The 461,373-nt window shown below is 50.5% G+C and carries 352 protein-coding genes, 4 tRNA genes and 2 pseudogenes (2 of these 358 running past the window's edge); 179 read left to right on the plus strand and 179 right to left on the minus strand.

What is annotated here, in order from left to right:
* Both EHT25_RS04370 and EHT25_RS04375 read right to left on the minus strand, forming a co-directional pair.
* On the minus strand, nt 1-482 hold the beginning of the coding sequence (locus tag EHT25_RS04370; RefSeq protein WP_124871187.1) for an efflux RND transporter permease subunit. It extends 2,812 nt beyond the left edge of the window; only the first 482 of its 3,294 coding nucleotides appear in the window; it begins with the start codon at nt 480-482; its stop codon lies off the left edge, out of view.
* Between the two features lie 44 nt (nt 483-526).
* Nucleotides 527-1,201: a FadR/GntR family transcriptional regulator gene (locus tag EHT25_RS04375; protein WP_221622239.1), complete on the minus strand. Its 675-nt coding sequence runs from the start codon at nt 1,199-1,201 to the stop codon at nt 527-529.
* A gap of 520 nt (nt 1,202-1,721) precedes the next feature.
* Between EHT25_RS04375 and EHT25_RS04380 the strand changes: the two genes are divergently transcribed.
* Nucleotides 1,722-3,818 (plus strand): HRDC domain-containing protein, encoded by a 2,097-nt coding sequence (locus EHT25_RS04380; RefSeq protein ID WP_124871190.1) that lies wholly within the window; start codon nt 1,722-1,724, stop codon nt 3,816-3,818.
* 77 nt (nt 3,819-3,895) lie between these two features.
* Here EHT25_RS04380 and EHT25_RS04385 read toward each other — a convergent pair whose 3' ends face one another.
* The 7 genes from EHT25_RS04385 to EHT25_RS04415 form a co-directional block, all read right to left on the minus strand.
* The gene (locus EHT25_RS04385; protein WP_124871193.1) at nt 3,896-6,085 is read right to left on the minus strand and encodes a penicillin acylase family protein; all 2,190 of its coding nucleotides are present in this window, start codon (nt 6,083-6,085) and stop codon (nt 3,896-3,898) included.
* Nucleotides 6,086-6,240: 155 nt separating this feature from the next.
* Nucleotides 6,241-6,561, minus strand: coding sequence for a thioredoxin (gene trxA, locus EHT25_RS04390; protein ID WP_124871196.1), 321 nt, complete (start codon nt 6,559-6,561; stop codon nt 6,241-6,243).
* Nucleotides 6,562-6,634: 73 nt separating this feature from the next.
* Nucleotides 6,635-10,207, minus strand: coding sequence for a DNA polymerase III subunit alpha (dnaE, locus tag EHT25_RS04395; protein ID WP_124871198.1), 3,573 nt, complete (start codon nt 10,205-10,207; stop codon nt 6,635-6,637).
* Between the two features lie 661 nt (nt 10,208-10,868).
* Nucleotides 10,869-11,672 (minus strand): hypothetical protein, encoded by an 804-nt coding sequence (locus EHT25_RS04400; protein ID WP_124871200.1) that lies wholly within the window; start codon nt 11,670-11,672, stop codon nt 10,869-10,871.
* Between the two features lie 90 nt (nt 11,673-11,762).
* On the minus strand, nt 11,763-12,956 hold the full coding sequence (locus EHT25_RS04405) for an NRAMP family divalent metal transporter (protein ID WP_229311432.1): 1,194 nt from the start codon (nt 12,954-12,956) through the stop codon (nt 11,763-11,765).
* Nucleotides 12,957-13,058: 102 nt separating this feature from the next.
* Entirely contained in the window at nt 13,059-16,805 is a 3,747-nt protein-coding gene (locus tag EHT25_RS04410; RefSeq protein ID WP_124871203.1) for a hydantoinase B/oxoprolinase family protein, read from the minus strand.
* A gap of 101 nt (nt 16,806-16,906) precedes the next feature.
* Nucleotides 16,907-19,429 carry a PIG-L family deacetylase gene (locus tag EHT25_RS04415; RefSeq protein WP_124871207.1) on the minus strand — a complete coding sequence of 841 codons (2,523 nt, stop codon included), beginning with the start codon at nt 19,427-19,429 and terminating at the stop codon, nt 16,907-16,909.
* Nucleotides 19,430-19,653: 224 nt separating this feature from the next.
* Here EHT25_RS04415 and EHT25_RS04420 point away from each other — a divergent pair, with 224 nt between their 5' ends.
* Nucleotides 19,654-22,338 (plus strand): sodium-translocating pyrophosphatase, encoded by a 2,685-nt coding sequence (locus tag EHT25_RS04420; RefSeq protein ID WP_124871210.1) that lies wholly within the window; start codon nt 19,654-19,656, stop codon nt 22,336-22,338.
* Nucleotides 22,339-22,490: 152 nt separating this feature from the next.
* Here the strand turns inward: EHT25_RS04420 and EHT25_RS04425 are convergent, their stop codons facing one another.
* The 4 genes from EHT25_RS04425 to trpS all read right to left on the minus strand — a co-directional run bounded on the left by EHT25_RS04425 (nt 22,491) and on the right by trpS (nt 25,885).
* Nucleotides 22,491-23,054 carry a 50S ribosomal protein L25/general stress protein Ctc gene (locus EHT25_RS04425; RefSeq protein WP_124871213.1) on the minus strand — a complete coding sequence of 188 codons (564 nt, stop codon included), beginning with the start codon at nt 23,052-23,054 and terminating at the stop codon, nt 22,491-22,493.
* A gap of 111 nt (nt 23,055-23,165) precedes the next feature.
* On the minus strand, nt 23,166-24,107 hold the full coding sequence (locus EHT25_RS04430; RefSeq protein WP_124871215.1) for a ribose-phosphate pyrophosphokinase: 942 nt from the start codon (nt 24,105-24,107) through the stop codon (nt 23,166-23,168).
* Between the two features lie 121 nt (nt 24,108-24,228).
* On the minus strand, nt 24,229-24,807 hold the full coding sequence (locus EHT25_RS04435) for a phosphatase PAP2 family protein (protein ID WP_229311433.1): 579 nt from the start codon (nt 24,805-24,807) through the stop codon (nt 24,229-24,231).
* A 103-nt stretch (nt 24,808-24,910) separates the two neighbouring features.
* On the minus strand, nt 24,911-25,885 hold the full coding sequence (gene trpS / locus EHT25_RS04440) for a tryptophan--tRNA ligase (protein WP_124871217.1): 975 nt from the start codon (nt 25,883-25,885) through the stop codon (nt 24,911-24,913).
* Nucleotides 25,886-26,037: 152 nt separating this feature from the next.
* On the opposite strand from trpS, the gene EHT25_RS04445 reads away from it, so the two are divergent.
* A complete protein-coding gene (locus EHT25_RS04445) occupies nt 26,038-26,748 on the plus strand; it encodes a DUF2461 domain-containing protein (protein ID WP_124871219.1) in 711 nt (236 codons plus the stop codon).
* Nucleotides 26,749-26,822: 74 nt separating this feature from the next.
* Here the strand turns inward: EHT25_RS04445 and EHT25_RS04450 are convergent, their stop codons facing one another.
* On the minus strand, nt 26,823-27,230 hold the full coding sequence (locus EHT25_RS04450; protein ID WP_124871222.1) for a DUF4332 domain-containing protein: 408 nt from the start codon (nt 27,228-27,230) through the stop codon (nt 26,823-26,825).
* A gap of 90 nt (nt 27,231-27,320) precedes the next feature.
* The gene (locus EHT25_RS04455) at nt 27,321-29,399 is read right to left on the minus strand and encodes a TonB-dependent receptor (protein ID WP_124871225.1); all 2,079 of its coding nucleotides are present in this window, start codon (nt 29,397-29,399) and stop codon (nt 27,321-27,323) included.
* A gap of 189 nt (nt 29,400-29,588) precedes the next feature.
* Here EHT25_RS04455 and EHT25_RS04460 point away from each other — a divergent pair, with 189 nt between their 5' ends.
* The 4 genes from EHT25_RS04460 to EHT25_RS04475 all read left to right on the plus strand — a co-directional run bounded on the left by EHT25_RS04460 (nt 29,589) and on the right by EHT25_RS04475 (nt 33,742).
* A complete protein-coding gene (locus EHT25_RS04460; protein WP_124871228.1) occupies nt 29,589-30,650 on the plus strand; it encodes a sensor histidine kinase in 1,062 nt (353 codons plus the stop codon).
* Nucleotides 30,651-30,671: 21 nt separating this feature from the next.
* Nucleotides 30,672-31,706: a sensor histidine kinase gene (locus EHT25_RS04465; protein ID WP_229311434.1), complete on the plus strand. Its 1,035-nt coding sequence runs from the start codon at nt 30,672-30,674 to the stop codon at nt 31,704-31,706.
* Nucleotides 31,707-31,972: 266 nt separating this feature from the next.
* A complete protein-coding gene (locus EHT25_RS04470) occupies nt 31,973-32,803 on the plus strand; it encodes a sensor histidine kinase (protein ID WP_229311435.1) in 831 nt (276 codons plus the stop codon).
* A 162-nt stretch (nt 32,804-32,965) separates the two neighbouring features.
* Nucleotides 32,966-33,742, plus strand: a complete 777-nt coding sequence (locus tag EHT25_RS04475; RefSeq protein WP_124871234.1) for a LytR/AlgR family response regulator transcription factor — start codon at nt 32,966-32,968, stop codon at nt 33,740-33,742.
* Nucleotides 33,743-33,752: 10 nt separating this feature from the next.
* On the opposite strand, the gene EHT25_RS04480 is transcribed toward EHT25_RS04475, so the two are convergent.
* The 9 genes from EHT25_RS04480 to EHT25_RS04520 form a co-directional block, all read right to left on the minus strand.
* Complete coding sequence (locus EHT25_RS04480; protein ID WP_124871237.1) at nt 33,753-34,223, minus strand: SRPBCC family protein; 471 nt, start codon at nt 34,221-34,223, stop codon at nt 33,753-33,755.
* A gap of 80 nt (nt 34,224-34,303) precedes the next feature.
* Nucleotides 34,304-34,741, minus strand: coding sequence for a hypothetical protein (locus EHT25_RS04485; RefSeq protein WP_124871239.1), 438 nt, complete (start codon nt 34,739-34,741; stop codon nt 34,304-34,306).
* A gap of 63 nt (nt 34,742-34,804) precedes the next feature.
* Nucleotides 34,805-35,374: a Crp/Fnr family transcriptional regulator gene (locus tag EHT25_RS04490; protein WP_124871241.1), complete on the minus strand. Its 570-nt coding sequence runs from the start codon at nt 35,372-35,374 to the stop codon at nt 34,805-34,807.
* Nucleotides 35,375-35,403: 29 nt separating this feature from the next.
* On the minus strand, nt 35,404-36,558 hold the full coding sequence (locus EHT25_RS04495) for an FAD-dependent monooxygenase (RefSeq protein ID WP_124871245.1): 1,155 nt from the start codon (nt 36,556-36,558) through the stop codon (nt 35,404-35,406).
* A gap of 26 nt (nt 36,559-36,584) precedes the next feature.
* Entirely contained in the window at nt 36,585-37,184 is a 600-nt protein-coding gene (locus EHT25_RS04500) for a hypothetical protein (protein ID WP_124871248.1), read from the minus strand.
* 103 nt (nt 37,185-37,287) lie between these two features.
* Complete coding sequence (locus EHT25_RS04505) at nt 37,288-38,619, minus strand: sensor histidine kinase (RefSeq protein WP_124871251.1); 1,332 nt, start codon at nt 38,617-38,619, stop codon at nt 37,288-37,290.
* 252 nt (nt 38,620-38,871) lie between these two features.
* A complete protein-coding gene (locus EHT25_RS04510; protein ID WP_124871255.1) occupies nt 38,872-41,139 on the minus strand; it encodes an aconitate hydratase in 2,268 nt (755 codons plus the stop codon).
* Between the two features lie 207 nt (nt 41,140-41,346).
* Complete coding sequence (locus EHT25_RS04515; protein ID WP_124871258.1) at nt 41,347-42,111, minus strand: glycosyltransferase family 2 protein; 765 nt, start codon at nt 42,109-42,111, stop codon at nt 41,347-41,349.
* Between the two features lie 67 nt (nt 42,112-42,178).
* A complete protein-coding gene (locus EHT25_RS04520; protein ID WP_124871261.1) occupies nt 42,179-43,891 on the minus strand; it encodes an LIC_10190 family membrane protein in 1,713 nt (570 codons plus the stop codon).
* A 434-nt stretch (nt 43,892-44,325) separates the two neighbouring features.
* On the opposite strand from EHT25_RS04520, the gene topA reads away from it, so the two are divergent.
* Entirely contained in the window at nt 44,326-46,914 is a 2,589-nt protein-coding gene (gene topA / locus EHT25_RS04525) for a type I DNA topoisomerase (protein ID WP_124871264.1), read from the plus strand.
* A gap of 124 nt (nt 46,915-47,038) precedes the next feature.
* Nucleotides 47,039-47,740: an SIR2 family NAD-dependent protein deacylase gene (locus tag EHT25_RS04530; protein WP_124871266.1), complete on the plus strand. Its 702-nt coding sequence runs from the start codon at nt 47,039-47,041 to the stop codon at nt 47,738-47,740.
* On the opposite strand, the gene EHT25_RS04535 is transcribed toward EHT25_RS04530, so the two are convergent.
* The gene (locus EHT25_RS04535) at nt 47,718-48,608 is read right to left on the minus strand and encodes a YitT family protein (protein ID WP_124871269.1); all 891 of its coding nucleotides are present in this window, start codon (nt 48,606-48,608) and stop codon (nt 47,718-47,720) included. The genes EHT25_RS04530 and EHT25_RS04535 overlap by 23 nt on opposite strands.
* Nucleotides 48,609-48,741: 133 nt before the next feature.
* Complete coding sequence (locus tag EHT25_RS04540; protein WP_124871272.1) at nt 48,742-49,113, minus strand: hypothetical protein; 372 nt, start codon at nt 49,111-49,113, stop codon at nt 48,742-48,744.
* A 160-nt stretch (nt 49,114-49,273) separates the two neighbouring features.
* Between EHT25_RS04540 and EHT25_RS04545 the strand changes: the two genes are divergently transcribed.
* The gene (locus tag EHT25_RS04545) at nt 49,274-50,155 is read left to right on the plus strand and encodes a bifunctional 5,10-methylenetetrahydrofolate dehydrogenase/5,10-methenyltetrahydrofolate cyclohydrolase (RefSeq protein WP_124871275.1); all 882 of its coding nucleotides are present in this window, start codon (nt 49,274-49,276) and stop codon (nt 50,153-50,155) included.
* 71 nt (nt 50,156-50,226) lie between these two features.
* Here EHT25_RS04545 and EHT25_RS04550 read toward each other — a convergent pair whose 3' ends face one another.
* The gene (locus EHT25_RS04550) at nt 50,227-53,115 is read right to left on the minus strand and encodes a TolB-like translocation protein (protein ID WP_124871278.1); all 2,889 of its coding nucleotides are present in this window, start codon (nt 53,113-53,115) and stop codon (nt 50,227-50,229) included.
* Between the two features lie 162 nt (nt 53,116-53,277).
* Here EHT25_RS04550 and EHT25_RS04555 point away from each other — a divergent pair, with 162 nt between their 5' ends.
* Nucleotides 53,278-53,718, plus strand: a complete 441-nt coding sequence (locus EHT25_RS04555) for a response regulator (RefSeq protein ID WP_124871282.1) — start codon at nt 53,278-53,280, stop codon at nt 53,716-53,718.
* A 14-nt stretch (nt 53,719-53,732) separates the two neighbouring features.
* On the opposite strand, the gene EHT25_RS04560 is transcribed toward EHT25_RS04555, so the two are convergent.
* The gene (locus EHT25_RS04560; protein WP_124871285.1) at nt 53,733-54,728 is read right to left on the minus strand and encodes a hypothetical protein; all 996 of its coding nucleotides are present in this window, start codon (nt 54,726-54,728) and stop codon (nt 53,733-53,735) included.
* Between the two features lie 70 nt (nt 54,729-54,798).
* A complete protein-coding gene (locus EHT25_RS04565) occupies nt 54,799-56,229 on the minus strand; it encodes an aldehyde dehydrogenase family protein (protein ID WP_124871288.1) in 1,431 nt (476 codons plus the stop codon).
* Nucleotides 56,230-56,301: 72 nt separating this feature from the next.
* On the opposite strand from EHT25_RS04565, the gene EHT25_RS04570 reads away from it, so the two are divergent.
* Both EHT25_RS04570 and EHT25_RS04575 read left to right on the plus strand, forming a co-directional pair.
* Entirely contained in the window at nt 56,302-57,399 is a 1,098-nt protein-coding gene (locus tag EHT25_RS04570; RefSeq protein ID WP_124871291.1) for a helix-turn-helix transcriptional regulator, read from the plus strand.
* An 85-nt stretch (nt 57,400-57,484) separates the two neighbouring features.
* The gene (locus tag EHT25_RS04575) at nt 57,485-59,158 is read left to right on the plus strand and encodes a hypothetical protein (protein WP_124871294.1); all 1,674 of its coding nucleotides are present in this window, start codon (nt 57,485-57,487) and stop codon (nt 59,156-59,158) included.
* A 3-nt stretch (nt 59,159-59,161) separates the two neighbouring features.
* Here EHT25_RS04575 and EHT25_RS04580 read toward each other — a convergent pair whose 3' ends face one another.
* Both EHT25_RS04580 and EHT25_RS04585 read right to left on the minus strand, forming a co-directional pair.
* A complete protein-coding gene (locus tag EHT25_RS04580) occupies nt 59,162-59,938 on the minus strand; it encodes a hypothetical protein (RefSeq protein ID WP_124871298.1) in 777 nt (258 codons plus the stop codon).
* A 91-nt stretch (nt 59,939-60,029) separates the two neighbouring features.
* A complete protein-coding gene (locus EHT25_RS04585) occupies nt 60,030-61,085 on the minus strand; it encodes an AMP-binding protein (RefSeq protein WP_124871301.1) in 1,056 nt (351 codons plus the stop codon).
* Nucleotides 61,086-61,246: 161 nt separating this feature from the next.
* Between EHT25_RS04585 and EHT25_RS04590 the strand changes: the two genes are divergently transcribed.
* The 3 genes from EHT25_RS04590 to EHT25_RS04600 all read left to right on the plus strand — a co-directional run bounded on the left by EHT25_RS04590 (nt 61,247) and on the right by EHT25_RS04600 (nt 63,639).
* Complete coding sequence (locus tag EHT25_RS04590; RefSeq protein WP_124871304.1) at nt 61,247-61,705, plus strand: DUF2452 domain-containing protein; 459 nt, start codon at nt 61,247-61,249, stop codon at nt 61,703-61,705.
* An 83-nt stretch (nt 61,706-61,788) separates the two neighbouring features.
* Nucleotides 61,789-62,613, plus strand: a complete 825-nt coding sequence (gene menB / locus EHT25_RS04595; RefSeq protein ID WP_124871307.1) for a 1,4-dihydroxy-2-naphthoyl-CoA synthase — start codon at nt 61,789-61,791, stop codon at nt 62,611-62,613.
* A gap of 9 nt (nt 62,614-62,622) precedes the next feature.
* Entirely contained in the window at nt 62,623-63,639 is a 1,017-nt protein-coding gene (locus EHT25_RS04600) for a GntR family transcriptional regulator (protein ID WP_124871310.1), read from the plus strand.
* On the opposite strand, the gene EHT25_RS04605 is transcribed toward EHT25_RS04600, so the two are convergent.
* Nucleotides 63,612-64,508, minus strand: a complete 897-nt coding sequence (locus EHT25_RS04605) for an N-acetylmuramoyl-L-alanine amidase-like domain-containing protein (RefSeq protein ID WP_124871314.1) — start codon at nt 64,506-64,508, stop codon at nt 63,612-63,614. The two genes, EHT25_RS04600 and EHT25_RS04605, sit on opposite strands and share 28 nt — an antisense overlap.
* Before the next feature lie 96 nt (nt 64,509-64,604).
* Nucleotides 64,605-66,350: an alpha-amylase family protein gene (locus tag EHT25_RS04610; protein WP_374756154.1), complete on the minus strand. Its 1,746-nt coding sequence runs from the start codon at nt 66,348-66,350 to the stop codon at nt 64,605-64,607.
* A gap of 265 nt (nt 66,351-66,615) precedes the next feature.
* On the opposite strand from EHT25_RS04610, the gene EHT25_RS04615 reads away from it, so the two are divergent.
* The 4 genes from EHT25_RS04615 to EHT25_RS04630 all read left to right on the plus strand — a co-directional run bounded on the left by EHT25_RS04615 (nt 66,616) and on the right by EHT25_RS04630 (nt 72,227).
* Nucleotides 66,616-68,493 (plus strand): glycoside hydrolase family 13 protein, encoded by a 1,878-nt coding sequence (locus EHT25_RS04615; protein WP_124871320.1) that lies wholly within the window; start codon nt 66,616-66,618, stop codon nt 68,491-68,493.
* Between the two features lie 89 nt (nt 68,494-68,582).
* Nucleotides 68,583-69,248, plus strand: a complete 666-nt coding sequence (pgmB, locus tag EHT25_RS04620) for a beta-phosphoglucomutase (RefSeq protein ID WP_124871323.1) — start codon at nt 68,583-68,585, stop codon at nt 69,246-69,248.
* Between the two features lies 1 nt (nt 69,249).
* The gene (locus EHT25_RS04625; protein WP_124871326.1) at nt 69,250-69,822 is read left to right on the plus strand and encodes a DinB family protein; all 573 of its coding nucleotides are present in this window, start codon (nt 69,250-69,252) and stop codon (nt 69,820-69,822) included.
* 77 nt (nt 69,823-69,899) lie between these two features.
* The gene (locus EHT25_RS04630) at nt 69,900-72,227 is read left to right on the plus strand and encodes a glycoside hydrolase family 65 protein (RefSeq protein WP_124871329.1); all 2,328 of its coding nucleotides are present in this window, start codon (nt 69,900-69,902) and stop codon (nt 72,225-72,227) included.
* A gap of 326 nt (nt 72,228-72,553) precedes the next feature.
* Here the strand turns inward: EHT25_RS04630 and EHT25_RS04635 are convergent, their stop codons facing one another.
* The 18 genes and pseudogenes from EHT25_RS04635 to EHT25_RS32915 all read right to left on the minus strand — a co-directional run bounded on the left by EHT25_RS04635 (nt 72,554) and on the right by EHT25_RS32915 (nt 96,873).
* The gene (locus EHT25_RS04635; protein ID WP_124871332.1) at nt 72,554-72,787 is read right to left on the minus strand and encodes a hypothetical protein; all 234 of its coding nucleotides are present in this window, start codon (nt 72,785-72,787) and stop codon (nt 72,554-72,556) included.
* A gap of 102 nt (nt 72,788-72,889) precedes the next feature.
* Entirely contained in the window at nt 72,890-74,149 is a 1,260-nt protein-coding gene (locus EHT25_RS04640) for an arsenic transporter (RefSeq protein WP_124871335.1), read from the minus strand.
* Nucleotides 74,150-74,669: 520 nt separating this feature from the next.
* A complete protein-coding gene (locus EHT25_RS04645) occupies nt 74,670-75,731 on the minus strand; it encodes an endo-1,4-beta-xylanase (protein WP_124871338.1) in 1,062 nt (353 codons plus the stop codon).
* Between the two features lie 24 nt (nt 75,732-75,755).
* Nucleotides 75,756-76,808 (minus strand): glycoside hydrolase family 43 protein, encoded by a 1,053-nt coding sequence (locus tag EHT25_RS04650; RefSeq protein WP_124871342.1) that lies wholly within the window; start codon nt 76,806-76,808, stop codon nt 75,756-75,758.
* Between the two features lie 58 nt (nt 76,809-76,866).
* On the minus strand, nt 76,867-78,714 hold the full coding sequence (locus tag EHT25_RS04655) for an alpha/beta hydrolase-fold protein (RefSeq protein WP_229311477.1): 1,848 nt from the start codon (nt 78,712-78,714) through the stop codon (nt 76,867-76,869).
* 126 nt (nt 78,715-78,840) lie between these two features.
* Nucleotides 78,841-79,956, minus strand: a pseudogene (locus EHT25_RS04660) (alpha/beta hydrolase-fold protein).
* Nucleotides 79,957-80,108: 152 nt separating this feature from the next.
* Nucleotides 80,109-81,185, minus strand: a complete 1,077-nt coding sequence (locus tag EHT25_RS04665; RefSeq protein WP_124871348.1) for an esterase — start codon at nt 81,183-81,185, stop codon at nt 80,109-80,111.
* Nucleotides 81,186-81,190: 5 nt separating this feature from the next.
* Nucleotides 81,191-82,351 carry an esterase gene (locus tag EHT25_RS04670; RefSeq protein ID WP_124871350.1) on the minus strand — a complete coding sequence of 387 codons (1,161 nt, stop codon included), beginning with the start codon at nt 82,349-82,351 and terminating at the stop codon, nt 81,191-81,193.
* 52 nt (nt 82,352-82,403) lie between these two features.
* Entirely contained in the window at nt 82,404-83,258 is an 855-nt protein-coding gene (locus EHT25_RS04675) for a sialate O-acetylesterase (RefSeq protein ID WP_185731279.1), read from the minus strand.
* Nucleotides 83,259-83,353: 95 nt separating this feature from the next.
* The gene (locus EHT25_RS04680) at nt 83,354-84,889 is read right to left on the minus strand and encodes a glycoside hydrolase family 43 protein (protein WP_374756155.1); all 1,536 of its coding nucleotides are present in this window, start codon (nt 84,887-84,889) and stop codon (nt 83,354-83,356) included.
* Nucleotides 84,890-84,947: 58 nt separating this feature from the next.
* Nucleotides 84,948-86,630, minus strand: coding sequence for a glycoside hydrolase family 43 protein (locus tag EHT25_RS04685; RefSeq protein ID WP_374756148.1), 1,683 nt, complete (start codon nt 86,628-86,630; stop codon nt 84,948-84,950).
* 224 nt (nt 86,631-86,854) lie between these two features.
* Nucleotides 86,855-88,669, minus strand: a complete 1,815-nt coding sequence (locus EHT25_RS04690; protein WP_124871364.1) for a RagB/SusD family nutrient uptake outer membrane protein — start codon at nt 88,667-88,669, stop codon at nt 86,855-86,857.
* A 14-nt stretch (nt 88,670-88,683) separates the two neighbouring features.
* Entirely contained in the window at nt 88,684-92,148 is a 3,465-nt protein-coding gene (locus EHT25_RS04695; RefSeq protein ID WP_124873507.1) for a TonB-dependent receptor, read from the minus strand.
* 227 nt (nt 92,149-92,375) lie between these two features.
* On the minus strand, nt 92,376-93,446 hold the full coding sequence (locus tag EHT25_RS04700) for a FecR family protein (protein ID WP_124871367.1): 1,071 nt from the start codon (nt 93,444-93,446) through the stop codon (nt 92,376-92,378).
* Between the two features lie 73 nt (nt 93,447-93,519).
* Nucleotides 93,520-94,101, minus strand: a complete 582-nt coding sequence (locus EHT25_RS04705; RefSeq protein WP_124871370.1) for an RNA polymerase sigma factor — start codon at nt 94,099-94,101, stop codon at nt 93,520-93,522.
* A gap of 111 nt (nt 94,102-94,212) precedes the next feature.
* Nucleotides 94,213-95,544 carry a xylose isomerase gene (gene xylA, locus EHT25_RS04710; RefSeq protein WP_124871373.1) on the minus strand — a complete coding sequence of 444 codons (1,332 nt, stop codon included), beginning with the start codon at nt 95,542-95,544 and terminating at the stop codon, nt 94,213-94,215.
* A 285-nt stretch (nt 95,545-95,829) separates the two neighbouring features.
* Nucleotides 95,830-96,516: an NUDIX hydrolase gene (locus tag EHT25_RS04715; RefSeq protein ID WP_124871376.1), complete on the minus strand. Its 687-nt coding sequence runs from the start codon at nt 96,514-96,516 to the stop codon at nt 95,830-95,832.
* Between the two features lie 219 nt (nt 96,517-96,735).
* A complete protein-coding gene (locus EHT25_RS32915) occupies nt 96,736-96,873 on the minus strand; it encodes a hypothetical protein (protein WP_221622240.1) in 138 nt (45 codons plus the stop codon).
* A 237-nt stretch (nt 96,874-97,110) separates the two neighbouring features.
* Between EHT25_RS32915 and EHT25_RS04720 the strand changes: the two genes are divergently transcribed.
* Both EHT25_RS04720 and EHT25_RS04725 read left to right on the plus strand, forming a co-directional pair.
* Complete coding sequence (locus EHT25_RS04720; RefSeq protein WP_124871379.1) at nt 97,111-98,004, plus strand: hypothetical protein; 894 nt, start codon at nt 97,111-97,113, stop codon at nt 98,002-98,004.
* Between the two features lie 70 nt (nt 98,005-98,074).
* The gene (locus EHT25_RS04725) at nt 98,075-100,420 is read left to right on the plus strand and encodes a hypothetical protein (protein WP_124871382.1); all 2,346 of its coding nucleotides are present in this window, start codon (nt 98,075-98,077) and stop codon (nt 100,418-100,420) included.
* A gap of 1 nt (nt 100,421) precedes the next feature.
* Here the strand turns inward: EHT25_RS04725 and EHT25_RS04730 are convergent, their stop codons facing one another.
* Complete coding sequence (locus EHT25_RS04730) at nt 100,422-101,201, minus strand: hypothetical protein (RefSeq protein WP_124871385.1); 780 nt, start codon at nt 101,199-101,201, stop codon at nt 100,422-100,424.
* An 849-nt stretch (nt 101,202-102,050) separates the two neighbouring features.
* Here EHT25_RS04730 and EHT25_RS04735 point away from each other — a divergent pair.
* Nucleotides 102,051-103,025: a hypothetical protein gene (locus EHT25_RS04735; protein ID WP_221622241.1), complete on the plus strand. Its 975-nt coding sequence runs from the start codon at nt 102,051-102,053 to the stop codon at nt 103,023-103,025.
* Nucleotides 103,026-103,057: 32 nt separating this feature from the next.
* Entirely contained in the window at nt 103,058-103,702 is a 645-nt protein-coding gene (locus EHT25_RS04740) for a class I SAM-dependent methyltransferase (RefSeq protein WP_124871391.1), read from the plus strand.
* Nucleotides 103,703-103,831: 129 nt separating this feature from the next.
* Here the strand turns inward: EHT25_RS04740 and dnaK are convergent, their stop codons facing one another.
* Nucleotides 103,832-105,766, minus strand: a complete 1,935-nt coding sequence (gene dnaK / locus EHT25_RS04745; RefSeq protein ID WP_124871394.1) for a molecular chaperone DnaK — start codon at nt 105,764-105,766, stop codon at nt 103,832-103,834.
* Between the two features lie 263 nt (nt 105,767-106,029).
* Nucleotides 106,030-106,605 carry a hypothetical protein gene (locus EHT25_RS04750; RefSeq protein WP_124871397.1) on the minus strand — a complete coding sequence of 192 codons (576 nt, stop codon included), beginning with the start codon at nt 106,603-106,605 and terminating at the stop codon, nt 106,030-106,032.
* Between the two features lie 136 nt (nt 106,606-106,741).
* Between EHT25_RS04750 and EHT25_RS04755 the strand changes: the two genes are divergently transcribed.
* The gene (locus EHT25_RS04755) at nt 106,742-107,155 is read left to right on the plus strand and encodes a nuclease A inhibitor family protein (RefSeq protein WP_124871399.1); all 414 of its coding nucleotides are present in this window, start codon (nt 106,742-106,744) and stop codon (nt 107,153-107,155) included.
* Nucleotides 107,156-107,193: 38 nt separating this feature from the next.
* Here EHT25_RS04755 and rplT read toward each other — a convergent pair whose 3' ends face one another.
* From rplT to EHT25_RS04795, 8 genes are all read right to left on the minus strand, one after another.
* The gene (gene rplT, locus EHT25_RS04760) at nt 107,194-107,538 is read right to left on the minus strand and encodes a 50S ribosomal protein L20 (RefSeq protein WP_124871401.1); all 345 of its coding nucleotides are present in this window, start codon (nt 107,536-107,538) and stop codon (nt 107,194-107,196) included.
* Nucleotides 107,539-107,708: 170 nt separating this feature from the next.
* The gene (gene rpmI / locus EHT25_RS04765; protein ID WP_124871403.1) at nt 107,709-107,906 is read right to left on the minus strand and encodes a 50S ribosomal protein L35; all 198 of its coding nucleotides are present in this window, start codon (nt 107,904-107,906) and stop codon (nt 107,709-107,711) included.
* Between the two features lie 147 nt (nt 107,907-108,053).
* Nucleotides 108,054-108,614, minus strand: coding sequence for a translation initiation factor IF-3 (infC, locus tag EHT25_RS04770; RefSeq protein ID WP_124871406.1), 561 nt, complete (start codon nt 108,612-108,614; stop codon nt 108,054-108,056).
* A gap of 202 nt (nt 108,615-108,816) precedes the next feature.
* Entirely contained in the window at nt 108,817-110,772 is a 1,956-nt protein-coding gene (gene thrS / locus EHT25_RS04775; protein WP_124871409.1) for a threonine--tRNA ligase, read from the minus strand.
* 73 nt (nt 110,773-110,845) lie between these two features.
* Complete coding sequence (locus EHT25_RS04780; protein WP_124871412.1) at nt 110,846-112,087, minus strand: tetratricopeptide repeat protein; 1,242 nt, start codon at nt 112,085-112,087, stop codon at nt 110,846-110,848.
* 25 nt (nt 112,088-112,112) lie between these two features.
* Entirely contained in the window at nt 112,113-113,009 is an 897-nt protein-coding gene (locus EHT25_RS04785) for a class I SAM-dependent methyltransferase (RefSeq protein WP_124871414.1), read from the minus strand.
* On the minus strand, nt 112,999-113,412 hold the full coding sequence (locus EHT25_RS04790; protein WP_124871417.1) for an EVE domain-containing protein: 414 nt from the start codon (nt 113,410-113,412) through the stop codon (nt 112,999-113,001). The genes EHT25_RS04785 and EHT25_RS04790 overlap by 11 nt, the downstream gene beginning before the upstream one ends.
* 51 nt (nt 113,413-113,463) lie before the next feature.
* Nucleotides 113,464-114,018 (minus strand): DinB family protein, encoded by a 555-nt coding sequence (locus tag EHT25_RS04795; protein ID WP_124871420.1) that lies wholly within the window; start codon nt 114,016-114,018, stop codon nt 113,464-113,466.
* 410 nt (nt 114,019-114,428) lie between these two features.
* Between EHT25_RS04795 and EHT25_RS04800 the strand changes: the two genes are divergently transcribed.
* Complete coding sequence (locus tag EHT25_RS04800) at nt 114,429-114,986, plus strand: RNA polymerase sigma factor (protein WP_124871423.1); 558 nt, start codon at nt 114,429-114,431, stop codon at nt 114,984-114,986.
* A gap of 40 nt (nt 114,987-115,026) precedes the next feature.
* Here the strand turns inward: EHT25_RS04800 and EHT25_RS04805 are convergent, their stop codons facing one another.
* Nucleotides 115,027-115,539: a DUF421 domain-containing protein gene (locus tag EHT25_RS04805; RefSeq protein WP_124871426.1), complete on the minus strand. Its 513-nt coding sequence runs from the start codon at nt 115,537-115,539 to the stop codon at nt 115,027-115,029.
* Between the two features lie 137 nt (nt 115,540-115,676).
* Between EHT25_RS04805 and EHT25_RS04810 the strand changes: the two genes are divergently transcribed.
* From EHT25_RS04810 to EHT25_RS04820, 3 genes are all read left to right on the plus strand, one after another.
* Nucleotides 115,677-116,216, plus strand: coding sequence for a DUF6580 family putative transport protein (locus EHT25_RS04810; RefSeq protein WP_124871429.1), 540 nt, complete (start codon nt 115,677-115,679; stop codon nt 116,214-116,216).
* Between the two features lie 104 nt (nt 116,217-116,320).
* The gene (locus tag EHT25_RS04815) at nt 116,321-117,334 is read left to right on the plus strand and encodes a bestrophin family protein (protein WP_124871432.1); all 1,014 of its coding nucleotides are present in this window, start codon (nt 116,321-116,323) and stop codon (nt 117,332-117,334) included.
* An 81-nt stretch (nt 117,335-117,415) separates the two neighbouring features.
* Nucleotides 117,416-118,390, plus strand: coding sequence for a transglutaminase domain-containing protein (locus EHT25_RS04820; RefSeq protein ID WP_124871435.1), 975 nt, complete (start codon nt 117,416-117,418; stop codon nt 118,388-118,390).
* Nucleotides 118,391-118,480: 90 nt separating this feature from the next.
* Here the strand turns inward: EHT25_RS04820 and EHT25_RS04825 are convergent, their stop codons facing one another.
* From EHT25_RS04825 to EHT25_RS04835, 3 genes are read right to left on the minus strand one after another with little or no spacing between them, the layout of a single operon-like run.
* Nucleotides 118,481-119,785, minus strand: coding sequence for a hydantoinase/oxoprolinase family protein (locus EHT25_RS04825; protein ID WP_124871438.1), 1,305 nt, complete (start codon nt 119,783-119,785; stop codon nt 118,481-118,483).
* A gap of 27 nt (nt 119,786-119,812) precedes the next feature.
* Complete coding sequence (locus EHT25_RS04830; RefSeq protein WP_124871441.1) at nt 119,813-120,313, minus strand: hypothetical protein; 501 nt, start codon at nt 120,311-120,313, stop codon at nt 119,813-119,815.
* 47 nt (nt 120,314-120,360) lie between these two features.
* Nucleotides 120,361-121,263, minus strand: coding sequence for a histone deacetylase family protein (locus tag EHT25_RS04835; protein ID WP_124871444.1), 903 nt, complete (start codon nt 121,261-121,263; stop codon nt 120,361-120,363).
* A 43-nt stretch (nt 121,264-121,306) separates the two neighbouring features.
* On the opposite strand from EHT25_RS04835, the gene EHT25_RS04840 reads away from it, so the two are divergent.
* Both EHT25_RS04840 and EHT25_RS04845 read left to right on the plus strand, forming a co-directional pair.
* Nucleotides 121,307-122,056, plus strand: coding sequence for an SDR family oxidoreductase (locus EHT25_RS04840; protein WP_124871448.1), 750 nt, complete (start codon nt 121,307-121,309; stop codon nt 122,054-122,056).
* Between the two features lie 145 nt (nt 122,057-122,201).
* Complete coding sequence (locus tag EHT25_RS04845; protein WP_124871451.1) at nt 122,202-122,546, plus strand: hypothetical protein; 345 nt, start codon at nt 122,202-122,204, stop codon at nt 122,544-122,546.
* Between the two features lie 261 nt (nt 122,547-122,807).
* On the opposite strand, the gene EHT25_RS04850 is transcribed toward EHT25_RS04845, so the two are convergent.
* From EHT25_RS04850 to EHT25_RS04860, 3 genes are all read right to left on the minus strand, one after another.
* Nucleotides 122,808-123,008, minus strand: a complete 201-nt coding sequence (locus tag EHT25_RS04850) for a hypothetical protein (RefSeq protein WP_124871454.1) — start codon at nt 123,006-123,008, stop codon at nt 122,808-122,810.
* A 687-nt stretch (nt 123,009-123,695) separates the two neighbouring features.
* A complete protein-coding gene (locus tag EHT25_RS04855; RefSeq protein WP_124871457.1) occupies nt 123,696-123,965 on the minus strand; it encodes a hypothetical protein in 270 nt (89 codons plus the stop codon).
* A gap of 336 nt (nt 123,966-124,301) precedes the next feature.
* Nucleotides 124,302-124,373, minus strand: a tRNA-Glu gene (locus EHT25_RS04860).
* A 189-nt stretch (nt 124,374-124,562) separates the two neighbouring features.
* On the opposite strand from EHT25_RS04860, the gene EHT25_RS04865 reads away from it, so the two are divergent.
* A complete protein-coding gene (locus tag EHT25_RS04865; RefSeq protein WP_124871460.1) occupies nt 124,563-127,139 on the plus strand; it encodes a M14 metallopeptidase family protein in 2,577 nt (858 codons plus the stop codon).
* A gap of 131 nt (nt 127,140-127,270) precedes the next feature.
* Here the strand turns inward: EHT25_RS04865 and EHT25_RS04870 are convergent, their stop codons facing one another.
* From EHT25_RS04870 to EHT25_RS04880, 3 genes are all read right to left on the minus strand, one after another.
* Nucleotides 127,271-130,117 carry a putative Ig domain-containing protein gene (locus EHT25_RS04870; protein ID WP_124871463.1) on the minus strand — a complete coding sequence of 949 codons (2,847 nt, stop codon included), beginning with the start codon at nt 130,115-130,117 and terminating at the stop codon, nt 127,271-127,273.
* Between the two features lie 393 nt (nt 130,118-130,510).
* Nucleotides 130,511-133,228: a putative Ig domain-containing protein gene (locus EHT25_RS04875; RefSeq protein ID WP_124871465.1), complete on the minus strand. Its 2,718-nt coding sequence runs from the start codon at nt 133,226-133,228 to the stop codon at nt 130,511-130,513.
* A 256-nt stretch (nt 133,229-133,484) separates the two neighbouring features.
* Nucleotides 133,485-137,411: a hybrid sensor histidine kinase/response regulator transcription factor gene (locus EHT25_RS04880; protein ID WP_185731281.1), complete on the minus strand. Its 3,927-nt coding sequence runs from the start codon at nt 137,409-137,411 to the stop codon at nt 133,485-133,487.
* Between the two features lie 182 nt (nt 137,412-137,593).
* On the opposite strand from EHT25_RS04880, the gene EHT25_RS04885 reads away from it, so the two are divergent.
* Together EHT25_RS04885 and EHT25_RS04890 are read left to right on the plus strand one after the other, a co-directional pair.
* Nucleotides 137,594-139,804 (plus strand): DUF5916 domain-containing protein, encoded by a 2,211-nt coding sequence (locus tag EHT25_RS04885; protein WP_124871471.1) that lies wholly within the window; start codon nt 137,594-137,596, stop codon nt 139,802-139,804.
* A gap of 66 nt (nt 139,805-139,870) precedes the next feature.
* Complete coding sequence (locus EHT25_RS04890; protein WP_124871474.1) at nt 139,871-140,059, plus strand: hypothetical protein; 189 nt, start codon at nt 139,871-139,873, stop codon at nt 140,057-140,059.
* 106 nt (nt 140,060-140,165) lie between these two features.
* Here EHT25_RS04890 and dapA read toward each other — a convergent pair whose 3' ends face one another.
* Together dapA and ligA are read right to left on the minus strand one after the other, a co-directional pair.
* On the minus strand, nt 140,166-141,062 hold the full coding sequence (gene dapA / locus EHT25_RS04895) for a 4-hydroxy-tetrahydrodipicolinate synthase (RefSeq protein WP_124871478.1): 897 nt from the start codon (nt 141,060-141,062) through the stop codon (nt 140,166-140,168).
* Nucleotides 141,063-141,149: 87 nt separating this feature from the next.
* Entirely contained in the window at nt 141,150-143,195 is a 2,046-nt protein-coding gene (gene ligA / locus EHT25_RS04900) for an NAD-dependent DNA ligase LigA (RefSeq protein WP_124871481.1), read from the minus strand.
* Nucleotides 143,196-143,378: 183 nt separating this feature from the next.
* Between ligA and rpe the strand changes: the two genes are divergently transcribed.
* The 13 genes from rpe (at nt 143,379) to EHT25_RS04965 (ending at nt 162,934) form a co-directional block, all read left to right on the plus strand.
* The gene (rpe, locus tag EHT25_RS04905) at nt 143,379-144,071 is read left to right on the plus strand and encodes a ribulose-phosphate 3-epimerase (protein WP_124871485.1); all 693 of its coding nucleotides are present in this window, start codon (nt 143,379-143,381) and stop codon (nt 144,069-144,071) included.
* A gap of 49 nt (nt 144,072-144,120) precedes the next feature.
* Complete coding sequence (locus tag EHT25_RS04910) at nt 144,121-145,536, plus strand: alpha-amylase family glycosyl hydrolase (RefSeq protein ID WP_124871488.1); 1,416 nt, start codon at nt 144,121-144,123, stop codon at nt 145,534-145,536.
* Nucleotides 145,537-145,671: 135 nt separating this feature from the next.
* Nucleotides 145,672-147,663 carry an OmpA family protein gene (locus tag EHT25_RS04915; protein WP_310588727.1) on the plus strand — a complete coding sequence of 664 codons (1,992 nt, stop codon included), beginning with the start codon at nt 145,672-145,674 and terminating at the stop codon, nt 147,661-147,663.
* 50 nt (nt 147,664-147,713) lie between these two features.
* The gene (locus EHT25_RS04920; RefSeq protein ID WP_124871492.1) at nt 147,714-149,510 is read left to right on the plus strand and encodes a glycosyltransferase family 39 protein; all 1,797 of its coding nucleotides are present in this window, start codon (nt 147,714-147,716) and stop codon (nt 149,508-149,510) included.
* A gap of 1 nt (nt 149,511) precedes the next feature.
* The gene (locus EHT25_RS04925) at nt 149,512-150,327 is read left to right on the plus strand and encodes a transketolase (protein ID WP_124871495.1); all 816 of its coding nucleotides are present in this window, start codon (nt 149,512-149,514) and stop codon (nt 150,325-150,327) included.
* A 41-nt stretch (nt 150,328-150,368) separates the two neighbouring features.
* On the plus strand, nt 150,369-152,366 hold the full coding sequence (locus tag EHT25_RS04930; RefSeq protein WP_124871498.1) for an NAD-dependent epimerase/dehydratase family protein: 1,998 nt from the start codon (nt 150,369-150,371) through the stop codon (nt 152,364-152,366).
* A gap of 122 nt (nt 152,367-152,488) precedes the next feature.
* On the plus strand, nt 152,489-153,403 hold the full coding sequence (locus tag EHT25_RS04935; RefSeq protein ID WP_124871501.1) for a transketolase family protein: 915 nt from the start codon (nt 152,489-152,491) through the stop codon (nt 153,401-153,403).
* 46 nt (nt 153,404-153,449) lie between these two features.
* A complete protein-coding gene (locus EHT25_RS04940) occupies nt 153,450-155,150 on the plus strand; it encodes a hypothetical protein (protein ID WP_124871504.1) in 1,701 nt (566 codons plus the stop codon).
* A gap of 1 nt (nt 155,151) precedes the next feature.
* Nucleotides 155,152-156,828: a hypothetical protein gene (locus EHT25_RS04945; protein WP_124871507.1), complete on the plus strand. Its 1,677-nt coding sequence runs from the start codon at nt 155,152-155,154 to the stop codon at nt 156,826-156,828.
* Between the two features lie 3 nt (nt 156,829-156,831).
* Nucleotides 156,832-157,974, plus strand: coding sequence for an acyltransferase family protein (locus EHT25_RS04950; protein ID WP_124871510.1), 1,143 nt, complete (start codon nt 156,832-156,834; stop codon nt 157,972-157,974).
* Nucleotides 157,975-158,136: 162 nt separating this feature from the next.
* On the plus strand, nt 158,137-158,910 hold the full coding sequence (locus EHT25_RS04955; RefSeq protein ID WP_124871514.1) for a glycosyltransferase family 2 protein: 774 nt from the start codon (nt 158,137-158,139) through the stop codon (nt 158,908-158,910).
* Nucleotides 158,911-159,162: 252 nt separating this feature from the next.
* Nucleotides 159,163-161,889 carry a hypothetical protein gene (locus EHT25_RS04960; RefSeq protein WP_124871517.1) on the plus strand — a complete coding sequence of 909 codons (2,727 nt, stop codon included), beginning with the start codon at nt 159,163-159,165 and terminating at the stop codon, nt 161,887-161,889.
* 10 nt (nt 161,890-161,899) lie between these two features.
* Nucleotides 161,900-162,934, plus strand: a complete 1,035-nt coding sequence (locus tag EHT25_RS04965; RefSeq protein WP_124871520.1) for an alginate O-acetyltransferase AlgX-related protein — start codon at nt 161,900-161,902, stop codon at nt 162,932-162,934.
* Between the two features lie 55 nt (nt 162,935-162,989).
* Here the strand turns inward: EHT25_RS04965 and EHT25_RS04970 are convergent, their stop codons facing one another.
* From EHT25_RS04970 to EHT25_RS04995, 6 genes are all read right to left on the minus strand, one after another.
* On the minus strand, nt 162,990-164,123 hold the full coding sequence (locus tag EHT25_RS04970; protein WP_124871523.1) for an FAD-dependent oxidoreductase: 1,134 nt from the start codon (nt 164,121-164,123) through the stop codon (nt 162,990-162,992).
* Nucleotides 164,124-164,169: 46 nt separating this feature from the next.
* Nucleotides 164,170-164,988 carry a helix-turn-helix domain-containing protein gene (locus EHT25_RS04975; RefSeq protein ID WP_124871526.1) on the minus strand — a complete coding sequence of 273 codons (819 nt, stop codon included), beginning with the start codon at nt 164,986-164,988 and terminating at the stop codon, nt 164,170-164,172.
* 81 nt (nt 164,989-165,069) lie between these two features.
* Nucleotides 165,070-165,144, minus strand: a tRNA-Val gene (locus EHT25_RS04980).
* A gap of 23 nt (nt 165,145-165,167) precedes the next feature.
* Nucleotides 165,168-166,487 carry an MFS transporter gene (locus tag EHT25_RS04985; RefSeq protein WP_124871529.1) on the minus strand — a complete coding sequence of 440 codons (1,320 nt, stop codon included), beginning with the start codon at nt 166,485-166,487 and terminating at the stop codon, nt 165,168-165,170.
* Between the two features lie 63 nt (nt 166,488-166,550).
* Nucleotides 166,551-167,351, minus strand: coding sequence for a glycoside hydrolase family 16 protein (locus tag EHT25_RS04990; protein ID WP_124871532.1), 801 nt, complete (start codon nt 167,349-167,351; stop codon nt 166,551-166,553).
* Nucleotides 167,351-168,136, minus strand: a complete 786-nt coding sequence (locus tag EHT25_RS04995; protein ID WP_124871535.1) for a glycerophosphodiester phosphodiesterase — start codon at nt 168,134-168,136, stop codon at nt 167,351-167,353. The genes EHT25_RS04990 and EHT25_RS04995 overlap by 1 nt, the downstream gene beginning before the upstream one ends.
* Nucleotides 168,137-168,290: 154 nt before the next feature.
* Here EHT25_RS04995 and EHT25_RS05000 point away from each other — a divergent pair, with 154 nt between their 5' ends.
* The gene (locus EHT25_RS05000) at nt 168,291-170,354 is read left to right on the plus strand and encodes a thioredoxin domain-containing protein (RefSeq protein ID WP_229311436.1); all 2,064 of its coding nucleotides are present in this window, start codon (nt 168,291-168,293) and stop codon (nt 170,352-170,354) included.
* 85 nt (nt 170,355-170,439) lie between these two features.
* Here EHT25_RS05000 and EHT25_RS05005 read toward each other — a convergent pair whose 3' ends face one another.
* Nucleotides 170,440-170,640, minus strand: a complete 201-nt coding sequence (locus EHT25_RS05005; protein WP_124871541.1) for a hypothetical protein — start codon at nt 170,638-170,640, stop codon at nt 170,440-170,442.
* A gap of 537 nt (nt 170,641-171,177) precedes the next feature.
* Nucleotides 171,178-171,777, minus strand: coding sequence for a crossover junction endodeoxyribonuclease RuvC (ruvC, locus tag EHT25_RS05010; protein WP_124871544.1), 600 nt, complete (start codon nt 171,775-171,777; stop codon nt 171,178-171,180).
* A 32-nt stretch (nt 171,778-171,809) separates the two neighbouring features.
* Between ruvC and EHT25_RS05015 the strand changes: the two genes are divergently transcribed.
* From EHT25_RS05015 to EHT25_RS05050, 8 genes are all read left to right on the plus strand, one after another.
* Nucleotides 171,810-172,793, plus strand: a complete 984-nt coding sequence (locus EHT25_RS05015; RefSeq protein WP_124871547.1) for a lysylphosphatidylglycerol synthase transmembrane domain-containing protein — start codon at nt 171,810-171,812, stop codon at nt 172,791-172,793.
* A 6-nt stretch (nt 172,794-172,799) separates the two neighbouring features.
* Nucleotides 172,800-173,933, plus strand: coding sequence for a glycosyltransferase (locus EHT25_RS05020; RefSeq protein ID WP_124871549.1), 1,134 nt, complete (start codon nt 172,800-172,802; stop codon nt 173,931-173,933).
* 32 nt (nt 173,934-173,965) lie between these two features.
* Nucleotides 173,966-174,613: a polysaccharide deacetylase family protein gene (locus EHT25_RS05025; protein WP_124871552.1), complete on the plus strand. Its 648-nt coding sequence runs from the start codon at nt 173,966-173,968 to the stop codon at nt 174,611-174,613.
* The gene (locus EHT25_RS05030; protein WP_124871555.1) at nt 174,610-175,602 is read left to right on the plus strand and encodes a glycosyltransferase; all 993 of its coding nucleotides are present in this window, start codon (nt 174,610-174,612) and stop codon (nt 175,600-175,602) included. Before EHT25_RS05025 ends, EHT25_RS05030 begins: the two co-directional genes overlap by 4 nt.
* The gene (locus EHT25_RS05035; protein ID WP_124871558.1) at nt 175,599-176,378 is read left to right on the plus strand and encodes a TatD family hydrolase; all 780 of its coding nucleotides are present in this window, start codon (nt 175,599-175,601) and stop codon (nt 176,376-176,378) included. The genes EHT25_RS05030 and EHT25_RS05035 overlap by 4 nt, the downstream gene beginning before the upstream one ends.
* Nucleotides 176,353-177,447 carry an asparaginase gene (locus EHT25_RS05040; RefSeq protein ID WP_229311437.1) on the plus strand — a complete coding sequence of 365 codons (1,095 nt, stop codon included), beginning with the start codon at nt 176,353-176,355 and terminating at the stop codon, nt 177,445-177,447. The genes EHT25_RS05035 and EHT25_RS05040 overlap by 26 nt, the downstream gene beginning before the upstream one ends.
* A gap of 60 nt (nt 177,448-177,507) precedes the next feature.
* A tRNA-Ser gene (locus EHT25_RS05045) sits at nt 177,508-177,595 on the plus strand.
* Nucleotides 177,596-177,943: 348 nt separating this feature from the next.
* A complete protein-coding gene (locus EHT25_RS05050; protein ID WP_124871561.1) occupies nt 177,944-178,222 on the plus strand; it encodes a hypothetical protein in 279 nt (92 codons plus the stop codon).
* Between the two features lie 142 nt (nt 178,223-178,364).
* Here the strand turns inward: EHT25_RS05050 and EHT25_RS33105 are convergent, their stop codons facing one another.
* Together EHT25_RS33105 and EHT25_RS05060 are read right to left on the minus strand one after the other, a co-directional pair.
* Nucleotides 178,365-180,644, minus strand: coding sequence for a caspase family protein (locus EHT25_RS33105; RefSeq protein WP_124871565.1), 2,280 nt, complete (start codon nt 180,642-180,644; stop codon nt 178,365-178,367).
* 265 nt (nt 180,645-180,909) lie between these two features.
* Nucleotides 180,910-181,518, minus strand: coding sequence for a hypothetical protein (locus EHT25_RS05060; RefSeq protein WP_124871568.1), 609 nt, complete (start codon nt 181,516-181,518; stop codon nt 180,910-180,912).
* Nucleotides 181,519-182,286: 768 nt separating this feature from the next.
* On the opposite strand from EHT25_RS05060, the gene EHT25_RS05065 reads away from it, so the two are divergent.
* Nucleotides 182,287-183,069, plus strand: a complete 783-nt coding sequence (locus EHT25_RS05065) for a M15 family metallopeptidase (protein WP_124871571.1) — start codon at nt 182,287-182,289, stop codon at nt 183,067-183,069.
* A 72-nt stretch (nt 183,070-183,141) separates the two neighbouring features.
* On the opposite strand, the gene EHT25_RS05070 is transcribed toward EHT25_RS05065, so the two are convergent.
* A complete protein-coding gene (locus tag EHT25_RS05070) occupies nt 183,142-183,855 on the minus strand; it encodes an MBL fold metallo-hydrolase (RefSeq protein WP_124871573.1) in 714 nt (237 codons plus the stop codon).
* A 224-nt stretch (nt 183,856-184,079) separates the two neighbouring features.
* Here EHT25_RS05070 and EHT25_RS05075 point away from each other — a divergent pair, with 224 nt between their 5' ends.
* The 3 genes from EHT25_RS05075 (at nt 184,080) to EHT25_RS05085 (ending at nt 186,751) form a co-directional block, all read left to right on the plus strand.
* The gene (locus EHT25_RS05075) at nt 184,080-184,502 is read left to right on the plus strand and encodes an OsmC family peroxiredoxin (RefSeq protein WP_124871576.1); all 423 of its coding nucleotides are present in this window, start codon (nt 184,080-184,082) and stop codon (nt 184,500-184,502) included.
* Between the two features lie 189 nt (nt 184,503-184,691).
* Nucleotides 184,692-185,150: a hypothetical protein gene (locus EHT25_RS05080; protein WP_124871580.1), complete on the plus strand. Its 459-nt coding sequence runs from the start codon at nt 184,692-184,694 to the stop codon at nt 185,148-185,150.
* 116 nt (nt 185,151-185,266) lie between these two features.
* Nucleotides 185,267-186,751, plus strand: a complete 1,485-nt coding sequence (locus tag EHT25_RS05085; RefSeq protein WP_124871583.1) for a helix-turn-helix domain-containing protein — start codon at nt 185,267-185,269, stop codon at nt 186,749-186,751.
* A gap of 90 nt (nt 186,752-186,841) precedes the next feature.
* Here the strand turns inward: EHT25_RS05085 and EHT25_RS05090 are convergent, their stop codons facing one another.
* Together EHT25_RS05090 and EHT25_RS05095 are read right to left on the minus strand one after the other, a co-directional pair.
* Nucleotides 186,842-188,029, minus strand: a complete 1,188-nt coding sequence (locus EHT25_RS05090; RefSeq protein WP_124871586.1) for an acyl-CoA dehydrogenase family protein — start codon at nt 188,027-188,029, stop codon at nt 186,842-186,844.
* A gap of 11 nt (nt 188,030-188,040) precedes the next feature.
* Nucleotides 188,041-190,119 (minus strand): alpha-L-fucosidase, encoded by a 2,079-nt coding sequence (locus EHT25_RS05095; RefSeq protein WP_124871588.1) that lies wholly within the window; start codon nt 190,117-190,119, stop codon nt 188,041-188,043.
* A 316-nt stretch (nt 190,120-190,435) separates the two neighbouring features.
* Here EHT25_RS05095 and EHT25_RS05100 point away from each other — a divergent pair, with 316 nt between their 5' ends.
* The 7 genes from EHT25_RS05100 to EHT25_RS05130 all read left to right on the plus strand — a co-directional run bounded on the left by EHT25_RS05100 (nt 190,436) and on the right by EHT25_RS05130 (nt 199,762).
* Nucleotides 190,436-192,025, plus strand: coding sequence for an NAD(P)/FAD-dependent oxidoreductase (locus EHT25_RS05100; protein ID WP_124871591.1), 1,590 nt, complete (start codon nt 190,436-190,438; stop codon nt 192,023-192,025).
* Nucleotides 192,018-192,665: an NUDIX hydrolase gene (locus EHT25_RS05105; RefSeq protein WP_124871594.1), complete on the plus strand. Its 648-nt coding sequence runs from the start codon at nt 192,018-192,020 to the stop codon at nt 192,663-192,665. Before EHT25_RS05100 ends, EHT25_RS05105 begins: the two co-directional genes overlap by 8 nt.
* A 331-nt stretch (nt 192,666-192,996) precedes the next feature.
* Nucleotides 192,997-195,660 carry a DNA gyrase/topoisomerase IV subunit A gene (locus tag EHT25_RS05110; RefSeq protein ID WP_124871597.1) on the plus strand — a complete coding sequence of 888 codons (2,664 nt, stop codon included), beginning with the start codon at nt 192,997-192,999 and terminating at the stop codon, nt 195,658-195,660.
* 1 nt (nt 195,661) lies between these two features.
* Nucleotides 195,662-196,369 (plus strand): SanA/YdcF family protein, encoded by a 708-nt coding sequence (locus tag EHT25_RS05115; protein ID WP_124871600.1) that lies wholly within the window; start codon nt 195,662-195,664, stop codon nt 196,367-196,369.
* A gap of 155 nt (nt 196,370-196,524) precedes the next feature.
* Nucleotides 196,525-197,637, plus strand: coding sequence for a DKNYY domain-containing protein (locus EHT25_RS05120; RefSeq protein ID WP_221622242.1), 1,113 nt, complete (start codon nt 196,525-196,527; stop codon nt 197,635-197,637).
* A gap of 361 nt (nt 197,638-197,998) precedes the next feature.
* Entirely contained in the window at nt 197,999-198,241 is a 243-nt protein-coding gene (locus tag EHT25_RS05125; protein ID WP_124871607.1) for a hypothetical protein, read from the plus strand.
* Between the two features lie 192 nt (nt 198,242-198,433).
* Nucleotides 198,434-199,762: an adenylate/guanylate cyclase domain-containing protein gene (locus EHT25_RS05130; RefSeq protein ID WP_124871611.1), complete on the plus strand. Its 1,329-nt coding sequence runs from the start codon at nt 198,434-198,436 to the stop codon at nt 199,760-199,762.
* Here EHT25_RS05130 and EHT25_RS05135 read toward each other — a convergent pair whose 3' ends face one another.
* From EHT25_RS05135 to EHT25_RS05145, 3 genes are read right to left on the minus strand one after another with little or no spacing between them, the layout of a single operon-like run.
* A complete protein-coding gene (locus tag EHT25_RS05135; protein WP_124871614.1) occupies nt 199,763-203,401 on the minus strand; it encodes a BamA/TamA family outer membrane protein in 3,639 nt (1,212 codons plus the stop codon).
* A 20-nt stretch (nt 203,402-203,421) separates the two neighbouring features.
* Entirely contained in the window at nt 203,422-204,243 is an 822-nt protein-coding gene (locus EHT25_RS05140; protein ID WP_124871617.1) for an SdiA-regulated domain-containing protein, read from the minus strand.
* Nucleotides 204,244-204,259: 16 nt separating this feature from the next.
* On the minus strand, nt 204,260-205,462 hold the full coding sequence (locus tag EHT25_RS05145) for a Pycsar system effector family protein (RefSeq protein WP_229311438.1): 1,203 nt from the start codon (nt 205,460-205,462) through the stop codon (nt 204,260-204,262).
* A gap of 236 nt (nt 205,463-205,698) precedes the next feature.
* On the opposite strand from EHT25_RS05145, the gene EHT25_RS05150 reads away from it, so the two are divergent.
* Together EHT25_RS05150 and EHT25_RS05155 are read left to right on the plus strand one after the other, a co-directional pair.
* The gene (locus tag EHT25_RS05150) at nt 205,699-208,227 is read left to right on the plus strand and encodes a DUF5686 and carboxypeptidase-like regulatory domain-containing protein (protein ID WP_124871623.1); all 2,529 of its coding nucleotides are present in this window, start codon (nt 205,699-205,701) and stop codon (nt 208,225-208,227) included.
* Nucleotides 208,228-208,340: 113 nt separating this feature from the next.
* Nucleotides 208,341-208,727, plus strand: coding sequence for an FKBP-type peptidyl-prolyl cis-trans isomerase (locus tag EHT25_RS05155; RefSeq protein ID WP_124871626.1), 387 nt, complete (start codon nt 208,341-208,343; stop codon nt 208,725-208,727).
* Nucleotides 208,728-208,909: 182 nt separating this feature from the next.
* Here the strand turns inward: EHT25_RS05155 and EHT25_RS05160 are convergent, their stop codons facing one another.
* Together EHT25_RS05160 and proS are read right to left on the minus strand one after the other, a co-directional pair.
* A complete protein-coding gene (locus tag EHT25_RS05160; protein WP_124871629.1) occupies nt 208,910-209,359 on the minus strand; it encodes an FKBP-type peptidyl-prolyl cis-trans isomerase in 450 nt (149 codons plus the stop codon).
* Between the two features lie 172 nt (nt 209,360-209,531).
* Nucleotides 209,532-211,004: a proline--tRNA ligase gene (proS, locus tag EHT25_RS05165; protein ID WP_124871631.1), complete on the minus strand. Its 1,473-nt coding sequence runs from the start codon at nt 211,002-211,004 to the stop codon at nt 209,532-209,534.
* A gap of 191 nt (nt 211,005-211,195) precedes the next feature.
* Here proS and EHT25_RS05170 point away from each other — a divergent pair, with 191 nt between their 5' ends.
* The 3 genes from EHT25_RS05170 to EHT25_RS05180 all read left to right on the plus strand — a co-directional run bounded on the left by EHT25_RS05170 (nt 211,196) and on the right by EHT25_RS05180 (nt 215,069).
* Nucleotides 211,196-212,488 (plus strand): pilus assembly protein, encoded by a 1,293-nt coding sequence (locus tag EHT25_RS05170; RefSeq protein ID WP_124871634.1) that lies wholly within the window; start codon nt 211,196-211,198, stop codon nt 212,486-212,488.
* Nucleotides 212,489-212,718: 230 nt separating this feature from the next.
* Complete coding sequence (locus EHT25_RS05175; protein WP_124871637.1) at nt 212,719-214,263, plus strand: hypothetical protein; 1,545 nt, start codon at nt 212,719-212,721, stop codon at nt 214,261-214,263.
* A 293-nt stretch (nt 214,264-214,556) separates the two neighbouring features.
* Nucleotides 214,557-215,069, plus strand: a complete 513-nt coding sequence (locus EHT25_RS05180; RefSeq protein ID WP_229311439.1) for an RNA polymerase sigma factor — start codon at nt 214,557-214,559, stop codon at nt 215,067-215,069.
* A 3-nt stretch (nt 215,070-215,072) separates the two neighbouring features.
* On the opposite strand, the gene EHT25_RS05185 is transcribed toward EHT25_RS05180, so the two are convergent.
* The 6 genes from EHT25_RS05185 to EHT25_RS05210 form a co-directional block, all read right to left on the minus strand.
* Complete coding sequence (locus EHT25_RS05185) at nt 215,073-218,267, minus strand: efflux RND transporter permease subunit (RefSeq protein ID WP_124871643.1); 3,195 nt, start codon at nt 218,265-218,267, stop codon at nt 215,073-215,075.
* Nucleotides 218,268-218,279: 12 nt separating this feature from the next.
* A complete protein-coding gene (locus EHT25_RS05190) occupies nt 218,280-219,446 on the minus strand; it encodes an efflux RND transporter periplasmic adaptor subunit (protein ID WP_124871646.1) in 1,167 nt (388 codons plus the stop codon).
* 40 nt (nt 219,447-219,486) lie between these two features.
* Nucleotides 219,487-220,839: a TolC family protein gene (locus EHT25_RS05195; protein ID WP_124871649.1), complete on the minus strand. Its 1,353-nt coding sequence runs from the start codon at nt 220,837-220,839 to the stop codon at nt 219,487-219,489.
* A 121-nt stretch (nt 220,840-220,960) separates the two neighbouring features.
* Nucleotides 220,961-221,470 carry a shikimate kinase gene (locus EHT25_RS05200; RefSeq protein ID WP_124871652.1) on the minus strand — a complete coding sequence of 170 codons (510 nt, stop codon included), beginning with the start codon at nt 221,468-221,470 and terminating at the stop codon, nt 220,961-220,963.
* A 25-nt stretch (nt 221,471-221,495) separates the two neighbouring features.
* Nucleotides 221,496-222,644, minus strand: coding sequence for a BT_3928 family protein (locus EHT25_RS05205; protein ID WP_124871656.1), 1,149 nt, complete (start codon nt 222,642-222,644; stop codon nt 221,496-221,498).
* Entirely contained in the window at nt 222,641-223,198 is a 558-nt protein-coding gene (locus tag EHT25_RS05210) for a DUF1599 domain-containing protein (RefSeq protein WP_124871659.1), read from the minus strand. Before EHT25_RS05210 ends, EHT25_RS05205 begins: the two co-directional genes overlap by 4 nt.
* A gap of 101 nt (nt 223,199-223,299) precedes the next feature.
* On the opposite strand from EHT25_RS05210, the gene folP reads away from it, so the two are divergent.
* The 3 genes from folP (at nt 223,300) to EHT25_RS05225 (ending at nt 225,495) form a co-directional block, all read left to right on the plus strand.
* Entirely contained in the window at nt 223,300-224,148 is an 849-nt protein-coding gene (gene folP, locus EHT25_RS05215; RefSeq protein WP_124871662.1) for a dihydropteroate synthase, read from the plus strand.
* Nucleotides 224,149-224,182: 34 nt separating this feature from the next.
* Nucleotides 224,183-225,013, plus strand: a complete 831-nt coding sequence (gene cdaA, locus EHT25_RS05220; protein WP_374756149.1) for a diadenylate cyclase CdaA — start codon at nt 224,183-224,185, stop codon at nt 225,011-225,013.
* A 188-nt stretch (nt 225,014-225,201) separates the two neighbouring features.
* Nucleotides 225,202-225,495 (plus strand): hypothetical protein, encoded by a 294-nt coding sequence (locus EHT25_RS05225; protein ID WP_124871668.1) that lies wholly within the window; start codon nt 225,202-225,204, stop codon nt 225,493-225,495.
* A gap of 24 nt (nt 225,496-225,519) precedes the next feature.
* Here EHT25_RS05225 and EHT25_RS05230 read toward each other — a convergent pair whose 3' ends face one another.
* The 3 genes from EHT25_RS05230 to EHT25_RS32585 all read right to left on the minus strand — a co-directional run bounded on the left by EHT25_RS05230 (nt 225,520) and on the right by EHT25_RS32585 (nt 228,633).
* Nucleotides 225,520-226,815, minus strand: coding sequence for a capsule assembly Wzi family protein (locus tag EHT25_RS05230; protein WP_221622243.1), 1,296 nt, complete (start codon nt 226,813-226,815; stop codon nt 225,520-225,522).
* 415 nt (nt 226,816-227,230) lie between these two features.
* A complete protein-coding gene (glf, locus tag EHT25_RS05235; protein WP_124871674.1) occupies nt 227,231-228,373 on the minus strand; it encodes a UDP-galactopyranose mutase in 1,143 nt (380 codons plus the stop codon).
* An 83-nt stretch (nt 228,374-228,456) separates the two neighbouring features.
* Nucleotides 228,457-228,633 (minus strand): hypothetical protein, encoded by a 177-nt coding sequence (locus EHT25_RS32585; protein WP_185731285.1) that lies wholly within the window; start codon nt 228,631-228,633, stop codon nt 228,457-228,459.
* A gap of 150 nt (nt 228,634-228,783) precedes the next feature.
* Here EHT25_RS32585 and EHT25_RS05240 point away from each other — a divergent pair, with 150 nt between their 5' ends.
* Nucleotides 228,784-229,806 (plus strand): S1C family serine protease, encoded by a 1,023-nt coding sequence (locus EHT25_RS05240; RefSeq protein WP_124871677.1) that lies wholly within the window; start codon nt 228,784-228,786, stop codon nt 229,804-229,806.
* Nucleotides 229,807-229,910: 104 nt separating this feature from the next.
* Here EHT25_RS05240 and EHT25_RS05245 read toward each other — a convergent pair whose 3' ends face one another.
* Together EHT25_RS05245 and EHT25_RS05250 are read right to left on the minus strand one after the other, a co-directional pair.
* Complete coding sequence (locus EHT25_RS05245) at nt 229,911-231,437, minus strand: RtcB family protein (protein ID WP_124871680.1); 1,527 nt, start codon at nt 231,435-231,437, stop codon at nt 229,911-229,913.
* A 62-nt stretch (nt 231,438-231,499) separates the two neighbouring features.
* The gene (locus EHT25_RS05250; protein WP_124871683.1) at nt 231,500-232,615 is read right to left on the minus strand and encodes a slipin family protein; all 1,116 of its coding nucleotides are present in this window, start codon (nt 232,613-232,615) and stop codon (nt 231,500-231,502) included.
* Between the two features lie 565 nt (nt 232,616-233,180).
* Between EHT25_RS05250 and EHT25_RS05255 the strand changes: the two genes are divergently transcribed.
* Nucleotides 233,181-234,233, plus strand: a complete 1,053-nt coding sequence (locus tag EHT25_RS05255; protein WP_124871686.1) for a helix-turn-helix transcriptional regulator — start codon at nt 233,181-233,183, stop codon at nt 234,231-234,233.
* A gap of 19 nt (nt 234,234-234,252) precedes the next feature.
* On the opposite strand, the gene EHT25_RS05260 is transcribed toward EHT25_RS05255, so the two are convergent.
* Nucleotides 234,253-235,887, minus strand: coding sequence for a Na+/H+ antiporter (locus tag EHT25_RS05260; protein WP_124871689.1), 1,635 nt, complete (start codon nt 235,885-235,887; stop codon nt 234,253-234,255).
* A gap of 140 nt (nt 235,888-236,027) precedes the next feature.
* On the opposite strand from EHT25_RS05260, the gene EHT25_RS05265 reads away from it, so the two are divergent.
* Together EHT25_RS05265 and EHT25_RS05270 are read left to right on the plus strand one after the other, a co-directional pair.
* Nucleotides 236,028-236,939: a serine hydrolase gene (locus EHT25_RS05265; RefSeq protein WP_124871691.1), complete on the plus strand. Its 912-nt coding sequence runs from the start codon at nt 236,028-236,030 to the stop codon at nt 236,937-236,939.
* A gap of 70 nt (nt 236,940-237,009) precedes the next feature.
* Nucleotides 237,010-238,245, plus strand: coding sequence for a TlpA family protein disulfide reductase (locus tag EHT25_RS05270; protein ID WP_124871694.1), 1,236 nt, complete (start codon nt 237,010-237,012; stop codon nt 238,243-238,245).
* Nucleotides 238,246-238,250: 5 nt separating this feature from the next.
* On the opposite strand, the gene EHT25_RS05275 is transcribed toward EHT25_RS05270, so the two are convergent.
* The 4 genes from EHT25_RS05275 to EHT25_RS05290 form a co-directional block, all read right to left on the minus strand.
* Nucleotides 238,251-239,099 (minus strand): ThuA domain-containing protein, encoded by an 849-nt coding sequence (locus EHT25_RS05275; RefSeq protein WP_124871697.1) that lies wholly within the window; start codon nt 239,097-239,099, stop codon nt 238,251-238,253.
* Between the two features lie 125 nt (nt 239,100-239,224).
* Nucleotides 239,225-240,397 (minus strand): Gfo/Idh/MocA family protein, encoded by a 1,173-nt coding sequence (locus EHT25_RS05280; RefSeq protein ID WP_124871700.1) that lies wholly within the window; start codon nt 240,395-240,397, stop codon nt 239,225-239,227.
* 74 nt (nt 240,398-240,471) lie between these two features.
* The gene (locus EHT25_RS05285; protein ID WP_124871704.1) at nt 240,472-241,878 is read right to left on the minus strand and encodes a putative oxidoreductase C-terminal domain-containing protein; all 1,407 of its coding nucleotides are present in this window, start codon (nt 241,876-241,878) and stop codon (nt 240,472-240,474) included.
* Between the two features lie 16 nt (nt 241,879-241,894).
* Nucleotides 241,895-243,325 carry a Gfo/Idh/MocA family protein gene (locus EHT25_RS05290; protein ID WP_124871707.1) on the minus strand — a complete coding sequence of 477 codons (1,431 nt, stop codon included), beginning with the start codon at nt 243,323-243,325 and terminating at the stop codon, nt 241,895-241,897.
* A 242-nt stretch (nt 243,326-243,567) separates the two neighbouring features.
* On the opposite strand from EHT25_RS05290, the gene EHT25_RS05295 reads away from it, so the two are divergent.
* From EHT25_RS05295 to EHT25_RS05310, 4 genes are all read left to right on the plus strand, one after another.
* Nucleotides 243,568-243,837, plus strand: coding sequence for a hypothetical protein (locus tag EHT25_RS05295; protein WP_124871710.1), 270 nt, complete (start codon nt 243,568-243,570; stop codon nt 243,835-243,837).
* Between the two features lie 222 nt (nt 243,838-244,059).
* Nucleotides 244,060-245,199 carry an acyltransferase family protein gene (locus EHT25_RS05300; protein WP_229311440.1) on the plus strand — a complete coding sequence of 380 codons (1,140 nt, stop codon included), beginning with the start codon at nt 244,060-244,062 and terminating at the stop codon, nt 245,197-245,199.
* Nucleotides 245,200-245,374: 175 nt separating this feature from the next.
* On the plus strand, nt 245,375-248,629 hold the full coding sequence (locus EHT25_RS05305; protein ID WP_124871713.1) for an amidohydrolase family protein: 3,255 nt from the start codon (nt 245,375-245,377) through the stop codon (nt 248,627-248,629).
* Nucleotides 248,630-248,869: 240 nt separating this feature from the next.
* The gene (locus EHT25_RS05310; protein WP_124871715.1) at nt 248,870-249,394 is read left to right on the plus strand and encodes a hypothetical protein; all 525 of its coding nucleotides are present in this window, start codon (nt 248,870-248,872) and stop codon (nt 249,392-249,394) included.
* A 77-nt stretch (nt 249,395-249,471) separates the two neighbouring features.
* Here the strand turns inward: EHT25_RS05310 and EHT25_RS05315 are convergent, their stop codons facing one another.
* Together EHT25_RS05315 and EHT25_RS05320 are read right to left on the minus strand one after the other, a co-directional pair.
* Nucleotides 249,472-251,838, minus strand: a complete 2,367-nt coding sequence (locus EHT25_RS05315) for a T9SS type B sorting domain-containing protein (RefSeq protein ID WP_124871718.1) — start codon at nt 251,836-251,838, stop codon at nt 249,472-249,474.
* Nucleotides 251,839-252,253: 415 nt separating this feature from the next.
* Nucleotides 252,254-253,117, minus strand: coding sequence for a polysaccharide deacetylase family protein (locus tag EHT25_RS05320; protein WP_124871721.1), 864 nt, complete (start codon nt 253,115-253,117; stop codon nt 252,254-252,256).
* A 343-nt stretch (nt 253,118-253,460) separates the two neighbouring features.
* Between EHT25_RS05320 and EHT25_RS05325 the strand changes: the two are divergent.
* The 3 genes and pseudogenes from EHT25_RS05325 to EHT25_RS05335 form a co-directional block, all read left to right on the plus strand.
* A pseudogene (locus EHT25_RS05325) lies at nt 253,461-254,360 on the plus strand (dipeptidase); the annotation flags it as partial.
* A 140-nt stretch (nt 254,361-254,500) separates the two neighbouring features.
* Complete coding sequence (locus EHT25_RS05330; protein ID WP_185731286.1) at nt 254,501-255,202, plus strand: DUF4412 domain-containing protein; 702 nt, start codon at nt 254,501-254,503, stop codon at nt 255,200-255,202.
* Nucleotides 255,199-256,107, plus strand: a complete 909-nt coding sequence (locus EHT25_RS05335; protein ID WP_124871725.1) for a Nif3-like dinuclear metal center hexameric protein — start codon at nt 255,199-255,201, stop codon at nt 256,105-256,107. Before EHT25_RS05330 ends, EHT25_RS05335 begins: the two co-directional genes overlap by 4 nt.
* Before the next feature lie 12 nt (nt 256,108-256,119).
* Here EHT25_RS05335 and EHT25_RS32590 read toward each other — a convergent pair whose 3' ends face one another.
* On the minus strand, nt 256,120-256,302 hold the full coding sequence (locus EHT25_RS32590) for a hypothetical protein (protein ID WP_124871728.1): 183 nt from the start codon (nt 256,300-256,302) through the stop codon (nt 256,120-256,122).
* 560 nt (nt 256,303-256,862) lie between these two features.
* Here EHT25_RS32590 and EHT25_RS05345 point away from each other — a divergent pair.
* Nucleotides 256,863-259,859, plus strand: a complete 2,997-nt coding sequence (locus EHT25_RS05345) for a SusC/RagA family TonB-linked outer membrane protein (RefSeq protein WP_124871732.1) — start codon at nt 256,863-256,865, stop codon at nt 259,857-259,859.
* A gap of 124 nt (nt 259,860-259,983) precedes the next feature.
* A complete protein-coding gene (locus tag EHT25_RS05350; RefSeq protein WP_124871735.1) occupies nt 259,984-261,606 on the plus strand; it encodes a RagB/SusD family nutrient uptake outer membrane protein in 1,623 nt (540 codons plus the stop codon).
* A gap of 90 nt (nt 261,607-261,696) precedes the next feature.
* Here EHT25_RS05350 and EHT25_RS05355 read toward each other — a convergent pair whose 3' ends face one another.
* The 4 genes from EHT25_RS05355 to EHT25_RS05370 all read right to left on the minus strand — a co-directional run bounded on the left by EHT25_RS05355 (nt 261,697) and on the right by EHT25_RS05370 (nt 266,123).
* Nucleotides 261,697-261,990, minus strand: a complete 294-nt coding sequence (locus tag EHT25_RS05355) for a protealysin inhibitor emfourin (protein ID WP_124871739.1) — start codon at nt 261,988-261,990, stop codon at nt 261,697-261,699.
* A gap of 26 nt (nt 261,991-262,016) precedes the next feature.
* A complete protein-coding gene (locus EHT25_RS05360; RefSeq protein WP_124871742.1) occupies nt 262,017-263,048 on the minus strand; it encodes a M4 family metallopeptidase in 1,032 nt (343 codons plus the stop codon).
* A gap of 227 nt (nt 263,049-263,275) precedes the next feature.
* Nucleotides 263,276-264,676 (minus strand): sialate O-acetylesterase, encoded by a 1,401-nt coding sequence (locus EHT25_RS05365; protein WP_124871745.1) that lies wholly within the window; start codon nt 264,674-264,676, stop codon nt 263,276-263,278.
* A gap of 40 nt (nt 264,677-264,716) precedes the next feature.
* Complete coding sequence (locus EHT25_RS05370; RefSeq protein WP_124871748.1) at nt 264,717-266,123, minus strand: sulfatase family protein; 1,407 nt, start codon at nt 266,121-266,123, stop codon at nt 264,717-264,719.
* Between the two features lie 131 nt (nt 266,124-266,254).
* On the opposite strand from EHT25_RS05370, the gene EHT25_RS05375 reads away from it, so the two are divergent.
* Nucleotides 266,255-267,424, plus strand: coding sequence for an alpha/beta hydrolase family protein (locus EHT25_RS05375; protein ID WP_124871752.1), 1,170 nt, complete (start codon nt 266,255-266,257; stop codon nt 267,422-267,424).
* Nucleotides 267,425-267,438: 14 nt separating this feature from the next.
* On the opposite strand, the gene EHT25_RS05380 is transcribed toward EHT25_RS05375, so the two are convergent.
* A complete protein-coding gene (locus tag EHT25_RS05380) occupies nt 267,439-268,974 on the minus strand; it encodes a caspase family protein (protein ID WP_124871755.1) in 1,536 nt (511 codons plus the stop codon).
* Nucleotides 268,975-268,986: 12 nt separating this feature from the next.
* Nucleotides 268,987-269,823, minus strand: a complete 837-nt coding sequence (locus tag EHT25_RS05385; protein ID WP_124871757.1) for a hypothetical protein — start codon at nt 269,821-269,823, stop codon at nt 268,987-268,989.
* 585 nt (nt 269,824-270,408) lie between these two features.
* Between EHT25_RS05385 and EHT25_RS05390 the strand changes: the two genes are divergently transcribed.
* The 4 genes from EHT25_RS05390 (at nt 270,409) to EHT25_RS05405 (ending at nt 274,944) form a co-directional block, all read left to right on the plus strand.
* Complete coding sequence (locus EHT25_RS05390) at nt 270,409-271,542, plus strand: FAD-dependent oxidoreductase (RefSeq protein WP_124871760.1); 1,134 nt, start codon at nt 270,409-270,411, stop codon at nt 271,540-271,542.
* Between the two features lie 81 nt (nt 271,543-271,623).
* Nucleotides 271,624-272,121, plus strand: a complete 498-nt coding sequence (locus EHT25_RS05395) for a RidA family protein (protein WP_124873515.1) — start codon at nt 271,624-271,626, stop codon at nt 272,119-272,121.
* Between the two features lie 186 nt (nt 272,122-272,307).
* The gene (locus EHT25_RS05400; RefSeq protein WP_124871763.1) at nt 272,308-272,664 is read left to right on the plus strand and encodes a DUF4406 domain-containing protein; all 357 of its coding nucleotides are present in this window, start codon (nt 272,308-272,310) and stop codon (nt 272,662-272,664) included.
* 90 nt (nt 272,665-272,754) lie between these two features.
* Nucleotides 272,755-274,944 (plus strand): alpha-galactosidase, encoded by a 2,190-nt coding sequence (locus EHT25_RS05405; RefSeq protein ID WP_124871766.1) that lies wholly within the window; start codon nt 272,755-272,757, stop codon nt 274,942-274,944.
* A gap of 67 nt (nt 274,945-275,011) precedes the next feature.
* On the opposite strand, the gene EHT25_RS05410 is transcribed toward EHT25_RS05405, so the two are convergent.
* Nucleotides 275,012-275,365, minus strand: a complete 354-nt coding sequence (locus tag EHT25_RS05410) for a YciI family protein (protein ID WP_124871769.1) — start codon at nt 275,363-275,365, stop codon at nt 275,012-275,014.
* A 378-nt stretch (nt 275,366-275,743) separates the two neighbouring features.
* Here EHT25_RS05410 and EHT25_RS05415 point away from each other — a divergent pair, with 378 nt between their 5' ends.
* Nucleotides 275,744-276,703 carry an L-threonylcarbamoyladenylate synthase gene (locus EHT25_RS05415; RefSeq protein ID WP_124873517.1) on the plus strand — a complete coding sequence of 320 codons (960 nt, stop codon included), beginning with the start codon at nt 275,744-275,746 and terminating at the stop codon, nt 276,701-276,703.
* A gap of 53 nt (nt 276,704-276,756) precedes the next feature.
* Here EHT25_RS05415 and EHT25_RS05420 read toward each other — a convergent pair whose 3' ends face one another.
* Nucleotides 276,757-278,883, minus strand: a complete 2,127-nt coding sequence (locus EHT25_RS05420) for a M56 family metallopeptidase (RefSeq protein WP_124871772.1) — start codon at nt 278,881-278,883, stop codon at nt 276,757-276,759.
* 4 nt (nt 278,884-278,887) lie between these two features.
* Nucleotides 278,888-279,259, minus strand: coding sequence for a BlaI/MecI/CopY family transcriptional regulator (locus tag EHT25_RS05425; RefSeq protein ID WP_124871775.1), 372 nt, complete (start codon nt 279,257-279,259; stop codon nt 278,888-278,890).
* Between the two features lie 216 nt (nt 279,260-279,475).
* On the opposite strand from EHT25_RS05425, the gene EHT25_RS05430 reads away from it, so the two are divergent.
* Nucleotides 279,476-280,939, plus strand: a complete 1,464-nt coding sequence (locus EHT25_RS05430; protein WP_124871778.1) for a leucine-rich repeat domain-containing protein — start codon at nt 279,476-279,478, stop codon at nt 280,937-280,939.
* A gap of 70 nt (nt 280,940-281,009) precedes the next feature.
* Here EHT25_RS05430 and EHT25_RS05435 read toward each other — a convergent pair whose 3' ends face one another.
* Nucleotides 281,010-281,543, minus strand: coding sequence for an acyl-CoA thioesterase (locus EHT25_RS05435; RefSeq protein ID WP_124871781.1), 534 nt, complete (start codon nt 281,541-281,543; stop codon nt 281,010-281,012).
* Between the two features lie 202 nt (nt 281,544-281,745).
* Here EHT25_RS05435 and EHT25_RS05440 point away from each other — a divergent pair, with 202 nt between their 5' ends.
* The 5 genes from EHT25_RS05440 to EHT25_RS05460 all read left to right on the plus strand — a co-directional run bounded on the left by EHT25_RS05440 (nt 281,746) and on the right by EHT25_RS05460 (nt 284,687).
* Nucleotides 281,746-282,195: a DUF2147 domain-containing protein gene (locus EHT25_RS05440; protein WP_124871784.1), complete on the plus strand. Its 450-nt coding sequence runs from the start codon at nt 281,746-281,748 to the stop codon at nt 282,193-282,195.
* Between the two features lie 123 nt (nt 282,196-282,318).
* On the plus strand, nt 282,319-282,504 hold the full coding sequence (locus EHT25_RS05445) for a CsbD family protein (protein ID WP_124871787.1): 186 nt from the start codon (nt 282,319-282,321) through the stop codon (nt 282,502-282,504).
* Nucleotides 282,505-283,025: 521 nt separating this feature from the next.
* Nucleotides 283,026-283,421: a hypothetical protein gene (locus tag EHT25_RS05450; RefSeq protein ID WP_124871790.1), complete on the plus strand. Its 396-nt coding sequence runs from the start codon at nt 283,026-283,028 to the stop codon at nt 283,419-283,421.
* Nucleotides 283,422-283,442: 21 nt separating this feature from the next.
* A complete protein-coding gene (locus tag EHT25_RS05455) occupies nt 283,443-283,628 on the plus strand; it encodes a hypothetical protein (protein WP_124871793.1) in 186 nt (61 codons plus the stop codon).
* A 144-nt stretch (nt 283,629-283,772) separates the two neighbouring features.
* Nucleotides 283,773-284,687, plus strand: coding sequence for an EamA family transporter (locus EHT25_RS05460; protein ID WP_124871796.1), 915 nt, complete (start codon nt 283,773-283,775; stop codon nt 284,685-284,687).
* A 12-nt stretch (nt 284,688-284,699) separates the two neighbouring features.
* Here EHT25_RS05460 and EHT25_RS05465 read toward each other — a convergent pair whose 3' ends face one another.
* Nucleotides 284,700-285,458 carry an SDR family NAD(P)-dependent oxidoreductase gene (locus tag EHT25_RS05465; RefSeq protein WP_124871799.1) on the minus strand — a complete coding sequence of 253 codons (759 nt, stop codon included), beginning with the start codon at nt 285,456-285,458 and terminating at the stop codon, nt 284,700-284,702.
* 211 nt (nt 285,459-285,669) lie between these two features.
* Between EHT25_RS05465 and EHT25_RS05470 the strand changes: the two genes are divergently transcribed.
* The 9 genes from EHT25_RS05470 (at nt 285,670) to EHT25_RS05510 (ending at nt 309,887) form a co-directional block, all read left to right on the plus strand.
* Complete coding sequence (locus EHT25_RS05470; protein ID WP_229311442.1) at nt 285,670-286,743, plus strand: sensor histidine kinase; 1,074 nt, start codon at nt 285,670-285,672, stop codon at nt 286,741-286,743.
* Between the two features lie 109 nt (nt 286,744-286,852).
* Entirely contained in the window at nt 286,853-287,947 is a 1,095-nt protein-coding gene (locus tag EHT25_RS05475; protein WP_229311443.1) for a sensor histidine kinase, read from the plus strand.
* Nucleotides 287,948-288,020: 73 nt separating this feature from the next.
* Nucleotides 288,021-290,891, plus strand: coding sequence for a hypothetical protein (locus EHT25_RS05480; RefSeq protein WP_124871802.1), 2,871 nt, complete (start codon nt 288,021-288,023; stop codon nt 290,889-290,891).
* Between the two features lie 3 nt (nt 290,892-290,894).
* On the plus strand, nt 290,895-293,837 hold the full coding sequence (locus tag EHT25_RS05485; protein WP_124871804.1) for a hypothetical protein: 2,943 nt from the start codon (nt 290,895-290,897) through the stop codon (nt 293,835-293,837).
* 79 nt (nt 293,838-293,916) lie between these two features.
* A complete protein-coding gene (locus EHT25_RS05490; RefSeq protein WP_124871807.1) occupies nt 293,917-296,763 on the plus strand; it encodes a hypothetical protein in 2,847 nt (948 codons plus the stop codon).
* A gap of 191 nt (nt 296,764-296,954) precedes the next feature.
* Nucleotides 296,955-300,368 (plus strand): DUF6603 domain-containing protein, encoded by a 3,414-nt coding sequence (locus EHT25_RS05495; RefSeq protein ID WP_124871809.1) that lies wholly within the window; start codon nt 296,955-296,957, stop codon nt 300,366-300,368.
* 58 nt (nt 300,369-300,426) lie between these two features.
* On the plus strand, nt 300,427-303,333 hold the full coding sequence (locus EHT25_RS05500; RefSeq protein ID WP_124871812.1) for a hypothetical protein: 2,907 nt from the start codon (nt 300,427-300,429) through the stop codon (nt 303,331-303,333).
* A gap of 6 nt (nt 303,334-303,339) precedes the next feature.
* Nucleotides 303,340-308,133: a hypothetical protein gene (locus tag EHT25_RS05505; protein ID WP_124871815.1), complete on the plus strand. Its 4,794-nt coding sequence runs from the start codon at nt 303,340-303,342 to the stop codon at nt 308,131-308,133.
* A 14-nt stretch (nt 308,134-308,147) separates the two neighbouring features.
* On the plus strand, nt 308,148-309,887 hold the full coding sequence (locus EHT25_RS05510; RefSeq protein ID WP_124871818.1) for a hypothetical protein: 1,740 nt from the start codon (nt 308,148-308,150) through the stop codon (nt 309,885-309,887).
* A gap of 82 nt (nt 309,888-309,969) precedes the next feature.
* Here EHT25_RS05510 and EHT25_RS05515 read toward each other — a convergent pair whose 3' ends face one another.
* The 3 genes from EHT25_RS05515 to EHT25_RS05525 form a co-directional block, all read right to left on the minus strand.
* Nucleotides 309,970-311,424: a RagB/SusD family nutrient uptake outer membrane protein gene (locus EHT25_RS05515; protein ID WP_124871821.1), complete on the minus strand. Its 1,455-nt coding sequence runs from the start codon at nt 311,422-311,424 to the stop codon at nt 309,970-309,972.
* Between the two features lie 18 nt (nt 311,425-311,442).
* Entirely contained in the window at nt 311,443-314,808 is a 3,366-nt protein-coding gene (locus EHT25_RS05520; RefSeq protein ID WP_229311444.1) for a TonB-dependent receptor, read from the minus strand.
* Between the two features lie 319 nt (nt 314,809-315,127).
* Nucleotides 315,128-316,237 (minus strand): FecR family protein, encoded by a 1,110-nt coding sequence (locus EHT25_RS05525; RefSeq protein ID WP_124871824.1) that lies wholly within the window; start codon nt 316,235-316,237, stop codon nt 315,128-315,130.
* Between the two features lie 193 nt (nt 316,238-316,430).
* On the opposite strand from EHT25_RS05525, the gene EHT25_RS05530 reads away from it, so the two are divergent.
* Nucleotides 316,431-316,973, plus strand: a complete 543-nt coding sequence (locus tag EHT25_RS05530) for a gluconate 2-dehydrogenase subunit 3 family protein (protein ID WP_124871827.1) — start codon at nt 316,431-316,433, stop codon at nt 316,971-316,973.
* Between the two features lie 143 nt (nt 316,974-317,116).
* Nucleotides 317,117-318,820, plus strand: a complete 1,704-nt coding sequence (locus EHT25_RS05535; RefSeq protein ID WP_124871829.1) for a GMC oxidoreductase — start codon at nt 317,117-317,119, stop codon at nt 318,818-318,820.
* 110 nt (nt 318,821-318,930) lie between these two features.
* On the opposite strand, the gene EHT25_RS05540 is transcribed toward EHT25_RS05535, so the two are convergent.
* The 8 genes from EHT25_RS05540 to EHT25_RS05575 form a co-directional block, all read right to left on the minus strand.
* Entirely contained in the window at nt 318,931-319,788 is an 858-nt protein-coding gene (locus EHT25_RS05540) for a dienelactone hydrolase family protein (RefSeq protein ID WP_124871831.1), read from the minus strand.
* 153 nt (nt 319,789-319,941) lie between these two features.
* Nucleotides 319,942-320,634, minus strand: coding sequence for an NUDIX hydrolase (locus tag EHT25_RS05545; RefSeq protein WP_124871835.1), 693 nt, complete (start codon nt 320,632-320,634; stop codon nt 319,942-319,944).
* An 89-nt stretch (nt 320,635-320,723) separates the two neighbouring features.
* Nucleotides 320,724-322,379: a sodium/sugar symporter gene (locus tag EHT25_RS05550; RefSeq protein ID WP_124871838.1), complete on the minus strand. Its 1,656-nt coding sequence runs from the start codon at nt 322,377-322,379 to the stop codon at nt 320,724-320,726.
* A gap of 75 nt (nt 322,380-322,454) precedes the next feature.
* Nucleotides 322,455-323,159 (minus strand): L-ribulose-5-phosphate 4-epimerase, encoded by a 705-nt coding sequence (locus EHT25_RS05555; protein WP_124871841.1) that lies wholly within the window; start codon nt 323,157-323,159, stop codon nt 322,455-322,457.
* A gap of 13 nt (nt 323,160-323,172) precedes the next feature.
* Entirely contained in the window at nt 323,173-324,813 is a 1,641-nt protein-coding gene (locus EHT25_RS05560; RefSeq protein WP_124871844.1) for a ribulokinase, read from the minus strand.
* Between the two features lie 86 nt (nt 324,814-324,899).
* Nucleotides 324,900-326,396 (minus strand): L-arabinose isomerase, encoded by a 1,497-nt coding sequence (gene araA, locus EHT25_RS05565; protein WP_124871847.1) that lies wholly within the window; start codon nt 326,394-326,396, stop codon nt 324,900-324,902.
* Nucleotides 326,397-326,618: 222 nt separating this feature from the next.
* Nucleotides 326,619-327,860 carry a DEAD/DEAH box helicase gene (locus tag EHT25_RS05570; protein WP_124871850.1) on the minus strand — a complete coding sequence of 414 codons (1,242 nt, stop codon included), beginning with the start codon at nt 327,858-327,860 and terminating at the stop codon, nt 326,619-326,621.
* A gap of 192 nt (nt 327,861-328,052) precedes the next feature.
* Complete coding sequence (locus EHT25_RS05575; RefSeq protein ID WP_221622244.1) at nt 328,053-330,773, minus strand: ABC transporter permease; 2,721 nt, start codon at nt 330,771-330,773, stop codon at nt 328,053-328,055.
* 283 nt (nt 330,774-331,056) lie between these two features.
* Between EHT25_RS05575 and EHT25_RS05580 the strand changes: the two genes are divergently transcribed.
* The 10 genes from EHT25_RS05580 (at nt 331,057) to EHT25_RS05625 (ending at nt 345,253) form a co-directional block, all read left to right on the plus strand.
* Nucleotides 331,057-331,644, plus strand: coding sequence for an RNA polymerase sigma factor (locus EHT25_RS05580; protein WP_185731287.1), 588 nt, complete (start codon nt 331,057-331,059; stop codon nt 331,642-331,644).
* 60 nt (nt 331,645-331,704) lie between these two features.
* Nucleotides 331,705-332,862 carry a serine hydrolase domain-containing protein gene (locus tag EHT25_RS05585; RefSeq protein ID WP_124871856.1) on the plus strand — a complete coding sequence of 386 codons (1,158 nt, stop codon included), beginning with the start codon at nt 331,705-331,707 and terminating at the stop codon, nt 332,860-332,862.
* Nucleotides 332,863-332,907: 45 nt separating this feature from the next.
* Nucleotides 332,908-333,429, plus strand: coding sequence for a DinB family protein (locus EHT25_RS05590; protein WP_124871860.1), 522 nt, complete (start codon nt 332,908-332,910; stop codon nt 333,427-333,429).
* Between the two features lie 135 nt (nt 333,430-333,564).
* Nucleotides 333,565-334,593: a FecR family protein gene (locus EHT25_RS05595; RefSeq protein WP_124871863.1), complete on the plus strand. Its 1,029-nt coding sequence runs from the start codon at nt 333,565-333,567 to the stop codon at nt 334,591-334,593.
* Between the two features lie 42 nt (nt 334,594-334,635).
* A complete protein-coding gene (locus EHT25_RS05600; RefSeq protein WP_124871866.1) occupies nt 334,636-338,085 on the plus strand; it encodes a SusC/RagA family TonB-linked outer membrane protein in 3,450 nt (1,149 codons plus the stop codon).
* Between the two features lie 14 nt (nt 338,086-338,099).
* Nucleotides 338,100-339,767 (plus strand): RagB/SusD family nutrient uptake outer membrane protein, encoded by a 1,668-nt coding sequence (locus EHT25_RS05605; protein WP_124871869.1) that lies wholly within the window; start codon nt 338,100-338,102, stop codon nt 339,765-339,767.
* Between the two features lie 122 nt (nt 339,768-339,889).
* A complete protein-coding gene (locus EHT25_RS05610) occupies nt 339,890-341,398 on the plus strand; it encodes a sulfatase family protein (protein ID WP_124871872.1) in 1,509 nt (502 codons plus the stop codon).
* Nucleotides 341,399-341,408: 10 nt separating this feature from the next.
* Nucleotides 341,409-342,794: a sulfatase family protein gene (locus EHT25_RS05615; protein WP_124871875.1), complete on the plus strand. Its 1,386-nt coding sequence runs from the start codon at nt 341,409-341,411 to the stop codon at nt 342,792-342,794.
* An 18-nt stretch (nt 342,795-342,812) separates the two neighbouring features.
* Entirely contained in the window at nt 342,813-344,228 is a 1,416-nt protein-coding gene (locus EHT25_RS05620) for an arylsulfatase (RefSeq protein WP_229311445.1), read from the plus strand.
* Nucleotides 344,229-344,602: 374 nt separating this feature from the next.
* Entirely contained in the window at nt 344,603-345,253 is a 651-nt protein-coding gene (locus tag EHT25_RS05625; protein WP_124871879.1) for an RNA polymerase sigma factor, read from the plus strand.
* Here EHT25_RS05625 and EHT25_RS05630 read toward each other — a convergent pair.
* Nucleotides 345,243-349,169 carry a PVC-type heme-binding CxxCH protein gene (locus tag EHT25_RS05630; protein ID WP_124871882.1) on the minus strand — a complete coding sequence of 1,309 codons (3,927 nt, stop codon included), beginning with the start codon at nt 349,167-349,169 and terminating at the stop codon, nt 345,243-345,245. The two genes, EHT25_RS05625 and EHT25_RS05630, sit on opposite strands and share 11 nt — an antisense overlap.
* Nucleotides 349,170-349,550: 381 nt before the next feature.
* On the opposite strand from EHT25_RS05630, the gene EHT25_RS05635 reads away from it, so the two are divergent.
* From EHT25_RS05635 to EHT25_RS05695, 13 genes are all read left to right on the plus strand, one after another.
* On the plus strand, nt 349,551-350,399 hold the full coding sequence (locus EHT25_RS05635) for a hypothetical protein (RefSeq protein ID WP_124871885.1): 849 nt from the start codon (nt 349,551-349,553) through the stop codon (nt 350,397-350,399).
* 17 nt (nt 350,400-350,416) lie between these two features.
* The gene (locus EHT25_RS05640) at nt 350,417-351,232 is read left to right on the plus strand and encodes a DKNYY domain-containing protein (protein ID WP_185731288.1); all 816 of its coding nucleotides are present in this window, start codon (nt 350,417-350,419) and stop codon (nt 351,230-351,232) included.
* Complete coding sequence (locus EHT25_RS05645) at nt 351,229-352,737, plus strand: TPM domain-containing protein (protein ID WP_124871891.1); 1,509 nt, start codon at nt 351,229-351,231, stop codon at nt 352,735-352,737. The genes EHT25_RS05640 and EHT25_RS05645 overlap by 4 nt, the downstream gene beginning before the upstream one ends.
* Nucleotides 352,738-352,767: 30 nt before the next feature.
* On the plus strand, nt 352,768-353,028 hold the full coding sequence (locus EHT25_RS05650) for a hypothetical protein (protein ID WP_124871893.1): 261 nt from the start codon (nt 352,768-352,770) through the stop codon (nt 353,026-353,028).
* Nucleotides 353,029-353,059: 31 nt separating this feature from the next.
* Complete coding sequence (locus EHT25_RS05655) at nt 353,060-354,193, plus strand: hypothetical protein (protein WP_124871896.1); 1,134 nt, start codon at nt 353,060-353,062, stop codon at nt 354,191-354,193.
* 143 nt (nt 354,194-354,336) lie between these two features.
* Nucleotides 354,337-354,834: a YbjN domain-containing protein gene (locus tag EHT25_RS05660; protein WP_124871899.1), complete on the plus strand. Its 498-nt coding sequence runs from the start codon at nt 354,337-354,339 to the stop codon at nt 354,832-354,834.
* Nucleotides 354,835-354,865: 31 nt separating this feature from the next.
* The gene (locus EHT25_RS05665) at nt 354,866-355,210 is read left to right on the plus strand and encodes a hypothetical protein (protein WP_124871902.1); all 345 of its coding nucleotides are present in this window, start codon (nt 354,866-354,868) and stop codon (nt 355,208-355,210) included.
* Nucleotides 355,211-355,265: 55 nt separating this feature from the next.
* Complete coding sequence (locus EHT25_RS05670; protein WP_124871906.1) at nt 355,266-356,024, plus strand: leucine-rich repeat domain-containing protein; 759 nt, start codon at nt 355,266-355,268, stop codon at nt 356,022-356,024.
* A 72-nt stretch (nt 356,025-356,096) separates the two neighbouring features.
* Nucleotides 356,097-356,720 (plus strand): hypothetical protein, encoded by a 624-nt coding sequence (locus tag EHT25_RS05675; RefSeq protein WP_124871909.1) that lies wholly within the window; start codon nt 356,097-356,099, stop codon nt 356,718-356,720.
* A gap of 75 nt (nt 356,721-356,795) precedes the next feature.
* On the plus strand, nt 356,796-358,547 hold the full coding sequence (locus EHT25_RS05680; RefSeq protein WP_124871912.1) for an FAD-binding protein: 1,752 nt from the start codon (nt 356,796-356,798) through the stop codon (nt 358,545-358,547).
* Nucleotides 358,544-359,404 carry a class I SAM-dependent methyltransferase gene (locus tag EHT25_RS32945; protein ID WP_124871915.1) on the plus strand — a complete coding sequence of 287 codons (861 nt, stop codon included), beginning with the start codon at nt 358,544-358,546 and terminating at the stop codon, nt 359,402-359,404. Before EHT25_RS05680 ends, EHT25_RS32945 begins: the two co-directional genes overlap by 4 nt.
* Before the next feature lie 8 nt (nt 359,405-359,412).
* The gene (locus EHT25_RS05690; protein WP_124871918.1) at nt 359,413-360,516 is read left to right on the plus strand and encodes a hypothetical protein; all 1,104 of its coding nucleotides are present in this window, start codon (nt 359,413-359,415) and stop codon (nt 360,514-360,516) included.
* Nucleotides 360,517-360,620: 104 nt separating this feature from the next.
* On the plus strand, nt 360,621-361,106 hold the full coding sequence (locus tag EHT25_RS05695; RefSeq protein WP_124873529.1) for a VOC family protein: 486 nt from the start codon (nt 360,621-360,623) through the stop codon (nt 361,104-361,106).
* Between the two features lie 2 nt (nt 361,107-361,108).
* Here the strand turns inward: EHT25_RS05695 and namA are convergent, their stop codons facing one another.
* Entirely contained in the window at nt 361,109-362,173 is a 1,065-nt protein-coding gene (gene namA / locus EHT25_RS05700) for an NADPH dehydrogenase NamA (protein WP_124871920.1), read from the minus strand.
* 61 nt (nt 362,174-362,234) lie between these two features.
* Nucleotides 362,235-362,570 carry a hypothetical protein gene (locus EHT25_RS05705; protein ID WP_185731289.1) on the minus strand — a complete coding sequence of 112 codons (336 nt, stop codon included), beginning with the start codon at nt 362,568-362,570 and terminating at the stop codon, nt 362,235-362,237.
* 581 nt (nt 362,571-363,151) lie between these two features.
* On the opposite strand from EHT25_RS05705, the gene EHT25_RS05710 reads away from it, so the two are divergent.
* Nucleotides 363,152-364,297 (plus strand): TlpA disulfide reductase family protein, encoded by a 1,146-nt coding sequence (locus EHT25_RS05710; protein WP_124871923.1) that lies wholly within the window; start codon nt 363,152-363,154, stop codon nt 364,295-364,297.
* A gap of 63 nt (nt 364,298-364,360) precedes the next feature.
* On the opposite strand, the gene EHT25_RS05715 is transcribed toward EHT25_RS05710, so the two are convergent.
* Together EHT25_RS05715 and EHT25_RS05720 are read right to left on the minus strand one after the other, a co-directional pair.
* Nucleotides 364,361-366,445 carry a PAS domain-containing sensor histidine kinase gene (locus EHT25_RS05715; RefSeq protein WP_124871926.1) on the minus strand — a complete coding sequence of 695 codons (2,085 nt, stop codon included), beginning with the start codon at nt 366,443-366,445 and terminating at the stop codon, nt 364,361-364,363.
* An 11-nt stretch (nt 366,446-366,456) separates the two neighbouring features.
* On the minus strand, nt 366,457-366,858 hold the full coding sequence (locus EHT25_RS05720; protein WP_124871929.1) for a response regulator: 402 nt from the start codon (nt 366,856-366,858) through the stop codon (nt 366,457-366,459).
* A 173-nt stretch (nt 366,859-367,031) separates the two neighbouring features.
* On the opposite strand from EHT25_RS05720, the gene EHT25_RS05725 reads away from it, so the two are divergent.
* A complete protein-coding gene (locus tag EHT25_RS05725; RefSeq protein ID WP_124871932.1) occupies nt 367,032-368,738 on the plus strand; it encodes an IlvD/Edd family dehydratase in 1,707 nt (568 codons plus the stop codon).
* 120 nt (nt 368,739-368,858) lie between these two features.
* Here EHT25_RS05725 and EHT25_RS05730 read toward each other — a convergent pair whose 3' ends face one another.
* Nucleotides 368,859-369,794, minus strand: a complete 936-nt coding sequence (locus tag EHT25_RS05730) for a sugar phosphate isomerase/epimerase family protein (protein ID WP_124871934.1) — start codon at nt 369,792-369,794, stop codon at nt 368,859-368,861.
* A gap of 155 nt (nt 369,795-369,949) precedes the next feature.
* Nucleotides 369,950-370,846, minus strand: coding sequence for a DMT family transporter (locus EHT25_RS05735; protein WP_124871937.1), 897 nt, complete (start codon nt 370,844-370,846; stop codon nt 369,950-369,952).
* Between the two features lie 233 nt (nt 370,847-371,079).
* Here EHT25_RS05735 and EHT25_RS05740 point away from each other — a divergent pair, with 233 nt between their 5' ends.
* Both EHT25_RS05740 and EHT25_RS05745 read left to right on the plus strand, forming a co-directional pair.
* The gene (locus EHT25_RS05740) at nt 371,080-372,180 is read left to right on the plus strand and encodes a helix-turn-helix domain-containing protein (protein ID WP_124871940.1); all 1,101 of its coding nucleotides are present in this window, start codon (nt 371,080-371,082) and stop codon (nt 372,178-372,180) included.
* 114 nt (nt 372,181-372,294) lie between these two features.
* The gene (locus EHT25_RS05745) at nt 372,295-373,464 is read left to right on the plus strand and encodes a DUF4932 domain-containing protein (RefSeq protein ID WP_124871942.1); all 1,170 of its coding nucleotides are present in this window, start codon (nt 372,295-372,297) and stop codon (nt 373,462-373,464) included.
* A 68-nt stretch (nt 373,465-373,532) separates the two neighbouring features.
* Here EHT25_RS05745 and EHT25_RS05750 read toward each other — a convergent pair whose 3' ends face one another.
* Nucleotides 373,533-374,213 carry a fasciclin domain-containing protein gene (locus EHT25_RS05750; RefSeq protein ID WP_124871945.1) on the minus strand — a complete coding sequence of 227 codons (681 nt, stop codon included), beginning with the start codon at nt 374,211-374,213 and terminating at the stop codon, nt 373,533-373,535.
* A gap of 223 nt (nt 374,214-374,436) precedes the next feature.
* On the opposite strand from EHT25_RS05750, the gene EHT25_RS05755 reads away from it, so the two are divergent.
* Entirely contained in the window at nt 374,437-374,907 is a 471-nt protein-coding gene (locus tag EHT25_RS05755; RefSeq protein WP_124871948.1) for an FKBP-type peptidyl-prolyl cis-trans isomerase, read from the plus strand.
* Between the two features lie 102 nt (nt 374,908-375,009).
* Nucleotides 375,010-375,597, plus strand: coding sequence for a hypothetical protein (locus tag EHT25_RS05760; protein WP_124871951.1), 588 nt, complete (start codon nt 375,010-375,012; stop codon nt 375,595-375,597).
* A 119-nt stretch (nt 375,598-375,716) separates the two neighbouring features.
* Here EHT25_RS05760 and EHT25_RS05765 read toward each other — a convergent pair whose 3' ends face one another.
* Together EHT25_RS05765 and EHT25_RS05770 are read right to left on the minus strand one after the other, a co-directional pair.
* Nucleotides 375,717-376,454 carry an EcsC family protein gene (locus tag EHT25_RS05765; protein WP_124871955.1) on the minus strand — a complete coding sequence of 246 codons (738 nt, stop codon included), beginning with the start codon at nt 376,452-376,454 and terminating at the stop codon, nt 375,717-375,719.
* 21 nt (nt 376,455-376,475) lie between these two features.
* The gene (locus EHT25_RS05770) at nt 376,476-377,699 is read right to left on the minus strand and encodes a hypothetical protein (RefSeq protein WP_124871958.1); all 1,224 of its coding nucleotides are present in this window, start codon (nt 377,697-377,699) and stop codon (nt 376,476-376,478) included.
* 315 nt (nt 377,700-378,014) lie between these two features.
* On the opposite strand from EHT25_RS05770, the gene EHT25_RS05775 reads away from it, so the two are divergent.
* Nucleotides 378,015-378,695 (plus strand): murein L,D-transpeptidase catalytic domain family protein, encoded by a 681-nt coding sequence (locus EHT25_RS05775; protein ID WP_124871960.1) that lies wholly within the window; start codon nt 378,015-378,017, stop codon nt 378,693-378,695.
* 1 nt (nt 378,696) lies between these two features.
* Here the strand turns inward: EHT25_RS05775 and EHT25_RS05780 are convergent, their stop codons facing one another.
* Nucleotides 378,697-379,902, minus strand: coding sequence for a L,D-transpeptidase family protein (locus EHT25_RS05780; protein WP_124871963.1), 1,206 nt, complete (start codon nt 379,900-379,902; stop codon nt 378,697-378,699).
* 148 nt (nt 379,903-380,050) lie between these two features.
* Nucleotides 380,051-381,013, minus strand: a complete 963-nt coding sequence (locus tag EHT25_RS05785) for an MBL fold metallo-hydrolase (RefSeq protein ID WP_124871966.1) — start codon at nt 381,011-381,013, stop codon at nt 380,051-380,053.
* A 215-nt stretch (nt 381,014-381,228) separates the two neighbouring features.
* On the opposite strand from EHT25_RS05785, the gene EHT25_RS05790 reads away from it, so the two are divergent.
* Nucleotides 381,229-381,528: a hypothetical protein gene (locus tag EHT25_RS05790; RefSeq protein ID WP_124871969.1), complete on the plus strand. Its 300-nt coding sequence runs from the start codon at nt 381,229-381,231 to the stop codon at nt 381,526-381,528.
* Here EHT25_RS05790 and EHT25_RS05795 read toward each other — a convergent pair.
* The gene (locus EHT25_RS05795; protein ID WP_124871972.1) at nt 381,525-382,277 is read right to left on the minus strand and encodes a DeoR/GlpR family DNA-binding transcription regulator; all 753 of its coding nucleotides are present in this window, start codon (nt 382,275-382,277) and stop codon (nt 381,525-381,527) included. The genes EHT25_RS05790 and EHT25_RS05795 overlap by 4 nt on opposite strands.
* 67 nt (nt 382,278-382,344) lie before the next feature.
* Between EHT25_RS05795 and nudK the strand changes: the two genes are divergently transcribed.
* Nucleotides 382,345-382,926: a GDP-mannose pyrophosphatase NudK gene (gene nudK / locus EHT25_RS05800; RefSeq protein WP_124871975.1), complete on the plus strand. Its 582-nt coding sequence runs from the start codon at nt 382,345-382,347 to the stop codon at nt 382,924-382,926.
* 109 nt (nt 382,927-383,035) lie between these two features.
* On the opposite strand, the gene EHT25_RS05805 is transcribed toward nudK, so the two are convergent.
* Entirely contained in the window at nt 383,036-383,236 is a 201-nt protein-coding gene (locus EHT25_RS05805; RefSeq protein ID WP_124871977.1) for a hypothetical protein, read from the minus strand.
* 254 nt (nt 383,237-383,490) lie between these two features.
* On the opposite strand from EHT25_RS05805, the gene EHT25_RS05810 reads away from it, so the two are divergent.
* The 4 genes from EHT25_RS05810 to EHT25_RS05825 all read left to right on the plus strand — a co-directional run bounded on the left by EHT25_RS05810 (nt 383,491) and on the right by EHT25_RS05825 (nt 387,138).
* Nucleotides 383,491-383,754 (plus strand): hypothetical protein, encoded by a 264-nt coding sequence (locus EHT25_RS05810; protein ID WP_124871980.1) that lies wholly within the window; start codon nt 383,491-383,493, stop codon nt 383,752-383,754.
* Between the two features lie 188 nt (nt 383,755-383,942).
* The gene (locus tag EHT25_RS05815; protein ID WP_114404734.1) at nt 383,943-384,134 is read left to right on the plus strand and encodes a cold-shock protein; all 192 of its coding nucleotides are present in this window, start codon (nt 383,943-383,945) and stop codon (nt 384,132-384,134) included.
* Nucleotides 384,135-384,300: 166 nt separating this feature from the next.
* Nucleotides 384,301-386,433 (plus strand): Tex family protein, encoded by a 2,133-nt coding sequence (locus EHT25_RS05820; RefSeq protein ID WP_124871984.1) that lies wholly within the window; start codon nt 384,301-384,303, stop codon nt 386,431-386,433.
* A 120-nt stretch (nt 386,434-386,553) separates the two neighbouring features.
* A complete protein-coding gene (locus EHT25_RS05825) occupies nt 386,554-387,138 on the plus strand; it encodes a C40 family peptidase (protein WP_124871987.1) in 585 nt (194 codons plus the stop codon).
* Here the strand turns inward: EHT25_RS05825 and EHT25_RS05830 are convergent.
* The 6 genes from EHT25_RS05830 to EHT25_RS05855 all read right to left on the minus strand — a co-directional run bounded on the left by EHT25_RS05830 (nt 387,135) and on the right by EHT25_RS05855 (nt 390,179).
* Entirely contained in the window at nt 387,135-387,692 is a 558-nt protein-coding gene (locus tag EHT25_RS05830; protein WP_124871990.1) for an NUDIX hydrolase, read from the minus strand. The genes EHT25_RS05825 and EHT25_RS05830 overlap by 4 nt on opposite strands.
* Nucleotides 387,693-387,862: 170 nt before the next feature.
* Nucleotides 387,863-388,540 carry a ClpP family protease gene (locus EHT25_RS05835; protein ID WP_124871993.1) on the minus strand — a complete coding sequence of 226 codons (678 nt, stop codon included), beginning with the start codon at nt 388,538-388,540 and terminating at the stop codon, nt 387,863-387,865.
* Nucleotides 388,541-388,650: 110 nt separating this feature from the next.
* Nucleotides 388,651-388,869 carry a hypothetical protein gene (locus EHT25_RS05840; RefSeq protein WP_124871996.1) on the minus strand — a complete coding sequence of 73 codons (219 nt, stop codon included), beginning with the start codon at nt 388,867-388,869 and terminating at the stop codon, nt 388,651-388,653.
* 5 nt (nt 388,870-388,874) lie between these two features.
* On the minus strand, nt 388,875-389,429 hold the full coding sequence (locus EHT25_RS05845) for an RNA polymerase sigma factor (RefSeq protein WP_124871999.1): 555 nt from the start codon (nt 389,427-389,429) through the stop codon (nt 388,875-388,877).
* Nucleotides 389,430-389,550: 121 nt separating this feature from the next.
* Nucleotides 389,551-389,624: transfer RNA gene (locus EHT25_RS05850), tRNA-Ala, on the minus strand.
* Between the two features lie 69 nt (nt 389,625-389,693).
* Nucleotides 389,694-390,179 (minus strand): DUF3299 domain-containing protein, encoded by a 486-nt coding sequence (locus EHT25_RS05855; RefSeq protein ID WP_124872002.1) that lies wholly within the window; start codon nt 390,177-390,179, stop codon nt 389,694-389,696.
* A gap of 177 nt (nt 390,180-390,356) precedes the next feature.
* Between EHT25_RS05855 and EHT25_RS05860 the strand changes: the two genes are divergently transcribed.
* From EHT25_RS05860 to EHT25_RS05940, 17 genes are all read left to right on the plus strand, one after another.
* Nucleotides 390,357-391,877 carry a sensor histidine kinase gene (locus EHT25_RS05860; protein ID WP_124872005.1) on the plus strand — a complete coding sequence of 507 codons (1,521 nt, stop codon included), beginning with the start codon at nt 390,357-390,359 and terminating at the stop codon, nt 391,875-391,877.
* A complete protein-coding gene (locus tag EHT25_RS05865; protein ID WP_510186265.1) occupies nt 391,849-392,502 on the plus strand; it encodes a response regulator transcription factor in 654 nt (217 codons plus the stop codon). The genes EHT25_RS05860 and EHT25_RS05865 overlap by 29 nt, the downstream gene beginning before the upstream one ends.
* A 127-nt stretch (nt 392,503-392,629) precedes the next feature.
* Nucleotides 392,630-393,265 (plus strand): peroxiredoxin, encoded by a 636-nt coding sequence (locus EHT25_RS05870; protein WP_124872007.1) that lies wholly within the window; start codon nt 392,630-392,632, stop codon nt 393,263-393,265.
* Nucleotides 393,266-393,507: 242 nt separating this feature from the next.
* Nucleotides 393,508-394,233: a glycoside hydrolase family 25 protein gene (locus EHT25_RS05875; RefSeq protein WP_229311446.1), complete on the plus strand. Its 726-nt coding sequence runs from the start codon at nt 393,508-393,510 to the stop codon at nt 394,231-394,233.
* A 12-nt stretch (nt 394,234-394,245) separates the two neighbouring features.
* Nucleotides 394,246-395,916 carry a glucose-6-phosphate isomerase gene (gene pgi, locus EHT25_RS05880; RefSeq protein WP_124872013.1) on the plus strand — a complete coding sequence of 557 codons (1,671 nt, stop codon included), beginning with the start codon at nt 394,246-394,248 and terminating at the stop codon, nt 395,914-395,916.
* 86 nt (nt 395,917-396,002) lie between these two features.
* The gene (locus EHT25_RS05885; RefSeq protein WP_124872016.1) at nt 396,003-396,854 is read left to right on the plus strand and encodes a PorT family protein; all 852 of its coding nucleotides are present in this window, start codon (nt 396,003-396,005) and stop codon (nt 396,852-396,854) included.
* A 370-nt stretch (nt 396,855-397,224) separates the two neighbouring features.
* Nucleotides 397,225-400,584, plus strand: coding sequence for a SusC/RagA family TonB-linked outer membrane protein (locus tag EHT25_RS05890; RefSeq protein WP_124872019.1), 3,360 nt, complete (start codon nt 397,225-397,227; stop codon nt 400,582-400,584).
* Nucleotides 400,585-400,602: 18 nt separating this feature from the next.
* Nucleotides 400,603-402,390, plus strand: a complete 1,788-nt coding sequence (locus EHT25_RS05895; protein WP_124872022.1) for a RagB/SusD family nutrient uptake outer membrane protein — start codon at nt 400,603-400,605, stop codon at nt 402,388-402,390.
* A 228-nt stretch (nt 402,391-402,618) separates the two neighbouring features.
* Nucleotides 402,619-406,758 (plus strand): hybrid sensor histidine kinase/response regulator transcription factor, encoded by a 4,140-nt coding sequence (locus EHT25_RS05900; protein ID WP_124872024.1) that lies wholly within the window; start codon nt 402,619-402,621, stop codon nt 406,756-406,758.
* Nucleotides 406,759-407,191: 433 nt separating this feature from the next.
* Nucleotides 407,192-408,058: a c-type cytochrome gene (locus tag EHT25_RS05905; protein WP_124872028.1), complete on the plus strand. Its 867-nt coding sequence runs from the start codon at nt 407,192-407,194 to the stop codon at nt 408,056-408,058.
* An 80-nt stretch (nt 408,059-408,138) separates the two neighbouring features.
* A complete protein-coding gene (locus EHT25_RS05910; RefSeq protein WP_124872031.1) occupies nt 408,139-408,714 on the plus strand; it encodes a cupin domain-containing protein in 576 nt (191 codons plus the stop codon).
* Between the two features lie 207 nt (nt 408,715-408,921).
* Nucleotides 408,922-410,241, plus strand: coding sequence for a hypothetical protein (locus EHT25_RS05915; protein WP_124872034.1), 1,320 nt, complete (start codon nt 408,922-408,924; stop codon nt 410,239-410,241).
* A gap of 78 nt (nt 410,242-410,319) precedes the next feature.
* Nucleotides 410,320-411,249: a thioredoxin family protein gene (locus EHT25_RS05920; protein WP_124872038.1), complete on the plus strand. Its 930-nt coding sequence runs from the start codon at nt 410,320-410,322 to the stop codon at nt 411,247-411,249.
* 5 nt (nt 411,250-411,254) lie between these two features.
* On the plus strand, nt 411,255-411,503 hold the full coding sequence (locus EHT25_RS05925) for a hypothetical protein (protein ID WP_124872041.1): 249 nt from the start codon (nt 411,255-411,257) through the stop codon (nt 411,501-411,503).
* Nucleotides 411,504-411,555: 52 nt separating this feature from the next.
* Nucleotides 411,556-412,356 (plus strand): hypothetical protein, encoded by an 801-nt coding sequence (locus EHT25_RS05930; RefSeq protein ID WP_124872045.1) that lies wholly within the window; start codon nt 411,556-411,558, stop codon nt 412,354-412,356.
* Between the two features lie 8 nt (nt 412,357-412,364).
* A complete protein-coding gene (locus EHT25_RS05935; RefSeq protein WP_124872049.1) occupies nt 412,365-413,576 on the plus strand; it encodes an acetyltransferase domain-containing protein in 1,212 nt (403 codons plus the stop codon).
* 56 nt (nt 413,577-413,632) lie between these two features.
* The gene (locus EHT25_RS05940) at nt 413,633-414,535 is read left to right on the plus strand and encodes a dioxygenase family protein (protein WP_124872052.1); all 903 of its coding nucleotides are present in this window, start codon (nt 413,633-413,635) and stop codon (nt 414,533-414,535) included.
* A gap of 176 nt (nt 414,536-414,711) precedes the next feature.
* Here EHT25_RS05940 and hisS read toward each other — a convergent pair whose 3' ends face one another.
* The gene (gene hisS, locus EHT25_RS05945) at nt 414,712-416,079 is read right to left on the minus strand and encodes a histidine--tRNA ligase (protein ID WP_124872055.1); all 1,368 of its coding nucleotides are present in this window, start codon (nt 416,077-416,079) and stop codon (nt 414,712-414,714) included.
* 163 nt (nt 416,080-416,242) lie between these two features.
* On the opposite strand from hisS, the gene EHT25_RS32595 reads away from it, so the two are divergent.
* Nucleotides 416,243-416,407 carry a hypothetical protein gene (locus EHT25_RS32595; RefSeq protein WP_170299248.1) on the plus strand — a complete coding sequence of 55 codons (165 nt, stop codon included), beginning with the start codon at nt 416,243-416,245 and terminating at the stop codon, nt 416,405-416,407.
* A gap of 66 nt (nt 416,408-416,473) precedes the next feature.
* On the opposite strand, the gene EHT25_RS05950 is transcribed toward EHT25_RS32595, so the two are convergent.
* Nucleotides 416,474-416,764 (minus strand): hypothetical protein, encoded by a 291-nt coding sequence (locus EHT25_RS05950; RefSeq protein WP_229311447.1) that lies wholly within the window; start codon nt 416,762-416,764, stop codon nt 416,474-416,476.
* Nucleotides 416,765-416,959: 195 nt separating this feature from the next.
* Here EHT25_RS05950 and EHT25_RS05955 point away from each other — a divergent pair, with 195 nt between their 5' ends.
* Nucleotides 416,960-417,724 (plus strand): methyltransferase domain-containing protein, encoded by a 765-nt coding sequence (locus EHT25_RS05955; protein ID WP_124872066.1) that lies wholly within the window; start codon nt 416,960-416,962, stop codon nt 417,722-417,724.
* Between the two features lie 8 nt (nt 417,725-417,732).
* On the opposite strand, the gene EHT25_RS05960 is transcribed toward EHT25_RS05955, so the two are convergent.
* From EHT25_RS05960 to EHT25_RS05990, 7 genes are all read right to left on the minus strand, one after another.
* The gene (locus EHT25_RS05960) at nt 417,733-418,719 is read right to left on the minus strand and encodes an NAD-dependent epimerase/dehydratase family protein (protein WP_124872072.1); all 987 of its coding nucleotides are present in this window, start codon (nt 418,717-418,719) and stop codon (nt 417,733-417,735) included.
* Nucleotides 418,720-418,848: 129 nt separating this feature from the next.
* The gene (locus EHT25_RS05965) at nt 418,849-419,856 is read right to left on the minus strand and encodes a glycosyltransferase family 2 protein (RefSeq protein ID WP_124872076.1); all 1,008 of its coding nucleotides are present in this window, start codon (nt 419,854-419,856) and stop codon (nt 418,849-418,851) included.
* A 9-nt stretch (nt 419,857-419,865) separates the two neighbouring features.
* Nucleotides 419,866-421,149: a glutamate-1-semialdehyde 2,1-aminomutase gene (hemL, locus tag EHT25_RS05970; protein ID WP_124872081.1), complete on the minus strand. Its 1,284-nt coding sequence runs from the start codon at nt 421,147-421,149 to the stop codon at nt 419,866-419,868.
* 67 nt (nt 421,150-421,216) lie between these two features.
* Nucleotides 421,217-422,941: an ABC transporter substrate-binding protein gene (locus tag EHT25_RS05975; RefSeq protein ID WP_124872085.1), complete on the minus strand. Its 1,725-nt coding sequence runs from the start codon at nt 422,939-422,941 to the stop codon at nt 421,217-421,219.
* Nucleotides 422,942-423,083: 142 nt separating this feature from the next.
* Complete coding sequence (gene yidC / locus EHT25_RS05980) at nt 423,084-424,931, minus strand: membrane protein insertase YidC (RefSeq protein WP_124872090.1); 1,848 nt, start codon at nt 424,929-424,931, stop codon at nt 423,084-423,086.
* A 103-nt stretch (nt 424,932-425,034) separates the two neighbouring features.
* On the minus strand, nt 425,035-426,699 hold the full coding sequence (gene pyrG, locus EHT25_RS05985) for a CTP synthase (RefSeq protein WP_124872096.1): 1,665 nt from the start codon (nt 426,697-426,699) through the stop codon (nt 425,035-425,037).
* 126 nt (nt 426,700-426,825) lie between these two features.
* Nucleotides 426,826-427,806 carry a GlxA family transcriptional regulator gene (locus tag EHT25_RS05990; RefSeq protein WP_124872100.1) on the minus strand — a complete coding sequence of 327 codons (981 nt, stop codon included), beginning with the start codon at nt 427,804-427,806 and terminating at the stop codon, nt 426,826-426,828.
* A 135-nt stretch (nt 427,807-427,941) separates the two neighbouring features.
* Here EHT25_RS05990 and EHT25_RS05995 point away from each other — a divergent pair, with 135 nt between their 5' ends.
* The 5 genes from EHT25_RS05995 to EHT25_RS06015 all read left to right on the plus strand — a co-directional run bounded on the left by EHT25_RS05995 (nt 427,942) and on the right by EHT25_RS06015 (nt 432,275).
* On the plus strand, nt 427,942-428,553 hold the full coding sequence (locus tag EHT25_RS05995; RefSeq protein WP_124872103.1) for an RBBP9/YdeN family alpha/beta hydrolase: 612 nt from the start codon (nt 427,942-427,944) through the stop codon (nt 428,551-428,553).
* Between the two features lie 86 nt (nt 428,554-428,639).
* Nucleotides 428,640-429,074 carry a VOC family protein gene (locus tag EHT25_RS06000; RefSeq protein WP_124872105.1) on the plus strand — a complete coding sequence of 145 codons (435 nt, stop codon included), beginning with the start codon at nt 428,640-428,642 and terminating at the stop codon, nt 429,072-429,074.
* Nucleotides 429,075-429,190: 116 nt separating this feature from the next.
* A complete protein-coding gene (locus EHT25_RS06005; protein ID WP_124872107.1) occupies nt 429,191-429,766 on the plus strand; it encodes a dihydrofolate reductase family protein in 576 nt (191 codons plus the stop codon).
* A 46-nt stretch (nt 429,767-429,812) separates the two neighbouring features.
* The gene (locus EHT25_RS06010) at nt 429,813-430,049 is read left to right on the plus strand and encodes a hypothetical protein (RefSeq protein ID WP_124872109.1); all 237 of its coding nucleotides are present in this window, start codon (nt 429,813-429,815) and stop codon (nt 430,047-430,049) included.
* Between the two features lie 57 nt (nt 430,050-430,106).
* Nucleotides 430,107-432,275 carry an outer membrane protein assembly factor BamB family protein gene (locus EHT25_RS06015; protein ID WP_124872112.1) on the plus strand — a complete coding sequence of 723 codons (2,169 nt, stop codon included), beginning with the start codon at nt 430,107-430,109 and terminating at the stop codon, nt 432,273-432,275.
* A 40-nt stretch (nt 432,276-432,315) separates the two neighbouring features.
* Here the strand turns inward: EHT25_RS06015 and EHT25_RS06020 are convergent, their stop codons facing one another.
* From EHT25_RS06020 to EHT25_RS06030, 3 genes are all read right to left on the minus strand, one after another.
* Complete coding sequence (locus EHT25_RS06020; protein ID WP_124872115.1) at nt 432,316-433,527, minus strand: ABC transporter substrate-binding protein; 1,212 nt, start codon at nt 433,525-433,527, stop codon at nt 432,316-432,318.
* A gap of 233 nt (nt 433,528-433,760) precedes the next feature.
* Nucleotides 433,761-434,894 carry a carboxynorspermidine decarboxylase gene (gene nspC / locus EHT25_RS06025; RefSeq protein ID WP_124872117.1) on the minus strand — a complete coding sequence of 378 codons (1,134 nt, stop codon included), beginning with the start codon at nt 434,892-434,894 and terminating at the stop codon, nt 433,761-433,763.
* Between the two features lie 124 nt (nt 434,895-435,018).
* A complete protein-coding gene (locus tag EHT25_RS06030) occupies nt 435,019-435,840 on the minus strand; it encodes an energy transducer TonB (RefSeq protein ID WP_124872120.1) in 822 nt (273 codons plus the stop codon).
* A gap of 123 nt (nt 435,841-435,963) precedes the next feature.
* Here EHT25_RS06030 and EHT25_RS06035 point away from each other — a divergent pair, with 123 nt between their 5' ends.
* Nucleotides 435,964-437,364 (plus strand): glucoamylase family protein, encoded by a 1,401-nt coding sequence (locus tag EHT25_RS06035; RefSeq protein WP_124872123.1) that lies wholly within the window; start codon nt 435,964-435,966, stop codon nt 437,362-437,364.
* A gap of 74 nt (nt 437,365-437,438) precedes the next feature.
* On the opposite strand, the gene EHT25_RS06040 is transcribed toward EHT25_RS06035, so the two are convergent.
* Complete coding sequence (locus EHT25_RS06040; protein ID WP_124872126.1) at nt 437,439-438,647, minus strand: saccharopine dehydrogenase family protein; 1,209 nt, start codon at nt 438,645-438,647, stop codon at nt 437,439-437,441.
* A 280-nt stretch (nt 438,648-438,927) separates the two neighbouring features.
* Here EHT25_RS06040 and EHT25_RS06045 point away from each other — a divergent pair, with 280 nt between their 5' ends.
* The gene (locus tag EHT25_RS06045) at nt 438,928-439,359 is read left to right on the plus strand and encodes a WapI family immunity protein (protein WP_124872129.1); all 432 of its coding nucleotides are present in this window, start codon (nt 438,928-438,930) and stop codon (nt 439,357-439,359) included.
* A 222-nt stretch (nt 439,360-439,581) separates the two neighbouring features.
* Complete coding sequence (locus EHT25_RS06050) at nt 439,582-440,145, plus strand: TetR/AcrR family transcriptional regulator (protein WP_185731290.1); 564 nt, start codon at nt 439,582-439,584, stop codon at nt 440,143-440,145.
* Nucleotides 440,146-440,197: 52 nt separating this feature from the next.
* Here the strand turns inward: EHT25_RS06050 and EHT25_RS06055 are convergent, their stop codons facing one another.
* Nucleotides 440,198-441,493 (minus strand): aminopeptidase P N-terminal domain-containing protein, encoded by a 1,296-nt coding sequence (locus EHT25_RS06055; RefSeq protein WP_124872137.1) that lies wholly within the window; start codon nt 441,491-441,493, stop codon nt 440,198-440,200.
* Nucleotides 441,494-441,576: 83 nt separating this feature from the next.
* Here EHT25_RS06055 and EHT25_RS06060 point away from each other — a divergent pair, with 83 nt between their 5' ends.
* The gene (locus EHT25_RS06060; protein WP_124872141.1) at nt 441,577-443,115 is read left to right on the plus strand and encodes a S8 family serine peptidase; all 1,539 of its coding nucleotides are present in this window, start codon (nt 441,577-441,579) and stop codon (nt 443,113-443,115) included.
* Between the two features lie 77 nt (nt 443,116-443,192).
* Here EHT25_RS06060 and rfaD read toward each other — a convergent pair whose 3' ends face one another.
* The gene (rfaD, locus tag EHT25_RS06065; protein ID WP_124872145.1) at nt 443,193-444,158 is read right to left on the minus strand and encodes an ADP-glyceromanno-heptose 6-epimerase; all 966 of its coding nucleotides are present in this window, start codon (nt 444,156-444,158) and stop codon (nt 443,193-443,195) included.
* A gap of 311 nt (nt 444,159-444,469) precedes the next feature.
* Here rfaD and EHT25_RS06070 point away from each other — a divergent pair, with 311 nt between their 5' ends.
* Both EHT25_RS06070 and lpxB read left to right on the plus strand, forming a co-directional pair.
* A complete protein-coding gene (locus EHT25_RS06070; RefSeq protein WP_124872151.1) occupies nt 444,470-444,886 on the plus strand; it encodes a 6-pyruvoyl trahydropterin synthase family protein in 417 nt (138 codons plus the stop codon).
* Between the two features lie 3 nt (nt 444,887-444,889).
* A complete protein-coding gene (gene lpxB, locus EHT25_RS06075; protein ID WP_124872156.1) occupies nt 444,890-446,002 on the plus strand; it encodes a lipid-A-disaccharide synthase in 1,113 nt (370 codons plus the stop codon).
* On the opposite strand, the gene EHT25_RS06080 is transcribed toward lpxB, so the two are convergent.
* The 5 genes from EHT25_RS06080 to EHT25_RS06100 form a co-directional block, all read right to left on the minus strand.
* Nucleotides 445,991-446,557, minus strand: coding sequence for a 1-acyl-sn-glycerol-3-phosphate acyltransferase (locus EHT25_RS06080; protein WP_124872160.1), 567 nt, complete (start codon nt 446,555-446,557; stop codon nt 445,991-445,993). The two genes, lpxB and EHT25_RS06080, sit on opposite strands and share 12 nt — an antisense overlap.
* A gap of 34 nt (nt 446,558-446,591) precedes the next feature.
* Nucleotides 446,592-447,737 (minus strand): site-2 protease family protein, encoded by a 1,146-nt coding sequence (locus EHT25_RS06085; protein WP_124872166.1) that lies wholly within the window; start codon nt 447,735-447,737, stop codon nt 446,592-446,594.
* Nucleotides 447,700-448,380 carry an HAD family hydrolase gene (locus EHT25_RS06090; protein ID WP_124872170.1) on the minus strand — a complete coding sequence of 227 codons (681 nt, stop codon included), beginning with the start codon at nt 448,378-448,380 and terminating at the stop codon, nt 447,700-447,702. The genes EHT25_RS06085 and EHT25_RS06090 overlap by 38 nt, the downstream gene beginning before the upstream one ends.
* Before the next feature lie 11 nt (nt 448,381-448,391).
* Nucleotides 448,392-449,345 (minus strand): acetyl-CoA carboxylase carboxyltransferase subunit alpha, encoded by a 954-nt coding sequence (locus EHT25_RS06095; RefSeq protein WP_124872174.1) that lies wholly within the window; start codon nt 449,343-449,345, stop codon nt 448,392-448,394.
* Between the two features lie 140 nt (nt 449,346-449,485).
* Nucleotides 449,486-450,922 (minus strand): MBL fold metallo-hydrolase RNA specificity domain-containing protein, encoded by a 1,437-nt coding sequence (locus tag EHT25_RS06100; RefSeq protein WP_124872177.1) that lies wholly within the window; start codon nt 450,920-450,922, stop codon nt 449,486-449,488.
* A 244-nt stretch (nt 450,923-451,166) separates the two neighbouring features.
* Between EHT25_RS06100 and dacB the strand changes: the two genes are divergently transcribed.
* A complete protein-coding gene (gene dacB, locus EHT25_RS06105) occupies nt 451,167-452,699 on the plus strand; it encodes a D-alanyl-D-alanine carboxypeptidase/D-alanyl-D-alanine endopeptidase (RefSeq protein WP_124872180.1) in 1,533 nt (510 codons plus the stop codon).
* A 4-nt stretch (nt 452,700-452,703) separates the two neighbouring features.
* On the opposite strand, the gene EHT25_RS06110 is transcribed toward dacB, so the two are convergent.
* The 4 genes from EHT25_RS06110 to EHT25_RS06125 all read right to left on the minus strand — a co-directional run bounded on the left by EHT25_RS06110 (nt 452,704) and on the right by EHT25_RS06125 (nt 457,039).
* Nucleotides 452,704-453,120, minus strand: coding sequence for a response regulator (locus tag EHT25_RS06110; protein ID WP_374756150.1), 417 nt, complete (start codon nt 453,118-453,120; stop codon nt 452,704-452,706).
* Nucleotides 453,113-454,603 carry a sensor histidine kinase gene (locus EHT25_RS06115; protein ID WP_124872187.1) on the minus strand — a complete coding sequence of 497 codons (1,491 nt, stop codon included), beginning with the start codon at nt 454,601-454,603 and terminating at the stop codon, nt 453,113-453,115. Before EHT25_RS06115 ends, EHT25_RS06110 begins: the two co-directional genes overlap by 8 nt.
* Nucleotides 454,604-454,720: 117 nt before the next feature.
* The gene (gene hslV / locus EHT25_RS06120) at nt 454,721-455,260 is read right to left on the minus strand and encodes an ATP-dependent protease subunit HslV (RefSeq protein WP_124872189.1); all 540 of its coding nucleotides are present in this window, start codon (nt 455,258-455,260) and stop codon (nt 454,721-454,723) included.
* A gap of 102 nt (nt 455,261-455,362) precedes the next feature.
* Nucleotides 455,363-457,039 carry a pyruvate dehydrogenase complex dihydrolipoamide acetyltransferase gene (locus EHT25_RS06125; RefSeq protein ID WP_124872192.1) on the minus strand — a complete coding sequence of 559 codons (1,677 nt, stop codon included), beginning with the start codon at nt 457,037-457,039 and terminating at the stop codon, nt 455,363-455,365.
* A 164-nt stretch (nt 457,040-457,203) separates the two neighbouring features.
* Between EHT25_RS06125 and EHT25_RS06130 the strand changes: the two genes are divergently transcribed.
* Nucleotides 457,204-458,934 carry an FAD-dependent oxidoreductase gene (locus EHT25_RS06130; RefSeq protein ID WP_124872195.1) on the plus strand — a complete coding sequence of 577 codons (1,731 nt, stop codon included), beginning with the start codon at nt 457,204-457,206 and terminating at the stop codon, nt 458,932-458,934.
* A gap of 148 nt (nt 458,935-459,082) precedes the next feature.
* On the opposite strand, the gene EHT25_RS06135 is transcribed toward EHT25_RS06130, so the two are convergent.
* Together EHT25_RS06135 and EHT25_RS06140 are read right to left on the minus strand one after the other, a co-directional pair.
* Nucleotides 459,083-459,856: an oxygenase MpaB family protein gene (locus tag EHT25_RS06135; protein WP_124872198.1), complete on the minus strand. Its 774-nt coding sequence runs from the start codon at nt 459,854-459,856 to the stop codon at nt 459,083-459,085.
* A gap of 131 nt (nt 459,857-459,987) precedes the next feature.
* Nucleotides 459,988-461,373: the 3' portion of a putative Ig domain-containing protein gene (locus EHT25_RS06140; protein ID WP_124872201.1), read on the minus strand. Its footprint extends 1,761 nt past the window's final position; only the last 1,386 of its 3,147 coding nucleotides appear in the window; the start codon falls outside the window, past its right edge; it ends in the stop codon at nt 459,988-459,990.

The following is a 461,373-nucleotide window of genomic DNA, read 5'->3' on the forward strand; positions in this document are numbered from 1 at the left end:
ACGTACACGTTGGCCATATCCTGCAATTCGTTGTTCGTTCGGGACGGACTGCTTAAAACGAGTTGACCAATTGGTAAGGTCGACGCATCGAACCGCAGAATGAACGGCGGCTGAGACCCGGGCGGAAAAATAGCCTGGGCCCGGTTGGTATACGAAGAAACTTCGGCCGCAGCCTGGGCCATGTTCGTACCTTCGTAAAATGACAATTTAATCAGCGTAAGCCCCTGAATATTACGCGTTTCAATACTTCTTACACCCGAAACGTATAAAAGTAAGTTGACGTACTGTTTGCCAAAGAACGATTCCATCTGGTTCGGGGTAAAACCGCCGTAAGGGTGCGAAATATAAATGACCGGCAAATCCAGATTGGGAAAAATGTCAATTTTGATCGTGCGAACGGCACCGACACCAAAATAAAATAATCCCGCGACCAACACCAGAACGGTGATGGGTTTGCGTAAGGCTGATCGGATTAAATCCATACTATGATGTCCTGTTTAATAAAATGGAATAGGAATTTCTGCACCTACCGGATTTGACCCGTAATCTTAGCTGCCCAATACCATGCTTTTTTGGGGTCACGGTCAGCGACGCTTTGCAGCAGGGCCGTGTGCATACTTTGTTTGCTGAGCAAGGTCTCCGTTGTAATAAATACTTCCATGAAGGATTTCTTCATTTTATCGGCAATGATTTTGTATAAATCGACCAGGACCTCGTTTTTAGAGGCCATAGCCAGCCGAATATGGAATTGAATATCGGCTTCGATGCAGGCTTCCGGGCGGTTTTGCAGGGCAGCCTGGTGTCGGTTTTGCAGATAAACCGTCATGAATTCGATGTCTTCCTGCGTCCGATTCAGGGCGGCTTTTTCGGCAATTTTCAGTTCAAGTAACTGCCTCACTTCGTTGACATCGTCGCCCTCGGCGCGTTGTAAGCTCTGGTGAAACGGTTCAACACTGTTTTGCTGGAGTTCGACGAAGGTGCCTAAACCTTGCTGCACCCGAATCAGACCTTTATTGGCCAAAATCCGGATGGCTTCCCGAACGGTCGACCGTCCGACGCCAAAATGCTGCATCAGTTCCGGCTCGGACGGCAGCTTTTCGCCAATCGCGTAATGGCCCGATGCGATTTGCTGCTGTAGTTTTTTCCCCACGGCATCGGCCAGGCTCTCGCGCTTGATTCGTAACGTATCTGTGGTCATCATATCATCTGATGAGTAAAAATAGGACGAAGTTTTTAAAAGCACAAGCCGGAAAACCGGTATGATTATTTTGCGAAACGAACGAATTTGAAAAGCAATTAAAAGTAAAAGAATAGTCCTACAATGGATCTACTCAACGAATTGAAAAGCCGGTCATCGGGCAGAATTTCACTAAAATCACACCCGTTTCACCCCAATTTTAATTATAAATTAACAGACGTTCGCACTTCCCACTGTTGCTTTTCTTAACGAAAAATATTCTTTTATTAAGTTAGCCTGTTGTGATTCCCGCGTTCGGCGGTGGGTGGTTTTATACCCAGTCTACCTGAGCGGATTCATTCTCACCGGAATATGTCGTTGAAGCGATGACGGTATTCTGGCGATGTTTTGATCCGGTCTTAAAATGAAAAATGTAGCTTACGACTGTTCCTTTTCGTATATTCAGCTTCTTTTGCGAAAAACCGGGGAATGCTTTTTCCTGGTGTAACCTCCGATCGGCTAAGTATCTATTTGTTGTCACTCTATGCCCACCATTGTTAACGAAAAGCTCCAGTTAGCCCACGATTTTATTCTGCATACCAACCGAAACGTCTTTCTGACGGGAAAAGCCGGAACGGGGAAAACCACTTTTCTGCACCAAATCAAGCAGTTGACTTCCAAGCGACTCGTAGTTGTCGCACCAACGGGCGTGGCCGCCATCAATGCCGGGGGAGTTACAATTCATTCGCTGTTTCAACTCCCGTTTGGCCCGTTGATTCCGGGCGCCACCAGCCGGGAATCGAAGAAATTCAACCGGGAGAAAATTAAGATACTCCGGACGCTGGACTTATTGATTATTGACGAAATCAGTATGGTTCGAGCCGACGTACTCGACGGCATCGATGAGGTACTGCGACGGTTTCGCCACCGTTCCGAACCGTTTGGTGGCGTACAATTGCTGTTGATTGGTGATATGCAGCAACTGCCACCAGTGATTCGCGACGACGACTGGACGTTTTTAAAGCCGTATTACGACACCGGTTATTTTTTCGGGAGTCTTGCGTTGCGGAAAACGCCTTATATTTCCATCGAGTTGCTCCACATTTACCGGCAATCTGACCTGCGGTTTGTTGAAATACTGAACAGCATTCGGGAAAAACGCGTAACTCGTCCTCAATTGGAGGAACTGAACCAGCGGTATATTTCCCAGTTTTCGCCGGACGAAAACGAAGGGTATATAACGCTCTCAACCCACAATAATTCAGCTCAACAGCTTAATAATCAAAAACTGCTGGCTCTGGATACCGAATCGCACACCTTTGAAGCCACCATCGAAGGCGAATTTCCGGTCCAGGCTTACCCCACCGAAGCACAACTGGAATTGAAAGTAGGGGCTCAGGTGATGTTCATCAAAAACGATATTTCGCGCGAAAAGCTCTTTTATAATGGCAAAATCGGTCAGATAACGGACATCGACGAGGACTGTATTTACGTCAAATGCCCACACGAAACCGATACGCTGGAGGTTACCCGGATGGAATGGCTCAACATTCGTTATTCACTGAATTCGGTCACAAATGAAATCAGGGAAGAACCCATCGGCAAGTTTAATCAATATCCCCTAAAACTAGCCTGGGCCATTACGATTCACAAAAGCCAGGGGTTGACTTTTGAACGGGCCATTATTGATGCGGCATCGGCATTTGCGCACGGTCAGGTTTACGTGGCCTTAAGTCGCTGCAAAACGCTGGAAGGTCTGGTGCTGCGGGCACCCATTCCGTCGCAAAGCATTAAAACCGAGCTGATTCTGGAAGAATTTCACGAGCAGGTTCAGTTGCAGGTACCGGACGAAGCGGAACTGAGGAATTCGAAGCAGCTTAATCAGGAAAATCTATTGGTGGAACTATTCTCGTTCGATCGCACGGATTATCTGGTGAACAAGTGCCTCCGGCTTTTTAATGAACACGCGGGTAGCCTGGACGTTGAAGTGCATACGGTTTTATCCCAGTTCAAAACGTTGTTCAGTGAGAAAGTCCGCAACATCACAATCCGGTTTCAGCGGCTGCTTCCATCCTATTTCCTTGAGAATCAGTTGCCCGAAGAAAATGAAGCTTTGCAGGAACGGGTTCAAAAAGCGGGAGCTTACTTTAATACCCTCATCACCAACGAATTACTCCCACTATTTTACACCTGCCCAACGGATTCGGATAATAAGCTCGTTCGGGAAGCCCTGCTCGAATCAATGGACGAACTGGAGAAAGAGTTGATGGTTAAACAGTATTGTTTTGAAAGCTGCCTGACCGGTTTTGAAGCCCTGGCATACCTGAAAGCGAGGAACGGCGCCGAACTGGTTTTTCAACCGAACCGGAAAAGCCGCGAAAACCGAAAAACCGCCCAATCCGAAGAAACCGGGGGAAAATCCGGCTCGTCGCTTTACAAAGCGCTAACCAAATGGCGGGATGACCTGGCCGGAGAAAACGACACCGCTGGTTACATGGTTTTGCCCCGAAAAACCATTCTCGAACTCGCCAAAACCCAGCCCTCCACGCTCGATGAATTATTGACCGTAAAAGGATTTGGAAAAACGAAGGTGAAGATGATTGGCGAGGACGTGCTCGCAATTATCCGAGCTTATAAATAGACGATGGACCGCTGACGTTAGACAATAGATGAAGTTTATGACTATAGTCGATGGTCAATCGTCAATTATCAAAGTCTTTACTCTCCCGGATGATACGTTTTTCCGACATGCTGGCGAATATCTTCGGGATAAAACCAAATATCTTTAAACTTTCCGGCGCTAAATAAGGCTCCCTGATCGTTGAAATGCGGTGATGCCGGGTTGCTGCTGTGCCCGCCATTCACCACGGTTTTTGCCTTCACGCGCTCGCCAAATTCCACGACGGCTACAAAACTATTACCGACACTTCCGTAGCGTTTTTTGGTTCCCGGATACGTTCGTGCGCCAAAAGCCGCCAGTGAACCCCAGGTAGAAGGCATAAAACCGACGGCAAAACTCGGCTTCGAGTCGTCAAATGTCTCACTTATTTTTCCGGTCAGTCGCTGAAACCGGTTGATTTCACCCCAGGCGGTTTTCCAGGTTCCAAAGTCACGCGTTAATTCGTCAACCACTTCGGTGAGCAACTTCACTTTCTCCTCCGGCGTCGTATTTTTAATCATAAAATCCGTAAAAGTCAGAAAATCAAACCGCTGGCCATTTGGCACCCGCTGCCGAGCCATTCGCAGGATTTTTTCTCCCCAAAAAACCGCCAGGGAAGTTGCCACCGAAGTCGCACCGTAACACGTGTTCCAGTTCCGAAGCGTGTCGATCGCTTCGGCTAATGTTTTCAATTGCCCTTCCGGCTTTTCAGCCTGGGTTTGGTAGGCCTGCACCAAAGATGGAATCAAGCCTTCAAAACCGGGCAGGTGTGGATCATTCGCGGCTGCAATCAAGGTGTCCAGCGTAAAATCAGTCTTTCGGCCCAACACACGAACCGCATTCACGCCCCGGAAATTTTCCTCATCGGGTGCCATATAGGTGGGATACTGGCTTTTTGCCGGACTATTGGACCCCGCAACGGTAAATGGCGTCGAATTACAATTCTGAAGCCAGCCATTGACCGGATTTTTTACCTGAACAATTTCATCAATAGCGTGCAGACCTTTCCAATCGGCCTCCGGATCGCTCCCGTCGACGGGCTGGCTCCAGTCAAATTTTGAATTTCGTTTCGGAACAAAATTGCCGTGCCAATACGCAATGGTACCATTCCGGTCAGCATAAACGGTGTTGTTAGTCGCGTTGCCGTTTAGTTTCATCACCTGTTTGTAACTCTCATAATCCTTCGCTTTCGTTCGGAGATACGATTGCGCCAACGCGTTCAACGGGTCATTCATCATGCTGATGGTAATCCACTGATCACCCAACTGGCCCGCTACCGGGCCGTGGTGTGTGCGGTAAATTGTAAATTCCTTCCGCTGCAACCCTTTGTCCGTTTTATACGGCAGTGACACTTTTTCGGTCTTTACCAGACGCCACTCATTTCCGTGTTTGTAGTAATACGCACCGTTTCGCTTCTCAACCGTTTCCACGTATTCGTCCATCGAATCGGCGTTACCGGAGGTGTGCATCCAGCCACAATTTTGATTAAAACCCTGATAAACAAAGAATTGCCCCCAGGTCACGGCACCGTAGGCATTCAAGCCCTTCTCACTCGTTACGTGAACCTCCGAGCGAAAATAAAACGACGTATGCGGATTGATCAGCAGCAGCGCATTTTTCGAAGCACTTTTGGACGGGGCAATGGCAAAACCGTTTGAACCCGTGGGTTCGCGATCGTATTTATCGAAATCATTAACAACCGAGGTCCATTGGGTGTTCGTATAAAACGCCTTCAACCGCTCGGTCGAAATCACGCTGATGTTTCCTCCAATGCTCCCTTCACTAAACATCAGGGGCATCCAGGGCTGAAACCGGGTCAACAGCCGGGGTTTAATGTGTGGATGGGAATAGAGGTAATAATTCGTCCCGTCGGCGAACGCATCCAGCAGGCTTTTCAGCCATTTCGGGCTTTTCCGATAAATCGCAATGGCCTGCGTTGTATCCATGAAGAGTCGGGCTCTCAGATCGTGGTACAAAGCCGTTTCGCCATTAACTTCCGCCATTCGGCCAATCGCATCAATGTAATTTTCCTCCACTCGCGCAAAATCGTCTTCGCATTGGGTATACAACAACCCGAAAACCACATCGGCATCGGTTTTCCCGCTTATATGCGGAATATCCCAGGTGTCGCGCGCGATCGTAACGGTTTTGGCCCGTTTTTGCCAGCGCGCGATTTCATCCGGTCGAAAAGTTTGCGGTTTTGCAGAAAGAGCAGAAAAAAGGAAAGTCAGCAGAAAAAGTGATCTCATCGAAATGGCTGTATGCGTTCTTCGGTAAGATAACGCAAAAGCCAAAACCGGGCAACTACCCGGCACCAGTTTCTTGCTTTTCCTCCGTATCGGGCAATAAAAAAAGCCAGACACTATTGTCCGGCTTTACCTGATATATCAAACCACTCCTGTGATTACAGATGGGCGGCCAGTTTCTGTTCCAGAACGGATTTGGCTACGGCGCCAATTACCTTATCGACCATTTTACCGTTTTTGAAAACCATCAAGGTCGGAATGCTGCGGATACCGAATTGAGCCGGAACCTGCGCGTTCATATCAACGTCCATTTTAGCGACAATCGCCTTGCCTTCGTATTCTCCTGCCAACTGTTCCACAGCCGGTCCGATCATTTTACAGGGTCCGCACCATTCGGCCCAAAAATCCACTAAAACCGGTTTATCGGAATTAATTACTTCCGCGAAGTTGGCGTCGGTTATTTCAATCGCTTTTGCCATGATTGTATCTCGATTTTTGTCTATTTTAACTCTTATGTACGTACAATGTTTTGACGGAGAAAAAAGTTCATCACTAATTCAATCGGTAGTCAACACCGTCCATGGCATCCAGCGCTTTCAGCAACTCGTTTACCGGCGAGATTTTGAACGGTCTGGATAGCATACTGACATTGACCCGATCTTCCTCATCCGTCACCTGCAGCACGAGGTTACACGAACCGGGATACGCTTTCACGAGGTCGGTCAACTTAAGGACAAACTCATTGTTAATCAGCTTTAATTCCATTTTCACATTGAGTTCCTTGCTGTATTTTGTCCGGACTTCCGTGAGCAATTGAATGAAATTCGGACGGAATTCAAAGGTATCTGAGTTCCAGCGGTTTTGCAGTTTTCCCTTGACATGCAGAAAGAGGCCCTCTTCGATGTAATTACCTAAACGCACAAAATCCTCCCCGAATAAACTCATTTCCACCGTACCGTTGTAATCCTCCAGTTTAAAAATCACAAACGGATTGCCGTTTTTCGACTGCCGGAGTTGCTTGCTTGTCACAATGCCGCCCACGGTTATTTCCCGGCCCTGATTCTCTTCATCAAATAACCGGTCCAGCGTACAGGTGCAGAAACTTTCCAGTTCAACCCGGAACTCGTCCAGCGGGTGACCGGAAATGTAGAAACCGACTACTTCTTTTTCGAATTTCAGCCGTTCAATTTCTCCCCAGTTCGGAACCTGCGGGGCTTTGGGCCGCGGAATACTCGGCTCTCCTCCCACTCCACCAAACAGGGATTGCTGCGCGGCCGACTTTTCGGCGTGGTAATTATTGGCGTATTTCGTCAGTTTTTCAATAAATGCACCCGTTTCGCCCGGCGGCACATCAAAATACTGCGCCCGGTGGAAGTCGTCGATGTTATCAAACGCGCCGGCATACGCCAAAGATTCAAGCGTTTTTTTGTTGACTGTTCGCAGGTTAATCCGGATTACAAAATCGAATACATCCTTAAACGGACCGCCTTTTTTGCGTTCCTCGATAATGGATTCCACGGCGGCATCGCCGGTGCCTTTGATAGCGCCCAATCCAAAGCGAATTTCCCCTTTCTGGTTGACCCCAAAAAACCGCTCCGATTCGTTGACATCGGGACCTAAAACCGGAATTCCGATGGCTTTACACTCTTCCATGAAGAACGTAATCTTTTCGATGTTACCCAAACAGCTCGTCAAAACCGCAGCCATGTATTCGGCTTTGTAGTGCGTTTTCAGATAGGCCGTCTGGTAGGCCACAAAAGCGTAACAGGTCGAGTGGGATTTATTGAATGCGTAGGAAGCAAAGGCTTCCCAGTCGGTCCAGACTTTCTCGCAAGTCTTAAGATTCAATTTGTTAGCCGCGCAGCCGTCCATGAATTTGCCCTTCATTTTATCAAGCGTCGCACGGTCTTTTTTCCCCATTGCCTTCCGCAGGACGTCAGCATCTCCTTTTGTAAAATTGCCGAGTTTCTGGGAAAGCAGCATCAACTGTTCCTGGTAAACCGTAATACCGTAGGTATCGGCCAGGTACTCTTCCATTTCCGGCAAATCATACTTTACTTCCTCGCGTCCATGTTTCCGGTTAATGAAATTCGGGATATAGGCAATTGGACCCGGACGGTACAGGGCATTCATGGCAATCAGGTCCTCAAACCGGTCGGGCTTAAGGTCCTTCATGTACTTTTTCATCCCGTCGGATTCGAACTGGAAGATGGCGTTGGTTTCGCCCCGCTGGAAAGTCCGGTAGGTATCTTCGTCATCGAGCGGAATATCGTCAATGTCGGTTTCGACCCCATTGACTAACAAACCACCGTGGTTTTGCTTGATCAGCCGCAGGCTTTCCTTGATGATGGTCAGGTTTCGCAACCCCAGAAAGTCCATCTTGATAACCCCCGCATCCTCAATGACTTTCCCTTCGTACTGCGTAATGATCAAATCCGATTCTTTCGAAGTCGAAACCGGAACGATGTTTGAAAGGTCTTCGGGTGCAATGATGATCCCGGCTGCGTGAATCCCGGTGTTCCGAATGTTGCCTTCCAGTTTACGGGCTTGCTTCAATACCTTGGCTTGCAGATCGTTACCACCTTCAATTGCCCGCATTCGCTTAACATTCTCAACCTCCTCCGGCTGGATCATCTGGCCGAGCGATTCGATGGAGTCCTCAAAAATTTTCCGGAGGGTCATGTTATACGTCGGCTTGTCGGGTACGAGTTTCGCCAGCGCATTGGATTCGGGCAGTGGCAACTCCATGACCCGGGCAACATCCTTAATGGCCGATTTGGCCGCCATCGTGCCGTACGTCACGATCTGGGCCACCTGCTGTTTGCCGTATTTTTTCACCACGTAATCGATCACTTTCTGCCGACCTTCGTCGTCAAAATCCGTATCAATATCGGGCATGGACTTCCGGTCAGGATTCAAAAACCGCTCGAACAGGAGGTTGTATTTGATCGGATCGATGTTCGTAATGCCAATGCAATAGGCCACCGCCGAACCAGCCGCCGAGCCCCGGCCGGGCCCCACCATCACGCCCAGATCACGCCCGGCTTTGATGAAATCCGATACGATGAGAAAGTACCCCGCAAACCCCATTTGCCGAATCACCCCGAGCTCAAAGCGTAAACGTTCGTCGGCTTCGGGCGTTAAAACGCGGTACCGTTGCCGCGCCCCTTCGAAGGTCAGAAATTCGAGGTAATCGTCCTGGGAGGCAAACCCGTCGGGAATGACGAAGTTCGGCAGCAAAATGTCACGCTTCAGTTTCAGTGTTTCAACCTTATCGACGATCTCGTTGGTATTGTCAATCGCTTCCGGTAAATCGCGGAACAGCGTTGACATTTCCTGGGTATTCTTAAAGTAAAACTGGTCACTAAAAAACGCAAACCGGGTGCCTTTCTTGAAGCCTTCCTCGTCATTAAATTCCTTTTCGGAGGGCGTACTCAGTTTTTCGTTCGTGTTGACACACAGCAGAATATCATGCGCCACCCAATCTTCCCGGTCTACATAATGCGAATCGTTGGAGGCAATGATTTTGACGTTGTATTTGCGGGCAAACTTCACCAACACTTCGTTGACCTTGATCTGATCGGGAATCTCATGGCGTTGCAGTTCGACGTAATAATCCTCGCCAAACCGATCGAGCCACCACTGAAACTCCTTTTCGCCCGCTTCTTCGCCTTTTTTCAGGATGGTTTTCGGAACCGAAGCGCCAATGCAACACGTCGACGCAATCAGGCCTTCTTTATATTGATCGATCAGGGCTTTGGTGATCCGGGGATACTTCCCGTACAGACCTTCCATGTACCCCAGCGAGCAAAGCTTGATCAGGTTTTTATAGCCCGTCGGATTTTTCGCCAACAGCAATTGGTGGTATCGAATGTCCTTTTGTTCCTTGGTAAATTGCTTTTTGGTGTGGTCCTCTACGACGTAAAATTCGCAACCGACCACCGGTTTTATGCCCTGTTTGGCCGCTTCGGCTACAAACTCAAACACACCGAACATGTTACCATGGTCCGTAATGGCGACGGCGGGCATATTGTCCGATTTGGCTTTCTTGATCAGCTTCTTGATCTCGGCCTGTCCGTCAAGCAGCGAGTATTGGGTGTGGCAATGGAGGTGGGAAAATTGCATCCTGCTGGTTTTTCAGAAAATTACTAAGCTAAAAATAAGACTTTCAGACGAGCTTATTCGGATTTAGCGGTAGAATATTTACGTCAATCTGATTGTCAGCGGCTTAGAAAATAGAGCTTAAATTCATTCAATTCCTGTTCTTTCAATTCAATATATTTTCCGAACAACTTCTCACCAACTTGCTTTTTCAGGGCCGATATCCCGACGTCGATCAGCTGTTACCCGTTATCCGTCAGCAGAATATTATCCTGTTTTTCTCCGCTTCCGAACCAAATATCCGACCGGGTATCGCCCGGAAGAAACTTGGCGCGCTCGGTTTCTGATAAAGTCACAACGAAGTTGATCGCGCCCTGCGGGGCGTTGGTTGGGCTACCGTTTCTGCACCCTATTCCTTGATACGGTGGACACATACATGGCTCTGATTGCATTAATTCAACATGCGCGAAACCGGGATGTGCAGGATTCAGAGGACGATGGCGGACGGCGCTTTTAAAACAGCCAATTGGGCTGTCTGTAGCCAATGATCGCCAATTTGCTGGCAGATTATGTGTTGGTGATAATCAAATCAATTGACAGGCAACGCCTTGATGGGTATTGTTTCCATCTTTAAACGATCATACCAAAGAAATTTGTCAACGAGTTCTTCGAAATACCTCCCGATTCAATTCCTTCCCTTCTTCGCGTTCACCCAATCCTGCTGAAAAGTAATCATAATAGACTCATAATCAGACACTGGATAGTTGACCAGCATGTTTTTAGCTTCCCGACTCATGGGCAGGTAAACCAGTCCCCGAACCGACTGGCCGGGTTGGAGAGTGGTCGGTTTCAGGGATAGTTCTTTCCAGCGATAGGCCTCATAATCATACCGCTGCATCCGATCGGCGAACAAACCATGGTCGATCATGCGTTTGGCCTGAATGGCGGAATAAATGTTATTGTGCGTAATGCGGTTTTGAACCCAACGCTCGGGCCGTTGATTGCTCCGTGACGAAGAGGAGGCCACATCGCTGGCGACGGCGGCCACCAGCAAAACCGTGTTAATAACTTTGGCCCGCTTAATTCGCTTTACTTCCCGTTCCTGATTGTAACCCGTTTGATCGGCCTCCCGGATTGGATCTGCCGCCGAAAACATCAGCGGTTTCTGGGGAGAACTGTTGGTGATAAAAACCGTATGCTGGTCTTTATCCAGCGCCGTGTATTGAAAATCCGCCGGATTGACATCAAACGGGTGATCGGTTTTGTTTTTTACCTCAATATCCAGTGCCACATATTGCAAATCCAGGCGCTCGAACGAAGCCACCACCACAATTCCGTCCTGCTCCGCTTTCGTTATCGACCGGCCATCGATCTGAGCTACCTCGCCGGAAACCGGTTTGAGTTGATAAACTTTGGTCGCACAACCACCTAAACCGGTCAGTGCCGCAACGCAAACCCACAAAGTCAGTATATTTTTTCCCGATTTCATACCATCATTTGTTTGATTATTCGAAGATACTTTTCTCTTTAACCAAAATCAACTATTTAGTGAGGAACGAGCTGGATGCAGTATAAGCGACTAATTGAACAAGCTTTGCACGGCCAGCCATACATTCCAGCCCCCAAAAATCAGCGAAACCACGACCACCAGCAACATCGCCAGATTTTGCGACAGTGAATTTCGAAAACCGTCCGGAATTAGTTTGCGATCATTAACTGCCAGAAACAGAAAAATGGTGACGACGGGCAGTAAAATACCGTTGATGGCCTGAACAATTACAATGATTTTCACCGGGTTATAATCAGATAAACCGAACGCCAGTCCAACGGCCAACACGCCAATCCAAACCAGGCGATAGGTCCACGAACGCTCGGACCATCCCAGCAAACTTTTTCCGGTGATGGCAGCCGCCAGCGGAGCCGTCAGCGAAGACGCAAACCCGGCTGCAAACAAGCCAAACGCAAACAGCAAACCGCCCCAGGCACCCACCCGCTCGCTGAGCACAGCCGCCATGTTGGGATACGTAAAACCACCCGTAATGAGCAAACCCGCGATCAGCAGCACCACCGAGATGAAGCCCCCCAGCAAAACCGCAATCCAGACGCCTAATCGCATTTCGGAAAGGGTTTGTCCCTGCGTAATGCCTGATCCAAAAAACAGGTTATACGGTACAATCGTGGTGCCAATCAGGCTGTTAATGAGCAGCAAGGACCCCGCCGGGTAGGAAGGAACAACCAGCGCTTTCGCCACCTCGATGGCCGGAGGAGATGCACCAAAGGCCACGTAAACAAATGCGCCACCCATGGCGAACACAATGATTCCCAAAAAGTTAGCAATCCACTGGGTCGATCCAATGGCCAGCAAAATGATGCAAACGGCTCCCACGCCAATGGTCAGCCAGCGCGCTGACCAGCCCGTCAGCAGGGACAAACCCGAAACCGCTCCCAGAATGTTACCAGCCTGGTATGCAGCGCAACCAAATGTTACTGCGAAAAACAGCAGATACGGAACGGTTTTGCCTCGTTTCTGATTTGCCAGGGCAATGGTTTGCCCTAAATCCCGGCCAGTGGCGATGGTGATGCGGGAGGCAGCTTCCTGGAGCCAGACCGTCCCGAAGGTCGCGAAAGTGAGCACCCAGAGCAATTGCAGACCAAACTGCGCGCCCGCCATGGCACAGGCCGTAACGGAACCAGGGCCGATGAAAGCCGCCGAAATAACGGACCAGAACAAAATACTGCCAAGTCCGGAACGAATGGAAAGTGATTTGGGCACGGAGTAAGAGTTAAGAGATTTATAAGATAGGAACACGGATTGAACGGATGCAACGGATTTTAACTGATTTTATCCGTTGCATCCGTTCAATCCGTGTTCCCATCAGCACGATTCATTCGCAACAGGTTTTCCAAAACCACCCCCGCCCGGCGTTTCGATTCGGATTCGTTCCCCGGCCTGCATGACCCGGGTAAAAATTCCGGGCAAGGTAGTTTCGGAACCATCGACGGCCAGCAGCGTTTGTTGACCAATTTGTCCAGGTTCACCGCCTTCCAAGCCATACGGAGCTTCGATCCGGTGTTGACTGAGTAATGTAGCCTGAACGGGTTCCAGAAATTCGATTTCCCGCACAATGCCGTCGCCACCCGGCCACTTTCCGGTCCCGCCCGAACCAGTCCGAATCGCAAACTGGTGGAGACGAACCGGATAACGACACTCCAGTTCCTCAGGATCAGTGAGTTTTGTATTGGTCATGTGCTGGTGCACCGCCGACCGACCGGCAAAACCGGGTCCGGCACCCACGCCACCACCAATGGTTTCGTAATAGCCAAACGCCCGATCGGCTTCTCCCGACCTTCCGAACAAAAAATTATTCATCGTTCCCTGACTGCCAGCCGCTAACCCCAGTGCCTTCAACAACGTATCGACCAGCCGCTGACTTACTTCCGTATTACCGCCCACCACCGCCGGGCATTCGGCCGGATCGTCCGAAAAAACCGGGTTCAGAAAACATTCCGGCAACACAATGGAAACCGGAGCCATCAGTCCTTCATTCAGTGGAATATCCTGATCACACCAAAGCCGCAAAACGTACAAAACCGCACTATATAGAATCGACAGATTGGCGTTCAAATTGTAGGGATGAACGGGCGACGTACCTGTAAAATCGAACGTAATTTCCTGATTTTCAATGGAAATTGTAACACAAATCCGGTGCCCATCATCCAGCGACTCCTGAGCCGAAAACGTTTTTCCATTCGATTGATGTAAAACCGGTTTTAAGGAGTTGGTAGCAGCTTGTTTCAACCGCTGCATGTAGTGCCGAACTGTTGGCAAGCCATACTGCCGAACCAGTTCCTGCAAGGCGGTTTCGCCCGACCGAAGCGATGCCAGTGCAGCCTCAATATCGGCCCGGTTTTCGGCCAGCGCGCGGGTTGGGTAAGCCGTTTCTACAAAGCGTTTTTGTACTTCCTCCCACAAAAAAATGCCATTTTTGACCAGATACTGCGGTTCCAGCACCACGCCTTCTTCAACGAGCCGCGTAGCATCGGGCGGCATCGAACCCGGAACTTTGCCACCAATTTCGGCGTGATGGGCGCGGTTCACCACGTACCCAATGCGTTCGCCCGAGTTGGTAAAAACGCCGGAAATCAGCGTTACATCGGGCAAATGCGAACCGCCGTATTTAGGATGGTTCGTGATCACAACGTCGCCCGGCCCAATCGCTATTTTTGCCAGTACCAGGCGGGTACAAATTCCCAGACTTCCTAAATGCACCGGAATATGCGGGGCATTGACCAGCAGTTCGGCATTTTCGTCGAGCAAGGCACAGGAAAAGTCCAGTCGTTCCTTGACGTTCACGGAAAAAGCCGTTCGCTGCAATTGCGCACCCATTTCTTCCGCAATGGCCACAAACCGCCGGGCAAACAGCTCCGTTTGAGCGGCTTCCAACCGGGGCTCGTCGGCGGTTTGTGGTTCACCGATAAACCGGGCAACGGCATTGCGACCCTTGTCAATCATCATTTGCCAACCCGTTTCCAGAAAACCGGAGGACGTTTTATTCAGTACCAAAGCCGGCCCTTCCAGCGAATCACCTTCAGACAACTTTTCCCATTCATAAACCGGAATTTGTCCCGCAAAAAAAGAAGGTTTGGCTTTATCCACCGTTTCGATTGCGGCAATGCCGGCTTGGTTTACGGTATGGTTGTTGACCAGTACGCGAATACTCTCCACCTCAATCGTTCGGTTGGCCGGATAATGACCGTAAAGTTGTAGATACCGGTCCCGGAAGCGAACCTCCACCTCCTGCGCGACGTAAGGAATTTCAATCGTGCTTTCCTGTCCCTGCAACCGCGTGAATAACAGCACATTTTGCACATTTACAGGCGCAATCTCACCAATATCCAGCCGCAATTCGGCTGTTGCTTTAGCGATCAGTTCATCGATCCACGTGCTCAGATCAGTTTCAATATCGGCTAATGGTTTCAGAACCTGTAGCGAAGCAATCCGTTCTACGCGGGCCTGTCCGATGCCATAGGCACTCAGCAAACCGCCATCGAATGGGAAAATAAGGGTTTGTATACCCAACAACTTCGCCACTGCACAGCCGTGAAGTCCACCGGCACCGCCAAAAACCAGCAAGGCATACTCTTTCGGATCAAAACCACGCGCAACCGAGATTTTGCGGATCGCTCCGGACATTGTTTCGTTGGCAATTCGCTCAAATCCCAACAGTAAATCGTCCTCTTCAAGCTTTTGTCCCGTCTGGCGTTCGACCTGTTGATGAACTAATTGCAATGCTGCCGTTGCCTTTTCCAGGCTGACCGGAATCCCGAATAGGGCCGGATGCAATCGGCCCAGTAACAGATTGACGTCGGTGATGGTCAGCGGTCCTCCAGCGCCGTAACAGGCTGGGCCGGGCGAAGCACCGGCACTTTGGGGCCCCACCCGGAGCTGCTGACCGTCGAACCAGCACACCGAACCGCCACCGGCCGCCACGGTTTCCACCGCCAGCGATGGCGATTGCAATTCGAACGACCCTACTCTCGTTTTGAATTGATAATCAACCCGTTGATCGAACCGGGCGACGTCCGTGCTGGTCCCGCCCATATCGAGGGTAAGTGTGCGGTTAACGCCCAGAACACGAGCCACCTGCCCCGCTCCAATGACCCCGCCCGCCGGACCGCTCAACAAACTGTCTTTGGGCCGAAACAATTCAGCTTTCACCAAACCGCCCCCGCTGGTCATTACCCGAACAGGATTGCCGCCCAGTTGATGGGTCAGATTGTCCAGATAGGTTCGCAAAACCGGTGTCAGGTACGCATCCACCAGGGCGGTTTGCGTACGGGGCAAATAGTGAATAGCTGACGAAATTTCACTGGAAACCGTCACCGGAAAACCGGCCCTTCGAACCGCTTCAGCCACTTGTTGTTCGTGCGCCGGATTTTGGTACGAATTCAACAGCGAGATGGCGATAACAGCCGGTTTCGTCGCCTGAATCTGTCCCAGAAGATCGCCAATAGTCGGGGCCGAAATGGACTTAACCGCCTGGCCGTCGGCTCCCATTCGCTCGTCGAGTTCCCAAACTGTATCGTAAACAATTTCGGCGGGAGGAATATTTAACTGGAATAAATGAGGGCGCTGCTGGGTTCCAATTTTGAGTAAATCTTTAAAACCGCGGGTAACAATTAGCGCTACCCGGCCACCTTTTTGTTCCAGAAGGGCATTTGTTCCTTTTGTTGTTCCCAGACGTAATTCCAGCAGTGGAAACGGCTTATCTAACGGTGTTAATGTCAGTAATCGCGTGGCTAAAACCGGGGCTTCTTCGTTCGTAAATAACTCAACGGTTACTTTACTTTCAACCTTTATCTCCCTATCCAACAACAACTTGCCCGATTTTTCTAAGCTTAAAATCGTTGCTATTTCGCCCGTTTCAAGAATTCGTACCTGATAACCGTTAAAAATCGGATCGGCAAGCCATTGTGCGTCGAGCTTAAGCCCATTATCAGACCATACTAAACCCCGAATACTGCTATTACTGAGCACTTTGGCCCGGTGAATATTTCCTTCTGGATCGGTTGCCATTCCATCCGTAAATGTTCCGCCAGTATCAATCCAGATTTGCCACATCCTGTATCCCTGGACCAGCGGTTGGCCCCATTGAGTCCGTGTTTTGTTATGTATTTTTTGCTTTGAACCAACACGGATAAAATCCATGTGTTATCAGTGCCTTATTTGCCGACGGAAATCATGTTGGCAAAGAGTCGGTATGCCCCCGGTACGCCCGCCGGTAACTCCCGAAAGAATACCAAGCCAGTATACATGTAGTGACCTTTTCCGTATTTGCAGTAAATCAAACTGCCATCTTTTGAAGCTTCATTAACATCATGGGCTGAGAAAATAGGTTCATACGCTTTGTCCCATTCCTGCGCAAAATAGATTCCGCGTTCCTGCACCCATCCGTTAAAATCCTGCTCGGTAATCTTGTTGGGGACATTTACCAACGGATGTTGTGGATTGATGAAGCTCATGGTGGCATCTTCTTCCGTCACGCGCTCCCGGCCCACCACAAACGGATAAGGCCCCAATTGACTGGTTTTCAACCCATTTTGAATAAATGAACCACCGGGCGTGACGTATTGAACAATCATTGTCCCCCCTTTTTCAACGTAATCCATCAATTTTGGCTGGGCATTTCGCAGCCAGTCTTCGGTGTTGTATGCCCGAACACCCACTACAATAGCGTCGTAAACCGACAGGTTTGAGTTCATGTCGCGGGCGGTTATAGGAGTTACCACACATCCGATCTGCTGGAGTGCCGCCGGGACTTCGTCTCCTGCTCCGGCAATGTAACCGATGTTCTTACTTTTCACTTTAATATCCAGTTTCACCAGTTTGGCTTCGGCAGCCGGAAACAAGGTCTGAGTCGGAATGTGCTTGTAAGCAACAACCCGTAAGCTACTGGCAAAACCGGTTTTCTCCGGAGAAGTCGTACTGACAATCGCGCGCAACTTGCCTTCGCCATACGCCGTCGATGGATAGACCCGGAATGAAACCCGGATTTCCTGCGATTTATCCTTCAGATTAAACGGAATCTGCTCCGGCTCGACCCGCCATCCCGAAGGTACTTCCAGCTTCAGATTCCCGGAAACCGCCGTCCGGCCCGCTGTCAAAACCACATCGACGCTTTTTGGCGTGTCGTCCGCAAAAACGTACACTTTTTCAGCCAGGTTGGCCATTACGACTGGTTGAATGATAAACGGGCGGTAGATTTCTCCATCGACGGGATCGGTTGATTTATAGGTCCATGGCTGGGAGAAGGTAAATCGCTGGCCATCAATTTCAAAAATGTACGCAGTGGTAAAGGCGGGCGGGTTTTCGGGCGAGCCGATCAAAGCCTGATTATTCACCTGAAATAACCCTTTGTTGACCGGTTTTTCCAGCCAGTAGGGCTGCGAAATGGGTTGATTGGCCGGAATCGTTACCGCCGTATTGAAGGCCACCACATCGTTCGGCTTAAGCGCCAGGTTCATGGCAGAATCTTTCCCCACCGCCGGCATTTGAATACCAACCAGTTTAACCGGATAGTCAGTACGGTTAACAACGCTGCTTGTTACCCGAATTCGCTCACCGGGCGAGGCAGCGAAATCTGCCGGGTTGGTTTCATACCACAACCCGATGCATTGCTGGATTAGTTTTTCGACATCCTGCCGTTTGGCTTTTACATACAGATTGGACGTATCGAGTTGCGCGAGCGCTTTATAGGTCTGCACCAAAACCGGTATGGAAGCCGAGGGTTTGTCGGATTTAAAATTGGTAATGGCCTGATTGATCAGTTGTTGAACCCTGGCGCTTCCCGGCACCCGTTTCCAGCTCAGGTCAACGCCATCGCACGGATCTTTTGCGGCCGGTTCTCCGCCTTTCAACAGCAAATAATCGATTTTCACCCCGCGACTGGCCGGAACGCCAAACCCCTGGCTCTTGTGCTGGCTCCGGCTTTCGGCGGCAATTTCACCGTATGATTTTCCAAGCAACGGATTGTATAAGCCGGTTTCCACCGAAATCACGCCCGGTTCGTCCGGTTTTTTATTGCTCATGAAAGCCCCCGGAATAAATACGTTCCAGAAAATCCGCTTCGGCTGCCACGGTTTTACCCATTTCAGTTGTTCGGGGTATTTGGTGGGGTCATTGGCAATTTTGAAGGCTTCCTCCGCCAGGTATCCCGAGGCACTGTGGTGACCGTGCCCGGCACGGCTGTCGGGCGGAAACCGGGTGATGATCACGTCCGGGCGATATTTCCGAATCATCCAGACAACATCGCCCAGAATCTGCTCCTGGCCCCACATCCGCACGGCTTCGTCGGTCGATTTAGAAAAACCAAAGTCGTTGGCGCGGCTGAAAAACTGATCTGGGCCATCGATTCGGCGAGCCGCCAGCAATTCCTGCGTCCGAATGACGCCAATGTATTCGCCCTGCTCCGAGCCAATGAGGTTCTGACCGCCATCGCCCCGCGTCAGCGCCAGATAGCCCGTACGCAGCAGCCGCTCGTTGGCGAGGTAGGCCAGCAACTGCGTATTCTCATCATCGGGGTGGGCGGCCACGTACAAAACCGTACCGACCACATTCAGTTTCTTGAGGCCCTGCAAAATCGCACCGCTGGCGGCTGGTTTGTTTTGCCCAAACAAAACCGGAACGAGTGCGACGAGTAAAAAAACGGTATAGAACAGATTTCGTGGAATAAAGCGGTTGGTCATCGATCGGGAGCGTTCGCGTGAATAACAAAAATAGTCAGCCTGACCCAACGAATTGCTACTTAGGGAAGTGCATTTTGAATTATAGCGGTATTTTTTTTGCTCCATTAAAATAGCCACAGTTTTTCCCTAAAAAATCTATCAAAAGCCCTTTCGCGATTTTCAATTGCTATCATTCCAATTATCTTTGCCACTTTGCAAAAATTAAACCTTATTAATCCTTCAGCATGAATTCAAGTATTTACCTAGTGCCCCTTCTGGGCCTTATCGGCCTGGTGGTGATGTACACCAAGTTTATGTGGGTATCGCGCCAGGATCCTGGCAACGACCGGATGCAGGAGATCGCATCCTACATCGCTGACGGAGCGATTGCCTTTTTGAAAGCCGAATGGAAAGTCCTGATTGTATTTGGTGTTGTCGTTGCGGCCCTGCTGAGTTTTGCGGGTACACTGGTTGAAAATTCCGACTGGCTGATCGGAATTGCCTTCGCCATCGGCGCGTTCACCTCCGCACTGGCGGGGTACATTGGGATGAAAATTGCCACCAAAGCCAACGTTCGCACCGCACAGGCGGGTCGGACCAGCCTGACCCGCGCCCTCAACGTTTCCTTTACGGGAGGTTCCGTCATGGGAATCGGGGTTGCCAGTCTGGCCGTCATCGGTTTAAGCTTGCTTTTTATTCTTTTCCACTCGATTTACGTCGGAACTACCGGTGATGTCAATGGACTTCCGATGGAAAAAACGCTGGAAGTATTGGCCGGTTTTTCATTAGGTGCCGAATCAATCGCCTTATTCGCACGGGTTGGGGGCGGTATTTATACCAAAGCGGCCGATGTGGGCGCTGACCTTGTAGGAAAAGTGGAAGCCGGAATTCCGGAAGATGATCCGCGGAACCCGGCTACTATCGCTGATAACGTGGGGGATAACGTGGGGGACGTAGCCGGTATGGGCGCCGATTTGTTCGGTTCATACGTGGCCACAATTCTGGCGACAATGGTATTGGGGCGCGAAATCCGCATTCCGGAAGCCAGCAATATTTTCGGTCATGCTCCGATCGTGTTGCCGATGCTGATTGCCGGCTTAGGCCTGATTTTTTCGATTATTTCAACCTATTTTGTTCGGGTAAAGGACGACAATGGGAATGTGCAGGGGGCGCTAAACATGGGAAACTGGGCATCCATTATCCTGACCGTTATCGCTTCCTATTTCCTCGTGAATGCGATTCTACCGGACGGTATTCTGGAAATCCGGGGCGTTGAGTTTACGCGCATGGATGTTTTTTACGCCATTTTTACCGGTTTGATTGTGGGGGCCCTGATGTCCATTATTACGGAATATTATACGGCGATGGGCCGTCGTCCGGTTATGACGATCGTTCGTCAGTCGTCAACCGGTCACGCAACGAACATCATTGGCGGTCTTTCAGTGGGAATGGAATCGACGGTTTTGCCAATCCTGACGCTGGCCGCCGGTATTTTCATTTCCTACAAATTTGCCGGTCTGTACGGGGTAGCGATTTCAGCCGCCGGTATGATGGCGACAACCGCCATGCAATTGGCCATCGATGCATTTGGCCCCATTGCCGATAACGCCGGTGGGATTGCCGAAATGAGCGAGTTGCCCGAAGAAGTTCGGGGACGTACGGATATTCTGGATGCCGTTGGAAACACCACCGCTGCCACCGGAAAAGGTTTCGCCATTGCTTCCGCTGCGTTGACTTCACTGGCGCTTCTAGCGGCTTTCGTGGGTGTTTCGGGCATTACCGGAATCGATATTTACAAGGCGGATGTCCTCTCCGGTCTGTTCGTCGGGGGGATGATTCCGTTCATTTTCTCGTCACTGGCGATTGCGGCAGTGGGTCGGGCGGCCATGAAAATGGTGGAAGAAGTTCGTCGCCAGTTCCGCGAAATTCCGGGCATTCTGGAAGGAACCGGAAAACCGGAATACGAAAAATGCGTGGCCATTTCAACGCAGGCTTCGATTCGTGAAATGATCCTGCCAGGAGCCATTGCCCTGGTTTCGCCGGTTATTGTCGGTTTTTTGTTTGGTCCTGAAGTGCTGGGCGGTTTTCTGGCCGGGGTTACGGTTTCCGGGGTATTGATGGGGATTTTCCAAAGCAATGCGGGTGGTGCCTGGGACAATGCGAAAAAATCGTTTGAGAAAGGCGTTGAAATCAACGGTCAGATCTACTATAAAAAATCAGAACCGCACAAGGCTTCGGTAACGGGTGACACAGTTGGTGATCCGTTTAAAGATACTTCCGGACCTTCGATGAACATTCTGATCAAGCTGATGTCCATCGTTTCACTGGTCATTGCGCCGTACATCGCCGTACATTCATCCGAAACCACTGGTTATGATCAGGAAGGCGTCACTGCCGAAGGTGGCATTGAAGTGGTTGAACTGGAAAAATCAACCGCGGCTGATAATGACGTGGTTAGCACGCCAAACCTGGGCGATTTCAAATCGGTTAAACTGACCAACGGCGTCGATTTGAATGTACCGGAGCTGGGCGTTGAAAACAAACTGCTGGCATTCATTCAGGATGTTTCTAAACCGGTCGATAAAGAAACCTGGTTTGACTTCGACCGGCTGACGTTTGAAACCGGTAGCGCTACGCTCAAGCCGGAGTCGCAGGAACAGTTGAAAAACATCGCCGAAATTCTGAAAGCCTATCCGGATGTAAACATCAAATTAGGCGGTTATACCGATAATACGGGCAATGCAGCTGCCAACCAGAAATTGTCGGAAGAACGGGCTTCCTCCGTCAAAAATGAGCTGGCAACATTAGGAACTGACAAAAGCCGCCTGGAATCGGAAGGTTACGGACAGGAACACCCGGTTGCCTCGAACGACACTGAAGAGGGCCGCGCCCAAAACCGCCGGATCTCGATTCGGGTGACGAAAAAGTGAATGTAGACAGGAGATTTGAGATTAGAGATTACGGAACGAACGGCTTAGTCTCTTGTCTCACATCTCATCTCTTTCTTCTCATTAAAAAACAGAAAACCCGCTCAAATTGAGCGGGTTTTCTGTTTTTTAATCTATTAGCATTAAAACCGGTCTTAAGCGGTTTTTCCACGCATCGAGCGCGGGATTTCGATACTGGCGATCGGCAGCAGCGGACCATCCAGAATCTCGACGCCTTCCAGTTGTACGGCACCTACTTTGATGGTTTTGCCCAAATCCAGGTCTTTCACGTTCACATCCACGTAGTCAGGAATCCGGTCGGCGGCTCCCTGTAGTTTCAGTTTGCGCAGTTTCTGGATCAATTTACCCCCTTTTTGTACACCGGGAGCTGTTCCTACGAAACGAATGGGTACTTCAACTTTAATATCTTTTCCTTCGATAATTTCCAGGAAATCCGCGTGGATCAGCTGGTCATTTACCGGGTGGAATTGCGTATCCTGCAAAATGGCAACGTACTCATCGCCCTCGATGTTCAGCGTTACTTCATACGCTTCAGGTGACGACAGCAGTTGACGGAACAGAATCGCCGGTGCGTAAAAATGAATTTGGCTTTTACCACCGTACAGCACTCCGGGCACATAACCTTCGGCACGAAGAGCTTTTGACTCTGTCTTACCGAGATTCGCTCTGTTATACCCTACAATCTCGTGTTTTTTCATTTTGATTTTTGATTAGATGTTAGAGAAGAGATTAGAGACGATAGACACTCAAAAATGACAGCATAGTAAGTTACCCTGTCTTTATTCTCTTGTCTATCCTCTTTACTCTCTTTACGAATTTATAAACAATGAACTAATAGATTCATGATCTCGAATGCGACCGATGGCCTTAGCGAACAAATCCGCCACGGTCAGCACTTTCACTTTCGGGCTTATCTGACGCATCGGCAGGGTATCGGCAACCACCAATTCTTCCAGCACCGAGTTGGCAATGTTATCGTGCGCTTTGCCCGACATCACCGCGTGTGTACAAATGGCCCGCACCGATTTTGCCCCTTTTTCCAGGATGATTTCAGCGGCTTTGCAAAGCGTGCCGCCGGTATCGATCAGGTCATCGACCAGCACGACGTTGGCGCCTTCCACATCCCCAATCACCTGCATTGACGCAATTTCGTTGGCGCGTTTGCGGTGTTTATCACACAACACGATGTCTGCGTTAAAATGCTTCGCAAACGTCCGGGCACGGGCAGCTCCTCCCACATCCGGCGACGCGATCAGCAGATTGTCCAGATTCAGGCTCCGGATATACGGTACAAAAACCGATGTCCCCTCCAAATGGTCGACCGGGAAATCAAAGAAGCCCTGAATCTGACCGGCGTGAAGGTCGATGGTCATCAGGCGATCGGCGCCCGCGGCTGCCAGCATGTTCGCAACCAGTTTGGCGGCAATGGCCACGCGCGGTTTGTCTTTCCGATCCTGCCGGGCATATCCAAAATACGGAATCACGACCGTCACGTAGTGAGCCGATGCCCGTCGGGCTGCGTCCACCATCAGCAATAATTCCATCAGGTTATCAGCCGGTGGATTCGTGGAATGGATCAAAAAAACGTCACACCCCCGTACCGACTCTTCATAACTCGGGGAGAGTTCTCCGTCGCTAAACTTCCGCAGGGTATAACCGCCCAAATCCTTGCCGTATTGGTGGGCAATTTTCTCTGCCAGGTACGTCGATTGACTACCTGAAAAAATCTTTACTGTATTGAGGGATGCCATTCAGTGCCGAAAATTTCCGCAAAAATACGAATATTGTTTAATGAATGAGAAGACTATGGCAAAGTTTTATTGTATCAAATTGACAATAAGATTATTACCATATAAAATTGACTTATCTGAACTATACCTGATTCTTTTTAACGATAAAAAACCGCTCCACCACTTTTTGCTGCAAAACCGCACTGATCGTTGCCATAACGACTCCAATGCCAGCCCCCGCCAGAACGTCCAGCGGGTAATGAGCCCCCACATAAATACGGCTGTATGAGACCAGAATTGCCCAGAGAAATGTCCATTTAATCCAGCTAAACCGCTTTCCAACCAGTAACCACAGGGCCATTGCCAGCGCAAAGGCATTGGCTGCGTGCGACGACGCAAACCCGTAGGTTCCTCCGCACTCCAAAACCGGGTGAATGAGTTTTTGCAGAGCCGGTTCGTGGCAGGGCCGCAGCCGGAGCGTTAGCGGTTTCATCACCGAAGATGCCATCTGGTCACTCAAGGTCACGGCAACAACCAGCGTCAGAATCAAGCCCGGCGCCTGTTTCCGATACTGAAAAATGAGCCAGCCAATCAGCACGACGTAGAACGGAATCCACGAATTCCGCATCGTCACCCAAACCATCACCGGATCGAGCCAGGCAGTATACAAGCCGTTCAGCCAGAGAAACAGGTCCGTGTCGAGTTGATTGAGTCTTTCCACTTTTCATGGAGTGAAGGAGCGATTGAGAGATTGAATGAGTAGCCACGCAAGAACTTTGCCACCAGCGGAGCTATTCGCTCATCGAACAATCACTCAATCGCAATTAATTATAGCCTAATTTTTCCCGGACGCGTTTGATGGTTTGGGAGGCAATGGCGCGGGCTTTTTCTTCGCCGAGCCGGAGTTCGTTTTCCAGCGCTTCCTCGTTTTCCATGTAATAAGTAAACAGCTCGCGGGGTTTGGCAAACTGACTGATGATCAGCTCGTACAGTTCTTTTTTGGCATGACCGTACCCGTAGCCGCCATTCAGGTAATTCTGGCGCATGGCTGCGACCTGCACCTCATCGGCCAGCAACGCGTAGAGTTTAAAGGTGATATCGTTATCCGGATTTTTGGGTTCCTCCAGGGGAGTCGAATCCGAGATGATCTTTTTGATCATTTTATATAACTCATTGGCAGGCAGAAAGATATCGATGTAATTGTTGTACGATTTGCTCATTTTTTGCCCATCAATGCCCGGAATGGTCATGATTCGTTCGTCGATACGGGATTCGGGCAGTACGAAAATCTCCTCACCCACCCGGTGATTGAGGGCGCTGGCCATGTCGCGCGTCATTTCGACGTGTTGCTTCTGGTCTTTTCCCACCGGAACAATATCCGCATCGTACAGCAAAATATCGGCCGCCATCAAACACGGATACATAAACACCCCGGCATTTACGTCCGCCAGCCGATCGGCTTTATCCTTGAACGAATGCGCATTTGCCAGCATCGGGTACGGCGTAAAGCAGTTCAGGTACCAGGCCAGCTCGGTGTGCTCGGCGACGTGCGATTGCCGCCAGAACGTATTTTTAGCCGTGTCGAGCCCGAAAGCCAGCCAGGCCGAAGCTACGGCGCGAATGTATTCCCGACGCAAACCGCCGTCTTTGATGGAGGTTAGGGAATGCAGGTCGGCAATGAAAAAAAAGGATTCGTTGCCGGGTTGCTCCGAAAGTGCAATAGCGGGTTTGATAGCCCCCAGAATATTACCCAAATGCGGCCGCCCGCTGCTTTGAATACCGGTGAGTATGCGAGACATATTTTTCTGAATGAGAGACTGAGTGAATGAGAGAATGAGTGAATAGCTTCGCCGGAATCCTGCTATCAGCGAAGCAATTCACTCAATTACTCATTTACTCAATCGCAATTGATTTCGCAAACTTCGGTATTTCTGGTTAGCTTTGGAACTGTATGAAGACGAAAAACGCACCGAATTCGCAGCTAACCGTTCAAACACTTGACTTTCTGCGCGATCTGGTTCAAAACAACAACCGCGAGTGGTTCCAGGCCAACCGAAACCGTTACGATTCGGCTAAATCCGAGTTTGAGGGGTTTGTCGCCCGCTTGCTGAAGGGAATCGAAACGTTTCAACCCCTGCCCAATACCGCCGTAAAGGATTGCATTTTCCGGATCAACCGAGACATCCGGTTTTCAAAAGACAAAGCCCCTTACAAAAAAAACCTGGCAGCTGCCGTGGGGCCGGGCGGGCGGCATTCGGGCCGGATCGACTTTTATTTCCATCTCCAGCCTGACGGTGAAAGCTTTCTGGGAGCGGGCATGTGGCAGCCGACCCCGGCGCAACTGGCTAAATTCCGACAGGAGGTCGACTACAATGTGGACGAACTGAAAGACATTATCGAAGCGCCGGATTTCAAGGCTTATTTTCCGGAAATTTCCGGAGAAACAATGAAAACATCGCCCAAAGGTTATTCCGCTGATCATCCGGAAATCGATTTACTGCGCAGAAAAGAGCTATTTTTCATTCACCGGTATTCGGACAAAGACGTTCTGAAACCGGATTTTGCCGACGAAGTGGTAAAGGGATGCCAGCTAATCAAACCGTATTCCGATTACCTGAACTACCTGTTTTACGACGAAAAAGACGAGACGATCAGTCTGTAAATAAATGAAAAATGTAGAATGGTAAAAGGAATCGGGTCAATCCCACTTTGACCATTCTACATTTTTCATTCAAATTAATACTCCAATCCGGCCGGTAAATTTTTCGCCTGATTGATAAAATCGGTGATTTGCTCTACGGTGGGTGGTCGCTGCGTCAACTGCCGCACCTGATTAATTTCAAGGATTTTGGCCGCCAGATTTTCGGGATTACGATGAGCCAGTTCTTTCACCGTATCGACCCCGGCTTCTTCCAGCAAATCGCTGTAAACACCGCCAATGCCGGAAATCCGGTTCAGATCCGCTCGATTGGCCAAATCTAAAATTACACTTGTTTCAACGCCAACGGCAGTCGCCAGTTGTTTGCGCCCCGAAGCGGTTTTAGCGGCTTCCAGCAATGCGTTGCTGTTGGTCAATCCCTGGGCTTTTAGTGCATCCGCCACCGAGTTGGTGATGCCTCTCAATTCTTGAACGGGTAAACTCATTTTTCGTTTAGTTTTAGGAATACGAGTACCTATTTGAGACGTTTTTTTGTCAAAAAGTAACACGATCCCGAAAAGAAAACGTATCCGGTTTTACCACCGCACCGCCAGCTTCACTCCTCCCGTGATGTTCCGGCGCGGAGCGGCATTGTAATAGCGTCCGCCGAGGGCATTGAGGTCGTAGCCCAGGCTGTAGGTCTGGTCCAGCAGGTTGTCGCCACTGACGTACGCATCCAGTGCCCAATGTTTGCCGAGAGATTTCCGGAATCCGAGGGTTGCGTTCAGCATCCGGGCGATGTCGGACTTCACGGTATTGGCATCATCCAGCGGAAACTGATCGATGAATTGATGTGTCGCGTGTGCGTACAAACCGACGCGCGTTTCGGCATCCAGTCCGGTTGAGACCACCAGCGGAGGCACGCCCGTTACCCGGTTTCCCGACGCATCCACGGCGCCCTGCTGGTAATTCTTAAACCGGTAATTCGTAGCCGTCGTGCTGTTCCAGACCCGAACGGATTGCCAGAAACCGCCCGGTTTGGGAACCACGAGGTTATACGCCAACTGAACTTCCAGCCCTTTTTGATTGGTGGCTCCGGCATTGATGAAATATTCGGCTCCGCTTACCACCGATCGACGCACAATGGTCTGGCGCAGCCGAAACTGATAAGCCGCCACGTCGAACTGAAACCGGCTCAATTGCCCCCGCAAACCCACTTCCAGGTTGGTTCCTTTTTCTGGTTCCAGCGTCGAATTGAACGTCCCCTCCGACGGCCGGACTTCCTGAATCGTTGGCGCCGAATAACCGGTGCTGATGCTCGCAAAAACTGAAACATATTCGCCGAGTTTCTTTAACAAAGCCACCCGTGGCAACCAAACTGGCTGAAAAGCACGCGGTTGAGCCACGATGGGCAGCACCGAAAACCGGGTAAAACCGTACGCAACCTCGTTTCGGCTTAGACCGGCGGTGGCAATGATTCCCAGCGGCAGCGTAGCTTCCAGTTGGGCAAAAATGACCGACTGCGACGCCCGAAGTTCGTCGTCAGCCTGGAGGGTATCGGGATTGCCCCGGCGATTGCCGTAGTTGCGGTCGACGGTGAAATTCTGCTGGTATTCGCCCCCGAAAACCAGTTGCGTCGGAACACCTTCTTCAATCATCTGCCAGCGCGTAACCGTCCGTGCCCCTATTCCCTGATCGGCCCGTTTTTCGTAATTGGTAATGAACGGGTTATAGAAATCGGTGGTAGAACCAAAAATTACGGTGGTGTTCTGAATCCGGCTGTTCCAGCGGTATTGGTGTGAAAAACCCAGGTAACCGGTTTTTTGGTAAATACCCGCGTGCTGATCAACGCTGCCCGCGATGGCCGGGGTCGACGGACGTGCATTTCGTGGATTCGCTAAAAATTGAGTCCGGTTCAAACCGCCGGGCGTTTGGTACATCAGATCGGTATACAGCCCCATCACCGAGACGGTTTGTTTCTCGTTCACGGCAAACGTTCCGCTTACCGACAGATTATCGCGGTACATCCGGCTGTTCTGACGATACCCGTCGGATTGTAAATGACCGTAATTCAACGAAATAGCCGAGTTGTTTTTTCCCGTTTGAAACGAATAATTCTGGCCCGACAAACCGTATGCACCAGCCAGCGCTCCCACTTCAGCACGATTGGCCACTTCACCGCCTGAATTGGTCGGACCGGATAGCAAAACCGCTCCGCCCGTTCCGGCCCCGTATAAACTGCCCGAAGGACCTTTGATGACTTCCACCCGGCCAATCGACCGCACATCCAGCGCGTTCAGGTATGTAGTTCCACCCGCATCGGTGAGCGGTAATTCGTGCCAGTAAATCTTCACATTCCGCACCCCAAACGGTGAACGAATCAGGCTACCCCGAATCGAAAGCCGGTAACTTCCGGGCGACCGTTCGTCCATCCGTACTCCCGGCAGGGTGTTAAATGCGGGGACAAGCGACGGTGTACCAAACCGCTGGGTCAGATCTTTCGCAGACAGCACATTCACCGAAGATGCGGTTTCGAGCAACGGCCGATTGGTTTCAAACCCCCGAACGGTTACTTCCGCCAGTTGAACGGAATCGGCCACCGAACGGCTGACAACTGGCTGCTGGGCATAGAGCGAAATTGGAACCAGAAGAAAGAGGAAACTGTATTTAGTCATGTTTTAACTTGGTTCAGGGAATTTTCAGTAAAACTAAGCGCCCAAAACGATTTTATACTCTTTAGCATCAACTAACCTCAATTCAACCCCAAAAGTGCGCGTTTCAATCAAGTCTGTATTGAGCGAACGGTTTTATACCACTTATTTTACCAAAAAATTATTATCCCCATTGTAAAGTACGTGACAACGTTGGAAAGACCGAACGATCGATGGCTCCGCTGGATTGGAATCCCGCTGATTGTGCTGTTGGCGAATGTAATATACCTTAAAGAATACCATGACAATCCGGTTTTGTACACCGGTTGGGTGTTTATTGGCATGGCCTACGTCACGCTGGCGTGGGAAGGTTCCGTGAGTTGGGTTGGGTTTGTCCGCAAACAGTTCCCCGACGCCCGTAACGCTTTCCGTCGTATTGTTATAACGTTTACCGGTTACATCCTGTTAGCCATCGTCTGCCAATCGTTATTTATTTTCCTGACCGACCTCAGCGGCCTGGCCATTATTCCCATCACTGCCCGGGTCTATCAGGCTTACATCGGAATCGGTATTTTTTGTTCCCTGATGCTGGGGACGACCTACGAAATTATTTACTACCTGCACCAATACCGGCTGGCGGTCGCTGAGGCTGAGGCCGTTCAGAAGTCGCGGATTCAGGGCCAGTTCGATAGTTTAAAGAATCAGGTAAATCCGCATTTTCTGTTCAACAGCCTTAATTCACTGTCGGCACTCATTTCTGAGGATAAGCAGCAGGCCAACAAATTTCTGGAGGAGATGTCGAGTGTTTACCGGTATCTGCTCCAATCCAACGATCGTAAAGTGGTAACGCTGCAAACGGAAATCAACTTCGTTCACTCCTTTTTTTACCTGTTAAAGGTGCGCTACGGGCGGGCCATCGAGCTTCAGATCAGCATCGAACCGTGTTTAATGGATTGTTATTTGCCGCCGTTCAGCCTCCAGACCTTGATTGAAAATGCCATTCGGTACAACGTCATCATGGTCGACCGGCCACTCCACATTACACTTTATGCTGAGTCGGCCGGAAAACCGGATTCGATTTCATTGCGAATTTCCAATAACATTCAGCGGAAAACCCTACAGGTCAATAAGGAAGCGGGCAGTTTGACTCAATTAAGTGAGCGGTTTACGCTTTTACGTTTACCCCGTCCAGTGATCACTGACGATGGCCGTCAGTTTAGCGTTCAGGTCCCGCTGATCGCAAAAGGTGCCGATTTTTTGGTAAATTTACCCTGACTTTTTCGTACCGATGTGGGCTTGAAATTAAACCGTTACACCAATAAAGATACCTGGATCGCGCTGGGCATTTTGCCCGGCTATTATTTTTTCCTGAATTATATGCTATTCGGGAAACTCTACATCCAGCGGCTGGATATTTTTATTGGTGCATCGATTATCACCACGCTTATCTGGACTCCGGCTTTCTTTCTCCACGCGCTTCCGGCGGTTTATCTACGCAAGCGGTTTCCTCAGGTTCGTCAAACCTGGACCCGGATGGTCTTGGCACTTTCCATTCACATTCTGATGTCATCCACGGTCATTGCGTTCCTGTTTTATTTTTACAAATGGATTAATTTTCCGCACTACATTTTCGATACAAACCGTCTTATCTGGGCAATTTCATTTGGCACAATCGGAAATCTAATTGCGAACATTGTACACGAAAGTGTGTATACTTTTGAGAAATGGTCGCAAACCATCAGCGAAACTGAAAAGCTAAAAAAAGCGAACCTACAGAGTCAGCTGGACAGTTTAAAACAGCAGGTAAACCCGCATTTTCTTTTTAATTCGCTCAATACGTTATCGTCATTAATTGACGAGGATACCGATAAAGCCGAACTATTTATCGAAGAATTATCGAGTGTCTACCGATACCTGCTTCAGACGAATGAAAACGCATTAACGAGCCTGCGCGACGAATTAACGTTCATCGAATCGTATTTTCACCTCCTTAAAACCCGCTACGGCAGCGGTATCAATCTGGACGTTCGGATCGCCGATGGTTTTCAGGATGCACAATTGCCGCCGTTAACGTTGCAAATGCTGGTCGAAAATGCGGTGAAGCACAATATTATTCTGGCCGACCAGCCGCTACAGATCCGGATCGAAACAATCGATGGCGGTCGCCTGACGGTTTCGAACAACGTTCAGCTGAAGAATCTGCGCGTTGCGTCCAATGGAGTCGGATTGGCCAATATTGCCACTAAATACCAGTTACTCGGTCATGGCGGGCTGGAAATTCTGAATACGGATACGCAGTTTTGCGTGACATTGCCACTCATGACAAATTAATGGTCGTTACCCATACGGCGGAGTATTTCTGAAAGAAAATGAAAACGGTTAACGATACCCGACTTCGAATTTTAGGCCCGCTAATCCTGTTCTTTTTCGGGGCCTTATTCTTTCGGGTTAAAATGATACTGAGTTATACTTCGGATGAGTTAATTCGGTATTTTATTGTTGGCGTAGTTTCGGGTTATACTTGCTGGAATTTAACGCGCTGGATTGTCCGAATGATTCAACGGCGGTACCCAAGTTTGTCGAACACCCGTCAACGAGTGTATTGGTTACTGCTGGCATTTCCGATTCTGGTCAATGTGGGCTTTTTTCTCCGACAATTCGGGCATTTATTAATCTATCCGAACAACGAATATGTCGTCCTTAGCTTCAACATTGATTTTTTTATTATGTACCTGGAAACCATCGGTATTCAGATTTTTTACCACTTATTATACATCGGCATATACGAAGGATCTTACGTGTTTATTCAGTGGCAAAAAACCAATCTGGAGAAAGAAGCCCTGCTGCGTACGCAGTGGCAGGGCCGGTTTGAGGTATTAAAAAGCCAGGTGAATCCACATTTTCTGTTCAATTCGCTCAATACCTTATCATCGCTTATTTCTGAAAATCCGGCGCTGGCTGAAGAGTTCGTCGACGACATGGCCAGCGTTTACCGGTATTTGTTACAAACCAACGAACGGGAACTTACTACGCTGCGGAAAGAACTCGAATTCATCGATTCGTATTATCATTTACTCAAAACCCGGTACGGTGCCGGACTTTCGCTGCACATTCGCGTCGGAGAAGAAGACAAAGAAGCATTGTTACCTCCACTGACCTTGCAAATGCTGGTTGAAAACGCGGTGAAGCACAACATGATGCTACCGGAAAAACCGCTTCGGATTGAGATTGACGCAGCTGACGGCTTTTTAGCAATCCGCAATACGCTGCAACGCAAAAACGTGCGGGTGGAATCGAACCACGTTGGCCTTTCCAATATTGCGTCCAAATACAAACTGCTGAACCAGGCCCGACCAACAATCGAGGAGAAAGAAAGCCTGTTTATCGTCACGCTGCCGCTGCTTCGCGAAAAAACCGGAGTGAGTTAAATCTCCGCGCATTTCAAGGTGAAACTCTACCGGTTTACCGGAGCAATTTGCGGTTTCAATCGACTGGAATTTGGAAAAAAGTGGCCGAATCTGCTATTTGGGATACAATTTCGAAAGGCAATCAACCAACCCACCTCGCCCGGCATATAACGACCTAATTGTATGGATGTACTGGTAATTGAAGACGAAGAACTGGCAGTCCGTAAGCTGACCAAACTTTTACAGGACGTGGATAATTCCATCCGCATTGTTGGAACGGCCGCCAGCGTTCGCTCTTCCGTCCAATGGTTACAAAATAATACGGCCCCGGACCTGATTTTGATGGACATCGAACTGGCTGACGGTCAGAGTTTTGAAATATTCGAACAAACCCCCGTCGAATCTCCGGTCATTTTCACGACTTCCTACGACGAATATGCGTTGCGGGCATTCAAAGTCAACAGCATCGATTACCTGCTAAAACCCATCAAACGGCACGAACTGGAGGCCAGTCTGGAAAAACACCGGAAACTGCGGAATCCGGCCGAAGCCGAAACTGGGGGAAAAATGGCCATCGATGCATTAGTCCAGCAGCTCCGTCAGCAAATCCAGCCCGCCGAATACCGGAAGCGTTTTTTGGTGAAACACCTTTCACAATGGATGCCCGTTGAGGTGGCCGACATTGCGTATTTCTATTCCGAAGAGGGCGTCAGTTTGTTCCGAACCCGCAGCAACCAGAAATTTTCGGTGGATTATACGCTTGACGAACTCGAAGCGATGCTCGATCCATTGCAGTTTTTCCGGGCCAACCGGCAATTCATCGTCGATATCAACTGCGTCCAGCAGATACATCCTTACTTCAACAACAAACTCAAACTCACGCTAAAACCGGCTCCGGAAGAGGAAGTACTGGTGAGCCGCGAACGGGCGACCGAATTCAAGAAATGGATGGGAAAATAGCCCGCGGTTTCTAAGCCAGCCGTTTGGGCAATTCGATCAGCGGATTGGGAGTTTCTTCCAGCAATTGTTTCACCCGAATCAGGTCATTCCGAAACTGGCGCTGCAACTGATGAATCAACAAAGGCGCCATAAGTCGTTGCCAGCCTTTTAACTCCAGGCTCATTTCGTAGGTGACGCGGGTTTCCTTGTCAAACCGCTCAAACAATCGCTGCTCCCACAATTCAACCGGGCTGTTCACGCTCTCGTGCGCCGTCCGACGGTTGTGCGCAGCCGCCGTCACCTCCGCTGAAATGGTCATTTCCTGATCAAAAAGCCGGACAATCTGGTGCAGTTTCATGCCGGAACGGGCCAAACCGGGCGAATCCTGTTTCAGGGAAAACAAGTTACTTCGCCACAGCATATCATATTCATAACATCCTAACAATCCGTAGACCTCCGTTAGCGGCAATCGAATCATTTCGGAATGTCGTACGGTAATCATGTACTGGGGTTACGAGTTAAGATCGGAAAAAGGCACGAAGAAGGCACTAGAAGAAAAACCGGTCTTCCAGCGGGCTTCTTTTAGTCTGAAACCTGACGATGTTCATCAATAAAACGTTCCGCTTCCGACAGCGTTTCACACAATTTTGTGGGCAGTACAGGCTCACTTTTTTCAAACAAAGCCTCTGATGACAGCTTGGAAAACAAATCCGGCGACAGAATGCTGATGTTATAGCGCACACCGGCCCTGTGAAGTTGTGGAAAATATTCATTGACAATCCAGTCAACCGCCCCGGCCCAGGCTACATCAAACTCTTTCGTGTCGTGTACGTGAAACTGGCATACGTGCCTCCAGCCCTCCGATTGTTGCCACTCCAGCATCTTCAGCGTGGCCGTTATCAATTCATCATCGGTACAAAAGCCGATCCATTTCATTAAAAGATAATTCCGGGAAGGCTCGTAGCTCATGATCGCGTAAACCTCCCCTTCTTCGTTTTTTATGCTGGTTAATTCATTCACGGCAATACACCAGGACTGTTAAATTTTATACTTGCTGTAACCAGTGTCAACTACAAATATACTTCAAACCCCAATACCGGACCGATACCGAACCAGCGTTTCGGGCGTTATTCCCAAATAACTGGCGACATACTCCGCCGGAATCCGGTTCAACACTTTTGGGTGTTCCTCCAGTAACCGCCGATACCGATCTTCGGGGGCGTCTTTCAACAGGGAAGCTTCTCTTCGTTCCACCCGCATCAGCTGGTCCTGCAACAACAAGGTCGCAAACCGTTGCCAAACCGGGTAGGTCCGGCAGAGCGCCATCACGTCGTCATAGTTCATTTCAAGTAACCGGGTCTCCTCCACCGTTATCACATTGACATTGGACGGTTTTTGGGTAAAAAACCCGACAAACGAACCCAGCAGCGAATTTTCAAACAGGAATTCTTTTGAAACTTCCCACCCGTCAATTTCGTAAAACAGACGGCCACACCCTTTTTCAATAAAACCGATGGTTTTACAAACCGCACCCTCGCGCACGTACAACTCGTTTTTGGCGAGAACACGGTGGTGAATGATCTGCTCAAAAGCGGTCTTTTCTTCGTCCGAAGGCCGAACAATGCGTTCAATATTGAACAGTACCCGATGCATAACAGAATGAGTATTGAGCAGAAATATACTTAAAAATCCACTTTATACAAGGTTTCTAATTGTCGATCATTCATACTCGCCGGTAACATCCGAAACAGTCTGTTGCGCAAAACCGCCAGTATCGGATTTTGAATTTGAGCAACCTGCCCGATCCGCCGGGATGTTTCGGTGATGTAGTGTGTTCGTTTCAGGCGCCGGTTTTCAAACCGTTTAAAAGCCTCAGCGGGTTGATCGCTCGCCGAAAGTTCATTTGCCAGGACCACCGCATCTTCAATGGCCTGGCAAGCACCCTGACCCATGTTGGGCGTGGTGGCATGAGCGGCATCACCCACAAACAGCACATTGCCAAAGGCATAGCACGACAGCGGTTTCAGGTCGATAATATCATTCCACAGCAGATTTTCATCCTTCGTTTGCGCAATGATTTCCGGAATCGGGCGGTGGTAATTTTTGAACCGGGTCGTCAACTCGCTGACTTTCGTACTCCGCATCCGGGCATCCTGAAACGGTGCATTAACGCAGGCAAACCAGTAAATTTTGTTACCGGCCAGCGGGACAATGCCAACCCGTCCGTTCCGACCCCAGGTTTCGGTTGCTTCGTGCAGATCCAGATTCAGCCTTCCGACGTCGACAACCGCCCGCCAGCAGGTATAGCCAGCGTAACGCGGTTTGGAATCGGGGAGCAACTGCTGGCGAATGGCCGAGTGAATTCCGTCGGCCACAATCAGGTAATCCGTCTGGTGAACGGTCCCGTCGTCAAACCGCATAATGATGCCTTCGCCACTCTGGTCAATGGAAATGGCACGTTTTCCCAGCACAATCGGATTCCCGACCAACTGATCCAATAGCGCCTGGTGCAGGATCGCCCGGTGAATCGTAAAATTATCAATCCCGTATTTCTGACCGACGGCCCGGCTGTCGGTCCGCGTGATCTCACGGCCTTTTTCGTCCAGAATCACAAACGCATCCATCAAACGGCCGCCGGGCAGAATGGCGTCGGCTATCCCTAACTTTTGGAAACCCTTAACGGCGTTTGCGGCCAGTGCCAGGCCCGCTCCGAGCGGCCTGATGGTCGGTGACGCTTCGAACATAGTCGCTTTGATGCCGATTTTGCGAAGCGCAATCGCTGTGGTCATACCCGCGATACCGCCCCCGATAATGGTAAACCGGTTTACATTTTTCATGGTTGTTTCTTTAAAAACCGGTTGGTTTATGACTCCCGATACTGAACTTTCACGCAATTATCGCAACTGATGGGCGAATGCTGGCCAAAGAAATCCAGGTTTACCGAGGTTCCATACGGATTGTCGTGATCGGAGCCATCCAGCACCTGCAGATTCCGGCCCGAAGGTTTATGTTTGGCCATATAGAGCTGACCTTCACCACCGTAAAAGGCATTACAAACCGATGTTTTTTCGCCGGACAACTCCCAGAAAAAATTCCTGACTACGCGATCATCGTTGCCGATCGCGTCTGTCTTCCTGGGGTGCAACTCGATTTTAAAATACGCTACATTGTATTCTTTTTCGATTTTGGCATATGCTTTAAAAACCGATCCAGCCGGAATGTTCAACGGGCAATTGCCCGACGCATCGCTGCTATCAGAGACCCTGGAATTGTAATAAATTGTGTTATCAACGAAAGCCCTCGCTCCTTTCATCGGTTTTCCTTCGGTGTCGGTCACTTTTCCGGCAACATATCCGGTTTGGGGATTGGCCTTCAAACCCCGTTCAACCTCAGAATTAGTTTGCTGGCAATTTGTCAGTACCAGTGCCCAAACCAGCATCCTGAGTGTAGAAATCGTTCTCATTGGTGTAGTAGATGTTGTTAGTGCCCCAAAAGTGGTGGACAGCCTTAACGGAAACCAGTTCTATTTCAATGAAACGGAAAAAGGCGAATATGAAGCGGATGGCTTATCGGATCAGGGGAAGCGTAACAACAAATTCATCGCCGGTTTCCAGCACCGTTGGCGTGGGCTGACCGAGCATCTTGTACTTTGTCAGGATGTTGAGCAATCCTTTTTGGGTCGATTTCACCCGATCGACCGATTTACGCTGCAAGGTATTTCGAACGGTGAGCCAGGCCTCTTCCGTAGTTGAAATATGAATTTTCAAGGGTTGATCACCGGACACAATATTGTGTTTGACGGCATTTTCAACCAATAGCTGGAGGGTGAGCGGGGGAAGCTGGCTGTTCATCAAGTGAGTTGCCACCTCGATTTTCAGGTCGATCCCGCGTGCATAGCGGGTTTGCAGCAAATGGAAATACGAGTGGATAAACTGGAGTTCGCGGTGGAGGGTCGTTAACTCAACATCGTTGGTTTGGAGAATATAGCGGTAAACACTCGCCATTTCGTCGACAAATTGTTCGGCTTTAACGGGCTCATCCGCGATCAGGGATGACAGGGAATTGAGGGAATTGAACAAAAAGTGCGGATTCAATTGCGACTGCAACGCCTTCATCTGCACTTCCGACATTTCCTGCCGCAGTTGCTGCACCGAAAGTTCGTTTTCCAGTTGTTTGCGTTCGTGTTTTTCCTGCTGGCGCTCCATTTTTTGCTCCAAAACCGCCGTCCGGATGGCCGCGTGCCGTTGGCGGTAGCCTAATCCCAGCGAAAAACAGATTAATTCTAGAATAATCCCAATCTGAATGGCGGTTAAAGGGGCTTTCCAGAATTCCGAACCAGGGCCGGGAAAAGTATCCAGGTAAGTCAATATCATGGAGGTAACCGCACCTACCATCAAAAAGGTCGATCCGGTGATGAAGTACTGCGTTACGGTATCCTTCAATTGCAGGATTTTATAGATACCAAAAACCGCTAACCCAATCATTCCGAGCCGGATAGTAGTGTGTGCGGTATCGTAAACCCGGGGATACCAGTCCTCCGTCAGGTAACAAATCGTGAATTGGAGAATGACGTAGATCGCAATACAAAGCTGCGTATACTGAAACACCCGAAACAAACCGGGCAGTCGTTTTCGTAAACCGATAAAGGCGTCGGTAAACCCAAAATAGATGAAATACGCGATCATTGGGCCACAGGCCCGGATGAAATAATAATCGTTATTGGAAAATCCGATCCTGATTTCGGGCACGCGAACGATAAAATAGGCCAGCCAGACCAACATGTAGAGTGTATATAATCCATAAATCCGCTCCCGATACGTAATCCACTGGACGACATTAATGAGCAGAATTGAAATCACCATGCCAATGAACATGGGTTGCCAGACTTCATAGGTCATACACTACGCAATGCTTGTGCGGGTAAGGTACCGGCAAACTTACAACAATTCAATCCTTTTCCCGATGAAACGGTATAAATGGTCAGTGAAGCGTTAATGAGTTATTTCGCGGAGTTGAGCAGAGGAAAAGGAGTTAAGCGGAGTTAAATATTTTCTCTGCTTAGCTCCTATTTCCTCTGCTCATCTCCGCGAAACGACAAAACCCTCAAAACACGGCGGTTTTGAGGGCTAAAGAAACTTTAAAGCAGGTGTTTACGCGTTTTGCTTCTGCTTGATCAGGTTCAGGGCCGAACCGGCTTTGAACCACTCGATCTGCGTTTCGTTGTAGGTATGATTCACCTGGAACTCTTCGCTCGATCCGTCGGCATGATTCAAGCGGATCGTCAACTGACCGTTCGGGCTGAATTCCGTCAGACCCAGAATGTCGATGGTGTCATCTTCCCGGATGTCATCGTAATCGTCCGGATCAGCAAAGGTCAGCGCCAGCATTCCCTGTTTTTTCAGGTTCGTTTCGTGAATCCGGGCGAATGATTTCACCAGAATGGCCCGAACACCCAGGAAGCGCGGTTCCATCGCGGCATGCTCGCGGGAAGAACCTTCGCCGTAGTTTTCGTCACCAACAACGATGGAACCAATGCCGGCGGCTTTGTAAGCCCGCTGGGTAGCCGGAACTTCACCAAACTCGCCCGACAACTGATTTTTAACGGTGTTGGTCTTTTCATTGAAGAAATTGACCGCACCGATCAACATGTTGTTGGAAATATTATCGAGGTGACCCCGGTATTTCAGCCACGGTCCGGCCATCGAAATGTGGTCGGTCGTACATTTGCCTTTCGCTTTGATCAGCAGTTTCAGACCCAGCAAATCCGTGCCTTCCCACGCCTTGAACGATTCCAGCAACTGCAGACGATCCGAGGTGGGACTCACCACAATCTGAACACCGCTGCCATCTTCGGCGGGTGCCTGATAACCCGCATCATCCACCGCAAAGCCATTGACCGGCAATTCGATACCTTCCGGTTCGTCCAGCATCACTTCTTCACCGCTTTCGCTGGTCAGTTTGTCCGTCATCGGGTTGAACGTCAGGCTACCGGCAATCGACATTGCTGTTACCAGTTCCGGCGAAGCTACAAACGCGTGGGTGGTTGCGAGACCGTCGTTGCGTTTGGCAAAGTTCCGGTTGAAGGAGGTAATGATCGAGTTTTGACGGGTTGGATCGTCGATGTGACGTGCCCACTGCCCAATGCAGGGTCCGCAGGCGTTGGCCAGAACGACACCCCCGATTTTTTCAAAGGTATCCAGTAAACCGTCGCGTTCAGTCGTAAAACGAACCAATTCCGAACCCGGTGTTACCGTATATTCTGAATGAGTTTTCAGATTTTTGGAAATGGCCTGGCGAGCAATGGATGCCGCGCGGGTCATATCTTCGTACGATGAGTTGGTGCAGGAACCGATCAGACCCACATCCAGTTTTTCGGGCCAGCCGTTTTCTTTCACCGCCTGCGCAAACTTCGACAGCGGCCACGCGAGATCCGGCGTATATGGACCATTGATGTGTGGTTCGAGTTCCGACAGGTTGATTTCAATAACCTGATCGTAATAAGAAGCCGGATCGGCATAGACTTCATCGTCCGAGCGCAGGTGCTGACGAACGGCGTTGGCAGCTTCGGCCACATCCGCACGGTTGGTTGCCCGCAGGTAATCGCCCATTTTTTCGTCATACGCAAAAATGGACGTCGTTGCGCCAATTTCCGCTCCCATGTTACAGATCGTGCCTTTTCCGGTGGCCGACAGGCTATCGGCACCTTCGCCGAAATACTCAACGATGCAGCCCGTTCCTCCTTTTACCGTCAGAATACCGGCTACGCGCAGGATAATATCTTTCGCCGAAGCCCAACCCGACAATTTACCTACCAGCTTGATACCGATCAGTTTAGGCATTTTCAGTTCCCAGGGCAAACCGGCCATCACGTCGCAGGCATCCGCCCCCCCGACCCCGATGGCGATCATCCCTAATCCACCGGCGTTCGGTGTGTGCGAATCCGTTCCGATCATCAGACCGCCCGGAAATGCGTAGTTTTCAATGACCACCTGGTGAATGATACCAGCACCTGGTTTCCAGAAACCAATACCATATTTGTCGGAAACCGACGAGAGGAAGGCATACACCTCCCGGTTTTTATTATTGGCATTTTCCAGATCCTGCGTTGCTCCAACTTCCGCCTGAATCAGGTGGTCGCAGTGAACGGTGGAGGGCACGGCCACCTTGGAACGGCCAGCCTGCATGAATTGCAACAGCGCCATCTGAGCCGTTGCATCCTGCATCGCCACGCGATCAGGAGCAAAATCAACATAATCTTTACCCCGATTCAGCGCCTTCACGGCATTTCCGATGGTAAGGTGGGCGTACAGTATTTTTTCCGACAACGTGAGTGGATGACCCACGACTTGCCGGGCTGCTTCGACACGTTCGCCGAAACCGTCGTATACGCGCTGAATCATGTCAAAATCAAAAGCCATAGACAGGAGGAATTTAAGCAGTGAACAAAATAATGTATCTAAATAGACAACACCAGCGATCGGAAAATGAGTTTCCGAATGAGCACCTCAAAATTAGATGATTTTCATTCTAAAATAAAACAGGCGGGCATTTTCCCAACAATTTGTAAACGTTATCGATATGCAGGACCGTTTTATCGGTAAAATAGTCGAATGAAAGCAGTGTTTTTACGACTTGCTGATCGGCGTCTGGAGGTTCAGAACCGTTTTCTCACGCGGTGTCATCACAAACAGATTGTATTTCAGAATGCAGAATATGGCCCGAAAACCGTCTCGCCAGCCTATTTTCTTGCCTTCCTGATAGGTGCGGCCGTAATAAGATATACCAACTTCGTAAATCCGAATGCCCGGAATTCGGGAGATTTTGGCCGTCACTTCGGGTTCAAATCCAAACCGCTTCTCCTTTAATTCAACGCCTTTAATGATTTCGCTACGGAAAACTTTAAAACAGGTTTCCATGTCGGTCAGGTTCAAATCGGTCAGCATATTGGACAACAGCGTCAAAAACCGGTTACCAACGGTGTGCCAGAAATACAGGACCCGGTGCGGCCGCCCACCCATAAACCGCGAACCGTACACCACGTCGGCCCGACCGGACAGCAAGGGTTGCAACAAATGGCCGTATTCTTCCGGATCATATTCCAGGTCTGCATCCTGAATAATAATGAACTGCCCTCCCGCATTCCGAATGCCCGTGTGCAGCGCTTCCCCTTTTCCCCGGTTGACCGACTGACGAATATACTGCACTAAAACCTGCGGATTTTCGCTCATAAACCGCTGAACTATTTGTCCCGTCTGGTCGACCGACCCATCATCGACCACCACGATTTCTCGGTTCAGGTGAATTGGAAGACTTACTTCGGCAACCCGTTTTAATACGTAACCAATTGTTTTTTCTTCATTGTACGCGGGGATAATAATCGATAACATCATGTGCAAAACCGTTTTTAGCCCCTATTTAATAGCTTTTGTTTACATATTTTTAATTTGGGTTACAAATTTATTTCTGTCTATAAATCGAACTGCGAAATCCGTCGGCCACCTGGGTTCCTCTCAATTCCAGGTCCGGATAAAAATACGGCGAACACGGAATTTCCTGCTCAAAGCAACTCTGATCCAACGGACTGCCGATTGGCGTCAAAACCAGTAATCCACTCCGGGTGCGGTGCTGGTTGAAATACGCCCGATATGGCGGTCCATCGATTTGATACGTTAATGGTTTAGGCAAAAAAGCGTATTTCTGCAACGGGAAGTGGTCTTTCCACAGGATATTAATTCCGAAATAACCAATGAGTACGACAATCATCCCCACCAGAATTGCGTTGCTCCAGGGCATCAGATTCCAGAATGTCGTTTTGGGAGGAATAAACGGTAGTAAGGGCAAAAAAGCAGTCATCCAGACAAAAGCGTATCCAAACCGAAATTCCGGAGCCGTTAGGAACCAGAATAAAAAACCGCTCAGCGCGACCAGATACGGAAACAACAACGAGCGAAACCGGATGCGCCGGCTGGATTGCAAGGAATGGCTGAATGCAATAACCGGTGAAACAACGGCCAAAAGCCAGATGGGTTTATTTAGAACATAGTATTCGCGGTGTTTCCACCAGTCAGGAATCCATTTTGAAGCGGGAGTTTTCAACAGACGGGCATCATAATACGGTTCGATGATTCGGAATTTGGCCCAGAATTCAACGAAATCTTTTTCAAAACGCACCCGCTCGAGGGGAATTTTCCAATCGAACGAAAACAAATCAAGGGCGGGAAACGGATATAGAAGATAACCGGAAAGAATGGTTGTCCGCACCAGCCAGGGCCCGACCATCAGCAATCCGAATCCAGCTAACCACAGAAAATGACGCAGCGAAAGCTGCCGCCTGACGCTCCAGCCAATCGGCAGCAAACTGAGGGCCACCGGAATAGTCGCCAATTTGACGGTAATACTGAGACACACCAGCATATAAAGCAGCAGGTGCCGAATGGACCATTCCGGTTTTATTTCCAACCAGAGCGTAAAAATAGTGATGGGCAACAGGGTTGCCCAAACATCCGGTGTCGGCGAAAAAACCTGACGAATGTGGTAAAACAAGAGTAACATCATTACCACCAATGCCAGAAACCGGACGGTATTTTTGGAACGAACCAAACCCAACAATCGCCAGCAGATCACCAGAAACACAAAACCATTCAGCGGAAATAGCGTCTGGCCAGCCAGATCGGTGAAACCAAAAGCTGCGGAGGTAACCAGAAAGCTCGAATTGAACGCCAGGCGCCCGTGTAAATTCCCGAGTCCCGGAATAACCCGAAACCGCTCGTACCACCGCATTGAAGGCAGGTGATACATCCCGCTGTCGACATTGGACGGTTCGAGCGTAGAGTATAGTAATACAATGGCAACCATCAGCCAGAAAAGCGGTATTTGCTTTTGTTGACGCGTAAATCGCCGGATATAGGATTTCGTCGTAGCCGGAGCCGCAAGTGCCATCGAAACGGCTCCCCCCAGCCAGAAAAATGCGATGTAATAATTAGCCGGGAAAAATAGAGAGGCCAGTTGCACCAGCAACACGAGCAAACACAAGCCAACCAACACCAGGTCGCTCCCACGAACCGGTTCGGCGTCGGAGATCAATCGGGAACGAAGAAGGAGTTTGTAAAAAAACAAACCGTAAGCAAAACAACCGGACGCCAAAACCGCCCACAGAATCAAAAGAATCATTACCAGTAACGGAAGCGATGAAACGAACGAAGTCAACACGAATGTAATCCAAACGGATTACTGCATTGCGGCAACATAGGCATTTTACGATGGAATTACATGCATTAATTTATTTCTTTTGTCTTTATGCCCGAATTAATCCCGGATTTGGTTCCTTTCCTGTCTGGTAACCCGCCGGATGCATCCGGTTTAAAACCGTCAACGACTGGCAATTGCCATGTTTTCAGACGCTCGTTGCCGGTTCGCCCACTCATCATTTATACCTATGCATTCGGAACGATTCAGGCCCAAAAATCGTTATCAAATAACAAAAAGTACCCGCCCAACCATCATTCCCTCGAATGGATTTGTAAGTATTACGTCTTTTGCATCTATATTTGGCACGAGACGTGGGACAGACTGTCGGTACTAATTAACAATCAACCTGAATCTATATGTCAAAAAACCTGGTTATCGTGGAATCACCCGCGAAGGCGAGGACCATTGAAGGGTATCTGGGTAAAGATTTCGTGGTGAAATCGAGTTATGGTCACGTTCGGGATCTGCCCAAGGACGATATGGCGATTGACATCCAGAATGGCTTTCGTCCTGTCTATGAAATAAGCCCGGATAAACGTCAGGTTATCAGCGAATTAAAAAAGCTAGCCAAAGAAGCGGAAGTGATTTGGCTCGCAACGGACGACGACCGCGAAGGAGAAGCCATTTCCTGGCACTTAAAAGAAGCGCTGGGTTTGAAAGACGACACGAAACGAATTGTCTTTCACGAAATCACCAAAAAAGCCATTCAGAACGCCATCGAATCGCCCCGGCTAATCGATATTGATCTGGTGAATGCCCAACAGGCCCGGCGCGTACTCGACCGGCTGGTTGGGTTTGAGCTATCCCCGGTTTTGTGGAAAAAAATCAAATCCGGCAGCTCGATGGCTTTGTCGGCTGGCCGGGTTCAGTCGGTAGCCGTTCGGATTATCGTGGAGCGCGAACGGGAGATTGATGGACACAATTCCAAATCCAGTTACAAAGTCACGGCCCAGTTTATCGTTGAAAATGGCAAATTACTGAATGCTGAACTGCCGAAGAACTTCAATACGGTCGAGGAATCGCGGGCTTTTCTGGAAAAATGCCGGGAAGCGATTTTCACGATTAAAAATCTGGAAACCAAACCCGCGAAAAAGTCGCCCGCTCCTCCGTTTACGACCTCTACCCTCCAGCAGGAGGCTTCGCGTAAATTGTCGTTTTCCGTTTTGCAGACAATGACACTGGCGCAGAAGCTGTACGAAAGCGGTAAGATCTCCTACATGCGGACGGATTCCACTAATCTATCGCAGGAAGCGATCGACAAGGCCAGACAAGCCATTACCACTGATTTTGGTGCGAATTACGTCCATACGCGGCAATACAAAACCAAATCCGAATCGGCGCAGGAGGCTCACGAAGCCATCCGGCCCACCGATTTTTCGGTAAAAACCGCTGGTGCTGACCGCAACGAACAGCGGCTGTATGACCTGATCTGGAAACGGTCTATTGCGTCGCAAATGGCGGATGCCCAACTGGAACGCACCACGGCCACCATCGGCATTTCGACAACGCCGGAGGAATTGATTGCCCAGGGTGAAGTCATCAAATTTGACGGTTTTCTGAAAGTTTACCTGGAATCGACCGACGACGAAGACGAAGAAAGTAAAGGCATGCTGCCCCCGCTTTCCATTGGTCAGGTCCTGAATCTGGACCAGATGAAAGCCACTCAGCGGTTTACGCGACCGGCTGCGCGCTACACGGAAGCCAGTCTGGTTAAAAAACTGGAAGAGATGGGCATTGGCCGACCCTCAACGTATGCGCCAACCATTTCGACCATTGTCAAACGGCAGTACGTCGTCAAGGAAGACCGGCCCGGCAAGGAACGTGAGTTTAAGGAACTGATTCTAAAGCAGGGAGCCATTCAGGAAAAAACCGGTAAAGAGAACTACGGTTCGGAGAAAGCGAAGCTCTTCCCGACCAATATGGGGCTCGTCGTAAACGATTTTCTGGTCGAATATTTTGAGGAAATTGTCGACTATAAATTCACAGCTACGGTCGAAAAAGACTTTGATGAAATTGCCAACGGTAAAATCGGCTGGCAGGAAATGATTCAGAATTTTTACGGTGATTTTCACCGGAATGTTGAAACCGTGCAGGGAGCTGCACTGACGGGCTCCAAACCGGGCAGCCGGGAATTGGGGATTGATCCGGCTACGGGTAAAAAAGTATCCGCGCGACTGGGAAAATACGGTGCCTACGTTCAGATCGGTGAAGCCACGGACGAAGACAAACCGCAGTTTGCCAACCTGAAAAAAGACCAGTTGATCGAAACCATTTCGCTCGAAGACGCGCTGGATTTGTTCTCCTTACCCCGCGAGGTTGGCTTTTTTGAAGACAGTCCGATGGTGATTGGCATTGGCAAATTTGGCCCTTATGTTAAACACGACAATAAATACGTTTCTCTCACGAAAGATGATGATCCGTATACGGTTTCGGCCGAACGTGCCGTTGAACTGATTCAGCAGAAACGCGCCGAAAATATCAGCGAGTCCATTGGTGAGTTTGAAGGCAAGTTGATTACTACCGGAAAAGGTCGCTTTGGGCCGTATGTCAAACACGACGATAAATACATTTCGTTGCCCAAAGGAGAAACTCCTGCCGGTTTGACGCTGGGCCGGGCGATCGAATTGATTCAGCAAAAGCGACTGGCGGAAAGCAATAAATACATCCGGGAATTCCCCGAAAATCCAACGGTTAAAGTGGTCAACGGCATGTATGGGCCTTACATTTCAATCGGCAAACGGAATGTAAAAATCCCGAAGGATGTCGAACCTGCATCGCTAACCCTGGAAGATTGCCTGAAACTGGCGGGTGGAGATGCGGGCGCTGAAGCCAAACCGAAAGCAAAAGGAAAAACAGCCACTGAAGAAAAACCGAAAGCAAAAAAATCGGCCAAAGCTCCGGCAGCCAAGTCCACAGCCGCCAAGAAAGTGACGGCGAAGAAGTAATTCGTACCCAAGGACTTCAGTCTGTAGGTATTGAAAAACCACTCAAATGAGTGGTTTTTTTATGGTCATTCAGACGGGTTAACGCTCAAATAAATTCGTAACTTGCTGAACGAGCAACTACAAAATGAAGAAAATTGTCGTTCTGTCCGGCGCAGGAATCAGCGCGGAAAGTGGATTGAAAACGTTCCGCGATTCCAATGGTTTATGGGAAAACCACCGCGTCGAGGATGTGGCTACCCCGCAAGGCTGGGCCAACGATCCGGATCTGGTGCTGGAGTTTTACAACCAGCGCCGGAAACAGGCTATCGATGCCAAACCCAACGCCGGTCATCTGGCACTCAAGCAGTTGGAGAAGTTTTATGACGTGACAATTATCACCCAGAACGTGGACAATCTGCACGAAAAAGCCGGATCCAAAAAAGTGGTTCACCTGCACGGCGAGTTGTTCAAATCGCGCAGCACCCGGGACGAAACTCTGGTGTATGACGTCAAAGGCTGGGAACTGAAGAGGGGTGATCGCTGCGAAAAAGGGTCCCAACTCCGCCCGCACATCGTCTGGTTTGGCGAAGCGGTTCCGATGATGGAAGACGCGGTTGAATTAACGCACGCGGCTGATATTCTGATCATTGTCGGAACGTCGATGGCGGTTTATCCCGCAGCCGGGTTGATCGATTACGTCCGGCCCCGCACGCCCATCTACGTCGTCGATCCGAACGTACCGGACATACGTCCCCGCACCAACCTGACGTTTATTCCCGAACCAGCCACGACCGGTTTGTCGCGGCTGGCCGAGCAATTGATCGTTAATGCAACGGGCGGGGTTTGATCATCCCTCCTTTCACATCCGCAATACTGTGTTCAATGAGAAAAGCTTTTTCATCGACCTCGCTGATTTTATCTTTTAATCGGGTGATTTCCAGACGAGTAACAACGGCATAAAGGATATTGATATCATTTTCGCGGTGTCCACGTTTGCCAAAACCCTTCTCCCCTTTCAAAACCGTGACACCCCGTTCGAGCTCTTCCGTAATTAACTGCCGGACTTCCTCGTGCCGATCCGAGACGATCATCACCGCGATATATTCTTCAATACCGTGAATGATGAAATCGACGGTTTTTGAGGCAGCCAGATAGGTGAGCATCGCGTAAAGAGCGGTTTCGACGTTGATAAAGACGGCGGCTGACCCAAAAATCAGCAGGTTAATGACCATGATGACGTCGCCGACCGACAGGAACGAACGGCGGCTGATGTAAATGGCGAGCACCTCCGTTCCGTCGAGCACACCGCCCCCCCGCATGGCGAGCCCAATCCCCGCACCGAGGAAAAAACCGCCAAATACGGCAATCAACAGCTTGTCGGTTGTGACAATGGGGTACGGAATAAACGCCAGGCACAACGCCAGCAGCCCGATTCCCAGCGCGGTTTTCAGGGCGAAAACCCAGGAGACCTGGCGCAGGCCCATCCAGATAAATGGTATATTGACAATAACGACCAATATGGCCAGATCGATACCGGTTTTTATCTGAAGCAAGAGCGAAATACCGATAACGCCCCCATCAAGAAAGTCGTTGGGCAAAAGAAACCCTTTCAGCCCCATACCGGCGCTGAGTACGCCCAGCACAATAAATACCGCTTCTTTAATTTCGCGAAACAGGGCCGAATTTTTAGCCCGATTAATACGTGTCTTTACCATACAACGTGGTTGATTTGTGGATAGAATTCTGAATACGAATGAGATAAGCAATGCACTATTCGTGCACCCTCGGCTTGGTAACGTCGGGTTCAGGCGCAAATAAGGTTGAAGAAACGACGAGATTGTGAAACGGTCAGGGAGCGTTAATGGCAATCAAATGCCCGAAAAGCCGACGAAAATAGGCAAAATAGTAGTACGCGTTTTTTTGCTGAAGCCGCAGCTTTGCACAGTTGATCAGCACCCAAACCGTAGGAATAATACAGAAAAACAACAGTGGAATCGGGTGCGAAACCGTTGGGGCAACGATTGCTTCGTGAACCAGAACGTGGGCCAAACCGTCCGTCAGATGATCCGTCATTTCACGAATCGACGAGGCTTCGATCGTTGCCATTTTCAGTGCGTTTCCTTTTACCGGCGCGTCGGTCAACCGGCTCAGAAAACCGGTAGCCCACCCGATCAGCAGGAGGTAAATCAACGGCAAAATGGAACGATAAAACTTCTTCAAAGTGACGTTTCAGCGGAAAAAAGAGAGTTATTCACAATTCGGTTTTTACAAGTATACTATTTTTCCTGCCAAAAAACCAGCTTCTTTTCAAATAAACCGTCAAAAAACCGGGCTTTCGTCTGAACAAAACCCTTACCTTTGCCTTTTTATTGAACGAACGATGCAACTCCTCGACGGAAAAGTCCTCTCTCTCCAGATTAAGCAGGAACTCGCGGCTGAAGTCGCCGAAATCAAGTCTCAAAACGGGAAGATTCCTCATCTCGTAGCCATTCTGGTCGGCACGGCGGGTCGAAGCGAAACGTACGTGGCGAGTAAAATGAAAAGCTGCGAAGAAGTGGGAATGCACTCGACGCTCATCCGGTTCGACGATTCGGTTTCGGAGGAAGAGCTGATTCAGGCGGTGCGGGACGTCAACGAAAATCCGGACATGGACGGTTTGATTGTTCAGTTGCCGCTCCCGGCCCATATTTCAGCCGATCGAGTGATGGAAACCATCGATCCGAAAAAAGACGTCGACGGTTTTCATCCGATTAACATCGGGCGCATGGCTAAAGGCTTGCCCGCATACATCTCGGCAACTCCGCAGGGAATTCTGGAAATGCTGAAACGATACGCGATTGAAACCGCCGGCAAACATTGCGTCGTGGTGGGTCGCAGCCAGATTGTTGGGTTGCCGATGAGTATCCTGATGCAGCGCAATACCTATCCGGGCAACTGTACTGTCACGTTGACCCACAGCCGGACCCTGAATTTAGCCGAAATCTGTCGTTCAGCCGATATTCTGATTGCTGCGCTCGGCCGGCCAGAATTCATTACGGCGGACATGGTAAAAGATGGTGCCGTCGTGATCGACGTTGGTCTGGAACGGGTACCCGACCTAACCAAGAAAAGCGGTTTTGCCCTGAAAGGTGATGTAAACTTCGACGAAGTAGCTCCCAAAACCAGTTACATCACCCCCGTACCCGGTGGCGTTGGTCTAATGACGATCTGCTCATTGATGCAAAACACGCTGAAAGCCGCGCGGGGAGAAGTATATCATTGAGCGATTGGGGATTGAGTGATTGAGCAATGTTGCAGATTGCCGTTCACTCAAAGACAAACCACTCAATGAAATTAGAATCCGAGCCCAATCACGAGTGGCTGGATCAAATATTCTCCGGATTTGAGGTTATAGATGGTTCGTACGCCCGCTTCGAATGGGGTACGGAGCCGCATGACATTGAAGACGAAGGATAAGTCCAGGCCGGTGGTGGAAAACCGCTCGGTCATGTTGACGGGTTGCCCCTGCACCCGTACGTCACTTTTTCCCTGAGCCGCATCGTAAAATCCGGTCCCCTTCACCCGCTGAATGTACAGCCAGCGACCGATGGACCAATGCGGATTCAAAAGTGGTAACCGGTATTCTACACTTCCCGCTGTTAGCTGGTTGTAACTTACATACGATTGGCCGCGAGGGAAAAAAATGACGGGAGCAAACCGGTAGTTGCCCGACATCTGTTGCTGATAGCCAGCCCGAAAACGCAGCGCATGGTGTTTTGCCAAACCCGGCAGATACAGACTTCCCTGAGCCCCCCACACTTCGCCATTCAACTGGCCACGAAATGGCGTCGTTCGCCAAACCGCCGAAACCGCCTGCCCCCAGCGCGGAGCCACATCCTGTTTGCTTTGCTTCAGTGTGCGGGAATACGATGCTGAATACGCCAGTGACTGCAAGGTTCCGCCAAAGCCAACCTCGGTGATCGGGCGAACGGGCAATTCATACCCACTCACCTGCATTAATCCATAATAAGCTGATAAATAGGCACTTTGAAAGTATTTCGAAGTCGTTAGCTGAAGCGGAATTCGAAAACCGGCCGATAATTGATTGTAATTCCAGGAATCACTGCGAAGTGAATCGAGCGGTGCCCGGCGATCCACATAAACCGAAGTGGATCGGCGACCGCGTTGAAAACCGACATCGAGGATCGGAAACAAGCCCTGATAGCTCACATTTCCGTAATAATTCACGGTCCGCTCGGTCTGATCATACCCCACTCCGACATCGACCTGCGTCGTGCTGAGCAAATCCTGGGATCGCAAGCCGATCGTTCCACTTTGTCCATCGGATGCCACCACCGGCCCCCAACTGTATAAATTGAAGGCATGCAACAAGCGGCTAAACCGGCTTTGCGGAAATTTTTCAGCGGTTGGCACCGAATCGGCCAGAGCGGCCCTCACTAACGGACCACCCGGTTCCTGAGCGACAAACGGACCAAAATACCGAACCAATCGATCCTGAACCTGCCCAACCGGAATCCACTTCGACGAATCGAGGGGCATTTCGGCAATCCGGTAACCGGATGCGTTAAAATCGTGAAAGCTAAGTCGTTTACCGTCGGGTGAAATGGTGGGGTGGTAAGCGCCCAGCGGACGGGAAGTCACCTGAAACCGGGCACCGGTTTGGGTATTTAGTACATAAACATTATCGATACCGGATTGGGGCGAATTATAAAAAATGTATTGTTTCCACGGCTGCACATGGCTAATATTCTGATTCGAAACCGCCGTCAACTCCTGCTTTTCATTCGTTTCTGAATCAATGATCTGAATAGTCTTCCCTTCCTTTTTCCGGTTGACAACCACCAGCGTCCGGTTATCATCCCGCCAACGCGGCTGAACGTATAAATCATTTGCCGGATTGTCCAGAACGCGTAATTCCTGACCGGTTTTTGCATCCAGAATGACCAGCCGGGTTTGATAGGATTCGTCATTCCGAACTGCCACCACCTTCGTACCATCGGGCGAAAGCGAAGCCACGGCGTAGCGGCTGTGACTGGTCAAGCGTTGTAGTCGACCGGTTTTCAAATCGTAGAGTTTGATTTCGGAATAAATCCGTTGCCCGAATCGGACATCGTAGCGAAATTCCGTCCAGCAAATTTTCCGGTCTGCTACGGAAAGCATTTCGGGATTGTTGAACAGACCCGGCACAAACACTTTCTTTTCCTGACCATTCCGGTCGAGCAACACAAACTGGGCAATGTCGCCCAACCCGGACTTCAGCGCAATAACTTCGTTGCCGGAGATGTATTGTGGGTATTGATAATTAGTATACACTTTTTCAGAAGCCATTACCGGAAATGGTACCGCATCCGTTAACCGGAGCTCTTTCCGTTGGTTCCGCCAGGTGTCTTCAATATCCAGCATGGACCGGCGGTATAATTCCTCAATGCGGTATTTAGTCGTCTTTTTTACACCATTGGAAAACGAAAAAGGATAAACGGGAAACCGGTAATACCGATTCAGGACATTGCTCCAGGCATCGGCACCGTATTCCCGTTTCAGGTACGTCGACATGAAGTATCCCAGAACGTAATGATTAGGAACATTGTCGCGATACGAACCGCCAACGGCTTTCTGGTACGTAAACCGCCGACCCGCCAGCAAATTTGCGCGCATGGCCAAATCAAAGTTCGGAATTCGCCCCCGTCCGGCATTCGTCAGTGCGGTTTCGGTTCCCACGGCATCGCCCTCCCAGAACCAGTCCGGCACACCCAACGTCAGCGCGGTAAAAGCCGTGTTGCCAAACAAGGTATAGGCCGCGCGCGTCAATCCCTGCAAAGCCTTTTCGTATTGAACAACGTGGCGAAATTCGTGCACGGCCAGCAAATCGAGCCAGCCGAGCGTCCCGGCCAGAAACGGGTCCTGAGCCGGGACGGCGTTGAATTCCGATCGACGGGGCAACATGGTTACGAACCCGTTGCTGATCATGGTTTGATTCTGCAAAATAACCGATAGCCTGCGCGGTGTCTTTTTTAAGGTTGCACTTACGGGGTCATAAACCTGTTCCAATCGCCGGGCGGTTTGCTGAGCGGTTTGGTCGAGGCCCTTTGGAAAAATCACCCGAAAATGCGGTGTATTCACTTGATTCCATTGTAGCCGGGTGGGATTCTGATCGAGAACTGGAAGCGTCTGGGCCTTAACCTCCCGGATAAAAAGCAATAAAAGCGGAAATAAATAGCGCATAAGATGATTGAAGCGGTCCGAAAATAGTGCGGTCTTAAGGTACATAAAAGCGGGAAACAATTGGCTTTACCCAAAATATGATTTGACAAGTTGGCAATAAACCGGAAAACCACTACCTTCATTCACTTGTTTTGGGGCCACGACCCTGCAAGTTATCTGTCTATGTTGCCCAATCGACCTTTTACTATACTAGTTGCCGAAGATGATGAAGAAGATCGGCTGCTGCTTGATGAAGCCTTTATGCAAAACGGATTGTTCGATTGCGGACGATTTGTTGAAGATGGAGACCAGGTTATTGACTATTTGAAGAATTGCATCGGTCCGGAAGCTGTCCACCCGCTTCCCTCGTTGATTATTATGGATATCAACATGCCGCTTCGCAACGGATTGGAAACCCTTCTCGCCATTCGGGCCGACCACCAGTTGAAAAACATTCCGGTATTGATTATGACGTCTTCCCGGCAGGAAGTTGAAAAAGCGTATCGCATGGGCGCCAACTCCTACCTGGTCAAACCCATTCAGTTTACGGAACTGATCCAGATGATCGGCGATGTGGCAACTTATTGGCGGGATACGGTCAATCTGCCTTATAATGAGTATTAACTGAGATCCAGTCGTTACCTCACCATATGGTATAATACTGACGCCTGAAACCGTAGTTCCCGGAAAGTTCGGCTTCTTATCATTCCTCCACCCGTATAATACCGGTGGATGATGTTTTTGCTATTCCCCTGAAAATGCAGGGTATGCAGCCGGATATCCTTCTTCAGAAATCTATTTCTAGCAACTGGATATCCATTTTTAATCACAATTTTTTTACGGCCTAATCCAAACTCGTATTCATCGAGATTATAATTGGTCGCCATGGAAATATTGTGGTCAAAAGCCGAACCGTCCGTGCATTCCGACAGGTTGCGAATCTGGGCATTTTTTTCTTCGTAAAAGACGTACAAAGCGGTCATGTCCGAAATCCCGGCGCGGTCGTTTTTAATGATCTTTTCCGCCCGAATCTGATCCATGAATGAGATGAATCGGGGTTCGGTATAAAGATCAATTTCCAACTCGCAAAACTGGCAGATACCGTCCCACGTCCAATAGGAAGAATGGCCCGAAGCAGACCGAACCCACTGATAATCAACCCCTAGATTAAATGCTGCCAGGTGGTTATTCAGGCTGGTTTGGTTAATATATTCCGTAATGTCCGTGTAGATCATTACATCGGAATCGGCCACGAAAACCTGCGTATAGCCTTCCCGCAACATCAATTCTTTAACGAGATACCAGCGAATAAAACAGAAATATTCGTAATCATAATGATTGGGCGAATGATGTTGGTACACGGATTTAAAACGATCCGTTTCCTCATTTAAAAAATCGCTGATGTTGTGGTGAATAACGAACGGAAACTGGTCGTTTTCCGGATCACCAATCAAATGAATGGGACTATCTGGGTTGGAGTGAACTGCCTGTCTTAACGTATAATCCAGATAATAACTATAATGCTGATGAACAAAAATAATCGGGATACCTGTACGATCACCATTTTTTTCGATCAATCCATGGTTGGTTTCAGCGATAGTGGCGGTGGTTTCCTTCGTAGTCCTATTGATCATAAACCTGTTGAGTAAAAACTGCACTAATATATACAATCGAATTAATTGACCCAACTAATCAGTAAATCGTTCAAATATATTTCATTAATATTTTCAATAGTTTTTTAACCCTGTCTGAATAAGGTGGATAAATGAATTGTAAAGAAGCAAATTGACGCTTTACGATACCGCGCGCGTTGGAAAATTCCATGAAACCGTAAAACCCGTTCGATTTCCCGATTCCGCTCTGATTGACTCCCCCAACGGGCAATTCGGTATGGGCAAAATGAATGAGGGTGTCGTTGACCACGGTATTTCCCGCCGTGGTTCGGTTCAGCCAGAATTGGGTCGCCGAATTGCGCTGACTAAAAATATACAACGCCAGCGGTTTTGTCCGACCGGTCAGAAAACGGATCACTTCCTCGCGTGTGTCGTAAGGAATAACCGGCAGTAACGGGCCAAATATTTCGTCCTGCATGAGCGCCATTTTGGTGGTTACATTTTCGAGCAGGGTTGGTTCGATAAACCGGTCGGCCGAATCTGTCTGCCCGCCCATCACCACCGTTGCTCCTTTTCCGACTGCATCGTCCAGCAGGTTTTTAACTCGGTCAAAATGCCGGTTATTAACAATTCGCGCGTAACTGTCCGACGCCTGGACTCCCCGCCCCTCCGCATCGTACATTGCCCGGACCGCTTCCCTGACGGCACGAACAAACCGGTCTTTGACCGATCGCTGAATCAGAATAAAATCCGGAGCCACGCAGGTCTGTCCGTTGTTAATCCATTTTCCCCAGGCCACCCGCCGGGCGGCTGACTCGATGTCGGCAGTTTCATCAATGATACAGGGTGATTTCCCGCCCAACTCCAGCGTCACCGAGGATAAATTCCGGGCTGCCGCCGACATCACGGCTTTGCCTACTTCCGTACTCCCGGTAAAAAAAATATGGTCAAAGGGCAATTCCAGTAAGCTTTGGGCCAGCGTTTTATCACCTTCTAAAACCGCTACTTCATCTGCTGAAAACAATTCCTGAATCATCTTCCGAATAATGGCCGAGGCCGCGGGCGCCAGTTCCGACGGTTTCACGATGGCCGTGTTCCCGGCAGCAATCGCGGAAATAAGCGGTTTCAGGCACAAATATAAGGGATAATTCCAGGGCGAAATGATCAGGGTTACGCCTTTCGGTTCGTATTTCACGTGACTGCTCGTCCCCAACATGCCCAGGGGCGTCGGAACGGGATGCGGTTTAACCCACTGTTTCAAATGCCGGATTGCCACATTCAATTCGTTGTTGATTGCCAAAAGTTCCGTCAATTCGGTTTCGGGAGCCGGTTTTCGGAAATCTTCAAACAAGGCATTTGCTAATGCCGTTCGGTTCGATAGCAGATACGTTTGAATCCGTTTCAGTTTTGCAATCCGCTCAGATGCCGTGGTAGCGGCCAAAAAACCGGCCTGCTGGCGCTGGGCATCGAATAATTCCTGAATGGATAGACGCGTACGGGTATTGAAAGCGGGTAACTCCATCGCGGATCACGTTTTTGTAAAAAAACAGGTAATAATACCGAAATACTAATATTTTTGTCAAAACACCGCCCTATGAGTATTGTCAGCAATAACATCAAATACCTCCGCCGACTCAACGGGTTGACCCAGGAACAGTTTGCCCGGCGGATTGGCATCAAACGCTCGCTGCTGGGTGCGTACGAGGAAGCCCGGGCGAATCCGAATCTGGACAATCTGATGTCGATTGCCCGCGCGTTCAGCACAACGGTCGACAATTTGCTGAAAAGTGATTTACGAAAAATTCGTGAAACCCCCGATCTGGCCCTGCCCATGGACCGTTCGTTGTCTGGCAACCCGCCTTATCCCAAGACTGGTTTTCCAGCCTCTCCGTTGCCTAAAGATGTTTCGGAACCGGAAAATACGGCAACGGCCCCCAAAGCACTTTCCGCCGTTTTGGAGAAATATTACCAGCAACCGGTTTCCAAACCCGCCGATATCTTCCAAAAACCGGTCGAAAACAAACCACAAATAAAACTCGTATCGCAGCGCATTGTTCCCCGGCCCGTTTCCCAGCGGGAAGGATTTTCGCCTTTTCAACTACCCACTCACCAATCCGCAACGCAATCGCTGTCGTTTAATAACGTCTACGAAAACGCCCGCTCAACGATAAATACGGTCGCTGATCATCGCCCGACGAATGATTCACAAACCACCAATACCATTCCGTGGGTTCGGAAACGGCATTTTACGGACTACCTGCAACGGTTTCAGCAACCCGATTTTTTGAATCGATTAGCGGTTTTACAATTACCTTTGTTACCACCTGATACCTATCGGGCGTTTGATGCGGGCGATGAATTCATTTTTCCGGAAGCCCTGCTGATTGGGAAATACGTCAGAAACTGGTATGATATTGCCGACAACAAGCTGCATGTTTTGCTCGTGCAAAATCAGGGAATTCAGTGCCGACGGGTATTTAATCAGGTAAAGCTCAAGGGAACCCTGCTGTTGACATCTGACCAACCCGCCATCAACACCCGGGAAGTGCCCATTCGCGAAGTGCTCGAAGTCTGGGAAATTACGGCATTTATCAGTCAGCAAATGCCCCAGGCCACTCCTTCGCTCGATGGCATCCGGAGTTTGGTGGAAGATTTACAATATGAATTAGACCGCATTCAGAAAACCAGGTAAATGATCTCTTTCTGGATCCGCATTTCAGTATGTTTTCCACCCGAATAAAACCATTTTGATCACATTACTCTTCCAAAATCCATCAATGACCAAATCGAGTTTTGGGAATTATTTAAGTTGGTTTACCGGTATTGCAAGCGGTTTTACGGTTCTTTTTTATGTCTATTATGTAGCGGTCTATTCCGTCGATTTTCCATTTCAGGATGACAATAGTTTGTTGCAGGTGATTTTCGAACTCAAAAAAGGATTAGGCTGGAAACATAATTTACATACATTTTTTCGAACCGAAAATGATCACCGTATTTTCGTCCCCCGTTTGATTGGTTACCTTGATTATATTCTGACCGGCCACCTGAATTTTAAAAGTTATATTCTCCTGGCCGCTATTAATCTGATCGCCGTTTGCGGATTTGTATTTGGTTTATTTCGTCGGTTAAAACTTCCGTTCTATTATTTTCTTCCGATTCCGTTCCTGATTTTCCAGCCTCAGTACCACGAAGTCAGCATTTGGGCCTTAACCGGACTTCAGCATATTACGCTGCTCATTCTGCTTTGCGGGTGCCTGATCTTACTCAAAAAACCGTCCTGGGGCCGGGTGAGTATCGCGGTTGTACTGGCTTTGCTGGCTACCTTTACCCACGGAAACGGCATTGTGGTGTTTGCAACGGGCGGTTTTTTATTGCTGGTCGAAAAACACTACAAAGTGTTAATTCCCTGGATCGTTTCTGCCATCGTGGCATTTGGATTATACATAGCCGATTACACGCCCGGCAGTGGCGTCGAAAGCAGCATCAACTGGCCGAATTTACCCGCTTCTTTCGTAGCCCGGATTGGAGCCAACATATCGGTCTGGCAATCCGATTCTGCGGCTGCATCGATCATCTGGGGAGCGTTGATCTGTGTTTTAATTATTCCTTCTCTTTTTATATTTATCTATCAATCATTCAACGTCCGCAAAAATAATTCGACTTTTAAAAATGAATTATTCTCGTTTTTCTGCTTTATCCTGTTAACGACTTTCCTGATCACTATTTTTAGGGCCAGCTCCACCATTGTGCTCGAAAACCGCTTTAAAATTTATGCCGCTTTCAGCTCAGTATTTTTTTATATGTTTCTGATTAATGGGTTTTCTGCTTTACGAAAATCCCTTTTAATTTTCTTTTCCGGCTTTGCCCTTCTTTTCTATATTAGTTCTTATTTTGGTTACACCCCGGAAGTTGCCAATAAAAATAGCCGACTGGTTGCCGACACGTATAACTGGCGGAAACACCAGACCGAATTGTGCAATACCAGTTCAATAGAAAGTAGCTTGTATTTTCTGCAACCGGCCTGGCAGCAGGGCTATTGGCAGGTTCCCGATCAATTTGCCGGTTTTGATGAGCTGGTGCAAGCGACCGTTCAGCAGCGGAATTTCAAACCATATACCTTCCGGACGCAGTACTTTCTGAATGCCGGCACAAATTCGCCCCAGCTTTCGATTGAAATTGCGGACTTTCCGCTTCGGCGGCAATCGTTGCGTGACAATCTGTTTGTGGTGTTGCACGATGAAACAAACCAGAAAACTTACCTGGCCGGAACCTTGCCTAAAATTGCCGGACGGCGTCAGCTGCTGACCCAGGGTACCTATTTCGGACCCGGTTTTTCAACCGTCATCCCCTTACAGGCCGTTCGGAAAGGCGAATACCGACTGGGCTGTCTGCTCAAAAAAGGATCGGATCATCTGGAGCTGATCCTATCCCGGCAAGTCATCAACTTGTAAAAGCTATTGAGTGAGCCGATTCAGCAGTTTGCGGAGTTTGTTGACTGCGCCCTCGTCTCCGATTAGGGATGTGCCGGTTTCGTACCATTCCGGCGTCCCTAAATTCAGGTAGCGACCGGTTTTTCGGGGCAAATCGGGCAAGGCAGCTTCGCTGTCGTAATCAACAGCGTAGAAAACTTCCATCATCGACGTCAGTTCTTTCCAGGGCAAGGCCCGCGATTGGCTCTGGTTGTTTTTGCGGGTTTCCAGCCGAACTTCCCGCCGGCTGAACGACGCCGTCAACCGGGCTTCCGTACGATTCCCCGACTCGATTTCAACATACGTTACCTCAAATGGCTTTTCCTTCCCGGAGACTTCATAAACCGCCTGGATAAGTTCCTGACTCAAAAACTGCCATTCCGTGCGGTGAGACGGAGTACCGGACGATTTAGACTGATTTTCACGCTCCACCGAAACCAGAAAATAATCCTGATTGTCGTTTAACTTTTCTTCATCAAATGGTTTCAGCTGGGTTTTCCGTACCAATTCACCAACCGTTTGCGTCCAAACTGGCAGTAACCGCCCCGACCAGGTGTAGTCATCGTTCGCGGTAAATCCTTCGCCGGTAATTTCCTCCTCTTCCAGTTCGTCCCGATCCGTATAGGTCATGGTAAAGTCGATTTGCAGCCCTTTGTCATCCATGGAGCGGATGGCGATTGTAAAGAAATGGGCGTATGGCGGAGGAACAACCTGCGCGGTCTGGTAGCGAATTTCGACGTTTCTGAAACTGGGCTCAATCATTTTATGAACGAAAAGAAGAAAAATAAGGGAAGTAATAACCTCCGGCAAAGATAGGGCGAATCGGTTAAAGTGAATTCGATTGTTTTACGAATCAAAACCGCAGCTGGGAAGCGATTGCCTTTTTATCAATTTTTCCGGTAGGAGTTTCGGCAAAAACCGGTAAGAAGATGACTTTTCTGGGAACCGCATACGGCCCCATTTCGGCCCGAACAGCAATTTTCAACTGCTCGATGCGGTTTTCATCCCAGGTCGTCTGTTCAACAAATAAAGCCACTTGTTGCCCCAGCCGTTCATCGGGAAGTCCATATACAAAAAACCGGCTAGGTATTGCTTCTTTCATCAGAACCTTAGAAATGATTTTTTCGACAAGTTCCGGCTGAACTTTCACGCCCCCGCTGTTAATGATCGAATCGGCGCGCCCCACCAGCCGAAAGTGAAACGAATCGATCACCTCGACCACGTCGTTCGTCTGAACCACCGCAAAATCCGTGGCAGCTGCTTTAATAAACAGGCAATTCCGTTCGTCCAGGCCCCACTCCACACCCGGTAACATCCGAAATACGTCCGTCCGATTTGGCCCGTTGAGCCGACGAACCGCAATGTGCGAAACCGTTTCGGTCATTCCGTAGGTACTGAAAACCGGGGCCTCAATCGCCTGCAAACGTTCAGCCAGGGCGTGATCCACAGCCGCCCCGCCCACCAGGATCGCCTTCATTTGGTTCAGAACCGGGAGCGATTCGCTGGCGGCATCCAGCATGGTATGAAGTTGTAAGGGAACGAATGCAGCAAAATCAATAGATTCATTTTCAGCCAGTACGGCATCGATCGGATTCGAGGCTGGTTCAATAATCGTCAGGATCAACCCCAATTCCAATCCCCGCACCAACATCATGATTCCCGCAATGTAGTCCACGTGTAAGCAAACCAGCGCCCGGTCGCCCGGTTTTAATCCAAATGTATGACCCGTCAGGCGGGCGCTCGCAACCATCTGCCGACGCGTTAACCGGATGGGTTTGGGAGTTCCGGTCGAACCCGAAGTGGAGAGTGTAAATTCCGTTTGTCCGGAAATCCACGCCCGGCAAAAGGCAATGGATTTGGCTTCGTAATCGGTTTGGGGATCTGGCAAATTACCGGGAGCTATTCGCATGAGGTATACGGTATGATCGTAAAAATAAGCTACTTTTGCCCCAACTTGTTGCAAAGCCGTTTAGGATTGATTGGCATCGATAGGACTTTCAGTTAACATCAATTAATAGCCATTTATTCCTTTAAACGGTCACCCATTAACTAAAAACTGAAACCGGCCTCATGGCGAACGAAGCGTTTGAAAATCCCATTTCAGTCGATAAAGTTACGGATAAACCCGGATTACTCGAATACGCGCACTCAGTCGGCAGTGCGCTGATTAAACCGGAGGACAAAGGTAAAATGAAAGGCCGGGCAGTTTCGGCCATGCGGGAGCAAACCGATCTGCAACTGTCCCAGTTGTACCGGCAGATGCAGTTACTGGCCGAACAAGCCACGGCAATCCGTAATCGGGTTGAAGTGTCGGAACGAATTTACGGCGCCCATATGGGTTTTGAGCCGATTGTCGGACACACGTATTTTTTCTACGAGAAAAAAGACGGCACCGATGTGCTGTCGATGATTGCTCCCGGCGAGTGGGGACGGGTTTTCCCGTTTCGGCGGTGTGTGGCCACCGTTCGCATGATGGCCGATCATACCTGGGATGTAACCTACCACGACAGTGAATTTTCAGAAGAATAGAATTCCAGTCCGCACGCAACCTTTCACTAATCTTGCGTGTCTGATTGGCTGTAAGCAGCGTTCATCCATTTATTTGTTCAGCAATGCAAAGCAATTATCCCTGGGAAACCATCAAAGAATACAGCGAGATATTATTTCAGTATTACGAAGGTGTCGCCAAAATCAGCATTAACCGGCCCGAAAAGCACAACGCTTTTACGCCCCAGACCATCAAGGAGATCAGTGAAGCGATGGAAATCGCCCGCCAGAACGAGCGTGTTGGCGTCGTTATTCTCACGGGTGAGGGCGGCAAGGCATTCTGCAGCGGAGGTGATCAGTCGGTTCGGGGACACGGCGGTTATGTGGGTGAAGACAATGTTCCCCGCCTGAACGTACTCGACCTGCAGATGCAGATCCGGCGCATTCCCAAACCGGTCATTGCCATGGTGGCGGGCTGGGCCATCGGAGGTGGTCACGTCCTGCACGTGGTTTCCGATCTGACCATTGCGGCCGATAACGCCCGATTTGGGCAAACCGGTCCGAAAGTGGGAAGTTTCGACGGCGGTTTTGGTGCTTCGTATCTGGCCCGGATTGTCGGACAGAAGAAAGCCCGTGAAATCTGGTATTTGTGCGATCAGTACGATGCCCAGGAAGCCCTGGACATGGGTCTGGTGAACAAAGTCGTTCCGCTGGAAAAACTGGAAGAAACGACCCTGGACTGGTGCCGCAAAATTCTGGAGAAAAGTCCGATTGCGTTACGGATGCTGAAGGCGTCGTTCAACGCGGAGCTGGACGGTCAGGCCGGAATTCAGCAACTGGCGGGCGATGCTACTTTACTGTATTATCTGTCGGATGAAGCGAAAGAAGGCAAAGATTCGTTTTTAGAGAAACGCAAGCCCGATTTCAGTAAATTCCCAAAATTTCCCTAAGCCTTTTCCATGATTGATCTTCATATCGAATCTCAGTCGAGCGTTCCGAAATACCGTCAGATTGTCAACGCGGTGATCAATGGCATTGAGATTGGTACCTTAAAACGGGATCAGCAACTGCCGTCGATCAACGAACTGAGCGAAGAATATTACCTGGCCCGCGACACGGTCGAAAAAGCCTACAATTACCTGAAAAAGGAAGGGATCATTCAGGCCGTTCAGGGAAAAGGGTTTTTCATCCGGCGCGACGGTCCGGGTCAGTTGCGGGTATTGCTGCTGATCAACAAGTTCAGCGCTTATAAAAAAATAATTTACTATTCAATGGTGAACGCGCTGGGTCACAATGCCATTGTCGACTTGCGGATTCACCACCACAGCGCCCAGCGGTTTAAAAAATTACTGAACGAAAATCTGGGGCAATACCATTATTACGTGGTCATGCCGCATTTTTACGAGGAAACCGAACAGGTCAATGTGGTAAAACTATTGGAACAGATTCCGGCCAACGAGCTGATTATTCTGGACCGGGATATCCCCGAACTAAACGGCTCGTATTCAACGGTTTACCAACAGTTTGACCGGGATATTTACGAAGCGCTGGAATCCGGCCTGGATGTGCTCGAAAAGTACAGAAAGCTGACGCTGGTTTTTCCGAAAGAAGTGTACTACCCGCGCGAAATCGTCCGCGGTTTTCGGAATTTTTGCGTCCATTACAAAAAGGATTTTGAACTGCTCGATACCCTGACCGGGCAGGAGCTTCAACCGGGAACGGCTTACATTGTGCTGGAAGACAGCGACCTGGTGGAACTGGTTCGCCAGGTTAAACAGCGCGGTTTGCAATTGGGGCAGGACATTGGCGTACTGGCCTTTAACGAAACACCCCTGAAAGAAGTACTGGCCGACGGAATTGCGGTCATTTCGACCGATCACGAAAAAATGGGCGAAACAGCCGCCCGGATCATTCTGGAAAAACGAAACGAAAAAGTAAAAAACCCCTTTCAGTTAATCCGACGGGCCTCTTTGTAGGAAATGCTCTGGGCTGCGGTTTCTCGCAAACGGGCCACCCGAATCCCCGAAAACTGGCGGTTCCACCCCACGTAGTCGGCCAGTGGCACCTCCGAGATCATCACCTCGCCCCCTTGCGACGACGCGTGTAGCAAGTGGGCTCTCCGCTCACCGGTTGGAGCGGTTTGCCAGACGACGAAACCGACGTGTTTCATGTCCAGACCCGGTCGTGAAGCCGTCAGCATGATAATATCGCCCTCTTTCAAACTGCCTTCAATGTCTTTGATTTGTTTTTTGGGAATGAACCAGAAGCTCTGCTGACTGATCGCCGATTCGATCAGCGCGATTTGCTGGCGGTTTTTCGGGTCCGAAAGCTGCGGGTATTTCCAGGTACTTCTGGTCATGTACGACACCGGTTTTGAAACCTGCATCCCACCTATTTTCTGCGTCACATCCTGCAAAATCCCCTTCTGCTCATTGTCAACCAGCCATTCCGAAAAATAATGCAGTCGGCTCGCGTAGCCGTTGATCACGCCGTTCCGGTAGCGGATTCGGGTTAGGTTTTTCCGAAAAACCCGCTCCAACAGAACCGAATCCTGTTCGTTCACCACGAGATGACGCGCCAGCGACAACGCCAGCGAGGTTTCCAGGAATGTCGTACAATCGAACGCCCGAAAATTAACCACCAACTGTTCGGATTCGTTACTATCCAATGTATGAGCGACATAAGGCCGCCCCTGCAAGGATTTACCAATGGCGACGGCGGTTTCGGCCGGTGTCGTTCCGAGCACAGACGCCACTTGCTTCAGCGAAGAAAGACTGGATATTTCCTGAGCAACAACAAACGATAAAGGGGCCAGGGCGGCCAGCGCAGTAAACAGTTTCTTCATGCACGTACGGTGGTTAAGAAAACGCAGCCTCTCTAATACAGAACCGGTTTGCCGTGAAAATAGCAAAAATCTGACCACGAAGCCATTCCGATCGGTTTATTTGATTTCGAAAACCAACACGCTCAAGGGCAGCATTTCAACCGGAACACCCGCATTTGCGGCCGCTTTCACCTTCGTTTTGGTTTGAAAGATATCGGTAAACGAATACGTTTTCGCGCCATCCATTTTCAGGGTCTTCCAGGCTTCGACCGGAATTCGAACGACGGTTTTTGCGGTTTTTGTTTTATCGAAATGACAGATTATCAATAGCTTCTGCTTGCCCGAATGGCGCAGGTAACTGTACAACCGATGCGAATCATAACCCGGACTCTGGCCGTTGTTATTGACGTACTGTAAATCGTAAAAGGCCCCCGTTCGAATGGCGTCACTGGTGTTGACCAGTTGGTTGAGTTGTTGATAAAACGCACGCAATTTTTTTTGCTCGTCGGTCAGTTTCCCACCGTCGAACTTGGCCGGTTTGCCAATTTCACCGTTCGTCCAGGCCTGGTATTCGGGAACGCCCCAGTAATCGAAGATGGTCGTTCGCCCGTCTTCGCCCTGAAAACCTTCGGCCTGCGTTGGATTCACGCCGAGTTCCTGCCCAAAATAAATCATGACCGGGCCGGTGTGCAGGGTGGCGGATAACGTCATGGCCGGAACCGCCGTCCACGGATCATGGGCAAAAAAACGGGAAGCCACCCGCTGCTCGTCGTGGTTTTCCAAAAACCGCAGCATGTGATTGGCGTAATCACCGGACTCCTGCTGCCAAACCCGGGTGATGTCTTCCGCCGAACCATTGCCTTCCATCAACCGCCGAACGGCATCGTACAAACCGACTTTATCGTAGAGATAATCGAATTTACCGGTAAAAATATAGTTGCGGTATTGCTGCGGATTGTAGATTTCCGCAATAAAAATCAGGTTGGGATGAGCCGCTTTCACCTGCGGAATCGCCCAGCCCCAGAATTCGACCGGCACCATTTCGGCCATATCGCACCGAAAACCGTCGACGCCTTTAGCCGCCCAGAATAGCAGAATATCACGCATTTTCACCCAGGTCGACGGAACCGGATCGAAATGGGGTTGGCGGTTATTCAGGTAATCGACGCCGTAATTCAGTTTAATCGTTTCAAACCAGTCATTGAGGTCAGGCTGAGCCTTAAATACATCATTCCCCGTCGCTTTGGCCGGATTTTCCGTGTAATTCGCATCCGGCTTTTCCGGCGTCGTAACGCCCTGCGGCACCTGAAACGACTGGCCGGGCAAATAATAAAAGTTGTTGTTGGGATCAAACGGCCTGCTGTTGTCGTCACCTTCGCCCAAATCCTGCACCCCCGCCGGTCGGGCATCGGAGTGATACTGACGGGCAACATGGTTAGGAATAAAATCAATGATCACCTTCAGATCGTTGACATGCGACCGTTTGAGCAAATCTTCAAATTCCCGCATCCGGTTTTTTACATCGATGGCCAGATCCGGATTGACGTCGTAATAATCCTTGATGGCATACGGCGAACCCGCCCGCCCTTTCACCACCTGCGGATTGTCTTTTTTGATTCCGAACGCCGAATAATCGGTCATCAGCGCGTGTTCGATAATCCCGGTATACCACACGTGCGAAACCCCAAACTTCTTTAGTTCCTGTAACGCTTTGGACGTGATGTCGTTGAACTTCCCGACGCCATTTTCATCCCGGCTTCCCCAGGGTTTATTGGTGGCATTCTGATTCCCAAAAAGGCGTGTAAAGATTTGATAGATAACGAGTTTGTCTGATTTCTCTTCGAGAGGAACGGATGTATTCATGCGCAAATGTAGGGGTTCGCTGGCGTAGGCGGTTACGGTTTTTAATAGACTAGCGGCAAGCAGGGTGCTGGCAAACGTCCGGCGATTCATTTTCACGGATTCCGGAGCGAATTCGTCGGTCTTCATGTCCAAGTTACACATTTAAAAGGGTCTGCCTGAGCGGATGAACCGGTTTTGGTTACAAATTTCGAAACTACTGGAAAAATGAAAACAAATCCTTTAATTTACCCTATTTTTGGCAGCTTTCTTATCCAGGCTAACCGTTATGAAACGTTCCATTTACTTCCTGATCCTGCTGTTCTCCGTTGTTTTTTTCAGGACCCTGGCGCAAACCGCATCCATCCGGCGCGTCGATCCGACAAATTGGTGGGTGGGCCTGAAAAACCCCCGTTTGCAGTTACTGGTTTACGGGCCAAAAGCCGGTTCGATGACGTACACAATCCAGTATCCCGGCGTCAAACTGCTGAAAACAACAAAGGCTGAAAACCCGGATTTTGCCTTTCTGGATTTACAGATTTTCCCAACGGCAAAACCGGGTACATTTCTGATTAGCGGCAAACTGGGCAGTCAAACCGTTTCGCATTCGTACGAACTAAAAGCCCGCACAACCGGCCCAAAAGCACAGGGCGTTTCAGCCGCCGATTTTATTTACCTGATCATGCCTGACCGTTTCGCCAACGGCGACCCGGCCAACGATGCTTTTCCCGATATGCTCGATACAAAAGTCGACCGGTCGATTCCCCACCTACGGCACGGTGGTGATTTACAAGGCATTACCAACCACCTGGATTACTTGCAGGAATTGGGGGTAACGGCGGTCTGGATGACGCCGGTTTTGGTCAATGACGAAACGTTAAAGCAGGAAGCGCCCGACCGAATGCAGGCGGGGTATCACGGCTACCACTTTACGGACCATTACCAGATCGACAAGCGGTTTGGTGGCAACGATGCCTACCGAAAATTCGCCCAAACACTGCACCAACGCGGCATGAAGCTGGTGCAGGATGCGGTTTATAACCATGTCAGCGATGACCACTGGCTGTATAAAAACCAGCCTTTCAAAGACTGGTTTAATCAATGGCCGACCTACACCGGGAGTTCGCATAAAGAGCAGGCGTTGTACGATCCGTATTCGGCGGCTGTCGACCGAAACGTATTGCTCAATGGCTGGTTTACGCCTTTTTTACCCGATCTGAATTTACGAAACCCGTTTCTGGCGACCTACCTGATCCAGCACGCGATCTGGTCGACGGAGGCTTTTTCGCTCGATGCGTGGCGGGTGGATACCTATAAATACAACGATCTGGCCTTCCTCAACCGCATCAATCAGGCCCTGCTGACGGAGTATCCGCGCATTCACATTTTTGGGGAATCGTGGGTCGGCAATCCGGTGGCGCAGGCGTTTTTCGTTAAAAATAAAATTGACCTGCCGTTCAAGTCCAATCAGCCCGGCGGTTTGGACTTTATCCTGTACGACGCGACCAATGCGGCCCTGAAGGAAGACTTCGGCTGGGATTCGGGCGTCAACCGGTTTTACCAGGCGTTGACAACCGATGGGCTTTACGCCGATCCGCAAAAGCTCGTGACTTTTCTGGAAAACCACGACACCGACCGGTATTTGTCGGTCATCGGGGATGATCTGGCCAAATACAAAATGGGGGTTACCTGGCTGCTGACCACGCGCGGCATCCCGTCGTGGTATTACGGAACGGAAGTGCTGATGAAGAATACCAAAAACCCTTCCGATGCCGAAGTGCGCCGGGATTTTCCGGGCGGTTTTCCCGGCGACCAGGCGAATAAATTCACGGATGCCGGACGGAATCAGCGGGAGAATGAAGCCTTCAATCACGTCAAGAAGCTGGCGCATTACCGAAAAAATACGCCCGCTTTGCAATCCGGAAAACTCATGCAGTATGTCCCCCAAAACGGCACGTACGTTTACTTTCGCTACGATGGAGCCAAAACCGTCATGGTCGCCACCAATTCGACCGCCCAGGAAATGACGCTGGAAACCGCCCGGTTTTCGGAGCGAATGAGCGGTTTTACGACCGCCCGAAATGTGTTGACAGAGGAGACAATCCGTACCCTGTCGGCACTGAAACTGCCCGCCAAAACCGCCGTGGTGCTGGAATTGGGTCATTAATAATCCGGCTGTCATGCACCCGACCGGTTGTGTGAAAATCCTTTTTTATCGCTTTATTGCAGGACACAACCTGCAAAACCAAGTCCGAGATGCCGATTAAAGCCTTACTTTTTGACCTCGACGGGGTGATTGTCGATACGGCCATCTACCACTATCAAGCCTGGCGACGGATGGCCAACACGCTGGGTTTTGACATCAGCGAAGCGTTTAACGAACAGTTAAAAGGCATCAGCCGGACCGAATCACTGGAAATTATTCTGGCGCACGGCGGCAAAACCGTATCGGACGAACAGAAGCAGGAACTGGCTGCGCAAAAAAACGAATGGTACCTCGAACTGGTTTCGCAAATGACTCCGGCCAATATCTTACCGGGTGTCGAAGCTTTTTTTATGACTGTAAAAACCGCCCGGCTGAAAACCGCCCTCGGTTCGGTCAGTAAAAATGCGCGTCTGATTCTGGAACGCATCGGCATGCTGAACGATTTCGATGTGATTATCGACGGCACCAGGATTACAAAGGGTAAACCTGACCCGGAGGTTTTTCTGAAAGGGGCCGCCGAACTGAACGTTCAGCCCGCCGAATGTGTGGTTTTTGAAGATGCCGTTGCGGGCATCGAAGCCGCCAAACGGGGCGCTATGCTGGCCGTAGGCATCGGCGACCCGGCGGTTTTGACACGGGCCGATCTGGTGGTTGCGTCCCTGGCTGATCTTTCGCTCGACGAAGTACTGCGTCTGGAAGGCTCATTTACAAACTAATATGCAAAAACTCGAAACCGCTCACCAGCTTCAGCAGCGCATCCGGGCCATTCTGGAAACCGTCGAGCGCGAATTTCGGCCGTTATCCCCGGAGCAACTGAACTGGAAACCGGACACCCGACGCTGGAGCATTACGCAGTGTTTGCAACACCTGAATCTGGCCGAACGGTTTTATATTCGAAATATCCAGAAAAAAGTCGACGACCTGGGGATTGTCCAGATCAGCCCGGTAGATCAGCAATTGAAAAGCGGTTGGGCCGGCAAAGTAGTGCTTCTGGCCGTTGATCCAACCTCCAGGATAAAGTACCCGACATCCTCCCTGATGAAGCCCCGCCAGGATCTGAATGCGCAGGACGTCATGCAGCAATTCATTGAATTACAGCAACTTTTAGACAACCTACTGGATAAAGCCATCTACCTCGACTGGAACCAGGAAAAAGTGATGACGCTGTTTGGCAACTGGCTCAAAATCAGTCTGGGCAATGCTTTCCTGATGCTGGTCGCGCACAGTGAACGGCACCTCAATCAGGCGCTTCGGGTGAAACAGGAAGCCGCCGGTTTTCTTTCGAAATAAGTTTTTTTCTGCATATTAACGTTTTGAAAAAACCGGTCGCCGAAATGAGCCGGTCCGATTCTTAACCCGAATCCCGCATGAAACAATACCTGAAACACGACCCCTGGCTGATTGTAGAAGAAGATTTCAACCGTTCTTACAACGAAATAACCGAAAGCGTCATGAGCCTGGGCAACGGGCGCATGGGGCAGCGAGGCAATTTTGAGGAGAATTTTTCGGGCAAATCGTTGCAGGGAAATTACGTTGCGGGTGTCTATTATCCCGACAAAACCCGCGTGGGCTGGTGGAAAAACGGCTACCCTGACTACTTCGCCAAAGTGTTGAACGCGGCCAACTGGATTGGAATCAACATCACGATTGACTACGAAACCCTTGACCTCCAGACCTGCGAAGTCCGCGATTTTCGGCGGGTGCTGAACATGCAGGAAGGCTACCTCGAACGTTCGTTTGTGGCACAGCTCAAAAGCGGGAAAGAGTTGCAGGTAAACGCCAAACGGTTTTGCTCAATTGTGGATGACGAATCCGGAGCGATCCGTTACAGCCTGAAACCCTTGAATTTTGACGCCAAGATAACGATTGAACCGTACGTCGACGGAACGATTCGCAACCGCGATTCCAATTACGACGAAACCTTCTGGGATGAAGTTCGGAAAGAAACCGGTTACGGCGAAGCGTTTATCGAGCTCAGAACCCGCAAAACCGGATTTCACGTCTGCACCGGAATGGGCATCGAAATTGAGCAGGACGGCGTCCGGATCGATTTTCAGTCACAACCCATCCGGCAGGAAAAATACGTGGCCAATCGCATGACGCTCGAGTGCCGGGAAGGCCAGGAAACCGTGGTTTATAAATACGCGGTCAATTTGTCCTCCCTTAACTACCACAGCGATACGGTGGTTTCGGAAGCCAGGAAATACCTGCAACGGATTACTAGTAAAGGGTTTGAACGAATGCTAATCGAACAAAAGCAAGCTTGGGCCGATAAATGGAAGATGAATGACATCACGATTGAGGGTGATGTGGCGGCTCAGCAAGGCATCCGGTTTTCGATTTTTCAGCTCAACCAGACCTATACCGGCGAAGACGAGCGTTTGAACATTGGCCCCAAAGGATTCACCGGCGAAAAATACGGTGGCTCGACTTATTGGGATACCGAAGCCTATTGCCTGCCCTTTTACCTGGCCACCGCCGATCAGAAAGTAAGCCGGAATTTGCTGCGGTATCGCTACAAACACCTCGAAAAAGCCATCGAAAACGCGAAAAAGCTGGGCTTTAAGGCCGGGGCTGCGCTTTATCCGATGGTAACCATGAACGGTGAAGAGTGCCACAATGAGTGGGAAATTACATTCGAGGAAATTCACCGAAACGGCGCCATTGCCTACGCCATTTACGATTACATTCGCTACACGGGGGATGTTCGGTACCTGACGGAATACGGTCTGGAAGTGCTAATTGCGATCAGCCGGTTCTGGAGCCAGCGCGTCAACTGGTCGGAGGCCAAACAGCAGTACGTCATGCTGGGCGTTACCGGACCCAACGAGTACGAAAACAACGTCAACAACAACTGGTATACCAGTTACATTGCCGCCTGGACGCTCCGGTACACGATCGAAGCCGTCGGACTGGTAAAAGAACTGGATGCCGAAAAATACACCGAGTTGTGCGACCGGATTCATTTTCGGGAGGAGAAGGAAATTGCAACAGCCCGGCACATTGCCGATCATATTCACCTGCCCTACGACGAAAACCGGCAAGTTTTTCTACAACAGGAATCATTTCTGGACAAGGAACTGATGCCGGTGAGCGAGATTCCGAAAGGGCAGCGACCACTGAATCAGCACTGGTCGTGGGACCGGATTCTGCGGTCGTGTTTTATCAAACAGGCCGATGTGTTGCAGGGCATCTACTTTTTTGAGGACGATTTCGATCTGGACACCCTCCGCCGGAATTTTGATTTCTACGAACCGATGACGGTGCACGAATCGTCACTTTCACCCTGCGTCCACTCGGTGCTGGCGTCGAAACTGGGAATGAAGGAGAAAGCGTACGAAATGTATTTGCGGACGGCCCGGCTGGATCTCGATGATTACAATAATGACACGGAAGACGGCTGTCACATTACGTCGATGGCCGGAACCTGGCTGGCGGTGGTCAAAGGTTTTGGCGGTTTTCGGATCAAAGACGATCAGGTGGTGCTCGACCCGCATTGCCCCGACAACTGGGAATCGCTGGCATTTAAGGTGCGGTTTCGGGGTATTTTGCTGGAAATAAAAGTGACGCAAACCGAAGTTAGCATTCAGAATTTTTCGGATAAATCCGCTGAAATCAAGCTCTATGGCAACCTGCTGACGGTTTCAGCCCGAAGTCAGAAAACCGTAAAACCAGCAACCGATTCAGGCACCTAATCTGTCTTTCATGCCGTTTTTTGTAACCAAACGAAAAATCAATGACATGGGCGTTTCCAATTGCCGCAAACCTGAATTGTTTGTCTTATGCCCCAGCCTGACCCAGAACTTACGTTAATACCAGATTAATGGTGGAAAAACGGGCAGTTTAAATACCCACTCACCGGTAACCTTAAGGTTGCCTAATGAAAACCAGCTGCTAAGGCCGTTAAGGCACCGGTTGTGATGGCGCTACTGGTCATTCTCTTTTCCCGGCTGTTCTCCTGACGGGTCAGGAAGGTAGCGGTCAACGTGGCCCGTTGACTTTAGTCAGGCTGTCTGACCAATCATTTTTGGCTTGTTTCCGGGACAAAAACCCACAAAACGCCCAGCGCAACGACGGCAAGGGCGGCCCGTGTCGAAAAAGCGATGTTGTATGTGACGATGTCAGCGGTTTGTGGGGGACGAAGTCCGGCAAATGCGACGGGTCCGGGACCGACCGGCGGTTGGGCCTGATAGGTAACGGAAGCGGCCAATCCAATGATTATCAGCAGAAATAGGATTTGATGGTTGCGTTTCATAACTGTAGTTGATTAATTACGAAGGCAAACCTGCGGCCCTTTCCTGATGATGGTCTGAGGAAAGCATTCATTTATCTTAAGCACCCGCTCACGGCCTTTTCGTCAAAAATAGCGGTAATAGAGCCAGATGGCCCCCAGCGTACACAGCAACGGAATTGTCATCACCACTGCGCCTAATTTAAGAAACTCCCATGCACTGACGGATTGTCCTTCCCGGCGTAATGCGACCAGCCAAAGTATGGTAGCCAGGGACCCCGTTACCGACAAATTTGGGCCCAGATCAATGCCGATCAGGATGGCGCTTTTTATCATTTCGGGAACCTGCCCGGCCTGCACCACCGTACCCGCAATCAGTCCGGCCGGCAGGTTATTGACCAGGTTGCAGGCAATGGCCACGCCGACGCCACTCAGCCAGGTTGTTTCCGATACTGATCGGGCGGTGCTGGTACGTAATAGCGTGGTCAGTTCCTGAATAACGCCCGTCTTGGCCAGTCCTTCCACCAATACGAATAGCCCGGCCACCAGCGGTAGCACCGCCCACGACACGTCTTTAATTACGACCCACGGTTTTTTTCTGGCCCGGATCAGCACCAGTGCCGAAGTGACAATACCGGTTATCGCAGTTGGCAGGCCCAGGGGTTCATCAAGCGCTGAAGCTCCCAGCAAAATGAGTCCGGTTGCCACAATTCCGATAATAGCGACCCGCCCCCCCGGCGATAGTGCCGGAATCGCAATATCCTGCGCAACGGATTCGCGCAATGCGTCGCGTTGGGTAAAGCGTAAAATCACGAAGGTAGTGACAATGGAAACAACGGAGGGGAGTGTGTACTGCGCCAGCCAGACCCACAAGGGGGGCATGTACCTGCCGTAAATTACCAGATTCGCCGGGTTGGAAATGGGCAAAACAAAGGAAGCGGCATTCGCGATGAAAGCACAGATAAACAGATAGGGCAGTGAATTTTTAACCTTCGCCGTTTTGACGGCGGCCGCAACTGCGGGGGTAAGCACAACCGCCGTTGCGTCGTTGGACAAAAACGTGGTGACGACCACGCCCACCAGATAAATGAGCCCGAAAAGTCGGCTGGCCGATCCGTGGGCCCGCTGACTGGCATGGGCTGCCAGCCAATCAAAGAGACCTTCTTCCCGGGCGGTTTCGGCCAGCAACATCATGCCGGTCAGAAACAGGTATACATCCGTTCCTTTGACAATTCCCGACAGGCTTTCAGCCGGGGTGATCAATCCCAGCGCTAGCATTACGATAGCTCCTCCAGCGGCCCAGGTAAACTCGGGTCGATTAAACGGCCGAATAATGACCCCGGCAATCGATAAAATGGTGATAAACCAGATAAAAACAGAAGACATGTACACTAATTTAAACGTAATCAAGCTATTGGTTTACCAGTTCGGCAAGGCTCCCGTTGATAACCAAAAATTCCGTCTCCACGCTCAGATCCGTTGAAACTTTAGCAAAAAAGTCGAATAAATACAAAACCGACATCCTGGGTATGCTAAAACGGAACCGGTTAGGTTGCTCCGACACCCAAAAGGACCAGAATTAACCCCTCTGAGCATATTAACAGCGTATCGGCCTCTTTGGGTAGGATTCTCGATTAACCAGGACAGTTTTTGATCGCGGAAATGCGCCTTTGAGGTGTTTGCTAGAACTCCGATGCGATGGGAAAGCGAAATTTAGCCAATTCGTAAGGATTCGGGCATTAAGGAAATGCCACGTGAATGGGCTTACACATAATGCGAATGATGGACAGGTTTTGTATGGGGACCAACCTGTCCATAACTCTTACTCAGTCTACAACTTATAACCGCTCATTGAAAAGAAAAAGACTTAAAATCCGTTCACTACAATTCAGGGTTTAGGCTTTCTCTAGAACTTTGTTACACGCTCGTAGGCTTTTTTCGGCTGGCCATTCTGGTCGAATAACAAGGGATAATCTTTGCGGCCCGGAACCGGGAAATTGTCCAGCCAGGAATAACGATCGGTCAGGTTCCAGAACGTGACGCCGGTAATCTGGTTGCGATGCTTGCGAAACACCTCAAACAACATGCTGTAATGCGCGGCCTGTTTGGCATCCATCTCCGCCGTAAACTCGCTTTTGTCAGTATCCCGGTGAGCCCGGCGCTCATGCTCTTTGGGATACACCGACACGTCGACCTCCGTGAATTGGATTTTCAAACCCAGGCTGGCAAATTTGGTAATGGACTCCTCCAGCTCGTGTCTGGTCGGCTCGTAAATGGACCAGTGTGCCTGCAACCCCACCCCATGAATGGGAATATTTTTCTCTTTTAACTTCCTGATCAACTGATAGATGCGTTCCCGCTTCGAGGCATTTTCGGTGTTATAATCATTGTAAAACAACTGGGCAGACGGGTCGGCTTCGTGGGCATACTGAAATGCCTTTTCAATGTAGTCCTCTCCGATTATCTCATAGAACTTTGATTGGCGGTAAAGGCTTTTTCCCGTATCAGGAACGGCTTCATTTACCACATCCCAGGCATAAATTCGTCCTTTATACCGTCCCACCACGTCCGAAATATGCCGTTTCAGCCGGCCCAGCAATACCTCCCGGCTTACGGTTTTTCCGGTTGAATCGGTAAACAACCAGCGGGGCGTCTGGTTATGCCAGCAGAGTGTATGCCCCCGCAGTTTGATGTGGTTCTGCCGGGCAAAATCGGCAATGGCGTCGGCATCTTTCCAATTGTAGCGGTTTTCTTCGGGATGAATCGGGCCCATCTTCATCGCATTTTCGGGCGTCATGCTGTTGAAGTGGGTTTTGATCAACTCCGCATCCGGGCCGGGCTGGACCATGCGAGGATTGACTGCCACGCCAATCGGGAAGTAGTTTTGGTAATAATCTTTCAGTCCTTTTTCGGGCGCTACGAAGGAAACGGCCAAGACAATCACTAGATAGACGCTTAATTTCCGCATGAGTTCATGGATTTTAAAAGCTGATTACTTGTAAGCATCAATCGTTTTAATCGTTCCATCCGGATTATAGGTCAGCTCGGTTACTTTGAGGTTCCGAAGATGCGTTTTCCCGGAAAGCTGAACATCGTGATAGAACAAATACCATTTGCTGCCAACCTGCACAATGGAGTGATGATTCGTCCAGCCGAGAACCGGTTTTAATACGACTCCTTTGTACGTAAATGGCCCGTACGGATTGTCGCCGATGGCGTAGCAGAGGTTGTGTGTATCACCGGTGGAGTACGAGAAGTAATACTTGCCGTTGTATCGATGGAGCCAGGCTGCTTCAAAAAACCGTTTGTCGTTGTCCTTTTCCCGGAACGGTTTTCCATTTTCATCCAGAATCTGTACTTCCCGCACCGGCTCGGCAAAGCTTTTCATATCGGCGCTCAACCGGGCCACCCGGGGCAAATAAGCCAACTCATCTTTCTTTTTCAGGCCTCCTTTCGGGTTGTACTGATTGTTGTCCCAGCGTTGCAACTGCCCCCCCCAGATTCCGCCGAAATACAGATACGCTTTGCCATCAGCGTCCTGAAAAACCGTCGGGTCGATGCTGTAGCTTCCCTGAATCGGTTCCGGTTCGGGTTTGAACGGGCCGGTCGGACTTTTGCTGGTTGCCACCCCGATCCGAAAAATATCCTGTTTATCCTTGGCCGGAAAATAGAGGTAATACGTGCCATTCTTATAAGTAGCGTCGGGCGCCCACAGTTGACGCCCCGCCCAGGGAATGTCTTTGATGTCCAGCGCTACACCGTTGTCCTTCACAGGTCCACCGATCTTGTCCATCGACAAAACGTGGTAGTCGCGCATGGCAAAATGCCCCCCTTCATCGTCCTCTTTGACATCCTTCGCATCAATGTCGTGCGAGGGGTAAATGTAAATTTTTCCGTTAAAAACATGCGCGGAAGGGTCCGCCGTGTAAATGTGCGAGACCAGAGGTTGCGAAATCGGCGTTTTGTTTCCGTTGGACTGCGCCAACGCTGTCAGCGAACATCCCATTAGGGCCGCTAACACTGAAGATGTGAAAATTTGTTTCATCCGAGCTTAAGTTCGATGCGGTTAAAAATTGATTGGACTTCCGGTTCTGAAGCGGTTTTTACTTGAACAGCACCTGTGAAAATCCAAACAGATCGTGCCGCCAGACCGGCCAGGTGTGTCCGCCCGCGTATTCGCTATATTGGTATTTGATCCCCATGTCGTCAAACTTTTTCATCATCACCTGACAATTCTGATGGGCAATGTCCTCCTTCCCTCCCATCGAAATCCAAAGGTTTTTGAGATTGCGGTTGATGGTGCTGGCATTGGCTTTCATGAATTCATATTGAGGATCAGACAATGTTGGATTATTGGCAAACCAGCCCGAACTGAACACACCCAATGACGAAAACAGATCGGTGTTTTTAATACCGGCATACAACGTCTGCAAACCGCCCATCGACAGACCGGCCAGTGCCCGGTTTTTAGCGTCCGTTGCTACCTTAAAATTGCTTTCAACAAACGGAATGGCTCCCAGTTTCAATTCATTTTCAAATGCCCGCAAGACGTTTTCGTTAAAACCGGCCAGTCCACCCGGACTGTTTCCATTGCCATCCAGCATGACAATCACCATCGGTTTTGCCTTTTTCTGGGCAATCAGGTTGTCCAGAATCAGGTTCGTTCGACCCTGTGTCGCCCAGCCGCGCTGGTCTTCGCCCCCGCCGTGCAGCAAATACAAAACCGGGTATTTCTCGCTCGACTGGTCGTAGCCCGGAGGGGTGTACACATACATTTCCCGCCAGGTATTCGATGCTTTCGACAGGTAGCGGTTAATCCGAATGTCGCCGTGCGGCACCTCTTTCTGGGCGTAATAACCACCGTCGCGATCTGGAATTTCGATGCCGCTCGCCATCCGTCCCATGCCGTAAAACGTCTCACTGGCCGGATCGACCACCGCAACGCCGTCGATCAGCAATGAGTAATAGTGAAACCCCCGGCTGATGGAATCCGTCGTGACGGTCCAGAAACCGCTGGTATCTTTCACCATTGCATACTTTTTACCCAGATCAATCTGTACCTTCTGAGCCTCTGGCGCTTTTACTCGAAAGATCACCCGATTATTAGGCAAAATCTGCGGGTATTTGGCGGACCGGATGTTGGTCGAAGCTGGCGTACCGAGAATGGTGTATTTGGGCAGGGAAGCCACGTCGACGGGTTTAAACAGAAATTGCGAAAACATGTAAAGTCCGTTTTTCCAGACTTTAAAGTCGTGCACGCCCGGTTCGATGTAATACACGTGCGGGACATTGTGCTCATACAGGTAATCGTGGGTGCGTTTGCTGAACGTGATCAGCCCGTCGGCGTCACCGCATGAAATCCAGAGCAGTTTCAGCTGCTTTTTGGCTTCGTCCGGATTCGGTACCAGTTCTTCCGGCTTTTTGGTGTTGGGGGCCGACGAAAAACCGCCCACCCAGGCAAACTTGTCCAGATTGCCCAGCCCGAAATTGAGCGATTGCCCTCCGCCCATCGATAACCCGGCAATCGCCCGGTGCTCGCGGTCGGTCAGGGTGGCATACTTCTTCTCCACAAACGGAATCAAATCGTTTAGCAGATCCTTTTCGAACGTCGCGAACGCTTCGACCTTGTCCTTGTCGAACACATTACCCACGGCGCGGTCGTCTTTCATCGCCCGGCCATTGGGCATCACCACAATCATCGGTTCCAGTTTCTTTTCCGCATAAAGATTGTCCAGTATAACCTGCGGTTTGCCGCCCCGGAGCCACTCTTTTTCATCCCCACCAATGCCGTGCAGCAGGTACAAAACCGGGTACTTTTTCTTCTTCGAATAACCGGGCGGGGTGTAAATCAAGGCTCTCCGAGTCGTTCCGACGGTTTTCGATGCATACGTAACCGAATCCAGTTTTCCGGTGGCAATCCCCGTCCGGACCTGATCGAACCCCTGGGGCATTTCCTTTTCGCCGGGCTGCGATTGAGCCGCTGTTCCCACCAGCACCGCAGCGGTTAGGGCTAAATAAACTTTTTTCAGGAATACTCTTTTTTTCATGGTGAAGGTGAGTTTTCAGGACATTTCCGACTACTTGAACAGCAAGGGTGCCAGCTCGTGCAAACTGCGACGCCAGGTCAGGAATTCGTGGGCGGTTTTCTCGGAAACAAACGAAACTGCGTTGTAACCAGCGGCTTTCAAATCAGCGGTCGCCTTATTGACGCGATCGGGATTTTCCTTGCTGCCGCAACTCAGGAAGATCAGTTTGGCCTTTGGTTTATCCTTGAGTTCATCCGGATTGTAGATGCCCCCACTCAGCAGCGCGTAAGCCCCGAAAACATCCGGTTTGTTGAGCGTAATCGTGTGCGTTTCCATGCCGCCCATCGACAGGCCAGCCATCGCCCGGTTTTCCCGGTTGGTAAGGGTGCGGAAGCTGGCATCCACGTACGGAACCAATTCGTCGACCAGAACCGTCTGGAAGTGTTCGATTTTAAAATCCTTCATCCGGCCCCATTTCACCTCATTGGTCATGCCGTAGGTCATCACAATGATAAAAGGCTTGATTTTACCTTCCGCAATCAGGTTGTCCATGATCAGATTCGCACGCCCCTGATTACTCCAGGCGGTTTCGTCTTCGCCCCAGCCGTGTTGGAGGTACAACACCGGGTATTTTTTCGATTTCTCTTTCTCGTAACCCGGTGGGGTGTACACATACGCCCGACGCGAGGTGTTGGTGCTTTTGGACGGAAACAAAATCTGCTGCACGTTGCCGTGGGGTACGTCTTTCAGGGCGTAAAACTCCTGATCATGCGCCGGAATTTCGATGCCGCTTTCCCACCGGACCGATCCGTAGTAGTTCAACGCACCAGGGTCGTTGAACGTGCCGCCGTCGACGGTTAGGTGGTAATAATGAAAGCCTTCGTCCAGCGGTCCTTCGGTGGTGCCGGTCCAGAAACCATCCTCGCCTTTGGCCAGTCTGGTTCCTCCCCGTCCGCCCAGCCCCAGGCTCACCCGAACACTATCAGCCTTGGGAGCCTTGATCCGAAACCGGGCGTACCCCTGGGAGTTCACCTACGGGAATTCCTGCCCCGGCTGGTTGAGGGTGGAGGGTTTAAAATCCTCTAAAACCGTTTGGTTGCCTTGCGCAAAACAGCTTGCGCTCGTGAAGGCGGCTGCGACGAAAACCGCGAGAGTGTGACGAGTCATTGGGAGATTGGTTAACGTTTAGAAATCAGGTTTATTAAGGAGACGATTAGACAAGAGACGTTAGACAAGAGACAAAAGATATTAAGTCCTAACGTAACTTGCTACTCATCATTAGATAGTCTCATGTCTTACTTCTCTTGTCTGATGAGTAATCACTTAAAAAGCAGCGGCAGCGTGGTGGCGAGGTAGAGCTTGCAGTTCATCCAGGTATGGCCGCCCGGCACAATCTGGGTATCCAGTTTCAGACCCTTCTCGTTGAACATCGCGATGTTCTGCTTCACGGGCTCCAACAGAAAATCCTCCGTGCCGACGCTGATCGTAAATAGTTTCAGTTGTTTATTTAGCTGATCCGCGTTCGGCGACCAGTCGCTGAAGTTCTTTTTAAATTCTTCCGTGGCCGTATACGGAGCATACGAGCAGACGTACGCGAACTTGTCCGGATTGGTCAGCCCGATGTTCAGGGTCTGGCCACCTCCCACCGAAAAACCGGCTACCGCCCGGTTTTTACTGTCTTTGCCAACCGGGTAGTTGGCTTCCACGAACGGAATGATGTCATTAATCATGTCTTTCGTAAAATCCGGCATCGGACTCGGGCGCACATTGCCGTAGGGCATGACAATGAGCATCGGTTTGGCTTTCCCCTGCGCCATCAGGTTGTCGGCAATCAGGTTGGCCCGGCCCACTTTCGTCCAGGTTTCCTCCGTATCGGAGCCGCCGTGAATCAGGTACAAAACCGGGTATTTGGTTTTGGCGGTGGGGTTAAAACCCGGTGGAGTGTAGATAAGGAGTTGCCGGGTTGTTCCCAACGTCGTGGATTGGTAATACCGGTAACTGATTTTTCCGTGCGGTACGTTCTGCAACGAATGAACCAGCGGCTGGTCGCCGGGGATGTCGACGATGCTGCGCTTAAAACGCTCATTGGCAAAGATGTAGGTGTTATTGGGGTCCGCAATCTGGACGCTATCGACCCAGAAACTATACGGATAAATGTCCGGTTTGACGGGTGGAACCGTCACGCTCCAGATGCCGGACGTATCGTTGGTCATCGACACGGGCGCTTTCAGGAACTCGCCGTTCAGCGTTACTTTTTGCGCTTTTTTTGAGAAGTACCGGAATGTAATGCTATGATCGGGATGCACGTCGGGCGAACTAATGGCGGGCGGGCGTTGGGCCAGAACTGTCACCGAAAAAAACAGCAGGGCTGGAATCAGGTAAATGGGGCGTTTCATGTGGGTTAGCGGAAGAGTAAGGGTGTGGTTTCGGCAACGTACTTTTTGACATTCATCCAGGTATGACCACCATCGGTAATCAGGCTTTTGAAGTTTACCTTTTTCGCCTTCAGGTAATCCATGAATTCGACGGTGCCCTTGTAGAGAAAGTCGTCGCTGCCCACACTCACCCAGAACAGTTTTAATCGCGTGTTCGTACGCGCGGCATCCCCACCGATTTGCGGAAAGTTCCTGTCCATTTCGGCGGGAGACAGGTACGAACTGTAGCTGCACACCCAGGCGAATTTGTCCAGGTTACTAAACGCTGTGCGGAGCGTTTGCCCGCCCCCGCGCGAAAAACCGCCGATGGCCCGGTTTTCCCGATTGGCGAGGGTCCGGTAGTTTTTCTCGACATACGGAATGACCCTGCTCACCAGATCCGTCGCGAAATCGTTGGCCCGTTTGACCGCATCATCCCCGTCGCGCACCGTCGGGTCGGCGGGTTTGGGGCCACTTTTCTGCTCGGCTACCCGGGCCGCAATGTTGCCATAAGGCATGACAATGATCATCGGTTTAGCCTTGCCTTCCGCAATCAGGTTGTCCAGAATCAGGTTGGTTTTACCGACCTTGAAAAAGGTTTCTTCCGTATCCGTGGTGCCGCTGATGAGGTAAAAAACCGGGTATTTTGTTGCGGGGTTCTGATCGTAGCCCGGGGGAGTATACACCACCAGTGAGCCGGTGGTGCCTTCCAGCGACGGATAGTATTCATAGTTGATGGAACCGTGCGGGACATTCTTCATCGCGTGGACCAGGGGGGAATCGCCGGGCACATCTACCAGACTGGCCTTAAACCGTTCATTTGGAAAAAAGGCTACGTTGGCGGGGTCCATGACAGTAATGCCATCCACCTGAAAGCTGTACGGGTAAATATCCGGTTTGATGGGTTCCGTTACTACACTCCAGATGCCTTGCGCATCCTTACTCATTTCGACGGGTGCTTTCAAAAACTGCCCGCTTAACCTGACCTCCTTTGCCTGCGGGGCCAGGTAGCGAAAGGTGACGGTTTTGTCGGCGTTCACCTGGGGCGATACCACCAGCGGACCGCGCGGGGGTTGGGCAAGCACCGGGGCGGCACAGCAAAGAAAGGCCCACAGGGGCCAGATCCGGTTTTTTAAGCGTTTTCGCATGGTTAAAAGGTTTAAGAGATTGGTGACACTGGAAAGAGAGCAAACGGTTTAGTTAGTCGGATTTTTGATCCGAATAGCCCAGTAAGGCCAGCATCTGGGCCGCGTATCGTTTTCCCAACTCCCGGTATCCGGCGGCATTAAAGTGCAGGTTATCAGCCGCATCAGTGCAGCCCGCCGACGGAATGACGTGGGCGTTTTTGATGGTTTGCGGGAGCGTCGCAATGATCCGGTTCATACTCGCGCAAATACCGCCCTGGTCGGCATGTACGGTTTCGCCGGCCAGTAGCGGCACTTTTTTCGGATTCAGATTCAGGTCGTGCATCAGGTTGTCGTAAACCACCTTGACCTTTTTCGTCCACAAGGTATCACCCGTATTCGACTCACCCTGGTGCAGCAGAATGCCCTTGATGACGCCGTCTTTCTGCGCCAGTTTGGCCATCTCGACCAGTCGGGCGTAGGGGTTTCCGTCGTACTCTTTCAGGAAATTTTTCATCCAGCCCGGAACATTAGCCGTATAAGTCTCGTACTGATCTTTGTCGAACAACTCAATTTTACAGCCCCCCACGGCCACATTGATGACGCCCACCCGGATCTTTTCGGGTAAATGAGCGACCAGTTCCCGGCCAAAATAATCGGTGGGAGTCAGCCCGGTCCGGCACCGGCACAGGGGTGGCACTGCCGTATACCAGTGCCCCATCGTCCGGCCCAGGTCCGGGCAGTTAACGGCTTCCATCACCTGAAACCGGCGGTTCACATTCACCGTATCCTGTGGCTCAATTTTAGCGTTCCCCTCCATGTTGGATTGCCCCAAGCAGAGGTAAATATGAAAGTTGCGATCCTGGGCAAAGGCATTTTTACCCGACAACAGCAGGTAGGCAAGCAAAAAAAGCGGAACCAGTACTTTCATCGTCATTAAGGTTTAGTAGCTATTTCATCAGGATTCAAGGTATTGTTTTCTCTTCAATTTATCCTCGGCTGGAAGTCGCAAAGGGGAATGAAGCTTTATTTTTTTGTAATTGAATCCGTCACGCGGAAATAATCAAAATCGGCATACCCGCCCGGATTCGCAGTGGCATAGGTAAACAGCCCAAACCGATAGCCCATAAAATGCGGAATGGTGTACGGCATCTTCATTGGTTCGCCAATGTCGTGCCACGATTTTCCGTCCAGGCTGTAATAGAAATGTGCGATATCGGCCCGGTTGTTGAAGTTGCATTCGGTTTTCAGGAAGACGTTTTTTTGCGCCAGCGAAATTCGTTGAATTTCAAGCGGTTTTCCGGCAGCCGCACTCACCATGACAATGAAATGTTGCCCGTTTTCCTGTTTTACACCCACCAGTCCGTAGTTCTTTTGCAACAGGCTCAACCCGGCGAAATCCCCATCCTTCAGGCTGGAGACGTCGAGGGCGAGAGATCCGGTACATTCGGGGCCGATGGTCCGCTGTGTCAGGGTGTTGCGGGCTTGCACAAAAGACGTATCAATGTGACCGGTTTTTAGTCGCAGGTAGCCTTTTCGTTCCGCAACAGACCAAAGTCGGTTGTCGGGATTGTGGTTCCACTGCCATACCATCGGCAAAGCCCGTTCTCCTTTCTTACGGCTAAATTCATCGGAGGCCACGATTCCGGGAATGAGCCCCTTGCTGGCAGGCAGGTCGAGTGCTTCGGGCACTTTGCCATTTACGCCCAATACCGGCCAGCCCTCTTCCCAAGTCACGGGAACCAGGTACGGAATGCGCCCGACCCCGCCAAAATCCCGGAACAGGTAAGCGTACCATTTCCCGTCCGGCGTATCGATCAAACCGCCCTGTGCGACGCCCAAATCCTGTAGCGCGACCCGACCTTCCCACGGCCCCGTGATCCGGTCGGCCCGATGAATCACCACCGTCCGCATACCGCCACGCGGCCAGGTGATGTTAAACAGGTAATATTTCCCGTTGACCTTGAAGAGTTGCGAGCCTTCAGCGGGCAGTCCGCCATCCGTGCCCGAGGGCGTGCTGGCATTTTCGATGAGAACCTGCTCGGCTGTCCCCGGTTTTACGCCGGACGCATCCGCTGTCAGTTCCACCAGCCGGAGTTTGCCCCCGCCGTATATCAGGTAAACCCGGCCGTCATCGTCAAAAAACAGGCTGTGATCGTGATAGGCGGGTTTGAACGACGACACCTTCCACCGCCCTTTTTCCGGGTCTTTAGTCGTAAAGACGTAGGTTTTTCCGGTGGTCTGGGCGAAGGTGGTCACGTAATAGGTGCCCTGATGATACCGCAGGCTGCTGGCCCACGAGCCCCGGCCATAGCTGCTTTTGCCATTCGTCAGGTTCAGCGCATCCATACTGGCCAGCGTGTCATACGCATAACCGACCATGTGCCAGTTGACCAGATCGTTCGATTTCAGAATCGGCAAGCCCGGACTCAGGTGCATAGTGGTGCTGCTCATGTAATACGTCTTCCCCACCCGAATCAGGGCGATATCCGGCACATCAGCAAAGAGAACCGGATTCCGGGCGGTCTGGGCGTTCACTCCCGAAACCGTCACCAGAAGCATAATCCCGACTAAAACCGCCTGAACAATCCGCCTTCTCATTTTATCCAAATTCACTCAATTATTTAAACACCGGGTCATTTCCCGCGTATTTCAGGTATTGGAATGAAGCCGTGTTGGCGGATGGTTCCCCGGACGAGGTGGCATAGAGCCCATACAGGCACCCGATAAAGCTTCCCGCTACTTTGGTACTCAGAAATTTAGCATCCATCTTGTCTTTCAGCAGCACCCAGGTTTTGGCATCGGTCGAAAAATGAAAGCTATACGCATCGCCCTCCGAACTAATGCGCAGCCCCAGCTTCCCGGTTTTGGCTGCCAGCGGCACTTCAGTCAGCAATTCCATCTCTTTTGACCGGGGCTTGCTTTGGTAGAGTTGCAGCACGTCTTTGCCCAGCGACCGGGATTGGCACAACCAGTAAAAATGATCCTCGTCCTGAAGAATGATCAAACCCGCTTTTTCTTTTTCTGATTTGGGCGAAAATACCAGCTCGGTTTCGGCGATGCTGAACAGGTGCTGCTGCCGTTTTCCGATGAAAGCCGGATTGCCCAACTCCATAACGGTTTCGGGTTTCAGTTTCAGCGTCAGTCCCTGTTTCTTCGAGAGCGAATACCAGCTTTTATCCAGTGTCCGCATAAACAGCAACGTCGGGTCCAATTCTTTGTCGAAGGTCAGTGTGTAGGCAAAATTGCCCGACTGCGGCAGGGCGCCTTTGAGTTTCACTTCCTTGTATGAAACAGGGTAGCGGTACGAAATTGCCTTCTCGCCGTGCTCGATCATGGGCCAGTCGTTTTTCCAGGTGACGGGCGCGATGAATGTTTCACGGCCGGTGTTGTAGTAATCCCCTTCGTAGGGCCGGACGGCCAGAAAGATGCAATACATCTTGCCATCGGGCCCATCCACAAACTGCGCATGGCCCGCCGAGGTAATGGCGTCTTTCCGGTCGGTCGGCAACTCGCGCTGCGTTAAAATCGGGTTGCCTTCAAACGGCACATACGGTCCCCAGACCTCCTTGCTCCGTAGCACCACCTCCGAATGGTTGACCGACGTACCGCCCTCGGCCGCGTAGAGATAGTACCAGCCGTTTCGTTTCATGATGTGGGGAGCTTCAATCCACACCGGTTTTTTGCTGAGGTCCACCCCGCCGTTCACCAACTGTTTTTCTTCCCCAACCACTTTCAGGTTCTGGTAGTCAAACTCATACATCCGGATGGTCCGGTGACCCGAATACAACGGTTTTCGGTCAGGGGCATCGCTGTTGTAGAGGATGTAGGCTTTGGCGGTTTCTTCGTCAAAATAAATCGACGGATCGATGCCCCGGACCGATGGAATCTTCACCGGATCGCTCCAAGGTCCGGCCGGATTTTGGGCCGTCACCACGAAATTTCCGTCGTGGTCGATGTCGGTGCAGGTGAGGTAGTAGGTGCCTTTGTAAAAGCTGATGGCGGGTGCAAAAAGGCCCCGAGTCAGCCGTTCACCCATGAAATCCATCTGGGTAGGCCGGTCGATGACATTGCCGATCTGTTTCCAGTTTTTCAAATCCTGGCTGTGAAAAACCGGGATGCCGGGAAAATACGAAAACGTCGAAGTAACGAGGTAATAATCCGGCCCTACTTTCACGATACTTGGATCAGGATAAAAACCGGTCAGAATCGGGTTGGCCAGTGTGGTCGTCTGGGCGCAAACCGTATGACTCAGAATAAAGCCAAAAATCGTTAAAACGACCTTGCAAATCTTTTTTATCATGTTCATCATAAGCTTAAAATCAATCGTTATGCTACTGACGTACCAGCGTACACCCTGTACCTGCGTAGAACTTAGTTTGGGCACTTTTGACCATTGACAACCCCTGATCCTAAGCTATTATTCAGATTGGGTAGTCGTTAAACTCAAAAAATGTAAGGGGACAACTGTCGATTCCCCTTACATTCTGCACTACGATTTCACCTATATGCTACCAATAAGCTGATTTAATACCCCGGATTCTGCGGAAACTTTGGTCCCTCCACCACCCGGTCAATTTGCGTTTGCGGAATGGGTCTCAGCATGTGAAAATCCTGAATATAGGGTGCCGCTTCCGGATTCCAGGCTTTTACGCGTCTCACCAGCGAACGGGTCCGGACCAAATCGTGCCACCGTTGCCATTCGCCAAAAAATTCGCGGGTTCGCTCATCCAGGATAAAGTCGACGGTTACATCGGCCGGTGTAATGGTCATAGCCGTTACAGCAGCCGCGTTTTGAGCTGCCGTATTGGTCTTCCGGAAAGCCGCCCGTTGCCGAACCGTATTTAGCAAGGCAGCCGCCTTGGTCGCGTCGCCCAATTTCAGATACGCTTCGGCACCCGTTAAATAGACATCCGAAAAGCGGTACAGTACGCAGGGCCGGGTCGACGGGTCGTTGAAGTTAGCCCCCCGGCTGGGGTCCATGAATTTCTTCAGAGCTGGAAAGATTCCGTTATCCCACAGGCTGGGCGGTACCACCAGCCCTTTGAAAGGCCGCGTGCCAACGAACTGGGGAGCGCCTTCAACTTCATAGTCGGGCAACCAAACGGCAGTATCCGCCCCCACCACGGTGGTATACCCAATTCCCCGTTTGTTATTGGCAGCCGTGGGCGTATTGGTAACCGCCGTATTGGAAATATAAACCGTATAGAACGAATTGATAAACCGGGAGTCGACCGTCCGATTGGTAAACGCCTGATCCAGAAAGTAATTCTTGCCGGCATTTGCGCCGGATGGCCATTTGTAGCTATTCGGGCGCATCCGGGTATACGGACGTCCGTACTGCGAATCCCGGATCATCAGGGAGGTTCCGCTGTTGACGTAAGCTCCCGCAGCACTTTTAAAGGAATTGATGCCGCTGTTATTCGGATAATTCCAATTGGTAAACCAGGGAGTCAGATTGAGAGCGGCACCGCCACTTGCTCCTGCACCAACCTGATAATAGCCATATTTCGGGTCGAGCACGTGATCGCTGACAAACATGGTTTCTTTGCCATAATCGTTGGCCGGTACAAATGCGTCCCCAAAATCCTGCCACAGATCCAGACCATATGCGGCTTTATTGGCAATAATATCCGCACAAATCGCAGCCGATTGCGTAAAATCAGCCGCCGTGTTGTTGAGCCAGCCCCGGGTCAGATACGCCTTGGCCAGCAGCAGTTGCGCCACCGGTTTGGTAGCGGCTTTCCCCAAAAAAGGAGCCGTTGGCTGGTTTGGCAAATCAGCGGCAGCCTCCGTCAAATCCTTGATGATCAACTCATATACCTGGGCTGCTGGTTGGCGGGAGGCTGCCTGGGAGGGCACCGTAATAAATTCGGTGCTCAGCGGCACATCACCATAGGTCTGCACCAGGTAAAAGTACCAGAACGCCCGCAGAAACTTCGCCTGGGCCAGGTACTGCTTGCGGGTTGCTTCCGGCAAATCGGTCGTCTGGCCGTATTTGAGTACACCATTGATCGTGTTGATATCCTGAAAGGCAACGCCCCAGGCCGAACCAAAATTACTGCTATTCAGGCCATTGTACGTGTAGGGTGGCACACCACCGCTGCTGGCTCCCTGCAGAAATTCATCAGTTCCGGCCTGCATCTCAACGGTAAACCCTTCGGTACCCCACTGGCCCCGGATGTCGTTGTAAACCCCGGCAATACCGCCTAATACTCCGGACGGACTATTGAAATAGGAAGGGACAATCTGGGATTGCGGTTTTTCTTCTAATATTTTTTCGCAGCCCGTGTTGAGCAACGCGGTAAGGCCAATGATGGACCAGATTTTTATTGTTTTCATTGTTCTCTCCATGATTAGAATTTGAAATTGACCCCAAGCGTGAATTGCCGTACGGGCGGGTTGTTGAGGTTCACAGCGATTTGACGTTCCGGTGTCCCCCGTTCGCTGGCGCCCTGCGGGTTCAGGGTCGCCGAACCACTCGCGTAGCTGTTTCCTTCCGGGTCAACGGCCAGCTTATCCTTAACCAAAGGTGAATACAGGATCAGCGGATTGGTGGCGTTGAAGTACACGCGGGCTGAGTTCATGCCGACTTTCCGGATCAACTGACTGGAAAACGTATACCCCAGGTTGATACTTCTGACTTTGATGAATGACCCATCGTAGTAGCCCAGCGTGGAGCCAAAATAGGCAACTGCACTACCGGCATCCGGCGCCGGGAACGCATTGGTCGGGTTCGTTTCGGTCCAGTAATCGGTTTTCACCTGATTGACCCGACCCTGATTGTAGAAGGCAAAACCGCCCGAACCCGTGGAATTACCCGTTAGATACGGCACGATCACTTTCATTCCCATCCGGGCAAAGGTTACGATGGACAAATCAAAGTCTTTGAAGCTGAACCGGTTGGTGATGCCTCCCTCCCACTTTGGCTGGAAATTGCCCAGAATCTGCCGGTCGGCCGCATCAATTTTCCCATCGCCATTCAGGTCTTCCACCCGGATCTGGCCCGGGAACTGCGCCGGGGAGGTCTGTTTGGCCAGCGTCCCGTTTTCCTTATCCGATGTTTGCCAGATGCCAATTTTTTTATAGTCAAAAATAACCGACAGCGGTTGCCCCACAAACCAGCCAGCCCCTAAATTGGAGAGTTCGGTCGGTGTGGTGAGCTGCGTAATTTTCTCCCGGTTGAAGAAGTAGGTGACGTCGGCACTCCAGTTGAAACCTTTTGAGCTTCTGAAAATATCAAACGTCAAGGCGGTTTCCAGCCCCTTGCCTTCCGTGCGTCCCAGATTTTTCAGGGTCGAACCGGCACCGTTGCTCGGTGGCAGCGGGACAGACAGCAGAATGTTTTTCGTTTGCTGGTGGTACCAATCGACCGAACCCGTAATGCGGTTATTCAGGAAGCCGAAGTCAATACCAATGTCCACCTGGGAGGTCGATTGCCAACCCAGACCAGTGGCCGGCAGACTGGTAACCGTATACGCCAACTGCTGCCCGGCTGTACTCGTACCGAAATTGTAATATCCGGCCGACAATGCCCCCAGGGTCGCATAGGCTCCTACGTTTCGATTCCCGGACAGCCCCCAGCTACCCCGTAATTTCAGGTTCGAAATGAACGAGGCTCCTTTCATAAAGCCTTCTTCGATCACGTTCCACCCGGCACCAATTGCCGGATAATTAAAATACTGATTACCGGGCGATAGGGTCGACGAACCATCCCGTCTCATGGTCAGGGTCAACAGATACCGATCGTTATAACTATAATTCACCCGACCCATGTAGGATAACAGCCCGGTTTCGGAAAATGAATTTCCGAAATCCGAATTGGCCACTGGTGTTCCGGACGCCAGCGAGAAATTAGACGTCTTGATGTAATCGGCCGGAACACCGGTTATGGTAAACCGGCTGCCTAACGAGTGGTTTTTTGTAATTTCATACAGCCCGGTTATGCCGATTTTATGTTTTCCAAACGTCTTGTCAAAATACAGCAAGTGCTGGAGGTTGATGTCCCAATACTCGGTATTGCTGATTTCGGCGTTGGAGGACGATTGAACCGTGGCGCTGTTAAAATAGGTCAGCGGGCCATTATAACCGTTGTAGTTCGACTGGCTGAAATTCAACCCGGCATTCATCCGGTACCGCAGTCCGGGCAATATATTTACCTCGGCATACAAACTGTTAAAGGTCCGTATCGCCCGGGTGCGCCCCAGGTATGAATCCTTTTTGGTAATGATCGTCAACGGGCTGACGCCGGCCGCATCAATGGAGCCTTCCGCCGGGAACAGGTTGACCGAACCGTCGGCATTGTAAGGAGCAGCCAGTGGCGTTTGCCGTACCAAACCACCGGGAATACCACCTCCACCCGGTGTATTGGTGTAGGTCAGGGTATTGAGGGTATTCAAACCAATTTTGACATGCTTGCCGATGCGTTGATCGACCGTGGCCCGGATGGTGTAGCGTTCGAATTTTTGACTGGGAATGATACCGGTTTCATTGAAATAACCCAAACCCAGTGAATACTGCGTATTCTCTACCCCGCCGACCATGCTCAACTGGTGATTGGTGTTGAAACCGGGTTTGTACAGTAAATCCTGCCAGTCGGTCGAAATTCCGGCGGCCAGGGCGTCTTTTTCTTTCTGGGTCAGCGGATAAGCGGTGGTGCCGGGGCTGGTGCGGTTGTATTTGGTCGCATCGTCTTTAAACCGGGCGTACTCCGTTCCGTCCATGACGTTAAATTTGCCCATGATGTTGGTCACTCCGTGGTAGCCGTCGTAACTGAAAACCGGTTTTCCGATTTTACCCCGTTTGGTCGTCACCAGAATCACTCCCCCCGATCCCCGCGACCCATAAATGGCCGTAGCGGATGCATCTTTCAGAATTTCGAGGTTCGCAATATCGTCGGGGTTAATGTCATTCAGTCCGCCGAAGGGTATTCCATCGACCACGACCAGCGGGCCGTCCAGCCCGTCGCTCGACCCGGAACTCGTTGTCAGCGTGCGGTTTCCCCGGATCCGGATTTGCCCCTGAGATCCCGGCGTAGAGCCGTTGCTAATGACGGAAACCCCCGCGGCCCGGCCTTTCAGCTGATTCACCAGGTTAGGTGCCGGGACCTCTTTCAGGGTGGTTTCATTAACCGAAACCACCGAGCCCGTCACATCGCGTTTCCGTTGTACTCCATACCCGACCACCACGACCTCCTCCAGCGTTTTATTATCCACCGCCAGCGCAACATTGACAACCGTCTGATTGCCAACGGTTACTTCTTTGGTGGTATACCCAATAAAGGAAAAAACGAGAACCGTTCCATTACCCGATGGCACCGAAAGCCGATAATCCCCGTTGCCGTCGGTGGTTGTGCCCCGGGTCGCCGACTTAATCTGAATCGTCACCCCCGGTAGTCCTTCCCCGTTATCACCCGTTACACGCCCCGTAATCTGCACATCCTGAGCCTGATCGGTCATCACTTCGCTGGATGTTTTACTGGGAAAAAGGGTGGCTGGAGCTGCAACCCGTTTGAGCACAATTTGCTGATCTACGACTTCATAGCTGAGGTTAAGCGGAGTCAAAATCTGCTCCAGCACTTTATGAAGCTGCTCATTCTTAACTTGATAAGTAACTTTACGCCTGGACTGGATGATTTCCCGGCTAAACAGAAACTGAACATTTGCCTGTTCTTCAATCTGTTTGATGGCGGTCTCTACGTCCTGATTTTGAATCGAAAGACTGATGCGCCGGTTGAGAAGCTCCTGAGCTTTCCCATCAAACGCAAAACTGATGTTCATCAGGGTAAGCGCAAGCAAGATCTGTAAGCTCGAAATTTTCATCATCCGGATCCAAATGCTGCGATTGGTTATAAAATAGTGCATTGGTGTCTGCGTTTTTGTCTTTAAAAATTTGCAAAATGATTCCTGGCCCCTCGCTGTGAGGGGAAAGTATGCCTACCGTAAATGGGGCCGTCAAACGGAATGGGATCGGATAAATATCCGTTTACAGGAGGAAAGAGAACGTTTTTTCGATCATAGGAATAGGGTGGTTAAGAATGGAAATACGATTAATCACAGCTCCGGCTGTGTATGATAACCCGATTGTCGACCAGTTCGTAGGTTGACTCGATTGTCAGACAGATCAACCGGACTTTTTCAAGAAATGGGACGTCATTCAGTTGGCCCGTGAACGTGCAATTCTTTAACACGTCCCGTTCATACTGAATCGGCATGTGATAGCCCGCTTCCAGTTGATCAAAAATTTCAGTAACCGGTTTATACCTGAACACATAGTGTTGCGTGACGGGAGCGAATGCGGGTTCTTCTGCCGGCGGGCTTTTCCGCTTCACAACCGGCCCGGATTGGGCGTTTACTTTAACTTCTTCGTTAACCGTCAGTAACACCGGTTTTTCGGGTGACTTAACAGCCGAGACCATTACGTTTCCCGTTTTCACTTTGACAAAAGCGGTTTTCTCCCGATCGAAAGAACGTACCAGGAAACTGGTTCCCAATACCTTGGTTGTTAGATTGTGGGTATAGACAACGAATGGCCGGGCCGGATTTTTAGTAACTTCAAAAAAGCCTTCACCTTCCAGAAAAACCTCCCGTAATCCCGCAGTCATCTGTTTTCGAAACCGCAATTGGCTCCCTGACGACAGCAAAACCGATGATTGATCCGGCAGAAGAACGACACGGCTCTTATCGGAGGTATTCTTCACCAGTTGCCAGATTTCTGCCGGGATCGTTTTTCCATCGCCAGTTTGGTTCACCGCTGTTGGCTGAAAAACGGTTTTACCGAGCTGCCACCAAACCAGCAGACCCACAACGGCGGCTGCCGACAGCCATTGCCCCCACGGCTTGGGAAACAAAAGCCTGCGCGCTGAAGAAGCAGGCAGCTGATCCAGAATATCGGCGGTTTTGTCCCGTATTTCTTCCTGCGTAATAGCTACGGTTTTTCCCCGGATCACCCAAAAGGTCGCAACGGCTTCCTCATAGATTTCTTTTCGTTCGGGATGCAGCGTTAACCAGGTTTGCCAAAGGGCCTGATCTTCCGGTCGGCGTTCGGTAACCCAGGTCCGGAAAGCCTCATTTCCCAAGAAATCATCAACGCTCGAAAGATCTTCATCCAGAAGGCCCATTGGTACTTTTCGCTTATTCGTATTGATAGTATGAAGTTAGTACCCGCGGATACCCTCCTGAAAGGAAATTTTTTTAAAAAATAATACAACTCAGGTAAGCCAGGGGGACCAGCCACCGGGTGCGCAGCTTGTTGAGTGCCTTTTGCAGAAAATTAGAAACGGATTGCCGGTTGACGTGCATCGTCTCGGCAATCTCGGGAATGGATAAATTCTCGTAGTAGCGCAGGTACAAGGCTTCCCGTTCGCGGGCCGGTAACGCGGCAAGCTGGACCTGTATGGTTTTGGTCAGGCTGGCGAATGATTCCTGGTGAATCAATAACGTTTCGGAATCGATGTCTTCCAGAATGGTTGTATCCCAATCCAATTCCTCAAAAGCCAGCCGTTTCTGCACCCGTACATGTTGCAGGATGTGGTGCCGAAGGGCTTTTAATAAATAATGTTTAACCGATTCGGTTTCATTGATCTGCAGGCGGTTTTGCCAGAGTTGTAGAAAGAGTTCCTGAATAGCGTCCTCCACCACGGCTTCATCCACCCTAAATTTTAAACCATAGTGCTTCAGCGGGCGATAATAGCGCTCAACCAATTGACCCAATGCCTTTTTTTCTCCTTCACGAAAGGAGCGCCATAACGCGTGGTCGTGAACCTGGAAAGTCATAGAACTTGCTGGATTGTAGACGGATAAAAGCGCTATACGATATACGAATTGCGGCCCTGGTTTACCTTCCGGCTGAACGCGGCAGAAGGTAAACCAGACCCCCTCGACCGATCAGATGTACTGATTGATCAGACTCTCCAACCATTCCTGCTTACCGCTCCGGGATTGCGGCTCGCCCTTTTCCACGGTGTAACTGCGTAAGTCTTCCAGCGTCAGTTTTCCTTCCCGAAAAGCCTTGCCTTGTCCCTCATCAAAGGAAGCATACCGTTCTGCCCGGAATTTGAGGTAGTCGGAATCCCGCAGCAGGTTATCGGCCACGATAAAAGCCCGCGCAAAAGCGTCCATGCCGCTGATGTGGGCAATGAACAGATCGTCCAGATCCGTGGAAGGCCGGCGAACTTTGGCGTCGAAATTGATCCCCCCCGGTTTAATGCCACCGGCTTGCTGAATGACCAGGGCCGCTTCCACCAATTCGTAAAGATTGATGGGAAACTGGTCGGTATCCCAGCCATTCTGGTTATCGCCCCGGTTGGCGTCGATGCTACCCAGCATACCGGCATCGGCCGCGACCTGCAGTTCGTGGTCGAACGTGTGACCCGCCAGCGTAGCGTGATTAACCTCAATGTTCAACTGAAAATCCTTGTCCAGCCCATACTGCCGCAAAAAACCGATCACCGTTGCCGCATCGAAATCATACTGGTGTTTTGTGGGTTCCATCGGCTTGGGTTCGATGAAGAAGGTTCCCTTGAAACCCTGTTTGCGGGCATAATCCCGGGCGATTGTCAGAAACTGCGCCAGGTTTTCGATTTCCCGCTTCATGTTGGTATTGAGCAGGGACATATACCCTTCCCGGCCACCCCAGAACACATAATTTTCTCCATCCAGTGCAATCGTCGCATCGATGGCGTTTTTGACCTGGGTTCCGGCGTAAGCCAGTACCGCGAAATCCGGATTCGTGGCTGCCCCGTTCATGTAACGGGGGTTCGAAAAGACGTTCGCCGTGCCCCACAGGAGCTTTACACCGGTTTCGTTTTGCTTTTGCCGGGCGTATTCGACAATGGTCTGCAAGCGTTTTTCGTATTCCTGCACATTCGAACCTTCATCGACCAGGTCAATGTCGTGAAAGCAATAGTAGGGAACGCCCAGTTTGGTGATAAACTCAAAAGCCGCGTCCATCCGCATTTTTGCCCTCACGTTGGCATCGGCGTGCTGATCCCAGGCAAAAACGCGGGTTCCCGGTCCGAACGGATCTCCCCCGGCTCCGGTGAAGGTGTGCCAATAGCTGACCGCAAAGCGAAGCTGTTCCTGCAAGGATCTTCCACCGACGACTTGATCGGGGTTATACCATTTGAATGCCAGCGGATTTTTTGATTTGGGGCCTTCGTAAGCGATCGACTCAATTCCTTTGAAGTACGTTTTTTCGCCCAATGCAATGGTTGACATAGGTTGTAAGTTGGTTGTGCGATGGTGAATTCAGTGGCTTGTCAGGAAATTTTCAGCCCATCGGCTGACCGATTTTCCAGTGTATGGAATCGCCGGTAAGCTCAACGCATCTGAACCATCAAAACAGGCCCTAAAAACTTGTGTCATTCTGACACTTTTTAATAATTGTAAATTTGACGCTTATTTTTTAATTGTCAATAAGACAACTAAAAAAAATTTCAAAAATTTTTCTTATGCTAAAAAATAATAGCATTATACCGGGAAATCAGTCTGAAAAAACCGCAATTAATTGGGGATAAAATTCAAAAAGGAGTCAGCCACCAGGTGGTATTTTTCGGTATCGATCTTGTAGTAGAAGGCACCCCGTTTCGAGAACCCCTTTTGTTTTTCCGCCAGTTTGATCAACAGGTTGGTGGATAGAATCTTCCGACTGAAGTTACGTTTGTCGAATTCGGTGTTATAAATGGCGTCGTAGAGCTTCTTCAGTTGCGGAATGGTAAATTTATCATTCAGAAGTTCAAAGCCGATCGGATGCTGGGCGGCTTTGTAGCGCAGCCGCTTGATGGCCAGATCCACCATATCGCCGTGATCAAAAAGTAACGGAGGCAAATCATAGATCGAAAACCACTTTGCCTGGAAGGCCCCCGAGATTTTCGACTCGTAATCGGCAATCTTAACGAGCGAGAAGTACGCAATAGAAACCGTCCTGATGATCGGGTCCCGATCAGGATTACCAAATGCGTGCAACTGCTCCAGATATACGTTGGTCAATCCCGTCAGATCATATAATATGCGACTGGCTGCCTGCTCGAGACTTTCTTCGGATTGTAACCAGCCGCCCATCAGCGACCAGGTTTTTTCTTCAACGCCCCGTTTTACCAACAACACTTTCAGGCTTTCCCCATCAAAACCGAAAATAATGGAATCCAGCGCCACCAGGTAAGGATGCTGCTGTTTGTATTGATCTAACATAAACTAACTTGAAGATACCCGTGTCGATTTGGTTCCGCGAATGTACTAATAAAGCCGAATGATTGGCCTTTAACGGCGGGACACAATTCATGCCAGGCGATCTTTTCACTGCACGGCCTTCCGTTTACGCTTCTGGACATTCGTAAACCGGTATCCTGACCTAAAACTGACTCATATTTACGTTGCAATCAGATCGGGTTAATAGGTATGAAAAGTTTATCAAATTTTTGAGATCGGTAGTCCAAACCAGAAGCGGCCCGAATAAACGTACGGCTTGTCCCGGGAATACCGGCGGTTGGCAAGACTGACGCCCCGGCTGCATTCCGGTTTTATCCAGCTTTTCAGGAACGAAGACATCTTTGAAAAAACGCCTTGGTACCTTTAAGAAAAATACCTTGTTTCAGCGTAACATTACTTCCAAATTTTCTTGCCAACATGAAATCAAACGGTTGGAAACGAATCACAAGCCAATGGTTACGAATCGCTTCAAGTTTATTTTTAGCCTGTTTTGCGACGTGTCAGAATCCCGCTCGTAAACAAATTACGCCGGCATTTTATTACTGGCAAACTACCTTTAACCCCGCTCCTGCTGAAATGCTGCTTCTGAACCAGCTGAAAACCCGAAAATTGTACATCCGGTTTTTCGATCTGGACTGGGACCCGCAAGCCCAATCGCCCGCGCCCAGAGCGGTTATCCGGTTTATCCGGAAGCCCGTAGGTTTTTCGGTGATACCTGTTGTTTTTATTACGAATCAAACCATGCTTCGTTGTAAAATTCCGGACATTCCGGAGTTGGCGGCTAGATTGTTTCGGAAAATTTCTCAAATCAGTCACCAAAACGGCATCGATCCGCAGGAAATCCAACTCGATTGCGACTGGACTGCCACCACCCGCGACCGGTATTTCCAACTGCTTCGGGAAATCAAAAACCGGTATACCGGGACGGTTTCGGCCACGATTCGGCTCCATCAAATCAAGTATTCGGAACAAACGGGTATTCCGCCCGTCGAGCGCGGTATGCTCATGTTTTACAATATGGCGGATTGGAAACGTCCGGAAACCAGAAACTCCATTTACGATCTGGAGGTGGCCAATCGATACATTGATTTTATGGAAAAATATCCGCTGCCACTGGACGTGGTGTTCCCGTTGTTCCGCTGGACGGTCGTCTACCGCAACAACCGGTTTTTGACTTTACTGAATTCGATGGATCAGCAAACCCTTTCAAGGCATTCGTTTTTAAAACCGCAACCCGAAAACCGGTTTGTGGCGCAGCGCGACACGAATGCCCTCGGCTTCTCCATCCGTCAGGGCGATGTTTTCCGAGCGGAACGCTCCAAACCCGACGATCTGGCGCTCGGGAAGCAGCTTGTGCTAGCGAAAATTCAAAATCAAAAACTTACATTTGCCCTCTATCATCTCGATTCTACCGTCATTTCTGCCTATTCCGATGCGTTTCTCCAATCTCTCTTCCGGTCGTCTCCGTAGATTTTTTTTATCGCTGGCTATATTGATCGGTTTTGCGTGTGGGCCAGGCACTTACGACCTCAATGAGTTCATGAGTTTTTTCATGCCCGAAAGCAGCCGGTCGGCCGGGCGCGATCAGGTTTACCACTTTACCCCGCAACTGTATCGGTATGATGACAACGATGTTACCGACGAAGATTCGGTAGAAACGGACGAAAATACGCTGGCCTGGAAAACGTACAGCCGCGAAAAAGTGCCCGAAAGTGAGATCGCGGCAGCACTTTATAACCACGCGGATAAGACAACCAACGGACTTGTTCGCTGGGCGTCCGCGTCCAGTCCGGCGGCACTGGATTATCTGAATTTTGCCTGGCGGGTGGAAGACGCCACTCCCCAACCGGTCAATTCCTGGGAAGTTGACTCGGCTAAACTGGATACTTCTACGGCGGTGTTGAGAACGCTGTTGGCCGGGGCCAAAACCGGTTTTGCCGCAACATCGGATGTATTTCTAAAAGAACGATATGCCTTTCAGGCCGTTAAACTGGCGGCAATGGCGAAGAAATACCACGATTGCCAGTCGCTTTATGAAAAGCTGGTTGGTTCGCTAACCCGAAAAACGTTTCTGAGCGACTGGGCGTATTGCCGCCATGCAGGGGCTACTTTGGCACTGGGCGATACGGCCAAAGCCATCTACGAATTTGCGCAGGTCTTCGATCGCTGTCCTTCGCGCCGACGCGAAGCCGAAGCCAGTTTACGGATTCACGGCATTCGGTTTCGCGAAAAAGCGTTGGACTATTGCTCCACTGATCATGAGAAAGCAGCGGTTTATGCCCTTTGTGCGGTTCAGCCCAGGCAGGATGCGCTGCCGTTTTTAAAGGAAATGGTGCGACTCAATCCCGAAAATCCGCTGATCGAACTGGTCATGGCGCGGGAAATCAACCGAAACGAATATTTTTTCTTCCAAAGCACCTCACCCATTTACGGCTACGACGACGAAACCCGCCAGGATTCGACTCAGTTTGTTGCCCGGAAACAGGAAGCGCCGGATTATTTTCAGCAGTTGAGATCGTTCGCGCTGGAGTCCGCCGGAAATAAATCGTTGGGAGATCCGGCGTTCTGGCTGACGGCCACCGCCTATCTGGACTATCTGGTTGAGTCGTACGCAGATGCCAAAACGCATCTGGACCGGGCTGCTCAGGAAACCTCAGCCAATCCCGTATTGAAAAAACAGATTGCACTGCAGCAAATGTTATTGATAACTGCCCAGACCGAAACCATTACCCCGGAATTTGAAAATCAGCTTATTGGATACCTGGAACAGTTCGGCAATTCAATGAATTTTTACATGACCAATGCGTTTGTGGTATCCTGCAAACAGTTGGCGATTAAATACGGTTACGGAAAAACCGCCGAAAAAAAATCCGGCGGCTGGCTCACCAGTTGTTCGGGTTCGAAGCAAAACGCAGCCGATGACCTGGCAACGGCGAAAGGTTTTTTGCTCACCGCCCTGACGTCTTCGCAGCTCAACAAGAATGAGATTTATTTCGACAGCCATTCGGATTTATACGACATTGAGGATACCACATCAGCCGCAACGATTCAGAAAGTCGTCCGCTACGCTGAAAATGCCAACCCAACTGATTTTGACAGGCGCTTGTTGAAACTAAGCGGTTTTACCAATGACGCCCTGCATATTTTGCTCGGCAGACGGCTTTTATCCGAAAACCACTACGGCGAAGCTGCCAAAGCCTATGCCCGGGTCAGTCCGAAAGTCTGGGAGACCGAACCGTTCACGACCTATTTCGACGAAGATCCCTTTGCCCTCAACTTGCTGGGCGAACAGCACGGAACCAGCCGATCCAATTCATATACGCCCGTCTCGTTTCTTGAAAAGATGGCGGCAATGGAAAATCAGGCCAGCACCGCAACGGGGGATGAGGCAGCTGGTCTCTATTATCAATTGGGTTGCGGAGCTTATAACTTGAGTTGGTTTGGTAATTCGTGGCTTTTGGTTCGGGCGCGCTGGAGTGGTGCCGAGCCGATTTTAAGTCAGTTCACCTATCGTCAGGTTCAGAATCCGCAAAAAAATCTGGCGATGGACCAGGTAAACGAGCTGGATTATTACACCAATCGATCGGCGAAAGCTTTTTTCGAGAAAGCCATTGCTGCCGCCAAAAATCCGGAAATTGCGGCCAAAGCCTGTTTCATGGCCGCCCGATGTGAACAAAATGCATTCCGGACCCGTCAGGAAATTGAATATGCGAAACGCAATTATTCCGTCGATCAGGAACCGTTCGATGCCGAAATGAAAAACCTACGGCGCGAAAAATACAGTATGTACCTGGCGAAACTAGGTAAACAGTATAATCAGACGCAATTCCACCAGGAAATGATCCGGGAGTGCGCGACGTATGCGGATTTTCTGGCCGGGAAATAATTCAGTTCGTTTTGAACCGCTCGCCAAAATAAAGATTCAGCCCGACGCAAAGGTACCCCCATTTGTCCTTGGTGTTGCTATCGTAATGATTTCCTTCGGTAAAAACCGGTCCGCCAGGCACGGACACGTTGTTGTTATTATCCAGCGTTGCGTCTAATTTATCGGTTCGAACGATATTCAACCGCACGTCGCAGAAGATGCTCATCCGCCGTGACAGCGCCGTTGACCCGCGAAGGCCCATCACATATACCAGCTCATGGGTTCGCTTCACCCCCGCTTTGCCCCGGGCTTCGATACCGTCTCGCGATCGGTGACTGCCCGCGTTATTCGTCAATCGTTGTAGCTTGCCGGTTTTAAAATCGAAGGCTTCGGCCCTGAAAAAGATCAGTCCGGCACCGGCGTAAGGTCTCAATTCGTACACTTTATTCAGTTCTCTAAACCCTTCAAGTACATTGACCGACCCAACGGCTGCGACCTGAATAAAGCGGGTTTTCGCAATGGAATGGTAAAAATCCTCCTGTTGAGCCTGTAGCTCTCCCCCATCGACGGGCAATTCCACGGCAATGGTTTTGGTGATTGGAATACTCAACGATGCACCACCATAAAACTGGGATACCGGATCTTTCAAATCACCGTATAACTGAGTCAATCCCACTCGAATGGCCAGACTGGCGGGGTGATTCCCCGTCGGTTGCGGGAGCGGTTTTGTTTGGGCCAGCCCCTGAATAGTCGCTGAAATGGTCAGAAGGAAGTAAAAACCAGCGTGTAGAAATACATTCATCAGTCATCCGATCTATGTTTTTCCTTAGACGTGAGATATGAAAAAAAGTCATCTTTTTACTATTTCCATCCAATTATCTTCTGCAATGCGCCAGTCAATAGATCATTTTGGCAATAAATGAAATATCAAGTATTTTGCATTTCAGATGTTACCATTTTGCCATTTATGGAACTTTATTTACCTGTCTTTGTAAATCCTCTTTTCATAAGTTACCCCGGATCTCTACAAAATGCCCTCATTCATTTGTTTAAAACCGCGCACATTCACCAAAAAATATTTTTAGTCCTTAAAATTATTTTAGTAGTCTGTCTGGTGATCCTTCTTTTAAAAAAGAAAATCCGTTTTCGGAATCCGTTTTTAATTCTCTTTTTTGTCTCAATCCTCATTCTTTTTTTTCGACTTCCGAATACATTGCTTCCGGAGCAAAACATTGATGAAAGTGTTTACATTGTCGGAGCGGGTGTCATGCTCGACAATCCAACTATCTGGAAATCATTTGATTGTTTAACAGTTGGTCCGCTTCATTCGTATTTATTATCCTTATCCTACTGGTTATTTGGTGGAATAAATTACGTATCCATCCGGTTGATTGGTATACTTTTCTGCACCATTCCCAGCCTTGTCTGTCTCTACTTTGCGGTTAAATTCCTGTATAACCAGTCGCTGGCGCTTTGTATATCGTTGGGTTACGGATTATTTAATGCCATTCTAACGACGTTTGATTTTGTTGGTTATAGTTCAGAACTTTTGCCCCATCTTTTGCTATCGCTCGAATTTCTGTGCTTTTCGGCAATTTTATCCGGTCGACGGCTCAGCTATGCGTATTGGCTCTGTTTCATCGCGGGTTTGATGCCATACGCAAAGTTGCAGGGCGTTTTGCTGGCCGGATTACTGGTAGTTTTTCTTTTTGTAGAAATCCGGAAACAGCTTACTATCCGAAAAGTAATCGGGCTCATTTCCTGCGGATTAATTCCATCAATCATTTTATTTACCTATTTATTCAGTAATTCACTGATCGACGAATTCTATCATTCCTATTTATTATTTAACCTGGAATATAGCGGATCACTGACCGATTTAAAGTGGAGTTTAGTACCGGATCTAATTATTGATTCCCCCGAAACAACACCTTTTTTTGTATTTATTACTGCCATTATTGGAAGCCTATCGGTTTATTTATTTACACGAAAATCTTTTGCGCACAAAAACCGGTTAATTTATTGTACGCTGCTTCTGATCGTTTGTTGGTTTTCGATCATTAAGCCAAATCAGTTTTTCAATCATTATCTCATCTTTTTATTTTATCCCATCTTCTGGATATTGGGCGTCGTTTCGGGCGAATTTCAACACCTCTATCCCAGCCGTTTCCGGTATTATTCAGGGGCTTTATATACAGTTTTTTTCCTACTTACTGTAAGTTCATTCACCAAAAAAAATCTGGGAATCGACTATTTATACGGTTTTACGTATCAACCGGAGCCATTGGTTGCAACGATTCAATCGCTGGCAAGTCCATTGGACCGAATGAGTATTTGGGGGCACGGAAATCTGGCCCGTTTGCATTGTTATACCTCCTTGTTACCCGGTACCCGCGATGTTTTTGCATCGCGGCAAATCAACCCATCCGAACTGCAACCGTATTTTATTGCGCGGTATAAAAAGGATTTAGAGCAGAACCGTCCCCGGTTTATTGTGGAAGATAATCAGTACGCCGACTACCAAACTCATCTGCAAACGATTTTTCCAGCTTTGCCCCAATTTTACTCGTTGCATTCCCGGCATGGATCGATTAATTTGTATGTTCGAAAGGATTTTCAGCAGTGAAAGCGATTCCATAACTAGAGGCAACTTGTTTCATGGCTAAGCCGTCGGCCAGCAGCGGTTTTGATTTGATCGCGCCAATTTATGATCCGCTCTCCCGGCTGGTATTTGGTAATGCATTGCGGAAAGCGCAGTCGCACTGGCTCGATCAAATTCCCCAGAATGCGGTTATTCTGATCTTTGGTGGTGGTTCGGGGTGGTTGTTGACGCGCGTTCTGGCTATTTGCTCCCCGCACAAAGTGATTTACATTGATGCCTCGCCAGTCATGGTATCGCTGGCTCGGGAAAAAGTGGCTAACGACAAGCGGGTCGATTTCCGGGTCGGCACCGAAACTGCTATTGCATCCGATGATCGGGTCGATGCGGTTTTGACACCTTTCATTCTGGATTTATTTACGGAGGATCATTTACAAAACCATCTGATCCCTGTACTCATTAAAACACTGAATCACAATGGATTATGGCTTTGTACTGATTTTTCAAAGCCAGTAACCGACTGGCAGCGCGCGCTCATGTGGTGTCAATACCGGTTTTTTCGAATTTTCAGCCAGATCAGCGCCAATCGGTTACCCAACTGGCTTGCATTGATGAATAACTTACTACGATCTGACCCTCAACAACTTGCTTCTTTTTTCGGCGGTTTCATTGCCAGTGCCTACTGGCGGAAAGCCGCCGACTAAAATCGAATGTCGAAAAGCTGATCGAAATTAATCAGCGGTTTTGGGAAGTCAGAAGGTTATACCCGTTTCTTACATAAAAAAAGCCAGCATGTTCGCAAACATGCTGGCTCAATCATATACGCATTTCGGTTATTTCACTTCTTCAAAAGGCACATCCGAAACGTTGTCCTGCTGTCCGGCCGACTGACCGTTCTGGCCATTGGCTGAACTGCCATCACCGGCAAAACCGTCGGCTGGATTAGGCCCCTGCGCTCCACCGGTCGCATTGTAAAGCTCCTGCGAAGCAGTGGCCCAGGCGGCATTCAGTTTTTCCACACCCGCTTCAATGGCAACGGCATCCCGGCTGCTGTGGGCCGAACGCAACTCGCCCAGCGCACCTTCGATGGCGGTTTTGTTGCCTTCCGACAATTTATCACCGTATTCTTTCAACTGTTTCTCGGTTTGGAAAATCAGCGAGTCGGCCTGGTTGATTTTCTCAATCGTTTCCCGTTCGGCTTTATCGGCGGCTTCGTTCGCCTTGGCTTCCTCGCGCATCCGGGTGATTTCTTCATCGCTCAACCCGCTCGACGCTTCAATCCGGATTTTTTGTTCTTTACCCGTTCCTTTGTCGCGGGCCGTTACGTGCAAAATACCGTTGGCGTCGATATCGAACGTTACTTCAATCTGCGGGATACCACGTGGAGCGGGCGGAATACCGTCGAGGTGGAACCGTCCGAGGGAGCGGTTTTGGTTCGCCAGTGGCCGTTCACCCTGCAAAATGTGAATTTCCACACTCGGCTGGCTGTCGGATGCCGTCGAGAACGTTTCCGATTTTTTGGTCGGAATCGTCGTGTTGGCGTCGATCAGGCGAGTCAAAACACCGCCCATCGTTTCGATACCCAGCGACAGCGGAATAACGTCCAGCAGAAGCACATCTTTCACCTCTCCCGTCAACACACCACCCTGAATGGCAGCACCTACGGCAACCGCTTCATCCGGGTTCACGCTTTTCGACGGTTTACGTCCGAACAGTTTTTCAACCTCATCCTGTACTTTCGGAATCCGGGTCGATCCACCTACCAAAATCACTTCGTCGATCTGGCTCGCCGAATAACCGGAGTTTTTCAACGCCCGGCGGCAAGGTTCCAGGCTGCGTTGAATCAGACTATCAGCTAATTGCTCAAATTTCGCGCGGCTCAAGGTCCGAACCAGGTGCTTCGGAATACCGTTCACCGGCATGATGTATGGCAGGTTGATTTCCGTCGAGCTGGAGCTGGAAAGTTCTACTTTCGCTTTTTCAGCGGCTTCTTTCAACCGTTGCAACGCCATCGGGTCCTGACGCAGGTCGATATTTTCGTCATTTTTGAATTCCTGAGCCAACCAGTCGATGATAACCTGATCAAAATCGTCACCACCCAGGTGCGTATCACCATCGGTTGATTTTACTTCGAAAACACCGTCGCCCAATTCCAGAATGGAAATATCGAACGTACCGCCCCCCAGGTCGAACACGGCGATTTTCATATCGTGGTGCTTCTTATCCAACCCGTAGGCCAGGGCAGCCGCGGTCGGTTCGTTGATGATCCGCTTCACGTCCAGACCGGCAATCTGGCCTGCTTCTTTCGTGGCCTGACGTTCGGCATCATTAAAATAAGCCGGAACCGTAATGACGGCTTCCGTAACGGATTGCCCCAGATAATCTTCGGCAGTCTGCTTCATTTTTTGCAGAATCAGGGCCGAAATTTCCTGAGGAGTATATTGCCGGTCACCAATCCGAACACGTGGCGTGTCATTGGGGCCACGTTCAACGGAGTAAGCAATCGTTTTAATTTCATTCTGAACTTCGTTGAACCGTTTTCCCATGAACCGCTTGATCGATGAAATCGTGTTCTTGGGGTTAGTGATGGCCTGACGCTTGGCCGGATCACCGACCTTCCGTTCGCCATTGCCATTATCCATAAAGGCCACAACCGATGGTGTGGTCCGCCGGCCTTCACTATTGGCGATGACCACCGGCTCGTTACCTTCCATAACTGCCACACACGAGTTGGTTGTTCCTAAGTCAATTCCTATAATCTTTCCCATGATACTTTATGAATGTCTTGCTTTTAGTCGTTTGACAAACTACAATTGCCTATTGAACAAGACCTATGCCAGCCGGGTAAAATGCCCGGGAATGTGACAGATTGACAGCTAAAGCTGACTGAATGGCTTTTTTCAATCGGGCGGTTTTGCATTTATATGACAATTTGCTAACCACGTTTCCGCTGCTGTTGTTTCGTGTCATAGTTGCACCGGCCCCAACCGAATTGAAAAGAAAAAGGCGGATTTTTCAACCCGCCTTCCAGTTAGTTTCCAAACAGCCCACCGAGTAATCCGCCTAACCCGCCGGTATTCGATTGCTTCTGCTGGGTGTTGTTGCCGCCACCCATAAAACCGCCCGCAGCCCGCATCAGGTCGTTCATATCCAGTTTGCCGTCCGCCATTGCGGAGCTCGCCATTCCCATCCAGTCGACACCCTGATTGCCGGTTGCCGCGCCCAGAATCTGGTTTCCATCGACGCTGGAATCATTGGGATCCTGTGATTTATTCATCAGTTTACTTAACACCATCGGAACAACCATCGTCGCAATCGACATCGCCACCTGGGGCGAAATGCCAAGTCGTTCCATCAAATTTTGCTGGACATTCTGTTGAACACCCTGTGTCACCGGACTTTGATGGACATTGGTGTTGCCCTGACCGGTAACCATACTCAACAGATCGGTCAGGTTGCCGCCCTGGGCCTGTTGCTGTAAACCACCGAGAATGCCGCTCGAAATGGCTTGTAGTGCATCTTCATTTTGATGATTTGGGATAGCCGGGTTGTTGATAACTGCCTCGCCGGATTGCTGGCGAATCAGGTTCATAAGGGTTTCCATCATGACAGTACGTGGTTTTGATTGGTTAAAAAATCGCTGCAATTACGGGATTGTATTCGTTTCTTACGGTTTATTTGTAAATAACTACTCCGTATCGAATCAGTTCTATTAAGACGCAACTATTTACGGTTTGTAACACATGTCGCCCAAAGAATCTGCCCCGGAACAACCCATAGCTGATTTATTGACGGATTTATTTTATCCCAGCGAATCCGACGAACCCGTTACCTATGTGGAATTTACGATCGATTTCCAACCGCCGTTGACGATTGGACAGATCAGAGATTTGTTACTGATAACTCCGGAAACATACGTCGAAGAAATACCGGAAGCGGTTTTTTGGGAACCGGTTATGACGAATGAGGATTGGTATGAAGAGGAAGAAAAAAACCGTACCGCCCGCTTTACGGAATTAAAAAACCGGGTAGAACAAGTGATCAGCGATCGTCAGCTTTTCCGAATCGGCGCAGACGAAGCCGATCTTTATTTGCTGGGTAGGAAATCCGATGGCAATTGGGCGGGGCTGAAAACGCTCGTTGTAAGTACGACATAAAAAAAACAGGCAGTCGGTGAGGACTGCCTGCCAGTTACTTATTTCACAGTTTCAACAACGGCTTTAAAAGCCTCCGGATGATTCATGGCCAGGTCAGCCAGAACCTTTCTGTTTAATTCAATACCCGAAGTATGAATTTTGCCCATCAGGGCTGAATACGAAACACCGTGCAGACGCGCACCGGCGTTGATCCGCTGAATCCAGAGCGCGCGGAAATCGCGTTTTTTCTGGCGACGGTCGCGGAACGCATAAACGAGGCCTTTTTCAACCGCGTTTTTCGCTACCGTCCAAACATTCTTACGACGACCAAAGTACCCTTTGGCCAACTTCATTACTTTCTTGCGACGTGCCCTCGAGGCAACGTGGTTCACTGAACGTGGCATTGTTAATGTTGTTTGTTTTTGACAACAGGCGGCAGGAAGGGAATGACTAATGAATAATTAACAATGAAGGCCACTGTTGATTTTTCATTGTTCATTGTTCATTGCACTTAAAGAGCCTGGCATCGGGTTGAACATGAAACCGCGCGGATCATCCGCGAAATCCCGGGTGGTTAGACCAGGGCGAGCATTACCTTGATCCGACGCTCATCTCCTTTGAACACCAGCGTGTCGTGAACGAGGTTCCGCTTCCGCTTGGTCGACTTTTTAGTCAGGATATGGCTGTGGAAGGCATGCTTCCGTTTGATTTTGCCGGTACCGGTCAGCGAAAAACGCTTTTTGGCTCCCGAATTGGTTTTTACTTTTGGCATTGCGTTAAACAGAAATGTTGCTGATTGTGAAACAGGCCGCAAAGATAGAAGAAAATCAGGAGAAAAGGAAAAGGGAGTAAGGGAAGAATGGGAAAAGAGTACAGACTCCCATCCTTCATTTTTCCCTTACTCCCTTTTTCCTTTTTTTTATTTCTTCACCTGAACCACCTTGGGGGCCAGGAACATACTCATCCGCTTGCCTTCCAGTTTGGGCTCGGCCTCTACCCGGCCGATTTCTTCCAGCCCTTTGGCAAACCGCTGAAGCAGTTCGACACCCCGTTCTTTGAAGACGATGGAACGACCTACGAACTGAACGTAAGCCTTAACCTTCGAACCTTCTTTCAGGAAGTTGATGGCGTGTTTGAGTTTGAATTCAAAATCGTGGTCGTCGGTGTTGGGGCCGAACCGGATTTCCTTGATAACGACTTTCTGAGCCTTCGCCTTAATTTCCTTCTGTTTCTTCTTCTGTTCGTATTTGAACTTCGAGTAATCAACAATCCGGCAAACGGGTGGTACGGCATTGGGAGAAATTTCGACGAGATCCAGATTCTGGGCCTGGGCCAGTGCCTGGGCCTGCTGAATATCGTAAACGCCTTGCTCGACGTTTTCACCAACTACCCGAACCGTGCGGGCTAAAATACGGCCGTTGATCCGATAAGGTTCTTCGACCACACGCGGGGGGCGCATGGGTCTGCGCTGTAATGCCATAGAAACTATTTAGAGTTGAAAAATGGGCCCGCTGTTGCGGTTAGTTACGTGCCTATAACGTAACAAAATGTATAAAGTTTCCGGTAAAATAAGCATTTTACGTATCCGGCGCAATATTTTTGTAAATGAACAATGAAAAATCAAATGAACAAAGAACAATGAATAATGAAAAACGGGCTCCAAAATCATTATTCATTGTTCTTTACAAAACCGCAGGTTGAGCTGCCGGTTTAATTTCGTTCTGGAAAAACCCGATGAATTCTGCAATGGTCATCGATCCCAGGTCGCCAACGCCTTTTTTACGCACCGAAACACGCCCCTCAGCCTGCTCTTTTTCGCCTAAAATCAGCATGAAAGGTACTTTGTTTATTTCAGAGTCGCGAATCTTGCGGCCAATTTTCTCGTCGCGCAAATCGTTGTACCCCCGAATGTCGTTTTCCTGTAACGTCAGAAAAACTTCGTTGGCATAGTCTTCATACTTCTCCGATATGGGCAAAACCGCAATTTGATCGGGCGACAGCCAGAGCGGAAAATTACCGCCCGAGTTCTCGATCAGGATTGCAATAAACCGCTCCATCGAGCCAAACGGCGCCCGGTGAATCATGACCGGGCGGTATTTCTGATTGTCGGAACCGGTGTATTCCAGCTCAAACCGGTTGGGCAAATTGTAATCCACCTGAATGGTTCCTAATTGCCATTTCCGTCCCAGGGCGTCCCGCACCATGAAATCGAGTTTCGGGCCGTAGAAAGCCGCTTCACCCAGTTCCGTTACGGTTCTCAATCCGCGTTCGGCAGAAGCCTCGATGATGGCCGATTCCGCTTTTTCCCACAGCTCATCCGAACCAATGTACTTCTGTTTGTTTGCCGGGTCGCGCAGGGAAATCTGGGCGCTATAATCCTCAAAACCAAGCGATTTAAATACATAAAGCACCAAATCGATCACTTTGATGAACTCTTCCTTGACCTGATCCGGGCGGCAGAAAATGTGCGCATCGTCCTGCGTAAAACCGCGCACACGGGTTAACCCGTGCAACTCACCGCTTTGCTCGTAGCGATAAACCGTACCAAATTCCGCCAGACGCAGCGGCAGATCCCGGTACGAACGCGGCTTGGTTTTGTAAATCTCGCAGTGGTGCGGGCAGTTCATCGGTTTCAGCAGAAACTCTTCACCCGGTTCCGGTGTCAGAATGGGTTTGAACGAATCTTCGCCGTATTTTTCCCAGTGACCCGAGGTTACGTACAATTGTTTCGAACCGATGTGGGGCGTCACCACCTGCTGATAGCCCGCCCGAACCTGGGCTTTCCGCAAAAAATTCTCCAGGCGTTCGCGCAGCATGGTTCCTTTCGGTAACCACAAGGGCAAACCGGCACCTACTTTTTCGGAGAAAGCAAACAGCTCCAGTTCTTTGCCCAACTTACGGTGGTCGCGTTTTTTGGCTTCTTCCAGCAGAAACAGATAATCGTCCAGCTCCTTCTGTTTCGGAAACGTTACGGCATAGACGCGGGTCAGCATCTTGTTTTTCTCGTCACCCCGCCAATAAGCTCCGGCCACATTCATGATTTTGGCAGCCTTGATAAAACCGGTATGCGGAATGTGCGGGCCACGACACAAATCGGTAAAGTTACCCTGCGAATAAAACGTAATGGTCCCGTCGTCGAGTCGGTCGAGCAGGTCGAGTTTATACGGATCGCCTTTTTTCTCAAAATAGGCAATGGCTTCGGCTTTGCTAATGGGCTGACGAACGAATTCCTGTTTCTGCCGTGCCAGTTCCAGCATTTTATCTTCCACTTTCTTGAAATCTTCCTGCGAAAAATGCTGGCCGTTCAAGTCGACATCGTAATAAAACCCTTTTTCAATCGGCGGACCGATCCCGAATTGAATGCCCGGATACAGTTCTTCCAGTGCTTCGGCCAGCAAGTGGGCAGATGAATGCCAAAAAGTCGCCTTTCCTTCCGTATCGTTCCATGTCAACAAAGTAACCGCCGAATCCGTTGTGATGGGGCGCGTTGCATCCTGTACCGTGCCATTTACCTTGGCTGCCAGTACGTTACGTGCCAGCCCTTCGCTGATGCTCATGGCTATTTCCAGACTGGTTACTCCGTTGGGATACTCCCGGACACTGCCATCGGGCAGCGTAATGCGAATTTGGTCACTCATTGTTATAAGGTTTAATCATTGGTATTCAAACGGCAATTTTCCAAAAAAGAAGGCTGAAAGCAAAAACCGGGGGTTAATTTCTCGTCGAATCCCGACCAAAACGGGATCGGGGCTGGATCATCATCACGCGCACCCGCGTTGTGTCCAGGATCTGGCCGGGGCGGCTGGGTTGAAACGGACGTTCTTCGTAAGGCAAATCGGCACCCTCACCATACACTTTTCGTTTTTGAACCCGCCAGTACCCATAATAGGCTTGCTGATCAGCGGCATTCTCCTGCATGGCTAACGTGTAAAACCGCCCTGCTTGTTCCCACTCACGGAATTGTTCATAACACATGGCCATGTAGTAGTGCACACGGGGGAACGCGGGTGCCAGTTTCACAACCTGATCGAAATGATGGAGTGCCTGGGCCATATTCCGCACTTTCATCATGACCAGACCGGATTGAAACTGCGCCTGCACCATCGCAGGATCCATTTGCAGCGCTTTCTGGTAATAGAAATAGGCACTGTCGGAAACCGAAGTCTGCTGGTAAATATGACCCAGTGCGTACAATAAACCCGGATCATTCGGGAAATAACCGGCTCCCCGCTTGTTGTAAGCAATAGCCGACGCGTAATCTCCCCGAGCCGAATGAATAATGGACAATTGCACGTAAGGTTCCAGAAAACGCGGTTTTAAAACCAGCGCCCGTTTGTAGTAGGTAATGGCCCGGGTGGTATCGCCCGATTTGGCCGCTACCAGACCGTTCAGGTAGAATGCCTCGCCTTCATAAGGGGCCATTTGCAGGGCTTTCACCAGGTAAAACCGGGCCCGATCCAACTGTTTTTCACGTTGCAGCAGATCACCCGCTACGATGTAGAGTTCCGGCGTATTCACGCCCAGGCCTTCGGCCCGGAGTGCACTTTCCAGTCCTTCGTCATATTGCTGGTGTTTGCGCAGAATCTGGGCTTTAATGAGGTGATAACGCCCTTCGTTGTTTTCTTTTTCAAGCGCGTCGTTGATGTCGGACAGCGCTTCGTTGGTTTTGCCCAAATCCATGTAAACCGCAGCCCGTTTGGCATAGGCCGATGCGGGGCGATTTTGGTTGATGGCACGCGTCAGAGCTTCCAAAGCGGCCTGATTGCGGGTATTCGCCGAATTTTCCGGCACAGCCGGAATCCGGGTCTGCCGCTGGTCATCCTCGGAACAGGCCATTAAAAAACAGATACTTACCAGATACCAGAGGCTACTCAGCTTGCCCATTCTCTTTTTCGAAAACCGTCCTTCTTCCCACTTCCGAACGAAAGCGGGATGCGCACAACCGTTTGGCATGTTTTCGGCTGCAAATATAGGCCTTTTAGATGGAAGAAAACCGATAAAAAACGCCCAATGGCAACCGCTTATCGAAACGATCGTTCAGGTAAAGTTCACCAAACTCGGCCTTCGGACGTTCGCCAAAATGTGCGCGCATGAGGTTTTCGAGAATCAGCGCGGAGAAGCCCAGCGAATACAGGTTGATGATCAGGAAATAATGTTCCTTGTCCAGTAATTCCGAACAAACCGCCAGCAAATCGTTAAGATTTTCTTCTAAAAGCCATTTTTCGCCTTCGGGGCCACGGCCATAGGCGGGCGGATCCAGAATCAAACCGTGGTAGGTGTTCCCGCGACGTACTTCGCGCCGGGCAAATTTGAGGGCATCTTCCACCACCCACCGAATGTTGTCGAGCCGGCTGGCTTCCATATTTTCCCGCGACCAGGTGATCACCTGCCGAACCGCATCGACGTGCGTTACTTCCGCTCCGGCCTGCCGGGCCGCCAGCGAGGCCGCTCCCGTATAGGCAAACAGATTCAGAACGCGCGGATTGGAAACCGGTAAGCCCGCAACTTTCTGATGAATATAGGGCCAGTTGACGGCCTGTTCCGGAAATATACCGACGTGTTTAAACGACGAGAGCGACAGTTTGAAGGTTAAATTCAATCCCTGCTGCTGAAAGGGAATGAACCATTTTTCATCCATCTGGGGGCGAAGCACCCACTCGCCTTTTTCCTGAGAGCCTTTATCGCGCTTAAAAACCGCATTCGGCAACCGCTGCCATTCTTCCTCCGACAACGATCGCGGCCAGATGGCCTGTGGCTCCGGGCGGCTGAGAATGAACAAACCAAATCGTTCGAGTTTCTCAAAACCGCCGGTGTCAATTAATTCGTACGAAGCCCAGTTTTCGGGAGTTAATAAATCCAGTCTGTTATTGGGCATGTCCTAACGCTAAAATACACTCAAATTCGTTGCCGCTCACTGGAACCACCGACAAGCGGGAAAGCCGGATCAATTGAATGTTCTGCAACAGGGGTTCGGCTTTAATTTGCTGCAACGTAACCGGTTTTGGCAATGGCGCAACGGGTTCAAGTTCCACCACCACCCAGCGCGGGTCTTCCGGAATGGTCGGATCAGGATATGATTCGTGGCTTACTTTCGCAATCCCGACCACCTCCTTGCCCACCACACTGTGATAAAACAAAACCTGATCCCCCAGTTGCATAGCGGCCAGGTTGTTTCGTGCCGCGTAGTTCCGCACGCCGTCCCAGATGGCTTTTCCCTGTTTAACGAAATCGTCCCATGAATAGGACTCCGGTTCGGATTTGACAAGCCAATAGTTCAATGGATTGAATGGTTTAGAGGGCTAAAAAAGGGTTCGGTGGGTCATAACCAATCAATAATCATCGAAGTCATCACCGTATTTCGGGCCAAAATCGTCGTGGGAATGATCTTCGTCCAGTCCTTTAAATTTAAGACCTTTCTTGATGATCGAAATTTGTCCCGAGTGGTAGGTATCGTGGTTGATCACCCCGTGGAGCATGTCGTAATAGGTATAATCCCGACCGGGCACAATGTCTTCCAGAAACTCATCATCATCACGTTTGTCGAGTTCATTGACGAGTTCTTCCTGGCTCAGACTGAGTTCCATCTGCAGCGCTTCCCACTCAAAATCGTCGATAACCTGAAACGAACCGAAGTTTTTTTCTGGCGTTTTGATGTCAAAATCCTTATCACCCTGCATTTTTTTGACGCAGAAAATCCGCCAGCTCGTCATGTGAAACACCAGTTCCGCAATGGAGTGGGTATTGGGCGTCAGGCGGTGTCCGGCCATCTCCGGCGAAACGCCACTCAGTACTTCAACCAACGACGGCCCGTGCCAGGCTTCTTCTCCTTCATAGGTTGTGTTAAGCAAATCGATGATTCGTATCAGTTCGTCGTTCTGTACCATTTTAATTGTTTTGTAATTTAGGCGAAGGAATATAACTCCTTTCTATTGTTTCGGCAAAGGTAAACCGGTTTGTTGTTTTTTCATTGTGTTACTGATTGATTGGCGCAACGAAAAATAGATATAAATTATTGAAGAATATTTCATTCCCCTCTTCTCCTCTTCTACTGACTAAAGTACAAGCCAATGGTCTCTAAATCACGCAAACCCGCGATTCTATCCAATACCACCTCTCTCTGATTGCCAAGCGAACTTATATGGATAATCAAATAAAAGTTAGGTCACCACTTGACATTTGTATAGCCAATCAATAGATTTGAACCATTGAGCGATCGCTCAGCAGTTAGTACTCAAAGGGTCAGCCTCCTCTTTGTGTTCAAAACGTAGTTAACAATCTCTGTAGCTATCAACTTATGAACACCATTCGTCACACCGACGAGGAGCTGGTACGTTATTACCTTGCTACCCAGAAAAGCGACTATTTTGGTCAGCTTTACAAGCGTTATTCAAACAAGGTGTATCGCCGGTGTTTGACCATTACCAAAGATCCCACCGACGCCGAAGATTTTATGCAGGACATTTTTGTGCGTGTGTTGTCGGGGCTCCATAACTTTAAAGAAAAATCCACTTTTTCGACCTGGCTCTACACGGTTTCAACCAACTACTGCATGGACCGGATGAAACTGGGCCGGCGACGAAGCGACTGGGTGGAGCTGGATAGCGAGGTCGTCAAGACGCTGGCCGAAACCAACGAATACGCCAATCTCGAAGAACGTTACCAACTCGTTGATCTGATTCTGGAAAAAATCGCACCGAGTGAGTCGATGTACCTGCGAATGAAATACGAAGACAATATGAACATCCGGGAAATGGCGATACTGCTACAGGTAAAAGACAGTGCTGTAAAAATGCGGTTAAAACGAGTCCGCGACAAGGTAAAAGACATTCTCGTTTTTTATCAGCTCTATTAAATAGCGGGTAAATCGGTTCGGAATCGTGGAAAACGCCATGTTATCCACGATTCTGCCGGTTATTTTTCTCGATGATGCTGATATTGCCACTGCCCTCCAGGTAGCACGTTTTAACGTTCTGGTAGCCATCAACGCCATTTTCCCGCAGAATACTGATTAATTCATCTTCCGTGATCATTTCTTTTTTCATATTCTGACGCATCAATTCGCCATTTCTGACGAGTAAAACCGGGGCGGGTTCAACAATTCTTTTCAGAAATACGGAACGGTATCCCATCCAGTCGATGGCATAATCCCAAAAAACCAGTGAACCCACCAGCACGAGTCCTTCCGTAACCGATTCGTATGGTCCCGCCATGGAGTTTTGAGCGGCATCGGAGATCATGGTAATGAGCAACAGGTCGCTGAGCGACAGTTGACCCGGCCCCCGTCGAAATATCCGCAGATAAGCATAAACAAACCAATACGTCAGGGTTCCCCGGACGAGCATTTCCAGAACCGAAGTCGTCGGTATAAAAACCGATTGCCAGTTCACATCAACTAATTTTTCCATACTGACCAAACGAGTAATGTGCTCAAAACCGGATTTTTATTGAAAGGTAGCGGAAATATAGCAGCAAATGTGGGCGTTTCAGCGTTCAAATCGCATCAGATTTTGACACTTTTTAATTTTCGGTGTAACTTCACGGCATGAAGCGTATTCACATTCGGACGGCTACTTTAGCCACCCTCATCGTTCTGACTGCCCTCAGTCGGTTGTTACCGCACCCGTATAATTTCACGCCCATTGCGGCCCTGGCCCTTTTTGGCGCAGCCACGTTCGAGCGCAAAGCATTGGGCTTAGTCATTCCGCTGGCAGCCATGTTGCTCAGCGATCTGTTCATTGGTTTCCACGGCGGCATGATGAGCGTTTATACCGCCTTCGCGCTAATCTGGATCCTGGGATTGGTCCTGTTTCGGAAAATTTCTGTCAGCCGGGTAGTGAGCGCATCGTTGTTGTCATCGACCTTATTCTTTCTGGTAACCAACTTCGCGGTTTGGTACGGCAGTAAATTTTACCCGCAAACACCGCAGGGCTTACTTTCCTGTTACGCGGCTGGCCTGGCGTTTTTCAACGGACAATCATTTTTCCTGAATGCGGTTTTAGGCGATTTAACATTCTGTACGGTTTTATTCGGTAGCTATTCCATCTTACAAAAACAATTCCCGGTTTTGAGATTTGCCCGATAAATTCGGAAACCGTATCTTATTCCATTCTGACCTGTGAGTTGTATCAAACTGGCAGGTCTTTTTTTTTGCTCAATAAACCAACTCAACCAATCATCCTATCCATCATGTTTACGTCCAAACGCGTTCCCCTGCACATTATCTTCCCGTTCGCCTGGCGTTCGGTTCTGTTTTTCCTGGGCTATTCAACCCTCATTTGTGTACTGTTTGTCAAGGCCGAATGGCATTGTCTGGCGATTCCTTTTTTACCCATCGGTCTGATCGGAACGGCGGTAGCGTTTTACGTCGGTTTTAAAAACAATTCTTCTTACGAACGGCTTTGGGAAGGACGCCGAATCTGGGGCAGCCTGGTGAATGTCAGTCGGTCATGGGCTATTATGGCGCTCGATTATGTAACCAATTTGAATGCACCGGAACCGCTAAGTCAATCCGAATTAAAAGCGATTCAGCAAAGTCTGATTTACCGTCAACTGGCTTTTCTAAACGCCCTTCGGCTTCAGCTTCGACGGGCTACGGTCTGGCAGGCCTGCGTTGGCGCGGAGCATACGCTCGTTGAACGCATTCAGGAATTTCGGCAGCACAAACTCGATGAAGACATACAGCCATTTTTATCGACCGACGAAGTTGATTTTATCAGTAAACGAAAAAATGCGGCAACGCATCTGATTCGTAATCAATCCAATGCGTTGCGTGAGTTAAGAGCGCAAGGCCTGATTTCCGAGTATTATCATGCCGAAATGGAACGCTTACTCGTCGAATGTTACGGCCAGCAGGGGGCCGCCGAACGGATCAAGACATTTCCGTTTCCACGGCAATATGCTTTTTTTAGTTACGTCTTCATCTGGCTTTTTATCTTCATCTTACCATTCGGTCTGCTCGGTGAAATGGCCAAACTGGGCGATTGGTACATCTGGTTGACCATTCCATTTTACACCCTCATTTCGTGGGTGTTCAACACGATGGAAATCATCGGCGACACGAGCGAAAATCCGTTTGAAAACAGCATCAACGATGTTCCAATGACCGCCATTTGCCGAAATGTTGAAATTGATCTCCGGGAAATGCTGGGTGAAACCGATCTGCCCGACCGCTTGCAAGCTGTGGATAATATTCTGCTATAAACGGAATGTCCATGAATATTTAAAGGCCAAACAATAATCGGTTGCTCAATTCAGTTTTATCGACGAAAGTGCTGAAAGAATATGTGTCGTCGATTCCTACCCATCGTACTTGTACTGGTTTTTTGTGTTGGATTGAAGCCGGATACGGTTTTGTCTCCGGCTGAAAATTACAGCCAGATTGATTACTACGCCCGAAATGCGCCGGATTCGTATACCCGCAGCATTACCAGTTTGTCGGACTACCTGACTGCGCCTGCCCGGACGGATATGGACAAAGTACGGGTGATTTATGCCTGGATGGTTTCGCACATCCGGTATGATCTGGAGGCCGTTGCCAACCGAAGTTCCCAGCGGTATTATTCCGAGTTTGAATATGCCAACCGGGTTTTACGCCAACGGAAAGGTCTTTGTACGGGTTACGCTTTGTTGTTCAAATACTTGTTAAAACGGGCGGGGGTTCAGGCGGTTAACATCCGCGGTTATGCCCGCACGGAGGACAAGGAGGCCGGGCGCCCGGTGCAGATGGTCGATCACGAATGGAACGCGGTCAACATCGAGGACGAGTGGTTTTTGCTGGATTTAGCCTGGGCAGTCACCACCGGTTCGGAGCGGGAAGGGAGTAATGATTTTTATTTTTTAACTCCTCCCGAACAATTCATTGCCCAACATTTTCCGACTGAATCGCAATGGCAGTTTCTGGATCAGCCCCTAACCAAAAGCGATTTCGACCGGTTTCCCAAATTATACGATCCGTACTTCCGCTTGGGATTTGGGCCGGACTTTCCGCGCAACGGTCAGCTAAAAGTTCAGGGGAGAGCGGAATTGACGCTCCAAAATGACCAATCGCTGGAGTATCTCTGCACGGTGAGTCGATTCGGCCAGTCGAAGGGCTCGGAAGTTCCGCTAACGGTTTCCCGGGAAGGCAATCAACAGCATTTGCAGTTTAACGTACCTGTCCGGGGCTGGTCTACGCTTCACATATTTGCCCGCCCCCGAGCCAACACACGCATCAAAAAATACGATTGCATAGCTTCGTTCTCGGTGTATAATTCGTGAGAGGGAGTTAATGACGATCGACGATTGCCCATCGACCGCTGACGATCGCAATGGTCAATCGTCGATCGTCAATTATCGGTCGTCTCAATTCTACCTCAGATAAATCCACAAATTTCGAAACGTATCCATTCGGGCGTAGCTTTTCTCGCGCATGACCACAGTTGACTCCGGGCCTTCGATAATGGCTGGCCCCGACAGCGTGTCTTCAGAACGAATTCCGGCCCGGTCGTAAATGGGGCAGCCGCAAGGCGTTAAATCTTTTTCGTAGTAAACCGACCGGTATCCTTTCAGAGCGTGGAAATCGCCGGTGCGGTGCGTGGGGTTGTAATAGCCAGCCCGTTGCATGGCCGTCGGTATTTGCCATTCCGGATCGTTTTCGGCCAACACCAGCAGGTAACCCAGTGCCGACGAAACACCGGCTCCTACCGGAACCACGACCTGTTTTATGCCCAACAGCCGGGCAATTTCGCAGGCATGAACGGGGCCCGCTCCTCCAAACGCCAGCAAACTGTACGACTCCGGTGGAGCCGAATGGGCGCTGGTCAACTCTCGAATCTGATTGGCAATGGACTCCTCCACGCCGTTGGAAACGCGCATGGCAGCTTCTTCAACGGTACTATTCAAAGGAGTTGCCACATACTTCAGAATCGCTTTTTTGGCCAGTTCGACCTTTAACGGAATCGCTCCATACAGAAAATAATCCTTATTCAAATACCCTAATACCAGGTCGGCATCGGTCAGCGTTGGGTATTCGCCCCCCCGATCAAAACAGGCCGGGCCGGGACCAGGCGTTGCGTGTTCGGACAGTAAAACCGGTTCTTTGTTTTCGTCAATTCCAATGTAGCTGTTCCCTCCTAAAGCAAAACTTTTTACCTGATTTTCCAGCGACTGATCAAGTGCGTCCATTGAGGTGTCAGACAGCTCGGTTTGCAGGGAAACAAAAGCCGAAGCACCACCAATTCGCAAGACAACCAGGTTCTTCTGACCGATCTGATTCCCAAAATACCTTCCAGTCAACAGTCCCCCAATGCGAGGGAACATAATCGATTCGGCCTCCGTGGAGGCCTCTTCGATCAGCAGTAACCGTCCGTGGTTGGTCACCAGGCGAATCGGCGTTGTCCAGCCAGCGGCCACTAATTGCCGTTCCAGATCGCGGGCACAGCCTATGGCCATGTTGGCGGGCATCTGAACGCTCATTCCTACTACCAGAGCTTCGATAACCGCTGGTTCAATCTGGCATTCCTGCAGAAAAAAACCGATAGCTTCCGCCAGGCTCTGGGTGGAATCATGAATCGTGGTCGGAATTTTCTTGATCGACAGCCGTCCGGCGTCATCCATCAATACGAAATCCGTAAAGGTTTCTCCCAAATCAATACTAAAACGGTAACGACTCATTGTAGTCCTTAATAGTGAGCAACAGATTTACTTCGAACTAATCCGCATTTCCGTAATTCGCCACCGACCATCCGGATCTTTTCGCAATTTGCTGGTCGCCGACTGGAGTTTAAGTGTACCGCCGGTCTCAGTAGGCTTGATCGCATACACTTCCACCGATTCCGCCACATTTTCGTTGATTTCCAGTTTTCGGACTCGGTAATTCTGGTAGCTGATTTTTCCGCTGGTCGACTGATAGTCAGCCGGCGTTTGGGAACTGCCCTTCGAATCCACAATTCTGGCTTCGGGAGTAAACCAGGCCGTCAAACTTCCCGCGGTTCCTGTGCCCGGATTCAAAACCGCCATCCGGTTTTTGAGAATGACCAGAATCGAATCCCGCTCCGGGTACAATTTGGTCGTGGTGGTACGGGTTTCGTTTCGGCGCAGCCGTCGCAGCGTATCCTCTTTGGGCGAAGCGGTTTGCTGCGCCACAACGGAGGTCGTTAAACCCAATCCAACTACGAGTGTTAACACCTGGACTTTCATCATTACATCTTGCATTAAGGTTAATAAACTAACTCAAAGTAGCCCCCGATTCAAAAGTAAAGTTTTTCTGCCAATCGAAACGTATTGCAATGCGCTTCGACAATGTCGGCAATTCGGGGCGAATAACCACCACCCATCGAGACAACAATCGGCAAATTGTAACTTTTCGCCTGTTCAAATACGTATTCGTCCCTCCGTTTACAACCTTCCCGGCTGACGTTTAACTTCCCCAACCGATCGGACTGAAGAATATCGACGCCGGAAATATAAAACAGAAAATCGGGCTTTTGTTCTTTTAGAAGTCGGGGTAAGGTATCAAACAGCCGACTCAGGTAGCCTTCATCGGTCATTCCGGTCTCCAGTTCGACATCCAGATCCGACCGTTCCTTGCGCAACGGGTAGTTATCCCGGCCGTGCATACTGAACGTGAAGACCCGCGGCTCCTGTTGAAAAATAACCGCCGTTCCGTTGCCCTGATGTACGTCCAGATCGATGATCAGAATTCTGGTGGCCCGCTGCGTATCCAGTAAAAACCGGGCGGCAACGGCCACATCGTTGAGCAGACAAAATCCCTCGCCCCGATCCGGAAAGGCGTGATGTGTCCCCCCGGCAATGTTCATCGAAATGCCGTCTTCAAGCGCTTTCAGACTGCAATCGATCGTCCCCTGCGTGATGATCCACTCCCGACGGACCAAACCCTCAGACAACGGAAAACCGATGCGACGCTCCATGGCGGCCGGAATCGTTCGGGACTTTAGTTGCCTGACATAGTCGTCCGTGTGAACCGCCAGCACCCGGCGATCATCGACCAGATCGGGCGAAAAAAAACTCTCCGGTTTACAGGTTCCCTCATACAACAGCTGGTCGTGAATCAGTTCATATTTCGCCATCGGAAAGCGATGGCCTTCGGGAAGCGGGTGTCGGTAAATAGGATTATAAGCAATTTTCAACATCCATCGGTAAGTTAGCGGACAGTAACTATCTACTTATCCACTTATGCAAACTGTAATTGTGACTGGAGGAGCGCAGGGAATCGGGCGCGTAACAACTCAATATTTACTGACCCACGGATACCGGGTCGCCATTTGGGAAAACGACGCCGAAGCATTGGAAGAGTTTAGTGAAACCATGAAATCGTCGAACTCCAAGGCATTGGTCCTCAACTGTGACATCACGTCCGAAACCGCCGTTAAAAATGCCGTCAAGTCAACCATTGAGCGCTTCGGACAGATCAACCACCTGATCAACAATGCCGCCATTCAGATCGAAAAACCCCTCGAACGGTTTTCGCTCGACGACTGGAACAAAGTCATTAGTGTCAATCTGACCGGCACGTTCCTCTGCTCCAAATATAGCGCTCCGCACCTCATCGAACAACAGGGAAGCATTGTCAATCTGTGTTCTACGCGCGCTTTTCAATCAGAACCGGAAACGTTTGCGTATTCGGCTTCCAAAGGCGGCATCTTCGCCCTGACGCATTCACTGGCCGTAAGCTTGGGCCCGGATGTTCGGGTTAACAGCATTAGTCCGGGGTGGATCGATGTCGGTGCCCTGAAGAAAAAAGGCAAAGCCCGCAATGAAACACTGCGCCCCGAAGATCATACGCAGCATCCGGCTGGCCGGGTCGGACAAGCGGATGACATTGCCCGCATGATTCTATTTTTAATCAATGATTCCAACTCATTTATTACGGGACAGAATTTCACGGTCGATGGCGGAATGTCGCGTAAAATGATCTACGTCTGACCTCAACAATTCGTTCACAGTCAGCCACTTAAAAAACAATTTAAAAAAAATTAGTAACAAGTATTTTTTTAGTATAATTACTTATGTATTTTTACGCAACGATCTGATCATTTACGACCAGCTCGCCATTATCGTGGTTGCACGCATGGCCGACAATAAGGATATCAACTTACCAAATCACACGGTGATTGAAGCCCGCTGGCTGTCGATGGTCAATGAAATCCAGCAACAACATAATGTTTTGATCGACCTGATTGAAAAGCTGGAGCAAAATCCGGCTACGGATCAGCGAACCATTTACCAGCTAACCGTGCTGCAGCAACACGTTCTGGATACGCTCAACCACCTGCTCGCCGAGTCGCTGGCCGACAGCGAACCGGTTGCGCCGTCGCAGCTTTCCGAACGATTTAAGAAGAAGCATACCCATAGTCAGGTCCTGGTTCAGCTAAAAAAGGAGATCGACCGCGAGCTAGCCAGCCTTACTACATAGAATTTTCTGTGAACAAGGCCTTATCAATCAGCCAATTTCTCTGTCAACCTATATTATTTTCTCCGTTCTACCGTAACAACTCTCTGTTCTACCAAAATTGACCCCGACTCTTCAAAGTCGGGGTTTTATTTTTAGTTTTCCGGGAAAACCGCAGACCTACCTACCGTAACATCTTATACGTCCGAAGCGCAGCCCAACCTTCCCGATTAACGAAAAGTTTAAGCTGCGCTTTTACATTTCAGTCCCTCGAATTAGCGGTTTTTATACGGGCTCAATCTTGATTTTATTCGGGTCATAATCATCCCCAACATTTACTTCAATCCATTCTTCCAACTGCATAAGGGCCCCTTCTTCGCCATAAGCAGTGTAAATTCGGCTTGCCAACCAGGTGCCGTCTTTTCCGTAAACAGTGCATTTGAATTTTTTCCTGTTTAATGTTCCTCGCATTGTTTTCAGTTCCATAAATGTGATCATTAATAGTCCAGAGAAATGGGTTAACGCAATTTTTGCCGCCAGGCCTAAAGGTAACGATGTCGCAGATGTGGCCCCTTGCCAGTTGGGTCGAGCTGGCTTCAATCAAGACCAAATCGCTGTCATTTCCTTCCTTTTTTCTACAACCTGATAGCTTCAGTGTATCGAATAAATAAGCAGGTTTATCAGGCACTTGGATTAGCCGAAATCAAACCGGTTTTGCTCCATCGACTAAAAAATCGTCAGAATCCTGATGTTTTCTTAAGCCAATGTGATTTAGGTGTAATTTTAAAAAAGCAATAATCGAACCAACCCGACTCTTATTCTTTATATATTTTCTTCATATATCCCCATTTAGATCGGAATTTATCATTCGGTGTCATTCTATTTTGTTACTGATTATATTTATACGTATACAAATCCTATTCAAAATTCATACCGGAAATCGGAGTTTGCCTGACAATTTTCCAGACTGCATCAGCTAACCTGAAGGTTATACGATTGCCCGTTGGCAAAGTATTATAAACGATAAATTCCATCGAAATGGTAGTCCAATATTAGGAAGCAATTTCAGCAACGAGCTTATTTTAAACTGAAAGCACAATCATCCAATACGAAATAATCGGGAAAAGGACCGCGAGCAATCGGGTTGGTTCGATCAGATAAAAACCGCTGACCTCATCGGCTAACGTTGTTATTGGGTAAATCTCTTTTTTGCAAAAGTTTGCCCTGATTGATCAACTCCTGATACGTAAAATCCTCATTTCGGACATCATTGATTTCATTTTCCACAATCGCCCGCTGAAACGCCGATTGGCTAACTGAATCGGCGTTTTGTTTCAACACTTCCGTATAATTCTCTTTGCTGTATTTCTTGTCCAAGGGGTCACAACCGAGGAAGGAAAAGGAGATAAAAATCATTGCGAAGAACTGAATCGACTTTTTCATGGTGATCAAAAATCGGGAGTTGATGAATAACGCACTCGAATACTACCCGAATTGAATTCCAATTGTTTGTCATTCAAGTTTAAAAACCGTCTTTTTCCGATCAACCCTTCAATAACGGTTTCCGGCGTCCCTTTTTTCCTGGTCGGCGGAGTGAGGCAAGTAGAGGGGCAGAGCAGCCGAGCCATTCCAGCCCTCCCGTTCGGCATCGGGTACGTTTCGGATTATTATTAAAAAAACTTTTTCAGGAAGTCCATAATTTTCCACTCCCCGCCCCAAAAACCGGCCATTTTTTCCAAAAAAATAACCCCGACAAAAAAATGTCGGGGTTATCGGAGGTGACCAATACGGGAATCGAACCCGTGTTTCAGCCGTGAAAGGGCCGCGTCCTAACCGCTAGACGAATCGGCCATATCCAACTTTCAGTTGGTTAGTCGCTCATTTGCTAACCCTGATTCTGAAATTGTGGTGCAAAGATACGGCTAATTTTGATTGCTGCAAATCTGAGATTAAAAAAAATCATTTTTCTTTCGATCAGTGGTCATTTCGGGTTTCGGCTTATTTTTGGGGATTGCCCGATAAATTCATTATTTGCACTTCATGAAACGACTCTCCTTGCTCGGTCTGTGCGTCCTGGCGGCATTGACCACATTCGCCCAAACGACCTTACAACACCCCGATCAATTCTTAGGATATCCCATCGGCAAGCGGTTTTCACCCCACCACCGCGTGCTGGCCTACGCCGAATACGTAGCCCGGCAACTGCCCAGCCGGGTTAAATTGATTCCCTACGGGACCACGTTCGAAGGTCGTCAATTGCTGGCGGTTGTGGTGGCTTCGGAAAAAAACATGGCACGACTGGAAGACATCCAAACCAGCCACCTCAAACGAATTGGGCTGGGAACTACCGCTACCGCACCTTCCTCTCCCGCCAATGCCTTGCAACCGCCCATTGCCTGGTTGAGTTACAATGTGCACGGCAATGAAGCCATTAGCTCGGAAGCCTTCATGCTGGTGCTGCACGACTTACTCAATTCATCGAATGCAGTTTCGCAGAAAATACTGGCTAATGCCGTCGTCATTCTTGACCCTTGCCTGAACCCAGATGGCCACGACCGCTACGTCAACTGGTATAACCAGATGAGCGGAGTCAACCCCGATCCGACACCGATGGCCCGCGAACACAGCGAGCCCTGGCCGGGCGGGCGTTATACGCATTACCTGTTCGATCCCAACCGCGACTGGGCCTGGCAAACGCAGGAAATCACCCGGCAACGCATGGCGCTTTATCAGCAATGGATGCCGCACCTGCACGGCGATTTTCACGAAATGGGGCCGGAAAGCCCGTATTATTTTGCGCCTTCTGCCCGCCCCTACCACGAGGACATCACGCCCTGGCAACGGGAATTTCAGCAAATTATCGGACAGTACAATACCCGGTATTTTGATAAAAACGGCTGGTTGTATTTCACCCGGGAAAATTACGATCTGTTTTACCCGAGTTACGGCGACACCTGGCCGACCTATAACGGCGCCATCGGCATGACTTTCGAACAGGGCGGTGGCGGCCGGGCCGGGCTGGCTTACCGCAAAAACGACGGCGACACCCTTACGCTTCGTGAACGCATCGATCACCATTATACGGCCAGTTTTGCCACGCTCGAATCGGTAGCGGACCGTCCGGACGACATTGTAAAAAATTTCAACAGTTTTTTTGACAAGGCCCAATCCAATCCGGTGGGTGATTTCAAAAGCTACATCATCAAAACCGCTAACGACGATGGACGGGTTGCGGCCCTGCGGAAGCTGCTCGACAACAACCAGATCCGGTACGGTCTAGCCGGAAAATCGCAGAAGCTAATCGGTTTTAACTACCAAACCCAAAAGAACGACGCCGTAACGACCGACAGTGGAGATCTGGTGATCAGTGCCTATCAACCGAAGTCAACGCTGCTGAAAATTCTTTTTGAGCCGAAATCGACACTGGAAGATTCGGTGACGTACGACATTACGTCCTGGTGCATTCCGTATGCTTATGGGTTGAAAGCCTACGGTTTAAAAGAAAAACTGAACCCGGTTCCATACGCCAGTCCGGCAGTAGCCGCTCCTTCAATCACCGAAACCGGTGGTCCCCGCCCCTATGCTTATCTGGTGCGCTGGCAGTCGGCACAGGATGTCCAGTTTCTGGCCGGATTGATGAAGAACAAGGTCCGGATTCGGGTGGCCGAGCGGGCGTTTAAACAGAGCAATCAGGTGTATGACGCCGGCACACTCATTATTACCCGGTCCGGTAACGAACGACTGGGCGAGCGGTTTTACCAGCTTGTTCAGCAGGAAGCCAGCAAACGCAGCATCCGGCTTATTCCGGCCACGACCGGTTTTGTGGCCGAAGGTTCAGATTTTGGTTCGGGTAGCGTTTTCTCGCTCAAAAATCCTCGGGTAGCGGTTATTTCCGGGGATGTCACCTCGCCCACCTCCATGGGTGAAGTATGGCATTATTTTGACCAGGAACTCGATTATCCGCTGACACTGATTGACGCCAATACGCTCCCGAATGTCTCCCTTGCCGAAATCGATGTGCTGATTATGCCGCAGGGGTACGGATATGGCAAAATTATGAACGATCGGCTGATGACCAAGTTAAAAGACTGGGTTCAGGCAGGCGGAAAATTGATCGCGATGGAGCGCGTCACTTCTTATTTTGCCGACAAAACCGATTTCGGATTGAAGAAAAAACTCAGCAAACCGGAACCCAAAAAAGAGAAACCGGATCGAAAATCGGATGCCGATGCGGATGAAACACTAAAACAATACGGAGAGCGCGAACGGGAAGCGGTTTCGGAAGAAACGCCGGGAAGTGTGTACCGCGTGGACCTCGACCGCTCACATCCGCTGGCATTTGGGTACCCCAACGGTTATTTTGCGCTCGTTCAAACGGTTTACGATTACGATTTCCTTAAAGAAGGCTGGAATGTCGGCTATTTAAAAAAGGATAATTACGTAGCCGGTTTTGTGGGAAAAAACGCGAAATCCAAACTAAACGATACGCTCTTGTACGGCGTTCAGGAACTGGGCCGGGGCAGCATTGTCTACATGATGGACAATCCACTTTTCCGGGGGTTCTGGTACAACGGAAAGCTGCTGTTTGGCAATGCGGTTTTCATGGTGGGAAATTAAAAGTTGATTGACGATTGACCACTGACGATTGACCGGAGATTTCAACATGCCTTGGCATTGCTCTCTTATCTATCGTCAATGGTCAATATAGTCAATCGTCAATCGTCAATCGTCAGTGGTCATCGTCAATTTTACGGTTTCACCACTTTCAGCGTGCGGCTGAGGCCGTTGGCAGTTACTTTCAGGAAGAACAAACCGGATGGGTGAGCCGAAAGACCAAAGCTTTGACGCTCTACTTCGGCGGCTTTTTCGATCTGGCGTTCACCAATGATCCGGCCCTGAAGGTCGCTTAAGGCAAACCCGAGCGGCTGTCCGCCAACTCCGCGAACCTCCACAGTTACCTGATCTTTCACCGGATTCCCCAGAAGCACCACGTTCAGATTTTCTACCGATTCGGCCGACAGACGAACGGGTGCCGACGAACACTGCAGCATCTTTCCGGAGTCTTTCAGGTCGTACGTACTGCCCTGAACCCGCGCGCGGATGGCCCGGTTAACGTTGTCTTTCAAAGCAGACGGTACTTCGAAACTATAGGCATGGTAGCCATTTCCTTTCCCGGCATTTTTCAAATCAACCCGGTAGATATTCGCAACCGTACTACCCCAGACGGTGCCGTCCGTATAAAATTCAACGGTTAACGGCGTGTTCGGTTTCTTGCGATCCCAAACCCAGCCCCGAATGGTTCCGCATTCTACTTTATCCAGGAAGCCTTCAAACTCACCCGTTACCCCACCGGAAGAAGCCGGAGAAACCGTCAGATTAAAGCTTACACTGTTACTTGCACCACCGGCATCCGTAGCTTTGTACGTCAACACGAATGTTCCATCCTGAGTAGGAATTCCGGAAATTACCCGCGTCACTTCATCGATTGTCAACCCATTTGGCAAACCGGTCAAACCGTACGAAAGCGTGGTTCCTTCCGGATCCGTGAAAGCCACCAGGGTCGCTGAGAAAGGTACGCCGACCTGAGCGTCGAGCGGAGCAATTATCACCGTCGGCGAAGGCGGTTTTGGCAACTGGTTTCCAGGGCTTGTGCCACTCGGCTGGCAAATGATGGCCTTCGGAGAATCTTTCAGAAAGAAGGTGCCATTGGCGATCCGGGCCGAAAGGTAGTGCGACTGGTTATCTTTTACCGATTCAGGAATTGAGAAGAGGAACGCGTGTTTACCATTTCCTTTCCCTGCTGTGACCAGATCCTGACGCAACACATCGGCAGGAATCGTAGCAATCACATTGGGACCATCCAGAATATCGACCAGAATAGGCGTGTTGATTTTGTTTTTATCCCAGGCCCAACCCCGGAACGTTGAACAATCGGCACCGTAGATATAACCGTCGAAATTACCAACTGCCGTACCGGGCGTTACGATAACCGTGGCACTTCCAGCCGGGCTAACGCAGCTTCCAACTGTGCAGGTAGCCGAATACGTCAGGGTTGCCGTAGCATTCGTGGGCACTGTAATGCTCCGCTTACCATCGCCGGCACCATTCGGTCCCGACCAGGCAATGGTTCCCGATTCGCAGCCAGTAATGGTCAACGATACAAACGGCGTGTTCTGAATAACGGAAATTGAACTTTGGCCACCCATCGAAATAACCGGAGCCGACGGATTTTCATTCACAGAAAGCACAAATGCATCGGACCAAGCTTCTCCGCCCAAACCGTTGACTTTACAGTAATACGAATCCGAATCGGATGGTTGAACGTTCGTCAGTGACAAGGTCGCTGAGGTTTGCCCGTCTACCAGCGTTCCCGATGTACTGGCTTCACCTTTATACCATTGGTACGTCAATTCGTCACCCAGCGCCGTAATGGTGGAGGACACATTACTTCCCTGACAAACCGTCGATGAAGCCGGAGTGGGTTGTTGATCGATGGCGGTTGCCGAGTAAATATCAACCCGCGACGTAGAACCGCCATCTAACAATCCTTCGAATCCAGCGGCAAAAAGTGCTTTATTTCCCACACTGGCAGAAGCCAGATCTTTCCGTTTCTTGGAGAGATTATCCGTTGACCAGCTTTGAGTTGTCAGGTCAAATACATCCACGGTTGTCACCGATTCCGTAAAAATCGTATTAACTACGGCTTCACCACCGGCAAAAAATACTTTATCACCAACGGTCGTAGCGGTCAAATACCCTCTTTTTTTGGATAGAGTAGTCTGCGACCATTCCCCTGAATTAAGGTCATAAATATCAACTCGATCCGAATAGTCCAGAACGCCCTTGATACCACCCGCAAAATACACTTTGCCCCCGGCAGCCACAGCAGCCAAGCCGGCCCGGGCCTGAGAGAGATCAGCGGTTGACCAATTACCCGTTGCCACATCGTAGATATCTACTCGTTTCGAATAACTTAGTAATCCCTTGACACCACCCGCAAAAAAGATTTTTCCCCCGGCGGCAACTCCCGCCAATTCGGAACGGGCCTCCGAAAGTTGGGCCGTCGACCAGTTTTTATCCACGAGATCATAAATGTCGATGGTTTTGGTCGGTTGCAAGGTTTTAATAAACTGCCCCTGCAGACTAAGCCCACCTGCAAAAATTACCTTACGACCTCCATAGCCAGAAGCCAGCCGGGAACGGCTTTCGGACAGATTGGCCGATGTTGAGCTAACTCCTGTGGAAACCGAATAAATGTCGACTCGCTTGGAAAGCCCTTTCTCGTCATAGCTGCCTCCACCCGCAAAAAAAACCGAGTCAGGAGAAGCCGTCGCCGTTAGTGCTCCACGTTTTTCGGAAAGAGCTGTGGTAGACCACGCGCCGGTAGAAACCGTGTAAATGTCGACCTTATTGGATGCTTCCGCCCCTTCGAAACCGCCCCCAAAAAAGGCTTTGCCACCGGCACTGGTTCCGGCCAGCTTATTTCGGCTTTGACTGACAGCGGACGTGGTCCATTGAGCGGTTGCGTCTGAAATACTCAGCAACCAGAGTGAAAACAGCCCAATAAATTGGGCAAAAAGGAGAACTTTTTTCATGTGTAAAAAAAGGGTTATAGTGAAACAGGTAAAAAAAGAAAGGCCAGCCTGAATCAGAATGACCAGGTTGGGTAATCAGACAAAAAAGAAACTTAGGTTGGGTAAATTTTTCGGTCAATGACCAACGATTCTTCGACCATAAGGTGGTCGACTGCGGAAAGTGGAAGGATTAATGTAAGCATTGGGCTTCTTAATTAACGGACAGGAATAGGATTTACCACTGCAAAATATGATCAAAATTTATAATAATGCTAATAATAAGTTAAATCATATGAAAAAAATGGTTACTTAAAGTTTTTTACTCATAAAAAAACCGGCAAACTGTCCAATTTGCCGGTTTTAATCAATGTTATCAGTTATTACTCAGGCATTTAAATTTTTACCGCCATATAATCAATTAGTCTTTACTATTTTCACCATCCTGATTTGGAATGGTGTGGAAACCCGAAGCAAGAGTATGCCCGGAATCAGACGTCTGACATCGAATTGACGTTGGTCAATCGAATTGGCTGTTTCAACTCTTTCCTCTAAAAGTTCCCGCCCCTGGCTATCCAATAACGTCAACTGTACCGGCAGCCCTCCAACTCCCCGAACCTCCACCTGAATTACCTCAGAAACCGGATTTCCCAAAACCGTAACCTGAAGTTCGTCCGACACCTCGGCTGAAAACCGGCTGCCTGACGGACACAGCAGCGGTTTTCCGGAATCTTTCAACACATACGTGCTGCCCTGAATTCGGGCACTAATCGCGCGGGTTGTACCATCTTTTAATGCCTGAGGTACCTCAAAGCTGTAGGCATGAACCCCGTTCCCTTTCCCGGCGTTCTTCAGATCGACACGGTAGATGTTCGCCACCGTGCTGCCCCAAACGGTACTACCCGAATAAAACTCCACGGTGACCGGTGCGTTGGGCTGATTACGATCCCAAACCCAGCCCCGGATTGTACCGCATTCCACTTTGTCTAAATAGCCCTCAAAATTCCCGCTGACGGTCGTCGTCGAAGCCGGATTAACCGTCAGCGGGAAGCTTACAGAGTTGGTCAATCCGCCCCCATCGGTCGCCGAATACGCCAGCACAAAGGTGCCCGACTGGGTCGGTGTACCACTGATGATTCGGGTGCTGGCGTTGATTGACAAACCGTCGGGCAAACCGCTCAGGGCGTAGGTCAATGCAGTACCCTCAGGATCAGTGAAGGCCACTAATGTTCCGGAGAATGGTACGTTGACCTGAGCCATCAGGGGAGCGACCAAAATAGAAGGTGTAGGTGGCACCGGTGCCTTATTGGCGGGTGAGCTGCTGCCCTGACATACGAGGGCTTTGGGCGAATCTTTCAGGAAAAAACTGCTTCCGGCGACGCGGGCCGAGAGTTGGTGAGGCAAACCGTCTTTCAACGATTCGGGAATGGGAAAACTGAAGGCGTGTTTGCCGTTGCCCTTTCCGGCGATTTGCAGGTCCTGCCGAAACACATCGGCCATTAGCATGGTGACGACAACCGGACCATCCAGAATATCGATCGAAATGGGCGTATTGACTTTATTCCGATCCCAGGCCCAGCCCCGGAACGTGGAACAATCGGCCCCGTAGACAAAGCCATCGAAGCTGCCGCTGATCAAACCCGGCACAATCGAAACGGTAGTTGAACCGGGGTCGGAAACGCAACTGCCAATGCTACAGGTGGCTGAGTAAACCAGTGTCGCCGTCGCTGAAGTGGGAATCGTAATACGGGTTCCGGTACCGCTGGTGTTGTTCGGCCCTTTCCAACTCAGGTTCCCGGTTTCACACCCCGTGATCGTCAACGAGACAGAGGGGGTATTTTGAATAATCGGTAAGGTAATCGACGGAGGCAGACTCAGCACCGGTACAGGTAAGGGACTTCCCTGAAATTCCAGAGCACCGATGTCTATGCGGCCATTGTTGTAAAACCGGGGATTGCTCTCCAGATCGGTGGCACCGCTGGTTGCTGTCGTGCTCGTCGGATCGCCCGCGTTAATCGCTGGCGAACAGGTTCGGAGTTGCCGGTCAGTATCGCTGACAAAGGGCGAGGTAGTGGGCGTCAGGTTGGTATTCCCTTCGAGGCCCGTTACTGTTTCTTCGAACAAATTATACTGAGCCGTGACGGTTGGGGCATTATCATTGAAAATAGTATTTGCCCCACCGTTGTTCCAGAACAGGCTGTTAACGACCGTCAGGTCTAATGTCCCAAAAGCTCTGAAATTATAGATCGCTTCCCCGCGTATATCTGCTGAATTGTTGACAAACGTGCAATTGATCAGCTGGGGGTGCAGTATCCCCTCGTTATTTCCGCTTAAATTCATCATTCCTCCTCCCATGCCCTCCATTACACTATTTCCTAAAAATTCACAGTTAATGAATCGGGGGCTGCCACTTGAATTATCTTCACTCAGGTTATATACACCACCACCAGATCCACTGTAACCCGTCAGCTCGGCCCGATTGGCAATAAAACTACAATTGATAAATTCCGGATCAGAATCCTTCGCCTTGCTTATATTGTAAAGACCGCCCCCATAACGAGCCTTGTTGTTCAGAAAACAACAATACCGGATGATTGGACTGCCATCCGAGTTGTAAATACCTCCGCCACCACCCCCATCCGAATTACCCCCGGTAATCAAAAAGCCATCCAGTACCGCAGTGGAAGTCAACGAGGCATTAAAAAGCACATGAAAGGAATTGTCGGCGATCCCGGGCTCACCAATATTACCACTCAATGTCGTGCTTGAAGGCGCACTGAGCGTAATCGGCGGTCGCGCACTCAGGGCGCTTTCATCGCCCACAAAGCCTCCGTAAATTGCCACATGATCCTTCATGGCAAAGGAGAGGAATCGGTCTGTTCCCGTAGTGGGTTTATAAATCCCCTGGGCTACCCAGACCTCCACCACCTTATCCTGATTGGCCTGCCAATACGTACTGGCAGCATTGATGGCGGTTTGCAAATTCGTGCCAGGGTAGGCATTCAGCCAGTCGGAGCCGTTCTGGGAGCCCGCTCCGTTTTGGGTAACGTAAAAAACAATGGGTTGGCTAAAGGCAACCTGTGTTCCAAAAAGCAGCACCAGCAGCCAAAGGTAAATTCGAAGAAGTGATTTCATAAGATACAGGAAATTGATGGGGTTAAATAGACCTCAAAGGTCTGTTTCCGTACCCAAACCGATTGTTAATCCTGTGCCAAACTCCTGTTAATCCTGTGCCAAGTAGCCTTTCGAGGGGTTTCTTAGATAAAAAAGGGGTTGTTTCGCGGAGTTAAGCGGAGCAAAGAGAGTTAAGCAGAGTTTATTACTAATTTCTTCGCTTAACTCTTTTCTTCTCCGTTTAACTCCGCGAAACAACCTTTCACACTCATTCATATCAGGATTCAGCAAATTCGGTGGGCGTCATGCGGTAAAGTTCACGGAAGCAGCGGGTAAAGTAGGAATGACTTTCAAAGCCCACCATCGTTGCAGTTTCCGAAGGTGAATACCCCTGACGAAGCAGCTGGGATCCGCGCTTCAAGCGATAATTGCGGATGAACTGATTGGCCGGTAATCCGGTGAGTGCTTTCAATTTCCGGTATAAATTAGTCCGGCTTAATCCGGAAAGCTCGGCCAGTTCGTCAACCCCAAAACCTGAATCATCGAGGGCGGTTTCGAGCAATTGATAAACTTTGCCCAGAAAAGGATCGACGGTTTCGGTAACAGGAAGCGTTACGAGGGTAACCGGACTGAGCAGGGACGCCTTCACCTTTTCCCGCACCAGCCGACGTTGTTCGAGCAGATTTCGAACCCGCAATTGCAATTCGGAAACCAGAAACGGTTTGGTGATGTAGTCGTCCGCCCCCAGCGAAAGTCCTTCCAGGCGGTTTTCCGTCGAGGATTTCGCCGTGAGCAGAATCACCGGAATATGACTCGTAGCCTCATCAGCCTTGATTTTTCGGCACAATTCCAACCCGTCCATCACCGGCATCAGGACGTCGGAAATGATCAGTTCAGGCATCCGTTCCGTGGCCACCTGAAGCCCTTCGGCCCCATTAGCCGCCCGAAGAATGCGATAGGAAGATGGCAAACTCCCGATGATGAAATCGGCCAGTTCGTCGTTGTCTTCCACCAGCAACAGCTCCGTGTGCTCCTCAGCGTTCGGGTTGGCAGGCTCCTTGCGGTCAAACGCCCGTTCCACGTGGCTGAAATCGGTATGAACCGGTTCCATCAGGGACGAAACCGCTGATTGCGACTCCGGAACGTCTGTTTTTTCGTCGGCTTTCACCCGGCGATAGGGCAGAAAAACCGTCACGGACGTACCCGAACCGACCTCACTCTCCATCGCAATCCGCCCTTGTTGCAGTTGAACCAGTTCGTTGACCAGCGCCAATCCAATTCCCGTACCTTCGTAACCCCGCGTCGAGGAAGGATCGACCTGGTAAAACCGTTCAAATATCGCCGATAACTGTTCTTTCGGAATCCCGATTCCAGTATCCGAAACCCGGATGACAAACTCCGATGCTTTCGGCGTTATCGATCTGTATTCCAGGACAATACCAATCTGCCCGCCTTCCGGTGTAAATTTCAATGCATTGGCAAGCAGGTTGTAAACAATACGTTCCAGCAACGAGGGGTCAAACACAAACATACCGGTTTTCTGATCCTGGAACGTCAACCGGATGGATTTCCGATCGGCAGCTTCCTGAAACCTCCTGACCACCTGCTCAACCACCTCGCCCGGACTCCCAACCCGTTCTTCAACTTTCATGGCCTGGGCGTCCAGTTTCGACAACTCCATCAACTGGTTAATCAGTTGATGGAGTTGTTGGGCATTTTTATGGACGGATGTCAACCGGCGGATGTATTGGGTGCCTTCCAATTCACTGATCAATCCTTCCATCGGCGACAGAATCAGCGTCAGGGGCGTTCGAAACTCGTGGGTAATATTGGTAAAAAACCGGGTTTTCATCTCCACTTCCCGCTGCTTTAGCTCGACCGATTGCCGGAGTTGGAGCCGGTTGCGGTAGATCCGCAGCAACACGTAGAACAGACTGATCAGCAGCAAGCTATACAGGACATAAGCCCACCAGGTAGCCCACCAGGGCGGCCGAATCGTAATGTCGAGTCGGCGAACCACCCGGCTCCAGATTCCGGATGTGTTGGAGGCATTCACCAAAAACCGGTAATGACCGGGTTGCAAGTCCGTGTATACCGCAACGGGTCGTTCCGACAGTATCCAGCCCTCATCCAATCCTTCCAGCTGGTACCGATACCGGTTTTTTTCGGCTTTGTTAAACTGCAAAGCGGCAAACTCCAGATTCAGGAAGTTCTGGTTGTAAGGCAGGTTCAGCGATAGAAGTGCCTGTTCGGGGAAATCCCCCATCGGAGAGTCAGTACCGGGCTTAATTGTCCGGTTATTAATCTGAATGCCGGTCAGTTCCACGGCAGGCTGATAGGGATCATTCGTAATCCGGTCGGGATAAAAAGCGGTAATTCCTTCCAATCCACCCATCAGTATCCGCCCGCCGGGAAGCTGCAAAAAATGAAACCGGTTGAATTCATCGGCGAGAATACCGTCCTGTGTCGTATAATTCTGTACCTGCAACGTCCGACGATTCAGCCGGCCAATTCCTTTGTTGGTACCGATCCAGATGCTTCCACGCCGATCCGGAATGGCGGAATAGACGACATTGTTGGGCAAACCGTCCGCAATGGTAAACCGCCGACATTGCCCCGTCCGTTTGTCGAACCGGCCCAGTCCACTGCCGAATGTCCCCAACCAAAGTAGATTCGGATCGAGGGGATCGGCAAACAGACAGAACAGCGCATCGCTGTTCAACGAAGCCGGATTTCGGGCATCGAACCCAAAGCGCCGGGTCTGTCCCGTTGCCCGATCGACGCGGTAAAGGCCATGGAACTCCGTAGCCAGCCACAAAGCCCGGTCATCGACAACCGCCTGCTGAATGTCTGATGCCACCGTAAACCGGAACGGAAACACCTGCCAGCGTTGTTGGCTTTCATCGAACCAAACCGCCTGTTTTTTGTAAACAGCCCAGATTCGGCCACTAGGATCAGCCGCTAACGGCACATACATACGTTCATCGGATTCGCCGGGTAAATGGGGTGGCGGGATGGTTTGAATCTGTTTTGTTTTCAGATCCAGGCGATAAAATGGCTGGCCCCGATTGAACCAGAGCCGTCCTTTCCCATCGACGGCATACCGAAAATGATACGAATCGGTGGAAGCTGAAAACCGGGGAACTTGCGATGCCGGTACACCTAACTGACCCATCAGCAAATCCGTACAAAAATCGACCCGGTACAGCGATCGTTCAAAACCCGTGGTCGACAGATCGTATTTCCGAACGCCCGCGCCGTTGGTACCGATCCACAACACATCCGAGCGATCGACAAAAACGCTCTTGGCGGTGATATCCTTCGTCAACGCCGGTAGTGGCTGCAATCCCGACTGCTCATTGACCCGAAAAATCTGATTATACCACAACAAATAATCATTGCCCCGGCTATCGGACGTAAACCGAGCCTCCCACCAGACGTCGTTTCCCAGGGGCGGAAGCGGAAAAACCCGGATTTGACCCGTTTTCGTGTGAAGGAGCGTGAGATGCCGCCGGGAATGAATCAGCAGATCGCCGTTTTTCCGGGCGTGCATCCGGCCCAGAATCGAGTCCGGCCACGAAACCGGCTTCCCGGATGCGAGCGGATAATGAATAAAGCGGTGCTCGTTTTCGTCAAATCGGTCGAGGCCACCATTTGACGCTACCCAGATAGTACCCCGACGGTCTTCCCTGACATCCCGAACCACATTGTTCCTAAGTGAATAAGGCTGTTTCGTGTGCCGGAACCAGCGGTAGCGGTTGGTCCGTAAATTCCAGCAAACCAGCCCATTATTGCGAAAAAGCAGCCAGACGCGGTTGCGACTATCGGGGTACAGATCCCACAGCGTATCTCGCCCGAAATGACGGCGGTAAAACGGTTCGCGGGTGATATTCCGGAACGTTTCCGTAGCCGGATCGAGCCGATCCATCTTGTTTTGTTCGCTCTTGATCCAGATGTATCCTTCGCGGTCAGGGGTTACATTGTAAACATCCGGAAACGAAAGAGCGGTTTTCGCCTGAGAGGCCACTTGAAAAACCCGAAACCGCTGGCCATCGTAGCGACACAGGCCATCGCGGGTGGCCATCCAGATAAATCCCTGCCGATCCTGCATGATGGATGACACAAACGCCTGGGGCAAGCCCTGCCGTTCGGTCAGGACTTCGGCAGGCGGCAATAAATTCGATTGGGCAACCACAGTTTGCATGGACAGCACCCCACACAAAAGCAACCCGATTAGCCGGAGCGGCCTCCCTAAATTAGGCCTGAAGAGTAGAAATGGCATGAAATCAATCCACAAAAAATACAGATACGATTTTAATCATCCCGCCGGGACTTGCCGTATCTTTGATTGTTTACTTTTGAAACCCACTAAAATAGCGAGCATTTGTGAGATTTTTCCGGTTGTTCCTGCCCTGCCTGATTTTTTGTACCTCCCTTCACGCCCAGAAGAAAAACGAATCTTATCAGTATCACATCCGCCAAACCGTCCCGACCGAACGGGCTCCTCACCTGAAAATCGATGGGGTAATGGATGAACAAGCCTGGCTGGAAGCCGAAACCGCTTCCAATTTTTACATGGTGTTGCCGATGGACACCAGTTATGCCAAACTGCGGACGGATGTGAAAATGACGTACGACCAGCAAAATCTGTACATCATTGCAGTCTGTTATTATGGCCGAAACCCGGATAGTTCGTTCATCAACCGCCCGTTTGTTCAATCGCTCCGGCGGGATTGGGAATTTGGCAAAAATGACAATTTCATTTTTTTCATGGACCCGTTCGACGACCAGACCAACGGTTTTACGTTCGGGGCCAACGCCGTCGGAGCGCAATGGGACGGTTTGCTGTACGAAGGCGGGAAAGCCAATTTGAGCTGGGACAACAAGTGGTATTCGGTCGTCAAAAATTACGAAGACCGGTACGTTTTTGAAGCCGCCATTCCTTTCAAAACCATTCGCTACAAAAAAGGAATCACCCGCTGGGGGATCAATTTCAGCCGCCAGGATCTGAAAACCACCGAAAAGTCGAGCTGGGCGCCCGTACCCCGGCAATTTCCGACGGCGTCGCTGGCTTACACCGGAACGATTGTCTGGGATCAGCCGCCACCGCAGGCCGGTTCCAACATCTCCCTGATTCCATACGCCCTCGGCGGATTGACCCGCGACTACGCCAATGATAAACCGAATGCGTACCGGGGCGACGTCGGTCTGGATGCCAAGGTGGCCGTCACCTCGTCGCTCAACCTGGATCTGACGGTAAACCCGGACTTTTCGCAGGTTGACGTTGATCAGCAGGTAACCAATCTCGACCGTTTTGAATTGTTTTTCCCGGAACGTCGGCAGTTTTTTCTCGAAAACGGTGACCAGATGTCCAACTTTGGTTACGCCAACATCCGGCCGTTTTTCTCCCGACGGATCGGCCTGGGCGTTCCCATCCGCTTTGGGGCCCGGCTCAGCGGCAAACTGAACAAAGACTGGCGGATTGGCGTCATGGACATGCAAACCGGGAAAGTCGATGCCACCGGTTTACCCGCCCAGAACTTTGCCGTTGTAGCCCTCCAGCGCCGAATTTTCTCGCGCTCCAACATCGGGGCCATATTCATCAACAAGGAATCGCTGAATTACGAACCGGGTGCGACCGAAGCCGGAAAATCGACGTATTCCAAATTCAACCGGAATTTCGGATTTGAATACAACCTGGCGTCGTCCAACAATACCTGGACAGGCAAAGCCATCGTTCTCAAATCGTTTGATCCCCAGAATTCGAACCGCAGCCTGGTTCATGCGGCCAATTTGCTCTACAGCACCCGCAAATGGATCGTGGGCTGGCAGCACGAATACGTCGGTAAAAATTATTCGGCAGAAGTCGGATACGTGCCGCGCCGGGGTTACATCAAGATCAATCCGACGGCCAGTTACATGCTGTTTCCGAAAGGTGGTTCCGTTCTCAGTCATGGTCCGCAAATCACCTCCTATTTTATATACGACGAAACCTTCCGAAAAACCGACAACGAAACGGTGGCCATGTACCAGACCACGTTCCGAACCAAGAGCGTTTTTGCGGTTTGGGCCGGTCATGATTACATCCGGCTTTTGCAGCCCTTTGATCCCACTAATTCCGGCCGGGATACATTGGCTCGCGGCACCGAACACCGCTGGAACGCCGTGGGGATGGATTACATTTCAAAACCACAAAGTGTCTTTACGTATTCATTCTCAGGTCGATACGGAGGTTATTACGCCAACGGCACCCGCCTGAATCTGATTACGGCCCTGGGCTATCGGTTTCAGCCGTTTGTGAGTTTGGCCGTGAGTGCCAATTACAACGACATCCGAATTCCCGAAACCCATTCCAGCGTAAAATTCTGGCTGGTTGGCCCGCGCATCGACCTGACGATGACCAATAAACTATTTTTCACCACCTTCGTGCAGTACAATGAACAAGCCAAAAATGTCAATCTGAATACCCGGTTTCAATGGCGCTATGCACCGGCTTCCGATCTGTTTATTGTCTACACGGATAATTACCTACCCGGTTCGTTAACGGTTAAAAACCGGGCGCTGGTGCTGAAGCTGACCTATTGGTGGAACGTATAGTTAACATTCTAAAAACAAATGCCTGAAATCACGAGTTTGATTGGAAAACATTAACTCCCACAAACCATGCGTAATTTCACTCATTTTCTCAATATGCTGGCGGTCAGCCTTTTTATGCTGGTCGGTATGTCCAGTTGCGAAGTCATCGGCGGTATATTCAAAGCGGGAGCCTGGACCGGAGCGATCCTGGTGATTGCCGTCATCGGCCTTATCATTTGGGGGGTGTCCCGGCTTTTCGGTGGAGGCAAAAGCTAATAACTGGTATACGGTTTTGGGTTGACGGTATTCGGTTGACTGACGCAGGAAAACTTAACTTGCGCTAACCAACGAAATACCGTCAACTCAAAACCGTATACCGCGGTTAAGCGACCAGTTCGACTAATTTATCCTGCTGCAAAACCGCACGCATGCGCTCGCCCAGATCATCCGATGCAGCATACAGTGGCAGACGAACCTTGGAAGAAACCAGCCCCAGGATTTCCAGAATCTTCTTGATTCCCACCGGATTTCCTTCTTCATATAACAATGGATCGATGCGCAGGAAATGACCCAGTTCCGTACGGGCAAAGGCAAAATCTCCCTGGAGGGCCGCATGAATCATCGTTGAGAATTTTGCCGGGAACGCATTGGCAACCACCGACATCACGCCCACACCGCCAATGCTGATGATGGGAACTCCCTGCACATCGTCGCCCGAAATCAATAGAAAATCGTCTGGTTTGTCGCGGGCAATTTCCATGCATTGCTCGATGATGCACGAGGCTTCTTTAACCCCAATAATATTCGGATGATCGGCCAATGTACACACCGTTTCGGCCGTCATGTTGATGCCGGTTCGGGGCGGAATATTGTATAGAATTACCGGCACCGGGCTGGCATCGGCAATGCGCGTAAAGTGCTCAATCACACCCCGTTTCCCCGGTTTGTTGTAATAGGGGCAAACCGATAGAATGGCATCGACGCCCTCGAAATCCGTATCCTTAATCGTCTCGACAACTTCGGGTGTTGCATTGCCGCCAATGCCGTAGACGATCGGTAATTTTTTCGGGTTATTTTCCTTTAAGTACTGAAGCAACTGTTTCTTTTCCGATTTTTTCACCGTTGGTGATTCACCCGTGGTACCTTGCAGCACAACATAATCGACACCGCCGTCAGAAATGTGCTGAACAATCCGGCCAAAACCATCAAAATCAATGGTTAAGTCATCGTTGAACGGGGTAACAATGGCGACCCCAACGCCGTGAAAACGAGAATTCATGAATGAAATCTGGATTAGAAGGAATATGCAAATCGGAAATTGGGACAAAGGTACGGTTTTTCGGGTTGAAACCGTATTCCTCCTGCTCTAACTGCTTAACATTGCCATAAACTCGTCCTCACCGATCATGGGCACCCCCATTTTGGTCGCTTTTTCCACTTTCGACGGGCCGGGATTTTCTCCCACGATCAGGTAATTCAGCTTTTTGGACACTCCACCCAGTATCCGCCCGCCGTGGGCTTCGATCTCATTTTCAAGTTCTTCGCGGGAGAAATTGGCAAAGGTGCCGGTGTACAAGAACGTTTTTCCGACCAGCGTCTCCCCTTTTCGTTCCACCGCCACCCGGTCGGTTGCCATTTGCAAACCGGCCAGCCGCAACCGTTCAACAAACACCTGATTGTCGGCATCGGCAAACCAGGCCACTACACTCTGCGCAATCCGGTCGCCAACTTCCGGAACGCCCAGCAAGGCTTCGTGCGAAGCGGTTCGCAGCGCGTCAATGTTTCCAAAATAGTCCGCGAGTTTTTCCGCCGTTGTGTTTCCAACATACCGAATCCCGATCGCAAACAGCACGCTCTCAAACGGCTGCATTTTGGAACGTTCCAGTGCGGTCAGAATATTTTCGACCGACTTTTCCCGTAAACTGACAATTCGGGTTTTACCGGTTTCAATGTCTGTGAAGGTTTTTTCCAGCCCCAGCAATTTTTCAAAGGTCAGTTCGTATAAATCGGCCGGGCTACGGATCAGTCCACGATCGATCAGCATTTCGATTTTTCCTTCGCCCAGACTTTCGATGTTCATCGCACGACGCTGAATGAAGTGTTCAAACCGGGCCTGAAGCTGCGGAGGGCAGCCTTTTTCGTTCGGACAGTAGAAATGCGCTTCGCCTTCTTTCCGCACCAAAGGCGTCTGACAGGCCGGACATTCGGTTGGATACACAATCGGTTCGCTGGCTTCGCTGCGTTTGGTCAGGTCGACGCCGGTTATTTTGGGAATGATTTCACCGCCTTTTTCAACGAAAACCGTATCGTTCAGCATGACGCCCAATCGCTCAATCTCGTTGGAGTTGTGAAGCGACGCCCGCCGAACCACCGTTCCAGCCAGCAAAACCGGTTTCAGATTAGCGACGGGCGTGACCGCTCCGGTTCGACCCACCTGATACGAAACACTGTTCAGAACAGTGCTGGCGGCCAGGGCTTTGTATTTAAATGCAATCGCCCAACGCGGGCTTTTCGCGGTAAAACCGAGTTCGCGTTGCTGGTCAAATCGATTGATTTTAATGACGATCCCGTCGGTGGCCAGCGGCAATTCATACCGTTTGGTTTCCCATTCGTCAATAAATGCCATGACTTCCTGAATGGAACCGCATTTGCGCCAGGTCGGCGATACGTTGAACCCCCACGCCTTCATCGCCACCAAACTTTCTTCGTGCGTTTGAAAAATTTCCGGTTCCGATAAAAACGAATAGACATAACAATCCAGTCGCCGTTTGGCTACCGCGCCCGAGTCCTGTTGCTTGAATGTTCCGGATGCCGCATTGCGCGGATTGGCCAGCAACGGTTCGCCGATGTCTTCGCGTTCGCGATTAATTCGTTCAAACTCCGCCAGGGGCAAAAATCCCTCACCCCGCACTTCGAACAAAGGCGGAACCGCTGAAGCATTAACCTTTAATGGCAGGGTGCGAATGGTGCGAACGTTGGCCGTAATGTCGTCGCCCCGGGTGCCATCGCCCCGCGTAACTCCGCGCGCCAGAATACCGTTTTCGTAAGCCAGGCTCAAGGCTACACCATCAAATTTCAATTCGCAAATGTAGTCGTACGCAGCGCCGTTAAGTCCTTTTTGTACCCTGGTATCAAACTCCGTCAGTTCCGCTTCGGAATAGGTATTACCGAGCGACAACATGGGAAACCGGTGGTAAACCGTGGCAAATTCTTTGCTGACCGTTCCACCGACCCGGTGCGTCGGCGAGTCGGGCCGGCTGAATTCGGGGTATTGTTTTTCCAGCGCCGAAAGTTCTTCCAGTAATTTGTCAAATGTAAAATCATCGACCTCGGAAATACTGTTTTGGTAGTATTGGAAGTTATAGAGGGTAAGCCGGTCGGTAAGTTCGGCAATGCGTTCCTGCGGATTCATCCTATTTTTGAACTAAAATTTCAGGGGGTTAAACCAAATGACGTAAAAGTAGACATTCGACCGCAATTCGAATAAATTCCTTTGCGGACTCCGGTAAGAGTTCTGAAATGTTTCAACAAAAGAATTAATTTTGGTGTCAACTTTGGCAAATCGGACACATAAATTCAATTTACGGCTTATTTTATGACCCACCCAATGATTGCGCCATCCATTTTGGCGGCTGATTTTGGAAATCTTCAACGGGATGTTGAATTACTCAATCAAAGTCAGGCTGATTGGATTCACGTAGACATCATGGACGGTGTTTTTGTCCCGAATATTTCGTTTGGTATCCCCGTCTGCGAAGCCGTTAACCGGCATGCAACCAAACCGTTGGATGTGCACTTAATGATTGTTCAACCGGAACGTTACATTGATGCCTTTGCCAAAGCCGGTGCCGCCCAGCCCGATCGTCCGGGAACGATTACGGTTCATCTGGAAGCCTGCACGCACCTGCACCGCACCCTGACTCAAATCCGGGAAACCGGTTGCCGGGCGGGTGTTGCCCTGAATCCGCATTCATCCGTCGATTTGCTGACCGATATTCTCGACGAAATTGACCTGGTTTTGATCATGTCGGTCAATCCGGGTTTTGGTGGGCAAACGTTTATACCGCATACTTTGCAAAAAATTCGGAGATTGCGTCGGCTTATGGCCGATTCGGGCCGATCGGCTTTGATTGAGGTAGATGGTGGAGTCAGTACCGATAATGTGGCGGATTTGGTGGAAGCCGGAGCTGATGTGCTGGTGGCTGGCAGTTCGGTTTTTCGGGCCAGCGATCCGGCCGAGGCCATTCAGGCGCTGAAATACTTCGACCGGGCCATGTACCAGGCCTAAGGCATTTATCTGAAGTTTAGACCAATTATTTCGAGCTTAACATTCTGGCATGTATTCAACGATTTTTTGTACGCTAGTGGCGGGTGGGTTATTTTGTCTGTCTGTTCTGTCCTGCAAGCAAACGCCTGCCACCAGTAATGAACCGACAACGGCCAGTGATTCCACCGCGGCTCAGCGGGCAATTCCGTCGGTCGACTGGGCCAAGAACGCCACTATTTACGAGGTCAATGTTCGGCAATTTTCGCCGGAAGGCACTTTCAAAGCCGTTGAACAGCAATTGACCCGTTTAAAGGAACTCGGCGTTGACATTCTCTGGGTCATGCCAATTCATCCGATCAGCAAGGAAAATCAGCAGACGCTGCCCGGCAACCCATACGCGGTGGAAGATTATAAAGCTGTCAACCCGGAATACGGGACCATGGCCGATTTTAAAGCACTGGTCAAGCAAGCCCACGACCTGGGTATGCATGTGATCATCGATTGGGTGCCCAACCATACCGGCCGCGCCCACACCTGGGTAAAACAGCATCCCGACTGGTACACGCAAATCAATAAAAAAATGTCTCCGCCCATCGACGAACGGGGAAAAGTGACCGACCGGCCTGATGTCTTTGACCTGAATTACAAGAATCCGGAACTGCGCTCGGCCATGATCGACGCCATGCAATTCTGGGTGCGGGAGTGCGACATCGACGGTTATCGGTGCGAAGTGGCTGGGTATGTGCCGGATGATTTCTGGGCTGAGGTACGCCCAAAGCTCGACAGCCTCAAACCCGTTTTCATGCTGGCCGAATGGGAGGAAAACCCCGAGCACTTCCGCGAATGCTTTAACATGAACTACGGCTGGAGTACCTACCAGCTACTGAAACTAATCGCGAAAGGCAAACGCCCGGCCACCGCCATCGACTCGCTACTGGCCCACAACCAGAAGCGGTTTCCGCACGGGTACTACCAGATGCAGTTTACCCAAAACCACGACGAAAATGCGTGGGCCGGGACCGGACCGGAACTTTTTGGCAACGGCACCGACGCTTTCACGGTTTTGGCCTACACCTTCGACGGGATGCCGATGATGTACAACGGAATGGAATCCAATTTGAGCAAAAGACTCAAATTTTATGAGAAAGATCCCATCTATTGGGGGAATTACGGCAAAACTGATTTTTACAAAACCTTGTTAACCCTGAAGCACCGTAACCGGGCGTTGTGGAACGGCTTAGCCGGTGGTCGTTTGATTAAAATTCCGACGGAAAAAGACGATAAGGTTTACGCTTTTTTCCGTCAGCAGGAAAATGATCGGGTCGTTGTCATTGTCAACCTCAGTCCAACACCCCAGACCATCCGGTTAAATGGCGATGGTTTTGAGGGGGTCTATACCGAAGTATTCAGCCGCCAACCCACCGAACTGCGCAATTCCCTGACATTTGCCCTCAAGCCGTGGGAGTATAAAGTGTATACGAATTAAGGAAATGAACAATGATTAATGACCAATGAATAAAATGTACCCGGCCATTCAGCGTTCATTTTTCATTATTAATTATTCAGTGTTCACTAACTTGTTTGCATGATACGCGGTTTCCTTCTGCTGCTTGGATGTGTTGTGCTTGGTTCACTAAGCGTTTCGGCTCAAACCGTACAATGGGCCAGTTCGGTAGTCGGTTTTTCGTCTGAAGGAAAGGGAGAAGCCTATACCCAGCAATACCGGGCCAATCAGATTTTAGGTAAACCCAACCGACTGCCACAGGTCGGTGATAACCCCTGCGCCTGGTCTCCGCTTTATCCCGACAGCCCGAACGACGAATGGATCACCGTGCGGTTTACGGAAGCCATTCCCATCCGGCAGATTGCGGTTTTTCAAAGCGGAAACCCCGGAGCAGTGACGCAGGTTTTGATCATCGATGGAATGGGCCGGGAAATAGCGGTTTATAAAGCCGGATCGACAACCGAAGCCGGATCGTCACCCGTTCTGCGCATTTCGCCCCCAGAACCCGCCCAAACGGCTAATATCCTCAAACTGGTGATCAGCCCCAACCGTGTGAAAGGTCCAAATCAGATCGACGCCATTGGCATTTCGTCGGACACCCAACCCATCACTGTTTCCATCAACGTTTCCAAGGATGCTCCGAAAGACCTGGTCAAGGAAAATCTCGGCCCCCAGATCAATTCAAAGGGTCAGGAAGTAGCTCCGGTGATTTCTCCCGACGGTAAAACCTTGTATTTTACCCGGGGACTGCACGACCGAAATACGGGTGATCCGAGGAGTCAGGATGTGTGGTATTCGACCCTGCAGGCCAACGGAGATTGGGGCAGTGCGATCAACATTGGTCCACCGATCAATACCACCGCCGATAATGCCGTCAGCGGCATGTCGCCCGACGGACGAACGCTATACCTGATCAATGTATATAAACCGGACGGATCGGTAACTTACGGTTTATCGAAATCGACGCTTGGTAAAAATGGATGGTCGTTTCCGGTCGAGTGCGTGATCAGTAATAATCATAACCTGCACAAAAATGCGTACACCGAATACGCCATTGTGCCGGATGGCAAAACACTTGTCCTCTCGGTTCAACGCCGAAATTCGCAGGGAAATAAGGATTTGTATGTTTCGTTTCTCCAACCGAATCAAACCTGGAGCGAACCGGTCAGCATGGGATTGACCCTGAACACCGCCGATTACGAGGGCGCGCCCTTTGTCGCTTCGGATTCCCGAACGCTTTATTTTACGTCTGCCGGTCGGCCCGAATACGGCAATGGTGACATTTTCGTCAGTCGCCGGCTCGACGACAGTTGGACGAAATGGTCGGAACCGGAAAATCTGGGGCCGGACATCAATACACCCGAGTGGGATGGTTATTTTACCATTCCGGCAACCGGCGATTATGCTTACCTTAGTTCCATTCAGAATTCACTCGGCGGAGAAGACATTTTCCGGCTAAAATTATATCCCGCCATCAAACCTGATCCGGTTGCCATTGTATCGGGAAAAGTCATTGATGGAGTTACGAAAAAACCGGTTTCTGCCGATGTATTTTCGACCCTTTCGCCCGATAACAAGGAACACAGTCAGGTGCGATATGATCCTGAAACCGGGGATTACAAAATAATTTTGCCCACCTCAAATAATTATAATCTGACGGCAAAACGCCCGGGTTATTTCCCCACAACAGAACTGATTGATCTCACGAAAGACAAGCGGTTTAAGGAAATTCACAAAAATCTGGTGGTAAATCCGATCAAAGCCGGCCAACGGGTGGTGTTGCGTGATGTGCTGTTCGAGCAGAGTAAAGCCATTCTGCTCAGCGGTTCCAATGCCGAACTCGACCGGCTTGTCCAGATGCTGAAAGATTACCCGGAAATGGAAATTCAGGTCGACGGGCATACTGATAATCAGGGCATTTGGGATCTAAACATGAAACTATCGCAGGACCGGGTCCGGGTGGTAAAAGAATATTTAATGGAGCGGGGAATTGCGGATATCCGGATCCAGACCAAAGCCTGGGGGCCCAGCAAACCCATTGCCAGCAATGAGACCGAAGAGAAGCGACGACTGAACCGAAGAGTAGAATTTACGATCCTGAAAATGTAAAGTCTCACAAATCAGCTTATTTTTGCCCCCGAAAGTTTTATCTCTGATTAATGTCCTTCGCGCCACACCGTCGTACGCACCTCTTCATCCTGGTCGGAATTATGCTTCTGGCATTTGTTCTCCGAATGTACCGCTTAGATGCTTACGGTTTATGGTTTGACGAAAAATCGACCCTGCTCGTCAGCCAGGGCATTGTGCTGGAAGGTTCGAATCAGAAAGATGTATTCGATAAAGCGACCACCGGTTATTTTACTCCCCGGGAATTCTGGAAACCCAAAACGATCGACGACTTCATTGAGGCCAATATCCGGGGTGACATTGGCAACAGTCCGGCCTATTACGGTCTGATCTGGCTCTGGATGAAGTTGTTCGGCCTGAGTGATTTCTCGCTCCGTTTTTTCTCCGTCATTTTCAGCCTGCTAACGATTCCGTTACTCTATCAGTTCGTAACCCGGCATTTCCGAATGGAGCCCGAACCGGCTTCCCGCCTGGCGTTGATTACCTGCTTTCTGGCCGCTATCGAACCTTTTTTTGTCGTGCAAAGCCACATCGCCCGCAATTACACCATGACGTTCTACCTGACGTTGCTGGCCACCCACGTCTTTCTGCTGCTGCTTGAAAAAGAAAGCCCCGGACAACGCCGGACACCCACCCGCTTGTACGTAATCTACAGCTTTCTGGTGGCGGTGTCGCTGCTTTCGCATTACCTGACTTTGACGGTTTTTCTGGGTCATGGTTTATACGCCTTACTGTATGTTCGTAAAGGCTGGACGTGGGCTCGCCTGGCGCTTTCTGCCGTCATCGCTGTGGGTTTTGTCTCACTCTGGTTTATATACGGCGGGGGGAAATACACGTTTTTCAGCCTGAACAATCAGGCGAAACAGTACCTCAGTCTCGCCCTGACCAATCCGGTCAATAACGGTTTTGGCTTGATTTTACCGGCTACGGTTCCCAATGTCTTCTGGCGCTCGTTACCGGTTTTTAGTGATCTTCTCCTATTTACGAATGGTTTGGCCACGGCGGTGGTTGGGTATCGCAATTTTGCGATTGCCCTGGTGCTTGGACTGGTCGCAACCGGTTGGCTCATCCGGTTCCGCAACCAGCGGCAACCGCCGATCTGGGTTAAATTCGGCTTTCCGTTGGTTCTGGCAGTTGGTCTACCGTTTTACAGCATTAATCCGGGTCAGCACCTGGTTTTATCGGCGGCTGTGCCTTTTTTTTATTTGATGGGGTCCGCCATGCGGGAAGATGTCGATCGACGCAACCGGCCGCTGCTGGTTTTTTTGGTGATCATGTCGTTGGTTCCGACTTTCTTTCTCCTGTTCATGGCCTTCCGATCGGGCCATACCTACGGCATTACGCAACGGTATTCGGGTTTTTCGTTTCCCTACGTTTTTATTCTTATTGCGCTGATGGTGATGAAAATCGCGTCCCTGCGACCCTGGTTTCGCAATCCACTGGCGGTGGTGCTGGGCGTTCAGGCGGTTTTTCTGACCATGCTCTTTCAACGAATTTTCAATGATACGGAATCGAAGTATTCGGCGGCCCCGTTGAACCGCCAACCCAACCCGTTCTGGACCTCGGCAAGGAAGATTCAGGAATTGTATGCGCCGGGCGATACGGTTTTGTACCCGTCGCTACGCCGGCACGAATATTCCGAGATTGACAGGATTGGCCGGAGTTTTTCGGTTATTGATGCCCAACTCGTCAATGTTTATTTACCCAACGAAGCTACCTATTATCAACGCATTGACCCCAACGAACCGGATAAAATTGTACTCATCAAAGGCAAGACGGGCCAGAAAATCACTATCTTTGACCTTGAAGGAATGAAATACCGGTATTAAAATGACTTCACCAGCAATAACAACCGATCTTACAACCCTTAGCGGCCAACTGCGGCTGAAGGTTCTGGAATTGTATAATATGGCGCATGCCGGTCACATCGGCTGCTCGCTGAGTTGCCTCGATATGATGATTGCTACGTTGATTCTTCGCAAACAGGAAGAAGATACGTTCATTCTGTCGAAAGGTCACGCGGCTGCCGCTTTGTACGTGTGCCTCAATCATTTGGGCGAGATTTCGGATGAACAACTTCATTCGTTCTACAAAAACGGCACCACGCTGCCCGCTCACCCCGCTCCTAACAAACACAAAGGCATTCCGTTTGCCACCGGTTCCCTCGGACACGGTTTTCCGATTGCGGCCGGAATCGCTCATGCCAATAAATTGCAGGGCAACCAACATGCCGTATACGTGCTGATGTCGGACGGCGAAACCAACGAAGGCACCACCTGGGAAGCTGCTCACTACGCTCTTCAGCAGGGGCTGGACAACCTGACGGTTTTAATCGACAAGAACGGTTTGCAGGGTTTCGGCCCTACTGCCGATGTCTTTGGCGACACGGCGGACGTAGTCAAGTGGCAGGCGATCGGGTTTGAGGTTGTCGAAGCGGATGGGCACGATGTGGAAGGCTTGATGGCTAAACTCGACACTTTGCGGCTGCAAACCAATGGCAAACCTAAAGTAATTATCGCCCATACGGTGAAAGGAAAAGGCGTTTCGTACATGGAAAACCGGCTCGAATGGCATTACCTGCCCATGACGGCCGACCAGTACGCCCAGGCCTGCACTGACATCAACGACCGGTATTTTACCGCCTAAACCTGTCTCAACACAGGCTCGATCCATACTATTCATCCCGAATGTCTCAACAGATCCTACCGTACCAGGACCGCATCCTCCAACTCAAAGGCCCTATTTTTGTCTTCGGAGCCAGCGGTTTTATCGGTGCAAACTTATTCGATCAGATTTTTCAACTCCGCAAGGATTGCTACGCATTGACCCACGACGCTACCAAAGCCTGGCGGCTGAAACTGCTGAACGTGCCGGTCGAAAATGTCATCCACTGCGATATCCTTTCCAACAATTCCGTTCAGGGAATTTTTGAACGCTATAAACCCCGCACCATCTTCAACCTGGCCGCTTATGGGGCGTATAGCAAACAGAAAAACGTTAACCTGACCTACGAAACCAACGTCAACGGAACCGTCAATATCCTGGAAAACTGCACGCCCGAAACGGTTTACATTCACGCCGGAAGCAGCTCGGAATACGGTTTTAATTGCACCGCTCCGAAAGAGACCGACCGCGTCGAACCCAACAGCCACTACGCCGTTTCGAAGGTTTCGGCGGCTTACATGCTGGAATTTTACGCCCGCGTTCATGGACTGAAAACACTGAATTTACGGTTGTACTCGATCTACGGCGGCTGGGAAGAACCGGACCGGCTCATTCCCCGGCTGGTGGAAGAAGCTCAGAAAAACACCCTGCCCCCGCTGGTCTCGCCCGATATCAGCCGCGATTTTGTCTACATCGACGACTGCGTCGAAGCCTTCGTTCAGGCGGCTTTGAAAGTGGATAAAACCATCAGCGGACGTTCCTATAATATTGCAACGGGTCAGAAAACGACCATGCGCGAGCTGGTCGACGAAACCCGTTCTACCTTTGCCCTGACGATTGAACCGGTTTGGGGAAGCATGGGAAACCGCCAGTGGGACCTCAGCGACTGGTACGGTGATCCGGCAGCTGCCCATGCCGACCTCGACTGGAAAGCCCGGACGCCCCTGACAGTCGGACTACGGAAAACCGCTGACTGGCAACTGCAAAACGAGTATTCCGCGCGCGTTCTCCCGGCGTTTGCCAATCCAACGCTCAACCCGGTTATCACCGCCATCATTGCCTGTTACAAAGACGCTCAGGCCATTCCGTTCATGTATGATCGGTTGGTCAAAACGTTCAACGAGATGAAAGTCCGCTACGAAATCATTTTCGTAAACGACAATTCGCCCGACAACCAGGAAGAAGTCATCGACGGGATTTGCGCAAAAGATCCCAACGTGATCGGCATTACGCACTCGCGCAATTTCGGTTCCCAATCGGCATTCCTGAGTGGTATGGAAATTTCGACCGGCGACGCTGTGGTGCTGATGGACGGCGATTTGCAGGATCCGCCCGAAATCATTCCCCAATTTTACGAAAAATGGCAAAAGGGCTTCGACGTTACGTATGGGGTTCGGGTGCAGCGCGAAATGCCGCCCCACGTTCATTTTTTCTATAAAACGTTCTACCGCTTATTTAAGAAAATGTCGTACATCAACATCCCGGTCGATGCCGGTGATTTTTCGATGATCGACCAGAAGGTGGTGCGCGAACTCGTTGCCTTACCCGAAACCGAACAGTTTCTACGCGGGCTACGGGCGTGGGTCGGGTTTAAACAAACGGGTGTCGATTACGTTCGGCCGGAACGGATGTTCGGCGTTTCGACCAACAACTGGACAAAGAACATCTGGTGGGCGAAGAAAGCGATCTTCTCATTCAGTTTCGCTCCGCTGGAGTTAATGTCGTATGCCGGTTTTATCCTGACCGGTTTATCACTTCTGGGCATTATGTGGCAGATTCTGGCTAAATTTGTATTTTTCCCGAATACGCCTGCCGGTTTGTCGACGGTGATTATTCTGGTGATGTTGTTCGGTGGCATCAACCTGCTAGGGGTGTCATTCCTGGGGGAATACATCAGCAAGATTTTCGAAGAAACCAAAAAACGGCCCAAGTTCATCCGAACGAAAGTTCGAAAAGGTGGGCAACTCTATAAAACAGCCTCCGAAATCCGGGCGCTGGTGGATGCGAGAAAAACAAAGTAGAGAATTAGAGTTGTTTCGCGGAGGTAAGCGAAGAAAGGCAGAGTTGCGCAGAGTTTATTAACCAAATCTCCGCTTAACTTCGCTTTTCTCCGCTTACCTCCGCGAAACTAAAACCACTCCACATGCGGAAAGAATTTTCAGCCGCCATCGAGCGCATTGCCGCCACCGATGAGCGAATTATTTTCATCACGGGCGATCTGGGCTATGCTGCGCTCGAGAATGTTGCGGCTGCTCTGGGGCCCCGGTTCATCAATGCAGGTGTGGCCGAACAAAACATGGTCGGTGTAGCCGCCGGAATGGCGTATAAAGGCTATAAAGTATTCTGCTACAGCATTGCTCCTTTTGCGGTTTACCGCTGTCTGGAACAATTCCGGAACGACGTCTGCCTGCACAATCTGCCGGTTTTTATGGTCGGCAACGGGGGCGGTTATGGCTACGGCATTATGGGTTCTACCCACCACGCCATCGAAGATCTGGCGTGTTTAAGTGGCTTGCAAAACGTTAAAACCTGGATTCCGGCCTTCGCCGACGAGATCGATTCGGTGGTCGATGCCATTGTTGAGGAAGGGGGTCCGGCTTATTTACGGCTGGGCGCGGGTCCAAAAACGCCGGAAGGCAGTGAGCGAACCGGTTCATTCAGGAAAGTGGTGAGCAGCGAACATCCGAAAGGTACGGTGGTGGCGCTGGGCCCCGTAGCCGCCAATGTACTGAAAGCACTCCAGACTTCCGATGTGCTGGGCAACCAGTTCGATGTGTACACGGCGTTGAATCTGCCGCTCGATTTACCGACCGGTTTGGGCAAACAATGGGCCGAATCGCAGAACCTCCTGATTGTGGAAGAACACGTCAGCATCGGCGGACTGGCGCAGCAACTCTCCGTGAAATTGCTCGAAAATGGTCTGTCGTTCCGGCAGTTTGTCAGTCTGTCGGCGCAGGGGTATCCCGACGGGTTATACGGCGACCAGAGTTATCATCAGCAGCAATCCGGTTTGGATGCCGCGTCGATTCAGGAAAAACTGACGACATTTTTAAAATAATCGGACCTCGCAGCGTGCATTTAAGCGGAGTGGGGCAATTGAGCATATGGAATCCAAAACACGGCCGTTTCCGGTGAAGGACATTCAACCAAAATCGGTTTCTATCTCGTCCCTGGTGCTGGGTGGGCTGGTTTTGCTGGGTCCGTTGCTGGTCTATGGCTGGGTGTTCAGTCGATACGCGATCAACATTCCAAAGTTCGACGACCATGCGTTGAAATCGTTTCTTCTCAATCTGGAAAAAGCCGAATCGTTCCGTGATAAAGCCTACGAATTTTTCCGCCAGCACAACGAACACCGCATTGTCTACGACCGGTTGATTACCTGGCTCGATTATAACCTGACCGGAAAACTCAATTACATCCACCTGATGATCGTGGGTAACCTGAGTCTGGTTTTACTGTTGGCCGTCTTCGTCAGGGCCTTGCGCCGGGCGGGCGGAACGGTTTGGATGGCCTTGCCGGTTTCGCTCCTGCTGTTCAATCTGTCGCAGTGGGAAAATATGTTATGGGGCATGGCGGCCCTGCAAAATTTTACGGTCATTGCGCTGGCGGTGGCCACTTTCTACGAACTGGCTTTTCGAAACCGGGTGAGCTGGCTGGCTGTTCTGCTGGCCGTTGCCGCAACGCTGACGAGCGGGAATGGCCTGATGGTCTGGCCCGTAGGTCTCGTATTGATTTTTTTGCGTCAGGATTATGTGGGTGTACTCCGCTGGCTGGCGGCTTTGGCGATTACGTTCCGACTTTATTTTCTCGGTTATAAAAGTCCACCCGGCAACCCGGCGGATCAGGGCTCTTTAGCGGATCAACTTCACGGCTGGTTTCTTTTCAACGGGGCTTCAGCCGAGGCATTTCCGGTTCAGGATTTCATTCTGACTTGTGGAGTTTTGGGCGCCCTGCTGGTGGGGTTAACCGTGTGTATCGGTTTTCCGGTTTTGTGGAAGCGTTTCAAAGGCATCCCGCTGACGGAGTGGCAATTGTTTTTGCTGGGCGGCACGGCATTCATCGTTGGCACCGGTTTGATCGTCGCTTTCAACCGGGTTGGTTTTGGGCTGGGAACGCTCACCACCAGTCGCTACAAGATTTATTCCCTCACGCTATTATCCTTCCTGTTCACGTACGGAATTGCCCGAACCAGTCCGGCCCGTCGCCTGATCGTTACCGGTTTAGCAACAGGATTTAGTTTTTTGATCGCATTTTTCTCGTACACCACCTACCTGGACGAAGCCATCAACCTGCGTCAGTATCTGGCAACCCGGCAATTCAACTGGACCTACACCCAAAATCGCCCCGTTTCAACGATCGATCCGGATACGCGCAAGCTCATTGACAACGCCCCGGCCTTCTACGATTCGAAACGGAGCGATTTGTACCAAATCCCGACTCGTTCCATGGCCGTTCGTCTGGACACGCTGTACAAAGAAAATGGTGAATACGTCCTGCGGCTCAATTCGTTTCCGGCGTTGGGGATTCGTGACGAAGGAGCGTACCTGATTGCCCGCTCCAACCGCCGGGTTTATCTTTTTTCAACCCGACAAAATCTTTCCGGCAGCCGTCGAAGATGGTTTCATCCTGCCGCCACCTTTGGACCCGGTTTTACTGCCCAGATTCCCGAAACCGAGTTGGATGCCGGAACGTACGACCTGACGATTTTGTCGGTAAACTCCGCCGGCGAGTGGCAGTTTTATCCGACCGGGCGTCACCTAATTGGGACGGGTGAAACCGCTCCTGCAATCAAAAAAAATTGGTAGCATGCTGGCATTCCGAAAAACCATCACCGTTTTTTTACTGCTTACCCCGCTCGTTATCGTTTGCACAACGGTTTTTAACTATGCCATCGACCTGCCGTACTGGGACGATTACATTGTTCACTCCCACCTGATTTCGTTAAAAAGTGATACGGGTATTTTTCGAAAACTGGGTCGTTTGTTCGATCAACACTGGGAGCACCGGATTGTCTGGACCCGCAGCCTTTTTTTTCTGTATTACAAACTCACCGGGCAGCTAAATTACTACAACCTGACGCTGGTAGGCTTCAGCGGGCTGGTTTTGCTGGTCGCAATTCTCTACGGGGCGTTCCGGAAAACCCGCCTGCCGCTTTTTTATTTTTTGCCGGTTCCCTTTCTGTTACTCAATCTCCAGTCGCACGAAAATCTTATCTGGGCGATGGCTTCGATCCAGAATTTTTACATTCTGGTTTTTGCGCTGGGCGCTTTTTATATGCTGGCCTACCCGACTCGCCGGGCATTCGGCGTAGCATTACTTCTGGCCGTCCTGGGCAGTTTTACGAGTGGGAACGGTTTTCTGATTTTTATGATTGGCGCGTTCCTCCTCTTCTGGCAGCACCAGTATCGGCGGGGAATCTGCTGGCTATTGGTCGGTCTTGGTTGCGTAATTGCGTACTTTTTCAACTATAATCGGGTTACATTTTTCCCTTCACCTTATTTATTCGGTTACCTGGAGTGGGTCAAAGCCTTTTTTGTTTTCGCCGGGGCGTTTGTCGATACCTATCCCTACACCAAACCGGTCGCCATTGGTTACGAAAACCCGGTCTGGCTAACCGTTACCCTGGGACTGCTGGTAATTGGATTTGCCAGTTGGTTCCTGCTTCATCTACTCCGAATCACATTTCCGTCCAGACGTCGCTCCACGCAAAAAGATCCCTGGTTCTGGCCCGTTTTTTTCTTGGGCAGCCTGCTTTTTCTGCTCGCCACCGACGCCATGACGGTCTACTCCCGCGTTGGTTTTGGCGGGGCAAGCTACATGCTTCAAAGTCGCTATAAAATCTATTCGGGACTTTTGCTCAGCATCAGTTACCTGGGCGCACTTTGGCGGTTTAAAAACGAGAACCAGCTGCCATACATCTGGGGCATTTGCCTGCTCAGTATTATTCCGATCAGCTTATACGCGGATTATCAATGCCTGGAAGGTGTCATCAATCAGCGACGGAAAACGGTTGCGGCTTACCTGACCTGGCGATTGCAGACCCCCATGAACGAGCAACAATCTTTTGAATCCGTTTATCATCCCCACCCCTACCTTGATCCGTATCTTAGCGCCGTGCAGGCCACTCCCACCGATTCAACGGCGAAATTTGATCAGGTAAACGAGGAACATTTTTTTCTGAAAATCGCCAAAACGAAGGCGATCAACCCAACGCTGGATCGACCGGAAGAAGGCTCTTACATTGTTCTCCTGGGCGATTCGACCAGTTACATTTACCCGGCCCGACCGTTGCGACCGTATTCTGTTCAGGAAATGGCGGCAAAATCCGGCAAAAGTGGTTATTTTAGTTCGGCATTTCAGGCGCTGGTACCGAAAGAAACAACCGTTACGGGTTTGTACCGACTGGCGTTATTAACCAACCGCAACGATTCGCTTCGGTTGGAGCTGAGTCCGGCTGTTTTTCGTCACACCACTACATTTTAACTGATGTCCCTTTTGACAACCGCTGCGAAACCCGTTCATAAAGAAAGTCTATACCTGATTCAGCTCGATGGCCTGCGGTTTCTGGCCGTCACGCTGGTGATGCTCGATCATTGGCTGGGCGAACAAAACCGCCTGCCGCTGGGCTATTTTGGGGTCAATCTGTTTTTTGTCTTAAGCGGTTTTCTGATTACCCGAATTCTGATTCACAGCAAACAGGACGACGACCGTCTGCAGCGTTCGCACGGTCATTCGCTGCGGCAATTTTACATTCGCCGGAGCCTGCGCATTTTCCCGATCTATTACCTGACCCTGTTTATTCTGGCGGCAATCGGTTTTCAGGCCGCCCGCGAAAACCTCGGCTGGTTCCTGACCTACACCCAAAACATCTGGATTATTATTCATCAGACCTGGTTTGGAGCGCTTGACCACCTCTGGTCGCTGGCGGTCGAAGAACAATTCTATATTTTCTTTCCGTTTCTGGTGCTTTTCATTCCGCTTCGGCGCCTGCCCGTTGCGCTGGCAACGTTAATGACGCTGTCGCTGGTGATGCGGATTTACCTTTTCGCAACGGATGCCCCCTGGATGGTTCAGTTTGTGTTTATGCCGACCTGTCTGGATGCATTCGGCTTTGGCGGAGTGCTGGCTTATTTACTGGTTTTTCACCGGGATACCTTTACAAAAATTGTCGGAAATACCGGTTTTTTGCTGATCAGTCTGGCCCTGTATATCATCAATGTGTACCTGATCGGATCTACGTCTACCCTTCGAAATGTCTATACGGATGTGCTGGAGCGGTTTTTAACCTCCTTACTCTGTTTTTTCATTATTGGAAAAAGCGTTATAGGATACCGCGGTATCGTGAAATACGTGCTGGAGCATCCGGTCGCCAATTACCTCGGCCGCGTCAGTTACGGATTGTATTTATTTCATAATCTCGTTTTCAATTATTACCACACTCCGCCAGACTTCATCACCGTGCGCGCCTGGAACCGGATCCTGCGGATCTGGCCGGAATTAATCGGTTCTGGAGCTGAAATAACCCTGAAATTCCTGTTTTTTTACGCCATAACGGTGGCCCTTGCCACAATTTCCTGGTATGTTGTCGAAAAACCGTTCAATGCCTTGAAGAGTCGTTTTTCCTATTAAAAGCAGATAAGTGAGCCGTTGAATAAATGTAATTGAGCTAATATTTCAAATCGTGCTGTCTATTTCATTATCTTTGTTTTTGTATCATCGTCAAACCGGCAATTAAGAACTTATCCACTATATTTTGATCAACGTTGCCTTAAATCAGTTTCCTACCAACGAATGAGTTTGCACCTTTCAATAGTCATGCCGGCCTACAACGAGGAAGAATGTATCCACGAGGTTGTAGATACCTGGGTCGATTTACTCAACCGCCAATTTCCCAGCGAGAACACGCGCCTGATCGTCATCAATGACGGTTCGAAAGACCGTACCGGTGCCATTCTGGATACGCTCAAACCCAAATACCCTACCAAGCTGGAGGTTGTTCACACACCCAACGGCGGCCACGGGAATGCGGTTGTGCGGGGCTATCGGCACGCCGTCGCACTGGGTTCGGAATATGTGTTCCAGACCGATAGTGACGACCAGTTTGTCACCGACGACTTTGCGAAGTTGTGGGCCAAACGGCACGAATCGAACTTCATTCTGGGGTACCGCCAGATCCGCTTCGATGCTTTCGCCCGCCTGGTGATTACTCGGATTCTGAAATTCAGCCTTTTCCTGATTTACGGTACGTACATTAAAGACAGCAATATCCCGTTCCGGTTGATTAACGGAGCTTACCTGAAAAAACTGCTGGAACAATTACCCGATCCGACGCCGTTTGCTCCCAATATTTTCCTGGCCGTCATGGCGCGGAAAGCCGGTCAAAAAACATTCGATATTCCGATCACGCACAAAGAGCGTCTGACGGGAACGGTTTCGATTCTCCGTTGGAAACTCATTAAAGTCTGTATTCAAAGTTTCCGCGAGCTGGCCGAATTCCGGCTTCAACTGGGTTCCAAGGTGAAAGCCCTGAAAGCTGTTGATGTGAAGCAGCCCGTTAAAATGTAATTTGACAACGGCCGGAAAGCGGCCGGGTTGCCATTGATGACGCAGATTGAACGGATCTCCACAGATTTTATCTGCGTAAATCCGCCCGATCTGCGTTTTGTCTTTTGTTGACGAATAAAAGCAGACCATTGACCGCTGACGATTGACTATTGCCCACTGACTAAAGTTAGCAATGGTTGGGTAAAATCCATGATCGATGGTCGATCGTCAGCGGTCAATGGTCAAAACCCCGCCAAACTTAAACTCATCTTCATGACCAAAAAACAGCTCTGGATTGGAATTGGGGTTCTGGTGCTTATTCTCGGCGGTTATTTTGCCTACCGCTGGTGGAAAGCACCCGCCCGTTCTGCCTGGATGCTGATTCCGTCCGATGCGCTGCTGGTGCTGGAAAGCACGTCTTTGCAGGATACCCTTTCCCAACAGGCGAAGCTGAACGAAATGGCGCTCCGGACCACACCGGTTTTTCAGGAAGCCCTCCAAAGCCTCGAAAAGTTCGCCTGGGCGCCCCTCGACACGGCCAGTGCCGTTCAGTTCCTGCGTGAAAAACCCATCTGGTATTCGTTACACCCCACCTCGAAAGACCGACTGGGTTTTGTCTTTTACATTCCCATCAGCTCGATTCAGGACCAGTCCTTCGTCAACCGCATTCTGAACCCGAACGCCGACCGGTTTCGGGTGCTGAGCCATCCGTATGAAGGCACCCGGATCCATGAACTGCTCACTGTCCGGAATGAATCCCTTGGATCTTTTATCGTCCTTGACGATTACCTCGTCGGCAGTTCTTCGACTATATTAATGGAAAGCGTTGTCCGGCGAATGAACCAGCCTTTCACGGAAACGCCCCTGCAACGGGCCGATGTTTCGTTGATCCGGCAGGGCAATCTGGCGGGCATTTACGTGCGGAGTTCCGTATTGTCGGCCATTCTTTCGCCCAATGAAGCAAGTACGGACTACCAGTCAAAATACATCAAGGCCCTCCTACCCACTGAATTACTGACCCGATTTCGCCAATCGCCGTCCCGCTCCCACCTGATTGGTCTGTCGACGGACGACATCGGGGCGAAGGGCGCTCTTGCGAATCTGTTTGATCGGCAAACGCCTTTCCGGATCAGTTGCGGAAATTTGATTCCCGATCAGACGACAACTCTTTTTCATTTCAGTGTAAGCGACGGTCCCCGGTTTGGGAAAGCCCTGACGGCCTTTATCAATTCGGAAGATGATGAAGATACGCGGGAAGGCCGCCGAAAGCTGCGTCCGTTGCTTCAGAATGAGGAAAATGGAATTTATAAATACATTGGTAATGAAATCGCCCTCCTTCGACTGGATGCTCCGACGGCCGACCGGCGACTGGTGATGCTGATTCATTCTACCAACATCGAACGCTTATGGGATCGCTACCAGCTGGCGGCTTTGCTGGCGTCGGGAACCGATCATCTTTCAAATTCTAAACCGTTTTTACGCTACCGGATTTCGTCCATCGAAGCCCCCAATTTACCGGCTTTTCTTTTCGGCGGACTCTTTCGCGGTTTCGATCAAAACTGGCTGACGCAGGTTGGTGATTACCTCATCGTTGCGAACAGCCAGAGTGTCTTACAGGAATATTTACAATCCATCGATCAACGAACGGTCTGGTCGGAATCGTACCGGCAACGGGATTTACTGACGCAAACACTTCGTCCCGCCAATTTCACGGCCTACACCCGGTTTTCACGCGCCGGAGAATCGGTGGCTGCGAACTGGCCGCAATCGTGGCAGATTCTGCTCAACCACGACGAAACCGCGCTGGATAATGTTGAAAATCTGATTTACCAAAGCACCTACGGACGGGAACGGATTTATTCATCGCTGATTCTGGGACACACGACCCGGCGGGCCAGTGAAGCGGTTTTAAACCGTGTTTTCCTGCACCGCAAGATCGCACTGAATACCCCTTTGGCCAGTCAGCCGATGGTTATTGGCGATTTTGTCGCCAGTTCCGGCGCTATCTGGGCCGTCGACCAGGCGCAGCAGTTTACGCTCATCACCCCGGAAGGAGAAAAACACACACTGGGATCGGTCAACGGCCCGGTAGTCAGTTCGTTAGCCGCGGTCGATTTCCTGAATAACGGCCGTTTGCAGTACGCTTTTGCGACCTCCCGCTCGCTTTACCTGGCCGATCCGGTGAATGGTTTGGCCAGACTACAGTCGTTTCCGCTGCCCGAAGGACTTTTACCGACTACGCTCATGGCGCCCCGGCGCGACCAAAACCGCAGCCTGATTCTGCTGATGCTTCACCGCAACGGGAGCGTTTACGGTTTTGACCGGCACCAAAAGCGGTTCGTAGCGCAGTTTCCGGTCAACAACAATGCCGGAGAAGGCGTGTCCAACTTTCACGCAACAGTTCGAAACCAGTCGCTTTCGGTGGTTTCGGTGCAAAAAGAGGGAAAGGTCTTTTTCTGGAATGAAAATGGCGGTTTTCAGGCCGGTTTTCCACTCGATCTGAAATCGGAACTCATCAGCCCGGCCTGGCTGGAGGCAGGTAATCCGGCCACCATTACGCTGATCACCCGGCAGGGCGAATTGATCAATCTTTCGTCGGAAGGGCAAGTTCTGGAGCGGAATCAACTTTTCCGGCCGATTCGCCGGGGTTCGTTTCAGATCTTACCCGAGGTTAATCAAAACGGCTATTTGCTCCTTCGAACATCGGATACCGAGGCTGCCATTCTGGATCGGAAAGGAAAATCACTGTTTGAAGTCCGCGGACTCAGACCAGGGCAAACAACGATCCGCTACCACGTGCTGGGTTCGGGGGTTAACCTGATCAGTGTAAAATCCGGTAATTTTACGAGCCTTTACAACCTGGCCGGTCGCCCAGTCGGCGATCGACCCATTCCGGGAAATTTCCCCGCTGAATTACAATTTTCGCCTACGCGAAATAAATTATTCGTGTACAGTACCGACACCAAAGCCGTCCAGATCTGGTCGGTGAAGTTGCGTTAACCGATAAAGTATGAAAATTGGCATCCTTGCCCGGTATTTGATCTTGCTGGTTTCCATTCTGATTTACATCGGAAGTTGCTCTTCGGATGTCATGAATGCGGGCCAAAAAGAAGGACTTATCCCGGATGACTACCGCTTTGGGGACCTGTACCGCATGGCGAGTCTGCCGCAGTTTAAAGCCCGGCAACTTCCGTGTCCGCCCGCCATTTCGGCCAATACTCCCCGAAAACCGATTCATTTATACATTATCGGCGATAGTTTTTCCGAGCCGCCCCGCATGACGCTCAAGGATTTTCCGGTTGAGCGTTTTCACCGAACCAAGTGGGATACGCATCACCGGGTACAACTGGATACTGCAAAAACCAACATTTTGGTACTCGAAACCGTGGAGCGGCATTTTCGGGACCAGTTTGGAAAACACATCACCGAATTGAACGTCGTTTCGGATAGCACCCAACCGAAAGCGGAACCCGAAAACCGCCTTAGCTGGCTCCAAATCACGAAACAACTGGAAACTCTTTTTTCCCGGGACGCGGTGGAAGGTCGTCTGGAAACTATTTTATTTTTCTCAGACTGGGCAGTGTGGTTCAAAGATTTGAAAGCGTGGCTGACGCTGGACTGGTTTGGCCGGGTCAACCCCAAAACGACCCTTACACCGGATGGAAAACATCTTTTGTATTACCTCGACACCGATACGTCCCTGACCAATTCGTCGTTCAAACCCATTTCGGATCAACTGCTGCATCGCTACATCGACACGCTGAATGCAGTAGCCGACCGATACCAAAAAGCCGGTTTCGATCGGGTTTATTTGTCGATTATTCCAAACAAAACCAGTATTTACGCTCCGGGCATGGGGCCACTCCCCTACAATCACCTGATCGAACGCGTTCAGCAGAGTCCCCGGTTAAAACTCCCGATTATCGATGTGTACACTCCGTATACGGCCAGTCAAGTACCGTTGTATGAAATCAGCGACGCCCACTGGAATTGCGACGGTCGGCAAATCTGGATGCGGGAAATAAACAAAAAACTAAGCGAATGATTGCGAAAGTTTCACAAAACGAATCATTCTATTACGTTGAAATTGTGTATTAACTTCAACCAGCAAATCGTTTGATGAACGAATAGCCCGGTTGATGAAGCTCTATTTCGTTCCTGCTTGTTTCAAGCTGGGCTTCCGTTGCATAAGCTCTCATTCTTGATTCATAATCGCCAATCGCCGTTTCCATGGTGTCAAATTTCCCGTTTGTCAGGTTATCGGCTAGCAGCAAGGCATCCATCAGCCCGGTATTCACCCCTTGACCGGCAAAGGGCGGCATCAGATGGGCCGCGTCACCAATGAGCGTTATCGGCAACGACCGGTTCGTTTTCCAGGGTTTCTCCAGGGAAATTTTTCGGGTTGGCAGACCGGCAAAAAAGGAGGTTGACCGGAAGAGTTGCTGATACCATTCGTGCCAGTCCGAAAACCGCTTGGAAAGAAACGCACGAACCTTGCCGGTGTTCCGGAAATCTACGTCATGACCCTGACTCCATTCCTCCGGAGTTTTGAAAATGACGTTATAGGTCAATGCACCGTTGTTCAAGGGGTTTGCGACTACCAAATTACCATTGCCCGCAACCATCAGGATGTCAGCGTCACAGAGCATGAAGAAACCGGGGCATCTTGTTTCCGGATCAACGACTTCGCCCTGAATGATAAAGGAGCCGGTTTCTTCCACCTTCGCATCCGTAACAAATTTTCGGATTCCGGACATTCCCCCGCTCGCTCCGATCACCAAATCGGCGGTTGCATCCGGCTGATTTTCAAAATGCAAAAGCCATTTCCCATTGTTTGCTTCGAGTCCGGTGCATTTTCGGTCCCAGCAAACTGTATGGGTCGTTAAGCTGTCCAGCAGGAGCGTTCTTAACGCATTTCTGTTGATTTCCGGATTGTTGAACTGTTCTTCGGGCGTCGTCTTTTTAGCGAACAAAACCCGACCCTGGTCGTCTGCGATGGTTCTTCCCATCGGTTTTGCCGTTGCAAAATAGCGTTCCAGCAATCCCGCTTTTTGCAGGGCTTCCTGGCCCGAACCTTTATGCAGGTCAAGCGTTCCACCCCAGATTCTTGCCTGTGCGTTGCGATCTCTTTCGTAAACGGTTACATCGACGCCTTTTTGCTGAAGTAAGGTTGCCATTGTCAAACCAACCGGCCCGGCCCCGATGATGGCTACATTTTTGTGTTTCAGTACCATGATTAGTTCGCATGATTGAACCACAAAATTCCGGAATACCCCGGCCCTAAGCTTGTACAAACGCGACAAAATCGCTGCTCACCACCGGCTTTTCTCTCCTGGCTTTCCGTGCGAATGCCGCCGGTGAAGTGCCGCTGTATCGCTTAAATTCGCGGCTCAGGTGGGCCTGGTCCGTATAGCCCAGTTCATGTGCCAAACCGGCCAGGCTGGCATTCGGATGAAGCCACAGGTGATTTCGGACCTGCTCAAACCGCATCAGACCCGACACATCCCTGACCGCATAACCAGACGATTGCTTGAACTTCCTTTCCAGTGTACGAACCGTTGCGTGAGCAGCCGCTGCGACCTGACTTACCGGCAACGTCCCGTTTGCGGTTCGCATGGCAGTTCCGGCTTTGACCAGCAGGCGGTCGGAGGAAACGTGTTTCCTGGCATTTAGGAAATAGTGCTGAACGTGAGCCAGCGCTTCCATGAGTTTACCCTCCTGCATGCACATCTCCAACGGCGTTTGAAGCTGGGCGATGGGATGCTCCAAAACACGTACACCGTCTTTACCGGAGGGCAGACCAAGCACGTCGAACACGGTCCAGGGATAAAAGCGGATACCAATAATCTCCAGCCGGTTTTTTGTCTGAAAAAAGACGGGATGATGGAGCAAACCAATCAGAAACGGTGATGGTAACGGCTGCAATGTGTTGTGAAGTGTGAGGCTACAGCCGCTTCCGAAATAAAAAATGAGTTCCGCATACCCATCCGGTACAACCTCAAAACGCGATTGGCGTTCGCCGAAATCGGCTGAGTTGTGCCAAAAGCATTTGATGGTGTCCCGGAGTTCTTCAGGGGGTTCAAATTCCTGGTGCTGCATCTGGAAAGTTAACAAACTTGCAACAGAAGCCAATAAAAAAGAGGCATTCCAGCGTTAAAACCGGTAATGCCTCTGTTGCTGTAGGACGTAGCGGGCTCGAACCGCTGACCTCCGCCCTGTCAAGACGGCGCTCTGAACCAACTGAGCTAACATCCTGTTATCGTTTCAGGGTCACAAAATTAGGAGATTTCTTCGGTTTCCAAATGCACCCGGTAAACTTTTTGTGAAGGAATTCGCCACAATAGCAGCAAACCGGCCACAAATAGTACCAGCAACGCCAGCACACTGTTGCGCATACTGCCGGTCAGTTGCTCGATCAGGCCGTACATGAGCGTACCGATCACGATCGACACCTTTTCGGTAACGTCGTAAAAACTGAAAAAAGAAGCCGTATCCTGCGTTCCGCTCGGGATCAATTTGGAGTAGGTTGCCCGGGAAAGGGCCTGAATGCCGCCCATGACCAAGCCGACAACCACCGCCAGGGCGTAGAACTGGTATTCGGTCATCACAAAATACGCGCCCACGCAGATGCCGACCCAAACCGTCACGGCGATCATCAAAGCGTAAATGTTGCCCAATTTGCCCGATAATCGGGCAAACAGAATGGCGCCCGGAATGGCAATCAGTTGAATCAATAAAATGGTAACTATTAAACTTTGGGCGGGTAATTTCAATTCGTCACTTCCGAAAATGGTGGCAATGTACATAACGGTTTGTACCGCCATGTTGTAAATAAAATAGGCCAGCAGAAATTTTTTAAGCAGTTTCTGTCGCTGCACCTGATCAAACACTTTCTTCAATTCCCGAAAACCGTTAAAAATCCAGCTCTCCGAGGTTTTGGGACGTTCCTTTCGTTTGGCATCGGGCAAATTCCGGAACGAGAGTTGCGCAAAACCGAACCACCAAACCCCGACCGTCAGAAATGAAATCCGGGAAGCCATCGATCCCGACAGACCGCCGTACCACTGCGGAAACAGAATCATGGTCAGGTTAAAAATCATCAGCAACACGCTCCCAATATAGCCCATCGTAAAACCGCGCGCACTCACGCGGTCGATCTGGTCTTCGGTGACAATTTCGGGCAGGTAAGAGTTATAGAACACGATGCTCCCCCCCCAGCCGACCAGACTCAGGATAAAGCAAAAAACCGCAAACGTGGTGGTTTCCTGCGTGAAGAAAAACAGCAGCGAACAACTGATCGAGCCCAGAATGCAAAAGAATCTCATGAACGCTTTCTTCTGGCCACTGTAATCGGCCAGCGCCGAGGAAATCGGGCAGAGCAGGGCAATCAGCAGGAACGAAGCTGAAACCGAATAGGAAAAAAGAACTGAATTTTTGACCGAAAAACCCAGGAAATCGATCACGTTTCCGCCCGCTTCGTTCAAAGCCGTGGCACTGAAGTAAACCGGGAAAATACTGGAAACAATCACCAGTGAATGGACCGAGTTTGCCCAATCGTATAAACACCAGGCATTGATAATACGGGGGTTATTTTTCATGAAAGGAAGGATTCCGGAAATTTAGGGGTGAATATAAGGATGTTCCGGCAAGCCTTCAATGCTTCACTCTTTTTTATAATACCGCACGTAATCGATGGTGTATACGAACGGAAATTTCGAATCATCGATCTCTCCTCCGCTCACACCGCCCATCGCCAGGTTCAACAGCAAGTAATGCGGTTTGGTAAACTGCTGCCACTCAGCGGGAGTCATATCCGCAGCCTTGTAAATGGCGTAATTGAGATCATCCACCGACATCAGAATCTGGGTTTCGTCCCATTCAAGGGTGTAGGTGTGAAAGTTATCCGACAGGTCCTGAATCGCGGGCGAAATGGAAATTTGGGGGGCATCCTGTCCACTCGCATTCGCTTTGTGCAAACTTCCAAACACGTAGATGGGCGCAAAACCCAGCCATTCCATGATGTCGATTTCCCCACAGGCGGGCCAGTTCACCTGATCAAAATTGACACCTTTGGTCCAGATGGCCGTCCAGGCTCCTTTTCCTACCGGCATTTTAGCCCGAACTTCAATTTTTCCGTACAAAAAATCGGCCTTCCCTTTGGTATGGATACTCGCCGAACTGATCGGTTTCGACTGGAAATTGTCATTGAGCGCCGTAAGAATCAGGTTTCCGTTTTCAACCCGACTATTTGCCAGGCGTTTGGCGACGTAATTCTGGGCTTCCTTATTCCGGGGTGATCCGGTTTCGTATGACCAGCGAGTCGAATCGGGCAATCCGGTAGTGTTGAACTCGTCCGACCAGACCAGTTTATACGTCGGCTCGGGATCGGGCTTTTGTTTACAGGTACTGAACAAGAGGCAGAAAAAACCGGCGAGCGGCCACAAAGGGGTTCTAAATTTCATCACTTCAAAAGATTCAGTAACAATTCGGGTTCATCGGTCGTGATGAAATCAACGTGTTGGTCTAAAAACCATTTCATGCTCATTTGGTCATTAACCGTCCAGACACCAACCGTGAGCTTTTTTTGCCGGGCTTCTTCGATCCACGACGGTTTTAGGACCAGATTGCCAAAATAATAATCCATGCCCGACAGTTTATCCAGCGCCAACTGCTCCGGCGGCTGATCGCCGTTCAGGTAGGCAACTTTGGCGGCCGGGTCCAGGACCAGCATGTATTTGCAGACGTCATAATCAAAACTGCAATAATCGACCAGATGTCGGGCATTGAGCGATTTCACCAGTTCAATCGTTTTTCGGGCGGTTGCCAGCGACCGGTTTTTACTGATCCGGGAGCCTTTGATTTCCAGTATAACCCGGGTTCGGGATTGTTTGAGCGCTTCAGCCAGATAAGCCTGCAAAGTTGGAAGTGCCTCCCCGTTGCTCAATTTTAGGGCCGATAGCTGGGAACCAGGAGCCGATTCGAGTGTAATACCCTGAACCGCCGTATCGTGAAAAAGGTACAAAACCGAATCCGAAGCCATTTGCACATCCGTCTCGCTGGCGTAACACCCAAGTCGAATGGCTTGTTGCAGGGATGCGATTGAATTTTCGGGAACGCCCGCCGATTTCCAGGCCCCACGATGCGCCACTACCTGCGTTTGATAGGTTGGGGAAGAGCCGGGATCTTTTTGACAACTCGAAGCAACAATGAATAAAATAACGGAGAAAACGCCGATCCGATTCTTCATTTATGAACACATCTTCATGAGAAAGGTTTTAAAAGTACGAATAATCCCGTTTCCAACCTTGAAAACTACGATCAAAAAATAACCGTAAGTCCAAACTTCTGTCAATAATTCCCGGTTAGACAGTAAGATTACCCCGTTTTGACGCCATTCAATTATGAACCGACTTGCCCAGGAAACCAGCCCGTATTTATTGCAACACGCCCACAATCCGGTAGACTGGTTTCCGTGGGGTTCCGAAGCGCTGCAAAAAGCGCAACAGGAGAATAAACCCGTTCTGGTTAGCATTGGTTATTCAGCCTGCCACTGGTGCCACGTTATGGAACGTGAATCGTTTGAAAACGAGCAGGTTGCCAACATAATGAATGCCCATTTCGTGTGTATTAAAGTAGATCGGGAGGAGCGGCCCGACGTTGATGCCATTTATATGGACGCCGTTCAGTCGATGGGTGTACAGGGCGGCTGGCCGTTGAACGTTTTTCTGATGCCCGACGCCAAACCGTTCTACGGACTGACGTATTTACAGCCCCGTCAATGGATAAACCTGCTGACCAGCGTTCAATCGGCCTTTGCCGAGCATCCTGATCAACTCGCCGATTCGGCGGAGGGATTTGCCGACCAGCTGAATCTAAGCATTCGGGAGCAATACAACCTGAGCGATACCACCCCGGTTTTTTCATCCGAATTACTCGAAACGATGTTCCGGAAACTGGCGGCATCGTTTGATACCGTAAAAGGTGGGCCACGACGGGCGCCTAAATTTCCGATGCCAAGCATTTACGGTTTTTTACTACGGTATTATCAGGTTACCCAAAGTGAAGACGCCCTGAAACACATCAGCCGAACGTTGAATTTTATGGCATTGGGCGGTATATATGATCAGATTGGGGGCGGCTTTTCCCGGTATTCGGTTGATGACCAATGGTTTGCACCCCATTTTGAGAAAATGTTGTACGACAATGCGCAGTTGGTTTCGCTTTATTCAGAAGCCTACAGCCTTACCAAAAATCCGCTGTACCGTCACATTGTATTTCAAACCGTTGCCTTTCTGAAGCGTGAACTGACCAGCCCCGAAGGCGGTTTTTATTCCGCATTGGATGCCGACAGCGAGGGAGTGGAAGGCAAGTTTTATACCTGGCCAACGGACGAGTTGCAGGCGGTTTTAGGGGCCGATTTCGGTTGGTTTAGTGAGCTGTACCACATTGCGCCCGATGGCAATTGGGAAGAACACGAAGGCGTGGGTCGTAATATTTTGCACCGGGTGGTTTCGAATGAAGACTTTGCCCGCAAGCAGGATATACCGGTCGCCGAGCTAGAGACGCAACTCACCAGCGTTCACCAAAAATTACTGACAGTCCGCGACCGGCGCATCCGCCCGGGTTTGGATGACAAAATCCTCTGCTCGTGGAATGGCCTGATGCTGAAAGGCCTGGTAACGGCCTACCGGGTTTTCGGTGACGATTCATTCCTGAAACTGGCCGAGCAAAATGCCGGTTTTATTCAGTTGAAAATGACCCATCCGGAAACCGGTCAGCTCTGGCACAGCTACAAATCCGGCGGAAAAAATACCGAGGGTGCTCCGACGATTACGGGTTACCTGGAAGATTACGCAGCCGTTATCGACGGTTATCTGGCTTTGTATCAGGCCACTTTCCGGGAAAACTACCTGCTCGAAGCGGATCGGTTAGCCCGGTATACACTCGATCATTTTTGGGACGAAGCTGACCATCTGTTCTTTTTTACCGACCAGTCCGCTGAACCGCTGATTGCCCGAAAAAAAGAAGTCTTCGACAATGTTATTCCGGCATCCAATTCCCTGATGGCTCATAACCTTTATACGCTCAGTCTGTTGCTGGAAAAACCGGTCGATGGAGCTCCGGCCTATGGTTTGCTGGTGGAAGCAATGCTGGGGCGTGTGCAACCTTTGCTGGAACAAAATGCCGATTATTTGACCCACTGGGCCGCGCTTTATGCGTTGCGGGTGAAGCCAACCGTCGAAATTGCCATCGTCGGGCCCGAAGCCGAAGCATTTCGCCGGGACATTGACCAGCGTTTTTTTCCCAACAAAGTTCTGGCGGGTACGGAAACAACGAGCAATTTGCCGCTGTTGGAAAACCGGACGACGATCAACGGCGAAACCGCCATTTACGTTTGCTACAACCGGACCTGCCAGTTACCCGTTACCACGGTCGAGGAAGCACTGAAAAGTTTAGGAGCGTAAGGATTGATTGATCAAAGGCCGCAATTTTGCATCAATCAACGGAAAGAAGCGTGTTATCAGGGATAAAAACCGCACCGGAAGCGAATCAGATCACTTTAATGATTTTTAAAACCGTGTAAACGACGCTTGGAGCGGTCGTGCGGTTTTTCTGGCTGAATATGGTTTTGCCACTGATGATTTCCAGGTTTTTCGTCCGCATCTGCGCCCGCCCCAACGAGGTAAGTATCAAACCTACCAACAGGTAAAATCCGGCTAACATCAGGCGGTTTTTAATGATCTTTTTCATAATGACTTTCTCCTTTAAATACCCGACTCGGACCGACGTCAACAGTTGATCCAGTTGAATGATCAAAAGTAGTCGCTTCGAATGAAACAATACTGCGTAGTTTCCCCTGTTTTATGAGTGACAACTACCTTTTTTCAACGAAACTGGGGCTTTTATGGAAAAGTACCGGAGCGCAGCTGACCGGTTGGGGTCAATATCAAAAAATCATGTACGTTAAACCCAAAATTCTGTAAGAAAAAGTTGAAAATCAGCTTCTATGTTTGCATCCGGTGAATTACATCACACCGCCATCTGTCCTAACCCAACCATTTACCCTCTACTTGCGCATCAAATGCTACAATACACGGAGTATTTTTCCGAAATGTGCTGTGTTGAAAATATGTTTGTCCGAATGACGGATCGAACGAGTCCGAAAGCAATCCTTATTTTTAGTGCTGGCGGCAAAGAAGTCGTTTTTGTCTTTCACCACAATTAAATCAACTCCCAGCGTGTAACCGATTGATTCCGCCCTCCACAAGATTGGGTTAAAGCGCGGTTTTAAGAGATTCGACCGGGGTTTTCGTTGGCAAACGCCGACCAGGCTCCTTTTTTCGATTTTTTTCCGGTCGACTTACTGCCCGGCAAGGCATTCTTGTGAAAATGGTGGCATATGGCAATCGCCAGCGCGTCTGTTGCATCAAAAAATTCGGGATTTAGCTCAGCGTGCAGCAAATGGCTCACCATGTGCGACACCTGTTCTTTTGACGCGTTGCCATTTCCTGTCACCGACTGCTTTACCTTCCGGGGGGAATATTCCACAATTGGAATGCCCCGCGACAGGGCTGCGGCCATCGCCACGCCCTGCGCCCGGCCCAATTTCAGCATGGCCTGGACGTTTTTACCAAAAAACGGATCCTCGATGGCCATTTCATCGGGGAGGTGTTCTTCGATGAGTTGAATCATCCGTTCAAAGAGTTTCTTCAATTTCAGTTCGTGGTTGCTATATTTGCTGAGGTGAATAACACCGTATTGCAACATACTCATCTGATCTTTCTGGATACGGATTACGCCATAACCGGCAATCTGGGTGCCAGGGTCGACTCCCAGAATAATTTTGTCGTACGATTCTAATTCGGAAGCTGCAAGTGGAATGGGCATGAAGTGTCGTACGCTGTTAGTAGAAAAAGGTTATGCAAAGTAATGGGTTCGCCCCTCAAAGAACATATTCAGGCACCAAAAAAATCGTTTTTTGGTCGAAGATCGCCATTCTTACCCTCATTGTAAGTTACATTTTTATTTCACTAAACCGGCAGCAACACGATTTTCAATCGGTTTGGTCGTATTGGCAAGCCGCCGACTGGCTCAGTTTTCCGGCTTTTATTCTGCTACTGCTTACCCCCGTGAATTGGTTCCTGGAAGCCTGGAAATGGCAAATTCTGGTTCGCCGGGTCGAGCCCATTTCGTTGAAAGAAGCGACTAAGGGCGTGCTGGCCGGTCTGGCCATGGGATTTGCCCTGCCCGCCCAACTGGGCGACACCGCCGGTCGACTGCTCTCCCTCCGCTCAGACCAACGCTGGCAGGGAATCGGAGCTGCGCTCGTTTCGGGCGGAATGCAGTTTCTGGCCGCCGTGTTTTTTGGGACAGTCGCCCTTTATATTCAACTCCAGTCGGGTGAAAGTCCGCCGTTTGCACAGGTATTTTTATTTTATGCGCTCGTCTTTCTGCTGGTTTTAGCCCTTTTGATGGCGTGGCAACGGCATAATCTGGCTCGTATTCAACACCGCTGGCTGCAACGCTGGGCGAAATACTGGACGGTCGTGTTGCATTATACCACCGCCGAGCTGTTGCTGGCCCTGGGGGCGGCATCGCTCCGGTATCTGACGTTCTCGTTTCAGTTTTATCTGGCGATGGTCGTATTCGGAATTCGTTTACCGATTCAGGAAACCGCAACCGGAATTGGCCTGGTTTACCTCGGTAAAACGATCATTCCGGCCTTTAACCTGCTCAGTGATCTGGGGGTTCGGGAAGCAACGTCCCTGTATATTTTCGGTCAGTGGCAGGTTCCGGCTCCGCAAATTCTTTCGGCGACGCTCACCCTTTGGCTTTTCAATATCCTGACACCGGTTTTTGGCGGTTTGTTCTGGGTATGGAAATTAAAGCTTACAAACAATTGATTTACAATGGTTTATATACTATTAAGTATATCAGTTCTTTATGCACTATTTACCCTGATTCTAGCCGTTACCTGGTGGAGAATCCCGGTTTTTCGTGTCGACTCAACGGTTCAATTGACAAACCGTCCCCGGATCAGTGTCATTATTCCGGTTCGAAACGAAGAGCATACACTGCCGCTGCTGCTGGGTGATTTACAGGCGCAAACCTATCATTCCAGCGATTTTGAAGTGATTGTTGCCGACGATTCCTCGACCGATAACACCCTGAAAATCACAAAGTCGCTGGTTGTAAAAATGGCTTATCCCCTGCGCCCGCTACCTCTCGCCAATGAACCGACCACCTCACCCAAAAAACGGGCTATCGGTCAAAGCATTATCGTTGCAACCGGCGATTTGATTGTTACTACCGACGGCGATTGCCGAGTGGGACCGAAATGGCTGGAAACCATCGCGGCATTTTACGAGAAAACCGGTGCCCGGCTTATCAGCGGACCGATCAGTTTTAACCCGGATCAGAGCCTGTTTGGTGACCTGCAAACCGTCGAAAGCAGCAGCCTGATTGGAGCGGGTGCCTGTACAATGGCTATGGGGTTTCCAACGATGTGCAATGGTGCCAATCTTACCTACGAAAAGCGGGTTTTTAACGAAGTAGGCGGTTTTGAAGGCATCGACCACGTGGCTTCCGGCGACGATGAATTGCTCATGCATAAGGTTGCCCGGCGGTTTCCTAACGGTGTTAAGTTCCTTAAAAGTGCTGACGCCATCGTTCATACCAGCCCCCAGCCAACCCTTAAATCCTTTTATCATCAGCGAAAACGCTGGGCCAGTAAATGGCGGGCTTACCAGAGCGTGCTGCCGTCGGTATTAGCGGTTTTTATTTTTGCCAGCAACATCACGCTCCCCATTGCCGCACTGGATTATTTTTTATCCGGTCTGACCGGCTATCAACTTATCGGAGTAATCGTCTTGAAAGCTGCGCCGGAGTGGTTATTTTTGGGCTCTGTTTTGCGTTTTTTGAAAAAAGAACGGGTGATTTCCCGAATTCCGATTACCCAGTTGATCTATCCTTTTTACGTGGTATTTTTTGGATTAGCGGCCCAGCAAAAAGGCTTTCTGTGGAAAGGCCGGTCCTTGCGTTAGTCACCAAAAAACCGCACTCGCGAACTGATTCTATGTTTTTACATAAAACAAACTTCCTCCTTCGGACCTTGTTTCCCCGTTATCAGTGGCGCGTTCGGACACCGGAAAAAGTGATATACCTTACGTTCGACGATGGACCAATTCCGGAAGTAACTGAATTTGTGCTGGAAACGCTGCACCAATTCGACGCCAAAGCGACTTTTTTCTGCATTGGTGATAACGTCAGGAAAAATCCCGGCATTTTCGGGATGGTTCAAAAAAACGGTCATTCCATTGGAAATCATACCTTTAATCACCTCAATGGCTGGAAAACTGACGATGAACCCTATCTGGCCAATTTCCACCGGTGTCAGGATCAATTGGGCGTTCCGACGCGGCTTTTTCGCCCTCCGTATGGCCGATTGAAAAGCAGTCAGGGTACCGAAGTGTTGAAAACGCACGATGTCGTAATGTGGGATGTATTAACCGGCGACTTCTCGTTGTCACTCCAGCCGGAAGTCATTTTGCAAAAAACGCTGAAATACACAGAATCTGGTTCCATTGTTTTGTTCCACGACAGCATTAAAGCCTGGCCCCGCATGAGTTACGCCCTCCCACGGGTATTGTCGCACTTTTCCGAACTGGGTTACCGTTTCGATGGGTTGCCCCAAACGTCCGGACTTCGGACACCGGTTTTGTGACCATTGACGCCAGCATTCTGATTGCCGCCCGCAACGAGGAAGATACCATTCTGCGGTGCCTTCAGGCCCTTGAACGACTCAATTACCCATCGGACCGCTACGAAGTGTTGATTGGAAATGATCAGTCGGAAGACAAAACCGGTTCGCTGACGGCTGATTTTATCCGGAATAAACCGCAATACCGACTTTTTACAATCACCGAAAAAGCGGGAAAACAAGCCGGAAAAGCAAATGTGCTCGCCCAGTTAGCCCAACACGCCCGGGGGCAGTTTTTGTTGTTTACCGATGCCGACTGCGAAGTACCTCCGAGTTGGGTTTGCGGTATGCTTAAACCGTTCAGGCAGGAAAATATCGGCATTCTGACCGGCTGCACGCAGATTTTTGGTAAATCCACGTTTCAGAAACTCCAGGCCGTTGATTGGTTTTACGGACAGTACCTGATCAAGCAATTCGCAAATCTGAACATCCCCATAACGGCGATGGGCAATAATATGGCCGTTCGTCGAACGGCTTACGATGCGGTCGGTGGCTACGAAAATCTTCCGTTTTCGGTAGTCGAAGATTATCAATTATTTACGGAGATTCTTCAGCAGCGGTTTTCGTTTTCGCATCTTTTCAAGGTAGATGTCCTGGCGACAACTCGTCCGATACCAAACTGGAAGGATTGGTTACAACAACGAAAACGCTGGATGGTCGGGGCGATGCAGTTGCCGATCTATTTCGTCGGATTATTTCTCGTTCAATTGTTTTTTTACCCCCTCCTGATTGCACTGGCATTCGGGTATCCAACATTAGCCCTAACGGTCTGGATGCTCAAATTCGGCATACAGACCGTTCAGCTGCTCTGGATTCTGAACCGGTTTCGTCGTTGGGATTTGTTGCCGTATGTACCGGGATATGAGTTTTTTCTCCACATCGGTTATTTCATTTCATTGATTTACTATTTGTTACCTAATAAAGTGGTCTGGAAAGGCCGGACGTATTCATGATTGACACCCACGCCCACATTTACGACCTGCAATTCAACGATATGGAAGTCATGCTGAAAACCGCTGAAGAGCAAGGCGTTACGGAGATATGGATGCCGAATTGCGCGAAAGAAACCATTGACGGCATGATGGCGCTGGCCGAAAAATACCCCGACCGCTGTCGGCCGATGATGGGGTTGCACCCCTGTTACGTTTGTGAAACCGTTGAAGACGAACTGGCAACCATTGAAGACTGGTTAAACCGGTATCCGTTTATCGCCATTGGTGAAATTGGCCTCGATTTTTACTGGGATTTAACGCACGTCGGCCGCCAGTTCGAAGCCTTTTCCACCCAACTGCGGTGGGCTTCCGAACGAAATCTTCCCATTTCCATTCATAGCCGCTCGGCGGCCAATGGCGGGCGAAATGCATTCAGTGAAGCCGCCGATCTCATCGAAAAGCTGGCCTTGCCAAATCTGAACGGTATTTTTCACTGCTTTGTGGGAACACTGGACGAAGCCCGACGGGCCATTGAACTGGGTTTTAAACTCGGGATCGGCGGGGTTTCCACCTTTAAAAATGGCGGTTTAGACAAAGTGCTGCCTTCTGTCGATCTGGAACACCTTGTGCTCGAAACCGATGCGCCTTACCTGGCTCCCGTTCCCTATCGCGGCAAGCGCAATGAGCCGGCTTATCTGAAATTGATTGCGCAACGCGTTGCCGATTTAAAGCAATTACCGCTCGCCGTCGTCGACGAGCAGACTACCCGAAATGCCCAACACCTGGTTATCCGATAGCATGTACCGCACCATCCACATCAACCCGGTTTTGCCGGGGCAGTCACGCTCATCGGTTCTGGTGATTTACACCGGCGGTACGCTGGGCATGGTTTATGACCGGCTGAACGATCAGCTGGTTCCGTTCGATTTTGAACAGATTCTGGATCGCGTCCCTGAAATCCGGCGGCTTGATTTTGAGTTGACGGTAATTGTGCTGAATGAATTGATTGATTCGTCGAACATGAAACCGTCGAACTGGGTCAATCTGGCGCGCATTGTCCGGGATAATTACGATTTGTACGATAGTTTCGTGATTCTCCACGGAACGGACACGATGGCTTACACGGCGTCCGCGTTGAGTTATTTGCTCGAAGGACTGAACAAACCGGTCATTTTGACGGGAGCTCAACTGCCGATTGGCGTTGCTCGGTCAGACGCAAGGGAAAATTTTATAACGGCCATGGAAATTGCGGCTGCGCGGGAAAACGACCAGCCCATCGTGCCGGAAGTCTGCATTTATTTCAACTCCCTGTTACTCCGGGGAAATCGGGCGAAAAAGAAAGAAAGTGTACATTTTAACGCCTTTCATTCCGAGAATTACCCGCATCTGGCCATGGCGGGAGTCAACATCGAATACAATTCCCCTTTCATTCGTCCATTTTCACCTGATTTGCAGTTGAAGGTTTACGAAGAAATGGATACGCACGTTGTCGTGTTACCCATTTTCCCGGGCATCAATCATCAGATTATCAGTTCCATCCTTGGTATTCCGGGCTTAAAAGGACTGGTGCTGGAAAGCTACGGTTCGGGCAATGCGCCAACGGAAACCTGGTTCCTGAATGCGTTGAAAAGCGCCATCGACCGTGGATTGATCATCTTCAACGTCTCCCAATGTGACGGTGGTCGAGTGACGCAGGGACGGTATCAGACCAGCAAACAACTCGACGAGATCGGGGTGCTAAGCGGCAGCGACATCACCATCGAAGCTGCTGTCACGAAACTGATGTTTCTGCTTGCCAATGAACCCAATCACGAGAAGTTGAAAAACCGGCTGATCACGCCAATAAGTGGAGAAATGAGTCTTTGAGCCCGGAAAACCGGTTGTTATTGTCCAAAATAACAACCATCTTTGCAACCCGATTTACCCAGAGAGGTGTCCGAGTGGTTGAAGGAGCACGCCTGGAAAGTGTGTATACGTCTAAAGCGTATCGAGGGTTCGAATCCCTTCCTCTCTGCATACCTTCAAATAAGTCGCTCATTAAGAGCGACTTATTTTATTTTACAGGATTTGGAGCGAAATAAGGGTGAATATCCTCGCCTTGGTTTTATGCTCTTTTTGAATCCGCAAAGCCTACGCAGCCCGATGATCGGCGCAGGCAGTAGCCCCTTTTTACCGGTTTACTGCCCAACAGCCGCTCACGAATTAAATCAGCTTCTTGCTTGCTCAGTATTATTGTTTTTCGTTCATTTATCCGATTACTCCGCTATTCATTTATTCAGTTGCTGAGGGATGACTGACGCAGCCTTGAACGATCGAATGCACTGATAAAAAGTAAACTCAATTACCTAACCCATCAATTCCAATGGCCACTGAATACCAAATCGTAACCTTAGTCCAGAATGCACAACCGAACCCGGAAGGAAAATACGATCCCATTCACTGGGAACAGGACAATGATATTGCTGACATGTTAAGCAACGGATATAAACCTGAGCAAATCACCACAACAAGCGGAGAAAAAGGTTTGATTACCCTGACAATATTATTTTCACGGCCAGTACAAACGGCTTCTCCGCAAATGAGTGGTCGCGACCAGGTCACGCTTGATCGGTTTGCTCAGAAAGCAGAACGAGGTTATTGAAAAAAAGCGTGTTTGCCGGTTCCCTTCCCGGCAGTTTGCAGATCCGTCCGGAACACGTCCGGCCCAGGTTTATCCACGGAAAGTACTGCAACCGGCGCCAATGATATTCCCACGGAAGCTGTCACTAACCGGCTTCCGTGGCCTACCAGGTTTCTCCCAGACGCTTAAGGGCTTTTTGGGCATATTCGTTGCCCTGACGGGCGGCCAGTTTGTAGTAGGATATCGCCGTAGCTTTGTTTTTCGCGACTCCTTTTCCCTCTTCATACATGTCCCCCAAATAAGCTTGCCCTCTGGCATCATTCTGCAGAGCAGCCTGATGATACCAATAAACGGCATCTAACTCATTTTTGGCAATGCCAATCCCTTTTTCATACCTGGCTCCTAAATTAACCTGCGAATCTGCATACCCTTGCTCAGCGGCTTTCCGATACCACCGAACGGCTTCCGCTTCATCTTTGGCAACCCCCGTTCCATTGGTATACATGACCCCCAAATTGTGCTGTCCGAGCGAATAACCCTGATCAGCGGCTTTCCGATACCAGCGAACTGCTTCTGCATCATCTTTTTCTACCCCCTGGCCATTCTGGTACCTCAGTCCTAAATTAAGCTGGCCCTGGCTATGGTTTTGGTCTGCGGCTTTCCGATACCAGCGAACCGCTTCCTGGTCATTCTGGGCCACCCCTTTTCCCATCGAATACATAAAGCCCAGGTTATTCTGCCCTTGCGCGTCACCTTGTTCAGCGGCTTTCCGATACCAGCGGGCGGCTTCCACCTCATTCTTGTCAATGCCTTTTCCATACTCATACATAAACCCCAGATTTACCTGTGCATCGGCACTGTTTTGTTCTGCGGCTTTCCAATACCACTGCACAGCTACCACTTCGTCCTTGCCCACTCCTGTCCCATTGGCATACATCAACCCCAAATTAAGTTGTCCACGCGCATTACCTTGTTCGGCGGCTTTCCGAAACCAGCGAACGGCTTCCCGCTGATCTTTCGCTACCCCCTGGCCCGAATCATATACCAACCCCAAATTAATCTGTCCATTAGCATTACCTTGCTCAGCGGCTTTTCGAAACCATTGAGCGGCTTCAATCTCATTTTTAGCGATCCCTTTACCATTTGAATACATTAATCCCAGGTTATTCTGTCCGTGGCCGAAACCCTGCTCGGCAGACTTGCGGAACCAGCGGATAGCTTCGCTGTAATTTTTTTCGACCCCTTCACCCTCCAGGTAAGCATAGCCTAAATTGTTTTGCCCCCTGGCATTACCTTGCTCTGCCGACTTTCGATTCAAACGAAGTGATTCGGCAAAATTCTGATCAACCCCTCTACCAAGTGCATACATGTAGGCCAGTCCGGCCTGTCCATCGGCGTTGTTCTGCTCAGCCGACTTCCGATACCAGCGAACCGCTTCCGTATCATTTCGAACCGTTCCCAGACCCTTCTCGTGCATATTAGCCAAACTCGCCTGCGCCAGCGCATCCAGCTGAGCGGTGTTCGATGATAACAATTCAAAAGCTTTCGAATACTCCTCGTTGCGGTAAGCCTGAACCCCTTCCTTTACCAATTCCAGCGAGCGTTTTTTGCTCATGCTTTCCCCGGTGGACAAAGGAGCGGTTTCGACAAACACAAAGTCGCCCAACAGTTTATCGTAACGGGCTGGTGATTGCCGACGATTGCTTTTTTCTTCCACTGCCAACGAGGTCAGATCCAGAATGGTCCTGATTCCCAGATTGGGGCGGTCGAGGTAGTTGAGCAGGGCTTCGGTAAATAAGCCGTTCCGGCCATTCACATTGTCGTCGGCTGAACGGCCCTCGTCGGTGGCGAATACAACCATGCTGCCCCGTGGGTTGTTGGTGGGTTTAACCAACCCCGGCTGAACCGTCAGATTCCGTTTCCCATTTTCGCACATCTTCAAGTCGGGCAAGTCACGGCAGGCATCCAGAAAGACGAAACTGTTGCGGACGTTCCGGCTGGCCAGATCACTCAGGATGCGGTTTAGGGTAATTCCATATTCATCGACCTGTTCCAGACAGCGAATGTCGGCATCAGTCGGCAAGAGGTAGTTTTTGCCTTCGTAGCTGATTCCGTGGCCGGAATAATAAATCAGGGCGACGTCCGAGGTGGTCAGTTTTTCCTTGAATTTATTAAGACCCGCCGAAAACTGCTGATACGTCGCACTATTCAGCAGAATGACTTCAAATCCAAGTTTTTTCAACGCGTTACCCACATCTTCCGCATCGTTCAGGGGGTTTTTCAGGGAAGGAGCGTGCAGATAGTTTTTGTTACCAATCACCAGCGCCAGTCGCCGTTCCGTTCCGGTCGGAGCGGTTCCGTTGAGTATTCTGAAGCCTTTTTGACCATGCGCCAGGACCACCAGGCCGAGCAACGAGATACAGAGTAAAAGTCTTGATTTCATCCTTCAGTAAATTTGCAATTATATCCCTAAAGTTCCGTGCGAACCAAGCCATTGCCGAACTTTTTGTGGCTTATTTCCCTCCATTTCTGTCATTGATTGCCATTTTGAGCCGATGGTTATCAACGGGAAACTGATTTTATTTCCAACTAATTAGCGGTTTTCTCTGCGCTTAGTCAAAAAACCGCATCCCCTCAAAATCGCCTTTGCAAAAAAATAAGCCACTCATGCTGAGCAGCTTATTTTCCAAAGCAGAACTAACAACGACTTACGAACCGGCCTTTACCGATCGTTCCGGAATGGTACTCAATGCGGCTTTGTGCAGGACCAGTTTTTCCGCGACCGTATCCACACTGATTTCGATCCAGCCAACAAATCGCTTTTCGTTTTTATACACCTGCACGGGCAAAAAATGGTGATTACTCGCTTTCCAATTGCCTTCCCAATAAGACGGTTTTGTTTCGGAAATAACCTTTTGAACCAACACATTTGATGAAATCTTATACCAGAAAAATCCGTTAAAATCGTTCAATGGTATTTCATCGCCCTTGTTAAATCGGGCCATCGATTCCTGATCATTAATCGGCAGGTAACTATCGACACCGGATGCAATCAAATACTGTACCTTGTCGAGTCGGTAAACCGCATCGCCAACGAGTTGAGTCTCGAAAATAAAATCCTGAATTCCGTCCTTATTCAAGTCAAGTGTGACTACCCCTCCCGGTTTGACTTCTTTGCCGGTCAGGTCTGTGTATAACAAGTTATCAGCGGGCGGAGCTGGTGCAACAATCGAATCTTTCGATTGTTGACAGGAAACATTCAATAGCAGTAAAACCGCTAAGTATAAAAATCCATTTGCATTAAGTGCAGTACGCATACATCATTTAATTGGTGGAAAATTCATTACATTCCATTGACTCCAATTCCCTCAATAACGTTGAAAAACGATTGATCAACCGGTAAAATCGAAGGTTGATTCGGTACAAATGTCCGGTAAAAAGACATTCTGAAAGGATGGCTAGCCGACTTTCCTGTTGCTTTAAATCACAATCTTTTTATGATTTTCCTGCTTTTACCGTTCCCTAAAAACATATCAGCCTGCTATGGTTTTTTCCGTAGTTTTAAAATAGTACACCGGTTTTAACCGACTGGTTTCTGGAACCGGTTTTTAACGATTATTCTGTTTAATCTCAGACGGACTCTGCTGTTTCGATTAGCAATTAAGAGGAAAAATCGTCCAATATCTCTAAAGGTAGTCAGCTCAGGCGGTAATTATTTTTTATGAGCTCAATCAAAAAGAGTCAACTTAATCAATGCCTATATTTTCATATTCCAAGTTTATCAATTTGAATATTCGTACGTCTTTTTCGGTTACTCTCCAAATAAGAATCAAGAGTACGCACGAATTCGTTGGGTCGTGCCAAAACAAATAAATTCCGACAATGCAGTTATTTTGATTTTATTCTAAGAGCTAACTCATTCTTTGCTCCAGTTTAAACGGAAGCAGCTCAGTGGAAATACACCTGATTTTTGAAAGTGGATCGGGTTTAAAGTAGAATAGCTTTTTGTGTCAAAACTTTTTGCTAACTGAAAAATGCAATGATTTACCCCTTCACGATACCTTCTCCTCTTAACGAATAATGACATGCAAGTACTAAAACTAGGCAGTAAGGGAGCTGACGTAAAAAAATGGCAGCTATTCCTGATCGGACAGGGATTTGAACCGGGCGTCGCCAATGGCGTTTTTACTCCCCGCACGCACGAAGCGACTGTCGCTTTTCAGAAAAAGCATGATTTGCTACCTGATGGCGTCGTCGGTAATAAATCGGTTGGGGTCGCGATGCAGCTCGGTTTTCCGGTGCTCACCAACACCGATCCGGACAAAGAAGGTCCAAACTGGCCTCCTAAGCCGAATTTCCCCCCGCTTGCCGGTCTGGCGGCTCGTCAGGCGCTGTTCGGGAAGTATGCTTTCAAGTCGGCACCGGTTCCGGGCAATCCCGAAAATATCAAGATTCTGGGCGACTGGGAAGCGAAGAATATCGTTACCGTAAAGATTCCCCAACTGGTGGGCGTGAGCGGAGCTTCGGCCAGCGGCAATGTTCGTTTTCACCATTTGGCCGTTCCGCAACTCGTGGAAATGTGGGCCGAGTGGGAACGGGAAGGTTTGCTGAAGTTAGTACTCAGTTATGGAGGTTCCTTCGTGCCCCGCTTCATTCGGGGGAGTCAAACGCAGTTGAGTAATCACGCATTCGGAACGGCTTTCGACGTGAATGTACCGCAGAATCTGTTGAGTACCATGCCCGCCTTGGTCGGTAAAAAAGGGAGCGTTCGCGAACTGGTTCCGATTGCCAACAAGCACGGTTTTTATTGGGGCGGCCACTTTACGCGACTCGACGGTATGCACTTCGAAATCGCTCAGTTGAAATAAGTCGCACGTGATCCATACCGGCCGCCAAAAAACCGGTTGCGGGTGTGGATCACGTTCGTCTGATTATCGCGATTATCGCCATTGCATCAAAGCCGAATTAAGAGCATCTTCGACCCGACGGCGTGGTTGGTGGAAATAGACCATTCCGTGGCCGGGCAACATCAAATCGGTGTCGACTCTGGCAAATCGGCGCAGTGATTCAGTGTAGATTTTTTTGTCAAAGTCGATCGACCCACTCCAGCCGAAATCACCACTCAGTAGCGTTCCGATCACATCACCACTGATTACAATTCGCTTTCCTTCCCAATTGAACAAAAATGCCGTGCATCCCATGCTGTGTCCGGGAAGGTGCATTACCTCGATTTCGAGGCCCAGCACCGTGATTTGCTGTCCATCGGTTACCACCTGATCGACGGTAAAAGGCTGAAACGTTTTGTGGTAAAGAAAACCGCAACACCGCTCATCGCCCGAAGCAACGGCATCGGCGGTTTCACCGATGGCAATAAACTGAACTCCGCGTTGCTTGAGCAGGTGACCAGCTCCGGCATGGTCCAGATGAGCATGAGTCAGGATGCAATAACGGATCGCATCAGGTGACAACCCCCAGTATCGCATGTTATCAAACAGTTGTTCCAGCGTATCCCCACAGCCGCAGTCGAATAAAATCAGCCCTTCCGGCGTCTTCAGAACGTAGGAATTAGCGTCGTTCCACAAGGCTCCCGGCTGATCGTACGTAATGCCGTTCAAATCGCCACCCACCTGATAAAGATTTTTAAGTAGTTGCATTGTGAAGAAGTAAAATTCCGGTTCCAAAACTACATTACCGTTCCGCAGTCAGATTCAGGCCATTGCTCTTCCTATAAATTACCAAAAACCGCTTACCGAGGTCAAATCAGGTGTCGGTAAATGTACAATTCCGTATTTTATTTGTTCCAAACCCTAAAATTGTTGTCGGGCTCTCCACAACATTTCTTACTTTTCCGGCTCAATCAAAAATTCACCCATTCGCTATGGAAATCAAACGCAATGCCACCGCCCGCTGGGAAGGTTCAGGCAAAGATGGTAAAGGGGCGCTCAGCACAGCAAGCACGGTTTTGAACGACACCCAATATTCCTTCAATACCCGGTTTGCCGATGGAATCGGTACCAATCCCGAAGAATTGGTGGCAGCCGCACACTCGGGCTGTTTTGCCATGCAATTGGCCTTTAACATTCAGGGGGCCGGTTTCACGGCCACTTTCATCGACGCTAAAGCCGTTATTACCCTCGACACGGGCAACAGCAGCATTACCAGTTCCAAACTAACCGTCACTGCCAGTGTTCCCGGTATTTCGAAAGAAAAGTTTGACGAATTGGTGGAACACGCCGAAAAAAACTGCCCGATTTCAAAATTATTAAATACCGCCATCAGCGTCGACGCAACGCTGGAATAACTGAAAAAGTACCAATGACCGGCGGACGGTGAGACCACAACTACTCATTTTACGACCGGTCATTTTTCATGAAATACGCCCCATTTTTGGCCTGTCATTTGCTGCAATATATCAAATGCGAAATCGTTTTCGTTCTATAACGAAACAATCCCTTTTTCAATTTCAACTTTGAAAAACCCTAAAGGCCCAATGAGACTAATCGTCACCCTTTTTATCCTCGCAATTAGCATTTCCGCCTGTAAAAAAGGAGGTTCCGATTCGGACAATGTTGATCCACGGGAGCAGTATTATGGCATTTACGACGTCGATTATTCGTCCAAAACGATAGTCGGGGCAATTGATCTCAACGAAGATTCCGGCAAAGGAATTCTGACGTTCGCTAAAGGAGATGCTGCCAATGAGCTCAAAATGACGATCGAATTTACGGGATTCAGCTCAACGACGGATGTTGTCAAGTTAGACGGCACCAAATTCACGGTTAACCGCACTCGGGATCAGATGAGGTTAGGCAATAAAGATTACGACGCCGAATTTTTAAGCACCGGTTTATTTGAGGGCAAACTGGTCACGCTCACTTCGGTCAATACCGTCAATCAAAATGGAACGGTAGTGAAATGGACCCGGTCCTACAAGGGCAACCGCCGGTAATACCGAAATAGTGCAAAAAGTCCACCCGGTTAACTGGTTACCGGGTGGACTTTTTTGTTTAACGTCGTTTTTAGCGGTATTTTTACTTCCGTCAGCATTCTAATCATACCAACCTAGTGGCAGTATATCCCGACCATATTCGATTGCTTTTTGGACTAAAACTGAAACAAATCCGGTTGGATAAGGGATTATCGACCAGTGAGCTGGCCCAAATTTCGGGACTCTCGGTTTCGTACCTGACCGAGATCGAAAAAGGGCGAAAATACCCTAAAACGGATAAGATTGCCGCCCTCGCCAGTGCAATGGATGTGGATTATGACACGTTGGTTTCGCTCAAGCTCAGTAAAAAACTGGAGCCGATTTCTGAACTGCTTCGTTCCCGTTTTCTGACCGAAATTCCCCTCGAATTATTGGGTATCGACCCTTCCGACCTGCTTGAACTGCTGGCGGAAGCCCCCGCCAAGGTTAGTGCCATGATCTCAACCGTAATGAACATCGGGCGCAGCTATCACGTCAGCGTCGAACGCTTGTACATGGCGGTTTTGCGGTCGTATCAGGAAATGCACGACAATTATTTTGAAGACATCGAGCAGGATGGCGACCGGTTTTTAACGGAATTTGCATCAACGAATTCAACGGTCGATGAGGGTCTCTTAGTCAGTTTATTACGTACCCGGTATAATTACACCATCGTTAATTTCAGCCGGGAGTCCAATCCGGAACTAGCCGGTTTACGTTCGGTTTTCCGTCCGGAATCCGGGACTTTATACCTCAACAGCCATCTTTCCATTGAACAACGCACGTTCCTGCTGGCACGCGAAGTTGGATTTCAATACCTGAATCTAAAAACCCGGCCCTACACCTATTCGTACGTGGAAGTGGAGTCGTTTGAGCAGATTCTCAACAATTATAAAGCTTCGTATTTCGCCGGTACGATCTTGATTCGCCGGGAAGAATTGATCAGTGGTTTGCAGGTGATTTTTGAGCAGCCAGGCTGGAGCAATGAAGCTTTTCTGGCCCTCATTCAATCCTTCCGGGCAACGCCGGAGCGGTTTTTCTACCGGCTCAGTAACATCCTGCCGAAATATTTCGGAATTGATCAACTGTTTTTTTACCGCTTCAACAATACCGCCGGACAAACCAATTTTCACCTGACGAAGGAAATGCACCTGACCCGTCAGCAGGGGCCCAAAAGTATGGTCGATGAGCATTATTGCCGCCGGTGGGTCGCCCTGACGATTTTGCAGGAACTGGCTTTTTTACAAAAAACCAAAGCGTACGAAGGAGCGTTGTGCCAGTCGCAGTTATCGACCTACGCCGATACCGGAAATACATTTTTTATCGTTTCGGTTGCGCAGCCCTACCAGCCTCATCAGCAGCAAAATATGAGTGTGTCGATGTGTTTTAAATTGACCGATACACTCCGCAGCAAAATGCGGTTTTTGAATCCGTTATCACCCAATGTTTCCCAGCGAATCGTCAACGAAGCCTGCGAACGCTGCGGTATTTTCGACTGCCGCGAACGGGTAGCCGCCCCGATTGGCCTCCAAAAAAAGCGCCAGATCGATGCGATGAAGAAGGCGTTGGAGGAGTTGAAATGACGATTGACCATTGACGATTGACCATTGACCATCGACGATTGACCATCTACAGCGGACTATGGTCAATGGTCGGTGGTCAATCGTCATTTTTCATTTAAAAGCCGGGATGCCGGTTATCTCGTTTCCCAGAATCAGCAGGTGAATGTCGTGGGTGCCTTCGTAGGTGACAACGGATTCCAGATTCATCAGGTGGCGCATAATTGGGTAGTCGCCGGAAATGCCCATGGCTCCGTGAATCTGCCGGGACTCCCGCGCTACATTGAGCGCCATTTCAACGTTGTTTCGCTTGGCCAGCGAAATCTGGGCGGTTGTGGCTTTCCCTTCGTTTTTCAACACACCCAGTCGCCAGCAAAGCAATTGAGCTTTGGTAATTTCGGTCAGCATTTCGGCCAGTTTTTTCTGAACCAATTGAAACGACGCAATCGGTTTCCCAAATTGCTGACGTTCCAGGGAATATCGCAGTGCGGACTGGTAACAGTCCATAGCCGCTCCAACTACACCCCAGGCAATTCCGTAACGCGCCTGATCGAGGCAACGAAGGGGACTTTTCAGGCCATCGGCATCCGGCAACCGATTTTCCTTCGGAACTTTTACATCCTGAAACACCAGCTCGCCCGTCGCACTGGCGCGCAGCGACCATTTATTGTGAATTTCGGGGGTCGAAAAACCGGCCATCCCGCGTTCAACAATTAACCCCTGCACCCGCCCCTGTTCGTTTTTAGCCCACACCACCGCCAGATCCGCAACCGGCGAGTTAGTGATCCACATTTTGGCACCATTCAGCACATAGCAATCGTCGGTTTCGACAAACGACGTTTGCATCCCGGCCGGATTGGAACCGTGATCGGGTTCGGTCAGGCCGAAGCAGCCCAGCCACTCACCGGTTGCCAGCCGGGGCAGGTATTTCCGCTTCTGCGCTTCCGATCCAAACGCATAAATTGGCCACATGACAAGCGAGCTTTGCACGGAAACACAGGACCGCATGCCCGAATCACCCCGCTCAATTTCCTGCATCATCAGGCCGTAGGAAATGGCATCGAGTCCACCACCGCCGTATTCAGCCGGAATGGTTGACCCAAAAGCGCCGATTTCACCCAGTTTTTTGGGCATAAAAGCCGGGAATTCGGCGTGTTGGGCACATTCCTCAATCACCGGGCTGATTTCACGGGTTACGAAATCCCGAATGGTCGACCGGACCAGTTTCTGATCGTCCGACAACAGCTCGTCGATGCCGTAAAAATCAGGGGATTCAAATCCGTAGGCTGAGTGAACAGGCATGCTTTTCTTGATTAATTGACCAGCACGCCCACTTCGGCAGCCGATGCCCAATTTTCGTTTTCGTTCACCGATGAAAGCGCCACCAGCTTGATAAACCGGGCTTTTTGGGTATTGCTAAACGGCACCTGCTGCTTTACCGGATTATTCCTGATGTTCGCAAATGCGCTGTTCTCCACCACCGGTTTCCAGTCGGTTCCATTTTCGCTGACGAAAAAACTGTACTGGTTGATGATCCCACCACTCTGGCCATCCTGCCGGGGTGTGTAGGTAAACCCTTTCAAAGTCAACGTTTCTCCCAGATCGATCACCAGTTCGTGCGGGTATTTTTTACTTCCCTCCTGCCGGCCGGTTTGCCAGATCGTTTTAGGATTCGAATCAATTGCCCGGCTGGCCGAATTCCGCCCGCTTTCATCACCAACGACCGACCATTTCTCGGGAGCCAGGTCGAACGATGCCGGGATGGTTTCCGACGACTCTGCGCCATTTTTGATAAACGAGCGGGCTTTTATCGTTCCGCCTTTCGCAAAACTGAAGGGTGCCATATACCGGGTCGATGCCAGCGTCGGTTCGCTTCCATCGGTGGTGTATCGAATAACCGGATCGGCCACCTCCGACGATATGGTCACCATTCCCTGCTTGTTTCGAGCGACTTCGGGATTTGACAGCAACTCCGGTGCTTTGTAGATACCAATTTCCGACAAAACCGGACAGGCATTTGATTCCAGAATCGTCACCCGAATTTTGGCTGTCTTCAGCGTTGGAAAAACCAAAATCCGCTTGTAACCAATCGTGGTTTGCTGATCAACGGGAATGAACTCATTCCCGCTCCAGGCTTCCACTTTAAAGGATTTTACCCGCTGCCCCAACGGAATGTATTCCTGCAAAACCACCCGGTTTATGTCAATCGGTTTTCCGAGATCGACCACAAAAGATGCCTGACGCACCGCATCGTCCGTCGTCCAGTACGTGTCGTATTTTCCATCGACTAAGTTGCTGGCAGAAAATTGCTTGTCTTTTCCCCGGAATGCCGTAGCCGTTACGGTTTTCCCACTTGCCAGATTGGTTTTGAACGATTCGACGACGGTTTTCCGGAATTCCATCAAACGGGTCGAGTCGTTGGGATGAATCAACCCTTCGCGGGAAACCGGCACGTTGAGTAACAGGTTACCATTCCGGCCAACCGATGAATAATAGATTTTCATCAGGTGGGTCAATGTTTTAACGCGATCGTCGGTATCGGGGCTGTAAAACCACCCCGGCCGAATCGACACGTCAACTTCCGCCGGAATCCAGTATTTTCCGTTCTCATTCCCCGTATTCAGCACCTGCGTTGACGGGGCCGCGCTGCCCATGCCAAAACCGTCGGTGTTCAGCGTCGACCAGTTCGTTTCACCGGCAATCCCGGACTCGTTCCCCATCCAGCGGCAACCCGGACCAATGTCACTGAAAATGATGGCTTTCGGCTGGTGCTTGAAAACCACACCCCGGAACAGGTTCCAGTCGTACTCCTGCCGTTTGCCGTTGGGTCCTTCGCCATTGGCTCCGTCGAACCACTGCTCAAAGACGTTACCATAACTACTCAGCACTTCGTTGAGTGTATTTGCAAAAATCTGGTTGTATTCCGGTGTTCCATAAGCCGGGTGATTGCGGTCCCAGGGAGACAGATAAACGCCGAATTTCAAACCGTATTCCTTGCAGGCATTCGATAGTTCGCGCAGGACATCGCCCTGGCCGTTTTTCCAGGCACTCTCCCGAACCGTATGTTTGCTAAATTTGCTGGGCCAAAGGCAAAACCCGTCGTGGTGTTTGGCCGTAATGATAATTGCTTTCATCCCGGCGGCTTTGGCCGTCCGCGCCCATTGGCGGGCGTCCAGGCGGGATGGATTAAAAACCCGGGGATCTTCGTCACCGTGCCCCCATTCCTGATTGGTAAAGGTATTCGGGCCAAAGTGGATGAACATATAATATTCCATTTGCTGCCATTGCACCTGTTGCGGACTAGGCACTGCGCCGTAAGGAGCCGGAGGAGCGGTTTTCTGGGCAACCAATCGAATCGAACTTACTAAAACGAACAGAAGTATTTTTTTCATTGAATAATGGGTTAATCCGGTCTGTGCCGGGCCGTCGATACGGTCAAAGGCCCTGACAGCGGTGGACTTTTGACGCTGACAAATGATTAAATTCACTGACTGCACTGGTAAAAGTAGTTCAGATTTTCCCAAATGATAAAGCCGAACGACGGTTTTTTGCAGAGGCTTAATTTGGATTTCAGATGCCACCGCCGTCAGGGTCTCGGACTGCTAAAGGGGTAAAAACTAATTTTACCATAAAATACCCGAATAATATAAGAAATAACTGCGAACCGGGAACGGTTTCCCGTTGTTGATTTAGAACGATATTGCATGTATGATTCATTCGTTGACATTAACCCTCGATCCGGCGATCGCCCTCGACAACGCGGCTTTCGAACAGGAAATTTACAACCGGTTATTCCTTCCGTCGGATTTGCTCACGGGCGACGATTCGGAACGACCGGTGGTTCGAAAACTTCGTCAGTCCATCGATGCCCGATCGCGGCAGGTGAAAGTCCATATTGATGCCGAGGTTTATGTCGGCGAACAACCGAGCCCCCGGATTGCGTACCAGCGTCTGTATCCGGACGTCAGCCAGGCCCGTCAGGCCATCGTCGTCGGAGCAGGTCCGGCGGGTTTGTTTGCAGCTTTACGGCTGGTTGAACTGGGAATAAAACCGATCGTGCTGGAACGGGGCAGCGATGTTCGGGCGCGTCGGCGCGACCTGGCCGCCATCAATAAAGACCACGTTGTCAATCCGGAATCCAATTACTGTTTCGGCGAAGGCGGGGCCGGTACTTATTCTGACGGCAAGCTCTACACCCGTTCCAAAAAGCGGGGCGACGTTCGACGGATTCTGGAAATACTGGTTGCCCACGGCGCAACGGAACAGATTCTGGTCGACGCTCATCCACACATCGGCACCAACAAATTGCCTGAAGTGGTGATAGCCCTGCGGCAAAGCATTATCGAAGCGGGTGGCGAAATCCGGTTTAATACCCGCATGGTCGATTTGCTGATTGAACAAAACGAAATTAAGGGCGTTGTAACCGATCGGGGTGATGAATTGACTGGTTTGGGCGTCATTCTGGCAACGGGTCATTCGGCCCGCGATGTATTTGATTTGTTGCACCAGAAAGGGATCACCATTGAAAATAAACCGTTTGCGATGGGAGTTCGGATCGAACACCAGCAATCGTTCATCGATCAGGTGCAGTACCACCGCCCCGAACGCGGAGATTACCTGCCGGCGGCTTCCTATAGTCTGGTCACTCAGACTCGGCATAAAGGCATCGAACGGGGGGTGTTTTCGTTTTGCATGTGCCCGGGCGGTTTTATCGTTCCAGCCGCTACGGCTCCCGGTGAGTTGGTCGTGAATGGCATGTCGCCCTCACGCCGGGATTCGCAATATGCCAATTCGGGACTGGTGGTAGCCATTCACGAGAATGACCTGAAAAATTACCGGGAATTTGGGCCGCTGGCCGGTATGCAATTTCAGAAAGAAGTGGAACAACGCGCCTGCCAGCTGGCGGGTGGCAACCAGACCGCACCGGCCCAGCGGGTTTCCGATTTTGTCAACGGTCGTCCGTCGAACCGTCTGTTGCCGACTTCTTACCAACCGGGATTAAAACCGGTCGATATGACGACGGTTTTGCCCGAAACCATTGCCGCACCACTGAAAGCCGGTTTGCAGCAGTTTGGCAAATCGATGCGGGGATACGTTACAAATGAAGCCCAGATGATCGGGGTGGAAAGCCGGACCTCCTCGCCAGTGCGGATTCCGCGGTTGCCCGACACGCTCGAACACGTGCAGATCCGGCGGTTATTTCCGTGCAGTGAAGGTGCCGGATACGCGGGAGGCATTGTTTCCGCGGCTATGGATGGCGAAAAATGTGCTGAACAACTGATTAAACGATATGCTTGATTCTTCGTTTCATAGCTTCGCCAGTTCCCTGCGCGAACGGCTGGCCGAACCGCTGCCCGGTGCCGATGCCCATTTAAAAATGGCTTCCCGGTCGCGGCTACGGATGGCGATGCAACCGAACGAACGAACCCGGCGCAGTGCCGTCCTGATTGTTTTTTATCCCTACCAGAATTCGATCTATGTCCCCCTGATTCTGCGTCCGCAGTACGACGGTGTTCACGCCGGTCAAATGGCTTTTCCGGGTGGACGCATGGAGCGAAGCGATGAAAACCTGATTCGCACGGCCCTGCGCGAAGCCCAGGAGGAGGTTGGCATTCGGGTGTCCGATGTGAAAGTGTTGGGCAAATTGACCGAGATCTACATTCCTCCCAGCAATTTTTTCGTGCAACCGGTGGTGGGCATTCTTCCTTACCGACCGGATTTCTACCCCGATCCGCGCGAGGTCGAACACGTTGTTGAGGTATCGTTAGACGAATTGATGGATGAGAGCATCATCGGCGAAAATGCCATCGAAATCCGGGGGGTGGTGATCGATGCTCCTTTTTACCAATTGCAGGGGTTTAAAGTCTGGGGGGCGACCGCTATGATGATCAGTGAATTACTGACGGTTATTCACTCCGTTCCCAAGCAAAATCCTTAAAAATAGCGGCTATTCTGTTTAAAAATGATTATATTTGTGATACAAGTATCATATAGTTTTTTTTGTCAGTATATGAATGCAACCAAAACTTCCGGAAAAAGGGATGCCGAACCTTTTCAGGTATTTTTCATAAAACCGGCACTTCTTGTATAAATTCCAATTTGGCATCATAAAGAGCTTGATTATTCGGTTTGAATCCCGTTTTTAAGCAGATCAGGCCGGTTTTTTCGAAAACAATTGTATCTTTATGAAGCTATCGACGGATTATTTCTTCCCGCCGACCCAATCAAACCGATAGCATTTACCAAAGCATTTATCCGTACCCATTCGAATGAGCGAAATTCTGGACCCCACTGAATTACCGGAAGATCAAAATGAAAATACCCTGCACCAGCAAACCGTGGTATCGGGCCTGTATGAAAACTGGTTTTTAGAGTATGCGTCATACGTTATTCTGGAAAGAGCGGTTCCCGCCGTTGAAGACGGTCTCAAACCCGTGCAGCGCCGGATTCTTCATGCCCTGAACGAAATGGACGACGGACGTTTTAACAAAGTAGCGAACGTCATTGGTCAAACCATGCAATACCACCCGCATGGCGATGCTTCCATTGGCGATGCCATAACGACGATCGGTCAGAAAAACCTCGTTTTTGATATTCAGGGTAACTGGGGCGACATCCGTACCGGCGATGGCGCTGCGGCTCCCCGCTACATCGAAGTCCGGTTGTCGAAGTTCGGGAACGACGTCATTTTCAATCCGCAAACTACCGAATGGCAGTTATCCTACGACGGTCGTAAAAAAGAACCGGTTACCTTACCGGTCAAATTTCCGCTGCTCCTGGCGATGGGAGTTGAGGGAATTGCGGTCGGTTTGTCGACCAAAATTCTGCCCCACAACTTCATTGAGTTGGTCGAAGCATCGATTAACATTCTGAAGGAAAAACCGGTAACCCTATTTCCCGACTTTCTAACCGGCGGTTACATTGACGTAAGCAATTACAACGATGGCGGACGCGGAGGCAAGGCTCGCATTCGGGCAAAAATCGAGGAATTTGATAAAAAAACGCTGATAATCCGCGAAATCCCATTCGGGACCACAACGACCTCGATCAAAGATTCGATCATCAAAGCCAACGACGACGGTAAAATCAAAATCAAGAAAGTGGAAGATCTGACGTCGAAAGATGTTGAAATCCACGTTCACCTGGCGCCCGGCGTTTCACCCGATATCACAATCGATGCCTTATATGCCTTCACCGAATGTGAAGTCTCGGCGTCTCCGAATGCCTGCGTCATCATTGGCGAAAAACCGCATTTTGTTACCGTCACCGAAATATTAAAAATCAATACAAACCAGACGGTTCAACTGCTGGAGCGGGAATTGCAAATTCGCCGGGCCGAGTTGATGGAAAAACTGCTTTACAGTTCGCTCGAAAAAATCTTCATTGAAAACCGCATTTACCGAAAAATTGAAGAATGCGAAACCTTTGAGGCTGTTCTGGAAACGATCGACAAAGGGCTTAAACCGTACAAAAAGCAGTTTTACCGTGAAATTACGCAGGACGATCTGTTGCGGCTGACCGAAATCCGGATTAAGCGGATTTCAAAATACGACGGTTTTAAAGCCGACGAACTGATGCGCCGGTTGGAACAGGAACTGGCCGAAGTCGATGACAACCTGGCCAATTTGACCCGCTACGCGATCAGCTATTTTAAAGATTTGCTGAAAAAATACGGCAAAGGCCGGGAGCGCAAAACCGAGGTGCGGGCCTTCAATACCATTGCAGCCAACGTGGTGGCGGCCGCCAATGCCAAACTCTACGTCGATCGCGAAGGCGGTTTTGTCGGTTCGGGTTTGAAAAAAGACGAGTTTGTTTCCGACTGCTCCGACATTGACGATATCATTATTTTCCGGCGCGATGGCAAATGCCTGGTTACTAAAATTCAGGATAAAACGTTCGTCGGCAAGGATATTATCTATTGCGCCGTCTTTAAGAAAAATGACGAACGCAAGGTGTATAACATATTGTATCTCGACGGTAAATCGGGCATTACGATGGCAAAGCGGTTTAGTGTGACCGCCGTTACCCGCGACCGGGAATATGACCTGACGATGGGTAATCCGAAATCGAAAGTGCTGTGGTTCAGTGCCAACGACAATGGGGAAGCCGAAATCGTTACGATTAATCTAACCGCCCAGAGTTCGGCTAAAAACAAACAGTTTGATTACAACTTTGCGGAAGTCGGCATTAAAAACCGCTCTGCCCAGGGTAACATTCTTACCAAATATCCCGTGCGGAAAGTAAGTCTGAAATCCGGTGGAGTTTCAACCCTCGGTGGAGTCGATATCTGGTATGATGAACACCTTGGCCGTTTGAATCGCGACGAGCGTGGAAAATATTTAGGCAACTTTGACAACGGTGCGGGCATTTTGGTCGTCTACAAAGATGGGCAATATGAATTGACCAATTATAATTTGACCAATCGGTATGAGCCGTCCGAAATTGCCGTGCTGGAGAAATTTAGTGGCGAGCAGATTTTATCGGCGGTTTATTACGAACACAACCAGAAATCACATTATGTGAAGCGGTTTAAGGTGGAAACCACGACGCAGGACAAGAAATTCAGCTTCATTGGCGACGCGAAGGGCTCGAAATTGCTGGCAGTCTCTGCCGATCAGTTTCCCCGTTTTGAAATCAGCCACCAGATGAAAGACAAGGGGCCGCTCGAGAAAATGGTGCTGGAACCGGAAGGTTTTATCGACGTTCGCGGCTGGAAAGCCCTGGGAGCAAAATTGCCTTTTGCCAAGGTGAAAGAGGTCAAACTGTTACCACCCAAACGGAATAATGAACGTGATGTAGTAGGAAATACAATGATAAGTTCTAACTTAATCGTTGTTGAGTCGGAAACCGACGAACCGATGGCCGCCGAAACCCCCGATATGGAAAACAATGAAACCGAGCAACCGGCGAAACAACTAGGACTGTTTTCATGACATGAACCCAATGTCGTATACGACTGGCCAGCAATCCGGCGATTCTAAAGGAACACGTGCTCCCGTTCGGGTGTCGCGGATGAAGCGTCTCATCAAGGGCAGCATTGCCTTTGGGTTCGTGGGCGTCACCGTCGTGCTCCTTTGTAATTTCTGGGTTGTTTACAGCACGCGTAGCCAGGTATACTTCAACATTGATTTGCTGCCTTCCAATGAAGTTGGGCTGGTTTTGGGCACCAGCAAGTCGGTGAAAAGCGGCAACGAAAACCTTTTTTTCCGGTATCGCATGGAAGCCACAGCCCGGCTTTGGAAGGTTGGCAAAATCAAACATATCATTTTGAGTGGGAACAACGATTCGGAATATTACAACGAACCTTCCGACATGAAAAAAGCCCTGCTCCGGCTGGGCATTCCCGAAGCCGACATGACACTGGATTACGCCGGTTACCGTACCTTCGATTCGGTGGTTCGCTGCAAACAGGTCTTCAATCAGGACAAGATCACGATTATTTCCCAGAATTTCCACAACGCCCGTGCCCTCTACATTGGCAATCACCAGGGGATGTCGGCCATTGCCTTTGCCGCCCAGGACATTCCGGGGGGATATTCGTTTCGCACTTTAATCCGCGAGTACCTTGCCCGCCCGCTGGCTGTGCTGGATGTGTATATCGTACACCCGCAACCCGAAATGGAAAATAAGGAGATAAAGTAAGTTCCAATCATTATTCGTTCCCTTCCAGATCCGGTAATCACGTAAGTTATCCGGCCAAAACCGCCGGTTATTCATTTCCGTTGTAAAAACCAGTAGCGCTTTTCTATTTTTAGATGGGCAACCATTATTTGACTGGTTTTACCAAACAACAGACCATGAAATTCATCTCTTTCCTACTCTCTATTCTCGGATTTGGCGCCTTGTTTTCCTGTAAGAAATCGGGGTATGAAATCAAGGATGGGGTGGTTTATTTCAAGAACGTTCCGGTACGCGCTGCTGATGCCAATTCATTTGAATCATTGAACAGTGTGTTTGGGAAAGATGTCAAAAATGCTTATTACCGAGGCTATCCCATTGATGCCGACTGCCACAGTTTTGTAGCGCTGAACGAGAATTATGCGAAAGATAAATCTTCGGTTTTTTATTGCACAAATGCGCTGGACGGGAAGACTTATTTTACGACCCGGAATAACAAAATAAGCAAAATTAATGGAGCAGACGCTGCCACTTTTGAATTGCTGGCGTATAATTATGCGAAAGACAAATCGCACTGTTATGCAGATGGCATTTCATTTCCGGTACAGGATCTGGCTACTTTTACACCACTCGATGGAACGTATGCGACAGATAAAGAAGTTGGCTATTTTCGGTTAACACCTATATTAAAAAGTGATGGAAGTTCGTTTAAACCGCTATCCGGTGGTTTTTCAAAAGATCGGATTCAGGTATATTATTCGTGGATGAAGTCAGATGATTCTTCGGGCAGAAGTGTTCCTACATCGAAGGTTATTGCAGGTGCTGATCCGGTTTCATTTACGGTTTTAGATGGAGATTATTCAACGGACAAAACCCATGTTTATTACAAAACCGGCATGTTAACATCGGCTAATCCGCTCACCATCCATTTTCTGAAACCGTATGAATACAATTACGTTTCGGATTCAACGCATCTCTATTATCAGGATCAACGCATTCAAAATGCTGATTTAAATTCGTTTGAAACACTTGCTGAAGGCTACGCACGGGATACCCGATCCGTTTTTTTCAAAGCTAATTCCCTGAAGAATAGTGATCCGGGTTCATTCACGGTATTGAATGGCGGTTATGCAAAAGATAAAGCACATGTGTATTTTATGGGAAACGAAATCAGGAATGCGGATCCGGCCTCTTTTAAAATGGTTGATAATGTTTACGAACAGGATGCAGGTGATGCCGGTTCGACCTATTACAACGGCAAGAAAACAGGAAAAAACCGCACGAATTTATAAGTTGGAAATTGTGGTTTTCTTTTTTTTAAACCTAAATTTTACTTTGTAATTGATCCCACTAACAACGTTACTTCCTTCTTCCAAATCGGTTTGTAGCACGTCTTTAAAAACCAGAAAATCCTGGCTTTGGCTTTTTATTAAATCTACATTGACACCTGCTTTGTACGACATCTGATCAAACCCGCGCCCACCAGATAAAATAAATCAGCGGAAACAAAAGGCGTAATTCGGGAAGACGTCTCATACGACAATTCCAGTTTATTCCGCATATAACTCCCGGCCGCAACCAGCCCTTCGGCATCATCGTTAGACTGGTTCCAATACCGAAGTCGAAAATCCAGTTTTAGCCTATCCCCAATGTATGATTTTTCATATCCGCCCGAATCGCCGTCCAGTTGGTCGCCGTCATCGTTATTTCCAGGGTATTGCCCTGATTCTGAGAAAAAACAACCGCCTAACTGGGATCGACATCATTGCCATGCGACTCCCCGAATTGGTGGGTTCCGGATCAGCATCAATCGCTTATTGTTTGCAGGAAATACCAATTCCGATTAAAGAAACCAGCAACAGCAGGCGAAAAGGCTTTATAAAAATGAACAGTTAGGATGGATATTTGACCGTAGGATCGCAAGTACAAAAACGTTGCAGCCAACTTTTGCCGGTTACGTTTTCGTTAAATCACTTTGGCGGTTCACTCCTCCGATTCGGCGTTTCACACCTTCCGGCTTGTGCTTCGGGGCAATTGGAATTAACTTGCAGTCAGCATTGTCATAGGAAGCTTTTTTATCGTGACGTTATGACCTTTATCTACCACAAGCGAGAGAAGACGGAAATGACGCCGTATTATAATTTGACTTTCAGCCAGGAAAATCTCCGGCGTGAAAAGCAACGCGCCGGATTGCTGGCGATCGTGTTTATAGTCGGGCTCACACTGGCCTTCTTTTTTTCGGCTTACCTGCCCATCATGGTTTTTCCGCAACAGGCCAAGCAGGAAATCATGCGCATTGTGTTCATCTTTCTGGCCTTCATGGCGGTCTACGAACTGAACATCTGGAATATGCTGCGGATCTGGGCGCAGCGTGGAATGAAAATGCCGCAAATCACCAAATACCTCAATGCGACTTTCGAGATTACCGCCCTGGCGCTGCTGATGTACCTGTTATCGGACAAATTCGACCATCCGATTCTGGTGATGCTGTCGCCGTTTGCCACCATGTTTTATTTTTTCATCATTCTCTCCACCCTCCGGCTCAATTTCTGGATCTCGTTTTATACCGGATTGATCGCCGGTATCGAATTTTTCCTGCTTAGTTTATATTTGCTCGAAGAACCCTCGTCGCTGGTTAATTCCATCAATCTTTACCTGACAACATCGTTTGCCTACGCCATCAAAGCCGTCATTTTTGTGCTCTGTGGTATCTGTGCCGGGTATGTTTCCCGGCAAATCCAGAAAAGCATTCAAAGCTCAATTGAACGAAATGAAACTCAGAATCAGCTGATTACCTTTTTCGGGCAACAGGTTTCGCCCGAAATTGCGGATTTGATCATCAAAGAAAAAGGCATGCTGAAAAGTCAGCACATGAAAGTGAGCGTGCTGTTTCTGGACATTCGAAACTTCACAAAATACGCCGACAAACACACCGCCGACGACGTGGTGGCCTACCAGAATTCCTTTTTCAGAATCATTGTCGATGTGGTCAACCGCCACGGCGGCATTGTCAATCAGTTCCTCGGCGATGGTTGCATGGTGACATTTGGCGCACCGGTTCCGTTGGAAAACCCAGCCGAAAACGCCGTTAAAGCCGGTCTTGAAATCATCGCTGAAATTCAGCAGGCAGTTTACGAAAACCGCATCATTCCGACCAGCGTGGGCATCGGAGTCCACGTGGGCGACGCGGTAATCGGTAATATCGGTACCGAAACCCGGCAACAGTTTTCCATTACCGGAAACGTGGTCATTCTGGCTGCCCGCATCGAACAGTTCAACAAGGCATACGGCACCAACATGCTGGTATCGCAGGACGTGATCAACGAACTGACTGAGTCTCCAGCCTTAACGGAACTGCTGGGCGTTGTTGATGTGAAGGGAATGGAAGAAGGTGTTGAACTGTATAAACTCTCCTGATCAGAACAGAAAGCCGACCCGCAGCATTGGCAATTTTTCTTCCTCCGAAATCGCATACAGAAACGAAATAACGGCCTGTTTATACGGCGATAACCAGATGCCACCGCCGTAGCCGTGGTGCCAGTGCCTCGACTTCTCGCCTTTTTCCCAAACCCGTCCGACGTCGTTAAACGCCAGCAAACCCAGGTAGGCCGGAAAAAGGTAGGTTTTAACGGTCGCTACTTTCAGCCGCAATTCCGTATTATTGTAGAGTGTACTTCCACCGGCAAACCGGGTTCGCCGGAAACCGCGCAGGTTCGACAAACCGCCGAGCGTGTTGGCCTGAAAAAATTCATAATCAGAAAAGTTAACGCCCCCGCCTACGCGCGATGCAATGGTTAGCGTCGTCGGCAGCCGCAAACTGGCGTAAAAGGCAAGATCGGACTGAAGCCGGGACAGGCCTTTTGCGTACGTCGAAATTCCGTCGTAGAGTCGCAGTTCCGTTCGCCAATACGTTCCACGCGTCGGCATAATTTTGTCGTCCCGGCTATCGATCAGAAAACCGGCTTTCACGCCAGCGTACCACCGTCGGTTGAACAGATTTTGCCCATCCGGCAAACGGTTGGCAAATTCATTGATAAACCGCTTGTCGTTTTCCTCGATTTCGACGCTTTCCATTGCCGGGCCGTAATACAGGTTCAGCGCACCAATTTTATGTTGAAAAAGTGCACTGACCGAGATATTTTCGAAGCGGGTTCGGTAATACGTAATGCCTTTTTTCTTGTCAAAAACCGTTGTATTTCCCAACCCGAAGAAATTGGAAACGAAGTTGGGAGCCTGCACGTCGGCGTCAACCCGCAGATCGACGTTCCCAATCACATCCGTAAAAATACCGTCATAATTGAAGTTATAGGCTTTCGTAGCAAACGCGTGGTTGACAATAAATCGGTGCTGCTGGGCAAAGGGGTCTTTCCGAAAACCGTGTTTGGTATACAGCAGCCCCCCACCCAAAAACAAACCGTCGTCGGGGTTATATTGTACCGAAACCTGCGGAAAGAGAACATCATATTTGAACGCTTTTCGATCGTATTCATTGATTTTCGATTTCCCTGATAATCGCAAACGGGTTTCGGAACCTGCTTCGACCTCGGTTTTCTTCGAATCATAAACGACCGTTTCCCGGCGCATCCCGGACACCGTGGAGCTGTCAATCACCTGGTCTTTCCCTTTTCCGCCAATGATTCGCAGGAGAATACCTTTGCGCGTTTTACCTCTCACGATAAACGCATCGTCGCCCCCCATTCCGTACAGCCGCACTTCATGGGTTTCGTCCGGACTGAAAACCCGACGGTATACCTGTTCACCGATTTCGTCCTTTTTTTTCAGTTTGAAAACCGTTACCACCATGTGACCGTTCGGCTGACGCTCCACCTCAAAACGTTCTTTTTTATCACTGCCGGTCACATCCACATCCCGCGCCAGGAACCGGTAGAGATCCGCAGCATAGCGGCTCAGCTCGGCGCGCCGACTTTGAAGTTTTGCTTTAATGCCCGCTGCGGTTTCTTCGTAGGCTGCCCGGGGCAACCGCTTCAAGGCTCCGTCAATAACCGAATCAGTCAATTGAAACGCCAGTGAGTCGGCGGTTTTCAGCCAGTCGTCGAGCGAGGGTTCCGTCAAAAAACTGCGGTCAAAATACCGGGCGTTGAACACTAAACCGGGAACATCGCGAATCGAGCGGTTAAATCCCTGAAACTTAGGCATCGCCCATTTACGGCTGACGATTTGGGGAATAATACCCCGGTTTACAAAAAAAGCCTGATCGCGGTCGCGCGGAATGGGCTCAAAAATCAGCCCTTTATCGGTTTTAAAACTTGCCCATCGCCATTGGTCATCGTGCCGGTCCCAGTCGCCCAGCCAGATATCGAAAAGTCGCGCCCGCAAAACCGCCTTTTGATCGACCCGATTGTCATTGTCATCCGCCAGTTTATCGAGCAATTTGAGCGTGCTGTATATCTTTTTAGTCCCCCCAAACTGCTCACTCTTTTCGTAATTGCCATCGACCCGCTCCTCAAAAAGTGCCAGTGAATGGGCAAACGTCCGGCGATAAGGACCCAACAATGAGTCGTCCGGCACAATCACTAGCCTGGGATTGGTATGGTAAACTCCGGCGGCATTAGCCAGTGGTGGAACGACCAAAGCTGCGAACGGATGCGAAGCGGAAATCTGATCCTGCACCAGGTCGTTGACAAAACCGCTCCGCAAGGGCTTCGGAATGGCATTTTCGGCGTATTTTTCCACCGACCGCAATACGTATTCCCGGCCGTCCTTCCCCGCCAGTCGCAACGAAAAGGTCTGCATCCCACCCCCGCGTTGCACGGGCTTCAAACCTCCCGCTTCCTGCCGTAAATTCAAAACCGGAACCGAAACCGGACTTTGCCAGACAGTCCGGTAATTGTCCCCCAGCAGTAGCTTGTGAATCGGGGATGCGGCATATTGCGCACTCGGAATGACATTCAAAACGGCAGGAGTTGTCGCAGTTTCGAATGAATGGACCGGTTTTACCGGCAACGAAAAATGGGTTTCGAAGAGCAGTTTACCCGATTCAGCACCTGCTTCCGGCGCAAAAAACCGGATGGTCGTCTGGCCATTTTCGCCAAAATCCAGTCGGGCAAATCCCTTATCGGGTGAAGCAAACAGGCTATTCCGCCCTTTTTTTACTGGCACAGACTTGGAACCACTCCCGCTGGTTACGAAATACGTTGAATCGCGCAGGATGAGTTGTTCGTTATGATCGTGCCCGTTGACATACACCACGTTCCGGTATTTTTTCAGCAACGCAACCATGCCATTTCGCATCAGTTTATACTTCGGATGCTGAATATCCTGAATGTTACCGATAACGGACCGATAAATCGGGTAAATGGAGCCAATAACCGGTAAGGGAATATACAGGGACGGGTTTAGTTCCGTCAACGGAAACAGGTGGTTTTTGAAGGTAAAATAACCGCCGTGTTCGCCGTGGCTATACATGGGATGATGCCCGGCCAGCACCACTTTTTTATGCTGATTTCGGGCTAAAACGTCATCCAGCAGGAGCAAAAAAGAAGGCAAATCCTTCGCTTCACAATCGGATTCTTCGCCCGGTTTATCCCAGGGATGCAACCACCATTGCGTATCGATCAGAACCAGCGTAATTTCTTCATTCAAGGCAATTTCGACCGGCCCCGGACAGCCATCTTTGGGGAAGAACACATCTTCACGTCCTACTTCAGCCGTCACAAAAGCCGCCTGATTCCGGATACGCTGCCAGCCTTCGCGTTTGCCCTGTTGCCAGTCGTGGTTGCCCGGAATTACAAACGCTTTTCCCGGAAAACCGCTCAGGATTGACAATTGATCCCGCATGCGCCGTTCGGCATCCGCACGGTCGGCGTGGGAAGAATCGGGCAACCCACGGGGATAAATATTGTCGCCGAGGTAAATCAAACTGCTGTTGGCACCGGTTTTTAGCATCTGGCTGTGCAGTGTTTGCAAAACCGCATCGCCTTTGGGTTGGGGTTCACCCGCATCACCCAGCAGAAAAACCGTATACGGTTTTGACTGTCCGGAAACCAGCCTGGGAAGTAAAAAAAACAGAAAAAAGGCCAGGTAGAGTATCTTCATAAGCCTTATACAATTCGGCGCTAAGGCTGGTTCGCAAACTCCAGAATATATCCCGGTTTTCCGGCGCCTTCGCTGGCAATGTACAGCGTTCCGGCGGGTGAAAAACAAATGCCTTCGGGTTGGCGGAATAGTTTGGGGTCGAGCGGTTCTGCGGCCACAATTTGGCCTTTGCGGGTGATGACGACGAGCATTTTCCCAACGGACGTCAGGAAATACAGATCACCGGTTTTTGGGTGGACCGCCAGTCCGGAAGGCTTAAATTTGTGGGCTTCAACGCCTGCACTGGTCAGTACTTTATCCTTGATCACCATTCCTTTAAAGAGGACTTTGGTCTTGATATCGTACATGTAAACGACTTTCTCGTCCTTCTTTCCTCCTTCTTTTACGGCCAGCATCAACCGATTGGTTTGGGAATCATACGCCAGTCCTTCCAGTTCGATCTTACCGGGAAAATCCATCGGAATCCGGGCTATTTCTTTCGAAAATGGTTTGAAATGGTAGAGATCTCCGTTGCTTTTCAGGGTGTAAATTTCGTCGTTCGCCCATTCAATCCCCTCATAATCACCGTATCCACCAAAAACGGAGGAATCGGCGATCTGTTCTTTTTTCAGGTCATAGACGTAGGCCACGGCTTTTTCGTCCTGAACGCAAAGAAGCTGGTTCTCTTTGAAATACGACAATCCCGAAACTTCTTCCAGATCCGGTGAAAGCGTATACCGATGGGCGGGCGTTTTTAAATCGTACGGAAATGATTGGGTTTCCGACGCCCGATTTCCTTTTTTGGAATTGCAGGCTCCTAAACTACAGACGATGGCGAGGATAGTAATTTGTATTATTTTCATTCAATCGAAACTCGGTTTACTTTACTGGAAAATAGTAGGCAGCAATGCCAAACGCGACCACGGAAGCTGCAAAACCAAACATAAAAATAGTGTAGGAAAAGCGAAGGAGCCGGTATTTTTTCCCCAATACTTTTCCCAAATAATAAATATCGCGGGTCATGCTGCTGTACAAAAAATCGCTGTCGTTCATCATCTCTTTCATGCCCCATTCATAATCAACGAGATCCATTTTATGGAAATTTCCAAAAAACAGGAGATTCGCCTGTTTCTGGTGAATGTCTTCTTTGGAAAATCGCCCACCGCTTACGTTGGGACGAGTGGCTAAAATAGCAAAGATGGTGGCCGCTAAGCAACTGGCCGTTAACATGACTGTCGGGATAACCAGTTGCGGCCATTCTTCGAGCTTGCGGATTAAAATACTGATGATCAGCGAAACAATAATTGTATTGACCGAGATCATGATATTCGCCTTATTATCAGCCATTGCACTGAGCTGAAAATGGTTTTGCGAAGTCATCCGAAACATGGTTTCGATACCCCGTTCCGGTTTTTTCGTTTTTTTGGTTTCTTCTTCCAACGTTGGTTTATCACCCGATTTGTCCGCTTTCCCGTTCTCTTCTTCTTCCAGTTCGGCTAGTTTGCGACGGGCCTTTTTCAGGTTTTTTTCTTTCAAGGGCGTCAGCACTTCTTTTCCGTACTCAGTAAAATAGTGGTGCTTTTCCATCAGAGCGATCGACCCCTGCATCCATTTTCTTTTACTGATTTTGCCAACGGTGTTTTTCATTTCCTGCCGGAGCCGTTCGCTGCTTTCGAAAAAACGATCACTGCTCAGGTGAAACAAATCGGCGTCGCAGAGCACTTCGGCGGTTCTGGAGTGTGGATTCTGGGGCATCTTCGTGGCCATGATGCAGTCGATCACGGCCTGCACCCGTTCCTGACCAATCGCAATTTCGTCCAAAAATGGCTTGGCCATCTCTGCCCCGATGGCTTCATGGTTCTGACAACTTTTTACATACCCAATGTCGTGCAACCAGGCTGCAATCATCACGTTTTCCCGTTCTACCGGATTGAGGTTGCATTGTTTTCCAAGCAATTCGGCAGCTTCTACGACTTCCCGCGTATGCGTTATGTTGTGATATTCCATATGATCCGGCAGCGACTGAAGCAACGGTTCAGCAAATTCCTGCGTACGGACAACTGAAGAGATATCGGTGGTCATGATAAAAATTCAATTTTAACGGCAAAACGATGCAACCTTGCGTGACAAATAGTGGTATATATAGTCTAAGAGGTAGTGCTATCGCTTTCCTGAGCGACAATTTATAGGATTATTTTGGTGATTCGTCTATACATTTCGGCGATTCGTCGGCTAATGGCAGTAAAACCACTCATTTGGTAAACTCTGTTGACTACATTTGTGTTAACCCGGTACTATTCATACCATTGCAATTACGAATGAAGCACGTCTTACAAGAGCGGTTCAGTTTACTTTTTATTGTTCTGAATTTACTCTTTTTTCCGGTTTTTGCGCAAACATCCTATAAGATCAGTGGCCGCATCACCGACGCCGGAACGGGAGAAGGTATTCCATTCGCCAATGTTGCTCTCAAAGGCAAAACCGTCGGAACCACTTCGGACGAAAACGGGAAATACACCCTAACCTCCACCCAAACCGGCGACTCACTTCTTTTTTCCAGTTTGGGTTATCAGACGCGCGCTTACCCGATTAATCCGGTTGCCTCCCAAACCATTGACGCCGTTCTGGCCTCAACAGCCACCAAATTACAGGAAGTCAAAATATATGCCAAAGGGGGTGATCCGGCCTATCGCATCATCCGGGAAGCCATTCGCCGACGCGAGCAGTTCGACCCCGATCAGCTGACGGCTTTTCAGTACGAAAGCTACTCAAAAGTAGAAGCTTACGTTAACAATTTTGCCAATCAACGCAAGAAAGGTAGGGGGCCGGGTCCGGTTGGCCGATTGCTTTCCCGGTTACCGGCCATTTACGACAGTCAGGGAAAACCGGCTGTTCCGGTGTTTGTTTCAGAAACGTTTTCGGAATATTACCAGCGGGCAAATCCGCACAAAACCAAGGAGAAAATTCTGAAAAGCCGGGCGTCGGGTGTTGGCATCAGCGACGGCGGTGTTTCGGCGCAGTTGACCGGTTCTTCCTTTCAACAATACAACTTTTACCGCAATTACATCAATCTGTTGCGTAAAGACCTGCCCTCTCCGCTGGGGCAAGCCTGGCAAACGATTTATAAATTCCGGTTAATCGACACGGTTACCGTTTCCGGTGTCGTATGTTTCCAGATTGACTTTGAACCCAAACGCCCGACGGATCTGGCTTTTTCCGGAACCACCTGGATCGATACGACCCGTTTTGGTTTGTCTCAAATCGACGCTAAAATTGATCAGCGTGCCAATATCAATTTTGTCGACGAGATCCGAATCGAACAGGAATGGGAAGATGTGGGCGATAGTTTGCACACTGCGGGTGTCCGGCTACCGGTTTTAACCCAGCTGTTGATCGACACCGACGAGCCGACGCCGAATGCCCCGGGCGCCCTGGTCCGGTTGTATGTAGCGGCCCGAAATGTGAAAGTAAACCAACCTCAGGAAGCCAAATTTTACGAACCTCCCCTCGAACTAGCCGAAAACTACAGCGAAAAATCCCCGACTTTCTGGCAAAATATTCGTCCCGAAGGATTGAGCCAGGACGAATTACGCGCCTTTACCATTGTCGATTCGGTGCGAAATGTACCGTTTATGAAGTTTCTGGGCGAAGTGGTCAATTTGACGATGGTGGGCTATTACCCCCTCGGAAACATTCATCTCGACGCGGGCCCGCTGCTAAACAGTTACGCATTTAACAATGTGGAAGGCCATCGGTTGCGGCTGGGGTTGCGGACGAACGCCGGATTCAGCCGACGCTGGATTCTGGGCGGTTATGTAGCTTACGGAACGCTGGACAAGCAATTCAAGTACGGCATGAATGTCGATTACGTGATCCGGAAAAAACCGTATACGATTGCCGGAATTCAAAAAACGTATGATCTGGAACGCCTGGGAACTTCAGCTGAAAACCTGGGAGGAAGTACGCTTTTTGCGGCCTATACCCGTTTCGGAACGCTCCGTCGGCCCTACATGCAGGAATTTCATAACACCTACATCAAAAGCGAGTTAGGGAAAGGGTTTACGCAGACAATCGGGTTACGAAACCGCACATTCGAGCCCTTATTCGAGTTTGCGTACAATGCCAATGGCGCCGAGAAAAAAACATCCAATTATTACCGAACCACGGAATTACTGTTCGAAACCCGGTTTGCTCCCGGCGCATTAATGGTTCAAAGTGACAACGACCGGTTTTCTGTCGAAGGCAGTAATAATCCGGTGGTTACATTCCGGTATCAACTGGGCATGAAAAACATTTTGTCCGGCGATTTTGCTTATCACCGGTTTAGCATGAACGTCCGGCACTCATTCCGAATGGGCGTTCTGGGCCGCACCCGCTATCAGATCAACGCCGGTTACATTCCATCGACCATCCCGTATCCTCTGCTGTATATCCCGCTGGGAAACGAGACGGTTTTCCGGTATGAAACCTCTTACAACCTGATGAATTTCTTTGAGTTTGTGGCTGATCGCTACGTGGGTGTGATGGCCGAACACAATTTCGAAGGGCTGTTTTTCAACCGGATTCCCGCCATCCGTCGCTTAAAATGGCGGTTTCTGGCGACCGGCTCGGTGTTGATGGGGGGCGTAAGCAAGGAGAATATTGCACTGATTCCGGCGACCAACGAAGCGGGGCAGGCAGTCCTGGGGTTCCAGTCGCTGAGCCGGGTACCGTATGTGGAAGTTGGCTACGGCATCGATAACATCTTCAAAGTCCTTCGGGTAGATGCCATACACCGGCTTAGCTACCGAAACAATCCCAACATTTCGACATTCGGGATTAAGATTTCTGCCTGGGTAAATTTATAAAAGAGGGTTTGTTGTCTTCATTCCTTTCTGCCCTTCCAGCAGAACTTCGGGTAGTATCGTGGATTTGTCATACCTTGCGACCGAAATTAACTCCCAATTAATCTGAAATTTTTATGGCAAAAGCACCAGAAGCTGAAGTAGCGACCTTAAAAGAATTTATTGAATCCAGTGGTATCTCCGCAACGGCAGATGAGCGCGGTTTTTATTATTCCATTCAATCGCCGGGCTCGGGAGAAAAACCAACGGTCCGCTCCAACGTCACCGTTAATTACGAGGGTTCGCTGACCAACGGCAAAATCTTTGACAGCAATAAAAACATAAGTTTTGGCTTGTACCAGCTCATTTTGGGTTGGCAGGAAGGCATTCCGCTGATTGCGCCGGGCGGAAGTATTACGCTTTATTTGCCGCCGAGCCTGGCTTATGGTTCGCGGGCGCAGGGCGGTATTCCGGCCAATTCCATTCTGATTTTTAAAATTGACCTGATCCGGATTAACGGATAACGGAAACCAGTCGGTCAATCAGCAGTTGAACGGCCGACGTGGGTAGTTCTTAACTAAAAAAAAACGGCCTTTCCATTGCACGAAGAAAGATTTTATCTACAATCTACTTCAAGCAGTCGAAAGGCCGGATTTAAAAAGCGGGATTTCGTGCGTTCTCTTCACCAGTTTGGTCGGTGACGACCTTACACAATCAACTTTGAGGGGTTGATTCCGACTAATTCTATATCAAATATCAATTCCTCCCCCGCCAGCGGATGGTTGGCATCCAGCGTCACCGACGATGGCGTTACGTTCCGAACCACGACCGGAACGGCCTGCGGATTACCGTCCTGGTGCATGTTTAAAGTCAGGCCAACCTCCAGTTCTATATCATCGGGAATTAACGAACGGTCAAACTCGAAAATCATATCTTCACTCGACGGACCGTAAGCATCTTCGACCGGAATCCGAACGGTCTTGGCTTCTCCCACTTCCATTCCCTTCACACCATCGTCGAACCCTTTGATTACCATGCCGCTGCCTACCTGAAACTGCAATGGCGACCGGCCACTGGAAGAGTCAAACACGGTTCCATCGTTTTTTCTACCGGTATAGTGCACCTGCACCGTATCACCAGCCTTTGCTTGTGCCATATTAATTAGTTGAAATGTGTGCCGACAAAACTAGCCAAACCCTTCGAAAGTCAGTCACGATTTGCCGATTATTTGAGCCAACGAACCTTTTAAATGATGAATGATGGACGATGAATGATGAGTTGTCAGCGGATTTTGTTCATTATTCATTGTCCATCTTTCAACCTTTCAACTAGTAGGCGCGGGCAAATACGACTCGCTGCTTTGAGGGCTTCCCACTATAAACACAGGTCCCTTCTTCCGGTTCTGCGTTCAGAGGAATACATCGAATCGTCGCTTTGGTTTCTTCTTTAATCGCTTCTTCGGTTTCGGCAGTACCGTCCCAGTGGGCCATCAAAAAACCGCCTTTTTCAATTTGCTCCCTGAACGCGTCAAAGCTGTCTACCTTGAACGTATTTTCCTCGCGGAATTTAGCGGCCCTGGCGTAGATATTTGTCTGAATCTCGTCCAGCAAATTTTGAATATGGCCGACCAGACCGTCCACCGAAATGGTTTCCTTCGTTTTCAGATCCCGCCGGGCAATCTCAACGGTTTGGTTTTCCAGATCCCGCATGCCCATCGCCAGCCGAACCGGGACTCCCCGAAGTTCGTATTCGGCAAATTTCCAGCCGGGTTTGTTAGCGTCACTGGTATCGTATTTAACCGAAATACCGGCTTTACGCAGTTCCTTGATCAACGGGTTGATGCGTTCCGACAATTTATCGAGTTGCTCGTCGTTCCGGAAAATAGGAATTATCACGACCTGGATCGGTGCCAGTTTTGGCGGCAAAACCAGTCCGTCGTCATCGGAGTGTGCCATGATTAATGCCCCCATCAACCGGGTGCTAACGCCCCACGACGTTCCCCAGACATAATCCTGCTGGTTATCTTTCGTCAGAAATTTCACATCGAAAGCTTTCGCAAAATTCTGGCCGAGAAAGTGTGAGGTTCCGGCCTGCAACGCCTTCCCATCCTGCATCATGGCTTCAATGCAAAGCGTATCATCAGCACCGGCAAAGCGCTCATTAGCGGTTTTAGTCCCCCGGATAACCGGCAGTGCCATCCATTCTTCCGCAAACGTGGCATATACATTCAGCATTTGCGCCGTTTCTTCCTGAGCTTCCTTCGCAGTGGAATGGGCAGTGTGCCCTTCCTGCCAAAGAAACTCCGAAGTACGCAGAAAAATCCGGGTTCGCATTTCCCACCGAACCACGTTGGCCCATTGGTTGATTAACAAGGGCAGATCCCGATACGATTGAATCCAGTTTTTATAGGTGCTCCAGATGACGGTTTCCGAGGTAGGCCGCACAATCAGTTCTTCTTCCAGTTTTGCTTCCGGATCAACTATAACGCCGGAACCGTCTTCCGCGTTTTTTAACCGGTAATGCGTCACCACCGCACACTCCTTTGCAAAACCCTCCACGTGGGAAGCTTCCTTACTCAAATACGATTTGGGAATGAACAACGGAAAATAGGCGTTGGAATGACCGGTTTCCTTGAACATATCGTCCAGCGCCCGCTGCATTTTTTCCCAAATTGAAAAACCGTATGGCTTGATCACCATACATCCCCGGACGGCCGAATTCTCGGCCAGATCCGCTCTTTTTATTAATTCGTTATACCACTCGGAATAATTCTCGGAACGCGATGGAATTGCTTTTGCCATGCTAGACTAAAATATATTTTTGTTGCCATTAAACCTTCACCTATAAATGTGGGTCTAATACTATGAGAAGCTTGCAAAGATAGGTTTTTCTCCTATATTTGTAATCAAACAGTGTATTTGTAATCATTTGGCCGACTTTTGCGTTTTATTGAAATAACGGGTCCCTTAGAACCTTTTATCACCACAACATCATGAAAGTGCTTCATACCTGGAAATACCTGACTTTACTGGCCGCCGTGGGCTTTTGGGGCTGTAGCTCCAGCCGTCAAACGGCCCAGAACGCGGGTGAATTTGATGACCTTTACGGCTCATCATCCGACGGCTCCGTTATCACGGCTCCTGCCAAGGAGAAACGGCTAACCGACCGGTCGTCCACCCAACGGTTTGACAAGTTTTCAAACCCGGATTATAATGACCAAACCACGGGTCAGTACAACGACGACGAATACTACAGTGAAGTTTCGGCCCGGAAAGTAACGCGTGGCATCTCCCCCGATCCGGGCTGGAATTCCGATAACGCTTACACGAACGGTTTTGCGAACGGCTATAGTTCGGCTATGTTCAATTCAAGCTGGAATCGCTGGGGTTGGAACAGTCCATTCTACGGCGGTTTGAGCATGGGAATCGGCTTAGGCATGTCTTCCTGGGGTTACAACAGTTTTTACAGCCCATTTTATAGTCCGTTCTACAGTCCGTTTGGATTCGGAGGGGGTTATGCCTACAGCCCATTTGGTTACGGCGGTGGATTTTACGATTCGTTTTATTCGCCTTATGGCTATGGTTACAACAGCTTCTACAACCCGTACTATTATGGTGGCGGTTTTGGTCGCTCAGTGGTGGTCGTAAATAATTACAACAGCCTGGGTGCTAACCGCAATGCTACATATGGTGCCCGTGGAGGTTATAGCCGGGATCGTTATAACGGTGATTTCGTCAATACGCCACGGACCTACAGTAACAGCAATAATGGCGGACGTCGCTCGGGCGAGCTGAATTCGTCAAATAACAATTCGTACTACAGCCGTCCGAACAATGCCGGTAGTAGCGGTAACGCAACGAACAACAGTTCATACGGTGCAGCCCGTCAGAACAGCCGGGGTGCCGACTATTACTACGGTGGTTCAAGCAACGGAGGTCGGGCCAGCGCAACGAACTCGTATTCTCCACCGAGCCACAGTGCACCCAGCAACTCGGATTACTACACGGCTCCGCGTCAAAACAGCCGGGGTAGCTACTCAGCACCTTCAGAAATTAGCGGATCGCGCTACAGTGCTCCACAATATTCGGCACCGCAGCAATCGCACACGTATCAGGCTCCGACCCGTTCCTACCAGGCTCCGACCCGTTCGTATGAAGCCCCGGTTCAACGTAGCTACAGTCCGCCTTCACAACCGAGTTACAGTGCTCCTTCCCACAGTGGTGGCGGAGGGGGTGGCTATTCCGGTGGTGGCGGTGGCGGTGGCGGTTCACGGGGACCACGTTAATCCTGAAGCAAATTTCCGCGCTGAGCGGTCCTTATAGAAAATAAAAAGCCCGTCGGTGTTACAATCGACGGGCTTTTTCGTTGTATAATCGTACCGAGATTGTCGGTTCGCTAAAACAAAAGAGGTATTGCAAACCGGTTTTAAACCAAACCGCCTGTAAATGCATCTATAGTTGGCAAGATGAATTTTAGACATCCGGTAATTCGTTACATTTATAGCAAACAACATCTATGAAAAATAGTATCTGCATCGTGGGGCTGCTTCTGTACGCAGGCACCGCGTTCGGCCAGGCCGATATTTATGCCGGGGACGCTTTTCGGTATTCGGAAGTAACGCAAACGGGTACGGCCCGGATGAAAGGTTTGGGTGGGAACCATGCCGGATTGGGTGGAGACATCAGTTCAACTTTTGGGAACCCGGCCGGTTTAGGCTTCTACAACCGATCTGAAATTAGCCTCAGCCCATCGTTTAATCTTTTGAATTCGCAGGCTACTTATATTGGAACACAGCGAACCACTAACAAGACGACCCCCAACATCAGTCAGTTTGGATTGGTGCTGGCCGGAAGTAAGCAAAACGACAACCGTCGCTGGCGCAGAACTGCTCTTGGAATTACGTATAATCGACAGGTGAGTCTGGCCAACAGCTTTGTTTTTGAAGGCCGAAATAACCGGAGTTCAATTGTCGATTCGTACATCGTCGATGCCAACAGCCGAAATCTGACCGGTGAACAGATTAATCAAGCCTATAATCAGAATACGAACGAAGCCGATTTTCTGTCTGCGGCTGCCTACCAAATGTATTTGATCAACGGCTCTCCCACCAGCAACACCGCCGTTACCGGCCCCCCTTATTTCCGGTACGATGCAACAAGACCAACTCAACAACTCAACACGTATGAGTCATCCGGAACTCATTCGCAGTGGACAATTGGCTATGCCGGTAATCTGGATGATAAACTATACATTGGTGCTTCCCTGGGCATCAGCCGGTTGCGGTTCAATTATGAGAATGTATACCGGGAAACCGTTGTCGGTGGTTTGGTTTTTAACAATTACAGCCAAACGGATAATTTCACGGTTACAGGCAACGGCATCAATTTCTCACTGGGAGTAATTTACAAGCTCGATCGAAGTTTGCAGTTGGGGGCGTACCTGACAACACCGACATTTAGCAGTGTGAAAGAAACGTTTGAACAGTCCATAAAAGTTGATGCCAAGGATCCGACTTTACCCCTGCAACAAAACGAGGTTTTTGTCGTACCCAACAATTTTGACTATTCGATGACAACGCCCCTGCGCGCATCCGGTGGTTTGACTTATTTTCTGGGGTCGGGAAAGATCGGTTTCATTACCGCAACGGCTGACTACGTTGGTTATGCCGGAATGCGGGTCACGACCAACGTCTATGATGCGCAGGGCAATACCGACTTTAAAAATGACGTTAAACGAGCGGTGCAGGGCACTTACCTGAACGTGGTTAACCTGCGCGCCGGTGCCGAAATCCGGGCCGGTTTGTTGAGGTTCCGGGGTGGTGTTGCCTATTTGCCTGATCCTTATAAACAAAAACTGAATGACATCGACCGTAGTAAAGTCCTTATCTCCGGCGGACTTGGCGTTCGCACCGATCGATTCTTTCTCGACGGCAGTGTGACTTACAATACGCTTAAATCAGCTTACACACCTTATTCATTGCCAAATGCTTCTGATTTTGCCTCAGCTCAGATCAACTCCAAGCTGACTAATATCACTGTTACGGCTGGCGTATTTTTCTAGTTGTATTTTAAATGGTTTGAAAAGGCTTCCCGTCAAACAGGAAGCCTTTTTTATTATCCATCGATTTAGAAGTAAGTATTTTTCGGGCCTGAATATGGTTATTTCATTACCAAATAATTACTTCCCGAACAATTTCGGATAAAGCGAGTTAAGTAGTAAAATTAAGTAGCTCATGCGTTGACATGCGGGATGGAAACCGGGCTATGAGAATCAGGTCTAGTCATCATGTCAATTCTGTTACATTATTGAAAAAGCCATTTACAACCGCTTGTGAAACCGCTCTGATTGAAGGTTTGAAATCCCATAGCCGGGTTGCTTTCAGTCATCTGTATGATCGCTACGCAGCTACGCTCCTGGGTGTTATTTCAAAAATTGTAAAGGACGAAACGGAAGCCGAGGATTTGCTTCAGGATACATTCGTTAAAGTCTGGAAGAATATTCATCGGCATGATCCGACAAAAGGGCGGTTATTCACCTGGCTGTTAAACGTGGCCCGAAATACCGCCTTCGATCATTTACGTTCTCACAAAAAAGCGTCCCACGTCGAATTACCGATGGACAGCTATTTGCCCGGCATGTATTTAACGCTTAACAACGTTGGTTATATCGGATTCAGTGATGCCGTGAATACAACGCTTGACCCCCGACATTGGCAAATCATTGAACTTATTTATTTTCAGGGGTATACACAGGTGGAAGCGGCTCACAAACTTGATCTGCCGCTCGGAACGGTGAAAACCTGGACGCGTCTGGCATTAATCCAGCTGCGCCAGACGTTTCAGGCCGATCAGTTTGCTTTCCAATAACTTCTACAGCGCTACACCGTCATTTTCCTGAAGCTGCATTTCCGGTTTTTTCGCCTGTTCTTTCAGTTCAGCCAGTTTTTTCTTTCCGTACGCAAAGCGGGTGATCACAACAAACAGCACCGGCACTACGAAAATAGCCAATGAGGTAGCGGCCAGCATCCCGCCAAAAACCGTCCAGCCAATCGTTTTCCGCGCAACGGCACCCGCCCCACTCGCAAATACCAGCGGTAATACGCCCAGTATAAACGCCAGTGACGTCATGATGATGGGCCGAAGCCGGAGCTTGACGGCATCGAGTGTCGACTCCAGCAAATCCATCCCTTTGTCAACACGTTCTTTGGCAAATTCCACGATCAAAATGGCATTTTTAGCCGCCAGACCAATCAACGTAATCAACCCAATTTGGGCGTACACGTTGTTGCTCAGGTACGGAATCAGCGTCAGCGTAAGAATGGCCCCGAACGCTCCGATGGGTACGGACAACAAAACCGCAAACGGAACCGACCAGCTTTCGTAGAGAGCCGCCAGAAACAGAAACACGAACAGAATCGACAGACCGAATATGTAAACCGTGCTAGAGCCGGAACTGATCTCTTCCCGACTTAAACCGGAAAAGTCATAGCCGTATCCAGCCGGTAATACTTTATCGGCCACTTCCCGCAAGGCCTGAATCGCCTGCCCGCTACTATAACCGGGTTTCGGACTTCCGTTAATTTCGACGGAACGAAACAGGTTATAATGGGAAATCAGGGGCGCATTTTCAATGACTTCCGTTTTGATAACCGTACTGAGTGGTACCATGCCCCCGGCCTGGTTACGGACAAAATACCGATTCAATTGCTTGATTTCCGAGCGGTAGGCCGTATCGGCCTGAGCCACCACGCGGAATTTCCGGCCATAAACGATGAAGTCGTTGACGTAGATACTCCCTAGATAGGTTTGCATCGTTGTGTATACTTCGCTGACGTTTATGCCCAGTTTCTTACATTTTTCCCGATCGACATCGACCCGGAATGCCGGGGTTTTGGAGGTGAAATACGTAAAGGCGCGGGCGATTTCGGGCCGTTTGTTCGTTTCTGCCAGAAAATTCTGTACCACTTTATCAAATGCCTTGACATCATCCGTGCTTTCACGCTGTTCGATCTCAAATGTAAAACCGGCGGTTTGCCCTAAACCCGGAATCGCCGGGGGTGGAATAACGACGACACTCGCTTCCTTGATCGACGAAAGTGCGCGCTGGAGCTTCACCACCACCGAGTCGATTTGAACTGATTTATCCTTTCGTTCATCCCAGGGTTTCAATTGGGTAAAAACCGTACCACTGTTCGATTTACTGGAAAATGTAACAGCGTTCAAACCACCCAATGCCGAAAAGTGGGCAACGTAAGGCTGCTTTTTCAGGATATCCATCACCCGGTTTAAAACCGCCAAACTACGGTTGGTCGAAGCGGCTTCTGGAATTTCGTACGTAATGATCACCCGGCCTTCATCTTCCGTCGGAATAAAACCGGTCGGTTTGCTTTTAAACAGAAAACCGGTGCCTACGAATAAGCAGGCCAGCATAATCAACACCAATGGTGATGCCTTAATTAGGCGATTCACTCCGCCACCGTAAGCGTTGGCAGTACGTTCGAACCATTTATTAAATTTGAAAAAAAACCAGTTCAAGCCCCTGGATTTCTCGTTCATTTCGGTTGGTTTCAGCATCAGCGCGCACAAGGCTGGCGTCAGTGAAAGAGCGATAAAGGCCGAAATCAATACCGAAACCGCAATCGTGATGGCGAATTGCTGATAAAGTCGCCCGACAATTCCAGGAATAAATCCTACTGGAACAAATACGGCGGCCAGAATCAGGGCAATGGCAACAACCGGTCCCGAAATGTCCCGCATCGCTTTTCGGGTAGCTTCTTTGGCCGATATTCGCTCGGTATCGATGTAGTGCTGAACGGCTTCAACCACCACAATGGCGTCATCGACCACAATTCCGATGGCCAAAACGAAACCAAACATGGTCAGCGTATTGATCGTAAAACCCAGCGGGATGAAAAAGGCGAACGTTCCGAGAATGGAAACCGGAATAGCCAATACCGGAATCAGGGTTGCCCGCCAGCTTTGCAGGAACAAAAACACCACAATAATAACCAGGCCTAGCGCTTCCAGCAAGGTTTTAACGACCTCATCGACCGAAACCTGCACCACCGAAACCGACTCAAAAGGAACCACATAGTCGATGTCGTTCGGGAACGATTCTTTGAGTTTGTCCATAGCGGCATAAACCCCTTTAGCCGTGGAAAGGGCATTGCTACCCGGCAACTGATAAAGCAGCAGATAGGCCGCCCGGTTGCCATCGACAAACGAATTGCTGACGTAACTGAACTTTCCGAGTTGAACCCGCGCCACATCTTTCAGGTAAACGATGGAACCAATTGATGGTTTACTCCGCACAACGATGTTCCGAAAATCTTCTTCCTTGCTCAATCGGCTGTTGGTAAAAACCGTATACTCAAAGGATTGCGAAGATTGCTGCGGAGGAGCCCCCACGGAACCGGCGGCAACCTGGAGGTTTTGCTCCTGCAAAGCTGCTACAACGTCGCCAGGGGTCATTCCGAGCTGGGCAATTTTGTCGGGTTGCAACCAGATCCGCATACTAAAGTCATCGGCGCGGGAGAAAATATCACCAACTCCTTCGACCCGCAGTAAGGCATCCCGAATAAAAATATTGGCGTAATTGTCCAGAAAGGAAACGCCGTGGGTTTTGTTGGGCGAATAAATGGCGACCAGCATAAACAAGCTCGGATTCCGTTTGCGCACGGTCAAACCAAGCCGAGTCACTTCGGAAGGCAACTGGGGCTGAGCAATCCCGACCCGGTTTTGCACATCGAGGGCCGCAATGTTCACGTCCGTACCCACGTCGAAGGTCACGTTCATCGTCATCCGGCCGTCGCTGGTGCTGTTACTTTGCAGATACAGCATGTTTGGCGTACCGTTTACCTGCGTTTCGATGGGGGTTGCCACGGTTTGTTCCACGGTTTGCGCATCGGCACCGGTATAAGTTCCCGTCACCTGCACAACCGGGGGCGTGATGTCAGGATATTGGCCCACCGGGAGTTCCAGAATGGCCAGAATCCCAAGCAATACAATGACTATGGAAATAACAATGGCCGTTACGGGCCGGTTGATGAACGTATTGGCAAACATTTTTAAAGCTGATTAGCGGGTTTGACCGGTTGTTGACTGAGCCGCAGTGGGTGCCTGCGCCACCGCAGCCGAATCACTTACGACTTTCACAACCGCCCCATCCCGCAGTTTCTGGATACCTTCTGTCACAATTTTATCTCCCTCACGAATACCGTCTTTCACCACGATGTTGGGTCCAATGCGGTTTCCAAGCGAAATTTTCCGCTGAAATACTTTGCTGCTGTCACCAAGCACATAGACAAAATATTCACTCATCTGCTCCGTAACCGCTTTGTAGGGAATCAGCAGCCGCTGGCCCGAATCACTGTTCAGGACCCGAACGTTTCCGTTCATGCCGGATTTTAACATTTTTTGATTGTTGGCAAAAAATAAACGCACTTTAAGCGTCCCGGTTTGGGGATCGACGGCACGGTCTATAATCCCAACTTTGCCCGAAGCTTTGTAGGGCTGTCCGCCAGCCAGAATAAAGACGAACGTTGAGTCCGTAATTTTCTGATTTTGAAACCGGACGAATCGCGGAATATCCGTTTCGTCCACCGAAATATCGACCGCAATGGGATTGTCTGACGAGATCGTGTTCAGCAGGGTTTGTCCCGGCGACACCGCAGCACCAAGTTTTACCTGAGAAATGCCAATCGTTCCGGTTAAGGGGGCTTTGATCGTGGCGTATTCCAGATTAGTGGATACGCGCGACACATTCGCCCGCGCTGCGGCCACCTGCATTTTGGCGGATTCAAGCGCAGCTTCGGCGTTATCGACAACCTGTCGGGCAATGGCGTCCTGTTTCGCCAGCGTTTCGTACCGATCGGCGTCCTTCTGAGCCCGGTTCAGGTTAGCGAGTGCCACGTTGACATTCGCAACGGCTTCGTCATAATTGGCCTGATATTGCTGTTTATCAATCTCGTACAGCTTTTGTCCTTTGGATACGATCTGGCCTTCTGTAAAGAAAATGCCGGTGATGTAACCGGTGATCTGTGGGTAAATTTCTACCTGATTCAAGGGCGTTACGGTAGCCGGATATTCATCGTAATAAACGGCGGACCCCTGGTTGGCAACGGCAACCACAACCGAAGTCGGTGGTGGCGGCCCCTGCTGGGCCTGTTTTTTATCTCCTCCGCAAGCCATCAAACCCGATAGCACGATCAGCGGTACGAAAAAAGTATGCAGAAAACTCTTCATCCGAAATGATCTATGTATAAATAAACTTTGCTAGTTGATTTTAGTAGTTTTGAACCGTTCCCAGCGCGCGCTGCACATCCAGCTTGCTGGCCAGCACCTGATAAAGGGCGTTGAAAAACGTCAGCTGGGTAGTCCGCAGGTCATTCTGCGCAATAATCACATCCAAATAAGCCCGAACGCCCGAACGATATTGCAGTTGAATCACCCGGTAAACATCGTTAGCCAGATCCAGATTTTCCTGCAAGGCCCGGTAATTCGCCAGATTGCCTTTGTAATTGGCCATCGCCTGGCGGTATTCCGTCGTTACGGTATTCGACAGATTGGTTAAATCCCACTGTGAACGCTGGAGTCTTAATTCGGCAATCCGGGATTCCTGAACGCGCTTGCCGCCCTGATAAATCGGCATGGCAATCGTTAGGCCGATGAGCGAGTTCGGGAAATTCCGACTGTATAATTTGGCAAATTCACTATTCTGAAAAACGAAATTATAACTTGCCGAAGCCGAAACCGTCGGTAAGTACGCCCACTTATTGTATAACACATTGGCTTTCAGCAATTCCTGCTGCGTCCGCAACAACTGAAATTCGATCCGACTTTCCGGTTTTACCAGTTGCAGCGTATCAATAAATACTTCATTGGCCAGTTGCAGCGTATCGTAGGCTACTTTCAGTTCAGCGTTGGCCGGATAACCCATTAACTGTTTGAGCAACTGCGCTTTCCCGCCAATCTGTTCCTGAGCCTGTTTGCGTTGCGCCCGCGAATTGTTCAGGGCGATCGACGCCCGTTTGTAATCCGTCCGATCGACCAAACCGCTTTTGTATTGATTGGTGGCATCCTGCAAACTGCGCTCCAGCCGGACGATGTCGCCGTCCAGGATGTCGACTTGTTTTTGCGTAAGAATCAGATCATAAAAGGCTTTGCTCACATTGACCGTTACGTCGATCTGGTTGTTGACGAGCGACTGACGGGCCTGTTCCCGGTAGGTATCCGCCGTTCGGCTGGCCAGTAATACGTCCCGGTTGAAGATGTTCTGGCTGAGTGAAAACTGAAAGTTCGACAGGTTGGCGACCCCCGTCGTTACCGCGACCCGCTCCGGCGAAGTAGGATTACTAAAATTGGGGAAAAGCGAAACGGGAAGTTTCAAATACCGCTGCAGGTTGTAAGCCCCGGAAATTTGCGGCAACCAACTCGATAACGTACTGCGAATGGTACGTTCAGCAATCTGTTGGTCGATCTCGGCCTGTTTAATAACCGGCTGGTGCTGAAGGGCATACTGAACACAACTTTGTAAAGTAGCCTGTTGTAATGTGGAATCAGTAGACTGTTGCGAAAATGAAATATATGGCCCAAAACTAATCAGGCAGGCAATCAGGTACTTTTTCGCTACTATCATATAAGTATACGGCGCAATTTGCCTTTTTAATACGGCACTTGGGGGAAGCAAACTGTATTGAATACATATTGAAAGTTTTAAATGGTTCCGGGAAAGCGAAAAGATTATTGAATAGCCACAGCTACAAATACTTTTCAATTTGCTTACTGAGCTCGTCCACAACGGTTTCGCCCGGAATAATTAAATCCGCCTGGGTATAATAAAACCGGCGGTCAGCATATTTCTGACGCAGATTTTCCAGTAAAGTCGGGTCCTGCCGGTTGAAAAGCGGCCGATCGTCCAGCCGATGGCGAAGCATCCGTTCCAGCAATTGCTCCGGGGCCACATCCAGAAAAATACTGAATCCAGACGCCTTGATGTACTCCATGTTACCGTGAAAACAGGGCATTCCCCCTCCCGTTGCCACCACCAGCTGACTTCCGGGTTGAATGGTGTGCAGAACCCGGCTTTCCACTTCCCGAAAATAGGCTTCACCGTCGGTCTGGAAAATCGAATTAATACTACGCCCGTTTTCTTCCTGAATAATCAGTTTATCCGTATCAACGAATCGATAGGCCAAGTGGCGGGCCAGCCGTTTGCCCAGGGTGGTTTTCCCCGACGAAGGCATCCCGACCAAAAAAATATTCTTCATTTGAAACACCCTGACAGGCAAATACTTAATTACTTTTCACTAGCGCTGCAACCTCATCCGGACCGGGTGTGTCGGCATGGTGCCATTTGCCTTTTACCACGCCATTGTTGATCAACCACAGGCCGGGATTGGAGCGAACGATGGTTTTCAAAACCGTTGCATCAGCTTTATAAACCGGTATCGCAAGCTGGTATTCATGCCGGAAATCGTTGATTTGCTTGTCACTCACCGAGGTTAGAATCATCGGCTTTACATTTTTATCCTCAACGCCTTTCATCAACTTTCGAATGGCAGACATATTGCCGATGTTCAGGTCTTCCAGATCCCGGATAATAAGCATCAGTTTAGCGCCTTCGAACGTGGCCTGTGTAAAATCGCCTTCGTCGTTCCAAACCCGGTAATCCGTAATCTTGGGTTTAGCCGATTCGTTCAGCAAAATCATTTCCTTGAACTTATAGGTGGTGTCGGTCGGGTATTTTTCAAGTTCGACTTCCTTGCCGTCCTTCTCCATTTTGTAGGAAAACCTTAATGGTTCAGATGGTTGCATCTCGGCCGGAATGTTTTTCCCAACGGCATACGGTAACAAATCGAGCGGTGGAAGGTGCTGAATGGCATACACTCCGATGCCCAGCGAAAGTACCGTAGCCAGCCCCACCAGAAAACCGGTGCGTGTATTCCGGAAAACGTGCCGTTGCCAAATGATGACCAGAATCAGAATGAGCAGAAAAATATCTTTGCTAAAAGAAGTCCACGGTTTTAGCTTGATCGCGTCACCAAAACATCCACAGTCCGTTACCTTGTTGAAATAAGCTGAATAGAAAGTCAGAAAGGTGAAGAATACAATCAGGGCCAGCAATATCCAGGACGTCGATCGCATTCGGTACGACAACAACAAAGCCACACCCAGGACCACCTCAGCCGTACAGAAAAAAACCGATAAGACCAGGGTAAAAGGAATCAGGCCGTGGAAAAAACCGGCCATTGCCGGCACATCCAGCGCAAAAACCTCGAAATATTCGGTGAGCTTGATTTGAGTGCCCACCGGATCATTGATTTTAATCAGGCCGGAAAAAATAAAAATAACGGCAACCACAAAACGGGCCGATTGCGCCACAACGCGCTGCCAGGTAGCCGGTTTGCGGCTGGCAACGGCACGGGTTTTACTAGCGTTCATTCAGGTACAGAGGTTTCTACTACGTCTAATTTGATTAAACAGAACACGGCATAATTAATCATGTCCATGTAGTTTGCATCGACGCCTTCCGAAATCAGGGTTTTGCCCAGATTGTCTTCAATTTGTTTCGTACGAAGCAATTTCATCAGTATAATGTCCGTCATGGAACTCACCCGCATCTCGCGCCAGGCTTCGCCGTAATCGTGGTTTTTGGCAAATAACAATGCCATCACCCGTTCTATCTGGCGATCGTATAATAAAGTAATGGCCTCCACCGATAGTTCCATTTCGTCGCTATCGGCCAGTTCCAGCTGGATCAGCGCCATCACGCAATAATTGATAATTCCCATGAACTCAGGCACAACACCTTCATCAACACGCTGTGTTCCGAGTTCCTGTAAAGTCCGAATACGTTGAGCTTTGATGTAAATCTGATCCGTGATGGAGGGTAAGCGCAGAATGCGCCAGGCCGTACCGTAGTCTTTATTCTTTTTCTGAAAAACCTCTTTGCAGAGTTGAATGACTTGCCGATATTGAGCTTCGGTTTGCAACATACGTTGGAATCTTCAGTTGTCAGTCTTCCGTAGCCATTCGATTTTCTGCCGCATTCTGATTCATACTGAAGAATCGCATCCGAAGACTACCCACTAATTTCATGCCGAAAGTTAACAAAAAAACGCTCAATCTGCGGGGAAATGTTCTGGATCTGGCGACGCCGGTGGTCATGGGAATACTGAACGTTACGGCAGATTCGTTCTATGCTGAAAGCCGGGTTCAGTCTGTCGATCAGGCAGTTGACCAGGCGGGAATCATGATTTTGGAAGGAGCGTCAGTGCTGGATATTGGCGGTTATTCGACCCGACCGGGCGCGATAGATATTGATTCCGAAGCGGAAGCGAACCGGGTTTTGCCTATTTTTGAAGCGCTGGTGCGGGCTTTTCCCGATTTTGCGCTTTCGGTCGATACGTTTCGGGCGTCGGTAGCCCGTCAGGCGGTTGAGGCAGGTGCGGTGATGGTGAACGATGTTTCGGGCGGAACCCTCGATCCGCTTATGTTCGAAACCGTGGCGCAACTGGGCGTTCCGTATGTCTTAATGCACATGCGCGGCACTCCGCAAACCATGACCGAACATACGGTTTATCAGAATCTGGTACCGGACATTCTGTTCGAAATGCAGGAACAATTCTTAAAACTTCGGGCGTTGGGGCAAAATGATATTTTGATCGACCCCGGTTTTGGGTTTGCCAAAACACCGCAGCAGAATTTTCAGTTGCTGAATCAGCTGGAGTCTTTTCAGTCGTTTCATGCTCCGTTGCTGGTGGGACTCTCGCGTAAATCGACCATCTGGCGGACCCTGAACATCCGGCCCGAAGAAGCCCTGAATGGCACGACGGTTTTGAATACGATTGCCCTGACGAAAGGGGCGGCTATTTTACGGGTGCACGATGTGCGTGAAGCGGTCGAAGCGATTCAATTATTGAACAGTTGCCGGTCGGCAGGGTAAAACCGAAAACCGCCAGCCAAACACTATCTCTAGTATGAAAATTGGATTTCTCGATATCGAATGGTTTGACGTTCTGGACGTTCTGCTGCTGGCTTTCCTGCTTTACCAGATTTATTTTCTGGTCAAAGGCACCATCGCCAGCCGGATTTTCCTGGGTTATCTGCTGATTTATTTACTCTATCTGGTCGCCAAAGCCATCGGTCTGGAGTTATTAACCACCATTCTGGGCTACTTTATCAGTGTAGGAGCCTTGGCCCTGATCATCATTTTCCAGCAGGAAATCCGCCGGTTTTTGCTTATCATCGGAAAATCGACCAACATCGCCAACAGCCGATTTGTCATGCGCTGGTTTCGCCAACCGTCGGTTGCCGAGCCCTCCACGCCCTTAAAACCCATCGTCGATGCCTGCAAATCCATGTCTTCGGAATTTACCGGCGGTTTGATCGTGGTGGCCAAAAACGACGATCTGGAGAAATTCATCCTGACGGGTGACCGACTGGATGCGTTTATTTCCAAACGTCTGCTGTTGTCCATCGCCGGACAATACAGCCCCTTACGCGACGGCGCTGTCATCATTTCTGAAGACCGAATTCGGGCGGCCCGCTGTATTTTACCCATTTCGGAGAACGATGAAATACTGACGTCAACTGGTTTTCGGCACCGGGCGGCCATCGGAATCAGCGAAGTAACCGATGCGGCCGCCATCGCCATTTCTGAAGAAACCGGTCGTATTTCGCTGGCCATCGACGGTGAATTATACCCCAACATTTCCTCCTCCGAACTGGAAGAAAAGCTCCAGCAATACCTGCTTGAATCAAACCGGGTACGAAAACGGGAAGGCGGGAAAGACACGCCCGTTGAATGAAAATGAAGTTACTAATTTTGCGGGTTAATTAACTCTTAATCAAATAAATCGTTAGAAAGTCTACTAAAAAAACCGCTAGCTAACTTTGAGCATTTAATCGGGCGATTCTGAATACATTTATCCGTTCGGTGATGTAAACTGTATCGGATTTGATTATTAACCTGCCCATCATAAACACTCAAACGGCTATGCTATCGCAATGTGAATACAATTTACTGCCCTTGCCGACCCGGGCCGAACTGCTTTGGCAACACGGTCAACACCTCATGGATCGGCAGTCGCCCCCTTTCACGGTTAGCCTGTATTTGATTGGCGATTTCTTTGTCGAAGCCTATTTCAGCGAAAGCAATTATTACAAAGGCAATCACGAATTGCTGCACCTGTTTGCCTTGCGAATGAAAGCCAGCCGAAAGTCGGGCCATTCGCATCCTTTCGAACCCTACCTCGACCAGATCGACCTGAATCTGCCGATTCAAGTCTGATTTCTAAAAACCGTACTGCTGTTGTCATCGCCAGTTTTTCCGAAGACCAAAGTAAATACCCGTGCTGTTCCTGTAAAGTCGGCCCACATCGGTCGCCAGTGAAACGGTTCCCTGCATTCCTTCTAACCACGACAGCGGAAAATAGCCCGTTGCAAGGGCGGAGAACTGACGAATGCGTTCCGGAAATGGCTGGGAATACGTCCCATAATTATCACTGAGCGAACACTTTAGCTGAAATGCGTACACATGCCGATAGAAACCGGAAACGCCCAGATGAAATACGCGCACCCGGTTGTTGTTCGAAAACCCGGATAAATTCCGGGTATAATACCGTGGCAAAGCCGGATCGGTGTCCACTGCGGGCGGGATGAACGGCGTCCCGATGGTTCGGCCCCTATACGACCAGCCGTCGATGTATTGTCCGTGATTAAAGTAGTTGTCGGCACCCCGGTCTTTATCCCGATCTCCAAATGTAGATCCTCCCTGACTTTTGGTGTATAAAAACTCCAGAACGGCAGTTTGAATAGACCATTTTCCCGAAACCGCCTTGTTGTTCCGAAACCGGATACCGTTCAATCCATCGGCGATGTTGGTCAGGTAGTAAAGTGACCCGTCATCGTAAATACTTTGGCGATAAAAAAACAGCGAATAGGTACGGGCAAGAATTTCGAAGGCAATATCGATGGTGCCCAGGTGATTGCCCACGCGGTTTCCTCGGTCGTTTTTGCTGTATTCCGTCGTGTCGATATTGTCACCTTTGGCGGCCAGCGATAAGCCAGTGACGGCATTCAGGTAATTCTTAAAACCGCCCGGAAACCGTCCATTCTTGATCACATCGTCGCCCGTAATTACCTCACTCCGACCAGCCCACTGCACCTGGTGATTAAAACCGCCGTAAAACCGGACGGGCCAGGAAGACTTTCCCAGCCGACCATATAACGCAAGCTGGTGCAGGTAGGAATGTGTGACAACGCCCTGATTGCCAAACCACCCGTGGGCAAACGATCCCCGAAACGACAAGGCACCTTTGGTAAAACCGATGGGCGTATACTCGGCCAGTGAAAGTTGAATTTTCGGCATCGGAAGCGCGTTCCCCGACCAGATGTACGCGCCCGTTCCCATGGTAGAGTCTGCCAGTCCAACCGTTTCCCGGCGTCGGCCGACCAAAAGTTCCAATCCCCGAATTTTTCCTTTTACGTAGGCTTCCGGTAGTAGAAAGGCGGATCGTCTCGTCACATTTCCGACGAGTTCCAGCCCATAACCCCAGGAGGCATTCCGGTTTTTTGTTGAAGGTACGTTTTCGCGCGTTGAATTATCCAAACCGTAATCTGCCCTGATTCCAGCTCTTGCACGTAAAAACGGGGATGTGTTGGGAACAATCCCGTATTGATTCGACCGAAGCCAGAAAGGTGTCCGACCGGTGCTACGGGAAAAACCAAGTTCCGTGAAGATATGAACCGGCGTTTTTTTGATAACTGATCGGGTCGAGTCTTGTCCGTTCACCCGATTTGTGCACCCTAACAAGCTTAAGCCAGCCAGAAAAAATAGCCTCATATAACATTGTCTAAAATAAATTACCCGATTTACTTTAGACGGTATTTCCGGCAATAAGTAATTCTTTGCTTGGCTGGAATCGTAAATAAAGCAGGAATAGCCATTCCCGATTTGCCCGTTCCCGGTTCAGGGGTTCAAGTCAGATCGGAAACGGCTATTCTTATAGTGATCGAGACCGCGCTTATTTAGTCTCTATTTTACCTGCAGCAACGTCCGCCAGCGAATCTGCTCCAACAATTTTCTTGTACAGTGTCAGAGCCTGAGCAACGACCTGATCCATGTTGTAATAGCGATAAGTCCCGAGTCGCCCGACAAAATGGACATTTTCCTGTTGGTCAGCCAGTTGTTTGTATTTCCGGTAGAGTTCTGCGTTTTCAGGCATCGGCACCGGGTAGTACGGATCCCCTTCCGACTGCGGATATTCAAACGTAATGCTGGTTTTGGTCGGATGTTCCTGGCCGGTCAAATGCTTGTATTCGGTGATCCGGGTGTAGGCATTGTCGTTCGGGTAATTCACCACGGCCACGGGCTGATGCCATTCTTCATTGAGGGTTTTATGCTCGAAATGCAGCGATCGGTATGGCAGTTTACCAAAACAATGATCAAAATATTCGTCAACCGGGCCGGTATAGATGAGCTGGTCGTATGACAAATTGTCCTTCACTTCTTTAAAATCCGTGCCCAGCATCAGCGTAATGTTCGGATGATCGACCATTTTCTCGAACATCTTCGTAAAACCGTGCAAGGGCATCGACTGAAACTGATCCCCAAAATACCGGTCGTCCTGATTGGTGCGGGTCGGAATCCGGGAGGTGACCGATTTATCCAGTTCGGACGGATACACGCCCCATTGTTTCTTGGTATAATTTTTGAAAAACTTCTCGTAAAGATCGCGCCCAACCTGACTAACTACCACATCCTCAGACGTTTTAATGTCGTCAACCGGCTCGCCAACGGTTTTGAAATATTCCGCGAGTTCTTCCGACGTAAAGTTTTTACCATACAGTTTATTAACTGTATCCAGGTTAATCGGTATGGGTAACAATTGCCCTTCCACCGACGCCAGCACCCGGTGTTCGTAGGGCCGCCATTCCGTAAAATTAGACAGGTAGCCAAACACTTCCGGCGAATTGGTGTGGAAGATGTGCGGTCCGTAAAGGTGGATTAAAATACCGTCTTCGTTGTAATAATCGTATGCGTTTCCGCCGATGTGGGGGCGTTTGTCGATCACCAGGACTTTTTTCCCGGACTGGCTGGCCAGACGTTCGGCCAACACACTACCGGCGTATCCGGCTCCAACAATTGCAAAGTCGTACTGCTGCATAAACAGGCAAAAATGAGGTTTTTTTAGAGACTTAAAACTAATGATTTTTCTTCAATCGACCGTTGCCGTTCGGGTTTCCTTATTTAACGTACCCGGAATTTACGGCGAACCTCATTGATCAGGAATTTTTTCCGGGTGGTAAAACTCTCCGGATGCTGCAATTCAAACTCGGCTTTCCATTCGGTAAACCGAACAGGTTCGTGCTGTTTAAACTGGTTTTCGTCAATCTTTTTACTGAGTAGGTATTCCTCAAAAGTCATTTTTTCGAAAGGTAAACGGGAGAATAGCGAATAACTCGGCAGCCGCTGCCAATGCGGTTTTTCGTTCCTGACAATTTGACGGTATTAGTTGCAGTGTCCGCCCTGGTACGCAATTTGAAAGTTGCATCTACAACTAACAGTTTTCAGGATATGGAATTACAATTTGTAACCGATACCGGAGTCGATCCGATTCCCGGCGGAATAGCCGGTCAGGATGCGCCCCTGCTCGATGCGTACTCCAATACGGTAGTAAATGTAGCGAAAAAAGTAAGCCAGTCGATTGTTCAGATTAAAGTAAGCGGCCGGGCTAAAGAAGGAACGCAGCCCACCCGTGGTCGCGGACAACAGGATGGCGGCACCGGTTCAGGCTTCCTTATTTCGTCGGATGGGTACGTCATTACCAACAACCACGTGGTGGCCGGAGCGACGAAAATCGAAGTAGCCCTGCCCGATGGCCGGGATTTTATGGCCACCCTCATTGGCCGTGACCCGGCGACCGATATTGCCGTGATTAAAATTTACGGAGAAGGTCTGAAAGCCATCCGGTTTGCCGATTCCAAACAGGTGCAGGTCGGCCAAATTGCGATTGCGGTCGGGAATCCCTACGGTTTTCAATATTCGGTCACGGCGGGGGTGGTCAGTGCGCTGGGCCGCACGCTCCGCTCCGAATCCGGCCGGTTGATCGACGATGTGATTCAGACCGACGCGTCACTGAATCCGGGCAATTCGGGGGGGCCACTGGTCAACTCACAGGGTGACGTAATTGGGGTCAATACCGCCGTTATTCTGCCTGCTCAGGGGATTTGTTTTGCGGTTTCGTCAAATTTAACCGCATTGGTTGCCGGGAAGCTGATCATGCACGGCCGCGTACGTCGCGGTTATCTGGGCATTTCCGGGCAACTCATCAACCTGACCGAACGCATCAAGCAGTATAACCACCTGAACGCTAAAACCGGTGTCATTGTGGTCAGCACCGAAGCCGATGGCGTTTCGTACAATAGTGAGCTGCAACCGGGTGATATCATCGTTGAATTCAATCAGCAGGCCGTGGCTTCGGTCGATGATCTCCATCGATTATTGACGGAAGAAACGATTGGCCAACGCATTTCGATGACCGTTTTGCGCGATAATTTGCGCCAGAGCATTGTCGTAATTCCGGGTGAAGTCCGATGAGGTTACGTAAAAAACCGTGAACAAGAAACCCGCATTAACGGATTTCCGGTTCACGGTTTTTCTTATTTTCAACTGCCAAAAACCGCTCGGCAACAATCCCACGTTTAATCTTCCCGGCCCTCTTTTCGGTTGGCATCGGCCATGCGAACAATCTTGGGTGTAAACCTGGCCAGCACCGAAACCAGTTCGTTCTGAGCGCCAATCACAGTTTCAATGTCTTTGTACACCATCGGCGCTTCGTCCAAATCGCCACCAATCAGTTCAATCCCGGCTTCCTTCAATGCCTTGTTCAATTGGGAACGCGTCAGGGATGCAAAGGCCTTCGTTCGCGACATCAGCCGTCCGGCTCCGTGTGATGCCGACTGCAACGAATCCGCATCCCCGCGTCCGCGCACCACAAAACCGGGTTGGGTCATCGATCCCGGAATAATTCCCAGCACATTGGAACCGGCGGGTGTTGCACCTTTGCGATGCACGACCACTTCACGGCCATCCGCCAGGGTTTCTTTCCAGGCAAAGTTGTGGTGGTTTTCGACCATCGCCAGCGGTTTTTGCCCCAGCGCCTTCGCCAGCTTATGGTGAATTTCGTGGTGGTTCGCCGACGCGTATTCACCCGCCAGGTTCATCGCAATCCAGTATTCCAGCCCTTCTTCCGTATTCAGATCAAGCCAGGCCAAATGGGCCGCCGGTTTGGGCAAACGGGTTTTCTGCATGGCGAGTTTGGAATAATAATTGGCCACCGCACCACCAAACCCCCGCGAACCGGAATGCGACAGCAGCGCCAGGTATTCGCCCGGTGGCAGATTCAGCTGATCATCCGGTTCATACACATCCACCAGTCCCCACTCCACAAAATGATTACCGGTTCCGGAGCTTCCCAGTTGCCGATAGGCTTTGTCTTTCAGATCCCGAATCACTTTGGTGGCCTGCCATTCCGGCAAATCCATGACGGTTTCATCAAATTTGTCACGGACTTCGCCCCCCATTCCAAACCGGGTTTGCTCCACCAGCGATTTTTTCAGTAAATGCGGTTCACGCTTCAAAAAAGCCGCCGGTAAATCAAACACCGACAGGCACATCCGGCACGCAATATCGACACCCACCGCATACGGAATCACGGTATTTGCTTCCGTTGCCAGCACCCCACCAATGGGTAAACCGTAACCTTGATGGGCGTCGGGCATGAGCGCTCCGGCCACCGAAATAGGCAGACTGGTCGCTATTTTCATTTGCTCCAGCGCACCTGCTTCGATGTAATCGCGCCCAAAAACCGTGTAAGGAACGGCTTCAGGCCGTAACTCAAAACCCTGCATCATTTGTTGACCCCTGGCATCCAATTCATACGGCGCTGGCTCGGCGGGCAAATAGGCTTTTCCGGTTTCGCTGAGCGGAACGGCAATGCCCCGTTTGTTCAGGTCGTAAATCGACTGCGCCAGATTGGTGACTTTATTTTTGGAAAAGGCAAATTTCTTCGGGTTTTGCAGCATTTGGGCCAGCAATCCCAGAACCTTTTCTTTGGTATAATTCCGATGTTGAATCAGCCCGTTTGCGACACGCAAAAAACCGGTATGCAACGACTCCGGGATTGGTCCCAATGCCAGAATGTCTTCCAGTAATACCAATGATTCCATGATTGAAAATAAGTATGGAACGGTCAGAAAATAGTACTTCCAGACCGTTCCTGGATTTTTCCCTACGAATTACGCGTTCGTCCACGCACAAATAGCTGTTTCAGCTGATCGACCATCGAGCCATCGCTGGAAACGGAAATCGTTTGGATTTTGTCCGCAATTTTCTCGACGTATTCCATTTCTTTCAATTTCCAGAGCATCTCGTTGTCTTCCATCAGTTTGGCCGTGTTCAGCAGACTGCGGGTCGATGCCGTTTCTTCCCGTCGCATGATGCTGTTGGCCTGAGCTTTCTTCTCCGCCATCAACACCTGGTTCAGGATGTCGCGCATATCGCCCGGCAGAATGATATCCCGCACCCCGCCCGTCCGCAATTCAGCCCCGAGCCGGTCGGCTTTTTCGGCAATCAACTGCAGAATAGAAGGAGCCACTTCGCTTTTTTTGTCCAGCAGTTCATCAAGCGTTAATCCGCCGACGTATTCCCGAAGCGCCAACTGAACCAGAACGTATAACTGCTTTTCATATTCCCTGTTTTCGACGAGCGCCTTCACGACGTCAACGATTAGGTACTGTGCAAAGAAACTCAGCCGCAGCGACGCCTTGTCTTTGGTCAGCATTTCCTGTCCCGACACTTCCATCTGCTGCTGCCGCGTATCCACTTTCGCGACGTGAACCGGTGTATTGTTTTTCCACCAGTAATAGGTTCCGGCTGACAATAAACGGCTGAAATTCCAGTCGATGAACAGGACTCCCTTCTCGTGGGCTTCAACGGTATGCGTCCGCACAAATGCCGAAAGGTGCTGAGGCATCAGGGTGACCAGATCAATATTCACCGGAATATCAAGTTGGCTGATATCCGCTTTCATGTACTCAAACTGCTTTACTCCTTTCCAGTATGCCCACCGACCTTTTGTCAGAACAGTCTGAAAAAGCCCCCTTTCGTATTGCAGGGCAATTTCATTGTCTTTCACCTCCACGACGTCGATCAGGGCAGCGATTTCCGGCTGTTCCAGCAAAACGGACAGGTCGTACGGAACCGAAGGAACCGGCGTTCCCTGAACAAAAACCGAGACGGTTTCGCCCGGCCAGATCCAGTGCTTTCCTTCAAGAAGCACTCGTTTAAATGCGTCATGTTTAAAAACCAGCCCCACTTGACGGGCCAGCACGCGAACCATTTTCATTGTTACAGTTGGATAAACTAACTTTTCTTTTTCAGATTACCGTTCGGAATTACCCATTCAGCAAGGGCGGAGGCCCGTTGGCATGGATTTCGGCCTGGTATTGTTGAGAAAGGATTCGATCCGGAACAGGGTTGATACACCCCAGGGGCCTTTTCACCCATGGTTCCGAAGCAAGTGCTTTTTCAAAATCAACCGGCACTCTACCCACGCAAAAACCGGCCCGCTGGCCCTTTCCAAATCGTTGCGAATCGATTTGGATTCGCAACCAGGTAATTCCTTACGGTTTTATCGAGCTGGAGACCCTTTTGAAAAAGGGTCGGCTTCCATCCACCAGGTCAACACGACGGTTGAGCGGGATTCGAACCCGCACCAGGAAAGTCGAACGCAGCTCTCACCAACAGCATATCGGGATCAGCCAGGGGCTGCGACACTTCGGGGCCTTTCAGAAACCCGCGACCGGTTTGGCTAATTGCCTTTCGACGGCAACAAAGGTTGGAGCGAACTGCGCATTCTTTTTGCGCAGATGCACTTTTTTAGTTATTTTTTCAAAAATTTCTTTTTGAAAATGCCCGCCAACCGAAATGCCCTCCTTCGGTACAAAACCCTCGATGCCTGCCTGCGTAACCGACAGCGGCTGTGGACGCTCGACCAATTGATCGAAACCGTGTCCGAAGCACTTTATGAGTACGAGGGAATGGACAAAGGCATCAGCCGACGCACCATTCAGGCCGATCTGCAAATGATGCGGAGCGATAAGCTTGGGTATTTTGCGCCCATCGTTGTCGTCGAAAAAAAATACTACACCTACGAAGACCCGACCTACAGCATCACCAATATTCCGCTGACCGACAGCGATTTGCAGCGAATGAACGAAGCGGTTGAGGTGTTGAAGCAGTTCCGGGGGTTTTCGCATTTTACGTCGCTCAACGAGGTGGTTCAGAAACTCGAAGATCACGTGTATTCGACGGTTCAGAAATCGGCGCCGGTGATCGATTTTGAAAAAAATGAAGCCTTGAAAGGACTGCATTTTCTGGAAGAAATTTACCAGGCGGTTATCCAGAAAAAGGCGCTGTCTATTGAATACCAGTCCTTTTCGGCCCGGGCCCCTCAACTCATTATCTTTCATGTCTGGTGGTTAAAAGAGTTCAAAAACCGCTGGTTTGCGGCCGGGATTCGGGACGGGGAAGAAAAATACGGCCTGATGCACCTCGCGCTCGACCGAATGATCGCCATCGAAACCGCTCCCGCGATCGACTATTTCGTCAATCAATCGATCAACCCGAGCCTGTTTTACCGGGATGTAATCGGTGTTTCGGTGAGTGAAAACCTCCGCCCGATTCGGGTTAAATTGTTTGTGCCGCGCCCGCAGGCGCCCTACGTCGAAACAAAACCGCTCCATCATTCCCAGCAAGTGGTAGAGCGAACGGCCGAAGGGATCATTATTCAGCTACTGGTGCAGCATAATTACGAGTTGGAGAAAGAAATTCTGGGATTTGGCGAAGGCATGATTGTGCTGGAACCCGAACGGCTGCGAACGGCGATTCGACAGCGCCTGCAAGCCGGACTGGATGCCTATGGAATCAGGGATAAACCGTCTGCCACAACTTCTGGTCTCTAAGCCTCAGCTTCTTAAATGGTTACTCTTCAGCAGTGTTCGTTCGAACCATCCGGCGCAACTGGGTTTGCAGACTCAGACTTCGGATGTCGAGTTCCTGCTCAATCCGGCGAATGGCGTCTTCGCTATAGGTACCGCTTTTGTGCCATTGAATGATCAGATCACGTTGGTGATTGACAATCGATACCTCACTCTCCACATATTCCCGGAAGAAATCGGGCCCTGAAAGAGATTCGCCTTTAGGGGGTTTTTCGTCCATCCGCAAAATGCCATTCAGGTAATTCGTCTGCTGTTCAAACCGGTTTTTGAGTTCACCCAACACCTCGTTCGGTAGGGTCAACGACAGTTCCCCTTCGATAAACGTAATGGAACTGGTGGTGATAGCCAACCGGATTTTCTTTTCTTCCTCCAGAACTTTATCGGCGGCTTCGGTGACATTTAACCGTCGGATAAAATACGGCAAGGTTAACCCCTGGAATACGAGTGTAACCAGGATTACCATGAAGGAAAGAAACAAAATCTCGTTGCGCATCGGAAACGCGTGCCCATTTCGCAGCGTAAGCGGCAATGCCAGAGCCGTTGCCAGCGAAACCACACCCCGCATACCGGCCCAGGATGTAATAAATAATTCGCTGGAACTAAACCGAAATACGCGACGGCCCCGATTTCCGCGTAATCGGTAAATATACGCCAACGGAAAAATCCAGATGATCCGGGTAACAATCGCAACCAGACTGATCACTAACCCGTAACCGATTAAGGCGGGAATGGAATCGTTGCCAATGGATTTCAGTATAATTGGTAATTGGGAGCCGATCAGTATAAAGACAAAACCGGTCAGCAGAAAAATCAGAATATTCCAGAAACCGTTGATCTGCATTCGGGTCTGATACGAATAGATTTCATATGAATTCCAGGCGAGGTATAAACCCGTTGCTACCACCGCCAGCACGCCCGACGCGTGTAAATGTTCAGCCAGCAGGTAAGTAACAAAAGGCAGCAGCAGCGTAAGGGTTGTTGCTACCGTCGGATTTTCGAGTTTGTTGTGAATATGGCTGAAAATGTAACCCATCACAATGCCAATGGCGATTCCGCCGAATGCCACCCCAATAAACTGCAAACCGGCCTGCCAGAGCACGAAACTGCCGGTGGAAACCGCAGCCACGGCGTAGCGGTAGGCAATCAGCGCCGAGGCATCGTTGACCAGACTTTCGCCTTCGAGAATCGTAATCAACCGCTTGGGAAGACCCAGGCCACGAATAGCACTGGAAGCTGCGACGACATCCGGCGGTGAGATGATGGCTCCCAAGACAAATGCCAGCGGCCACGTAAAACCGGGAATAACGAAATGCGCGGCAACCGCTACCGCCACCGTTGTCAGAAAAACCAGCCAAACCGCCAGCAATCCGATCGGACGTCGGTAGGTTTTGAATTCATGCCATGAGATGTTACCGGCAGCTTCGTAGAGCAAGGGAGGCAGAAAAATCAAAAACACCACCTCCGAGTCCAGGCGAATGTCCGGAATGCTCGGTATGAAGCCCAGCACCAGCCCACCCGTCACCAGCAGAATTGGATACGGTATTTTCAGTTTTTGGGTAACAGAAGCCAATGCGGCCAGAATGGCCATTAATATTAAAACAATTTCAAGATTGGTCATCAGGACAAACGTGTGTGTTTAGCGAAAATGCTTACCTTGTAAAAATCAAAAAGTGGGAATCTAATCCTTTGACAAGCTTTTTACGGGCGCTGGCTTGCAAGCGTAAGCGGTATTTCGTCCGATTTCAACGGAATCAAGTTATGGTTTTTCAAAACTACAAAGCCATTCGGCACGGTATTTCTTTCTTCGTTATTTCCCTGTTTGGCCTTGCCTCGTTCGGCCAGTCGAAACCAACGCTGGAGCAACTCAAACAGCAGATTGAACTCGAATTTAAAAAACAGCCGGGGCGGTTTGCGGTCGCTTTCAAAGATTTAACTACCGGAAACGAACTTTTGATTCGGGAACAGGAGGTTTTTCATGCCGCCAGCACGATGAAAACGCCGGTGATGGTCGAAGTGTATAAACAAGTGGCCCAGAAGCGGTTTTCCCTTACGGATTCGATTCTCATTAAAAATCAGTTCAAAAGCATCGTCGACGGCAGCCTCTACAGCTTGCGGCCCGAAGACGACAGCGAAACGAAATTGTACACCGAAGTCGGCAAAAAAAGAACGCTCTACTCGATCATGTACGACATGATTATTGTCAGCAGTAACCTGGCCACCAACCTTATCATCGATCTCGTGGATGCCCGAAAAGTGACGCAAACCATGCGTGAACTGGGAATTAAAAACAGCAACGTTCTGCGGGGCGTGGAAGATACCAAAGCCTTTCAGAAAGGGCTGAACAATACCGTCACGGCCTATGATCTGATGATTTTGTTTGAAAAAATTGCCACCGGAAAAGCCGTCAGCCCACAGGCTTCGGAAGCAATGATCAAGGTATTGCTCGATCAGCACTTTAGCTCCGTGATTCCGGCCAAACTGCCCAAGGATGTGAAAGTCGCCCACAAAAGCGGTTCTTTTGCGACGGTTCGTCACGATTCCGGCATTGTTTACCTGCCCGATGGGCGCCAGTATGTGATTGTGTTGCTTTCAAAAGAAATGCCGGATGATGCAGCTGCCACTGAAACCCTGGCGACCGTCTCCGGATTGATTTATCAGTACATTCAATAATATCCACCCAACCCTTCCGTTTCCCATTCAAATCTGGACTGGTATTTGCTTGTATACCCAATAAAGAATTATGAAAAAAACCGCCTTACTCCTCCTTTTGTTAACCCGTCTGGTCAGCGATGCCTTTTCGCAAGATGTTTATCAGGGGTCAACGCCCGAAACGATGTTTAGCTCAGCGGTTGAAAAGCGGTTTTTACAGGAATTTAACGAGAAATTTCAGCGCGATTTCGATGCTCCGGCTCAATATGCGAAAGCGCAAACCCTGGGCGTTGACGGATGGGAAATGAACCTGTTTACGGCCCGAAAAGCACAAATGGCCTTTTACAAGGACAATCCGCAGGTGGGTCAGTTTTCCGAAAATTTCAAAAACTACCTTGAAAACTGCATTCGCTGGAATTACTGGCATTTGCTACTGGCCTGGCCCATTGTGCGGACGAACGCTCAGGCGACGCAGCAAACCGTTCCTTCGCTGCCCGCCGTGATGCTGGAAGGATTCGATGAGTCGAAAGCCAACGATGAATCCGCCATGCCGGCCGAACCATACCGGAATTTCCTGTTCTTTTACGTGACCTATTTCAATTCCAAAGCCCGGAATTTTGCCAAATACACGCAAAACGATCTGGATAAGATTCTGCCCGAAAAAGCCGGTTTTGCCCGCCAGCACCTGAGTGGTCTGCCCTACCAATACGCGTTGACCCGGCTTTTGCTCGACAATTGTGAAAAAGCCGCCCCCTCCTCCGTCCGAACCGTTTTTGCCACGCTCACCGCCACACCCAATTCGGCAACGTATGCCGATCTGGTGAAAGCCCGCTGTGGAGCGGTGATGGCCCGAAAAGACGAACCCAAACCGGAGGTTGCCGCAAAGAAGAAAGCCGTCGATCCTAACGTTTTCTCATTTGTGAATCAGAACGGCGAATCGGTAACGCTGGATGATTTCAAAGGAAAAGTAGTTTATCTCGATGTTTGGGCGAGTTGGTGCGGCCCCTGCATCGGCGAAGTACCGCATTCCAAAAAACTCTACGAGCGCCTGACCAAAAAGCAGTTGGAGAAAATTGCGTTCCTGTATATTTCCATCGACGATTCGGAAACCAACTGGAAAAATGCGATCAAGGCCCATCAACTTCCGGGTGACCAGGGCTGGTCGGCAGGGGGCTGGCGGTCACGGATCGTGCAGTACTTTGGCATTCAGAGTATTCCGCGGTATATTTTGATCGACAAAAAAGGGCAGATGGCGGATCTAAACGCCAAACGGCCCAGCAGTGCCGAGGCCGTTTGGCAGGATATCATGAAGTTACTGGAGGAGTAAGCGGTTTAATTGTCCCGAATCGGGGTATCGCGTGAATCGGCGTAGGCTTTGCTGAAGTCGATCTTTTTGACCTGACTGGCCACGTAGCGGATCCCCTGAAAAATGTGTTTGATGAACATCGGATCTTCCGAGTAATCCCTTTTGTCGTGCCCGAGGGTCGTACACCAGGTGTAACCGCCATCGAAATTGTAGTACCAGGCGGCCGGATAGAGATTCGTGAATGTACCACCGAACATCTTTACTTTTTCGGGTTCATCACTCGTGAGCGATGTCAGGTCATGCGCCATCACGACCGTGGGTCCCGGCGACATTTCCTTCGTAAAATAGAACTCGTCGGCCTTTTCCCAGACTTTCGGAATACCCTCCATCGACGGATGTTTGGTGTCGATAACGGTTGTTTTGAACTTCTGAAATTTGGGGTGCCAGGCAAACGTGCCGCCAACCATGCGTTTGAACCAGGTCCAGTTCCGTTCGGTCCCGGTTACGGAATGAACGCCCACAAAACCGCCCCCGGCTTCGATGTACCGGCGGAAAGAAAGCCGTTGTTCGTCCGTATCAAACACATCATTGTTCGTACTGGGAAAAACCAGCAGGGTGTATTGCTTTAGATTGTCTTCGGTAAAGACCGTCGGCTGATCCGAGACATCCACCTTAAAGCCGTTCTCTTCTCCCATTTTCTGGATGCTCTTAACCGCGAAAGGAATGTTGTCGTGAACATACCCTTTTCCATTTCTGGTATACACCAACACCTTGATTTTCTTCCAGTTGACCTTCTCTTCTTTCTGACTCCAGCCAGCCGAAGCGGTCAACACCAGCAACAAGCCAGTCAGAAAAGTCGTAGCAATTCGATTCATGAGAAATTAGTTAGGATTATGGAAGGAGGAGATTGACGATTGACCATCGACGATTGACCATTGACGATGGCCAATGGTCGGTCGTCAATGGTCGATGGTCATTGGTCAATCGTCGATGGTCAATATTACACCTTCAATTTTACATCCTGAGCCTGTTTCTGGGCTTTCAGGGCCAGTTCAGTGGTCAGAAAACAATGGGCCTGGGTCATAGCGGTTTCGGTCCGGTTCAAAATATCGTCAATCAACAGCGTTCCGTAAGGCGTCACTACCTGACTGCAATCGATGGTTTTTGTTTCCTTATTATCGACCAGAAACAGGTGATTGCCACCATCGCGCCCGCTGATGTCCACATTCTTTCGGATTTCGATAAACCCGTCCGTCCCCAGAATCGTCAGGCGTCCGTCACCCCACGATTTCAGGCCATCGGGCGTAAACCAATCGACCCGAATGTAACCGGTTCCGCCATTTCCTCGCACCATTGCGTCACCAAAGTCTTCAAATTTCGGGTGATCCGGATGGTTGGTATTGCCCACCTGCGAAGCCACCACCTCCGCCTGCGTCGAACCCGTGAAAAACAGAAACTGATCGAACTGGTGCGAGGCAATGTCGCAGATGATTCCGCCAAACCGCTGTTTGTCCCAGAACCACTCCGGCCGGGATTTCGGCGTTATGCGGTGCGGACCGAGACCGATGGTTTGTATCACTTTTCCAATCGCACCGGCTTTTACCAGTTCGCCCGCTTTAATGGTTGCCTTGTTTTCAAACCGCTCGCTGTACATGATCGAGTATATCCGCTTGGTTTCTTTCTGAACCTTGCGCACCTCGGCCAATTGCTCGAGCGTCGTAATACCCGGTTTGTCGGCCATGTAATCCTTGCCGGCTTTCATGACGCGAATACCGAGCGGAGCGCGTTCGTCAGGGATGGCAGCACTGACTACCAATTGAATCGAGCTATCGTCCAGAATTTCTTTTTCACTTTTGGCCAGTTTGGCTTCGGGATACCGTTTGGTGAACGCAGCCGCCAGATCCGGTTCTTTGGCATAGAACGAAACCAGTTGACCACCGCCCCGAATGACGGCTTCTACTTGCCCATAAATATGCCCGTGGTTAAGCCCAATGGCCGAAAACCGGATGCGAGCCGCTCGTTGCAGCCGCGTGGTGCTCCCAATAACGGGAACGGAAAATGGGCGTTCAGCCGCTGCCAGCAACTCGTTCGGTAATGCAGCCAGGCCAGCCAGGCCGGCTGCGGTGGCGACGGATTCCTTGATAAACCGGCGCCGGTTAGCTTGTGGTTTCATAGACGTACCCTCAGACTTTCGTCCGTATTTTTTGGTAGTTTTTAGTTAATTTCATCCGATTCAACATCCACAGGCTAGCGCGTAGCGACGCTCGATGCGGACGTCCGTTTGGCCAATTCCAGTGCCTGGGTAGTCGTATGGTATTTGGCCAGCATATTCGGAACTTCCCAGGCGGGTAAGGATCCGGCCTTCAGGTATTCGAGGTATTTTCCAGCTACCCGACCAAAATGTGCTTCATGGCTTTCCTTGAATTTTTCCGGGATAATAACTTCCCAGCCTTTGGCAATTTTCTTGACTTCCACACCCGGATACGTTTTCTGAATAGCTGGCAAGGCGGTTTTCAAAGCGGTTTCCGTATCGGCATCTTTCCCAATCGCTTCAATGTACAGCGTCGGCTTGAATTGCTGCTCCGCCCCTTGCCGAATGATCAGATTGGCTTTCGTGCCGCGCATAATCGAGTAGTGTGTGTCGCCGGTTCCTTCGGGAGCCTTGTATTTCCAGATCACCGACACCTTGGCGTGAACTCCCCGCAGTTGGTAGTTGATTTCGCCGTTGCTGTAAACCCGCAAAACGCTGTCTTTCACCACGTCTTTTTTCAGATAATCCGGAAAAGCGGGCTGTTTCGTAATGGCCGTGAACTGACTCAGGGTCATATCCGTGGTCCAGTGACGGGCGGAAGTCAGCGCAATATCTTTCTGGTAATCAATCGTCTGCTCCGGAAAACATTCCCACTGCACCAGATCGACCAGGTGCGTCGTTACGTCGACAATGCCTTCGCCCTGTTGTGCCACGTCCATAAACCACGACGGCCGGGTGAGGATGCTCCCCGACACATTCTTGTAGAAGTGATGAACGCTTTCTTTGGTCACGGCCGGGTTTTCGGGCGTCCCTTTTTCCAGTGTCCCGAAAACTTCCGGCTGCATCGAAAACTCCCGTTGCAATAGCGTGCTGATTTCGTAGCGCTCCGTCATGATGTCGTAGAGCAACACCTTGTTTTTTTCCGCCGTCGCAAACGCATCTTTTAGCTTATCGAAGTTTCCGGCGCTGATCACCATCGGTTTATCGGCCAGCACATTAAACCCGGCGGCAATCGTTTTCTGAATATAATCGGTTTTCAGCCGGTTATTTCCAGACATCACCACCACGCTTCGTGCCTTATTTGCCTTGCCCTCATCGGCCAGCATCTTATCCAGAAAATCAGTTCCCAGGTAGACATCTTCGTGCCAGTGCGTCGGGTCTTCTGAACGGGTATTGTAACCGGTGATCTTTTCGAGGTGTAATTGCACTTCCGGACCATCCGGCGCATAAACCTGCACCGTCGAATCAACTCCTTCAAACATGGTTTTCTGAACCAGCGCGGCATGAAAATGACCGGGGTCGAGGGTAATCAGATGAATCATGTCATCCTCGTTTTTTTTAGACTGACAGGCAGCAATCAACGCAGCCAGCAACAGGCTGCCAACTATGGGCGATATTTTCATTCGAATAGGTTCTCCGTTAACGGGATTTGGCGGTTTTAGAGGATGCTACAGTTTTGATGGCATACGCCGATCGTTGTGTACGAGCTAACAGTTTATTGGCTTCCGGGTCATTCTTGAACTGCTCTTTTTTCGGATCCCAATACAGTTTCCGGGGCAGTTTCATGGCCGCGTGGTGCAGCAGACAGGCCGAGCACGAACGGTGACCAACTTCAGCCGGAGCAATCGGCTCCTTGCGACTCACGATGCTTTCCAGCCAGTTGCCGTGGTGTTCCTTGCTGACCGGCAGGTGAATTTCGTTCGGTCCAATCACGGAGGTAATAATCTTGGGATCGCTGGCATCCAGGGCTTTGGCCGCATTTTGTTTGGCAATCGGATCACTGGCAGTTACCGATGCATCACCGCGCGACACAAAAATCCAGCCGTCGGTTCCTTCAAATTTGATTCCGTTGGGCAATTCATTACTGACGATCATGTGCACACCGTTTTCGTACAGAGCCTCAGTGCGGAAAATCCCGTGAACATCCCACAAACCGCTTTTTGGGAAGTCGGCTTTTCCCCAGATTTCGATGGGGCCGGTATATTCGGTATCCATCGCCCAGTGCGAACAGTCGATGTGGTGTGAACCCCAACCCGTAATCATCCCGGCTCCAAACTGTTCGCAGCGCAACCAGCCCGGACGGTCGTAGCCCACCTGCGGATGCACCCGTTTTTCGGTGTAATACACTTCTGGCGTAGTGCCGAGCCACATATCGTAATTCAGGTTTTTCGGAATGGGCATTTCGGGTTCAACCTCACCGGAAGGGTCGCCCGGTAAACCGACGTAGACGGTTTTCAGTTTTCCGATCCGGCCGTTACGGACCAATTCAGCGGCATACCGAAACTGCGTCGTCGAGCGTTGCTGGCTACCCACCTGCATGATCCGGCCCGTGCGTTTCACGGCATCAGCCATCAACCGCCCTTCCGAAATGGTCAGTGACGCCGGTTTTTGCATGTAAACGTCCTTCCCGGCTTCAACGGCATGTACGACCATCGGCGCGTGCCAGTGGTCGGGTGTACTGATCAACACCGCATCGATATCTTTGTTCGCCAACAGCTCCCGGTAATCACCATAGCCCTTCACGCCGTCATAAGACTTTCCGGTTTTCTTGGCATAAACCCCATTGACCAATTGTTTCCCTTCTTCGACCCGCTTGCTGTCCACGTCGCATACGGCCATGATCAGGGCATTGTCGTATTGCCAGACACCCGGCATGTCGTGCGTCCGCGAAATCCGCCCCACTCCGATGGCGCCGATATTGATGCGGTTACTGGGGGCATTTTTGCCAAAAACCGATGCCGGTACAATGCTCGGAAAACCGCCCAGGAGGGCCGTAGTAGCCACGGCTCCTTTGGCCGACAGGTCGAGAAATTTCCTTCTGGTGACAACTATTTTTTTATCCGGTTCCATAAGATGGCTAGATTTATAGCGATTATTCCTGAAAAACGCCCTGATTATCTAGCTATAAGAAACGACGCGTTGATTTTTACTATTCATTTTTGAAGAACGTCCGAATATCAACCGGTTTGGTCACCGGTTCGGAAAAACAATTCTCCATTTAAACCCCCGTTTTTTCCACTTAACCTAATTTTATTCCGCTCCATCCGGGCTGGGTTTTACCTTCGCAACATCAAACAACAAATTCACACCTGATGAACACGAAAGTTAAATTAATTCAATCCGCACTCGGCCTGGCGATAGGAATGTGGATGCTGGCCTGTGGCGGACCCGGTGACGGCGTTAACAAGTTGGCGCAACCAAAGGCAAAGGCACCCACCAAAGGAAAGCAGGCGATCCTGAATCAGTCTTCGAAGAATTTGAAGGCAAACGGCCTGATTGTGACAACCAGCGAAGAAGTCGCATTTGAGCGGATCTCAAAAAAAGGAGTGGCTGATCAGTGGTACATCGAAAGTTACAAATAGCGCGATCAGCGGTCCGGAAATCATCTTTAAAACCGCCTTTGCTCCCGGCATCGACCATTTAGCTGCAACGCACGAATCCGGTCGTTGCTTTTTGATACCAGTTCCCTTTTTCTGAGTGAGTAAGAGGCCGGTGGCATTCCCTTTCAGGTTCAGGACGAACCCAATCGTTGCAGACCGTACTTAAACCGTCCAGTGAAGTTCGGTAGAAATGGCAACGTTAGAATGCATATATTGCCGGATTTGCGGATAATGGACAACAACAATCTTGGCACCAGGCCGCATTATCTACTCTTAGACGGACTCCGGGGCATAGCAGCGATCATCGTGGTCTTCTTTCACCTTACCGAACCGTTAGCCACCAGTCACCTCGACAATCTGGTAAATCACGGGTATCTGGCCGTTGATTTTTTCTTTCTCCTTTCCGGTTTTGTCATCGGGTATGCGTACGACGACCGGTGGAATCAACTAACCATTGGCGGCTTTCTTCGGCGCCGGTTCGAAAGGTTGCAACCACTTGTCGTGTTGGGCATGACACTCGGCGCCATCGGTTTTTATTTTACCGACTCAACGATATGGCCGCTTATTCATTCCGTTCCGCTTTGGAAGCTCATCGTCGTTATGCTGATCGGATGGACAATTCTGCCCATCCCCCTTTCGATGGATATTCGCGGTTGGCAGGAAATGCATCCGCTCAATAGTGTCGGCTGGTCGTTATTTTTCGAATACATAGCCAATATTCTTTACGCGCTGGGAATCAGAAAATTATCAAACAAAGCACTGGCTTGTTTTGTCACATTGGCCGGTGCGGTGCTGCTGCATTTTGCGGTTACGAACCCCAACGGAGACGTTACCGGCGGCTGGACCCTGACTACCGAACACATGCGCATTGGGATAACGCGTACGCTGTTTCCTTTTTTTGCCGGTTTGCTTTTATCGCGCGTAACCCGGCCCGCTCATATCAAAAATGCCTTCTTGTGGTGTAGCCTGCTGGTGACAGCTGTTCTGTTCACGCCCAGAATTGGCGGTGCCGACTATCTCTGGATGAATGGGTTGTTCGAAGCTTTTTGCATCATCATGGTGTTTCCGCTCATTGTTTATATCGGTGCCAGTGGCGTAGTAAGAAGCCGGACGGAAGAGAAAATTTGTCGGTTTCTTGGCAATCTTTCGTATCCCTTATACATGACGCATTATGTGCTCGTTTATTTTTACGTGGCCTGGGTAAGCAATCACAAAGGCAACACCTTAGCACAGGCCTGGCCGTATGCCCTGCTCACTTTTTCAGGAGCTATCGGGCTGGCTTACGCCAGTTTGAAAGGGTACGATGAACCAATAAGAGCCTGGTTACGAAAAAAACTGAAGTAGCGACCGCAGTTTTGTTAACTCAACCGGAGTATTCGTTTTTGCTTTCACCTCGCCAACCCGGTTTTGCCGTGCCGGGTTGGCGAGGTTTCCCCACCTTCCGGCCCGGCAAGATTTATCGGTTCAGTGGTCTTCTTTTCGGTGCATTGAGTATCTTTCGAAGTCTTTCACTCCCACTATGAAAAACGTGTACACTGTAGCCGCTGTTTTGCTGGCTTCTACCCTATCATTTGCCCAAAAATCCAAAGAAACCTGGGATGTGGCCGCTGCGCACGGCCCGTCCAGAGAAGTCAGTTTTACGACCAGTGAAGGCACCTGGATGAACCTCGACGTGAGTCCCGATGGGCGTGAAATTGTCTTCGACCTGCTCGGCGATCTGTATACGCTCCCCATCACCGGCGGAACGGCTAAGCTCCTGTCGGGCGGTTTGCCGCTGGATATTCAGCCGCGCTACAGCCCCGACGGCAAGCGGATTTCGTTCACCAGCGACCGCGCCGGGGGCGACAACATCTGGACGATGAACCGCGACGGTTCCAATCCGCGCCAGATTACCAACGAAGATTTTCGTTTACTGAACAATGCCGTCTGGACGCCCGATGGTCAGTATCTCATTGCCCGCAAGCACTTTACGAGCCGCCGGTCGCTCGGAGCTGGTGAGCTTTGGCTGTATCACGCCAGCGGAATTACGTCGGGTTTGCAACTCACCAAACGGAAAAATGACCAGCAGGACGCCGGGGAACCCTGCGTTTCGCCGGATGGACGCTACGTTTATTTCAGCGAAGATGTCAGTCCGGGGCCGATTTTTCAGTACAACAAAGATCCGAACGGCCAGATTTACGCCATCCGACGGCTGGATCGGCAAACCGGTGAGCTAAAGAATATTGTTACCGGACCGGGTGGAGCCACGCGTCCGCAGATTTCGCCCAATGGGCGGCAACTGGCTTTTGTCCGGCGCGTTCGCACCAAAACCGTCTTGTACATCCACGACCTGAAAACCGGTGAAGAGTTTCCGGTTTTCGATCAACTGAACAAAGACCAGCAGGAAGCCTGGGCCATCATGGGCCTGTATCCGAATTACGACTGGTTACCCGACGGTAAAGAGCTGGTGATCTGGGCAAAAGGCAAATTATTCCGGGTCAATGTGTCCACGGCCAAAGCCGCTGAGATTCCGTTTACGGTCAATGCCAGGCTGACAGTGACAGACGCCGTGCGGTTTCCGCAGCCGATTTTTGCGCCGACGTTTGAATCCAAAATGATTCGCCACGCCCGCACCTCGCCCGACGAAAAAACGCTGGTTTTTCACGCAGCCGGTTTTCTCTACACGAAAATGCTCCCAAACGGCCAGCCCGAACGACTGACCAAAGAAACCGCCAGTTTTGAATACGAACCCAGTTTCAGTCCCGACGGAAAATTTCTCCTGTACACCACCTGGAACGATTCGTTGACGGGCAGCATTCGGAAACTGGATTTGAAAACCCGCAAAATTGAAACCCTGACGCGGGAAAAAGGCTTTTACAACACCCCGGTTTTCTCGCCCGACGGCAGCCAGATCGTGTTTCGCAAATCGACCGGGAACGGTTTTATGGGTTTTGCATACGGCAAAGAACCCGGTTTGTACATCATGACGGCCAACGGCGGCACGCCAAAATTCATCCGCGAAGACGGCGAAGAACCGCTTTTCAACAGCACCGGCGACCGGATTTATTTTGTGGAAGATGGCGCGACCAAAGCCTTCAAGAGCGTGACGCTGAACAATGCCGACGAGCAAACGCATTTCACCTCGCAGTATGCCACCCGGTTTGTTCCCAGCCCCGATTTCCGGTGGATTGCATTTCAGGAGCTTTTTCAGGTTTACATTGCTCCGTTTACCCAGACCGGAAAAGCCGCCGACCTGTCGGGCGGAACGAAAGCCTTCCCGGTTTACAAAGTCACGCGCGACGCGGGTGATTACCTGCATTGGTCGGGCGACAGCAAAAAATTGCACTGGACCATTGGCCCGGAATATTTCACGCGGTCCATACAGAACAGCTTTGCATTTGTCGAAGGCGCACCGGAAAAATTGCCTGCGATCGACAGCACCGGCGTTCCGATTGGTTTAAAACTAACCTCCGACGTTCCCAAAGGAATTGTGGCATTTAAAGGTGGTACGGTTTTGACGATGAAGGATGACGCTGTGATCGAAAACGGAACCGTGGTGGTGCAGGACAATAAAATTCTGGCGGTGGGTCCGGCAGGTTCGGTCCCGATTCCGGCCGGGGCGAAAATCATCGATGCCACGGGGAAAACCATCATGCCGGGACTAATCGATTCGCACGCGCACATCGGCACGGGCGACGGCAAATCGCCCCAACAGCAGTGGTCGTATTTTACCAACCTGGCCTACGGCGTCACGACCGTCCACGATCCATCGTCGAACACCGAAATGGTTTTCAGTCAGTCGGAAATGGTCAAAACCGGTCGGATGATCGGGCCACGGGTGTATTCGACAGGAACGATCCTGTACGGTGCCGACGGCGATTTCAAAACCATCATCAACAGCCTCGACGACGCCCGCTCGCACCTGCGCCGGATGAAAGCCGTAGGCGCTTTTTCGGTCAAGAGTTACAACCAGCCGCGCCGAAACCAGCGTCAACAGATCATTCAGGCTGCCCGCGAACTGGGTATGATGGTGGTGCCGGAAGGCGGTTCGTTTTTCAACCACAATATGACCATGATCATGGACGGCCACACGACGATCGAACACAACATTCCGGTCGATCCGGTGTACAAAGATGTAGTGTCGTTATGGAGCAACAGCAAAACCGGGTATACCCCGACGCTGATCGTGGCGTTCGGCAGCGTTTCGGGCGAATATTACTGGTACCAGAAAATGAACGTCTGGGAGCAGGAACGCCTGCTCCGGTTTACGCCCCGCGCCGTGGTCGACAGCCGGTCGCGTCGCCGGACGATGCTGCCGGATGAGGAATTTGGACACATCGGCAATTCGCAAACCGCCAAACAACTTGCCGACGCGGGCGTCAGTGTTCATCTCGGTGCCCACGGTCAGTTGCAGGGGCTGGGGGCGCACTGGGAACTCTGGATGCTCGGACAGGGCGGTATTTCCAACTTGCAGGCATTGAAGCAGGCCACCATTATTCCGGCCCGAAACCTGGGGCTTGACCGGGAAATCGGATCGCTGGAGGTTGGCAAACTGGCGGACTTACTGGTGCTGGACAAAAATCCGATGCAGGACTTACGCAACAGCGAAGCGATTCAGTACGTGATGGTTAACGGCCGCCTTTTCGATGCCGCATCGATGAACGAAACCGGCCATTACCACCGCCCGCGCAGCAAGTTTTTCTGGGAAAATAACCGCTACAACGACGCCTTCGAATGGCACGCCGAAACCCAAAGCTTCGGTCACATTCACTGCATTTGCCAGGGGTTGCATTAGCGGAGAATCGGTTTTCGGTTTAGGGTTTTCAGTTTACGATTATTAGTCCCGGGACACGATCAGCAACTTTTGAAATGCTTTAAACCGAAAACCGTAAACTGGAATCAGAATCCCGTAAACCAACCGCCGTATAATATATTAGGTAATCAAACCGTTCAATAAAGGCGGTTTATGCCCGTTGATCCAAAAATAATTCAATAAATTGCGGACTGTAAATTATAGCTTGAAAAACTTGATATCATGAAAAAAGCCCTTCTGTTCCTATTACTTGGCACAGCTGTATTTGTAAGTTGCAGCAAAGACGATGACTCAACGCCCGCGGTGAAAACCAAAGCCGAAATGATCGTCAACACCTGGGAAGTTCAAACCGGTTCTGTAGGTTTAGGGTCTGCTACTCCCATTAATGGTTATACCAAAGGCGGATCGGCTAACCTACTGGATATGAGCAAATTCCGGATGCAGTTCAAAACCGGTGGTGATTTTGTTCAAACCAGCCTGGAAGGTGTTAGCACTACAGGAAAATGGGCCTTATCGGACAACGACACGAAACTTACATTGACTACTGCCGCACTTCCGGCACCTGACGTCTGGAATATTACCACGCTGACGGAAACCAATTTTGATTTTGGCCGTACAATTGCCGGAAATTCAACCGCAGCGGGTGATTTGTATTGGAAAAACCTGATTGATACCTATGGCAAACCTGTTGGTATTACCTCTGCGAATGGTGTTACCATTGCCGTAAAAACCGTTCCGGTCAAGTAAATATTTTTTGCTTATTCCTTCCAAAACCGCAGCGGGCTGAAGAGTCCGATGCGGTTTTTTAGCTTCCTTAACTGCTGCTACCGTAAAATCATCAGCGTGCCCCGTAACAATTTCGAACTGGGCTTATACCGAATCGCGTAGGCGTACGCGCCAGCCGGTGCGGGTGTGCCTTTGATCGTTCCGTCGAACGGATGCGCATAGCCATCGTTCGACCAGTAAACCACCTCGCCCCAGCGGTTATAAACGGTTACTTCAACGTTCGGAAACGCTTCGACATTCTTCAGTTCCCAGAAATCGTTCTGTCCGTCGCCGTTGGGCGTAAAGGCCCCCGGCACCCAAATTCGCTCGTAAACCGTAATAACCACCGTTCCCTCGGCTTGGCACCCGGTCGAATTTTCAACTTTCAGGGTGTAAACAATATCATCGCCAATGTTCTCCACCCGGGCATTGGCTTCTGTCGCATCCGCGAGGTAAGTGGGTGGTGACCACTCAAAATGAATTGGGTCGCCCGTCAGCTGCGGACTGATTGTCAGGGATGTACCCGGAGACGTGATGATTTCTTCTGGGAACAAAATTGTGGGAATTGGGGCAACAACGGCGGTTTGCTGCGCAACGGCTGCGGGGCATTCAGGCGCAAAATTGATGGTATACGTCAACGCATGATTCCCAATCCCGGCCGCCTTTGAATCATATTGATTACCAGACACGCCCGGTCCCGCAAAGGTCCCTCCCGCCGGTGTTCCCGTTAGTGAATAAACCGGTCCATCCGTACCGCAAACCGACGGAACGGCATCCATCGTTACCGTTATCGGCGGAATCTGTTCAACGGCAAACGGTTTTGAAATCCCCTTGCAGCCATTTTCAGCGGTAACTTCAACCACGTAAGTACCCGCCGTTTGCACCGAAAAAATGGGTTCATTGACGGTAGCAACGGGTTGTCCATCGCGCTGCCAGGCGAAAGTCACCCCACCAACGCCCTCGAGCGGAAGTGAGGAACCGGGACAAATCCGCGTTTGCGCCGACCGAATAGCGGCTTGCACGACGGGTGCCCGCGTGAGTGAAACGGTTTCGGTACTGTAGGCACACCCAAACTGGGTTTGTGTGAGTGTTACGCGATATTGACCCGGCTGGGTTATCGTTAAAGTATTGTTATTTGCAGGAACGGTAACTTGTTTTTCATCCTTGAACCAGTCGTATTTCATATTGACACCTCCGGGAACGCTTAGTGTTACGGAGCCGTCGGTCGCGCACAATTGTCCGGCCGGATTGATCGATGAGGTTAGGTCGATGACGTTGACGGTCACATTCTGGGAACCACTGGCTTTACCACACTGGGTTTTCATCGAAACAAAAACCGAATAGGTGCCGGGTTCATTGACGGTCAGTTTGGTCCCGGTTGCGTCGGCCAGGTTGATCCCATCGCGTCGCCATTGGTAATTCCAGTCCGGATTCAGGGATGTCTGGAGTTCCAGCGATTTTCCCTTGCAAATCGTAAATTCGGTGGCGGGTGGCTGATTTGTTGCCCAGACCGGCGGATTGGGGGCAGTGACGGGCGGGCAATCGATCACCAGAAACTGAAAATCCCGGCGCACCTCGCCAATTTTGACCCCATTACGGTATTCTTCCACTTTCACCGCAAACACAAATAAACCTAACTGGCTGGGTGTCACACTCAATTGGCCGCTTCGGGAATCAACCTGCAGCGTCGGATTTCCGGGAATCGAACTATTGGGTGAAAAACCGGGTAGCCACTGAATGTCCGGATAGGGTCCCGCCGAAACTTCCGTAGTGCGACTGTTTCCACCGTTTTTGTTCAAGGGCGTAATCATCGAATACCGAAGCTCGTCGCCGTCGGGATCGACTCCCCCAAATGGAAACGTAAATGACTCATTAATACAGAGATACTCGCCATTAATGGCGTTAAAGCGGGGGGATGAATTATTGAAATACTGGCCGTCTTTCAGTAGAGCCGGAAACTCGAGGTAAAAGGTAAAACCGGTTTGCAGGGGATTGTTGATGTTGTTGATACCCGCGTTCCGGTTCTGGGTCTGAAACGACATGTAGTAGCCGCCAGCGTCGTTGTAATCGGATGGATTGAGCTGTATATCAGCCCCAAAAGTTGCCACAATCATCCGCTGGTTCTGGGAAGTAGCGCAGGCTTCATTCGTAAAAACCACCTTTTGGCGCAGGTCGGTTTCCCGCACCGAGAAAACCATCATCCGAAGATTGTCCCGCCGACGAAAAATTCCGATGTCTCCACCCGACGTTTGGGCCGCCCGGTTGTTGTCTTCGAGGTAATTGGTAACGATGATTCGAAAATGGCCCGGCGTATCGCCAATCGCCCTCATCTCGATCTGTCCGCCCACCTGATGTGTAGCCAGCACAGGTAAGGCCATGCCCAGCAAAAAAAGCCAGAGCAAAGCTCGGTGAACAAACGGAAGCATGGGTCAGACAGTAGAGTTTGGCAATACGTAAGTGATTATAAACACAAACAAGTCAAGGTATTAAAGTTACTCTTTTTTCAAATATTACAACTTAAAATATACCCTATACCATTAACGAATGAGCGTTACCGCTCCCCGACGCTCATCCACTTGGCGGGTACTGGTAGCTATTCTTACCATAAAGATGTATGTACCAATTGTGTAAATCACGACCAGATAGCCGCCATTCCGACAGATGGAGTTGGAATGAGGAGGTTGGCATCGGGCAAGTTTCGGTTCTTGCCTGTAAATACGCGGAAAAGATTTCGTGCGTTGCAATCAGGTTACCAAATTGGCTTTTTTAGTCAAACTATCCATTCAAAGCCTGATTGATCCATAGCGATCCGAATCGCTCATGAGGCTGTTTCGGAAACTCCTACTTCCGCAAATCCCGATACCCAATCAACCGGATACCTTTGGATTTAATCAATTCTTTCACCTTTGGGCTGGTCCATGCATCGGTGACGCCCTGCCGGTCGATCGCAACATGCTCGTAGCCAATGTGATGAATGGCCCGGAGCTCCGGCGTATCCAAGCCCGGGTGGTCGACAAACAGATAGGTTTTACCGGGTTCCAGGCTTTCGAGCATTTTGGAAAAACTTTCGATTTTCTCCGCTGAAGTCACATGCGGACCGATGTAACCCGCGCCTGTTACACCCAGATCCTGCATGTTCCGGTCCAGAATCAGGAGATTATACTCTTTTGCGAGCTTCTGAATCAAGGCTTTCACTTCATCCCCCATGCTGGTACAGCCCATGTGCCCCGAGACATGGCTGATGCGGGGAATCTTTTTCATTCCCATTTCAATCTGCGCCCGAAACTCCCGCTCAACATCTTCAATTTTCCAGTCATTTTCGACCAGTGCCCGCTTGGGGTAATTTTTATTCGGATAAATCATGGGGTAAAAAAAGCCGTCGGCATCGCGCAGACTTGGGCTGGCCGTAAGGGGCCGCCATTTCATATTGTCCCACTCACTGGTCAACGCCAGGTGGATACCGACGTCAATATCCGGAATTTGTTTGAGCATTTCGACCGCTTCGGGAAACCAGGGCGAGGGCACGATTACTTCGATCGACGACTCGATTCCTTCTTTATAACACTTCACCAGCGCTTCATTGCCCGAATGTGAATAGCCCATGTCATCTCCCCGGACGATCAATCGTGGCGGTTTGGGCTGGGCAAAAACCGTATAGTAACCAACCAGCGTAAAACCAACTACCTGTAGAAATAGCTTTTTCATAATGGCTAACGGGAATTCTATGGAACACGGACTTTTTTTCAACTCCTACTTCGCAGAACATGCTGCGGTCGAATTCTGTAAAGCTTGATGTACCGCCCTTTTACTTGTTTTCACACTTGCTCTCGTACTACAGGCTCCATCCTTACCCGGCTATTACTTATACCTCAGGAGTGAAATTTACAGGTTGAATAATTTACTTTTCAGCTATTCTTATCTCAAAACTTAATCTTAAAATATTTATATAAACTCTTTAAGTCAAAACAAAAAAAATTACCAAAAGGAATATTATATTGATTTATTAACACATATCAAAATTCATACAACCTTGGAAAATACCCGTTCAGAAGCCGAATTGGTCACCACACCATCCGATGCATTGCGGATCGGAAAAACCGGGAAACGAGGTATTTTTATTGGTGTCGAAAACGGTTATCCCATGGGCCACGACCTGACGATGCTGAAAAAATTCTACGATCTCGGTGCCCGTTACATGACCCTTTGCCATTCCAGCAACAACGATATTTGCGATTCTTCGACCGATCCCAAAGGAGCTGAATACCAGGGTTTGAGCCCGTTGGGCGAACAGGTGGTGGCCGAAATGAACCGGCTGGGCATGATGATCGATGTTTCGCACGTTTCCGATTCGACGTTTTACGACGTTATCCGGTTGTCGAAAGTGCCCATCATCGCGTCTCATTCGGGTGCCAAAGCCATCTGTGATCACCCGCGGAATCTGACCGACGACATGCTGAAAGCGCTGGCAAAAAACGGTGGTGTCGTTCAACTGAATCTGCTGAGCGATTACGTCAAAACCATTCCGCCCAGCCCCGAACGCGAAGCCGCCCAGAAAACCATGCTCGAAAAATGGGGAGTTAAAGACCGCCGGTCGATGATGGGTGCCCTGAGCAAATTGTCGGAAGACGATCAGAAGAAACTTCGGACAGATTTCATGGAGCTGAACAAAAAATACCCGGTTCAACTGGCGACGGTGAAAGACGCCGTTGACCACATCGACCACATTGTCAAGCTGATCGGCATCGATCACGTGGGCATGGGTGCGGACTTCGACGGCGGTGGGGCGCTGGCCGATTGTTTCGACGTCAGTCAGTACGAAAATTTTACCGTTGAATTCGTCCGTCGCGGTTATTCTAAAAAAGACATCGAGAAAATCTGGAGTGGCAATTTTTTCCGGGTCATGAAAGCCGTTGAGAAAAGTACGTCCACCGAAATGATCGGGAAATAAGGGCACCGGTTTTTCCAACAACAGCAGCGCGCATTAACCTGAAAATGCTCCACCGTTTTGTGGGGCTTTTTTTTAGGAGTAAAGTCGTACAAAAGTCCACAAAATTGGTTAAGCTTGTTCCCGTTGAACCATGCGCTTCCATGAAAAAAATTCTGATTATAGCCCACCTGATTCTGTTGAACGTCTATGCCAACGCACAGCAGGGAACCGTTGAATACAAGATGACAATGGCCCGGGGTGGCCAATCCCAATCCACCACCAGCACCATGTATTTTTCCAACGGAAATGTTCGAACCGACGTCAGCATTCCGATGCCGGGAACGACAACCCCCATGAAACAGAGCATCCTGTTTTTGGCGGCCAGCCCCAACACGATCTATACGCTGAATGACGCCAGCAAAACGTATTCGGAGACCAAAACCGACAAAACTCCTCCACAGTCCGGAGCAACGATTGTCAAAGTGCTGGGTAAAGAAAAGATTCAGAACCTGAACTGCACACACGCAATGATTACGCTCGATAAAGGCTCGATGGAAGTCTGGACCTCAAAGGACATTCCCGGCTACGACAAATTACTTTCCTACTGGAACTCCAACAATAGTCTGGGGGGCGCAAAAATGCTGGATGAACTCAAAAAGAACGGAGCGGACGGCTTTTTTGTCCGCATGAAAAACAGTGGAATAACCACCGAACTCGTTCGCTATGACCTCAAGGCCGTGGATGCGTCCCTGTTCGAAATTCCGAAAGAATACAAAAAGCGGGATCATTCGGGTTTCGGGAATATGAGCCCGGCCGACCGCAAAAAAATGATTGACGCCTACAAAAAACAACAAAAACCATGATATCATCCGAAAAACCGGGACGACGGGAATTTGTCGAAACGCTCACCAAAGCGTCACTGTTACTAAGCGTGCCCGGAATGAACGCAAGCGGGCGGTTTCGGCAACCGGCCCAACCAGTGACGGTGGGCCAGGTCATGGAGTTGATTCTGAAAACCATTCCCAACGCGCCGTTTCCCAAAACCGTTGATACACTTAAATCCGGTTCTCCTGATCAGAAAGTAACTGGCATTGTGTCAACCATGTTTGCAACGATGGATGTCATAGAAAAAGCCATTCAGCTAAAGGCCAATTTCATCATTGTTCACGAGCCCACCTTCTATAACCACCTCGACGAAACTGACTGGCTGGCAAAGGACGCGGTGTTCCAACGGAAACATGATCTGCTCGAGAAAAACGGCATTGCCATCTGGCGGTTTCACGATTACTGGCACTCCCACCGCCCCGACGGCATCCGGATGGGCGTGGTAACGGCCCTGGGGTGGGAAAAATACATGGATGCAAACAATCCGCGGTTAATTACGCTTCCGGCTCCCCAGTCGCTCAGCCAGATCATTACCCACGCCAAGACCAAATTGGGCATTGCAACGATGCGGGTGGTGGGCGATCTGAATCAATCCTGCCGGCGGATTTCGCTGATGCCCGGTGCGTCGGGCGGTCGTAGCCACATTCTGGCAATGAGCCAGGACAAACCGGATTTACTCCTGTGCGGGGAAATCAGCGAGTGGGAAACCGCCGAATACGTCCGCGACGCCCGGCAGCAGGGTCAGAAACTAGCGCTCGGCGTTTTGGGACACATCATGAGCGAAGCGCCGGGCATGCAGTGGCTGGTGCCCTGGTTACAACCAAAACTGCCCGACGTTACAATCACGTACATTGATTCGAAAACCCCCTTTACGTTTATGTAAAGCGGTTTTAATTCAAATAAAACTGTCGTCGAAGTCGGCAACAACGGTAAGGTCATTAACGTCGAACCATTCTTCCGAATCGTCCTCAAGCCGACAGAGCGCGAGGTTGTCCTCTTCATCCATACTCGAAACCGTCATAGGATGACCGTTATTGACCATTGGGTCGGTGTGTTTTACTGAATCGCCGTAGTGCATAAGCTCAGTAATTTATGTACGATTTAGCTTACAATGAATCCTTACTGCTTCCATTGCCTTTTCGCCCTTTGATTCAGGACCAGCTGAATTGACAGCAATTTGCATGCAGTAATAGGGTAGGGAAATATACTGTAAAAACGCAGGAAATGGACAACTCATTTAATGCTTTTCCATAAAATGCGACGGTTGATCCTTCAATAACGCTACGCTAAAACGGCTCATCAAATTCTCCCCTTCGTCAACTTGCTTGTTATCAAACGTTTTTTCTATTTTACATCCAAATAGTACAAGAATTTGAGTATTCTTGCTCGTTTCGCGCCATCTCTCTGTTTCATGAACATACCCCAGAGCGGTTTTACGTTCGGCAGATTACTGATTCAAGTCTCAACGTCTTCGTAATCGTAACTAAACCGTAACATTCTGTAAACGCCAGTCAACATCCTGTTCCCGTACTTTGCGCGTCCCGAATCAAGCCTGACCTCCGAAACAGTTACTTTTTGGTCGTTCTGCGTCTAAATTTCTATTACAGTACCTAATCAATCAAACCAAATCCCAATTGCATGATGAATCCAATTTTACGAAAACCGCTACAACCGGCTGGCTGGGCTTTTCTGGCGATGCTCTGCACGGGCCTGCCCGCCCAGGCCGGAATGCTGCCGGCAAAAAACGGAACTGCCACCAATTCCACGGTGGCTCAGGTAACCGTCACCGGCCGGATTACGGATGAAAAAAACCAGCCGCTTCCGGGCGCAACTGTGATTGCCAAAGGCACAACCGGCGGAACAGCCACCAACTCCTCCGGCGACTATTCGATCACGGTGGCAGGACCGCAAACGGTGTTGATCTTTTCTTACGTTGGTTACGTATCGCAGGAAGTAACCGTGGGCAGCAAACCGGTGATCAACATTCAACTCGCCCCGGATTTGAAGCAACTAACCGAAGTTGTCGTAACGGGCTACGGTACACTTTCCAAGCGGGAAGTGACCAGCTCAATTGCTTCTATCAAACCCGAGGAATTTAACCGCGGGGTGGTTGTTTCACCCGCTCAATTGCTACAAGGCAAAGTGGCCGGTTTGAACATCACCCGTTCCGGCGACCCCAACGGAACCCCTTCGGTAACCTTACGCGGACCTTCGACCTTGCGCGAAGGTTCGGCCCAGCAACCGTTTTACGTCATTGATGGCGTGCCCGATGCATCTATCGACCTGATTCCGCCGGATGACATTGTGTCCATCGACGTGTTGCGCGATGCTTCGGCAACCGCCATTTACGGTGCCCGGGCGGCCAATGGGGTCATTATCGTAACAACCAAACGGGCCAAATCCGGACAGTCCCAACTCACCTACAGCGGTTATACCGCCCTCGAACAGGTTTCCAACCGCATCGACGTTTTGACGGGCGACGAAATCCGGGCGTATCTGAAAGCCAACGGCAAAACGCTCGCTCCGGCGGATGAAGACAACGTCAACACCGACTGGCAGAAGGAAGTCATGCGGAGCCCGGTTTCGCACAGCCACACGATTTCGTTTCAGGGTGGCAGCAACAACACGCTGTACGGCGCCAGCGTCAACTACCTCGACAATCCCGGGGTGCTGAGAGGTTCGTCGCGCGAGCGGACCATCATTCGGGCAAACGTGCAGCACTCGGCTTTCAACAACCGACTGCGGCTTGATCTTTCAGTCGGCAATACGTTCAATACCGCCAAAACCATTCCGTCTGGCGTGTATGAAAACATGGTTCGGTACCTGCCGACGGTGAACGTTCGAAATGCCGATGGCACCTTCAAGGAAAACTTTGGTCGGGGGAACTCCAACCCGGTTTCGCTGATTGAAAGCATTACCGAAAACCGCAAGACTAAAACATTCATGGCGAACGGAAAAATTCAGGCCGAAATTCTGCCGAATTTGTTTTACAACGCCAACCTCGCCATCCAGGACGAGCAGATTAATTACAATTACTACGCCAATCGCTACGCCCAGGGTGCCCTCACCACCGGTGGTATTGCGATTCGGTCGTCGTATGCGAACACTAAGAAAATCATCGAATCGTATTTCAATTACGACAAGCAGTTTGGCAATCATGACCTAAAGTTGCTGGCCGGCTATTCGTGGCAGCAGGATCGCCAGGGCGACGGTTTTCAGACTTCAACCCGCGGTTTTGTATCGGATGCCCTGTTATACAACAACTTAGGGCTGAGCAGTCCGCCAGTCGGTTTTGTACCTGATTTTGGTACAACGGTTATTAAAACCCTGCGGCTGATTTCGTATTACGGACGGATCAATTACCAGTACAACGACAAATACCAGATTCAGGCGTCGGTTCGGCGCGATGGTTCGTCGGCATTCGGGAAAAACAACCAGTGGGGTTTGTTTCCAACGGTTTCAGCGGGCTGGCAGATCAGCAAAGAACCGTTCATGGCCAACGTGACGGCCTTTAGCGATTTGAAACTGCGCGTCGGCTATGGCGTTACCGGTAATTCTTTGGGCTTCGATCCGTTCGTCTCTATCCTGCGATACGGTTCAACCGGGCGGTTTTATTACAACGGCAGCTACATCAACGGCGTGGGGCCCACCCAGAACGAAAACCCGGATCTGAAATGGGAAAAAACCGCCATGTTGAACGTCGGGCTCGACTTCGGTATCCTGAAAGGCCGCGTAACCGGTTCGCTCGAATACTACGACAAACTGACTTCCGACCTGATCTGGACGTATCCGGTTTCAACCACCCAGTACTTCGTTAGCACGCTGACCGCCAATGCCGGTAAAATGAGCAATAAAGGCGTTGAGTTGACCCTATCGACCACCCCGATCAAAACCGGTCGGTTTACCTGGCGCAGTAACCTCAACCTGGCGCACAACGTAAACAAAATCACCACCCTATCGAATGATAAATTTACGCTCAATTTCATCCGGACGGCATTCGTCGGTGGTCGCGGGCAATCGGGTAACTCATCGCAGATCGTGAAAGAAGGGCTGCCGATCGGAACGTTTAATTTGTGGCAGTATGCGGGGAAAAACGAAAAAGGCATTTCGCAGTATAAAAAAGCCGACGGGACCCTGACCACCTCACCCACCTCCGACGATTTTGTGATTGGCGGTAATGCGCAGCCGAAGCTGATTTACGGTTGGAACAACAGTTTCACCGTCGGGAATTTCGATCTGAATGTGTTTGTGCGGGGCGTCACGGGGAATAAAATCCTGAACGCATCATTGGCTCAACTGAATGGACCGAGCGACGCCAACTCCTACAACCAGGCCCGAATTGTGCTGGATGAACCCTTTGCCGACATCAATTCGTACCTGGTGTCGAGCCGCTACCTGGAAAGTGGATCGTATCTCCGGCTGGATAACGCCACACTGGGGTACACCATTAAAACCGGGGCTCCGGCCATTCGCAACCTGCGCGTTTACGTGACGGCCAGTAACCTGTTCGTCATCACGAAGTACCGCGGCATCGATCCTGAAATGAACCTGGGCGGTATTACACCGGGCATCGACAATAACAATTTTTATCCCAAAACCCGCTCGTTTGTGCTGGGAGCTAATATCACATTCTAAATCGGTATTCGGTTGACGGTTTACCGTTTTCGGTTCATGTCGCGGAAATTTCAATCCAGCCACAACTCACCGTAACGACGGCCCGGCGAAAACAGGAAACCGTATACCATAATGATATAAAAACATGAAAAATAGAAATTCAAAACTTGCTTTACTGGCCCTGACGCTCGGTTTTGTCGGGAGTGGGTGCAGCGATCTCAATGTCAAAATCGAGTCGGAGCTAACCGCGTCGAACTTCCCGAAAACCGCTGAGGAATTTGTGGCAGCCAGCGGCCCGATCTACACCCAACTGGCTTACAATCAAGCCGGGGTCAGCTACGCCGTTGAATACTGGCGGATGCAGACGCTCTCGACCGACGAAGCCATCATCCCAGCCCGTGACGGTAACTTCGACGACGGCGGCCAATACCGCCAACTGCACCAGCACAACTGGACCATCGACCACACGAACGGCATCAGCGTCTGGCAATGGGGCTACAGCGGCATCAATACGGCCAATCGGATCATCAAACTGTTCGAAGCCTCGGCTGATTCGCCCGCGCGAACCACGGCACTGGCCGAGTTGCGGACCATGCGCGCGCTGTTCCATTTCTACATGATGGATTTGTACGGCAACGTTCCGATTGTTACGGTTTTCGGTGATTCCAAACTGCCCGGCACCTCGAAACGGGCTGATGTGTACGCGTTTATCGAGAAAGAGTTGAAGGAATCGATTCCGAATCTGAACGCAACGGTCGGTGCTTTAACTTACGGCCGGGTAAATAAATGGATGGCAAATGCACTGCTGGCCAAGTTGTACCTGAATGCGGAAGTCTATGCCGGCACCCCGAAATATGCCGAAACCGTAGCCACCTGTGACGCCCTCCTGACCGGTGCGGGTTCCTTGTATGCGCTGGATGACAATTACCAAAGCATCTTCGCGGGCGATAACGGCCCCCAAATCAAAGACATCATTTTCGCCGTTCCGTACGACGGCAACGTGGTGCCCGGTAACCATTTTACCCGGTTCGGTACACATCCGGAGCTGGTTGCCAAATACAGCATACCGTTCCGTCCAAGTATTGCGATGAGCACGATCAAAGAATTTTACGCCAAATTCAATCTGAAAGGCGACGTCCGGAACGATACCTGGCTGGTAGGGAAACAATTCAATTTCGATGGCACGCCCATTTTGGTCAACACCACCAAGAAAGGGCTCGATGCAACCTACGCCGGAACGGATGGAACCGCAGCGATCAAATGGCAACTCGAGTTTTCACCAGATCTAACGCTGGTTATTCCCGCCAAACTGGATGTGGGGAACGATGATTTAGCCAAAGCGAAAGGCATTCGGTCGGTCAAGTTTTATCCCGATAAGAACTCCAACGCCAGCACCCGGTATCAGGGTAACGACTTCCCGGTTTTCCGGCTCGCCGACATTTACCTGATGAAAGCCGAAGCCATTCTGCGGGGAGCTACGGCCACCACCGTGGCCGGAGAATTGCAAACGCCGGTGGTTTTGGTTAACAAACTGCGGAAACGGGCCAAAACGGATCTGGCGGTTACACTTACACTGGATGAACTGCTGGACGAGCGCGCCCGCGAACTTTCGTGGGAAGGCTGGCGCCGAAACGACCTCATCCGCTTCGGCAAGTTTGAAGACGCCTGGGGTTTCAAAGACAACAAGGAAACGTTCCGTCGGCTGTTTCCCATTCCCGCCAGCGAACGGGCGTTAAATCCAGGGCTGACGCAGAATCCGGGGTACTAGATTTTGACGATTGACCATTGACCATTGACCATTGACCATTGACGATTGACCACCGACCATCGACTATTGCCAATGGTCGGTGGTCAATCGTCAATGGTCATTAATCGCTTTCTCCTGCAAATACTGGATCAGGGGCTGAAAACCGTCGGGAAGCGTGGTGTCGCCAAATGTTAGATTGACTTTTTTACGACCTTCCCGAATTTCAAGGCGATACTGATATCCGTCGCGCAGGTTAACATTCTTTTCCCGGGGCCGATAATCATCGGAATTTTCGTAAACCTTCCGCACCAGCGTTTGCAAGTCCGCGGGCAGGTCTCCTACTTCCATTTCAGTTTCTGACACCTGAAAAAACAAACCGCCTTCGCGGACATAACTCAACTTCATCGATTCTGACGCCGAAGCGTTTTTTTCTACAAACCTACTGATTCAAACGATTGTTTGGCAACGGTCTCTGTAGTTGCCGGAACACTACCCGCGTTCGCCATCTTTTTAGCGATCTTCAGCAAAGCGGTTTTAAAACTTTTAAAGTTCGTCGTCGGCTTTAATGTTTTCAGCGTTTCGAACCAGAGCAAAGCCGCTTTATCGGTTTCGATGGCCGTAGCAACCAGAAAGAACACCTTGTTCGGAATGCCGCTGTTAATATGAACTCCGCCATTATCGGCCGATCCCTTGTAAAGGTTGTCCATGTGATCGGGTTGCGGATCTTTCCCCATCAAGGCGTTGTTGTAGGCCGTTCCGGGTGCTTTCATTGAGCGCAGTGCCTGTCCCGTCAGCGCTGGCCCCATAATTTCATCCCCAATCAGCCAGTCAGCCGTAGCGGCTTTTTGCTTTTTGGCGTGCTGTTTAATAACCGAGCCAAAGACATCAGCATAATGTTCATTCAAGGCACCGGATTGTCCTTTGTACGTCAGATTGGCCGTGTATTGAACCACGCCGTGCGTCAGTTCGTGGGCCGTAACATCCAGCGCGTTGGCTAAATTGGTAAATACCTGATTGTCACCATCGCCAAATGTCATTTCGTCACCATCCCAAAAGGCGTTGGCGTAGTTTTTTCCGAAATGCACATTTAGAATCAGATCGGCACCGTGGTTGTCGACCGACAAATAGTTCAGAAACGTCTTAAAGTATTCCCGAACCGAACCGGCATTTTCGTAGACGGTATTCACCACGGCGTCGGGTGAAGCCGGACCGCTTTCTTTCCGAACCAGGAGCAGGCGTTGGTGCTCGGTGGTTTTGCTGTCGTATACAAAACGATCTGCCTTTTTCACGGGCGGAGCCACCAGAAACGCTTCACTGCGCATAAGCGCGTTTTTCGCGTCACGACGCTCCCGGAATTCGCGGTTGTTGGTTTTTTGGGAAGGAATCTCGACACCTGCTTCCTTGAGTTTGTCGACCACGAAGGGTGGAATGATGTGGCAACTGCACGGGCAATGATTTCTCATGATACTGTAGCTAGTTAGAGGGTGAAGATATAGTGCCGCCGACATCCGGCTTTAACAAATCTCACCATAAACAACTGAAAATCAATGCGTATTTACCCCCAATTGCAGTCCGTATTTACCCGGTTTTTAATGGGTTGTAACGCGGAGTTGAGCGGAGGAAAGCAGAGTTAAGCGAAGAAGAAAAAAACTCTGTTTTTCTCCGCTCAACTCCGCGTTACAACTCATTTTCACGGGTTAGCCACTGGTTTCAACCCCAAATCCCAGTTGTCCGTCCGGAAGGGAATAACTGGCAAGCCCTCTTTACTGAACAGATTCGGAACCGGAGCATCTCGGAACCCAAACCGCACCGCCACCGGATTTTTAATGGCATCCGACCAGACTTCCAGCGTATTGCCTTTAATCCGAGCCTGCGCCTTGGCGAAAACCCGGTCAGATTCGGCAATTTCCAGTTCGGCAATATCACTGCCTTTACTGATCAATCCATTGGGAGCATGATCGAACGTCAGCCGGATTTTATTCCCCTCCACCTGCATCGAACGGTATTGCGGACTTTTATAAATGCCGACATGCTGCCCGTAGGTTTCGGCCAATGCCCAGCCCGCCAGCCGATTTCCAACCTCTTTCTTGTAAGCCGGGTGGATGTCTTTCAGATTGTCCACCAGGTCCGTTGTTACAATCATCCCGGACTTTGGAATGTCCATGGCTTTCGTCTGGCTTTCGCGGGTGGCCGCCGTCTGGTATTTATCGCCATACGCATAGGGTGCAATCTGCACGTAATAAAACGGAAAATCTTTCTGCCAGACCCCGCGCCAGGAATCCACCAGCGCGTGAGTCAGTTTGTAATACGCCGGGGCATCGTGCCGGTTGGCTTCGCCCTGGTACCAGATTACCCCGGCAATCGGAAACGACGTAATCGGTGCGACCATTCCATTGTATAACACCCCCGGTTTATTGGGGGCCCAGGGCGCTTTCGGCATCGTTTGGGCCGACCGACGGGTTTCGGGATACAGCATCGCAATGGTTTCCGGCACCCACGAATCCATGAATGAACCGCCCCAAGACATGTCGATCAACCCAATCGGAATGTTCAGCGTATTCTGCAACCGCTTGCCAAAAAAGTAACCCACCGCACTAAAGTTTTTCAGCGAAAGCGAATCACAAACCGCCCAGTTTCCGCGCACATCGACCTGAGCCGCTTCCGTCGCTAGTTTCGGGATTTTAAAAAACCGGATGTTCGGATTGTATGCCGTCGGCAATTCGGCGCGGGCATCTTTGGCACTGTATCCGCTCATTTCCATATTCGACTGGCCCGAACAAAGCCAGACTTCGCCAATCAGAATGTTCGTCAATTCTACTTTATTGCGACCGACAATCGTGATTGCATACGGGCCACCGGCGTTCGGCGTTCGCAAACTAACCTTCCAGATGGCGTTGTCGCTGCAGGTTACACTGACGGGTTCGCTCGGCCACCCTGCCGTTACCGTGACTTTTTCAGTCGGATCGGCCCAGCCCCAGATCGTGATTTCGGTCTGTTGCTGCAGCACCATATTCGAATTCAAAATGGATGGCAGGGAGACATTGGCCCAGGCCGACGCAGATACCAGCAGAAAGAAAAGCAGCTTTTTCATGAGAAGCGGTTTAGGAAAAACAAATGTGGGCAAAAACCGCCTATTTCTCAATAACCGCGTCCAGCAACGGCGGCACCGGAACCAAGCCTGCCCGGTGTTTTTCAAACTCTTTTTTCAAATCTTCCAGAATGTCGGGGTGTTTGCTGCCCACCTCGTACCGCTCGCCCGGATCGACTTCAAGGTTGTACAGCAAGGCCGGATCGTGCGGTGTTGGCGCTTCGGGCGAATACGATGGATGCGTGGTAAAATGGGCTTTCCACGGCCCTTTCCGAATCGCATACAACCGGTCCGAATCGTAATAAAAGACCAGTTCCGTTCCTTTGTCCGTTTTGCCCGCCAGCAAATCCCCGATGTTCTGCCCGTCCAGCGTCCGATCTTTTGGGAGCGCCACTTTCGCCAGATTCAGAATCGTCGGAAAAATATCCATCGAGGTAGCCACGGCCGTCGATACGGTTTTGGATTTCACTAAACCGGGTCCCCAGAAAATGGCCGGAACGCGCATTCCGCCTTCGTAGGTAGAACCTTTCGCTTCAAACAACGGCCCAGCCGAACCGCCGTTTTCTTCGAGCCGGTTTTTGATCAACCAGGGGCCATTATCGCTGAGAAAAACGACAACCGTATTTTTATCCAGTTTCAGATCTTTCAGCTTTTTCAGAATCTGGCCCACACTCCAGTCCAGTTCCTCAACCACATCGCCGTATAAACCGCGTTTGCTTTTGCCCGAAAAAGCCTCCGACGCATACAACGGCACGTGTGGAAACGGACTTGCGTAATACATAAAGAACGGTTTCGCCTTGTTGGTCGTAATAAATTTCAGGACTTCATCCGTGTAGCGTTTGGTCAAGAACCGCTGATCCGGCTCGGTTTCGATGACTTTATTGTCGCGGTACAGCGGCAACGGCGGATTCGAATTCGGCGGAGCAGGCGCCGACGCAGTATTGCCAAACGAACCCACTTTGCCCATGTCATTTGAATAGGGTAACCCGAAATACAAATCAAAACCGTAGTTCAGCGGTAAATACTGCGGTTGCGAACCCAAATGCCATTTCCCGACCAATCCCGTGCGGTATCCTTTGGTTTTCAGGGCTTTCGCAATCGTTATCTCACTGTGAGGCAATCCATTGGCGGAATTGGTGAAGAATACCACCCGTTTGCCGAAAATTCCGTTTCGAACCGGCAAACGCCCCGTTAGCAAGGCCGCCCGGCTGGGCGTACAGACGTTGGCTGCGACGTAAAATTGGGTAAACCGGGTTCCTTCCGTGGCCATCTGATCCAAGTGTGGCGTCCGAATCGTAGGATGTCCGTAACAACCCAAATCACCGTAGCCCAGATCATCCGCCAGAATGACAATAAAATTGGTTTGTTTGGCAGGTTGAGCTTTTACAAAATAGAAAGTCGATAGTACCAGTAGGCAAAATGAAAACGCGGTTTTACGAAATAAGAGCATAACGGTTGCGGTTTTGAATTCAAAGCGCAAATAAACGCTTTAATCGGGGATTTGACCACGCGAAAGGGAATCAAATTTTGTCTGCTTTCCAAAAAACATTTACTTTAGCACAACCCAAAAATCGACCTGAAATGCGATCTTTTTTAGCCTCAACCTGTTTGATTTCTCTCCTTTCGCTACCTGCGTTTGCCCAGCCGAATCCCAACCGCCCCGAACTGCGGCAAGGCGCTTATTTCAGCGAGCCCGACGGCGCAAAAGCTCTCCAGAATTGTGCATTGGCCTATAACGACAAAGCATCGTGGGAAAAACGGGCGGCCATGATCCGGCAAGGTATCCGCGAAGGGTTGAAACTCCCGGACAAACCGAACTTCGCTCCCCTGAAACCCATCAGTCACAGTTTAAGGCAAATGGACGGTTATACGGTTGAAAACGTAGCCTTTGAGAGTCTACCCGGTTTTTACATCACCGGAAATCTGTATAAACCGACCGGCGTTTCCGGAAAAACCGCTGCGGTTCTGTGTCCGCACGGACACGTTGCCAACTCCGATGCGCGGTTTGTGGAGCAGACGCAGCAACGCTGTATCACGATGGCAAAAATGGGGGCAGTTGTGTTTGTCTACGACATGCTGGGTTACGGCGATTCAAAACAGTGTAATCATAAATTACCGGAAGCCGCTAAATTACAGACTTTGAACAGCATTCGGGCGCTGGATTACTTAACCGCACTGCCAGAAGTCGATACAAATCGGGTGGCGGTTTCGGGCGAATCGGGCGGAGGGACCCAAACGTTTTTGCTGACGGCGCTCGACTCCCGCGTGAAAGTTTCCGTGCCGGTCGTCATGGTTTCGGCGCATTTCTTCGGTGGTTGCGTTTGCGAGAGCGGCATGCCCATCCACAAACGCCCAACGTTTGAAACCAACAATGTCGAAATCGCAGCTTTGGCAGCCCCCCGACCGATGATCATGATTTCGGACGGTGGCGACTGGACCAAAAATACCCCCACTGTGGAATTCCCGCATGTGCAGCGGATTTACAGTTTCTACGGTGCCAAAAACAAGGTTGAAAACGTGCACCTGCCAAACGAAAAACACGATTTTGGTCCGTCCAAACGGGTTGCGGCCTACCGGTTTCTAGCGCTGCACCTGAAGCTCGATCTCAACAAAGTGACGAAAAACGGGCATATCGACGAAAGCACCAACGTATTACTCAAACCCACTGATTTACAAGTTTTTACTGAGACCCATCCCCGGCCAGCCAATGCGGTCATGGGCGATAATGCGGTGATGGCTTTGTTGAAATAAACGTATTCCACGTTTTAATGACGAAAGTAAAACTCATCCGTTAAGGAGGTCGATTCCCACGGTTTTTGCATTCCTTTTGTCTTTTCCTGAACTTCTTTTCGGACGTTCTGAAATACAGCCGAGATCGACAGATTGGGAACCTGAATTTGGTGGAGAAGAGCTGCGGTATACGTACCGTTGGCCCCTGTGCCATCGGCAGCGGTTTTTCCCGGTGAGGTTGCAAACGCAATCAGCGTACCGGTTGGTGCCTCCATGAAGGCCTGCCCTCCCCCGCCGTTGAGATTTCGTCCCTTTTCTTTTTTCAGAGGATCATCCCGGCAGGCATCCAGGATGATGATATTGGTTCGGGTGTTTGCCTCTTCCATTTGGTCCAGCACGCGCTGGACTTCAACACAATCCGTACCCACATTATCGTCCAGATGTATATCGATCGGGACTATATAGTTTAAGCCATCCCGCTGAATTCCGTGTCCGGCATAGTAAAATAAACCCACCGTGTAATCTTCGCGCCGTAACTTATCACTGAATTCATTCATTGCCTGCTTGATGGCTTTCTGGTCGCCATTTTTCAGAATAATGACGTCAAATTTTACACTTTCCAATGCCGCCTTCATAGCCTCCGCATCGTTAATCGGGTTAGTCAGGGCGGGTACATACGTATAAGCTCCATTGCCAATCACCAGGGCAAGTCGCTTGTCAGGTTTGGTTTTTTTTGACAGTTCCTCCTGCTGTTTGTCCCTCTTTAGCGTTTCCGGCGTGATGATAAATCTCATTTTTCCGGAGTTCCCAGCCGCATCCCGAGCCTCCAGCAGAATGGGATAACTTTCGCTGGTTACGGTTACGCTTGATTCAAACCGGCCGTCTGGGTCAAATTCAACAGAACTTCCGTTTAGCGTTAACTGGGACACTTTGCCGTCCATGTCGCTTACTTTCCCGATGACTTCGACCGTAATGCCTGACTGAACTTTCGCCAGGCGGGCCATACCGCGCTCAGCCGTCAGGCGGGGAGAATAGATTTCAATTGTTGGTCGACTGGTATCTGAAGCTGGTCGACTTGAGGCCAAACCGCCTTTGGCGTAGAAATAGCGATCGATATCGTCAAAAAATTTCTTCTGTTCTTTATCCGTAATTGATTTCGCCAACTCTGGTGGGTTTAAGTACCGGTCAACAGTAGCCATTGCCAACTCGCTTAACGGTACTTTTGGACTACTGGTAAATGTCGTCTGGCAAATGGGTTTGGGATTTGAATTATCAAAGGCCGTTAGGCGAAGGGTAAAGCCTGATTGGTCAGGTGCCCCGAAGACCTTCGCGATGGAGCCTCGAATTTCAATTCTCCAACTCGCTCCTTCCGATTCATCGACCGTTAGCCCCCGCTGCTGAAAATAAGTAATAAACTGTGGCAGTGCATTTTCCAGGTGTGTTCCGTCCGTTGCCGTTGAAGTCGATTTAAAAATTCGAATCGTTACGGGCGGTTTTGGAATCGGGCCAGCGGTGGCACTATTGTTTAATCCAGCCAGGAAGAACCAAAAGAAAAGAATCTTAAACTTCATTGAATCAACTAATTAGTTGGTTGTAACAAGGACCAGCGTTGCTTTTTTATTCCAGAGATCACGTAGTTTTTCGCCCCCTTTCGTAACCGAGCAAATGGCGGTTTTACTTTCGGTCTCGTCACTGCCTTCCAACTTGGTGATTTTAGCTTCGGCCGCATCTTCTTCAATCCAGCGCGTCGTACCATCCGGACGAGTCACTTCATACCGGTGTTTGATGCTGATCCGGGTTTTGTTTTTGATTGACATGATAATTACATCCGTACTGCTGCTAACTACGCTAAGGCCTTCACCCTCAGCCCGGAAGGAAACAATGCCCTTCCGATCACTTTCTTCCAGAATCTGTAAAATTGACAGCGTTGCCGGAAACCGCTCCCGGGCATATGAATTCGCCCGTGAAGACAAGCCCTGCATTGCCCCTAAAAAAGCATCATTGTGATTGGAAGTACTGCTTCTCGAACTGGAAAGCATCCGGGTCTGGGTTTCGTTCGTTACTACGTTGGTCAGCTTGAGCTCAATTACGACCTCACAATCGTGGTAGTAAGTGCTTTTGCCATTCGTCGTTGTGCTTGAATGATTGCCAAAATTTACCGCATTGACCCGGCCCGTAATCAGATAAGCCGGTGTTTTAACAATGGTCGTTTCCAATCCTTTCCGACCGATTTCAGCAATTGTCTCCGGATCCGTCATTTTTACCCGCTTGGAATTTGTAAATCCGCTAAATACAGCGGTTGCCACCTGATCTCCCCGCTCACCTTCGAATCGGCTGACACTCAACAGGGGCTGCGATGACTGAGCAAATGTAAACGTCACGAACAGCAATTTGTAAGACAGTAAAAGGTATGTTTTCATAAAAGATAAAAAGGGAGATTATGGAGGATAAAAGACAATTTTCAGGTAGTTGAATGAGTTTACTGATAATGACTGACCGACTCTTCCCTTTGTCGCAGGAAATGTCAGGAAGATAAGCCGGCTATCCACACCCAACGCGTATTCCGTTCAGGGCTGAATGCGAATCATGCAGGACGATTTCATCCAGGACTCAACCTATCTATTCTAGATACCATTCAGCGGTTATCAGTAACTCCAATTTTTTTTTGAACTACGTCAAAAGCGCATTTTCAAAAAATACCCACTTCCTGCGATTTTGGCTCACGCCAGCCATGAGTTTAGGCATTTTACTGGCCCTGAATTGCCGACAGGATCAATCGCGGCTATTCTACAACATAGAATTCTCTTCTTTAAATAGACCTTATTAACAAATAATTAGGATATATTTTATACCTACCCAAAATCTTATTTTGATTTTCCAAAATTCAAAGTAGATTTATTCCGGCCGCTTACATTTAGTCCAGGCATCCTCGATGGGTTGCCTTTCCAATCATTCACCACCTTATCAATTCTCAAATCAGGCATCCCTGCCCGGACTATTTTGCTATGAATCGTCGAAACTTTTTACACACGGCCGGTATGAGTTCGCTGGCCGTTGCCGCCGGAGTCAGTTCCTGTGCTCCCCGAATGGGTTCAACAGCCACCCTGGCCATGCATCACGTTCCCAAATTGAAGCTCTCGCTGGACCGGATCGTCAAAGAAACCGTTGGTTTACGCCCGTTCCGGGCTTCCGGCCCGCGAATCGCCAAAGAAGCACTCGGGAGCAAAACCATTGTCCACAATTACGGCCACGGTGGCAGCGGCTGGTCACTTTCGTGGGGAACCGGTAATCTGGCCCGCGAGTTGGTTTTGACAACCGGAGAAAAAAAGGTGGCCGTACTGGGTTCTGGAACCGTTGGCCTGGCAACGGCACGCTTGCTGCAGGAAAAAGGCTGTGAAGTGACCATTTACACCAAAGATTTGCCACCGAATGTAACCAGTAATCTGGCAACGGGAACCTGGTCACCAGCCTCGCGGGTTTGCGATCCGAAAGTGGCTACGCAGGTCTTTCATGACCAATGGGAGGCCGCCACCCGGTTTTCATTCCGGCGGTTTCAATTTATGCTCGGAATGGACGATATTGTGTCGTGGGTTGATGAATACGGGGTTAGTAATGAACCGTTCCGCCCGCAGACGGATCCGTCGATGGGCGGAGAAGTGTACCATCTGCCGGGATTGATTCCGGAGCGGAAAGAGTTGACGCCGAAAGAGCATTCGTTTGGGGCCAAATACGTTTCCTGGCGATCGAGTATGATGTTCAACATTCCAAGTTATCTTCATCACCAGCTCAGTACATTCATTATGCTGGGCGGAAAGCTAAAAGTTCATGAGATCAAAAAACTGGAAGATATCGACGCCCTGCCTGAATTATGCATCGTCAATTGTATGGGACTGGGTGCGAAGGAAATTTTCAACGATCAGGAGCTGACACCCATTTCGGGACAACTCGCTTGCCTGATTCCCCAACGGGAAGTGACCTATAAGCTCAATGCCAGAGGTGCCAATATTATTTCGCGAAAAGACGGTATTTACCTGGGCGGGAACGGTATTGTCGGCAATTGGGACACGACGCCCAAACGCGAGGTAACGGAGAAATTTGTCGATACGATCCAGCAGGTGATGAACGAAATGAAAGGCTGATAAGGAACATTCCAACAGACAGTTGATACTACTTTACTCCATATAAACTTTACTTCTGTGAGAAAAATTTTTACGTTTCTGATGATCAGCTTCGCAGTAATTTCCAACGCGGTTTTTGCGCAATCGGTGGAAGGCAAACTTAAGGAGCAGGGCATTGAATTGGCCAAACCCACGCCCTCCCTGGCCAATTATGTCAAAGCCGTGCGAACCGGAAACTTGATTTTTCTGTCCGGGCACGTTTCCAATCGCGCCGACGGAACTGGCATTAAGGGCAAAGTAGGAAAAGACCTGACGGTTGAGCAGGGCTACGAAGCCGCCAAACTGTCGGCTATTGGTTTGTTATCCTCCCTGAAAGCCGAAATTGGCGATCTCAACAAAGTCAAACGGGTCGTAAAGGTCCTGGGAATGGTCAATTCAACACCCGATTTTACGGATCATCCCAAAGTGGTGAACGGCTGCTCGGATCTCCTGGTCACGGTTTTCGGTGACAAAGGCAAACACGCTCGCTCGGCGGTGGGTGTGGCGGCATTACCCTCTGATTACGCCGTGGAGGTAGAAATGATTGTTGAAGTGGAATAAACTTCAATGAAATGGTAAACCCCTTGCCGGTTGCGGATTTGCAATCAGGAAGGGTTTGCATTGGTTTTTGGCTAAATATAACCTAATGAAATAAAAACAATTTGATCAAAATTTATCAATTTCTATCATTAACGATCGTTTTGATTTACATTTATCTTTCTCAAATGATTTCAATCGATCATACTTATGAAAAAGATGATTCTGGTAGCCGGTCCATACAGGTCCGCTACGAACGACGACCCGCGTAAAATTGCCGACAATGTCTCGCTGATGACCAACGTAGCTCTTGAATTACTGGAAAAAGGGTATTTGCCAATACTTGGTGAATGGGTGGCGTTGCCGTTGATCGAAGCGGCTGGTTCCCAGCAAATTGGCGATGCGATTTTCACTAAAATCTTCCATCCGGTTGCCATCGACTTGCTGTCTCACTGCGATGCGGTTTTGCGGGTTGGCGGCCCTTCCCAGGGAGCCGACGAAATGCTGGTCCAGGCCCGCCAGTTGGGGAAAGCGGTTTTTAGGTCAATATCGGAGATCCATTTTTAAAAAGAGGTTGATTCTGCGCAGCATTTGGTGGGAATGAATGGCAATAAAGCTACTTTTCTTAGCTTTGTGACCTTTAACTGTACGCTGTTCATGAAATTTATCCTTCTATTGCTGGTCTCTATTACGCTGATTGCAAGCGCCGTTGGGTCGGCCCCCGGCGACACGCAAATCACGATTGAAACCCAACATACCGCACTGGTCATCCGGGTTAGTAAAGACGGCGACCCAACCATCATTCACCTGGGAAAACGGCTGCAAAATGGGGCGGATTACGCCTTATTGCCAGACAACGAAAAGCGCGGGGAGGATTATACGAAGATTTACAATTCCGCTTATACCCCGGCGGGTGGTCGCAATTTACTGGAACCGGCCCTTCAGGTCTCACACGCCGACGGCAACCCGTCGTCCGACCTCAAATATGTCCGGCACGAAACACAGCATGTCGCCGACGACGTGGTTTTGACGACGGTTTTCCTAAAAGATCCGCAATATCCATTCGAGGTAAAGCTGTTCTACAAAGCCTACCAGAACGAAGATGTAATCGAACAATGGTCGAGTATTCGCCATACGGAGAAAAAAACCGTTCGTTTGCAGAAATACGCTTCCGCCAATTTATACATTCCGGCGCAGAATTATTATTTGACGCATTTTCACGGCGACTGGGCTCGGGAGATGAATCCGGAAGAAATCCCGTTGACGTCGGGCTTGAAAGTGCTCGATACGAAGCTCGGAACCCGGACTGATCTTTTCCAGCCGCCTTCCTTTCTGTTGTCGTTGAATAAACCGGCTGAAGAAGAAACCGGTGAAGTCATCGCCGGAACCCTGGCCTGGTCGGGGAATTATCAGATTCAGTTCGAGGTCGATCCGCTCCGTAATCTAAGGCTGATCGCGGGCATTAATCCCTACGCTTCGGAGTATATGCTGGCTCCGGAAAAAGAGTTTGTAACCCCGGCATTTCTGTTTACCTATTCGACTGCGGGCAAAGGACAAGCGAGCCGAAATTTACACCGCTGGGCCCGGAAACACCGCATTCCGCAGGGCGAAGGAAACCGTCTAACACTGTTAAACAACTGGGAAGCGACGTATTTCGACTTTAACGAAGAAAAACTGACCACTTTGTTCAAAGATGGGAAGAAACTGGGCGTCGATTTATTCCTGTTGGATGACGGCTGGTTTGCCAACAAATATCCCCGAAATGATGACCATACCGGTCTTGGCGACTGGCAGGAAAACAAGCAGAAACTCCCCCACGGTTTGGGGTATCTGGTCAAAGAAGCTGAGCGCGCGGGCATCAAATTCGGGATCTGGCTGGAACCCGAAATGGTCAGCCCAAAGAGTGAATTGTACGAAAAACACCCCGACTGGGTGATTAAACTGCCCAACCGCTCCGAGTATTATTTCCGGAATCAACTGGTTCTGGATTTGTCGAATCCGAAAGTTCAGGAATTCGTCTACGGGGTTGTGGACGGCATTTTGACAAAAAATCCAACACTCGGTTACATCAAATGGGATTGCAATGCGGTGATTTATAATGCGTTCTCGGCTACAAACCCAAACCCTTCCCACCTGTTCGTCGAATACGTTCAGGGGCTTTACAAGGTAATGGAAAAACTTCGGGCCAAATACCCGACTCTGCCATTGATGCTGTGTTCGGGCGGTGGTGGACGGGTCGACTACGGAGCATTGAAATACTTCACGGAGTTTTGGCCAAGTGACAACACCGACGGTTTGGAGCGGATTTTCATTCAGTGGAACTACTCGTATTTCTTCCCCGCCATTGCCACCTGTAATCACATCACCGACTGGGGGAAACAATCTATCAAATTCCGGACGGACGTCGCCATGATGGGCAAAATGGGCTACGATATAGTCGTCAGTAAACTGGATGAGAAAGAGTTAGCATTCAGTCAGCAGGCGCTTCAGACCTACAGCCGGGTCAAGGATATCATCTGGAAGGGCGATCTTTTCCGGCTCACTTCCCCCTACGGCAACGACCTGGCTTCGCTCATGTACGTCAGCGAAAAACAGGATAAAGCCCTATGGTTCAGTTATCTGGTTGGAAACCGCTATCGGGACGGCAGTCGGGCACCCATCAAACTGAAGGGCCTGAATCCGGAAAAGAAATATAAAATTCAGGAGGTAAACGTCTATCCCGGCACCAATTCGCCGATCAACCGCACTCAAACGATATATTCAGGTGATTACCTGATGACGGTAGGTTTCAATCCGTCCGTTGACTCAAGACGGGAAAGCGTCGTGCTGGAAATCACTGAAAATTAGTTGTTTGAATGATGAACGATGAAATGGCTGGCGCAAATATTCATCGTTCATCATTCGTCATTTAAATCTACCCGAAGTTCTGTATTTGCCGCACTTCTACTTTCCCACCAGTTTCAAAAATAGGGCAACCTTTTGAAAGTGCGATCGCTTCGTCGAAGGTGTCGGCCGTGAAAATCATGTAGCCCCCCACAATTTCTTTGCCTTCGGTATACGGCCCGTCGGTAACCACAGTTCCGCCGTTGCTCAACACCTTGCCTTCGGGCAGCAAACCTTCCGTACCGATTAATTTTCCCTGAGCGGCAATACCGCCAATCCAGGTATTCCATTTCTCGATTTCGGCCTGAAAGTCTTCGGGCGACAATTCCTGAAACATTTGTTCGCCAGCTTGTTGTCCGTGGAAGATGAGCATGAATTTTTCCATTTTCGTAAGTAAAGTTTGAAGTGATTGATTGATTTTTGACCCTAAGACGAACGAAGGAGTGGAAACCGGACAGCAAATTCAAAACTTTTTTTTATTGGATCAAAAAACCATTTTCCCACCCCAATCAACTCTAATTAAATACCTAACAGTAAGACAATTACATCAAACAATAGTTAATTGTAATTTTCTAAATCAACTGGTGAGAAATAGCAACCTAACCAGCCGGGCCGTATTCTTCGCATTGAGTTTGAGCAGCAGGCTCTCGTAGCAGTTGTCGACGGTGCCTATGCTGTTCAACAGGGGGCTGTATCATCGGGAACGCAAAATTGGGGCAACAGCCACGCTAACTCCCAAAAAATAATGCAGTATCTTTGCGGCATGGTACAGATTGGAACGGACGTTCAAAAGGCGAAGGAGTTTCTGATGCAGGGTGATCTGATTGGTCTTCCAACCGAAACGGTATACGGGCTGGCAGCAAATGCCCTGAATCCGGATGCGGTTTTGAAAATATTTAGGGTAAAAAACCGCCCCTCCTTTGATCCGCTCATTGTTCATACCGACTCCGTTGACAAAGTTCAGACATTTGTAACGGCCATTCCGGAACTGGCTCGTCGGCTTGCCGAACGGTTCTGGCCCGGGCCGCTAACGATTCTGCTACCCAAAAAACCGATCATTCCGGACCTGGTTACCTCGGGTCTTGAAACGGTGGCGATTCGGATCCCTAATCATCCAATGGCGCTCAGATTGCTCTCCATGCTCGATTTTCCGCTGGCCGCCCCAAGTGCCAACCCCTTTGGTTACATCAGCCCCACCACGGCCCGGCACGTTAGCGAGCAGTTGGGCAACCGGATTCCGTACGTGCTCGACGGCGGTTCTGCACAAGTGGGCATTGAATCGACGATCATCGGTTTTGCGGAGGGCGGGCCAATTGTCTACCGGCTGGGCGGAATGTCGCTGGAAAAACTGGAAGCGCTGGTGGGCAAGGTTTCGGTACGGAGCCATTCTACCTCCAATCCGAAGGCCCCCGGCATGTTGAGCAGTCATTATGCTCCCCGAAAACCGCTCTTATTGAAAACACCGGCCCAGGCGTTGGTGAATTATAAACCGGAACGAATCGGGGTGCTGGCCTTTGAAGAAATTACGCCCCTGGTGCCGGTTGAGCACCAACAGATTCTGTCGCTGGCGGGCGATATTTCCGAAGCGGCCAAAAACCTTTTTGCGGCCATGCGGGCGCTGGATGCGTTCGATATCGATGTGATCGTGACCGAGTTGTTACCCGAAACCGGTTTGGGTCGGGCAATCAACGACCGCTTGCGTCGGGCCGCTTTTAAAGGGTAAGCATGCGAAACACCCCTAAACAGGTATTTCGCATGCTTACCCTTTTCCTCCCATCAATCAACTTTCACTTTTGCCGGTTTTGGCGTTAAAGTTTTCGTTTTCCCCTTGTTTTTGTCGGCTTTCTTGCCATCAGAGATCCACACGCCCTCACCCGTTTCGCGGGCCACGGCGGGTTCGGGCGGAACAGGCGGAGCGGCAGGTACTGCCGGAATGGAGGCTACCGCCGGAACTGACGGAACCGTGGCAGCGGCAGACGGTGGCGGTGGTGGATAAGCAGCCCGGGCCGCTTTGGGCATTTCTTCCGGACTATTGTAGCGTTTGCCGTTGTACCAGTAAGCGCCTTTCACCCGGACCGGTTTTGGCAATCGGCCAGGCCGGGGAGCCGGATCTGGAACCGGTGCAATGGCGGGTACAGGTGTGGGCGCAGCTTCAATAGCCGGAATGTCGGGTACCGCCTGGAATTCCAGCACCTTCGAGCGAAGCGTATCCAGATTGTACAATTTTTCCTTCAACATCAGCATTTCAGTGGCGTGTGAACTGGCGGCATTGGCACGTTCAGCCGCTTTAGCATGAAACAAGCTCAACGAATCATTCAGATGTTGCAGGGAACTTGCAGTGAGTTCCTGTATTTTTTCGTGCGCCCGGGCAAACGCCTGTTCGTTGAGTCGTTCCAATTGCTTTTCCATTTGCAGAACATCCCGCTGGGCTTTCTCCAACCGCTTTAGCTCTTCCTGGTTCAGTTTTCCGTCCATCCGAACTCGTTTCTGTTCTAATTCTGCCGCCCGCTGCGCATTGCGTTCCAGTTCGTTCTGCATCTGCTGCAGTTGTGCGTTTACTTTGCCCTGCTCCAACGCAGCCAGTTGCAACGCATTGTTTTTCAGTTCCAATAGTTGTTCCAGCTCAAACTTCGGAGTTATTTTACCCATTTCCCGCTCGAGTCGTTTCATTTCCTCCGTATGATACTCCAGCTCTTTCTCCAGCCTGATTCGGGTGAATGGATCAATCGTATCGGTTTTCACAAATTCAACCTGAGGCTCCCGTTTTTCCAATAGCGTCAGATTGATTTCCTTCGGCTCCGACCGATCGATATTCGTGTCAGTATCGGATTTCCACGTATTTATCGTAGTGGAATCGCCGTATCGCCGATGACCATTGGCTGGCTGAAATACAGTCTGTCCCGTTACCAGGCCGGTCAATAAAACCAGGCAGCCGGCCACCAGCAAACCGTTCGGTTTGGCATTCGACTGTTTTTCGCTAATACCAATGACCCGCTTTACCCGCTGAACGAACGATTGTTTTCGGGCCCCAAATGCCATCGCGAGGGCTGGCGTGGACAAAACCGCCTGCCGACGTTCTTCGATGTGGACCAGCGCCTGAGCCAGACTCGCCCGGTCACCACAGAGTCGAATCGCCACGTCGTCGCAGCAATGTTCGCGCTCCTCGCGCACCCGCGCCGACAGCCACCAGATAGCCGGATGAAAAAACAGCAGGATTTCGACCGCCGATTGAATGAGATTAATCAGGTAATCGTACCGCCGGATATGTGCCAGTTCATGCGCCAAAACCGCTTCTACCTGACGGGGCGACAATCCGGCCAGCAAACCGATAGGTATCAGAACGATGGGCTTCAGCCAGCCAATGGTCATCGGTACCGAAATTTCCGACGATTCCACCAGCCGGATGGCCCCGGAAATACCCAGTTGACGGCTTACCTGGTTGAGATACGTTTGCCAGGCCTGAGGAGCTTCCTTGGCATTTTTACGCGTTAACCGCTGGACAAAAACCCAGCCGCCAAGCAGCCGCACCATCAGCAGAGCCGCACCGCAAGACCAGACCGTTACGAGCAAAGGAAAATAGTGGTTCAACCCGCTCGTCAGTTCATCGATCCAGGTAGTAGAAATCGGTGGCGTCAGAATCAGGGCATTCTGGCTTCCCCCGTCGATCAACATCGTAGTCTGAAAGGGTTCGTAACCTAACCAGCAAGTTGCCAGAAACATCAGGAGTTGCAACACCAGCGTACCAATTCCAATTCCGTAACGCACAGACGACGCGCGTTTCTGAGTAAGCCGCAACGCCAGCGCAGCCGCAGCGACTAAAACCGTTCCCTGCCAGAGTGTGTGCACCAACGCCCAGCCCAGCGCATTGGTCAGCGGTTCTGAAAATAGGTTGAAAAAGTTCATCAGTTTAGTTGTTTTCCGGGTTTAGATTATCAATGAGTCGCTGTAATGCTGCTAGTTCCTGCGGAGTTGCCTTGCTGTTCCCCAAGGCCTGCATCACCAGTTTCATGGCCGAACCCCGAAAAGCCGTATCCACAAACCGATCGAGCAAATGTTGCTGCGTTTCGGCTTCTCCAATCAGGGCCTGATAGATGTGATAACGCCCTTCTTCGGTCCGGCTGAGAAGCCCTTTCTCGTGCATGATCTGCATTAATTTCAAGGTGGTAGTATACCCCACCTCTTTCGCCTGGCTCAACTGCTCATTTACCTGTCGCACCGTGCTGGGACCGTTCGCCCAGAGCACTTGCAAAATTTCCAGTTCAGATTCCGTTGGTTTCATGATCTATTGTTTACTGTCCGAATTGAATTAATATGGCTTGCCGTTCTTATCTACGAAATTGTTCGTAACAAAGATATACGAATTGTTTCGTAGAAGTCAAGTATTTACTACGAAACAATTCGTAATAAATGTTAAATATATTTCTGTACCGAAATGCGTATTTTAAACTAAATTTGTCGTTATTCACCTAAGCTATACGTTAACGGGCACTACTTTATGACTAAATACCTGTTTTTCATTGCGTTACTTTTGTTATCGGGAAAGATTTGCGCCCAAACGGTGTGCCTCACGGAAGCACAGCATTCGGCTATGGCCAAAAAGCTGGCGAAGGAATATACGCTGGTTGATCAGATTGTTGACCCCGGTTTCCGAACCCGCAAACCCGGTTTTCGCACGGAGGATGACATGGAACCGGGTGAAAAGAAACGATTGGAGTTAAATAACCAGTTCGGGCGGGACATCAATCAGGCGTTGAAACAGGCCAATATATTGCAGGATACCACCTGTTACCTGATGGTTAGTCTTTACGCCAATCCCGACGGTTCCGTCAACCGGGTTTATTACCGGTTTGGCTTCGACATCACCCGGTTGCGCTCGGACAGTATGGCGATTGCCCGACTAAAAAATCGCGTCGACCCCGTTCTTTGCCAGTGGTTTTCAACCTATCATTTTCCGATCGCGGGTGATAAACCGTATCTATTCTCGAGCAGTTTGGCCATCGGTAAGTTGCCTTCCAAACGAAAATTGCGCCGGGGACCGGGGATTCTGACAACGATTGCCGAAGCCGAAAAAACCGCCCGCCCGGATACGGTCAGGCACCTGGTCCTGAACACACTGGAGTTAACGGAAGTCCCGGAGGTAATCTACCGGTTTCCGAATCTGGAAATACTTGATTTGAGCACCAATAACATCAGCGTAATTTCCGAAAAAGTGTTTACGATTCCGAAGTTAAGTCAGCTCAATGTTTCCGGTAATCCGCTGGGCAATGAAGGGTTGCAGGGGAGTCGCAATAAACACCTGAAAATCCTGAATATTCAATCGACGAAAATAACCGCCATTCCGAAATCCGTCGCCAAAAACCGGCGCCTGGAAAGTCTTTGGGTGGGACGGAATGATTTTTCGGGTGGCTTAACGACCGCGCCCCTGCGCCGGATGCGCCGACTTAAAGACCTGAATCTTTACGAAGCCAAATTAAATGAAATCCCCAATGCCATCCGTCGGCTGAAACGCCTGGAGGTACTGGACCTCTACCACAACAATTTACGCGTCTTGCCGGAACGGCTCTGCAAGCTAAAACGGTTGCAGCAACTGGCGATTTCCAACAACAAACTCAACGAACTTCCACGCAACCTGGGCCGATTGCGGAAGCTTCAGGTTTTGTATACCCACCATAATTTTCTGGGCAATTTGCCGGCCAGCTTTCAGAAACTTTATTATCTACGAATTTTGGGGATTAGTCACAATGTTTTCCGCACCATTCCCGATCCGGTGATGTCGCTGCCTTACCTGGAAGAACTTGATCTAAGTCACAACCGCTTGACTGATCTTCCCACGAATCTTACCCAGCTCCACACGCTCAAAAGGCTTTATGTTCGGGGGAATCCCGTGAGTGAGGATAAAACCGTGTCCAGCAGCCTGATCAAAGAGCTGGAAAACAACAAAACGGAGGTTTATTATTAAAAAAAAATAGGGCGGAATGCACCACAAAAGCCACGCATTCCACCCTATTCACTCGTTGGCTTTCCTCCTGTTAGTCACCCTGAACCCCTTCCACCAGCAGCTCGTCTTTGATCTGCCGGATGCGATCGTTAAAATTCAGATTATGGAAATCAACGTCGCGCATGCAGATGGCGCTCAGGAACGCCATGACTTCCGGATCGTGCGGAATCCGCCGTCCGGTGACAACACTGACGTATTTTGAGGTCATCCAAAGGACATTTTTCAATTGTTTCCCCGAATCGTCGGTCATGTAATACTCCGTTACGAGTGTATCTTCGTTGAAATAGACGATGCGGGACACGATCCGAATCCATTCATTGACCATCGCCGGACGCACATAGGCAATCTGATGCTGGTAAACCACCCAACTGGTTTTGTACTCGCGAAACAACTGTGCCGGACTGAAGTTATACTGCGTGGCGACCTGATCTTCCCGTGCGTTGAAATAATAATCGAAGTATTTGGCGTTGTTGAGGTGCTGCAACGGATCACAATCCTGAAAACGGACAATTGTACGCGACTCCGTTTCGTGCGGATAGGTTCTGTTTGGATCTAATTTTATCATAGTGGAATGATTCAGCCGGACGAACTGGCAGTAAACGGCAAATTTTCTGTAAATGTAAAGCCTTGGTTACGAATGGCAATACATCCGCAACTATCGAGCTGTTTCTGTAATAGTGCGAAGGCCGGTCGTATCCATTTTTTTTAAATTTTCACGTTTAGTTAATACTGAATTGCTTACTTTCATCAACCCATTAAAAAAGACAATGAAATCGTTTCGTTTGATTGCCGTTTTTTGCCTTCTATTCAGTTCGCTCACTGCCTTTACCCCCCAAAATAATCCGGATGCCGTTTTGGGCACCTGGCTTAATGGTACCAAGCGGGGCCACATTCAGATTTACAAAAAGGGCGATCACTATTTTGGCAAACTCGTCTGGCTGCGCGAGCCCACAGAACCCTCGACGGGTAAACCCAAAACGGACTTAAAAAACAATCAGGCCAACCTGCGAAGCCGCCCGTTGATGGGATTGGACGTGATGCAGGGCTTTGTGTATGATGGCGGCAAAGTGTGGGAAAACGGCAGCATTTATAATCCCGAAGACGGCAAAGAATATAGCTGCAAAATGACACTTAAAAACCCCAATACGCTCGATGTGCGCGGGTATGTGGGCATCTCGCTTCTTGGCAAAACCCAAACCTGGACCCGGGTGAACTAGCCAAAGCGGTTCCCGAAATAAAATACGGTTTTCAAACATTTTTTGCTCCAGACGGTTATAATATCAGGATTTACAGAAATCCGGTTTGTATCACTTACACTCACGTTATAACAATTATCAATCATGAACGAGACAACAATAAAAGGCGGCTGGAACGAATTGAAAGGCAAAATCAAACAAGCCTATGGCGATCTGACCGACGACGATCTGACGTATGCGGAAGGAAAGGAAGACGAAATGTGGGGCAAACTCCAGCAAAAAACCGGTAAAACAAAAGACGAAATCAGGAAAGCGGCAGCCGACCTGTAATCATATTGATTTAATCAAAACCGCCCGGCCTTGAAACGTCGGGCGGTTTTTTTGTATCCCCTCTTCCACGTTGCATCTTTACCCGATTTATAGCGTGGTGTCTATGCTACTAACCTCGTTCGACCGCATATCAACGGCAATCGGATTTTCTAATTCTACGAATTAACATCAGGGTAACCTTGAATCCGTGCTATCGTTTTCAGACACAGTTGCGCCTTTCAATATAACGGAAGTGCCAGTAATCAATCCGTTCTCTCCCATCGGTTTTTTTGCAAATCCCTGTCTGACAACCGAATGCATTAAAAACCGTTCTGCGTTGAAAACCTTTTGGCAAAGGAACAGGATACCCGGCAGGGTACCGTATAAAAACCGCCATTCTGCTTGCGCCGATTTTATTTCATAAGCTTCCAAAAACCGGTGTTACTTTTTCACCGATCATGCATCTAAATGGGGAAGGAAACGTTCAACTCATTTTCAGCCAATCTATAACTGTATTCATTTACTGTAACTTCGTTCCCTGAATGTGTAACCAGCAACCATCCAATCCGATTGCCCATTATACCGGTTTATTGCCCAGATGGGGAAAAGCCGCCGACGAAATTTACCAAAATTATCATTTTTTAAATCTGACGCTTACCCAGACCGACCGCTTGCTGATACCGCCGGATGCGTTACAAAAACTGGTAGCGCTGAAAGAATTACTGGTCCACACGCTTACCGGATTACTCCAGGATCTGCCCGCCACCACCCATCGGCTATCCAATGAAACCGATCAATCGCTCGGGCGATTTAATGCACACACGATTACGTTACAAAATATCAATCACCAGACGGACGCCATTTTTAAAGAATTGCTGGGGCAATACCCCGCGCTGCAAAACTGGTTCGATTCGATTGATGATGAATACGCATCCTAACCCTATTTCTCCGCCCACAGTATGAACGATACGGTTTACGTCAATGAATTACTCCGACGACTAAAAACCACCAACGACCCGAGCCTGTTCGATGCGTTGTTCGCCATGTACATTTATCGGTATCGCCAGGTGTTCGACAACACGGTTCAATTTACAGTAATCGAAAAGGCTCCCGACTCACTTCAGCTGGAGTTGTGCCGTAATTAGAGCTGTCGTTCTGCTGTTGTCTGCCGGATTTCGATTCTAATCCATTATTAAAATTAATCACCTCCATTAAAAAATATTGAGAATTGTTGCTGGAAATATTTCTATTTCTTTGGTGTTGCTCTAGTAATCAGGGAAATTTGAACTATGAATACAGCACTTGCTAAAAAACCACATCCATCTCGATTAAAACTCTGGTCGGCCTTAATCTCCGTATATATTTTGTGGGGATCAACCTTCCTGTTTGTTCATTTCATGACCGAAAAGATGCCTCCTCTGTACATGGCATCGATCCGGCTAAGTACCGCTGGCCTGATTTTATACCTGTACGCCCGTTTTACCGGCACCCCGGTTCCAGCCAGAAAGCAATGGATTTCGGCCGGAATTATCGGCTTTCTGTTGCTGACAATTGCCAACGGTTCTACGTCGATGGCGCTCCAGTACGTGCCGTCAAGCATTGCTGCCCTGCTGGCTGCCCTCGTACCGTTATTCATCATCTTGTTTAACTGGATTAGCTTTAATCACAAACGTCCCAGTAACCTATCCCTAGCCGGTTTAGCCGTCGGACTGGTGGGGGTGTCGCTGCTGATTCAGCCAACGGATGCGAACGTTTCTTCCATGCACAACACCTGGATTGGAATCGGATTAATCATGGTGGCCAACGTGGCCTGGGCAATTGGCACGCTTTTATCTGCCCGGCTTCATTTACCTTCTCAACTGATTTCCAGCGCCATCCAGATGCTAATTGGCGGTGGGGTTCTTTTTCTATTCAGCATGCTGACAGAAAACGTCAGCCTGGATAGCATCAGTAATGCGCCCACAAAAGCCATTGGTGCACTAATTTACCTCATCATTTTCGGTTCCATCATCGGTTTTTCGTCGTTTGCCTGGCTGGCCCGCAACGCGTCGCCGAGCCTGGTTTCCACCTATGCGTACGTGAATCCGGTGGTTGCCATGATCCTGGGCTGGGCGCTGGCTGGAGAAAGCCTGACGATCAATTCCGTTATGGCCGCCCTGATTATCTTATCCGGTGTTATCCTGATTACAATGGGACGAAAATAAGCCGTTACGGGGCTAAACCGGCGGAGGGCTCACGGCTGTCCAGCCCCCATCGACAACCAGGCTTTGCCCGGTAATGTGTCGGGATTGGGGAGCCACCAAGAACAAAGCGGCATTGGAAATATCCTCCACCGTGGCCGGGCGTCCCATCGGTGTAATGCGCGACCAGATGGGTACGTAGGTCGGATCGTCCAGTGTCCGTTCCGTTTGGGTGGCGCCGGGAGCAACGGCGTTGATGTTAATACCGTAGGGAGAGAGGTCGAGCACGAGGTTTTTCGCCAGCATTTCCAGGGCGGCTTTCGTCATGCTGTAAGCCGCCAGGCCCGGATGCGCCTGATGACCTGTTACCGACGACATCAGCAAAATACTGCCCCCTTCGTTCTGGTCGCGCATGTGCCGGGCCGCCAGTTGGGTCAAGAAGAAACTTCCGCGTAAGTTCAGGTCAACAACTTTCTGAAACGCTTCGGGCTGGTAATCGAAGAAATCGCCAAAAATGGTGATGCCCGCGTTAGCAACGACGATGGTCAATTTGCCAAATTCAGCCACGGTTTTATCGACCATTTTCTGAATAAAGGCAACATCGGATACGTCACCCGCAAGCGCCAGACAGCGGCCTCCCTCCTGCCGGATGCGGTCGGCCGCCTGTTGGGCTACCTTTTCATCGAGGTCATTGAGTAAAACAGAAGCACCCTGGCGGGCAAGCTGGCGCGCAATGGCAAAACCGATGCCAATGCCTGCCCCCGTTACAATAGCGGTTTGGGATTGAAAGGTCATGGGAATAGACTGATGCAAAACAAATGGGTGCAAAGATGCCCCAAATTTGAAAAAAAAGTCAACTTTCCCGTCGAACTCTTTTCACCGGCTTTCGGCTCAGCAACTCAAAAGTCTTTATACGCCTTTCCGACTCAGGATTGAATCATCATTTTAAAAAATGTACCTTTAACGGATTTTCCGGATCGATCGGCAAACTCTGACTGCAAGGCGAATGAATCAAACGTTTTACCGACGATTGACAACCTTTTTCTCCCGCTGGGAGCTGTGGTACCACATTCTGATGATGCCGGTTCTGTTCCCGATCGGCAATTATTACTTCGTTGGTCCGCGGTATTTTAGCGATTGGCGGGTGTTCTTGCTGGGAACAGCGGTGGTTTGTGTGCTCTACTGGATCTCCGTCATTGCCCTGACACTCGCCGTTCGGGGCGTCATTGCCCGGTTCCCGGATGCCCAGCGGGCCACCCTCCGAACACTCGTCATGCTCACGGCAGTGGGTACGCTAACCATTGCCTTAGCGGTTCTGGACGTCTTTACGTACAGCCTTTTTCCTTCCCTCGGTGTGGTGTTCACCTGGAATGCCATTCGCCCGATTCTAATTCTCGGGCTGATTTTCGACTTGTGTTTCTGCGTTGCCCTGAACGTTTTTTACACCTACAACCAGTGGCACCGCGATCAGACCGAAAACGAGCTTCTGCGCCAGGCCACGCTGCAACACCAACTCGACACACTGAAAATGAAAATCAATCCGCATTTTCTCTTCAACAGCCTCACGTCGCTTTCCTCCCTGATCGGCGAGGACCAGCAACTGGCCGAAGAGTTTGTCGACCGCCTTTCGAAAGTCTACCGGTATCTGCTGCAAGCCAACACCCGTGAACTGGTGAGCCTACAAACCGAGCTGGACTTTATCGCCAACTACGCCAGCCTGTTGCAAACCCGCTACGGGGCCAGTTTCCGCATCGAACAGTCGGTCGATGCGGCTTATCTGGATCACCTCCTACCCCCACTAACCCTCCAGTCACTACTGGATAACGCGGTCAAATTCAACGCGATGAGTCCGACTAAACCATTGTTCGTCGTGATTGAAACAACATCGAGCGGGCGGTTGAACGTTCGGAATAATGTGCAGCGGAAAGCCGTTAAAATGGATATCTCCCAATCCAAACTAGCTGATTTGATGGTCAAATACCGGCAGTTGAGTCGTGAAGAAGTGCAGGTCGAAGAAACGGCTACGCAATTCGGTGTATCGATTCCGTTACTGGTTTCCCAGCCGATTCAACCCAAATAACCCGGGTTTGTCTCCAGTTTACAATTTAAACGGTGTTCTTTGCAATTCAGGACACGATTTAGACAATCAATTCCGAAAGTTCGTGTTTTTGGAAACCCATGCAGTTATATTGAGCGCACACGATCGGAGTATGAAGTCGGCCATTTTACCCTTTTTTCGTCGTTTTCCGCGCTTACGGAAACAAAGCCAGTGGCACTTTCTGCTGCTTTTTCCGTGGTTTATTCCGCTCATTTCCTACTGGGTAATCGGCGACCGGTACCTCACACATCCCGGAACGTTCATCTGGGCAACCCTGTTAAATCTGGTCATTGCCAGTGGTTGTTTATTTACGCTCGATCAATTGACGCAATGGGTAGTTCGCCGGTATCCGAACCTCGGCCAGACCTGGCAGCGGGTCTGGCGACTATTGCTGGTTTTCATTCTGATCACGCCTTTTTTTATTCTGGGCGGGATTTTTCTGTATGATACGTTCCACCTGTTCGGGTACCACCACGATCCGGGTTCGACCGGTCAGATCCTCTTACTTAATCTGGCAGCCAATCTGGTATCGGTGGGCATCGACGAGAGTGTGTATTCGCTGAACCGCTGGCGGGAAAACACGATGGAGAAAGAGCAGTTGAAAAAAGTCAACCTGCAAAGTCAGTACGAAAGCCTGAAAAGTCAGGTCAACCCACATTTTCTGTTCAACAGCCTCAACTCCCTTTCCTCGCTGATTGCCGACGAACCGGCGCGCGCCGAAGAGTTTGTCGACGAAATGTCGAAAGTGTACCGGTATTTGCTCCAGACGAACGAAGGTGAACTGACGACACTGGCCACCGAACTGACCTTCATTCAGTCGTACTTCCACTTGCTCAAAACTCGTTACGGTTCCGGGATTACCCTGGAAGTGTCGGTGGCCGAACCCTACCTGAGCTACCAGCTCCCCCCGCTGACCCTTCAGATGCTGGTCGAGAATGCCGTCAAACATAACGTCATTCACGCCAATAAACCGTTGCTGATCGAGATCAAAACCACGCAGGTGGGCCGGTTGCTGGTACGGAACAACCTTCAGCAAAAAACCGGTCGGGTGGCGTCCAACCAGGTTGGACTGACCAACATTATGGCCAAATACCGCCTGCTGGCCCAAAGCGATCCCATTGTAACTTCCGACAGTTCGTATTTTACCGTGGCCCTCCCCCTGCTGGAACCCAAAAGTTCCGGATAACCGTTCCCTAAATTTCGGTAAGAGTCTATTGGCGAAATGGTTACCTTCATCGGCGTTCCAAAACCGTTTTGCTATGTCGGTCCCTTCAGTCGCATTCAATCCGTGTTACGACATTCACCTGCTCCGGGGTCAGGTCATTAAAATTGTCGACGAAGAAGACGAATACAGCCTGCTGGAGCTGAACGAAGAACCGGTTTTCGACTACATCACCGATCATCCGGAGATCCGTTGCAGCTTTCGATTCAGTTTTGAAGAAGCAGATGCGGCTACCTTCGCCATCGAGATCACGCGCTCCAACTTTTCGGATCCCGACCTGTCGTACCTGGTCATCACGCTGCTTGATGGCGAACCGGCTGACCCCAAAAACCGCATTCGGAATTTTTACCTTTTCGCGAAGGTGGAAGACGATGAAGAAGAGATTGAAATAAGCCTCCGGATTCACATCCACAACAAAATGGAGGAGGTCTGGATTACACCCAACCCGATTACGGTTTATAACCGCGTCGATTGCTCGCCCTATCTGCGGGCGCGGTACGACGATCAGGTGGTGGCCGAAATCGGAACGGTTTTCAGGGGGGATAACGGCGACGAGGTGTTGTACCACATCGAGCCCCGGCCCGCCATTCGGTGGAGTTCGCCCACGACCGACCTCATTGATGAAGACGACGGCACCATCAGTGCCACGAATCAAACCGGTACGCACCGCATCACCGTCAGCGTTCGCTGGGGGCAGACGTTTGAAAACCAGGCCGAAGTGATTTTCTCGGAAAACCTGACCGAATCATCTCCCCTGCGCGCCGAACCGGTAGCCACCAGCCAGGGACCCGGCCTGAAAGGGCTGGAAACGGCGACTAATATTCTTTTTTTGTCGGATGGTTTTACGGACGAACAGGAATACGACTTCAAGATTTTTGTGCTGGAGTACGTCAGCGATCTGGTGAATAAAAAAATCACCTCGCCCTTCGATCTGCTGAAGAAATCGATCAATTTCTGGATGGTTTTTGTCCCTTCCCGGCAAAGCGGGGCTACGTATCGGGGCGAACTGTGCGTCGAAAAACGAACCAAACCCAATAGCTTCGAGGAAATTTTCGGCGTTGAATTCGACGAACCGATTGATCCGGGGAACCGCGATGTGTCGGAATGGACCATCCGAAACCTGTTTTACAAAGTAGGTTTGCCCGTTCGGGCGGAAGGCGACCCCAACGACGCAGCGGTTTTCAGTCAGATTATTGAAAAATGGCGCGAAACCACCCTGCTGACCAGCGGGCAGCTCGATCACCTGGAAACTGACAAAACCCTCGTCCGGGAATGGCAGCGTTACGCCGACCGGCGGCTTCCCGACGCGGTCGATACGGCTTTCGGGATTACCGTAAATAACCACACGGCGGCTGAGCACGACGGGGATTTCAATAGGATCAATTTCGACGGCAAACGGATTCAGCGCGGAGACTTGGATCGTTTCTTCCGGAACCTCCGCACCCGCGCCGAACCATCGAACCCGGAAACCCGGATCGGCCCCCGGTTTATTCTCGACGACAACGAAAATCCGGGCCGGGACTGGGATAACGTCGTCATTTTGACGGCTGCCCAGCAGGGAACCGCCCAGAATATCAACGGAAATATGTTCGCTCAGGTCGTCGAACTGGACCAGCTGATCATGGCGGGCAAACTGACGGATTTACGAATGTCGGTGGCTCCCACCGAAATGCCGTTGCAAATGTCGAATGCGTTAAAGGCTACGTTGACGCACGAACTGTGTCATTCGTTCGGACTAGGTGACGAATACGCCACAAGCCCGCCGAAAAAATTCAACAAAAAACCGGTCGATGACATTACCTGGGATTTTGCTATTTATCCCTCGCAGCCCTCCGTGCTGGATATTTACGCGAACCTTCAGGCGAAAAAAGATCTGCGCAAAAATCCGTCGAACGCCAACAGCGCAATTGATGCACTCAAGATCAAATGGCGGTACCACCGAATTCAGAAATGCGGGCTGGTTTCCACGATTGCCGTTAACCAGAATACCATTTCCCTCACCCTGCAGGATCAGGTGCAATTGTCGCGGTTTTCGGCCGGGACCACGGTTTTTCTCCGGAAACGCCAACGAAGAAAGGACATTTACCTATTGGTTTCCTCAACCGACGTCAATCCGTTCGTGGAAAATACCATTGTTCATCCGACCTGGATTTCCTCCCGGTTTTTTGGCCGGGCTCAGATTACGGCGGTCGATGTACCCAACGACCAGGTGACGATTCGTTCGGCCCGGACATCGACCACCCTGACGGTAACCCTCCAGCCCGGCAGCGTCAATGCCCTGAGCGTCGGGCAGACGGTTTTTATCGAAACCCAAAGCACCAACCCAGTTCACACGATTTTCCGGACAGATCCTAACGATTTTACGCGAGCCGTTTCGCCCCTGCTGACGGTGACGGATGTCAATATGGGAGACCAGACCATGACGCTGTCCGTTCCGTCCGATGAAACCCTTATCGATTATTTGCAAACGATCGACGAACGGGAAGTGATGATCGTCTACAAACCGGTCGAACTGCCCGCTGACGAGCGGACGCCGGAGTATTCCCACGCCGAACTGATCGCGAAACCCGTTCTCTTTCATTTGAAGGATAACCCCTTCCCATTCAATTCCGACGACCAAAACCGGGAAATTGTCGTGGAAGGATCGAATACCCGCATTCCAAGCCAGCTTGTGCCGTGCTGTTCACGCAATAAAAAACAAATCGTTGGCTTATACAGCGGGGGCAAAAAATACCACGGCAGCATTTATCACCCCACGCCTTTTTGTCTAATGCGTCATCAATACGTCGGTGAAAAATACACCGAGCTCTGCGCTGTCTGCCGCTACACGCTGGTCAATCTGATCGACCCCAACCGGTTTGGCGCTTTTGATGACGATTACATGAGTCGGAAAATTTATCCATCGTGAGTTATGGCCGTTCCCTTCATCCGGTTTACGCCCCCTTACGACGTTCATTTGCTGCGGGGGCAGTCGTTTCAGCTCATCAGCGACGGGCTGCGAGCAGCTGACAACAGCCCGTTTGTCGATTTGCTGAAGATCGGCGATAGCTATCCCGGCCCGTACATCGACGCCCATCCAACCCACCAATACCGGTTTCGGTTCAGTTTTGACGAAGCCAAAGCCGCTGATTTTGGCATTCATATTTCAAATCCCGTCGCCGATCCGCGCAAACCCGACTGCCTGATCCAACTCGACGCGGCCGAACCGACGCTGGCCGAAAACCGCATCCGCAATTTTTACGTCTTCGCGCAGGTCATCGACACGCTCGGCACGCCCAGCCCGGACGACGATTTAAGGAACGAAACCGCTTTACGCATTCACATTCACACGTCGATCGCCGAAGTCTGGTTAACGCCCAACCCGCTCACGATTTATCAGGGGCTGTATTACCGCGCCGAACTCTACGCCCGCTTCGACGACGGCTGCATTGCCAAAATTGGTAATTCTCTGTTTCAGGGAAATCACGGTTCCGGTTTTCGGTACAACATCAGTCCGCCGATTACCGTCGCCTGGGATTCCGACACCCCCGGTTTTATTGGTCCGGGATTCGACACCCTCCGGCCGCAGAATCTGTCGGGCACCCACCGCATTTCAGCCGAAGTATCATTCAACGGAACCACCTTGCCACCAGCCCGGGCCGACGTGGTGATCTCCGAAATGCTGACCCACGCGACGTCCCTGCGCGCCGAACTGGTGGCCACGGGCTTCGGACCCGGTTTTTCGAAACTGGACACCGTTCCCAACCTGTTGTTTTTGTCCGAAGGCTTCACCGACGACCAGGAGTTCGAGTTCAAATCGCTGATCGCCGATTACGTGTACGATCTGGTCAGTAAAAAAATCACCTCGCCGTTTAACCTGTTGAAAGGGTCCGTCAATTACTGGATGGTTTTCATTCCCTCGCGCGAACCCGGCCTTGCAACCTTCGGCGAACAGCGGGTCACGGAAGAAACCAATTCCATCAACCTGGTTCAGTTGGAAGGAACGACGATTCCGTTCATCGAAAAACCGGTCAACCTGTCTGTCTCAGACTGGACGATCAATCACCTGCTGTATTTTGTCGGATTGCCCGCGCGCTTCGAAGGCAACAGCCCCGACGAACTGCTCGCCGAGAAATGGAAAGCCACCACCAACCTGACCGACAATCAGGTCGATGATTTAATCGAGAACTGTACGGAATTGATCGAAGAGTGGAAATCGTACGCGGAACGACGCCTGCCCGAAGTTCCCGACACGGCGCTGGGCGTCAGGGTCAATGATTACACGGCGGCCCGGTACGACGACGATTACAACATGATAAACCTGGATGCCAAACGGACGCACCGGGATTATCTGGACGATTTTTTCTATGGTTTGCGGGATGCCGCCAACAACCCGGTGGGTCGAACGTTCATCAAATCGCCCCAGTCGACGCCGGAACCAACGCTGCCGCAGGGTAAAGATTGGGATAACGTCGTCATTTTGACGGCCTTCAAGCGCGGGCGGGCGCAGAACGAGGATGGATACATGTTCTCGAACATCGGCAGTCAGGATTTTGATGAACTAACCGGCGACCTGACGCATAACCGCGTTTCCATCGAACCCGTCACGATGCCCTTCAAAATTCCTCCCGGCCTGAAAGGAACCATCACTCACGAGATTTGCCATTCTTTCGGGTTGGGTGACGAATACGGCGAATCGCCCCCTTCGGATTCCTTCAGAAAAAAACCGGTCAACCATCCGGACGTTGTTGGCTGGGCATTCGCCAACTACGACGGCGACGGGGCCAGTCTGGACAATTACAGTAATCTGCAGGCCAAAGCCGATCTGAAAATTCTGGGGACGGACGGCACCCCGCTTCTCAATCCGTACCGCATCAAATGGCGGTATCACCTCATGCAGAAATGCGGGATGGTGACGGCCGTTTCGGCGACCGCATCGACGCTCACCCTCACGCTGCAACGGAACCAGGCGGCTCAATTTGCCGCAGGCAATGCGGTTTTTCTGCGAAAACGGAAGAAAGACGGTTTTGCCTATCGGATTTCGGAAACGACTGGCAGCCCCCCGGTTTCCATTAGTCTGGTCTTACATCCGGACCCGGTTCCTTCGGAGTTTTTGGGCGACACCACCGTCCAGTCGGTTGATCCGGCGCAGGAACGTGTGACGATTGAAAAAGTGGTCGGTTTTGGGCCTACCCGGCAGACCGTTACCCTGGATCTGACGCTGGAAAGCGGAAAAGCGGTTTTGTGTCAGCCGGGTCAAACCATTCGAATCGGTCAGGATAGCCGTCCGGGACCGATTTTCACGACCTTTCGCTCGGCCACCGGCGAGATCGAGCAAAAGGCCATTTCGCCCTTGCTGACCATTTCCAGCGTCAACGCATCCGCCAACCAGCTCGTGCTGACTATTCCGGCCGACTTCCCGGATTTCCTGAAAACAAAGACGTCCAACGACGATCTGATCGTTTATCAGCCCATCGACATGCCGGAGGGGCAACGCTCGCACGACTATCCCCACAAGGAAATCATTGCCAAACCGGTGCTGGATCACCTGTTGGTTCATTCGTTTCCGTTCAACGCCGATCCAGAAACCCGGGAGGTGATCGATACCGGATCCGGTACGGAGATTCCGAGCCGGCTGGTCCCCTGCTGTTCCAAACGGGAGCGGGAAATCATTGGCCTGTACTCGGGGGGTGCGCGGAACCACGGCGGTATTTACCACCCGGCGGCCCAGTGCATGATGCGGCACCACACGGACCACAACCGGCACATCGAGCTTTGCGCCGTCTGCCGCTACACCCTGATCAACCTCGTCGATCCAACCCAGTTTGGAGCCTTCACCACCGATTACCTCGATCGCAAAATTTACCCGGACTGAGCGAAGCCGTTTGCTCAATTTCCGTAAAAGCCTATGGCAGAATTGGTTACTTTGACCGACATTCCTAAAAGATCCTTCCATGCCAGCACCCCGCCCCACCTTCAACCCGCCTTACGACATTCACCTGTTGCGGGGACAAACCATCGAATTGTCCGGTTTGCTGGAGATCGACCGGACCACGGCTGCGGACTTCATTGATGCGAATGCAACTATCAAATACGGTTTTCAGACCAGCTTCAACGCATCAGCCAACCTGAAAATTACGGCCACCATCGGCAATGCGGCCAGCCGAAAACCGACCTGCACGATTGCCCTGAATGCCACGGCCCCGACCAATCCAAAATTCCAGATCAGCAGTTTTCTGGTCTACGTCATCGTTACAGACACGTCCGACAATTCCACGAGCGAAACGGCGCTCCGGATTCACGTTCACCAATCGATCCAGGATGTCTGGATGACGCCCGACCCCTTCACGGTTTATCAGGGAATGAAAGACGCCCGGGCCGGGTTATACGCCCATTTCGATGATGGCGTGGTGGCCGAAATTGGGGACATTTATTTCGGCGACAATGGGGGCGTGGTGCCGTATACAATCACGAATAAACCCCAGATTACGTGGAAATGCACCACGGCATCCAGCCTCATCAATGCGAACGGAAAAATAACCACCGGCCAGCTCTCCGGCGATTTCCCGGTGAGCGTCAGCGTGAAATACGGCACCAAAACCGTTTCTGCCACCGGAAAAATCCGGGTTTCGACCAATCTGTCGGCGAACCAAACCGCCATTCGGGCCGAGCTGGTTACCACCGGTGGAAGCCCCGGTTTTTCGCGACTAAATGAGGTTCCGAATATACTTTTCCTGTCCGAAGGCTTTACGGACTCCGGCGTTTTCGAGGACATGGTGAACAATTACGTCGCCGATCTGGTCAAGAATAAAATCACCTCGCCTTTCGATCAGCTCAAAGGTTCCATCAATTTCTGGAAAGCGTTTGTCCCCTCGCGCGAAGTCGGCTTGACGCACCGGAGCGTGCTGGAAGTCTACGCATCCGGCACGACTCTGAATGCGTACAGCCTCAGTGTTCCGGCCAAACCGGAAAGCGATGACGCCAGCACCTGGACAGCCGAAAATCTCCTGTATTTTGTCGGCGTTCCGCTGAAAAGCGACGAAGCCGTCGACGATGCGGTGTTGCGGCTTCGCTGGGAAAACACGACCCGGTTAACGGCGGCCCAACTCGATGTCCTTTTCAGTGTGGACAATGCCCTGGTTTTCGGCTGGAAATCGAGCGCCGACCGGCGGCTGCCCGATGCGACGGATTCAGCCTTCGGGATCAGTGTCAATGATTACACAGCGGCCGCCCAGGATGAAAAATATGAGTTAATCAATTTTGACATTCGCCGGGTGCAGCGGGATTTTCTGGATGGTTTTCTGGGTAGTTTGCGGGATGTGCAAAACAACCTGATCGGACCGGTTTTTGTCATGGACAAGGCCAGCGGAAACCGGGGCAAGGATTTTGATAACGTCATTTTTCTCCTGGCCACCAACGCGGGTCGGGCGCAGAACGAAACCGGTTATCTGTTCGCCGGGCTGAAATTGCCCGATGATATTACGCTAACGGGCACCCTGGCGGACTTCCGGACGTCTCGGATTCCGCCAGTGCTGCCCAGCGTATTGCCCATTATGGCGAAGGCCACCCTGACTCACGAACTGGTCCATTCCTTCGGATTGGGTGATGAGTATGGCGAGCCGAATTCCGATTATTCCAACAAGCCCATCACGGACCCGGCGGTAGCCAACTGGCCTTTTGCGAATTACACGGACGGGGTCTATCTTACCGATGAATACAGCAATCTTCAGGCAAAACAGGATCTGGAAAGCCCGGTTACGGGGGGCGGAACCGCGCTGGACTCTTTCAAAATCAAATGGCGGTATCCGCGCATCCGGAAATGTTCGCTGGTGACGGCGGTCAGTCTGTCGGTCAGCGACATTGTGATGACTTTAAAATCACCCAAAGCCGATTTCAAAGTGAATGAGACGGTTTTCTTCCGAAAAAGGCGCGTAAACCGGTTTCAGATGCGGGTGTACGACGAAAAATACAAGGTCGAAGCCGACATTGTGAGCCCGGCAACGCTGGCCGAGGAGTTTATCAAATACTACGTCAAAGTCAAATCGATCGATTCGGCCAACAATAAAATCACTATCAAAAGCGATTTCGGCACGACGGCGGTTGCGGTGGAGTTGAAGGCCGGGCAAACCCGGTTTTTCAAGGTTGGTCAGCGTCTGGGCATTTTTGAAAGACGGGTTTTTGATCCGATTTACACGGTTTTACGAACGCCCGCAGCCACCGCCGGACAACCCGACCTTCAGACGCTTTCACTGTCCCCCGAAATGAAAGTCAAGTCGGTTACGGCCACAACGGTTACGCTCCAGACCGTGGGGACAACTCCCCTGACTGCGGATTTAACGACGATCCAGCCGAACGAAGAACTGCTGCTCTACGCCGTTGTGGAGGCTCCGCAGAAACACCGCAGTGCGCAGTATCCATTTGCCGAGCTGACCGCCAAACCGGTACTCGATTACCTGAAAGCCAATCCGTTTCCGTTGAACGCCAATCCGGCGCACCAGGAAATCATTGATACCAGCATCGTTTCCAATTCCTCGTTGCCGCAAAGTCTGGTGCCCTGTTGTTCGCGCCGGAAGAAGGAAATCGTCGGTCTGTTCAGCGGGGGAATGACCCGGCACGGTGGCATTTACCACCCCGCGGCCAAATGCCTGATGTTCACGACAACCGAGGAGGACGACAAAAAGAACCAGCATTACCTCGAATTGTGCGCCGTCTGCCGCTACACATTGATCAATATGATTGACCCAACGCGGTTTGCCAAATTCGATGAGGATTACATGAGCCGTAAAATATATCCGGATTAAGCCCACAGCCGTTCACTCAATTTCTATAAAAGCCTATGGGAGAATTGGTTACTTTCAACGACTTGTCCTAATCCTTTTTCTAGCCGCTAGGCTCCGGTTTGCGCCCCTTCCGACGATCACCTGCCGCGTGGCAGTCGGTTCAGGTGAAAAAACAACGCTAAGCTGGCTTTAACCATTTATCCCTAACTGGCATGGGAACACTTGAAGAACTCGGAAAACACCTGGCGCTGGCCGTCCAGCCGCTGAAAGAAGCCGTGAGTGATCCCGACCATTTTCGGATTTTTATGTACCGGATGGGCTGGGGCGTCAACGGAATTCCGCCTTCCTACGCCAATCTGATCGCGAAGGTCGACGAAGCCATTGCCAGTCTGGAAGCCCTGCTCGCTGACCCCGACCCGGCCAAAGCGATGGCGGTTTTCGGGAAAATCAAGGCGGTTTACCAGGCCATTGAAGCCATCAGCGAAGCCCCGCCGGGCGTGGTAGATGTACCGGTTTTTCTGGACGAAATCCGTGAACGGCTTTTTGAAATCCTCATCGTCGATTACCTGACCGAAGCCTGGCCGTTCTTGCTCAACTTCTTCAAAATGACCGGCGTAATCGAGCAGATTCCCGTGCGCGCCCCCGCCGACCGCAGCCGCCCGTCGTTCATCCGGTTCAAGTTGAACTGGAATCGCATTCCCGAAATCCTGACCCAGCCCGACCGCTTGCCGGAATTTATTTACGGCTGGGGAACGCCCCGGTTTAATTTCGAACTCTTTGCCGAGCATTTCCTCGAACTGGTTTACGCCCTGCGCATTCCGGTTTCGCTGGCCCGGCTCGACGACGAAACCAGTTACCTCTACCTCGATTTTCCGACCAGCAATCCCCGCAATCCGCGCATCCGGCAGTTCATCGAAATTGCGTTTGCGTACCTCAACATCGAAGGGGAAGACCGGCCGCTGGGCCTTTCAATCCTGGATTTGCCCGCAGTAAACAACAAGTTGCCAGGTATCATCATTCAACCCGCGCTACCCGCCCAGATCGGCGCCGTACTGCGGATTCGGGAGGATGTCAACCTGCTGATCAAGGCCCAATCCAACATTGCTGCGCTGTTTGGCATTCTGATTCGCCCCAACGAGATCACCGTCAAATACCCGTTTCAGGACGGCCAACTGCCTTCCGCCGGTTTTGGTGCGGGTGTCGAATACGCGCCCGCGCTGGCAAAAACCGTGGTGGGCAGTGACGGCGGCACCCGACTGGAACTAAAGGGTGGTTCGCTCGAATTCAATTTTCTGTTCAACGGCAACGACCCCGAACTCAAGATTGGCGGCTCGCTCCGCGACTTTGCACTCGTCCTGAAAGCCAGCGATACCGACAGTTTTATCCGCAAAATTATCGGCGACAGTGAAACCCGGATTCCGTTCACGCTCGGCTTCGAATGGTCGAACAAACACGGCATCAAGTTTACGGGCGGGGGCGGTTTTGAAGTGGCGGTTTACCCCCATTTACGACTCGGACCGATTTCGATTGAAGAACTCCTGATCCGCTTGTACGGCGAAACCAGTCCGAAACCGGCGGCCAAACTCGAAGTTGGCACCAGCATCAAGGGCGAACTCGGCCCCATCACCTTCGTCGTTCAGAACATCGGCCTCGGCCTGACTACCACCTTCGACGGCGGCAATGCCGGGCCGTTCGACATCGGTCTGGGTTTCAAACCACCCACGGGCGTCGGGCTGGCCGTCGATGGCGGAGGCTTTTCCGGGGGCGGTTTTCTGTTTTTCGACGATGCCAAAAAAGAATACGCCGGAGGACTGGAACTTACTTTTTCGGAGACAATTTCCCTCAACGCCATCGGTATTCTGACCACGCGGATGCCCGATGGCAGCGACGGTTTTTCGCTGCTTATTATCATCACAGCGGAATTTACGCCCATTCAGCTCAGCTTCGGTTTCACGCTCAACGGCGTCGGCGGTTTGCTCGGCATCAACCGGACGTACCTCGTCGACGAAATCCAGAAAGGGGTTTACGACGGTTCGCTCAATTCCGTGTTATTCCCGCAGAACATCGTCGCCAACGCCACCCGGATCATCAACGACCTGAAGCGGATTTTTCCGCCCAAAACCGGTCATTACCTGGTGGCGCCGATGGCCAAAATTGGCTGGGGAACGCCCACGCTCATCAGCATCGAACTCGGTTTGTTGCTGGAAATTCCGCGACCCGGTTTTGCGATTCTGGGCGTTCTGCGCATGAATTTGCCCGAAGAACGCATTGCCATCGTTAAAATTCAGGTCAATTTCTTCGGCGAACTGGATTTTGACAAAGGCCAGATTTCGTTCGATGCCTCGCTGATCGATTCCCGGATTCTGACCTTCACGCTGACCGGCGACATGGCGTTGCGGCTGTATTACAAGGAAAATCCCAATTTTCTGGTCTCGATGGGCGGTTTTCATCCCGCTTACACGCCCCCGCCGATGAATTTACCGACTCTGAAACGGCTGAGTCTGGTGATTTTTTCGGGCGATCCGAGCCTGAAAGCGGAGTCGTACTTTGCCGTTACGTCCAATACCGTTCAGTTTGGTTCAAAAATCGAGTTGTCGGCCAACGCCAGCGTCTTCAACGTCTACGGTTTTCTGTCGCTCGACGTGCTGATCCAGTTTTCGCCGTTTTATTTCATTGCCGAAGTGGCCGCCATGCTGGCGGTTCGGTCCGGATCTTCCACCCTGTTCAGCGTCAAACTTCAGCTCACGCTCGAGGGTCCCACGCCCTGGCACGCGAAAGGAAAAGCTTCGTTCGAAATTGGGTTCATCTTTACCGTCACCATTTCCGTTCATTTCTACAAAACCTTCGGAGAACGGCGCAACGACATCCTGCCGCCCGTTCGGGTGATCGATAAACTGCGGGAAGCCCTGGGGAATTCGGGCAACTGGAAAGCCGACCTGCCCGTTGGCAATCAATTCGTTACGCTGCGGGAATTGCCAACCGACAACGATGCGCTGATTCTGCATCCGTTTGGCACGCTGACCGTAACGCAGAAAATTGTGCCGCTGCGGCTGGACATCGCCCGGTTTGGCTACCAGCTTCCCGAAGGTCCGCGCCGGTTTGAGATCACGAAAGCGCGAATGGGAACCGCCGAAGAAACACCCTCGACTTTCGAGAAAGAACAGTTTGCTCCGGCGCAGTTCATTGAAATGACCGACGCGCAAAAGCTCGCCCGCCCTTCGTTCGAACCGTTTGATGCCGGGGTCCGGATCGGTGGTTCGAATCAGTTGAAAAGCTCCTACGCCGTCGGACTCGACGTGACGTATGAACTGGTTTATGTGCCCGAAAAACAAAAGAAAAAACGAGTCGTGTTTGATCGGAGCCTGTTCGGCTTGTACCTGGGCCACAACGCTATCGCCCGGTCTTCGCTGGCGGAAGTCAAACGAAAACCGTCGGTTCTGGGCGCGGAAAAAGTCACGATCAAACCGGAGACGTTCGCCATCGCCACCTCGTCTTCGCTCCAGGTTCACCAGCAGATGATCTTCGAAACCGAAACCGAAGCGCAGGCAGCCCTCAGTAAGCTGATCCGCCAGGACGCCGGTTTCGCAGACGAACTCCAGGTCGTGCCCTCCTATCAACTCAATTAAAACTCTGATTTACTCCGCTTAACTCTGCGAAACAACTTCTTTTCAACTCCTGAAAACCATGCCCTTAGCCCGCTATACCTTTCTCCCCTGGCTCCGTCGCGGAATCGCTAACCAGCTCACCCAGGCCACCACGACGGCCAGGGCGCAAGTGAACGTCAGCCTGGAAATCAACAGCGACGCGGCCAACCCGATTTCAAAAACTGTCAGCCTGATCGGGCCGGGCGATGTCATCGGCATCAATCAGAAGATGATCGTTCGCACCGATCCGAGGAATCTGATCACTGATTTTGAACCCAATTACCTGGCGTCCATTGAGTTTTACGACGAAGATTTTCCCTGGCGATACACGCCCGATATCGAGCGAACCAACCACCGGCTCACGCCCTGGATTTTCCTGATGGTGCTGAAAGAAACCGAGTTCGAAAATATCAACACCGGTAATCGCCCGTTGTCGGCTATTAAACTCAAGGCGAACCGGAACGACGTTCTGCCTCCGCCCGACGATGCCTGGGCCTGGGCGCATACCCACCTGAACGAGCCCATCGACCATCCGGGCAATCAACCCAATCTGGGCCAACTAAACACCCTGCTGGCCAACCAGCCCGACCGGGGTGTTGCGCGGTTGTTGTGCCCCCGCCACCTGGAATCCAACACGGCCTACCACGCTTTCCTGATTCCGACCTTTGAAATTGGCAGAAAAGCCGGGCTGGGCGAACCCGTGGCCGATTCCGACCCGGCTTTGGCGTTTTCGTGGGCGAAAGATGAAACCGGGGAAAAAGAATTTCCGGTCTATTACCGCTGGTTTTTCAAAACCGCTGCCGGTGGCGATTTTGAAACGCTGGTCCGGCTTTTGCAACCCCGCGACATGGATAAACGCGTCGGAATCCGGGACATGGACGTACAGGCACCCGGTTTTGGAATGGGTACCGTGCAGGTTTCGCCCGACAATACCGTGGGGCTTGAAGGGGCTTTGCTGGCTCCCACTACGAAGCGAAAACCCGAAGGCAAATTCAACGATGCCAGCGATTTTCCGGAGAAGATCCAGCCCATTCTGAACCGTTCCGAGACGCTGATCGAAGCCAATCCCACGGCTGATCCGGTGGTTACTCCGCCCCTGTACGGAAAATGGCACGCGCTGACTTCCAAACTTCAACTCGAAGACAGTCAGCAAAACTGGGTTCATGAGTTGAATCAGGACCCGCGCTACCGCGCACCGGCCGGAATGGGAACGCTTGTCGTGCAGAAAAATCAGGAGGAATACATGCGCAAAGCCTGGCAGCAGATTGGCGACGTGCTGTCGGCCAACCAGAAAATCCGGTTTACGCAGGTGGCCATGCTGGCGAGTGCGACGCTGCAAAAAAAACACCTGTCGACGCTGGACGACAGCCAGACGCTGGCCATCACCAGTAACCTCCACAAAAAAGTAATCGGCGGAACAAATACGGTTCATTACCTGATCCAGCAAAGCACGGTTCCTTCCGCCACCCTCAGCGGTGCGTTCCGGAAAGTGGTCAGTCCGCAACGGATGACGGCCAAGCGGTTTTCAATTGCGACACCCCAAAACTTTACGAGGCTCTTTCAGTCGCTGAATGTGGGTAAAATCACGGCGGCCCCCGCCAAAACCGTACCGTCAGCGACCCGGACTTTACCAGCCGAAGTAATCCAACGACTTGATTTCAAGGCTGATGCCTTGCGAAGAATCCCGGCCCGGGCTCAGTTTGAAATGCTGGTACCCGGCAAATTACCGGCGAGAACGACCGGCGATGGAACGGTGGAAATTAAAGTCGGCGCCGATTTTCGGAAAGCCGTGGCCGGTTTGCACAAACTGATGGAGGTGCAGGTAGCGCCCCCGCCCACCCGGAATTCGGTGGCCCAATCGCTGGCTGCCCAGATGAAGCAAGCGCTCGATCCGTTCGAAAATTTTCGCAAACGCGTCCTGGCTGGAATCACGAAAGGCGAAACTGCGCCCGAAAAGCTGGATCAGGTCATGGCGTATCCCGACATCGCCGACGCCATGTATGAACCGCTGGTGGCGGCTAACAAGGAGTTTTTTGTCCCGAATCTGAACCTGATTCCGCCCAACACCATTTCGCTGATGATTCCCAATCAGCCCTTTATCGAATCGTATATGGTGGGAATCAACCACGAATTCATGCGGGAACTGCTCTGGCGCGAGTACCCGACCGACCAGCGCGGCACGCCCTTCCGGCAATTCTGGAAACCGTTCGGAACCACTTCGATGGCCTCCATGACGCCGAAAGCACAGGCCGAAAAACTAAAGGATATTCCGCCGATTCACCAATGGCTGACCGCGCCCAAAACGCATCTGGGGGACCACAATCAACGTCAAACCGCCAATCCGGCCGAAAATCCGTCGCTGGTGCTGGTCATCAAAGGCGATTTGCTGAAACGGTACTCGAACACGGTGATTTACGCGCAGGAAGCGCAGTGGGGAACCGACGCCGACAACGCCAACCGGCTCGTGCTGGTGGACACAAGCGGGCAGGCCAACCCCGACGGCGTTCACATCAAAAATCCGATTTACAAGGCTCAGATCGACCCGGACCTGCATTTTATCGGTTTTGATTTGTCGATTACTACCGCCAAAGGGCAGGTAAACGAAGAAACCGCGGCCGAAAAAAACCGCTTAGGCAACGCAAACCTGGGTTGGTTTTTCGTCATTCAGGAAGTGCCGGGCGAACCACGGTTTGGACTGGACGAAAATCAGGCGACCAACGCAAGCGAGGTAAAATGGGATAATCTTTCGTGGGAAACCCTTGGCAATCAGCGGGAAGTGATTGACATGTCGAAGCCGTTCGTGCAAAGTTTGCCGGGCAGCAATCCCGATTCCGTGAACTGGAACACCAATTCGGCGGATCTGGCGTACATCCTTTTCCAGAAACCGGTCATGGTGGCGGTTCACGCCCGCGAGATGCTCCGGAATTTGTCCAACCCTCAAGTCTGAACCGCTATGAACCTGAAAGAAATTCAACAGACCGCCAATAAAATGGAAACCGAACGGGCTCAGAATCAGGCGCAATTGCTGCTTCTGACCGGGATGGCGAATGATCTGAACAATCAGATTCAGGCCCTGCAACTCAAGGGAAGTTTGACGGATTCGGAAAAGTCGACGCTCGATTCGTTTACGAGCCAGGCAGCCCGCCTGCAACTCCGAACGACCGCCACGCGCAAGACGATTGCAACGAGCAAACTCAAGCGTTTTCAGGAATTTCAGGACTTATTTCAGGAAGCTCCGCAACAGCTGATCGAGCAGCTCACCGACGACCTGCCAATTGTACTTTTCCCGGTTCGGATCGAAACACATTTTCATTCGGAAAACAACAGGCACGAATTGTGGGTCCGGGTTTATCCCGATGACATTACCACCTTTACCCACGAAAACGAACTGACCGCCGACGAAATAACCGCCGGGGAAGCGTATTGGAAAAGCGTCTGGGAAACCCGTAAGCAGCCCGAAGACGAAGGAAAAAAAACGCGCGAAACGCTCTGGAACGGCCTGGCAAACCGCTTCGGCGTAAACCGGGCGGCCTGGGTTGCCCGCCAGACCAAACCCACCAACTGGTACGGAAAATGGCGGTTACTGCCGGAGCTGATTCTAAAAACCCAGGACCCGCCCAAACCGCAAGCCTGGAGTAAAGCGCCCCATACGCGACTGATGCCCAGCCAGTTCGTTTTTATGGCGTACGGCCCGAGCGGAAAAGCGTTTGAGGTTGTCGGCAAACCGGTCCCCGACTACCTCGTAATGGGTCCCGATCCGTTGCTGGAAGAATCCGCCTTCTCGCGCGATGCCAATAACAAACTGGTCATCGGTAAGGAAATGGCCTGGCTGTTTGATTTTGAGGAAGCCGTTGCCGTTGGCATGGCCGTCAAAATACCGATCACGGTCGACTGGGTGCAACGCGGTTTTGAGAAACTGATCGCGCTCGGCGTTCGCTTCACCTCCGACGCCACGCAGAGCAAAGATTTGCTGGAAAACCTCTTCCAGAATCATACCTATTCCGCGGGCGGTTTTGGTATTTTACCGCAGGGAACTCCGACGAACAATACCGACAAAGCCGCATCCGGTTTTTCGGATGCCGACCGAACCGGCCCGCAACTCGAAACGCCGGATGGGGTGCCGCTGTTCAAACCAACGCCTGATTTTTACCAGCAAACCGACGGGCAGCGGTTGGCCGAAGCGCTGGGAATCAGCACCGAATCGATGTCGTTCACGGAAAATGCCCAGCGCACCGACATAGCCGAAGCGCTGTCGATGAACAACGCGCTCTGGCCAGCCACTTGGGGCATGATGCTCGACGATTTGCTCAAACCGCTCGTTACCCGGAAGCAGCAGGATCTGGCCCGGCAGTTTTTCACCGAATTTGTGACGGGTCGGGGCTTTCTGCCTGCCATTCGGGTCGGCAATCAGCCGTATGGTTTGCTCGTCACCAGCAGTTTGAACGACTGGCAATTTACCGTGCGCGAAATGGGGGCAGATCGCGAATTCTGGGGAAAGTTGCTCCAGATCCTGCGGCAGCTTAGCGTTCAATATTCGGTCTTGCTTCCGAAGGTTTCGTTTGCCGGAAAAGCCGGTGACGCCAATGAAACCTTGCTGAATATCATCGGCTTACAGGCTTCATCGGTGGTCTTTCACTCCCGCAAAGCCGTGACGGATCTGTACGCCTGGAACTACCTCAATTTCCAGAAATCCAATTTCCTGTCCAACATTCTCTGGAACGCCATCAACACGGCCAAAAGCCAGCAGTTGAGCCGGTTGACGTTCGATGTGAGCAAGGATTTCTTACTCGAAAAGCTGATTTTCCTGTCCAGAACCGAAGAGCTGAACGGGCCGGTGATCGACGCCGATCCGCGAACACCTTTCTCCGAAACCGCCCCGATCCAGCCGTATGACGGCACGAACAATTACATCGACTGGCTGCTGAAGAGTGATTTGCAAACCATTAAAAATCAGCAGTTCCGGGATAAAGACAACAATCCGACGGCGGCCCCTAAAGCGTTGTTGTATCAGTTGCTGCGTCGGGCTTATTTGGAAGAATTCGGACAAAGCATCACCAAATGGCTGGTCAATCAGCAGTTTATCGACGATTCCCCGCTGGAAAAACAGATTCAGAATATCGGTTCACTGAACGATCTGAGCAAAGAAGATTACCTGCAACTGAACGCGTCGAAAGTGCGGCTGGGCAACCAGAATGTGGCCATCGGCGATTACATCCGGACGCTGATTCCCAAGCCCGGAACCGCCTACAATGGCCCCACCGAAATGCTGCCGTTGATGGGCGTGGTCAAAGCGTTACAGACTTTGAAAAACCTGCCCACGGCACGGCTGGAGCGGCTTTTTGCTGAGCACCTTGATTTGTGCAGCTACCGGCTGGATGGCTGGCAAACCGGTCTTTTTGCCCGGCGACTTTACAACCTGCAGCACGCGTCCGACCACAGTTACCAGCGCAAAGGAACGTACCTGGGAGCTTACGGCTGGGTCGAAAACCTGCAGGCCAATACCGCCAAACAAGCTTTTCCGCAAACCAGTTATCCAAAACCGCTTCAGGAGCCCGACAACAAACCCATTTACGAAGACCCGACGAACGGCGGTTACATCCAGACGCCGTCGTTGCGGCACGCGGTAACGGCTGCGGTGTTGCGGAACGCCTATCTTTCGCAGGGCAGCGACAATCCGCGGCTGGCGGTCAACCTGTCTTCGGAGCGGGTTCGGATGGCGATGACGTATCTGGAAGGCATTCAGAACGGCCAGGATCTGGCGGCTTTACTGGGTTACCAGTTAGAGCGCGGCCTGCACGACCGAAGCCTGTTCCTGAACCAATACATTTACGTCCTTCGGGCGCGGTTTCCGCTAATTTCCAAAAAATTAACGGACGTGCCCGACGGTGCCCCGCAGGAAGTGATTGAAGCCCGCAACGTGATTAATGGTTATGATTTGCTCGAATACGCCCGCACGCACCCGCAGCTTCAGGGCATTGCCGGACTGCCCGCACCCAATTCCCCGGAAATGCAACAGATTCTGGCCGAGCTTGATCGGCTGACCAATGCGCTGGACGCCCTGGCGGATTTGTCGCTTTCGGAAAGCGTTTTTCAGGCGGTTCAGGGCAATTTCGACCGGGCGGGCGGGATGTTGCAGGCCATTTCGGAAGGCAAGATGCCGCCGGAACCCGAGATCGTGGAAACGCCCCGCTCCGGCACCTCGATTACCCACCGCGTGGCGGTTTGTCTGCAAACTACGGGCGTCAGCGACCGGCACCCGGCCTGGGGTACCACGGCTTCTCCGCGCAGCAAAGCCAATCGGTTCGTGAATCACTGGCTGGGCGAGCGGCTCCCGAAACCTGCCGATATTCGCTTCCGGTATCAATCCGGGGACGTGGACGATACGTTGAGCCTGGCTCAATTTGACCTGCAACCGCTTGATCTGGTTTTGATGGCGGGGGCCGAACTGGGCAACCTTTCCTCGGAGCTGGAGCGGTGGCTGATTTACCAGATTCGCCTGAATTTCAACGTTTCCGATCAGCAGGCGATTCAATTTAGTTTCAGTCCGGCGGGGCAAGCGGTTAAGCTGGGCGGTTTGCTGCCCTTGCTGAACGCCATGAAAAAGATCGTGACGGAAGCCCGACCGCTGCATGCGCTTGACTTTTTCCCGCAAACCGCGGCTTACCTGGAAGGCGAACCCAATCCGCAGGGCTACCAGGACTTAGCGGTTTTCCGCGCTTATCTGGAAGCCGAAATTGCCGATTTGAAATCGATCACGGCGGTTTTGAAAAGTAAAACCGCCCTGCTGAAAACCGCTCTCGAACAGGCTCGTACGACCCAGCAAACCGTCGTTGAACTAGCCAAACTGACCGCTGTTCGAGCCAGTTTGGCCGACCTGGCCCGCTACGGCTGGACGGAAGCCTTGCCGAATTCGACGAACGGCAACTCGGTTTTGGTGGCCGATGAACTGCTCGCTCAGGCGGAAGGAATGGTCTCATTTTTTGAAAAAGTAACTTCCCAAAATGGGTTCGACGGTTTTGATGCATTAACCCCCGAACAGCAGGTTGAGCGGTGCCGAGAGGTTGCCCGACAGATTTACGGTAAGTCGTTCAACTGGGTTCCTGCATTCCGGTTCCTCAACCAGAGTCAGCTCACCAACGGCATTCAGCACAGTCCGGACATGCTGAGTCAGCCAACTGAACTGGTTATGGAAAACTGGCTGCAAACCCGGGCCCGGGTTCGGCCTGCGATGGAAAATGCCGAAACCCTCGCATTCCATCACGATCTCTATCAGGAGCAGCCTTTTGCCCTGACACCCGTTCAATTGCCGTATGTCACCGGGGAAAAATGGGTGGGCGAAACGTTCTCGGAATCGTTGCGAAACCAGGACCGGTTGTCATTGGTTTTGCACCAGGCTCCGGGCGATACCGCTCAGAATCAGGCCGGTTTTTTACTGGATGAATGGAATGAACTGATTCCGACCGACAAAGAAACGACGGGCGTGACTTTCCATTATAACCGACCCAATGCTACACCACCGCAAGCCATCCTGATTGCCGTAGCACCGGTTTTAAACGGAAAATGGACCTGGCTTGAACTGGAAAATATTCTGACTGACACGCTCAACCGCTCCAAACTCCGCGCCATCGAACCCGATATGCTGACCGATACGGACTATTTTCAGGTCCTTCCGGCGGTTCTCAATGATTTTTCAACCGGCGGTATTTCAACGGTTTTCACAAACGGCAGTACGCTGGCAACCAGCTAAATCCCTGACTTCCAATGGCTGAATTTGATAAACTAAAATCGTTGTTCCTCCAGTCACCGATCTTCCAACCCACCATCAAAGGCTGGAACCGGCTGGAAGGTCGCCCGCGCAACCGGGATTTTGAGCGGAGTTTGCGCGCCGAAGTTCGGGATCCGCTCTGGATGCTGACCCGGCAGTGGCAGTTTGGAGAGTTTCAGGGTGAAGACGCCGGTTCGCCGGTCGACGCCCGCATGCTGACGTACCAGACCTACCTGAACCGTTACGCCGTTGGCAACCAGTCTGCCCAGAAATTCGAGATGGATATTCCGCTCGAAGCCCGGGTGGAACGAGAATTCTGGCCGGACGATTTGGGCCGCCAGGTACGCATCGGGCGGTATTTTGAAAAGCTGTTGCGGATCAATGCGCTTCCGTATAAAGACAACTACCTTGCTCAATACGCCATCGACACCAGCGCGCCCAATCCGGTTTACGACAAAGACACGGATCAGACGCGGGGCGCGGTGGCCGGAAAAGTCATCAACGGGGTTTTGCTGTTAAAAGCCATCGCCGACGGTTCGCACGCAACCTGGGTGGACGCCCTTCCCCAGATCGCCGATTCAGACCGGACGAAACTGAAAACAACCGCGTCAGAACTCGTTCAATGGGCCGGAGCATTCGCGACGCAGCCGACCTCACAAGCCGACAATGCGTGGTCGGGAACACACCTGGAATACCAGTTTGCCTGCGCAGCGGAAGATGCCGACGGCACCCAAACCGTCCTGCGCGCCGATCAGTATGACTCGGGCCACCTGGATTGGTACTCGTTCGATGTGGATGCAACCGGCAAACTCGAAGGAGCGGTTTCGGAACCCGAAAAACCGCTGGAAGAATGTCTTTCGTTTATTCCGACACCGGTTTCGTTCAACGGCATGCCGCAGCCCCGATTCTGGCAAATGGAAAACGAACGTATTGAATTCTCCAATATAGACGCCAACACGACCGACCTCATCAAGCTGATTATGACCGAGTTCATGCTGTTGTACGGCAACGATTGGTGCGTCTTTCCTTACGAACGGAAAACCGGTTCCCTCTGTGAAATCCGGGGACTGGTCATTACCGACGTGTTCGGCCAGCGGACTTTTGTGAAACCGGCGGGTTCCGGCATCGACGACGACTGGACGCGCTGGAGCTTCTTTTCACTCAGCACCAACGCCCAAACCGCCAACACCGCTTCGTTTTTACCGCCCGCGTTGGGCAAAACCCTCGAAAGCCAGCCGCTCGAGAAAGTGAATTTTATCCGCGACGAAATGTCCAACATGGTCTGGGGAATCGAATCCATCGTGCCGTCATCGCTGGGTCGGGGCGTCAATGGGTACGAATCCGCGCTGGCGGCCGAAAATGCAACCCGGCCGCCGGAACCGGAGCTTCAGCCTACCGAAGCGAAAATCCGGTATATGCTGGGGACCAGCGTTCCTTATAACTGGATTCCGTTTCTTCCGGCGCAACTGCCGGGCAGTAACCGCGACATCCGGTTGCAGCGCGCCCGCATGCCCGACCTGGCCGCTTCGTTCAAAGGCAGAATTCTCGACGAACCCGCGCCCTATTTCGTGCATGAAGAGGAAGTGCCGCAAACGGGCAAAAGTGTCACCCGAACGTACCAACTCACCCGAACGACGGACGGAAAACCGGTACTCTGGATTGGCCGGAAAGCCCTGCTAGGCAAAGGCGAAGGCCGCAGTTGGCTGGCGTTTGATCAGATTGTGGATGTAGTTTGATAGGAACGCGGATTCAACGGATTAACACAGATTAAATCCGTTTTGATCGGTTCAAGCCGTTGAATCCGCGTTCCCATCAGGCTTATAAATTCGAATTGATATTCGCGTCGCCGATGGGGATTGGATACCAGTAATCGGTTTTGGAAATGGCACCGGTCGGTTTCAGGTCATCGGGGGCTTTGGTAGCGTTGGCTTCTTCCACTTTTTCCAGCCGGATCAGATCGAACCAGCGGGTCCACTCACCGGCAAATTCCCAGGCACGTTCGTCCACCACGGCGTTGGCAAAATTTGCACCCGTCATTCCAGCCGCCAGAACCGGTAAGCCCGCACGCGTGCGAATGGCATTGACGGCTTCATATGCCTGCGCGTTCGGCGTTCCGTCGGCGCGGGCCTGAGCTTCGGCATACACCAGCAGAACGTGAGCATAGCGAATCATGTGAACCGGTTGCGACGACGAGAACTGGGTATTATCGGCCAGCCGGAATTTGGCGTAATACGGATGCTTCGACAGGCTATTCTGCCACGTAATTTTCGTGCCGTCGGGTTTCGTAAACACCGTATGAAAGGTAACATCCTTGCGTTTACCGGCGGGAAACCGGTTGAAGAAATTGATCTCGGCCAAATAATCGTCCCAGCCGTTTTCGTCGCCGGGCGTTGCGGGCAAGCCGTAGAACGAATTCGTGGAACCACCGAAATTAGCTGAGGTCTGGAAGGCAAACACTTCCTCTTTCGTCCCGACCGCCGAGGCCGTTCCCGACCACAACGTGGCCAGATCCGGCACCAGATCAAAACCGTAAGTGGCCTTTCCGTCGATTACTTCCTTCGCTTTCGCGGCCGCTTTGGCATAATTAGCCGTTACCTTCAGGGGCCAGCCTGCTTCGGTGAGGTACACATCCGCCATCATCGCTTTCACTGACCCTTTGTTCGGACGACCCGGCGCGCGTTTGGTATTTGGAACCAGTTTTTCGGCTTCCAGCAAATCGGCTTCAATCAGTTTATACACCTCCGCCGGAGGACTTTTCTGGATACTAAGCTGATCATTAGAGAATTGCGCCGTCGTGATCAACGGAATATTGCCGTAACCCCGAACCAGCCAGTAATAACTTAATGCCCGCAGGAAATAAGCCTCGCCCACAATGGCATCAATGGTAGCCTTATCGCCGGTTACGGTTTTGTAATTCTCGATGATGTTGTTGGCCCCTTGAATGGTTTTGTAGGTTCCACTCCAGATCTGGACCATCCGCGGATTAGCCGGCGTTACATCGAACTGATCGAACTCGCGAAAATCCCACTTGTTACCCCCCGCAATGGTCGAAACATCATCGCCACCCATGACGTATGCCTGAATGGCCGAGGTTAGAAAACCGCGCGCCCAGGTGCGCAGCAAGCCTTTGTAGGTGCCGGTTAGTGCCGATTCCAAACCAGCCACATCGGCAATGGCGTTGGTTCCAACTACCTGCCCTTTCGGTTCCTCTTCCAGAAAATTGGAGCAGCCCGTCAGCACGGCAACGAGAAATAGTATAGTCAATTTTTTCATGATCGTATCGATAATGGATTAAAAGGTCACATTTAAACCGGCCGTAATCGTCTTGGCGTTCGGGTAGGAACCGTGGTCGATGTTCTGCACCACATCACCCACTGAGTTGGAAGTCGATTCCGGATCGATGCCCTTGTATTTCGTGAATGTCAGCAGATTGGTACCACTTACAAATACCCGAACCGTTCCGATGTTTTTGAGCAGCGATTTCGGAATCGAATACGCCAGACTGATGTTTTTCAGCCGAACGAAATCGCCTTTTTCCAGAAACCGGCTCGTCTGGGTCAGGTAATTTTCCTTCGCATTGCTGAACGCCGGAATGTCCGAAGTTTCATTCACACCCGGAATGTAGCGGTCTTTAATGGCAGCATAGGTCGGCTGACGAACATCGGTACTTCCCACGATTCCGGCGGCATAGGTGTAGTTCAATTTGTCAAACCCAAACACACCCTGGAAGAAAATATTCAGCGATAATCCTTTGTAGTTGAATGTATTATTCCATCCCAGCGTCGTTTTCGGCATTCCGTTTCCGATAATCTGGTAATCCTTCGGACCAATTACGCCGTCGTTGTTCAGATCCTGGTAGTGCGCATCGCCCGGTTTATTGCCGTAGCGGGCGGCCTGATCGGCTTCCCCCGGTTTCCAGGTTCCGAGGTAATTCAGCCCCCAGAAAGCCGCCATCGTTTGCCCGGGAATCAGCACAAATTCCGTTGCCGCAAAAATGGTGTCCTTCGCCGAACCGAGCCGAACCACTTTATTATTGACCAGCGCGACATTGACTGACGTATTCCAACTAAAGTTTTTCCCGGTCACCGGCGTCGCTTCCACTGCAATTTCCCAGCCTTTATTTTGCACTTCACCCACGTTTCGCAGAATGCTGTTGCCCCCAATGTATGCTGGCAGGGGTTGGCTCAACAGCAAATCGCGGGTGTTTTTCACGAAATAATCGGCCGAAAGCGAAATTTTGCCATTCAGAAATTCCATGTCCGTTCCGAGGTTAAGCTGCTCAGTGGTTTCCCATTTCAGGTTCGGATTGCCCGGATTTCCCAGAATGATCCCGTTCGTTATGCCGTTGGTAAAATAACCGGATGTAAAGGCTACGCCCGCATCATCGACGTTCGTGATGTAAGTCGAAAGCGTTCCGTACGGATTAATGGCCTGATTACCCGTCAACCCCCAGCTTCCGCGCAACTTCAGATTGCTGAAAATCCGCTGGCTTTTCATGAAATTCTCCTCCGTCAGCCGCCAGCCCAGCGCCACCGATGGAAAAACACTGAACTTGTTGTCGCCCTGGAATTTGGACGAACCGTCGCGCCGAACCGTGGCCGACAGCAGATACCGGTCCTTCAATGCGTAGTTGACCCGGCCCAGATACGACATCAAACTCCAGCGCGAATAGCCCGAACCAATCAGATTGGACGCGGCCAGGGCGAGGTTGTTGTACGATTGTGCCGGATACGTCAGGTTGGTCGCATTGGCGTAAAACGACTCCCCGGTTTGCTTCTGGGTTTCAAAAACGCCGGTAATTTCCAGGCTGTGAATTTTATTAAATAACCGCTTGTAATTCAGCGCATTCGTACTTTGCAACGTAATTTGCTCGCCCGAACTGCGGCCCGCCCGTGGCAACATACTGGAAATGATCGGTCCGGAAAACGTTTTGTCCTGCTGGTTGATGTAGTTGACACCGTATTGCACATCCAGCGAAAGTCCCGGAATAAATTCATACCGCAGGCCACCGACGAGGTTTACGCTGGTCCGGTTTGTCCGGTTATCGGCGTCGGTCGTGAGCGCAACGGGGTTTTCGAAGATCGAGCCAACCGGATCACGGTAGGTATATTGCCCTTTCGCGTCGCGAATCGGCGTAGTCGGTGACCACGCAAATGCCTGTCCCAGCGCACCACCCCGCGATCCGGTACCACTGGTATTGTGGTTTTCGCGACGGGTACCCAGAAAATTCAGCCGAACCGAAAACTTATCGGAAACCTGCGACGCAATGTTCGAACGGATGGTATATCGTTTAAAATCCGAATTATTTACAATCCCGTTCTGATTCAGGTAATTGGACGAAATCAGGTACGTCGTTTTGTCGTTTCCGCCCGAAATCCCCAACTGATATTCCTGCCCTCCGGCTTTGCGCAACACTTCATTTTGCCAGTCGGTACCGCCATTTTGCCGAAACCCGTCGATCTGAGCCTGCGTAAAAACCGGGTTTGAGTTACCCACGGCAGCCCGCGCATTCACCACCTCGGCGTAATCGACCGCATTCAGCATATCCATTTTCTTCAGCACCTGCGAGGACGAAAACCGGGTGCCGAAGTTCACCTGCATGCTTCCTTTCTTCCCGGTTTTGGTCGTGATGATGATCACTCCGTTGGCGCCCCGGCTTCCGTAAATCGCCGTAGCCGACGCGTCTTTCAACACCTCCAGAGAGGCAATATCGTCCGGGTTGATGTTGTTGAAATCAGCGCCCACAAAACCGTCCACCACATACAATGGGCTGTTATCACCGTTGATCGAGTTGGCGCCCCGGATGCGGATCCGAACATCCCCCCCCGGCGAACCGGAAGCATTGGTCACCTGTACTCCCGCAACCCGGCCTTGAAGAATCTGATCCAGGCGCGTAACGGGCTGTTCCTTAAAATCATCGACGGCAATCGACGCCAGCGAACCGGTCACATCGCTCTTTTTCTGCGTTCCGTAGCCTACCACGACCACTTCATTCAGGGATTTAATGTCGGCCTGAAGACTGATTTCAAGTGACGAGGTTTGGTTGCTGATGGCCACTTCTCTGGAAATAAAGCCGATGGACGAAATCACGAGCGTGTGATTGCCGTCGGGAACGTTCAGCGTAAATCGCCCGTTGCCATCCGTCGCTGTGCCGGTGTTGGTGCTTCCTTTCAGCAAAACCGTTGCTCCGGCAATAACGCCCCCAACGTTGTCGATGACCCTCCCGGTCACGTTATACGCCAGAACGGTGGTCTCGACGGTGATATCTGGTCCCTCCACTCGTTGTCCGGTAGTAATCATTCGCTTCAGCAAAATCTGGTTTCCGGCGATCTCGTAACTTATTTTTAAAGGAGTCAGTAATTCACTGAGAATCAATTCGAGTTTTCGGTTTTTAGCCACTAACGAAACCGTCCGCTCCGACTGAATCAGCTCCGGGCTGTACATAAACCGCACGTCCGATAACTTACTGATTTTTTCGAGCACTGTCCCGATTTTCTGATCCTGAATCTGGACCGAAATCCGGCGACTGAGTACGTCCTGCGCGTGGCCGTGATAGGCCACCGCGAGATCCGTAAACGCCACCATGACGGCAAGTTGTAGGAGGCTGATTCTCATAATTATTCGCAGGGCTTCATGCGAGGGTACGTATTTTTTCATACTTTTGACCGTTTTGCTGGTTGTGAAAAATTGGCAAAATCTCTCCCGTATCCTCTTCAGGATAAGTTGTTTGAACGTCAACTGCAGCGGGACTGTAATTCGGGTGAATGATGCTGGAACATCGTTCACCTTTTTTTGTACTTCGGAGTTATCGCATAGAGATTGGCAGGGGTTAAAAGTTAAGGGTTAGGAATAGGTTTTCGGTATTCTGTTTTCGGTTTACGGTATTCGGTTTACAGCAATATGATTTTCAGTCAGAATCAATGCACTCCTTAGTCATGCATCAGCAACCGTAAACTGAAACCCGTAAACGGAGAAACTAGCAAGCTTTGCCGGTTATAAAAATCTGTTGTCCACGAACCTCATAGGTGGCTTCCAGAATTGTACAGATCCATTGCATTTTTTTCAATAATGGCTCATCGCCGAGTGTGGCCGTGATGCTGCACCGCGCCATTATGTCTTCGTCAAAAACAATATCAACGCCATATGCCTTTTCCAGATTGGCGAACACCTTCGAAACCGGGGTGGCATTGTAATCGAATTGCTGGTTTTCGATCGGCATATCCAGCAAAACCGGCGTGCCGACCTGCGTTTTCACCAGGCGGGTTTCGTTCCGTTCGAACGTTGCCTGCTGATTTGGCATCAGGACCATGCCGGCCAGTTCGCGGTTACTGCGCAACGTTTCGGCCTGTCGGTCGTTCTGCGCAAACACGGATACCTTGCCGGTTTTGACAACCACAATCACCCGTCCCTCACTGCCATACGCTTTTACGCTAAAACTGGTACCCAACACTTTGGTAATCAACCCATTCGCGATAACAAAGAACGGTTTTTGGGGATTTTTGGAGACTTCAAAAAACGCTTCGCCCGACAGATAAACTTCGCGTTTATCGCCAGTAAATACTTTTGCGTAATGGAGCTGACTGTTTTTTCGCAGAACGACCGAGCTGCCATCCGGCAACAGGACGTGTTTCGGAGCTGAACTGTTATTCACTACCCTATCCAACGCGCTGATTTCTTTGGGCAGAGTAGTAGGCTGAGCCGGTTTTTCCGTTGCGGTTTTTTCATTGAACAAGCTATAAAATGACCAGCTTAAGCCCATCAGGAGCGCAATGGAAGCGGCCAGATTCCACCAGCTTCGTCCAAATGGATGAATGGTTTTAAAGGACTCAAGCCGTTTTTCCTGTCGCCGGGCCTCCGCCAATGCCTGCCGGATTTTAGCGGTTACCTGATCGTCCGGGAGATTAACCGGATTTCCTTCAATGGTTTTGATCGTTTGGCGGGCGTGTTCCAGAATTTCCGGCCGTGACGGGTTTTCCTGTTGCCAATTCTGCCAATAGTCATCCTGATCGGGTGCATCACCCACCGCCCAGGCTACAAACCGGGGATTTTCCAACAACCACTGAAAAACTGTATTTCTGTCATCCATAAAAAATCCGAATCCATCTTGCCTGTATCCTACGCTATTATCCCAAAGCCAATCAACAAATACTCACCTCTGACATCTTTTTTCTCATTTTTTTTACGCATTTCCTGCATGAGTAAACCGTACTCCCTAATTGCTTTACCGATTAAACCTTCATCTTGCTTTTTACCAACTATTTATAAAACCGATCCTATCGATGTCCACTTCATTTATTCCCCGTCGGGAAGCGTTGCAACGGCTCGCCCTGCTGGTTGGTACCACCCTTTCGCTGCCGGTGCAGGCGGCTTTGCGGGGTGAAACAAGTGCGGGAGTTCCGCTGGTTTTTGCGGCCGATCAGCAAAAAATGATCGCTGACCTGGCTGAAGTCATTCTTCCGGCCACCGACACGCCCGGTGCCAAAGCCGCCGGTGTCGATCGGTTCATTGAGTATGTCATCGGACATTGCACGGTTCCGGCCCAGCAGGAAACGTTTCAGAAAGGATTGCAGCAAACCGACGCCTTCAGCCGGACAGCTTATGGAAAAGCATTTTCGGAATTAGACCCCACGCAACAGACGGAGATTGTTCGACAATTGACTCAGCGGGAAAAGCAATTTTTCCAGAACATACGCGAACTAACAATTGTGGGCTTCTTCACCTCGGAACTCGGAGCCACCAAAGTGGCGGAATATCTCCCCATCCCCGGCCGTTTCCAGGGCGATATTCCGTTAAAACCGGGGCAGAAAGTTTGGGCGATTTAATCGTTTAAAGGTTCTGGTTTATCGTCTTTTGTCTTACTCAATGGATTGCCGATCAATGGGTTAATTACAAATCTAAACGATGGACCGGAAACCGGTTTTATTGACATAAAAACGAACCTCTATTAATTCGAACGGAAAAAATTATGAATCTGAATATCGACGCCGTAAAAGACATGACCTACGATGCCATCGTGATCGGATCGGGGGTAAGTGGCGGATGGGCGGCTAAAGAGCTGACGGAAAAAGGATTACGGGTATTGATGCTGGAGCGGGGGCGTCCGCTGGAGCACGTGACGGGTTACACCGAAGCCCTGAAAGCGCCCTGGGAAATGCCTGAAAACGTCCGGCTGGGCGACCTGGCTCCCAAATATTCGCAAACTCCGTTGGGATCAGCCTTAACCGTTCCGACCTACTGGATGCCCGGACAGGAGACTTCCTACCGACAGGACAAACCGTTTCGGTGGCTGCGTCCGTCGATAGTGGGCGGAAAATCCATCATGTGGGGCCGGCAGTCGTACCGATTTAGCGATATTGATTTCGAAGCCAATGCGAAAGAAGGCATCGGTGTTGACTGGCCCATCCGCTACAAAGACATCGCACCCTGGTATTCGTACGTCGAAAAAATTGCGGGGATTTCGGGCGAAAAACTCGGCTTACCGCAGCTTCCCGACAGCGAATTTCTGCCACCGATGGATATGTACCTGGTGGAAAAAGAAGTGCGCAAGCGGATTGAGAAAAATTTTCCGGGCCGCATTATGACCATCGGTCGGACTGCCAATTTATCGGAAGCACAGAAAGTGCATGTCGAAACGGGTCGCACAGCTTGCCAGTATCGGAATCAGTGCATTCGGGGATGCCCGTATGGAGGGTATTTCAGCACGCAATCCTGTACATTGCCGCCCGCCGTTAAAACCGGTCGGCTGACCCTCCGCCCCCATTCCGTGGTGACGGAAATCATGTACGATTCCAAAAAACAGCGGGCATCGGGCGTTCGGATCAAAGACGCGGAGACGCTGGAAAACCGGGAGTATTTTGCCAAACTCATTTTTGTGTGCGCCAGTGCGATGGCTTCCACGGCCCTGCTCATGAACTCCGTGTCCGACCGGTTTCCAAACGGCATGGGCAACGATTCGGGTCAGTTGGGGCACAACCTGATGGACCACCATTTCCGGATTGGCGCAACGGGCCAATGGGAAGGCGGGCAGGACCGGTATTACTACGGGCGTCGGGCAAACGGTATTTACATTCCCCGCTACCGCAACATCGGAGCCGACAAGCGGGATTATTTACGCGGTTTTGGGTACCAGGGCGGAGGGGGTCGGCAGGGCTGGCAGCATCACGTAGCCGAACTGTCTTTTGGACCTTCACTGAAAGAGGAACTGACTAAACCGGGGCTTTGGAACATGGGGCTAACCGGTTTTGGCGAGCAGTTGCCCGAATTCAAAAACCGCATGTATCTCGACAAAAGCAAACCGGATAAATGGGGCATGCCGATGCTGGCCTTTGATGCCGAAATTGGCGAAAATGAGAAGAAAATGCGGGTCGATATGATCAACGACGCGCAGGAAATGCTCGAAAAAGCCGGTTTGATCAATGTAAAACCCTACGATCAGGGCTCGGTTCTGGGTCAGGCCGTTCACGAAATGGGAACCGCCCGCATGGGCCGAGACCCGAAAACGTCGGTGCTCAACGGCAACAACCAGATTCACGCGGTCAAAAACGTGTTCGTTACCGACGGTGCCTGCATGACCTCCTCGGCCTGCGTCAACCCCTCGCTGACCTACATGGCCCTCTCCGCCCGAGCCGCCGATTTCGCTGTGCGGGAATTGAAAGCGCTGCGGATGTAAGTGAGAATGAAGAATGTAAAATAATGAACGCCAAATGTTAAAGTGAGTTGAGAGTTTAGCTTTCACTTTAACATTTGGCGTTCATCATTTTACATTCTTCATTCTCTTTTTCACGCCAGTTTCTCCTTGAACAACGCAATCGTGCGGTCCCAGGCTAGTTTGGCTGCGGCTTCGTTGTAGCGCGGACCGGCGGTGTCGTTGTGGAAGGCGTGTTGTGCTCCTTCGTAGACGTACAGTTTATACGGCACATTCGCTTTTTTGAGGGCTTCTTCGTAAGCCGGAATCCCGGCGTTAATCCGCTCATCCATGCCGCCGTAGTGTAACAACATCGCGGCTTTGATTTTCGGCACATCCGCAGCTTCGGGCTGGCGACCGTAAAACGGAACAGCCGCTTTCAGATCCGGATAATTAACGGCTAATTGATTCGCCATCGCTCCACCCCAGCAAAAACCGACACAACCGAGCTTGCCGTTACTGTCGGGGCGACTTTTGAGGTAATCCAGCCCTTTCAGAAAATTCTGCTTCGTTTTTTCCGCGTCCAGTTTTCCGAACAGTTCCCGCATTTGGGTTTCGTCGGTCGGCGTTCCTCCGGCGGCCGATAACGCATCGGGGGCCATCGCCAGAAATCCGGCGAGGGCCAGTCGTCGGGTAACGTCCTCAATGTGCGGATTCAGACCCCGGTTTTCGTGAATCACCACCACCGATCCGTACTTTCCATTTGCTTTCGGACGCGCCAGATAGCCTTTCATGGTGGTGTCGGAACCCGGGTATGTCACCCGTTCGGTCAGAATCCGATCGTCCTGACTGGCAACCGTTTGCGCGTGCGCATAATTCAGTTCCAGCGTCGATAAAACCGCCAGGGCCGCAGTCATGCTGCCCGTCAGTTTGGCCAGTCGTTGCAGAAAAACATCCCGCTTCAGCGGAACGTGTGTGTACTCGTCGAATAGGTTGATAATGCGCTGATCCATGGGTCGAAGGTTTAGGCAGAAAGGTACAAAAATGTTAGTGGTTTTCAGTGTACGGTTTTCGCTGGGCCGACGTTTCGGTGGCTGATGCATTCTTGCCAACGTTTTTATTAGTATGCGTCAGCCTCCGAAACGTCGGCCCAGCGAAAACCGCTTTCATTTCAAATCAAAACTACTTCCCTCCTGCACCAGTTTCTGGTAGATATTTGGATCGAACTGGTAGTAGAAAGCACCTTTTCGGGAGGAGGTTTTGTCTTTTTCGTTGAGTTTCACCAACCATTCCATCGAATTGAGCCGCTTGCTGAAATTGCGGTGGTCGAGCGGCTGGTTGTTGATCGCTTCGTACAGGCTGCGGAGCTGGGGAATCGTGAATTTTTCGGGTAACAGCTCAAACCCAATCGGTTGCGTTCGCGCCCGGCGCCGGAGTCGCACCAGCGCTTTCTCCACCATGTCGTTGTGATCGAAAATCAGGTCCGGTTTTTGCGAAACCGGAAACCACTTCGCATTGTGCGAATCGGCAAGCTCCTTGTTGTACTGATCGGTACGAATGAGGGCGTAGTAAGCAATCGACAGCGTGCGGGCCACCGGATCGCGACGAACTTCGCCGTAGGCATACAATTGTTCCATGTATACCCCAGTCAAACCGGTCAACGTTTCCAGAATCCGTTCGGCGCCTTCATCGACGCTTTCGTCGTTCTTCAGAAAACCGCCCATGAGCGACCAATTGCCTTTTTCAGGTTCAAATCCCCGTTTAATCAGCAACAGTTGAAGTTCCTGCTGGTCAAATCCAAAAATAATGCAGTCCAGGGCCACGAAATGTTTTTCGTGCTGATCGTATACAATTTCCATTTTACGTACCCACGGACTTTAGTCCGTGAAATTCTCAATTGATAGATGACTTCAAATTAAAAAATCACGGACTAAAGTCCGTGGGTACGTTAATAAAATACCGAAAATACCAATAAAACGAGGCAGGTAATGATGACTGCACCAATCAGGAACGGTTTTGAAACCCGGAACCAGTTGGCTTCCACCGCGAACGCTTTCGGCGAATCGTTCCCTTTGGATTCGGCCAGACTGATCACCACTTGCAAAATGACGCACGCCCAGAAAACCAGCCCCATGCGGTTGAGGAAGGGAATGTCCGGCGCGTTGAATTTCAGAAAAGTCGAAAGCGGAATACTCAGCAACGCGGCCGCCAGCGCCCCATTCGAGGTGGCTTTTTTCCAGAAAAAACCGAGCAGGAAAATGGCAAGAATACCCGGCGAGATAAAACCGGTGTATTCCTGAATATACTCAAACCCTTGTCCCAGATTTTTCAGGAATGGACTGATCGCCAGTGCAATGACGAATGAAACCACGATGGCAACCCGACCGCGCCAGACGGTTTGTTTTTCGGTCAGGTTTTTGTTGAAGAATTTCTGGTGGATGTCGAGCATGTAAATGGTCGAAATGCTGTTGGCTTTTCCGGCCAGCGAGGCCACAATGGCCGCCGTCAGCGCGGCAAACGCCATGCCTTTCAAACCCGACGGCAGCAGATTGAGCAAAACCGGGTACGAATTGTCGGGCTTAATTACGCCCCCTTCCGTAATCCCCCGAACAATGGCCGGATCGGCATTTTCCTGAAACAGGACATAAGCCGCCAGTCCGGGCAATACGACAATAAATGGCATCATGATTTTCAGGAACGAGGCAAACAGCAAACCATTGCGGGCCGTGCTCAAATTGGCCCCGAGCGCACGCTGGGTAATGTATTGATTGCAGCCAAAATAATTGAAATTCACGATCCACTGCCCGCCGATCACAAACATCATAAAACCGGGTAACTGGCTATAGGCGTCCGTAAAACCGCCTTTCCCGTCATACACCTGGTATTGTCCCTTGCTGAAAATCATGTGCAAATGACTATCGGCTTTCTCACGAATCAGGCCCAGGCCTTCAAAAACACCCGCTCCGGTTCCGACTTTATCGGACAGCAAATCGAGGGCTAAATACGTTGTGGCCAAACCGCCAACGACCAGACAAACGACCTGAATGACATCCGTATACCCGATTACTTTCATTCCACCCAACGTAATGAAAACCGCAAAAACCGTCAGGAAAACCGCGCAGCTCATAAATCCAAAACCAGTCATTTTTTCCAGACTCAACGCACCCAGGTAAATAATGGACGTCAGGTTGACGAGAATATACAGAAAAAGCCAGAAAACCGCCATGATCGTCGCCAGCCGTCCGTCGTAGCGGTTTTGCAGAAACTGCGGCATGGTGTAAATCCGGTTCTTGATGTACATCGGCAGGAAGTAAATTGCGATGATGATGAGTGAAAAACCGCCCACCAGTTCGTATACCGAAATCGCCAGACCGAGCTGAAACGCCTGCCCGCTCATGCCGATAAACTGCTCCGCCGAGATGTTGGACGCAATGATCGACGCGCCGATGGCCCACCACGTCAGCGAACCTTCGGCCAGAAAGAAGTCCTTCGAGTCGGCGGTTTGCTTGCCCTTGTGCGTGTAAACCCAATAGCCGTAGACGGCCACGATTACAAAATAGACCAGGAAGATTAGGTAGTCGATCGATTCAAGTCCGAGCGTCATACGAGTTAGGAAGGTTTAGGAATAACCCAGTCATCGCCGGGCCGTCGATACGGCTAACGGCCCTGACTAGGTTTGTTAATAATCTTGTCCGTAGTAAGCGTCTTTGCCGTGTTTCCGGAAATAATGCTTATCGATCAGGCTTTGTTTGATGGTCGGTGTACCGGGATTGATTGTCAGGGTGAGGTACGCCATTTTAGCTAGTTCTTCCAAAACCGTGGCGTTGTAAACCGCCTTGGCCGGATTTTTCCCCCAGGCAAACGGCCCGTGACAAGCGACCAAAACCATTTCAACTTCCTCCGCTGAAAGGTTTTGATTTTTAAACACATCCAGAATTTGATTCCCGGTTTCATGTTCGTAATCGCCCTGAATCATGGCATCGGTCATCACCTCCGTCACCGGAATGGATGCCACCAGATGGTCGGCGTGGGTCGTGCCCAGGTTCGGAATTTCGCGCATGGCCTGTGCCCAGGCGACGGCATAGGTCGAATGCGTATGGCAAATGCCGCCAATATGTTCAAAATGCCGATACAGCAAGGTGTGGGTTTTGGTATCCGACGAAGGGCGCATCGTCCCTTCGACCACCCGGTTTTCCAGATCGACAATGACAATATCCGCCGGTTTTAATTCATCATAAGGAATACCGCTCGGCTTGATGCCGACGACACCCGCTTGCCGGTCAATCCCACTGACGTTGCCAAACGTATAAATTGCCAGCTTCTGCCGCGGAATTTCCATATTGGCTTCGTACACCTGTTCTTTCAAGGCCTGGTAATTACTCATATTAAATTGATTATCAAGTATTTTTTTCGATAAAATCGCCCAGGCTTAGGTATCGCTGATAGAGAACATCGTATACTTTCGCTCGTTCGGGGCGAGGGGTAAAAACCGCATCGAAAGCGGAGGCCATGGCCCGTTGCGCTTCGGCAAAAGTCGGGTAAATACCGGCGGCAACGGCGGCACAAACGGCGGCTCCCCGCGCACAACACTGGTCGGATTCGGCCACGTTGATCGGTACATTCATGACATCGGCCAAGGTCTGCATCACGAACGCTGATTTCCGCGCGACACCCCCGATGGCAATCACCTGACGAATGGGAACGCCTTCCTCCACAAACCGCTCAGCGATCCGACGCGCGCCATAAGCCGTTGCTTCCACCAGTGCCTTGAAAACGTGAGCGGAACTGCTGCCGAGGTTTAAACCGGAAATTGCCCCTTTCAACGTGTGATTGGCATCGGGCGTCCGACGACCGTTCAGCCAGTCGATAGCAATGACATCCGTTTCGCTCACCGGCAATTGACTCGCCTGCTCGGATAAGTAAGGAATCAGGGCGGTTTGTAAGGCAGCAATTTCATCGGCCTTCCCCTGTTGGTTCAATAAACCGGCAATCGGTTCCAAAATGAGTCGACCAAACCAGGCGTAGAGATCGCCAAAGGCGGATTGGCCCGCTTCCATGCCGAGCATCCCCGGCACAATGGAGCCGTCGACCTGACCGCAAATCCCGCGAATCAGCAAATGGCCCACGTCCTCGGATGGTGCCATGAGCATGTCGCAGGTGGAGGTCCCGATGACTTTCACCAGCGCATACGGCTCGATATTGGCCCCAACGGCTCCCATGTGGGCGTCGAAACTCCCCACACCGATGACGACATCGGCTGGAACACCGAGTTTTTCGGCCCATTCTGCCGAAATCGTGCCCATCGGTTCATCGGAAGTGTACGTCTGAGCAAACAGGCGATTGCGCAAACCGGCGAGCAGCGGGTCGAGGGCAGTCAAAAATTCTTGCGAAGGCAGGCCCTGAAATTCTTCGTGCCAGAGGGCCTTATGACCAGCCGCCGTCCGGCTGCGTTTCAAGGTCAGCGGATTGGTGTTTCCGGTCAAAACCGCCGAAATCCAGTCGCAGTGTTCGATCCACGAAAAAGCCGATTTTCGAACGGCTTCATCCACGCGCAGTGTCCGCAGAATTTTGGCCCAAAACCATTCCGAGGAATAAATACCGCCGACGTATTTCGTAAAATCCGTATCCCAGCGGTGCGCCAGTTGGTTGATTTCCTCCGCTTCCCGATTGCCCGTATGATCTTTCCAGAGAATAAACATGCCGTTCGGGTTGTCGGCAAACTCGGGAAGCAGCGCCAATGGCGTTCCGTTTTCGTCGACCGGCCCGGGCGTGGAACCCGTCGTATCGACTGAAATCCCTTTGATGCCGGCAATCATTTCGGGCGAAACCTGACTCAGGGTTTCCCGAATCGATTTTTCCAGTCCTTCCAGGTAATCGAGCGGATGCTGCCGAAACTGCGAGCGGGCGGGATTGCAATAGGCCCCGGTTTTCCACCTCGGGTATTCGTGAACCCCCGAAGCCACTTCCTCACCCGTCCGGGCATCGACCAAAACTGCCCGTACCGAATCCGTTCCAAAATCTACACCAATTACAAACATGGTTTTGGGAATTAGGAGTGATGAATGATGAACGCTGCATGAATGGGAGCGCCTTGAGTCAGCACTCCATCATGCATCGATCATCATCAATAATTCTTATAGTAGGCTTCGTTCCAGCGCAGTTCCTGTTTGAATGCGTGAATCCGGGTTTCTTCGTTGATCAGGACGTATTCGACGCCCGCCATTTCGGCAAAATCTTCCATGTATTCGGACGTAATCGCTTTGCTGAAAACCGTGTGGTGGGCACCACCGGCCAGAATCCAGGCGGCAGCCGCCGTTTTCAGGTTGGGTTTGGCGTCCCACAACACGCGGGCAACGGGCAGTTTGGGCAGCGGTTTTTCCGTCGGCACCACGTCTACTTCGTTGACTAACAGCCGAAAGCGGTTTCCCATATCCACCACCGAGGCATTGATGGCGGGGCCGGGTGCGACGTTGAAAACCAGCCGAACCGGGTCCGATTTGCCGCCGATCGACAGGGGATGAATTTCGCAGGACGGTTTTCCGTCGGCAATCGACTCGTCGATTTCGAGCATGTGGGCTCCTAAAACCCGTGAACCGTTCGGCGAAAGGTGATAGGTATAGTCTTCCATGAACGAACTACCGCCCGGAAGTCCCACGCCCATCACTTTGATGGCCCGGCCCAACGCTGCGGTTTTCCAGTCGCCTTCGCCCCCGAAACTGTAGCCGTCGGCCATCAGTCGTTGTACGGCAATTCCGGGAAGCTGGTTCAGGCCGTGCAGGTCTTCGAACGTATCGGTAAATCCTTTGATTTTGTGATCTTCCAGAAAACCGCGTAACCCGATTTCAATTTTTGCGGCACCCCGGAGCGATTCATGGCGGAGTCCGGCGCTTCGCAATTCGGCAACGATTTGATATCGCTGTTCATATTCAGACACTAACGTATTGATTTCCTGATCACTTACCTGGCTGACATACGCCACCAGATCCCCAATGCCATAGCCGTAAACGGAATAACCGAACTTAATCTGGGCTTCCACTTTATCCCCTTCCGTAACGGCAACTTCCCGCATGTTGTCACCAAAGCGGGCAAACCGGGCACCCTGTAAATCATGCCAGCCCGCAGCTACACGTGCCCAGACGTTCAGCCGTTCGTGGACTTCCGGGTCTTCCCAGTGTCCGACAACGACTTTGCGTTCCAGCCGCAAACGGGAGTTGATAAACCCGAATTCCCGGTCGCCGTGCGCCGATTGATTGAGGTTCATGAAGTCCATGTCGATGTTTTCCCAGGGAATGTCGCGGTTAAACTGGGTATGCAGGTGCAGCAGCGGTTTGTGCAAAATCTTCAGGCCGTTGATCCACATTTTAGCGGGTGAAAACGTATGCATCCAGGTGATCAGCCCGATGCAATTGGGTGCGCTGTTGGCTTCCAGACACAAGCGGTAGATTTCGTCGGGGCCCGTCAGAACGGTTTTGAACACAATCTTTACCGGGATTCCGGACGATTCGTTCAGCGCATCCACGATCGTGCGTGAATGTTCCGCAACCTGTTGGAGGGTTTCTTCACCGTATAAATGCTGACTGCCGGTTACAAACCAGGCTTCAAGATGGTCAATAAAAATCATTGCAGGATTATTAGGTTGCGTGCGCCTTTCTACGAACGATCGGGCTTCGAGGGCAAATATATAAATAAATGTATTTTATACGTTTATGAAATCACAAAATTATTACTCGAAATAATCCAGTGTTGAAGGCGGATTTTAGCTGGAAATAAAAAGGCATAAAAAAACAGGAAGCGACTGTTCCTGTTCGTGCAATTTATACATGGATTAAAGTCCGCCGGACCCTCAGGACGGCTTTCCGCTGCTTTTCGGGCGTTTGGAAGAACTTTTTCGAGTACCAGGTCGTCTTTTTCGTTGCGGGAACGAGCCGCTTTTCCCCGGATTGTATTCTATCGTTTCGCCGAGATGTGCGGGTAAAGGGACTTTGGTGACGGGTGCGCCGATGAGCCGTTCGATGGCAGAGAATTTCCGTTGTTCGGTTTCACTGATGAAGGTGTAGGCAATGCCGGTGGTTTCGGCACGGGCCGTGCGGCCAATCCGGTGCACGTAATCTTCGCCATCATGCGGAACGTCGTAGTTGATCACCAGATCGATATTGTCGATATCAATACCGCGGGAGAGAATATCGGTGGCCACCAGAATCTTCAGTTTCCGACTCCGGAAAGCCAGTAACACCTGTTCCCGTTCGGTCTGTTCGAGGTCGGAATGAATGGCTTCGGCGGCAAAACCGGCTTGTTTCAGTTCGCGGGCGAGTTGTTTGACATTCTCTTTTCGGGAGCAAAAGATCAGTACGGACGGGAAATTATGCTCTTTCAGCAAGAATTTGACCAGCGCAATTTTCTGATTTTGATAAACCACAAATGCCTCCTGAACAATCTTGGCGGGCGGTTTTGACAGCGACAGGGTAATTTCCTCCGGCGCGTGCAGAATTTTCCGGGCCAGCTCCCGGATTTTCGGCGGCATCGTGGCCGACAAGAGCAAACTCTGGCGTTTGGTCGGGAGAAATGAAATAATTTTCACGATGTCGCCGTAAAAACCCATGTCCAGCATGCGGTCGGCTTCGTCGAGAATCAGGTACTGGAGTTTGTCGATTTTGGCGTACCCCATGTTCAGGTGACTGATCATGCGCCCGGGCGTACAAATCACGATGTCGGCACCACCCGACAAGGCTTGCCGCTCCGTGCTGTACGAAGCGCCATCGCCCCCGCCGTAGACGGCGATTGAGCTAACGGAAGTAAAGTACGAGAATCCTTCCAGGTTTTGGGAAATCTGGATAGCCAGTTCCCGCGTTGGCACAATGACGAGTGCCTTGATGTTATCATCGGGCCCGGCCGTGGTAATTTTATTTAGGATGGGCAGCAGATACGAAGCGGTTTTTCCCGTACCAGTCTGGGCCGAAACGATGAGATCTTTACCCGCCACGATCAGCGGAATGACTTGTTCCTGTACAAGAGTCGGTGTATCGTAATTCATGGCGTCGATGCCTTCCATCAACCGGTCATCGAAGCCAAAGTCTGAGAATTTCAAGCTAAAAAACTAAAGGTTAAATGTAGATTTTGGTCAATATAACATTTTTTCGGGCATTAAACCAAATACCGTTTAGTAAGTTAGTGTTCCCGGCTTCTTTAACGGCGGGGGAAATTGGCTTCCGGTTTTACTTTAAAACAAAAGAGCATCACGGGTTGAACGCGATGCTCTTCAGGATAAACACGACTTGGATTATTCGCTTCGCAAACTTTTCACGGGATTGATCAAGGCGGCTTTAATGCTCTGAAAACTAACCGTTAACAGGGCAATGGCTATGATGAGCAATGCTGCCAATGCAAACATCCACCACTCGATCGAAATCTTGTAGGCAAATCCCTGTAACCAGTGGTTCATGGCGTATCCGGCCAATGGGGAAGCAATCAGGAGGGCAATCGCGATCAATTTGAGAAAGTCTTTGGAGAGCAGCCCGACAATGCTACCGACCGACGCGCCCAGCACTTTCCGAACCCCGATTTCCTTGGTTCGCTGCTGAGCCGCAAAAGCCGCCAGGCCGAACAAACCGAGGCAGGAAATCAGAATGGCAATGCCGGTAAAATAGCTCACAATCGCGGACGTTCGGGCGTCAGTCTGGTAATTCCGCTGGAAATCCTCGTCGATAAACGAATATTCGAACGGTTCGTCGGGGACCTGTTCTTTCCATTTTTGCTCCACAAACGCCAGAACGTTGTCGACCTGCGCCGTATTGACGTGAACAATCAGGTAGTTGTAGCTGTTCGCATCGTTCATCAGCAGAAAAGCGTACGGCTGAATCGGCTGATGAAGATCTTCAAAGTGAAAATCTTTCACGACACCCACGATTTCCAGCGAAGCGTCGCCTTTGTCACCGAATTTCAGTTGATACCCGACGGCTTTTTCCAGTGGAATGCCCAATTTGCGCAACGTGGTTTCGTTGACCACCATCCGCAAATTGGTATCACCGGGAAATTTTGGCGAAAAAATCCGTCCTCGGAGCAATTGGAAACCCATCAAATGCATAAAATCCGGTCCCACAAAGTTGGTTTTGACGTACTGGGCCTGGCCAACATTCTGGTCGGGACGGTATAAACCAACGTCGCTTGGGCTCCGGATACCGGGGTAAAATTTGGTGCCTGATGCGCCCGTTACCTGATTGTTTTGCCGGATTTCACTTTGCAAACTCGCATACGCTTTGTGGGCCTCATCGCTACGGAGCGGAATCACCAGTTGTTGCTCTTTCGTAAAACCCAACGGCTGGTTCTGCAAAAACCGCATCTGCTGCTGAATGACCACCGTGGCAAATACGAGGCCGACGGAAATTACAAACTGAAAGACCACCAGCCCCCGGCGCAGCGCAATGGCGGAAATGCTGTTGACAAACCGGCCTTTAAGTACCTGAACCGGATTGAAAACGGAAAGATAAAAAGCCGGATAACTCCCTGCCAGTAAACCGGTTAGAAGCGTAAGCCCAATAAAAGAGCCGATGATTGCCGGTTCAATCAGTTCCCGAAAGTTCAGTTGCTTCCCGGTCAGTTGGTTAAAAACCGGCAACAGAACGGCCACCAGCCCGAACGCAAGCACCAGTCCGATAGCTGATAGAAACATCGATTCACCCAGAAACTGCCGGATCAGCAGCCCACGCCCCGCTCCCATCACTTTCCGGATACCCACCTCGGCGGCCCGTTTCGCCGATCGCGCCGTGGCCAGGTTCATGAAGTTGATGCAGGCAATCAGGAGTGTAAAAACCGCAATGGAAGCCAGAATATACAGGTAAGTCATGCTGCTGGTTGGCGTAATAATCTCCCGCATCTGCCCGTACAAATGCAGATCAGAAACCGGCAACAGCGAGATTTTCTTATCAAAACCCGATCCTTTGAGTCCTTCGCGGGCGTATTTTTCGATGAAAGCGGGCAGTTTCCGGTTCAGCTGTTGCGCGTCGCTCCCCGGGCGAAGACGCAGGTAGGTGTGGAACATATTGTTGTAATAGAAATTCTGCGATTGTTCCCGCAAAAAACTCCCAACCCAGCCCGCCGACATCGGCACCAGAAACCGCGCGTCAATGTGGGAACGCGCGCTTTCGTCGCGGTAGACGCCCGTCACCCGGAAGTTGTCGCCATTGCCGGTTTGTCCGTTAATCTTGATGACCCGGTTCAACGCCGGTTTTTCGCCAAACAGTTTATGCGCGACCGCTTCCGACAAGACCACCGAGTGAACATCCTGCAGGGCGGTTTTAGGGTTACCTTCCGTAAATTGATAGGTAAAGAGGTCAAAAAACGTGGAATCGACCTGATAACCGTTCGTTTCGTAAAACGATTGCACTCGGTGGTCGTCTTCGCGCACCTGAAGCAGTACTTTGCTTTCGCTAAAATTGGTTTTCAAGCGCGTAACCTGCTCGATTTCGGGAAATTCGGCTTTCAACGCGGCCGCATACGGCGACGACTGCCGGGGGTTTTCTTCCTGCGCACCCGTCGGATAAATGACGTCACTTTTTACCAAATACAAATTGGCAGCATCCCGATGGTGTTGGTCGAACGACAGCTCGCTCCGAATGTGCAGCAGCAGTAACATGCAGCAGGTCATGCCAATAGAAAGCCCCAGAATGTTGATGGCCGAAAAGGATTTGCTGCGAATCAGGTTGCGCCAGGCAACCACCAGATAATTACGAATCATGTCGGGGTGAAGGGGTGAAAGTTGAGGATATTCTGTCGGTTTTCGCTTGTAAAAAAAGGGCGTCAGGTAGTGCAAAACCGCCCGCCCATACTCCCGCCCGGCCTGCGCCGAACCCACCTGCTCCAGCCGCCTGCAGTATACTTCGTAAAGATCGCCCTGCAAATCTTCCAGCAGGTGCGGAGCCACAAACCACACCAGCAGCCGGTCGGCCCAGCGCGGTGGTTGGGGCGGTGGGTTTTCAGGATTGTCCTTGGGCAGCAGCTTCACCAGGTTCAGTCATTAATGGGTCAGAATCGATTAGTTATAATTATGCAAATCAAATCTCCTGCCAATCTGGAAGAAGGGCGATTCTGGCTAAATCTGGCGCATTTGATCGCATGAAATCCGGCGGGATTGTCCAGAATCGGACAGTATATGTACTAATCTGGACAGCGAATTCGTAAATCAAATTAAAGTTCTGCTGATAAATGTTAATTTTACGGTTATCGCGTTTTTATTATCTCCTTCAATGATTTTTTTGCATCTTTGAGGGTATAAACTGCAGGTTCTTTTGGCGCAATTCTCCTCACATACAGACGATTCGATTCTGTGGCAACACTTTCGGGTGGGTGATGAAGAAGCCTATACCGAGCTGACCCGGCGGTATTACCGCAAGCTGATTCATTACGGACGAAAGTTTACGCCCAATGTGCAATTGGTGGAAGACTCGCTACAGGATGTGCTGGTGCATTTGTGGTTGCATCGCAGGACGCTGAACGACACGCCCTCCGTGAAGTTTTATTTGCTCAAATCGTTTCGGAATCAGCTGTTTAAAACCCTGAAAACCAACCCAGACCGCATTGAATTGGACAGCCGGTTCGATGAATTACAGCCCGAATTTTCCAGCGAAGAGGTTTACATTCAGCAGGAAACCGATCAAAGCTTTCGAGCCAAAGTAGGCGAGTTGCTGGCGCAATTGCCGGAACGCCAGCGGGAAGTGATCTACCTGCGTTTTTTTCAGGGATTGCGCCCCGAAGAAATTGCCGAACTGCTGACGATCAAACCGCAGTCGGTCAGCAACATTTTGCAGCGGGCATTGGCCAATTTGCGTGAAAACTGGCCCATTTCTTTATTTATCGTCCTTCTTCTTTTGCTCTGATTGGTTTATTTTGCTGATCAATCCAGCTCACCGCTCTCAGGATTTCACGCTCAACCCCGTATGATTCGCTTCAAACCCGTTTCGTTTGCTGTCCTTCTGGTCTTATCGGCCTGTCAGCGTCCCGCCCAACAAGTGACGGCTCCAACTTCGGTCTATTATCCCGCTCCCGGCACGGCCTGGGAACGTCGGAAACCGGAGCAGGTCGGTATGGACGGCGCCGTATTGCAGCAGGCCGTCGCGTTTGCCAAACAGCAGGAAACCAGGCAAATGCCCCGCGATTTCTCGACGCAGGAAGAAATTTTCGGAACCCTGCTGGGGCCCATTCCCTCCGACCGTGCTCCGACCAACGGGATCATTCTCAGGCACGGCTACATCGTGGCAGAATGGGGCGAAACCGATCGCCCGGACCCCACCTACAGTGCCGCCAAAAGCGTTCTTTCCACGATTGTCGGCTTAACCATCGACCGCGGCTTGATCCGCAATGTCCATGATCCGGTGGTGAATTCCATTCAGGATGGGGGCTACGATTCGGAGCAAAACCGCAAAGTAACCTGGGAACACCATCTTCGGCAAACAAGTGAATGGGAAGGCGAGTTATGGGGTAAAAAACACGACTTTGTGGGCAAAACGGCATACGGGCGCGGAGAACGAAAACCGCGCGAATTGCAACTACCCGGCACTTTTTACGAATACAATGACGTTCGGGTGAACCGGCTGGCGTTGTCGATGCTTCGGCTCTGGAAAAAACCGCTCCCGAATGTGCTGAAAGACGAAATCATGGACCCCATCGGCGCGTCCAATACCTGGCAGTACGTCGGCTATCCGAACGCCCGGGTGCCGATTGACGGAAAAATGATGTCGTCCGTGAGTGGTGGAACCCGCTGGGGGGGTGGACTCTGGATCAGCACCCGCGACGAAGCCCGGTTTGGCTATCTGGCTTTGCGCAATGGACGCTGGCGGGACAGGCAACTTATTTCAGCGAACTGGTTCAAGGAATCGGTGCAACGCGGCCCGACGGGTCAGGATTACGGCTATCTGTGGTGGCTCAATACCGAAAAAAAGGCCTGGCCTGCTTCACCCGCCACCAGTTTTGCGGCCATTGGCGCGGGTTCCAACATCATCTGGATCGATCCCGAACACGATTTGGTGATCGTCTGGCGGTGGCACGACGGCAATCCCGACGAATTGTTCAAACGCGTTCTGGCCGCCATCAAATAATTATTTTTTTCCAGCTTTATCCCAATCTATCCACAACCCGAATCGATGTCAACCACCCCAAAAACCGAAGTCTGGCAACGCGGCCCCATACCCGAAGTCCCTCCTCTTTTGCAACCGGTAGCTCACGCATTGTTGCAGGCCCGCGAAGAAGTTGAGGGACTGATGAGCGGTTTTCCGGCCAATTATCTCTGGCAAAAACCGGCGGGTGTTGCGTCGGTCGGCTTTCATTTACAGCACCTTACCGGTGTTTTGGACCGACTTTTCACTTACGCCAAAAACGAATCGTTATCAAATTCCCAACGCGAATGGCTGGCTTCGGAAGGAAAATCGTTTCACTCGGAAAAACCGGTTCAGGATCTGGTTGCCCGGTTTCATGAACAGGTCGACCAGGCCGTCGAGCAACTGAAAACCACCGACGAACAAACGCTGACGGATTTCCGGGGCATTGGCCGGGCACAGCTCCCCTCAACCGTCCTGGGCCTGCTTTTTCATGCCGCCGAACACACCCAGCGCCACGTCGGACAACTTTACGTAACCATTCACGTGTTGCGGACGTATCCAAAATAGGGGTACGGTTTTCAGTTTACGGTATTCGGTGCGGTTCCCCGTAATTAAATTGAAATATTTTTTGAAAAAATTGATGAGATCGGCCTGGGCTGACTGTCTTGAAAGAAAAACAGGATTTTCAGCCAACGGACGGGCATGGATTATCAGGATTTTACAACCTCGGATTTTGTCAAAGACGCATCGTTTCAGCGGTGGGTTATTGCACCGGATGCCGCAACAAATTCATTTTGGGAAACCTGGCTTCAGAATCATCCAAACAAAGCTTCTGAACTGGAAGAAGCGCGACAGCTTATTCTGGATCTGAAATTCGGGCAAAACTACAATGCCAATCGCGCGATGGTTGAAGTCTGGCAGAACCTCCAGGCGGAAATCGCGGCCGAAGAGCGGACCGAAACCGCACCTGTCAAACGTGCTTCCCGTGTTTTGCCGGAAAACGCCTGGCGGGCCGCAGCGGTTTTTACCGGTATTTTTATACTGTCCTACTTTCTCTTTCAGCTTTACCGGCCGGAACCCACGACGGTGATTGCCACCCGGTTTGGCGAAACCAAAACCGTTACCCTCCCCGACCAGTCGATCGTTACGCTCAATGCCAATACCCGGTTGACTTTTCCGACGCATTGGGATCCGGAAAAAACCCGGGAGGTCTGGCTCGACGGGGAAGCTTTCTTTAACATCCGCCAAAAACCGGCCTCCGGGCAAGCCCTGTTCCGCGTTCACTCCAATGCGGTTGACGTGGAAGTTCTGGGTACCACCTTCAACGTTAACAACCGGCACGCCCGCTCGCGGGTGGTGCTGGCAACCGGAAAAGTGCGCCTGACCATTCCCAGGACGGACCGCCAGAAACCCATTCTGATGCAGCCCGGTGATCTGGTCGAAGTCCCGGAAAATGGTTCGTCCATTATTCAGGCGGTGGTCGATCCCGATTCGTATTCTTCCTGGCGGAATAACCGCCTGATCTTCGATAAAACACCCCTCCGCGACATTGCAACCCTGCTCGAAGACACGTACGGCTACACAATCACTTTCACCAAACCGCAACTGGCCGTGAAGAAATTTTCCGGCAGCGTTCCTGCCCGGCAACCGGAATTGCTGCTGACTACCTTAACCCGGCTGTATGGGTTGTCAATTACCCGCAACAACCGGCAGTTAACGATTTCTAACTAACCTTATTCAACCTCCGAACCAGTCAATACAACTCCTAAAACGATGCATTACTCTACCTTTAAAAAGTCAGTCTGGCTATTGGTGGGGCTCACTACGCTCACTGGCCGTAGCGGTTTTTCGCAGGAATTGGCCTCCATCAAAGAACTGACGATTACCAGCACCATTCAGGATAAACGCAAAACGACCCAATTACTTACCCGACTACTCTCCCAACTCGGATCGCATTACGGCGTCAGTATTAATTACGACAGCGATTTACTCGAAGGCAAAACGGTAAAAACCGCCCCACTGGACCTGAAAACCCGTCAGGAAGCGGAACTCGAAGAAACGCTGACTTCGCTATTATCGTCCCAGGGACTGCGGTTCGAAAAATTAAAATCCGGTTTTTACCTGATCCATTCCGAAAAAGAAAACCGCAAACTGCCGGAACCCAAAACCGGTAGATCGGACAACCGGCGTCTCCTTGAAACTTCGATTCAGGAAGCCATCGCTTTTCAGGTGAGCGGAAAAGTCTCCGACGAAACAGGGCAGGGTTTGCCGGGAACGAGTGTTGTTCTGAAAGGCACCACCAACGGAACCGTTACGGATGCCAGCGGGAATTATTCGCTGAGTGTTCCCGATGAAAACAGCATCCTTGTTTTTTCGTACATCGGCTACGTGGCGCAGGAAGTCGCCATCACCGGGCGATCCACGGTGGCGGTTACGCTGAAAAAAGACGTAAAATCGTTGAGCGAAATCGTGGTGGTTGGTTACGGAACGCAATCCAAAACGCAGGTAATCGGGTCCATTTCACAGATCAACGCCGATAAAATCAATAATCGCACGGTCACGCAGTTGTCGCAGGGGTTAACCGGGCAAATGCCGGGAGTGACCATCATTCAGCGTTCGGGCCAGCCGGGTTCCAGTGGTGGAACCATCCAGATTCGGGGGGTCGGTTCGTTTTCGGCTTCGACGGCCCCACTCATTTTGATCGACGGCATTCCGGCGAATTCGTTTAATAACGTCGATCCGAACGATGTGGAGTCGGTTTCGGTACTGAAAGATGCCTCGTCAGCCGCCATCTACGGAGCCCGGGCGGCCAACGGCGTGATCCTGGTAACGACCAAAACCGGTAAATCCGGCAAAATGCGAATTAGTTACAACGGGTACGGCGGGGTTCAGAAAATGACTGCAACGCCCCGGTTTGTTACTTCGGCGGAGTATGCGCAATTGCTCAACGAAGCCGTTCCGAATTCGTATACAGAAGATCAAATTCAGAAATTCAGAACCGGCAGCGATCCCGACAATTACCCGAACAGTGATTTCATGAAAGGGACTTTCAAAAAGCAGGCATCGCAAACCAGCCATAATTTTTCGGTTTCCAACGGGACCGAAAACACCCAGTATCTGCTTTCGTTCGGCTATTTGGGGCAGAACGGGATTCTGGATAAAAACAATTTCAACCGGTATAACCTCCGCCTGAACCTGACGAATAAGCTGTCCCAAAAGGTGAAGTTAACGACCCGGCTTTCGGGCATTCAATCGGTGGACAACCAGCCCGCCCCTCCGGCCACGCTCGATTTTATCGGGATGGATGGAATCATCAGCAACACGGTTCGGATTCCGTCGATTTACCCGATCCGTTACGCCAACGGCGACTGGGGGACGGGGGTTTCCAACAAGGGAACCTCGGTTTCGTATTTGCAGAACGATTCTTTTTACAAAGGCAAAACGACCGATCTGGGCGCCAATGCCCGGCTGGATTACACCGTTATTCCGGATCTGACGCTTTCCGCTCTGGGCGGATATACCCAGTTGAATCAGCGCGTTACCCGGTTTTTAGCTTCTCAACGGCTCAATTCCACCATTACGCTGGGACCGTCGTCGCTGAACGAAACCAGCACGAATACCAACTACCGCACGATTCAGGCGTTTGCTGATTACAAAACCAACATCGGATTGCACGAATTTGGCGTTCTCGCAGGCTACTCATTTGAAACGTCGCTGAGCGAATCGCTCGCGCAGGGCCGGGGCGGTTTGCCTTCCAACACCATAACGGTTATCAACGCCGGGGATGCGAGTTCGCAAACTACCAGCGGCAGTGCGTCGGAATGGGCGCTGGAATCGTATTTCGGACGAGCTCAATACAATTACGACCGCAAATACCTGGTTGAGGGTGCCGTCCGTTACGACGGTTCATCGCGGTTTCCAACCAATCGGAAATACGCTTTATTCCCCTCCGTGGCCGTGGGCTGGCGAATCAGCGAAGAAGGCTTTGTGAAGGATCACCTACCCTGGGTCGACGAGTTGAAGGTGCGGGCATCGCACGGCCGACTGGGGAATCAGAACATTCTCACGAATGGCGACCCCAATTACTATCCGTACCAGAACGTTTTGAATACCGGGTATAATTATCCGTTTGGCGGGGTCATCACCACCGGGGTTGCGCGCACCACGATCACCGATACGACCCTGCATTGGGAGTCGACCCGGACGACCGACATCGGCATCGAAGGCAGTTTGTTCAAGCGGTTACTGGCCTTCAGCATCACCCATTTCAACAAATACACCTACGACATTCTGGTCAGCCCGGCATCGAGTGTCGCCCAGGTTCTGGGCTTTACCGTCGGCCAGAAAAATTCGGGGCGGCTGTCGAACAAGGGCTGGGAATTTACGCTTGATCACCGCCATAAATTCGGCGATGTTGGGTATTCGGTCGGTTTTAACCTGACGTACACCAAAAATACCATCCTCGATCTGGGAGTCGGCAACGTGAAACAGCCCAATGGTCTGGTCGGAAACGGCAGCGATCTGTTCATTGGTTATCCACTGCAACTGTACTACGGTTACGTGGCCGATGGCTTGTTTACGAATCAGGACGACATCAACAGCTGGGCCAACCAGACGGCGATTGCTCCGAATCCAAAACCGGGTGACATTCGCTACAAAGACATCAGCGGCCCGGATGGAAAACCGGATGGCAAGGTGGACGCCAATTACGACCGCACCCTGCTGGGCAGCCAGATTCCGAAATTTACGTACGGAATTAACCTCGGCGCCACTTACAAAGGCTTCGATTTGGGAATTCTGTTTCAGGGTGTTCGTGGCGTAAGCGGTTACTTAAACAACTACGTCGGCTGGGCACTATACAATCAGGGCACCATTCAGCGCTGGCAAATGGACGAACGCTGGACACCCGCCAATCCGGATCGCAACGCGGGCTATCCCCGGATGGAAGTGATCACCAACGCCGGAACCAACAATACGCTTTCGTCATCCTTCTGGATTCTGAACGGTTCCTACTTGCGGCTGAAAAACATCCAGTTGGGCTACACCATACCCGCAACGCTGACCCGAAAGCTCAAACTCTCGACGGTTCGCGTTTACGCCAACGGCGAAAACCTGAAGCTCTGGAGCAACTACCGCGAAGGCTGGGACCCGGAAATCAATACCGGCGGTTCGTATTACCCGATTCTGGCGAACTACACCTTCGGACTTAACCTCACCTTCTGATCCACCGAATGAGTATGAAACGTAATCCTTCTTTTCTTCGAACGACAACGGCGGTTTTTCTGCTGACCAGTCTATTCACGCTCAATTCCTGCCGCGACGAACTGGATAAAAGTCCGCTCAGCAGCTACGTTAACGAAACCTTCTGGACCAGCGAGAACAACGCCATGCTGGCGCTGGCGGGCGTCTATCGCGGCAGTATTCAGATGACTGCTGCACCCACGACCGGGGCAGAATTTTCGGCAACCGACTGGTGGTCGTACCACGGTTTGATCATGCTGGACGTTGCCACGGACAATGCGTACGACCGGCGGGGCGACAATTCCGGCATCAACCAGCTAACCAACGGCAACCTTGTGGCTACCAATAGTTACCTGGGAAATTACTGGAAAGCGAGCTACGACCGGATTGCGCGTTGTAACTATTTTATGGAAAACGTATCCAAAACACCGGTTGCGGAAGCCAAATTGAAACGCCTGTTGGCCGAAGCCCGCTTTATCCGCGCTACCCAATTCTTCTACCTGTCACAAACCTTCGGGGCTGTTCCGCTGGTAAAAACCACCCTGACGCTTGAAGCGGCCAATTCCGTTTCGAAAACGCCCAAAGCGGAGGTCTTGAAATTCGCAACCGATGAACTGATCGCATCGGCCGTCGATCTGCCCCGTGACAAGGACATTCCAGCCGCCGAACGGGGCCGGGCGTCCAAACAGGCGGCTCTGGCGTTTCTGGGCCGGGCTCAACTGGCCACCAATGCGTTTGCGGATGCCGCAGCCACTTACAAAACCATCGTTGAATTCGGTGATAATGCCATCGATCCGAATTACGCCAGCCTGTTCAATGGCACCAACGAAGGCAGTAAGGAGCTGATTTTTGCCACACAATACCTGAAAGACCAGGCACCGAACGCCATGGCTCAACACTTTTTTCCGGCCGTCAACGGCGGCTGGCACCTTTTCAACCCGCTGGGCAGCCTGGTGGAATCGTACGAATTTACGGATGGTACGGTTTTTTCGTATACCGACGCGCGTTACAACCCGAAAGACCCGACGACCAACCGCGATCCGCGTTTACGGGCCAATATTCTGTTCAATCAGCAGATGTTTCAGAACATCCTGTACGTAACCCACCCGGATTCGACCAAATCCGCCGACCAGTTGACCACCACCAAACAGGCCACGCGCACCGGTTACGGATTGAAAAAATTCAACTGGGAAGGGCTGACGGGCGATTTGCAAAACTCGGGCGTCGACCTGCCGATCATTCGCTACGCCGAAGTGCTGCTGAGTTACCTCGAAGCCCGGATGGAAAGCGGGGCGGTGGATCAGGCGTTGCTCGACCAGACCATCAACGCCGTTCGCGGGCGTTCGTCGGTGGGTTTACCGAAAATTACGGAAACCGATCCGGCCAAATTACGGGTCATTCTGCGTCGCGAACGCCGGAACGAGCTGGCGTTTGAAGGCATTCGGCTGTGGGATCTGCAACGCTGGAAAATTGCCGCGGATGTTTTGAAAGGGGATTTTTACGGCGCACCTTTTCCAAATTCAAAAAACCTGCGCAAAAAAAATGCGACTACAACCGATCCGGTTGGCCGTTGGTACGTAACTTCCAAAGCATTTCGGGCAGGCATCGATGAAACCTGGCCAATTCCGCAAACGGAAGTCAACATTAATCCCAATTTAAAGTAAGTATCCGGTTAAAACGAGTTTATCGTTTGAAGGCACTGGTTTTCGCGCCAACTTTAAACCAGTGCCCTCAAACGATAAACGTATATTCACTAAAACAGGTACGTTCCTGCTCCAATCGCCCTATGAAAAACCGCTTTCTATCGCTATTCTTTACACTTTATGGGATCATCGCTCAGGCTCAGCAAAAACCCAATGTCGTTCTGATTTACGCCGATGACCTCGGCTATGGTGACGTGAGCTGTTACGGAGCAACCCACGTAAAAACCCCCAACATCGACCGGGTTGCGGCCGAAGGACTCCGTTTCACCAACGCGCATGCCACCTCGGCAACCTGCACGCCCTCCCGCTATTCGCTCATGACGGGCCAGTATGCCTGGCGAAAAACCGGTACCGGCATTGCACCCGGCGATGCGGCTTTGCTGATTCCGACCGACCGGGTCACGTTGCCGGGTGTATTGCAACGGGCGGGGTATAAGACCGGAGTTGTTGGGAAATGGCACCTGGGACTCGGACCGAAAGGCGGGCCTGACTGGAATAGTGACATTAAACCGGGACCACTGGAAATCGGATTCAATTACTCGTTCCTGCTTCCGGCCACCGGCGACCGCGTTCCCTGCGTTTACGTCGAAAACCACCGCATTGTCGGGCTGGATCCCACCGATCCGGTTCAGGTAAGTTACAAGGACCCGATTGGAAATGAACCAACCGGCAAGGCCAATCCGGAATTACTGAAAATGATGTATTCGCACGGTCACGACCAGACGATCGTCAACGGCGTCAGCCGGATTGGCTACATGAGTGGCGGAAAATCCGCGCGGTGGGTGGACGAAGAAATGGCCGACGTTCTGACCGGCAAAGTGAACCAGTTCATCGAATCCAATCAGAAAACCTCCTTTTTCGTTTATTTCTCAACGCACGACATTCACGTGCCGCGCATGCCCCATTCCCGGTTTGTGGGGAAAAGTGGCATGGGACCGCGCGGTGACGCCATTTTGCAACTCGATTACTGCGTGGGCGAAGTCATGAAAACGCTCGACCGGCTGGGACTCAAAGACAAAACAATGGTGATTATCAGCAGCGACAACGGGCCGGTGGTCGACGATGGCTATAAAGACGATGCGGTGGCCAAACTGGACGGACACAAACCGGCAGGCCCCCTTCGGGGCGGAAAATACAGCGCTTTCGACGCCGGTACGCGGGTGCCGTTCATCCTTCGCTGGCCGGGAAAAGTCAAAGCAGGAACTTCCGACGCCGTGCTGAGTCAGGTCGATCTGTTGGCTTCTCTGGCGGCTTTAACCGGTCAGAAACTGAGTAAAACGGAAGCAACTGACAGCTTCAACACCATCGACAGTTTTCTCGGAAAAGATAAAAAAGGCCGTGATTTCGTCATTGAACACGCTCTAAACAATACCCTTTCAATTATTAAAGGCAACTGGAAATACATCGAACCCAGCCAGGGACCGGCTTTGCAAAAGGCCACGAATACCGAAACGGGTTATAATTCACAGCCTCAATTGTACGATTTGAAAACCGATTTAGGGGAGACGAAAAATCTGGCGGCTCAAAATTCGCAGATCTTAGCAGAACTGGCAGCGTTGCTGAAATCGGAACGGGAAAAAGATTCGAAGTAAGCTTTCGGCCATGAAAAAACGCAGCGGTTTTTACGGGTTGCTGGCTCTGGGACTACTGTTGACCAGTGCCACGATGGTTCGGGAGCAGCCCCTTCCCAACCTCCGCCCGAACATCATCTGGATTCTGTCGGAAGATATTTCAACGGAATTGTCCTGTTATGGAACGCCGGTTGTGCAAACGCCGGTGCTGGACCAGCTCGCGAAAGAAGGCATTCGATTTACGAATGCCTTCACCACCGCCCCGGTTTGTTCGCCCAGCCGCTCGGCCATCATCACGGGCATGTACCAGACCAGTATTGGCGCGCACAATCACCGCAGTCACCGCGACGACGGGTATCATCTGCCCGCGCCCGTCAAACCGATCACGGATTACCTGCGGCAGGCGGGTTACTACACCGTGAACGTAAAAACGGCCGCCCCGGGTGTGGCCACTCCCACCAAAACCGACTTCAATTTCATCCCGGATCACCCGGTTTTTGACGGCACCGACTGGAATCAGCGAAAAACCGGTCAACCGTTTTTTGCTCAACTGACGATCGACGAGACTCATCGTGGGAAAGCCTGGAAAACGGTGGTAAAGGCGCACGAACCGCGCATTAACCCGGATGACGTGGTTTTGCCGCCGTATTACCCCGATCATCCAATCGCGCGGGCCGACTGGGCAACGTACCTGGAATCGATTCAGCTCATGGACAGCTACGTCGGTAAAATCCTGCAACGCTTGAAAGACGAAGGAATTTCCGAGAATACCGTTGTGATTTTTTCGGGTGACAATGGCCGTTGCCATGTCCGCGACAAGCAATTTTTGTACGAAGGCGGCATTCACGTACCGCTGATCATCCGGTGGCCGGGTCAGTTAAAAGCCGGACAGGTCAATACCGATTTGGTGAGCGCCATCGACGTTTCGGCCACCATTCTGAAACTGGCCGGAGTTGAACCGCCCGCTTATCTGGACGGTCGGGTAATGCTGGGGGCGGGTATCAAAAAACGGGAGTACATCGTGGCCGCCCGGGATCGGATGGACGAAACCGTTGACAAGATGCGTTGCATTCGCGACAGGCAATTCAAATACATTCGGAACTACCTGCCGGAGCGGCCTTACATGCAGCCAAATAAGTACAAGGAAACCGAATATCCGATGTGGAATCTGCTGAAAGAACTGAATCAGCAGGGAAAACTGACGCCCGCACAGGCACTTTTTGTGGCCCCGACCAAACCCGCCGAAGAGTTGTACGACCTGAAAACCGATCCGCATGAACTGACGAATCTGGCGACGTTGCCCAGGTACCGGAAAACGCTGGGCAAAATGCGGACAATTCTGGACAGCTGGGTGCGAACGACCAACGATCAGGGGCAATTTCCCGAACGGAAAATCGGGCTGTCTCCAAAGCCATAATTTCGAATCCTAATCCGAATGAAATACTTCCTACCCTTTCAAATCCGACGGTTTCTCCTCCTCGGCCTGCTTCTGGCAGTTGTTGAGCCGGTTTTGGCGCAACGATCGGCGAAACCGAACATCATTTTTATTCTGGCCGATGACCTGGGCTACGGCGACGTGGGCTGCTACGGCCAGAAGTGGATCCGGACCCCGAACATCGACCAGTTAGCGAAAGAAGGCATGCGATTTACGCAGTATTACGCGGGCAGTTCGGTCTGCGCGCCCTCCCGGGCGGTTTTAATGACAGGTCAGCACACGGGTCACACTTACATTCGCGGTAATTACGATTACGAAACCGAAGGAAATCTGCCAATTCCGGATTCGACCATCACGTTGCCGGAAGTTTTGAAAAAAGCGGGTTATCGGACGGCCATGATCGGAAAATGGGGATTGGGCGGACCTGGTTCGACCGGCGGCCCTAACCGGCAGGGGTTCGATTATTCGCTGGGCTACCTTGATCAACGCAAGGCCCACGATTATTACATTCCGTATTTGTGGGAAAACGAAAAGAAATATCCGCTTGAAAAAAACAGGGATGGCAACCGGAACACCTACAGCCACGACGTTTTTGCGGAAGCGGCTCTGACGTTCATTCGGGAAACCAAAAATCACCCGTTCTTTCTGTACCTACCGTTTACCATTCCGCACGGAAAGCTGGAAGTACCGACTGACGCTCCGTATTCGTTGGAAAAGTGGTCCCAACCACAAAAGAACTATGCAGCCATGATCACCCGGCTCGATGGCGACATTGGCCGGATCGTGGCGCTTCTCAACGAATTGGGCATTGATCAAAATACACTGATCGTATTTACCAGCGACAATGGCCCGGTAAAAGCCGTAGCCGATCAATTCGACAGTAATGGGCCCTTTCGGGGTTATAAACTGGATTTGTACGAAGGCGGAATTCGTGAACCGATGATTGTGCGCTGGCCCGGTCGCATTAAAGCCGGAAGTGAAAATCACGAAATCGCGGCTGCCTGGGATGTGCTGCCAACGTTCTGTGAACTTGCGGGAGCAACTACCCCAAAAGCCATCGATGGCATTTCCTTTTTGCCGACGTTACTCGGAAAACCGCAACCCAAATCCCATTCGAACCTGTATTGGGAGTTTTTCGAAATCAATTACAACTGGAATAAACCCGACAACAAATTTCCCCGAATTTACCTCGACAAACAGGCCGCCCGCATGGGCGACTGGAAGGCGGTTCGCGCGGATTTGTTGACCAAACCCGACGCGCCACTGGAATTGTATAATCTGAAAGACGATGTCGGCGAAACCAAAAATGTCGCGGCCGCGCATCCGGACGTGGTGCTTCAAATGACGGAACTGCTCCGGACCAGTCGTCGCGAAGGAGATTTTTTCAAAGCAAATCCCAATCAATTACTGAAATGAAACCGCTGCCAGCTGATTTTCATCCGGTTCCCTATTGGCGAAACCCGATTACCGCACCCCGACCGGTATGATTTTTCTCAAAAAACCCGGGCACGGCCAACCTTATCCCCGGACTTTTCGATTTGGTCAGGATTTAAATTGAAATAGGTCTTAAATAAATCTTATTTTTACTTTGCGAAACGCTATTATCGGACGCTGTTTTTCAATTCTTTCTAATTGATTATTCATTGGTAAAAAATACGCCAAAAACCGGATCTTTTTTATTGCAGATTCAACCGAAAGCACTTCATTTTTCAGATCTAATTTAGTTTCTTTGTTCCTTTAAGTATACATTTCCTACTGAGTTAATATATTATCAATTTCCAGTATCTGCAATGAGCTCACAGCAGCCACTTTACGGAAAGGAATGTGCCGATACGGAGCGTACCGACGCGACCGCTTCCGGCGATGACCGTCTGCTGTGGAAGGCGTTTAAAGCAGGCTCGGATCAAGCTTATGCGTTGATCTACCAGCGTCATTTCCTGCACTTGTACGACTACGGAATGCGGGTAACGTCGGATGAAGACAGTGTCAAGGATTGCATTCAGGATCTATTTTTACACATCTGGAAAAACCGGCAGAATCTGGCGGACGTTAACTCGATAAAATACTATTTGATGCAGTCCGTCAAGCGTCGGCTGATCAGTCAGCATTCCCGGTCAACTAAGCTTTCGTTCACCCTTCAGGATTCGGATTTTCCATCCCCGGAAACTGCCGTTTTAACCGAACAGGAACTGATTAATCAGCAAACCCTTCTTGAACAGAACGAAACGGTTATCCGGGCACTGGAGAAATTAACCGTTCGGCAAAAGGAAGCCATCATCCTGAAATTCTACAATAACCGCCAAAATGACGAAATTGCCCGGGCAATGTCCATTTCGCAGGAGTCGGTTTACAACATCATTTACCAGGCATTGGGCCGATTAAAGAATACGATCGGCAAAATGTATTTGTTTCTCCTATTGCTCTGGGAAGCTATTTTTTAGCAGACATCCCCGCTTTTTTTGCTCCCTGCACGGTCAAAACGCCCTGCATTACCCGCCAGTGTCCGGGAAATGAACAGATAAACGGATACGTGCCCGGTTCGGTCGGGGCACTGAAATTCAGCCGAAAGCTTTTTCCGGAATTGACCAGTGGCGTGGCAAACAACACATCCGGCGAATCCGGCACGAAGTTTTTCTCAAAACCGTCTTTCAACCGGGCCATTGCATCGGCGGCTTCTCCCACCCGCTGCGCGCTCCCCGGTTTTACAATTACAACATTATGGGGCATTAAATCTGAATTTTCAAACACCAGTGAAACCGATTTTCCGGCCGGAACCAAAATATTTTTCCGATCGAACGCCATTTTAGCTTCAATGGCCATCACTTTCACTTCCATCGTTCCCATACTTTCCAGCATAGATAACAGTGCGGGCCGGTTTTTCGCCGGGACTTCCTCCACCCACTTTTTTGCCCGGGCAATGGAGCGGACAAACGCCGGGGAGTCCTGAGCCGTCAATGGCGTAGTTTGCAGATAATCGATGTACTCCCTAAGCGTTTGTGCCCGGGTTTCACCGTCCATTTTCATGTTCAGCATCAACGGATAAGCTAGTTCCGGCTCGGTCGTCGCCCATTTTTTTACGTTACCGTAAAAAGACGATTGAAGTCTGGTGTCCGGTAAAAGTGAGAGTGACGTTAGGTAAACGGCCCGGTTCGGCGCGGTTTCCGGTACGGTTTTCCAGACAGCCTGATCCGATTGTTCGGCGGTGATCAGGGCCGCCATCCCCAAAGCGCGCAGAAACCGGCTGCTGTCCCGACTGATCAGCTGTTTAAATTCGGGGATCTGTTTGGTAAGTTCCGGTCGGCCCAGCGTCAGCAGCATCCGAACCAACTCGCTTTGGGCCACATCCATACGGGGTTTAGCATTTTCCAATTGCCGGATGTTTCGTACCAAAACTGGCACCACCCCGGTTTTTTCGGCGGCCGCAATCTGCCGAACCGCTTCCTGTCTTTTCTTCCCGTCGACCTCCAACCGGGACAGCAGAACGGTCAGGACCTCCGTCGTTTGGGGAATAGCCTCCAACTCCGTCGTAGTCGCCAGATTCAGCAGATAGCGATCGGCCAGCGGAGATGCGGTTTTCTTTCCTGCTTTTAGACCCGCCAGCCAGACCGGTTTCAGAGCCGTAAAGGTTTCCCGAATCGCGTAATCCAGGTAATAATCCGTTGAATATCTGAATACATCCGAAGCCGCATGGACGCCTTCTTCCGAATTGAAAAAACTCAACGCAACCAGTGCTTCCAACCGAACCCGCGCCGATTCATCATTTACCCGCGCCCGCATTAATTCCAGCGAACCGGAAATGCGGTTTCGCCAGTAAAGCAACACTTTGGTGGCGGCCGCCCGCGCCTGATACGCCCGGGCATTCAGCAATCGCTTCAGCAAATTTTCTTCCACCACGTCAAAATCCTGGTACATCCAAAGCCCTTCCAAAAGGTGAAGTTCATGGTCCGGATCATTTTTGTCGAGTCCCTCCACCCAGCGTTTCAGTTCGGGCAGCACATCCGCCGGTTTTTGCTCCCGAATCCGGGCGCGCGACCGGTAGCGAAACCGGTCTTCGGGCGCTTTCAGATTTTCGAGCAATTCGGGAATGCTTTGCTTCGACAGATCGACCACTTTCAGCAGCGGTTTTTCCTTGTAGGTAATCCGCCAGATGCGACCGTGCGACTTGTCGCGGGCCGGGTCGCGGGGCGGATTTTCGCCGTGGGAGATGAGCGGATTATACCAGTCAACGAGGTACAAAGCCCCATCCGGTCCGAATTCCAGATCGATTGGGCGGAAGTTCGGGTCGGATGATTGCAGAATGGGCTCGACCTCTTTACTCCCAATCCCCGATCCGTTCGGAACAATCCGGTGTTGTTTTGTGCCCTGAAAACCGATGTTGTTATTGACCAGAAAATCACCCTGAGCATTTTCCGGAAACTGACGGCTGGAGACAATTTCGATCCCCGCCGTAGGCCTAACCCGCGTTTCCGTGAACATATTGATCCGTGGATGTTTGGCGGGATACGTCACCTGACCGGTCATCGGCGGGGCAAAATAGTTGGAACCATCCGACGCATCGCCAATCAGGTGGGTGCCCCATTTATCAAAAATACTCCCCCAGGGATTGTAATAGGGATACGAAATGTAATGAAAAAGGCGGGCGGTTCGGGGCTCAAACCGGTAGGTCGCTCCGCTGTAGGACCGCACCGGCCCGTAGGGAGTTTCGACCTGGGAATTCAGGAAAGTGCCCTCGTTAAAGTACAAAGCGCCGTCCTGTCCGTAGGTAAATGCGTGCGTCGCATGGTGGCTGTCTTCCGAACCAAAACCGGTCAGAATCACCTCCCGAACGTCGGCTTTGCCGTCGCCATCGGTGTCTTTCAAAAACACAATATCCGGTTCCTGAGATACATAGACACCCCCGTTGCCAAATTCAAATCCCAGCGGCAAGTACAAGTCGTCGGCAAAAACCGTATGCTTGTCGGCCTTGCCGTCGCCGTCGGTGTCTTCCAGAATGACAATTTTATCGTGAACGGGAATCCCTGGAAAATACTGTGGATAGGTCGGCATGGTGGCAACCCAGAGCCGCCCACGGGCATCAAAATTCATCGCCACCGGTTTTTCAATCGGAAAGTCTTTTTCGGACGCAAACAGGTTGATTTCGTACCCGACGGGCAGCTTAAATTTTTCGGTCGTTGCGGGCCAGGTTTTTTCATGATGGGCGTGAGCCGCTTCCTGTGCCGCTTTTCCCTGTCGCCCCAACATCGGAACATCCGTCAATAACGTGGGGTCCAGCGGTTTTCCGCGCTGGTCCACAACCGCAAGGGCTTTCTGGAAGACATCGGCCCCTTTGCCTAACTCCCAAATCACCGAATCCAGTGCCGCCGTCATCTGGTTCAGTTTCCGAAGCTCCGGCGGAAAAGCAATCACGCCGAACGGCTCCCGGCGTCTCCCGTAAATATACTCCCCGTTCACGGCCCTCCAGCGGTAGAAGAAATGATCGTCTTTCATTTTAATGGCTCGCCGGAGTTTTGTCCTACTATCGGAATCGAAGTCAGGGGCTTTTCCCATTCCCAAAGCCTGGCCCATCCAATCGGCCGCCAGACGGTAACCGGCGTCATTCAGGTGAATGCCATTGATGGTGAGCGGTTGGGTCGAAGATTGCATCTGAGCCGACGAGGGCGTAAACAAATCGATAAAAACCAATCCGTTTGCTTCGGCGGTTTTCTGCATAACGCTGGAATACAGCGCTAGATTCCGATTATGTTCGGTAGGATTGGGCAACGAACCGCCCAGATTTTCGTGGGCAATGGGTGAAACCAGAACCAAAACCGGCGCGGTTCGGCCATTGTAGACATGGTCCTGCAAATTGGCAATAAAGGCATTCAGGTCTTTTTCGAATTGAGCAATGCCCGCCGGTCCCCGAAACGCTTCATTCATTCCGAAACACAGAAAAATCAGATCCGCCTTCTGATCCGACAGGTCCTGATTCAAACCGGCAAAATTGAGCGCCACCGGCATGGTAATTTTCTCGCCTTCGTGGGTGAATCCCTGAAAAGTCACTTCTTTTTTTCCGGACGTTAACCGGGTGGTCTTTTCACCAAAACCCGGAAAATTCAGCGGTCGGGGCTGCAAACCAACCTCATCGGCGCTCCAACCCATGTTGCGCATGGTCAGGTGCAGGTCAGGAAATTTCGTCTGAAGGATCGTTTCAAAATAGCCGTAATGCCGCATTCGGTCGGCGAATGTATTGCCGAGCAGCACAATACGATCACCGTTTTTAGGCGAAAACCGGGGTTTTATCGTTTGACCAAAAACCGCCGAAACCACTGATCCTGAAACCAGTACCGCCAGCAGCAGCAACTTGAACGAAAATTTCATAAGGGAAAGGGCAAGGTCGAATAGTATCCTAAAAAGGGCATCGACCGGCCTACCTACCCCACCCGATCCGGTTTTTTGTCACATTTCCTCCAAATCAGTTATCAAGTCAATCCGACCGGTTTTTCGTCAATTTCCCCCGTTTATCAACCCATCTGAAAAGCAACAAATTTCACGGGTAGTTTTATCCCGATTTCATGGATAACCAACGTGTATAATACCGGTATGGAGCAGAGCGGAAAAACCAGAAAAACAGATCGCAAACGATCTTTCAGTGAACAAGGGAAGCGGTTGCCCGACCGCGCTTTTGACTGGATTGCCTGGATAATAATCAGTATTTTAATTTTATCGGTGCTGGCCTACTTTTAACTGTTTCGTTGACGCATGGAGAAGGATTTGCTGTATAAAGGCTTTTTTTTCGGTGGAGTTTATGGACTGGCCTTCTTCCTGATTTATCGCTTTGGTCGAAAAACCGCACCCGTACGCGCCGTCTGGCTGTCGGTGGGAAGCTGGTGCGGACTAATGGTCATTATGCTGACGGTTAATGGCGCGAGTTCGGCCCTCCTGTTTTTTCCTGCTTTTTTTGCGGCCTTGTTTGTAGTCCGGCGAAATGCCGAAAATCGTGAAATACGTACGTTGCAAGCCTTCTTTACGGAAAATCGACTATACAAGGCTGAAGCAATTCCGGAACAGGTTTCCAGGCTGCTCGGGAGTTCGTATTATTCCTGCGCAGTCGGCACCCTCACCGGATGGGGCGGTGAGGAAATCACCTACCACTGGTGGCAGGGCATGACATCGTCGCTGGTTTCAACCGGAAAATCCACCATCACCACATTTTCGTATTACCTGGCCGTATCTTTCGCATCGAGTGTCATCAACGATGCATTTAAAAACGCGGTCAGGGCGAAGGCGGATACGTCCACGCTTTCCATCAAACAAAAATTCAAGCGGTTTTTTGTTCTGGATACCGAAACGCCGGTGCGAATCGCGGAAACCGCAGACGGAAGTTTTGTCGTGATCTGGCAAACCTGTCACGATGTTCCACATTTTGCCTATTACGTTAGCTGGCTCACAGCCACCCTTTCGGCCAGCAAAAGCGAAACGAACAAGCGTTCGGCAACGGAAAATAAACGAGTTTCACCAGGCCTTTCTACCAGAGAACTACACGAATCAACACTGGGTCAGGCCCCCAAGTCCATTTCATCCATCCGCTCTTCCATCCCCCGATCATGACCCAACTCCTTAAACCAATGACTTTTCTTTCGCTATTTACCGGAATTGTAACAGGTAGCTGGCTGCTCACGGGTTGTGGAAAAAGTGCCCGGAATGGCTACCGGGTTGAAGATGGTAAAGTCGTGTTATACAGCGGTTTTCCCGCCAGCGTGCGACTTCTGGAGGGCGCTGATGCGGAGTCGTTTGTGGCCATTACGGATCACTTTGGGAAGGATAAAAATCATGCCTATTTTTACGAGCGCATCATTCCGGATGCAGACCCCGCCACATTTACCTTTCTGGCGAGTTCCTATTCCCGGGACAAAAACCGGGGGTATTCGTGCGAAAAGTTGATCAGCAACGATGGCGCCCATTTCAACATTGTTCCCAATCCGAACGAAACCGCAACCTCCGTATCGGCTGAAGGAATCCCCTATGCCCGTGATCGTCGGCAGGTTTACAAAGATACGAATGTTATCGAAGGGGCTGATCCGGCCACATTTACGATGGTTCCGATGTTCAACGGAATTTACCTGACCTACGACCATCGGCGGGTTTATTTCCACGACCAGCCATTGGAAGGCGCCGACGGAGCAACGTTTCAGAAAGTTTCTGAATTTCATTTTACCACCCAACAGGGCGCGTGGGGCCTGGCGTTGGGCAGGGAAACCCATTGGGAGCGAATGCCGGATGTGGACCTGGCCACGTTTACCGGTTTGGGAAAAAATCACGCCCGGGACAAAAACCACGTTTATTCCGGAAATTCCGTCCTTAAAAAAGCCGATCCGAATACCTTCCAGGAAACCGGCAATCCGTCCGTTGATCGTTCTGAAGATACAAATAAAACCCTATGATACAGCGGTATACCCAACTTCTGGCTTCACTCCTTCTGGTGGTAAGCGCGGCAACTGGACCGGTTTTTGCCCAGCATTACACGCTTGAAACCGTACCCAATCCAAAGCAAAACCGCAGTTCGGAGTATGTCAGCAACCCGGATCATATGCTGTCGGACCGGGCCGTTGACCAGATTAATACGAAGTTGCAGGCACTGGAAGACTCCACGACCGCGCAGGTAGCCGTAGTATGCCTGAATTCCATCGGAGAAAACGTGCCCAAAGACTTCGCTACGGCGCTGTTTCGAAAATGGGGGTTGGGTTACCAGAAGAAAAATAACGGTTTGCTGATTTTACTCGTAAAGGATCAGCACCGCATCGAAATGGAAACCGGCTACGGGCTGGAAGGCATTTTGACCGACGCGCTTTGCCGCCGGATTCAGACCCGGCAAATGGTTCCGCTGGCTAAATCCGGTGATTTTGACGGAGCAGTCGTCGCCGGTGTTACGGAAATTACCCGCCTTCTCACTGCGCCCGAAGCGGCCCGGGAGGTGTACGATGATTCCCGAAAAACCGGTCCTCAACCGCTCGACAATTCGGCTATTTTTATCCTGTTTTTGCTGCTCATTCCCTGTCTGGTAATCTTGCGGATACTCAGGTTAATCTTCAAACGCTCGAATCCGGTGGCGGACCAGCTTGAGAAAGCCGTGGCTAAGTCCAAAGGGCGGATAGCGTGGGGATTTTTGCTTTATTTGATCATGCCGCTGGCTCTTGGCATTGCCGTCATCAACCTTCGCGAACCCTTATCGCTGCGGGGCTGGCAAATTCTGTTTATTCTGTATGCCTACGCCGGTGTCGTTCGGTGGGATGCCCGCCGACGGCGCAGCAACTGGTTCGCGAAACTTTTTGGAAGCCTGTCAGAACCCGAACAGTATGCGCATTTGAAAGCTGCCGGGCTCAATGGCTGGAGTAACATTCTGCTTTTTCCGATTCCCTTTGGCTGGTTTCGTAGTGAGGAAAACCGATTGCTGAACACCCTCCGAAATCACGCCCGCCAGTCGAACGGCGCAGAATTAAGCAAACTGAGCAACGATCAAAAAACTGCCTTTTTAACTGATTACCAACGAATTGAACAACGCCTGAATACCGTTGACTACGATGTCTGGCGCAATGAATCCCGTGACATTACGCAGGTCATCGGCTACGAAAACCTGAAAAACAAAGCCTATCAACCCTGCAATAAATGCCATTCAAGAACTCTCTCGTTCACTAAAAAACGGGTGATTTCGCGGGCCACAACGGAGCGCGAAGGCCGCGGCAGCAACGACTACGATTGCCAGGCTTGTGGTCATCACCGGGAGGTTCACTTCACCCTTTCGAAAGTGAGCGAAAGCGCTTCATCGAACTCATCCAACTCCTATTCTTCGTCGGATAACAGCTCTTCCGGGAGTTCGTCGGATGGTTCATCCAGCAGCAATTGGGGCGGGGGCAGTTCGGGGGGCGGGGGTTCCGGCAGTGATTGGTAATTTTTAAGTAAACCACTCAATACCACCCGAATGTGGTTCAAAAATCACTTAAAAAACCGCCGATTGAAAAACCGCATCCGTCACCTTTCGGAAGCCCAACGGCGGGAAATTCTGGATAAATCGCCTTTTGAAGCCGGTTTTTTTCAGGGCACGGGTTTCGATGTCTTTCGGAAAGATGAACCCGATTTTGAAAAAGCGTACGTGTACGGCCTGGGCCATGTGATGCGGGATGTCGCCGAAAACTGGATTATCGAACAATACCTGCTGGCTACCCATGATGAAGTGGATTAATGCTTTCGCCAATTTTACATTTTTTTGCGCAGTGTTTGGCAGTATAATGAATTTTATGGGGAGTTGTAGCTCCGAAAAGCAGGACTATTTTGCGGCAGATGCCCCCGTTCGGTCGGTTGACTTACCCCTTCCGTTTCCAACGAATCTGCTTTATCAGTCTTCTCCGGATTCTTCGGTCCTGATGGGCACCCGCAAACGGGGACCTGAGCAATTTGAAATCCGTGCCTTTGATTGTAAAACCGCCCAAAAGCTGTGGCAACTTCCGTTTGCCGGGACGATTGTCGGACAAACCGATTCGCAGATTTTAGTGTACGAAGAACGTACTTCAACTGTGCATTTTGTAAATCCACGCGACGGCCGGATTACCCGCAACGTTTCCCCCGAACCAGCGCCTTTGACCAGCCCGTCGAGCCTGTATGGCGGTATGGCTTTTACGGATGACTTTTATCTGACCACCAAACCGCTGTATCAGAACGTAATCGTCAAAGACCAGATTGACACGTCCTGGAAAATTGGAATCACCGCCAAACGCTGGGAAACGAACGAGACCGAGTGGTTTTTGCCGCCCGTAAAGCAAATCGTCATTCTTACCTATGCCCCCGTTATCCAGGGTGACAACGTCCTGGTCGTTAACGCGGAACAGAAAATGGGCAGTGGACATTCCTACCAGATTGTTTCGCTAAAAACCGGCCGGGAAATTCATCGGTCGGCGACGCAGGGAATCTTTTATTTATTGCGTAATGACCGGTTTTTCGAACGAACCAGCACATATGTCAGACGCATCGATCCGTTTACCCGGCGGGAAATCTGGCGGATTGATGGTAATTTTTCGCTTGGCTGGCTTTCCGAAATCGGTGATCAACTTGCGGTTTTATCCCGCCATTCCGATGGTACGCAGAACACGCTGCGCATTTTGAACGCCGGTACCGGACAGGAACGCAGCCAGTTCAATCTACCGTTCTTCAAAGAAGCTACATTGAAGGGGGCGTATTTGACCCGATTGAATCAGTTACTTCTGCATTTTGAAAGCAGTAACCCCAGGATTCCCGGTGAACGATTGTACGATTACTGGGTTGGCTACGATCCGAAAAACCGCAGAGCCCGTTGGCGCACTGATTTTCACAGCGAATCTTTCAGCAGTTTACTTCCATTTGTAACCTTTTAGCGGTTTTAATTTACCACATGTAGACTCGCAACCGCCACCTGTAAAGCCAAATTCACCCGGTATCGAGTTTCGCTCCCTTAACCCATCCGAAACGGTAGTTTTGATTTATTCAACCACCTCATTCCAAACTCAAAACGCCACGCATGGAACCGATTCAAAACCCCACTCCCGCCAGACCAGAGGACGTAAAGGCTGCCCTGTACAACGAAAACTACAACCGGGTGACGACCATGATTCAATGTTACGTCGAGTCGATTGGCCTCACCAAAGAACAAACCTACAACCCGGACAAGAAAAACTGGCTCTGGAAAAATGGCTCCGCTTCGATTGAAGTCTTTATCCAGACCATCAACTTCGCCAGCGGCACCCGGCGCGATTACCTTCGGATTTTCTCGCCCCTGCTTCAGGTTCCAACCAACAACCTGCTGGGTTTCTACCGCCACTTGCTCGAACTGAACGACTTACGGCTGGGTGTCAAGCTCTGCATTGCGCCCAACACCCAAACCGTATTTGCCACCTATGAGCGCGACATTCGGGGCATGGATTACCAGGAACTGACGACTTGCATCATCGACCTCGAATTGTGGGCCGACGAACTGGACGACCAGCTCAAAGCCCAATTTCCGAACTGGTCCAACTAACCCAGAAGTTGGGTATCCGTGAAAACCCGCGATGAACCGCGCCGTCTTTTTGTGTTGCGGTTTACGGACGGGGTTTTTGACCGGTTGTTTTAACCGATCCGAAACGCACCCCAAAATCCCGCATCTCCCGGCTGTTGATAGTGCCGCGATTCGGGTCGGCTCCCGGCCCAATACGGCGGTTCACGCGTTTATCTTTTCGGCGGATAAAACAAAAATCAACAAAGCTACCGGTGATGCGTATCAGGAAGCGATTCCTAAAGCGCGTTCCGAACAGTTTGCAGAACGGGAGCCCGCCGGACACAAGGCGTATTTTGAGCAGGTTTCGGCCCATTTAGCTCACCAGTTTAAACGAAATGGTCACACCTGGTTACCATAAAACCGTATTCTTACACTAACCTTTTTATCTCTGAATCATTTATTGCTCCTGAAAAATGGCCCTTCGCAGTTTGTTCATCTCATTGGCGGTTACCGGTTTTCTAGGCTATTCGTTCACCATTGGCCTGACCGATCCCAATTCGCTCCTTAGAAAAATACCGGACTGGCTCAGTATTCCGCTGCTATTGGGCTGCGGTTTGCTGTATCTGCTGGCAGCCTGGTGGGCGTTCAAAGGGTTTAACGAACACAAAGCAGTAGCCGGGCTTTCCATGGGCTTTTGCGCATTGGGTCTGGGAATCTACGCACTGGGCTATTCGATGGAAGCGGGAAAAGGAAAGGCGGCAAAAGGACAGTACGATTACGATTTCAAAACGCTCGATCTGACGGAAACCGCCGTGGTGGCCCACATTGCGCACGAAGCCGGGCTGAGTTTGCAGGATGCGGTTTTTACCGAACACTGGCATCTGGCCGACACCACGAAGAGTTTCCGCATCTGCGTTCAGAAAGGCCACGTTACCGCCCTCAACGTCTCCAACCATACCATTCACGACCTGAGTTTTTTCTCTCATTTGCCCAATCTGGGTGATTTAATTCTGAAAAACTGCAATTTATCGGACTTGAGTGGATTGAAATCAACCAAGCTGGACCGGCTGGACATTTCGGACAATCAGGTTGCCGACCTCAAAACGTTACAGGGATGCCCCAACGTCCGCTGGCTGTTTGCCTCCAATAACAAGCTGACGTCAACCGAAGGACTCGCACAGTTCAGTCAGTTGGTCAGCAAAGACTTATCGGGCAATCCACTCCCCGAGTGATCCATTCCCATGACCTTCCCCCGCTTTCCCCAGCGTCTGATCGAGTACCAGCCCCATTAAACCTCCGAAACCATGACTACCCTGCAAGCCCTCGCCGTTGGAGCCTTCTGGCTGGCTTATTATTATTTCGTTCTGCGGAAATACAACACCCTCGGATTTCGGCTGTTTTCGCTGTTTTTCTTCACCAGCCTCAGCGTTTGTTACTGGTGGTACACCGATTATGTCGACCTGAAAACCGTGGAGGAAAATGGCATCGCCACCCAGGGAATTGTCCTAAAAAAAACGAAAGATCAACTTGTTTTCCGATTTACTGATCAGTCGGGCAAATCGGTTGAGCGGACGCAAAACGGCGGTATTTCCGTCAAAGAGTTTGCATCCGTCCAAACGGACAGCCCAGCCCCTATTCTGTACAGCCCGGAAACAGGTTCAGACGTTGTGTTTTTAACCAGCAGTTACCAGCGGCAAATTAACGACAACAAATACATTCTGGTTTTTCCCGGTTTGCTGTTCCTGATCGGCCTGGGCTGCGGGATCTTTCTGCGGAAATACCGGGTTCACGCCCACGAAGGGACGATGTATGAATACGTAACCGACGAAAACGGTAACGTGGTGCTCGACGACGCCCATAGCAGCACGACCAAATCCCTTCGCACCTACAGCACGATGTCGAAACTGTTTCAGATTTTCGACCGGTAAACACCGGTTTTCGTTTTCACCAAAAATCGTTGTTGACTGGCAGATACCAGGCACTCCGCTATATTCGACGGGTCTATGCGTCTAAAACATACACTTCCCCTCAGTTTCCTGCTTTTCACCACCCGGGGTCGTCTCCAGCGATCATCCTACTGGATTGTTTCCCTATTCATTTTCAGCACGTTTTATGTATTATACACCCTGCTGATTGAATCGATTGGCGACCAATCGACCTATTTTCTCTACCCGCTGCTGCTGGGTTCGCTGACGACCACGGCGATGAAACGGCTCCACGATTCGAACTGCTCCGGCTATTGGCTGCTGGCGGTTTTAATCCCGGTGCTGGGACCGATCTGGCTGATTTATCAACTGGGTTTCAAAAAAGGTGACCGGCAAAAAAACCGCTTCGGAACGGTGCCTGACGAGGCCGCGGATTACTTCAAAAACGATCTGGGCCAGTTGCGGCCGGGCCTGAAAACCGGGGAACGAATCATCAACGACGTCACGCAACTGAATCCGGTAGTTGTAGCCGAAGTTTTCCGGCCCACTTCCGTGGAGGATTTGCGGGAACGACTGCGAATCACCACTGGCCCGGTTTCGGTGGGCGGGGGGCGGTTCAGCATGGGTGGGCAAACCGCCAGTCCGCAGAGTTTACACATCGACATGCGGGGACTCAATCAGGTGCTGGATTTTTCCAAAGAAAACCGCACCATCAAGGTTCAGGCCGGTATTCGCTGGTGCGACATTCAGCGGTATGTCGATCCGCACGACCTCAGCATCAAAATCATGCAGACGTACGCCAATTTCACGGTTGGTGGCTCGCTGAGCGTCAACGTCCACGGGCGGTACATGGGTTTGGGGCCGCTCATTCTGGCGGTTCGCGCCGTTGAAATCGTGCTGGCGGATGGCTCGTTCGTTCGGGCGAGCCGGACCGAAAACCCGGAAATTTTCTTCGGCGTCATCGGCGGTTATAACGGTTTGGGAATTATTGCGACGGCCGAACTCGATCTGGTAGACAACGTGGCCGTTCGGCGCAAAGACCAGAAAATGGCTCGATCCGACTATTATTCGTGGTTTCAAACCCACGTTCGTTCCAATCCGGATGCGGTTTTTCACAACGGCGATTTGTATCCACCTGCTTATCGAAACATTCGGGCCGTCACCTGGCTGAAAACGACCGAACAACCGACCGTCAAAACCCGGCTAATGCCGTTGCGGGAATCGTATCCGCTGGAGCGGTATTTTTTGTGGGCTTTCACCGAAACGTTCTTCGGCAACTGGCGTCGCGAATACCTCATCGACCCCCTGATTTATCTCCGCAAACCGATTCACTGGCGCAATTACGAAGCCGGTTACGACGTGGCCGAACTCGAACCGCGCTCCCGAACGAAACGGACGTATGTGTTGCAGGAGTACTTTGTCCCAGTCCGGCAATTCGATGCTTTTACGGAGAGAATGGCCGAAATTTTCAACCGGTTTGGAGTCAATGTCATCAACGTTTCGATTCGGCACGCGCACGCAGATCCGGGTTCGTACCTGGCCTGGGCGCGCGGGGAAGTTTTTGCTTTTGTAGTGTATTACAAACAGCGCACATCCGAAACCGCCCGGCAGGAAGTCGGTACCTGGACCCGCGAACTGATCGACGCAGCGGTATCACTGGACGGGGCGTATTACCTTCCGTATCAGGCCCACGCCACACCCGCGCAGTTTCACCGGGCCTATCCCGATGCCAAAAAGCTGTTTGCGCTCAAGAAAACCCTGGACCCGGATTTCCGGTTTCACAACCTATTTTGGAATACGTACTACCAACCCAAAAGCCTTGAATCATGACTCCGCCGACTTCTGAATTCCACGCCATTTTCGACCACGCCAGGCCGCGTGATGCCTTTTATCGCTTTCTGCAAGTTGTTTTTCACCTGTATCCGGAGGACAAATTTCATGCATTGATTCAGGAGGTAACAAAGTCGGAACTGGCGGACGAGCCGATTTATAAAACCGTCCAGGGCCGCCTTTCCAGCATCAAACCGTTCCTGTCGGAGCTGACGTATGCCCTTCCGGCGCTCAAAACCCAGAAACGGGAAATGACGCGGCAAATGCTGGAGGTTTTACCGATCGACGCCCGCGTTAACGGCTACCTCGAAATCGGCTCGACGGGCCGCTACATCAGCGACCTCCGCAAGCACCTGCCGGTTTCCGGCCCCATTTTCCTGCTGAACGACCAGGCTCCCTCCAACAGCCCCGCCGACATCCTGGAACGGGGTCAGCTCGGTAAAATCGGCACCTTCGTCCCCGCGAATGATTTCGCCCCGATCAGCCCCGAAGCCATCCCGAGCGAAAGCCTCGATCTGGTGACCTGCCTGATCGGTTTGCACCACACGCGTCCCGAAAAGCTGGGCGGTTTTCTGGCTTCCATCCACCGGATTTTGCGACCGGGCGGCTGGTTCATTCTCCGCGATCACGACGTTAAAACCCCGGATATGGCCACGTTTGTCTCGCTCGTACACACGGTTTTTAACCTGGGTCTCAACGTCAGCTGGGAAGTTGATCAGCAGGATTACAAGGATTTTAAACCCATTGACGAATGGAGTCGAATCATCTGCCGGGCCGGTTTTAGAGAAGGCCCCAAACGACTCCTGCAAGCCAACGATCCGTCTGATAATACGCTGGTTCTTTTCACGAAAAACTAAAGCCGCCGATGCTTCGACTACCGGTTTTAACAATTTTGATGGTGCTCATCGCCGGTTTTCTATTTTTCCGGAAAAAGCAGCCTGCACCCACTACTCCAGCGGGCAAGGGATGCGTGGTTCCGAAAGAATGGCTGGTCAGCAACCCGCATCCGGTCACGCCCGCCGAACACCTCCGCCCGGCCGATCAGACGTTTTTAACCTACCCGGAATGGTTTCTGGTTCACAGCCCGGCCGAAATGGCGGATTTTGCGCACACTCATACGACCACGACCTTTCCGTTTTTATACCATGTCAAACAGCTCTGGCAGAGCTACGGCATTGTCTATGACCAGATTAAAGGCAGTTTTCCGTTCAATACCGGCTACCACGTCATGATTTGGGTGATTGGCGTAAGCACCACGGTGGAATATGCTTTCAAGACGCTGTACGAAACGATCATTGGGCGGCTCACCAATCCGGCAAACGGAGCCGTTGTTACCGACGAAGATCAGTTCAATGCCCGGTTGATGCAAGATTACGTGGATTTTATTCGGATGCGGCCCTGGTACGAATTTGACTTTGCGTCCCGAATCCCGGCTTTGTTTCAAACCACTTCCTTCTTTGGTCCTTATTTTCTGCGCAAACTGGATCGCAAGTACATGCTGTTGACCGAATTACTGGTCAAGACCGGATACGGTTATCTAATCAAACTGGGAACCAAAGCGTCCTACGACGAAGCCCTTCCCACGACCGCCGTAGTCGTCGATCGGTTTCCGGGGAGCGGGTTAACCAGCCATCCCGAAATTCAGGTGGTAAAAGCCGAGTCCGATGGATCGGCGCTGTTGCTCTTACCGCGTTATGAAGCGTTTCATCCGGCGGTTGCAGCCCTCGTTGCGCAGGGTGTTGGATTTCGGGAAATTGCCGGAAATAATTCCGCGATTCTGCTAACGGTCTTAGCGCCCGATACCTGGAACCCCGGATTTCCTGAATGTAAACCGGTATTTACCCAACCTATCAAGACAAAACCGGGATTGAAGCGGGTTGCGGTGGTAACGCCCGTACGGTGGCTGGCCCAAACCGTTCGGTTGCTGAAGGAGCAGTCCGTTAACATCGAGCATATTTACGATTATTAACCCTGGAATGGCGGACTAAAACGGATTGGCTATTTCCGGAAATGGGAAAGTGTCGCTACCTTGCCAGCGCTCAACTTTCGTTTGTCATTACGCCCAAACCGTCCATGTCCTACACCATACCCGACAATACCCGCATCGGTCACGTTCACCTGAAAGTAGCCAACATTGAACGGTCGCTGGCTTTTTACTGTGATCTCCTGGGTTTCTCGCTCGTGACCACCTACGGGAAAGATGCCGCGTTTATTTCGGCGGGTGGCTACCACCACCACATCGGACTCAACACCTGGTACAGCAAAGATGCGCCCCCGGCACCCGTTCACGGTGTCGGTTTGTTTCATACCGCCATCCTCTACCCCACCCGCAAGGATTTATCCATTGCCTTCCGGCGGCTGGTGGAGGCCAGGTACACCATTACCGGCGCTTCGGATCACGGCGTTTCGGAAGCGATTTACCTGAATGACCCCGACGAGAATGGCGTGGAACTCTACTGGGACCGACCCCGCGAAGACTGGCCCCTGAAACCCGATGGTTCACTGGAAATGTACACGCGTCCCTTGAATCTGGAAGCACTTTTACGGGAATCACTTTAACGCTATTTTGCCCTTACATACTGCGATGGCCATTCGGTTTCTTCGCCCAGTTTTTTTGCCGCGTGGAATGGGAAATACGGATCGCGCAACAACTCGCGCGCCAGTAAAACCAGGTCGGCCTGACCATTCACTACAATTTCGTTGGCGTGTTCGGGCGTGGTAATCAATCCAACGGCTCCGGTCGGAATACCGGCTTCTTTTCTCACTTTTTCGGCGAACGGAACCTGATAGCCGGGACTGAGCGGAATTTTAGCCCCTGCCACATTACCGCCGGACGAACAATCGATCAAATCGACGTCTTTGGTTTTCAGGATTCGGGCCAGCGCCACGGCGTCATCGGGCGTCCAGCCGCCTTCGGTCCAGTCGGTTGCCGAAATCCGCACGAAAATGGGATTCTCCGGTGGCCAGACCTGTTGAACCCGCCCGAGTATTTCGAGCAAAAACCGGATGCGGTTTTCGAACGAACCACCGTATTGATCCGTCCGCCTGTTGCTGATGGGCGACAGAAATTCGTGAATCAGATACCCGTGCGCGGCATGTAGTTCGATCACCTTAAAACCCGCTTCCAGTGCCCGCCGGGTTGCCGTTCCAAAATCGGCGATAACTTTTTCAATTCCTTCCTGCGTCAATTCGAGCGGTTTTGGTTCGACATCCGCAAACGGAACCGGGCTGGGAGCGACGGTTTGCCAGCCACGTTCGGCATCCGGCGCAATAAATTTACCCCCATCCCAGGGCCGGTTATGGCTCGCTTTCCGCCCGGCATGCGCCAGTTGAATGCCGGGAACGGCACCGTGCGCTTCCAGAAACGACGTAATTCGTTTGAGAAACGGAATGTGTTCGTCTTTCCAGATGCCCAGATCGTCGGGCGAAATCCGGCCTTCGGGCGAAACCGCCGTGGCCTCGCTGAATACCAATCCCGCTCCCCCAACAGCCCGACTCCCCAAATGAACCAGATGCCAGTCGTTGGCAAACCCGTCCACACTGGAATACTGACACATGGGCGAAACGACAATCCGGTTTTTGAATGTGACGCTGCGAATTGCGAAAGGGCTGAATAAAGTGGGCATATTGATGGACGCTGATGTGCTTTTTTAACCACAAGGCCGGGAAAGGAGTTCGCGAAACGACTCAATCATGGATCAAAAAAACGGGACGCTGCAGGATATCGGGTTGCCATTGCGAATCGTTGGGCCGCCACGGATTTGCCTGGTCCCGCAATGCCTGCGCAATCGTAATCATTTCATTGCCAAGCTTTCCCTGTTCCTGAACAGTCAGTCGATCAAACCGCTGCTGCCGGATTGGTTCCCAGTAAAAGAGCTCGGTTTTAGCGTCGTAGATTCCGATGGGAATTTTCTTTTTCTTCGCGTACAGTTTTCGGAGGGCAGTTGTTGCTTCGGAATGCGTATCGCAAAGAATGTGCGCATACTGTTTCTTCACTTTATAAATCACTGAAAATCGATTCATGCTGATGAAAGTTTGGGCGAACGGGTTAACTTCTGAGCTCAATTCCGATACCGGAATTCGTAAACCGGTTGCTAGCAGTCCAACTGCGGAAAAGAAGCGTTTGTTTTTGGGAGGATTGGATCAGCCGGTATTCGTTCGCGTTGCTGAAAGGAGGCAATGTTGTATAAATTAAATAAGGCAGCCTCTTTGCCTGTGTAGTATTTAGTGTAAATCTAGAAACCTATTCGCAGACTATCAAGCGTTTCTCAAAAAGTTTATACTAATGTATTGAAATTTTTCATTTCCACTTAATAGGATTATTCCAACACATCTGGTATTGATTGGCGGGTTTTCGATTTTTCACCCGCCGTGATCTGCAACCCGATTTTAGCGCAGCCCATACTACGCGGTCGCATTTTCAATACAACAATCACCAAAATACGGACTTCATTGAACCATCAAATCCCCTATTTTTGTTCCGAAGACATTACATAGAGCCGCAAAGACGATTACCTTTATTCCGACTACGCCCTCGGCAATCCCTTTTACGACCGGCTTGTCGGTGAAATTACCTGAATAAGCAGGCACAAAACCAATCCATCATGAAGTTTCTCTTCGTTAGCGCATTCCTCACCTTATTGTTGATCGACGGATTTGCGCAACCCAAACCAGTTAAAAAACCGGTTCGGCAGGCCCCGGCCGGTGGGTATACCATCACCGGTTTTCTGAAAAATGCGGCCAACCGGAAAATCTATTTAACCGAGAACGCTTTCTACAAATCCAGGCAGCAATCGGATACCACGGTAGCGAATGCAAAAGGTCAGTTTAGTTTTAGGGGGAAACTGGATGAAGCCTCTTTTTTCAGTATTCGGGTGGACGGCAAAACCGGTCCTCAGTATTTCTTTCTCGAAAATTCGCCGGTAACCATTACCGGCAATGCCGATTCACTCTGGGCCATTAAAGTAGCGGGGTCTAAAGAAGAAAACATTCGGCAAAAAGTGCAGCAACTGATGCAGGATACAGCCATCGGCAACCGCTTTAAACGGGCCGAATTGAAATACACCAACGCCAGAGCTATCAATGACGGCGTTGCGATGCAGGCGGCAATCAAAGATCGGCAGGAAGTAGTGGCGCAGGAGTTAACCCGTGTCAAAAAAATCATTTCAACGTACTCAAACTCCGCCGTTGGTGTCAATGTTCTGAGTGTATTGATCAACATGGGCGACGTTGCCGGAGCGGATAGCTTGTTGACCCTTATGGAGTCGAATGAGATTGGGAAAACCTTACAGGCCCGGTTTTTCCGGCAGCAGATCGATGTCATGAGTCGACTCAATATTGGGAAAATGGCACCGGAATTTGCCCAAACCGATACGCTTGGCAATGTCGTAAAACTGTCTTCCTTCAAAGGCAAGTACGTTCTCGTCGATTTCTGGGCCAGCTGGTGCGGGCCGTGCCGGGAGGAGAATCCCAACCTGGTGCAAACCTACCAGACATTCAAGAATAAGAACTTTACGATATTTTCCGTTTCGCTCGATAACAACCGGCAAAACTGGCTGAACGCGATCCGGAAGGACAATTTAACCTGGGCCCACGTCAGTGACCTAAAAGGCTGGAAAAATGACGTTGCGCAACAGTATGGGATCAGTAGCGTCCCCGCCAATCTTCTGCTCGACCCCACCGGCAAAATTGTAGCCCGGAATTTACGAGGCAACGATTTGAATAAAAAAATTCAGGAATTGATTCAGTAAGGTGGTTTTCGGTATTCAGTATTCGCTATTAGGTCGGCCCGGTGAAAACCGGATATCCCACCGTCAATGCCTGATTGGCAGGTAGACGTGAAAGGTGGCTCCCTGATTGAGTTCGCTTTCGGCAGTAATGATGCCGCCGTGGCTTTCCACAATTTTGCGGCAAAGGGCTAATCCAATCCCGGTTCCGGTGAACGACCGGCTGTGGTTCAACCGTTGGAAAATGGTAAAAACCCGCTCGGCGTATTCGGGTTCAAAACCGATACCGTTGTCCTTGAATCGAATGTGAATGTAAGGCAGATCCTTATTTAGTCCGCGAATCCGATTAATTTCCGACGGCAATACTTCTTCAGCGTCAATGTCAATGACCGGCCTATTCGTCGAAAATTTGAGTGAATTACCGATCAGGTTTGAAAATAGCTGATTCAAATGCATCGGAATGGCATCGATCACCGGTAAGCCCCGCTGGCGAATGGTGGCCTGTTTCTGTTCAATCAGCAATTCAAAATCGGTTTCAACATGTTCCAGCACCTGCCGTAGATCGGTTTTTACAAACCGGTCGGCGGTGTTCGATAAACGCGAATAATTGAGTACCGCTTTAATCAAATCCGCCATTCGCTGCGCAGAAGTAGTGATTTTGTGGAGGTATTGCGCCTTCGTTTCGTCATCGTCCTGATTCAGTTGAAGCAGTTCCGAAAATGACTGAATTTTGCGCAGGGGCTCCTGCAAATCGTGGCTGGCAATGTAGGCAAATTGCTCCAGCTCGTGGTTGGTTTTAATCAGTACCTGGTTGCTTTCGTGGAGTTCCCGCGTTCGTTGCTGCACCATTTGTTCGAGTTCATCGGCGAGCAGGCGATACCGCTCTTTACTTTCTTCCAGCGCCTTTTGAATCGCAATTTCGGGACGTAAATCGCGCATGACGGCTCCGACGGCCATGGGCAACCCCGTACTCGGATCGTCGATTCGCAGGCAGTTGTTGTAAAGCGGAAGTATAGCTCCGGTTTTCACGTTCCGGGCTTCGAACCGACCCGACCACCGGCCGAACTGCATCACCGACGGAATAATTTCGGAACTGACAAATTTAAACTGCTCCGGTGTGTGCAAATCCGAAATCGGAATAAGCGAAACCTCCTGGTCGTGGTCAATCCCCAGCAATTCTTTGCCGGCTTTGTTGATGTAAGAATTCCGTCCGTCCATTTCCAGTACCGACATCAGATCGACGCTATTTTCGACGAGCGTCAATAACTTCTGCTGTTTTTCCCGGGCGCGCACTTCTTCGGTAATATCCTGAAGTGTGCCGTTAAACCGGCGGGCAATGCCGTTTTCGTCAAAAAAAGCCCTCCCTTTCGCTTTCACAATCCGCTCCCGGTTTTCGGTCGGACTAATAAGGGTATACTCGACATCATAATAGCCGCCCGACGAGAGTTGCAGGGCGGTTTCGATCGCTTCCGTCACGCGTTGGCGATCTTTGTCGGCAATGATCGAGAGGGCCAGCGGCAGGTCGATTTCCTTTTCCGGAGCCAGCCCAAACCACGCTTTAAGCCGATCGTTTCCGGTAAAGCGGTTGGTGGCCGGATTCAGGTCCCAGGTTCCGAGTTCGGCGGCTTCAATGGCAAACTGGAATTGGTCCTTGCTTTCAGCAATGCTTTTCAGCGTGACAACTTTCTCCGTGGTTTCGCAGCAGGTCACAAATACTCCGCCAACCTCGCCCGATTCATCGTGAGCCGGACTATAACTAAATGTCCAATAGACATCTTCGAGCGTGCCGTTGCGGTAAATCGGCAGCAATTGATCTTCGCTCCAGGACGACTCCCCCCCGCTCATGACCTGATCGATCAGCGGTTTTATATCCGACCAGATTTCGGGCCAAATTTCTTCCCCCCGCTGGCCCAGCGCCATGGGGTGTTTGCCATTATTTCCCAGACTTGGGCGGTAGGCATCGTTATAAAAACAAATGAGATCCCTTCCCCAGAACAGAAACATGGGGAACCTGGAATGGAGAATGATACTGAGGGTTGTCCGCAGACTTTGCGGCCAGTTTTCGATGGGTCCCAACGGGTTTTTAGCCCAGTCGACCGATCCAATTAACTGACCCATTTCGCCCCCACCGGCGAGAAAACGATACGTTGTATTTGGTACTTGTTCTTTCATGAAAACCGCTCTCAAGCCGCTGGGCGATCATACAACAGTTTAGCCAGCCGGTTTGTTAGTGTTGAAATGAGCGGTGGCTTGGTCAGAAAATCAGAAGCCCCCAGGGCTTTGGTTTCCTGAATATCTTTCAGTTCGGAGGATGTCGAATAAATGATGATGGGAATATGCTCGATGCGGGCGATTTTTTTAAGTTCCATCAGGCATTGTTTCCCGTGCATCCGGGGCATATTCAGGTCCAGAAAAATATATTTTGGCATAAAAGTCTCCTCTTTCCGGAGCTTCTCCAACGCTTCGCCACAATCATCTGCCACCACACAAGTCAATGTCGGGTCCACTTTTTTTAAGGCCAGCGTAAACAGTTCCTGATCGTCTTCGTCATCGTCAATCAGAAAACAAGTAACGGGTGCGCTCATGCAATCAAACGGGTGAGTATACGATGCAAGATATTAAACATAGTTGAGAAATAACGACAGGTATTCATTTAGCAAAAACTTTCTAACTTACCGTCTATTATCGGTTCAGTTACCTTTGTAACGAACAAGATTCACTGGCTTTTTTTATAACTCACTAATCCTCAACCTTTAAAATGTATTTACGTTCCCAAGAATGGTTTGGCCGTACCGGTAAAGACGGTTTTATTTACCGCGCCTGGATGAAAAACCAGGGTTTTCCGCACCATTTATTTGAAGGTAAACCGGTTATCGGTATCTGCAATACATTTTCTGAACTTACACCCTGCAACGCCCACTTCCGCGATCTGGCCGAAGCCGTTAAACGGGGCGTGTGGGAAGCGGGCGGTTTTCCGCTCGAATTTCCGGTGATGTCGCTGGGCGAATGCCAGATGAAACCGACCACGATGTTGTTCCGCAACCTCGCAAGTATGGACGTGGAAGAGTCGATTCGGGGCAATTCAATGGATGCCGTTGTGCTGCTCTGCGGCTGCGACAAAACCACGCCCTCGCTGGTGATGGGGGCTTGTAGCGTCGACCTGCCCACCGTTGTGGTGTCGGGCGGTCCGATGCTCGCGGGAAAATACAAAGGACGGAACATCGGAACCTCCGACCTGTGGCGGTTTGCCGAAGCGAACAAGAAAGGCGAAATGTCGCAGGAAGAGTTTGTGGCCGCCGAAGCCTGCATGGCCCGGAGTCAGGGCCACTGCGCCGTGATGGGAACCGCATCGACAATGGCCGCGATGGTTGAATCACTGGGCCTGGCCCTGCCCGACAACGCCACCATACCGGCCGCCGATTCGCGCCGGAAAGTGCTGGCCCACATGGCCGGGATGCAGGCCGTTGAACTGGCAAAGAACAACATTCGTCCATCCCAGATTCTGACGCGCCAGGCATTTGAAAACGCGATCATGGTAAACGCGGCACTGGGCGGTTCCACCAACTTTATCATTCACCTGACGGCCATTGCCGGTCGGATGGGCGTTCAGTTGTCGATCGACGATTTCGATAAATTATCGGCTCAAATTCCGCTGCTGGCCAATTTACAGCCGTCGGGCGAGCATTTTGTGGAAGATTTGTTCTACGCCGGTGGTCTGCCCGCCATAATCAAGGAATTGCAGCAGTTTTTGCACAACGACGCCATGACGATCAATGGACGCACACTGGGCGAAAACAGTCTGACCGCCGAGTGTTATAACCGCGATGTCATTGCTTCCGTCGCCGAACCGTTTAAATCGGAGTCGGGCGTAGCCATCCTGAAAGGAAATCTGTGTCCCAACGGAGCAGTGTTGAAACCGTCGGCGGCCTCCCCCGAACTGATGCAGCACACGGGCCGGGCGGTGGTGTTCGAGAATATCGATGATTACAAAAAGCGCATCGATGACCCGGAACTGGACGTTGATCCATCGTGCGTACTGGTGCTGAAAAACGTGGGGCCCAAAGGATACCCGGGTATGCCGGAAGTCGGCAACATGCAACTCCCGGCCAAAGTGCTGGCGCAGGGTGTTCACGACATGGTTCGGATTTCGGACGGACGGATGAGCGGCACCGGTTTTGGGACGGTGGTTCTGCACGTTTCGCCGGAAGCAGCCGTTGGCGGGAATCTGGCGCTGGTGCAGAACGGCGACCTGATTACGCTCGATGTGGAAAAACGCCTGCTGCACCTCCACGTCGAACCGGAAGAACTCGCCGAACGGCTGACGCACTTTCAGCCGATCGATCTGGGGTATGAAAGGGGCTACACCCGGATGTATATCCACCACGTCTTGCAGGCCCACGAAGGCGCCGACTTCGACTTCCTGCAGGGCAGTTCGGGGCCGGTGGTGAAACGGGACTCGCATTAACTTATGGGTTGTTTCACGGAGTTGAGCGGAAGTTGCAGAGTTAAGCGGAGTTTATTAAATTTTTCTCCGCTTAACTCTGCAACCTCCGCTCAACTCCGCGAAACAACTTAACTCTTGTTTTTAAACCCCCTCCGCTACTTTCTTCATTTTCTCCAGACCGGTTTTGGCCACCGCCAGCGCATCCTGGGCGTAGTAGGTTTTATTGAAGAGTTCCAGGGAGAGAACAATGGTTTTGCCGGACGTTTTGAGTTGCTTGAGCGTCTCCCGGACCGGTCCAATCCCGTCGCCCGGATACACGCGGTCGGCGTCAACAATGGTTTCGCGGGGCGGATTGGCCGGGTAATCGTTCAGGTGAAAAACCTCAATTCCCGGTTTTCCTACCAATGGCAGACTGGCCGGACTTGTTCCCCCTTTGTATAAGTGATAGATGTCGAGCAGCACGCGCGCCGACGGATGCCCGGCCTGAATGGCAACGTACATGACTTCACTCAATTTGTTCAGATTTTTGGAGCCGCCCCAGAGTTCGAGTTGTGGGACTACACCGGTTTTATCGCCCAGTTCCAGAATCGTCCGGTAGCGGTCGGCGGCTTTGTTCAGGTCCAGACCGGGTTGGTTGGTGGCTCCCATCGGTGGGGCAGCGGTGCGTTTGCAGCCAATCTGCGCCAGCAATTCCATTTCCTGCTTGAGCTGTTCAACGCCTTTGGTTCGGGTCGCTTCATCGTCGACAATCCATTGGGCAAAACCGATGGCGTTTTCCACTTTCAGCCCCAGATCGCCCAGCAACTTGCGGACATCGGCAACGGTGTGGGTTTTCAGGTAATCCTGAAACGAATTCATCCAGATTTCAACATGACGGAATCCGGCTTTTGAGGCCACTTCCAGTTCCTTTACAAACCCGAGATTCTGGCCCCGGATGGTGCTGACGTTCAGCGAAAAAGCAAACGGCGGGGGATCTTTTACCACTTCCGGAGCGGTATTGGCTAACAGCGTTGAGGGCGACATAACGGCTCCGCCAGTCGTGGCGGCTAAAGCGGCAAGGGTCTGACGACGGTTCATGAAAGGCTTTGGAATAAGAACGTTTAAGATCGAAAAGTACGGAATTATGGGGTAAAATAGATAAGAGAGGATTTTTTATTGACGATTGACGATCGAACATTGACGATCGACAATGGTCAATGGTCAATGGTCGATGGTCGATCGTCAAATCTCCCTCACCCCACCAACTCCTGCCACGAAATCAGGCCGATGGCCAGAATGGCCAGGCCCAATCCAATGCGATTGATAGCCAGCAATTTCTCCTTGAAAATCAAAATTGCTGATAAGGCCGCGACCAGAATGACGCCGATGTTGTAGAGTGGGTAGACAAACGCGCCATTCCCACCGAACTGCGAAAGCGCCAGGATAAGGGTGTAAAAACTCAGGAAATTGGGGACGCCCAGCGTAATGGCTCCAATCAGATTCTGGCGCTCAATTTTCTCTTTTCCCTGAATCAACCGAATCGTTAACATCAGCAAACCGGCGAAAATGGCACCAAGCACCATCGTCAGCGTTACCTGGAGGGTTTTATCCAATGAGGGAATGTACTTGATGTTCATGTAGTTGATCATCGTGTTGGTCGCGCCGTACATCAGAAAAACCGCTACCGGCAGCAGCGTATTCCAGCCCAATACCTTAGCGGTTTGTCCCTCTTCTTTTTTGAATGTGCTCAGTCCGACGGCCACCACGGCCAGAATTAAACCGATGTAATTCAGGGCGTCGAAGGTTTTTCCGCCGGAGCCAAAAACGAACAGACTGAAACAAACCGGAATCACCAGCGACATGTTGTTTGCCAGTGAGGTCGCCGTAATCCCCATGCGCTGCGTCGAAATTCCGGACAACAGAAAGGTAATGATGAACCCGACACCCAGACCGAAAGCCAGCCACGTCCAGGTTTGGGAAAAGTCGATGGAAAAAGGCTGTTCGCGCGGCAAGAGCAAAAAACCGGTCAGGAAGCAAACCGGGTAGTTGAACACGATGGCCTGAAAGGTATTGACGTTAAACCGGGGAAAAATGCGAAAGTTGAGCAGCAAAAGGACCGAAAGCAGAATGCTCAGGCAGAGAAAAAGCATAGGAAAAGGCGTAGGAGTAGTTTACACCAAAGGTAGAAGTCTTTTTTCGGTTGTCGTCCAACTTCAGCCGCAACTATTTCATTTTCTGAAATGATCCGACGAAAATTACCTTTCCTATTCAAAACCGGGTCGTTCTACCGCGAATCATTCTCTTTCGACAGCCGATCATCCGGTTTCTGCTTGTTCGGATGTCATCCCGGGCTTACATTTAGGTTTCGAAGTTTGGACGAACGATGGCGAGCTGGAAAGCGGTTTTGTATTTATTGGCAGCCGGGCAGGGGCTCTTGCTGAGTTTTGCCCTGATTATCAGGGGTGCTCGAAGCCAGCGGGCCAACCTCTTCCTCGGCCTGATTCTCTACACGATTTCGCTGGAACTGCTGAATGCCTGGGGCATGCAGGTTCATTACCACCGTTCGCCCGATGTAGTTCCGTTCTGGGTCTTCCAGTCGTATCTGGTCATGCCTCCGGCAATCTGGTTTTTCGCCCACTACAGCACCGTCCCGGATTTTACGTTTCAACGCCGGTACGTCTGGGCATTTGCACCCGCTCTGCTTGACATTCTCATTCAGCTGAGCTGGACGCTCTACCGCCGGCAAACGGGACACCAGCTGCCTTCCCTGCTCGAAAATCCGGTCTGGTTCTTTTGTACTGAAATTCTCCCTATTCTGGGCACGGCAACGGCCGTCGGCTGGTTAGGTTCCCAATTAGCCACGCTTTACCCCATTCGCTCAGAGCGGTTTTTGCCATGGGGAGAGTTTGTAAAACGATACGGACTTTTCGGATTTCTGACGGCCTTAACGGTATTGTGGGCGGCTGGCGTGTTGTTTAGCCGGCCGATTTTTTCGGAACTTGAGCTGTTGTTGACCCTCTTTTTATTCGCGTACGCGTATTTAGGGTACGCGAATTCGTCCTACTTTGACCTGCGCGTTGCTGCCAAACCGAAACCGGTCGAGAAAACAACGTTTCCGCAGTTCGACGATGCCAGGCAGTGGCACCGACTGGAGACGGTTTTTCAGCAGGAATCCCTGCATACCCAATCCCGGCTGACGCTGGAGGATGTGGCCGAACGACTGCGACTGCCCGCCCGTTATGTCTCCTACCTGATTAATAAGCAGCATGGCGCCAACTTCAATCAGTTTGTGAATTCACTCCGCGTGGAAGCCGTGATCCGGAAACTTGCCGACCCTGCCGAACAACATAAAACCTTGCTGGCGCTGGCTCTCGAAGCCGGTTTCAATTCCAAATCGACTTTCAATCAGGTGTTTCGGGCACACACCGGGCAGTCTCCCTCCCACTATTTGAGCCAGGTCAGTAAAACCGCTAATCCCGCTTAATTTTGGAGATTATTAGTCCGAAATCATAATTCCGGACGTCCGAAAAAGAGTTTTGAGCGCATGACAATCGGTTCGGTAGTTGGTTTGCCGTACTAATCAAGCAAGCCCACTATCATGCAAATTCGACGCTTTATTCTGTCAATCGCTCTGTGTTCCATTCTCTCTTTTCAGGCCTTTTGCCAATCCCCGATCGCAACCGACACCTCCGCCAACCGAAGCGTTCAGGTGCGGTTTTATAAAAATGTGGAGTTGCTGGGTTTCGTCTACTTTGTGGGGTTTGAAGGCCGGCAACTGGAAAATGACGAGAGCTTTTTAAAAAGCAAGCCGATCCGAATGAAGGACTGGTATGGCTACGGTTTTCATTTGTACCAACAGTATAAACCGTACCGGGAAAATCAACACGTCGTCAAAGCCTTGCAACTCGTCGACCACCTCTGGCTGGATTACCTGATTGGGTTGCTGCTCCAGCTGGACGACTTTCCGCGGGCGGTGCTGACCGACCAGGTTCCGCAAAGCTCCTACCTGCGATTTTCCAAACAGCAAAACCCGGCAGAGGCTCGTCAGAAAGCCGAGCAATTCATCGAAGCCATGAACCGGTTTTGCGAGGAGGTCAACTTTGAGGAATACCTGCACAACAACCGCAGCAAGTACGATAACGCGCTGGCGCAGGTTAAAACCGGTTTACCCGACAAGCGGTTTATTCCCGCGATGGAGTCGTTCTATGCCCAACACTTTCAGGCATTTACGCTCGTTCCGAGTCTCACCATTCCAACCAGCATGGGATTCGGACCGCGGTTTACGCGCGACGGCCAAACGTTCATTTTTAATGTATTCGGTCCGTTTGATGTGCAATCGTTTACGGACGAGTCGAAGCTCGACATGGGTTTCGGAAACCGGCAGCAGTTGGTAGAACTGAGCACCCACGAATTTGGCCACTCGTTTGTCAACCACGTGGTTGAACAGACTCCGGCAGAACTGATCCGTGAAACCGAAAAACTTTTTCTACCCATTCAGGAACGCATGACGGCGCAGGGGTATCCGGCCTGGAAAGTTTGTCTGTATGAGCACTTTGTTCGGGCGGGCGAGATTGTCATTGCCCGGAATCTGGGCAAAAAAACGGATGCCCAGCACCTGCTGGATCATTACGTTACCAATCGGAAGTTTATTTATATCCCTGTGATCCTTGAGGAGCTTGAAGCCTATAACCGGAACCGGACCATTTCGTATCCGGAAGCCGTCGGGAAAGCCATGCAGCGATTGAAATCGCTGGCGCTGAAACCCTGAATTAAATGAATGAGGGTGGTATAAAAGTGTTATATTCGATGGTAACACTTTTATACCAGAATTCCCTTTTACTTTTTCTCCGCAGGCATCAAAACCGCATCGATCGAGTGGATCGTGCCATTAGTTGCTTCCAGATCTGCCCGGTTGATGTTGGCAGTATTCCCCTGACCGTCGGTGATGGTAATGGCATCGCCCTGTTTACCAACGGTTAACGTCCCGCCCGTGACGGTTTTTAATTTCTGGCCATCCTGCAATTGATCCGAAGTCAAATTGCCTTTTACAACATGGTACGACAGCAGCTTAACGAGCTTTGACTTAGCGGCCGGTTGGAGCAGCGCGTCGAGCGTTCCGGCGGGCAGTTTGTCGAAGGCTTCGTTCGTCGGCGCAAAAACCGTGTAAGGGCCTTTTCCGGCCGCCTGGTCATCCAGCCCCGATACCCGTAATGCCCGGAATAAAACCGTATGTTCCGACGATTTGGCGGCACTGATGGCCAGATCCCGGCCCGTCGAACCACCCGGTTTCATCCCTCCCCGGGATTCCCGGCCCGAGCCCATTGATCCGTAGGCGTTGGAACTGCTCTGGGTCGAAACCGAGGTACTGCTGCCAAGTGGATTGGGTTGCGCAACGGTTGACGAAGAGGAGTTACTGCGCGAAGTCGAGTCTTTAACTTCCTGAGCAAGAGCGGCTTTGTTCGCACCGACGACGAACCCGAAGGCGAGCGTAAGGGCGAAAACGACTTTTTTCTGCATGATAAAAAGTGGTTTGGTTTACAAAACGTTGAGAATCTACTACCAACTTTTAACACATTCGGTCGGTAAATTGTTGTCAGAATACAATTGGGTTAACGGGGCGTGTCTGGAGAATATTTTGTTTCGAGGCATTGAACATCAGTAATCTTATCGTAGAAAAGGGCAACAAGTTGCGTCCTTTATCAAAAAAGTATCACCTTTGTCTTTATTCAATTTTTTAAACATGCAAATTTCCAAACACAAAGTTGCCGGCATCCACTACACCTTGCGCGACAACGACGGCAATATTCTCGACTCCAGCGAAGGACGGGACCCATTGTATTATCTCCACGGCGAGGGAAACCTGATTCCGGGTATGGAAAACGGGCTGGTGGGTAAGTCGACCGGCGACAAATTCCAGATTAAGGTTTCTCCCGAGGAAGGATACGGCGTAACGGATCCGCAAATGATCCAGGCGGTTCCCAAAACCGCCTTTGGCGGTCAGCCCATTGAGGTAGGAATGCAGTTTCAAACCAATCAGGGTCAAGTGGTTACAGTAACCCAGGTTGGAGATAATGAAGTAACAATTGACGCAAACCACCCACTGGCTGGTCAGGAACTCAATTTCGATGTAGAGGTGATCGAGGTTCGGGATGCTACGCAGGAAGAAGTAATGCATAAACACGTACACGGACCCGGTGGACATCACCATTAATTCATTCCCGTAAATAATCTGTCGGTCACCGGTTTTTTTCATAAGTTTGGAGAAAGATCGGTGACCGATCCATTTTATTCCAACATCCTTCTCCTGTACGCCATGAAAAAAATTACCGCTGTTTTTCTCACCGGCTTTTGTGCCGTCAATGCCTTCGCCCAAACCGCCCCTACTCCCGAGCTTCAGATAAAAACGGCCGTTATGGCAGCGCCTGCCGACAAGCGCGATGGCGCGACGGTTTATGGGTATACGGGTAAAAATGAGATGATTGTGCTCCGGAAAGGAACGAACGATTACGTTTGCCTGGCCGATGATCCAACCCAGAAGGGCCTGAATGTGTCCTGTTACTACGTGGGGCTGGAACCGTTCATGGCACGCGGACGGGAGTTGAAAAAAGAAGGAAAATCACCCGCCGAAATCATGAAAATCCGGGAAGAAGAAGAAAAGGCGGGTAAGTGGAAAATGCCCAAACAGCCGTCGTCACTTTTTGTCTACTCAGCTCCTGATTCAAACTACAATGCCGCCACGGGCGAAGTAAAAAATGGCTACCTGCGCTCGGTGGTATATATTCCGTACGCCACCTCCGAAAGCACCGGTTTGCCCCTCAAAGCTGAAGCTCCCGGCATGCCCTGGATCATGGACCCCGGCACGCACCGGGCGCACATCATGATCAATCCGGCGCGGAAGTAAATTTCAGGCTACCTGACTTTCCGGATTGGATGGTTAAACGGGTTGGTTGACGCGTGCGTTCAAAAGAAAGAAAAAGAGTGCGTCAGCCAACCGGTTTAACCATCAGCACCCTATAAACATTACCTTTCTAACGCCCTCCCTTCCGCCCACCGCATTCGGTATGCATTCATGGCGGTTTTCCCGAGGGACTCGAGTAGGCGGTAATTGGCGACTAAACCGACGGCGGCTCCGATGCCGGGAACCAGTTGCGCCATTTTAACCAAATCAATGTAATCGCGGTATTCCTGCTGAAAGGTTCGCCAGTCGAATTGATCGATGTCGTCGGGCAATTGCTGGCTTTTGACCTGCCAGTTAATCATTTGCTGGTAAACCGCCTGCCGACGCTCCTGGCTCGAAAACGCCAGCTGGAAAATATGCATGATGTATAACCGCTCCTTGTATTCGTTAATCGGGTAGCCGTAAATGGCCGCTATTTCGAATAAGAGCTTCATTTTCAGAGCGAGTAAGAGCGGAAAATCCGCTAGCCCCAGCAAAATCCCTCCCGCTCCCGTCACCCCGCCTTCGGCCGCTCCGGCGGTTTTATAAAAGGCAATGCGGTCCCGAACGCGCTCCTCCCGTTCCTCCAGTGATAACGGTTCCAGCACCGGCTGGCGGGTCAGAAACTCCGCGCCGAACAAAACCGCCCGCGTCATTTGCTTGATGGTGGCCGTAATTGCCTGGTGGACTTTTTCCGGAATAATTTTGTTAATTCGGGTTTGAAGATTCTTGGAAAGGCGGTTGACGGTAGACGGTTTCCGCATCATTTTCAGTCGCCAGACATTCAATTCGCGCACAACGGCGTCTTCGTAGTGAGACATAATTGGTTGGTTGGTTCGAAATTAACGCGGGCCCTGTCGTCGGCTGGTTTGCCGGACACCGGTTCCCAATTTAGCATTGTTGGTTACCTTATTATATCCTTCGAACGTTGAATTTTCGACGGTCGTGTTGAAAGAGTCCAGACTTAGTTGAATGGCCGTTTTGGTGCTGTCAGTGGTGACAAAGCGGGTTCCGTCGGTGATCCGACTTTGCTTGATACGGGCGCCAATGATACCGCTGTTGATAAACTGGCTGTTTCTAACCAGCAATTCGGTTAGTTGTCCGTTGTAATAGCGGATGTTTCCGCCCCGAAAGGTGGTCCCGTTGACAGTAATCCGGCGCGAACCGGAATTCTCGTAACTAATGTACACATCTTTGTCAAACTCACAACCGGGTCCGATGATGGTTTCCTCCTCGGTGGAACTACCCCCGCCATAGTTAGCAAATGAATTACGGGCCAGCGTATGAACGGTTTTCACCCGAGACATGGTAACTGGCCCGCTAAACGTCAGTGCGCCATCGGTATCCGTTGCTTCCAACGTCTTCCCACAGTTCCGGGCCGTGAAATTATCAATCGAAATTCGGTAGATATGATGTAACCCTTTCACTGCATTGATGCAATTCTCCGCTTCGCCGGCACGAATTATTCCTTTGGCCCGCTCTGAAACGCCAAATCCAACCCGAAACCCAATGGCTTTACACTGATTCCAGGTAACCCGATGGTCCGAATCGGTTTGCTCCCCCTCCGACCAGAAACCGGCGTAAGGGCTGATGCCCTTGGTATTTCGGGCAATACAATGCGAAAAAACCGTACCCGGAGCATTATCGCTGTCGAAGGCATCACCAACACAGTCGGTGGCTATGCAGTGTTCAAAGCGCGTATTTTTTGCATAACCACCTGCAATAAATGGTGACTTTCCTCCTACCTCGTGGTAACGCTTCTGACCTGAAACCTGGCAATTGCGGAAAACGTTTCGGTCTGAAACCGCGTTTTTATTCCCGGCATTAAACAACTGATTTTCAACAACAAATGAGGAAGCATCAGCATTCTGAATGAACACCCGATCAGCACCGCTCGCCGTGCAACCACCCCAGTAAATTCCGCCCTCAATCGGGCTTTTGTCACAATTGATAGTTAGATCACGAATAAAAACGTGTTGTTTCTGATTGGCCCAGAAAGCATACCCCCGCTGTGAATTTCGAATGATAACTGTTCGGCCGGTTCCCGAACCCTGAATACTAATCAATGATCCTGTAATTTCAACCGGACCCTGTATAAACTGTCCCGCGGGATATTTAATTGTCCCTCCACCTCGTTTCGTCAAGTCAGCAATTGCCCGGTTAACGGCTGGCGTAAACTCTGTTTCGCCCGGTTTTTTATAAGTCAAGATCGAAACTACCGGTTGCGCCAAACTCTTTGAAAACCAGTACATAACCGTTAAAAAAGTAATAAAAATGATACGAATCATATAGAAAATGGTTAGTCAAACGAATTATTATTGACCAATCGGCGTTATAAACTTACCTCCCTTTTTACATACGAACCAGTTATTCAACGTTTTATGAAAAAAGCGCTGCTGATTTTTTTTGCCCTTTTACCCTTTAGCTTCGCCAGCACTGGCACCACGGTAAAACACATTTCCCACGAAACGGTTGATCAGGGGAGTCTCTGGTCGGGTATATACGACGAACTGCAACTCGACAGTAACGGGTTGCGGAAAGACGTATTCGATTACGCCCTGCGCGGATTGCAAAAAACCGCCTTTGCCCGGTCCATTCTCAGCATTGTTGATCTGAGTCAGCCTTCGAACCGGAAACGTCTCTACGTCATCGACCTTGATCAGCACAAATTACTGTTTCAGACGTACGTGGCTCATGGCCGTAATTCGGGTGAACTTATGGCGGCTGCGTTCTCTAACACGTTTTCGTCGTTCCAATCCAGTCTCGGTTTTTACCAGACCCTTAATACCTACCAGGGCAAACACGGATTATCGCTCCAATTGAAAGGGCTGGAACAGGGGTTTAACGATAACGCCTTTAGCCGGGCCATCGTTATGCACGGAGCGGATTATGTCTGTGAAGATTTTATCCGGAAAACCGGTCGACTGGGCCGCAGTCAGGGTTGTCCGGCGATTGATAATGCCGTTTGCAAGGACATCATTCAAGCCATTAAAGGCGGTTCCTGCCTGTTCGTTTATTCACCGAATCCCGATTACCTGCAAAAATCGACTTTTCTGCTGTAAGTTACATCGGGCGGCCATCCAGATCGTACACATCCTTGTAATACCGTAATTGCCCTTTTTCGTCAATGTCGACCCGGTTGTAGACGACAAAAACCGGAAAAGGTTTGGGTAATTTCAGCGTCTGCGGTTTCTGGTCGATCATGCATCGGTTCATAAAACCTTCGTCCAACACCTGAGCTTCCATCAGGTAATTCGCCAGTTCGACCGGTTTCTGCACCCGCATGCAGCCGTGGCTTCGCCAGCGATCACTGGTCAGGTCGAATAGATCGCGGGCGTTGGTGTCGTGCAGGTAAATGGCACCGGGGCCCGTCAGGTTGAACTTGATCAGACCCAGCGAATTGCTGCATCCGGAAGCCTGCCGAAACCGGTACGGGAAATTGTCGGCCGACATTTCATTCCAGTCGATGTCGGATGGATTTACGACTTGCTCTTTATCGTTCAGCACCTCCATGTTCTGGTTTTCAAGGTACTGCTCGTTTTCCTGAACTTTAGGTAGAATTTCTTTTAATCCGATTCCACGCGGCACGTTCCAATACGGATAGGTCACAATATCCGTCAGATAAGTGGTAAAGAATGGCGTTTTACTGTCTTTTTTCCCGGCAATCACCTCCATCGGCAACAGACATTTTCCGCTACGATCGAAGATATTCAATTGAGCCGCCGGAATATTAACCACCAGAAACCGGTCAAAATCGAAGCGATTCAGATACCGATAAAAATTGAGTGTTTGTCGCACGTACTTAGCCGTATCATAAACCCCCGCCTTCCGCAACCGCAGGAACTGGTTGACCAACATGGGGTAATGCCCAAAGACCGGGGTCTTTTTGAGGGAATCCAGTGCCGACCGGCCTTCGTCTTTCTTCAACATGGCAATCGCCCAGACCGTGTCAATTTTCTCCGGTATTTTATTGTAGGTAATTCGGGACGGTTTTAACCCGTAGCGAAGTTCGAGCAGCAAACCGGTAAACTTTTCACCAAACTCTTTTTTGCTATCGGTTTCCACGAATGAATACCGGCTGGTATCGATTCCGACCGAATCGGCCGCCCGGCACAATTGCCGCATCACCAGTTCGGCCGGTTTTCGATCCCACCCCTCAGCCGGAACGTCATTTTTGCTCCAGACGCCAAAATGCCTCAGCGCAAACCAGCCCACCAATAAGACAATAACCGCACTCGCAATGACAATAATAAGGTTACGACGTTCCATCGTTTCGTTGAGTTTTACTTTGCTATAAAACTGCGTTTTTGGCGGTGGTGTTTAATTTGGGGCTGAATAACTTCATTAAAAACCCCGATACATTGTTGATTTCAACAACTTTCGGGGCTTTTATTCCTTGAATGCCAGCGGCACGGTTTTACTTTTTATTGATTCTCCCGAAAAGCAACAGGACTGTCCCGGTAATTAATCCAATGCCAATGGCGCGCGCAACGTGGTAGGATATTGGCGGGGGCATGTCCACAATCCCTTCTTCGTTCGTATGAGCCGGTTGCCGGGTATAGCGGCCATTTTTAGGAACTTCCTGCGCTTCAAAACTATGAATCAAGTCTTCCAGCATTTGGGGCAAACTGATTCCGCGGATGGCTTTTCCATGCCCGGTTCCGGCCGCAGTCGGGTTTAGGGCGGCCAAGTCCTGAATGGAGCGTTTGGAAGCTTCCCAGTCAATGGTAAAATAAGCCGGAGGGCCGTGCAGGGCCTCTTTCTGCGTCATCACGGCAAAGGCCGAATTCTGATCGGTATTCGTAAAAGCGTCTCCCGCAATCAACACCCGGTCTTTTTCACGAAACAGCGAAATATGTCCGGGCGAATGACCGGGGGTATGAATCACTTTCCATTCAGGCAATTCCGGCACAATTCCGTCTGCCGGGAACGGACGCACCCGATCGCCAAAATTGTAGGGCGCCGTGGGAAACATCCACGACAAATAGGCCATGGCTCCACCACCAACCGCGGGGTCTGGTGGTGGGTAATGCGATTTCCCCTGCAAAAAAGGCATTTCCAGCTTGTGCGCATAAATGGGCACATCTCCCCATTCTTTCAACAGGGTTTCCAGCGATCCGGCGTGATCGAAATGCCCGTGCGTAAGAATAATTGCCTGGGGCGGGTTGTGTTCCCCGAATAACTCCGTAGCCTTTTTCCGGATCGGATCGGCCCCGGACGGTGTTCCGGTATCAACCAGAATCCATTTTCCGCCGGTTTTGGGTTCACCGATAAAATACACGTTTACAAATACATTTTTCATCCCTCTGACATCCCTTGCAATTTCATACGGCCCCAGTTCTTCCAGGGCTGATTGGTTTTCAATGGTCTGACTTTCCATACCCCTCAATGGTTTGTTTGAATTTTCAACCACAAGAACACCGCTTTGTTGGGTTAACTTATTTATCGCCCAATCAGAAACGGAATTTGGGGAGTAGAATCACCTTTTTAGTCGTGTAACGGATTCAAACTCGACGCCCCTAAACCTTAATAAAAAACAATACGGTGCCCGTTTCTAAATTTGTGTATCTTTGCGAGCGAAAACCGCCATTGAGGATGCGAGTTCTGAAAGTGACGAAATACAGCCCTATCTTACACGAATTGCGGGCATCATGGGGAGTGCTTCAGGCCGGTAAATATTTACTGTCGGAGTCCATGCAAAATCGAACCCCGTCGGAAGATTTATTCGCTTACCAAAGCGCGGTAGCTGAAATTGGACGGATCGAACGAAAGCTCGAAATCCTGTACGACGAAATTCAGGCCGTCGAATTGTTACACCAGGCCGCGATTCTGACCGGTAACTACGAAGATATGTCGAGCCGGAAGCGTTCGGGCGACAACTCCCCCCTTAATTAGTTCATCACCCTGACACCCCGTTGGCGGTATTGTTCCATTACATCCGGGTTGGCCGCCGGATCGGTCACGATCACCTGAATTAAACTCAGGGGGGCAAAATGCACGTATTTGTCTTTTTCCAGTTTCGTTGAATCGCAGAGCAAATATACCTCGGCCGCCTGTCCGGCCATCGCCAGCGTCATTCCCGCTTCTGTTTCACTATTCGCTGATAAACCGTGCTGGGCCGAAATGCCGTCGACACCCAGAAACGCCTTGTGCGCACGATAGCGGGCCACGTGTTCGTTAGCGATCAATCCATGAACGGCTTGGCGTCGGGAATCGACCTCACCCCCCACCAGATTAATGGTTACTTCCGATTCCAGCAATTCGTTGACCACCGGCAATGAATTGGTAATCACCTGAATGCGTTTATTCCGAATAAATTGGCACAACCGAAAAACCGTGCTGCCGCAGTCCATGAAGATAATTTCACCGTCGTTGATTTCCTGAGCCGCCAATCGACAAATATGGTCTTTGTTGTCGGAATTGACGGCGGTTTTGTTCGCGAACTGAATCGGATTAATTGCCAATCCGACCTTCATGGCTCCACCGTGCGTCCTGTAAATCAGACCGTCGGCGGCCATTGCGGTCAGATCCCGGCGAATGGTAATTTCCGAAGTTTGGATGAGTTCCGCCAGTTCTTTCACCTCAACCGATCCTTTTTCCTCGACCGTTTGTAAAATGATCCGCTTGCGATTTGGAAAGTTCATGTGGACAATCTTTATTTGTAAATCAATCAAAAATAATCAATTTCAATCAAAAACAACCAATACTTTCATGAATAATTCTCGGGTACAAGTGGTAAAGAATGAAATCTTATCCGACAACTGGTATACGCTGCGCAAGGTAACGTTTAACTATTTACGCAAAGACGGAATTTGGGAGACGCAATCGCGGGAAGCCTACGACCGCGGAAACGGTGCCACCATTTTGCTGCATAATCCGGAGAAAAATACCGTCATTCTGACCCGGCAGTTCCGAATGCCAACCTACGTCAACGGAAATGCCACCGGATTGTTGATCGAAGCCTGCGCCGGTTTGCTGGACAACGACAATCCGGAAGACGCCATTCGGCGGGAAACGGAGGAAGAGACCGGTTTTGTGGTCACCAACATCCGAAAAGTGTTTGAAGCGTACATGAGTCCCGGTTCGGTGACGGAGAAACTTTATTTTTTTACAGCGGTCTATTCCGACACGACCGAAAAACGTGTGGGGGGTGGCATCGATGAGGAAGATATCGATGTCCTGGAACTTTCGCTTCCACAGGCTATTCAGATGATCGCCCAGGGAGAAATTGCGGATGGAAAAACAATTATGCTGTTGCAGCATCTGTACATTCAACAGATGAGCGCAGCCTGACGCAGCGTTGAAATCATGCAATAACTCCAACCTCCCTCTTCACAGCCATCTCACCGGAGGTTGGAGCCGTCTTTTACAAGTGTACGGGGAAAACGGAATCGGGCATCAACTATACAAACTCACGTCTCGCATTCCGGCGAATAACCGGAGGCAACCCACTCAGATAGAAATCATCGATCGGTTGGTTCCAGACTTGCATAAAACGCTCTTCGAGCGCCCGGATATTGAGCGACTTGGTATTGGCAGAATTCAATTTATACATTTCGTCTCCCATGATGCAGGAGAGTAGGAAAAAAGCGTCGTATTTCATGCCGATAGGATGTTTTAACGATTACAAAGTAAGATGGAGGGCATTAAAAGGGGGTGTAAATCGTATTAAGGCAGGCTTAAAAACAGGCATGAACGAATAGTCATGGATTAAAAAGAAATTAAAACAACACATGACCAGCTTTACAAATCCAAATAAAGTAACAAAACCGGTTTTTCAGATTCATAAAAATTTGTAATTCCAGGAGCTGGTTTTATCCGAAAATTGTTTCGGAAGTATAGCTAACCGATCCGATCATGAATACCTCCATCGAGTCTTACACTGACATGCTCCAATCGCTCATTGCGTTGCGGAAATACGTTAAACTATTCTACTATACTGAGCTGAATGAACTGCTTTCGGTTACCTCCATTCTAACCAAACTGGCAACCGGTCCCGATGGGAATGTGGTTGAGCTGGCCTCTGGTGAGGTCATTCCGGTGGCCCGGCTGGTGAATGTTGACGGCGTTTATGCGCCCGGACACGAAGATTACGAAGACTGTCTGGTCTGTCGGATTTAAGCCTTAATAAAACCGGTACCCGTTTTTACGCAACTGTTTCCCTTTTGTCCCGGTTATACTACAAATCTGAACTGTATTTTTCGTTCCAGCCTAAATAAATGCCTGTTTCCCATAAAAAACAGGAATAAAAATTTGGATTGGAAGTTAAAAATATAGTCTTTTATGCAAATTTTTTCAATCATAATTCAATGCAAACAGGAGTAGTAAAATTTTTTAATGAAACCAAAGGATACGGTTTCATTAAGCCAGATGCACCAGGTGAGGACATTTTTGTTCACTCGACCGGCCTGGTTGATCAGATCCGCGAAAACGACAAAGTAAAATTTGAAGTGGAACGTGGCAAAAAAGGTCTTAACGCCGTAAACGTAGAACTGGTATAATCGAAAGATACAGCCGTTTTAGTTTCAAGAAGAAAACATGCCTGAGGCATGTTTTTTTTTGCCTCTGACTCAGAACACATTACCGCAACACGCCCGGTTTTCTGCGTGGGAGTAGTTGAAAAACCGGCCTTTCCTGCTTTTTTTGTGGCTTCAATCCATTGAATCCATGCGTACCATCAACGACCAAGGGAGTATCTCTGCGCGCCTGGCGTCCTTGCTCAACCTCTCCGTCCGTCAGGTTGCCAACACCATTCAGTTGCTCGACGACGGGGCCACGGTTCCGTTCATCGCCCGATACCGGAAAGAAGCCACCGGTCAACTGGACGAAGTTCAGATTGGTGCCATCAAAGATCACTACCAAAAACTGCTTGATCTCGATAAACGACGGGAGGCTATTCTGAAATCCATTGAGGATCAGGGCAAATTGACAAACGAGCTTCGGCAAAAAATCGAATCCAGTGATTCAATCACCGAATTGGAAGATTTGTATTTGCCCTTCAAACCCAAACGAAAAACCCGTGCCACCATCGCCATCGAAAAAGGGCTGGAACCCTTGGCTAAACTGATTTTTAGTCAACGCGAAAATACCGTTGAGCGAAAAGCCGCGTCCTTTATTAACGACCAGGTTCCAACGGTTTCGGAGGCTTTGCAGGGCGCCCGCGACATCATGGCCGAGTGGATCAGCGAAGACGCCGACGCGCGCCAGCGAATCCGCAATCTGTTTGAACGTGAAGCCATTATCAAATCCACCGTCAAGAAAGATAAGGAAACGGCGGGTATTAAATATAAGGATTATTTCAGTTTTGCGGAACCGTTACGCCGGGTTCCCTCCCACCGGTTGCTGGCCATTCGTCGCGGAGAAGCCGAAGGAATTTTGGCGGTCAGCATTTCGCCGGACGAAGAAGCCGCCCTCCAACGGCTCGACCGCCAATTTTTGCGTTACGGTTCTTCGGAAAGTACCGATCAGGTTGCCATCGCAGTCAAAGATAGTTACAAACGATTGATCAAACCGTCGATTGAAACGGAGTTTGATAACCTGTCGAAGCAAAAGGCCGATCAGGAAGCCATTAAAATTTTTGCCGATAACCTCCGCCAGTTGCTGCTTTCGCCCCCTTTGGGCCAGAAGCGGGTGTTGGCCATCGACCCCGGTTTTCGTACGGGCTGCAAGGTGGTATGCCTGGATGCGCAGGGCAATCTGTTGCAAAACGATGTCATTTATCCCGACAGTCTACGGGATCAGGCCCAACAGACGCTCCAGAAGTTAGTCGCTCACTATCAGATCGAAGCCATCACCATTGGCAACGGAACGGCCGGACGCGAGACCGAAGACTTTGTCAGAAGCCTGAATTTCGGCCGAACCATTCCGCTGTTTATGGTAAGCGAACAGGGCGCATCCATTTACTCCGCATCGGAAATAGCCCGGCAGGAATTTCCAAACCAGGATGTAACGGTACGCGGAGCGGTTTCTATTGGTCGCCGGTTGATGGATCCGCTGGCCGAACTGGTTAAGATTGATCCCAAATCCATCGGCGTGGGCCAATATCAGCATGATGTTGATCAATCGGAGCTTAAAAACAGCCTGGACCGGGTGGTCGAAAGCTGCGTGAATCAGGTTGGCGTTTCGCTCAACACGGCCAGTAGTCACTTGTTGCGGTACGTCTCCGGTCTGGGGCCGCAACTGGCGCAGAATATCGTTGAATACCGGTCGCAAAACGGCCCGTTTCAATCGCGCGACCAATTGAAAAAAGTGGCCCGGCTCGGGGCTAAAGCGTATGAACAATGCGCTGGTTTTCTGCGAATTGATCAGGCAAAAAATCCGCTTGACAACAGTGCCGTTCACCCGGAAAGTTACCCCGTGGTTGAACGCATGGCCCGCGATTTGAAATGCACGGTGACGGATTTGATGAAAAAAAACGAGCTGCAAAAGCAGATAAAACCGGAGTTGTACGTTACCGAAACAGTGGGATTACCCACACTGCGCGACATTCTGGCCGAACTCGAAAAACCGGGCCGCGACCCGCGTGAATCCCTGGCGGTTTTTGAATACGACGAGCGCGTCCGAAAACCGGAGGATTTGCGGGAAGGAATGCTCCTGCCCGGTGTGGTCACCAATGTAACCGCTTTCGGTGCTTTTGTCGACATTGGCGTTAAACAGGATGGATTGGTGCACATTTCGCAACTGGCCAATCAATTTATTTCGGATCCCCGCCAGGTCGTCAGCGTACACCAGAAAGTGCAGGTAAAGGTGTTGGAGGTCGATTTACAGCGCAAACGTATTGCCTTAACCATGAAAATTTAATAGCTTACTCATCGATTCGTTTATCGTTTATTCGTCATGGTTGTGAAAGCGCAAGAATTCCTGAATCGCAAAAGTATAGATCAAAAAATGTATTCATGGCAGGATAAAACCGGCAGGCAGATGATTCCATTCCGCTTCTTTTGGCCCGCAGCCATTTTGGTGTTTATGATGTCATCCTGCTCCTTTTTTAAAACCTCCCATTACGTTCCACCCGCCCAGCGTAGGTCTGCTGCATCCAATCGAAAACCGGCTGTTGCCGCGCGGAAACCGATTGCTAAACCGCTGAAAACCGTTGATACCAAAACGTATCAACAAGGTTATGTACCGGAAGTGGTCAAAATTGCCCGAACGTACACCGGAACTCCGTACCGAACGGGCGGTCAAACGTCGGCGGGAATGGATTGTTCGGGATTAATTTTTGCGGCATTCAATACCGTGGGTTTGCAGATGCCCCGGGTTTCATGGCAGCAGTCCGAAGTGGGTTTTGAAGTTGAAGTTCCGCAGATTCAGGCGGGGGATCTGGTCTTTTTTGTTCCCGATGACGGGAAATCCGGGTACGTTTCGCATACCGGTATTGTTACCGAAGTTCGAAGCGAAACCAACATCATGTTTATTCATGCCTCGTCGTCGCGCGGGGTGCGGGAAGACAATCTTTTTTCGAGTTATTTCAAAGGGCGGTTCGTCAAAGCCGTACGGCCTTTCTAGGGGTGTTGTGCCAGATAATCTGCCGTCATTTCGAGAGTCTGCAGATAAGTTGATTGGGGGGGCGTGTAAGCCAATGAATAATTTCCGGAACGCAATTCGGCCAGCACGGTTTTCAGCGGGATAAACCTCAAATCCGCGACTTCGTCGAATTGCATCGTAAACTGGTCGAGCGTCCGGTTTGTCCGGTAGAGGTAAACCGCTGCGTGTTCGCGGTCAATGAGCGAAACCGCGGGGTCGATGGCTTCAACCGCCACCATTCCCAGAAAATGTAACTCGCCGGTTTTGGGCCGCACGCCGATTTCTTCCTCCACTTCCCGAATTGCGCAGTTCTCGTAGCTTTCCTGAGGATCGACGTGGCCGCCCACGCAGACATCCCAATAATCCGGTAAAACCGCTTTGCCCGGGTGACGAAGACTCAGCAGGACCTCATCCTGATCATTCAAAACGACGATTTCGGAAGTGCGGTGCCAGTCGCCGTCGCGGTGTGCGTCTTTTTTGGGTTTGGTAAAATCGAGGGGCCGATTGTTCGCGTCGAAGATTTCGAGTAAGTCCATAAAAAAAGCCGCATTCCTGCGGCTGAATGTCGGTGGCGATACTTGACCTTTATCCTACCACCGCTGGTCACAGATGCACAAATATTGACATTTTTGGCAACTGTTGCTCCGGTACGATCTAAAAATAAGCGGAAAATAATCGCCAGTCAACAACTTTTTCGAAACCTTATTTACCTCACCAAAACTTCGTCGATAAAACCGTATTCTTTGGCTTCTTCGGCTTTCATCCAGTAATCCCGGTCGGCGTTGCGTTCGAGTTCTTCCACGGTTCGACCACTGTGCCGCGCCATGATTTCGTACAGCTCCTGCCGGAGAATGACGATTTGCCGGGCCGTTATCTCGATGTCGACCGACTGCCCCTGCGCTCCACCGTGGGGCTGGTGAATCATCACGCGGGCATGGGGCAAGGCCGACCGTTTTCCGGGTGCACCGGCACACAATAAAACCGCTCCAAACGACAAAGCGACGCTCGTGCAGATGGTGGCTACATCCGGCCGAACGTATTGCATGGTATCATAAATGCCCAAACCGGCATATACCGAGCCACCGGGGCTGTTGATGTATAGCAGAATATCTTTTTTGGCATCGGCCGATTCCAGAAACAACAACTGGGCAATTATGACATTGGCAATGTTATCGTCGACCGCCGTACCGAGAAAGACGATCCGGTCGGCCATCAGCCGGGAGAACACATCGACTTCCCGGAAATTCATGGGCCGTTCTTCAATCACTGAGCGGGTCATGTTTTCGACCTGATGCAGATACCGGTCCACCGTCAGCCCGTTCAGGTTTCGGCCGTGGACGGCAAAATTGCGAAATTCATTTTTACTAAGTTCTGGGTAATACATAGAATAAGTGGTTAGGTTTGAAATGGAAAGGCAATAGAAGACCGCCCGGCCGATGTTGAGCCAGTTGGGAGGATTCAATACAGGATGGATGCGGGGTTAGGGCAACGGTTTTACCCAAACAGCCGGACGTAGATGGCGTCCAACTCGCGCCGTAGCTGCTGGCGGCCGGCCAACCGCAGCGCCTGGTAAGCCAGTTTCTGCGCAGCCAGTTTTTGTTGCCACTCCTGGTTCCAGAGGAGCCGCACGCTGACATCCAGGCTCTGTTCTTCGCTCAGGTTGCCCTGGAGATAGGATTCCAGTAATTGAACTTCTTCTAATTCAGGACGCATGGAAATCAGGATTTGAAGTGATCAACCGAAAGGTGACCAACCAGTTTGCGGAGTCGTTCCAGGCATTTAAACTTCTGCACAGTGGCCGACCGAATGCTCTGGTAGCCTCGTTGACGGGCAATCTGATCCAACCGCTGGCCAAAATAGTAAAAACTGACCAGGACGGACCGACAGGTTTCGCCCAGTTGGTTGACGAACGACATCAGGGCAAGCGACGATTCGCCATCCAGATCGGGTTCTTCCCAGACACTTTCGGCATGGCTTTCGGCCAGTTCAGTTTTGCGCTTCCGTTTCTCTACTTCCTGACGCCAGAGATTCTTGCAAATCCCCATCAGATACGTGCTGACCGACGATGTCAGGGTGAGCTGGTTCTGTACGGTTTTTTCGTAAAACATAATCATCGCTTCGTGAAACAGGTCTTTCGCATCCGCTTCCGTGCCGCCATGTTCCCGAACGTAATGGCGCACCATCGGATAGGTTCTGGCATAAATCCGTTCCATTGTTTGTTCCCGATCAGTCAGCAGGTCAGCATCCATGACGAGGCTTTGGGTTGCATTCATACGCTTTTTACGGGTTAATCAGAAAACCTCCTTACTATCACCCAAGGGTACCCATTTTTTTGAATATAAAAAAGGCCCGGTTTTCCAAAACCGGGCCTTTCGAAAAGTTACGTATATAAGGTGGAGATAGTCGGATTCGAACCGACGGCCTCTACAATGCCATTGTAGCGCTCTAGCCAACTGAGCTATACCCCCTTTTTCGTGGTGCAAATATCAGAAACTTTGGAGAAAAAGCAAGGAGGCTATTTTAAAAATTGCGCTTTCTTATTGTTCTGTCATCTCGGCATCTGCCAAAATGTAGTTTAATTCATAAATGTTATCGGCGTTTAGTTTAAGGGTTCCGTGGAACGTCCGGCGCTCATCGGTTTTAAACTTCAGGCCGCTTTTCTTGAATTTCAGGGATACCACCGATTCCGGTCCGGCTCCTCCGCAGAAAAAACAGGCACTGAATGGGAATGCCGACAGCACATACGTATTGGATTCGTAATCGACCGGAAGAACATAGCCCGTCAACTCGACCGGTTTTCCGCTCAGTTTCTGGATTCCGGCCCCAAACGTCGGATATAACATGTAAACGGATTCTTCCGGATACCATTTTTTCTTAAAAGTCACATCGCGCAGGGTTTCCCACGACAGCTTGACAGGTTCAGCAACCGAAACACCGGCTGCCGGAGCGGTTAGTTTGGCCGGTGTAAATGCTGCCAAAGCCAGCAGTCCGATTATGGCGATGAAAGAGACATTTTTTTTCATGACGAAGTCGCGTTCAGATAATTACAAATCTACGTCGTTTTCCGTTTTAAAAACAACACTGCCCCCGGTTTGGTTCGGGTTTTTTGGCCATAAAACCATAACTTACCCCGCAATCCAGCAAATTTTAGTATTATTGCTACCGTTACCATAATCAACGTTGTTGAAACTTAATTTACCGTGTCGGAAGTAGTAAACGTTACCCCCCAGACTTCTCAGCCTTCGGCGCGCCATTTTAATCGCCTGTTCTTAACAACACTGGTGTTTATCGCCGTGTTGTTGACAGTGGCCGAAATTGTAACCCAGCTTCAAACCCGGCGCGAAGCCGAACGGGTTATGATTATTCGAATGGCTTCGGCGCAGCGTCATCAGAGTCAACGCCTGGTGAGTCAGGTTCTCCTGCTCAGCCACGCCAGCCAACCCGCGCAATTCCAAAACTACCTAACGGAAATCAAGAGTCTGTTTGCGCTGTTTGAAACCAATCATTTACACATTGAACAGGGCACCGTTCCGGGCTATCCGGTTATGCTCCAGAACAGCGACAGTGTAAAAATCCGCTACAACATTCTGAAACCCTTTTACCAGGGTTTTAGAACCAGCGTTCAACAAATTATCCAGCTGGCCGAGCAATCCAAAAATCCGGAACAATTCATGGCAAAGGTCGATATTTCGGCCATGATGGCCAATGAAAAACCGTTTCTGGACAAAATGGACGATGTTGTTCAGCAATACACGCGCGAAACACTCGCCAATGTGGAGGATACCCGGTTGATGGAATTTGTAATATATCTCTTTACTTTATTAGCTTTGGTTTTTGCCGGGTGGTTTATCCTGCGGCCCGCCGTGAATAAATTTGAGGGAATCATTGTCCAGTTGGTCGAAGCGGAAACCCGAACGGCAACGACCAACCGTAAATTGCTCTCGCTGAACCGGGCGTTGAAAGAAACCCGTCAGCAATTGTTCGACGCCACCCGCCAGCAATACCAGCAGCAGATGGACGAACAAAAATTGCGTACATCGTATCTGGTGGCAGGGCAGGAAGAAGAACGCAAGCGGCTTTCGCGCGAATTGCACGACGGGATCGGGCAAATGCTGACCGCCATTAAATTGCAGGTCGAAAGTTTTGAACGAAGTTTAAATCTGAGCCCGGAAGCAAAGGGAGTAAAGAATCTGACGGTTTTGAAGCACCTGATTTCGCAGACCATTCAGGAGACCCGAAACGTTTCGAACAACCTGATGCCGACGGTATTAAGTGATTTCGGGTTGGTTCCGGCGGTCAAAATGCTGGCCGACACCCACGACAAAGACAGTAAAATTGACATTATCTTTCATACTAATTTAACCAATACGCGGTTAGATAAAAGTGTGGAGATTGGTGTATACCGAATTGCCCAGGAAGCCGTTAGTAACGCCCTCCGGCACGCCGAACCCCATCAGATTACGATTGATTTGTTCGAAAAAGACAATTATCTGCATTTGATCGTAAACGACGACGGTAAAGGATTCCGGATTCACCGAAGTCGGAAAGAAGACACAAAACGACCATCGCAGGGCATCCACAACATGAATGAACGGGCTGCCCTGATCAATGGAAAATTTAAAATTTCATCCGCGCCCGATAAAGGCACAAAAGTTCAGGTAAGTATACCCTTTAAACTTGCACACCAGGAATATGAGTACACTCAAGTTGATGCTGGTTGATGACCACTCGATTGTCCGAAACGGAATACGCTCTCTGTTGGAACAAAACGACGAATTTGTCATCGTCGACGAAGCCGGTGACGGCGAAGAAGCCCTTGAAAAACTGAAAACCCAACAACCCGATGTGGTTTTGATGGATATTTCTCTGCCCGGGATGTCAGGTATTCAGACGACACAAATCATTTCGCGCCTGTACAAGAACATCAAAACATTGATGTTGTCGATGCATAACAACGAAGATTACATTCTTCGGTCGGTGGAAGCCGGTGCATTCGGTTACATTCTGAAAGATTCGTCGAGCGACGAGATGATGAAAGCGCTCCGTACCATCGCCAGTGGCGAGAAATACTTTAGTTCGCCCGTAGCCACCATTATTCTCAATGGCTACATGCATCAGTTGAAAAAAACGGAACGAAGCAGCAAAATTCGGCGTTCCAAGTTGTCAAAGAAGGAAAAGGAAATCCTGCAATTTTTGGTTGACGGCATGAGCAGCCGCGAAATTGCCGAAAAATTACAGCTTTCGGTTCGGACCGTCGATAACCACCGCGCCAACATGATGCGCCGGCTTCAGGTAAAAAATGCTGCCGAATTGGTTAAAATGGCCGTTGAAGAAAAATTAATCTGATTCTTTTTCTGTTCATCCACTAGTGACTGGTTACTTTCATACGTGGAGGTAACCGGTTTCCTCTGTTTATTAAATTTGTAACAAAACCTATAGTATTCCTATAGTACAAACAAAACCTCTCTTTATTATGGCACTTCGATTAGGTGACATCGCCCCGGATTTTACGGCTGAAACGACAGCTGGCACCCTTCAATTCCACGAATGGCTGGGCAATTCCTGGGGACTGATTTTCTCACACCCTGCGGATTTTACGCCGGTTTGTACAACCGAACTGGGCCGAACCGCGCAGTTGAAAGACGAATTTGAAAAACGGGGCGTGAAAGTCATTGCGGTCAGTGTGGATCCCCTTGAATCCCACGCGGAATGGGTGAAAGACATTAACGAAACCCAGAACACGACGGTTGACTTCCCGCTTATCGCCGACAAAGATCGGCATGTCGCCGAGTTATACGACATGATCCACCCGAATGCCAGCGAAAAAGCCACAGTTCGGTCGGTGTTTGTGATTGGTCCCGATAAAAAAATCAAGCTGACGTTGACGTATCCGGCTTCAACAGGGCGTAATTTTCTGGAAATTTTGCGCGTTATCGATTCACTGCAACTGACCGCTAACTACCAGGTGGCAACGCCTGCCGACTGGAAGCAGGGCGACGACGTGATTGTGGTTCCGGCGGTTAGCACGGAAGATGCGATCAAGAAATTCCCGAAAGGCGTCAACATCGTGAAACCGTACCTGCGTACGACTCCGCAGCCGAATAATTAATTTAACCCGCATTCAACGACCAGCATGCGGTTTTTATTCGTTCATGAACAGCTTTCTACCCCGATTCCTGAATGCGAATGAATAAAAACCGCATGTTTCAGTTCCATATCCGAGCGAAACCATCACCCTCCTTTTCGCTTCGTCCTTTCTCATCCTCTATTTTCTGACTATTTTTGTCCGAGATGAGTCGGATTGTTCTGTTTATATACCGAAAGAGGAGATTTCTGGTCTGGCCTTTACTAGTGCTTAATTTGGTGTTGGTCGGGCTGTGGTGGAACCGATCGATCGAAAAAGTAAACGAATTACAATGGCAATTTGTGAACGGTTACGGCATTCGGATGCCGCTGAAATACACGATTCACGGCATCGACGTTTCCCATCACAACAACCGCATCGACTGGAAGCGGGTTTGCCAGATGCAGGCCAGCGGAGTTGCGCTGCAATTTGTTTTTGTCAAAGCCACCGAAGGTGCCACGCTCGTTGACCGACGGTTTAAAAACAACTGGCAGGAAGCCCGAAAAGCCGGCTTAAAACGCGGGGCCTACCATTTCTTCCACCCTAAACGCGACCCGGAAAAACAGGCCCGCAACTACATCAACAATGTTACCCTCAAACCGGGCGATTTCGTACCGGTTTTAGACGTGGAACGGAATGACCGCGGCCGGGTACCCGCCAGCAAACTCATCGCCGATATTCGGGTCTGGCTGGAACTGGTTGAAGACCATTACGGCACCAAACCCATTATTTATGTCAACCGGCATTTTTATTTGCTCTACATTGCCGGTAATTTTGACGACTATCCACTCTGGATTGCGGACTATTCGACCGACCATCCGAACGAATTTAAAGCTGACCGGTTGTATTTTTGGCAGCACAACGAAAAGGGCTCTGTGGATGGCATCCGTGGGAAAGTCGATTTCAACGTGTTTGTCTGCGAACCGGACCGATTGAAAGAAATTTGTCTTTGACCTTAACTGACCATGTTACCTACACATTCTTTTTTAGAACTACCTGCTTATCAGCAGCTTCAGAGCCATTTCGAGCAAATCAAAGGGCGTCATCTGCGTGATTTGTTTGCCGAGAATCCGAATCGTTTCTCCGACTTTTCGTTGCAGTTCGAAGATATTCTGGTCGATTTTTCAAAAAACCGCATCACCAGCGAAACGACCAGGTTACTGCGTCAGCTAGCGGGTGAAGCCGGTTTATACGAAGCCATCGAACGAATGTTTTCCGGCGATGCCATCAATGTTACTGAAAACCGCTCGGTGCTGCATGTTGCGCTCCGAAATCGCTCCAATACACCCATCCTGGTCGATGGCAACGACGTGATGCCGGATGTCAATGCGGTGTTGGACAAAATGAAAGGATTTTCCGAACGCATCAGTTCCGGCGAATGGAAGGGGTATTCCGGAAAACCAATTACGCAACTGGTCAATATCGGCATTGGCGGTTCAGATCTGGGGCCAGTTATGGTGACGGAAGCTTTAAAACCGTATGCGGTTCAGAAAGATGGAAAACCGCTACTTGACGTGCATTTTGTATCAAACGTCGACGGCGTTCACATTTACGAAACGCTGCAAAAACTCGATCCGGAAACTACCCTGTTCATGATCGCGTCGAAAACGTTTACAACGCAGGAAACCATGAGCAACGCGCATTCGGCCCGTGACTGGTTTCTCACTCATGCCGGTGATGAGTCGGCCGTTGCCAAACATTTTGTGGCTATTTCGACCAATAAATCAGAAGTGGAAAAATTCGGAATCGATCCTGAAAATATGTTCGTTTTCTGGGATTGGGTCGGCGGACGGTATTCCCTCTGGTCGGCCATTGGATTATCGATTGCCTGTTATATTGGTTTCGACAATTTTGCCGCATTGCTGGAAGGCGGTCACGCGATGGATCAACATTTCCGGAATACGCCGATCGAGGAAAACATTCCGGTTACCCTGGCGTTGGTCGGCGTTTGGTACAACAACTTTTTCGGGGCGGAATCGCACGCCATTTTGCCTTATGATCAGTACATGCACCGGTTTGCGGCTTATTTCCAGCAAGGCGATATGGAAAGCAACGGCAAATCCGTCGATCGCAACGGAAAACCGGCGGCTTACCAAACCGGTCCGGTGATCTGGGGCGAACCCGGTACCAACGGTCAGCACGCTTTTTACCAATTGATTCATCAGGGCACCAAGCTGATTCCCTGCGATTTTATCGCTCCGGCCATCAGTCAGCGCCCCTTGGGCGAACACCACAACATGCTGCTTTCCAATTTCTTCGCCCAGACAGAAGCGTTGATGAACGGAAAATCGGGCGAAGAGGTGGTTAGTGAATTGGTAAAATCCGGCAAAAACGAAGAAGAAGTGGCCTTGCTGATGCCGTTCAAGGTTTTCTCAGGAAACCGGCCGACCAACTCCATCCTGGTGCAGAAAATGACGCCCCGCACGCTCGGCAGTCTGATTGCTCTCTATGAACACAAGATATTCACGCAGGGAATTATCTGGAACATTTTCAGTTTTGACCAGTGGGGAGTAGAGTTAGGGAAACAGCTGGCGAACCGGATTCTTCCGGAATTGGCCGACGACCAGCCGGTTTCGTCGCACGATAGCTCGACCAATGGACTGATCAATTATTATAAAAAGTTGAGGAAAGGTTAAACAATCCGACATATTCATAGTTTAAATTGGGTGTATGGAAGTCATACACCCACTTTTTTTATACAACTTTAATTAACGTTATGATCATGAAACGCAGCAATACATTGCTTGCACTGTGCCTCTTGGGAACGTGGAGCGCATTCGCTCAAACAATTTCGTCGGACACGACTAAAACGACGACTACTACGATTACGACATCCGGTACTGATACAACTTATCGCTCGAATTCGGCCAACTCGACCAATTCAACGATGGGTAATTCGTCGACTACCGCAACGACTCCAATGAACACCGCGACCGATTCGTCAACACCAGCATCCGGCAGCACCTATAACTCCAACAGTACGACCAGCACGACGGAGTATAGTACAAGCCGGGAAAAACGTCCGAAAGCCGAAATGCCTTACAAAGCGTTCACGGGCGGTTTTTATGTGGGTGCCAACACAACCCGGTATCGGGGTGAAGACGTTGACGGAAAAAATCCAGCCGGGCGCCTTGGCTACCAAATCGGAGCTTTCGTCCGCGGAGGTGGCCGTTTATACGGTCAGTTGGGCGTTGAGTATTTTGCGTCCAGTTCGAACTACTTCAGCCCCGGAGACGGTTCTACGATCCAGGATATTTCAGGCCGGATCAACACCAAATGGCTGCAGATTCCTGCTTACATTGGTGTAAAGCTGGCGCAGTCGGAACGCGGCATTTCAGCAGTTCGTCTGGCCGTCGGTGCGGAATATGCCAACCGACTGAGCAGCAGCAACACCATCAACATTGATGATAATGAAATTAAGAGCGGTACCTTTCTGGGACTGGTCAACCTGGGTTTCGACATTGGCCCTGTGCTGATCGACCTGGTTTATCACCACGGTTTTTCTGATGCCATCAGCGGTTTTAACAATTCGCAACGTCGGGCACTGGGTTTAAACGTCGGGTTCAAATTCTAAGTAAACAGGTTGTAGGAAGTGCAAAAGTGCCACGGCGTCATGCCGTGGCACTTTTTTTATGCCATTCATTTCTGAAAGAAGCGATTCGAGGATAGTTGACTATTTTACTCATGTATTTGCTAATGATGCAGATCAAAATACAAAATTTGCAAATTGAGCAATATATTCTGCAAATTTTATAGCAAGAAAGTGCTCCGTAATGCTTGTATTTTGCTGCTAGATTTTAGCATCCGGATGCTTTTCCGGAATCAGTACCAATTCCGTAACCACAAATCCCGGCTTAATGAACTTCCTTCGGATGCTCCCCGCTGGCCACCAATCCCGGCCCGTTTTTACGTACCCAATTTAAACCCAACTATCCTATTCATGTATGAAGCAAATTCTACATTCGATTATTCAACCTAGCCGCCCGATTGGCTGGCTATGTCCGCTGATTGGCCTGTGTCTGATGACCGGCTCGGTTCAGGCGGCACCGATGGGGAAAAGCCCCGTAGCGACTCACAAAGTCGCGGAACAAACGGTTTCCGGTACCATTTCCGATGAAACCGGTAAAGGACTTCCCGGCGTTAGTATTCAGGTGAAAGGAACCACGCGCGGCACCACCACCGACGCCGATGGTAAATATCGGATTGCCGCCGATCAGGGTGCAACGCTCGTCTTCTCGTTTATCGGTTATGTCCCGCAGGAAATTGTAGTCGGCAGCCAAACCGCTCTTGACATTACGCTGGTGCCCGATACGCAGGCCCTGAGCGAAGTCGTGGTTGTTGGGTACGGCACTCAAAAGAAAGTAAACCTGACGGGCTCGGTAGCGACAATTACGTCGAAAAACATCGAAAGTCGGCCGGTAACCAATGTTTCTTCTTCACTGGCGGGTCTGGCTCCGGGTGTATTTGTGCGGCAATCATCGGGAAAACCGGGTGCCGACGGAGCAACGATCCGGATTCGGGGAACCGGTACGCTCAACAACAGCGACGCGCTGGTCATTATCGACGGGGTGCAGGGATCAATGGATGCGGTCAATCCGAACGACATCGAATCCATGTCGATCCTGAAAGATGCGGCTTCCGCTTCGATTTACGGTTCTTTGGCCGCCAACGGCGTTATTCTGATCACGACGAAAAAAGGATCGGCCAAGAAGACAACCGTTACGTACACGGGCCTTCTCTCCTCAGCTCGTCCAAGCAACCTGCCCGAGTTCATCTCGGATTACGTGCGTTATATGCGGTTATTCAACGAAAGTAACCGGAATGTGGGTGTAGCGGAAGTCTATTCAGCCAACACCATTCAAACCTGGGAAAATGCCAACAAAAACCCCAATGGAACCAGCGCAGGGGGCGTTCCCAATTCTGTGGCTTATCCGAATACCGACTGGGCGAGTTGGGTATTCCGGAATGAAATCGTTCAGAACCATAACATTGCGGTTAGTGGCGGGGGCGATAAATCCCTGTATAACATGTCATTGGGTTACCTCGACAACCGGGGTGTAATGCAGAATACCGGCGTCAAGCGGTTTCAGTTGCGGGCCAATATTGAGTCGAAAGTGGCGAAATTCCTGACACTGGGGGCACAAACCTTTGCCTCGACTCAGTCGGCCGGGAAAGCCAATACCGATCTGGCTTTTCAATATTTATGGCAAACCAATCCCGGTATTTATCCGTATTACAACGGGAAATACGGTTTTCCGGTGGCCGTTGAAGAACCAACTACGGTCAACAATATTTTTTCATACCTGGATGGCACCGGAGGTCAGGACCGCACCACGCGCTTCAATACCACGCTCTACGGTATTATAACCCTTGCCAAAGGTTTGACGCTGGAACCCAAAGTAAACTACCAGACGCGGTTTAACGAAAACAATTCCTTCGCGCTGCCGGGTCCGGCCGAACGCTGGGATTTTTCGACCAACACGCTGAAAGTGCAGCTGACCCCAGCCGATCAGTTGACCACTGCCTATTCCTTTAACCGGGATTACCTGCTGACGCTGGACAACGTACTGCGATACAACACGACGTTTGGGAAAGATCACGAGTTTGGTGCATTGGTGGGGTATAACCAGTTCAACTTCCGGTATTATGATTTTAATGCCGGGAAACGCGGCCTGATCGACTACTCGACGACAACACTCGGTTCTGCCGGTGAAACATCGAATACGGCTGGCGGCCAGGAGTATAACCGGGCCATGCGCTCGTATTTTGGGCGGGTCAACTACGCCTATCAATCGAAATACCTGTTTGAAGCCAATTTGCGATACGACGGTTCGTCGCGTTTCGCACCGGATAGCCGTTGGGGTGTATTCCCATCTTTCTCAGCGGGCTGGCGTCTTTCCGAAGAGCCCTTTCTGGCGGGTTTAAACGAAAAAGTGCAGGGTTTGAAACTGCGGGCTTCCTGGGGCAAACTGGGGAACAACGGAGCGAATAATAATACTATTTACACCACCCCTGGTACGTCGGGTGATTACGACTATCAGGCGGTTTACGGCAAGGTGCCGTATTCGTTTAATAATATTGCCACCACTGGATTAGTTCAGGCCAAATATGCCAACCCGCTCCTGCTGTGGGAGTCGACGGCCCTAACCGATATCGGACTGGAAGGTTCCCTGTTCAAAGGCCGGTTGAATTTCGAAATCGACTGGTATCATAAACTGACCGACGGCATTCTGACCACTCCGCCCATCTTCCTGACGGCCGGAACAAAAGCGGCTCCGACACAGAACACGGCGGGCGTGTTGAACAAAGGGTTGGAATTGACCCTGGGATGGCGGGAAAAAATCGGCGAAGTTGATTTCTCCATCAGTGGCAACGTGGCTTATAACATCAACCGGGTGACCAATTACCGGGGTGCCCTCGTCGAAGGCTATACGACCGATGCGGCCGGTGCCAAAGTGTATAACTCCAACATCGGGCAGGTTTCCAGCGGAGGTGACACCCGCATTCTGGAAGGCCATCCGATCAACGAATACTATCTGCTGGATGTGTACAAAGGTGACGGCAGTCACTCGAATTCCGATGGGACGGTCAACATCAACGGCGGACCAAAAGACGGCATGATCCGGACGCCCGAAGACCTGGCGTGGGTACAGGCCATGATGGCGAAGGGCTATAAATTTCAGCCGGTTGGGACCATCGGAAAAGGGCAATTGTACTACGGTGACCTGATTTACGCCGACACAAACGGCGACGGCACCTACGGCAATAATTTCGACAAGCGGTTTTCGGGGGCAAGCAGTACACCGAAATACATCATGGGCCTTTCGCTCAGTGCGTCCTGGCGCGGTTTTGATTTCTCGATGCTCTGGGCGGGCAGTGCAGGAATGAAATACCTGTATAACCAAACCGGTATCAACGGAACACGTACCACCCTGACCAACTCGATCGGTACCCGAATCGCAGATGACCATTATTACTATAACGATGCCAACCCGAGCGATCCGGCCAACAACATCAACGGCACCTTTCCGCGATTGAAATACAATTCGGATAGCCAGACGAATATTCCAAGTTCCTACTGGTTATACGATGCGTCTTACATCAAGCTGAAAAACGTGCAGCTTGGTTACACCATTCCGGCGGCCTGGGGTTCGAAAATCGGGATGAGCCGCGCCCGGGTGTTTTTGTCGGGAGAGAACGTTTTCATGATCACCAAATACCCGGGCCTTGATCCGGAAGTAGGGGCCAACGTCTCGTACCCGACCATGAAACAGTATGCCGTGGGTCTGAACGTAACTTTTTAATCGATTCTCTCCAAGACTATGAACTTCCTTCGATTGATAAAGAATAATGGAATAACGCGCATCAACAAAGCGGGCCTGGGCCTGATGGTGCTGCTAAGCCTGGGCAGTTGCGAAAATAATCTGCTGGATACAGCACCCTACGGTTCAATCAGCTCGGCCAACATGTGGGTAAGCGATAACCTGACCGATCTCGGGGTTGCTGGCGTTTACAATGCCCTGCGGCTGGGAATTGCTACCGGCGGTGCTTCCGACCGGGAATTGTATCAGATGGACGGCATGGGATTTAGCTCCTCGAGCCGGGGTGGCAACGACATGATCAACGCCACATCCACCACGTCCAGCGCCCGGTTTTTGAACACCTGGAAAGAACTCTACGAAGGCGTCCACCGGGCCAACGATGCCATCACCAACATCGCGGCAAAATCGCCCTCGGCGGCCGAGAAGAAGGCCCGGTTAATTGCGGAGTGTAAATTTCTGCGGGCTTATTTTTACCTCCGGCTGAACCAGCTTTTCAAAGGCGTCCCGATTTACCTCGAGCCGGTTACTGTCCCTGAGATGAACCGTCCCCGGGAAACGGAAGAGAAAGTTTGGGCGCAGGTGATCCAGGATTTGACTGATGCCATCAATGAAAAGAACCTGCCCGACAAATACGTCGCCAAAGCGGCTAATTATGGGCATGTTACGAAAGGAGCGGCTTATGCTTTACGGGGTAAAGCGTATCTCTACCAGAAAAAATACGCCGAAGCCGCTGCGGATTTTGCCAAAGTGAAAGAAGCCGGCTATAAGCTTTTTGCCGACTACAGCAAGCTTTTCAAGGAGGTGAACGAACAGAGCGACGAGATGATTTTCTCGCTGCAAAATACCGGCGTCGACACCTACGGTTCCACGACACAGTGGTACTGCGGCACCCGTTCGTCGTTTGGTTCATGCTGGAACAATTACTACGTTTCGACCTCCGTGGTGGATCTATACGAAAACAAAGACGGTAGCAAATTCGACTGGAACTCGATTATTCCGGGGTATAACAGCATGCCCGTCGATAAACGCGAAGTGTTCTTTTACCGCAATGGGCTGACTGCTGCCGAAATCACGACCGGTACGAACAAGGGCTTGGATATGTCACTGTATTTGCCAAACGGCAACGAAGAGCGGATCGCGAAAGCTTACCAGAACCGCGACCCTCGTTTGGTCAGCAACGTGATTGTACCGTACGCAACGTATTTGGGGCGCCCGCAGAACGGGGCCGACCAGATTTACACCAACCGCTGGCCGTCGCGCAGTGAAACGCCACCGGTTCTGGATCTGTTCACCGATTCGCGGAGCCAGTTCTTTTACCTCCACCGCAAATTCGTTTACGAAGGTTCGACCGAGCTGCTCAACCGCCAGTTCGGGCCGATCGACTTTCCGCTCATCCGCTACGCCGACGTGCTGTTGATGTGGGCCGAAGCATTGAACGAGCAGAACAAAACCGCCGAAGCCGTGGCATTGGTAAATGAAGTCCGGGCCAGAGCCGGAGTTGGTTTGCTGAACTCCTCAACCGCCACAACAGTAGCGGGCCAGGCCGATTTGCGCGAACGAATCCGCAACGAACGCCGGGTTGAATTTGTCAATGAAGGCATTAACTACTTCGACGAACTTCGCTGGGGAACGCTGAAAGAAAAGGTGTTTACGCCGGGAAGTGGGGTGAACCAGATCTGGGGCAGCATCACCATTCCCTACACCTGGAAAGACAACATCACGGTTTGGCCCATTCCGCAGACGGAAATCGAAATGAACCCGAAACTCACCCAGAATCCGGGCTGGTAATTAAACCCGCAATACGTGATTGTTGACGTTTAAAAGGTGGTCGTGTGCAACCAGTAGCACAGGGCCACCTTTTTTTTCAATGAATCGCCGGAGTTGTTACGTCGGGTATGCTACTTTATTCATAGACAGTGAGTTATTCTAACTTTTTATATATTAGCAAAATTGTTGGCGGTGTGGTTGGAAGCTATTTCACCTGGTGTCAGTTTTTTGAACTTGTAGCCAATATCCGTGCAGACTCCTCACTTCCCTCTTTTTAGCCTCCCGACTCTTCCTGCCTTTCAATGGAAAGGGGCAACTGCATTCGTTCAAATCTTATCTCTCTTCTTTCTTTATTTTTCGGTAACTGCGCAGACCTATATTCCCGAAACCCGACTCTACGGTATTAAGGATGGGTTATCGCACCGGCAGGTCAACGCCCTGCTGGAAGATCGGCAAGGCTATATTTGGGCGGGCACTCCTCTGGGTCTGAACCGCTTCGACGGCTACAGTTTCCGGACCTGGGGGCGCGAGAATGGATTGCAGTCCGACCAGATTGAACACCTGTTTGAAGATGCGTACGGTTTTATCTGGGTTTTTCATGCGGAACCCGCCCGGAGCATCGACCTGATCGATCCCCGCAGCAATAAAGTAGTTTCGTTCGCAGAACAGTATGGAACCCTCATTCCGGGTGGTTTTCAGGACAAAACCGGCTTTCCGATATTGACCCGGGACTCTACCCTCTATTGGGCTCAAACGAATGGTTTTATCACATTCCATCCGAAACGCGGTTTTCGCGCCGTCTCCCTGAGGGCGGTGATGAGTAACTCCTTGCCTACGTTTACCCTCGACTTCGTTTCTGCTCAGAAAACGGTTTGGGGAACCATCGGTAAATTCGAACACAAGGCCATTGTGGAAGTTGACCGGAACGGCAAGCTATTGCAACTCATTGATAACAAAGCCGGTGAAATTATGTATGTCCGACCGGGCCGATCCGCCGAAGGGGCTGTGAATCATTATAATGTAACCAACCGGGACAAATGGAAATCCGTTTGCCTTCGGATTGACCCCTCGAACAAAACCGAATTCATCCCGTCAAGCGCGTTGTTACCCGGCTATGATTACGGTTATTATTTAACGACCTACGCCGTGTTATCGGATCCACAACTGCGGTTTTCTGATTATCGCATTTTTGATCAGGCTAGGCAACGACTGCTCTTTAATTTCAACCAGTTTTACTCCGGGGTTGAGGGAAGGGCACGTTCATTTCTGATTGATCGGTCCGGCACGATCTGGCTGGGTACGGACTTAGGTCTGATGTTGCTCCGCGTTCAGGAGAATCGGTTTCAGCGGTTTCTCCACAATCCCGACGAAAAGGGACTGAAAAATATTTGCCGGGGCATTTTGGTAAACGATCAACAAATGCTGGTCAGCACCACGCAGGCGGTTTTTACCGGAGACCGGACAACCAGCCAATTTCAGGCGTTTCCGGGAACGGTTCAGCAGAATCCATCCGCCCCTCCTCTCTTTTGGTACGCCCTGACTTCTGACGGGGCGGGCCGGGTTTTTGCTGGTGAAACCGGAAGTCTCAACCAGCTACTGCTCAAACCCGGCCGCATGCGTCAGTTGTTCAAAGGACCGATCTTCATGCCCTGGATGGTGTTGCCGGATCGTCAGAATCGGCTGTGGATCGGTACGTACCGCGACGGTTTGTACGTAGCTGAGCTGGGAAGGCAGCAGGTTCTCCCCTTTGCTCAGTACAACCGGTTTAAGGAATTGCAAACGGCCGGAATTCCCTTTATCCAACCGGATCGCGAGGGCCGCATCTGGCTCTGTGCCAGCACTGGTTTTTACCGTCTGAACTTCCAGAAAGGCATTCTGGAGCGCCATTGGTCGGGTGGGCAAGGTAATTCATACTTACCTTTTGACAACTTTACTCATTTTTACGAAGACTCAGACGGTATTTTCTGGCTTGCCACCAACGGGGGCGGACTGATCAGCTGGAATTCGAAAACCGGCAAAACCCGCCAATTCTCCCGCAAAGCCGGACTGCCCAACAACACGATCTACGCTGTTTACGAAGATGCCCACCATCATCTGTGGCTACCCAGTGACTACGGAATTATTCAGTTCGATAAGATGCGTGGGAATGTGCGCCGGGTCTTTCTGCCGGAAGATGGCATCACCGACGCCGAATTCAGCCTGACGTCGCATTACCGAAGTACCGACAGCACCTTGTTTTTCGGAAGTCTCAATGGCGTTACTGCTTTCCAGCCCAATGACTTTTACGAACAAAAGGAAACCGGCCGCGCCCCCCTGGTGATTACCGGTTTTCAACAATTTGACGGCAACAGCAATCAATTAGTCGATAAAACCGCCGAGCTGCTGGCCAGTCATGAAATCATTCTTCAACCAGACGACCGATTTTTTAATCTTGAATTTGCGCTGTTGACCTTCAATCAAAGCGGTAAAATTCAATATGCGTACAAAATAGACGGCGTTGATGCCGACTGGACGTACCAGAATGAACCCCGCCTGCGTGTGAACCGCCTGCCCTACGGTTCACACGTTTTGAACATCAAAGGCCAGGAAGCCAACGGACTTTGGGGCCGCAACGACCTGACCATCAAACTAACGGTGGTTCGTCCTTTTTACCTGCAATTCTGGTTTCTGGCGGGGTGTTTTCTGGGTATGATACTCCTTATCCGGTTCTGGTTCGGCTGGCGAACCCGGGATTTGCAGAAAAACCAGCTCCTGCTGGTGAAAGAAGTGAATCGGCAAACGAACCAGATTCGGGAGCAGACCGAAAAACTACAGCAATTGGATACGTTTAAAACCCGGTTTTACACCAACATTACCCACGAATTTCGAACCCCGTTGACGGTGATCATGGGCATGGCGTCGGAAATTGGCGAATCGGTCCATGATCCCTCAAGTCCGGTCATCAAAGCCGTGAACCTGATCCGGCGAAACAGCAAAAATTTGCTTCGGCTCATCAACCAGCTGCTCGATCTGGCCAAACTCGACGCGGGCTCGATGCAAATTCAGCTGGTACAGGCGGATATTATTGGCTACCTGCATTACCTCACCGAATCCTTTTATTCCCTGGCTCAGGAAAAGCAGATTCGGCTCCTTTTTTATCCGGAAACGCCGGAACTCGTCATGGATTTCGACGAAGAAAAATGGCAGATCATCGTGTATAATCTGCTTTCCAACGCCCTCAAATTTACCGGTGAAAGTGGCAAAGTGGTTTTGCACGTCGTTGAAAAAGAAGAAAATACCCGGCGGTTTTTACAAATGAAAGTGCAGGACACGGGCATGGGCATAGCCCCCGAAGAGCTTTCGTATATATTCGACCGTTTCTACCAGGCCGACCACCTAAATAGCCGGAAAGGCGATGGAACCGGCATTGGCCTGGCGCTCACCAAAGAACTGGTCGAATTGATGGACGGACAAATTGCGGTGGAAAGCTCGGTGGGTAAAGGTACGGTGATCACCGTGCGGCTACCGGTTCGACGGGAGCCTATCCAACAAGCTTCCCTTCATCCGGTTTCGCGTACCCAAACCCCGGAATTTTCAACCGATGCACCAGCCGCTGAGGCCGATTTGACGTCAGAGGTTACCGATTCTGAAAAACCGCTCCTGCTCCTGATTGAAGACAACGCCGATGTGATTGCCTACATCACGGGTCTGCTGCGAACGACGTACCAGATTGAAACCGCACGGGATGGGAAAGCGGGCATCATCCGGGCGTTCGAAACCGTTCCCGACCTCATCATCAGCGATGTCATGATGCCCGAGGCCGACGGCTATGAAGTCTGCCAAACGCTGAAAAATGACGAACGCAGCAGCCACATCCCCCTGATTTTGTTGACGGCCAAAGCCACCCAGGAAGACAAAGTTGCGGGGCTTCGGCTGGGGGCCGATGCCTATCTGCCCAAACCGTTCGACAAGGCCGAGCTGTTCGTGCTGATGGAAAAACTCATCGGATTACGGAAGGTTCTTCAAAAGCATTATTCGAAAAGCGGTATTCTGGGGACATTGCCACCCGCGGCCAATGCTGCCGTTCGCCCCCTCGACAGTATCTTTCTCCAAAAAATACGCGAAGCGATCGAAGCCCGGCTGGACGACCCTGAGCTCGGAATTCTGCACCTGTGCCAGGCCGTAAACCTGAGTCACACGCAGGTTTTCAGGAAGTTAAAAGCCCTGACCGGCGAAAATCCCACGCTTTTCATCCGCAAAATGCGCTTGCAGAAAGCACTGCAACTCTTACAGTCAACCGAGCTGAACATCTCGGAAATCGCCTACACGGTCGGTTTTTCCGACCCGAACTATTTCTCGCGGGTCTTCCATGAAGAATTCGGAAAAGCGCCCAGTTCCGTTCGTCACTAACTCCTTTCCCCATTCGATCCCGCCGGTTGATGCCGGTTTTTGGGCTGATGCAATCGTAGTCCAGCCATTTGCACGATGCGTGCGGATGAAAGTCGGTAGTATTCCCGTATTTGAACCCGTAATCAGCCACCGGGTATCAAAATGAAGATCCAGGCAAATGAAACGCCCGCTTGCCGCATAAATAAACTTTCGTATACCCATTTTATAAAAACCGCTCATCGCAATTTCCGGCGACTCAGCACAGGACATAAAATGTACAACGGAGTGGCACTCCGTTGCTGGACCTGAGAACCTGAACAAGCGTCGGTTAATGATGCCATTTGTACAACGGAATACCACCCCGTTGTACAAATGTCCAGTACGGAAACCCGGCGAGACACTCAATCCATAGTATACTTATTATCAATGATATACGGTTATTTATACGCATAAAATGAAGAAAACAGCTTACCTGAAATGGCTCCTGGTGGGCGTCCTGGCGTTTATCATCCTTGCCTTTGCAATTGTTTACGGCTGGTCGGCACTCCTCATCCATAAAACCTATGATGTCCCGCTAACATCCCTCACAATTCCTTGCGATACCGGGGCGATTCGGGAAGGAGCCCGGCTGATTCGAATCGAACATTGCCGTTCCTGTCATGGTGAAAACTTCGAAGGTAAATTCCAGCCCGTTCCATACCGGGCTCACATGGTAGCTCCCAATATCACCGCCCTGGTCGCTACCTATTCAAACGGGGAACTGGAACGACTCATCCGGCACGGTGTCAAGAAAAATGGCGAATCCGTTTTTGCGATGCCTTCGCAGATGTATTGTCATCTCAATGACAAATCGGTTGCCAGCATCATTGCGTATTTACGGACACTGAAACCCATTCCTTCTTCACCCGATCTGCCCGTATCTTCCCGATTTTATCCATTGAGACGCTGGGAACTGATCACGGGCACCTACCTGAGTACCGCAGCGCGAATCGATCACCTGGCCCCTCGCCCGGAGCTTCAGTCCGACACGACTCAACTCGCTTTCGGGAAATACCTGGTCATGACGGCCTGTACTTCCTGTCACGGTGGCAATTTGCAGGGTCAGGGCCATGCCCCCAACATGCGCATTGCCGGGGCTTATTCGAACGCCCAATTCATCCATTTTCTAAAAACCGGCGAAGGGGCCCTGGGCCGTAAAGAATTGACAACCATGAGCGCAATCGCCAAAAACCATTTAAGCTATCTCCACACCAACGAAATAAACGCCATCTATGCCTTCCTGAAATCGCTGTCGGCGTCCGGGCAACTGGCCGAAAAGTGATTGAAATCCAAGGTCCCAACTGCTCAACGAAATCATGAACTAATCAAAAATCCGGCTCAGGTGTCGGCCAAAATTGAATTATGAAAAGACAGACGTTTCTGAAGACATGTTCGGCAGCAGCCGCGTTGGTTACCGCACCCCTGGAACTGCTGGCCCGATCGATCCGGAAGTACCGGGATGGCAGCGGTTTTATGGTGGGAGCCGGCAAAGACCGGTTCGAAAAACCGCTTTCGCTGTTGCAGGGCGACACATTTTACACCAAGATTTCACGCCAGGACACCAACGGCGATTTGTACGTTTACGAATCGACTCGTTTGAAAGAAGGCGGTCCGTCTCATCACCTTCATTTTGACCAGGATGAATGGTGGTACGTCTTGTCCGGAGAATTCACGATCAAAGTCGGGGAAAAAATCTACCACGCCAAAGCAGGCGACAGTGTTTTTGGCCCCCGCAAGGTGCCCCACAGTTTTGCCAAAGTGGGCGATGGCGAAGCCAAACTGCTGATGATTTTTCAACCGGCGGGCAAAATGGAAGAGTGCTTCCGGAAAATCAGTGAGGGCGTCACTAAAAACATGACGGAGGAAGAACGGGTGAAATTCAATGCCGAACACGGCGTCAAACAGGTCGGCCCACCGATTGGTACTTTGAAGCGGTGATAAAGCGCAAAAAATACGGCAATCAGCGCACTGATTTACCCTATTATCCGATCATCTATCTCCGTTCTCATTGGCCTCACTTTTTTGCCCTTTTGCAATGCTGATCCAGAAAATTGCACGATACCTACAGAAAAAGCGCAGAAACGATTTTCAGTTTAGAGTCCGATTCAAACGTCAAACTCCTCTCTATTAAACACATAACTATCTATGAAAACGATCCTTTTATATGGCTTATTCTGCTTCATCATGATTCGCGTTAACGGCCAGAACCTGGACGATCCACGGGTGTTCAATGCCAGTTTTTATTTGAATTCCTACCCGGATTTGAAAAATGCCTTCCAGACCGATGCTGAACAGGCAAAGCAACACTGGCTGACGTACGGCATCAAAGAAGGCCGACAGGCGATTGCAACGTTTAATGCCCCCTATTACCTATCTATTTACCCGGATCTCCAGAACGCCTTTGGCCCAACCAACTACGAGGAAGCCATTCGTCACTGGCTCCGATTCGGGATCAACGAAGGGCGAACTGGCGTACGGCCCCCTGCTGTCAGTTCCAATCCCATTCCGGGCCAGGCTGTTCCGGATGCCGATATGTGTTGGGCGGCCTCCTACGGCCGGGGGGCCGGAACCTTTCCCGACCAATGTGGCCCCGGTCAGGAGTATGACGCCGGACTTTGTTATCCCAAATGCCAGACCGGGTATGCCGGTGTAGGTCCCGTGTGCTGGGCAAGTTGTCCGACGGGGTTTCGCGACGATGGCGCGTTTTGTGCCAAACCCGCGGCTTACGGACGGGGGGCGGGTTATCCCTGGAAATTTGGTGATACGCCCTTTAGTCTGGATGGAGCAAGGGCTCGATGTCAGAAAGATAACCCGCAAGGATGCGAAAAATCAGGCGAGATCATTTACCCCAAATGCAAACCCGGTTTCTATCCGGTTGGTTGCTGTGTGTGCAGCCCCAATTGTCCGACCGGTTTTACGGACATTGGCGTTTCCTGCACAAAACCATCGTACGGCCGAGGTGCCGGAACAATACCCCAAAGTTGTTCCGGTGGGAAAGAAAACCAGGCAGGTCTTTGCTATGCTTCCTGCGAAACCGGTTTTCACGGGGTTGGCCCCGTCTGCTGGGCCAACGAATGCCCGTCCGTTTTCCCATTCAAGTGTGCCGCAGGTTGTGCCAAATCATCCGGTGAATGCATTAGTGCGACGCTGAATCAAGTGGTAACTCCGTTGGAAATGGTCGGCAATATTGTCGGCATTGCATTTACGGGTGGTGGTTCGGCTGTGGCCAAATCCGCAGCGAAAACCAGTACTAAAACGATTGCCCGTGTAACCATTAAAGAACAACTGAAGCGGAAAGCCCGGGAAATGGGAAAGGAACTCGCCGAATCGACAGTCGAAAATGCCGCAAACACCTTCTACGAAGCACAGCTAACGGGTGAGTTCAGTTGGGAAGATTTGGATCCTACCGGCGTAGCGAATGTGGTAAAAGCCTTCAATAAACCGCTCTGCAAGGATTTCAAATAGCCGAAAAGAACCAATCCGGAAATCGGCAAGCCCGATCCGTGTACCTGCGCAGTCCCTAAACTTTTTACGTTTCCATCCATGAATAAATATATCGTCTTATTTATCAACCTCCTTGCGGTGTGCACGGCTGCCGGACAGGGAATCCAATTCGAACCGGAAAATTCCAGTTGGGAGGTCATACTAAAAAAAGCCCGGCAGGAAAATAAGCTGATTTTTGTAGCCGCATATTCTCCTTCCTGTCACAATTGCCGTCATATGCTGGAAAACGTCTATCCCAGCCAGGCAGTTGGAGCCGCTTTTAACGGAAATTACCTTAACGTCAAGCTTGACGTTGACCGTGGAGAAGGTATTCAGGTTGCCAATCAATACCGCATTCTCGCTTATCCGACCTATCTTTTTGTGAACGGACAAGGCGAGGTGCAGCACCGCACCCAGGGTACGATGACAGTTGAGAAAATGGTCGAACTTGGTAAAAACTCTACCAATCCAACCCATCAATTTATGCCGTTGAAAGCCCGGTTTTGGAGCGGTGATCGATCCGGCGAACTACTCAGAAGGTTGACGTTTATGGCAAAAGATCTGGCAGATGCTGACCTATTGGACACAGTTCACGTCGCCTATCTGGCGACCCAGAAAAACTGGCTAACCAAAGACAATATGGAGGTCATATTAAGTGCGCAAAAATCGATTGAACAGCCTACGTTCGCCTTTCTTCTGAAAAATGAAAAAAGTTTCAGCAAAGCATTTGGCCTAGCAAAAGTTAAAAACCGGATCGATGAGGTGTCGCTTGCCAGTCTAAGTATGCACGCCTATAATCCTTCCATGCGCGACTTTGACCTCCATAAAGCCCGGGTCTACGGAGCTGCCTATTTGCCCGCTGATTTGCTCGAACAATACCTGAGCCTCTTTCAAATCAATCAGTTCATCAGAAAGCAGGAAACCGCTTCTTTTTTGGAAGCGGCCCTTGGCATTTCAACCGATATCCGTGTTACAATGGGCTTCTTCTGAATAATATGGCCTTGCTTTTCCACGAAAAGACCGATGATAAAACGCTTCTGCTCAAGGCGTTGACCTGGTCTTTGCGGGCCACTGAACTGAAAGACACTTACTCATTTAATGACACGGTCGCTGCGCTCTATTTGAAACTTGGCAACAAACCGAAAGCGAGAGAATACGCCCAGAAAGCACTTAAGCAAGCCCGGGTATCGGGTGCCAATGCAACGGATACGGCAGCCTTATTGAAAAAAATTGAAGGCGATTAGTTTGCCAAGCTTGAACCGGTTATTCCTCTGTCCCGATAAAACCAACCTTTTCATGCAACCAAACCGCCCGAAAATCAGACCAAAACCGCCCAGGCGGGTGTCCGAAAAGAAACCGGCAACCATCAAGCTTGACCGGTTTTTGTACCGCAACGCGACCTTCGGTTTTGCGTTTTTTTTCGCGTTTGCCATCTGGGCATTCTGGCCCAAATACTTTTCCCATGTTCTGGATCAACCGAACGTGCGGTTTCATACCCACGGCATCAGCATGACGCTCTGGTGCCTGATGCTCATCGGGCAGGCTTACCTGATTCGCACCAACCGGAAAGCGCTGCACCGGCTGGTGGGCAAGTTTTCGTATCTGCTGGTGCCACTAATCATCATTACTTCGGTTAACATCGTTCATTTTCGGATGCATCAGCGGGGTCTGGAGGCTTTGCGGACGTATTTTTCCCTGGCCCTGACCTTAAACTCGGTCATAGCTTTCGCGGTATTGTACGGTCTGGCGATGTATTACCGGCACCAACCGCTCATCCACGCCCGCTACCTGGTGAGCACGATATTCCCGCTGTTTACGCCCATTACCGACCGGCTTATCGGAGCGCATTTTAAACCGATTCTTCCATTTCTTCCTACGCTGGAAGGAAGGCCCATTTCAGCAGTTTTGGGGTTTGCCCTGGCCGATCTGCTGCTGCTGATTTTGCTGGTCTGGGACTGGCGAACCAACCGGCGGCTGACGGTCTTTGCCATCGCGTTGGGGGTAGTTCTTTTGTATCACGTATCGACGCTCACGTTCTACCGGTTTTCATTCTGGCGCGCCTTTGGCGTGTGGTTTTACAACCTGCCGCTGTCCTGAATCTTCTCATGAATATCCCGCTTAAATCCGCGTCTCCGGCGATCACCCCAAGCCACCACCGTATCGAATCGATGGATGTCCTGCGTGGACTGGTCATGGTCATCATGGCCCTGGACCACGTTCGGCACCTGTTTCACAGCACGGCGTTTACCGACAATCCGCTCGAGCTGACTACTACGACACCGGCCTTGTTTTTAACCCGCTGGATCACCCATTTCTGCGCCCCGGTATTCATATTTTTATCCGGCACCTCCATTTATTTACAAAGCCTGCGGAAAACCAAACGAGAGCTGAGCAACTTTCTGATCAAACGGGGCCTATGGCTGGTTGTCGCCGAAGTGACAATTGTAACGCTGGGCATTACCTTCAACCCCTTTTACGGTGTTTTCATCCTGCAGGTGATCTGGGCCATTGGCATCAGTATGATCATGCTGGGGCTGTTGATTTACCTGCCTTTCCGGTTGATTCTGGCACTCGGACTGGCGATGGTGTTGGGGCATAATGCGCTGGATGTTGCAGAGTCCGCCCCCGGCTTTCAGCCCGGTTTCTGGTGGGCCGTGCTCCATTTTCCCGTTCGGTATTCCCTGACAATCGGTCACCAGCTCATCTACGACTACCCCTTTATGCCCTGGCTGGGGCTGATGATTGTGGGGTATTGCGTCGGCATCTGGTTCGAATCTTCGGTTTCCCCGGCCCGACGGCGGGCGGTTTTGGTCCGCGCCGGTCTGGGACTAATTGTTTTTTTTCTCCTCCTGCGGCTTACCAATGCGTATGGCGACCCGCATCCCTGGCGTTTGCAACCGAGCGCGCTGTTGACGTTGCTGTCGTTCCTCAATGTGGAGAAATATCCGCCCTCGCTCCTGTATATGGGTATGACCATCGGCCCGGCCCTGCTTTTTCTGGCCGGGATGGAGCCCATCCACAACCGGTTTACCCGGATCATGCGCACCTTTGGCCGGACGGCTTTTTTCTATTACCTGGTCCATTGGTACCTCATTCATACGCTTTGCCTGATCGTCTTTTTTGGGCGCGGCCACACCTGGGCCGATACCTGGAACGTGCCGAAAGCCACCCGGTTTATCATCCCCGGCGAGGGTTTCAGTCTGCCCGTGGTGTACCTGATCTGGGCATTGGTCATCCTGGCGATGTATCCGCTCTGCCGGTGGTACGATGCTTACAAAACCAGCCACAAAAACCGGTGGTGGCTGCGTTACCTCTGAGTCTGTTTGAACCGATTTCTTGTAACAAACCATTCACTTGTAAATCCCTTCCTCCTATGCAACGCCGAAAATTCCTCCAACATACCGCCCTGTGTGCCGTGGCGGTGAGCACCTCGGGCTTCATTCAGTTCAATGGCGAAACCTACGTGGGCGACTGCGCGACGACTTCGGATATTTTAGGCCCTTTTTATCGACCCGATGCCCCGCTGCGGACCAACCTGCTGATCAAAGGCGACGCGGGCGTGGAGGTTGTCCTGAAGGGAACCGTCCGACACAACGATTGTACAACACCCTACAAAGGGGCCAGGGTGGAACTCTGGCACTGCGATGCCAAAGAGGTTTACGACAACACCTCGGATGAGTTTCGCTACCGGGGCACCACCCATTGCAACGAGAAGGGGCATTATGAGTTCCTGACCATTCTGCCGGTTCCCTATAAGGATAATCAGGGCCAGATGCGACCCGCCCATTTTCACCTGATGATTTCCGCACCGGGTTACCAAAGTTATGTGACGCAGCTTTACTTCACCGGCGATCCAAACATCGCGGGCGATGCCTACGCGTCGGCACCTACGTCCAAATCGCGAATACTGAACATGGCATCATCTAAAAATGGCCGCAAACTGGTTACGTTCGATGTAAAGATGGCGGAAAAATTAATCGCCGAACCAGCCGCCATCGATCAGCTGACCGGAACGTATTTCGATCAGGTTGATCCGAAGCGCACCGTGGTTTTTTTTAAACGGGACGGCGTTTTATGGAAAAAGGCGGGCAGCAGCATCTACGGAGTGGCCTATGATTACCTGGGCAATAACACCTTTTCGCAAGCCGGTTTACAACCGCCGTTACTCCTGACGTGTGCGTTTGAAATCCTTGGGAACGGGGCCGTAAAAATGACCGAAAACCGCGTCAATGCCCAGGGGATTAAAACCATTGCAATAGCTCACAAAGTCAATTAGCTGCGTGAGCTCGAGAAGCCACAGTCTTGTATTCTTCGAAACGCACGGATAAGGCTGACCGAAAAAAAGCCATTTCTCTGGTGGAAGAAATGGCTTTTTTCGGTATAACTGTACCTTCCCCGATTTGTGTTTGTCGGATAACCCGGCAAATCAGCAATGACCGGTTAAATGCGGTTTTAGAAACTGATTAATTTTTCCACAATTTCGTCAGCTGTCAATTTCTCCTGTTCCCCCGTAACCATATTTCTAAACGTCAATTGGCCGGTTTGCAATTCTTCAGAGCCAATCAGAACGACGTAGGGAATTCGTTTGGCATTGGCATAATCCAGTTGTTTTTTCACTTTTGCCGCATCCGGATAGGCTTCTGCCGAGACATTCCGCGCCCGCAACCGGCTCAATAACGGCAATCCCATTGACCGGGCTTCCGGATCGAGGTGAACCACCAGCAACTGTGTTGACTGCAACCCGGTTTCGGGAAACAGATTCAATTCTTCCATCACATCGTAAATCCGATCGACACCCAGCGAAATGCCGACGCCCGACAAACCGGGCATGCCGAATGCGCCGGTGAGGTTGTCGTAACGCCCTCCACCGCTGATGCTGCCAATCTGAACGCCATTGGCTTTGACTTCAAAAATGGCTCCGGTATAGTACGATAAACCGCGCGCCAGCGTCACGTCCAGTTCCATTCGGGCATCGGACAAACCGTATTGCGCCACCAACTGCCAGACTTCTTCCAATTCGGCAACTCCTTTCAAACCGGTTTCGGATCCCGAAAGCCAGCTTTTTAATTGATCGAAAGCGGCCCGTGTTTCCTTCGGAAACTGGAACATCGGTTCCAGTTTGTCAATCGATTCGTCGGAGAAACCGCGTTGCTTCAACTCTTCAATTACTTTTTCTTTCCCGATTTTATCGAGTTTATCGATCGCGATTGCCAGAGGTCCTTCCTTCCCTTCTGCATCTACCACTTCAGCAATTCCGGTCAGAATCTTGCGGTTATTAATTTTTACGGTAAAATCCTGAATGCCCAGATTCCGCAGGCTTTCGTGCAGCATCAGAACGATTTCGGCTTCACACAACAACGAATCCGTTCCGACCACATCCGCATCACATTGGACAAACTCCCGGTACCGGCCCTTCTGCGGCCGGTCGGCACGCCAGACCGGCTGAATCTGATACCGTTTGAACGGCATCGCCAGGGCGTGCCGGTTCATGACGACGTAACGGGCAAACGGTACGGTTAAATCGTAACGAAGGCCTTTTTCGGAAATTTTCAGGGTTAGTTTTTTGGCGTTATCCTGCCAGTCGGTTTCGGTCAAACCATTGGAAAAATCGCCGGAATTGAGGATTTTAAACAGCAACTGATCGCCTTCTTCGCCGTATTTTCCCATCAAAACCGACAGGTTTTCCAGGGCGGGTGTTTCGATGGGTTGAAAGCCGTATCGCCGGAACGTCTGCCGGATGGTTTCCAGCAGAAAAAGCCGTTTGCTCATTTGTTCCGGCCCAAAGTCGCGGGTTCCGCGGGGTACACTCGGTTTTTGCATGCCGCAAAAATAGCAAGCCAGCGGGAGTTTTTTAGCAGCGGTTTTTACAAGTTGCCGAACATTGTCGTGTGAATCAGATTCCTACCAATTAAAAATTGATTTTTTGCAGTTTTTCCGCTACTTTTGCGGACAATTTGGAATCAACTTATTCATTTATACAATCATGGGAGTAACTGCACTGAAACGCAAAGACCAAAAAAATAAAGCCCGCGCGAACAACAAAATTGCCCGCATCAAACAATTATTGCGTCGTCCTGACATTAAAAACGTTGATGTTGAAGCAATTAAGGCTTCTTTTGCCGAAAAGAAAGCTCAGGCTGCCGCTTAATTCGAATCGTTTTGGGGAGCTTACATTTAGGGTTTTCCGAAATCTGACAGCAATTTGATTGCCTCGTCACGCTCGACGGACGGGGTTTTCTTTTTTCTGGCGCACCCGAATTTTCTTTTTCATCTCCCGCCGAATGGCCCGTCGGGTTTCAATTCGTACCCGAAAAATAATGGCCTGACCAAATAGCGAGAGTCCGGCGTTGATAACAATCAGGCTGTAAGTGCCGAGTAAAACCCAGCGAATTACCGGCTCACCCGTGTGCTTCAGATTGGCCGCTTCGCTGAAAACGCACAATCCGTAGCCAATCAGAACCAGACTGAACGGGGCCAGCAGTAGCCATTTGGTGCGTGTACTCATCTGCTTAATGAGTCGCCGGCCGGGAGGTTTGGAGGGGGCAACAGCCATCTTTAATAGAACTACATGTAATCAAAGCTCTAATTTAACAGACTTAATCGCATTTCGTCTTTAATTCTGTTAATTTTTGGGTAATCTAACCTTTGTGAAGCGACATAAACCACTTCACGTTCGTGTTCCGAGTGTATTTTCTCCGGTATGAAACATTTGATCAGCTTTATATTGCGGACCGTTCCGCGCCCGGTTTTGCAGCGCGTCAGCCATTACGCCATGAAGGTGATGATGGTTTTTTACCAGGGAAACAACGTCGAATGCACGGTATGTAGCAAACATTTTCGGGAATTTATGCCCTACGGCCGGAATATCCCCCGCCCGAATGCCTTGTGTCCCAACTGCTTGGCACTGGAGCGACACCGATTAATGAATCTCTACCTGCTACGGAAAACTAATTTTTACCGCGACCGGCTCAAAGTGTTGCACGTAGCCCCCGAGCATTGCTTTATCGACCGGTTTGAAAAACTACCCAATCTGGATTACATCACCGCCGACATCGAATCTCCTCTGGCCAAGATCAAGATGGACATCCACCAGATTCCATTTCCCGAAAATACCTTCGACGTCGCGTTTTGTAACCACGTCATGGAACACGTCGATGACGATGCCAAAGCGAGCAGTGAACTCTACCGGGTGCTGAAACCGGGCGGCTGGGCCATCATTCAGTCACCGATCGATTATTCCCGCGCGACCACCTTTGAAGATGCCAGCATCACCGATCCGAAAGAACGGGAGCGGCTGTTCTGGCAAAGCGATCACGTCCGGCTGTTTGGCCGCGATTATGCCGAACGACTGGCCAAAGGCGGTTTTACCGTCATCGAAGACCGGTTCGTTTTTGAACTACCGAGAGAAGAAGTGAAGCGGTTTTCGTTACCCGCCGGTGAAATCATTTACCTCTGCAAAAAGTAAACCGGTTTTTAATGATCGACCGGGTAAGGGCCTTCCGAAAACTTCTCGGCATGATATCCCTTTGAACCAATCAGCTGCGCCAATGGCCCAAGCACGCTGCCACCGGTTTTTAGCTTTTCAATCATCGTTTTGAAATCATATTTCGGTTGCCAGCCCAATTCATTCCGCGCTTTTGCATTGTCATAAACGCGGTCGATGTCGGGTAACATTCGCCAGCCCAAACGCTCGTATTCCGCTTGATAATCAGGTATATACTTTTGGAGCACGGCGGGCGCATCAATCCGCAAATCCGCCGTATCTCCCGGTAAAAAGGGCGTCGTTGCGCTGATGATGTAAGTCCCAAAACCGATCGTATGTGCCTTATCAGCTGCAACCAAATGGGCGGTTACCACATCATCGAGGGCGACGCGACGAAACAGGAATTCATTCGCTTTCAGATTCACATCCGCAAATTTATCCCTTGCCTCTTTGCTGTCATCCGCTTCCGGGAAAAACCGGGAGGTTCTCAAAATCAGGCAGGGCAAGCCCTGATTTCGGTAAAACAACTGACAGAGATTTTCTGCAGAGGTCTTCGTTACGCCATAAATATTTTTGGGAACCGGCACAACGTCTTCGGTGATCCAGGCTGCGGGCTCACCAACCGGTGGAACCAGCGCATCGCCAAAAACACTGGTGGTACTGGTAAAAATAAATCGCTCCACACCCGCAGCAACAGATTCCTGCAATAGATTGAGCGTACCGGTGATGTTGGTATCGATGAAATCCTGTAAGCTGTGGGTGGCGACATGCGGTTTGTGTAGCGTCGCCGTATGAAAAACCGTCTTCACCCCGGCGAGGCAACTCTTTACAAAAGAGCGATCGGTAATTGACCCGACGTGGGTGGTCAAGTCAGAAACCTGGATATCGAGGGCAACAACCTCATAACCCCGTTCTTTCAACGTACGAACCAGTGCTTCACCCAGATGTCCGGCACTTCCGGTTACTAAAACGCGCATGATAAGTGGTTTTGAATTTTTGACCATTGACCGCTGACGATTGACGATTGATTGTTGACCATCGACGATTGACCGCTGACCAATGTCTAAATCGTCTCTATGCAATGGTCAATGGTCGTCCGTAATTCGTCAAGATGGATATTCGATATTAGCACCCGTTTCTTGATGGCTTTTTGGTTCCAGAAGTCGTTTCCAGCCTTCGGATAGAAAACCGACACCATAGCCAATGAGTTGCACAAATGCAGCTTCAACACTCAATATGGCCACTTTTAAGCTTTTTTCCTGCCGGTAGGCATCAATTAAAATCAGGATTGAAAGCAGAATGGGAACCGATACCGCCAGTCCGAATAAAACCGGATGAACAAAAAACCAGATTGGAAGCGAGAACATAAAAAGTGTGAAAAGGGCCGGAAACGTGTGCACCAGCCGGAGTTCGGACGGAAAAAACCGGGCGATGTTGATGCGGGAACGCCCGAAAAACCGCAGTTGGCGGTAAAACTGCCGAAAATTCGTCCGGCGTTTGTGGTAGATAAACGCTTCCGGAATCAGGCCGGTTTTGAAATTGGTTTCAATGATGCGAACGGCAAATTCGATGTCCTCGCCCATCCGGCTGATTTTGTACCCCCCAATCTTCTCAAAAACCTTTCGCGAAAAACCCATATTGAAACTGCGCGGGTGGTATTTGCCGCCGAGGTTCTTCTTGCTCCCCCGAATCCCGCCCGTCGTAAACGGCGACGTCATCGAATAACTGATGGCTTTCTGCACCGGTGTAAAATTGGGATGTGCCCGGTCGGGGCCGCCGTACGCATCGAGCCAGTCGGCTTGCAAGTGCTGCTCAACGGTTTCGAAATAATGCGGAGGCACCAGCGCATCGGAATCGAAAATGACGAAATAATCGCCCGATGCCCGCTCAAAACCGTGGTTACGCGCAAAGCCCTGACCGCCGTTGGGTTTAAAAAAATAGCGGACGTTCAACCGGTTTTTGAATGACTCAGCCACCCCATCAGCCCGGTTAACGGAACCGTCTTCCACCACCACGATCTCGTCAGGAATCCGGGTTTGCTGACTCAGACTTTCGAGCAGTTCACGCAGTTCGTCCGGGCGATTGTAAACGGGTATGATAACGGAAAAACGCATCCGGTTTGGTTAAATAACTTCTTTTAATGCTTCCTCATTCGCCCAGATGATCTGATCGATGTGTTCGCCCGTTAAGGCTGTGGACAGAAACAGGCTTTCGAATTGAGAGGGTGCCAGGTAAATTCCACGTTTTAGCATCGCCTGAAAATACCGGCCAAACAAAGGTAGATCGCAGGTTTTGGCGTCGACGAAATTCGAAACCGGTCGTTCGGTCATGAACAGCGTATACATCGAACCGAGGTGGTTGATCGTAAAATCCAGCCCCAGTTTGGTCAGGCTCGTGCGAAAACCGTCGATCAGTCTGGAGCCAGTGGTTTCGAGTTGGGTATAGACTTCCGGATGTTCGTTCAGATACCGCAGCATCGCCAACCCGGCTGACATGGCAATTGGATTGCCGGACAGCGTCCCGGCCTGGTAAACCGGACCGGATGGCGACACCATGTCCATGATCTCCCGCCGACCACCGTACGCGCCAACCGGCATTCCGCCACCGATGATTTTTCCCATCGTCGTGAGGTCGGGGCGGATGCCAAACCGCTCCTGCGCTCCGCCTTTCGCCAGCCGGAAACCGGTCATGACTTCGTCGAAAATCAACAGAATAGCGTTTTTATCGCACAAATCCCGTAACCCCTGCAAGAAACCGGGTTCCGGCAAAACACAGCCCATATTGCCCACGACAGGTTCCAGAATGACCGCAGCAATCTGATTGGCATTGGCATCGATCAGCCGTTCAACTGCCTGCAAATCGTTAAATGGTGCGGTTAAGGTATCCAACGCAGTTGCTCTGGTAACACCGGGACTGTCGGGTGTTCCCATCGTAATGACGCCACTACCAGCCGCAATCAGGAACGAGTCGCCGTGGCCGTGGTAACAACCTTCAAACTTGATCATTTTGTCGCGGCCCGTATACCCGCGCGCCAGCCGGAGAGCCGCCATGGTGGCTTCCGTCCCGGAATTGACCATCCGAACCTTCTCGACCGACGGCACCATTTCAATAATCAGTTCGGCCATTTCAACCTCCTTGCGGGTGGGCGCTCCGAACGAAAACGAATGCTGGATGGCTTCCCGAACGGCTTCCTCCACCGGCTCGAACGCGTGGCCCAGAATCATCGGTCCCCAGGAATTGATCAGTTCGATGTACCGGTTTCCGTCCTCATCAAACAGGTAAGGGCCTTTGGCGGATTTAATAAACAGCGGATTTCCACCCACGGCGCGAAACGCCCGCACCGGCGAATTGACCCCGCCGGGAATTAAAGTTTTTGCTTTCTCAAAAAGCTGCTCGCTTGTTGTCATGGTTCAATGAGGGAATGAGCGAATAAAAATGAGGGAGTGCTCAGTTTTTTTATTCACTCATTCACAATTAATACGTGTTGGCAATCAAAAACCGGGTACCGTCGAATTTCACGATGGGGACGACCTGGTTTTCGTTAGTGGTGGTGTAATCGTAACCGGAAAGCAAATAGCCTTCTTCCTGATTGGTTTTTAGCTGGGTCCGATTCGTAATCTGACCACGATTGCGGGCCAGGGTTCGACCGAAAAACAGCAGAAGATCATAGCCCTGGTAGGCATAGGTCGATGGAATCATGTTGCGCTGCTCCAGGTATTGCTCCTCAAATTCTTCCGAACCAGGGCGTTGTTGATCCACATATTCGGGATAAACCAGGTACAGATCACTTTTGGTAAAAACCGACAACGGATCTTTGTCAAAATCAAACGCCGATGAGGTTGCAATAACCGGAACATCTACTTTTCGCTGACTAATCAGCCGGAGGAGTTTCGGACCAGCACTTGCATCGCTACTGGCCAGAAAAATGTGTCCGGGTTTGTTCGTTTCCGATAGTTTGATGGTTTCCAGGTCGGCACCTATTTTCTTAAATTCGGTAACCATAAACCCAATCCGTTTCAATTCGGCCTGGTAAAGAGCCGCCAGTGTGGAATCTTTTCGGGTATTTCCAAAATAAATGGTGGCTTTCCTGGACATTGTTAACGTCCGGGCAAAGGCCACGGTTTTGACAGCCTGCTGATTCAAGGATGGGGTAGCCAGAAACGCCAGCGGCTGATTCGCAATCAGTTCGCTACTGGTCGAAATCGGGTTGACGAGCAGAATGTTGTTTTGATTGGCGTATTCCGTCGCCAACCGGTTGGGCTCCGCATATAGCGGGCCAATCAACAGGTCGTTTTGAGTAAAACCGGGATTATTAATCAGCGTCGTCATTTTGGAAACGTCATTATCCACGTCATAAGCGAACAGATTGACGGTGATGCCTTCCGACTGCAACTTTGTTTTGGCGAGTTTCATCCCATTATACAAATCCAGTGCGTACTGATTCGAGCGGGCGCGGTCGTCCGGATTGATTTCGTTCAGCCGAAACGGAAATAGCACGGCAACATTGTAATACCCTTTGTTGCGGTTTCGCTCGGGTTTGGTACCGGAAGTCGAATTGGAAGCCGTTTCCGTCGGAACCGGTCGGGGAATGGGCGGAACGCCGAAGCGATTGGTCAGCCGATCCGACAGTTCGAGGTCGCCGGGTGCCGTCGACGTTCGCTGAATCTGGTCGATCAATGCCAGCGCCAGTTCCCGGTTGTTCGGAAACTCCTTTTGCATCACCTTCAGCCGGTTCAAGTCATTAATCTGGCCGAAATAATACGTTTCGAGTTTACTGACATCCGGTTTCAAAGCCTGATCGCCGATTCGACTCATGTTTTCAATTCCCTCCTCATACTGCCCGTTTTCGAAAAAAGCCGCTCCCATCAGGTAATGGACATCGTCCATTTTTTTCCAATCCGGAAACCGGTCCATTAACTGCTTTAACATCATCCGGGATTCCGAAAACTTCTTCAGGTTAAAATCAGCCAACGCGTGGAAATAATGGGCATATGGGGCAATTCCGGATCGTCCTTCGGTCAGCGGTTTTAGCTCCGCTTTGGCTTTGACGTATTCTTTCTGCTGAATGAAGCGCACCGCCATTTGATACCGACGTTCGGCATTGTCGCCCTGGGCCAGTGCCGCATGAACGGTCGTCCACAGCAGAAAACCTAAACTGAACGATTTTAAACCGGTATGGGGAGCAAAATACCTATTCATGGGGGTCGATTGAGAAGCTTGGCACAAAACTAACAAAACCAACGTGTCTGCGTTGGTTTTGTTACAAACAAGATGAGATTCTCATCCATTATTTTCGAAACGATGCGCGGGTTCAGCCATCTAAAGCGGTTCGAAAACCGCCTTATTTCTTGGTCCGTTTCTTGGCTTCTTCAGCCTGTTTCTTGGCTTCCTCCGCCTGCTGCAGCGAGCGTTGCAGAATATCCTGGAATTTCGATTTTTTAACGTCGCCTTTTGCGAATTTCTTCCGGTTTTCTTCCAGAACGGCCTTGATTTTATCTTCGTCCACAAACTTGCGGATCAGCAATTGCTGGGCAATGGTGACAACGTTGGAGACGAAATAATAGAACGTCAAACCGGCCGGAAAGGAGTTCAGCACGAACATGAACATCAGCGGGAACACGTACCCCATCGCCTTCATATTGATTGGGCTGTTGGGTTGGGCGGGCGTCATCTGGTTGTTGTAATAGGCATACGCCAAACTCGAAGCCGTCATGAAAACCGTAAACAAACTCAGGTGTGAACCCAGGAACGGAATCGTAAACGGAAACTTGATGAACGAGTCATACGTCGATAAATCGCTCGACCACAGGAACGGCTGCTGGCGGAGCTCGATCAGGTTCGGAAACAGGAAAAAAAGCGACATCAACACCGGCATGGTGGCCAGAACCGGAATACAACCACTCAGCGGACTTACACCCACCTGCTGATACAATTTCATGGTTTCCTGCTGTTGCTTCGCCATATCGTCGCCCACTTTTTCGCGAATCGCATTCACTTCGGGGCCCAACACGCGCATTTTCGCCATGCTTACGTACGAACGGTACGTGAGGGGCGTGAGCAGCAGTTTTACGAAAACCACCAGCGCAATAATCAGCAAACCGTAGTTGGAAATAAATTTCTCCAGAAAACTGAATACCGGTACAAAGAAGTACTTGTTCACCGGTTTCAGCAGGGCGTAACCGAGGTACACATTCCGGTCAAATTCCGGGGCTACTTCGTCCAGTAACTGGTAGTCGTTCGGTCCGAAATAAAACCGGAAATTCCCTTTCCCGCTTTTTACATCCGCCAACGGAATCTGCACATCGGCAATGGCGGTTTTGACCGTACTGGAATCACCCGGATTCACAAACGTCTTGAAAACCGATTTTTTAAACGCGCTGTTTTCGGAAATAAAACCGGCCAGAAAGTATTTATGCTTGATCGTAAACCACTTAACGGGTTCTTCCAGCGTAGCTTCCTGATCATTCGAGCCTTCGGACAAACCGTCGAAATTCTCGTCAGCCGACAGGTAATTGATCGTCGCCGACTTGCGGTTTTCGGCCATATCGTTCTCAAACTGACGCATCCGGTCCTGCCAGATAAACCGGATATCATTGTTCGCCAGCAGTCTATCCAGGCCATTCAATTTGAGATCGTAATCAACGACGTAGCCTTCAGTCGGAATGGTATACGTCTGTTCGACCGATTCAGTCGGTGACAGCGCCAGTTTGAACGTAACGGTTTGGGGGCTTCCCTGCACGACGGCCTGCGCCGGAGCCGTGGTTTCAAAATACAGCTTTTCGAGATTAACCTTACCGCGGTTAGTCGGCAATTCCATCACCATTTCGCTGCTCGCTTCGTTGATCAGCACCAGCGGTTTCTGATCATACGTTTTGTATTTTTTCAGCAGGACTTCCTTCACGCGTCCACCCTGCGTGCTAAACGTTACCCGAATTTCGGGGTTTTCAATGACAATATCGCGGCTTTGGCCCACTGCGGCCGTGGCGAAATCGCCATACATCATCCGGGATGCTGCCGAATCCAGCGGCTGCTCGGCGGGGCCGCCCCCGGCTTTTTTGGCGGCTCCGGGAGCCGATGTTGCTTTTTCCTGTTCGGGTTTCTTTTCAGGAGCTGGCTTCGGTACTAACAGCTGGTACCCCAGCAACATCCCCAGAATCAATACAATACCAATAATCTGATTACGATCCATTTTTTTGGTTTAAAGTCGAAGGTCTGAGGTTTAACGGGGGCCCGTTAAAACCTCAGACCTTAAACGGAACAATTAGTCCGCAAAAATACGGAGAAGCAAGTGCTTAACCAACATGCGCGGTGGTGTCAATCAACCGTTTATCCTGAGAATTCACCTGAGACGCCCGGACGAAATTCACAAACAGCGGATGGGGGTCCATCACGGTGCTTCGTAACTCGGGGTGGAACTGCACTCCGACAAACCACGGATGGTTTTTCAACTCCACAATTTCCACCAACCCGGTTTCCGGATTGATACCCGTTGGCACCAGTCCGGCTTTTTCAAACTGGCTGATGTATTCATTGTTAAATTCGTACCGATGCCGGTGACGTTCACTGATCTGGGTCTTTCCGTAAATCTGAAACGCGAGCGAATCCTTCTTGATTTTGCAGGGATAAGCGCCTAACCGCATCGTCCCCCCCTTGTTGGTCACCATCTTCTGGCTCTCCATCATGTCGATAACCCGGTGTGACGCATTTGGGTTCATTTCGGCCGAATGCGCTTCAGGCCAGCCAATTACGTTCCGCGCAAATTCGATGCAGGCACACTGCATACCAAGGCAAATGCCCAGAAAAGGTACCCCGTTTTCACGCGCATACCGAATGGCGTTGATCTTGCCTTCAATACCGCGTTCGCCAAAACCGGGTGCTACCAGGATTCCGTCGAGATCACGCAACCGTTCGGCCACCTGCTCATAATCGCCGAGCGTTTCCGATTGAATCCATTCAATGTTGACCTTGCATTCGTTTTTAGCCCCCGCATGAATGAACGATTCGGCAATGGATTTATACGCGTCACGCAGTTCGACGTATTTTCCGATCAATCCAATCGTGATCGCATCCGTCGGATTTTTCAAATGACCCAGAAATTCCTTCCAGCTGTCCAGATCGGCATCCTGATCATTGTACAGATCCAGCATGTACAACGCCCGCTGATCGAGTTTTTCCTTCCGCATCAGCAGGGGAACGTCATAAATCGTTTCGGCGTCGATAGCTTCGATGACTGAATTGACCTGAACGTTACAGAACAGGGCAATTTTCCGGCGGATGTCGCTCGGCAACGGATGTTCGGTGCGGCACACGATAATGTCGGGTTGAACGCCGTTTTCCAGGAGCATCCGAACGGAGTGCTGCGTGGGTTTGGTCTTAAGCTCGCCCGCCGACGCCAGATACGGAATCAGCGTCAGGTGAATCACCAGCGTATCTTTTTCACCCAGTTCGAATTTCAACTGACGTACTGCTTCCACAAAGGGCAGCGATTCGATGTCGCCCACACAACCGCCGATTTCGGTGATGATGATGTCGTACTCGCCGGTTTCGCCCAGCAAGCGGATATTCCGTTTGATTTCGTCGGTGATGTGCGGCACAACCTGTACCGTACGACCGAGAAAATCGCCCTTGCGTTCGCGCGTGATGACGTTGTTGTAAATCCGGCCCGTCGTGACGTTGTTGGCCTGCGACGTCCGAATGTTCAGAAACCGTTCGTAGTGGCCCAGATCGAGGTCAGTTTCTGCGCCATCGTCGGTAACGTAGCATTCGCCGTGCTCGTATGGATTGAGCGTTCCGGGATCAATATTAATATAAGGATCAAACTTTTGAATCGTGACCGACAGGCCGCGAGACTGAAGCAATTTTGCAAGCGAAGAAGCAATAATGCCCTTGCCCAAAGAAGAAGTTACACCGCCCGTAACGAAAATGTACTTAGCGGTTTTCTGACCGGATGGAGCCATGTCTGAAAACGAAATGTGGTTGTTACGGGATATAAAGGTAAGGAAACTTATTGAGAAAAGGGGAATGGCATGTGGGAAAAAGTTACGGTTTAGTGGTAAGCGGTTGACGATCAGCGCGCGGCCGGCTCAAGCAACCGCGCCGATCTTGTTGTATTTGTTCCGGTATTCGATGGGCGACAATCCGGTTATTTTTTTAAAGATCGTCCGGAAAGCTTTCGTATCAGAATAGCCCACGTCGTACATGATCTCGTTGATGTTTTTCTGGCTGATTTCCAGGTTCTTCTTGGCCGCTTCAATTTTTACGCGCTGGATGTATTCGGCCACGGTATTGGAAGTCGCTTTTTTAAACCGGCGTTCCAGATTCCGACGGCCCAGTGCGTGCATTTCGGCCAGTTGATCGATCGTGATTTTATCCTGAAAATTTTTCTCGATAAACTCCTGCGCCTTCTTCACCGGTTCGTCTTCGTGCTCTTTCTGGCCCTGAAAAATCGTGAACGGCGACTGCGTTGCGCGGTCAATTTCAATGGCAAACACCTTGGCCGACAAAACCGCGATATCGCGACCGGCGTATTTTTCAATCAGGTATAAAATCAGGTTCAGGTACGAGAACGCTCCGCCACTCGAATAGATGCCCAGTTCATCCGTAATGATCCGTTCAGTCACCAGATTGACATCCGGAAACAACTGCCGGAACTCGTTGGTAGCCATCCAGTGGGTGGCACACTGTCGCCCTTTCAGCAAACCGGTCGACGCCAGCAGAAAAGCCCCCAGACACAAACTGGCCACTTCCGAGCCGGCTTTGTACTGATCGGTAATCCACGGAATAAAATCGCGGTTTCGTTCCAGCGCAACCCGCAGATCGCCGTCAAGTGCCGGAATAACGATCAGATCGGTTTTTTCAATTTCATCCAGAACCGCATCGGCATTGACCGTAAAAAGCCCCCCGCTCAGCGGAGTTTCTTTCGTAAGTCCAACCAGTTGCACCTTAAAAACCGGTGGTTCGCCTTTCATGGCAAAAAACTGATTGACCTGCGTAAACAACTGCCGGGTGCCTTCCAGGCTACCTAAAATAGCCCCTTTAGGGACTAAAATCGATATATGCTTCATGGCGTCAAAAATAAAGAAACGGTTTGTCGTAATCAACCCCTTTTATTGCCGCGTTTACCCCCGCTTTTTGTCTTTTGATTCCCGTAGGTTTGTACGATCAACCTGATCATCAACCGGCTACGAACGAGGAAACCGATGAAAAAGCAAGTCTTGTTTATCCATAGCGCAGGCCCGCAGGGTGCTCACGCCGGAAGTGGCGACTTGGTAGCCAATCTTAAGCAGGCCCTTGGACCACAATTTCGGGTCATTAGTCCGAAGATGCCGGACCCTGAAAATCCATCGTATGAATCGTGGAAACACCAGCTTGAAAAAGAACTTTTGACTCTGGAAAACGATGCCATTCTGGTCGGGCATTCGCTGGGAGGTTCTGTTTTATTGAAACATTTATCCGAAGAATACCTGCCAAAACCGGTCGCCGGGTTGTGTGTCGTTGCGGCACCGTATTGGGGAAAAAGGGGCTGGAAAAGTAAAGAGTTTACGCTACCAAACAACCTCTCAAAACTTGCTCAGCTTCCGGGAATTTTCGTATTTCACAGCAGCGACGATGAGGTGGTGCCGCCCGATCATTTAACTTATTACGCGGAAAAGCTGCCATTTGCTTCAGTTTTGAGACTTTCGAATGGTGGGCATCTGTTCACGCACGGTAGCCCGGAACTGGTGGCCGCCATCAAGCGGTTAGCAAAAACCGATAAACTCAAACGCCCTGTTCCATCGAAAAACAAACCACGCGAGAGCCAAAATCAATGATCGGTTTCAGGTACGGTTTTAATCAAAAATAAAATAAGATTCTCCAGGAAAAACGTCCAATTCTTTCACCTTAATCAACCCAAACAATGGCGGTCATCAATCCTTATTTAAATTTCAATGGCAATACTGAAGAAGCTTTTAACTTCTACAAATCGGTTTTTGGTGGCGAGTTTATCATGGTGCAACGTTTCAAAGATACCCCGCAAGGCGGGAATGTAGCAGAAGGTGAAGGCGACAAAATCATGCATATTTCGTTGCCAATTGGTAAATCTAACATCCTGATGGCGACGGATGCGCTCGAATCCATGGAGCATAAAGCCATTGCCGGAACCAATTTCCAGCTCTCCATCGGTACGGAAAGTCAGCAGGAAGCCGATACACTTTTTAATGGACTTTCGGCCGGCGGTCAGGTGGAAGTTCCGATGGCAAAAATGTTCTGGGGGGCCTATTTCGGCATGTTCACGGATAAATTTGGCATTAAATGGATGATCAGTTACGACGAGAATGCGCTGCCGGGCTAATTTAAAACCGCTTTTCGTAGTTAACAGTAACAACAAATAAATCATTGAATAAATAGTCGTTGAAGCCCGCAACAATGCGGGCTTCAACGATAAGATTGGCAACCTAAAAAGTTGAGATGAGAAAGGTAAAACTGCAAATACAAATCTCACTCGATGGCTTCGTAGCGACCCAAACCGGTGAGCAGTATTGGATGAGCTGGAATTGGGATGACATTCTGAATCAGTATGTTGCCGACCTTGCCGACACGACCGATACCATGTTGATTGGCCGGGTAACGTACGAAGGTATGGCCAATTACTGGCCGGATGCCGCAACGAATCCGGATGCAGACAAGGACGAAGCGGCCTTTGCAAAAAAAATGAATGCCATAACCAAAGTCGTTTTTTCGCATACGCTCGATCACGTTACCTGGTGTAATTCCAGACTTGCCACCGAGAACGCAGCGGACGAAATTGCTAAATTAAAGCAGCAATCCGGAAAAGACATTATTGTTTACGGCGGAGCGACAATGGTTTCTTCCCTTATCAAATCGGGCATCATTGATGAATATCATCTGTTCGTCAACCCCGTCGTTTTAGGTACCGGTATGCCCATCTGGCATGTCATTCAGGAGCAGCTAAAGCTGAAGTTGATAAAAATGACAACCAGTAGTACCGGTATTGTTATTCTCTGCTATCAACCGGAGAAATAATGTCCTAAATTTGCGTCCCTATTCACATCATAAAAATACAGGTGTCATGGTAGAAGTTTTTAAAACTGACGTAAAAGATCAGCGCCAGGCGAAAAGGCTTATCGATCAGATACACGAACTTTTTTCGGATTATACCGCCAATTTTGATCTGGAAGACTGCGATAAAATCCTGCGCATTAAATCGGCTTCAGGAAACGTTGAAACCTGTTTTGTCATCACTATTTTGCGGGATTTTGGATTTCATGCAGAAGTTTTACCGGACGACGATCTGGCCTGTGCATAAATTTTCGGAGCGATTGGTTATTATTACGATTCGAAGCACCCGACTGCCATCTCTTCCATGCGTCAACTCTGTAATCGATTCACTCGTTGGGCTACCCACCAGCGTAGCCTGTTTATTCTCTCGCTTCCGTTTCTTTTTCTGGCCGGTTATCAAACGGGCGATACTAAAAACCGCAGTTGGAGTATCTACAAAGCCGACGCCGAAAGCACCAGTTATTCAGAACTTAACCAGATTAATGTCGCAAATGCCGGTCAATTGAAACTGGCCTGGACGTTCCATCCGAACGACGCTAAAACCGGTGCCCGAGCGGGCAGTAGCGAGTGCAATCCCATTATCATCGACGGAATCCTGTATGCCACCTCGGCCCGGCACCGGGTTTATGCCGTCGATGCGGCTACGGGTGAACAAAAATGGGCTTTCGATCCATTCGACGGCGGTGAAGGCGGGGGCGTTAGCCGGGGTGTAACCTATTGGGAAGACGGTGCGGACAAACGAATTCTCGTCACGGGCGAAGACATTTTATTTGCACTGGATGCCAAAACCGGAAAACCGATTCCGGGCTTTGGCAAAAACGGGCGGGTTAGCATGAATATCGGATTGCGGGATGCGCCCGAAACCATCTCCGTCATTCCGACCTCACCCGGTATTGTTTATCAGGATCTGCTGATCATGGGGGCCGAAGTTTCCGAATTATACGGGGCACAACCCGGTTACATTCGGGCGTATAATATCCGGAACGGAAAACTGGAATGGACATTTCACACGATTCCGTTACCGGGCGAACCGGGTTACGAAACCTGGCCCAAAGAAGCCTACAAATACGCCGGTGGCGTCAACGACTGGGCGGGAATGAGTGTGGATACCAAACGCGGAATGGTTTTTCTGGCCCTGGGTTCTCCCTCCTACGATTTTTACGGAGCCGACCGGAAAGGGTCAAACCTGTACGGAAACAGCGTGGTTGCACTGGATGCCAAAACCGGTACATACCGCTGGCATTACCAAACCGTCCACCACGATTTGTGGGATTACGACCTGCCTGCTCCTCCAAACCTGGTTACGATAGAACGCGACGGGCGGAAAATCGATGCCGTCGCGCAGGTGACCAAACACGGCTTTGTATTCGTTTTCGACCGGGAAACCGGAGAATCGTTATTTCCAATTGAAGAACGCAGGGTGCCGGTTTCTCACCTGCCGGGAGAAGAAGCCTGGGCAACGCAGCCATTCCCGTTAAAACCGAAACCGTTCGCCCGTCAGCACATGACCGAAGCGGATTTGACTAACTATTCGGTAGCGGGGCACGATTCGATTGTGAAGAAATTCCGATCGATGCGGTACGAAGGGCTGTTTACTCCGCCGGACTTGAAAGGAACGCTCATGCTGCCCGGAACCCGGGGGGGCGCCGAATGGGGCGGGGCGGCTTATGATCCAACCACGAGTATTTTGTACGTCAAATCCAACGACTCGCCGGAAATCCAGTCGATGCAGCGGGTCGATCCGGAAAAAGAAGCCAAAGACCGAACGGTTTTTGCGCAGGGCCGGTCGTTGTACATGACCTACTGCGTTAGCTGCCACGGAAAAGACAAAAATGGAGACGAACCCACTTACCCCTCACTCATTGGCCTCCGAAATCGGATGAGCCGGGAATCGGCTTTGGCTAAAATCAAACAGGGTGGTGGAAAGATGCCCGCGTTTGCCAGTGTGGTAAAAGGCAAGGAACAGGGCATTATTGCGTTTCTCTTCGATCGGGAAAAAAATTCCAGTAAAGTGACAAAACTGGAAACCGGGCAAACGCAGAAAGGAGCTGATAAATACCTGAATCTGACGGCGTACGGTCACTTTCGCGATTCACAGGGGCGTCCGGCGATCAAACCGCCCTGGGGAACGCTGAACGCCATCAATCTGAACACCGGCGACTATGCCTGGCAAATTCCGCTGGGGAACGATCCGGAATTACAGGAACAGAATGCGCCCGAAACCGGTCTTGAAGGATCAGCCGGACCGATTGTCACCGCCGGTGGGCTGGTTTTCATCAGCGGCACCAAAGACCGCAAATTGAAAGCGTTCGACAAATCAACCGGAAAACAGGTTTGGGAAACGACGCTCCCCGGAATCGCCAATGCCACGGCCTGCACGTACTGGAGCGGTGACAAACAATTCGTGGCGGTGTCAGTCGGCGGGAGCAAAGAAAATCCGGCCGGTTCCATCATGGCGTTTTCACTGCCCTGAAGAACCGGCCGGATTGGCAATACGACCAAATCGTTTTTACTTAGTTGGATTTTCCAACCAGTTTCCACTGATAAACACTACCTGCTTTTTCAATACCAAAGTAATCAAACGAACCGGTCGCGCGATCGCCGTAAGTGTCCAGCGTCGTGGGGCCGGTGGCACCGGTGTAGGCATTGGCCTGGGTGGTAAACAGGCTTTCCAGATCATCCAGATTGGCCGGAACGCCGTTTCCGGCTTCAATGGTTTTGGCAATTACCCACATCGCATCATACACCGCGATCCCAAACGCATCCGGGTCAATGCCTGTTTTGGTTTTAATCCGGGCGATCAAAGGCTCCCAGGCCGACTTGTAAGTATCGGAAAGACCATATGTCGGGGTAAAAAACTGAGTGGCAATTGCAAAGTCAGCCGCGTCGGCATCGGCGATCAAAGCTGCACTTAATGCCACGCCGTCCGCACCAAACCAGCGAACCGAACTCAAAACCGGGTCGGCCGCTGCCTGTTTAAAAAGGTTAACGCACTCATCGAACGACGCCAGATAAACCGCCACTTTAGCGGCTCCATACGTTGTTGTCAACGCCGTTATCTGCGCTTTGATGGCGGCAATCTGGGCCGAAAAATCCGTTACTGAAGTTCCGTAAGGCGTTAGCGCCTGAACTTCGCCCCCGGCGGTGGTGAACGACGCACCAGTGGCGTTTTGCAAGCCTTTGTTTCCGGCATCATCCCGGGCAATGGTAATCAATCCGCGAATGCCCTGATCAAAGATGGTTTTGGCAATGGCCGCTCCTTCGATTTTGTCCGCCGGACAAAACCGGAAAACCGGATCTCCGGCAATGGCCAGACTTCCCGCCGTACTGCCCTGGCTGATGACAATTGCATTGCGACCGGCGGTCAAGGGCAGAATAGCCGCCAGCTCGGCGCTGGATTGCGGCCCGATAAAAAACCGGTGGCCTGCGTCAGCCGCCGTGGTGAAAAAACCGGTCGCCAAACTGGCATCCAGTTTCGTATCGTAGGTCGTCATGCTCAACCGATACGGACTCCCTTTTCCCTGAAAATAGGCGTTAATGTCTTCTTCCGCGATTTCCATCGCGGCTGCCGTCGTGTTGCCGAGCGACGACCAGTTGCCCGTCAGGGAGGACAGTCCGGCGATTTCAATGGTGGCGGGTTGTAAATGATCTTGTACGGAGCAGCCGGATAGGGAAGAAATAACAAAAAGAGATCCGGCAAGGCTTAGGTTTTTCAGGAATGTCATCAGCTATTTTTTTGGCGAAAATATACAAATTATCTCCTGATATATGATCAATTGCTCCAACAATTAAGTCTGATAACTTATTATTCAGTCAAGTTATAACGGTTACCATCCAAGTTGTTTTTCCCTGCTAGTCAGTGCACAAGATTTTAACTTACTCTCCTTTCTGCTGATCACCTGCACGATTTTAAAAACTGATAATTTACCGTACCGGCCCGGAATAACATCGGATCGCACTAACTCAACCGGTCTTTAAAACTTTCGTAGCCATACGACTTGACCAGCCGAAACGTTTCGTTTTCCTGCCAGATTCCGATTGAAGGCAGGTTAACACCGTTAAATGTGGTCGTTTTCACCATCGTATAGTGAATCATGTCGTCGAAAATAATTCGATCACCGATTTGCAGTGGTTCGTCAAAACTGTAATCGCCCATGAAATCGCCCGCCAGGCACGTCATCCCTCCCAGCCGGTAGGTCGGTTTTCCGGCCACCGGTTCGTGGTAGGAATTCAGAATACGCGGTTTGTAAGGCATTTCAAGTGTATCCGGCATGTGGGCAGCAAAGGAAGTATCGAGGATAGCTACCCTAATGCCTTGGCTGTCAACAACATCTAACACCGAGGAAACCAGCACGCCGGTTTGCCAGCCAATGGCCGAGCCTGGTTCCAGAATGACCTCTACGTTGTATTTTTGCCGAAATGTTTGCAGCAGGCCAATCAGGTGGTCGGTACTGTAACCTTCACGAGTCATCAAATGTCCACCGCCCATATTGACCCATTTCGCCTGATGGAGCAAATCGGCAAACCGGCTTTCCAGCGCTTCCAGTGTGCGTTCGAGGGTGTACGAATCATTTTCGCAAAGCGTGTGAAAGTGAATGCCTGCAATTCCTTCCGGTAATGAATCCCCAATCAAATCCCTTGTTACCCCCAATCTCGAACCGGGAACACAGGGATTGTACATATCCGTAGCCACTTCCGAATACTGCGGATTGACGCGAATCCCGCAGGAGACGCCCGAACCCATCGCCCGGTTTTTAAACCGCTCCCACTGACTCAACGAGTTGAAAGTAAGATGGCTGCTGCGTTCCAGAATCTCATCAAATTCATCGTCACGAATCGCCGGAATGTAGGTGTGAGCCTGGATACCCATGTACTCGTTCACCAGCTTGATTTCGTTCAATGAACTGGCCGTGGCTCCCGACAGATAGTGTTTCACCAGGGGAAAAGCGCTGTACATCGAGAACCCTTTAAGGGCCAGAATAATCTGAACACCGGCCCGTTGCTGAACCGAATCGATCAGCGACAAATTAGCTCGTAGCCTGGTCTCTTCCAATACAAAACAGGGCGAGGGAATGAGAGAATAGTCGATCATTGGCGAGTAAAAACCGTTCGAGTGGTTGTATATTGCCCACAAAAGTAGGGAAAACGACGGTTTTGTACCGCATAAAAAACCCCGCTGGTCCAAATCCGGCGGGGTTTATCATTGGCCGAAAAAGTTATTCCAACGCAAAGACAACTGGCAGGTTAAACCGGACACGCACCGGACGTCCCGATTGTTTGCCCGGTTGCCATTTTGGCATTTTATTTACGACCCGAATGGCTTCTTCATCACACCCAAACCCAATGCCTTTAATAACCGAGACATCCACGATACTTCCATCGGTATTGACTACAAACTGAAGGTAGACCCGCCCGGAAATGGAAGCCCGCGCAGCCGAAGGTGGGTAGTGCAGGTTTTTTTGCATGAAATCGGCCATTCCTTTCAATCCACCGGGAAATTGGGGATCCTGTTCAACTTTCAGGAAAACTTCGTCCGGTTTTCGCTCCACCTCGACGGCTTTCTCCACCGGCGCCGGACCCGCCGTTTCCGTCGGAGCTTCGATCACATCCAGCGCGTTCGGATCGCCGTCCTGGGTTTTATCACTCGTTACTTTGTCGACCAGTTCCTCTACAGTTGGCACCGTCACCTCATCCGGAGCATCTGCGACAACTTCCGGCGGCAAACTCCGGATTGTTGGCAATTGTACCGGAATCTCAACTTTTGGCGGCACCACCACAGGCGGTTCTTCCTGCGGCAATACCTTAACTTTTTCCAGGTCGATCACGGTCATTATCTGATCCGGCGCTTCGTCCGGCTTAAAATGATTGTAGAGCGTAGGCGTAGCCAGAGCAGCTCCAAACAAGGCAATTCCTAACCAAAGCGCCCGGCTGGCATTCCGGTTATAAATCTGGCGCAACTCGTAAGCACCATACAATTTGTTGCGGTTTTCAAATACGATGTCGTCCAGTGTGGCGACGTCAAGCTGTTCGGTTGTCATGGCTAAATCGACGTTAGTGGCTGTTACAAATATATATAGGAAAATTATATATACAAGTTTCCAGTCAACTATTTTATTTTCTTTATAGTATCTTTCAAAATTCATCCTGCTGCCTACCGCACCATGAAAGTCGAAGGTTATTTACACCGGTTTTATTTTCATCGCTTTACCAGTTCAGTTTTTCCGTTTGGCTTATTACTGATCCTGTTTTTCGGCTTTCAACCGATCGAATCAATTGCACAGCTGCGGGGTGTGGCCACTTCCAAGCGGTTTCTGGATTCTTTACAGCGGGATACGTTTCGCTATTTCTGGGAACTGGGCGACAATCCGCACGGTCTGATTCCGGACCGTTATCCGACGAATACCTTTGCGAGCATTGCCGCCACCGGTTTTGGCTTAACGGCGTATGTGCTGGGGGTCGAGCGCGGTTATGTGAGTCGCCAGGAAGCCGCCGAACGAACGCTTCGGACCTTACGGTTTTTTACTTTCGCTCCCCAGTCGGCGGAGGGGAAAAATGTGACCGGATTTCGGGGTTTCTTCTACCACTTTCTGGACATGAAAACCGGGCACCGATTTAAACAGGTAGAGTTGTCAAGCATCGATACCGCTTTACTGCTGGCCGGTATGCTGAGCAGTCAGGCGTATTTCAATCATAATTCTGCCGTCGAAAAAGAAATCCGTTCCCTCGTCGACCGGATTTACCGCCGGGTCGACTGGCAGTGGATGCGGGAACGAAAACCGTTGTTATCGATGGGTTGGCATCCCGAAAGTGGGTTTATTCAATCCGACTGGAAAGGCTACAATGAAGCGATGCTGCTGTACGTTCTGGCGCTGGCGTCGCCGACGTACCCGATCGAACCTGAAGCCTGGACGGCCTGGACATCAACGTATGAATGGAAAGAGTTTAAAGGCTATTCGCACGTCAATTTCGATCCATTATTTGGTCACCAGTATTCGCACATCTGGATCGATTTCCGGAGTATCAAAGACGCTTACATGCGCGGGCGGGAAATCGATTATTTTGAAAATAGTCGGCGGGCCACCCTGGCCAATCGGGCTTACTGCGTCGAAAATCCGGGTGGTTTTACGGGATATGAAGCAGATGTATGGGGACTGACGGCCAGCGATGGTCCTAAAGATACAATCATCAACGGTCGCCCCTTTTTCTCATACCGAGCCCGGGGAGCTTCCGCCACGCAGGTAGTTGATGATGGAACCATTGCTCCAACGGCAGCTGGTGGTTCCATTCCGTTTACGCCGGAAGAAAGCATCCGGGCGCTTCAGTTGATGAAATACCGGTTTGGAAAAAAAATCTATGGCCCGTACGGTTTTAAAGATGCGTTCAATCTCTCCTATCCGGGGCAATGGTTCGACCCCGATTATTTGGGGATCGACAGCGGGCCGATTCTGCTGATGGCCGAAAATTACCGCACCAACCTGATCTGGAACCTGATGATGCGCAGCCCAACCATCCGTCGGGGCTTGCTTCGGGCCGGTTTCCGGGGGGGATGGTTGAAAGGATGATGGATTATGAACGATGGATTATTGGCGGTGGGAAGCCAATCCATCATTCATAATCCATCTTCATAATGAAGACCTCACTCTTCCACGCTCAGGGTCTGGTTAACCTGATCCTGAACCGGTAAGCCCTGCTGGTTCATTTGTTCGATGAAGGGGTCCGGATCCATTTCTTCGCAGTTCCAGACGCCCGGTTTCATCCAGGTACCTTTCAGCATCAATAGGGCCCCAATCATAGCAGGAACACCGGTTGTGTAGCTAACCGCCTGTCCGCGAACCTCTTTGTAGGTTTCGGCGTGATCGCAGTTGTTCCAGATAAAATACGTTTTTTCCTGTCCATCTTTTACGCCCCGAATCTGGCAACCGATCGAGGTCTGACCCGTATAATTCTCGCCCAGGGTGTCGGGTGCGGGCAAAACCGCTTTCAGAAATTCCAGCGGAACGATGTCCATTCCCTGAAACGGAATGGGTTTGATGCTGGTCATACCGACGTTTTCCAACACCTGAAGGTGCGTAATGTAAGCCTGTCCGAAGGTCATCCAGAACCGGGCGCGTTTCAGCGTCGGGAAGTTTTTCACCAGCGATTCCAGTTCTTCGTGGTACAGCACATACGACTCTTTCGGCCCGATGGCGGGATAGGAAATCGGCTTGTGAATCGACATGGCAGGTATTTCAACCCATTCGCCATTTTCCCAGTACCGACCCGGTTGGGTAATTTCGCGGATGTTGATCTCGGGATTAAAATTGGTGGCAAATGCTTTGCCGTGATTACCCGCGTTGCAGTCGATGATGTCGAGGTAATGCATCTCATCGAACTGATGCTTGGCCGCGTAAGCGGTAAACACCTGCGTGGCTCCGGGGTCGAAACCGCAGCCCAGCAGGGCCATAATGCCGGCTTCCTTAAACCGTTCCTGGTACGCCCACTGCCAGCTATATTCAAATTTGGCGACATCTTTGGGTTCATAGTTGGCCGTGTCCAGGTAGTGAACGCGCGTTTCCAGACAGGCATCCATGATGGGCAAGTCCTGGTAAGGCAAGGCAACATTGATCACCAGCACCGGTTGGAATTGCTTGATCAGCATGACCATTTCGGCCACTACATCGGCGTCGACCTTAGCGGTTTTGATTTCCACCCCGTGCATTTCCCGAATTTCGGCGGCAATCTTGTCGCATTTGGAAACCGTCCGGCTGGCCAGCATTATATCCGTGAAAACATCGGAATTCATCGCGCACTTGTGCGCAACCACACTACCCACCCCCCCGGCACCAATTATCAGCACTTTAGCCATTATTCGTCGTGGTTCAGTTTAAAGTTTATCGTTTTTTATCACCAGTCCGTCCGCAGCTGGATTACCACCAATCGGGGTTTGTCCGTCAGCTGGCCCAACCCGCGATAAATTCGCGCAAAGATAGCCAGACCGACCGCGACACCGACAGAAAATTCAGAAAAAGATTCAACGGGTTCATTAAAAAAGATTCCGGTTTTTCATTTGGAGGATCGTCGAAGGTATAGTATATTTGGTAGATAGGCAAAAGTATTTTTTAAGCAACAAAGCCCTCCCCAGCGTTATGAAACTTAAGAGTTCTACGGGTTCATTCGAACTACTGATAAAAGGTTACGGTGTTAAAGGGACCCATTGGCGCGACCGTAACAGCCTGGTCTGCGAAGTGTCGACCGAATGGCAGAAAGAATTTCACAAGCAGACGGCTCCCCTCCAGACCTGGGAAATCAAGCGGTTGATCAACGGGTTGAAATTGCTCTGGAACCGGGCGATCAATCACGTGACGGTTTCTTTTCCGGAGCCGGGCCTGAACGTCGAAGCCTCTTCGCTGCCGAATGAAAATTATCATTTGCAAATTCAGCTGGATCGCTCCCTGACCCCGTCGTGGCATCCGTATCCGGATTTTCCGTTGTTGATGGAGGTAACGCTGACCCGGTTTCAACTGCGCGAAGCCATTCGGGATCTGGTGAGCCAACTCGCTCTTTTTCCGGAACGTTAAGGTTTCCGGTTTATCTACTAAAGTTACCGTTTTCTACCTTTTTTCGTTTTTTATCGGTCATTTTCCGATCGCAACCACCAATTGCTTGTAAAAACCGTACCTTTGCCGGACTAATCAATCGTTCTTGTTTTTTAACCTGACCAGAAAAAAACGAATTGTCGCAGCAACTGGTTTGAGAATATTTGACTAATGGAGGTTCGGAAAAGGAGTCGTACCCAAACGATGGCGCGCATACTTCAGGCCGTGGGTGAAGTGATCTCTGAGCGTGGCGTAAACCGGGTTGGAATCAATGCAGTAGCTGAAAAAGCGGGTGTCAACAAAGTACTTATTTACCGGTATTTCGGCGGCTGGGAGGGGCTGATGGAACAGTTTCTGAATGAAGGGAATTTCCTCACCAACTACAATAACCAGTTTCTGGCAACCCATACCGAGGTCGAGCCAAACGCTCACAATCAAACCCGGATTAATTATCTGATTGGCTTGCTTCGCGAACTCAAATCGCGAACGCCTGCCCAGGAAATCTTAAAATGGGAAATCAGTAATCCGGGCTTAGGCTTCCATTCGGAGCTAACCACTACCCGGAATGCCTCCTTCCAGAAGGTGCTGGAAAAGTTTTTTATAAACGAAAACGAGGATCTGAACGCCCTAACCGCCATTTTGATTTCGGGCATTACCATGCTTTTGCTCATTGCGCCCAGCCAGGCTCACTTTATGAACATCGATTTACAAACGGAAGAAGGCTGGCAACAAATCGAATGCGCGATCCAGCGGCTTTTTAAGCGTTGAAAAAACAAAACCCTGACAAATTCGAAGGCTCGATGTCAGGGTTTTCCACTCGTCAGCGATTCATTAAATCCTCGATTTCTTCCACCTCAATCGGGATTGAATCCATCAAATCGACATTCCCGGTATCCGTGATCAGGATGTTATTTTCCAGGCGAATGCCCAGCCCTTCTTCGCGTATATAGATCCCCGGTTCGCAGGTAAAAACCATTCCGGCTTCGAATTTTCGGTATTTATTCCCGACATCATGGACATCCAAACCCAAAAAATGGGAGGTCCCGTGCATGAAATATTTCCGGTAAAGCGGTAAATCCGGGTCCTGTTTGGCAACTTCCTGACGGTCCAGCAAACCCAATCCGATCAACTGCGATTCCATGATCCTGCCCACTTCCTTGTGGTAATCATCCCAGACATTGCCCGGAACAAGCAGCTTTTTAGCTTCTTTCATCACGTGTAAAACCGCCTGATAAACCGCTTTCTGCCGATCCGTAAATCGCCCGTTTACGGGTATGCTGCGCGTCAGGTCGGCGTTGTAATTTCCGTATTCAGCGGCCACGTCCAGCAGAATAACGTCCCCGTCCTTGCACGGCTGATTGTTCTCGACATAGTGCAGCACGCAGGCATTCGCACCGGAAGCAATAATGGGCTGGTAAGCAAATCCTTTCGAACGCTGGCGCACAAATTCGTGCAGGAGTTCCGCTTCGATCTCGTATTCCCAGACGCCCGGTTTGACAAATTTCAGCAATCGCCGAAAACCGTCTTCCGTAATGCGGATGGCTTCGCTCAGGAGGGCGACTTCTTCGGGTTGCTTGATGGCGCGCAGCGAATGCATGAGCGGTGCCAGTCGTTCAAACCGGTGAAGGGGGTATCTGTCCCGAAACTGGCTGACCATTCGGGCATCCCGGGTAATGACTTCCGATGAATTTCGCGTATGCTCGTTGGTATTCAAGTAGATATGTTCCGCTTCAAAAACCATCTGAATAAACACCTTTTCAAATTCGTGCGTCCAGAAAATCGTCTTTCGGGAAATGCCCGAGGTCTGTTCGGCTTCTTCTTTGGTTAGTTTATGTCCTTCCCAGATTTCGATCAGCTCGCTGGTTTCGCGCAAAAAAAGCACTTCCCGAAACTTTTCGTCGGGATGATCCGGAAACAACACCAGGACGGTTTCCTCCTGATCAACCCCGGACAGGTAAAACAAGTCACTGCTCTGCCGAAATCCCATCGTGCCGTCCGCGTTGGTCGGCATGATGTCATTGGCGTTCAGAACCACCAGGGATTTGGGTTTCAATTGTTCCGCCAAACGACGGCGGTTTCGGGTAAACAACGCGTTGGCAATGGCTATGTACTTCATGCAGATATGGTTTCAAAGGACGACATTCGGTAATTTCAATTTCATTTTGTACATTAATGCCTAAAATTGATGCTTTCGTTTCAATGAAAAAAATAGTTACGCTTCTTTTTGGGATCATGCTCTTCGGGGCCGGAACCACAATTGCCCAATCCAAATACTGGATTACCCTGAAGGACAAGCCTTCCACCCTAGATCCTTCTCTTTCGCCACAGACTATTTCCAATCGCCGGTCGATGGGCCTTTCCGTCGACGAAACCGATTTGCCGCTTAATCCGACCTATTTACAAACCCTGACATCGCAGGGCGTTCGTCCCTTGTTTCAGTCCCGCTGGCTCAACGCGGTTTCCGCCGAGCTGACTCCGAACCAGGTGAAGCAGGTCAAATCGCTCTCGTTTGTAAACGAAATTGTTCCGATCGACAAAAATATTGTCATCAACAGCATCGAGCACGATATCACGAAAGTCCAGATGGCACCGGTGATGTCCCAGATTCAGGCGGATGTTTTCGGCCGGGTGGGCTTGACGGCCAAAAACGTGACCATCGGCGTGATCGATGCCGGTTTTTTCGGAGCGGATTCAGCCAGTGCGCTGAAGCAGATTTTTCACCGGAACGGGATTAAGGATGTTCGTGACTACGTCAACACGAATCGGCCACGCAATGCCTTTTTCGGCTCCCTCGAAACACTTTCCGATTTTCACGGAACCGAGGTAATGGCCGCCATTGCGGGCCACGATCCCAACGAAAATATTCAGTATGGACTCGCTACTGAAGCCAGTTTTTACCTGGCCCGCACCGACCACGGCGCCCGTGAATTCCGGGGTGAAGAAGACAACTGGATTGCGGCCATGGAATGGATGGACAGTTTGGGTGTGCGCATCATCAATACGTCGCTCGGATACGCCAAGGGGTTTACCAACCCAAAAGAGAATTACCAACCCAATCAAATGGATGGCCATACGAGCCTGATCAGCAAAGCCGCCCAACTGGCTGCCGACAAAAAAGGAATTCTGGTGATTGTGTCGGCCGGTAATGAAGGCGACGATCGCTCGTGGCGCATTATTTCCACCCCCGCGGATGCCCAGGGAGTTCTGGCGGTTGGCGCAACGAACAACAAAGTCTGGAATCGCATTGGCTACAGCAGTATTGGCCCGGAATTTCTGCCGTATCTCAAGCCGAATGTCTCCTGTTTTTCACTCTACGGAACCTCGCTTTCGGCTCCGGTCATCACCGGTTTTGCCGCCTGCCTGATGCAGGCCAATCCGAAGCTAACCAACAAAGAACTGATCAGCATTATCGAGAAATCATCGCATCTGTACCCTTACGGCAATAATTACATTGGCTACGGGGTGCCTCAGGCATCGCGGGCACTGGCGCTGGCGAAAAACCAGACGGTGCCTTCATCCGCCCGTTCCATCAAAGTTACCAGCAAATCCTATTCGCTGGCCCTGCCCGAATACACGGATGCTTCCGTATCGGTTTTCCACAAAAAAGATGAAACCCGGGTGCTTCAGCAGGAGTCGATGCGGGTTCAGAATGGGGTTGTCGTTCTTCGCCGGAATCACGACGAGAAACAAACGACTATTGATTTGAAGAAAGAAGTAGTTGAAATTATCTGGCACTAGTACCACGGACTGGTAGTCCGTGTAATTCTTATAATTCCGACGATCTAAACTCCCACGGACTACCAGTCCGTGGGTACTTACAAATAGTTCTCCGGCATCAGGTAGTTCTTCACGTAGTCGGAAATGCCTTCCTCCAATGACTTAAAATGTTGCGAGTAGCCAATGGAGCGCAGTTTGCTCATCGTGGCCTGCGTATAATACTGGTATTTATCGCGGATATCTTCGGGCGTATCGATGAATTCTATCTGGGGCGTCACGCCCATGGCCAAAAAGGTATTATTGGCTAAATCCAGAAACGTCCGGGCTTTTCCACTGCCTAGGTTATAGATTCCGGAGTTTCGACGGTGGTGCATTAGAAAGACGCAGACGTCAATGACGTCTTTCACATAAATAAAGTCGCGCATTTGTTCGCCATCGGCAAAATTCGGGTGATGCGACCGAAACAATTTCATCGAACCCATTTGTTTGATCTGGCAAAAGGCGTGGTAAATAACCGAAGCCATGCGGCTTTTGTGGTATTCGTTCGGCCCGTAGACATTGAAGAACTTCAAACCAGCCCAGAAAAAAGGATGCCGCTCCTGCTCCAGTACCCAGATGTCGAATTCGTTCTTCGATTCGCCGTATGGATTGAGCGGTTTAAGCTGCGGTATCAGCGCTTCGTTATCATCGTAACCTAATTCGCCCAGACCGTAGGTGGCGGCTGAGGACGCGTAAACCAGTGGAATCTGATAATCGATGCATTTCTGCCAGATTTTCTTAGAGTATTCGACGTTCAGGTGCTCGAAAATACTGCGGTCGAACTCCGTGGTGTCGGTGCGGGCGCCAATGTGAAACAGGAATTCGATCTCGTGGTAATTTTCATCCAGCCAATCAAAGAAATCTTCCCGATCGACCCGTTCGAGAATCCGCTTTCCTTCTAAATTCACCAGCTTATCCTCCCGCGAAAAATCATCAACGGCAATGATAGCATTGAAGTTTTCCTGATTCAGTCTCGAAATCAGGCAGCTTCCAATAAAGCCTGTTGCGCCCGTAACAATTATCATACTCCGTAGAAATTGAGCAACGATTGTTTTAGGTTAGATTAAAACGATGTATTCCTGCTACTAAAATAGGGTGTAAAGTTAGAACAAATGAAGTCACCAACCTATCCACGTTTTAATGAATAAATTGGATTATTTTACTATTGATTTTGTATGATCTCCTCGACCATTCATTGGTCTTTATCTAAAAAGTACTAATCGTTATCCGTGAATTGAATTTTTATTAACGACAGGAAGGCCGTAATTTTGTAACCAACAGGGCAAGGCTATCCTGCCCGCACGAAAACGACAAATCGCCCCGGCGATCGTGAATAATGGTATATATTAGCAGAAAAGAACACTTTAACGCGGCTCACCGGTTATTCAACCCGGCCTGGTCCGACGAAAAGAATAAGGAGGTTTTTGGCCCGTGTGCCAACGTAAACGGTCATGGACACAATTTTGAATTAATTGTAACCGTCAAAGGTGAACCCAATCCCGATACGGGTTTCGTGATTGACCTGAAAGTACTGGCCGAGCTCGTCAAGGAACACATCATTGACCGGGTAGATCACAAAAACCTCAACCTGGACGTCGATTTCATGCGGGGCAAAATGGCCAGTTGCGAAATCTTCATCGTCGAAATCTGGAAAATTCTGGATCGGGCGCTGGCAAGGATCACCGAGGCCCGTCTTCACCGGATTCGTTTATACGAAACCCCGAAAAATTACGTGGATTATTACGGGGAATAACCTATGACCTACTACCTGATTGCCGGAGAACGCTCCGGTGACCTGCACGGCGGAAATCTGATTAAGGCCATTCGGCAGCACGATCCCGACGCTCGTTTTCGGGCCTGGGGCGGTGAGCAGATGGAATCCGCCGGAGCCACGCTGGTCCGCCATTATCGATCGATGGCGTTCATGGGGTTTCTGGAAGTCGTTCAGAATTTGGGAACAATCCGGAAGAATCTGCGTGATTGCCAGACCGATTTGTTCCAAACCCGGCCGGATGCCTTGATTTTGATCGACTATGCCGGTTTTAATCTGCGCATGGCCCGGTTTGCCAAAAAACACGGGATTCGGGTTTTCTACTACATTTCCCCTAAAGTATGGGCCTGGAACCAGAAACGGGCACTTAAAATCAAGGCCGTTGTCGACCGGATGTTTGTGATTTTTCCGTTCGAAGTTGATTTTTATAAGAAGTACGATTACCGGGTCGATTACGTCGGAAATCCACTGATGGATGCCATTGCCGGTTTCCAGATTGATCCTGAATTCCGGCAAACGAATTCGTTGGGCTCCAAACCCGTCATTGCGTTGCTGCCCGGTAGCCGTCATCAGGAGGTCGCGATCATGCTGCCTGCCATGCTGGAAGCTATCCCCCACTTTCCTGAGTATCAATTCGTTGTTTCCGGCGTGAGTAATCTTTCGCCTTCGTTGTACAGGGAAATCATGCAACGTTTTCCAACCATTCCAATTGTTACCGATAATGCGTATAACTTGCTGTCCATTGCCGATGCGGCTTTGGTAACATCTGGTACCGCAACCCTGGAAACCGCCCTCCTGAATGTACCGGAGGTGGTTTGTTACAAAATGACCTGGTTGTCGTATCAAGTAGCTAATCGGGTGATTGCCGTTCCGTTTATCTCGCTGGTCAACCTCATTCTGAACCGGGAAGCGGTCACGGAGTTGAAACAGTTCCAGCTCACGACCGATAATCTCATTCAGGAACTGACCCGAATTCTCCCCGGCGGATCGAATCACGAACGGCAATTAGCAGACTACGAAGAATTGCGGGAGCAAGTCGGCGGTCCGGGCGCGTCGGATCGGGCGGGCGAATTGATGGTGAACTATTTACGAAATTGATCCGGTTTCTTCGTACCGCTTCAACCAGGTTTTCCGCTGCCCCTGAATCGCGCTGTAAAATTCAAAAACCGGTCGCATGTCCTTTTCAAAATCACCAGTCATGTACATCGGTTCACTCAGCACAATGGCTTTTCGGGGATAATCGATTCCGGCCAGAATGAGGGGGACATCTGCCTTCAGGGAGATATAATAAAAACCGGTTTTAAGGCGGTCTACATCACTCCGCGTTCCTTCGGGTAAAATGCAAACGTGCAGGTATTCGTTTTGAATAAAGACATCAACGATGGCATCGACCAGGTTATTGGCCCGGCTCCGATCGACGGGCTTGCCTCCCAATAACCGAAAAAACCAGCCGGCATACCAGGTAAAAAGTTCTTTTTTGGCCAGATAGCGAATCCAGATGTGGGTCATTGCCCGCCCTCCGAGGCCAATCGGGAAATCCCAGTTAGTATTGTGGGGAGCCAGCACCCAGATTGCTTTCGGCAGATCAGGAACTGTGCCGAGCAGTTGCCAACCCGCTACTTTATACAGCCACCTCGCAAGTGTGCTAAACATAAGGTTCGGAAATAGTCCACGCTGGTGGCAAAGATTAAGAAAAAATAAACGGTTTTGGGCTAAAACAAAGCACAAAAATGAGCAGTGCCAGCCAGCCGAGAATAATCCGGCCAGTTCCCAGTGGTTCATCATCCTCTGTCTCGGGGTGATAAACACCCAAAAACCGTCCCAGGATTAGGATAAATAACAGAAAACCGGGATAGCCGTTAACGGCTGGAAAGAAGATGGATATCAGGAATTGTCCGGCCACGACGCTTAAAGCCAGTAATAAAGTTGTCATCCGGTTTTCGCTGATGCTCCGGAAGCTGACCACTAATCCTGCGATATACAAAACGAGTTTGCTCAACTGGTCCCAAAACTCGGCATCGTTGCCCACCATAAAATCGGTTGGTTTAAAGAATCCCAATCCGGCATAGAACGCAAAACCGATCAGCAACACCGGTGCAACCGCCCGGAAAGCCCGGCGACCAATCAGACTATATAGCACGTGCCCGCCGTCGAGTTGCCCAATGGGAATCAGGTTGAGGGAGGTGAAAAACAACGCGAAATAGCCCGCCATCAGATACGGGTAATGAATCATTTCGTACGGATGCGGCAAACGGGCCGGATCGGCAACGTACGTTTTAAAAAACCAGAACAACAGGTTATCACCCAGTTGAATCACGCTTTCGGGAGGCAGATTTTTATAAACATGCTGTCCAAACGCCAGACCATACTGTTTGTATTCCGGGTGAATCGTAAATATGAATTCAGGGGGCGGTAAGTGCGTAAATCCGTAATATAAAACACCCAATGCGACAACAAAACCGGCCAACGGGCCGGCAATCCCAATGTCGAAGAATTTTTTGCGGCTATTAATAAAATCCTGAATGCGGATAAAAGCGCCCATCGTACCGAGCGTTTGTCCAAACCCGAACCAGAGCGGAATGTAATACGGCAGCGTCACCCGAACGTGGTGGTACCGAGCCACAAAAAAATGCCCGAACTCATGGACGGTCAGAATGGCCAGAAAGGGGATCGAATAATGCAGACCATTCCAGAATTCCGGCCAGCTTATTCCGTGTTCAAAATCCAGAAAAAACCGGCCATACATCCATTCCGCGCCAGCCGCGGTTGTTGAAATCAGGGTAAGAACAAAAAGGCTAGCTTGAATGAGGTACGTCCTCGTTTGTGGATTCATCGCGAAGATAATCAAGAATCGTCAGGGGCGGTTGCACCTGCACAGCGTGTATACCTAACTGAGCCGCCGACTGAATGTTATGCGGATTATCGTCCAGAAACAGGGTTTCTTCGGCCTTCAGCCCGGAGGTTGTCAGGACATGTTCGTAAATCTCCCGCGACGGTTTGGCCATTTGTACTTCGTACGAGTAATAAACCCGCTCAAAAAGTTCGTCAAGCGACGGCTGACCCAAGGCCGATAAGATTCTTTGAACCTCGCCAATGTGAATGGGACTCGTGTTACTGAGAAGAAACAAGCGGTAGTGTCCGTGCAGGTCCCGAATCCGGGCAATTCGCTCAACGGGCAAGTCCAGCAAAACCGTATTCCAGGCGGTGTCGATCACCTCATCAGCCCACTGTTCCGGTGCATCGCTCCGTTTTTTTAACAACTGCCGGACGTGCTGGCGAAAACCGTCATCGTCGATCAGTCCGGTTTCGTATTGCTGGATCAACCCGTGTTCGCGCCAGAGCGCTTCAACCTCGGTTTCGCTCAGGCCCGAAAGAACGGCAAAATTCCGGATCGGTGCCCTGAGATCAATGGGAATGATCACGTCGCCGAGGTCGAAAATAATATTCTTGATTTCGGGTTTTAAGACACCTGCCATCGACATTCCAGTTATTCAACGACAACCCCCATTGCACAGAACTTCTCGATGCGTTGGTCGATGCGTTCTTCGGGCGTCAGTTGGTCCAGTTCAGCAATTTTCTCAAGGATTGTTTTTTTGATCCGGCGGGCCATCTCGGCGTGATCCGTATGCGCACCTCCTTCCGGTTCTTCGATAATCCCGTCCACGAGTTTGTTTTTCTCCATGTCGCGGGCCGAGAGTTTCATTGCTTCGGCGGCCTGTTCCTTATAATCCCAGCTCCGCCAGAGAATGGTCGAGCAGTTTTCGGGCGAAATAACGGAGTACCAGGTATTTTCGAGCATCAAAACCCGGTCGCCAATGCCGATGCCCAATGCGCCACCCGACGCACCTTCGCCGATCACGATGCAAATTACCGGCACTTCCAACATGAACATTTCTTTCAGGTTGCGCGCAATGGCCTCGCCCTGACCACGTTCTTCGGCTTCCAGCCCCGGATAAGCACCCGGCGTGTCGATCATCGTCACGATGGGTTTATTGAATTTTTCGGCCATTTTCATCAGCCGCAGGGCTTTGCGGTATCCTTCCGGATTTGCCATCCCGAAATTACGCTGCTGCCGCTGCTTGGTATTCCGACCCTTTTGCTGGCCGATCAGCATGACAGTTTGTCCATCGAGATCAACAAAACCGCCCACCATCGCCGGGTCATCGCGAACCGTCCGATCGCCGTGCAATTCGACGAACTGCCCGCCCATCAACGAGATATAATCCAGCGTATAAGGCCGATCGGGATGACGGGAAAGTTGAACACGTTGCCAGCGGGTGAGGTTCTGGAAGATTTCATTGCGAAGCTTTTCGATACTGATCTCCAGCGACGCAACGGCTTCAGTAACATCAACGTTACTGGTGTCGGCCAGTTTTTTCATTTCAACCAGTCGTACTTCCAAATCGGCTATGGGTTTCTCGAAGTCCAAATACGTCCTCATTCAAAAATTAGTTCTCGGTCGCCAGGTGAAGATTGTCAGTTCTCGGTCCGTCCTATCAACTATTCCAACTGGCAACCCGTGATGGCTTTTTTTTCGAATCGCAAAGTTAGCGGAAAATCCGGTTCAGCAACCTGCAATTGTTATAACTCGTACTCTTGCCCCCGCGTCGGAATTTCGACATGTGAGAAGCCCTCCTCCAACAACGTCTGCTGAAAAGCCACCATACTGGTGAATTCGCCGTGAACCAGAAACACCTTTTTCAGTTTTTCCGGCGACTGATGTTTGACAAACCGCACCAGATCATCGCGATCTCCATGTCCGCTAAATACATCGGTACGCTCGACTTTTGCCAAAACCGGTTCTTCTTTATCCTTGATGGAAATCGTAGGTTGCCCATTCAATAACCGCCAGCCCAGAGTTCCTTCGGCGCAATAACCGATGATCAGAATGGTACAATACGGATTGCTGATGTTGGCGGCAACGTGCTGCTCAACGCGCCCTCCCTGCACCATGCCCGACGACGAAATGATGATGCAGGGCTGGTTGTAATTCGACACTTCCCGACTGGCTTTTGAACTTTCCAGGTACTCAAAATTCACGAAATCGAACAGGGACTCGTTCTCTTCGTAATAAACTTTGGCCTCCTTATTCAGTAATCGCAGATTTTTCTGGTAAACTTTCGTACTCTCCAGGGCCAGCGGGCTGTCGGAGAATACCTTGATCGGCGGAAAGCCCTGCTCGGTGTAGAGCCGATTGAGCGTATACAGCAGCGCCTGTGTTCGCCCGACCGAAAACGACGGAATGATCAGGCGACCCGGAATATCGATGCAGGTTCGCTTGATGACATCGGCCAGGGTTGCTTCCGGCGTTTCCGTATTGATATGCAGGCGGTTTCCGTACGTTGATTCACAAATCAAATAATCGACGGGTGGAATCGGTTCGGGATCACTCAGAAGCGGGTAATTTCGGCGTCCGATATCTCCCGAAAAACAGATGCTTTTTTTCTCGCCGTTTTCGTAAACGTTAATGACAATGTGAGCCGCACCGAGCAGGTGCCCCGCCGGAATAAACGTAACATCCACGTCGTCGCCGAGTTTAAATTTCCGGTTGTATTGAATCGGGACCACATTTTCCATCGATTCACGTACCTGTTTTTCCAGAAACATATCCTTCTTCAGGCCCGCTAATTTCTTGCGTACCTTCTGCTTTTTGCTTTTCCCCATTTCCGCCAGGCGACGCATATTGAGCAGGGCCGCATCCTGAAGAAGCAGATTCGTTAACGAATAGGTCGGATCAGTACATAAAATTTGGCCTTCGTAACCTTCCCGGTACAAATTCGGAATATTTCCGCTGTGGTCGATGTGGGCGTGGGTCAGCAGAACAACATTGATCGCAGAAGCCTCAAACGGAAAAAAACCGCTATATCCGTTAGAAGATTCGTCATCCTGGTTAGTTGAAGGGGCTTTTTTATCCATATCGGCCCCGCAATCAATCAGGATTCGGTAATTATCATCTGTTTCCAACAGAAACATACTACCGGTTACCTGGCGGGTCGCTCCCCAAAATGTTAACTTCATTCGATTTGATTAATGCCTTTGGTGCTGATTCTCATCATCATGCAGTTTCAAAGGAAGCTACAACTCATTTACAATTATGGTAGAACAACAGAAAAGGGCTTTAAATTCTGGCATATATTTGCAATATTACTTAAAACCACTTTCATAAACTATCGGATTACGCATACGGTAAATTGGATAATCGAATCGATTTGATTTCATTTTATCTCTTCAACCCATCCTGTCAGCACTATTTTTTGTATCCATGTATCGGTATCCTGCGTTAACCTTAAGTTATTTTTTTGTCATTATTTCGTTATGTCAGGCGCATCCTTCCGCCGATTCGCTGGCGCTGAAACGTCTGCAAACTACCATTAATCAACTGCAAACCAGTCCGTTCCTGCGAAACGGTACGGCGGCTTTGTCAGTGCGACGAACCCGCGACGGTGTTACCCTGCTCGATTATAATGCCCAATTAAGTTTACCGTCGGCATCGACCCTCAAACTGGTTACGACAGCGACAACCCTGGCAGTTTTGGGTGACAATTATACTTTTCGCACCATCCTGGAACACGACGGCACGCTGAAGGATAGCATTCTAAATGGCAATCTCTATATTCGGGGTTCGGGCGATCCGTCACTGGGCAGCAACCGGTTTGCCGAATTTGCCGACGCGCCGACGCTTCTTCGCACCTGGACCGAAATGGTCAAAGCTGCGGGAATCAAACACATTCGGGGTTCGGTGATCGGCGATGCCAGTGTGATTCAATCGCTCCCGGTGCCGGATACCTGGGTTTGGGGCGATATGGGCAATTATTACGGCGCAGGTATTAGCGGTCTAAATTTCAACGAAAATCTGTATCGGGCGGTTTTTAAACCTGCCAAAACCGTCGGCCTACCCGCGGGCGTATTGCGGACAGAACCGTCCACCCCGTTTCTTAGGTTACAGAACAATGTAAAAACCGGCCCGGCCGGGTCGGGGGATGAGGTGATTATTTACAATGCTCCCTTTTCACCCCTGGTTTTTCTGGAGGGCACGGTTCCCCTGGGCGTCAACGAATTTGGGGTCAAAGGCTCGCTGCCCGATCCCGCCTATTTTACGGCGTTTGCCCTGAACGAACAATTGGTAAAAACCGGTATTTCCATCAGCGGGTTGCCCCAATCGATCGGGCCTGGGCGCAAGTCAGAATCCATGACTCCCGACGCATTACCGATCATTCCTCCGGCAAAACGAACGCAGCTTCACCTGCATACCTCCGTCCCACTTTCCGAACTGGCCCGCCTTACCAACCACCAGAGCATCAATCTCTACGCGGAAGTAATGCTGATTCTGGCGGGCAATTCGCTGACCAAAGCGCCGGTTGGAACCGAAAAAGCCATTCTGGAAATGACCCGTTTCTGGCAAAACAAAGGAGTCGATATGAGCGGTTTTCGCCCCAAAGACGGCTGTGGTTTGTCGCCGGTCGGCGCGTTGACGGCGGCCAACCTGACCGGTATTTTAGCGGCCATGTCGAAAGAAAAGAGTTTCTTGCCTTTCTACGACAGTATTCCGGTGGTCGGTGAGTCGGGCACCGTCAAAAGTCTGGCGCGCGGCACCGCAGCCGTGGGAAATGTACGGGCCAAGAGCGGCACCATTGAGGGCGTTCGCGCTTACGCCGGTTACGCTACATCGGCCGATTGCGAATTGGTGAGTTTTACGGTTTTGGTCAATAAATACCAACCCGGTTCTCTGAAAGGTGTGATGACTTTACTGGAGCAGATTATGGCGCAATTGACGGCTTTGAAAGTCAATGACTAATGGCCTAATCCCGGCCACTCACTTTCACAACGTTAAACCAGTAATTGCCGATCGTCTGGGTAATGTCCATCAGCTTATTAAACGACGAAGGCTTGGTAATGAAGCTATTAGCTCCCCACAGGTAAGAGTTTTCAACGTCGATGCTAGCGTCGGAGGTGGTCAGAATGACCACCGGAATATGGCGCAGTTCCCGGTCCGATTTAATTTCCTGCAAAGCTTCTCTGCCGTCTTTGCGCGGCATGTTCAAATCGAGCAGGATCAACTCCGGCAAAGCGTGATCCGAACTTTCGTAGCGCCCGGACCGGCGCAGAAATTCCATCAGTTCTTCACCATCTTCTACAATGTTCATTTGTGTAACCGGAAATTGCTGCCGAAAAGCTTCGCGCGTCAAAAACCGGTCATCTTCGTCGTCGTCAGCCAATAGTATATGTACTGGTTTCGTGAGTTGTTGCATTGTCGTGAACAGACTGGTTCTGCTTTTCGGGTAATACAATAATAAATGTCGTTCCCACATTGGGTTGGCTTTGGGCCGTAATCAAGCCTTTGTGGTTGTTTACGATGCGCTTACAAATGGCTAAACCGATACCGGTGCCTTCGTAAGAGCTTTTCCCGTGGAGCCGCTGGAATATTTTGAAAATGTGATCGATGTATTTTTCGTTAAATCCAATTCCGTTGTCGGCAATGGTTATTTTATAATATTTCTTTCCAGGAACCAGCTCTTCGTAATCGTCCCCGTTGACCGAAACACCCTGAATGGTAATAACCGGTGGCTGATCCGGTTTGGTAAATTTCAGCGCGTTCGAAATCAGATTGGAAAACAGGTGATCCATCTGGCTTTGAACGGCTTCGATTGTGGCCAGCCGGTCAATATGAAACGTTCCATTCGCGGCATTTATTTTCAATTCCTGATCCGACAGAACGCCTTGAACGACATCGGCCAGACGAACCGACCGAAACGGCTCCTTTTTGCTGGAGATACGGGAAAAATTGAGGAGATCCTTAATCATTTTCGACATCCGCTCCGCCGACTGCAGAATTTTATTCAAATACATAATGCCATCCGCCGTCAACGCGATTTCGTGCCGGTCACGAAGCAGGTAGCCAAACGACTGGATTTTTCGCAGAGGTTCCTGCATGTCGTGAGACGCCACAAACGCAAACCGCTCCAGCTCTTCGTTGGAGATTTCGAGCAACTGTATTTTATCCTGTAACTCGTCTTCGTACGCCCGAAGTTGATCCTCCGTTTTCTGACGTGTATTTAGCTCATTTTCAAGAAGATTATACGAAACGATGAGCGTTACAAACGTTAGCAGCGACAGGGTAAATATGATAATCAGCGTATTCCGGAACGAATCCTCAGCAGCCCGGGAATAAAGATCAAACCGCTCCTGCTCGATTTCCGTCATCTTTTTCAATAGCTCACGAACCCGATCCATCCGCGCCTTCCCCAGCATCATATACGTCCGGGCGATGGAAATGGGAAGTTTGTTTTTAACCGCATCAATCTGCTGGCTGGCCATGGCAATTTTCGTATCGATCCGTTTCGTCAATGAATCGAGGTTCCGGATCTGCTGGGGATTGTCGGCAACGAGGCTTCGAATCTGGTCGAGTTCCGGTGAAAACTGGGGCAACGCGTCTTCAAATGCGGTCAGGTAAATACCGTCGCCGGAAGAAGCCAGGTAGCCGCGTTCACCGGTTTCCACATCCGTAATAAGCGATAAAATCCGCCCTAAGCGGTTGGTTACCTGCTGGCTATGTTCAATGCGAACGCTGGCTTTTCGGTATTGGTTGTAACTAAATAAGGTTAGACCGAATCCCAGCGCTATCAGCAGCAAAGCCGTTCCGAACCCGAACGTGATTCGCTTCCTGACCGCCCTTGGCAAAACTGCTCGCAAACCTTTCATAACAAGAACTGCGTAGTTTATCGGTTTTTAGTGCACAGTATTCGGTTTTCAGTATTCGGTTGGCTGGCGCATCACTGGATACGCGCATCAGCCAACCGTAAACCAAAAACCGTAAACCTATTTAATAGTCTCAACAACCAGATTGTGATTCGTGTAGATGCAGATATCGGCTGCAATGTGCAAACTTTCCCGCACCATTTCTTCAGCAGTCAACTGGGAAGCGTGTTTTTTCAGGGCAATGGCGGCCGATTGGGCATACATGCTGCCGGAACCAATGGCAGCAATCTGATTGTCGGGCTCGAGCACATCGCCCGTACCCGAAATCACCAACATATCGTCTTTCGAGGCAACAATCAGCATGGCTTCCAGCTTCCGCAAATACCGGTCGGTGCGCCAGTCTTTCGCCAGTTCAATGGCTGCGCGTTTCAAATTTCCGCCGTAGGCATTGAGTTTTTCTTCAAACCGTTCAATCAGGGTAAAAGCGTCGGCGGTCGAGCCGGCAAAACCCGCCAGCACTTTCCCGTTCATCAGGCTTCTTACTTTCCGAACGTTACTTTTAGCAATCGTATTGCCCATCGTAGCCTGCCCGTCAGCCCCAAGCGCAATCTGGCCGTTGTGCAGAATGCCAACGACGGTTGTAGCGTGAATTTTCTGCATTCGTTTTTTCAGTTTATGATTTATAGTTTACAGTTTATGGTGTCTAGCAGGGAAATTATACCGTGAACCATAAACCGTAAACTGTAAACTATAAACCGGGTTTTACACCAGCATTCCGAACGGATTTTCCAGCAATCCTTTGAAGGTTTGCAGGAAAGAAGCGCCCGTTGCGCCATCGACGGAGCGGTGATCACATGACAACGTCACTTTCATGACGTTCGTTGGTTTGGCTACCTCTCCTTCAAATTTGACGGTTTGCTTGATCGAGCCAATTGCCAGAATACAGGAATCCGGCGGATTGATAATGGCCGTAAATTCGTCGATGCCGAACATCCCGAGGTTGGAAATCGAGAAGGTACTGCCTTCCCAGTCTTTCGGCTGGAGTTTTTTATCTTTCGCTTTGCCCGCCAGATCCTTCACTTCGGCAGCAATCGTCGATAACGTTTTCTGGTCGGCATTGCGAACAACCGGCACCAATAAGCCATCTTCCACGGCCACGGCCACGCCAATGTTGACGTACGAATACCGGCGGATTTTGTCGCCCAGCCACGAGGAATTTACCGCCGGGTGTTTCTTCAGCGCCAATGCCGCAGCTTTCAGAACAAAATCGTTGAAAGACACTTTCACGGAACTGACTTCGTTGACTTTGCCACGCAGTTCCATCGCTTTGTCCATGTTAATTTCCATCGTCAGATAGAAATGCGGAGCCGTAAACAGGCTTTCCGACAAGCGACGGGCAATGGTTTTCCGCATCTGGCTAACCGGAATATCTTCGAAAGCGCCCTGAGGTGTTGGGGCGGTTTGAGCCACCGGAGCTGGTTGCGGAGCGGCCGGTTTGGCAGGTTGAGTCGCCGGAGCGGTCGGTTGAACGGCGGGTGTAGCCGCAGGCTGGAAGGTTTCCACATCGCGTTTCACAATGCGACCATCGGGGCCAGAACCCTGAACCTGCGCCAGATTGACGCCTTTTTCCTTGGCAATCTGTTTGGCCAGCGGAGAGGCAAAAACCCGGCTGTCGTGCCCATTGGAACCGGCAGTTTCGGCCGGAGCGGCTGCGGGTGTCGCTTCGGTTTTGGGGGCTTCGGCAGCCGGAGCGGCAGCCGCTGGCTGTCCTCCCCCCTGCAACAGGGCTTTGAAATCCGCCCCTTTTTCCCCAACGACAGCAATCACGTCATCAACAGCCACTGCACTGCCTTCTTTTACGCCAATATACAACAAGGTGCCTTCTTCGTAGGCTTCCAGGTCCATCGTGGCCTTATCGGTTTCGACTTCCGCCAAAACATCCCCCGATTTCACGGTGTCACCTTCTTTTTTATGCCAGGCTACAATGGTCCCTTCGGTCATGGTGTCGCTCATCTTCGGCATCCGGATGATCGAAGCATTGATAGTGGCCGCCGGAGCGGGCGCTTTCGGAGCGGGTTGTTCGGCTCCATTGGAAGCAGGCGCTGCCGGAGCAGCCGGTTTTTCGGCGGGAGCCTCTGCTTTGGATTCGCTGGAGCCATTGGAAGAACCGGAACCATCCAGCAATCCTTTAAAATCTTCACCGGCTTTTCCAACCACAGCGAGTATGCCATCGATTGGAACTGCCTGTCCTTTTTCAACACCGATGTATAACAAGGTTCCTTCGTCGTATGCCTCCAGGTCCATCGTGGCCTTATCGGTTTCGACCTCGGCCAGCACGTCGCCCGACTTGACGGTGTCGCCTACTTTCTTATGCCATTCAGCGATGACACCTTCGGTCATGGTGTCGCTCATCTTGGGCATTCGGATTAATTCTGCCATATGTGGTTTGATGCAAGTATATCAGTAGTTCTACTTCGCGTGTCCAAAATTAGAATAAAGCGGGGAAAGTTGGTTAACCTGATGCGAAGTTTCCACATATCCGCTTTGATTTGCAAATTGCCGTTCAAAAATCGATCCGCCTTTCTTTTCCCGGTAATGTAAGTATGAATCGCCGAAATTTCATTGAAACTGTTACAGTTGGCAGTATTGCCGCCCCATCGATCCTCACTGCTGGAACTCCCTCCCGGACTGAACCCCGTTGGTCGGCCCCATTTAAATCCAGTAACGAATTTTCGGCCGATGTAGTTGTCGCTGGGGGTGGTTTAGGCGGCTGCGCGGCTGCATTAGCGGCACTGCGCTCCAATTTACGCGTTATTTTGACCGAAGAAACCGATTGGATCGGTGGACAAATTGCCCAGCAGGGCGTGCCTCCCGACGAACATCAATGGATTGAAACCCACGGCGCCACACAATTGTACCGCTCCTTTCGCACCGGAGTTCGGGACTATTACCGCCGAAATTATCCACTGACCGACGAGGCTAAAAACCGTAAAAATTTAAATCCGGGCGACGGAGCGGTTTCCCGCCTGTGTCACGAGCCACGGGTTGCGGTAGCGGTTTTGCTCGAAATGCTCGCTCCTTACATCAGTTCTCAGCAATTAATTTTGCTGTTGGAACACAAAATCATCGGGGCCGATGTGACTGGTGATCGGGTTCGGGCGTTGAAAGCCATCAGTTTTCGCAGTGGAAAAGAACTGGTGCTGAGGGCTCCCTATTTTGTGGATGCCACTGAACTGGGCGATGTACTGCCCCTCACTAACACGGAATTTGTTACCGGAACCGAATCTAAAAAGGAAACCGGCGAATTACACGCCCCCGAAAAAGCCGATCCGACCAATCAGCAATCGTTTACGGTTTGTTTTGCGATGGATTATGTGCCGGAAATCAACGGACGAAAAGTAAATCACCTCATTGAAAAACCGAAGGAATACGATTTCTGGCGCAACTATACGCCAAAGTTAACGCCCGCGTGGTCGGGCAAACTGCTCGACCTCTCCTACTCGAATCCTTCCACGCTGGAACCCAAGCAATTGGGATTTCATCCCGAAGGAATTCAAACCGGCTCCCTGCTGAACCTCTGGAATTACCGGCGGCTGATTCGCAAAGCCAATTTCAAGCCGGGCACCTTCCAAAGTGATATCACGGTCGTTAACTGGCCGCAAAACGATTATTTTCCGGGTAATCTGGTGGGCGTCAGTGACAAGGAATTCAAAAAGCACGTTGATTGGGCCAAGCAGCTTAGTCTTTCGCTCTTTTACTGGTTGCAAACCGAGGCTCCGCGCCCCGATGGGGGTCTGGGCTGGCCGGGTTTACGCCTTCGGCCCGATATCATGGGCACCGAAGACGGTATGGCAAAATATCCGTATGTGCGGGAATCCCGCCGGATCAAGGCGGTTTTTACGGTTCTCGAAGAACACGTCGGCGCGGCCAACCGGGCGTTGATCACCGGTCAGAAAACCGGGAATACGGCGGCCGATTTTTACGACAGTGTGGGCGTTGGTTATTATCACATTGATTTACACCCAAGTAGTCAGGGCAACAATTACATCGATTTTGCGTCTTTGCCGTTTCAGATACCGCTGGGCGCCTTGTTACCCAAACGAATGGAAAATTTACTTCCCGCCAACAAAAACATCGGCACGACGCATCTGACCAACGGCTGCTACCGCCTGCATCCCGTCGAATGGAGCATCGGCGAAGCGGTCGGGCAACTGGTGGCATTTTCGCTCGGTAAAAACGTGATCCCGCGCACGGTTCGGGAACAAAAACCGCTGCTGGAAGAATTTCAAAACCGGATTCGCAGTCAGGGAATTGAGACGCATTGGGCGAAATAATTTTCGGTTTACGGCTTCAGTTTACGGTGGCTGACGCTTGCTTTTTGAACGCGTCAGCCTCCGTAAACTGAAAACCGTAAACTTTGTACACTATTTCACCGGAGGGCGAAGCCGCCAAAGCAACAGAAACGGTCTATTTTCGAAAGGATTAATGGACCGATTGCAATTTCCGGTCTAATTCCTGCACTTGCTTGAGATACGCCGTCGGCATCAAAATCCGTTGGGTGATCGCCCGCAACTGCAACTTTTCCAGTACTTTATACAACCACATCATGGACGCCAAAACCGGGCGTTCGGGCAAGGGCAGTAACTTTTTGACCATTTCAGGAACCAGCAACGACTGCGATTGCAGAAGCAAACCGTACCGCCAGTTCCCAAGTTCTTCGCGGTATCGTTCGAAAAGTTTGTCCGTAAACGGGCTGTGAACCAGGTCCCGCGACAAATGAAGCTGTCGGTCGATCAGCCAGGCGTCGTACGTTTGCGGTATTTCCGGAACCCCCATGCCCTCGCCCACCCGGCGGAATACGTCGAAAAGCTCAGCCCGCTCCGGGTCGGTTAGGGGTCGGTGCAGAAGTTCGAAAGCCCGTTCGGAATAATCAATCAGCATGTACAGGACGTCGCGGTAGGCCCAATCGGGAATCTGGTAGCCCCGGCTTTTCTCCACACCGCCGTGAATCATTCGCATCCGGTTAATGGCCGCAACGGCTTTTTCCTGCGGCATAAAAACAATTTCCTGAGCGTATTTCACCGTCGAAAATAACCGGCCAATCGGATCGGCGGGTAATTTCCCCGTATAAAAAAGCCAGTCGACCGACCGGTTCAGGGCAAACTCAGCAGCCCCGCCCGCAAAAATGAGCAGGATCACATCGGCATCACCCCAGATTTTTTTAACAATCGAATCTTCACGAACAAAATACGGCATGGATGCAATCACTTCAGGTTCCCATTGATAACGCTAATTTACTAAAAAAAGCGCCCGCTGGTTTGGTGTCTTCGACGACACAACCGGCGGACGCTTCACAGTATAATCCCTTCGTTGAGCGGGCAATCGATCTATTGTCCCCGAAGTAGTTTCACCGATTGCACTTGTCCCAATGATTCCACCCGAAGGATGAACAGCCCCGGAGATTGATTTTTCAGAGTAAACGTTTGGTATTCAACATTTTTCGATTGTAAAATCGCGCGTTCGGTCACCGTTAACCCTTTACTGTCAAACAGATTCATTTGCAATGGAGCACCTCCCGCGCCCCGAATTTCCACGACTACCTCCTCCAAAACCGGATTGCCCAAAACCGCTACCGAAAGTGTTCCACCTCCTTCCGCCGACACCCGACTGCCCGAGGGCGAACACGTCAATGGTTTACCGGAGTCTTTCAATACAAACGTACTGCCCTGAATCCGACCATAAATCACCCGGGTATTGCCGTCTTTTAAGGCCGAAGGTACCTCAAAACTGTAGGCATGATTCCCATTGCCTTTTCCCGCCGTTTTTAAATCTGCCCGGTAGATGTTCGCCACCGTACTGCCCCAAACCGTGCTGCCGGTGTAAAACTCCACCGTCACCGGCGCGTTCGGCTGATTGCGGTCCCACACCCAGCCGCGGATCGTACCGCATTCTACTTTGTCCAGATAGCCTTCAAAACTTCCTGTCACTGATGTCGTCGATGCCGGATTGACTGTCAGTACAAAACTCACGCTGTTGGTGGCCATTGCTACATCAGTTGCTGAATACGCCAGCGCGAAATTCCCCGCAGCCGTTGGCGTTCCACTGATCACCCGAGTCGAAGTCGAAAGGATGAGTCCATCCGGCAAACCGGTTAACCCGTAACTTAGCGTTCCACCTTCCGGATCGGTAAAGGCTGCCAGTGTACCCGAAAACGGAACGCCAACCTGAGCCGCCAGTGGAGCAATCAGGATGGTAGCGGGTGGAACGGGCGGCTTATTGCCGACCGGCGTGGTGCTGCTTTGGCAAACGATGGCTTTGGGCGAATCCTTGAGGATAAAACTGCTTCCCTCCATGCGCGCGGAGAGACTGTGTGCAAAACCGTCTTTGATGGTTTCCGGAATCGTAAATCGGAAGGCATGTTTGCCGTTCCCTTTTCCCGCATCCAGCAAATCCTGCCGGAAATCACCCGCCGGAATAGTCCCCAATACCTTTGCGCCATCCAGGATAGTGACATTGAAAACGGTATTCGGTTTGTTGCGATCCCAGGCCCAGCCACGAAAACTCCCACAATCCGCGCCGTTGATAAAACCATCGAACGAACCGCTGGTGACAGGTGGATCAATGGTGAGCGTGAAACTTCCCGGCAGACTCGGACAGCTTCCGCCGGTGCAAGTCGCCGAATATACAGTGGTGCCGGTAGTGGAGGTCGGAACGGATATGCTGTTACCGATACCGGTATTTCCCTTACTATCGCTCCAGTTCGAATTTCCCGA

This window comes from Larkinella rosea (genome assembly GCF_003858635.1).
GTDB lineage: Bacteria > Bacteroidota > Bacteroidia > Cytophagales > Spirosomataceae > Larkinella > Larkinella rosea.

Excerpts from the sequence above, each read along its gene's own strand:
- infC (WP_124871406.1), bottom strand. The coding sequence starts at position 108,614 with ATGGCATTACAGCGCAGACCCATGCGCCCCCCGCGTGTGGTCGAAGAA.
- EHT25_RS04650 (WP_124871342.1), bottom strand. The coding sequence starts at position 76,808 with ATGAAACAAATTTTCACATCTTCAGTGTTAGCGGCCCTAATGGGATGT.
- EHT25_RS05350 (WP_124871735.1), top strand. The coding sequence starts at position 259,984 with ATGAAAAATAGAAATTCAAAACTTGCTTTACTGGCCCTGACGCTCGGT.
- EHT25_RS05300 (WP_229311440.1), top strand. The coding sequence starts at position 244,060 with ATGCATATATTGCCGGATTTGCGGATAATGGACAACAACAATCTTGGC.
- EHT25_RS05955 (WP_124872066.1), top strand. The coding sequence starts at position 416,960 with ATGAAACATTTGATCAGCTTTATATTGCGGACCGTTCCGCGCCCGGTT.
- yidC (WP_124872090.1), bottom strand. The coding sequence starts at position 424,931 with ATGGATCGTAATCAGATTATTGGTATTGTATTGATTCTGGGGATGTTG.
- EHT25_RS04400 (WP_124871200.1), bottom strand. The coding sequence starts at position 11,672 with ATGAAATCGGGAAAAAATATACTGACTTTGTGGGTTTGCGTTGCGGCA.
- EHT25_RS04505 (WP_124871251.1), bottom strand. The coding sequence starts at position 38,619 with ATGACCTATGAAGTCTGGCAACCCATGTTCATTGGCATGGTGATTTCA.
- pyrG (WP_124872096.1), bottom strand. The coding sequence starts at position 426,699 with ATGGCTCCATCCGGTCAGAAAACCGCTAAGTACATTTTCGTTACGGGC.
- EHT25_RS04600 (WP_124871310.1), top strand. The coding sequence starts at position 62,623 with ATGATTGATCTTCATATCGAATCTCAGTCGAGCGTTCCGAAATACCGT.
- EHT25_RS04415 (WP_124871207.1), bottom strand. The coding sequence starts at position 19,429 with ATGACCAACCGCTTTATTCCACGAAATCTGTTCTATACCGTTTTTTTA.
- EHT25_RS04615 (WP_124871320.1), top strand. The coding sequence starts at position 66,616 with ATGAAACGTTCCATTTACTTCCTGATCCTGCTGTTCTCCGTTGTTTTT.
- EHT25_RS05865 (WP_510186265.1), top strand. The coding sequence starts at position 391,849 with ATGAGTACACTCAAGTTGATGCTGGTTGATGACCACTCGATTGTCCGA.
- EHT25_RS05840 (WP_124871996.1), bottom strand. The coding sequence starts at position 388,869 with ATGCGTCCTGAATTAGAAGAAGTTCAATTACTGGAATCCTATCTCCAG.
- EHT25_RS05395 (WP_124873515.1), top strand. The coding sequence starts at position 271,624 with ATGATCAGCTTCGCAGTAATTTCCAACGCGGTTTTTGCGCAATCGGTG.
- EHT25_RS04545 (WP_124871275.1), top strand. The coding sequence starts at position 49,274 with ATGCAACTCCTCGACGGAAAAGTCCTCTCTCTCCAGATTAAGCAGGAA.
- EHT25_RS05500 (WP_124871812.1), top strand. The coding sequence starts at position 300,427 with ATGCCCTTAGCCCGCTATACCTTTCTCCCCTGGCTCCGTCGCGGAATC.
- EHT25_RS04655 (WP_229311477.1), bottom strand. The coding sequence starts at position 78,714 with ATGCCCCAGGGGTTCGATCAGGTCCGGACGGGGATTGCCACCGGAAAA.
- EHT25_RS05725 (WP_124871932.1), top strand. The coding sequence starts at position 367,032 with ATGTATTTACGTTCCCAAGAATGGTTTGGCCGTACCGGTAAAGACGGT.
- EHT25_RS05080 (WP_124871580.1), top strand. The coding sequence starts at position 184,692 with ATGAGACTAATCGTCACCCTTTTTATCCTCGCAATTAGCATTTCCGCC.
- EHT25_RS05630 (WP_124871882.1), bottom strand. The coding sequence starts at position 349,169 with ATGAAATTTTCGTTCAAGTTGCTGCTGCTGGCGGTACTGGTTTCAGGA.
- EHT25_RS05170 (WP_124871634.1), top strand. The coding sequence starts at position 211,196 with ATGAAAGTGCTTCATACCTGGAAATACCTGACTTTACTGGCCGCCGTG.
- EHT25_RS04585 (WP_124871301.1), bottom strand. The coding sequence starts at position 61,085 with ATGCGAATAGCTCCCGGTAATTTGCCAGATCCCCAAACCGATTACGAA.
- EHT25_RS05680 (WP_124871912.1), top strand. The coding sequence starts at position 356,796 with ATGCGTCTAAAACATACACTTCCCCTCAGTTTCCTGCTTTTCACCACC.
- EHT25_RS04385 (WP_124871193.1), bottom strand. The coding sequence starts at position 6,085 with ATGAGATCACTTTTTCTGCTGACTTTCCTTTTTTCTGCTCTTTCTGCA.
- EHT25_RS06050 (WP_185731290.1), top strand. The coding sequence starts at position 439,582 with ATGGCGCGCATACTTCAGGCCGTGGGTGAAGTGATCTCTGAGCGTGGC.
- EHT25_RS05420 (WP_124871772.1), bottom strand. The coding sequence starts at position 278,883 with ATGAACTTTTTCAACCTATTTTCAGAACCGCTGACCAATGCGCTGGGC.
- rpmI (WP_124871403.1), bottom strand. The coding sequence starts at position 107,906 with ATGCCAAAAGTAAAAACCAATTCGGGAGCCAAAAAGCGTTTTTCGCTG.
- EHT25_RS05745 (WP_124871942.1), top strand. The coding sequence starts at position 372,295 with ATGCAAATTCGACGCTTTATTCTGTCAATCGCTCTGTGTTCCATTCTC.
- EHT25_RS04550 (WP_124871278.1), bottom strand. The coding sequence starts at position 53,115 with ATGCGCTATTTATTTCCGCTTTTATTGCTTTTTATCCGGGAGGTTAAG.
- EHT25_RS04800 (WP_124871423.1), top strand. The coding sequence starts at position 114,429 with ATGAACACCATTCGTCACACCGACGAGGAGCTGGTACGTTATTACCTT.
- EHT25_RS05335 (WP_124871725.1), top strand. The coding sequence starts at position 255,199 with ATGATATCATCCGAAAAACCGGGACGACGGGAATTTGTCGAAACGCTC.
- EHT25_RS05590 (WP_124871860.1), top strand. The coding sequence starts at position 332,908 with ATGTCAACCACCCCAAAAACCGAAGTCTGGCAACGCGGCCCCATACCC.
- EHT25_RS04450 (WP_124871222.1), bottom strand. The coding sequence starts at position 27,230 with ATGAGTTTACCCGTTCAAGAATTGAGAGGCATCACCAACTCGGTGGCG.
- EHT25_RS05020 (WP_124871549.1), top strand. The coding sequence starts at position 172,800 with ATGGTTTATATACTATTAAGTATATCAGTTCTTTATGCACTATTTACC.
- EHT25_RS05600 (WP_124871866.1), top strand. The coding sequence starts at position 334,636 with ATGCATTACTCTACCTTTAAAAAGTCAGTCTGGCTATTGGTGGGGCTC.
- EHT25_RS05075 (WP_124871576.1), top strand. The coding sequence starts at position 184,080 with ATGGAAATCAAACGCAATGCCACCGCCCGCTGGGAAGGTTCAGGCAAA.
- cdaA (WP_374756149.1), top strand. The coding sequence starts at position 224,183 with ATGAAAATTGGATTTCTCGATATCGAATGGTTTGACGTTCTGGACGTT.
- EHT25_RS05520 (WP_229311444.1), bottom strand. The coding sequence starts at position 314,808 with ATGAAAAAATACGTACCCTCGCATGAAGCCCTGCGAATAATTATGAGA.
- EHT25_RS05545 (WP_124871835.1), bottom strand. The coding sequence starts at position 320,634 with ATGGAAATTGTATACGATCAGCACGAAAAACATTTCGTGGCCCTGGAC.
- nudK (WP_124871975.1), top strand. The coding sequence starts at position 382,345 with ATGAATAATTCTCGGGTACAAGTGGTAAAGAATGAAATCTTATCCGAC.
- EHT25_RS05480 (WP_124871802.1), top strand. The coding sequence starts at position 288,021 with ATGTCGGTCCCTTCAGTCGCATTCAATCCGTGTTACGACATTCACCTG.
- EHT25_RS04680 (WP_374756155.1), bottom strand. The coding sequence starts at position 84,889 with ATGCTTCTGGTGACGGTTTCGGGAGTGAACGCCCAGACCGCCCGGAAT.
- rpe (WP_124871485.1), top strand. The coding sequence starts at position 143,379 with ATGACCCACCCAATGATTGCGCCATCCATTTTGGCGGCTGATTTTGGA.
- EHT25_RS05265 (WP_124871691.1), top strand. The coding sequence starts at position 236,028 with ATGGTTTTTCAAAACTACAAAGCCATTCGGCACGGTATTTCTTTCTTC.
- EHT25_RS05645 (WP_124871891.1), top strand. The coding sequence starts at position 351,229 with ATGATACAGCGGTATACCCAACTTCTGGCTTCACTCCTTCTGGTGGTA.
- EHT25_RS04930 (WP_124871498.1), top strand. The coding sequence starts at position 150,369 with ATGTCTCAACAGATCCTACCGTACCAGGACCGCATCCTCCAACTCAAA.
- EHT25_RS04950 (WP_124871510.1), top strand. The coding sequence starts at position 156,832 with ATGTCCCTTTTGACAACCGCTGCGAAACCCGTTCATAAAGAAAGTCTA.
- pgi (WP_124872013.1), top strand. The coding sequence starts at position 394,246 with ATGTTACCTACACATTCTTTTTTAGAACTACCTGCTTATCAGCAGCTT.
- EHT25_RS04940 (WP_124871504.1), top strand. The coding sequence starts at position 153,450 with ATGGAATCCAAAACACGGCCGTTTCCGGTGAAGGACATTCAACCAAAA.
- EHT25_RS05750 (WP_124871945.1), bottom strand. The coding sequence starts at position 374,213 with ATGCAGAAAAAAGTCGTTTTCGCCCTTACGCTCGCCTTCGGGTTCGTC.
- EHT25_RS04420 (WP_124871210.1), top strand. The coding sequence starts at position 19,654 with ATGAATTCAAGTATTTACCTAGTGCCCCTTCTGGGCCTTATCGGCCTG.
- EHT25_RS05730 (WP_124871934.1), bottom strand. The coding sequence starts at position 369,794 with ATGAACCGTCGTCAGACCCTTGCCGCTTTAGCCGCCACGACTGGCGGA.
- EHT25_RS06130 (WP_124872195.1), top strand. The coding sequence starts at position 457,204 with ATGAATCGCCGAAATTTCATTGAAACTGTTACAGTTGGCAGTATTGCC.
- EHT25_RS05505 (WP_124871815.1), top strand. The coding sequence starts at position 303,340 with ATGAACCTGAAAGAAATTCAACAGACCGCCAATAAAATGGAAACCGAA.
- EHT25_RS05610 (WP_124871872.1), top strand. The coding sequence starts at position 339,890 with ATGAAAAACCGCTTTCTATCGCTATTCTTTACACTTTATGGGATCATC.
- EHT25_RS05465 (WP_124871799.1), bottom strand. The coding sequence starts at position 285,458 with ATGACCTTTCAATCCCAAACCGCTATTGTAACGGGGGCAGGCATTGGC.
- dnaK (WP_124871394.1), bottom strand. The coding sequence starts at position 105,766 with ATGGGAAAGATTATAGGAATTGACTTAGGAACAACCAACTCGTGTGTG.
- EHT25_RS05715 (WP_124871926.1), bottom strand. The coding sequence starts at position 366,445 with ATGAAAGAACAAGTACCAAATACAACGTATCGTTTTCTCGCCGGTGGG.
- EHT25_RS04685 (WP_374756148.1), bottom strand. The coding sequence starts at position 86,630 with ATGATAAAAAAGATTTGCAAGGTCGTTTTAACGATTTTTGGCTTTATT.
- EHT25_RS04880 (WP_185731281.1), bottom strand. The coding sequence starts at position 137,411 with ATGCAAACTGTGGTTGCCCAATCGAATTTATTGCCGCCTGCCGAAGTC.
- EHT25_RS04670 (WP_124871350.1), bottom strand. The coding sequence starts at position 82,351 with ATGCGAAAACGCTTAAAAAACCGGATCTGGCCCCTGTGGGCCTTTCTT.
- topA (WP_124871264.1), top strand. The coding sequence starts at position 44,326 with ATGTCAAAAAACCTGGTTATCGTGGAATCACCCGCGAAGGCGAGGACC.
- EHT25_RS04425 (WP_124871213.1), bottom strand. The coding sequence starts at position 23,054 with ATGAAAAAACACGAGATTGTAGGGTATAACAGAGCGAATCTCGGTAAG.
- EHT25_RS04535 (WP_124871269.1), bottom strand. The coding sequence starts at position 48,608 with ATGGTAAAGACACGTATTAATCGGGCTAAAAATTCGGCCCTGTTTCGC.
- menB (WP_124871307.1), top strand. The coding sequence starts at position 61,789 with ATGCAAAGCAATTATCCCTGGGAAACCATCAAAGAATACAGCGAGATA.
- EHT25_RS04515 (WP_124871258.1), bottom strand. The coding sequence starts at position 42,111 with ATGATGTTATCGATTATTATCCCCGCGTACAATGAAGAAAAAACAATT.
- EHT25_RS05585 (WP_124871856.1), top strand. The coding sequence starts at position 331,705 with ATGATTCGCTTCAAACCCGTTTCGTTTGCTGTCCTTCTGGTCTTATCG.
- xylA (WP_124871373.1), bottom strand. The coding sequence starts at position 95,544 with ATGTCAACCATTGCATTGGGCGAAAAAACGTACTTCAAAGGAATTGAG.
- EHT25_RS05670 (WP_124871906.1), top strand. The coding sequence starts at position 355,266 with ATGGCCCTTCGCAGTTTGTTCATCTCATTGGCGGTTACCGGTTTTCTA.
- EHT25_RS05000 (WP_229311436.1), top strand. The coding sequence starts at position 168,291 with ATGAACCGACTTGCCCAGGAAACCAGCCCGTATTTATTGCAACACGCC.
- EHT25_RS04495 (WP_124871245.1), bottom strand. The coding sequence starts at position 36,558 with ATGAAAAATGTAAACCGGTTTACCATTATCGGGGGCGGTATCGCGGGT.
- EHT25_RS05815 (WP_114404734.1), top strand. The coding sequence starts at position 383,943 with ATGCAAACAGGAGTAGTAAAATTTTTTAATGAAACCAAAGGATACGGT.
- EHT25_RS05625 (WP_124871879.1), top strand. The coding sequence starts at position 344,603 with ATGAGCTCACAGCAGCCACTTTACGGAAAGGAATGTGCCGATACGGAG.
- EHT25_RS06000 (WP_124872105.1), top strand. The coding sequence starts at position 428,640 with ATGGCGGTCATCAATCCTTATTTAAATTTCAATGGCAATACTGAAGAA.
- ligA (WP_124871481.1), bottom strand. The coding sequence starts at position 143,195 with ATGAATCCGCAGGAACGCATTGCCGAACTTACCGACCGGCTTACCCTC.
- EHT25_RS04965 (WP_124871520.1), top strand. The coding sequence starts at position 161,900 with ATGAAAATTGGCATCCTTGCCCGGTATTTGATCTTGCTGGTTTCCATT.
- EHT25_RS05015 (WP_124871547.1), top strand. The coding sequence starts at position 171,810 with ATGCAAAGTAATGGGTTCGCCCCTCAAAGAACATATTCAGGCACCAAA.
- EHT25_RS05120 (WP_221622242.1), top strand. The coding sequence starts at position 196,525 with ATGAAATTCATCTCTTTCCTACTCTCTATTCTCGGATTTGGCGCCTTG.
- EHT25_RS05640 (WP_185731288.1), top strand. The coding sequence starts at position 350,417 with ATGACTTTTCTTTCGCTATTTACCGGAATTGTAACAGGTAGCTGGCTG.
- EHT25_RS05905 (WP_124872028.1), top strand. The coding sequence starts at position 407,192 with ATGAAGAAAACAGCTTACCTGAAATGGCTCCTGGTGGGCGTCCTGGCG.
- EHT25_RS04785 (WP_124871414.1), bottom strand. The coding sequence starts at position 113,009 with ATGCCCAATAACAGACTGGATTTATTAACTCCCGAAAACTGGGCTTCG.
- EHT25_RS05785 (WP_124871966.1), bottom strand. The coding sequence starts at position 381,013 with ATGGAAAGTCAGACCATTGAAAACCAATCAGCCCTGGAAGAACTGGGG.
- EHT25_RS05400 (WP_124871763.1), top strand. The coding sequence starts at position 272,308 with ATGAAAAAGATGATTCTGGTAGCCGGTCCATACAGGTCCGCTACGAAC.
- EHT25_RS04890 (WP_124871474.1), top strand. The coding sequence starts at position 139,871 with ATGCGTAATTTCACTCATTTTCTCAATATGCTGGCGGTCAGCCTTTTT.
- EHT25_RS05070 (WP_124871573.1), bottom strand. The coding sequence starts at position 183,855 with ATGCAACTACTTAAAAATCTTTATCAGGTGGGTGGCGATTTGAACGGC.
- lpxB (WP_124872156.1), top strand. The coding sequence starts at position 444,890 with ATGACCTACTACCTGATTGCCGGAGAACGCTCCGGTGACCTGCACGGC.
- EHT25_RS05100 (WP_124871591.1), top strand. The coding sequence starts at position 190,436 with ATGATTCATTCGTTGACATTAACCCTCGATCCGGCGATCGCCCTCGAC.
- hisS (WP_124872055.1), bottom strand. The coding sequence starts at position 416,079 with ATGCAAAAACCGAGTGTACCCCGCGGAACCCGCGACTTTGGGCCGGAA.
- EHT25_RS05105 (WP_124871594.1), top strand. The coding sequence starts at position 192,018 with ATGCTTGATTCTTCGTTTCATAGCTTCGCCAGTTCCCTGCGCGAACGG.
- EHT25_RS04690 (WP_124871364.1), bottom strand. The coding sequence starts at position 88,669 with ATGAAAACAATAAAAATCTGGTCCATCATTGGCCTTACCGCGTTGCTC.
- EHT25_RS05965 (WP_124872076.1), bottom strand. The coding sequence starts at position 419,856 with ATGCGTTTTTCCGTTATCATACCCGTTTACAATCGCCCGGACGAACTG.
- EHT25_RS32590 (WP_124871728.1), bottom strand. The coding sequence starts at position 256,302 with ATGCACTACGGCGATTCAGTAAAACACACCGACCCAATGGTCAATAAC.
- thrS (WP_124871409.1), bottom strand. The coding sequence starts at position 110,772 with ATGAGTGACCAAATTCGCATTACGCTGCCCGATGGCAGTGTCCGGGAG.
- EHT25_RS04475 (WP_124871234.1), top strand. The coding sequence starts at position 32,966 with ATGGATGTACTGGTAATTGAAGACGAAGAACTGGCAGTCCGTAAGCTG.
- EHT25_RS05115 (WP_124871600.1), top strand. The coding sequence starts at position 195,662 with ATGAACCCAATGTCGTATACGACTGGCCAGCAATCCGGCGATTCTAAA.
- EHT25_RS04920 (WP_124871492.1), top strand. The coding sequence starts at position 147,714 with ATGTCCTTCGCGCCACACCGTCGTACGCACCTCTTCATCCTGGTCGGA.
- EHT25_RS05950 (WP_229311447.1), bottom strand. The coding sequence starts at position 416,764 with ATGAGTACACGCACCAAATGGCTACTGCTGGCCCCGTTCAGTCTGGTT.
- EHT25_RS05780 (WP_124871963.1), bottom strand. The coding sequence starts at position 379,902 with ATGGAACGTCGTAACCTTATTATTGTCATTGCGAGTGCGGTTATTGTC.
- rfaD (WP_124872145.1), bottom strand. The coding sequence starts at position 444,158 with ATGATAATTGTTACGGGCGCAACAGGCTTTATTGGAAGCTGCCTGATT.
- EHT25_RS05390 (WP_124871760.1), top strand. The coding sequence starts at position 270,409 with ATGAATCGTCGAAACTTTTTACACACGGCCGGTATGAGTTCGCTGGCC.
- EHT25_RS04625 (WP_124871326.1), top strand. The coding sequence starts at position 69,250 with ATGCAAAAACTCGAAACCGCTCACCAGCTTCAGCAGCGCATCCGGGCC.
- EHT25_RS06040 (WP_124872126.1), bottom strand. The coding sequence starts at position 438,647 with ATGGCTAAAGTGCTGATAATTGGTGCCGGGGGGGTGGGTAGTGTGGTT.
- EHT25_RS06015 (WP_124872112.1), top strand. The coding sequence starts at position 430,107 with ATGCGTCAACTCTGTAATCGATTCACTCGTTGGGCTACCCACCAGCGT.
- EHT25_RS04975 (WP_124871526.1), bottom strand. The coding sequence starts at position 164,988 with ATGCAGCACCAGGAATTTGAACCCCCTGAAGAACTCCGGGACACCATC.
- EHT25_RS06100 (WP_124872177.1), bottom strand. The coding sequence starts at position 450,922 with ATGAAGTTAACATTTTGGGGAGCGACCCGCCAGGTAACCGGTAGTATG.
- EHT25_RS05890 (WP_124872019.1), top strand. The coding sequence starts at position 397,225 with ATGAAGCAAATTCTACATTCGATTATTCAACCTAGCCGCCCGATTGGC.
- EHT25_RS04630 (WP_124871329.1), top strand. The coding sequence starts at position 69,900 with ATGAAACAATACCTGAAACACGACCCCTGGCTGATTGTAGAAGAAGAT.
- EHT25_RS05225 (WP_124871668.1), top strand. The coding sequence starts at position 225,202 with ATGCTATCGCAATGTGAATACAATTTACTGCCCTTGCCGACCCGGGCC.
- EHT25_RS05470 (WP_229311442.1), top strand. The coding sequence starts at position 285,670 with ATGAATCAAACGTTTTACCGACGATTGACAACCTTTTTCTCCCGCTGG.
- EHT25_RS05910 (WP_124872031.1), top strand. The coding sequence starts at position 408,139 with ATGAAAAGACAGACGTTTCTGAAGACATGTTCGGCAGCAGCCGCGTTG.
- EHT25_RS04740 (WP_124871391.1), top strand. The coding sequence starts at position 103,058 with ATGGCTAAGCCGTCGGCCAGCAGCGGTTTTGATTTGATCGCGCCAATT.
- hemL (WP_124872081.1), bottom strand. The coding sequence starts at position 421,149 with ATGACAACAAGCGAGCAGCTTTTTGAGAAAGCAAAAACTTTAATTCCC.
- EHT25_RS04780 (WP_124871412.1), bottom strand. The coding sequence starts at position 112,087 with ATGCCAAACGGTTGTGCGCATCCCGCTTTCGTTCGGAAGTGGGAAGAA.
- EHT25_RS04730 (WP_124871385.1), bottom strand. The coding sequence starts at position 101,201 with ATGAATGTATTTCTACACGCTGGTTTTTACTTCCTTCTGACCATTTCA.
- EHT25_RS05200 (WP_124871652.1), bottom strand. The coding sequence starts at position 221,470 with ATGAAGAATATTTTTTTGGTCGGGATGCCTTCGTCGGGGAAAACCACC.
- EHT25_RS04820 (WP_124871435.1), top strand. The coding sequence starts at position 117,416 with ATGTGTCGTCGATTCCTACCCATCGTACTTGTACTGGTTTTTTGTGTT.
- dacB (WP_124872180.1), top strand. The coding sequence starts at position 451,167 with ATGTATCGGTATCCTGCGTTAACCTTAAGTTATTTTTTTGTCATTATT.
- EHT25_RS05280 (WP_124871700.1), bottom strand. The coding sequence starts at position 240,397 with ATGAAACCACAAGCTAACCGGCGCCGGTTTATCAAGGAATCCGTCGCC.
- hslV (WP_124872189.1), bottom strand. The coding sequence starts at position 455,260 with ATGCAGAAAATTCACGCTACAACCGTCGTTGGCATTCTGCACAACGGC.
- EHT25_RS05360 (WP_124871742.1), bottom strand. The coding sequence starts at position 263,048 with ATGAGAAATCATTGCCCGTGCAGTTGCCACATCATTCCACCCTTCGTG.
- EHT25_RS05920 (WP_124872038.1), top strand. The coding sequence starts at position 410,320 with ATGAATAAATATATCGTCTTATTTATCAACCTCCTTGCGGTGTGCACG.
- EHT25_RS04605 (WP_124871314.1), bottom strand. The coding sequence starts at position 64,508 with ATGAAGAAACTGTTTACTGCGCTGGCCGCCCTGGCCCCTTTATCGTTT.
- nspC (WP_124872117.1), bottom strand. The coding sequence starts at position 434,894 with ATGATCGACTATTCTCTCATTCCCTCGCCCTGTTTTGTATTGGAAGAG.
- EHT25_RS04840 (WP_124871448.1), top strand. The coding sequence starts at position 121,307 with ATGCAAACTGTAATTGTGACTGGAGGAGCGCAGGGAATCGGGCGCGTA.
- EHT25_RS04910 (WP_124871488.1), top strand. The coding sequence starts at position 144,121 with ATGTATTCAACGATTTTTTGTACGCTAGTGGCGGGTGGGTTATTTTGT.
- EHT25_RS05690 (WP_124871918.1), top strand. The coding sequence starts at position 359,413 with ATGCTTCGACTACCGGTTTTAACAATTTTGATGGTGCTCATCGCCGGT.
- EHT25_RS05440 (WP_124871784.1), top strand. The coding sequence starts at position 281,746 with ATGAAATCGTTTCGTTTGATTGCCGTTTTTTGCCTTCTATTCAGTTCG.
- EHT25_RS05185 (WP_124871643.1), bottom strand. The coding sequence starts at position 218,267 with ATGTTTGCCAATACGTTCATCAACCGGCCCGTAACGGCCATTGTTATT.
- EHT25_RS04705 (WP_124871370.1), bottom strand. The coding sequence starts at position 94,101 with ATGACTTTCCAGGTTCACGACCACGCGTTATGGCGCTCCTTTCGTGAA.
- EHT25_RS05175 (WP_124871637.1), top strand. The coding sequence starts at position 212,719 with ATGAAAAATAGTATCTGCATCGTGGGGCTGCTTCTGTACGCAGGCACC.
- EHT25_RS05425 (WP_124871775.1), bottom strand. The coding sequence starts at position 279,259 with ATGAAACCAACGGAATCTGAACTGGAAATTTTGCAAGTGCTCTGGGCG.
- EHT25_RS05410 (WP_124871769.1), bottom strand. The coding sequence starts at position 275,365 with ATGGAAAAATTCATGCTCATCTTCCACGGACAACAAGCTGGCGAACAA.
- EHT25_RS05145 (WP_229311438.1), bottom strand. The coding sequence starts at position 205,462 with ATGACCACCGATATCTCTTCAGTTGTCCGTACGCAGGAATTTGCTGAA.
- EHT25_RS04830 (WP_124871441.1), bottom strand. The coding sequence starts at position 120,313 with ATGATGAAAGTCCAGGTGTTAACACTCGTAGTTGGATTGGGTTTAACG.
- EHT25_RS05430 (WP_124871778.1), top strand. The coding sequence starts at position 279,476 with ATGACTAAATACCTGTTTTTCATTGCGTTACTTTTGTTATCGGGAAAG.
- EHT25_RS05090 (WP_124871586.1), bottom strand. The coding sequence starts at position 188,029 with ATGCCTGTTCACTCAGCCTACGGATTTGAATCCCCTGATTTTTACGGC.
- EHT25_RS05035 (WP_124871558.1), top strand. The coding sequence starts at position 175,599 with ATGATTGACACCCACGCCCACATTTACGACCTGCAATTCAACGATATG.
- EHT25_RS05895 (WP_124872022.1), top strand. The coding sequence starts at position 400,603 with ATGAACTTCCTTCGATTGATAAAGAATAATGGAATAACGCGCATCAAC.
- EHT25_RS05485 (WP_124871804.1), top strand. The coding sequence starts at position 290,895 with ATGGCCGTTCCCTTCATCCGGTTTACGCCCCCTTACGACGTTCATTTG.
- EHT25_RS04480 (WP_124871237.1), bottom strand. The coding sequence starts at position 34,223 with ATGATTACCGTACGACATTCCGAAATGATTCGATTGCCGCTAACGGAG.
- EHT25_RS05705 (WP_185731289.1), bottom strand. The coding sequence starts at position 362,570 with ATGAATCGATTTTCAGTGATTTATAAAGTGAAGAAACAGTATGCGCAC.
- EHT25_RS04700 (WP_124871367.1), bottom strand. The coding sequence starts at position 93,446 with ATGGGCCTTCTGGATGAAGATCTTTCGAGCGTTGATGATTTCTTGGGA.
- EHT25_RS05125 (WP_124871607.1), top strand. The coding sequence starts at position 197,999 with ATGATTTTTCATATCCGCCCGAATCGCCGTCCAGTTGGTCGCCGTCAT.
- EHT25_RS04640 (WP_124871335.1), bottom strand. The coding sequence starts at position 74,149 with ATGTCTTCTGTTTTTATCTGGTTTATCACCATTTTATCGATTGCCGGG.
- EHT25_RS06095 (WP_124872174.1), bottom strand. The coding sequence starts at position 449,345 with ATGAGGACGTATTTGGACTTCGAGAAACCCATAGCCGATTTGGAAGTA.
- EHT25_RS05210 (WP_124871659.1), bottom strand. The coding sequence starts at position 223,198 with ATGTTGCAAACCGAAGCTCAATATCGGCAAGTCATTCAACTCTGCAAA.
- EHT25_RS05445 (WP_124871787.1), top strand. The coding sequence starts at position 282,319 with ATGAACGAGACAACAATAAAAGGCGGCTGGAACGAATTGAAAGGCAAA.
- EHT25_RS04675 (WP_185731279.1), bottom strand. The coding sequence starts at position 83,258 with ATGAAAGTACTGGTTCCGCTTTTTTTGCTTGCCTACCTGCTGTTGTCG.
- pgmB (WP_124871323.1), top strand. The coding sequence starts at position 68,583 with ATGCCGATTAAAGCCTTACTTTTTGACCTCGACGGGGTGATTGTCGAT.
- EHT25_RS05310 (WP_124871715.1), top strand. The coding sequence starts at position 248,870 with ATGAAAAAAGCCCTTCTGTTCCTATTACTTGGCACAGCTGTATTTGTA.
- EHT25_RS04695 (WP_124873507.1), bottom strand. The coding sequence starts at position 92,148 with ATGAAAATTTCGAGCTTACAGATCTTGCTTGCGCTTACCCTGATGAAC.
- EHT25_RS04805 (WP_124871426.1), bottom strand. The coding sequence starts at position 115,539 with ATGGAAAAATTAGTTGATGTGAACTGGCAATCGGTTTTTATACCGACG.
- EHT25_RS05060 (WP_124871568.1), bottom strand. The coding sequence starts at position 181,518 with ATGCGTACTGCACTTAATGCAAATGGATTTTTATACTTAGCGGTTTTA.
- EHT25_RS05290 (WP_124871707.1), bottom strand. The coding sequence starts at position 243,325 with ATGGAACCGGATAAAAAAATAGTTGTCACCAGAAGGAAATTTCTCGAC.
- EHT25_RS05270 (WP_124871694.1), top strand. The coding sequence starts at position 237,010 with ATGAAAAAAACCGCCTTACTCCTCCTTTTGTTAACCCGTCTGGTCAGC.
- EHT25_RS06030 (WP_124872120.1), bottom strand. The coding sequence starts at position 435,840 with ATGACAACCGAACAGCTTGACGTCGCCACACTGGACGACATCGTATTT.
- EHT25_RS04445 (WP_124871219.1), top strand. The coding sequence starts at position 26,038 with ATGAAGACGAAAAACGCACCGAATTCGCAGCTAACCGTTCAAACACTT.
- EHT25_RS05140 (WP_124871617.1), bottom strand. The coding sequence starts at position 204,243 with ATGAAAATAATACAAATTACTATCCTCGCCATCGTCTGTAGTTTAGGA.
- EHT25_RS04635 (WP_124871332.1), bottom strand. The coding sequence starts at position 72,787 with ATGAAACGCAACCATCAAATCCTATTTCTGCTGATAATCATTGGATTG.
- EHT25_RS05240 (WP_124871677.1), top strand. The coding sequence starts at position 228,784 with ATGGAATTACAATTTGTAACCGATACCGGAGTCGATCCGATTCCCGGC.
- EHT25_RS05795 (WP_124871972.1), bottom strand. The coding sequence starts at position 382,277 with ATGAACTTTCCAAATCGCAAGCGGATCATTTTACAAACGGTCGAGGAA.
- EHT25_RS04565 (WP_124871288.1), bottom strand. The coding sequence starts at position 56,229 with ATGGAGTTACCCGCTTTCAATACCCGTACGCGTCTATCCATTCAGGAA.
- EHT25_RS05810 (WP_124871980.1), top strand. The coding sequence starts at position 383,491 with ATGAATACCTCCATCGAGTCTTACACTGACATGCTCCAATCGCTCATT.
- EHT25_RS04580 (WP_124871298.1), bottom strand. The coding sequence starts at position 59,938 with ATGATTGAGCCCAGTTTCAGAAACGTCGAAATTCGCTACCAGACCGCG.
- EHT25_RS04855 (WP_124871457.1), bottom strand. The coding sequence starts at position 123,965 with ATGAAAAAGTCGATTCAGTTCTTCGCAATGATTTTTATCTCCTTTTCC.
- EHT25_RS05660 (WP_124871899.1), top strand. The coding sequence starts at position 354,337 with ATGGAACCGATTCAAAACCCCACTCCCGCCAGACCAGAGGACGTAAAG.
- EHT25_RS04870 (WP_124871463.1), bottom strand. The coding sequence starts at position 130,117 with ATGAAAAAAGTTCTCCTTTTTGCCCAATTTATTGGGCTGTTTTCACTC.
- EHT25_RS05695 (WP_124873529.1), top strand. The coding sequence starts at position 360,621 with ATGTCCTACACCATACCCGACAATACCCGCATCGGTCACGTTCACCTG.
- trpS (WP_124871217.1), bottom strand. The coding sequence starts at position 25,885 with ATGTCTCGCATACTCACCGGTATTCAAAGCAGCGGGCGGCCGCATTTG.
- EHT25_RS05760 (WP_124871951.1), top strand. The coding sequence starts at position 375,010 with ATGAAAAAAATTACCGCTGTTTTTCTCACCGGCTTTTGTGCCGTCAAT.
- EHT25_RS06020 (WP_124872115.1), bottom strand. The coding sequence starts at position 433,527 with ATGACATTCCTGAAAAACCTAAGCCTTGCCGGATCTCTTTTTGTTATT.
- EHT25_RS04575 (WP_124871294.1), top strand. The coding sequence starts at position 57,485 with ATGACCAAATCGAGTTTTGGGAATTATTTAAGTTGGTTTACCGGTATT.
- EHT25_RS05925 (WP_124872041.1), top strand. The coding sequence starts at position 411,255 with ATGGCCTTGCTTTTCCACGAAAAGACCGATGATAAAACGCTTCTGCTC.
- araA (WP_124871847.1), bottom strand. The coding sequence starts at position 326,396 with ATGATTTTTATTGACCATCTTGAAGCCTGGTTTGTAACCGGCAGTCAG.
- trxA (WP_124871196.1), bottom strand. The coding sequence starts at position 6,561 with ATGGCAAAAGCGATTGAAATAACCGACGCCAACTTCGCGGAAGTAATT.
- EHT25_RS05755 (WP_124871948.1), top strand. The coding sequence starts at position 374,437 with ATGCAAATTTCCAAACACAAAGTTGCCGGCATCCACTACACCTTGCGC.
- glf (WP_124871674.1), bottom strand. The coding sequence starts at position 228,373 with ATGCAGCAGTACGACTTTGCAATTGTTGGAGCCGGATACGCCGGTAGT.
- EHT25_RS05555 (WP_124871841.1), bottom strand. The coding sequence starts at position 323,159 with ATGAGTAATTACCAGGCCTTGAAAGAACAGGTGTACGAAGCCAATATG.
- EHT25_RS32595 (WP_170299248.1), top strand. The coding sequence starts at position 416,243 with ATGGGAGTAACTGCACTGAAACGCAAAGACCAAAAAAATAAAGCCCGC.
- EHT25_RS04715 (WP_124871376.1), bottom strand. The coding sequence starts at position 96,516 with ATGTTAGATCAATACAAACAGCAGCATCCTTACCTGGTGGCGCTGGAT.
- EHT25_RS05595 (WP_124871863.1), top strand. The coding sequence starts at position 333,565 with ATGGATTATCAGGATTTTACAACCTCGGATTTTGTCAAAGACGCATCG.
- EHT25_RS05495 (WP_124871809.1), top strand. The coding sequence starts at position 296,955 with ATGGGAACACTTGAAGAACTCGGAAAACACCTGGCGCTGGCCGTCCAG.
- EHT25_RS05245 (WP_124871680.1), bottom strand. The coding sequence starts at position 231,437 with ATGGAATCATTGGTATTACTGGAAGACATTCTGGCATTGGGACCAATC.
- EHT25_RS04955 (WP_124871514.1), top strand. The coding sequence starts at position 158,137 with ATGAGTTTGCACCTTTCAATAGTCATGCCGGCCTACAACGAGGAAGAA.
- EHT25_RS04410 (WP_124871203.1), bottom strand. The coding sequence starts at position 16,805 with ATGTGGCAAATCTGGATTGATACTGGCGGAACATTTACGGATGGAATG.
- EHT25_RS05255 (WP_124871686.1), top strand. The coding sequence starts at position 233,181 with ATGCCCGCCAACCGAAATGCCCTCCTTCGGTACAAAACCCTCGATGCC.
- EHT25_RS32915 (WP_221622240.1), bottom strand. The coding sequence starts at position 96,873 with ATGTCTTCGTTCCTGAAAAGCTGGATAAAACCGGAATGCAGCCGGGGC.
- EHT25_RS05960 (WP_124872072.1), bottom strand. The coding sequence starts at position 418,719 with ATGCGCGTTTTAGTAACCGGAAGTGCCGGACATCTGGGTGAAGCACTG.
- EHT25_RS04960 (WP_124871517.1), top strand. The coding sequence starts at position 159,163 with ATGACCAAAAAACAGCTCTGGATTGGAATTGGGGTTCTGGTGCTTATT.
- EHT25_RS05385 (WP_124871757.1), bottom strand. The coding sequence starts at position 269,823 with ATGAAAACATACCTTTTACTGTCTTACAAATTGCTGTTCGTGACGTTT.
- EHT25_RS05930 (WP_124872045.1), top strand. The coding sequence starts at position 411,556 with ATGCAACCAAACCGCCCGAAAATCAGACCAAAACCGCCCAGGCGGGTG.
- EHT25_RS06115 (WP_124872187.1), bottom strand. The coding sequence starts at position 454,603 with ATGAAAGGTTTGCGAGCAGTTTTGCCAAGGGCGGTCAGGAAGCGAATC.
- EHT25_RS04380 (WP_124871190.1), top strand. The coding sequence starts at position 1,722 with ATGCCCACCATTGTTAACGAAAAGCTCCAGTTAGCCCACGATTTTATT.
- EHT25_RS04990 (WP_124871532.1), bottom strand. The coding sequence starts at position 167,351 with ATGAAATTTAGAACCCCTTTGTGGCCGCTCGCCGGTTTTTTCTGCCTC.
- namA (WP_124871920.1), bottom strand. The coding sequence starts at position 362,173 with ATGCCCACTTTATTCAGCCCTTTCGCAATTCGCAGCGTCACATTCAAA.
- EHT25_RS04795 (WP_124871420.1), bottom strand. The coding sequence starts at position 114,018 with ATGGTACAGAACGACGAACTGATACGAATCATCGATTTGCTTAACACA.
- EHT25_RS04610 (WP_374756154.1), bottom strand. The coding sequence starts at position 66,350 with ATGAATACATCCGTTCCTCTCGAAGAGAAATCAGACAAACTCGTTATC.
- EHT25_RS05435 (WP_124871781.1), bottom strand. The coding sequence starts at position 281,543 with ATGATAAAATTAGATCCAAACAGAACCTATCCGCACGAAACGGAGTCG.
- EHT25_RS05455 (WP_124871793.1), top strand. The coding sequence starts at position 283,443 with ATGAACGATACGGTTTACGTCAATGAATTACTCCGACGACTAAAAACC.
- EHT25_RS05650 (WP_124871893.1), top strand. The coding sequence starts at position 352,768 with ATGTGGTTCAAAAATCACTTAAAAAACCGCCGATTGAAAAACCGCATC.
- EHT25_RS04945 (WP_124871507.1), top strand. The coding sequence starts at position 155,152 with ATGCTGGCATTCCGAAAAACCATCACCGTTTTTTTACTGCTTACCCCG.
- EHT25_RS05490 (WP_124871807.1), top strand. The coding sequence starts at position 293,917 with ATGCCAGCACCCCGCCCCACCTTCAACCCGCCTTACGACATTCACCTG.
- EHT25_RS05375 (WP_124871752.1), top strand. The coding sequence starts at position 266,255 with ATGCGATCTTTTTTAGCCTCAACCTGTTTGATTTCTCTCCTTTCGCTA.
- EHT25_RS06045 (WP_124872129.1), top strand. The coding sequence starts at position 438,928 with ATGAAACTTAAGAGTTCTACGGGTTCATTCGAACTACTGATAAAAGGT.
- EHT25_RS05870 (WP_124872007.1), top strand. The coding sequence starts at position 392,630 with ATGGCACTTCGATTAGGTGACATCGCCCCGGATTTTACGGCTGAAACG.
- EHT25_RS05990 (WP_124872100.1), bottom strand. The coding sequence starts at position 427,806 with ATGAAGCATATATCGATTTTAGTCCCTAAAGGGGCTATTTTAGGTAGC.
- EHT25_RS04490 (WP_124871241.1), bottom strand. The coding sequence starts at position 35,374 with ATGCATCGGGTACTGTTCAATATTGAACGCATTGTTCGGCCTTCGGAC.
- EHT25_RS04430 (WP_124871215.1), bottom strand. The coding sequence starts at position 24,107 with ATGGCATCCCTCAATACAGTAAAGATTTTTTCAGGTAGTCAATCGACG.
- EHT25_RS04645 (WP_124871338.1), bottom strand. The coding sequence starts at position 75,731 with ATGCGGAAATTAAGCGTCTATCTAGTGATTGTCTTGGCCGTTTCCTTC.
- EHT25_RS05320 (WP_124871721.1), bottom strand. The coding sequence starts at position 253,117 with ATGAAAAAGCTATTTCTACAGGTAGTTGGTTTTACGCTGGTTGGTTAC.
- EHT25_RS05635 (WP_124871885.1), top strand. The coding sequence starts at position 349,551 with ATGGAGAAGGATTTGCTGTATAAAGGCTTTTTTTTCGGTGGAGTTTAT.
- EHT25_RS05665 (WP_124871902.1), top strand. The coding sequence starts at position 354,866 with ATGAACCGCGCCGTCTTTTTGTGTTGCGGTTTACGGACGGGGTTTTTG.
- ruvC (WP_124871544.1), bottom strand. The coding sequence starts at position 171,777 with ATGCCCATTCCACTTGCAGCTTCCGAATTAGAATCGTACGACAAAATT.
- EHT25_RS05560 (WP_124871844.1), bottom strand. The coding sequence starts at position 324,813 with ATGTTTGTAATTGGTGTAGATTTTGGAACGGATTCGGTACGGGCAGTT.
- EHT25_RS04665 (WP_124871348.1), bottom strand. The coding sequence starts at position 81,185 with ATGAAACGCCCCATTTACCTGATTCCAGCCCTGCTGTTTTTTTCGGTG.
- EHT25_RS05515 (WP_124871821.1), bottom strand. The coding sequence starts at position 311,424 with ATGAAAAAATTGACTATACTATTTCTCGTTGCCGTGCTGACGGGCTGC.
- EHT25_RS05530 (WP_124871827.1), top strand. The coding sequence starts at position 316,431 with ATGTCCACTTCATTTATTCCCCGTCGGGAAGCGTTGCAACGGCTCGCC.
- EHT25_RS05845 (WP_124871999.1), bottom strand. The coding sequence starts at position 389,429 with ATGAATGCAACCCAAAGCCTCGTCATGGATGCTGACCTGCTGACTGAT.
- EHT25_RS06055 (WP_124872137.1), bottom strand. The coding sequence starts at position 441,493 with ATGAAGTACATAGCCATTGCCAACGCGTTGTTTACCCGAAACCGCCGT.
- EHT25_RS05005 (WP_124871541.1), bottom strand. The coding sequence starts at position 170,640 with ATGAAAAAGATCATTAAAAACCGCCTGATGTTAGCCGGATTTTACCTG.
- EHT25_RS05110 (WP_124871597.1), top strand. The coding sequence starts at position 192,997 with ATGAGCGAAATTCTGGACCCCACTGAATTACCGGAAGATCAAAATGAA.
- EHT25_RS05195 (WP_124871649.1), bottom strand. The coding sequence starts at position 220,839 with ATGATAGTAGCGAAAAAGTACCTGATTGCCTGCCTGATTAGTTTTGGG.
- EHT25_RS05735 (WP_124871937.1), bottom strand. The coding sequence starts at position 370,846 with ATGCTTTTTCTCTGCCTGAGCATTCTGCTTTCGGTCCTTTTGCTGCTC.
- EHT25_RS05130 (WP_124871611.1), top strand. The coding sequence starts at position 198,434 with ATGACCTTTATCTACCACAAGCGAGAGAAGACGGAAATGACGCCGTAT.
- EHT25_RS04925 (WP_124871495.1), top strand. The coding sequence starts at position 149,512 with ATGACTTCACCAGCAATAACAACCGATCTTACAACCCTTAGCGGCCAA.
- EHT25_RS04570 (WP_124871291.1), top strand. The coding sequence starts at position 56,302 with ATGAGTATTGTCAGCAATAACATCAAATACCTCCGCCGACTCAACGGG.
- EHT25_RS04995 (WP_124871535.1), bottom strand. The coding sequence starts at position 168,136 with ATGAAGAATCGGATCGGCGTTTTCTCCGTTATTTTATTCATTGTTGCT.
- EHT25_RS04835 (WP_124871444.1), bottom strand. The coding sequence starts at position 121,263 with ATGTTGAAAATTGCTTATAATCCTATTTACCGACACCCGCTTCCCGAA.
- EHT25_RS06070 (WP_124872151.1), top strand. The coding sequence starts at position 444,470 with ATGGTATATATTAGCAGAAAAGAACACTTTAACGCGGCTCACCGGTTA.
- EHT25_RS04520 (WP_124871261.1), bottom strand. The coding sequence starts at position 43,891 with ATGATTCTTTTGATTCTGTGGGCGGTTTTGGCGTCCGGTTGTTTTGCT.
- EHT25_RS05915 (WP_124872034.1), top strand. The coding sequence starts at position 408,922 with ATGAAAACGATCCTTTTATATGGCTTATTCTGCTTCATCATGATTCGC.
- EHT25_RS05315 (WP_124871718.1), bottom strand. The coding sequence starts at position 251,838 with ATGCTTCCGTTTGTTCACCGAGCTTTGCTCTGGCTTTTTTTGCTGGGC.
- EHT25_RS04735 (WP_221622241.1), top strand. The coding sequence starts at position 102,051 with ATGCCATACGCAAAGTTGCAGGGCGTTTTGCTGGCCGGATTACTGGTA.
- EHT25_RS04720 (WP_124871379.1), top strand. The coding sequence starts at position 97,111 with ATGCTGCTTCTGAACCAGCTGAAAACCCGAAAATTGTACATCCGGTTT.
- EHT25_RS05135 (WP_124871614.1), bottom strand. The coding sequence starts at position 203,401 with ATGAAGATACTCTACCTGGCCTTTTTTCTGTTTTTTTTACTTCCCAGG.
- EHT25_RS05740 (WP_124871940.1), top strand. The coding sequence starts at position 371,080 with ATGGCGAGCTGGAAAGCGGTTTTGTATTTATTGGCAGCCGGGCAGGGG.
- EHT25_RS06080 (WP_124872160.1), bottom strand. The coding sequence starts at position 446,557 with ATGTTTAGCACACTTGCGAGGTGGCTGTATAAAGTAGCGGGTTGGCAA.
- EHT25_RS05460 (WP_124871796.1), top strand. The coding sequence starts at position 283,773 with ATGAATACAGCACTTGCTAAAAAACCACATCCATCTCGATTAAAACTC.
- EHT25_RS05510 (WP_124871818.1), top strand. The coding sequence starts at position 308,148 with ATGGCTGAATTTGATAAACTAAAATCGTTGTTCCTCCAGTCACCGATC.
- proS (WP_124871631.1), bottom strand. The coding sequence starts at position 211,004 with ATGGCAAAAGCAATTCCATCGCGTTCCGAGAATTATTCCGAGTGGTAT.
- EHT25_RS06090 (WP_124872170.1), bottom strand. The coding sequence starts at position 448,380 with ATGGCAGGTGTCTTAAAACCCGAAATCAAGAATATTATTTTCGACCTC.
- EHT25_RS04755 (WP_124871399.1), top strand. The coding sequence starts at position 106,742 with ATGTCGCCCAAAGAATCTGCCCCGGAACAACCCATAGCTGATTTATTG.
- EHT25_RS05995 (WP_124872103.1), top strand. The coding sequence starts at position 427,942 with ATGAAAAAGCAAGTCTTGTTTATCCATAGCGCAGGCCCGCAGGGTGCT.
- EHT25_RS05025 (WP_124871552.1), top strand. The coding sequence starts at position 173,966 with ATGTTTTTACATAAAACAAACTTCCTCCTTCGGACCTTGTTTCCCCGT.
- EHT25_RS05820 (WP_124871984.1), top strand. The coding sequence starts at position 384,301 with ATGCGTACCATCAACGACCAAGGGAGTATCTCTGCGCGCCTGGCGTCC.
- EHT25_RS04815 (WP_124871432.1), top strand. The coding sequence starts at position 116,321 with ATGTTTACGTCCAAACGCGTTCCCCTGCACATTATCTTCCCGTTCGCC.
- EHT25_RS04560 (WP_124871285.1), bottom strand. The coding sequence starts at position 54,728 with ATGATCAATAGGACTACGAAGGAAACCACCGCCACTATCGCTGAAACC.
- EHT25_RS05380 (WP_124871755.1), bottom strand. The coding sequence starts at position 268,974 with ATGAAGTTTAAGATTCTTTTCTTTTGGTTCTTCCTGGCTGGATTAAAC.
- EHT25_RS05160 (WP_124871629.1), bottom strand. The coding sequence starts at position 209,359 with ATGGCACAAGCAAAGGCTGGTGATACGGTGCAGGTGCACTATACCGGT.
- EHT25_RS04825 (WP_124871438.1), bottom strand. The coding sequence starts at position 119,785 with ATGAGTCGTTACCGTTTTAGTATTGATTTGGGAGAAACCTTTACGGAT.
- EHT25_RS05535 (WP_124871829.1), top strand. The coding sequence starts at position 317,117 with ATGAATCTGAATATCGACGCCGTAAAAGACATGACCTACGATGCCATC.
- EHT25_RS06125 (WP_124872192.1), bottom strand. The coding sequence starts at position 457,039 with ATGGCAGAATTAATCCGAATGCCCAAGATGAGCGACACCATGACCGAA.
- EHT25_RS06135 (WP_124872198.1), bottom strand. The coding sequence starts at position 459,856 with ATGCCGTATTTTGTTCGTGAAGATTCGATTGTTAAAAAAATCTGGGGT.
- EHT25_RS04725 (WP_124871382.1), top strand. The coding sequence starts at position 98,075 with ATGAGTTTTTTCATGCCCGAAAGCAGCCGGTCGGCCGGGCGCGATCAG.
- EHT25_RS33105 (WP_124871565.1), bottom strand. The coding sequence starts at position 180,644 with ATGAAATCAAGACTTTTACTCTGTATCTCGTTGCTCGGCCTGGTGGTC.
- EHT25_RS32945 (WP_124871915.1), top strand. The coding sequence starts at position 358,544 with ATGACTCCGCCGACTTCTGAATTCCACGCCATTTTCGACCACGCCAGG.
- EHT25_RS05415 (WP_124873517.1), top strand. The coding sequence starts at position 275,744 with ATGGTACAGATTGGAACGGACGTTCAAAAGGCGAAGGAGTTTCTGATG.
- EHT25_RS05345 (WP_124871732.1), top strand. The coding sequence starts at position 256,863 with ATGATGAATCCAATTTTACGAAAACCGCTACAACCGGCTGGCTGGGCT.
- EHT25_RS05330 (WP_185731286.1), top strand. The coding sequence starts at position 254,501 with ATGAAAAAAATTCTGATTATAGCCCACCTGATTCTGTTGAACGTCTAT.
- EHT25_RS06010 (WP_124872109.1), top strand. The coding sequence starts at position 429,813 with ATGGTAGAAGTTTTTAAAACTGACGTAAAAGATCAGCGCCAGGCGAAA.
- EHT25_RS05855 (WP_124872002.1), bottom strand. The coding sequence starts at position 390,179 with ATGAAAAAAAATGTCTCTTTCATCGCCATAATCGGACTGCTGGCTTTG.
- EHT25_RS04590 (WP_124871304.1), top strand. The coding sequence starts at position 61,247 with ATGGCGAACGAAGCGTTTGAAAATCCCATTTCAGTCGATAAAGTTACG.
- EHT25_RS04850 (WP_124871454.1), bottom strand. The coding sequence starts at position 123,008 with ATGGAACTGAAAACAATGCGAGGAACATTAAACAGGAAAAAATTCAAA.
- EHT25_RS04530 (WP_124871266.1), top strand. The coding sequence starts at position 47,039 with ATGAAGAAAATTGTCGTTCTGTCCGGCGCAGGAATCAGCGCGGAAAGT.
- EHT25_RS05605 (WP_124871869.1), top strand. The coding sequence starts at position 338,100 with ATGAAACGTAATCCTTCTTTTCTTCGAACGACAACGGCGGTTTTTCTG.
- EHT25_RS05355 (WP_124871739.1), bottom strand. The coding sequence starts at position 261,990 with ATGAAGTTGAGTTATGTCCGCGAAGGCGGTTTGTTTTTTCAGGTGTCA.
- EHT25_RS04555 (WP_124871282.1), top strand. The coding sequence starts at position 53,278 with ATGTTGCCCAATCGACCTTTTACTATACTAGTTGCCGAAGATGATGAA.
- EHT25_RS04935 (WP_124871501.1), top strand. The coding sequence starts at position 152,489 with ATGCGGAAAGAATTTTCAGCCGCCATCGAGCGCATTGCCGCCACCGAT.
- folP (WP_124871662.1), top strand. The coding sequence starts at position 223,300 with ATGCCGAAAGTTAACAAAAAAACGCTCAATCTGCGGGGAAATGTTCTG.
- rplT (WP_124871401.1), bottom strand. The coding sequence starts at position 107,538 with ATGCCACGTTCAGTGAACCACGTTGCCTCGAGGGCACGTCGCAAGAAA.
- EHT25_RS05940 (WP_124872052.1), top strand. The coding sequence starts at position 413,633 with ATGCAACGCCGAAAATTCCTCCAACATACCGCCCTGTGTGCCGTGGCG.
- EHT25_RS05305 (WP_124871713.1), top strand. The coding sequence starts at position 245,375 with ATGAAAAACGTGTACACTGTAGCCGCTGTTTTGCTGGCTTCTACCCTA.
- EHT25_RS04500 (WP_124871248.1), bottom strand. The coding sequence starts at position 37,184 with ATGAGAACGATTTCTACACTCAGGATGCTGGTTTGGGCACTGGTACTG.
- EHT25_RS05155 (WP_124871626.1), top strand. The coding sequence starts at position 208,341 with ATGGCAAAAGCACCAGAAGCTGAAGTAGCGACCTTAAAAGAATTTATT.
- EHT25_RS05040 (WP_229311437.1), top strand. The coding sequence starts at position 176,353 with ATGCCCAACACCTGGTTATCCGATAGCATGTACCGCACCATCCACATC.
- EHT25_RS05615 (WP_124871875.1), top strand. The coding sequence starts at position 341,409 with ATGAAAAAACGCAGCGGTTTTTACGGGTTGCTGGCTCTGGGACTACTG.
- dapA (WP_124871478.1), bottom strand. The coding sequence starts at position 141,062 with ATGAATTCTCGTTTTCACGGCGTTGGGGTCGCCATTGTTACCCCGTTC.
- EHT25_RS04875 (WP_124871465.1), bottom strand. The coding sequence starts at position 133,228 with ATGAAATCACTTCTTCGAATTTACCTTTGGCTGCTGGTGCTGCTTTTT.
- EHT25_RS05885 (WP_124872016.1), top strand. The coding sequence starts at position 396,003 with ATGAAACGCAGCAATACATTGCTTGCACTGTGCCTCTTGGGAACGTGG.
- EHT25_RS05835 (WP_124871993.1), bottom strand. The coding sequence starts at position 388,540 with ATGTATTACCCAGAACTTAGTAAAAATGAATTTCGCAATTTTGCCGTC.
- EHT25_RS05550 (WP_124871838.1), bottom strand. The coding sequence starts at position 322,379 with ATGACGCTCGGACTTGAATCGATCGACTACCTAATCTTCCTGGTCTAT.
- EHT25_RS05370 (WP_124871748.1), bottom strand. The coding sequence starts at position 266,123 with ATGCTCTTATTTCGTAAAACCGCGTTTTCATTTTGCCTACTGGTACTA.
- EHT25_RS05620 (WP_229311445.1), top strand. The coding sequence starts at position 342,813 with ATGAAATACTTCCTACCCTTTCAAATCCGACGGTTTCTCCTCCTCGGC.
- EHT25_RS05050 (WP_124871561.1), top strand. The coding sequence starts at position 177,944 with ATGGCCACTGAATACCAAATCGTAACCTTAGTCCAGAATGCACAACCG.
- EHT25_RS05540 (WP_124871831.1), bottom strand. The coding sequence starts at position 319,788 with ATGGATCAGCGCATTATCAACCTATTCGACGAGTACACACACGTTCCG.
- EHT25_RS05830 (WP_124871990.1), bottom strand. The coding sequence starts at position 387,692 with ATGGACTTACTCGAAATCTTCGACGCGAACAATCGGCCCCTCGATTTT.
- EHT25_RS05065 (WP_124871571.1), top strand. The coding sequence starts at position 182,287 with ATGCAAGTACTAAAACTAGGCAGTAAGGGAGCTGACGTAAAAAAATGG.
- EHT25_RS04510 (WP_124871255.1), bottom strand. The coding sequence starts at position 41,139 with ATGGCTTTTGATTTTGACATGATTCAGCGCGTATACGACGGTTTCGGC.
- EHT25_RS05805 (WP_124871977.1), bottom strand. The coding sequence starts at position 383,236 with ATGAAATACGACGCTTTTTTCCTACTCTCCTGCATCATGGGAGACGAA.
- EHT25_RS05935 (WP_124872049.1), top strand. The coding sequence starts at position 412,365 with ATGAATATCCCGCTTAAATCCGCGTCTCCGGCGATCACCCCAAGCCAC.
- EHT25_RS06060 (WP_124872141.1), top strand. The coding sequence starts at position 441,577 with ATGAAAAAAATAGTTACGCTTCTTTTTGGGATCATGCTCTTCGGGGCC.
- EHT25_RS04985 (WP_124871529.1), bottom strand. The coding sequence starts at position 166,487 with ATGAAAAATAACCCCCGTATTATCAATGCCTGGTGTTTATACGATTGG.
- EHT25_RS05720 (WP_124871929.1), bottom strand. The coding sequence starts at position 366,858 with ATGAGCGCACCCGTTACTTGTTTTCTGATTGACGATGACGAAGACGAT.
- EHT25_RS05260 (WP_124871689.1), bottom strand. The coding sequence starts at position 235,887 with ATGACCAATCTTGAAATTGTTTTAATATTAATGGCCATTCTGGCCGCA.
- EHT25_RS05525 (WP_124871824.1), bottom strand. The coding sequence starts at position 316,237 with ATGGATGACAGAAATACAGTTTTTCAGTGGTTGTTGGAAAATCCCCGG.
- EHT25_RS05095 (WP_124871588.1), bottom strand. The coding sequence starts at position 190,119 with ATGAAAAAAATACTTCTGTTCGTTTTAGTAAGTTCGATTCGATTGGTT.
- EHT25_RS05365 (WP_124871745.1), bottom strand. The coding sequence starts at position 264,676 with ATGAAAAAGCTGCTTTTCTTTCTGCTGGTATCTGCGTCGGCCTGGGCC.
- EHT25_RS05295 (WP_124871710.1), top strand. The coding sequence starts at position 243,568 with ATGAACACGAAAGTTAAATTAATTCAATCCGCACTCGGCCTGGCGATA.
- EHT25_RS05450 (WP_124871790.1), top strand. The coding sequence starts at position 283,026 with ATGTGTAACCAGCAACCATCCAATCCGATTGCCCATTATACCGGTTTA.
- EHT25_RS05285 (WP_124871704.1), bottom strand. The coding sequence starts at position 241,878 with ATGAAAATATCGCCCATAGTTGGCAGCCTGTTGCTGGCTGCGTTGATT.
- EHT25_RS06035 (WP_124872123.1), top strand. The coding sequence starts at position 435,964 with ATGAAAGTCGAAGGTTATTTACACCGGTTTTATTTTCATCGCTTTACC.
- EHT25_RS04865 (WP_124871460.1), top strand. The coding sequence starts at position 124,563 with ATGAAACGACTCTCCTTGCTCGGTCTGTGCGTCCTGGCGGCATTGACC.
- EHT25_RS05825 (WP_124871987.1), top strand. The coding sequence starts at position 386,554 with ATGATTCCATTCCGCTTCTTTTGGCCCGCAGCCATTTTGGTGTTTATG.
- EHT25_RS05250 (WP_124871683.1), bottom strand. The coding sequence starts at position 232,615 with ATGAAAATGGTTCGCGTGCTGGCCCGTCAAGTGGGGCTGGTTTTTAAA.
- EHT25_RS05190 (WP_124871646.1), bottom strand. The coding sequence starts at position 219,446 with ATGAAGAGTTTTCTGCATACTTTTTTCGTACCGCTGATCGTGCTATCG.
- EHT25_RS05975 (WP_124872085.1), bottom strand. The coding sequence starts at position 422,941 with ATGAATAGGTATTTTGCTCCCCATACCGGTTTAAAATCGTTCAGTTTA.
- EHT25_RS06085 (WP_124872166.1), bottom strand. The coding sequence starts at position 447,737 with ATGAATCCACAAACGAGGACGTACCTCATTCAAGCTAGCCTTTTTGTT.
- EHT25_RS05675 (WP_124871909.1), top strand. The coding sequence starts at position 356,097 with ATGACTACCCTGCAAGCCCTCGCCGTTGGAGCCTTCTGGCTGGCTTAT.
- EHT25_RS32585 (WP_185731285.1), bottom strand. The coding sequence starts at position 228,633 with ATGACTTTTGAGGAATACCTACTCAGTAAAAAGATTGACGAAAACCAG.
- EHT25_RS05775 (WP_124871960.1), top strand. The coding sequence starts at position 378,015 with ATGAAAAAAGCGCTGCTGATTTTTTTTGCCCTTTTACCCTTTAGCTTC.
- EHT25_RS05405 (WP_124871766.1), top strand. The coding sequence starts at position 272,755 with ATGAAATTTATCCTTCTATTGCTGGTCTCTATTACGCTGATTGCAAGC.
- EHT25_RS04455 (WP_124871225.1), bottom strand. The coding sequence starts at position 29,399 with ATGACTAAATACAGTTTCCTCTTTCTTCTGGTTCCAATTTCGCTCTAT.
- EHT25_RS05205 (WP_124871656.1), bottom strand. The coding sequence starts at position 222,644 with ATGAACGCTAGTAAAACCCGTGCCGTTGCCAGCCGCAAACCGGCTACC.
- EHT25_RS05790 (WP_124871969.1), top strand. The coding sequence starts at position 381,229 with ATGCGAGTTCTGAAAGTGACGAAATACAGCCCTATCTTACACGAATTG.
- EHT25_RS06005 (WP_124872107.1), top strand. The coding sequence starts at position 429,191 with ATGAGAAAGGTAAAACTGCAAATACAAATCTCACTCGATGGCTTCGTA.
- EHT25_RS05275 (WP_124871697.1), bottom strand. The coding sequence starts at position 239,099 with ATGAATCGAATTGCTACGACTTTTCTGACTGGCTTGTTGCTGGTGTTG.
- EHT25_RS04750 (WP_124871397.1), bottom strand. The coding sequence starts at position 106,605 with ATGATGGAAACCCTTATGAACCTGATTCGCCAGCAATCCGGCGAGGCA.
- EHT25_RS05765 (WP_124871955.1), bottom strand. The coding sequence starts at position 376,454 with ATGTCTCACTACGAAGACGCCGTTGTGCGCGAATTGAATGTCTGGCGA.
- EHT25_RS05150 (WP_124871623.1), top strand. The coding sequence starts at position 205,699 with ATGAAGCACGTCTTACAAGAGCGGTTCAGTTTACTTTTTATTGTTCTG.
- EHT25_RS05710 (WP_124871923.1), top strand. The coding sequence starts at position 363,152 with ATGAAGTTTCTCTTCGTTAGCGCATTCCTCACCTTATTGTTGATCGAC.
- dnaE (WP_124871198.1), bottom strand. The coding sequence starts at position 10,207 with ATGCAATTTTCCCACCTCCATTGCCACACCCAATACTCGCTGCTTGAC.
- EHT25_RS04375 (WP_221622239.1), bottom strand. The coding sequence starts at position 1,201 with ATGATGACCACAGATACGTTACGAATCAAGCGCGAGAGCCTGGCCGAT.
- EHT25_RS04970 (WP_124871523.1), bottom strand. The coding sequence starts at position 164,123 with ATGGTACTGAAACACAAAAATGTAGCCATCATCGGGGCCGGGCCGGTT.
- EHT25_RS04810 (WP_124871429.1), top strand. The coding sequence starts at position 115,677 with ATGAAGCGTATTCACATTCGGACGGCTACTTTAGCCACCCTCATCGTT.
- EHT25_RS04845 (WP_124871451.1), top strand. The coding sequence starts at position 122,202 with ATGGCCGACAATAAGGATATCAACTTACCAAATCACACGGTGATTGAA.